The sequence below is a fragment of the Stygiolobus caldivivus genome, from assembly GCF_019704315.1.
In the GTDB taxonomy this organism is placed as follows: domain Archaea; phylum Thermoproteota; class Thermoprotei_A; order Sulfolobales; family Sulfolobaceae; genus Stygiolobus; species Stygiolobus caldivivus.
This window is the reverse complement of sequence record NZ_AP024597.1, coordinates 459705-921077: the sequence shown is the minus strand read 5'-3', so window position 1 is coordinate 921077 and position 461373 is coordinate 459705. Positions and strand designations below refer to the sequence as shown.

Annotated in this window: 482 protein-coding genes, 9 tRNA genes, 1 other RNA gene and 4 pseudogenes (2 of these 496 running past the window's edge); 240 read left to right on the top strand and 256 right to left on the bottom strand. The window is 39.4% G+C overall.

The genetic code is table 11. The features are described 5' to 3' along the window. Nucleotides 1-494, bottom strand: the start of a protein-coding gene (locus KN1_RS04755; protein WP_221289661.1) for a YncE family protein. Its footprint begins 844 nt before the window's first position; 494 of the gene's 1338 nt are visible here — the first part of the coding sequence; it begins with the start codon at nucleotides 492-494; its stop codon lies off the left edge, out of view. Nucleotides 495-766: 272 nt separating this feature from the next. Beyond that, complete coding sequence (locus KN1_RS04750) at nucleotides 767-1438, bottom strand: zinc ribbon domain-containing protein (protein ID WP_221289660.1); 672 nt, start codon at nucleotides 1436-1438, stop codon at nucleotides 767-769. Nucleotides 1439-2296: 858 nt separating this feature from the next. Between KN1_RS04750 and KN1_RS04745 the strand changes: the two genes are divergently transcribed. The 3 genes from KN1_RS04745 to KN1_RS04735 all read left to right on the top strand — a co-directional run bounded on the left by KN1_RS04745 (nucleotide 2297) and on the right by KN1_RS04735 (nucleotide 5098). Continuing rightward, nucleotides 2297-2527: an AbrB/MazE/SpoVT family DNA-binding domain-containing protein gene (locus KN1_RS04745; RefSeq protein WP_221289659.1), complete on the top strand. Its 231-nt coding sequence runs from the start codon at nucleotides 2297-2299 to the stop codon at nucleotides 2525-2527. Continuing rightward, nucleotides 2487-2921: a PIN domain-containing protein gene (locus tag KN1_RS04740; RefSeq protein ID WP_221289658.1), complete on the top strand. Its 435-nt coding sequence runs from the start codon at nucleotides 2487-2489 to the stop codon at nucleotides 2919-2921. The genes KN1_RS04745 and KN1_RS04740 overlap by 41 nt, the downstream gene beginning before the upstream one ends. Before the next feature lie 428 nt (nucleotides 2922-3349). After that, on the top strand, nucleotides 3350-5098 hold the full coding sequence (locus KN1_RS04735; protein WP_221289657.1) for a prolyl oligopeptidase family serine peptidase: 1749 nt from the start codon (nucleotides 3350-3352) through the stop codon (nucleotides 5096-5098). Nucleotides 5099-5316: 218 nt separating this feature from the next. On the opposite strand, the gene KN1_RS04730 is transcribed toward KN1_RS04735, so the two are convergent. Next, a complete protein-coding gene (locus KN1_RS04730) occupies nucleotides 5317-5940 on the bottom strand; it encodes a thiaminase II/PqqC family protein (RefSeq protein ID WP_221289656.1) in 624 nt (207 codons plus the stop codon). A 425-nt stretch (nucleotides 5941-6365) separates the two neighbouring features. Between KN1_RS04730 and KN1_RS04725 the strand changes: the two genes are divergently transcribed. Further along, a complete protein-coding gene (locus KN1_RS04725; protein WP_225905783.1) occupies nucleotides 6366-7064 on the top strand; it encodes a carotenoid biosynthesis protein in 699 nt (232 codons plus the stop codon). Between the two features lie 401 nt (nucleotides 7065-7465). Here the strand turns inward: KN1_RS04725 and KN1_RS04720 are convergent, their stop codons facing one another. After that, nucleotides 7466-7933, bottom strand: a complete 468-nt coding sequence (locus tag KN1_RS04720; RefSeq protein ID WP_221289655.1) for a hypothetical protein — start codon at nucleotides 7931-7933, stop codon at nucleotides 7466-7468. Between the two features lie 27 nt (nucleotides 7934-7960). Next, complete coding sequence (locus KN1_RS04715; protein WP_221289654.1) at nucleotides 7961-8245, bottom strand: hypothetical protein; 285 nt, start codon at nucleotides 8243-8245, stop codon at nucleotides 7961-7963. Nucleotides 8246-8871: 626 nt separating this feature from the next. On the opposite strand from KN1_RS04715, the pseudogene KN1_RS14665 reads away from it, so the two are divergent. Continuing rightward, nucleotides 8872-9274, top strand: a pseudogene (locus tag KN1_RS14665) (zinc ribbon domain-containing protein); the annotation flags it as partial. Nucleotides 9275-9483: 209 nt separating this feature from the next. Then, a complete protein-coding gene (locus KN1_RS04710) occupies nucleotides 9484-9783 on the top strand; it encodes a hypothetical protein (RefSeq protein ID WP_221289653.1) in 300 nt (99 codons plus the stop codon). On the opposite strand, the gene KN1_RS04705 is transcribed toward KN1_RS04710, so the two are convergent. Continuing rightward, nucleotides 9778-10533 carry a DODA-type extradiol aromatic ring-opening family dioxygenase gene (locus KN1_RS04705; protein WP_221289652.1) on the bottom strand — a complete coding sequence of 252 codons (756 nt, stop codon included), beginning with the start codon at nucleotides 10531-10533 and terminating at the stop codon, nucleotides 9778-9780. The two genes, KN1_RS04710 and KN1_RS04705, sit on opposite strands and share 6 nt — an antisense overlap. 227 nt (nucleotides 10534-10760) lie before the next feature. On the opposite strand from KN1_RS04705, the gene KN1_RS04700 reads away from it, so the two are divergent. Then, nucleotides 10761-12224, top strand: a complete 1464-nt coding sequence (locus tag KN1_RS04700) for an amino acid permease (protein ID WP_221289651.1) — start codon at nucleotides 10761-10763, stop codon at nucleotides 12222-12224. Here the strand turns inward: KN1_RS04700 and KN1_RS04695 are convergent, their stop codons facing one another. Then, a complete protein-coding gene (locus KN1_RS04695; RefSeq protein ID WP_221290553.1) occupies nucleotides 12225-13031 on the bottom strand; it encodes an amidohydrolase family protein in 807 nt (268 codons plus the stop codon). Next, nucleotides 13028-14890 (bottom strand): AMP-binding protein, encoded by a 1863-nt coding sequence (locus KN1_RS04690; protein ID WP_221289650.1) that lies wholly within the window; start codon nucleotides 14888-14890, stop codon nucleotides 13028-13030. Before KN1_RS04690 ends, KN1_RS04695 begins: the two co-directional genes overlap by 4 nt. A gap of 78 nt (nucleotides 14891-14968) precedes the next feature. Between KN1_RS04690 and KN1_RS04685 the strand changes: the two genes are divergently transcribed. Next, entirely contained in the window at nucleotides 14969-16078 is a 1110-nt protein-coding gene (locus tag KN1_RS04685; RefSeq protein ID WP_221289649.1) for an acyl-CoA dehydrogenase family protein, read from the top strand. A 525-nt stretch (nucleotides 16079-16603) separates the two neighbouring features. Here KN1_RS04685 and KN1_RS04680 read toward each other — a convergent pair. Further along, entirely contained in the window at nucleotides 16604-16822 is a 219-nt protein-coding gene (locus tag KN1_RS04680; RefSeq protein ID WP_221289648.1) for a VapB-type antitoxin, read from the bottom strand. A gap of 235 nt (nucleotides 16823-17057) precedes the next feature. On the opposite strand from KN1_RS04680, the gene KN1_RS15085 reads away from it, so the two are divergent. Next, nucleotides 17058-17204, top strand: coding sequence for a HEPN domain-containing protein (locus KN1_RS15085; protein WP_225905782.1), 147 nt, complete (start codon nucleotides 17058-17060; stop codon nucleotides 17202-17204). A 198-nt stretch (nucleotides 17205-17402) separates the two neighbouring features. On the opposite strand, the gene KN1_RS04670 is transcribed toward KN1_RS15085, so the two are convergent. The 5 genes from KN1_RS04670 to KN1_RS04650 form a co-directional block, all read right to left on the bottom strand. Then, entirely contained in the window at nucleotides 17403-17744 is a 342-nt protein-coding gene (locus KN1_RS04670; protein ID WP_221289647.1) for a DUF2173 family protein, read from the bottom strand. 1484 nt (nucleotides 17745-19228) lie between these two features. Continuing rightward, nucleotides 19229-19690: a peroxiredoxin gene (locus KN1_RS04665; RefSeq protein WP_221289646.1), complete on the bottom strand. Its 462-nt coding sequence runs from the start codon at nucleotides 19688-19690 to the stop codon at nucleotides 19229-19231. A gap of 165 nt (nucleotides 19691-19855) precedes the next feature. Beyond that, nucleotides 19856-20443, bottom strand: coding sequence for a hypothetical protein (locus KN1_RS04660; protein ID WP_221289645.1), 588 nt, complete (start codon nucleotides 20441-20443; stop codon nucleotides 19856-19858). A gap of 642 nt (nucleotides 20444-21085) precedes the next feature. Further along, entirely contained in the window at nucleotides 21086-22513 is a 1428-nt protein-coding gene (locus KN1_RS04655) for a phytoene desaturase family protein (protein ID WP_221289644.1), read from the bottom strand. A gap of 40 nt (nucleotides 22514-22553) precedes the next feature. After that, the gene (locus KN1_RS04650; protein ID WP_221289643.1) at nucleotides 22554-23018 is read right to left on the bottom strand and encodes a sterol desaturase family protein; all 465 of its coding nucleotides are present in this window, start codon (nucleotides 23016-23018) and stop codon (nucleotides 22554-22556) included. 99 nt (nucleotides 23019-23117) lie between these two features. Here KN1_RS04650 and KN1_RS04645 point away from each other — a divergent pair, with 99 nt between their 5' ends. The 3 genes from KN1_RS04645 to KN1_RS04635 are packed head-to-tail and all read left to right on the top strand — an operon-like array spanning nucleotide 23118 to nucleotide 25580. Beyond that, nucleotides 23118-24008 carry a phytoene/squalene synthase family protein gene (locus KN1_RS04645; RefSeq protein WP_221289642.1) on the top strand — a complete coding sequence of 297 codons (891 nt, stop codon included), beginning with the start codon at nucleotides 23118-23120 and terminating at the stop codon, nucleotides 24006-24008. Next, nucleotides 23969-24667 (top strand): lycopene cyclase domain-containing protein, encoded by a 699-nt coding sequence (locus KN1_RS04640; RefSeq protein ID WP_221289641.1) that lies wholly within the window; start codon nucleotides 23969-23971, stop codon nucleotides 24665-24667. The genes KN1_RS04645 and KN1_RS04640 overlap by 40 nt, the downstream gene beginning before the upstream one ends. Beyond that, entirely contained in the window at nucleotides 24657-25580 is a 924-nt protein-coding gene (locus tag KN1_RS04635; protein WP_221289640.1) for a nucleoside/nucleotide kinase family protein, read from the top strand. The genes KN1_RS04640 and KN1_RS04635 overlap by 11 nt, the downstream gene beginning before the upstream one ends. A 489-nt stretch (nucleotides 25581-26069) precedes the next feature. On the opposite strand, the gene KN1_RS04630 is transcribed toward KN1_RS04635, so the two are convergent. Together KN1_RS04630 and KN1_RS04625 are read right to left on the bottom strand one after the other, a co-directional pair. Next, on the bottom strand, nucleotides 26070-27452 hold the full coding sequence (locus tag KN1_RS04630) for a hypothetical protein (RefSeq protein ID WP_225905781.1): 1383 nt from the start codon (nucleotides 27450-27452) through the stop codon (nucleotides 26070-26072). A 1-nt stretch (nucleotide 27453) separates the two neighbouring features. Continuing rightward, nucleotides 27454-28671: a LamG domain-containing protein gene (locus KN1_RS04625; protein ID WP_221289639.1), complete on the bottom strand. Its 1218-nt coding sequence runs from the start codon at nucleotides 28669-28671 to the stop codon at nucleotides 27454-27456. Nucleotides 28672-28900: 229 nt separating this feature from the next. Here KN1_RS04625 and rnhA point away from each other — a divergent pair, with 229 nt between their 5' ends. From rnhA to KN1_RS04605, 4 genes are all read left to right on the top strand, one after another. Further along, nucleotides 28901-29356: a ribonuclease HI gene (gene rnhA, locus KN1_RS04620; protein ID WP_221289638.1), complete on the top strand. Its 456-nt coding sequence runs from the start codon at nucleotides 28901-28903 to the stop codon at nucleotides 29354-29356. A 239-nt stretch (nucleotides 29357-29595) separates the two neighbouring features. Beyond that, nucleotides 29596-30066, top strand: coding sequence for a hypothetical protein (locus tag KN1_RS04615; protein WP_221289637.1), 471 nt, complete (start codon nucleotides 29596-29598; stop codon nucleotides 30064-30066). Then, a complete protein-coding gene (locus KN1_RS04610; protein ID WP_221289636.1) occupies nucleotides 30063-30386 on the top strand; it encodes a hypothetical protein in 324 nt (107 codons plus the stop codon). The genes KN1_RS04615 and KN1_RS04610 overlap by 4 nt, the downstream gene beginning before the upstream one ends. Nucleotides 30387-30457: 71 nt before the next feature. Beyond that, complete coding sequence (locus KN1_RS04605) at nucleotides 30458-30685, top strand: hypothetical protein (protein ID WP_221289635.1); 228 nt, start codon at nucleotides 30458-30460, stop codon at nucleotides 30683-30685. A 112-nt stretch (nucleotides 30686-30797) separates the two neighbouring features. Here the strand turns inward: KN1_RS04605 and KN1_RS04600 are convergent, their stop codons facing one another. Further along, entirely contained in the window at nucleotides 30798-32240 is a 1443-nt protein-coding gene (locus KN1_RS04600) for a hypothetical protein (protein ID WP_221289634.1), read from the bottom strand. A gap of 431 nt (nucleotides 32241-32671) precedes the next feature. Here KN1_RS04600 and KN1_RS04595 point away from each other — a divergent pair, with 431 nt between their 5' ends. The 5 genes from KN1_RS04595 (at nucleotide 32672) to KN1_RS04575 (ending at nucleotide 35828) form a co-directional block, all read left to right on the top strand. Continuing rightward, on the top strand, nucleotides 32672-32995 hold the full coding sequence (locus tag KN1_RS04595) for a hypothetical protein (RefSeq protein ID WP_221289633.1): 324 nt from the start codon (nucleotides 32672-32674) through the stop codon (nucleotides 32993-32995). A 337-nt stretch (nucleotides 32996-33332) separates the two neighbouring features. Beyond that, nucleotides 33333-34124, top strand: a complete 792-nt coding sequence (locus tag KN1_RS04590) for a hypothetical protein (RefSeq protein ID WP_221289632.1) — start codon at nucleotides 33333-33335, stop codon at nucleotides 34122-34124. Continuing rightward, entirely contained in the window at nucleotides 34121-34891 is a 771-nt protein-coding gene (locus tag KN1_RS04585) for an ATP-binding cassette domain-containing protein (protein ID WP_221289631.1), read from the top strand. Before KN1_RS04590 ends, KN1_RS04585 begins: the two co-directional genes overlap by 4 nt. A gap of 3 nt (nucleotides 34892-34894) precedes the next feature. Further along, nucleotides 34895-35521 (top strand): hypothetical protein, encoded by a 627-nt coding sequence (locus KN1_RS04580; protein WP_221289630.1) that lies wholly within the window; start codon nucleotides 34895-34897, stop codon nucleotides 35519-35521. Then, the gene (locus KN1_RS04575) at nucleotides 35514-35828 is read left to right on the top strand and encodes a winged helix-turn-helix domain-containing protein (protein WP_221289629.1); all 315 of its coding nucleotides are present in this window, start codon (nucleotides 35514-35516) and stop codon (nucleotides 35826-35828) included. Before KN1_RS04580 ends, KN1_RS04575 begins: the two co-directional genes overlap by 8 nt. A gap of 278 nt (nucleotides 35829-36106) precedes the next feature. Here the strand turns inward: KN1_RS04575 and KN1_RS04570 are convergent, their stop codons facing one another. From KN1_RS04570 to KN1_RS04560, 3 genes are read right to left on the bottom strand one after another with little or no spacing between them, the layout of a single operon-like run. After that, complete coding sequence (locus KN1_RS04570; RefSeq protein WP_221289628.1) at nucleotides 36107-37390, bottom strand: phenylacetate--CoA ligase family protein; 1284 nt, start codon at nucleotides 37388-37390, stop codon at nucleotides 36107-36109. Next, complete coding sequence (locus KN1_RS04565) at nucleotides 37387-37782, bottom strand: Zn-ribbon domain-containing OB-fold protein (RefSeq protein ID WP_221290551.1); 396 nt, start codon at nucleotides 37780-37782, stop codon at nucleotides 37387-37389. The genes KN1_RS04570 and KN1_RS04565 overlap by 4 nt, the downstream gene beginning before the upstream one ends. Further along, nucleotides 37782-38945, bottom strand: coding sequence for a thiolase domain-containing protein (locus tag KN1_RS04560; protein WP_221289627.1), 1164 nt, complete (start codon nucleotides 38943-38945; stop codon nucleotides 37782-37784). Before KN1_RS04560 ends, KN1_RS04565 begins: the two co-directional genes overlap by 1 nt. A gap of 163 nt (nucleotides 38946-39108) precedes the next feature. Here KN1_RS04560 and KN1_RS04555 point away from each other — a divergent pair, with 163 nt between their 5' ends. From KN1_RS04555 to KN1_RS04530, 6 genes are all read left to right on the top strand, one after another. Continuing rightward, nucleotides 39109-39864 carry an enoyl-CoA hydratase-related protein gene (locus tag KN1_RS04555; RefSeq protein WP_221289626.1) on the top strand — a complete coding sequence of 252 codons (756 nt, stop codon included), beginning with the start codon at nucleotides 39109-39111 and terminating at the stop codon, nucleotides 39862-39864. 4 nt (nucleotides 39865-39868) lie between these two features. Beyond that, nucleotides 39869-40633, top strand: a complete 765-nt coding sequence (locus tag KN1_RS04550; RefSeq protein ID WP_221289625.1) for an enoyl-CoA hydratase/isomerase family protein — start codon at nucleotides 39869-39871, stop codon at nucleotides 40631-40633. Nucleotides 40634-40705: 72 nt separating this feature from the next. Continuing rightward, the gene (locus tag KN1_RS04545) at nucleotides 40706-41602 is read left to right on the top strand and encodes an AbrB/MazE/SpoVT family DNA-binding domain-containing protein (RefSeq protein WP_221289624.1); all 897 of its coding nucleotides are present in this window, start codon (nucleotides 40706-40708) and stop codon (nucleotides 41600-41602) included. 90 nt (nucleotides 41603-41692) lie between these two features. Further along, the gene (locus KN1_RS04540; RefSeq protein ID WP_221289623.1) at nucleotides 41693-42718 is read left to right on the top strand and encodes an aminobenzoate oxygenase; all 1026 of its coding nucleotides are present in this window, start codon (nucleotides 41693-41695) and stop codon (nucleotides 42716-42718) included. 102 nt (nucleotides 42719-42820) lie between these two features. Then, nucleotides 42821-43852, top strand: coding sequence for a 3-hydroxyacyl-CoA dehydrogenase (locus KN1_RS04535; protein ID WP_221289622.1), 1032 nt, complete (start codon nucleotides 42821-42823; stop codon nucleotides 43850-43852). A gap of 164 nt (nucleotides 43853-44016) precedes the next feature. After that, on the top strand, nucleotides 44017-45648 hold the full coding sequence (locus KN1_RS04530; protein WP_221289621.1) for an NCS1 family nucleobase:cation symporter-1: 1632 nt from the start codon (nucleotides 44017-44019) through the stop codon (nucleotides 45646-45648). On the opposite strand, the gene KN1_RS04525 is transcribed toward KN1_RS04530, so the two are convergent. Both KN1_RS04525 and KN1_RS04520 read right to left on the bottom strand, forming a co-directional pair. After that, complete coding sequence (locus KN1_RS04525; protein ID WP_225905780.1) at nucleotides 45599-46003, bottom strand: hypothetical protein; 405 nt, start codon at nucleotides 46001-46003, stop codon at nucleotides 45599-45601. The genes KN1_RS04530 and KN1_RS04525 overlap by 50 nt on opposite strands. After that, nucleotides 45978-46532: a hypothetical protein gene (locus KN1_RS04520; RefSeq protein WP_221289620.1), complete on the bottom strand. Its 555-nt coding sequence runs from the start codon at nucleotides 46530-46532 to the stop codon at nucleotides 45978-45980. The genes KN1_RS04525 and KN1_RS04520 overlap by 26 nt, the downstream gene beginning before the upstream one ends. 598 nt (nucleotides 46533-47130) lie before the next feature. On the opposite strand from KN1_RS04520, the gene KN1_RS04515 reads away from it, so the two are divergent. Next, entirely contained in the window at nucleotides 47131-47913 is a 783-nt protein-coding gene (locus KN1_RS04515) for a hypothetical protein (RefSeq protein WP_221289619.1), read from the top strand. 57 nt (nucleotides 47914-47970) lie between these two features. Here the strand turns inward: KN1_RS04515 and KN1_RS04510 are convergent, their stop codons facing one another. Further along, a complete protein-coding gene (locus tag KN1_RS04510) occupies nucleotides 47971-48177 on the bottom strand; it encodes a hypothetical protein (RefSeq protein ID WP_221289618.1) in 207 nt (68 codons plus the stop codon). Nucleotides 48178-49273: 1096 nt separating this feature from the next. Further along, nucleotides 49274-50374: pseudogene (locus KN1_RS04505) on the bottom strand (transposase). A gap of 303 nt (nucleotides 50375-50677) precedes the next feature. Here KN1_RS04505 and KN1_RS04500 point away from each other — a divergent pair. Continuing rightward, entirely contained in the window at nucleotides 50678-51058 is a 381-nt protein-coding gene (locus tag KN1_RS04500; RefSeq protein WP_221289617.1) for a hypothetical protein, read from the top strand. 32 nt (nucleotides 51059-51090) lie between these two features. On the opposite strand, the gene KN1_RS04495 is transcribed toward KN1_RS04500, so the two are convergent. The 3 genes from KN1_RS04495 to KN1_RS04485 form a co-directional block, all read right to left on the bottom strand. Further along, a complete protein-coding gene (locus KN1_RS04495; RefSeq protein WP_221289616.1) occupies nucleotides 51091-51735 on the bottom strand; it encodes a uracil-DNA glycosylase in 645 nt (214 codons plus the stop codon). A gap of 296 nt (nucleotides 51736-52031) precedes the next feature. Next, the gene (locus KN1_RS04490; protein ID WP_221289615.1) at nucleotides 52032-52358 is read right to left on the bottom strand and encodes a nucleotidyltransferase domain-containing protein; all 327 of its coding nucleotides are present in this window, start codon (nucleotides 52356-52358) and stop codon (nucleotides 52032-52034) included. After that, nucleotides 52342-52710 carry a HEPN domain-containing protein gene (locus KN1_RS04485; protein WP_221289614.1) on the bottom strand — a complete coding sequence of 123 codons (369 nt, stop codon included), beginning with the start codon at nucleotides 52708-52710 and terminating at the stop codon, nucleotides 52342-52344. Before KN1_RS04485 ends, KN1_RS04490 begins: the two co-directional genes overlap by 17 nt. 375 nt (nucleotides 52711-53085) lie before the next feature. On the opposite strand from KN1_RS04485, the gene KN1_RS04480 reads away from it, so the two are divergent. Both KN1_RS04480 and KN1_RS04475 read left to right on the top strand, forming a co-directional pair. Continuing rightward, entirely contained in the window at nucleotides 53086-54675 is a 1590-nt protein-coding gene (locus tag KN1_RS04480) for a thiamine pyrophosphate-requiring protein (protein ID WP_221289613.1), read from the top strand. A gap of 578 nt (nucleotides 54676-55253) precedes the next feature. Beyond that, nucleotides 55254-55574, top strand: a complete 321-nt coding sequence (locus KN1_RS04475) for a GYD domain-containing protein (RefSeq protein WP_221289612.1) — start codon at nucleotides 55254-55256, stop codon at nucleotides 55572-55574. A 124-nt stretch (nucleotides 55575-55698) separates the two neighbouring features. Here KN1_RS04475 and KN1_RS04470 read toward each other — a convergent pair whose 3' ends face one another. The 4 genes from KN1_RS04470 to KN1_RS04455 all read right to left on the bottom strand — a co-directional run bounded on the left by KN1_RS04470 (nucleotide 55699) and on the right by KN1_RS04455 (nucleotide 58176). Further along, nucleotides 55699-56448 (bottom strand): hypothetical protein, encoded by a 750-nt coding sequence (locus KN1_RS04470; RefSeq protein WP_221289611.1) that lies wholly within the window; start codon nucleotides 56446-56448, stop codon nucleotides 55699-55701. 132 nt (nucleotides 56449-56580) lie between these two features. Further along, the gene (locus KN1_RS04465) at nucleotides 56581-57030 is read right to left on the bottom strand and encodes a hypothetical protein (protein WP_221289610.1); all 450 of its coding nucleotides are present in this window, start codon (nucleotides 57028-57030) and stop codon (nucleotides 56581-56583) included. After that, complete coding sequence (locus tag KN1_RS04460; protein ID WP_221289609.1) at nucleotides 57030-57473, bottom strand: cupredoxin domain-containing protein; 444 nt, start codon at nucleotides 57471-57473, stop codon at nucleotides 57030-57032. Before KN1_RS04460 ends, KN1_RS04465 begins: the two co-directional genes overlap by 1 nt. 115 nt (nucleotides 57474-57588) lie before the next feature. Further along, nucleotides 57589-58176: a sulfocyanin gene (locus tag KN1_RS04455; protein WP_221290549.1), complete on the bottom strand. Its 588-nt coding sequence runs from the start codon at nucleotides 58174-58176 to the stop codon at nucleotides 57589-57591. 257 nt (nucleotides 58177-58433) lie between these two features. On the opposite strand from KN1_RS04455, the gene KN1_RS04450 reads away from it, so the two are divergent. From KN1_RS04450 to KN1_RS04440, 3 genes are all read left to right on the top strand, one after another. Next, nucleotides 58434-60842 (top strand): cbb3-type cytochrome c oxidase subunit I, encoded by a 2409-nt coding sequence (locus KN1_RS04450; RefSeq protein WP_221290548.1) that lies wholly within the window; start codon nucleotides 58434-58436, stop codon nucleotides 60840-60842. A gap of 3 nt (nucleotides 60843-60845) precedes the next feature. Beyond that, nucleotides 60846-61475: a DUF1404 family protein gene (locus KN1_RS04445; protein ID WP_221289608.1), complete on the top strand. Its 630-nt coding sequence runs from the start codon at nucleotides 60846-60848 to the stop codon at nucleotides 61473-61475. Nucleotides 61476-61750: 275 nt separating this feature from the next. Next, nucleotides 61751-62041, top strand: a complete 291-nt coding sequence (locus KN1_RS04440) for a DUF5658 family protein (protein WP_221289607.1) — start codon at nucleotides 61751-61753, stop codon at nucleotides 62039-62041. Nucleotides 62042-62109: 68 nt separating this feature from the next. Here KN1_RS04440 and KN1_RS04435 read toward each other — a convergent pair whose 3' ends face one another. From KN1_RS04435 to KN1_RS04420, 4 genes are all read right to left on the bottom strand, one after another. Beyond that, on the bottom strand, nucleotides 62110-62574 hold the full coding sequence (locus KN1_RS04435) for a hypothetical protein (protein WP_221289606.1): 465 nt from the start codon (nucleotides 62572-62574) through the stop codon (nucleotides 62110-62112). 250 nt (nucleotides 62575-62824) lie between these two features. After that, nucleotides 62825-64363: a cytochrome b gene (locus KN1_RS04430; protein ID WP_221289605.1), complete on the bottom strand. Its 1539-nt coding sequence runs from the start codon at nucleotides 64361-64363 to the stop codon at nucleotides 62825-62827. 2 nt (nucleotides 64364-64365) lie between these two features. Then, a complete protein-coding gene (locus tag KN1_RS04425; protein ID WP_221290547.1) occupies nucleotides 64366-65094 on the bottom strand; it encodes a Rieske 2Fe-2S domain-containing protein in 729 nt (242 codons plus the stop codon). A 207-nt stretch (nucleotides 65095-65301) separates the two neighbouring features. Then, nucleotides 65302-65481 (bottom strand): hypothetical protein, encoded by a 180-nt coding sequence (locus KN1_RS04420; RefSeq protein ID WP_221289604.1) that lies wholly within the window; start codon nucleotides 65479-65481, stop codon nucleotides 65302-65304. Between the two features lie 582 nt (nucleotides 65482-66063). On the opposite strand from KN1_RS04420, the gene KN1_RS04415 reads away from it, so the two are divergent. The 3 genes from KN1_RS04415 (at nucleotide 66064) to KN1_RS04405 (ending at nucleotide 67136) form a co-directional block, all read left to right on the top strand. Beyond that, nucleotides 66064-66321, top strand: coding sequence for a hypothetical protein (locus tag KN1_RS04415; RefSeq protein ID WP_221289603.1), 258 nt, complete (start codon nucleotides 66064-66066; stop codon nucleotides 66319-66321). Further along, the gene (locus KN1_RS04410) at nucleotides 66312-66725 is read left to right on the top strand and encodes a type II toxin-antitoxin system VapC family toxin (RefSeq protein WP_221289602.1); all 414 of its coding nucleotides are present in this window, start codon (nucleotides 66312-66314) and stop codon (nucleotides 66723-66725) included. Before KN1_RS04415 ends, KN1_RS04410 begins: the two co-directional genes overlap by 10 nt. 162 nt (nucleotides 66726-66887) lie before the next feature. Beyond that, nucleotides 66888-67136 (top strand): sulfurtransferase TusA family protein, encoded by a 249-nt coding sequence (locus tag KN1_RS04405; RefSeq protein ID WP_221289601.1) that lies wholly within the window; start codon nucleotides 66888-66890, stop codon nucleotides 67134-67136. A 4-nt stretch (nucleotides 67137-67140) separates the two neighbouring features. Here the strand turns inward: KN1_RS04405 and KN1_RS04400 are convergent, their stop codons facing one another. The 5 genes from KN1_RS04400 to KN1_RS04380 form a co-directional block, all read right to left on the bottom strand. Continuing rightward, on the bottom strand, nucleotides 67141-67851 hold the full coding sequence (locus tag KN1_RS04400; RefSeq protein WP_221289600.1) for a DUF72 domain-containing protein: 711 nt from the start codon (nucleotides 67849-67851) through the stop codon (nucleotides 67141-67143). Nucleotides 67852-67864: 13 nt separating this feature from the next. Further along, nucleotides 67865-68050, bottom strand: coding sequence for a hypothetical protein (locus KN1_RS04395; protein ID WP_221289599.1), 186 nt, complete (start codon nucleotides 68048-68050; stop codon nucleotides 67865-67867). A gap of 493 nt (nucleotides 68051-68543) precedes the next feature. After that, nucleotides 68544-68789, bottom strand: coding sequence for a hypothetical protein (locus KN1_RS04390; protein ID WP_221289598.1), 246 nt, complete (start codon nucleotides 68787-68789; stop codon nucleotides 68544-68546). A gap of 123 nt (nucleotides 68790-68912) precedes the next feature. Then, nucleotides 68913-69299: a hypothetical protein gene (locus tag KN1_RS04385; RefSeq protein ID WP_221289597.1), complete on the bottom strand. Its 387-nt coding sequence runs from the start codon at nucleotides 69297-69299 to the stop codon at nucleotides 68913-68915. Nucleotides 69300-69378: 79 nt separating this feature from the next. Further along, on the bottom strand, nucleotides 69379-70275 hold the full coding sequence (locus tag KN1_RS04380; protein ID WP_221289596.1) for a hypothetical protein: 897 nt from the start codon (nucleotides 70273-70275) through the stop codon (nucleotides 69379-69381). Nucleotides 70276-70427: 152 nt separating this feature from the next. Between KN1_RS04380 and KN1_RS04375 the strand changes: the two genes are divergently transcribed. Both KN1_RS04375 and KN1_RS04370 read left to right on the top strand, forming a co-directional pair. Then, entirely contained in the window at nucleotides 70428-71378 is a 951-nt protein-coding gene (locus KN1_RS04375; protein WP_225905779.1) for an Ldh family oxidoreductase, read from the top strand. Nucleotides 71379-71434: 56 nt separating this feature from the next. Next, on the top strand, nucleotides 71435-73159 hold the full coding sequence (locus tag KN1_RS04370) for a hypothetical protein (protein WP_221289595.1): 1725 nt from the start codon (nucleotides 71435-71437) through the stop codon (nucleotides 73157-73159). Between the two features lie 48 nt (nucleotides 73160-73207). On the opposite strand, the gene KN1_RS04365 is transcribed toward KN1_RS04370, so the two are convergent. From KN1_RS04365 to KN1_RS04350, 4 genes are read right to left on the bottom strand one after another with little or no spacing between them, the layout of a single operon-like run. Beyond that, the gene (locus KN1_RS04365) at nucleotides 73208-73690 is read right to left on the bottom strand and encodes a hypothetical protein (RefSeq protein ID WP_221289594.1); all 483 of its coding nucleotides are present in this window, start codon (nucleotides 73688-73690) and stop codon (nucleotides 73208-73210) included. Further along, nucleotides 73687-74448 (bottom strand): hypothetical protein, encoded by a 762-nt coding sequence (locus KN1_RS04360; protein WP_221289593.1) that lies wholly within the window; start codon nucleotides 74446-74448, stop codon nucleotides 73687-73689. The genes KN1_RS04365 and KN1_RS04360 overlap by 4 nt, the downstream gene beginning before the upstream one ends. After that, entirely contained in the window at nucleotides 74417-75280 is an 864-nt protein-coding gene (locus KN1_RS04355; RefSeq protein WP_420857157.1) for an ABC transporter ATP-binding protein, read from the bottom strand. The genes KN1_RS04360 and KN1_RS04355 overlap by 32 nt, the downstream gene beginning before the upstream one ends. Before the next feature lie 36 nt (nucleotides 75281-75316). Continuing rightward, complete coding sequence (locus tag KN1_RS04350) at nucleotides 75317-75898, bottom strand: hypothetical protein (protein WP_221289592.1); 582 nt, start codon at nucleotides 75896-75898, stop codon at nucleotides 75317-75319. A 44-nt stretch (nucleotides 75899-75942) separates the two neighbouring features. Between KN1_RS04350 and KN1_RS04345 the strand changes: the two genes are divergently transcribed. Then, nucleotides 75943-76347 carry a nucleotidyltransferase family protein gene (locus tag KN1_RS04345; protein ID WP_221289591.1) on the top strand — a complete coding sequence of 135 codons (405 nt, stop codon included), beginning with the start codon at nucleotides 75943-75945 and terminating at the stop codon, nucleotides 76345-76347. Beyond that, a complete protein-coding gene (gene hepT / locus KN1_RS04340; protein WP_221289590.1) occupies nucleotides 76335-76751 on the top strand; it encodes a type VII toxin-antitoxin system HepT family RNase toxin in 417 nt (138 codons plus the stop codon). Before KN1_RS04345 ends, hepT begins: the two co-directional genes overlap by 13 nt. Before the next feature lies 1 nt (nucleotide 76752). On the opposite strand, the gene KN1_RS14915 is transcribed toward hepT, so the two are convergent. Together KN1_RS14915 and KN1_RS04335 are read right to left on the bottom strand one after the other, a co-directional pair. Beyond that, nucleotides 76753-76884, bottom strand: coding sequence for a hypothetical protein (locus KN1_RS14915; RefSeq protein ID WP_258712561.1), 132 nt, complete (start codon nucleotides 76882-76884; stop codon nucleotides 76753-76755). 417 nt (nucleotides 76885-77301) lie between these two features. Continuing rightward, nucleotides 77302-77814: a PaREP1 family protein gene (locus KN1_RS04335; protein ID WP_221289589.1), complete on the bottom strand. Its 513-nt coding sequence runs from the start codon at nucleotides 77812-77814 to the stop codon at nucleotides 77302-77304. Between the two features lie 891 nt (nucleotides 77815-78705). On the opposite strand from KN1_RS04335, the gene KN1_RS04330 reads away from it, so the two are divergent. The 6 genes from KN1_RS04330 (at nucleotide 78706) to KN1_RS04305 (ending at nucleotide 85936) form a co-directional block, all read left to right on the top strand. Beyond that, nucleotides 78706-79695, top strand: coding sequence for a zinc ribbon domain-containing protein (locus tag KN1_RS04330; RefSeq protein ID WP_221289588.1), 990 nt, complete (start codon nucleotides 78706-78708; stop codon nucleotides 79693-79695). Further along, entirely contained in the window at nucleotides 79696-80463 is a 768-nt protein-coding gene (locus tag KN1_RS04325) for a hypothetical protein (protein ID WP_221289587.1), read from the top strand. 502 nt (nucleotides 80464-80965) lie between these two features. Next, the gene (locus KN1_RS04320) at nucleotides 80966-81859 is read left to right on the top strand and encodes an AAA family ATPase (RefSeq protein WP_225905778.1); all 894 of its coding nucleotides are present in this window, start codon (nucleotides 80966-80968) and stop codon (nucleotides 81857-81859) included. A 6-nt stretch (nucleotides 81860-81865) separates the two neighbouring features. Then, nucleotides 81866-82300, top strand: a complete 435-nt coding sequence (locus tag KN1_RS04315) for a hypothetical protein (RefSeq protein ID WP_221289586.1) — start codon at nucleotides 81866-81868, stop codon at nucleotides 82298-82300. A gap of 1202 nt (nucleotides 82301-83502) precedes the next feature. Then, nucleotides 83503-83937 (top strand): class I SAM-dependent methyltransferase, encoded by a 435-nt coding sequence (locus tag KN1_RS04310; RefSeq protein ID WP_258712560.1) that lies wholly within the window; start codon nucleotides 83503-83505, stop codon nucleotides 83935-83937. Nucleotides 83938-84034: 97 nt separating this feature from the next. Further along, nucleotides 84035-85936 carry a 4Fe-4S binding protein gene (locus KN1_RS04305; protein WP_221289584.1) on the top strand — a complete coding sequence of 634 codons (1902 nt, stop codon included), beginning with the start codon at nucleotides 84035-84037 and terminating at the stop codon, nucleotides 85934-85936. A 102-nt stretch (nucleotides 85937-86038) separates the two neighbouring features. On the opposite strand, the gene KN1_RS04300 is transcribed toward KN1_RS04305, so the two are convergent. From KN1_RS04300 to sepP, 7 genes are all read right to left on the bottom strand, one after another. Then, nucleotides 86039-87667: a phospholipase C gene (locus KN1_RS04300; RefSeq protein WP_221289583.1), complete on the bottom strand. Its 1629-nt coding sequence runs from the start codon at nucleotides 87665-87667 to the stop codon at nucleotides 86039-86041. A gap of 60 nt (nucleotides 87668-87727) precedes the next feature. Next, nucleotides 87728-88003: a transcription factor S4 gene (gene tfs4 / locus KN1_RS04295; RefSeq protein WP_221289582.1), complete on the bottom strand. Its 276-nt coding sequence runs from the start codon at nucleotides 88001-88003 to the stop codon at nucleotides 87728-87730. 53 nt (nucleotides 88004-88056) lie between these two features. After that, entirely contained in the window at nucleotides 88057-88428 is a 372-nt protein-coding gene (locus KN1_RS04290; protein WP_221289581.1) for a DUF302 domain-containing protein, read from the bottom strand. 144 nt (nucleotides 88429-88572) lie between these two features. Next, a complete protein-coding gene (locus KN1_RS04285) occupies nucleotides 88573-89385 on the bottom strand; it encodes an amidohydrolase family protein (RefSeq protein WP_225905777.1) in 813 nt (270 codons plus the stop codon). Further along, on the bottom strand, nucleotides 89369-89617 hold the full coding sequence (locus KN1_RS04280; RefSeq protein ID WP_221289580.1) for a hypothetical protein: 249 nt from the start codon (nucleotides 89615-89617) through the stop codon (nucleotides 89369-89371). The genes KN1_RS04285 and KN1_RS04280 overlap by 17 nt, the downstream gene beginning before the upstream one ends. Next, nucleotides 89610-90812: an acyl-CoA dehydrogenase family protein gene (locus KN1_RS04275; protein ID WP_221290537.1), complete on the bottom strand. Its 1203-nt coding sequence runs from the start codon at nucleotides 90810-90812 to the stop codon at nucleotides 89610-89612. The genes KN1_RS04280 and KN1_RS04275 overlap by 8 nt, the downstream gene beginning before the upstream one ends. A 469-nt stretch (nucleotides 90813-91281) precedes the next feature. Further along, the gene (gene sepP / locus KN1_RS04270) at nucleotides 91282-91896 is read right to left on the bottom strand and encodes an undecaprenyl-diphosphatase SepP (RefSeq protein ID WP_221289579.1); all 615 of its coding nucleotides are present in this window, start codon (nucleotides 91894-91896) and stop codon (nucleotides 91282-91284) included. A 105-nt stretch (nucleotides 91897-92001) separates the two neighbouring features. Between sepP and KN1_RS04265 the strand changes: the two genes are divergently transcribed. From KN1_RS04265 to KN1_RS04255, 3 genes are read left to right on the top strand one after another with little or no spacing between them, the layout of a single operon-like run. After that, nucleotides 92002-92220, top strand: coding sequence for a hypothetical protein (locus KN1_RS04265; protein WP_221289578.1), 219 nt, complete (start codon nucleotides 92002-92004; stop codon nucleotides 92218-92220). Between the two features lie 5 nt (nucleotides 92221-92225). After that, entirely contained in the window at nucleotides 92226-93026 is an 801-nt protein-coding gene (locus KN1_RS04260) for an undecaprenyl-diphosphate phosphatase (RefSeq protein ID WP_221290536.1), read from the top strand. Nucleotides 93027-93071: 45 nt separating this feature from the next. Next, nucleotides 93072-94079 carry an arginine deiminase family protein gene (locus KN1_RS04255; protein WP_221289577.1) on the top strand — a complete coding sequence of 336 codons (1008 nt, stop codon included), beginning with the start codon at nucleotides 93072-93074 and terminating at the stop codon, nucleotides 94077-94079. Between the two features lie 288 nt (nucleotides 94080-94367). Here KN1_RS04255 and KN1_RS04250 read toward each other — a convergent pair whose 3' ends face one another. Next, nucleotides 94368-94709, bottom strand: a complete 342-nt coding sequence (locus KN1_RS04250; RefSeq protein WP_221289576.1) for a hypothetical protein — start codon at nucleotides 94707-94709, stop codon at nucleotides 94368-94370. Nucleotides 94710-94871: 162 nt separating this feature from the next. Between KN1_RS04250 and KN1_RS04245 the strand changes: the two genes are divergently transcribed. Next, the gene (locus tag KN1_RS04245; RefSeq protein WP_221289575.1) at nucleotides 94872-95528 is read left to right on the top strand and encodes a hypothetical protein; all 657 of its coding nucleotides are present in this window, start codon (nucleotides 94872-94874) and stop codon (nucleotides 95526-95528) included. 101 nt (nucleotides 95529-95629) lie between these two features. On the opposite strand, the gene KN1_RS04240 is transcribed toward KN1_RS04245, so the two are convergent. Continuing rightward, nucleotides 95630-95827: a hypothetical protein gene (locus tag KN1_RS04240; protein ID WP_221289574.1), complete on the bottom strand. Its 198-nt coding sequence runs from the start codon at nucleotides 95825-95827 to the stop codon at nucleotides 95630-95632. Between the two features lie 49 nt (nucleotides 95828-95876). Next, entirely contained in the window at nucleotides 95877-96059 is a 183-nt protein-coding gene (locus KN1_RS04235; protein ID WP_221289573.1) for a hypothetical protein, read from the bottom strand. Between the two features lie 37 nt (nucleotides 96060-96096). On the opposite strand from KN1_RS04235, the gene KN1_RS04230 reads away from it, so the two are divergent. The 3 genes from KN1_RS04230 (at nucleotide 96097) to KN1_RS04220 (ending at nucleotide 99090) form a co-directional block, all read left to right on the top strand. Then, nucleotides 96097-97380 (top strand): APC family permease, encoded by a 1284-nt coding sequence (locus tag KN1_RS04230; RefSeq protein WP_221289572.1) that lies wholly within the window; start codon nucleotides 96097-96099, stop codon nucleotides 97378-97380. Continuing rightward, the gene (locus tag KN1_RS04225; RefSeq protein ID WP_221289571.1) at nucleotides 97365-97625 is read left to right on the top strand and encodes a hypothetical protein; all 261 of its coding nucleotides are present in this window, start codon (nucleotides 97365-97367) and stop codon (nucleotides 97623-97625) included. The genes KN1_RS04230 and KN1_RS04225 overlap by 16 nt, the downstream gene beginning before the upstream one ends. Nucleotides 97626-97752: 127 nt before the next feature. Beyond that, on the top strand, nucleotides 97753-99090 hold the full coding sequence (locus tag KN1_RS04220; protein WP_221289570.1) for an MFS transporter: 1338 nt from the start codon (nucleotides 97753-97755) through the stop codon (nucleotides 99088-99090). Here KN1_RS04220 and KN1_RS04215 read toward each other — a convergent pair. The 3 genes from KN1_RS04215 to KN1_RS04205 are packed head-to-tail and all read right to left on the bottom strand — an operon-like array spanning nucleotide 99062 to nucleotide 103617. Further along, nucleotides 99062-100411: a hypothetical protein gene (locus KN1_RS04215; protein WP_221289569.1), complete on the bottom strand. Its 1350-nt coding sequence runs from the start codon at nucleotides 100409-100411 to the stop codon at nucleotides 99062-99064. The two genes, KN1_RS04220 and KN1_RS04215, sit on opposite strands and share 29 nt — an antisense overlap. Next, the gene (locus KN1_RS04210) at nucleotides 100408-101268 is read right to left on the bottom strand and encodes a hypothetical protein (protein ID WP_221289568.1); all 861 of its coding nucleotides are present in this window, start codon (nucleotides 101266-101268) and stop codon (nucleotides 100408-100410) included. The genes KN1_RS04215 and KN1_RS04210 overlap by 4 nt, the downstream gene beginning before the upstream one ends. A gap of 51 nt (nucleotides 101269-101319) precedes the next feature. Then, nucleotides 101320-103617, bottom strand: coding sequence for an FAD-binding protein (locus KN1_RS04205; RefSeq protein WP_221289567.1), 2298 nt, complete (start codon nucleotides 103615-103617; stop codon nucleotides 101320-101322). 449 nt (nucleotides 103618-104066) lie between these two features. Here KN1_RS04205 and KN1_RS04200 point away from each other — a divergent pair, with 449 nt between their 5' ends. After that, nucleotides 104067-104834 carry a GHMP family kinase ATP-binding protein gene (locus tag KN1_RS04200; RefSeq protein WP_225905776.1) on the top strand — a complete coding sequence of 256 codons (768 nt, stop codon included), beginning with the start codon at nucleotides 104067-104069 and terminating at the stop codon, nucleotides 104832-104834. Next, nucleotides 104789-105583 (top strand): 4-phosphopantoate--beta-alanine ligase, encoded by a 795-nt coding sequence (locus KN1_RS04195; protein WP_221289566.1) that lies wholly within the window; start codon nucleotides 104789-104791, stop codon nucleotides 105581-105583. Before KN1_RS04200 ends, KN1_RS04195 begins: the two co-directional genes overlap by 46 nt. On the opposite strand, the gene panB is transcribed toward KN1_RS04195, so the two are convergent. Beyond that, on the bottom strand, nucleotides 105556-106365 hold the full coding sequence (panB, locus tag KN1_RS04190) for a 3-methyl-2-oxobutanoate hydroxymethyltransferase (RefSeq protein ID WP_221289565.1): 810 nt from the start codon (nucleotides 106363-106365) through the stop codon (nucleotides 105556-105558). The genes KN1_RS04195 and panB overlap by 28 nt on opposite strands. Beyond that, nucleotides 106262-106936 (bottom strand): hypothetical protein, encoded by a 675-nt coding sequence (locus tag KN1_RS04185; protein WP_221289564.1) that lies wholly within the window; start codon nucleotides 106934-106936, stop codon nucleotides 106262-106264. The genes panB and KN1_RS04185 overlap by 104 nt, the downstream gene beginning before the upstream one ends. 54 nt (nucleotides 106937-106990) lie before the next feature. Here KN1_RS04185 and KN1_RS04180 point away from each other — a divergent pair, with 54 nt between their 5' ends. Genes KN1_RS04180 through KN1_RS04170 form a run of 3 tightly spaced genes read left to right on the top strand, consistent with a single transcriptional unit; the run spans nucleotide 106991 to nucleotide 109163 of the window. Next, a complete protein-coding gene (locus KN1_RS04180) occupies nucleotides 106991-107740 on the top strand; it encodes an ABC transporter ATP-binding protein (protein WP_221289563.1) in 750 nt (249 codons plus the stop codon). Then, on the top strand, nucleotides 107718-108899 hold the full coding sequence (locus KN1_RS04175; protein WP_221289562.1) for an ABC transporter permease: 1182 nt from the start codon (nucleotides 107718-107720) through the stop codon (nucleotides 108897-108899). The genes KN1_RS04180 and KN1_RS04175 overlap by 23 nt, the downstream gene beginning before the upstream one ends. A 36-nt stretch (nucleotides 108900-108935) precedes the next feature. Then, nucleotides 108936-109163, top strand: a complete 228-nt coding sequence (locus KN1_RS04170; RefSeq protein ID WP_221289561.1) for an Lrp/AsnC ligand binding domain-containing protein — start codon at nucleotides 108936-108938, stop codon at nucleotides 109161-109163. Between the two features lie 181 nt (nucleotides 109164-109344). Here KN1_RS04170 and KN1_RS04165 read toward each other — a convergent pair whose 3' ends face one another. Then, the gene (locus KN1_RS04165; protein ID WP_225905775.1) at nucleotides 109345-109707 is read right to left on the bottom strand and encodes a hypothetical protein; all 363 of its coding nucleotides are present in this window, start codon (nucleotides 109705-109707) and stop codon (nucleotides 109345-109347) included. Nucleotides 109708-109796: 89 nt separating this feature from the next. Between KN1_RS04165 and KN1_RS04160 the strand changes: the two genes are divergently transcribed. Beyond that, complete coding sequence (locus KN1_RS04160; protein ID WP_221289560.1) at nucleotides 109797-109973, top strand: aCcr1 family cell cycle regulator; 177 nt, start codon at nucleotides 109797-109799, stop codon at nucleotides 109971-109973. A gap of 774 nt (nucleotides 109974-110747) precedes the next feature. Here KN1_RS04160 and KN1_RS04155 read toward each other — a convergent pair. The 6 genes from KN1_RS04155 to KN1_RS04130 are packed head-to-tail and all read right to left on the bottom strand — an operon-like array spanning nucleotide 110748 to nucleotide 114227. Further along, complete coding sequence (locus KN1_RS04155) at nucleotides 110748-111383, bottom strand: MBL fold metallo-hydrolase (protein ID WP_221289559.1); 636 nt, start codon at nucleotides 111381-111383, stop codon at nucleotides 110748-110750. After that, nucleotides 111380-112540: an isopropylmalate synthase gene (locus tag KN1_RS04150; RefSeq protein ID WP_221289558.1), complete on the bottom strand. Its 1161-nt coding sequence runs from the start codon at nucleotides 112538-112540 to the stop codon at nucleotides 111380-111382. Before KN1_RS04150 ends, KN1_RS04155 begins: the two co-directional genes overlap by 4 nt. A 20-nt stretch (nucleotides 112541-112560) precedes the next feature. Continuing rightward, nucleotides 112561-113214 (bottom strand): 6-hydroxymethylpterin diphosphokinase MptE-like protein, encoded by a 654-nt coding sequence (locus KN1_RS04145; protein ID WP_221290530.1) that lies wholly within the window; start codon nucleotides 113212-113214, stop codon nucleotides 112561-112563. Beyond that, nucleotides 113199-113399 (bottom strand): hypothetical protein, encoded by a 201-nt coding sequence (locus KN1_RS04140; protein ID WP_221289557.1) that lies wholly within the window; start codon nucleotides 113397-113399, stop codon nucleotides 113199-113201. Before KN1_RS04140 ends, KN1_RS04145 begins: the two co-directional genes overlap by 16 nt. After that, nucleotides 113383-113793, bottom strand: a complete 411-nt coding sequence (locus KN1_RS04135; protein WP_221289556.1) for a HEPN domain-containing protein — start codon at nucleotides 113791-113793, stop codon at nucleotides 113383-113385. Before KN1_RS04135 ends, KN1_RS04140 begins: the two co-directional genes overlap by 17 nt. After that, nucleotides 113790-114227 carry a hypothetical protein gene (locus tag KN1_RS04130; protein ID WP_221289555.1) on the bottom strand — a complete coding sequence of 146 codons (438 nt, stop codon included), beginning with the start codon at nucleotides 114225-114227 and terminating at the stop codon, nucleotides 113790-113792. The genes KN1_RS04135 and KN1_RS04130 overlap by 4 nt, the downstream gene beginning before the upstream one ends. A gap of 31 nt (nucleotides 114228-114258) precedes the next feature. On the opposite strand from KN1_RS04130, the gene KN1_RS04125 reads away from it, so the two are divergent. Beyond that, complete coding sequence (locus KN1_RS04125; RefSeq protein WP_221289554.1) at nucleotides 114259-114765, top strand: hypothetical protein; 507 nt, start codon at nucleotides 114259-114261, stop codon at nucleotides 114763-114765. Further along, a complete protein-coding gene (locus tag KN1_RS04120) occupies nucleotides 114743-115162 on the top strand; it encodes a 6-pyruvoyl trahydropterin synthase family protein (protein ID WP_221289553.1) in 420 nt (139 codons plus the stop codon). Before KN1_RS04125 ends, KN1_RS04120 begins: the two co-directional genes overlap by 23 nt. A gap of 5 nt (nucleotides 115163-115167) precedes the next feature. Here KN1_RS04120 and KN1_RS04115 read toward each other — a convergent pair whose 3' ends face one another. Both KN1_RS04115 and KN1_RS04110 read right to left on the bottom strand, forming a co-directional pair. Continuing rightward, nucleotides 115168-115575 carry a hypothetical protein gene (locus tag KN1_RS04115; protein ID WP_221289552.1) on the bottom strand — a complete coding sequence of 136 codons (408 nt, stop codon included), beginning with the start codon at nucleotides 115573-115575 and terminating at the stop codon, nucleotides 115168-115170. Beyond that, nucleotides 115523-117052 (bottom strand): dihydropteroate synthase-like protein, encoded by a 1530-nt coding sequence (locus KN1_RS04110; RefSeq protein ID WP_221289551.1) that lies wholly within the window; start codon nucleotides 117050-117052, stop codon nucleotides 115523-115525. Before KN1_RS04110 ends, KN1_RS04115 begins: the two co-directional genes overlap by 53 nt. A 76-nt stretch (nucleotides 117053-117128) precedes the next feature. On the opposite strand from KN1_RS04110, the gene trxB reads away from it, so the two are divergent. Continuing rightward, nucleotides 117129-118100 (top strand): thioredoxin-disulfide reductase, encoded by a 972-nt coding sequence (gene trxB / locus KN1_RS04105; RefSeq protein WP_221289550.1) that lies wholly within the window; start codon nucleotides 117129-117131, stop codon nucleotides 118098-118100. Then, a complete protein-coding gene (locus KN1_RS04100; RefSeq protein WP_221289549.1) occupies nucleotides 118101-118895 on the top strand; it encodes an inositol monophosphatase family protein in 795 nt (264 codons plus the stop codon). Here the strand turns inward: KN1_RS04100 and KN1_RS04095 are convergent. From KN1_RS04095 to KN1_RS04085, 3 genes are all read right to left on the bottom strand, one after another. Then, nucleotides 118834-120597 (bottom strand): AAA family ATPase, encoded by a 1764-nt coding sequence (locus KN1_RS04095; protein WP_420857162.1) that lies wholly within the window; start codon nucleotides 120595-120597, stop codon nucleotides 118834-118836. The two genes, KN1_RS04100 and KN1_RS04095, sit on opposite strands and share 62 nt — an antisense overlap. A 98-nt stretch (nucleotides 120598-120695) precedes the next feature. Then, entirely contained in the window at nucleotides 120696-122255 is a 1560-nt protein-coding gene (locus KN1_RS04090) for a phytoene desaturase family protein (protein WP_221289547.1), read from the bottom strand. Then, nucleotides 122248-122391: a hypothetical protein gene (locus tag KN1_RS04085; protein WP_221289546.1), complete on the bottom strand. Its 144-nt coding sequence runs from the start codon at nucleotides 122389-122391 to the stop codon at nucleotides 122248-122250. The genes KN1_RS04090 and KN1_RS04085 overlap by 8 nt, the downstream gene beginning before the upstream one ends. A 40-nt stretch (nucleotides 122392-122431) precedes the next feature. On the opposite strand from KN1_RS04085, the gene KN1_RS04080 reads away from it, so the two are divergent. Both KN1_RS04080 and KN1_RS04075 read left to right on the top strand, forming a co-directional pair. Continuing rightward, entirely contained in the window at nucleotides 122432-123520 is a 1089-nt protein-coding gene (locus KN1_RS04080) for an alkaline phosphatase family protein (RefSeq protein ID WP_221289545.1), read from the top strand. Then, the gene (locus KN1_RS04075; protein WP_221289544.1) at nucleotides 123513-124049 is read left to right on the top strand and encodes a phosphoribosyltransferase; all 537 of its coding nucleotides are present in this window, start codon (nucleotides 123513-123515) and stop codon (nucleotides 124047-124049) included. Before KN1_RS04080 ends, KN1_RS04075 begins: the two co-directional genes overlap by 8 nt. On the opposite strand, the gene KN1_RS04070 is transcribed toward KN1_RS04075, so the two are convergent. Further along, a complete protein-coding gene (locus KN1_RS04070) occupies nucleotides 124046-125719 on the bottom strand; it encodes an acyl-CoA mutase large subunit family protein (protein ID WP_221289543.1) in 1674 nt (557 codons plus the stop codon). The two genes, KN1_RS04075 and KN1_RS04070, sit on opposite strands and share 4 nt — an antisense overlap. An 87-nt stretch (nucleotides 125720-125806) precedes the next feature. On the opposite strand from KN1_RS04070, the gene mce reads away from it, so the two are divergent. After that, nucleotides 125807-126229, top strand: a complete 423-nt coding sequence (mce, locus tag KN1_RS04065) for a methylmalonyl-CoA epimerase (RefSeq protein ID WP_221289542.1) — start codon at nucleotides 125807-125809, stop codon at nucleotides 126227-126229. A 65-nt stretch (nucleotides 126230-126294) separates the two neighbouring features. After that, a complete protein-coding gene (hsp20, locus tag KN1_RS04060; RefSeq protein WP_221289541.1) occupies nucleotides 126295-126816 on the top strand; it encodes an archaeal heat shock protein Hsp20 in 522 nt (173 codons plus the stop codon). On the opposite strand, the gene KN1_RS04055 is transcribed toward hsp20, so the two are convergent. After that, nucleotides 126803-127297 carry a ZPR1 zinc finger domain-containing protein gene (locus tag KN1_RS04055; RefSeq protein WP_221289540.1) on the bottom strand — a complete coding sequence of 165 codons (495 nt, stop codon included), beginning with the start codon at nucleotides 127295-127297 and terminating at the stop codon, nucleotides 126803-126805. The two genes, hsp20 and KN1_RS04055, sit on opposite strands and share 14 nt — an antisense overlap. Before the next feature lie 60 nt (nucleotides 127298-127357). On the opposite strand from KN1_RS04055, the gene KN1_RS04050 reads away from it, so the two are divergent. After that, on the top strand, nucleotides 127358-128932 hold the full coding sequence (locus tag KN1_RS04050) for a GTPBP1 family GTP-binding protein (RefSeq protein ID WP_221289539.1): 1575 nt from the start codon (nucleotides 127358-127360) through the stop codon (nucleotides 128930-128932). Nucleotides 128933-129234: 302 nt separating this feature from the next. On the opposite strand, the gene KN1_RS04045 is transcribed toward KN1_RS04050, so the two are convergent. Together KN1_RS04045 and KN1_RS04040 are read right to left on the bottom strand one after the other, a co-directional pair. Next, the gene (locus KN1_RS04045) at nucleotides 129235-129639 is read right to left on the bottom strand and encodes an SRPBCC domain-containing protein (protein ID WP_221289538.1); all 405 of its coding nucleotides are present in this window, start codon (nucleotides 129637-129639) and stop codon (nucleotides 129235-129237) included. Continuing rightward, entirely contained in the window at nucleotides 129640-130068 is a 429-nt protein-coding gene (locus KN1_RS04040) for a CoxG family protein (RefSeq protein ID WP_221289537.1), read from the bottom strand. Between the two features lie 28 nt (nucleotides 130069-130096). Between KN1_RS04040 and KN1_RS04035 the strand changes: the two genes are divergently transcribed. Further along, a complete protein-coding gene (locus tag KN1_RS04035) occupies nucleotides 130097-130654 on the top strand; it encodes a nucleotidyltransferase family protein (RefSeq protein ID WP_221289536.1) in 558 nt (185 codons plus the stop codon). Here KN1_RS04035 and cutC read toward each other — a convergent pair. Next, nucleotides 130605-131111 carry a glyceraldehyde dehydrogenase subunit gamma gene (cutC, locus tag KN1_RS04030; protein WP_221289535.1) on the bottom strand — a complete coding sequence of 169 codons (507 nt, stop codon included), beginning with the start codon at nucleotides 131109-131111 and terminating at the stop codon, nucleotides 130605-130607. The genes KN1_RS04035 and cutC overlap by 50 nt on opposite strands. Then, complete coding sequence (gene cutB / locus KN1_RS04025) at nucleotides 131108-131953, bottom strand: glyceraldehyde dehydrogenase subunit beta (RefSeq protein WP_221289534.1); 846 nt, start codon at nucleotides 131951-131953, stop codon at nucleotides 131108-131110. Before cutB ends, cutC begins: the two co-directional genes overlap by 4 nt. Nucleotides 131954-132164: 211 nt before the next feature. Between cutB and KN1_RS04020 the strand changes: the two genes are divergently transcribed. Together KN1_RS04020 and KN1_RS04015 are read left to right on the top strand one after the other, a co-directional pair. Beyond that, nucleotides 132165-133031 (top strand): carbohydrate kinase family protein, encoded by an 867-nt coding sequence (locus KN1_RS04020; RefSeq protein WP_221289533.1) that lies wholly within the window; start codon nucleotides 132165-132167, stop codon nucleotides 133029-133031. Beyond that, complete coding sequence (locus KN1_RS04015; protein WP_221289532.1) at nucleotides 133028-134080, top strand: Y-family DNA polymerase; 1053 nt, start codon at nucleotides 133028-133030, stop codon at nucleotides 134078-134080. The genes KN1_RS04020 and KN1_RS04015 overlap by 4 nt, the downstream gene beginning before the upstream one ends. Here KN1_RS04015 and KN1_RS04010 read toward each other — a convergent pair. Continuing rightward, complete coding sequence (locus KN1_RS04010) at nucleotides 134063-134503, bottom strand: hypothetical protein (protein WP_221289531.1); 441 nt, start codon at nucleotides 134501-134503, stop codon at nucleotides 134063-134065. The genes KN1_RS04015 and KN1_RS04010 overlap by 18 nt on opposite strands. Nucleotides 134504-134519: 16 nt before the next feature. On the opposite strand from KN1_RS04010, the gene rtcA reads away from it, so the two are divergent. Next, a complete protein-coding gene (gene rtcA, locus KN1_RS04005) occupies nucleotides 134520-135536 on the top strand; it encodes an RNA 3'-terminal phosphate cyclase (RefSeq protein WP_221289530.1) in 1017 nt (338 codons plus the stop codon). A 149-nt stretch (nucleotides 135537-135685) separates the two neighbouring features. On the opposite strand, the gene KN1_RS04000 is transcribed toward rtcA, so the two are convergent. From KN1_RS04000 to KN1_RS03980, 5 genes are read right to left on the bottom strand one after another with little or no spacing between them, the layout of a single operon-like run. Next, nucleotides 135686-136678, bottom strand: a complete 993-nt coding sequence (locus KN1_RS04000; RefSeq protein ID WP_221289529.1) for an alcohol dehydrogenase catalytic domain-containing protein — start codon at nucleotides 136676-136678, stop codon at nucleotides 135686-135688. Next, nucleotides 136679-137962, bottom strand: a complete 1284-nt coding sequence (locus KN1_RS03995) for a glutamine synthetase family protein (protein WP_221290528.1) — start codon at nucleotides 137960-137962, stop codon at nucleotides 136679-136681. A 41-nt stretch (nucleotides 137963-138003) separates the two neighbouring features. Next, nucleotides 138004-138234, bottom strand: coding sequence for a hypothetical protein (locus KN1_RS03990; RefSeq protein ID WP_221289528.1), 231 nt, complete (start codon nucleotides 138232-138234; stop codon nucleotides 138004-138006). A gap of 2 nt (nucleotides 138235-138236) precedes the next feature. Beyond that, nucleotides 138237-139016 (bottom strand): tRNA 4-demethylwyosine(37)-methyltransferase Taw21, encoded by a 780-nt coding sequence (taw21, locus tag KN1_RS03985; protein ID WP_221289527.1) that lies wholly within the window; start codon nucleotides 139014-139016, stop codon nucleotides 138237-138239. Then, nucleotides 138970-140115 carry an amidohydrolase family protein gene (locus tag KN1_RS03980; protein ID WP_221289526.1) on the bottom strand — a complete coding sequence of 382 codons (1146 nt, stop codon included), beginning with the start codon at nucleotides 140113-140115 and terminating at the stop codon, nucleotides 138970-138972. Before KN1_RS03980 ends, taw21 begins: the two co-directional genes overlap by 47 nt. An 8-nt stretch (nucleotides 140116-140123) precedes the next feature. Between KN1_RS03980 and KN1_RS03975 the strand changes: the two genes are divergently transcribed. The 4 genes from KN1_RS03975 to cobA are packed head-to-tail and all read left to right on the top strand — an operon-like array spanning nucleotide 140124 to nucleotide 142599. After that, on the top strand, nucleotides 140124-140981 hold the full coding sequence (locus tag KN1_RS03975) for an SIS domain-containing protein (RefSeq protein ID WP_225905774.1): 858 nt from the start codon (nucleotides 140124-140126) through the stop codon (nucleotides 140979-140981). Continuing rightward, nucleotides 140982-141224, top strand: coding sequence for a hypothetical protein (locus tag KN1_RS03970; RefSeq protein WP_221289525.1), 243 nt, complete (start codon nucleotides 140982-140984; stop codon nucleotides 141222-141224). 50 nt (nucleotides 141225-141274) lie between these two features. Beyond that, nucleotides 141275-141862, top strand: a complete 588-nt coding sequence (locus KN1_RS03965; RefSeq protein ID WP_221289524.1) for a hypothetical protein — start codon at nucleotides 141275-141277, stop codon at nucleotides 141860-141862. Then, nucleotides 141859-142599 (top strand): uroporphyrinogen-III C-methyltransferase, encoded by a 741-nt coding sequence (gene cobA / locus KN1_RS03960; RefSeq protein ID WP_221289523.1) that lies wholly within the window; start codon nucleotides 141859-141861, stop codon nucleotides 142597-142599. The genes KN1_RS03965 and cobA overlap by 4 nt, the downstream gene beginning before the upstream one ends. A 16-nt stretch (nucleotides 142600-142615) precedes the next feature. Here cobA and KN1_RS03955 read toward each other — a convergent pair whose 3' ends face one another. Further along, nucleotides 142616-143611, bottom strand: coding sequence for a zinc ribbon domain-containing protein (locus KN1_RS03955; RefSeq protein WP_221289522.1), 996 nt, complete (start codon nucleotides 143609-143611; stop codon nucleotides 142616-142618). A 145-nt stretch (nucleotides 143612-143756) separates the two neighbouring features. Here KN1_RS03955 and KN1_RS03950 point away from each other — a divergent pair, with 145 nt between their 5' ends. Continuing rightward, entirely contained in the window at nucleotides 143757-144305 is a 549-nt protein-coding gene (locus KN1_RS03950) for a hypothetical protein (RefSeq protein WP_221289521.1), read from the top strand. 184 nt (nucleotides 144306-144489) lie between these two features. On the opposite strand, the gene KN1_RS03945 is transcribed toward KN1_RS03950, so the two are convergent. After that, complete coding sequence (locus KN1_RS03945; protein ID WP_221289520.1) at nucleotides 144490-144912, bottom strand: NUDIX hydrolase; 423 nt, start codon at nucleotides 144910-144912, stop codon at nucleotides 144490-144492. A 60-nt stretch (nucleotides 144913-144972) separates the two neighbouring features. On the opposite strand from KN1_RS03945, the gene KN1_RS03940 reads away from it, so the two are divergent. After that, nucleotides 144973-146274: a hypothetical protein gene (locus tag KN1_RS03940; protein ID WP_221289519.1), complete on the top strand. Its 1302-nt coding sequence runs from the start codon at nucleotides 144973-144975 to the stop codon at nucleotides 146272-146274. Nucleotides 146275-146398: 124 nt separating this feature from the next. Continuing rightward, the gene (locus KN1_RS03935; RefSeq protein ID WP_221289518.1) at nucleotides 146399-147667 is read left to right on the top strand and encodes a Glu/Leu/Phe/Val family dehydrogenase; all 1269 of its coding nucleotides are present in this window, start codon (nucleotides 146399-146401) and stop codon (nucleotides 147665-147667) included. Between the two features lie 579 nt (nucleotides 147668-148246). On the opposite strand, the gene cysS is transcribed toward KN1_RS03935, so the two are convergent. From cysS to KN1_RS03920, 3 genes are read right to left on the bottom strand one after another with little or no spacing between them, the layout of a single operon-like run. Further along, nucleotides 148247-149650, bottom strand: coding sequence for a cysteine--tRNA ligase (cysS, locus tag KN1_RS03930; RefSeq protein ID WP_221289517.1), 1404 nt, complete (start codon nucleotides 149648-149650; stop codon nucleotides 148247-148249). After that, complete coding sequence (locus KN1_RS03925) at nucleotides 149647-150573, bottom strand: bifunctional phosphoglucose/phosphomannose isomerase (protein WP_221289516.1); 927 nt, start codon at nucleotides 150571-150573, stop codon at nucleotides 149647-149649. Before KN1_RS03925 ends, cysS begins: the two co-directional genes overlap by 4 nt. Further along, nucleotides 150566-151006, bottom strand: coding sequence for a hypothetical protein (locus KN1_RS03920; RefSeq protein WP_221289515.1), 441 nt, complete (start codon nucleotides 151004-151006; stop codon nucleotides 150566-150568). The genes KN1_RS03925 and KN1_RS03920 overlap by 8 nt, the downstream gene beginning before the upstream one ends. Before the next feature lie 53 nt (nucleotides 151007-151059). On the opposite strand from KN1_RS03920, the gene KN1_RS03915 reads away from it, so the two are divergent. The 5 genes from KN1_RS03915 (at nucleotide 151060) to KN1_RS03895 (ending at nucleotide 156656) form a co-directional block, all read left to right on the top strand. Further along, on the top strand, nucleotides 151060-152376 hold the full coding sequence (locus KN1_RS03915) for an FAD-dependent oxidoreductase (protein WP_221289514.1): 1317 nt from the start codon (nucleotides 151060-151062) through the stop codon (nucleotides 152374-152376). 65 nt (nucleotides 152377-152441) lie between these two features. Continuing rightward, complete coding sequence (locus tag KN1_RS03910) at nucleotides 152442-153530, top strand: DNA double-strand break repair nuclease NurA (protein ID WP_221289513.1); 1089 nt, start codon at nucleotides 152442-152444, stop codon at nucleotides 153528-153530. After that, nucleotides 153523-155343: an ATP-binding protein gene (locus KN1_RS03905; protein WP_221290524.1), complete on the top strand. Its 1821-nt coding sequence runs from the start codon at nucleotides 153523-153525 to the stop codon at nucleotides 155341-155343. The genes KN1_RS03910 and KN1_RS03905 overlap by 8 nt, the downstream gene beginning before the upstream one ends. Nucleotide 155344: 1 nt before the next feature. Next, nucleotides 155345-155737 (top strand): hypothetical protein, encoded by a 393-nt coding sequence (locus tag KN1_RS03900; protein ID WP_221289512.1) that lies wholly within the window; start codon nucleotides 155345-155347, stop codon nucleotides 155735-155737. Continuing rightward, nucleotides 155715-156656, top strand: a complete 942-nt coding sequence (locus KN1_RS03895; RefSeq protein WP_221289511.1) for an acyl-CoA thioesterase — start codon at nucleotides 155715-155717, stop codon at nucleotides 156654-156656. The genes KN1_RS03900 and KN1_RS03895 overlap by 23 nt, the downstream gene beginning before the upstream one ends. On the opposite strand, the gene KN1_RS03890 is transcribed toward KN1_RS03895, so the two are convergent. Further along, a complete protein-coding gene (locus tag KN1_RS03890; RefSeq protein ID WP_221289510.1) occupies nucleotides 156628-157737 on the bottom strand; it encodes an MFS transporter in 1110 nt (369 codons plus the stop codon). The two genes, KN1_RS03895 and KN1_RS03890, sit on opposite strands and share 29 nt — an antisense overlap. A 77-nt stretch (nucleotides 157738-157814) precedes the next feature. On the opposite strand from KN1_RS03890, the gene KN1_RS03885 reads away from it, so the two are divergent. Continuing rightward, nucleotides 157815-159065: an ArsB/NhaD family transporter gene (locus tag KN1_RS03885; RefSeq protein ID WP_221289509.1), complete on the top strand. Its 1251-nt coding sequence runs from the start codon at nucleotides 157815-157817 to the stop codon at nucleotides 159063-159065. On the opposite strand, the gene KN1_RS03880 is transcribed toward KN1_RS03885, so the two are convergent. Further along, the gene (locus KN1_RS03880) at nucleotides 159013-160149 is read right to left on the bottom strand and encodes an acyl-CoA dehydrogenase family protein (RefSeq protein WP_221289508.1); all 1137 of its coding nucleotides are present in this window, start codon (nucleotides 160147-160149) and stop codon (nucleotides 159013-159015) included. The genes KN1_RS03885 and KN1_RS03880 overlap by 53 nt on opposite strands. Before the next feature lie 362 nt (nucleotides 160150-160511). On the opposite strand from KN1_RS03880, the gene KN1_RS03875 reads away from it, so the two are divergent. Then, entirely contained in the window at nucleotides 160512-161225 is a 714-nt protein-coding gene (locus KN1_RS03875; RefSeq protein WP_225905773.1) for an A24 family peptidase C-terminal domain-containing protein, read from the top strand. Between the two features lie 14 nt (nucleotides 161226-161239). On the opposite strand, the gene KN1_RS03870 is transcribed toward KN1_RS03875, so the two are convergent. Further along, a complete protein-coding gene (locus KN1_RS03870) occupies nucleotides 161240-161524 on the bottom strand; it encodes a hypothetical protein (RefSeq protein ID WP_221289507.1) in 285 nt (94 codons plus the stop codon). A 421-nt stretch (nucleotides 161525-161945) separates the two neighbouring features. Next, nucleotides 161946-162035: transfer RNA gene (locus tag KN1_RS03865), tRNA-Arg, on the bottom strand. A gap of 537 nt (nucleotides 162036-162572) precedes the next feature. Between KN1_RS03865 and KN1_RS03860 the strand changes: the two genes are divergently transcribed. Beyond that, on the top strand, nucleotides 162573-162851 hold the full coding sequence (locus tag KN1_RS03860; RefSeq protein WP_221289506.1) for a hypothetical protein: 279 nt from the start codon (nucleotides 162573-162575) through the stop codon (nucleotides 162849-162851). Nucleotide 162852: 1 nt separating this feature from the next. Here KN1_RS03860 and KN1_RS03855 read toward each other — a convergent pair whose 3' ends face one another. The 9 genes from KN1_RS03855 to KN1_RS03815 all read right to left on the bottom strand — a co-directional run bounded on the left by KN1_RS03855 (nucleotide 162853) and on the right by KN1_RS03815 (nucleotide 168905). Beyond that, nucleotides 162853-163188 (bottom strand): transcription factor S, encoded by a 336-nt coding sequence (locus tag KN1_RS03855; protein WP_221289505.1) that lies wholly within the window; start codon nucleotides 163186-163188, stop codon nucleotides 162853-162855. Nucleotides 163189-163445: 257 nt separating this feature from the next. Further along, complete coding sequence (locus tag KN1_RS03850; RefSeq protein WP_221289504.1) at nucleotides 163446-163730, bottom strand: DNA-directed RNA polymerase subunit L; 285 nt, start codon at nucleotides 163728-163730, stop codon at nucleotides 163446-163448. Then, nucleotides 163720-164286 (bottom strand): exosome complex RNA-binding protein Csl4, encoded by a 567-nt coding sequence (locus KN1_RS03845; RefSeq protein ID WP_221290520.1) that lies wholly within the window; start codon nucleotides 164284-164286, stop codon nucleotides 163720-163722. The genes KN1_RS03850 and KN1_RS03845 overlap by 11 nt, the downstream gene beginning before the upstream one ends. Nucleotides 164287-164295: 9 nt before the next feature. Then, nucleotides 164296-165297: a diphthamide biosynthesis enzyme Dph2 gene (gene dph2, locus KN1_RS03840; RefSeq protein WP_221289503.1), complete on the bottom strand. Its 1002-nt coding sequence runs from the start codon at nucleotides 165295-165297 to the stop codon at nucleotides 164296-164298. Then, nucleotides 165294-165824: a 50S ribosomal protein L16 gene (locus tag KN1_RS03835; RefSeq protein WP_221289502.1), complete on the bottom strand. Its 531-nt coding sequence runs from the start codon at nucleotides 165822-165824 to the stop codon at nucleotides 165294-165296. The genes dph2 and KN1_RS03835 overlap by 4 nt, the downstream gene beginning before the upstream one ends. 44 nt (nucleotides 165825-165868) lie before the next feature. Next, a complete protein-coding gene (locus KN1_RS03830) occupies nucleotides 165869-166117 on the bottom strand; it encodes a KEOPS complex subunit Pcc1 (protein WP_221289501.1) in 249 nt (82 codons plus the stop codon). After that, entirely contained in the window at nucleotides 166089-167126 is a 1038-nt protein-coding gene (locus tag KN1_RS03825) for an SSO0295 family DNA-binding domain-containing protein (protein WP_221289500.1), read from the bottom strand. Before KN1_RS03825 ends, KN1_RS03830 begins: the two co-directional genes overlap by 29 nt. Further along, entirely contained in the window at nucleotides 167111-168022 is a 912-nt protein-coding gene (locus tag KN1_RS03820) for a lysylphosphatidylglycerol synthase domain-containing protein (protein WP_221289499.1), read from the bottom strand. Before KN1_RS03820 ends, KN1_RS03825 begins: the two co-directional genes overlap by 16 nt. A gap of 7 nt (nucleotides 168023-168029) precedes the next feature. After that, nucleotides 168030-168905 (bottom strand): HesA/MoeB/ThiF family protein, encoded by an 876-nt coding sequence (locus KN1_RS03815; protein WP_221289498.1) that lies wholly within the window; start codon nucleotides 168903-168905, stop codon nucleotides 168030-168032. Nucleotides 168906-168974: 69 nt separating this feature from the next. Here KN1_RS03815 and KN1_RS03810 point away from each other — a divergent pair, with 69 nt between their 5' ends. Genes KN1_RS03810 through KN1_RS03765 form a run of 10 tightly spaced genes read left to right on the top strand, consistent with a single transcriptional unit; the run spans nucleotide 168975 to nucleotide 178371 of the window. Beyond that, nucleotides 168975-169796 (top strand): transketolase, encoded by an 822-nt coding sequence (locus tag KN1_RS03810; RefSeq protein WP_221289497.1) that lies wholly within the window; start codon nucleotides 168975-168977, stop codon nucleotides 169794-169796. After that, nucleotides 169765-170706, top strand: coding sequence for a transketolase family protein (locus KN1_RS03805; protein WP_221289496.1), 942 nt, complete (start codon nucleotides 169765-169767; stop codon nucleotides 170704-170706). Before KN1_RS03810 ends, KN1_RS03805 begins: the two co-directional genes overlap by 32 nt. Then, a complete protein-coding gene (locus KN1_RS03800) occupies nucleotides 170707-171741 on the top strand; it encodes a chorismate mutase (RefSeq protein WP_221289495.1) in 1035 nt (344 codons plus the stop codon). Nucleotide 171742: 1 nt separating this feature from the next. Continuing rightward, nucleotides 171743-172735, top strand: coding sequence for a 3-deoxy-7-phosphoheptulonate synthase (gene aroF / locus KN1_RS03795; RefSeq protein ID WP_221289494.1), 993 nt, complete (start codon nucleotides 171743-171745; stop codon nucleotides 172733-172735). Next, the gene (gene aroB, locus KN1_RS03790; protein WP_221289493.1) at nucleotides 172732-173793 is read left to right on the top strand and encodes a 3-dehydroquinate synthase; all 1062 of its coding nucleotides are present in this window, start codon (nucleotides 172732-172734) and stop codon (nucleotides 173791-173793) included. Before aroF ends, aroB begins: the two co-directional genes overlap by 4 nt. Further along, nucleotides 173781-174572, top strand: coding sequence for a shikimate dehydrogenase family protein (locus tag KN1_RS03785; protein WP_221289492.1), 792 nt, complete (start codon nucleotides 173781-173783; stop codon nucleotides 174570-174572). Before aroB ends, KN1_RS03785 begins: the two co-directional genes overlap by 13 nt. Next, complete coding sequence (aroC, locus tag KN1_RS03780; RefSeq protein WP_221289491.1) at nucleotides 174550-175722, top strand: chorismate synthase; 1173 nt, start codon at nucleotides 174550-174552, stop codon at nucleotides 175720-175722. Before KN1_RS03785 ends, aroC begins: the two co-directional genes overlap by 23 nt. Further along, a complete protein-coding gene (locus tag KN1_RS03775) occupies nucleotides 175695-176504 on the top strand; it encodes a shikimate kinase (protein ID WP_221289490.1) in 810 nt (269 codons plus the stop codon). The genes aroC and KN1_RS03775 overlap by 28 nt, the downstream gene beginning before the upstream one ends. Beyond that, a complete protein-coding gene (gene aroA / locus KN1_RS03770) occupies nucleotides 176477-177712 on the top strand; it encodes a 3-phosphoshikimate 1-carboxyvinyltransferase (protein WP_221289489.1) in 1236 nt (411 codons plus the stop codon). Before KN1_RS03775 ends, aroA begins: the two co-directional genes overlap by 28 nt. Continuing rightward, nucleotides 177709-178371: a type I 3-dehydroquinate dehydratase gene (locus KN1_RS03765; RefSeq protein ID WP_221289488.1), complete on the top strand. Its 663-nt coding sequence runs from the start codon at nucleotides 177709-177711 to the stop codon at nucleotides 178369-178371. Before aroA ends, KN1_RS03765 begins: the two co-directional genes overlap by 4 nt. Here KN1_RS03765 and KN1_RS03760 read toward each other — a convergent pair. After that, entirely contained in the window at nucleotides 178352-178660 is a 309-nt protein-coding gene (locus KN1_RS03760; protein WP_221289487.1) for a Rieske (2Fe-2S) protein, read from the bottom strand. The genes KN1_RS03765 and KN1_RS03760 overlap by 20 nt on opposite strands. A 159-nt stretch (nucleotides 178661-178819) precedes the next feature. On the opposite strand from KN1_RS03760, the gene KN1_RS03755 reads away from it, so the two are divergent. From KN1_RS03755 to KN1_RS03740, 4 genes are read left to right on the top strand one after another with little or no spacing between them, the layout of a single operon-like run. Further along, nucleotides 178820-179113 (top strand): hypothetical protein, encoded by a 294-nt coding sequence (locus KN1_RS03755; protein WP_221289486.1) that lies wholly within the window; start codon nucleotides 178820-178822, stop codon nucleotides 179111-179113. After that, a complete protein-coding gene (locus KN1_RS03750) occupies nucleotides 179097-180767 on the top strand; it encodes a helicase C-terminal domain-containing protein (RefSeq protein WP_225905772.1) in 1671 nt (556 codons plus the stop codon). The genes KN1_RS03755 and KN1_RS03750 overlap by 17 nt, the downstream gene beginning before the upstream one ends. Beyond that, on the top strand, nucleotides 180764-181561 hold the full coding sequence (locus KN1_RS03745; protein WP_221289485.1) for a thioredoxin family protein: 798 nt from the start codon (nucleotides 180764-180766) through the stop codon (nucleotides 181559-181561). Before KN1_RS03750 ends, KN1_RS03745 begins: the two co-directional genes overlap by 4 nt. Before the next feature lie 23 nt (nucleotides 181562-181584). Beyond that, a complete protein-coding gene (locus KN1_RS03740; protein WP_221289484.1) occupies nucleotides 181585-181812 on the top strand; it encodes a sulfurtransferase TusA family protein in 228 nt (75 codons plus the stop codon). A gap of 22 nt (nucleotides 181813-181834) precedes the next feature. Here KN1_RS03740 and KN1_RS03735 read toward each other — a convergent pair whose 3' ends face one another. Beyond that, nucleotides 181835-183691: a tripartite tricarboxylate transporter permease gene (locus KN1_RS03735; protein WP_221289483.1), complete on the bottom strand. Its 1857-nt coding sequence runs from the start codon at nucleotides 183689-183691 to the stop codon at nucleotides 181835-181837. A gap of 535 nt (nucleotides 183692-184226) precedes the next feature. Between KN1_RS03735 and KN1_RS03730 the strand changes: the two genes are divergently transcribed. From KN1_RS03730 to KN1_RS03690, 9 genes are all read left to right on the top strand, one after another. Further along, nucleotides 184227-184862 (top strand): superoxide dismutase, encoded by a 636-nt coding sequence (locus tag KN1_RS03730; protein WP_221289482.1) that lies wholly within the window; start codon nucleotides 184227-184229, stop codon nucleotides 184860-184862. Between the two features lie 30 nt (nucleotides 184863-184892). Further along, on the top strand, nucleotides 184893-185984 hold the full coding sequence (locus KN1_RS03725; protein ID WP_221289481.1) for a nucleotidyltransferase family protein: 1092 nt from the start codon (nucleotides 184893-184895) through the stop codon (nucleotides 185982-185984). A gap of 45 nt (nucleotides 185985-186029) precedes the next feature. Continuing rightward, nucleotides 186030-186680, top strand: a complete 651-nt coding sequence (locus tag KN1_RS03720) for a hypothetical protein (protein WP_221289480.1) — start codon at nucleotides 186030-186032, stop codon at nucleotides 186678-186680. A 35-nt stretch (nucleotides 186681-186715) separates the two neighbouring features. After that, nucleotides 186716-188614: a thioredoxin domain-containing protein gene (locus KN1_RS03715; RefSeq protein ID WP_221289479.1), complete on the top strand. Its 1899-nt coding sequence runs from the start codon at nucleotides 186716-186718 to the stop codon at nucleotides 188612-188614. A gap of 13 nt (nucleotides 188615-188627) precedes the next feature. Then, complete coding sequence (locus KN1_RS03710; protein WP_221289478.1) at nucleotides 188628-189329, top strand: SDR family NAD(P)-dependent oxidoreductase; 702 nt, start codon at nucleotides 188628-188630, stop codon at nucleotides 189327-189329. After that, on the top strand, nucleotides 189326-189982 hold the full coding sequence (locus KN1_RS03705) for a hypothetical protein (protein ID WP_221289477.1): 657 nt from the start codon (nucleotides 189326-189328) through the stop codon (nucleotides 189980-189982). The genes KN1_RS03710 and KN1_RS03705 overlap by 4 nt, the downstream gene beginning before the upstream one ends. 76 nt (nucleotides 189983-190058) lie before the next feature. Beyond that, a complete protein-coding gene (gene nucS, locus KN1_RS03700; protein ID WP_221289476.1) occupies nucleotides 190059-190844 on the top strand; it encodes an endonuclease NucS in 786 nt (261 codons plus the stop codon). Further along, nucleotides 190735-191769: a glycosyltransferase family 2 protein gene (locus KN1_RS03695; RefSeq protein ID WP_221289475.1), complete on the top strand. Its 1035-nt coding sequence runs from the start codon at nucleotides 190735-190737 to the stop codon at nucleotides 191767-191769. The genes nucS and KN1_RS03695 overlap by 110 nt, the downstream gene beginning before the upstream one ends. Then, on the top strand, nucleotides 191766-192167 hold the full coding sequence (locus tag KN1_RS03690) for a hypothetical protein (RefSeq protein ID WP_221289474.1): 402 nt from the start codon (nucleotides 191766-191768) through the stop codon (nucleotides 192165-192167). The genes KN1_RS03695 and KN1_RS03690 overlap by 4 nt, the downstream gene beginning before the upstream one ends. Nucleotides 192168-192213: 46 nt before the next feature. Here KN1_RS03690 and KN1_RS03685 read toward each other — a convergent pair whose 3' ends face one another. From KN1_RS03685 to KN1_RS03670, 4 genes are all read right to left on the bottom strand, one after another. Continuing rightward, complete coding sequence (locus KN1_RS03685; RefSeq protein WP_221289473.1) at nucleotides 192214-192648, bottom strand: hypothetical protein; 435 nt, start codon at nucleotides 192646-192648, stop codon at nucleotides 192214-192216. Beyond that, a complete protein-coding gene (locus KN1_RS03680; RefSeq protein ID WP_221290517.1) occupies nucleotides 192645-193307 on the bottom strand; it encodes a ParA family protein in 663 nt (220 codons plus the stop codon). The genes KN1_RS03685 and KN1_RS03680 overlap by 4 nt, the downstream gene beginning before the upstream one ends. Nucleotides 193308-193402: 95 nt before the next feature. Continuing rightward, nucleotides 193403-194371 (bottom strand): (Fe-S)-binding protein, encoded by a 969-nt coding sequence (locus KN1_RS03675; RefSeq protein ID WP_221289472.1) that lies wholly within the window; start codon nucleotides 194369-194371, stop codon nucleotides 193403-193405. After that, nucleotides 194362-195738, bottom strand: a complete 1377-nt coding sequence (locus tag KN1_RS03670; protein ID WP_221289471.1) for an FAD-binding oxidoreductase — start codon at nucleotides 195736-195738, stop codon at nucleotides 194362-194364. Before KN1_RS03670 ends, KN1_RS03675 begins: the two co-directional genes overlap by 10 nt. Nucleotides 195739-195781: 43 nt before the next feature. Between KN1_RS03670 and KN1_RS03665 the strand changes: the two genes are divergently transcribed. Together KN1_RS03665 and KN1_RS03660 are read left to right on the top strand one after the other, a co-directional pair. Further along, nucleotides 195782-196762, top strand: a complete 981-nt coding sequence (locus KN1_RS03665) for an FAD-binding oxidoreductase (RefSeq protein WP_221289470.1) — start codon at nucleotides 195782-195784, stop codon at nucleotides 196760-196762. Further along, nucleotides 196752-197234: a hypothetical protein gene (locus tag KN1_RS03660; protein ID WP_221289469.1), complete on the top strand. Its 483-nt coding sequence runs from the start codon at nucleotides 196752-196754 to the stop codon at nucleotides 197232-197234. Before KN1_RS03665 ends, KN1_RS03660 begins: the two co-directional genes overlap by 11 nt. On the opposite strand, the gene KN1_RS03655 is transcribed toward KN1_RS03660, so the two are convergent. Both KN1_RS03655 and KN1_RS03650 read right to left on the bottom strand, forming a co-directional pair. Next, a complete protein-coding gene (locus KN1_RS03655; protein WP_221289468.1) occupies nucleotides 197231-198160 on the bottom strand; it encodes a 2-oxoacid:ferredoxin oxidoreductase subunit beta in 930 nt (309 codons plus the stop codon). The two genes, KN1_RS03660 and KN1_RS03655, sit on opposite strands and share 4 nt — an antisense overlap. Further along, the gene (locus tag KN1_RS03650; RefSeq protein ID WP_221289467.1) at nucleotides 198147-200030 is read right to left on the bottom strand and encodes a 2-oxoacid:ferredoxin oxidoreductase subunit alpha; all 1884 of its coding nucleotides are present in this window, start codon (nucleotides 200028-200030) and stop codon (nucleotides 198147-198149) included. The genes KN1_RS03655 and KN1_RS03650 overlap by 14 nt, the downstream gene beginning before the upstream one ends. A gap of 161 nt (nucleotides 200031-200191) precedes the next feature. On the opposite strand from KN1_RS03650, the gene KN1_RS03645 reads away from it, so the two are divergent. After that, on the top strand, nucleotides 200192-202285 hold the full coding sequence (locus tag KN1_RS03645) for a xanthine dehydrogenase family protein molybdopterin-binding subunit (protein ID WP_221289466.1): 2094 nt from the start codon (nucleotides 200192-200194) through the stop codon (nucleotides 202283-202285). Here the strand turns inward: KN1_RS03645 and KN1_RS03640 are convergent. After that, nucleotides 202271-202966 carry a hypothetical protein gene (locus KN1_RS03640; RefSeq protein WP_225905771.1) on the bottom strand — a complete coding sequence of 232 codons (696 nt, stop codon included), beginning with the start codon at nucleotides 202964-202966 and terminating at the stop codon, nucleotides 202271-202273. The two genes, KN1_RS03645 and KN1_RS03640, sit on opposite strands and share 15 nt — an antisense overlap. A gap of 258 nt (nucleotides 202967-203224) precedes the next feature. On the opposite strand from KN1_RS03640, the gene KN1_RS03635 reads away from it, so the two are divergent. Beyond that, nucleotides 203225-203755: a hypothetical protein gene (locus KN1_RS03635; RefSeq protein WP_221289464.1), complete on the top strand. Its 531-nt coding sequence runs from the start codon at nucleotides 203225-203227 to the stop codon at nucleotides 203753-203755. A gap of 65 nt (nucleotides 203756-203820) precedes the next feature. On the opposite strand, the gene KN1_RS03630 is transcribed toward KN1_RS03635, so the two are convergent. Next, nucleotides 203821-204537, bottom strand: coding sequence for a carbon-nitrogen hydrolase family protein (locus KN1_RS03630; protein ID WP_221289463.1), 717 nt, complete (start codon nucleotides 204535-204537; stop codon nucleotides 203821-203823). Next, nucleotides 204534-205664, bottom strand: a complete 1131-nt coding sequence (locus KN1_RS03625) for a CBS domain-containing protein (protein WP_221289462.1) — start codon at nucleotides 205662-205664, stop codon at nucleotides 204534-204536. Before KN1_RS03625 ends, KN1_RS03630 begins: the two co-directional genes overlap by 4 nt. A gap of 51 nt (nucleotides 205665-205715) precedes the next feature. Here KN1_RS03625 and KN1_RS03620 point away from each other — a divergent pair, with 51 nt between their 5' ends. Further along, nucleotides 205716-206759, top strand: a complete 1044-nt coding sequence (locus KN1_RS03620; protein ID WP_221289461.1) for an acetoin utilization protein AcuC — start codon at nucleotides 205716-205718, stop codon at nucleotides 206757-206759. Here the strand turns inward: KN1_RS03620 and purT are convergent. Together purT and KN1_RS03610 are read right to left on the bottom strand one after the other, a co-directional pair. Beyond that, a complete protein-coding gene (gene purT, locus KN1_RS03615) occupies nucleotides 206754-207950 on the bottom strand; it encodes a formate-dependent phosphoribosylglycinamide formyltransferase (protein ID WP_221289460.1) in 1197 nt (398 codons plus the stop codon). The genes KN1_RS03620 and purT overlap by 6 nt on opposite strands. Nucleotides 207951-208007: 57 nt before the next feature. Continuing rightward, a complete protein-coding gene (locus tag KN1_RS03610) occupies nucleotides 208008-208610 on the bottom strand; it encodes a hypothetical protein (protein ID WP_221289459.1) in 603 nt (200 codons plus the stop codon). A gap of 50 nt (nucleotides 208611-208660) precedes the next feature. On the opposite strand from KN1_RS03610, the gene KN1_RS03605 reads away from it, so the two are divergent. Beyond that, on the top strand, nucleotides 208661-209305 hold the full coding sequence (locus KN1_RS03605; RefSeq protein ID WP_221289458.1) for a phosphatidate cytidylyltransferase: 645 nt from the start codon (nucleotides 208661-208663) through the stop codon (nucleotides 209303-209305). Here the strand turns inward: KN1_RS03605 and KN1_RS03600 are convergent. After that, the gene (locus tag KN1_RS03600) at nucleotides 209285-209908 is read right to left on the bottom strand and encodes a hypothetical protein (RefSeq protein ID WP_221289457.1); all 624 of its coding nucleotides are present in this window, start codon (nucleotides 209906-209908) and stop codon (nucleotides 209285-209287) included. The genes KN1_RS03605 and KN1_RS03600 overlap by 21 nt on opposite strands. 106 nt (nucleotides 209909-210014) lie before the next feature. Here KN1_RS03600 and KN1_RS03595 point away from each other — a divergent pair, with 106 nt between their 5' ends. Next, nucleotides 210015-210455, top strand: a complete 441-nt coding sequence (locus tag KN1_RS03595) for a hypothetical protein (RefSeq protein ID WP_221289456.1) — start codon at nucleotides 210015-210017, stop codon at nucleotides 210453-210455. On the opposite strand, the gene KN1_RS03590 is transcribed toward KN1_RS03595, so the two are convergent. Continuing rightward, nucleotides 210452-211438 (bottom strand): FAD-dependent oxidoreductase, encoded by a 987-nt coding sequence (locus KN1_RS03590; protein ID WP_221289455.1) that lies wholly within the window; start codon nucleotides 211436-211438, stop codon nucleotides 210452-210454. The genes KN1_RS03595 and KN1_RS03590 overlap by 4 nt on opposite strands. Before the next feature lie 36 nt (nucleotides 211439-211474). Here KN1_RS03590 and KN1_RS03585 point away from each other — a divergent pair, with 36 nt between their 5' ends. Together KN1_RS03585 and KN1_RS03580 are read left to right on the top strand one after the other, a co-directional pair. Next, on the top strand, nucleotides 211475-212269 hold the full coding sequence (locus tag KN1_RS03585; RefSeq protein ID WP_221289454.1) for a hypothetical protein: 795 nt from the start codon (nucleotides 211475-211477) through the stop codon (nucleotides 212267-212269). Beyond that, on the top strand, nucleotides 212270-212803 hold the full coding sequence (locus KN1_RS03580; RefSeq protein WP_221289453.1) for a MogA/MoaB family molybdenum cofactor biosynthesis protein: 534 nt from the start codon (nucleotides 212270-212272) through the stop codon (nucleotides 212801-212803). Here KN1_RS03580 and KN1_RS03575 read toward each other — a convergent pair. After that, nucleotides 212793-214673: a 4Fe-4S dicluster domain-containing protein gene (locus KN1_RS03575; RefSeq protein ID WP_221289452.1), complete on the bottom strand. Its 1881-nt coding sequence runs from the start codon at nucleotides 214671-214673 to the stop codon at nucleotides 212793-212795. The genes KN1_RS03580 and KN1_RS03575 overlap by 11 nt on opposite strands. Before the next feature lie 547 nt (nucleotides 214674-215220). Here KN1_RS03575 and KN1_RS03570 point away from each other — a divergent pair. Together KN1_RS03570 and KN1_RS03565 are read left to right on the top strand one after the other, a co-directional pair. Further along, nucleotides 215221-215706: an AAA-associated domain-containing protein gene (locus KN1_RS03570; protein ID WP_221289451.1), complete on the top strand. Its 486-nt coding sequence runs from the start codon at nucleotides 215221-215223 to the stop codon at nucleotides 215704-215706. Nucleotides 215707-215769: 63 nt separating this feature from the next. Continuing rightward, the gene (locus KN1_RS03565; protein ID WP_221289450.1) at nucleotides 215770-216501 is read left to right on the top strand and encodes a VIT1/CCC1 transporter family protein; all 732 of its coding nucleotides are present in this window, start codon (nucleotides 215770-215772) and stop codon (nucleotides 216499-216501) included. On the opposite strand, the gene KN1_RS03560 is transcribed toward KN1_RS03565, so the two are convergent. Both KN1_RS03560 and KN1_RS03555 read right to left on the bottom strand, forming a co-directional pair. After that, a complete protein-coding gene (locus KN1_RS03560) occupies nucleotides 216482-217408 on the bottom strand; it encodes an MBL fold metallo-hydrolase (RefSeq protein WP_221289449.1) in 927 nt (308 codons plus the stop codon). The genes KN1_RS03565 and KN1_RS03560 overlap by 20 nt on opposite strands. Before the next feature lie 22 nt (nucleotides 217409-217430). After that, complete coding sequence (locus KN1_RS03555; protein ID WP_221290516.1) at nucleotides 217431-217679, bottom strand: hypothetical protein; 249 nt, start codon at nucleotides 217677-217679, stop codon at nucleotides 217431-217433. Between the two features lie 136 nt (nucleotides 217680-217815). Here KN1_RS03555 and KN1_RS03550 point away from each other — a divergent pair, with 136 nt between their 5' ends. The 7 genes from KN1_RS03550 to KN1_RS03520 all read left to right on the top strand — a co-directional run bounded on the left by KN1_RS03550 (nucleotide 217816) and on the right by KN1_RS03520 (nucleotide 224107). After that, nucleotides 217816-219000 carry a glycosyltransferase family 2 protein gene (locus KN1_RS03550; protein WP_221289448.1) on the top strand — a complete coding sequence of 395 codons (1185 nt, stop codon included), beginning with the start codon at nucleotides 217816-217818 and terminating at the stop codon, nucleotides 218998-219000. 5 nt (nucleotides 219001-219005) lie between these two features. Then, entirely contained in the window at nucleotides 219006-219611 is a 606-nt protein-coding gene (gene cas4, locus KN1_RS03545) for a CRISPR-associated protein Cas4 (protein WP_221289447.1), read from the top strand. Nucleotides 219612-219657: 46 nt separating this feature from the next. Next, a complete protein-coding gene (gene thiD, locus KN1_RS03540) occupies nucleotides 219658-220872 on the top strand; it encodes a bifunctional hydroxymethylpyrimidine kinase/phosphomethylpyrimidine kinase (protein WP_225905770.1) in 1215 nt (404 codons plus the stop codon). Beyond that, nucleotides 220869-221738 carry a ribokinase gene (locus tag KN1_RS03535; protein ID WP_221289446.1) on the top strand — a complete coding sequence of 290 codons (870 nt, stop codon included), beginning with the start codon at nucleotides 220869-220871 and terminating at the stop codon, nucleotides 221736-221738. The genes thiD and KN1_RS03535 overlap by 4 nt, the downstream gene beginning before the upstream one ends. Before the next feature lie 96 nt (nucleotides 221739-221834). Beyond that, a complete protein-coding gene (locus KN1_RS03530) occupies nucleotides 221835-222530 on the top strand; it encodes an MBL fold metallo-hydrolase (protein WP_221289445.1) in 696 nt (231 codons plus the stop codon). Beyond that, nucleotides 222523-223248, top strand: a complete 726-nt coding sequence (locus KN1_RS03525; protein WP_221289444.1) for a class II glutamine amidotransferase — start codon at nucleotides 222523-222525, stop codon at nucleotides 223246-223248. The genes KN1_RS03530 and KN1_RS03525 overlap by 8 nt, the downstream gene beginning before the upstream one ends. 34 nt (nucleotides 223249-223282) lie before the next feature. Beyond that, nucleotides 223283-224107: a zinc ribbon domain-containing protein gene (locus KN1_RS03520; RefSeq protein WP_221289443.1), complete on the top strand. Its 825-nt coding sequence runs from the start codon at nucleotides 223283-223285 to the stop codon at nucleotides 224105-224107. Here the strand turns inward: KN1_RS03520 and KN1_RS03515 are convergent. Continuing rightward, entirely contained in the window at nucleotides 224104-225087 is a 984-nt protein-coding gene (locus KN1_RS03515; protein ID WP_221289442.1) for a histone deacetylase family protein, read from the bottom strand. The two genes, KN1_RS03520 and KN1_RS03515, sit on opposite strands and share 4 nt — an antisense overlap. 35 nt (nucleotides 225088-225122) lie before the next feature. Here KN1_RS03515 and KN1_RS03510 point away from each other — a divergent pair, with 35 nt between their 5' ends. Continuing rightward, the gene (locus tag KN1_RS03510; protein WP_221289441.1) at nucleotides 225123-226184 is read left to right on the top strand and encodes a M24 family metallopeptidase; all 1062 of its coding nucleotides are present in this window, start codon (nucleotides 225123-225125) and stop codon (nucleotides 226182-226184) included. 3 nt (nucleotides 226185-226187) lie between these two features. Here KN1_RS03510 and KN1_RS03505 read toward each other — a convergent pair whose 3' ends face one another. Further along, nucleotides 226188-227327, bottom strand: a complete 1140-nt coding sequence (locus KN1_RS03505; protein WP_221289440.1) for an aminotransferase-like domain-containing protein — start codon at nucleotides 227325-227327, stop codon at nucleotides 226188-226190. After that, nucleotides 227300-228253, bottom strand: coding sequence for an ornithine cyclodeaminase family protein (locus KN1_RS03500; RefSeq protein WP_221289439.1), 954 nt, complete (start codon nucleotides 228251-228253; stop codon nucleotides 227300-227302). Before KN1_RS03500 ends, KN1_RS03505 begins: the two co-directional genes overlap by 28 nt. A gap of 60 nt (nucleotides 228254-228313) precedes the next feature. Between KN1_RS03500 and KN1_RS03495 the strand changes: the two genes are divergently transcribed. After that, nucleotides 228314-228628 (top strand): Sul12a family chromatin-organizing protein, encoded by a 315-nt coding sequence (locus KN1_RS03495; RefSeq protein ID WP_221289438.1) that lies wholly within the window; start codon nucleotides 228314-228316, stop codon nucleotides 228626-228628. On the opposite strand, the gene KN1_RS03490 is transcribed toward KN1_RS03495, so the two are convergent. The 4 genes from KN1_RS03490 to sul7s form a co-directional block, all read right to left on the bottom strand. Further along, entirely contained in the window at nucleotides 228618-229301 is a 684-nt protein-coding gene (locus KN1_RS03490; protein ID WP_221289437.1) for a polyprenol monophosphomannose synthase, read from the bottom strand. The genes KN1_RS03495 and KN1_RS03490 overlap by 11 nt on opposite strands. Further along, nucleotides 229273-229752 (bottom strand): RNA-binding protein, encoded by a 480-nt coding sequence (locus KN1_RS03485; protein WP_221289436.1) that lies wholly within the window; start codon nucleotides 229750-229752, stop codon nucleotides 229273-229275. The genes KN1_RS03490 and KN1_RS03485 overlap by 29 nt, the downstream gene beginning before the upstream one ends. 1 nt (nucleotide 229753) lies before the next feature. Continuing rightward, complete coding sequence (locus KN1_RS03480) at nucleotides 229754-231874, bottom strand: xanthine dehydrogenase family protein molybdopterin-binding subunit (protein WP_221289435.1); 2121 nt, start codon at nucleotides 231872-231874, stop codon at nucleotides 229754-229756. A gap of 87 nt (nucleotides 231875-231961) precedes the next feature. Next, on the bottom strand, nucleotides 231962-232144 hold the full coding sequence (gene sul7s / locus KN1_RS03475) for a winged-helix single-stranded DNA-binding protein Sul7s (protein ID WP_221289434.1): 183 nt from the start codon (nucleotides 232142-232144) through the stop codon (nucleotides 231962-231964). Nucleotides 232145-232211: 67 nt separating this feature from the next. On the opposite strand from sul7s, the gene KN1_RS03470 reads away from it, so the two are divergent. Next, nucleotides 232212-232577, top strand: coding sequence for a hypothetical protein (locus KN1_RS03470; protein ID WP_221289433.1), 366 nt, complete (start codon nucleotides 232212-232214; stop codon nucleotides 232575-232577). A gap of 13 nt (nucleotides 232578-232590) precedes the next feature. On the opposite strand, the gene queC is transcribed toward KN1_RS03470, so the two are convergent. Further along, nucleotides 232591-233985: a 7-cyano-7-deazaguanine synthase QueC gene (gene queC, locus KN1_RS03465; RefSeq protein WP_221289432.1), complete on the bottom strand. Its 1395-nt coding sequence runs from the start codon at nucleotides 233983-233985 to the stop codon at nucleotides 232591-232593. Between the two features lie 43 nt (nucleotides 233986-234028). Here queC and KN1_RS03460 point away from each other — a divergent pair, with 43 nt between their 5' ends. Then, nucleotides 234029-236266 (top strand): DEAD/DEAH box helicase, encoded by a 2238-nt coding sequence (locus tag KN1_RS03460; RefSeq protein WP_221289431.1) that lies wholly within the window; start codon nucleotides 234029-234031, stop codon nucleotides 236264-236266. On the opposite strand, the gene KN1_RS03455 is transcribed toward KN1_RS03460, so the two are convergent. Continuing rightward, nucleotides 236263-236775, bottom strand: a complete 513-nt coding sequence (locus tag KN1_RS03455) for a M48 family metallopeptidase (RefSeq protein ID WP_221289430.1) — start codon at nucleotides 236773-236775, stop codon at nucleotides 236263-236265. The two genes, KN1_RS03460 and KN1_RS03455, sit on opposite strands and share 4 nt — an antisense overlap. A 124-nt stretch (nucleotides 236776-236899) precedes the next feature. On the opposite strand from KN1_RS03455, the gene KN1_RS03450 reads away from it, so the two are divergent. Continuing rightward, complete coding sequence (locus KN1_RS03450) at nucleotides 236900-237919, top strand: zinc-dependent dehydrogenase (protein ID WP_221289429.1); 1020 nt, start codon at nucleotides 236900-236902, stop codon at nucleotides 237917-237919. Here the strand turns inward: KN1_RS03450 and KN1_RS03445 are convergent. Further along, nucleotides 237842-238759: a cobalamin biosynthesis protein gene (locus KN1_RS03445; RefSeq protein WP_221289428.1), complete on the bottom strand. Its 918-nt coding sequence runs from the start codon at nucleotides 238757-238759 to the stop codon at nucleotides 237842-237844. The two genes, KN1_RS03450 and KN1_RS03445, sit on opposite strands and share 78 nt — an antisense overlap. Beyond that, on the bottom strand, nucleotides 238714-239460 hold the full coding sequence (locus tag KN1_RS03440) for an adenosylcobinamide-GDP ribazoletransferase (RefSeq protein ID WP_221289427.1): 747 nt from the start codon (nucleotides 239458-239460) through the stop codon (nucleotides 238714-238716). The genes KN1_RS03445 and KN1_RS03440 overlap by 46 nt, the downstream gene beginning before the upstream one ends. Before the next feature lie 19 nt (nucleotides 239461-239479). Between KN1_RS03440 and KN1_RS03435 the strand changes: the two genes are divergently transcribed. Both KN1_RS03435 and KN1_RS03430 read left to right on the top strand, forming a co-directional pair. Further along, on the top strand, nucleotides 239480-240865 hold the full coding sequence (locus KN1_RS03435) for a cobyric acid synthase (protein WP_221289426.1): 1386 nt from the start codon (nucleotides 239480-239482) through the stop codon (nucleotides 240863-240865). A gap of 45 nt (nucleotides 240866-240910) precedes the next feature. Next, a complete protein-coding gene (locus KN1_RS03430; RefSeq protein WP_221289425.1) occupies nucleotides 240911-242032 on the top strand; it encodes a GMP synthase (glutamine-hydrolyzing) in 1122 nt (373 codons plus the stop codon). Nucleotides 242033-242048: 16 nt separating this feature from the next. Here the strand turns inward: KN1_RS03430 and htpX are convergent, their stop codons facing one another. Further along, on the bottom strand, nucleotides 242049-243023 hold the full coding sequence (htpX, locus tag KN1_RS03425; RefSeq protein ID WP_221289424.1) for a zinc metalloprotease HtpX: 975 nt from the start codon (nucleotides 243021-243023) through the stop codon (nucleotides 242049-242051). A gap of 501 nt (nucleotides 243024-243524) precedes the next feature. Here htpX and KN1_RS03420 point away from each other — a divergent pair. Together KN1_RS03420 and KN1_RS03415 are read left to right on the top strand one after the other, a co-directional pair. Further along, nucleotides 243525-243920, top strand: a complete 396-nt coding sequence (locus KN1_RS03420) for a CBS domain-containing protein (protein ID WP_221289423.1) — start codon at nucleotides 243525-243527, stop codon at nucleotides 243918-243920. A 119-nt stretch (nucleotides 243921-244039) separates the two neighbouring features. After that, nucleotides 244040-244807 (top strand): cytochrome C oxidase assembly protein, encoded by a 768-nt coding sequence (locus KN1_RS03415; RefSeq protein ID WP_221289422.1) that lies wholly within the window; start codon nucleotides 244040-244042, stop codon nucleotides 244805-244807. 59 nt (nucleotides 244808-244866) lie between these two features. Here KN1_RS03415 and KN1_RS03410 read toward each other — a convergent pair whose 3' ends face one another. Genes KN1_RS03410 through KN1_RS03400 form a run of 3 tightly spaced genes read right to left on the bottom strand, consistent with a single transcriptional unit; the run spans nucleotide 244867 to nucleotide 247794 of the window. After that, nucleotides 244867-247191 (bottom strand): tRNA(Met) cytidine acetyltransferase TmcA, encoded by a 2325-nt coding sequence (locus KN1_RS03410; protein WP_221289421.1) that lies wholly within the window; start codon nucleotides 247189-247191, stop codon nucleotides 244867-244869. A 5-nt stretch (nucleotides 247192-247196) separates the two neighbouring features. Next, complete coding sequence (locus KN1_RS03405; protein ID WP_221289420.1) at nucleotides 247197-247442, bottom strand: MazG nucleotide pyrophosphohydrolase domain-containing protein; 246 nt, start codon at nucleotides 247440-247442, stop codon at nucleotides 247197-247199. After that, nucleotides 247432-247794, bottom strand: coding sequence for a hypothetical protein (locus KN1_RS03400; RefSeq protein ID WP_221289419.1), 363 nt, complete (start codon nucleotides 247792-247794; stop codon nucleotides 247432-247434). Before KN1_RS03400 ends, KN1_RS03405 begins: the two co-directional genes overlap by 11 nt. Before the next feature lie 52 nt (nucleotides 247795-247846). Between KN1_RS03400 and KN1_RS03395 the strand changes: the two genes are divergently transcribed. After that, nucleotides 247847-249283: a gamma-glutamyltransferase family protein gene (locus tag KN1_RS03395; RefSeq protein ID WP_221289418.1), complete on the top strand. Its 1437-nt coding sequence runs from the start codon at nucleotides 247847-247849 to the stop codon at nucleotides 249281-249283. On the opposite strand, the gene KN1_RS03390 is transcribed toward KN1_RS03395, so the two are convergent. Further along, on the bottom strand, nucleotides 249272-250171 hold the full coding sequence (locus KN1_RS03390; protein WP_221289417.1) for a BadF/BadG/BcrA/BcrD ATPase family protein: 900 nt from the start codon (nucleotides 250169-250171) through the stop codon (nucleotides 249272-249274). The genes KN1_RS03395 and KN1_RS03390 overlap by 12 nt on opposite strands. A gap of 40 nt (nucleotides 250172-250211) precedes the next feature. On the opposite strand from KN1_RS03390, the gene agl3 reads away from it, so the two are divergent. Continuing rightward, nucleotides 250212-251369: a UDP-sulfoquinovose synthase gene (gene agl3, locus KN1_RS03385; protein WP_221289416.1), complete on the top strand. Its 1158-nt coding sequence runs from the start codon at nucleotides 250212-250214 to the stop codon at nucleotides 251367-251369. On the opposite strand, the gene KN1_RS03380 is transcribed toward agl3, so the two are convergent. Genes KN1_RS03380 through KN1_RS03365 form a run of 4 tightly spaced genes read right to left on the bottom strand, consistent with a single transcriptional unit; the run spans nucleotide 251353 to nucleotide 255630 of the window. Beyond that, on the bottom strand, nucleotides 251353-252117 hold the full coding sequence (locus tag KN1_RS03380) for a nucleotidyltransferase family protein (RefSeq protein WP_221289415.1): 765 nt from the start codon (nucleotides 252115-252117) through the stop codon (nucleotides 251353-251355). The genes agl3 and KN1_RS03380 overlap by 17 nt on opposite strands. Beyond that, complete coding sequence (locus KN1_RS03375) at nucleotides 252107-253288, bottom strand: glycosyltransferase family 39 protein (protein WP_221289414.1); 1182 nt, start codon at nucleotides 253286-253288, stop codon at nucleotides 252107-252109. The genes KN1_RS03380 and KN1_RS03375 overlap by 11 nt, the downstream gene beginning before the upstream one ends. A gap of 11 nt (nucleotides 253289-253299) precedes the next feature. Further along, entirely contained in the window at nucleotides 253300-254118 is an 819-nt protein-coding gene (locus tag KN1_RS03370) for a class I fructose-bisphosphate aldolase (RefSeq protein WP_221289413.1), read from the bottom strand. 9 nt (nucleotides 254119-254127) lie between these two features. Further along, nucleotides 254128-255630 (bottom strand): MATE family efflux transporter, encoded by a 1503-nt coding sequence (locus KN1_RS03365; RefSeq protein WP_221289412.1) that lies wholly within the window; start codon nucleotides 255628-255630, stop codon nucleotides 254128-254130. A 438-nt stretch (nucleotides 255631-256068) separates the two neighbouring features. Between KN1_RS03365 and KN1_RS03360 the strand changes: the two genes are divergently transcribed. The 3 genes from KN1_RS03360 (at nucleotide 256069) to KN1_RS03350 (ending at nucleotide 258973) form a co-directional block, all read left to right on the top strand. Further along, the gene (locus tag KN1_RS03360; protein ID WP_221289411.1) at nucleotides 256069-256398 is read left to right on the top strand and encodes a hypothetical protein; all 330 of its coding nucleotides are present in this window, start codon (nucleotides 256069-256071) and stop codon (nucleotides 256396-256398) included. Nucleotides 256399-256588: 190 nt separating this feature from the next. After that, nucleotides 256589-258004, top strand: coding sequence for an APC family permease (locus tag KN1_RS03355; RefSeq protein WP_221289410.1), 1416 nt, complete (start codon nucleotides 256589-256591; stop codon nucleotides 258002-258004). A gap of 99 nt (nucleotides 258005-258103) precedes the next feature. After that, complete coding sequence (locus KN1_RS03350; RefSeq protein WP_221290514.1) at nucleotides 258104-258973, top strand: metallophosphoesterase; 870 nt, start codon at nucleotides 258104-258106, stop codon at nucleotides 258971-258973. Between the two features lie 128 nt (nucleotides 258974-259101). Here the strand turns inward: KN1_RS03350 and KN1_RS03345 are convergent, their stop codons facing one another. From KN1_RS03345 to KN1_RS03285, 13 genes are all read right to left on the bottom strand, one after another. After that, nucleotides 259102-260295 (bottom strand): mandelate racemase/muconate lactonizing enzyme family protein, encoded by a 1194-nt coding sequence (locus tag KN1_RS03345; RefSeq protein WP_221289409.1) that lies wholly within the window; start codon nucleotides 260293-260295, stop codon nucleotides 259102-259104. A gap of 409 nt (nucleotides 260296-260704) precedes the next feature. Continuing rightward, nucleotides 260705-262486: a peptide-N4-asparagine amidase gene (locus KN1_RS03340; protein ID WP_225905768.1), complete on the bottom strand. Its 1782-nt coding sequence runs from the start codon at nucleotides 262484-262486 to the stop codon at nucleotides 260705-260707. Next, the gene (locus KN1_RS03335; protein WP_221289408.1) at nucleotides 262476-266384 is read right to left on the bottom strand and encodes a protease pro-enzyme activation domain-containing protein; all 3909 of its coding nucleotides are present in this window, start codon (nucleotides 266382-266384) and stop codon (nucleotides 262476-262478) included. Before KN1_RS03335 ends, KN1_RS03340 begins: the two co-directional genes overlap by 11 nt. A 255-nt stretch (nucleotides 266385-266639) precedes the next feature. Next, nucleotides 266640-268109: an MFS transporter gene (locus KN1_RS03330; protein ID WP_221289407.1), complete on the bottom strand. Its 1470-nt coding sequence runs from the start codon at nucleotides 268107-268109 to the stop codon at nucleotides 266640-266642. Between the two features lie 202 nt (nucleotides 268110-268311). Further along, complete coding sequence (locus KN1_RS03325) at nucleotides 268312-268761, bottom strand: alanyl-tRNA editing protein (RefSeq protein WP_221289406.1); 450 nt, start codon at nucleotides 268759-268761, stop codon at nucleotides 268312-268314. 96 nt (nucleotides 268762-268857) lie between these two features. Next, the gene (locus tag KN1_RS03320) at nucleotides 268858-269250 is read right to left on the bottom strand and encodes a universal stress protein (RefSeq protein ID WP_221289405.1); all 393 of its coding nucleotides are present in this window, start codon (nucleotides 269248-269250) and stop codon (nucleotides 268858-268860) included. A gap of 130 nt (nucleotides 269251-269380) precedes the next feature. After that, complete coding sequence (locus KN1_RS03315; protein WP_221289404.1) at nucleotides 269381-269917, bottom strand: DUF3501 family protein; 537 nt, start codon at nucleotides 269915-269917, stop codon at nucleotides 269381-269383. A 19-nt stretch (nucleotides 269918-269936) separates the two neighbouring features. Continuing rightward, nucleotides 269937-271133, bottom strand: a complete 1197-nt coding sequence (locus tag KN1_RS03310) for a heterodisulfide reductase-related iron-sulfur binding cluster (protein ID WP_221289403.1) — start codon at nucleotides 271131-271133, stop codon at nucleotides 269937-269939. Beyond that, the gene (locus KN1_RS03305) at nucleotides 271130-271564 is read right to left on the bottom strand and encodes a rubrerythrin family protein (protein ID WP_221289402.1); all 435 of its coding nucleotides are present in this window, start codon (nucleotides 271562-271564) and stop codon (nucleotides 271130-271132) included. Before KN1_RS03305 ends, KN1_RS03310 begins: the two co-directional genes overlap by 4 nt. 75 nt (nucleotides 271565-271639) lie before the next feature. After that, nucleotides 271640-272035 (bottom strand): CBS domain-containing protein, encoded by a 396-nt coding sequence (locus KN1_RS03300; RefSeq protein ID WP_221289401.1) that lies wholly within the window; start codon nucleotides 272033-272035, stop codon nucleotides 271640-271642. Beyond that, entirely contained in the window at nucleotides 272032-272859 is an 828-nt protein-coding gene (locus KN1_RS03295) for a helix-turn-helix transcriptional regulator (protein ID WP_221289400.1), read from the bottom strand. The genes KN1_RS03300 and KN1_RS03295 overlap by 4 nt, the downstream gene beginning before the upstream one ends. Nucleotides 272860-272917: 58 nt before the next feature. Further along, entirely contained in the window at nucleotides 272918-273259 is a 342-nt protein-coding gene (locus KN1_RS03290) for a DUF1634 domain-containing protein (RefSeq protein WP_221289399.1), read from the bottom strand. Continuing rightward, nucleotides 273252-274109: a sulfite exporter TauE/SafE family protein gene (locus tag KN1_RS03285; RefSeq protein ID WP_221289398.1), complete on the bottom strand. Its 858-nt coding sequence runs from the start codon at nucleotides 274107-274109 to the stop codon at nucleotides 273252-273254. The genes KN1_RS03290 and KN1_RS03285 overlap by 8 nt, the downstream gene beginning before the upstream one ends. Before the next feature lie 520 nt (nucleotides 274110-274629). Between KN1_RS03285 and KN1_RS03280 the strand changes: the two genes are divergently transcribed. Continuing rightward, on the top strand, nucleotides 274630-275490 hold the full coding sequence (locus KN1_RS03280) for a sulfite exporter TauE/SafE family protein (RefSeq protein WP_221289397.1): 861 nt from the start codon (nucleotides 274630-274632) through the stop codon (nucleotides 275488-275490). After that, on the top strand, nucleotides 275480-275863 hold the full coding sequence (locus tag KN1_RS03275; protein WP_221289396.1) for a DUF1634 domain-containing protein: 384 nt from the start codon (nucleotides 275480-275482) through the stop codon (nucleotides 275861-275863). The genes KN1_RS03280 and KN1_RS03275 overlap by 11 nt, the downstream gene beginning before the upstream one ends. A gap of 153 nt (nucleotides 275864-276016) precedes the next feature. On the opposite strand, the gene KN1_RS03270 is transcribed toward KN1_RS03275, so the two are convergent. Further along, nucleotides 276017-276463: a hypothetical protein gene (locus tag KN1_RS03270; RefSeq protein WP_221289395.1), complete on the bottom strand. Its 447-nt coding sequence runs from the start codon at nucleotides 276461-276463 to the stop codon at nucleotides 276017-276019. A gap of 33 nt (nucleotides 276464-276496) precedes the next feature. Between KN1_RS03270 and KN1_RS03265 the strand changes: the two genes are divergently transcribed. From KN1_RS03265 to KN1_RS03250, 4 genes are read left to right on the top strand one after another with little or no spacing between them, the layout of a single operon-like run. Beyond that, nucleotides 276497-277420, top strand: a complete 924-nt coding sequence (locus tag KN1_RS03265) for a glycosyltransferase family A protein (protein ID WP_221289394.1) — start codon at nucleotides 276497-276499, stop codon at nucleotides 277418-277420. Further along, on the top strand, nucleotides 277392-277907 hold the full coding sequence (locus KN1_RS03260) for a hypothetical protein (protein WP_221289393.1): 516 nt from the start codon (nucleotides 277392-277394) through the stop codon (nucleotides 277905-277907). The genes KN1_RS03265 and KN1_RS03260 overlap by 29 nt, the downstream gene beginning before the upstream one ends. Then, nucleotides 277904-278347: a hypothetical protein gene (locus KN1_RS03255; protein WP_221289392.1), complete on the top strand. Its 444-nt coding sequence runs from the start codon at nucleotides 277904-277906 to the stop codon at nucleotides 278345-278347. Before KN1_RS03260 ends, KN1_RS03255 begins: the two co-directional genes overlap by 4 nt. 30 nt (nucleotides 278348-278377) lie before the next feature. Beyond that, nucleotides 278378-279271: a mechanosensitive ion channel domain-containing protein gene (locus tag KN1_RS03250; protein ID WP_221289391.1), complete on the top strand. Its 894-nt coding sequence runs from the start codon at nucleotides 278378-278380 to the stop codon at nucleotides 279269-279271. On the opposite strand, the gene KN1_RS03245 is transcribed toward KN1_RS03250, so the two are convergent. After that, on the bottom strand, nucleotides 279255-279839 hold the full coding sequence (locus KN1_RS03245) for a DedA family protein (RefSeq protein WP_221289390.1): 585 nt from the start codon (nucleotides 279837-279839) through the stop codon (nucleotides 279255-279257). The genes KN1_RS03250 and KN1_RS03245 overlap by 17 nt on opposite strands. Nucleotides 279840-279880: 41 nt before the next feature. On the opposite strand from KN1_RS03245, the gene KN1_RS03240 reads away from it, so the two are divergent. Beyond that, nucleotides 279881-281377, top strand: a complete 1497-nt coding sequence (locus tag KN1_RS03240; RefSeq protein WP_221289389.1) for a cation:proton antiporter domain-containing protein — start codon at nucleotides 279881-279883, stop codon at nucleotides 281375-281377. Between the two features lie 74 nt (nucleotides 281378-281451). Here the strand turns inward: KN1_RS03240 and KN1_RS03235 are convergent, their stop codons facing one another. Next, nucleotides 281452-283044 carry an APC family permease gene (locus KN1_RS03235; protein WP_221290512.1) on the bottom strand — a complete coding sequence of 531 codons (1593 nt, stop codon included), beginning with the start codon at nucleotides 283042-283044 and terminating at the stop codon, nucleotides 281452-281454. Between the two features lie 300 nt (nucleotides 283045-283344). Here KN1_RS03235 and KN1_RS03230 point away from each other — a divergent pair, with 300 nt between their 5' ends. Beyond that, a complete protein-coding gene (locus tag KN1_RS03230) occupies nucleotides 283345-283872 on the top strand; it encodes a hypothetical protein (protein ID WP_221289388.1) in 528 nt (175 codons plus the stop codon). Here the strand turns inward: KN1_RS03230 and KN1_RS03225 are convergent. Next, on the bottom strand, nucleotides 283853-284974 hold the full coding sequence (locus KN1_RS03225; RefSeq protein WP_221289387.1) for an MFS transporter: 1122 nt from the start codon (nucleotides 284972-284974) through the stop codon (nucleotides 283853-283855). The two genes, KN1_RS03230 and KN1_RS03225, sit on opposite strands and share 20 nt — an antisense overlap. A 61-nt stretch (nucleotides 284975-285035) precedes the next feature. On the opposite strand from KN1_RS03225, the gene KN1_RS14910 reads away from it, so the two are divergent. From KN1_RS14910 to KN1_RS03215, 3 genes are all read left to right on the top strand, one after another. Then, a complete protein-coding gene (locus tag KN1_RS14910; protein ID WP_258712553.1) occupies nucleotides 285036-285170 on the top strand; it encodes a hypothetical protein in 135 nt (44 codons plus the stop codon). Nucleotides 285171-285735: 565 nt separating this feature from the next. Next, the gene (locus KN1_RS03220) at nucleotides 285736-286221 is read left to right on the top strand and encodes a PaREP1 family protein (RefSeq protein WP_221289386.1); all 486 of its coding nucleotides are present in this window, start codon (nucleotides 285736-285738) and stop codon (nucleotides 286219-286221) included. Nucleotides 286222-287032: 811 nt separating this feature from the next. Further along, nucleotides 287033-287127, top strand: a tRNA-Asn gene (locus KN1_RS03215). A gap of 35 nt (nucleotides 287128-287162) precedes the next feature. Here the strand turns inward: KN1_RS03215 and KN1_RS03210 are convergent. After that, the gene (locus KN1_RS03210; RefSeq protein WP_221289385.1) at nucleotides 287163-287495 is read right to left on the bottom strand and encodes a hypothetical protein; all 333 of its coding nucleotides are present in this window, start codon (nucleotides 287493-287495) and stop codon (nucleotides 287163-287165) included. A gap of 179 nt (nucleotides 287496-287674) precedes the next feature. On the opposite strand from KN1_RS03210, the gene KN1_RS03205 reads away from it, so the two are divergent. Then, complete coding sequence (locus tag KN1_RS03205; protein WP_221289384.1) at nucleotides 287675-289111, top strand: hypothetical protein; 1437 nt, start codon at nucleotides 287675-287677, stop codon at nucleotides 289109-289111. Nucleotides 289112-289915: 804 nt separating this feature from the next. Here KN1_RS03205 and KN1_RS03200 read toward each other — a convergent pair. Beyond that, nucleotides 289916-290836, bottom strand: coding sequence for a hypothetical protein (locus tag KN1_RS03200; RefSeq protein ID WP_221289383.1), 921 nt, complete (start codon nucleotides 290834-290836; stop codon nucleotides 289916-289918). Nucleotides 290837-291583: 747 nt separating this feature from the next. Between KN1_RS03200 and KN1_RS03195 the strand changes: the two genes are divergently transcribed. Continuing rightward, the gene (locus KN1_RS03195) at nucleotides 291584-293917 is read left to right on the top strand and encodes a hypothetical protein (protein WP_221289382.1); all 2334 of its coding nucleotides are present in this window, start codon (nucleotides 291584-291586) and stop codon (nucleotides 293915-293917) included. A gap of 16 nt (nucleotides 293918-293933) precedes the next feature. On the opposite strand, the gene KN1_RS03190 is transcribed toward KN1_RS03195, so the two are convergent. Continuing rightward, on the bottom strand, nucleotides 293934-294305 hold the full coding sequence (locus KN1_RS03190; RefSeq protein ID WP_225905767.1) for a putative metallopeptidase: 372 nt from the start codon (nucleotides 294303-294305) through the stop codon (nucleotides 293934-293936). 120 nt (nucleotides 294306-294425) lie between these two features. Beyond that, nucleotides 294426-294983, bottom strand: a complete 558-nt coding sequence (locus KN1_RS03185) for a metallophosphoesterase family protein (protein WP_221289381.1) — start codon at nucleotides 294981-294983, stop codon at nucleotides 294426-294428. A gap of 55 nt (nucleotides 294984-295038) precedes the next feature. On the opposite strand from KN1_RS03185, the gene KN1_RS03180 reads away from it, so the two are divergent. Continuing rightward, entirely contained in the window at nucleotides 295039-296148 is a 1110-nt protein-coding gene (locus KN1_RS03180; RefSeq protein WP_221289380.1) for a tRNA sulfurtransferase, read from the top strand. A gap of 100 nt (nucleotides 296149-296248) precedes the next feature. Here KN1_RS03180 and KN1_RS03175 read toward each other — a convergent pair whose 3' ends face one another. The 12 genes from KN1_RS03175 to KN1_RS03120 all read right to left on the bottom strand — a co-directional run bounded on the left by KN1_RS03175 (nucleotide 296249) and on the right by KN1_RS03120 (nucleotide 307924). Beyond that, on the bottom strand, nucleotides 296249-297304 hold the full coding sequence (locus KN1_RS03175) for an inositol-3-phosphate synthase (RefSeq protein WP_221289379.1): 1056 nt from the start codon (nucleotides 297302-297304) through the stop codon (nucleotides 296249-296251). Further along, on the bottom strand, nucleotides 297301-298695 hold the full coding sequence (gene nuoN, locus KN1_RS03170; RefSeq protein WP_221289378.1) for an NADH-quinone oxidoreductase subunit NuoN: 1395 nt from the start codon (nucleotides 298693-298695) through the stop codon (nucleotides 297301-297303). Before nuoN ends, KN1_RS03175 begins: the two co-directional genes overlap by 4 nt. Nucleotides 298696-298700: 5 nt before the next feature. After that, complete coding sequence (locus tag KN1_RS03165; protein WP_221289377.1) at nucleotides 298701-302114, bottom strand: proton-conducting transporter transmembrane domain-containing protein; 3414 nt, start codon at nucleotides 302112-302114, stop codon at nucleotides 298701-298703. Nucleotides 302115-302117: 3 nt separating this feature from the next. Then, a complete protein-coding gene (locus KN1_RS03160; RefSeq protein WP_221290510.1) occupies nucleotides 302118-302405 on the bottom strand; it encodes an NADH-quinone oxidoreductase subunit K in 288 nt (95 codons plus the stop codon). Continuing rightward, complete coding sequence (locus tag KN1_RS03155) at nucleotides 302399-302908, bottom strand: NADH-quinone oxidoreductase subunit J family protein (protein WP_221289376.1); 510 nt, start codon at nucleotides 302906-302908, stop codon at nucleotides 302399-302401. Before KN1_RS03155 ends, KN1_RS03160 begins: the two co-directional genes overlap by 7 nt. After that, complete coding sequence (nuoI, locus tag KN1_RS03150) at nucleotides 302892-303419, bottom strand: NADH-quinone oxidoreductase subunit NuoI (protein ID WP_221289375.1); 528 nt, start codon at nucleotides 303417-303419, stop codon at nucleotides 302892-302894. Before nuoI ends, KN1_RS03155 begins: the two co-directional genes overlap by 17 nt. Beyond that, nucleotides 303407-304477, bottom strand: a complete 1071-nt coding sequence (gene nuoH, locus KN1_RS03145; protein WP_221289374.1) for an NADH-quinone oxidoreductase subunit NuoH — start codon at nucleotides 304475-304477, stop codon at nucleotides 303407-303409. The genes nuoI and nuoH overlap by 13 nt, the downstream gene beginning before the upstream one ends. Then, nucleotides 304477-305682 carry an NADH-quinone oxidoreductase subunit D gene (locus KN1_RS03140; RefSeq protein WP_221289373.1) on the bottom strand — a complete coding sequence of 402 codons (1206 nt, stop codon included), beginning with the start codon at nucleotides 305680-305682 and terminating at the stop codon, nucleotides 304477-304479. Before KN1_RS03140 ends, nuoH begins: the two co-directional genes overlap by 1 nt. Then, nucleotides 305666-306172: an NADH-quinone oxidoreductase subunit C gene (locus KN1_RS03135; RefSeq protein ID WP_221289372.1), complete on the bottom strand. Its 507-nt coding sequence runs from the start codon at nucleotides 306170-306172 to the stop codon at nucleotides 305666-305668. Before KN1_RS03135 ends, KN1_RS03140 begins: the two co-directional genes overlap by 17 nt. A gap of 6 nt (nucleotides 306173-306178) precedes the next feature. Next, the gene (locus tag KN1_RS03130; RefSeq protein ID WP_221289371.1) at nucleotides 306179-306568 is read right to left on the bottom strand and encodes an NADH dehydrogenase subunit 3; all 390 of its coding nucleotides are present in this window, start codon (nucleotides 306566-306568) and stop codon (nucleotides 306179-306181) included. 129 nt (nucleotides 306569-306697) lie between these two features. Beyond that, nucleotides 306698-307453: an FAD-dependent thymidylate synthase gene (gene thyX / locus KN1_RS03125; protein WP_221289370.1), complete on the bottom strand. Its 756-nt coding sequence runs from the start codon at nucleotides 307451-307453 to the stop codon at nucleotides 306698-306700. A gap of 132 nt (nucleotides 307454-307585) precedes the next feature. Next, the gene (locus tag KN1_RS03120; RefSeq protein ID WP_221289369.1) at nucleotides 307586-307924 is read right to left on the bottom strand and encodes a DUF2175 domain-containing protein; all 339 of its coding nucleotides are present in this window, start codon (nucleotides 307922-307924) and stop codon (nucleotides 307586-307588) included. A gap of 45 nt (nucleotides 307925-307969) precedes the next feature. Here KN1_RS03120 and KN1_RS03115 point away from each other — a divergent pair, with 45 nt between their 5' ends. Then, a complete protein-coding gene (locus KN1_RS03115) occupies nucleotides 307970-309130 on the top strand; it encodes a hypothetical protein (protein ID WP_221289368.1) in 1161 nt (386 codons plus the stop codon). A gap of 1 nt (nucleotide 309131) precedes the next feature. Here KN1_RS03115 and KN1_RS03110 read toward each other — a convergent pair whose 3' ends face one another. After that, complete coding sequence (locus tag KN1_RS03110; RefSeq protein ID WP_221289367.1) at nucleotides 309132-309836, bottom strand: Rossmann-like domain-containing protein; 705 nt, start codon at nucleotides 309834-309836, stop codon at nucleotides 309132-309134. Nucleotides 309837-310257: 421 nt separating this feature from the next. Beyond that, nucleotides 310258-311403, bottom strand: a complete 1146-nt coding sequence (locus tag KN1_RS03105) for an NAD(P)/FAD-dependent oxidoreductase (RefSeq protein ID WP_221289366.1) — start codon at nucleotides 311401-311403, stop codon at nucleotides 310258-310260. 106 nt (nucleotides 311404-311509) lie between these two features. Here KN1_RS03105 and KN1_RS03100 point away from each other — a divergent pair, with 106 nt between their 5' ends. Next, nucleotides 311510-311956 (top strand): PadR family transcriptional regulator, encoded by a 447-nt coding sequence (locus KN1_RS03100; protein WP_221289365.1) that lies wholly within the window; start codon nucleotides 311510-311512, stop codon nucleotides 311954-311956. A gap of 5 nt (nucleotides 311957-311961) precedes the next feature. On the opposite strand, the gene KN1_RS03095 is transcribed toward KN1_RS03100, so the two are convergent. The 3 genes from KN1_RS03095 to KN1_RS03085 form a co-directional block, all read right to left on the bottom strand. Further along, entirely contained in the window at nucleotides 311962-312513 is a 552-nt protein-coding gene (locus tag KN1_RS03095; protein ID WP_221289364.1) for a thiamine-phosphate synthase family protein, read from the bottom strand. Nucleotides 312514-312602: 89 nt separating this feature from the next. Next, nucleotides 312603-313385 carry a slipin family protein gene (locus KN1_RS03090; protein ID WP_221289363.1) on the bottom strand — a complete coding sequence of 261 codons (783 nt, stop codon included), beginning with the start codon at nucleotides 313383-313385 and terminating at the stop codon, nucleotides 312603-312605. A 17-nt stretch (nucleotides 313386-313402) separates the two neighbouring features. Then, complete coding sequence (locus KN1_RS03085; protein ID WP_225905766.1) at nucleotides 313403-314710, bottom strand: thermopsin family protease; 1308 nt, start codon at nucleotides 314708-314710, stop codon at nucleotides 313403-313405. A gap of 34 nt (nucleotides 314711-314744) precedes the next feature. Here KN1_RS03085 and KN1_RS03080 point away from each other — a divergent pair, with 34 nt between their 5' ends. The 3 genes from KN1_RS03080 to KN1_RS03070 are packed head-to-tail and all read left to right on the top strand — an operon-like array spanning nucleotide 314745 to nucleotide 316223. After that, entirely contained in the window at nucleotides 314745-315107 is a 363-nt protein-coding gene (locus KN1_RS03080) for an NfeD family protein (RefSeq protein WP_221289362.1), read from the top strand. Further along, nucleotides 315094-315402, top strand: coding sequence for a hypothetical protein (locus tag KN1_RS03075; protein ID WP_221289361.1), 309 nt, complete (start codon nucleotides 315094-315096; stop codon nucleotides 315400-315402). The genes KN1_RS03080 and KN1_RS03075 overlap by 14 nt, the downstream gene beginning before the upstream one ends. Before the next feature lie 2 nt (nucleotides 315403-315404). Then, complete coding sequence (locus KN1_RS03070; RefSeq protein WP_221290506.1) at nucleotides 315405-316223, top strand: gamma-glutamylcyclotransferase family protein; 819 nt, start codon at nucleotides 315405-315407, stop codon at nucleotides 316221-316223. Between the two features lie 114 nt (nucleotides 316224-316337). Here KN1_RS03070 and KN1_RS03065 read toward each other — a convergent pair whose 3' ends face one another. After that, nucleotides 316338-317237 carry a 4-hydroxybenzoate octaprenyltransferase gene (locus KN1_RS03065; protein ID WP_221289360.1) on the bottom strand — a complete coding sequence of 300 codons (900 nt, stop codon included), beginning with the start codon at nucleotides 317235-317237 and terminating at the stop codon, nucleotides 316338-316340. 3 nt (nucleotides 317238-317240) lie between these two features. After that, nucleotides 317241-318815: a citramalate synthase gene (gene cimA / locus KN1_RS03060; protein WP_221289359.1), complete on the bottom strand. Its 1575-nt coding sequence runs from the start codon at nucleotides 318813-318815 to the stop codon at nucleotides 317241-317243. 62 nt (nucleotides 318816-318877) lie between these two features. On the opposite strand from cimA, the gene KN1_RS03055 reads away from it, so the two are divergent. Next, entirely contained in the window at nucleotides 318878-319444 is a 567-nt protein-coding gene (locus tag KN1_RS03055) for a hypothetical protein (RefSeq protein WP_221289358.1), read from the top strand. Nucleotides 319445-319540: 96 nt separating this feature from the next. On the opposite strand, the gene KN1_RS03050 is transcribed toward KN1_RS03055, so the two are convergent. The 7 genes from KN1_RS03050 to KN1_RS03020 form a co-directional block, all read right to left on the bottom strand. After that, on the bottom strand, nucleotides 319541-320356 hold the full coding sequence (locus KN1_RS03050) for an ABC transporter substrate-binding protein (protein WP_221289357.1): 816 nt from the start codon (nucleotides 320354-320356) through the stop codon (nucleotides 319541-319543). Beyond that, nucleotides 320353-321174, bottom strand: a complete 822-nt coding sequence (locus KN1_RS03045; RefSeq protein WP_221289356.1) for a hypothetical protein — start codon at nucleotides 321172-321174, stop codon at nucleotides 320353-320355. Before KN1_RS03045 ends, KN1_RS03050 begins: the two co-directional genes overlap by 4 nt. A gap of 530 nt (nucleotides 321175-321704) precedes the next feature. Next, nucleotides 321705-323681 carry a class II glutamine amidotransferase gene (locus tag KN1_RS03040; protein ID WP_221289355.1) on the bottom strand — a complete coding sequence of 659 codons (1977 nt, stop codon included), beginning with the start codon at nucleotides 323679-323681 and terminating at the stop codon, nucleotides 321705-321707. Continuing rightward, entirely contained in the window at nucleotides 323678-325819 is a 2142-nt protein-coding gene (locus tag KN1_RS03035) for a glutamate synthase-related protein (RefSeq protein WP_221289354.1), read from the bottom strand. Before KN1_RS03035 ends, KN1_RS03040 begins: the two co-directional genes overlap by 4 nt. Nucleotides 325820-326095: 276 nt before the next feature. Continuing rightward, a tRNA-Gly gene (locus KN1_RS03030) sits at nucleotides 326096-326183 on the bottom strand. Between the two features lie 136 nt (nucleotides 326184-326319). After that, nucleotides 326320-327747 (bottom strand): carboxypeptidase-like regulatory domain-containing protein, encoded by a 1428-nt coding sequence (locus tag KN1_RS03025; RefSeq protein WP_221289353.1) that lies wholly within the window; start codon nucleotides 327745-327747, stop codon nucleotides 326320-326322. Between the two features lie 80 nt (nucleotides 327748-327827). Then, on the bottom strand, nucleotides 327828-332561 hold the full coding sequence (locus tag KN1_RS03020) for a hypothetical protein (RefSeq protein WP_221289352.1): 4734 nt from the start codon (nucleotides 332559-332561) through the stop codon (nucleotides 327828-327830). 1177 nt (nucleotides 332562-333738) lie between these two features. Here KN1_RS03020 and KN1_RS03015 point away from each other — a divergent pair. After that, a complete protein-coding gene (locus KN1_RS03015) occupies nucleotides 333739-335673 on the top strand; it encodes a hypothetical protein (RefSeq protein ID WP_221289351.1) in 1935 nt (644 codons plus the stop codon). Nucleotides 335674-335782: 109 nt separating this feature from the next. Here the strand turns inward: KN1_RS03015 and KN1_RS03010 are convergent, their stop codons facing one another. Further along, nucleotides 335783-336475, bottom strand: coding sequence for a helix-turn-helix domain-containing protein (locus tag KN1_RS03010; RefSeq protein WP_221289350.1), 693 nt, complete (start codon nucleotides 336473-336475; stop codon nucleotides 335783-335785). 37 nt (nucleotides 336476-336512) lie between these two features. On the opposite strand from KN1_RS03010, the gene KN1_RS03005 reads away from it, so the two are divergent. The 3 genes from KN1_RS03005 to KN1_RS02995 all read left to right on the top strand — a co-directional run bounded on the left by KN1_RS03005 (nucleotide 336513) and on the right by KN1_RS02995 (nucleotide 337407). Next, nucleotides 336513-336588: transfer RNA gene (locus tag KN1_RS03005), tRNA-Pro, on the top strand. Nucleotides 336589-336637: 49 nt separating this feature from the next. Further along, nucleotides 336638-336725: transfer RNA gene (locus KN1_RS03000), tRNA-Ala, on the top strand. A gap of 594 nt (nucleotides 336726-337319) precedes the next feature. Further along, nucleotides 337320-337407, top strand: a tRNA-Ala gene (locus KN1_RS02995). Between the two features lie 1028 nt (nucleotides 337408-338435). Here KN1_RS02995 and KN1_RS02990 read toward each other — a convergent pair. Then, a complete protein-coding gene (locus tag KN1_RS02990) occupies nucleotides 338436-338744 on the bottom strand; it encodes a nascent polypeptide-associated complex protein (protein ID WP_258712643.1) in 309 nt (102 codons plus the stop codon). 94 nt (nucleotides 338745-338838) lie between these two features. Between KN1_RS02990 and KN1_RS02985 the strand changes: the two genes are divergently transcribed. Together KN1_RS02985 and KN1_RS02980 are read left to right on the top strand one after the other, a co-directional pair. Further along, nucleotides 338839-340107, top strand: coding sequence for an MBL fold metallo-hydrolase (locus KN1_RS02985; protein ID WP_221289348.1), 1269 nt, complete (start codon nucleotides 338839-338841; stop codon nucleotides 340105-340107). Continuing rightward, the gene (locus tag KN1_RS02980) at nucleotides 340104-341276 is read left to right on the top strand and encodes a threonyl-tRNA synthetase editing domain-containing protein (protein WP_221289347.1); all 1173 of its coding nucleotides are present in this window, start codon (nucleotides 340104-340106) and stop codon (nucleotides 341274-341276) included. The genes KN1_RS02985 and KN1_RS02980 overlap by 4 nt, the downstream gene beginning before the upstream one ends. Here the strand turns inward: KN1_RS02980 and glmS are convergent. Together glmS and mvk are read right to left on the bottom strand one after the other, a co-directional pair. Continuing rightward, complete coding sequence (gene glmS / locus KN1_RS02975) at nucleotides 341263-343032, bottom strand: glutamine--fructose-6-phosphate transaminase (isomerizing) (RefSeq protein WP_221289346.1); 1770 nt, start codon at nucleotides 343030-343032, stop codon at nucleotides 341263-341265. The genes KN1_RS02980 and glmS overlap by 14 nt on opposite strands. A gap of 23 nt (nucleotides 343033-343055) precedes the next feature. Further along, nucleotides 343056-344018, bottom strand: coding sequence for a mevalonate kinase (gene mvk, locus KN1_RS02970; protein ID WP_221289345.1), 963 nt, complete (start codon nucleotides 344016-344018; stop codon nucleotides 343056-343058). A 31-nt stretch (nucleotides 344019-344049) separates the two neighbouring features. On the opposite strand from mvk, the gene KN1_RS02965 reads away from it, so the two are divergent. Beyond that, nucleotides 344050-345120 carry a sugar phosphate nucleotidyltransferase gene (locus KN1_RS02965; protein ID WP_221289344.1) on the top strand — a complete coding sequence of 357 codons (1071 nt, stop codon included), beginning with the start codon at nucleotides 344050-344052 and terminating at the stop codon, nucleotides 345118-345120. 523 nt (nucleotides 345121-345643) lie between these two features. On the opposite strand, the gene KN1_RS02960 is transcribed toward KN1_RS02965, so the two are convergent. Then, the gene (locus KN1_RS02960) at nucleotides 345644-346477 is read right to left on the bottom strand and encodes a DMT family transporter (protein WP_225905765.1); all 834 of its coding nucleotides are present in this window, start codon (nucleotides 346475-346477) and stop codon (nucleotides 345644-345646) included. 54 nt (nucleotides 346478-346531) lie between these two features. On the opposite strand from KN1_RS02960, the gene KN1_RS02955 reads away from it, so the two are divergent. Beyond that, on the top strand, nucleotides 346532-347050 hold the full coding sequence (locus KN1_RS02955) for a cob(I)yrinic acid a,c-diamide adenosyltransferase (RefSeq protein WP_221289343.1): 519 nt from the start codon (nucleotides 346532-346534) through the stop codon (nucleotides 347048-347050). On the opposite strand, the gene KN1_RS02950 is transcribed toward KN1_RS02955, so the two are convergent. Further along, a complete protein-coding gene (locus tag KN1_RS02950) occupies nucleotides 347043-347963 on the bottom strand; it encodes an ornithine cyclodeaminase family protein (RefSeq protein ID WP_221289342.1) in 921 nt (306 codons plus the stop codon). The genes KN1_RS02955 and KN1_RS02950 overlap by 8 nt on opposite strands. A 93-nt stretch (nucleotides 347964-348056) precedes the next feature. Here KN1_RS02950 and KN1_RS02945 point away from each other — a divergent pair, with 93 nt between their 5' ends. Together KN1_RS02945 and KN1_RS02940 are read left to right on the top strand one after the other, a co-directional pair. Continuing rightward, complete coding sequence (locus KN1_RS02945) at nucleotides 348057-348860, top strand: hypothetical protein (protein ID WP_221289341.1); 804 nt, start codon at nucleotides 348057-348059, stop codon at nucleotides 348858-348860. Further along, nucleotides 348847-349599, top strand: coding sequence for an oxygen-binding di-iron domain-containing protein (locus tag KN1_RS02940; RefSeq protein WP_221289340.1), 753 nt, complete (start codon nucleotides 348847-348849; stop codon nucleotides 349597-349599). Before KN1_RS02945 ends, KN1_RS02940 begins: the two co-directional genes overlap by 14 nt. 44 nt (nucleotides 349600-349643) lie before the next feature. Here KN1_RS02940 and KN1_RS02935 read toward each other — a convergent pair whose 3' ends face one another. After that, the gene (locus tag KN1_RS02935) at nucleotides 349644-350234 is read right to left on the bottom strand and encodes a hypothetical protein (RefSeq protein WP_221289339.1); all 591 of its coding nucleotides are present in this window, start codon (nucleotides 350232-350234) and stop codon (nucleotides 349644-349646) included. A gap of 34 nt (nucleotides 350235-350268) precedes the next feature. Between KN1_RS02935 and KN1_RS02930 the strand changes: the two genes are divergently transcribed. The 4 genes from KN1_RS02930 to KN1_RS02915 all read left to right on the top strand — a co-directional run bounded on the left by KN1_RS02930 (nucleotide 350269) and on the right by KN1_RS02915 (nucleotide 354879). Further along, nucleotides 350269-351009, top strand: coding sequence for a class I SAM-dependent methyltransferase (locus tag KN1_RS02930; protein WP_221289338.1), 741 nt, complete (start codon nucleotides 350269-350271; stop codon nucleotides 351007-351009). Nucleotides 351010-351137: 128 nt separating this feature from the next. Then, entirely contained in the window at nucleotides 351138-352823 is a 1686-nt protein-coding gene (ilvD, locus tag KN1_RS02925) for a dihydroxy-acid dehydratase (RefSeq protein WP_221290504.1), read from the top strand. Between the two features lie 95 nt (nucleotides 352824-352918). Beyond that, the gene (asd, locus tag KN1_RS02920) at nucleotides 352919-353995 is read left to right on the top strand and encodes an aspartate-semialdehyde dehydrogenase (RefSeq protein ID WP_221289337.1); all 1077 of its coding nucleotides are present in this window, start codon (nucleotides 352919-352921) and stop codon (nucleotides 353993-353995) included. Between the two features lie 101 nt (nucleotides 353996-354096). Further along, nucleotides 354097-354879: a hypothetical protein gene (locus tag KN1_RS02915; RefSeq protein ID WP_221289336.1), complete on the top strand. Its 783-nt coding sequence runs from the start codon at nucleotides 354097-354099 to the stop codon at nucleotides 354877-354879. A 4-nt stretch (nucleotides 354880-354883) separates the two neighbouring features. On the opposite strand, the gene KN1_RS02910 is transcribed toward KN1_RS02915, so the two are convergent. Next, nucleotides 354884-355828: a 2-hydroxyacid dehydrogenase gene (locus KN1_RS02910; RefSeq protein WP_221289335.1), complete on the bottom strand. Its 945-nt coding sequence runs from the start codon at nucleotides 355826-355828 to the stop codon at nucleotides 354884-354886. A gap of 57 nt (nucleotides 355829-355885) precedes the next feature. On the opposite strand from KN1_RS02910, the gene KN1_RS02905 reads away from it, so the two are divergent. Then, nucleotides 355886-357244, top strand: coding sequence for a coiled-coil domain-containing protein (locus tag KN1_RS02905; RefSeq protein ID WP_221289334.1), 1359 nt, complete (start codon nucleotides 355886-355888; stop codon nucleotides 357242-357244). Nucleotides 357245-357268: 24 nt separating this feature from the next. On the opposite strand, the gene KN1_RS02900 is transcribed toward KN1_RS02905, so the two are convergent. Continuing rightward, the gene (locus KN1_RS02900) at nucleotides 357269-357616 is read right to left on the bottom strand and encodes a hypothetical protein (RefSeq protein ID WP_221289333.1); all 348 of its coding nucleotides are present in this window, start codon (nucleotides 357614-357616) and stop codon (nucleotides 357269-357271) included. An 84-nt stretch (nucleotides 357617-357700) separates the two neighbouring features. Then, nucleotides 357701-360931 carry a S53 family peptidase gene (locus KN1_RS02895; protein WP_221289332.1) on the bottom strand — a complete coding sequence of 1077 codons (3231 nt, stop codon included), beginning with the start codon at nucleotides 360929-360931 and terminating at the stop codon, nucleotides 357701-357703. Nucleotides 360932-361009: 78 nt separating this feature from the next. On the opposite strand from KN1_RS02895, the gene KN1_RS02890 reads away from it, so the two are divergent. The 5 genes from KN1_RS02890 (at nucleotide 361010) to KN1_RS02870 (ending at nucleotide 365443) form a co-directional block, all read left to right on the top strand. Then, nucleotides 361010-362239: an NADP-dependent isocitrate dehydrogenase gene (locus KN1_RS02890; RefSeq protein WP_221289331.1), complete on the top strand. Its 1230-nt coding sequence runs from the start codon at nucleotides 361010-361012 to the stop codon at nucleotides 362237-362239. Nucleotides 362240-362677: 438 nt separating this feature from the next. Continuing rightward, nucleotides 362678-363838, top strand: a complete 1161-nt coding sequence (locus KN1_RS02885) for a Cdc6/Cdc18 family protein (protein ID WP_221289330.1) — start codon at nucleotides 362678-362680, stop codon at nucleotides 363836-363838. A 41-nt stretch (nucleotides 363839-363879) separates the two neighbouring features. Next, entirely contained in the window at nucleotides 363880-364215 is a 336-nt protein-coding gene (locus KN1_RS02880; protein ID WP_225905764.1) for a DUF6788 family protein, read from the top strand. 51 nt (nucleotides 364216-364266) lie between these two features. After that, nucleotides 364267-365085, top strand: coding sequence for a mechanosensitive ion channel family protein (locus KN1_RS02875; RefSeq protein WP_221289328.1), 819 nt, complete (start codon nucleotides 364267-364269; stop codon nucleotides 365083-365085). Between the two features lie 76 nt (nucleotides 365086-365161). Continuing rightward, nucleotides 365162-365443, top strand: a complete 282-nt coding sequence (locus KN1_RS02870) for a 4a-hydroxytetrahydrobiopterin dehydratase (RefSeq protein WP_221289327.1) — start codon at nucleotides 365162-365164, stop codon at nucleotides 365441-365443. On the opposite strand, the gene KN1_RS02865 is transcribed toward KN1_RS02870, so the two are convergent. From KN1_RS02865 to KN1_RS02830, 8 genes are all read right to left on the bottom strand, one after another. After that, nucleotides 365433-365945, bottom strand: coding sequence for a hypothetical protein (locus tag KN1_RS02865; RefSeq protein WP_225905763.1), 513 nt, complete (start codon nucleotides 365943-365945; stop codon nucleotides 365433-365435). The genes KN1_RS02870 and KN1_RS02865 overlap by 11 nt on opposite strands. A 4-nt stretch (nucleotides 365946-365949) precedes the next feature. Further along, a complete protein-coding gene (locus KN1_RS02860; protein ID WP_221289326.1) occupies nucleotides 365950-366663 on the bottom strand; it encodes a hypothetical protein in 714 nt (237 codons plus the stop codon). Between the two features lie 80 nt (nucleotides 366664-366743). Next, nucleotides 366744-366992, bottom strand: a complete 249-nt coding sequence (locus KN1_RS02855; RefSeq protein WP_221289325.1) for an ArsR/SmtB family transcription factor — start codon at nucleotides 366990-366992, stop codon at nucleotides 366744-366746. Nucleotides 366993-367072: 80 nt separating this feature from the next. Then, a complete protein-coding gene (locus KN1_RS02850) occupies nucleotides 367073-367354 on the bottom strand; it encodes a hypothetical protein (protein ID WP_221289324.1) in 282 nt (93 codons plus the stop codon). Between the two features lie 32 nt (nucleotides 367355-367386). Further along, nucleotides 367387-368202 carry a nitrilase-related carbon-nitrogen hydrolase gene (locus KN1_RS02845; protein WP_221289323.1) on the bottom strand — a complete coding sequence of 272 codons (816 nt, stop codon included), beginning with the start codon at nucleotides 368200-368202 and terminating at the stop codon, nucleotides 367387-367389. After that, nucleotides 368193-369035, bottom strand: coding sequence for an NAD+ synthase (locus tag KN1_RS02840; protein ID WP_221290501.1), 843 nt, complete (start codon nucleotides 369033-369035; stop codon nucleotides 368193-368195). Before KN1_RS02840 ends, KN1_RS02845 begins: the two co-directional genes overlap by 10 nt. A 3-nt stretch (nucleotides 369036-369038) precedes the next feature. Beyond that, on the bottom strand, nucleotides 369039-370640 hold the full coding sequence (locus KN1_RS02835) for a hypothetical protein (RefSeq protein ID WP_225905762.1): 1602 nt from the start codon (nucleotides 370638-370640) through the stop codon (nucleotides 369039-369041). Nucleotides 370641-370663: 23 nt separating this feature from the next. Beyond that, nucleotides 370664-371203, bottom strand: coding sequence for an NTPase (locus tag KN1_RS02830; protein ID WP_221289322.1), 540 nt, complete (start codon nucleotides 371201-371203; stop codon nucleotides 370664-370666). Between the two features lie 245 nt (nucleotides 371204-371448). Here KN1_RS02830 and KN1_RS02825 point away from each other — a divergent pair, with 245 nt between their 5' ends. After that, complete coding sequence (locus tag KN1_RS02825; RefSeq protein ID WP_221289321.1) at nucleotides 371449-372126, top strand: chlorite dismutase family protein; 678 nt, start codon at nucleotides 371449-371451, stop codon at nucleotides 372124-372126. Here the strand turns inward: KN1_RS02825 and KN1_RS02820 are convergent. Beyond that, nucleotides 372083-372607 (bottom strand): NUDIX hydrolase, encoded by a 525-nt coding sequence (locus KN1_RS02820; protein ID WP_221289320.1) that lies wholly within the window; start codon nucleotides 372605-372607, stop codon nucleotides 372083-372085. The two genes, KN1_RS02825 and KN1_RS02820, sit on opposite strands and share 44 nt — an antisense overlap. Nucleotides 372608-372613: 6 nt before the next feature. Further along, nucleotides 372614-373252, bottom strand: coding sequence for a hypothetical protein (locus tag KN1_RS02815; protein ID WP_225905761.1), 639 nt, complete (start codon nucleotides 373250-373252; stop codon nucleotides 372614-372616). Between the two features lie 145 nt (nucleotides 373253-373397). On the opposite strand from KN1_RS02815, the gene KN1_RS02810 reads away from it, so the two are divergent. The 3 genes from KN1_RS02810 to KN1_RS02800 are packed head-to-tail and all read left to right on the top strand — an operon-like array spanning nucleotide 373398 to nucleotide 377954. Next, nucleotides 373398-376412 carry an FAD-binding and (Fe-S)-binding domain-containing protein gene (locus KN1_RS02810; RefSeq protein WP_221289319.1) on the top strand — a complete coding sequence of 1005 codons (3015 nt, stop codon included), beginning with the start codon at nucleotides 373398-373400 and terminating at the stop codon, nucleotides 376410-376412. A gap of 47 nt (nucleotides 376413-376459) precedes the next feature. Beyond that, a complete protein-coding gene (locus KN1_RS02805) occupies nucleotides 376460-377293 on the top strand; it encodes a TIM barrel protein (RefSeq protein ID WP_221289318.1) in 834 nt (277 codons plus the stop codon). 1 nt (nucleotide 377294) lies between these two features. Next, the gene (locus KN1_RS02800) at nucleotides 377295-377954 is read left to right on the top strand and encodes a phosphoglycolate phosphatase (RefSeq protein WP_221289317.1); all 660 of its coding nucleotides are present in this window, start codon (nucleotides 377295-377297) and stop codon (nucleotides 377952-377954) included. Here the strand turns inward: KN1_RS02800 and KN1_RS02795 are convergent. From KN1_RS02795 to cobT, 4 genes are read right to left on the bottom strand one after another with little or no spacing between them, the layout of a single operon-like run. After that, a complete protein-coding gene (locus tag KN1_RS02795) occupies nucleotides 377919-378521 on the bottom strand; it encodes an METTL5 family protein (RefSeq protein WP_221289316.1) in 603 nt (200 codons plus the stop codon). The genes KN1_RS02800 and KN1_RS02795 overlap by 36 nt on opposite strands. An 8-nt stretch (nucleotides 378522-378529) precedes the next feature. Beyond that, on the bottom strand, nucleotides 378530-379165 hold the full coding sequence (locus KN1_RS02790) for an HAD family hydrolase (protein ID WP_221290498.1): 636 nt from the start codon (nucleotides 379163-379165) through the stop codon (nucleotides 378530-378532). A gap of 30 nt (nucleotides 379166-379195) precedes the next feature. Continuing rightward, nucleotides 379196-379501 (bottom strand): transcriptional regulator, encoded by a 306-nt coding sequence (locus tag KN1_RS02785; RefSeq protein WP_221289315.1) that lies wholly within the window; start codon nucleotides 379499-379501, stop codon nucleotides 379196-379198. Then, nucleotides 379501-380541 (bottom strand): nicotinate mononucleotide-dependent phosphoribosyltransferase CobT, encoded by a 1041-nt coding sequence (gene cobT / locus KN1_RS02780; RefSeq protein WP_221289314.1) that lies wholly within the window; start codon nucleotides 380539-380541, stop codon nucleotides 379501-379503. Before cobT ends, KN1_RS02785 begins: the two co-directional genes overlap by 1 nt. 38 nt (nucleotides 380542-380579) lie before the next feature. Here cobT and KN1_RS02775 point away from each other — a divergent pair, with 38 nt between their 5' ends. Then, complete coding sequence (locus tag KN1_RS02775) at nucleotides 380580-380945, top strand: hypothetical protein (RefSeq protein ID WP_221289313.1); 366 nt, start codon at nucleotides 380580-380582, stop codon at nucleotides 380943-380945. A 47-nt stretch (nucleotides 380946-380992) separates the two neighbouring features. Beyond that, a complete protein-coding gene (gene nadA, locus KN1_RS02770; protein WP_420857161.1) occupies nucleotides 380993-381916 on the top strand; it encodes a quinolinate synthase NadA in 924 nt (307 codons plus the stop codon). Here nadA and KN1_RS02765 read toward each other — a convergent pair. From KN1_RS02765 to KN1_RS02740, 6 genes are all read right to left on the bottom strand, one after another. Then, entirely contained in the window at nucleotides 381888-383015 is a 1128-nt protein-coding gene (locus tag KN1_RS02765; RefSeq protein ID WP_221289311.1) for an aminotransferase class V-fold PLP-dependent enzyme, read from the bottom strand. The genes nadA and KN1_RS02765 overlap by 29 nt on opposite strands. Then, nucleotides 383002-384723 (bottom strand): AMP-binding protein, encoded by a 1722-nt coding sequence (locus KN1_RS02760; RefSeq protein ID WP_221290496.1) that lies wholly within the window; start codon nucleotides 384721-384723, stop codon nucleotides 383002-383004. The genes KN1_RS02765 and KN1_RS02760 overlap by 14 nt, the downstream gene beginning before the upstream one ends. A 1-nt stretch (nucleotide 384724) precedes the next feature. Beyond that, entirely contained in the window at nucleotides 384725-385603 is an 879-nt protein-coding gene (locus tag KN1_RS02755; protein WP_221289310.1) for a hypothetical protein, read from the bottom strand. A 77-nt stretch (nucleotides 385604-385680) separates the two neighbouring features. Continuing rightward, the gene (locus tag KN1_RS02750) at nucleotides 385681-386157 is read right to left on the bottom strand and encodes an NOB1 family endonuclease (RefSeq protein ID WP_221289309.1); all 477 of its coding nucleotides are present in this window, start codon (nucleotides 386155-386157) and stop codon (nucleotides 385681-385683) included. Then, nucleotides 386157-386900: an NAD(+)/NADH kinase gene (locus KN1_RS02745; protein ID WP_221289308.1), complete on the bottom strand. Its 744-nt coding sequence runs from the start codon at nucleotides 386898-386900 to the stop codon at nucleotides 386157-386159. Before KN1_RS02745 ends, KN1_RS02750 begins: the two co-directional genes overlap by 1 nt. A 5-nt stretch (nucleotides 386901-386905) precedes the next feature. Beyond that, nucleotides 386906-387262, bottom strand: a complete 357-nt coding sequence (locus KN1_RS02740) for a hypothetical protein (protein ID WP_221289307.1) — start codon at nucleotides 387260-387262, stop codon at nucleotides 386906-386908. Between the two features lie 87 nt (nucleotides 387263-387349). Here KN1_RS02740 and KN1_RS02735 point away from each other — a divergent pair, with 87 nt between their 5' ends. Together KN1_RS02735 and KN1_RS02730 are read left to right on the top strand one after the other, a co-directional pair. After that, a complete protein-coding gene (locus KN1_RS02735; RefSeq protein ID WP_420857160.1) occupies nucleotides 387350-388333 on the top strand; it encodes an NAD(P)/FAD-dependent oxidoreductase in 984 nt (327 codons plus the stop codon). Between the two features lie 53 nt (nucleotides 388334-388386). Continuing rightward, the gene (locus tag KN1_RS02730; RefSeq protein WP_225905760.1) at nucleotides 388387-389148 is read left to right on the top strand and encodes a methyltransferase domain-containing protein; all 762 of its coding nucleotides are present in this window, start codon (nucleotides 388387-388389) and stop codon (nucleotides 389146-389148) included. Here the strand turns inward: KN1_RS02730 and KN1_RS02725 are convergent. The 3 genes from KN1_RS02725 to KN1_RS02715 are packed head-to-tail and all read right to left on the bottom strand — an operon-like array spanning nucleotide 389056 to nucleotide 390059. Further along, nucleotides 389056-389535: a DUF371 domain-containing protein gene (locus KN1_RS02725; RefSeq protein ID WP_221289305.1), complete on the bottom strand. Its 480-nt coding sequence runs from the start codon at nucleotides 389533-389535 to the stop codon at nucleotides 389056-389058. The two genes, KN1_RS02730 and KN1_RS02725, sit on opposite strands and share 93 nt — an antisense overlap. After that, nucleotides 389528-389797: a YhbY family RNA-binding protein gene (locus KN1_RS02720; protein ID WP_221289304.1), complete on the bottom strand. Its 270-nt coding sequence runs from the start codon at nucleotides 389795-389797 to the stop codon at nucleotides 389528-389530. The genes KN1_RS02725 and KN1_RS02720 overlap by 8 nt, the downstream gene beginning before the upstream one ends. Further along, nucleotides 389748-390059 carry a ribonuclease P protein component 4 gene (locus KN1_RS02715; RefSeq protein ID WP_420857156.1) on the bottom strand — a complete coding sequence of 104 codons (312 nt, stop codon included), beginning with the start codon at nucleotides 390057-390059 and terminating at the stop codon, nucleotides 389748-389750. Before KN1_RS02715 ends, KN1_RS02720 begins: the two co-directional genes overlap by 50 nt. Before the next feature lie 19 nt (nucleotides 390060-390078). Between KN1_RS02715 and KN1_RS02710 the strand changes: the two genes are divergently transcribed. Continuing rightward, nucleotides 390079-390747: a 16S rRNA methyltransferase gene (locus tag KN1_RS02710; RefSeq protein WP_221289303.1), complete on the top strand. Its 669-nt coding sequence runs from the start codon at nucleotides 390079-390081 to the stop codon at nucleotides 390745-390747. Here KN1_RS02710 and KN1_RS02705 read toward each other — a convergent pair. The 3 genes from KN1_RS02705 to KN1_RS02695 all read right to left on the bottom strand — a co-directional run bounded on the left by KN1_RS02705 (nucleotide 390724) and on the right by KN1_RS02695 (nucleotide 392933). After that, the gene (locus tag KN1_RS02705) at nucleotides 390724-391320 is read right to left on the bottom strand and encodes a hypothetical protein (protein ID WP_221289302.1); all 597 of its coding nucleotides are present in this window, start codon (nucleotides 391318-391320) and stop codon (nucleotides 390724-390726) included. The two genes, KN1_RS02710 and KN1_RS02705, sit on opposite strands and share 24 nt — an antisense overlap. A 62-nt stretch (nucleotides 391321-391382) precedes the next feature. After that, nucleotides 391383-391538 (bottom strand): hypothetical protein, encoded by a 156-nt coding sequence (locus KN1_RS02700; RefSeq protein WP_221289301.1) that lies wholly within the window; start codon nucleotides 391536-391538, stop codon nucleotides 391383-391385. A 357-nt stretch (nucleotides 391539-391895) separates the two neighbouring features. Continuing rightward, on the bottom strand, nucleotides 391896-392933 hold the full coding sequence (locus KN1_RS02695) for a hypothetical protein (protein ID WP_221289300.1): 1038 nt from the start codon (nucleotides 392931-392933) through the stop codon (nucleotides 391896-391898). Nucleotides 392934-392993: 60 nt separating this feature from the next. On the opposite strand from KN1_RS02695, the gene KN1_RS02690 reads away from it, so the two are divergent. After that, the gene (locus KN1_RS02690) at nucleotides 392994-393668 is read left to right on the top strand and encodes a hypothetical protein (RefSeq protein WP_221289299.1); all 675 of its coding nucleotides are present in this window, start codon (nucleotides 392994-392996) and stop codon (nucleotides 393666-393668) included. 3 nt (nucleotides 393669-393671) lie between these two features. On the opposite strand, the gene KN1_RS02685 is transcribed toward KN1_RS02690, so the two are convergent. Continuing rightward, entirely contained in the window at nucleotides 393672-394538 is an 867-nt protein-coding gene (locus tag KN1_RS02685; protein WP_221289298.1) for a menaquinone biosynthesis family protein, read from the bottom strand. Nucleotides 394539-394567: 29 nt separating this feature from the next. Between KN1_RS02685 and KN1_RS02680 the strand changes: the two genes are divergently transcribed. Both KN1_RS02680 and KN1_RS02675 read left to right on the top strand, forming a co-directional pair. After that, nucleotides 394568-395080, top strand: coding sequence for a DUF84 family protein (locus KN1_RS02680; protein WP_221289297.1), 513 nt, complete (start codon nucleotides 394568-394570; stop codon nucleotides 395078-395080). Further along, nucleotides 395080-396246 (top strand): NAD(P)/FAD-dependent oxidoreductase, encoded by a 1167-nt coding sequence (locus tag KN1_RS02675; protein WP_221289296.1) that lies wholly within the window; start codon nucleotides 395080-395082, stop codon nucleotides 396244-396246. The genes KN1_RS02680 and KN1_RS02675 overlap by 1 nt, the downstream gene beginning before the upstream one ends. Nucleotides 396247-396465: 219 nt before the next feature. Here the strand turns inward: KN1_RS02675 and KN1_RS02670 are convergent, their stop codons facing one another. Together KN1_RS02670 and trxA are read right to left on the bottom strand one after the other, a co-directional pair. Continuing rightward, nucleotides 396466-397116 carry a hypothetical protein gene (locus tag KN1_RS02670; protein ID WP_221289295.1) on the bottom strand — a complete coding sequence of 217 codons (651 nt, stop codon included), beginning with the start codon at nucleotides 397114-397116 and terminating at the stop codon, nucleotides 396466-396468. 3 nt (nucleotides 397117-397119) lie between these two features. Then, complete coding sequence (trxA, locus tag KN1_RS02665; RefSeq protein ID WP_221289294.1) at nucleotides 397120-397536, bottom strand: thioredoxin; 417 nt, start codon at nucleotides 397534-397536, stop codon at nucleotides 397120-397122. 68 nt (nucleotides 397537-397604) lie between these two features. On the opposite strand from trxA, the gene KN1_RS02660 reads away from it, so the two are divergent. Beyond that, nucleotides 397605-398522, top strand: a complete 918-nt coding sequence (locus KN1_RS02660) for an FAD-dependent oxidoreductase (RefSeq protein ID WP_221289293.1) — start codon at nucleotides 397605-397607, stop codon at nucleotides 398520-398522. Between the two features lie 8 nt (nucleotides 398523-398530). Next, nucleotides 398531-399250, top strand: a complete 720-nt coding sequence (locus KN1_RS02655; protein WP_221289292.1) for a D-aminoacyl-tRNA deacylase — start codon at nucleotides 398531-398533, stop codon at nucleotides 399248-399250. Here the strand turns inward: KN1_RS02655 and KN1_RS02650 are convergent. Then, nucleotides 399236-399853: a 2,3-diphosphoglycerate-dependent phosphoglycerate mutase gene (locus KN1_RS02650; RefSeq protein ID WP_221289291.1), complete on the bottom strand. Its 618-nt coding sequence runs from the start codon at nucleotides 399851-399853 to the stop codon at nucleotides 399236-399238. The genes KN1_RS02655 and KN1_RS02650 overlap by 15 nt on opposite strands. 282 nt (nucleotides 399854-400135) lie before the next feature. Between KN1_RS02650 and KN1_RS02645 the strand changes: the two genes are divergently transcribed. Then, nucleotides 400136-400630 (top strand): CBS domain-containing protein, encoded by a 495-nt coding sequence (locus KN1_RS02645; protein WP_221289290.1) that lies wholly within the window; start codon nucleotides 400136-400138, stop codon nucleotides 400628-400630. Nucleotides 400631-400663: 33 nt separating this feature from the next. After that, nucleotides 400664-401011: a hypothetical protein gene (locus KN1_RS02640; protein ID WP_221289289.1), complete on the top strand. Its 348-nt coding sequence runs from the start codon at nucleotides 400664-400666 to the stop codon at nucleotides 401009-401011. 364 nt (nucleotides 401012-401375) lie between these two features. Here KN1_RS02640 and KN1_RS02635 read toward each other — a convergent pair whose 3' ends face one another. After that, the gene (locus KN1_RS02635) at nucleotides 401376-403124 is read right to left on the bottom strand and encodes an archaea-specific SMC-related protein (protein WP_221289288.1); all 1749 of its coding nucleotides are present in this window, start codon (nucleotides 403122-403124) and stop codon (nucleotides 401376-401378) included. 592 nt (nucleotides 403125-403716) lie between these two features. On the opposite strand from KN1_RS02635, the gene KN1_RS02630 reads away from it, so the two are divergent. Continuing rightward, complete coding sequence (locus tag KN1_RS02630; RefSeq protein WP_221289287.1) at nucleotides 403717-404640, top strand: nucleoside hydrolase; 924 nt, start codon at nucleotides 403717-403719, stop codon at nucleotides 404638-404640. On the opposite strand, the gene KN1_RS02625 is transcribed toward KN1_RS02630, so the two are convergent. Continuing rightward, on the bottom strand, nucleotides 404603-405025 hold the full coding sequence (locus tag KN1_RS02625) for a Fur family transcriptional regulator (RefSeq protein ID WP_221289286.1): 423 nt from the start codon (nucleotides 405023-405025) through the stop codon (nucleotides 404603-404605). The two genes, KN1_RS02630 and KN1_RS02625, sit on opposite strands and share 38 nt — an antisense overlap. A 300-nt stretch (nucleotides 405026-405325) precedes the next feature. Then, nucleotides 405326-405829, bottom strand: a complete 504-nt coding sequence (locus KN1_RS02620; protein WP_221289285.1) for a hypothetical protein — start codon at nucleotides 405827-405829, stop codon at nucleotides 405326-405328. A 49-nt stretch (nucleotides 405830-405878) separates the two neighbouring features. Here KN1_RS02620 and KN1_RS02615 point away from each other — a divergent pair, with 49 nt between their 5' ends. Beyond that, nucleotides 405879-406685 carry a CBS domain-containing protein gene (locus KN1_RS02615; RefSeq protein ID WP_221289284.1) on the top strand — a complete coding sequence of 269 codons (807 nt, stop codon included), beginning with the start codon at nucleotides 405879-405881 and terminating at the stop codon, nucleotides 406683-406685. Here KN1_RS02615 and KN1_RS02610 read toward each other — a convergent pair. The 7 genes from KN1_RS02610 to KN1_RS02580 all read right to left on the bottom strand — a co-directional run bounded on the left by KN1_RS02610 (nucleotide 406675) and on the right by KN1_RS02580 (nucleotide 414370). Further along, the gene (locus tag KN1_RS02610) at nucleotides 406675-406977 is read right to left on the bottom strand and encodes an MTH1187 family thiamine-binding protein (protein WP_221289283.1); all 303 of its coding nucleotides are present in this window, start codon (nucleotides 406975-406977) and stop codon (nucleotides 406675-406677) included. The two genes, KN1_RS02615 and KN1_RS02610, sit on opposite strands and share 11 nt — an antisense overlap. Nucleotides 406978-407060: 83 nt before the next feature. Further along, complete coding sequence (locus tag KN1_RS02605) at nucleotides 407061-408017, bottom strand: DNA double-strand break repair nuclease NurA (RefSeq protein WP_258712642.1); 957 nt, start codon at nucleotides 408015-408017, stop codon at nucleotides 407061-407063. Nucleotides 408018-408042: 25 nt separating this feature from the next. Beyond that, nucleotides 408043-410739, bottom strand: a complete 2697-nt coding sequence (locus tag KN1_RS02600; protein ID WP_221289281.1) for an AAA family ATPase — start codon at nucleotides 410737-410739, stop codon at nucleotides 408043-408045. A 2-nt stretch (nucleotides 410740-410741) separates the two neighbouring features. Next, on the bottom strand, nucleotides 410742-411875 hold the full coding sequence (gene mre11, locus KN1_RS02595; RefSeq protein WP_221289280.1) for a DNA double-strand break repair protein Mre11: 1134 nt from the start codon (nucleotides 411873-411875) through the stop codon (nucleotides 410742-410744). Between the two features lie 2 nt (nucleotides 411876-411877). Beyond that, nucleotides 411878-413362: a DNA double-strand break repair helicase HerA gene (gene herA / locus KN1_RS02590; protein WP_221289279.1), complete on the bottom strand. Its 1485-nt coding sequence runs from the start codon at nucleotides 413360-413362 to the stop codon at nucleotides 411878-411880. Between the two features lie 120 nt (nucleotides 413363-413482). Then, complete coding sequence (locus KN1_RS02585; RefSeq protein WP_221289278.1) at nucleotides 413483-413857, bottom strand: hypothetical protein; 375 nt, start codon at nucleotides 413855-413857, stop codon at nucleotides 413483-413485. An 87-nt stretch (nucleotides 413858-413944) separates the two neighbouring features. After that, nucleotides 413945-414370, bottom strand: a complete 426-nt coding sequence (locus KN1_RS02580; protein WP_221289277.1) for a hypothetical protein — start codon at nucleotides 414368-414370, stop codon at nucleotides 413945-413947. 140 nt (nucleotides 414371-414510) lie between these two features. Here KN1_RS02580 and KN1_RS02575 point away from each other — a divergent pair, with 140 nt between their 5' ends. After that, a complete protein-coding gene (locus KN1_RS02575) occupies nucleotides 414511-416016 on the top strand; it encodes an NAD(P)H-hydrate dehydratase (RefSeq protein WP_221289276.1) in 1506 nt (501 codons plus the stop codon). 437 nt (nucleotides 416017-416453) lie between these two features. Next, nucleotides 416454-416906: an NUDIX hydrolase gene (locus tag KN1_RS02570; protein WP_221289275.1), complete on the top strand. Its 453-nt coding sequence runs from the start codon at nucleotides 416454-416456 to the stop codon at nucleotides 416904-416906. Here KN1_RS02570 and KN1_RS02565 read toward each other — a convergent pair. After that, nucleotides 416903-417361, bottom strand: a complete 459-nt coding sequence (locus KN1_RS02565) for a peroxiredoxin (protein ID WP_221289274.1) — start codon at nucleotides 417359-417361, stop codon at nucleotides 416903-416905. The genes KN1_RS02570 and KN1_RS02565 overlap by 4 nt on opposite strands. A gap of 71 nt (nucleotides 417362-417432) precedes the next feature. Here KN1_RS02565 and ppcA point away from each other — a divergent pair, with 71 nt between their 5' ends. From ppcA to KN1_RS02545, 4 genes are all read left to right on the top strand, one after another. Beyond that, nucleotides 417433-418968 (top strand): phosphoenolpyruvate carboxylase, encoded by a 1536-nt coding sequence (gene ppcA / locus KN1_RS02560; RefSeq protein WP_221289273.1) that lies wholly within the window; start codon nucleotides 417433-417435, stop codon nucleotides 418966-418968. Beyond that, a complete protein-coding gene (locus KN1_RS02555; protein WP_221289272.1) occupies nucleotides 418965-419810 on the top strand; it encodes a hypothetical protein in 846 nt (281 codons plus the stop codon). Before ppcA ends, KN1_RS02555 begins: the two co-directional genes overlap by 4 nt. 62 nt (nucleotides 419811-419872) lie before the next feature. Continuing rightward, nucleotides 419873-420454 (top strand): alpha/beta fold hydrolase, encoded by a 582-nt coding sequence (locus KN1_RS02550; protein ID WP_221289271.1) that lies wholly within the window; start codon nucleotides 419873-419875, stop codon nucleotides 420452-420454. A 3-nt stretch (nucleotides 420455-420457) separates the two neighbouring features. Beyond that, complete coding sequence (locus tag KN1_RS02545) at nucleotides 420458-421093, top strand: DUF2250 domain-containing protein (RefSeq protein WP_420857155.1); 636 nt, start codon at nucleotides 420458-420460, stop codon at nucleotides 421091-421093. Here the strand turns inward: KN1_RS02545 and meaB are convergent, their stop codons facing one another. The 5 genes from meaB to KN1_RS02520 form a co-directional block, all read right to left on the bottom strand. Beyond that, a complete protein-coding gene (gene meaB, locus KN1_RS02540; RefSeq protein WP_225905759.1) occupies nucleotides 421094-422029 on the bottom strand; it encodes a methylmalonyl Co-A mutase-associated GTPase MeaB in 936 nt (311 codons plus the stop codon). It lies immediately after the preceding gene. Then, on the bottom strand, nucleotides 422019-422447 hold the full coding sequence (locus tag KN1_RS02535; protein ID WP_221289270.1) for a cobalamin B12-binding domain-containing protein: 429 nt from the start codon (nucleotides 422445-422447) through the stop codon (nucleotides 422019-422021). The genes meaB and KN1_RS02535 overlap by 11 nt, the downstream gene beginning before the upstream one ends. A gap of 134 nt (nucleotides 422448-422581) precedes the next feature. After that, nucleotides 422582-422719 (bottom strand) — tRNA-Trp (locus KN1_RS02530). A gap of 167 nt (nucleotides 422720-422886) precedes the next feature. Beyond that, on the bottom strand, nucleotides 422887-423132 hold the full coding sequence (locus KN1_RS02525; protein ID WP_258712641.1) for a transcriptional regulator: 246 nt from the start codon (nucleotides 423130-423132) through the stop codon (nucleotides 422887-422889). A gap of 223 nt (nucleotides 423133-423355) precedes the next feature. Further along, the gene (locus KN1_RS02520; RefSeq protein WP_221290487.1) at nucleotides 423356-423802 is read right to left on the bottom strand and encodes a GNAT family N-acetyltransferase; all 447 of its coding nucleotides are present in this window, start codon (nucleotides 423800-423802) and stop codon (nucleotides 423356-423358) included. A 99-nt stretch (nucleotides 423803-423901) separates the two neighbouring features. On the opposite strand from KN1_RS02520, the gene KN1_RS02515 reads away from it, so the two are divergent. The 3 genes from KN1_RS02515 (at nucleotide 423902) to KN1_RS02505 (ending at nucleotide 428180) form a co-directional block, all read left to right on the top strand. Next, nucleotides 423902-425074 (top strand): 3-hydroxyacyl-CoA dehydrogenase, encoded by a 1173-nt coding sequence (locus KN1_RS02515; protein WP_221289269.1) that lies wholly within the window; start codon nucleotides 423902-423904, stop codon nucleotides 425072-425074. Nucleotides 425075-425106: 32 nt separating this feature from the next. Continuing rightward, nucleotides 425107-426531 (top strand): acyl-CoA synthetase family protein, encoded by a 1425-nt coding sequence (locus KN1_RS02510; RefSeq protein WP_221289268.1) that lies wholly within the window; start codon nucleotides 425107-425109, stop codon nucleotides 426529-426531. Nucleotides 426532-426635: 104 nt separating this feature from the next. After that, nucleotides 426636-428180: a 4-hydroxyphenylacetate 3-hydroxylase family protein gene (locus tag KN1_RS02505; RefSeq protein ID WP_221289267.1), complete on the top strand. Its 1545-nt coding sequence runs from the start codon at nucleotides 426636-426638 to the stop codon at nucleotides 428178-428180. Between the two features lie 323 nt (nucleotides 428181-428503). Here the strand turns inward: KN1_RS02505 and sul7d are convergent, their stop codons facing one another. Next, the gene (gene sul7d / locus KN1_RS02500; protein ID WP_221289266.1) at nucleotides 428504-428701 is read right to left on the bottom strand and encodes a Sul7d family chromatin protein; all 198 of its coding nucleotides are present in this window, start codon (nucleotides 428699-428701) and stop codon (nucleotides 428504-428506) included. Nucleotides 428702-429455: 754 nt separating this feature from the next. Here sul7d and KN1_RS15080 point away from each other — a divergent pair. Next, a pseudogene (locus KN1_RS15080) lies at nucleotides 429456-429644 on the top strand (putative integrase); the annotation flags it as partial. A gap of 15 nt (nucleotides 429645-429659) precedes the next feature. On the opposite strand, the gene KN1_RS02490 reads toward KN1_RS15080, so the two are convergent. After that, nucleotides 429660-429735, bottom strand: a tRNA-Pro gene (locus tag KN1_RS02490). Nucleotides 429736-430250: 515 nt separating this feature from the next. Between KN1_RS02490 and lysS the strand changes: the two genes are divergently transcribed. Next, on the top strand, nucleotides 430251-431729 hold the full coding sequence (lysS, locus tag KN1_RS02485; RefSeq protein ID WP_221289265.1) for a lysine--tRNA ligase: 1479 nt from the start codon (nucleotides 430251-430253) through the stop codon (nucleotides 431727-431729). On the opposite strand, the gene KN1_RS02480 is transcribed toward lysS, so the two are convergent. Then, entirely contained in the window at nucleotides 431713-432810 is a 1098-nt protein-coding gene (locus KN1_RS02480; protein ID WP_221289264.1) for a site-2 protease family protein, read from the bottom strand. The two genes, lysS and KN1_RS02480, sit on opposite strands and share 17 nt — an antisense overlap. 34 nt (nucleotides 432811-432844) lie before the next feature. Between KN1_RS02480 and KN1_RS02475 the strand changes: the two genes are divergently transcribed. From KN1_RS02475 to KN1_RS02465, 3 genes are read left to right on the top strand one after another with little or no spacing between them, the layout of a single operon-like run. After that, nucleotides 432845-433510 (top strand): nucleotidyltransferase domain-containing protein, encoded by a 666-nt coding sequence (locus tag KN1_RS02475; RefSeq protein ID WP_221289263.1) that lies wholly within the window; start codon nucleotides 432845-432847, stop codon nucleotides 433508-433510. Beyond that, on the top strand, nucleotides 433497-434030 hold the full coding sequence (locus tag KN1_RS02470; protein ID WP_221289262.1) for a DUF1122 family protein: 534 nt from the start codon (nucleotides 433497-433499) through the stop codon (nucleotides 434028-434030). Before KN1_RS02475 ends, KN1_RS02470 begins: the two co-directional genes overlap by 14 nt. Next, the gene (locus tag KN1_RS02465) at nucleotides 434011-435012 is read left to right on the top strand and encodes a radical SAM protein (protein ID WP_221289261.1); all 1002 of its coding nucleotides are present in this window, start codon (nucleotides 434011-434013) and stop codon (nucleotides 435010-435012) included. The genes KN1_RS02470 and KN1_RS02465 overlap by 20 nt, the downstream gene beginning before the upstream one ends. Here the strand turns inward: KN1_RS02465 and KN1_RS02460 are convergent. Further along, nucleotides 434992-436014 carry an mRNA surveillance protein pelota gene (locus KN1_RS02460; RefSeq protein ID WP_221289260.1) on the bottom strand — a complete coding sequence of 341 codons (1023 nt, stop codon included), beginning with the start codon at nucleotides 436012-436014 and terminating at the stop codon, nucleotides 434992-434994. The two genes, KN1_RS02465 and KN1_RS02460, sit on opposite strands and share 21 nt — an antisense overlap. A 24-nt stretch (nucleotides 436015-436038) precedes the next feature. On the opposite strand from KN1_RS02460, the gene KN1_RS02455 reads away from it, so the two are divergent. Together KN1_RS02455 and KN1_RS02450 are read left to right on the top strand one after the other, a co-directional pair. After that, nucleotides 436039-436500: a GNAT family N-acetyltransferase gene (locus KN1_RS02455; RefSeq protein WP_221289259.1), complete on the top strand. Its 462-nt coding sequence runs from the start codon at nucleotides 436039-436041 to the stop codon at nucleotides 436498-436500. Between the two features lie 40 nt (nucleotides 436501-436540). Beyond that, nucleotides 436541-438886 (top strand): DNA-directed DNA polymerase, encoded by a 2346-nt coding sequence (locus KN1_RS02450; RefSeq protein WP_221289258.1) that lies wholly within the window; start codon nucleotides 436541-436543, stop codon nucleotides 438884-438886. Here KN1_RS02450 and dnaG read toward each other — a convergent pair. From dnaG to KN1_RS02430, 4 genes are read right to left on the bottom strand one after another with little or no spacing between them, the layout of a single operon-like run. After that, nucleotides 438876-440111 carry a DNA primase DnaG gene (gene dnaG, locus KN1_RS02445; RefSeq protein ID WP_221289257.1) on the bottom strand — a complete coding sequence of 412 codons (1236 nt, stop codon included), beginning with the start codon at nucleotides 440109-440111 and terminating at the stop codon, nucleotides 438876-438878. The two genes, KN1_RS02450 and dnaG, sit on opposite strands and share 11 nt — an antisense overlap. A 17-nt stretch (nucleotides 440112-440128) precedes the next feature. Then, nucleotides 440129-441211: a tyrosine--tRNA ligase gene (locus tag KN1_RS02440; protein WP_221289256.1), complete on the bottom strand. Its 1083-nt coding sequence runs from the start codon at nucleotides 441209-441211 to the stop codon at nucleotides 440129-440131. 45 nt (nucleotides 441212-441256) lie between these two features. Next, nucleotides 441257-441586: a hypothetical protein gene (locus KN1_RS02435; protein WP_221289255.1), complete on the bottom strand. Its 330-nt coding sequence runs from the start codon at nucleotides 441584-441586 to the stop codon at nucleotides 441257-441259. Nucleotides 441587-441630: 44 nt separating this feature from the next. Further along, nucleotides 441631-442035 (bottom strand): secondary thiamine-phosphate synthase enzyme YjbQ, encoded by a 405-nt coding sequence (locus KN1_RS02430; protein WP_221289254.1) that lies wholly within the window; start codon nucleotides 442033-442035, stop codon nucleotides 441631-441633. Nucleotides 442036-442071: 36 nt separating this feature from the next. On the opposite strand from KN1_RS02430, the gene KN1_RS02425 reads away from it, so the two are divergent. The 22 genes from KN1_RS02425 (at nucleotide 442072) to KN1_RS02320 (ending at nucleotide 458250) form a co-directional block, all read left to right on the top strand. Continuing rightward, the gene (locus KN1_RS02425; protein WP_221289253.1) at nucleotides 442072-443355 is read left to right on the top strand and encodes an AIR synthase related protein; all 1284 of its coding nucleotides are present in this window, start codon (nucleotides 442072-442074) and stop codon (nucleotides 443353-443355) included. A gap of 25 nt (nucleotides 443356-443380) precedes the next feature. After that, nucleotides 443381-443911, top strand: coding sequence for a 30S ribosomal protein S13 (locus KN1_RS02420; protein WP_221290485.1), 531 nt, complete (start codon nucleotides 443381-443383; stop codon nucleotides 443909-443911). 10 nt (nucleotides 443912-443921) lie between these two features. Further along, nucleotides 443922-444461 (top strand): 30S ribosomal protein S4, encoded by a 540-nt coding sequence (locus tag KN1_RS02415; RefSeq protein ID WP_221289252.1) that lies wholly within the window; start codon nucleotides 443922-443924, stop codon nucleotides 444459-444461. Continuing rightward, nucleotides 444445-444843 carry a 30S ribosomal protein S11 gene (locus KN1_RS02410; protein WP_221289251.1) on the top strand — a complete coding sequence of 133 codons (399 nt, stop codon included), beginning with the start codon at nucleotides 444445-444447 and terminating at the stop codon, nucleotides 444841-444843. The genes KN1_RS02415 and KN1_RS02410 overlap by 17 nt, the downstream gene beginning before the upstream one ends. A gap of 15 nt (nucleotides 444844-444858) precedes the next feature. Then, on the top strand, nucleotides 444859-445653 hold the full coding sequence (locus tag KN1_RS02405) for a DNA-directed RNA polymerase subunit D (RefSeq protein WP_221289250.1): 795 nt from the start codon (nucleotides 444859-444861) through the stop codon (nucleotides 445651-445653). Beyond that, the gene (locus KN1_RS02400; RefSeq protein WP_221290484.1) at nucleotides 445650-446006 is read left to right on the top strand and encodes a 50S ribosomal protein L18e; all 357 of its coding nucleotides are present in this window, start codon (nucleotides 445650-445652) and stop codon (nucleotides 446004-446006) included. The genes KN1_RS02405 and KN1_RS02400 overlap by 4 nt, the downstream gene beginning before the upstream one ends. After that, a complete protein-coding gene (locus KN1_RS02395) occupies nucleotides 446003-446476 on the top strand; it encodes a 50S ribosomal protein L13 (protein ID WP_221289249.1) in 474 nt (157 codons plus the stop codon). Before KN1_RS02400 ends, KN1_RS02395 begins: the two co-directional genes overlap by 4 nt. Beyond that, complete coding sequence (locus KN1_RS02390) at nucleotides 446469-446882, top strand: 30S ribosomal protein S9 (RefSeq protein WP_221289248.1); 414 nt, start codon at nucleotides 446469-446471, stop codon at nucleotides 446880-446882. Before KN1_RS02395 ends, KN1_RS02390 begins: the two co-directional genes overlap by 8 nt. Before the next feature lie 5 nt (nucleotides 446883-446887). Continuing rightward, nucleotides 446888-447088, top strand: a complete 201-nt coding sequence (locus KN1_RS02385; RefSeq protein ID WP_221289247.1) for a DNA-directed RNA polymerase subunit N — start codon at nucleotides 446888-446890, stop codon at nucleotides 447086-447088. A gap of 10 nt (nucleotides 447089-447098) precedes the next feature. After that, nucleotides 447099-447776 carry a 30S ribosomal protein S2 gene (gene rpsB, locus KN1_RS02380; protein WP_221289246.1) on the top strand — a complete coding sequence of 226 codons (678 nt, stop codon included), beginning with the start codon at nucleotides 447099-447101 and terminating at the stop codon, nucleotides 447774-447776. Then, entirely contained in the window at nucleotides 447773-448633 is an 861-nt protein-coding gene (amrB, locus tag KN1_RS02375) for an AmmeMemoRadiSam system protein B (RefSeq protein WP_221289245.1), read from the top strand. The genes rpsB and amrB overlap by 4 nt, the downstream gene beginning before the upstream one ends. Next, on the top strand, nucleotides 448626-449291 hold the full coding sequence (locus KN1_RS02370) for a hypothetical protein (protein WP_221289244.1): 666 nt from the start codon (nucleotides 448626-448628) through the stop codon (nucleotides 449289-449291). The genes amrB and KN1_RS02370 overlap by 8 nt, the downstream gene beginning before the upstream one ends. Before the next feature lie 2 nt (nucleotides 449292-449293). Then, nucleotides 449294-450397 (top strand): type 2 isopentenyl-diphosphate Delta-isomerase, encoded by a 1104-nt coding sequence (fni, locus tag KN1_RS02365; protein ID WP_221290482.1) that lies wholly within the window; start codon nucleotides 449294-449296, stop codon nucleotides 450395-450397. Next, nucleotides 450394-451380, top strand: coding sequence for a geranylgeranyl diphosphate synthase (gene gds / locus KN1_RS02360; protein ID WP_221289243.1), 987 nt, complete (start codon nucleotides 450394-450396; stop codon nucleotides 451378-451380). The genes fni and gds overlap by 4 nt, the downstream gene beginning before the upstream one ends. After that, the gene (locus tag KN1_RS02355; RefSeq protein WP_221289242.1) at nucleotides 451380-452393 is read left to right on the top strand and encodes an MraY family glycosyltransferase; all 1014 of its coding nucleotides are present in this window, start codon (nucleotides 451380-451382) and stop codon (nucleotides 452391-452393) included. Before gds ends, KN1_RS02355 begins: the two co-directional genes overlap by 1 nt. Nucleotides 452394-452588: 195 nt before the next feature. Next, nucleotides 452589-452687 (top strand) — tRNA-Ser (locus KN1_RS02350). Nucleotides 452688-452791: 104 nt separating this feature from the next. Beyond that, nucleotides 452792-453877, top strand: coding sequence for a zinc-binding dehydrogenase (locus KN1_RS02345; RefSeq protein WP_221289241.1), 1086 nt, complete (start codon nucleotides 452792-452794; stop codon nucleotides 453875-453877). Continuing rightward, nucleotides 453874-454497: an HAD family hydrolase gene (locus tag KN1_RS02340; protein WP_221289240.1), complete on the top strand. Its 624-nt coding sequence runs from the start codon at nucleotides 453874-453876 to the stop codon at nucleotides 454495-454497. Before KN1_RS02345 ends, KN1_RS02340 begins: the two co-directional genes overlap by 4 nt. 21 nt (nucleotides 454498-454518) lie before the next feature. Continuing rightward, an RNA gene (gene ffs / locus KN1_RS02335) (signal recognition particle sRNA) lies at nucleotides 454519-454826 on the top strand. A gap of 285 nt (nucleotides 454827-455111) precedes the next feature. After that, nucleotides 455112-456890, top strand: a complete 1779-nt coding sequence (locus KN1_RS02330) for a cbb3-type cytochrome c oxidase subunit I (protein WP_221289239.1) — start codon at nucleotides 455112-455114, stop codon at nucleotides 456888-456890. Nucleotides 456891-456956: 66 nt separating this feature from the next. After that, complete coding sequence (locus KN1_RS02325) at nucleotides 456957-458042, top strand: oxidase (RefSeq protein ID WP_221289238.1); 1086 nt, start codon at nucleotides 456957-456959, stop codon at nucleotides 458040-458042. A 7-nt stretch (nucleotides 458043-458049) separates the two neighbouring features. Further along, nucleotides 458050-458250 (top strand): hypothetical protein, encoded by a 201-nt coding sequence (locus KN1_RS02320; RefSeq protein ID WP_221289237.1) that lies wholly within the window; start codon nucleotides 458050-458052, stop codon nucleotides 458248-458250. On the opposite strand, the gene KN1_RS02315 is transcribed toward KN1_RS02320, so the two are convergent. Together KN1_RS02315 and KN1_RS02310 are read right to left on the bottom strand one after the other, a co-directional pair. Further along, on the bottom strand, nucleotides 458222-458977 hold the full coding sequence (locus KN1_RS02315; RefSeq protein ID WP_221289236.1) for a TatD family hydrolase: 756 nt from the start codon (nucleotides 458975-458977) through the stop codon (nucleotides 458222-458224). The genes KN1_RS02320 and KN1_RS02315 overlap by 29 nt on opposite strands. A gap of 63 nt (nucleotides 458978-459040) precedes the next feature. After that, a complete protein-coding gene (locus KN1_RS02310) occupies nucleotides 459041-459205 on the bottom strand; it encodes an AbrB/MazE/SpoVT family DNA-binding domain-containing protein (protein WP_221289235.1) in 165 nt (54 codons plus the stop codon). Nucleotides 459206-459458: 253 nt separating this feature from the next. On the opposite strand from KN1_RS02310, the pseudogene lrs14 reads away from it, so the two are divergent. Next, a pseudogene (gene lrs14, locus KN1_RS02305) lies at nucleotides 459459-459833 on the top strand (Lrs14 family HTH-type transcriptional regulator); the annotation flags it as partial. Between the two features lie 85 nt (nucleotides 459834-459918). Here the strand turns inward: lrs14 and KN1_RS02300 are convergent. Both KN1_RS02300 and KN1_RS02295 read right to left on the bottom strand, forming a co-directional pair. After that, on the bottom strand, nucleotides 459919-461163 hold the full coding sequence (locus KN1_RS02300) for an amidohydrolase (RefSeq protein WP_221289233.1): 1245 nt from the start codon (nucleotides 461161-461163) through the stop codon (nucleotides 459919-459921). Beyond that, nucleotides 461133-461373, bottom strand: the 3' end of a protein-coding gene (locus tag KN1_RS02295) for a diphthine--ammonia ligase (protein WP_221289232.1). Its footprint extends 431 nt past the window's final position; 241 of the gene's 672 nt are visible here — the last part of the coding sequence; its start codon lies beyond the right edge, outside the window — the gene reads right to left on this strand; the stop codon is at nucleotides 461133-461135. The genes KN1_RS02300 and KN1_RS02295 overlap by 31 nt, the downstream gene beginning before the upstream one ends.

Here is a 461373-nt window from a genome sequence, read left to right as displayed (position 1 = left end):
CCTATCACTTGGTTGGTCGAGGGGTCTATTACAGAAAGTGTCCCAGATCCTGTGTTTGCGACATACAAATGCCCGTTACTGGGGTCGTAGGTAATCCCGATCGGGAGCTTACCAGGTAAGGATATTGACCCTATGTAAACCGAACTACTACTAGTTGAAGGGGGCACGGGCGCTTTAATTATACTAGTAAAAGTTATACCAGTGGAAGGGGGCATTGGTGCCCTGACTGGTGTAAATATACCCTTGTCTGGTGTAAATATACCCTTGTAATACAAGTACCCGCCTATCGCGACGATTACTATAATAGCCAAGACTACTCCTATTATCGGTGCTTTACTCTTTTTCCTACCGTAGGGTTGGTACCCAGCTGGTGGTATATAAGGGGGTAGAGGAGAATATGTCGCTGGTTGCGGGGGGAACCTGTAACCACATCTGACACAATACTGGCTTAGGTCGTCGTTTACAGTACCACAGTTAGGGCAGACCTTTACCATGATAACGGGTAGCTTATATGAGTATTAAAAATTTTCGCTAAGAATTCCTTACACATAAACGGCACAAACTTAGACAAGGAAATGTATTTTGCACACTTAGCTTAACACGGTCAAAAAACATAATATTAATCCTGAAATGTTTCCAGATTGTCTTATTATATAGAAACTTATAAAATTTGAGGACGATATGTCATAAGGCCCTTAAAAACTTCCTTTTATCTAGTTCGGTAACGTGAAAATATAGTCTAACTTACCGTTACCCTTTTCAATGTTTAAGGGGCCCCTCTTATCTCCACTCTGTCCCTTAAGGGTGTATTATAAATCATGTTAGCCGCGTGCTGGGGGTCTACGAGTGGTATCCCAATCGATAACTCGATTGAGCGGGAACCCATAAAATTGACTACTGTTCCCGTAGTAGCTGAGTTTTTCCGTGATTTTGTTGGCCTTATTGTTACTTTTTTTATCTTTTCATATGGGATCTCACGCGGTTTCTCCAGTTGTGGGGCAAGTTGAATGGGCACCCTTAACTCCTTTATGATCTCGTTAGGGGGTATGGTTGACAAGACCTCCCTTACCTTATTTATGTTTCTGCGACGGATTATGTATTCCGCTATCATCCTTCCTATTATACCACCTGCTGCTTGACCAGCGCTCCTAATAGCTACGTTTTTGAGAAGTTGGCTTTTTGAACTCAGAACCCTCCTGTCAGTTAACAGGACACTTACCGGGTCAAAATAACGACCCGCCCCAGCTATCTGGATAAAGTACAAGGCAACTTCCTCGCCCGAGTTCGGTTGTAACTGGTTCGGCGTATACTGCTGGGGATAAGGGGCCGTTACTGGGTTACTTTGCTGTGGAGACGGTACTAGTTGCTTGCCGCAGCGACCGCACACTAAGGCATAGTCTGGGTTAGTATTGCCACAATATGGGCATATTAGAACCATTTTACTTCGCGTTGATGTCTCAGAACTAATATTTAAGCTTTGACAATCTTGTTATTAGTAGACTTTATGGTTTATACTAGATATTGAAAATACCTACATTACTCAGAAGAGATTAGTAGTAGCAAGGACTATTTACCCACTTTTCTCATATATATATAGTATTACTACCTAAACTAGTTTACGTTTTTAAACGCACCCTAACCGATCGCTTAAAAGCACCATATTTGGATCAAGAGATACCTATTATGTCAAGCGCCATTACATCCCTACTTTGCCGTAAACTCTGTCCTTGATAGTATTAATAGTCCTCAGCTTTAACAGTTTTTTACTAAGTCTATGCTATTATGCACGGTCTAGTCTAAAAGCGGGTCTAAACTATAATGTGGAATTATAGTACGGTAAATTATATTTTAAATTTTGACGTAGGTTATGTACGGTAAATGTCTACTGATACGTCGTTCTCTTTGACCTAAATAAGACTTAAGAATAAAGCGACGGCCCCGTAAAGGAAGTCCTCTATGAAAGGCTAAGATAACTACACGGAGCGGTTTTCGAGTTTAAAATTTTACCTCATCGTGACCTTTCGAGCAAAATGTCGTTTAGTAAAAATTTTTAATACTCATGTAAGTACCCGTTATCGTGGTAAAGGCCTGCCTAGGACGATTATAAATCCTGAAGAGACGATTATAAATCCTGAAGAGATAGGATAGAAAAAAGTATACCAGCGTCAGTGTCCATAAAACTACCCGAATTGTTACGCTCTTACAGTAATAATTTTGCCTAACTCAGATTTTGAATGGACGACAGGGGTTACTGGATCAGACAACGCTTATTAATCAGACCTATCAGAATAATCTTATGGAAATAATAGTCAGAGTAGGGAAAAGGAATGCCATTTACATCCCTAAATCTGTGACCGAAAAAGTGAACCTCAAGGAGGGGGATAAGATGGTCTTAGTCTTAAAGGAGGGAGATAAAATCGAGCTTATTCCCCTTAAGAAACCCTCCAAGTACTGGACTGAGGTCGACCCGGACGAGGTAGAAGAGGTTGGAGAAGAGGTTAGCAAAGCTCTCGGAATTAATAGTTGACACTTTGTTCTTGTTACCATTCGTAGGGGTAAAAGTCAGGTGTGTTAAAGAAGACCTCTTAGAGGGTAAAAGCCTATATTACCCTTCACTTATGCTGACTGAACTCATAGCGGTGATAATTAAGGAAGTAAAAAAGTTAAAAATAAAGGAAGTCCCTGAGGACGTGATTAAAGGCTTGTCATACATAACTGCTAATGTGAGACTGATCCCGTTAGACCAGACCGATATAAGCACCGTTTTTCAAATAATAAACACGGGCTGGAACGATATATTCGATGCGATCCTTTACTCCGCTTATAAGAGTACCGGACTACCCTTGCTCACTATGGACAAGTCCTTTTACGACTTCTTAAACGCGAAAGGACTGGAAACCCGCGGAGTTATTTTAACATAGACTATTACGGGGCTTTTTTCCGTAATCTACCTAGTAACTGATCTGACTCCCCCCAGAAGATACGAGGATTCCCTTCCGGAGGGCTCACCGTTCCCACCACCGGTTCGAGACTACATTTGGCGGACAGACAAGTGGGTCAGATGCCCACTCTAGAAAGTGGGGCACTATCACAAGGCACCTCAAGATCCGATGAAAGAGAAATGATGGCAGGTACTCTCCCCTAAAACCCATTAAGCCATCAATTGACCTGGGAAGAGCGTCATTAACGTCGTTAAAAATGTCTCGACAAAGGGACATATAAGTATTGGGCTATCTATTCCCTTAACGAGGCTTTACGCACCCTAATCCTCACTTTAGTAATGAGATTTTCTTATTACTAATTATACTAATAAAAATAATACTAATGAATGTTGTTTATTTATACTTGTATGGAAGACGAGTTTGCTTATTTGGAGGACTTAAATGACAAGAGGACGGAGGAGTTTATAAAGGAAGAGAATGAGAGGACGAAGAAGGAACTTGCAAAAAAAGCTGACGAGGTCTACCCCCACGTACTTGACAACTTCAAGAAACCCACTGTCAGGCAGATATTTGCTTTTGACGATGAAAGAGCAGCAGTCCTCATCTACGGCGAGAAGAGATTAGTTATGATAGGCGATAACGAGATATATTCAGCTCAAGGAGATGAAGTTATAACAGAAATATGGAAGGTTAGGGGTACTAAACAGCTAGGTGTCAGTATTGGAAAGAAAGGTAGCGACGTCACTCGGACTCTTATCCTAACTGAGGAGGGAAAAATTTGGAAAGATCTTGGTGAGCTTTCCTATCAGCCCTTTTATTATAATAATGAATTGTGCTACGTAAAAAGTTATAGGGACGGTGCTCCTCCTGACGGAGGGGAATACCCTACTGAGAGGGTCTTCTGTGGCAACGATATAGTCTACGGTAAGGAACTGAAACCTGGCGAACTAATATCTGTGGACTCTTTCGGGGAAACACTTACTTTAACCAAAATGAAAGGGTGGAGGTATTCGGAACTCTATATAGGTGAAAGCTTCGATAAGCTCAAGAAAGCAGATGAGGGAGAAGTGATAGAAGTAATCGATTACAAGGGTGGGCTGGTGTACCTAAAGAACGATAGTGTGGTCATGGGAAATATAGTTATACGGTTTGACCACCCCGTGAATTCAGTAGCAGGGGGAGATGGCTTTGTCGCGGCATCCGTCATTAAGGACTACAGTACGCCTATCCAGTTTTATGACTTTCAAGGGAGAAAAATAGGTGAGGAACCTCACGACCACATTATAATGATGGACGGAAAAGGAACTACGCTTTTCGTCTTGGAGACCTCATTTACTTACTCTTCTAAGGTGACGAAGAGGAGAGTGGTCAATGGCGTCGGAGCAGAGGAGAAACTGATCGAAATGGAAAAGGAGGAGGTCAGCGTTACGGATATTTACGTGAAGGGCGATGTATTATTACACGGGTATTTGGTATATAAGACCCTGAGCCCAAAGGCAGTAATTGTCCTCGGTTACGGTGGGTTCAGGGTTTCACTCCTCCCTACTTTTCCTAAGGGGCTAAAGGTGCTACTCGACGAGGGTTATGCCCTCCTAGTCACCAACTTGAGAGGAGGGTACGAAAACGGAGAAGAGTGGCATAAGGCGGGAATGTTGTTAAATAAGAAAAATGTGTTCCGTGACTTTGAACAGTTCCTTAGAGTGGTCAAGGCTATGGGAGGGAAGACTGTTGCCTTTGGTGGCAGCAATGGAGGGCTATTGGTGGGTGCTGTACTAAATGAAACGCCTCACCTCATAGACTGCGCAGTGATATCCCACCCCGTATTAGACATGTTGAGGTACCACAAGATGTACGTGGGTAAGTATTGGCTTGAGGAGTACGGTGACCCGGATGACCCTAAGTTTAGGGACTACCTCCTTTCATATAGCCCGTATCATAACCTGAGGAAAGGGCTTCCAAAGACCTTCGTTCATACCGGTATTAACGATGATAGGGTCCACCCTGCACATGCCTTAAAGTATGTAGCCCGGTCTAGAAAGATAGGTAATGATGTACTACTCTTAGTGAACGATAGCGGGCACTCACTATCTGACCCCGAGACCGAAGCAAGGGAATATAGTTATGTAATAGCCTTCATAGAAGAATGTGCAAAATAACACACTTCATTTATACCTCTACGTTACGTCATAACCACCAACTCGTGACTTTACAATTTTTCGATTCATCTTATCGGATTTATACCTTAGCTCTGTGCTGATCCAACACTTTCTCGTCTATAGGCCCTGCTGGCCCATTTATACGGGCTCTTCAAAAAAGAAAGCTTAGCACTTCTACTTGGGGGGACAGCCCGTATATTTTTCTGACACCCTGTCCCTCACTCTTGATATATCGCGTCCCAGAACCTCCTCTCATAGTCCTGAATTATGTAACTGATCGCCCTTAACCTGTCCGGTTCTTCCCGTTCAGCCAGTTCATCAACTTTATTTTCAATCTCGGTATAAGATACCTTAAAGACATCAAAAAACCCCGTCTCTTTTATCCCGTAATTCTCCTTCAGGGAGTCGCCAAACTTGGTAACGACGTAACTCCATACCGGGAGGTTAATTACCATGGCAAAGAGGAATTCCACCGGCCTTGAATAGTTGGCCAACCAGGCTAGGTAATGGGTATAGCTTACAGCCTGCGGTAATACCCTAAAAGTTACGGGATCCTTCACTTCAATTCCCAGTTCCCCCATGAGCTTTATTAACTCCTTGAGTGCACTGTAGTCCCCATCAAGCAGGGCCTTAAATAAGTCCAGCTCTACCATATTAGAGCTCCTTGACAGACCGATAGAGATAGATCTTAAATCGTGGTTCACTATGTACCACTGGTTGACCACAAACGCTTCTATAACAGTCCTCTTCAGTCTCCCTTCCTCTGCACCCCTTAAAATTTGGTGGTTTATTATCTGTTGGTTTAGTGGTTCCAGTTCTTTCCTTATACTATGTAAGATCATTAAGTAATATTAGGACATGTGAGGTTAAAAGTCGCCTCATTTGTGTCTTGAACGGGTGTAGCTATAGCTTGCCCTACAGCATTTCCGGCAATTGAATCCGAGTAGTCTAGCCGTCGATTCCGGTACTTGTATATTGGGCTCTTCACTTTCAGCCCCACGTTAACCAGAGATACTACTTCTGTAACCTACCCGTTACTATCTTTAGCCCCGTCCTTACTCCAAACATTAAGATTTTTCTCTATAAATTGGAGTAACTATCCGGCTTTATTTTATATCCGTAGGGACTAAAGGAGGTCGTGCAACTTCTACACGCCGAGTCCCTTAAGGGGCTCTGTTGCACTTTAAACTAAACCTTACTATACCTTCTCGGTTTAGAATAGGCTAAACCCCTTTAAAAATAAAAATACCCGCGTCGATAACACCTCATGGTCAAATGGGACATCAATAAAGTTCAACTGGCCTCACTTATCATTCTGGTTTTAGGGATAATTTTGGATGGGATACTCATAGTTTTCTTTTTCTTATCGGTCATTTCGCTTATCCTGATCTCTATGAAGAGGAGAGACGCGATAACAGTGTTCTTAGTTTCAATGATAGTAGGGTTCCTCTCCGAGGAGTTAGGGATACACACGGGGATCCCTTTTGGCCGTTATGAATATAACTTTCCACCTTATATCCTAGGTGTCCCAATATTCGTCATTTTAGGCTGGGGGCTATTCAGTTTTATATCTTACTTAGCTATAATGGACTTCCCAAAAAGGTATAAAGTGGCTTTTTTCCCCTTAATGATGGTCATAATAGACTTGTCTGTCGACCCCATAATGGTCACGGCTCATTTCTGGACCTGGGCACCTTCGCCCTTGGAATGGTTCGGCATCCCGGTGACTAATTTCTTAGGGTGGTATTTGGTGTCCCTCATAATCTCACTTACCTTCCCCAACAGGGCCTACCATGACAGACCGAACCCGCTCTTCATAATACCGTATTTCCTGTTTTCCCTGAAGTTCCTCCTCTTTGCGGAACCCCAGTTATTTGTCCCGTTATTAGTAGCTACCTCCTTAGCCGGGTTAACCTCAATAGTCCTCTACATGGCAGAAAATAGGATAAACGCTAAGTCGGTCTAGTATAAGATAAACCCCGGACAGAGGTGTCAGTTTAACATCACCTTTAATGTTTCGCAGGTTACCCCGTATATATTACCAAGAAAGTACAGTTCGCCCCTTTTCGGGAAAATTGGTCTGGAGGCGCGTATTTATTAACTTATAAATATACCAGTTATAGCGAAATTTCAGCATAGGTCAGAGAGTAAGGTTATATATTTGTGTGCTTTGGTTTAACGTAGGGAAAAAGATAAGGTAAATAATTAGCCTATAGCCGGTACTACTTGCACTTGGTGTAAACCCCCTTCCTTACCGCTTCCAGTTCGTAGCTCTCCCGTTAATTCGGTTATCATCTTGTCTTACCCAAGAATTTAATTACCGCTAGCAGCACAAATGAAGACTTTAGCATATTTAGTCCGCGACGACTATCTAGACTCGCCAATAAACTTTTGAGCCTCTTTTAATGTTACTGCACTCGCTGAAATTAATATCCCGGTATTAAATGCGAGTACGAGGTCTATTATCGCTATAGTTATACTATTTAGTGCAAAAAATTCTAAGGATATCCTAAAAATATAAAGTGCTGTCCACGTTAACGTTATGCTATAAGGCCATTTATAGAAGAGAGTCCCGTCCTTGAAGAAGAATTTTATTTCATTGTTTTGCAGTAACCTATACCCTGTAATATATCCTACGGCACCTAGAGGGGGTAAAAGGAGTAAAACGAGGGGGTCTAGCTGGTAAGAGAAGAATAATATCAAAAGCACATATATTACCGGCCATAAGTACATCCTTGTTTTCCTAAACTTCCTAGGCCTAAGCCTCCTGGCACCTATGTAAATGATGATAATAAGGTAAATAATAAGGGACTGTCCCTCATAATAATTTATCATGGCCCTACACCTCCGCTCACGTTATATTTATTTTAACTTTCTGCTCTTTACCCTCTCCATAGGTTGAAAGGATTTTCCCAAAACGTAGTCGTATATAGTGTTGGATGCCGACGTACACTCCTTGGGAGTCACCGACGAGAATTCCTTTCCTCCTATTTTTATTTTAAATACAAGGTTTTCTTTATCCACGCTTATTAGCTTACCTGAAAGGGGTTTATTGACCGTAGTAGACCCGTAAAGTTTCCCTCCAACCATCAGGTACATATCCCACTTTTTGAGGAGAGGTTTTAATGCATATTCTAAGTATCCCATAGGATATATGCCAATTAGACACTATTAATTAGGTCATGAAAGGTACAATTCCTGAACTAGCATATCAACTTATTTTAAAAAAGGGACAGCCCCTTTTATATGATAGGGGTAAATAACCTTTCTGAGGAAATTAGAGAGGGAAAATAACTCTAAAAAAAATATTAGTTCTAAGCTTTAAGTAATAAAACTGCAATTTTAGGTCCTAAAGGGGTAAGGAAAAACGACTTCACTTAAAACACCGGGAATACGTTATAGACATGAACCGAGTATAAAAATAACAAGTGAAAACAAATTATAGAGTTAACAATTATATGTCCTCCTCTACTAGTACACCTGACACTTATCACATAGCGATGAAAGGTAAAGAGTTCACCTTTATCTCCATCCGGTACCGCACCGTACCATTTCAATATTGGTTTAAGCGAGACGTCCATTATCTCACGGGTCATAACACTTATTACGTTAAGTCTGTTGCCTATAGAGAAAATATACTTAAGCCCTGAGAAAATTAAGGAAGAGCGATTAAAAGGAGTTTGAAATGAGGGACTTTGACCCCTTAGAGAAATCCGATGAAGGCTAAGAATTTGCGAGGAAAGTTTACTTAAGAAAAACGAGGAAAACTATGGATCTATCCCACGACTTTGTTTGCTGTTGAGGAGTAAAATAAACGGTCAATGTTTGAGGACACATACGATCCCCTTAGGAAGATATCGAGGACTGCACGGAGGACTACTCACCGTGCACTAAAACATAAGGCTCCTCTTTACGGTTCTCTCGTTGAGGAAGTGAAGTCCCATCTCACTTCCAAGTCTTGCCCCAGATACGGATGAGGTTCCCGAAAGGTAAGTAGGACTTTTAGGTGTTAGAGGTGTGGTATACTTTGGGCGGTTAAACGCGCACTTGGACATCTACCTCAAGGTGTGCGAGTCCCCCATACGTGACATTCTGCGGGTGCAAGTCTTTGGTTATCCCGCTAAAGGGCGGAGGGGAATGAGTGGAGCTATGCCCCGTGACTCTGGCGAAGTCTAAGGATTGATATGAAATCCAATGAAGCCCAAACCTCTATTTTTTATAAGCGGTTTCGCTGTATGACGTGCGTAATACCCATCTTTCTCTAAATCGATAGTACCGGATTGTCGACCTTAACATAGGCTGTCTAATAAAAATGGTATTCCAAGACAACTATATAATTAATGTTACCCGTCCAGACATTCGATTTCGGAGGATTAGTCAGGTGTATGAGACTGTCAATAGGTGATAGATACGTGGCTGATTCCCTAAGCTTCCTTTTTGCCATTAAGAACCACTATGACGTATCACAATTCGCCCTAACTTCTAAAGGCGTGATCTATGAAGGGGACGCGAGTGGGGTACTGGTAGGCTCGTGCGAGCACCTCATGGGGATAGTTAGGCACTTCGGTGAAGGGGTCGTACTGAGCTCTGCCGTAAAGGTCTGGGAATACGTCCACGGTGACCGCCAAGTTAAGTTTGACCAGAGCGAAAGGGAGTTCTTAGACGCGTTCCTCAACAAGTCATGAATTAAAACTAGCCAACATCATACTCACTCCGGGCCAAGGAGTATCATAAGCGATAACCTTTCCCTTGCTGGGCTGTACTACGCCTAAAAGCATATCAAGGGTTTTTAGCTCACCTTCTGGCATCGCTTCCTTAAACTCCTTAGCATAGACCTTGTAAGCATTTACTATTTCGTCAAACCTCCCCCCGTCGATAAGGTCTTGGAGGATTAAGTCGAACATGGTAGGTCTCGGTCTTACACTAAGGTAGTATAGGTCAAGCCTGTGGGTCGGAGAACTAGTCGCCAGCACCAGAGGCCTCCTACCGGAGTCCCTAAGAACCTCACCTATCCTTTTCCCCAGCTGGTAATGTTCCTCATGGCTTTTGTTACTTATAGATACTGTTACTACCCTTATCCCTTCCGGGAACATGTAGTAAAGGGGTATCCACGCCCCGTGGTCTAGGCCCCACCTACTGTCGGGGGTCAAGAAAGAACTGAGGGTTTCCGCTAACTCCACGTCGTTCTCAGCTTCATAGCAGAACTTGTATAGCTCCTCAGGGAACCCGTAAAAGTCCTGGATACACCTAAGTTTATTTCCTATCTCCACAAAATTTTCATTACTCCATGAAATAAAATGGGGAGAAAAGACCAGCACCACACCGGGGTTATAAGTCTCGCGTATCTCCTTACCTATCCTTTGTAATTCTTTTTTCCACTCCACCTCTTCAGTCAAGATAGTAGGAGACCCGTGACTTGCCAAAAGCCCTAACATAAAAATTACTTCTCAGACTAAGTTTTTAACCACTAAGTTACGCATAGGACACTTATCAAAACCGTGTAATTACAGACTTAACAAAAGGGGAGACGTGGACGACCCAAAAAAGTTAGGGTGTTTCGGTTTTATTTCTATTATCTCCTTATGCTTTTTCACAAATAACTTAGCTTCTAGTGCTCGCACCAAGGAAAAACTTTTAAGATACTGGGCAAATCCTTGCTCTTATGAAATTCCTCAGGGAGTCGTCTGGGTTTGTGAGGGAATTTAACGCGTTTGACGCGTTTGCACTTAATTTCTCATTTTTAGGGCCCGCGGCTGGAGTAGCCTACCCCCTGTTCGTGTCAGCCTTCCTCCCCGAGGCCAGCTGGACAGTATCAGTACTCCTAGGTGCACTCCTCATGACCCCCTTAGTCCTAAACTATTACCTCCTTACCGTCCTGATACCGCGGTCTGGAGGAGACTACGTGTTTGTCTCAAGGGCTTTAGGCCCTTACGCAGGGACTATCTTAGGGATGTCCTTGGTGATGGCTTTTTCCATGGGGTTCCCCGTCCTGGCAATGCTTGAGGTCCTTATGGTGATAGTACCCGGGCTACAGTCCTTAGGGTACGTGTTAAGGGACAAGGCCCTTTTTGCCGTAGCTAGCTCTATCCTCTCCACTCCGCTTTACCTCTTCTCCGTTACGACAGTAGTAATACTCTCTATTTTTGCGTTATCTATATCTGAAAAGGTCTTTGTAAAGACGTTTAGGTACCTCACGGTATTACAGATTATCGGGACCTTAATAATGCTGGGCGGTCTATTCGGTGCAGGAGGCCACGCAGTCGCTTCTGACCTAAACCTCAATGCACAGACCCTTTCCTTGTCCTCTATGTTTGTATTATCAATGTTTGCTTTCGCGAACGCCCCTGCCTTCTTTGCAGGAGAGATAAAAAAGAGCAGGAAAAGTTTCCTAGCAGGGTACCTGATATCTTATGCCGTAGCTACCTTACTGGCCCTCCTCTTAGTAATAGGGATAGAACGCTTGTTCGGGAAAGCCCAATACATAAACTACGTCCTTAACGGCTGGGATTTACCCCTGTCCACGTCATCCCTCTTATCTTTCGGTGTTTACCCGTTCTTAAACCTCCCCCTAATTGTACTCTTTTTGGTGGTGTCGTCCTTAAGCTGGTACGTCCTCTATGCAATGATAAATGTAGGAGCCTCTTCGAGGGTGCTTTTCTCCCTTTCCTTCGATAGAGTACTCCCCTCATTTTTTGCTGAAATAAGGAGAGGGATCCCGGTGTACTCGGTAACATTTACGTTAGTCCTTTCAATGCTGTTCAACTATATCGAAGTGTACTTGGGGTACTCTGTCAGTTTTGCAGTCGATGGGTTATGGTTTGTGATATGGAACTACTTGGTCGTCGCAATAGCGTCAATAAAATACGGGAGAGAGGACAGGAGGATCATGGTCACGGCTATTGCGTCCTTGATGTCCTTGGTACTAGTGGTCATAATGTCAGTAGTCTACGGCCTCGTAGACAGACCGTTCGGGAGTGTTATATTTGAGGGAAATACTGTATTCGACTTCGTCACGATAATGATACCGCCGATTGTAGGGTCTACAGTTTATTTTGTCGCACAGAAGGTCAGGAAAAGACAGGGGATAGAACTAAAGGAAGTGTATAAGGAAATCCCTCCCGAATAACTACCGTAATAGCTTTTCTGCGTTACCCTTCATTATCTTCCTCTTTATGTCCCCGTCTAAGGGTATAGCCTCAAATTCTTTAAGCCACCTCTGAGGGCTTACTAAAGGAAAGTCTGAACCGAAGAGTAATTTCTCGGAGAGCCTCTTAGCGTTATCCCAGACAGCTCTAGGTATGTACTTCGGTGCCCAACCTGACAGATCCACGTAGACATTAGGTTTATGTAAAGCTATCGCTAACGCTTCTTCAGTCCACGGCCACCCGAAATGGGCCAAGACTATCTTTAACTCGGGGAACCTTACGGCTATTTCGTCAAAATAAATAGGCCTCCCGTAGTCCAACCTTATACCCGACCTCACTCCGGCCCCTATCCCCGAAGTCCCGGTATGGAAAACAGCTATTAGACCGTGCCTCTCTACCACCTCGTACAGCTTCATAGCCCTTTCGTCTAAGGGGTGGAAACCCTGCAGCTGGGGGTGAAATTTCACTCCTTGGGGCTCTATTTCCTTTATAGCTTTTTCCAGTTCTTCTTGGGCACTCTGCTTAAGTGGGTCTACCGAGACGAACTTGACCACCCTCGGGTCCCTGATCTCACCTATAAGCCGGTTAGGGATCCCCCTCCCGAGAAATGTCGTAGAGTCTATAGGCAGTATGACTACCCTTTTAATACCTATAGTCTCCATTTCGTCTAAGGTCTGCCTGAGGTCTTTAACCTCTACCTTAGCGTTAAAGTACCTCAGGGCGGGCTCCGCATACTCACCCAAGTAGTTAAGGAATTCTTTAACCGGGGCGTGAAAGTGAAAGTCTATTGCGCTAATACCTTCCTCAACTCCTCAAGTACTGAAGGGTCATCGAGAGTTGATACGTCCCCTATTTCCTCTCCTCTCGCCAACGCCCTTAATAGCCTCCTCATTATCTTACCGCTCTTAGTCTTAGGTAACCTCCTCACGAACACGACTCTGTCAATTATGTACCCGCTGTTCCTTAGGTACTCTTTTATCTCGTTTTCAAGTTGGTGGCTTTCCGATACTCCTTTTTTGGGTACGACGACTACTAAAATCCCCTCTCCGCCCTCCTTTTTATACCCTACGGCAGCAGCTTCAGCGACTGCAGGGTGAGTTACGACTACACTCTCCACTTCCATTGTACCGATCCTTTCACCGGAACTTATGACGTCGTCAGCTCTACCTAAGACGTACAAGTAGCCGTCCTCATCTACATAGCCGTAATCTCCGGTGTAAAAGTAGCCCTGAAACCTGGACCAATACGTCTTGACCATCTTCTCCCCGTTCAGGTCTTTATGCATCTTAGCTAACGCCGGGTTGTTAGGCCTCAGTACAATGTAACCCTTACTCTTTGGGGGTAAAGGTCTCCCTTCATCGTCGACTACTATAAACTCTGACCCGGGGAACTTTGAGCCTGCAGACCCAGGCTTGTACGGTATTTCCGCTATCCCGAACGGGGTGGCGGCGACCGGGTAGAGGTGTTCCGTCATCCAATACGCGTCGGCGATATAGACGGCAGGTAAGTGCTCCCTTAACCACTTCCACGCCCCCACGTTCAGGGGCTCTCCCGTGTTCAATATCATCCTAAGTGATGAGAGGTCCCCTGACTTTACGGACTCCTCACCGAGGCTTTTGAGCGTGTACAAGGTCGTGGTCGAAGACCAGACCAAGGAGACCCCGAACCTCTCAATTATCCTCGAGAAGAGGTCGGATTTATACCCTACAAACCCCTCAAATAGCACCCCCGTTAAACCGAGTACAGGAATTACGTATACGTTAGCCATGGGCCAGACAGGCCACCCCAGTTCCGATATAGTCCACCAGACGTCATCTCCTTTAGGGCTGAAGATAGACTTAAATGCCGTGTTTAACGCTACCAAGTACCCGCCATTTGAGTGGGTCAGGCCCTTAGGCCTCCCGGTAGTCCCCGAGGTATAGTATATCGTAGCTGTCTCGTTGGACTCTACAGCTACCGGGTCTACTTCCACTCTGCCCCTCGGTTTTACCTCCTCATATATTACGTCCCTGCTGTTGACGTTAAAGTCATCATACCCCCTCTTAACTACCAGCAGTTTTTCAACTGGAGTTTTATACTCATTAAGGAGTTTGTCTACAAAGTCCTTTATCCTGATCTCGTTACCGTTTCTGAAGCCCTTACTTGCGACGACCATGACCTTTGAATCACAGTCGTTCAGCCTATAACTTAATGTCTCAGCACTCAGGCCTACATAATGGATCACGAGAGTCGCCCCGAGCCTATGGGCAGCCAGGGAGAAGTACAATGCCTCGGGGATACTGGGCATGAGTAATGATACCGAATCTCCTCTTTTGACTCCGAGTTCCCTGAGGACATAGGCAGCTCTGTTTACCTCACAGTATAGGTCCCTATAAGATATCGCCTTACTTTCCAGCCTCTCGTTAACCCAGTAAAAAGCTACTTTTTCTGCTTTATCGGGTAAGTGACGGTCTACAGCGTTATAAGAAATATTAAGAAAACCATTTACGAACCATTTCTCGAACGGGGGCTGTCCTTCAATTATTTTATCCGGTCTCCTGAACCAAGTGAGGACTTTGGACTTATCAGCCCAGAACTTCTCCGGGTCTCTTTTCGCTTCCTCCCATTCCCTTATCACTTTTTCTAGCCCGTAAAACTTGGCTTCCATAAAATTATATTACGTTAATTACAATATATAGTTTACTTTGAACATTTATTTATTAATAATTAATTCTAATTTTAATTTATGAGTGAACTTTTGTTGTCCTCCGTAAGGGAATTCGTAAAAAGGTATGTTGAACCGGTAGCTGTTAAGGTCGACAGAGAGGACTGGTACCCCCGAGAACTGGTGAGGAAAATGGGAGAAATGGGGTTCCTGGCCCCGATGGCGGAGGGCCTCAACTTACTTGAGACTAGCTTAATTTTAAAAGAGGTCTCCAAATCCAGCGGTTCTGTCGCCTTAATCCAAGACGCTCAGGGAGAATTGGTTACCGAACCTCTCAGGGTGTACGGGGACGAAAAGGAAATTGTCGAAAAGCTCTCTAAGGGGGAACTGATCGGAGGTTTTGCCCTCAGTGAACCTCAGGGAGGGAGTGACGTCGCTTCAATAAGGACGAGGGCTGAGAGACAGAACGGGAGGTGGGTAATAAAGGGGAAGAAGATGTGGACTACGCAAGGACTATATGCTGACGTGTTTATTGTCGCCGCTAAAACAGGTGATAAAGGACTGAAGTCGATAACTACGTTTTTAGTGGAGAGAGGGCCTTGTACTAAGGTGGATAAAATAGAGGTCATGGGTAATAGGGGGACGGGTACTGCAGAAGTAGAATTTAACGGGTGCGAAGCCAAGAGCGTTATTGGAGGTGTAGACGGGGGGTGGGAGGTGGTAAAGTACGCGCTCTTAGTCGGGAGGGTCGCGATTTCTGCCATTGCGATAGGTCTAGCCGAAGGGGCTGTGGAAGAGGCGATAAGCTGGGCCCAAGAGAGGGAGCTCTTCGGTAGTAAACTGGCGGACAAGCAGGGGATACAGTGGTATATCGCAGATGCGGTAGCGAAGCTCTCGTCGTTAAATACGATGTTAAAGTCCTTCGTTAAGGCCGAGGACGTGTTTAAAGACGAGGGCAGGATCGCAGTTTTAAAGTATGTGTCGACCAAGGTAGCGACTGAGGTAGTGGATAGAGCTGTGCAGATAATGGGAGGGTTAGGCTATGCAAAAGGGAGCAAGTCCGAGAGGGCTTATAGGGACGTAAGGCTGACCAGGATAGGAGAAGGTACTGATGAAGTGCAACTCGGGATAATTTATAAAGTACTCAGGAGAGAAGGGTTACAGTATTTCACAGATAACATGTCAATTTAATATAATTTGTTTTTTTATTTTATTTAATATATAAATGTACAAATATAATTAATTATAGGGCTAGTTGGACTATAAAGCTACTCTTAATGCACAAAATGGTATCAAAGATAGCTAAATGTTGTACTAGCTAATTCTAGGGCTCGAAAGGTGCACTGGGTTCAAGGTTTAAGGCCATGAGAAAATCAGATGAGCCTTAGCCCATATTCTTCCAATCTTCTAAAATGTTTCTTGTTGTTAGTCCTTAAAGCTAGGTTATTTGCTATGCATATGGAAGCTATGAGTAGGTCTGGGTCTTCTACTAATTTTTTTGTCTTAGGTCTGTATAAACCCTTGAGGCTATTTTTAAAGGACTATTGTGTATACACAGTACGGTAAGGTTGGCCTCAATCCAGACCTTAAACCCATCTACGTTTTTCCCTATAAACCCCATCCCCCTTAAGTACTCACAAAGGTTGACACATGTAGTATAATAACCTATGGCCCCTCTAGGGTCTCCTTTAAAAGAGCCGATAAGTATGTCAGAGTCTAAGCAAACTCTCTTACTTTCCAATTCTCCCTGTCCTCTAGTACCAGCCTTTTCAGCGTCTCCACCTCCTCAGTTAACGTAGGTACGTTCTCTCCCTTAAGTACTTCTTGGAAAAATTCATCCCAGGTTAAAGGTTTACCTAACTTGACCTCCATTTCTTTTTTCTTCCTTTCAAGCAGTTCTTTGACCTCTTCGCTCACACTTATTGTTGATTTCACGTGAAATTATGTGATTACATAATTATATATGCTTGCTGAAGACAGAACCGATAATCTCCGGACAGATGGTGATATGACTGACTTGAGAAGGATTAGACTAGCAAAGAGTATAATAAAACCTCATTTAATAAAGGGCTAAAGTTGTTATAAGATAGCTAATTCAAATTATTATAAAAAAGAAATATAATGTAAATTTTTAGTACGAACTCTTCCAAAACCCGTTAACACCTAAAACATGTTAATTATACTATGTCTAGCGAAGAGAGTAGAGGATTGGTTAAAGCAAGCTGAGAGGGACCTGGAAGAAGCCCGTTTTGCAAACTCTGGAGGATATTACGAACTCATGCTTTCTTCCTCAGCAACGTGTAGAAAAAGCAGTTAAAGGTTTATTGCAGTTCCAAGGCATCGAAAAAAAAGAGGCTATTCGATACCTCACTTATTATACCCGGCAGTTAATAAAGGGCAACAATGCCGTTAGTGTAGGGGTAAAAATTCACTAAACAAGAGAATACGCCTTACCCTTTAGTCCTTAACAAAGTATAAAATCAAATATAAAAAAAACTAATTGCTTTCCCGGTTTTCACTCTCTAGCTACTTCTCCTAACTCTTTGAATATTAGGTTGAAGTCGGCTTCATCTAGTTTCACGAATATCCCGTAGTGCCCCATCACGCATACTGCGTAGTCACCTGCAGCTACAGCCCACCCGTGGAACGGTGTCCATTTCATCTTGGTCAACATGGTAAACCCTTCGGCTTCCATACTGCCCATCATTGTATTCGCCGCACACATCTTAGCTACCAGTTCCGCTATTTCTTTGGGTATGTCACCTTTGTACCCCAGTAGTTTTCCGTCTGCTGAAAAATGACCAGCTGCTATCGTTCCCTTTATTTTCATCAACCTATCGAGTTTTGCCTCGCTCATTTTTGTTCACTTTATCTTATATCTACCATTTATATAAGATTTTTGCAAAACTCTTTTTAATTTCAATATAATCATAACTTACATACTTTTAATTTATCATGATTATCATGATAAATTGTTTAGCCTAATTTTAAAGAGGGTGTAATATTTCTATAGTAAAATTTTTATATAGAATTATTCTTTATTTTTAATAAGAATAATTTAAAAGAAGTAAAAACAATATTATAACCAAGGGACGGACACAAAAAACTAACCTTCAGAGGATAAAGGGCCCGTTATCCTGAAAACTGCTTATACCAGCCACAGCCTAAAGGGCAAGATACCTTTAAAACTGTCTTGTATGTTAACGAGAAAAACCTTTGCTATTTGACACGTTACAAAGTGTAATATAGCTTCAAACTTACTACTTTCATACTCTGACCTCTTCAGCACCCTAAGCTGTAGACCTCGACCCCTTTTCCGCTTTCATTTCAATTATTATTGAATATAGGGACTTAGCATTCGAGCACCTATTGGTAGGTGGGTCACGGGACTCCTTTGAGCCAACTGCGCGTGGCTCGCGCTTCCGTAAATTCCACACCTTCGGGCATAACTCACGCCGGCATGAGGGGTCATTTTCTCCATAGGAATGCAAAATAAACGAAGATAAAAAAGCAACATGGAAAAAGGACTTCAGCCTATAAAGTTAGTAGTAGGCATGATGGCCTCTCCTTCTGATACTTCAAGGGCTCTACGGTATCGTTTCTTACACGTATGTTTATAACAATAATGATGAAAGTTTTTCCCAATGACTAGATTATTGTGATAGTTTAGAAATGATGTTTCATTAAAATCACGAGAATATGCATAGATAAAAAGATAAAGGGTGTGAGAAGACGACTTGGTTATCAGTATCCAAATCAAAAAATAAGTGGCTTTAAAGCTTAACGTAACATCTCTAGTATAAAGAGCGATTTTAGAGATTTTGCTCTACTTTAGACTATGATCGGTGTTACATAAAATAAGGAAGTATAAGTAAGAACATAAGTATTCTTGGTAATACTTAGTAGATACGATTTTTCAATAAATATAATGACACAAGTGCTTAAGAGCATTAAGCCCTGACTGGAAATCCGTAATATCAATTATCAATGCTTATTCACACTCTAAAGGTAAATATTGGCACAAGGCTGCTTTATACGGTTACTGGATAAGTTTTTTGACGTGGTATATCTATCTCTACTTTCGAGATCTGACTAAGTATAATTTAGTAAGAACATTAAGATGTAGATTTCAGATAAGATAATACAAAGAATTGAGATACGATTCATATTAAGAGTAGTATAAGATTATTGTTTTTTAGTACGCACTTCTTATCCTGATAAATCGTTAATAACTACATGTTTATAATTTTCTTGTCTATATTTTATTTCAGGCCAAACTCTCTATTCCTATCAAGAATAATTTAGGAGACTAAGAAATTTAATTCCGTATCCTTTAACAGTTTAGTTACTCGTTTTCTCAGACTCACCCTTTATTACTTTGAGGGCTTCTGTAACGTGTGATGACGGGCTGAGCTGAGAAGAATAGATATGGATTATCCTCCCTTCCTTATCTATTACAAATGTTACCCTAGGTGGGACGAGCAAGCCTTTGGCACCGTAAAGTTCCCTTATTCTACCGTCTTCATCTGACACGAGGATAAAAGGTAACGAATATTTCTGTTTAAACTTTTTATGTGACTCTACAGAGTCTCCGCTTACTCCTATAACCACAGCGTTAAGTTTCTCTAGGTCTTTAAAATTGTCCCTGAATGACATAGCTTCTACTCTACACCCCGGAGTGTCGTCCTTAGGGTAAAAGTATAGTACCACAAATTTACCCCTAAAGTCTGATAACTTAATTTTGGTACCCTCGTCTGTGACCACTTCAAAATCCGGTGCTTGGTCTCCGATTTTTACTTTCATAAGATAATTCTCACAACTTTCGTATTAATTTTCATGTTTTAATAAACCGTTTACATTAAATAAGGGGAGTTAAACCTGGCTTCTTCCTATAATTAAAAACAAAGTCTATAACACGTATTACCGTGAAGTGCCTCTCGCTAAAGGGCAAACTTGTCGCTCATTTTGTCATAAAATACTACTCGATTTTTTAAAATATTCATTAGCTATTTTTTCGGCTAGGTCCTTCGTGATCACGTCAACTTCATAATACATAGGTCTAAACTCAAATATCCTAGTGACTACAGCACGCCTATCGTCTACCAAGCTGAAATGAGCTATGACTAGAGAAGGTATAGCGTAGTTTAAGACCCCTTTCAGTACTACGAGGGCCGAGTACATAAGCACTTGTAGACTCCCTTTCATTAAGACCTCCATTACGGGAGAGGAATAAGATTCGACATTTAGCCTAGTGGTCTTGACCTCAATTACTTTTTTAGTATCAAAATCTATAGCGTCTGGCTCCCCAGAGAGTTCTCCTAGATTTATTATATTCTTAACTCTCTTAATACCTAAGAACCTGAGTACTGACCTTTCTACACTATAAGTATAATCAAACTTTAACCGCTTATTCTTACTTACGAGTGAAGATATAGAAGAAGACTGTATTTGGTCAAATTTATTCTTTATAACTTTTGCGGTGGTCGGTAGATTAATTTTCTGAGTAAATTCGAGCCTGCATGAAAGGTTTTTAGTAAACCTTATAATATCCTTCATTAATTTATTTATGAGAAAATATCTATATTAGCTTTACTCTACTTTTTATCATTAAAGTTATAGTTAATTTAGGTAGATTAGTGATTTTAGTTTCGTAAATAATGGTCTTAATTTAATTTTTAGACTCCCTTATACCTCCCTTCGAACAGGACATCATCATTTATTAACCTATACCTATAGTCGGTCAGCTATTATACTTAGTAAAACCTTGAGAGTCAAGGACTAATCTCTCGTAGGACAGTACATAACGTCCTTAACTTTGTGGAGGGGTCATAGTCAGAAGGTGCGGTCATTTATAAACTAATCACCTTAGCCTTTAAGGCCTGACCAAGCTCATATAACAAATTTATAACATTTGTTAAGAATGAGTTTAAAGATATAGAATTTTAAAAAACAATGATTAGTAGTAATAATGTGACCAGAGAGCCTCTTTTTCACTTGCTCTATAATAACTTGATCTCACATGTACGTTTAATTCCACTTACTACAAAAATGTTTTTGACCCACCCTGTAAACTTACCCTTAATTATAAGTTCCGTCATCACCTGGGTGCCTACTTCTAATGGAAATGATATTTCGAAAGTTTTTATAACATAAATAAAAGACAAGCGCAGTTGTTGGGAAAAAAGATCACTTAATCCTTCACTCTTTGAGTTGGCTAACTACAATTTGAGTGGCGACCTGAGCAGATATAATTACCATAGGTACACCGATACCGGGGTGGGTATACTGGCCCGTATATAATAGGTTAGACAGCCTCCTGTTCCTCATTGAAGGCCTGAACAGTGCCGTCTGCGACAAGGTATGGGCTAACCCAAACGCTGTCCCTAAGGTCGCGTTATAGTCGAGCCTGAACTCACGCGGGGTGAAAAACCTGATATAGTCTACTTCTCTTATCCCGTGTTTCTCTAAGTATTCAAAAACGACCTTTTTAGCTATAGACTCTGAGTCCCCATTAAACCCGGGGGGAAGGGGTATGAGGAAGAATAGGGAATCACCGCCCTCAGGGGCTAAGCCTTGTTCGCTCTTACTCCTTATACTCACGTAATATGAAAGTCCTTCAGGTAACGGGGAGTTGTTGAAAATAGCGGAGAAGTGTTTTTTCCAGTCACCCCTGATGACTATGTGGTGGTGGGGCTCGTCTATACTATCCCTTATACCTACAAATGCCAAAACTGCAGAAGGAGCATAGACCCTCGTGTCCCAGTACCCCTCGTCGTAGTTAGAATAACCTACGGGTAAGACGTTTTGGTCTAACCATCTATAATCGCCTGAAAACACGAAGAGGTCACCGTCTACTTCTCCCTTGTTCGTCTTGAGGGCGTAGACTTTGCGGTCTTTTACCTTAGCCTTTACCACTTCCTCTCCTAACCTGACGTCATAGTCACCTACCAACCCCTCTACAATTTTCCCGAACCCCCCTTTGGGGTAAAACACACCTTGACCGAATATCGGGTAGTTAACTAAGGCATAAAGCCCGGGTATGACGTCCGGGGAGCCTCCTAAGAACACCGAAGCGAAACCCGTGAGCTTTAACATATCTTCCGACTTAAAGAACCTTTTATTAAAACTCTCTAAACTGCTGAAAAGGCCTAATTTCACCGCCTCTCCCATTACTTCCCTGGTAAAGAGGTCTCCCGGTGCACTGTATTCGCGGTATAAGAACTTCTTCATTGCGGTCTCGTACATAAATCGCGTGTACTCTAAGTACCTTTCCATCTTCTCGAAACCGTTCTCCTCAAGCTTGTTTAATTCCTCCTTATTATCACTCATGTCTGGGTATATGACTATGTCCTTCTTCCAGTCTATCGTGAGTTTAAAAGAAGGGGAGAGCTTGACCAACTCGTAAGGCCGTCTCTTTCCGATTGAAGAAAATAGGCAGTCGAATACTTCAGGCATTAAGTACCAAGAAGGTCCCATATCGAACTTATACCCTTTTTCCTCTAAGACCCTAGCCCTCCCTCCGAGAGTGTTATTCTTTTCCACTAAAGTCACTTCAATTCCTTGCCTAGATAAAAGAGAGGCAGTAGCCAGACCTGAAAAACCTCCCCCTATCACGACCGCTTTCATTTAGCTTTCACACCTCTCACTGTTGCAAGGCAAGGAGACGTTAGTGTGTAGTGCTTTCCTTCCTAGGGATTTTGTCAATACCCGGGATGACCAATAAGAACCCCCAGTTGCCTTTTCCCTCCCTGTGGTGGACGTCATGGACTTCTATTAAAGTCCTCAGAACCGGGTTACTCATGGCCTTTTTCCTCAGCCTTAAATGGCGGTTGTGTATGACCATGTCGTGGATAGTAAAGTAAGCTATACCGTAACCGGTCATCCCTAATGCTACGGACAAGGGTATCAGGTTCCCGCTAGTTATCCAGAGCAACATCAGGTAGACGGATATCCCAGCGAACAGTAAACCGAATAGGTCGTTCTTCTGAAAACTTGAAGAAGTTGGGTAATGGTGGTCTTTGTGTATACTCCAAAGTAAGCCGTGCATCAAGTATTTATGCATAAGCCTCGCTACGAATTCCATTCCTACGAACGTGATAAGTGCTATTGCTAGGTAAATTAGGAAATCCATATTTGATACTTTCCAGAGATAGGAAATAAGAATGTGTTCTAATACTTGTTACAAATAATCTTAACTTCTTTAACAGAGTTTAAGCTGGTGCTTAATATTTTGAAAAATGAAAACGATCACCTTTATGTTGACTCAAAACTGTTGGAGATATTCAAAAAGGGGAGTACTACGTATTTTAACAGTAGTATCTTCTTCCCGCCTAAAGTGAGGAGGGACGTAACTAGACTATACGCTTTTGTAAGGGTCGCTGATAACTATGTGGACTCCGTACCCCAAGAAGTAGAGGAGTTCTATGAATTCGTTGAAGAGTTCTACAAGGCGAGGAAAAAGGGAGGATCCCAAGACGTCGTAATTGATAACTTCGTTAAATTGGAGAAAGAAAAACGGTTTGATGAGTCTTGGGCTGACAGTTTTCTGAGGTCTATGGAAATGGACATTTATAAAAAGAAGTACACGACACTAAATGAGCTGGAAGAGTACATGTATGGGTCCGCTGAAGTTATAGGCCTAATGATGAGCAGGATACTGGGCTTGGACAGTGAGGCAGAACCATATGCGAAAATGCTAGGGAGGAGCATGCAGTTTGTGAATTTCATCAGGGACGTGAAAGAAGACCTGAGCTTAAATAGACAGTACATCCCGTCCGAGGTCCTCGAAAAGTTCGGTCTGTCCTCACTGAAGGAGGAGGAAGTTATTGGACACACTGAGGAGTTCGAAAGGATGATGAGGTACGTGATAGAGTTATATTTCGACTGGGTCAAAGAAGGTGAGAAAGGGTATAAGTTCATTCCTTACCGTTACCTAATCCCCATAAAGACTGCCAATGACATGTACAAGTGGACGGCTAAGGTCATATATAAATCACCCTTAGTAGTTTACTCCACCAAGGTTAAGCCTAGGAAAAACAAAATAATCGCGAGGGCTATAGAAAACGCACTCGGTGTACCGGTATGGAGATATTTCTCAAACATCTTGCTTATCAGGAAATAGACCTGATGATACTCCTCCCCGGTATAGTCTTTACGATTATACCGTGGACGAGGAGGCTCAGGAATTACAGGGCTATATTACCTGCGATAGGTCTTACGGCACTACTCTTCCTTATATGGGACTTTATCGCAGTCAAGGTAGGTACGTGGAACTTCAACCCTGAATATGTTTTGCCCTTTAGGGTAATCGACTTACCCGTAGAGGAGGTGGAGTTCTTTTTTGTAGTGCCCTTCAGCTCCCTCGTGTTCTACGAGGTCTATGACGTAAAAGTAAAGGCTAAGTTACACATCAAGAAGGAAGTATTTACCGCGTTAGGCAGTATAATACTCGCGTCCAGCTTATTGTTCATTAGCCACAGTTATACTTTTGTGGTGTTGATATACCTCGGCGCGTCTTTTATCATCTCGTCCTTTATTGACCCTGAGATGCTTAATTCCTTATCTTTTTGGTTATTCGTCCTGACAACTTACGCACCTTTCCTGGTCTTTGACTATTTCCTGACCTCACTACCTATCGTAATTTACGGTAAAGGTGCAACGGTAGGAGTAAGTGTTACTACTATTCCCGTGGAAGACTTCCTTTACTCACTTTCGATGTTCATATATTACGCGCTGTTCTATAGGTTATTTACGAGGAGCGTGGTAAGGAGTGGTAGATGAATCTAAGTTCTACAGTAACGACCCGAGAGAAGTGCTGGACTTTTACGAACAGTTTGAGAACAGAGAAGGACTGATAAGCTGGATGAGAGAAAGGCCTACAGCTGAGATTAAGATTAAGGAGAGTGAGACGGGGGACGGGGAAGTAGTAGTGGTTATCCCGAGCATAAATGAGGAGTACCAGAAGAGGGTTCTAACAGTTTTTGAAGGCCTGAAGGTAGTATTTGTAATATCAGGGGGAAAGTTCTTCAATTATGCGAGGAGCGTAAACGCCGGGGTAAGGTATGCTTTAGAGAACTTCTCCCCTTCATGGATAGTGGTGTCTAATGACGACGTCTATAAGGTAGACCAAAGTAAGGTATTGGTGGACGAACTGTCGACTTTAGGGGGCAGTGACGTAGAGTTAGTCTATGCTGATAGGGGGAAGTACCACTCTTATAAGATGTACTTATTTAAGATAGCTGAGTATTTCCCGGAGATGATAGTGAAGTTCGGGAAGATAACGAGGAACCCCATAATAACTGTGCAGGGGGAGGCTTATGCCAGGTTTTGGAAGAGGTTTAACACACCGTATTTAGCGATGATGGAGTCACAGATGGGGCCACTAAGAGGCCCCCTAAAGAAGATCATAGGAGAGGAGGTCGCCTCGTTCTACAATGTAGGTAGTTTCTTTATTATCCCTAGGTGGGTCGCGGAGAGGGGGAACGTGTTAGACCCCATATTTATAAATTCACACGAAGACGTTTGGCTCTCTCTATCGACAAGGAAGAAGGAGTTCATACGGTATAGGATTAGGGAAGACTTTGGGGGGACTTTAGGGTGGACTCCAGCAAGGTTTGCAAGGGTGTTCTGTAATGAAGTCTATCTAAGTTATTTATTAGACACACACGTTGAGATCATTAAAGGCTCCAACTAACACAATTAAGACTAGATTGGAGAAAGGCTCTAACCAGTTTATCCAGATGTTGGGTTCCCTACTCCGGTTCGTCGTAGTCTCCGCTATTTCTGAAATCCGACCTACTTCGTACTTTCGCTATTAAAATGCAAATTATAGGTCGAAGGATCCTCTCTCTATAGAGTATCAGCTTAGAATAAGGACTTAACATGCTTCAAGGGTAAAAGAGACTTCACAGCTCAGTTACGACACTGACTAACTTTATCAAAAACCCATCATTGCGTCTTACGTAATACGTATTGCAGGGGTTTTCCAAAGATCTGTGCACATTCCTATAAGGTAGACAGTATATAGTCTAAATTTACTTAAAACTTTATAACAAAGAGGAAAACGTTGATAACCATAGATAAAGGTAATTTCCCCAGTAATAACTAGTGATAGATGGGAAAAATAATTTTTCAAATAGGATCTTGACTTTTTTTACGCTGGGCTAATGCCTCTTAGTCTACATCAAAAATTCATTTGATTTACTACGCTTTGTCCAGAAGGTACCGTGATCTCGCCTAGGTTCACGTTATAGTAGAAGTACAGTCCTTCAATTAGCCCTACGTTCTGGTTAACCTTCTGCAAAGAGAAGGACGACTTCGTACTCCCTAAGAAGTTGTTCATCACTACGTATACGTAATTGACTGTTATACCTACGTTTATTGGGGAGATACCATTGATAACATAACCGTTACCTAAATCCCAGTTAGATTGATCATTCATAATGAACGTGTTAAATGATACGTAAATGACGTCGACCTTCCCTGTCAGTTCCACTTTGCCTGAAGTGCTACTTCCCGAAATGAAAATCGGGCTGTTATTAAACATATTACCTATTATGTTTATTACGTTGATGTTCTGGCCGTCTTCTACCAGCATTACTAAGTCTGATGAGTTGAAAGTATTAAACGCTACAGTGATACTATTACCTAGTTTCAAGTATTGCATAGTCACATTATAGTTGTTAAAGCTACACCCTACTATTAGGTAGCTAGTAGCGAGGGTGAGGATTATGCTCCCCTGGCTCGGTACTGTGAGGTTTTCGAAAGTCGAGCCTACAATCCTTAACCTCGTAGCACCTTGGGTCACGATCGTAGTACCGTCGAATATGCACCCGATGACGCTACCGTCATTTCCGTCTGTTCCGGGGTTTAAGACCGTCACATTAGTCCCGACAAAAACGCACCCTACTACAGTCCAACCCCTTGGCGACATGGCCAACACAGCGTTTCTGTCAAACCTGCAACCTATTGCCATTAGTTCTCTGGACTGAGTATCAAATAAGATCTCTGCATTATTAACATAACAGTTGTAGAGTACCACCATAGCGGTCTGGTTTAACCAGACCCCAGTGAAAAATTCCACAGTATCGAAATAGAACATTGTCGAATGCATGTGGTAGGGGAAACCGGTAATCATAAACCACCTCTGCGGGGTTAGGTTAACGATCCTTAAGTTCTTCATAGCGAAGACCCATCCCCACGTCGAATAGTCCACTATCTGAGGGAAGACAGACGCTTGGTTTTGACTTGCGTAGTGCATTTCAACGGTAGTGTCTGAACCTGCTGCGATTACCGGCTTTACCTCGTTTGCAGGTACATTATTTGGGTTTACGTAGACTATCTCCGCTAACCCGTCACCCTCAATGACGTGGTGAAGGGACTGTGATAGGTATAGGGGGACTACTCCTTGCTGGGCAAAGATATAGACCCTCCCTCTGACTACTATATGCACTACACCGTAAACTTTCGATAATTCATATGCTTCCTGAAAAGCTTCAGTAGCGTCAGTCCCAGGGGGTACATAAAAGTCTACATCAGGGTCCATATGATCTGAAATTACGATCATTTTAGAAGACACCGCTTAACAGTAGGGCACCCATCCTCTGGAACCCCTTACCTGAAATTAGGTCACCTATAAACATCAAGTAGCGGTAAAGTGCCCAGAAACTTACCGAAGTTGACACCGGGTCTTGGGTAGGAGACGAAGCTAGTGCAGTTATTTGAGAATGGGATAGCACCTCGTTGTAAAACTGCACGTTCTCTATGTACCCATACCATGAAGGAGGGTTGGGTCCTCCTTGTTGAGAATATATGGGGAAGTTCCACAGCCATAAGTAGGCTAATGACGGGTAGTTTATCGTCACAGTACCGGAGGCTACTTCATTACCGTTTATATATAGTGTAGCGTTACCGTTGTCATATGTCACTGCTATATGGTACTCTTTATTTTGGACTGCCGAACCGCTTATACTCCCTGAACTCCCTAAAAAGTAGACATTATTTTGGTAGCTCTTTATGACCCAAGCTGCCCCTTTTTGTGTACTACCGTAAGATAAGAGAGTACCGGCATAACCGCCTGAATTAGCGTAAGCCCAGAAAGAGATAGTAAACTGTGAGGGAGAGCCTAAGGATAAGTCACCGTTCTCGAAAAAGAGGGCTTGACTTGTGCTAGTAAAGAGGACGTAAGGCTGAAGGGAGAACGACGGCCTATAGTTTAGGATAGTATTTACTACTCCTAAGTTAGAATACCATAACACTTTGACGTTTTCCATTTGTGGTAAGAGCTGTATAAATGCCGGGGCAGACGCAGGGTTAATGAATATTTGGGCGTTATCTCCCATTATTGTAATACCTTGTGTATTTACCGTGGGGCTGTTCACAGGGTAGAACTGGCCTAGTAGCCTGACCGCACCGAAACCACCGGAGTTTTGTTTTAAGTAATTAATCGCCTCAAATATCCCGCAAGTCCCGCTACCGTCACTACAGCTCCCGTTGAATATTACACCTGAAGACGTTATGACCTTGTACCCTGAATTAGGGGTACCGTAGACTATGGCTTCGTAAGGGGGTATAGGGAGAGACTCGTTCGAGGAGGATGAAGAAGTTGATGAAGGACTGGCTGACGATGAGCTAGGGGAAAAAATAGAGTTTTGAGTTTTCACTATATTATTCGTAGGTGTATTATTAGGCGTCTCTATCTCTTTAATAATAAAAGGTGTCGAGATCAGAGCACCGGCAGCTATCGATGATGTTATAATGAACTTTCTTCTATTTATTCTTACCATTGTTTGAGTTATCTTAAACTAGTATAAAATAATTTTCCATGAACTCAATGAATATTTTTGACTTATAAGGTGGATTTAAAATAGAACTTTTTAAAAGGATAGAACAATTATTTTGCATATATTGATTACTTTAACACTGCATATGCATTAGAAAAAGGAAATATATTTCTAGTAGTAAGGCCTTTCTTGCTATAATAATATTTATGATTGGAGGAGCCCTGATCAGCTAATGGTACTGGGGTATTTTGACGGTCTCTGCGAACCTAAAAACCCTGGCGGAATAGCTACCTTCGGGTATTTAATAATCTTGGATAACGGCGAAAAGATAGAAGGCTATGGCTTAGCTGCTAAACCCTACTCTAAAGACTCTACCAATAATGTAGCAGAGTATATGGGGTTGATCTGTCTGATGGAAGAAATGCAGGACAGGAGACTGCTCAACCCTACAATTAGGGGTGACTCACAGCTCGTCGTAAAACAACTGAACGGGGAATATAAAGTGAAGGCCCCAAGAATAGTCCCGTTGTACAGAAAAGCCTTGGAGCTCAAAAACGAGCTGGGGGCTAAAATAGAGTGGGTTCCCAGAGAGCTAAACAAGGAAGCGGACATGTTAAGTAGGTTAGCTTATGACCTCGTTATAAAGGGAAGGTTAAATGAAATCGGGTGCAGAGTGAAAAATTTTTAACAATTAACGTAAATGGTTGCTACAGTGTATATTGAAAATTTTGTTTTTTTCAGAAATACTATTTATAAACAATAATTCGTGTCTTTTTTATAAATTAAAAATAATATACGAGTTCAAATGAAATTATTTTACTATGAACCCTGAAGAAATAAAATTTTATCAAAATTATCATTTTTAGCACAATATACAAAGCTATACTTAAATAGATGTTTTGACAAACTTAATCATGATGATTTCAAATGAGTGAGATTGAATCTAAAATTGCCGTGATGAGAAATGTCTCTTTAATCTTGTATGCTCTAGATTCTTTTTTCATAGTATTTCTATCTATCCTCATATTCGGAGGGATTTCGTTCACGTTATCGGAGTCGTATTCTCAACTACACCACATAGTAATCCCATACGACGGCCTGAACTTTATTACGGCTTCATTCTTGATATTTGCTGCGATATTTGACGTTGCGATGATTATATCAACGGAGATAATGATAACCCGGCTCTTTAATTTCTCCCTAGGGGTCATGGGGCTTACGATCCTTTCGGCGGTCTTATACGTGGTATTAAATAACCTCAGGGCCGGTAATTCACCTTATGCCCTTACAATAAAACCGTTTATAGACGTAGTCTCCGTGCTGGTAATAGGGCTCAGTGTAGGTGCATTTTACAGTGTCTACACGCTTAAAAAGTTAGAGAAGAGGTTAGCTGAATGATTATAGGAGCTGAAATGGAATGGCATAAGATGAAAGAACTGAAATTTCCTTATATATACTGGAGAGACGTAATCGTAATATTGAGGACTATCGATAGGGTCATATATGTTACTCCGTGGAAGCAGGACTTAGCTAGGTTCAAACCCCCTCTACAAGCTAAACAGTTCGATTACTATTATCAGATAGGTAAGCCTAAGAGGGAGGAAGAGGCTAAATACTTGGAGTGTATTGCACTAGAATTACAGAAAAAATTAAGGCCTTACTTGGCCAATAAGATAGAATGTAAAGAAGAGGTGACTATACAATTACTGTCGATCTAAGTACCTTAATATCTTGTCTCGGAAAGGTAATAAAATCCGAGATAAGGGGAAATGAGGCAGATTTCGCGGTCATGAATAGGATAATGCTTAAGGGTAAAGTAAAAGTCCTCCCCGGCATTTTAGACACCATAGAGATTGAATTCCGTGAACCATATGGAAAAGGTAAGATACATTACATGAAAGACAGGGTTGTGGTCACTTACGACGGTGTCATGGGGAATGAGATGAAAAAGATCTTAGAAAGGTGTGCTGCACTTTCTATATCTGATGAGAAAAAAGAGAAGAAAAGAGTTTTGTAGGTTAAAAAAAGACAAAATGTTTTTCCCAAGTTATAATACTCCATAAATTATTCGTTACTATCTAAAAATAAACATAGGATTTGATTTGAGAAGCATATCAAATAGAAGCATATCAAATCCCTACGTTGAATTGCGCGTTATAGGTCTGTCCTTCTGGTAGGTAAGCGTTATTACCTTCATTAACGTTAAACGTTAAGATCAGATTCTTTATTAGCTGTACATTATTGTTTAATTGTTGAAGACTAATATACCCTATCACTTTGTCGGACGAATTACTCTTTAACCCTCCGTTATTTGCGAAATAATTGAACGAAATGAACGCGCTCACTACACTTATCGCTACATTTATGTATGCTATACCGTGTATCCTCATCCCCTGAGTTACTTCATACCCGTAAACTATGTAAGGTGGCCCTGCAGAATTAGTGAAGCTGTTAAACGCAATGTATAAGACATTTATTACGCCGGTGAGCTGTGGTGTACCTTGAGAGCTCCATCCAGACACAAAAATAAAGGAGTTATGAGTAGGTAGGGTAGAGAACTCATTACCTATTATACTGACGTTTTCTACAGTACTCCCGTCTTGGGCTAGGACTACTAAATTTGCACTATTTTTAAAAGTGTTAAAGCCTACGACAGCCCAACTCCCCTGACCTAGAGACAGGATTACTGAGTAGCCATAAAACGCGTTAGCCACAACCGAATACCCGGTCCCTAAGGTAAAGGTCACGTTTCCGCTAATACCGGAGAAAGAGACGTTCTGAAACTGAGATGCTACTACTTTTACGTTTTCGGAATTCTGTCCGTTTAATGTAGCACCATCAAACACACAGCCTATTATACTACCGTTATTACCCGATATGCTTACTTGGGCTAAGCCTACAAATACGCACCCTACGAAGCTCCATCCGTGGGGGGACACAGTAGTTAATGACGAGTTCTCAAAGCGTGAAGCCATGACCACAATATCCCTAGACATGGTGCCAAACGATAGTTGAGAACCGTTAGAGTAGCAGTTCATCACAATAACAGTCCCAGTGTAGAGGAGTTCTACATTGGAGAAGAACTGTACACCGTCAAAGTAGAAAGACGTAATTGTTATATTACTGTTTTGTTGCCCCGAGACCATAAACCATTGCTGGGAAGTAATATTGACCAGCCTCATGTTCTTAAATGCGACGACCCAACCGAAAGTCGAGATCTGCATTATAGGCACTTGGACTACAGCATTATTAGGTGTAGCACTCTGTATCTCGGCCAAGGAGGTTAAGTACCCAGTGGTGAATGCCGGCGGAGGGTTGCTCAAATTATTGGGATTAACATAGACTATCTCACCTAAACCATCTCCTTCTATTATGAAGTGCAGTGACGGGTCTAAAGTTATAGGCAAGGAACTAGACGCATAGATGTATAACCTACCCCTTACTATTATGTGCGCTACTCCGTAAATCTTTGAAACCAAGAACGCCTCTTCAAAAGCCTGAGCCGAGTCGTTGCCTGGAGGGACATAAAAGTCTACATCAGGGTCCATATGATCTGAAATTACTATAGGCATATTCTTCTATTATCCTCTCCTATTCATAAGCTTTTTCATAATTTTGACGTTATAAAACACGTATATGATTATGGAAATTGAAATTACGTGTAACTATATTTGGGGAGTAATACCTTGTCGAGCCCTAAAGGGCAAGACCTCGTCCTTCAGCCCAGCATATGTACCTGCTTTATACGGAGGGTTTATACGGGGGGTCCTCGCCCTTTATTAAATGACCAGTATAACAAGGTTGTAAGGTAAGAAAAACTTGAGAACGTCAACTAGGTATACTATTCAAGGCCTTGTTACCCATGACGTAGCTTATCCTTACTTCTAGTTACTTTTAACCCCACCATGGGCTCCAGAGAAGTCAATCTGTTGTCTTGAGGGATATTATGGAAATGTTAAATTAAATAATGTTAAATTAAATATCACTTTATCAATCTTATTTTATGGACGAAAAAGAGGTAGTCCTCACAGCACTTGAACAAGTGGACAAATGGTACGTCCACCTAGCAGGGATTAAAGGAGATACTATACTAATAGTCTCAAAAAAACCCGTCCCTGAAAAACTTACAATTAACGGAAAAGACTACACCATCAAGTACTACACACCTGAGCAATATATAGAGACTATAAGGACAAACGAGGAGGAGTTTAGGAGTTTTCGTATATACTATTTTGTGAAAATATACATGAGGAAAGTCCTTGATATACTCACGCAATTAGAAGTTGAAAGGATGAGCATAAACGGAGACGATATTAAAGGGCTCTAACATAGAGACAGATCTTAGGACAGAATCCCTTAAACCTTCCTTTGTTATAGCGGCCTTCTAATAATTGGATAAGGGGTTAAAGGGAGTGCATAAACTAATCCGCACCAGTAAGGAGTAAATTGAGCCGATAACCGTATCCCGCACGTATAAACAGTACGTCCCCCCCCCACCCCATTTATTAATAAAACGACTACCTGCACACACTCACCCTAGGGCGAAAGGGCTACGTCCTTGATAGCCTAACCGGTTTCGACTACGCCTCGGTAATCGCGCTTGTACAGGTTCGTGACGGCGAACTTTCTGGGTAGTATAAAAAGTCAGGATATGATCTACAGATATGAAATTGGCTTTGATCTTCGTGAAAAGGCTGTTAATCAACCCATATGCAATTGGTTTTGGGATAGCCTTTACGTACTTTTTTATAGCGATGGGGGCATTCATATTATCTTCTAACTACGAGTACAGCCCGGTATATTATACGGCGTCTTGGTACGGCACAGTAGTACTTATGTCCACTTCGATGTTTGCCAGTTCAATAGGTATGATGATATCCTACCACTCTGGAGGGCTCTCCTTCCTGACCAGGTTTTCGAGGCTGACCCCGAAATACTACCTCCTCTCCCTTTACCTCACGGTAACATTGACACTGCTGATAGTAAGTGTGTTAATGTCCGTGGGCGTAATCTCACTCTTTTCCTACCGCTTCGGGGAGCTGATATTGCCTAAGGACTGGGGGCTGTCCTTCTTTGACGTCGTCCTCTCCGGTATGTTCTACGTACCGCTGGTACTACTCTTAGAGGAGGCCACTGTGGTGACATCAAGGAAATTAAGCCGGGCTGTAGCGTTTATCCCCTACTTCTTAGCCATCATGTTCGGCTTTTTCTACTCCAATTCGGACTCGACTAACATGGCATACTATAACCCCTTTGTAGTGATAGAGCTCCTCGCGGAGCAGAGTTTTTCCACAAAACCAATACCCCTCAACTATAACGACCTCCACGGACCTACCCTTAACATAGGCTATTCAATAGCCTCGGTCTTGATCTGGTCTTTACTGCTCTCACTCGCCTCAATAGCGATGTTGAGGAGGCTTTACTATAAGCCCCTAGAGGAGGGGAGGTTCGTGTGATAGACCTGAAAGACGTCTATATATACTACGGTAGAAAGGAGGTAATAAGGGGGATAAGTGCAAGGGTCGACGGGGAAAAAGTGCTCTTGATGGGACCGAACGGTTCCGGTAAGACCACATTGCTCAGTGCTATTGCAGGGATAGTCCCTTATAAGGGTAGCATAAGGGTCGACGGGATGGAAGTGAGAGGTGTCAAGAACTATAACGCGGTCGCTACCAACTTACCGCAGGCGTTTTCATTAGGGTTGACCGTAGAGGACGTAATAGAGGTTTATGAAGAGGTCAAGGGGTGTAAAGCCGATGTCAGGCGGGAGCTGGAGAAGCTAGGGATAAAGCTAAACAAGGCGGTCTATCAGCTCTCGGCAGGGCAAGGCGTCCTGGTCAGGACTCTAATAGCATTAGCAACAGACCCTAAAGTGGTCTTGATCGACGAGCCCTTTGAGAACGTAGACGTCTCAAAAAGGAAGGTAGTGGTGAGCTGGCTCAAAGAGTACGGAAAGGAAGGGGTTATAGTAACACACGAGGTCGACATCGCGAGGCTGTTCAGTGATTACAATTGCTTCCTAATCTTTGAAGGTAGTCTATTCGGGCCCATAAAGGCGGGGGACTTACTGTCTTCGTCAATAGTCTTCGGAGAAGACCCCTCAGCACTGCTTACACTGACGGTCAACGGCAAGAAAATATCGCTGATAAGGGGGGATAAGGGGTATAGGGTAGACTCCATGAGCAATTTAGAGAGGTTATATGACTTGGTCGCGGAGGCCTGAGGGATGGAGAAGGACTTAGTAGAAGAGTCTAGGAGGGTAGCGGAGAAGATAGTAAAGGGTGAGCTCAGGCTGGCTATGGCTAAAAACTACTTGCTCTCGTCTACTTTTCCCTTGGTGCTTTATGCGTTATCATATTTTGACCCTTGGCACCCAGTCCTTAATTTCCTAGCCGTTCTAATTGGGTACTTCTATTATGATATTAAGGCCTTTGCCCACTTCTCGAGGGCGATATCGAGGATAATGGGGAAAGAAAAGGCTAAAAATATGGTGATAAATCGTCGTAATATTATCTCCTTACTCTGGTGGGAAATCTCGATGATAGTGTTAGGTGTAGGGGTTTATTACCGCGACCTCTCCCTGGTGCTTATAGCTTTGTCGTCATTTGCGGTCTATTTTGCTTTGGTGGTATACTATTTATTCAAGGATAACTTAGCGTCTGAGGACAAATTTTTTGACCTCCGTTATTATGACCTTTTAGCGTGGTCAGTACTTGTCGGGACGCTGGTATATATAGGGTTTTCTTATTCCCTCCATATGACACGACCCCCTGAAATAGCGTGGATACCTTATACTTTGGCTTGGGTCTATGCGGGGTATGCGTCTTTCATGGAGGTAATAGAAGGTGAGTGACGAGCTGAAGAAGTTAATGGAGATCCTCAATGACCCGACGTTGAATAACTCAGTGAGGCTGGGGATACTCTTAGCGTTGTACGGACTCAAGTCCATAAACTTCTCCCAACTATTAAAGGTACTCGACATCCCAAAGAGTTCCCTATATACCCACCTCCAAGTATTGGAAGAAGGGGGTTACATAAGGATGGTAAAGAAGATTACCCCATTAGGCCCGAGGACATTTGTAGAACTGACGGACAAGGGGAAAGAAGTAATGGAGCAGTATTCTACGTTAATAAGCAAGATATTTGATAAAAGGAAGTAACTGGGTTGGGGCTCCTTAAACTACCGACTGCCCCATCCCCTTTCCGTCCAATCTATATCCGACTGCGGTTACGCTTAGGACGCTTCTGTAGTCTACCGCTAACGGTAAGTGTTGGTACTCCTTTGATTGTGTCACTTACATACGTTCACGTCCACCTTGATCTTACCCACAAAATCATGGGAGCTCGTCAATACAGCTTAACGTATACGAAAATGAAATCACTCTAGCTTTCTACTTCCCTTAGCTTAATGACCTACTAACGAACGTACAGAAAAAAGTCATTTCACGACAACTCTCTTAGATTTGCCCTCCCATCTAGGTAACCCGTTGACGAATTGGATATCCGCATGGACAAACGCGACAGCCTGCACTTCAGTAGCTATTTTTCTCCTTAACTCTTCTGAAGGACTGTCGGTCTCAATTAGTATCTCAAACTTTGCAGGCTCCTTAGTAAACACCAGCTGGTACTCCTTAACTTCAGGGTACTTCATTAGCACTTCGTTTATTGCCGTCGGGTAGACTTTGACTCCTTTATAGAACACCACATCATCGACCCTCCCCTTGATAGTCCTGATAGTGGGGAACGGGATGTCGTCCCCGCTTTCCTCAAGCCTGGTAATATCCCTAGTCCTATACCTGATTAAGGGCATCCCTTCTCTCGTTAAATGGGTAAGTACCAGCTCTCCTTCTTCGCCTTCCCCTACTCTCTCCCCCGTTTCAGGGTCTATTATCTCTACATAGAAGTGGTCTGTCCAGATGTGCAATTTATCGTGACCGTCAAACGGGCACTCTTGTGCAACTCCCGGGCCGATAGCCTCAGTCAAGCCGTATATTTCCCTAGCACCTCCTCCGTGAGAAGTCAGGGCTAACTCCTTATCGATCTTCGTCAACATCTCTTTCGTCATTGCTTCAGCCCCGGGTATGGCGATACGTAAGTTGAGGTCTTTTTCCACGTCTATCCCGGCCTCTCTGATTTTCTCGGCTACATACAGCTCATAAGAAGGAGTCCCAGTTATTACCGTAACCTTAAAGTCCTTTAACGCCTTAGCTAACGCCTCCGTCCTACCTGTACTCCAAGGGATGACCTTTGCCCCGACCCTCTGTATGCCCATATGCAGACCTATGCCACCCGTAAATAGGCCGTAACCGTATATGTTAGCTACTACGTCACCTTTTGTTACACCTGCTGTCCTCAAACTCCTGCCTACTAAGTCTGCCCATAGTTCAATGTCATTGTGAGTATATGCACCTACCGTAGGTACCCCTGTGGTGCCGCTGGTCATGTGCCAGCCCACCAGTTCCTCCAGCGGGACTGTTAGGAAATCTCCGCCATAAGGGTAAGCATACCTCCTTAGGTCATCTTTAGTCGTGAACGGCATCTTGATTAGGTCTTCAGGAGTCTTCAGGTCGTCGGGAGTTAACCCCTTTTCCTTCATTACCTTGTGGTAATAAGGGCTCCTCTCATATACTCTCTTTATCATCCTCCTGAACCTAAAGTTTTGGACTTCTTTTATCTCTTCCTTGTTTAGGGACTTAGGATCCGTCTCGTCGTAAGAGATCATGCTTTCACCTCACATAAGACCCGATGCCCATCAGAAGAGAGGCTCACCTTAGCCCCGACTTTAGGGGTACCTACTACCCAACACATTAAATTAACCCCCTTCTCAGTCCTTACGATACCTATAGTGTACTTGTCATAATTTTCAAACCCTTGGGGCTTCTGTTCCACAATACTGTAAGTCATGAGTTCCCCCGATTTACCAACACCTACCCACTCCATATCTGAACCCATACACTTAGGGCAGTCCCTCTGCGGGGGGAAGTAGAGGGTGTTACACCTCTTACACCTAGTCCCTAGCACCTCTCCCCTCTTTAGCCCCTCCCAGAAAGGCCTATAGAGGTCCTCGGCCGGAAACGTATATTTCATGACTAGAGGAATACCGTCCATTACCATCACCTGCTATATACCCCCACAAACGCGTAATGTCCGGTACCCCCAACGTTATGGGACAGTGCAACGTATTTCTTAAAGGAGTGCTGGACAGGGCCCGCTTCCTCCCTCAGTTGCTTAGTTATTTCATATACCATAGCAACTCCAGTAGCCCCTAGGGGGTGCCCCTTAGCTTTCAGCCCCCCGAATAAGTTCACGGCTACTTTTCCGTCTTTTTCAGTCTGTCCTTCTCTAAGGAGAGCAGTCCCTTTACCTTTTTCAACGAAGCCTAAATCTTCATACGCCATTATCTCGGCAATCGTAAAACAGTCGTGGACAGTAGCGTATTCTATATCATGGGGAGTGTAACCGCTCACCTTATAAGCCATATAGGCTGCTTCTCTAGCCGCATTTAGCCCAGTCCACTCCCCTCTAGCTGCTATGTAAGAAGTGTCGCTACCATAGCCCATAGCCCTTACCCATACTGGGGTGTCTATCTTTAGTTCCCTTATTTTCTCCTCTGACGCGAGTATTGCAGCAGCTGCACCGTCACTTATAGGTGAAGAATCAAGGAGCTTAATAGGCCAAGATATCACCCTTGACTTCAGAACGTCCTCTACCGTAACCTTGTTCCTGAAGTGTGCCTTCTCGTTATATGACGCATATTTATGGGCCTTAACCGCGGCGAGCGCCATGTCTTCCTCTGTAGTACCAAACAGGGACATGTGCCTGGTAGCGTATAACGCGTAATAAGTGGGGAATGTGGTCCCGTACATGTGGAACTCCCAGTAATAGTTCCCACCTCTACCGCCAATAGCGAGTGAAGTAGCAGTGTCCACTTCTGTCATCTTGTCTACCCCTATAACGAGGGCGATGTCTACCATCCCAGACGCTATCGCATTAACTGCCGTGAAGACTGCGGAGCTCCCGGTAGCACAAGCTGCTTCAACTCTCAGGGGTGATTTCCCCACCAGTCCGCAGTACTCTGAGACCGGGGGAGCTGGGTAAATTTCAGTCCCCCTATAAGCGGTACTCCCTATCACAGTGAGCTGTATATCTTTTTGTGTTAACCCTGAGTCTTCAAAGGCTTCTTTGACGGCTTCCCACGATAATTCCCTAACCGTAACGTCATTCCTCCTCCCGAACTTGCTCATCCCGACGCCTACTATGCCTACTTTTCTGTCCATAAATTAAATATTGTTTAAATCATTTATATATCTTATCACTACAATATTTTAACTTCAGAAAATATAAATGGAAAAAATATGATATTTAATCTATCTATTTCTTCATTCTTAAACGGTATAATTTAAGTTAGAAATATAATTTGGCGGAGAGAAAGAGTTGTTCATGGGCTCTGAAGTATTAGTAGAGGACCGAGGTAAAACACTGTTAATAACGTTAAACAGACCTGAAAAACTTAACGCCATGAATAAGGAGCTAAGGGATTCACTTATAAAGACAATAAGGGACTTTAACAGAAACCCTGAAAAAAGGGTGGCAGTTATAACTGGTGCAGGTAGGGCGTTTAGTGTAGGCGCTGATCTTTCATCAATGAGTCAAGACTTAGCTGAAGACTTAAGGGGCTCCTTTCATGTGATCATAAAGGAGATAAGGTTCTCCCCCAAGATATTCATAACCGCGGTTAAAGGCGTGGCAGCGGGAGCAGGGATCAGCCTTTCTTTAGCTTCAGATATAAGGTACACTACCAAGGACACTAAGTTCGTTACTGCTTTCCACAATATAGCGTTAGCCCCTGATAGCGGTTTAACACTTATGATGTTAAGGATGGCCGGAGTAAAAGCTGAAAAGTACGCATTATTGGGTGGAGAATTTACTGGAGAAGAGGCAGAAAAGATGGGACTATTTCAGGTCGTGGATGACCCCCTTAAAGAGGCGTTGGACACGGCTGACAAAATTGCTAACGGCCAGTTTAAGTCCTACTCAGCGAGTAAGAGGTTAATAAACAGAGTGATGTACTATGACTTAGAAGAGTTCCTAGATTATGAAGCGTCTATGCAGGGCGCTCTAGGGAAGACTGAGGACTTCTCTGAGGGGGTTAAGGCGTTTTTGGAGAAGAGACGACCCCAGTTTAGAGGTGAATGACAAGATGGTAAATACCGTATTATACGAGAAGAGCCGAGACATAGGGGTTATCAGGTTAAACAGGCCTGAAAAGCTAAACGCAATAAACATGGAGATGGTTGAAGACTTCGTTAAAGCGTTTGATCAAGCTGAGAAAGATAAAGTTAAGGCCGTCATACTAACGGGAAACGGTAGGGCTTTCTGTGCGGGTGCTGACGTCATCGAGATGGCAAACATGCCGATAGAAGATGTAGCAAGGAAAGGTCATGCACCTATGTGGGAAAGGCTTAGGGCCTTTAGGAAGCCCGTAATTGCGGCCCTTAATGGCGTTACAGCAGGGGGTGGACTTGAGCTAGCAATGGCATGCGATATAATAATCGCATCAGAGAGTGCTATGCTGGGACAGCCTGAGATAAACTTGGGGATAATACCTGGTGCAGGGGGAACCCAGAGGCTCACAAGGACGGTAGGCAAGTACAAAGGTATGGAGATGGTACTCACAGGGAAGATGATCTCGGCTTGGGAGGCTTATAGGAGGGGACTAGTAGTGAAAGTAGTCCCTGATGAGGCTCTATTGGACGAAGCAATAAGGTTAGCAAAGGAAATAGCGTCAAGGTCAGGTTTTGCGGAAGAGCTGGCAAAGGAAGCCGTGAACAAGGCTTTGGAAACCACCTTATCACAAGGCTTGGACTTCGAGAGGAGGCAGTTTTACGTGACTTTAGCTAGTTCTGACGGGAAAGAAGGCATGAAGGCGTTTGCTGAGAAGAGAAAACCTAATTGGACTACATGACGTCTTCTTTTTTCTCCCCCACTTATATATACATATGAATAAATATATATTATCACCTAACAGTATATTTTAATGAGCGTAAGAAGGCTCCAAAAGATAAAGGGCGGAAGTTATATAATTTCTTTGCCTACTGAGTGGGTCAGGAAAAACGGGCTCGAGGTCAAAAGCGAGTTAAAAGTATACGAGACACCTGACGGGTTAAAAGTTAAGCCCATTAAATCGCCTAATGCAGAGAGGGAAGTAGTTATCGACGACCTTGACACAGCGCTATACCTTATCTCTGTTTACTACATGCAGGGTATTTCTAAGATAGTAGTGAAGTCAAAAAACACGATGACCCCGGAAGTAAAGAAGGCGTTAAAAGAGCTCCAGCTTACTCACCCCGGGTTAGAAGTAGTTGACGAGAGTTTCAACAGCCTGACTTTCTCAGTAAACTACACGGTTAACAGAGACCTGAAGGCGTTAACAAAAGGGTATGTGGAAAAAATAAAGAAAATCCTTGACGACCTCCTCTCCGTAATAGACGGACTAACGCCTGAACTTAAGGAGGACCTAGTCTTCAGATGTGACAGCCTCATCAAGGACTATAGGGGTATAATAAGAAATATAGCTATAGGTGTCCAACTCGATGATGAATATAACTTCGAGATACCCTACAAGGATATAATACTTTACGCGATATTTATGAGGGACCTAGGCAGGTTTGTCTCACATTTAAAACAGTTCATAAGTCTGTTAGATAAAGACATACAGAAGGAACCAATAAAGAAGGTGGCTGAGATGTTTGTTAGGTCTACTGAAATGTTTTTTGATGAGAACCTAGACGGTATCAAATGGTTAAGGGAATCTATGGACGACCTCGAATCAAGGTGTAACTCCTCCGAACCTTGTAAGGAGTTGATAAGGATGGCTTCATACTGTATAGCGGTTATGGACGACGCAGTGCATAAGAGCGTCAGATTAATATGAATAAGAATTCATATAATTGAACCTGATAACATATAATTTTAATAAAAAGTTTATATATGAGGCGAGCCAAGAGAATATTAGTGATTCAGTTTGACAGATAAATACTCGACTCTTAACTTTGAAGAGCCACCTGACTTTCCTCCAAATAACGTGTACCCCCCTTCATGGACTTTCGATAATGACAAAGCGTGGCAACTGTATAGGAGAGCAAAAAAGGAACAGTGGGATGAGGACAACATAAACTGGCAGGAAGTAAAGGAGTGGGCTAGCGGCCTCGACAGGAAACAAAGGCTAGCTATTGCCTATTGGTGGTCTTTACTCTCTACGTTCGATAACGCGACCCCCGTCTTTGCCTATGCTGTGGTCAAGTCCTTCGAACAACACTTACCGACACCCGTCAAGGGTATACTTACGACGATTACCTATGACGAAAACAGGCACAACGTCGTCTGTGGGTTTGGAATAAACAGCGTACTCCCCGGTTTTCCCAACGAGTTTAAACCACAAGATGATTTAGAGAGAAAAGCACTGCTTAACGTATTGTGGACTTGGTGGAACGGTTCCAGATATTGGAAAGCCTATTTAGATGCGTACCAGAAATACTCATTCGACGTGCTCTTTACTTCGTTCATGATGGGTGAGGCAGCTGCTACTACAGTCTTCTCTACTATGTCGAAAGGAGCTAAGGTAAAAGCTTTCCAAGAAGTCTTTAAGAACACCACAGTAGACGAGACCAGACACTACGCTTTCACCCACTTGATCATGTCACAAAACGCAGAAAGGATGGACGACGAGAGGAAGAAGTTGGTAACGAAACAAGTCAGGGCTGGGTTCGTATTCCTGTCACTGATAACCTATTTACCTCCTAAAGACTTCTGGAAATTACCTCCTTGGTTTAATGAAGTCCACCTAAAAATGGAAGACTTAGCGAGAGATGCAGGTTTCTATATACCGACCTTAAAGGAGAAGGAAGAAGCGTGGAAGACCGCTGTAGTCAGAGTCGGTGCTTCTCTAAAACACTACGGTATAAAGATGCCCTCAATACCTGAGCTCGGGATAGAAGGAGAGGAAGACTTACCAGATATTGATGAAGGAGATATAATTCCTGTATTCTAAAGAAGTTTACCCAATTTTTTACTATTTATATTAGTTAACTTAGATATATTGTTATAGTAAAACATTTAAATTGTATAAGCAACATATAAATTGTGAAGGCCAGTGAAAGTAGCCGTTATAGGCTCTGGAATAATGGGGAGCGGGATCGCTGAAGTCTTCGCTATAAACGGGAACAGCGTTATACTCTACGACAAATACGAAGAAGCGTTAAAAAAGGGCTTGGATAACATCAAGTGGTCCCTTGAAAAGCTACACGAGAAGGGGAAATTGAACGAGGAGCCCTCTACTATAATGGGCAAAATAACTCCTACCAGACAACTGGGCGAATTTTACGATATAGACTTAGTAATTGAGGCCGTCCCTGAGGACTTTAACCTCAAGGCCCAAGTTTTCCGAGAACTGGAAAAGAAAGTAGGGACAAATACAATTATAGCCACAAACACGAGCAGTTTACCTATAACAGAGCTATCGACAGCCCTTGAAAAGAAGGACAGGTTTCTGGGGCTCCACTTTTTCAACCCCCCTGTCCTTATGGGGTTAGTCGAGGTCATAAAGGGGAATTACACATCAGACCAAGTCTTCGAGAGGGGGATAGAAATAGTTAAGGGGATAAAGAAAGAACCGATACCCGTAAGGAAAGACGTCATAGGGTTCGTAGTGAACAGGATCCTCTTTAGGGTATTTACGTCTGCTTGTAGGCTAGTAAGTGGAGGTAAGTATACGATAAGAGAAGTCGATAGTACAGCAAAGTACACTTTAGGTTTCCCTATGGGAATTTTTGAACTACTGGACTACACCGGGATAGACACTAACTTGTTTATAAGCAGGGAAGTAAAGAAAAGGGGGTTTGATTTTGATTGCCCTTTATTAGAGGAGTTATACTCTAGGGGCCAGCTAGGGACAAAGGCTAAAAGGGGGTTCTACGACTGGTCTAACGGGAGGCCTAGAATAGAAAAGACTGAAAGGGGCCCCTCAGCGAAAGAGGTCTTAGAAGACGCTGTAAAAGAAGCTATTTGGTTGGTCAACAATAACGTGTCTACAGAAGAGGAGGTCAACAAGGCTACCAAACTGGGTTTAGGTTGGCCAAAAGGGGTACTAGAATACGGAAAAGAGATGGCAATACTGAAACCCTGAGTAAAGGGTTTTTATCAGAAAGGCAGAGCGGGACTTTGAGTATAAAAGCCACGTGGACACGTACCGGGTAAGTCGAGTAGAATACCGGATAAACCCTACTTGTGCAATTGTATATCCTTAATTTTCGAAAGTATTTTAAGTACCTCAAATAGTAATAGGAGAGGATGGCAGAAGACCGAGTTATAAACCCGCTTGAAGTCACTAGGTATTACCCGGAAAAAGGGCAAGTAGAATTAACTACGCCCCTACCTCAAGAAAAGTATTTATGGAACGCCGATATCCACCCTATACCGGTGAAGGACAGGAACTGGGGCCCTCTGACTTACTTTTTAATCTGGGTGTCCATGGCTTTCATCATCCCTAGCTGGACTTTAGCAAGTGTAGGTATAGTCATGGGGCTTAACGCTTTACAGTCCATACTCTTAGTATTCCTAGGTAACTTGGCAGTCCTGATACCAATGATCATCCAGTCACACGGCGGGGCACGGTACGGAATAGCGGAACCCCAGCTTACACGCTCTAGGTGGGGGATATATGGTGCTATCTTCCCGAGTTGGATAAGGGCAGTAATAGGTGCTGGATGGTGGGGTATCGAATCATACATAATAACCGAAGCTGCTACAGCTATTTATGCGATTGTCAGTGATAAAGTCGACATAATCTCATATACCGTATCACACTATGCAGACTACCCGTTCGTCTTAAGCAAGGACTTCCCGGAAATATTCTGGGGGACTTTCGCGTTGGTAATACTCGCACAAGTCCTCGTGTTTTACTTCTCACCTGTTACCAAGTCCCAGCCAGTCCTCCGCTGGTTAGCAAGGCTGAGCGGGCCTATCATCTTGATAGGTTTCTTAATAACGTGGTTATACTTCATGCAAAAAGTGGAGTGGGACGTGAATATACTTACACTCTCACCTTCATCATCTCCCTTTAACTTGTTAACGATCCTCGCCTTCCTTAATGCTAACATCGCTTTCTGGGCTACCATGGCAGTGACTATGCCGGATTACACCAGGTTTGCTAAGAGCCAGACAGCCCAAACGTTGGGGCAAGTCCCCATGCCTTTCTTAATGCTCTTGATCGCCTTTATGTCAACCATGACTACTGCATCGTCACTAAAGCTCTTCGGTCAAGCTATTTGGGACCCCATAGTGCTTGTAACCTTGCACATGGCTCCCCCGCTTAACGTTTTTGTCCTCTTCTCCTTTATCTTAGCCACTTTTACCGTAAACGTTTTCGCTAACGCAGTAGGGCCGGCATACGACATAGCGAACACCTTCCCCAAAAAGTTAACATGGTTCAAGGGGTCTTTACTCCTCATAGTGATAGGGCTCGGGCTTGGTGCGTGGAGTTATTACGGTAACGCCTACGGGTATATACAGAACTGGCTTTTAACTTACGGTGGGCTTTTAGGGAGTGTAGAAGGTATAATAATATTTGACTACGCGGTAATAAGGAGGTTTAAATTCGAATTACTGGACGTATTCCTTTCTAAGGGCAGGTTTAGGTATTGGAAAGGGGTCAACCCAGCAGCCGTCATAACCTTCATTGTGGTCTCAGCCCTACTCTATATACCTTATCCGGGGGAAAGTATAGTGCTGGATAATGCATGGCTCTTCTCGTTCCTAGCGTCTGGCCTAATTTATACCCCGCTGATGACGCTATGGGTAATCCCTAAGTACCAGAGTGACCTACACGGGTCCTTAGGAAAAGGTTACTATTCTGAGGTCACTAGGAGGGTATTTAACATCGACCTGAAAGGTAGTGATAAAAGCAATAAAGGTAGCCTATAAGCACTGATGAGACACCAAATGAGACCTCAAAAGAATAGAGCATTATAGTCGCGAACGCGTCATCTGAAGTTAACAATACTGATAACCCGCTCAATGAGGCGATAGCAATAAAAATTAAATTTATACCTGCTAAGACACGGGGGAATAAGAGGCCAGTATTGTATGCTAGTTTAAATAAGGCTAAGGAAAGCACTCCGGTGATTAGTGCAAATACAACGTGGAGGTAAAGGAAGCCTTCTGAAAAACTTACCTTCCCGGTATCAGCTAAAGCCCTACCAAGACCTAACGAAAAAGTAACCAATAACAAAAAGCTTGTCATCAGAGAAAGTTTATAGACGTTCTTTAACCCATTCAATATCTTTCACCTTTAAATTGTCTAAGTCTGCTTTAGCTCTTAGGAAACGTAGGTTAGACATGACATGAGACTTAACACTTTGAATCAACGAGAACCAAGCGGTATCTAGTTCTTCATTCCTTATTTTGGCCCCCGTCTCTCTGGCGAGTGACTTTACTGCCGAGAGGCATTCGTAACTTACCGGGCATATACCGCACTTATATGCTTCCTTTTCAGCATCATAGTAAATGAGCTTCTTGTCTTTAGTTATGAAGGATATCCCTTCTGTAACTGAGATACTGTTATAAGAGGGTTTATAAGGTAGTAGCACTTTAAAAGATAGCGCGTTATCTATAAGTAACCCGAGAGACCTTAACTTGTTGACGATAAAATAGAAATAACTTTTACTTATCTCGTCCCATTTCTTATCAGAAGTCAGTACCCTTATATAAGTCTCGTCTCCGAGCTTTACAAAGTCCTCGTAATTAATAAAAACTACGTCATATGTAAGTACGGGTCTATTTACATCAACAACTCGTAATAAACACATAGATCAATATTTTAAAAATGATTAAAAATTATTGCGTTCCTAACACCTAGCACTGCTCACATTAACAGAGTTAATAGACTCGAACCGTGTAGTTAATGTGTCTTACCATCTCGGCGGGCATGTGGATGTAAAATCTAAACGGATCAAGTTCTGTGAGTTAATATATTATTTCTGAATCTTGAAAAATATTAAATTTTTGTTTTACGTAGGTTAAAACTTAATAAACGGATATTCGTAATAGTTAACTATTATCTTTAATATATAGATCTAGTTAGTATTATACTATAGCTTTTCTCAAAAGATGACTAAATCTCATGATAACAGATAGCTATACTACCAGATTTAGTACTCTTTACTACCAATATTTGACCCGAATAATCCTATTTTTCAGTTGTGAACTAACCACACTGATATTACGTCTTTAGGATATTAAATAGTAAAATTTTCTCAGGGTTACCTTATTAAGTCTCATAATACTGCCCAATTATTGGGAATTTTGAATACTAATATATTGAACAAAATATTGGAATACCTAACTAATTGAACATACATAAACTTAGTAAAAATATAAATATACGTTATAATAATAATAACGGTAATGAGTGATGATATAGCGTTTTACCAAACGTTATCTGACATAATTAATGTAATGAACGAAATATCAATCAAAGAAGATCGAATGTGCGTCCCCCTTTCGAAAATAAGGCAAGAAACTAATTTATCTCCTAGAGAATTAAGAAGAATAATAAATGAAGCTAAGAAAATGGGGAAAATATTTGGGTGTCAAGATTTAGGAATAAAGGAAAGAGGATACACTGTTATAAAGCAGGAAAGAAATGTGATTACGGAAAGGAAGGATATGATTACACCGGTAGAAGTTACAAGAGATTATGTTGTTGTTGAATATAAGACAATTACGAAAACAATTAACCTATCGTTAGATTATGTAAATTACATTAATGTTAACTTTTATGGTGATATTGTATGGGGAAGAGACTTCTACTATTCCGATTCGACTGGGAATGAAATAAGGATGGTACTCAATAGGGACGTCTGCCCTCATAATTCATGCTCTTTTACTTTTCCCACACTTAAACCTGTTCTACCAAGGCATTCATATTCATTTACCTATATTACGTACTATTATCTATACCCTGAGACAGATTATTTCGTATTCGATTTCTATGCTCCGACAATTAAGTTTTCTGCTAAAATTTACACAGATCCTATTCACGTAATAGATGTACAATATAAAGGAATAAAAGATCCGAAATCCTCTATAGTATACAAGAGTTCGAAAGATAGATTTGAAATAAAAGGGAAAGTGATTTCCCCACCGCTTAGAATAATAACTAAATTAAACATAAAAACATTAAAATAAAATAAATATTTTACATTACGATATAAAATATATTTCTTTTTAATTACACAGCCCTTATTAGCTACCTATACCCCCTGCACTACCTCCTCCAGCATAGGCAGACACTACTTCTATGTCACTCCTGCTCATTATAATGTGAATTAATGAGGCTAGTTCTCCCGTGAGTAGTGCGTATACTATAGGTGCTGCTAATGCTGCTACTAATAATATGTTTTTAACTTGGAATAGTTTTGCATTTGACTTTATTTTTGGGCTGAATTTCATTCTGTTTTCTCCTATTAATAATATCTGTAAGTAGATAAATATAAATTTTTTGGTCTAGTTACGTTAAAAACTTTACAAAATAAATTTTAAATTTTTTCATTATCAGTATTATATTTATTTCATGATACCATCTGTTTTCAAGTTTTTTGATTATGTATTATCAAAATAGTGATAACGTATTATATACTTATTTTAAATGTTTTTAACGTAATATCTATCCGTATATTTAAGCATTTTTTATACCCGGTCAGTTAATAAAGGGCAAGAGTACCGTTAGTGTAGGGCTAAAAATTTGCTAGGCAGAGTGTGGGGGCTTGCCCTTTAGTCCCTGACAAAGTATAATATATAAATAATACACAATATATATTGTAATTCATCTTATCAAAATAATGAGATTTAACACGCTCTAGATTAATTAGGGGTACTCGTAACCTATTCACCAGCTAAAATAGCTTAATCTTTAAGACTCTCAAAATTATCTATTAAATCATCACAACATCGTATACTTGGTTAGAAAATAAAGTGCAAGTTCCTGCTATCCCGTCCCGCATACGTATCAGCCTTAAGTTGACGATAATGCTGCACTTTATAAACTGACCGAGTATAATACTTGGACGTATATTGTACCTTGTTAGACCCTTAAGGATAAAGCCCTTTATGCATAACACAGTAAATGCTCCTAATGTAATTTTAGAGGTAACAGATATCTTTCATACACTCATGGAGTATAATAAATGGTAACAATGACTGTAAAATTACGCTAAACCTCAGTATTTTATGAAGAAGGGTTTAACCCTTTAAGGTCTTAGGAAATATGGGTGAACTTGATAAAAAGGTGAAACATTTTATACTTGGTTAGAATCAAAATACCTTTTCCCATCCGTTAGAAGCTTTAACGTAATTTTAGAAAGGGATCTCTTGTCCTTTATACTCTGATTGAATATACGATTAGACCTACTGACATAAAAACCCAGTCTCAGTAGAGTTAATAGGAACAGACTAAACAAATCAGAACCTAGTCCTTAAGTTCAAAAATTAAGAATGTTTTCTCTGATGAGACCCATAGAATATTACTCGGAACAGCAGTTATTCTACTTTAACGTAACTTAAAGATTTTCATCAGTGCCGGTGCACCTCCTAAACGGTTTTCAATAAACCACAAAAACTCTTCCACACTCCTCAAGTTAAGGGAGCACACCAAACCCCTTACCGTGTTCACAACCATCACGAAGAGGGACAAGTAACCCTGCAGCCTCGACCTCTTGAGGAAGGAGGAGTCCTGCACACCCAAGGCCTTGATGTCCTTGTGCAACTCCTCTATCTCCCACCTTATCTTCCAAGTCCTCATTACCTCCTCGTCGCTTAAGTCCAAGTCAGTAGTGTACAAGTTTAACCTATCACCTTTATATACTACTATTAACAACTTTACTGTGATAACTCTGTCCCCTAGGGTCAGGTCGGCTAAGTAAGGCCCCGGAGGGAGGTCCCTGACGTGTGGGTGACCCTCCACCCACGACGTCTCCCCTCCTTCCAAGGGCTTGACCCTGAAGACCCTCCTGTTAGACTTCAACTCCGAAACTACTCCACCCTTCACTAATTTCTCAGACCAGTACCAAGAGTCGAAGACTACCCTTACCACGGTGAAGTGTTTCTTGAGGACTTCGAGTATTTCTGCAGCCATGTCTATCTCGGCCTTGGACTAGTTTACCATCCCACTCTCCCAGGTTTTTCTCGTCGTGTAGGGGAACGCGCCGACCAAGTAGGTCTTGCCTGTGGTTAGGTCGTGTATTGCTATTGTTAGGACTTGGACCCCGGGTTCGTATTTTGCGTGTGTTGAGCACCAGATGTAGTAGTTTCCGTGTTTGCTCGCTGTGCCTTTAACTCTTGAGTATGGTTTGTGGTCGAAGGTGTCGTCGGTTATTACTATTACCGGTCCTGTTATTTGTTTGCGTAGTGTTTGGAGGTAGTCTTCCCACGCGTTTTCGAGGCGTTCTAGTGCTTCGAGTAGGTTGGGGTAGTTTAGTTGGAATGTCTTGGAGGTGTTTCTGATGCTTGCTCTCCCTCCTGTTATGGGTGTGAGTGCTAGGGATAGTGCTGTCCTCTTGTTTAGCCCGGCCATGACCAGTATCCCGACTAAGAAGTTGAACGCTTTGATGAACTCGTTTTTTGCCTTGTGTAGCTCGTTTTCGTTGTTGATGAATTTCTCGTGTTTCACATTTTTCAATAAGTTAGGCACTACTCTAAAAACTTTATTGGTAATACTAGGAGTTTGGTATTACCAAGGAAAAGTAGAATAACTGCTGCTCGGAAAAATTCTTCTTTATCATTCCTACTCTAAGATAGTGTAAAATTAGATATAACCAGAATATTAACACGTTATATATTGGCTCAAAGCTTTGCTAGATAAGTCTTTAAATCTAATTGTTTCCAAAATATTGCAAGATAGGTATTTAGCATTTCTGAACTGATAAAATTTATTTACACCAATTTTCATATTAATATGATGCGGGGAATTTCCAATTCAATTGTAGCCTTAATTCTAGTAATTGCGTCAGTTATTATAACTTTAGTAACCGTAGGATTTACATTTGCGATTCTAGGGAGTAATAGCAGTAGCATTCAAGTTACTCAGGTAGGCTCACCTATAATAAGCGGAAATGAGGTAGTATTCACTCTTAAGTCTACTTCTAGTGTGAAAATTGTTAAGGTATATGTTAACTACCCTAATGACACAGCTGTTAAAATCTTAGTTAACAATCAAAGCACTGATCTTTTATCCCCGGGGTTGAATAAAGTTGTTGCAGAATTCAATTTTCAAATACCGCAAAACGCCGAAATATACGTCGTCACTTCAAATAGTGAAGTTATACCCTTAGGGTAGGAAACTGATGAAACTAATAAAAATTACTAACTTTAACATCCTGCCAGATCTTTAGCCCTACGTAATACCCTTATCCACTCCTCCCATGTGAGTCTACCAGTCCTCGTATTTTGGGCACTCACATGATAACTTGCAAGCACAATGTACTTACCAGCTTTCACCTCCTTTCCGTGCTGGAACTTCTCGTTAAAGTTGAGCAACATGGAAATGCTGAAAAACGCTATCCTCCCTAGGGTTAAGATAACCTTGAGGTCGCTTAGAGAAGTTATCTCCTTCAAGAGCCATGTAGTAGCACAGTTCCTGACCTCGTCATTTAACGGCCTGTTTTCGGGAGGAGCGCACTTTACGGCATTCGTAATATAAACACACTTTAGCTCTAAGCCGTCATCCCTTGACACGCTCTCGGGCCTGTTCGCTAACCCTATTTCATAGAGCCCACGGACGACCCATTGGCCCGATTGGTCACCGGTAAAACTCCTCCCAGTCCTGTTCCCTCCATGCGCAGCCGGTGCAAGACCGACTAGCATGATCTTGGCTTTAGGGTCTCCAAACCCCGGGACCGGTTTAGACCAATAAACCCAACCCCTAAAACGTGGGGGAGGAGTTATAGACAGGGTGTAGTCTTTTAGCCTAGGGCATAAACTACAGCTGTAAAGCTCCTCTCCTAATAATCCCATGTGAAATATATAGGTTACAGCCAAAATAAACTGAGAGAAACTTAACTTTGAAAGCCTTCACGTCTCAGTCGTTGACCACCCACGTTCCTAAATGTGGCCAAAACGGTGGGGGGATTACACCATTATCACCAATCGTGATAAGGGCCTTACACGGACACGTCCTAATGGTCCTGATAACGGTAGACCTCTTTGACACTCCCCTGACTTGACGGCTTTCTTCGGTCTACTGTGAGCCCCCGAACCGGATATGAGGTACCTCTACGGGCTGGAGTTACAAAGACGGTTTTCCGGCCTATCTAGAACTCTTCATACACGTCAATGAACTTTTTATACCACTCTTCATAAACGCGTGGAGTGACTATGTGGAGTTCTAAGGGGTCACTAAAACCTAACTCTTTGTGAATTTTTAAAGCGATCTCAGCCCTCCTCCACACATCATCTGCCAGCTCTGTAATTGACAGCACGTCTATGTCACTGTCTACTCTGTAATTCCCTCTAGCTACCGAGCCGAAGAGGATAACTCTACAGTTATGGTCTATCTCTTCTACACATATCCTCTTTATTTCCTTGACGTATTCCCTGGCGTGGGCTAGGATCTCCTTCCTCTTATTCCACCAGCTCATCTAATATCGCCTTGGCCACGTTATACGCTTTCTCAACTACCAGCTTGCCCACTGAGTAGGGAAAGTACCTAGAAGTTATGTATGAGTCCCTTATTACCTCCAGAGTAATCGCTTCTTCGTTCCTGATCCTCCCGAGCTTCTCGTTATTTGTCAGGTTTATGACCTCGTCGAGCAACCTAATTATGTCATGGGTCTTTTCGAAACTACCCTTAAGTTGAAACAACGTGTATTTAAAAGCCAGTCGTAATGCTTGTTCAAGGTGGAACATGGCTAAGTTGTACTTCCCCCTATTAATGTCTAACTCAGACTCAGCGAAAAAGTCCAAGGCATTCCTCTTTAAGTGTTCTGCCACACTACAAAATTAGATAAGCTTGTAAAAAGCCTTTAGAGCCTAACGGTCAGGCACAGACCGCTTAACCCTACTTTTTGTCGTTTGTCCCTACGCTTTCATTTCAATCGTTTTATCCTTGTTCGTGCTGTAGGGATAGCCCATACCGCGCGGCTGTAGGTGATTCGTGGGAATCCGCTGAGCCAACGGTACGGGACTCACGTCTCTATACTCCTCACCCTTTTAGACATAGCCCACATCGGAATGAGGGATCATTCTTACTATAGATAACGTAAAATAAACGAACATAAAAAGATTTCTATTAACACGAAAAAGGATTCAGCCCCACGAGCTCTTTTTTAACGATCACTATAAAACTGTAGAACGCGAAATAAGAGCATGGAGACTGGTGCAAAAATCTTACTCTCCAAACTTAGGGAATTAGGTGTAGACAGAATTTTTATGGTATCAGGTACTGATTACGCTGCGTTTATAGAGGAAAAAGTAAAAGACCCTTCCCTACCGGAGTTCGTCATAGTCCCCCACGAAATAACCGCAGCATCAGCAGCTCTAGGTTATTCTATAGCAGGGAAAGTAGGGGTGGTAGCACTCCACACTATTCCGGGTACTGCAAACGCCTTAGGGATAATTATTAACGCTTTCACGTCGAGGGTCCCCCTTATAGTATTAGCAGGGCGGAGCCCCTATACAGAAGAGGGGAGTACGGCCAGCAGGAACTTGCGTATTCATTGGACACAAGAAGCCAGAGACCAAGGAGAAGTGGTAAGGCAATGGGTAAAGTGGGACTTCGAAATAAGGAGAGTTGAACAAATAGAGAGTAGCGTAAATAGAGCTTTCCAGATCGCGTTTAGCGAACCCACCGGACCGGTTTACTTAATGGTCCCGAGGGAAGTGAGCGTGGAGAAGACTGGAAGGAGGAATGAAAGGCCCTTAGGTACTTATTCCCCGGGGGTCAAAAGGGAAGACTTAGAAAAAGCAAGAAAGATGATCCAAGAGAGTGATAATCCCGTAATAGTCACATGGAGGGCGGGAAGGAAGAGGGAGTGGTTTGATAGCTTAAAGGGTTTTGTCGATGAAGTGGGTATACCCGTCCTGAACTACGTCGGGGAAGTAGTAAACTATGAAGGTGAGATGGGGTTAGACCATTACGACATATCTAACGCTGACTTAGTCATAGTAGTCGAGAGCGAGGTACCGTGGATCCCGAAGAGGGTCAGGGTTAAGGGAAAGGTAATTAAGGTAGATGTAGACCCCTCATACTCCTATATACCGTATTACGGGTTCCCGTGTGACTTATGTGTCCAGTCTACAGTATCTGAGTTTTTCTCCCAGCTAAAAGTGGCGGAAAAAGCCGAACTAAAAGAGAAAGTCAGAGAGGCCCATAGGGAACAAGAGAGGAAAAAGGCCGAAGAAGTCGAAAAGTACAAAAAAATGAAGACTATACACCCTAGACTCCTCTCTTATTATGTGGGTAAGCTGGGCCTAACGGTCTTTAACGAGTACCAATTTAACCCGCGGTATGCCAAACTCGGCTTCGGTCAGTATTTTGCCGACCCGGGTTTCGGGCATTTAGGCTGGGCTATTGGAGGAGGTTTCGGCTATTCGTTGGCAACAGGTAAAAAAGTAGTAGTGACTGTCGGGGACGGCAGTTTTATTTTTGGAGTCCCGGAAGCCTTTTATTACGCCGTAGCCACTTACGGCGGTGATGTCCTCGTGGTGATCTATGATAATGGGGGCTGGTTAGCGAGTGCTGAGGCTGTCGACGAGGTATTCCCTGAAGGGTTGGCTAAGGCGAAGGGGGAATACCCTGGGGCAGATTTCAGGAGGTATAATATTGGGGAGACAGTAAAGGGCTTCGGCGGTTATTATAAGTTGATAGAGAGCCCAGAAGAAATAGAAGAGAGCTTAAAGGAAGGACTAAAACACAAATTATCGGTAGTCCAGGCTATAGTAGACAAAACTAGGTAATAGAGCTCGACCTCATCGTAACTAATAGCCACTTTTCGTGACTAATAATTACTGAGCCTATCACTCTCTTTACCTCCCCGTGCCTAGAATGGTTCACACGTTCGTGATTTACCGCCTTCACTCTCATCATTACTGATGGTACTGAGGGCACACTGTCCCACTCGTCCGACGGTAGATCACGGCTAGGCCTCCAGCCCTTACCCCCAAACAGAGTTTCCCCTCCACCAGCTCTCAGGAACCGTATGTATGCAGGCCCATGCGGGGACACATGCAGGGGCTTGGTAATTACCCGACTGCCCCCCACAGCCTACGTTCAAACCATTACCGAGATTAAAGAAGCTTTAGCCAGCCTTAAAAAAGGGGGCTTATCGTTGGTTTTGTCATGATTTCCGGATAGCTGCCATGAGGTGCCATGCCTACACGCTTCCCTAAACAAGACCTTACTGTAAGGAAGATTATTCTTGTTAAACCATTTAACCTCTTTCATAAAAGCAAGTTATTAATAAATATTATTTATAAAATAATATTTTACGAAATACTAGAAAAGTATATGAACTTAATTTGTAAATAGTTATATAATGGCAATATTTGTAGTACTCTCTAGCTTAACCGATAAGGGAGCAGAGACTATAGTAGATAAGCCTGAGAGGATAAAGGAGGTAAATGAAGAACTAAGTAAAATAGGGGCTAAAGTTAAGGAGCAATACCTCCTTTTCGGTGACCATGATTTCGTGAATATAGTAGAAGTGGATAATGTCGAGGCATTTTTGAAGGCACTTGTAGAGCTAAATAGTAGAGGTACAGTTAGGACTAAGACATATTTAGCTATGCCTGTAGAAGACGCTATTAATGCGATAAAGACTACCCCCTCAGTTGGACATAAGCACGAGAAAAAATGACGTATGTTTTTTCTCATTACCTTTTTTTTTTTTTAGTCCCTGAAATTTTTGGCCTTTAGGGTTTTTTTAAAAAAAAGGAAACAGTAAGCCAAGTAGTCCTTATTCCATTTCCGAAGCTCCAAAGTCACTTGTTAACGACCTTATCTAACTCTATCACTCTGCGGAACTGGTCAGACAACACGACAATTGTAATTAAGGGTAATAGAAAATAGAGGGCCAATATGGTCTCGCCAGTCTTAGTATTATATGCTAGGTTTGACAGAAACGGGGTATACAGTGCTATTAGCGACGGGAGCGATAGGCAACACGTGCTCCCTGCTATTAGCCCTAATGAGAGTACTACCCCTATCTGCCTTATTACTTTCAGTTTGCTTTTGACGAGTTCGATTATTTTTCCTATATTAGCCGATACAATAAAAGAGATTATTACGGCTGTAATTATAGAAAAAGGTGTGAGTGAAAGGTAGTACACAGGTGGTATAAATAGGTCTAATGAGGGGTCGAAGAGTACTGTCAATATGAAACCTGTTAACGTAGGGGGGAAGGGTGTATAAGTGAACAAGACCTGGGCAGACGAGAAAATCCCTTGGTACCCAAATATAAATGATAAGAGTTTTTCTATGGCTAAACTATAAATAATAAGGTGTACGGGGAGGTATAGCAGCAGGGACAGAGATATACTTTTCCTCTTAAAGTTTGACTTAACGTAACTAAACGCCTTCTTCTCTAGGTACGCAATAACTAACGATATAAACGCCCAAACGCTTAGAGGGAATATTATGTAGGCTAAACTGGGGCCTTCTACAGTAACATACATGTTAGTTATTGAAATTATTAATAGCACAATAATTATTAATATAAAGGTAAACCTCATAATTATCAATAATTGCAATAACTATATAAAATTTTTAATATAATGCTTTTAATAAATTTTATATGGGCTGTAGACAGCATTGCCCCTATTCATGGGAGCTAACATTAGAGGTTTAATACCAACAGTAAGCGGCTAGTCCTTAAAGTATTCCTTATACACTACAAAAGTAATGGCTAGTAGGAGAACCATGCTCATCGATATTATTATACCTATGTTAAACTGGAGCTGTAACGGTAAATACGGGGAAAAATAAGGGTAAGCCGCAAAGACAAGTATGATCCCAGATATCAACAAAAGTGGTATAGAGACCTTTACATAGTCAGGCTGGGTCTTCTGGGTTCTTTGTTCAACTTCTCTGAACCTTAGAGACAAAAATATTAAGCTCCCCATAAAAATTGCAAACACTCCACCTGCCGCGATATAAGTTATCTTAAAGAGCTGCTTCTCATATAAGGATACTTGTGAAGCTGAAGACAATACCGATAAGTTTCCAAAATTTCCTAAGGCTTCAAATACTAAGAACATTACTATGATAGATATGGCCCAGAAGGCGTAGTCTCTACTCCCTAGCTTTGTACTCATCACTTACCACCTCCGTTTACTACTATCAGTTTTCCTATCATAGTGTAATGTCCGGGGCCACAGAACTCCGCACAATATATGTTATATATCCCTGGCTTACTGACCATTATATACAACGGGTAATAATATCCCGGTATTGCCTCCAATTTATAGCCGAGCTGTACTATGTACATCGCGTGGATTACGTCGGCTGAAGTTAAGTTGAATATATAAGGCTTCCCTGCTTGTATTACGACTTTATCATAGCTCACTGTACCATTAGGATAAATAAATTCCCATACGTACTGTCTAGCTATTACCCTTATCACTATGGGTTTAACGTTATGGGGGAAATATGCCCCAGTGTCTATTATTACTAAATAATGTAAAGCTAAACCTCCTAGTACTATAAGGATCACTGCTGCTCCTATCATGGTTAATAGTTCAATCGATGGCCTAAACATAATGCACCATCTAATTATTGATAATAAAAAATGGTTTTTATACTTTAATTATGAAGATAAAGATACATCATAAAATTACTCAAAAAAATAAAAATAACTTTTATTTTGGCGAAAATTAACTTGTCACCACATATGGTGTTGAGACATTAGGTGAGGCTATTAAGACAACCCACATACCAGACTCAGCGTGACCAGTTATCCCACAAGCTAGCCAGTAAGTCCCGGCAGGGATATCACTAAACGTACCCGTAGCTGACTGGCCGTTAACTATTCCGTTAACTGTATAGTCGGAAGAACTAGCCCCTATAGTAAGTAATATTTTACCGTCATCGCCTAAATTACTTGTGGGAGACGCTGTAGTGTTTTGTACCAAGTTCAGGTTATGGGGTAACGACTCTTGGTTAATGAAAGTTATCTGTAGATTTGAACCGGCGGGTACGTAAATTACCATGGAACCGAAGCTGGTGCCGTTAAAATTGAACGGGGACCCCGAAGATAATGAGACAAGTGTTATATACACTGTTTTTGTATTTGGGTTATAAGGAAGCGTTGCTTTTGGTGCAGATGAAGAAGACGTAATTGATACTCTCGACATTGACACGTACATATTATATTGTTCAAACGTATATACACTTGCCCCTACGATTATAGCAATAGTTATTACTGTTACTATCAAGGTAAAGACAGATGAGACTCCTTTCATTCTCATCAATATTTTTCTTCTTTATATTCATTTATAAATTTTTTTAATTTTATACAGCAATTATTCATTTATCTAATTATATATTAAAATAAGTAATTTAATTAATTTAAATGTTATAACTATTCTAATGTATTTTATTGTTTTTATTGATATTTATTCGTTATTATCAATATTTACTGAACTTAAATAAATTATAATGAAAAAAGTTAATATACTACTTAAATATTTTTTATTTATAAGTGACGATTATGAAAAGAATGGGGATAAAGGACATACTAAATATCGCCCTTACAACTACTAACGCCTCCGATATAGGTATTATGTATATATCTCTAGGTCTATTCAGCCTGCTAATGGGAGGACTAGAGGCTGTACTCATGAGAACCCAACTAACGTTTAATAATATAAGTGCTACTACATATTACGATGCCCTAACCCTACATGGTATCTATATGATCTTTTTTGTAGTCATGCCACTATCAACCGGTCTAGCTAACTACCTAGTGCCTAGGATGATAGGTGCAAAGGATTTATACTGGCCTAAAATAAACGCCCTCTCTTTCTGGATCTTAGTACCTGCAGTAGCCCTCGTAACGATCTCTCCACTTCTAGGGACTGTAAATATGGGGTGGTATATGTACGCTCCGTTATCTGTGGACTTGCAGGTAAATAATGGGATCGGAGCAGACTTAATTGAAATAGGCCTTATGGTAGCCGGGATTTCCAGTACTTTAACCGGCATAAATTTCATCTTAACCATCACTAGGCTGAAGAAAGTGCCTTACTTCAAAATGCCGCTGTTTGTTTGGTCCTTTTTCGCCACATCGATCCTCTTAATGATAGCCCTGCCCCCGCTCACCGGAGGACTAGTAATGGCCTTTTTAGAGAGGAACTGGAATTTGCCTTTCTTTAATTACATCTATGGTGGGAATCCACTATTGTGGCAAAACGTGTTCTGGTTCTTCGGCCATCCTGAAGTTTACATCCTAATTTTACCTGCGATGGGATTGATCGGAGAAATATTACCCAGGTCTGTAGGAAGACCTATATACGGATATAGAGCACTAGCCCTCTCTTCATTTGCCATAGCTTTTCTGAGTGCTTTAGGCGTGTGGATGCACCACATGTTTACTTCAATATTCAATTTCTGGGCTGACAGCGTTTCAGCTGGGATAACCATGGCTATTGCAATACCCTCAGGTGTAAAAGTGGTTAATTGGACAGCTACGTTTTACGGTGGTAGGTTAAGGGTCTCCGGCTACTCAGTCCTCGTGATAGGGTTTATAACGCTCTTCTTGGTGGGCGGGATTACCGGAGTATTTTTCCCCTTAATACCGCTAGATTATGACTTTAACGGGACCTATGCGGTAGTAGGACATTTTCATTATATGGTCTTCGCGATATTAGCAGCATTATTAGCAGGGTTCTTATATTACTTCCCATATTTTAGCGGGAGGATGTATGACCCAGAACTCGCCAAAAGCGGTGCAGTCATGACGTTTGCTGGGTCTTTTGTCATAGCGACTGGTATGTTCATTGAAGGCGTTTTAGGGATGCCCAGGAGGTACGCATGGGTTCCTTCTATGATATACTACCCGTTCCAAATCCTTATTGACGTTGGAGGGCTAATAATGGGTATAGGAATATTATTGCTGGTCGGTAACCTTGTTTATGCATGGGTTAAAGGCCCTAAGGTGAACAGTTTAGACCCTTGGGGAGCTGAAGCCATGGGGCTACCGGACTTCTACATTAGACCTGTAGCCCTACCCTTAGGGTTCGGTCGTGAAATGGACGGCTCAGTACCGGAGAACAGACACGGTACGTTTTTACCTTCTCTATTAGGGCTGACGATTTTCCTTCCGCCCATGGGTTTCCTATTCATCTTAAGGTTCAGCTTGTATATAATAGGTATACCCATGATATTGGCTTTCATAGGCATAGGGATGTATTGGATGTATCACGACTACTTCAGGGAGATGTATAAAGCTCTACCGCCTTTCACCCCTACCTTCTCCAAAATGGCTGGGGCAACTTATAGCGGGACTAATACAGCAAATGTGACGCCTGAAGGTATAAGCAGTGCAATAAGTGCTAGGACTCCGGTCATATACTTCATAATAGCTGAGATTTTCTTGTTTGGGTCTTTTATAGGCGGTTACCTCTATACTATAAACTGGACCCCGTCTGCGCAATCATATATTGACGCATTTCACGTAGACTGGTACGGGTTACCGTTGGTTATGACTATAATTCTACTTTCAAGTTCCATCCCGGCCCACTTCTCTTACGACAGCCTGTTGAAAGGCAAGATTAAGAGGTTTAAGTACTTAGGTCTATTAGCGTTTTTAATGGGCTTTACATTTCTTATGGGCCAGATCTATGAGTTTACTCATATCATAAATTTCCTACCCCAAGACAATGTTATAACATCTTTCTTCTATACTATAGTATGGTTACACGGATTTCACGTAATCATGGGGTTGACATTATGGGCATTCACATTACTGAGGGCTAGGAAGGTTATACCGTATCAAGCGTCTACAGCAGCTTCTTACTATTGGCACTTCGTAGACGGAATATGGATAGTAGTCTTTACCATGCTTTATCTACAACTCCCGATCTACCATCCGTTTACTCCAGGGCAAATCTCGTTCTTCGGTGTCTAAACCTTGAACCTTACCAATAAAGTTAAGTTATTATTTTTTAATAATAATCATTTTTATAACTATTCGGAGAGAGTTAATTTATTTAAAAAATATATTATATATGAAGCTGCTATAATTATCATAGCCGGTTACTTACCAATTTCATTTAATATCTTGTCTATATCTCCGTCTATACCCATGCTTGTTCACTACGCGGTCGTAGCATTATTTATTTACTTCGGGTATAAAGAATCAAGGGACATTTTTAAAAATCCATTACTGTTACTTTTAGCACTAACGATAATAGTAACTTGGCATTTACCGTGGTTTTTTGACCTTGCTACTAAAAACATGCCGGTCTGGATTTTAGATATTTTCTCTATCTCTTTTTCATCTTTTGTCGTGGGTTCTAACTTGAAGGCCATAAGTTCAAGTATTGCTATTTTCTTATTTGCCCTTTGGATGCTAGGTGAGTCCTTTTTGTGCTACTATTGGATTGTTGATCCGACCCTATACTCTAGACCTTATTCTATATACTACGCAGAACAATTCCCGCTAGCCGGAACTATAATGTTTCTCGTGATGAACTTAGTAGGAGTTTGTGTAGTCATCAAGATCCTTATTACTAAGGTCTTTAATGATGATCAATATTAGGGGTTTTGGTGATAAGGAAGAGGTTGTTACTCGTCATGATGTTAACTCCTTGCTAGGTCATATTCTCTATAAATTGGATATACCTAAAGATATAAATAGGCATAGTTTTTGTGTCTTTAAACATACTTTGCTACCTTTGTAGATTTATTGAAAAATCAAGCCATGCTCTAGATATGCATAAATATACATATATATACATAAATGATAACAAATATATATAGATACATACAAATTTAGTAGCATAATTTAAATTTAAAAAAACATTAATTATTATTATGAATAGGAATTACATTTTTTCAATCACTTTTATGTCATTAACAAGTAGCGCATTACTGGACGTAATAACTACTTTTATAGGGCTGGAACACGGCCTAACTGAAGCTAACCCCTTCTTAAGTTCTCTCCCCCCTTATCTTTTTTTCCCTGTTATGATCATATTAAAAATAACAATTATAGGGCTTTCATTGATACTTTTAAGAAGAGGTAGGATTATAGAAGTATTAATATTATCGTCTATGATGATATTCGTAGTTTTGAACAATCTGTTTCTAATTTTATTACATTAAGGCTTTGGTGAAGAAGATTTTTTAAAAAAAAGAAAAAATGGAAATAAAAAAAATAACTGAAAATCTCCTTAACTCAAGACTGAATTAGCCAGACCTATTAAGGCTCCAGTGGGAACTTGTGTAGATGTTCCTACATATATAACTTCTACTATAGAATTACCTTGCATTAAAGCGACTTCTTGTACCAAGCCTTCGTTATGTATATAGAGCGAATAAACACTGGAAGGAGACGTAGATTCAACCTGCGACATGTATTGGACGGCATAAGACGGATTCGCAAAAACCACCTTAATAACTATTAGAGCATCTTGTTGGGGGTCTATATATCTGACGTAATACTCTATTTTAGCACCAGGTATAGGTGGCTTAGTAGAATATTGTTTATATACTGTCCATGTATTTCCCAGATACTTTGAAGGATATACTACGAAGCTACTACTCGAACTGGGAGCGTTTAATGTCAATATACCCAGTGATAGTACTCCTAATATGAGTATTATACCCGAAAGGACAACTACATTTATTTTGTCCATACTATATCATTTTAATCTCAATTTTTAACTTAATAAACTTTTATTTGCATAAATATATATGTATGCATTTATACACAAAAGTTGTCTTAGAATATTAAACGAAAAAAAGGTTTAATAATTAATGGATGTTTTTAGCAATCATTAACATATATTAACGATGAGTTTGACCCATTAATTACCACAGGGAAATAGAGGATTCAAGCACATACTACTCAAGGGAAAAAGATACTTAAAAAAGAAAAAGGGTCTTTTACCTTTTACCGCCGAATACTAAAAACCACATAACAGACGCTATGACAATTAGTTCAAAACCTAATAGAGTCCCAAATTGGAACTGAAAAACTGTGCTCAACGCTATATACTGTAAAGCCATGAAAATTTCTATGGCATTTATGATAGATATTGAGACTAAACTCAGGAAAACCGCCGATGTAGCTCTCGTTATTATTTTCTGTTCTAGATTTAACGTCCTGTTAACTACTATTTGGGTTTTACTGGACTTGAATATGTTAAGGCTGGTAGTGCCCTTATGACTATTTCTCGGACCTTGTAGTTTCCTCAAAATCACAAACAGTATAATATAGGACACTACAAATATAACACCATCGACTTCGACCCCTATAGGCCCTATGTCCACACCCGGGGTCTCGTAAGCCCAAATACTGTTAACGATAAAAGTGACTATGAACCCGACCCCTAGTCCTAAAGCTGAGGGCCTCATGACGGGGTGACTCGCCTTGTGCCTAAAAACGTATTGGTCAATAAAGGGGAATAACAGTGTAACTAATATCCATACTAGAAATATTGTAGAGGCGTATATAGGCGGGACAGACTTGTAGAAGAAATATATAAATAGGAAATACCAGTCGGGTATAGGTGGGGTCTGAGCGGCTAATGCAGGGTTATAAGGTAACATTGTGTACTTTACACCAGAAGGAGTAACGGCAATATTGTAAGGGAATAGTGAAGCTATCAGGATAACAGACCCGAAGACTAAGAAGAAAGTCATCAGGATCATCCCAAAAGACCTCGTATAGGGTTGTAACCTCCACTCCGGGTCATTAAGTAATTTCTCTTTATGGAACTCTAACAGTTCCAGTCCGGGTTCTTTACTCGGTGGAGGAGTTACACCTCCGTGTTTTTCAAAAATAGACAAGTGGAAAGCTATAAATACCATAATTAACCCGCCTACTATCCAGTGGAAGATAAAGAAACGGTCTACTAAAGGATCTACTCCCGACGAAACCCCAGGCAGGTTAGTGGGCACCGTGGTCATGAGCTTTATGAGTTTGTCCAGCCCAAACGGCATGTACGAGAAAAGGTTAAGCCCAGTAGTGGTCGCTGTCCAAGATATAACATTATAAGGGAGAGAATACCCTAAATACGCTTCGGTAAGAGCTAACCCCCCGAGTATAACACCCACCATCCACATTACTTCTCTAGGTTTTCGGTAAGCCCCCACTATGAAATTCCTAGTCATATGGACGAGAATAAAGAAAATCATGGCGTATGCTGCCCAAGTATGAATGCTGAAGAGTAGTGCTCCCAGAGGCACGTTGCTAATGAGGTATACTGTCGAAGCGTAAGGATCTGTAGGCACATAGTATAACGCTACGAGCGCACCCGTAACCACTGCTAAGACGAATGAAGCGAGGACAAATGACCCTAACCAGTAGTCTAGCCTAAAGGCAAATTTGGGGGCTTTGGCAATAGTATGACCGTAAATACCTACCCTTTCATCTAGCCAATCGAATACCCTATCTAAGGCGGACTTACTCTGTTCCTCCATTATCACCCACCCGTAGTGCAAGCGGGGTTTTTCGGGATTTGATAGGAGTAATCCGGGTCGTAAATTAAGTTACTAGTCGGTCTGGTTTTAGAGAAGTACGGTGCGTTAGTACCAATAGCGTATATATCGCCAGTGCTCTCGTCGTACTCTAAAAATATAAGGGGCAGGGGCCTAGGCGCAGGGCCTCCTACCACTACTCCTCCTTGGTCTAACATATACATTGAACCATGGCACGGACAATGTAAAATAGTGGAAGAGGGGTTTAGCCCGGGGTAGGAGGGCGAAGAAACTAGTACTTGAGCAGGTAACTGGCAACCTAAGTGTACGCATATGGCTGAAAACGCGCATATAGAGTTCTTAGGACCTACACCTACCACCTTAGGATAATTCGAGTTTATCCTGAATTGGCCGTAGTAAGGGTTCTTAAATTCTACATCTGTCATACCTTTTAGTTTATTAAAGTCAATGAGGAAACACGGCTCATTAGTCAGGGGGTATGCAAAGAAGTACACTGGACAAGAAGAATTCTGTAGGTCTTTTATGTTAGCTACCTTGTATTTAGGAAACCCTTGTAACCCTAAATTGTTATTTACTACTAAATAGTTCTTGGATATTAGCCTTAACTCGTTATAATAGTAGCCCATGTAGTTGAAAAGGGGAGTAAATAACGGTGATACGGCTACAGCCCCTCCGGCGATCATTGACAGTCTTATGAAGTCCCTTCTTTTCATTTTCATCACTAAAGTGATTTTATTGTAAAAACTATTTAAGTTTTGCTAATATGTTTTAATAATTATAACTCAAATTTTTAGCATTATATAATAATAAATAAAATATCAAATATAATTTATTCCCAATTATATTAAAAGAAGACCAAACTAGCTCTACAGCTGTATATTCTGCTATTTTACTTATCACCAGAAAGATTCCGTTTGTCCCTACACTTTCATTTCAATCATTTTACCTCCAATCATGATCGAGTATAGGGACTTAGCCCTCAACCACCCACTCGGCTTAACACTAGGTGGGTCATGTGCCCCCCTCGAGCCCAACGACACGGGGCTCACATATCCGCGATCACCCTTTTGGGCATAGCCCACACCAGTATGAGGGGTCATTTTCGCTATAGAAACCTAGCATAAAGAGATATACAAAGATTCCTATTAGTGTGAAAAAGGATTCAGCCCGCTTACATACTAGTCGCCTTTTATGCATCGCACCTATTTGTTAAACCTGGATAGCCAGAAAGCCCTAACAACTTATCCTTGCCCGTTTAAGTACTTCACGTAAGACACTAAGTTCTGATGTTTAAAAAATTACATCAACATTATAATAATTTTTACATAGAAATAATATCGTTAATTATTGCAGAAAGAAAAATTGTATATATTAGAAAAAGTGCGTCTAGTGTTATCATAAGTGCTTACTTCAATACTTATACCTTATTTTATGTTAAATGCCTAAGGAGTGACGGTTTAATCAGCAAAGAGGCAACAACGTGCACCTATTCGGTAAAAAATACGCCAGTCATGAGGACTTCACGTAAAAACTATGAAGAATAAACATTTACAGTAAATACCCCGAGCACCCTGCCTATTATTAGCTCCCTTTATTTATAAAGCCCTACGACGTAAATATTCACGTAAATACATGTATTAAGGGGACGTAAATCTTATAGCATACGCCACAAACCTTAGTATATGCCAATAATATCTATTAGGGTAGATGAAAAGTTAAAGCAAAGGATGGACGAGCTTAGCTATATAAACTGGAGCGAAGTCATAAGGAGGAAAATCGAAGAAGTAATTGAAGAAGAGGAAAAGAAGAGGAAAAAGGGAGCAAAGGACTATAAGAAGATCGCAGAGGCTTCGCTGAGGTCTTACGAGTTCTTTTTAGCTTACGGGGGTAAGAAGTCTGAAGAGACTATACGGGAGTGGCGTGAGAGAAATTGGCAGTAGTAGACGCGTCAGTGGTGATAAAGTGGTTCGCCAACGAAGAATATAGTAAAGAGTCCCTACTCCTTAAGGAAAAGTACGTAATGGGACTAGAAGACCTATCAGCACCTTGCATACTCCCCTTTGAGGTACTAAACGGGTTAAAGTATACGTATAACCTCGGAGAAAAGGAGTTAGGAGAAGTAGGTGAAGCCCTCAAGGACTTCCAAATAACAATGTACGGGTTTGAAGGTATGGTGGAGGAGATAGTCTCTTTGTCGGTAAAGTACGGGATAACGGTATATGACGCTTCATATATAGCATTAGGTAAAGTCCTCAATGAGAGGGTCTACACTGCTGATGAAAAGCTGATGAGAAAGGTAAAGGAGATACCTTTCGTAGTCCACATAAAGGACTTTTCACCTTAACTTCCCTACGGTTATGGACTAAAACGCGTTTAGGACTTATAGCGCGCGGTGTCCCCTAAAGTAGACGAGAATTTTGTACATTTTGATAACTTTAAGCTAATTTAAATTCATAATTTATAAATTGATTATACATATATAATTTTCTAATGCAAATATTATTCAATGAGCGATAAACTTAAGAAAGGTAAACCGGACGTAACCCTCGATTTAAGAGGGGAACCTTGTCCTGAGCCACAGATCGAAATAGTCAAGAGGTTGAACCAGATGAAAGAAGGTCAGGTAATAGAGATTATAAGCGATGACGAACCTGCGGAGCTGTCAATACCTATGATCTGCGAGTCAAGGGGATATCCTTGTGAAGTAGAGAGAGAAGGTAATACGTTCAGGATCAGGATATTAAAAACTAAGTGATTTTTTACTCGGGTCTATTAATCAGCTCTTTAAACCTCAAAGCGTCGTAAAATGAATAAATGTTGTTGAAAAGCACATAAGTACCGTCCCTCACCATTAACCTCAACTTCCTCAAGTCGTCGTCACTATATTTGTAAGAGTAGTTAACTTCCCCTTTACCAATACCGTGAAGCCTATAATACCTTTCATCAGTCAACGGTTGGTGTCTGAACGGGTCTACTACATGTATTATCCCAGACTTATTTATTACCTCTTTAAGTAACCCAACATTAGAGTACCAATCACCTCTGGGCTCCCAACCGTATTTAAACCCCTTGTCAAGTGTAGAGAAATAGTCAACTACAGCCCTCACGTTATACTCTACCGGCTTAAATGAGGGAGGGGACTGGAAGACTATTATCGTGGCGTTGAGGGCTTTAGCCTCCCTTAATGTTATCTCTGTAGCTTCACTGACTTCTTTAGTGCCCTTAAAGGAACCGTAGTTTTTTACGTCGCCGAACTTCTCCTTCATCCTCTTATACGTCATGTTATTGTATTCATGCGTGATAACCTGCAGGGCTTTCATAGTAAGCTCTACCTTATTTTCTTCCGCCATTTTCCTCCACTTTTTCAATTGACCTTCACTGACCACGTCATAAAATGTCTGCTGGACTTCAAGCACGTCGAAGTACCTAAAATACTTGGAGGTAAACCCGCAAGTCCCTACCTTTATCATAGTGACCTCCAGTTCAACACTCTACGCCTAACTCCGATTTGACCTCATTTACTTCCTTTGCATTTAGTCCACATAACCGCTTAAAGTACGGAGTTAACTCTCCCTTACTACTTACCCTTATTTCAACTAATGGGATTAATCTGACTCCCTCCCACACCCTGAAAGAGTTACACCTTGGAGGGCTCACCATCCCCACCATGAATAGTTACACCTCTCATTTGGTAGGCTGTCAAGCAAGTCATAAGTCCCCCAATCCGAAAAGCGGGGGCCCGTTATAGGACGCCTCCAGGCTCGTGAAAGAGAAGATGATAGGAGCTCTCCTCTCTCAGTCCCGTTAAGCCCCTAATGGAGTTATGGTGGAGCGTCATTAAAATCACTAAAAGGTATCTAGATAAAGTGGTATAAAAGTATGGGGGCTACCCCTTGGTGAGGCTTTACCCCCCCCCCACATTTTGTAATATACCGTGCCAAAGTCCTAACGTTAACGCCTTATCCATGAGTAGCTCAAAGAAATACATTAAGTTCTCCCTTACCTCTCCGTAAGAAGTTATCTAGCTCCTCGATCTTTACCCTTTCTAATGACTTCAGGGTTGCGGGAACGTTTTCCTTGCTCTCTATACGTCTTTTACTCCTCTAAAAATTTTACCTCACGTTAACAGCCAAGGTGCCTTTCGTTAAACCGCTTAGCCTATTTATAATGACACTTTACCTAGTGCTTTATTACTATAATAACCGGTAATAGCACCTACTACCAGTCCCAAAAAGTTCCACGCTAGGTTAAAGATGTTTCCTAGTTGCCAAATAGTCAAAGCATATATTGCCGTAGCTATGGTGTAGAATACAATATACTTAGGTAATTGCTTTATTTCCCTACTTGCAAATATGACCAAAAACGCGAAGAGAAACGATGTAATAACGCCAACTACCAAGTTATACATAATATATTATCGTATCCACTAGTATAAAAAATATTAATAGATGATTATACGAAAGGTAATTAGTAGAGAAAATAAGTTAGTGCTAACTTATCTGCAGGTTTTTAGGTTTAGCCCTATTGTCTGCTAATACTTGAGTTTGAGAACCCAATATACTAAATAAGACACTGTACCGTAAGCTATGTGGGCGAATACATAACCTAACGTTAATGTAAAATGGAATATGAGTAAGTGAATGGGTATGCTAAAAAGTGCGAGAACAGATGAACCAAACATTATGCCTAAGACGAGTGAAGATAGGACACCGTTAGGCGATATCCCGGTCTTTTCTACTAAAAGAGACCCAACTAAGAACACCAGAGCCGAAGCTACCATGTGGAGGGCTAAACCGGTTACTATTAAGTCAATGTGTAAAATACGCTGAGATATGTATGAAAATACTTCTAGGTCATTAACAAAGAATATGACCTCTACTGTACCTCCTATAAGACCTGAGACCACTTTAACCAACATTTCATTGATTTAAAAGTAGGACATCGATATAAAAGGTATCGGGAGAGACTATATTGACTAATTAAACTTCTGTTTCGGGCTAAACCGCCTTCTTTACTACCCCTTTCTTTCCGTCATTGTCCTCCTTAAAAGTTTCCCTGAAACTTTCTACTATGCTTAACAGTCCGATTACACCTACCGTTAACACTACTAACAAGAACCCTACATCAATCGCATCAAGATTAGGGATCGAGATTCCCGTAGAGACCGCAAAGTTGTCTATTGACGGGATTAATATTATTAGTATACCTACTAGTATAAACACTATCCCTCCGTAATACAATACTCTTCCCGCAGACTTCCTCGCGATATATGTTATTTGTTCTTCAGTAGCCTTCTTTGCCTTCAGTATGTTACCGAAAATGGCCCCGAAGATTACCTGCATAACCATTGTACCTACACCGAACATTAAACCTGGTAAAGGTGCATAAACTATGCTCGGTAACTGGGGTGCCAAGACAAACGTTATTATTGAGGCGTAGGCTCCAAACCCGAAACCCGCGATTAGCCCGTGTACTATAGTCATCTTTAAAGGGACATCTTTAGGGACTTCATGACTCCCGTGTTTCATCAATGCATCTACTGGCAAATGGAGGTATTTCCCCTTAAGTATGTATGAGCCCGCTATGGCCATTACAAACCCCACTATCGTGTAAACCGGCCCGTCCAAGTTGTACTCTTTATAAATTGCTGCCAACCCTATATAACCTAGAGTGGTAAGGAATGCCCTCTGCATAGTAAACCCAGCAGAAAACAGAAAACCTGCTTTCATACCCCCCTTCGTACTGTACTTACCTATTGCGTAGCTGAAGGTTATAGGCCACGTATGTTCATCTGGTGTAGCCCCGTGAAGCATGCCTAAAACTAATGATATTAATAATATTTCCGGTATTGATAGACCGCTTGGAGGGTTTAGTATGCTAGCTAGACTTATCATTTGGGTTACCCTAATTTATACTTTATTCAATAATTAATAAATTTAGCTCCTAAGCTACACCTACCTTCGTATTTACTATGAGTAAGGACTATATTCAAGTAAGGAAAAGATTTAAGTAAAAGGCTAAAGTGCTATCCAACGATGTAACCATAATGAAAGTAAAAATAGCTGACATAGAGTCCATAGTAATTTCTTCCTTAGAGAAGAGAGGGGTAGAAAACCCTTCGATAATAGCCAAGCACTTCATTGAGGCAGAACTTAGGGGCCATTCCTCTCACGGGCTCCAAAGGCTAATCCCTCTAATTAAAGGTATAGATTTAGGGACTATAAGGAAAGACGTAAGTCTTACAGAAGTTAAAAGGGAAAATAACGCAGTACTATACGACGCAAACCACAGTATAGGGATCCTTGTATGGCACTATTTGACCGAGTCACCTAAAGAGGACTTAATAGCAGTAAGGAATTCCTCCCATATAGGCTTCTTAGGTTATTACACGAGGAGGGTCGCTTCCCGTCTCAGGAGGCCCGCTATAATGATAGGAAACGCTGAGCCCGCAGTGGTTAAGCCAGGCACTCCGCGTAAAGTCGTATCAACTACCCCTATAAGTATAGCAGTACCGTGTGAGAGGACTGTGGTACTCGACATGGCGTTATCTTCAATAGCTAGGGGCAAGATAATAGAAGCCAAGAGGCGTGGAGGTAAAATACCATACGGAGTAGCCGTAAACGACAAGGGGGAGATAACTACAGACCCGGAAGAAGCCCTAAAAGGGGGGATATTGCCCATCGGTGGGGAAAGAGGTTTTTACCTAATGATCACCTTAGAGCTCTTGACTTCTTACCTGACCGGTAGTGCAATTGCCGTTGAAGTCCAAGGAGTGTTAAATACGGAAAAGAGCCCTAACAAAGGCGAATTCCTCTTAATCCTACCCAACCTTGCCTCGGACTGCCACGGTGCCTCGGTATTGAAGTCGTTTACGGAGTTTTTACCCGGTGAGCACAGTGACATACTCGCCGAGAGGGACGTGATAGAGATCGACGATGAATTGTATAAAACCATTGAGAGATTAGAAAGAGAAGTACCTTTTAAATGGGATAAATAAGGAAAAACCTACTGTGTTGATTAGGTTTATATTGGAGAATATACTGGTTTAACGTGATGAAAAAGAGTATAACGGTTGCGATAACTCTCCTCCTATTGTTATCCCCAACCTTAGTATACCACTCAACTTTCTCTTCACAGACACTAAACCAGCAGCTGACAATACGTATTTCTGAGGGAGTACCGCTTACTAACGCCCTTGTCTTCTATAAGGGTGGTTATGCGATGATAATAGATAACATCACGGGGACTGTAGAGGTTAATGCAAGTGAAATATCCGACAGAAACTTGACAGCCCATATGGTGATAAATTCGTCGCTGGTGTACAATAACTCTGGTTTTACATTACCTTTCGGGGTGATTTTCGGAAGCGGTTCACCGGTAAGCGGAGGAGTAGTGTTTTACGTACTGGGATATAAAGGGAACTTGACTCTACCTCTCAACGATATCTCCAGTGTAACGTCTTCCCTGAGGTCAAACCTGACACTTTATTACCTCTTTTTCAACGGGGAGGACGTAAATTTCACTCCGATTATACGGGACGCCAATTTTACGTCGGTGTTAACTAACGGTAAAACGGCTTTAGCGCTGGAGAAAAACGGGGGTAAGTACGTATTAGTGAAAATTGAAGGCACCAAAGTCGTATCGTCTTATCCAATAAACCTGAACGTATCAGGACTCGAACTGACCTCCTTCAGTTCAAATTACGTAGACTTGTCAACTTTTTCAAACTCAACAAATTCCTCTACAGTTTACGTCTACAATATCAATACACTAGACGTAGTAAAGACCTTAAATAGCGGTTTCTTACCTTCACCAGTGTTTAATTCTAACGCTTCGCTCTTCCTCACCTACAATGACGGTGAGGTAAACATAGTGGACTCATCTGGTTCGGTCTTATATAACGTGAGTGTTGTTGGTAATGCACTCGAAGCAGTTATGTATTATAATTCGGTGCTTGCCGTTTTCACGTCATTATCTCAGACCGGCTCGAGTTTAACTACTTATGTGTTTAGAGGGGGGCAGTGGGTAGAATACGATACTTTAAGTTTCTCGTCTTCATTCCTCCAGCAGTTCACGACACCTATAGGTATAGAGAGCTTCCCCGACCAGTTCAGGGTAATACTACTGACCGAAGAGATAAGCACGTTCCCACCTGAAGTCACTAGTACCTACTCATTTTACACAGTCCCTTACTCAAAGCCTGAAACCCCTAAGGTGTCTTTAACGTTATTGCCTCAACCCGGGGTTACAGAAGCACTACTATCTATTGACGTCCCCAACGCCACTATCCTAGGTGTAAAGAACATCTCTGTGTACTTGAACTCCACCCTGATAGGGGTATACCCGCCCACACAAAACGAGGCGTTATTTAACATAACCCAAAACGGGACTTATGCCATTAAGGTCGTCGCTTCTAACATATTCGGTAACACGAGTGTAACAGTCATAAGGGAGATCAGCGTAGAACCTATGCCTAAGATAACAGTGACTTCTCCCCCTCCCCCTACTTTAACTTATACTAACACCTCTACTACATACACTCAGACCTCAACATCTTCTACATCAACTACGTCTACTACCCAGAGCAGTACTCCTACACAGAGTTCGACACGGAGTCCCTCAGTTCAGCCCACTAATACTTCACACATCGTCTCTTCCCCCACTAAACCGTCAGTTAAGGCAACCAGTCATGGCTTAAACTCAGACTTCATAATAGCAGGGGTGGTAGTAATACTCTCCTTCTTAGTGTGGTTAGTGCTGAGAAAGAGGAGTAAATGAAGACGATTAGTTTTTTATGTCCTCATGTGTTTCTACGTTTTATTACAGTTAACTACCTCGAGGCACCTTTTTGTCCAGTAACTGTAAGAGGTCCTTCACACTCAATACGGCACCTATTACGGATAGCCCCGTGCCTTGAAGTAAGATCGACTTGGGGTCGTTTACCAGATAGGACTTAACTACCCTTAAAAACAGAGTGACGTTATAGTAATCGGTAGTATTTACCACTTTCCCGTCGGTAGTGTTTATCTCTTTTACGACAAAGAACTCGTATTTACCGCTCGATGTATATGTCGAGTAAGGTGTTGATACCTCGTAGCTGTCAGTCCCGTTATACACCATTACGACCGCTTTTAAGTCGCTTTTGTTCTCGACAATACTTATGTGTATACAACGGACGAATTCAGGGACATCTATCGAATAGGAGTGGAGGAAGTTAGCCGTCAGGTGGCTGTTACTCCCTATCGTCGTGAACGATAAGAACACTAACGTAAGCCCAATTGAAAGTAAGAGCAAGCCCCACCTTATCAAAACTCCATCACCCTAAACCTCAGATACGAGATAATTAAGAGTATTAAACCTAGTAAGGAGTCCACTTCGATCCCCGTAACTACGTACTGTATAGAGTAAAAAAAGGTGGACGGGTTAATAGAATAAGCCAAGATCAGGGGGTAAGTGTTCATAAAAGAAGTCAGCGATAGGGAAGAGAACCCAGCCCCGCTAATTAACAGCTCGTAATTACCTATCCCCCCGATAATAAATATAGAGCCCAGTGTAAACATAGAGGCGAGTGTTGCAGCACCATTACTCCTGAGCAGGACTGTATATAACAATATCACAGATGTCGAAAAGAAATACCCTGAAGCGTATACCAAGGCCATAAGGATAGTGAGGTCATTAATTAGTGAAATTTCCCATAAGTACCAGAAATAGGTGACAGCCCACATCAAGAAGGGTAAGACTATATCGTTAAAGTAACTCATGAAAAAGAACGTCCTCCTCTTGACCGGCATCATCAGGAACGACACTATACTGCCTGAGTTCATGTGGTCACCTAAGACGAAGATGACGTTCCTCAACGCGAGGGCTATAGCAATAGTCTCCGGTATACTTATGATAGGGATATTGGCTAACACTAACGCGTAACTGAGGAAGTTACCCTTAATAAGGAACGACGGTATAAAGATATACCCCACGATCATAGTAGGTAATATCAGCTGAAGGGTCGGGTCTTTATACCTCTCCTTGAAGAGTATCTTAAATACCTGAAAGCTTTCTAAAGACGTCATCCAGGCTCACCTTCCTCACACTCAACACTTCTATATGGTTATCGTCCAACAAGTCTATTATTTTCCTGACTTCTCCTTTCACCTTTATGTACGGGCCGTCAGGGACGGGGTTAAAGTCCTTCAAGACCGTCATAGCCCTCTCTTTGTCCTTTACCAAGACGACTACTTCGTCGGCGTTCACTAGGGACTCCACATATGACAGTTCACCTAAAGCCTTCACCGTACCGTCTTCTATAAAAACTACGTGGTCTATTACCCTTTCGAGTTCCGATAAGATATGGGAAGAAATAAAGAACGTTACACCGTAGTCCCTAGCCAGTGCCTTTACCATGTCGTAGAACTCTAACCTTGCTTGGGGGTCTAGGTTTGCCGTGGGTTCGTCAGCGATGACCAGTTCAGGGTCCTTAAGGAGAGAAGCTATGAGCTGGATCTTCTGTGCCTGCCCGGAAGACAGCTGTGATACCCTCTTTTTGAGGTGGTCTTGGAGGTTAAATTCCCTGATCAACCGCTGTAGGTCTCCACGGAATACACTATTGAGGTCTTCTAAATACTCTTTTACGCTGTCGTTTGACGGGTAAGGCAGTTTGGTAAAGATCACAGACACCCTTTTCCTAATACGTGGGTTGTCCCAGGGGTCTTCCCCCAAGACGAGGATTTCCCCTTTGTCTTTCCTCAGTAGCCCCGAGAGTATTTTTATCGTAGTTGTCTTTCCCGCACCGTTAGGCCCCACAAAGCCGGTTATCGACCCTTTGACTACTGAAAACGTCAGGCCCTTTAAGACTAATTTCCCGCCAAAGCTCTTGATCAGACCACGTGATAAGATAACGTCCACATGTAGTCTTAAAACTGTAGATTATTATAATTTTTCCTAATTTTTGAAAGAGCAGATTATTTTCTCTCGGTAGTCTAGTATCTTAGAGCTTATCGTGATATAGTCCTCCGTCAGGGCTTGGTCAAGCCTTTTGTAGTCCAAGACCTCGTTTACGCTTTCCCTGAGCAGGGAGTCCCGGGTCGCCTTGTCTATAGAACGGACTATCTCGACACCTTCTCTATAGTGGGCGTCATCAGACCACAGTTTGAAACGAGTGACCGGCTTGCCTATGACCTCGTAAACGTAATATAGGGGCTTCCATGAGAAGAGGGAGTGGCCGTGGTCTATGATAAACGCGTTACCTCCCTCATCGGCCATCACGTGTTCCTGCTTTAAATCGATGTTCAAGACCCATTCTTCGAAGGGGAGGGAACGCTTAAGCTGGGCAGGGTTCCTTACCGAGTTCACGTCTTCGACCTTCTTGGCTAGGTATTTCATCCTAAGCCCGTCATGTGATAGCCTTACTTCCAGTACCGGGAGCCCTAACGACTTCCCTAGCCTGGACACAAACACTTCACTGAAAAGCTCATAAATACCGTGGACTTCGTCCTCTTCCTTGAACCTCTTTATGAACTCCATCGGGTAAGAGTTAAGTTTATGCTTAAAAAATCGACTATTAGAGTATGAGACTTACCGACGTGTTAGACAAGTTAAGGGCTTTCAGTTGGGCGAGCTACGACTTGTACTTTGCAGTCCTGTTCGGTTCGCTGGCTAAAAAAGGTGAGGGAAATGACATAGACATCGCTGTAGAGTTTAAGGGGAAGGTGACTTTAGAAGGCTACACCGAGTTATGGGTAGACCTGACGGATTATTTAGGTACTGAAAAAGTCGACTTGACAGTTATAAACGAGGAGAGTGACTGTTACTTGGTCCACGAGGTGTTCGGTGACAGCATAATACTCTATATGGAAGACTGGTGGAAGGTCCACAAGAGGGCGGTTATCTGTGAGGACTTCTTAATCGACGCTAAAAAATTGGACGTAGTCGAAAACGCTGCGAGGGCTTTGATGAGGAAATGGCGGTCTTAGATAGGTTGTTGAAAAATCTTGAAGACGTTACCGCTAAGCTCGACGACATAGTCGAGGAGGGGTACAATTTAAACGACTGGAGAGACCAGATGGCCGTCCTGCACGGCTTGCAGGTTCAGGCACAGATCGTCCTCGACATCCTACAGAGGCTCCTATCGAACATGGGGATAAGTGCAGAGGAGTATAAGGACTCTGTCAAGAGGTTAAGAGAGAAGGGGTTAATCAGCGGCGATGAGGAGAAATTCCTAAATGCCGTTGTCGGGTTTAGGAACATTGTAGTCCATGAATACAGTGAAGTAAACCTTGAGGTGATAGACGCCTTATTGAGGAACAGGGAATATAGGAGGCTGTTCAACTTAGTAATAGAGATCAAACAGAGGGCTAAGGATCACTGGGACCCGTAAATCACGTGAAGGCTATAAGCGACCTGAGGTATACCATATCCTCCACTCCCTTAACCTCCCACGGTTGCGAACCCAAGTCTGTTAGAGGCGAAGGATGTGGAGCCTCCTTTACCGGTCCCGTACCCTTCCGCACTGTCGCACTTCCATGTTATGGTCTAAAGCGACTGATTCAGGTAACGTATTTACTACACTGAGGACCTTTCCTACCTTCTTTGACCGTGGTTTTGTATGAGTTGGCGGCTTCCTCAACCGGGACGTACGACCGAGAGGTTTGCCTTAAAGGACCATCGTAAGGGGATACTCAGTACTTATTTGACAAGTAACCATGCCTTTTCATGATATATGCGAAGTTTCAGGTTTATACACGGGAATGTAATGTCACGTACGCGAGGCACTGTTACCCAGCCAAACTAGCCTTGTCCTGATGCAAATTATAGTAGGTCGCTTTCCCTATCCTTACAAACGTCAGAAAGAACAATGTATGCGTGTTACTTCACCTAAACTAAGGACGTTTCACAAACCGTAATGACGGGCTTAACCTCGAAGGACATTAACCGTTTTTAATTCCCTCGACCTCTTTCAGTACTTCCTTTCCCTTTTCATTGACCTCAGCTATAAGCCCTGCCAGAGCCATGATAAAGTCGGTGATCCACTTCCTAGCGTCTCCCTCCGAAGTAACCGGTGAATATTCTCCGGCCTTATCATAGCCTAGGTAGGAGAAGACATGTAACGCCATCGCTTGTTTTGCCAAGTCCGATATGCCGGGGTAGTCCTTTTCTAATAGGGAGGAATAGTATACTACCCTATTCGTCGGGGCGGTGAAACCTACCTTATAGAAGAACTTTCTCTCCTTTTCTTGTAGGGCAGATGAGAAGCTTGAGTGGTTTACACTTATTATTCCGCTGAGGAATGCCTTGAAAGCTAAAAACGCTTTTCCCGCTGAATTCCTCAGCCTGCCTTGTCTCAAGAGCTCAAGGGAGATTAAGGCCTCGTCAACACTCTCATCTATCCGCAAAATCCCGTATTTCCTTACGTCCTTCTCCCGTATTACCTTTTCACTCATCGCATAACTTTAAGTTTCAGAGGATAATAACCTTAAAGCTGAAATTGCTAAAACAGGCCTAAGTTTTACAGTCTTTAGGTATGTATTTAAAGACGAGACACAAACTATTTGTCGTTTACTCAACTATTTGCCCACCACCTAAACAGTATCATTCGGATTAGCTTTGTATTCCTCGTATTTCCAGTTCCTCCTTAACTTTCTTAATCGGTTCAAAGTCCCTATCATCTGTGGCTATCACCATATCACGGTTTATTGCCATTACCGCCATACTATGCTCATTAGATTAACCGGGTTTCCTATCTTCCTTAACCTAACCGTGATCTTAAGCGCTACCCGTAATGTCCTTTAATAGGACAAATAGCTGAAAGCTTGCCCTTAGGGTTAAGTATAGGAGGCGTCCAACCGCGTTTAAAATAGATGTAATAACGTAATCTAGCCCTTCCCTTAAAGCCCTATTTTCTTAGGTTTCAATCAACGACGTTTGTACCTTATATTTTACCATATGTAATATTTGTATATACACGTATATATCATCTATTAACTAATGATCAACTAGTAAGTAACTTCTGCCTTAGAGGGCCTAAAAGGGGAAAACAGGTTGAGGGAACGATTGTCTAATAAATTCTAAGAAAACATATCGTTGACCTGCATCAGAGATTTAGGAGAGACTTTAAAATTTTTATACAAAAATTATCTTCCTTAGACTTAAAACGGCTAAACTAATTTAGATCGAGACTCTTAAAAGAGGGCTAAAGAATAAACTTTCTCTGTCAACCGTTAAATTTCTACAGTATCTAGTTTATTTATATACACTGAGTTATATTAATTTAAACTGATTTTATAGTAATCGACACCAAAATCTTTATAACTTCAGTAAAAAATCGGGGAATAATGGTTAAATACTGTCCTAACTGTGGGTCAGCAAATGATGATAATGCCACGTCTTGTGCCTATTGTGGTAGTAGTCTCCCATTTGAGCGTAAAGATAATCGGACTTCCCAGCCCCAAGGAGACCAGACTTCCTTAATACCTAACCTATTTACGATCCCACAGTTGTATAGGGACTGGTATAAGAAAAACCACGTAGGACTATTGACCGAGTTTTTATTAATCCTACTCTTCATTATACTGTTTTTAGGCCCATTGGGCGTTTTATCACAGTTTATCGCGTTTCAGATAGTCTTCTTCATACTGTTCCTCATCGTTACTTATTACCTTGGTATAGTAGCCAGCGGTAAGACAATAGTAATATTGTTCATACTCACATTCTTAGTCCTAGGCCCGTTAACTATACTGGGAATAACAATTAACTATGAAAACATGGAAATTATATTACCCAAGCATGTTAACATAATATCTATCCTAATCTATTTCATACAGCTCATAATGGCTTCTATAGTTGTAGCAACTGGTATATATGACAAACCGTTAATGAAAATATCGTTACGTTCTGAGAAAAACTTACAACGGCTAATACTAGATTGGAACAATTATAGTAAGGAAAAGTTAAACCAATATTTTTACCCTATTAAGTGCAAACTGCTTAGTGAGGGCACCTATAAGGATTGGCTAGAAAAAGAGAAAGTTGACTATGGGAGTTACGATAAACCGCTATTAAAAGTAAGAAAAGACCCCTACGAAGCAATAGCAGGCTTTGACCTAAAATATAAAGGTATAGAAGCGTATCTTGTATTAGAACTCCATAGTAAGAATGTAGGAGTACAGAATTTTGGGTATTATATAGTCGAAGTAACATATGACATTTACCTACCCGTGAACCGTAAGCTCACGAACACTAGATTTATACAGAACTATATTTCAAATATTTTTAGAGGAGTAGATAATTTTATCTATGCTAATATGCGAGATACGGTGACCTAAATGGACTTCAAAGCCTTGAAAATAATAATAGTGATTTCGTTTTCGTTAATAATACTTTCCCAACTCGTAATGCCTTCAGAATTAATGTACCCCTTAGCAATACTGCCAAGTAGTATTGTAGACTTCCCTAGTATTCACTTCACAATTGTTATTGCTAATGAAGTTCTCCCCAATTACTGTACTGTGATACCGTATTGGAACATATCGCTTGAGGGTTCGGGTGAGTTTACTTATGACGCGTTGGGTTACTGTATAGTATACTTCTATAACGGCTCTACGGGCATATTCCCATATAACGCGTTTCACATACCTTTTCTATCACATATGAGGCCCAACCAAATAGAAAAGGCATACTATTGGACATACTGCTACCTTGGATATGGTAATAGTAGCTTTCTTATTATAAATAACACAATGTATAGGGTTACCATAGAAGTCCCTCATCAAACACTGGTAATCCGCTATTACATGACCGCCCTCTCAGAACAGGAGTTAAAGGACGTGATGGTAGAGGCTTTCAAAAACATAAATGTGACCGCTTTTAACTCAGAAAAAATTTACTATATGTATACAAATAACGGTACTTGCGCAAAGTTTGTAGGCATCATAGGGTCTAATATCATAGTAATAACAAACTATTCTAGCAATAATTCGGAGTATGACCTCCTATATTATTATAAGGATTCAACACAAATCCTATTAGGGCTTACCTACAAAGTAAACAACTATATGGAAAAAGTGGCTAACTATAAACTCCTCAGTATTTAAAAGACGTATTATCTCTCGCCCCTCAGTTAGTCGTTAACTCCATTTTTTCCCTAGCCCATATGGGCTACTAGGAACACACCTTAAAATACGTGAAATTACACCTAGAAAGGAGTCTTTCTATTATATCATAGGACTTATAGACGCCCAAACTTAGGAGTTGTTCAGGGAGATGTAAGGGACTAGTTAGATCACGCACTGTATTTGGGGATAACAACTACAAATATTTCACCAATTTGAAGAGATGCTCACATTTCTCTGTACACGTCTATGAACCTTTTATACCACTCCTCATAAGTCTCCTTCGTAACTACGTGGGGTCCGAAGCGCGGATAACGTTTTATCGTGCCCCTTAGTAGCTAACCAGCCCCGCCTACTTATGAGGGTTTGCTCAAGGAACTGTTTAGGATTAGTCCTAAGAAAGCCGATCCAGGTCTCCCTTTCCCCTTATAACGGTAAATCCGCTCAGGTGAAAGTTCTAATATACGCATAGAGAGTTACTATTATGATAGGTAAAGTAAGAATTCAAGGCTTCAGAGGGCTTAACGTAAACACTGAGTTAAAAAGGGTTAATATAGTAGCTGGGGAGAACGGTACCGGGAAAACTTCCTTCCTCGAGGCGTTATTTTTATCGACGCTTTTCCAATCAGACATGACCGACATCGATATCAATAATTCATTTATTTACGCAATGGCCAGTAGAGGAGATATAATTTCAGCCTTCTCCACTTTGTCTGACAGCGACGTGACCCTAGATAATAATACGGTAACTTTTAAGAAAAAAGGTCCTTATAACCTTGAAGTATACGTGAATAATGAAAAGACCGTGGAGGTAGTCGCAACACGAGTGTCAATCAGTATGGAAGGGCTGTCAGGGCCGATATCACTGCCTACAGTGAGAGCCATTAACCGGGTGAATAACGGGTATTCTCCATTATATATTTCGACATTCTTCGATAACAGCGGTAATCCTGAGAGGATTTTCAGCGTCGCGAGAAGAAAAAATAGGGGGATTAAATCTAGGTTTGAAATACTACAAGACGAATACGGTGTTTTTAAATTATATTACGATTCTTTACCGGCTTACGTTATCGGAAGGGGAATTCTTAAAAGAGAGATGATCAGGTTCGGCCTGGACGCTTCAAACTTGCTACTCATAGACGAGGTCGAGGACTCTTTACACCCGGACTTAGTAATGCAAGTCCTCAATGATATTAAACAAAGTAATACACAAACCATGCTCACGACACATGTAAATGAGGTAATAAAGATGGCCTCTAAGATATTTAATGACACTGAGGCTACGGTAATTTACTTAGCTAAAAGAGGGTATAAGACGTATAGACTTTCAGAAATTACAGAATTTGAGGAGCCTTTGAGCTGGTTGGGATACGTGTGAACGCAGATGTTACGTTGTGATAGAATTCTCGTAGAAGGACATACAGATAAAGTACTTTTAGAGAAAATAATATCTTACCGGGTAGAAATAGAGGTACTCGGTGGAAAAGGTAAGGTTATAAACGTGTTTAAGAATATTAAATCAGTTTCTGTCCCTTTGAAAAAAGGTAGCATTTTCTTCATAATTGATGGAGATGAAGGAGGATATGACGACATTTTTAATAGTCTTAAGGACGAAATAAGTGACTTAGTAAAAGAACCGCCGTATATAAAGAAATGTATCGGCGAACTTTGCTATGTATTAATTGTAATAGGTGATGAAAAAGATAACTATAAGGGATGTGTAGAGAGTTTGTTACTTAAAGAACTCTTAAATTATAGTAATATGAATACTGAAAAAATTATAGAGAATATAATAGAGTATAAGGCAATTAAAAAATAAATTTAACACTATGTGATATAGATAAAATACGCTTTTACTTATTAGTCTTCTTACTTTCAGCCGACACTACTACTCTGTATTTAACTAAAAACTTTATAGATGAGTTACTTAAGATTATAGATTTAGATAAAATAAAGAAAATTTACGGAAAGTTCATCGAGATATAGCGAGTTTCTAATACACTCAAAATTTGAATATGTCTATTTAAATAAACTTCCGTTAGGCGAGATTACACTTTGCTCATTTTAACCTCAGCACTATGTGAGGCAATACTCAGTTTTTTAATACAGCCCCCGTTTTACAGGGCTGCTCTTCGTTGCAAATTGAAATACTCTCTCCAAAATTAGTATAATTCTACGTATATAATTAATCCAAATAAGTACTCGTCAGTAATAATAATAAGAATAGCAGTAATATTATTAAGTTGTAAAAAATTAGTGAATAGGTGTTCCAAACAGCAATAGCCCGTGCAGTTCGCAAAACCCCCGCGGAGAATAAGCTTTACCGAAACGCCTCCCCACCACGAGGTTAATACCCTTGAGCCACTCCCACAACCCCTCTAGTTCTCATATGTAGCCGGACACACCGCACTCGTCCACGACAACTACACCCCTCCCAGCTAAAGACACCAACTTATCCGACTCTTCCCTCTCCACCCTAGTTACACTTTAAGCGTACTACACAGTACCATCTCCTCACCACATTCCCAGAACAGTGATAACGCTGTCCAAGGCTCTGACACCGCCAACAATAACCATTTCTACATTCCCACAAGCTTACTAAGGGCTCCCAGTAGCCCTCCTCGTCCTCTCCCTTAGCAAAGGTGATACCGAGGACTGACCTCTTTCCGTCTGGTGCTATTCCTATGGAGTAGGAACAACGATACCTCACAGTCATTCACGATAATTTCAAGGTGTCCCATAGTATAGTTCCTTGCTCGTTCCCCGATTACTATTATTATGTACATAATTAATTTTTGGTTTCAGGTTATTGAAATAAATAAAATTTCTAGTGGATCCGTGAGCAGCCCATAAAGACAAATACTGGGAAAAGTATTTGACCGTTCACGAGAAAAAAATAATTAGACCATGACTCAAACCGAAATTAAAGACCGACATATACCCACGTTTCTCCTATCATCTCCCCTACGGAGGGTATTTGAAAACCCTTATACCCTGCTTAGACAATTCGTTAAAGGAGGTATGACAGTTGCCGACCACGGGTCAGGTCCGGGGTACTATACGGTACCTATGGCTAAACTTGTAGGAGAGAACGGTACGGTCTACGCGGTCGACTCCGACCAGAAGGCCGTTATGGCCCTAGAAAAGAAGTTAGAGAAGCTTGGCATAAAGAACGTAAAGGCGTATGTGAGCAGGGACTTATCCCCTATACCCGATGAGTCCGTAGACTTCTTACTCTCAAAGGACGTACTATGCTGCACCGTCCTGCATAAAGAGTTAGCACAAGACATCTGGAGGGTATTAAAGAGGGGAGGTAAGGCTTACATAACGGTAAGGCTAGGTAAGGTCGGTAAAGACCCGAGGGCGATAGGGGCGGAAGAGTTTTTCTCGTTATTTAGTAACGCTAAGGAAAAGGGGAAGACAAGGCTCAAAGCGTGGGTTATTATAGAAAAATAAAGGAACCCAGTTTGTTTTTTCTTAGATATTAAAAAAAGTTTAACAATTATAACATAATTTTTAAATATTTAGCACCTAAAAAGATTAATGATCATAAATGAGTGACGCGTTAACCCTCTCCTTAATCATAGCTCTGTCTATGTTAGCAGTAGTCTTCTACACTGTCTATGAGGTAGAGAGGTGGAAGAGTAGGAACAGGGTACTCATCTCGCTTTACCTACAAGGCATGATGCTGACCATGAACTTAGGGGGGTACTTGTACTTAGTGTACCACTCAGCGTTCCTGTTCCTGATTATTAATGGTGCCTACATGTTCTTCGCCCTGTACCCTATACTCACGTTTAAAGGAGAGTTACAGAGGAAAGAAGCAGTCTATATCCCGTTCTCTATACTCATGGTAGTCTCCGAAGCCGTAATGGGTGCACTAATCTATACGCTACAGACTGGTCTACCTTCTACACTTAACGATGCTATAAATAACGTGTGGTTCGTAGGGGTCATGGTCTCAGAGATGGTCTTCACCCTCGCCATAAAGAGGAATGTAGACCCCACGCTAAGGAAATACCTTATTGCGATGTTGCTCCTAATGCCGTGGTTCCCCTCGGTAGCAGGGATATACTCGTTTTACGCTTCAGCCTTCATAATGATCGCGGCTACTATAGTCGTCTATGAGACCCTTTACAACCAGAGGTTGAGGGCTACTCAGGACACGTTTACAGTTATAGAGCTTATGACAATTTTTGCCTTTATGATGATAGGAGAGTTTGTATACTTCTTAATCGACACCCTTACATTATTTGACGTATCTATGGCTGTAGCCATGTTCTGGTTCATACTGAGGACACTCTCAGGTCCTAACCCTAAAAGGGGCAATTACCTGAGAGACGCTACCCTAGCTTTCGCTATAATATTCACAACGTTCGTGATGGAATTTTTCATGGGGGCTGTCCTCGACTTCCTAGAGGGGGTATTTACGCCAGGTGTAGCAGGTTTTATATCGTCACTTTCATTACCGTGGCTGTCTCCTAATACCCCTTGGGACTTACTATGGGACGGTATAGATATTGTAGGGTCCGTGCTGGGTAGTACTTGGTTCTTAATCATGATGGGCATAGAAATGGGCTTCTTAGCTTTTAAGAAAATGTTGGAAATAAAGGTGAGGGAGGTCAGGGTCAGGATGGTTTTAATGATAATAGCTTATGCTATATACTCTGTGTATTTACCGAACTTTTCACCCATAGCTTCGCAGTTAGCCTACATACCGTATATGTGGAGCATGGGCGTGGGCACTATGGGGGGTGTCACCAACGCTTTTCTAATGGCTATAATAGGCACATATGTAATATACGGAGTACTCAGTTTCCTGTTCGGCTCAAGGAACTTGTGCGGAGTTACGTGTACAGCACCCCTTATGTACCAAGGGAACTTCTATGATTCGCTCAAGGTCTACAACAGGACTTCTAAGTTAGGGAAGAAGACCATGACCAGTAAGTCGTCAAAATGGTATAGGGGTATTGCACTAGGTATTTCGTTATTAGTACTGGTGGCTTCTATTATCTCGTACCTGAGTAATAACGGTGTACTACCCTTCACCGTTGAAGGAGTAGATATAACGGTACTCATATATTTCATAGCGTTTGATATTGTCTGGTATATAGTGTTTATTTCGATCCCGTTCATGGGGACTTTTGCTTGCGTAACTCAAGGCTGGTGCTATTGGGGTGTATTTAACCAAGCTATCAGCAGAGTAGGGTTATTCAGGCTTAAGGTAAGGGACCCCCAGGTGTGTGTTACTTGTAAAACAGTGGACTGTGCTAACGCTTGCCCCACGGGGATTACAGATATGAGGGGAGAGTTTATAAAGAAGGGCGAAATGAGGTCTATAAAATGTGTAGGTATTGGGGAATGTGTAGACGCTTGTCCCCATAAAAATATATTCTTCTATGACGTAAGGCACGTCATATCGAACCTCTTTAAGGGGAGGAATAAAGGAAAATGAGTTAAGGAAGGTTTAAAGGTGTCCTTTATTTTTTCCTTTGTGTCCTTATTACCTATCGGTTATGTTTTTCCTTCCTCTTTCTCCTTTTTCTTTTTCCTCTAATTACCTACTCTTTATAATTCTTAAAACGATAACACTTATTACCAACACTATTATAGTAAATGTGACTATTTCTAGGGGAGTATTACCTTGCGGTTGAGTTACCGAGCTAGTACTGAGGTGTGTGGGCTGGGCAGTGGTAGTCGACATAGGACTTGATGTAGTACTGATGATCACTGAAGATGATTGTTGAGGAGTGCCGGAAGACTGTGTTACTTGGTTAGTCGGCGATTTTTCTGTCTCGACATACCCGAATTGTGATAAGTAGTATAAGGTTGACGAATTTATATAACCTTTCTGGTTCAATAACTCGTAAGCTGTATAATTGTTGTAGACCTTTGCCACATATCCGTAATGGACGGGGTATTGTAACGGGACCGGGTAAGTCCAGTTTTCCGGTGTTAATATGACCGGGGGCCTTGGGGGTTGAGAAAAGTTAAATGCTTGTAATATACCTTGGACATCACTCTCCCCTACTATAGGGTTGAGATAGGGGAGGTGCCAGTTATAGTCTATGAAAGCCAACAGACTGTATCCAGACAAAGTGTAGTTGTCTATCCACCCCTCTTTGGCGTAAGGGGAAATTATGAGTAACGGGATCCTTTGTCCCAGTAACGTGTACCCCTGAATTCCGTGGTCTTTTAAAAACAAGTCGCACCCTATCCCGTAAGTGGGGATAATAGGAGGGGGTACTTGGTCGTAAAACCCGCCACCTTCGTCAAAAGTTATAAAGATGGCTGTCGAGTTCCAATAGGGGCTTTCCATTACTTTATCGATATAGTAAGCTAAGTTTTCCTGACCTATTGTCAGGTTAAATGGAGGGTGCATGTCTAAGGGGCTGTGAGTGTCGTACCCGTTACCGCCGGTGAACATAAGCCAAGACACTGAGGGGAGGTTACCGTCCTCCAGGTCTTCAAGGAAAACTGAGGTATTATAATAGTGGGACGAGTATTGCTCTGCACCTTTGAATACGGTTAACGGGAAAGGAGGTAAGGGTTGGGACTGTTTATACCCGTAGTCAAAATATGCCCACGAGATACCGTACTCAGATAGCTGGTACATAATTGTCTCGTTGAACGGGATTACACCGCTCACAAACCCGTCTCCTATAATATTAGTGGGGAAACCTGTCAGGTAGGACACCCTGTTGGGTTGAGTTGGGGCTAAAACAGGTGAAAAATAGTCGTCAGCCAGTACGTACTCTTCTGCGTAGTCCCACAATAGCGGGACTTGTTCATAAGATAAGTATGCTAGTGACTGGTGTCCTGAACCTATAACGAAGCCGTCCATCCTACCGTAATCCCAGTCTATATGATAAGCCTTATATCCCTCTGTAGGGTCTGGAAGGATAACGGAATTCGCGTAATAAGGTGAAGAATAACCCCCCTCTCCGTTAGGCAGTTTAGCAGATGTATTTACCCCGACTGGTACCATTACTGACATAGTTATATTATTGTAAATCGGGGGGTTCCCGAATGGGTATTTCCCGTAAATGTTATCAAATGAATGGTTTTCTAAAATTATCACTATAACGTGTTTTATCGGTGTCAGAGTAGTCGTCTGTTGGGAGTAAAATGGGACTATTGTCAGGAGGAGCCCTAAGAGGAGTATTATGCTTAAGTTACGTTTCATTAATTCATGGACTATTAACAGCTATATATGTATTTTCCTCAAAGTTGGTGGGCACTCCTTTTATTTAACGTTAAATATATGACCGCATGCACGACATTTATATAAGTTCCTCCCAATCTTAAAGCTCACTGCATTACCGCACTTAGGGCAAAGCATAAGTGACACGTTACCCGTTATCCTTTGCCCCTCAGCTATTACAGTCCTCTCATGAGAGTGGTCTATATGGTCTTTAAATGTGATCTTCTCTACTCCCCTCTCTTTATACCCGCACTTCTTACAGACTGAGTATTTCCCTTTAGGAAACATCGCAGAACCGCACTTCGGACAGAACTTCATTATAAAAAAGACAGTAGCCAAGGGTTAAATTAAGTTCCGTGACTAAGAAGGTATTACCCAATCACACTCTCAATTAATTTGTTAAATACGGCGTCCATCTTCTTTAGTACCTCATCACTGATATTATATTCTTTAGCTATTTCACTAGGCATCTTATATGTTAAAAAGACCTTTCCTTCGTCCTCCCAGGCTAAGACCCTTAAGGGCAAGTCATAACCTATTTCACGGTCTTTTTGCATCAATACCGTACCTGCACTCGGGTTCCCAAATGTTATGAGTTTAGTCCTACCCAAATTCAAATTGACGTCTTGGGCGTTCTTTTGGTGGTCTATGACACAAAATATTGTCATCCCCAGCCCCGATATATTATTTATAAGTTTTTTCTCACAATTTTCAAATGAATCTTTACATTCAACTCTATGCATAAAATGTGAATACTACTCTCGATTAAAACGTTTTTCCCAGATTATAGGCTCCAGCGTAGCTTATAGGCAAACAGTATTCACTGAAAGACCGTGACAGCTGGGTATTACCCCAAACACTTCCGTGGGTATCTAAACAGCCAAACTTTAGCCTTTAAACAATAGCCTAAAAGCGTTGTCCCTCATTATTCTTTCGCTTTTCGTCACGTTATATGTTTCTTCGGCATACCCTGCTAGGTCTTGTTCAGCATAAGAGGGGAAATCGCTACCGTATATTACCTTGTCTTCTATTTCCGTTAATCTCGGTAGTACGTTTAGCAAGTGTTTAGGTGGAATTGATGATATCTCCAGATAGGCGTTAGTAAACATCCTGGCTAAATAAAAAGCGGTCTGATACCAAATGGGTCTTCCTGCGTGCGCTATTATAATGGCGACCCTCGGAAAGTCTTTCAGTACGTCGTCTAATAGTATCGGGTCACCGTATTTGTTCCTAGCTCCTTCTCCTATGCTCGTACCCGTATGGACTAAGACGGGTAGTCCGTGATCCTCAGCGAATTCATAGATCCTGAGTAACTTTTTGTTTCCTCCTTCTTCTTCCCTATACGCGTTCGGCTTAAACCACTTATGCACTGGGTGGAGCTTTATACCTACGATCCCTAGCTCGTACTGCTTCTCCAACTCTTTTACTGGGTCTGAGCAATAGTTAGGGTCTACCTCTCCCCATGTCGCAAACAAGTCGGGGTTCTCTTTGATGACCTTCACGTTATCGTGAAAGGCATCCCCGCATTTATCTGAGTGACAAGGGAAAGAGGGTACAAGTATTACCTTTTCTACCTCTACGACCTCGTTCCTTACGTTAAACCTTGCGCCCTTAGCAGTCTCGGCCAGTCTTTTACAGTGGTCAGGCGTACCGAACTTCATTATGGCGTAGTGGACGTGGACGTCAATGACCCTGATCACTGCAGATCTCCTTTATCCTCTTGATCACTGTGCCCCTTTCATATCCGCTGGTATTTCCAGCTACTATGAACTCTAGAGTCTCGTCCACGAGTTTTTCCAGTTCACCGTCAGAGACTGAACAAATGTTTTCCTTCATTTCATCAGTTATCTGGATCTGTTGTGGGTTCTCTTCTACCAGATACCTTATGAAGTTCCTTACTAGAGCATCTCTGTAAAAGGGCTGGTCAACCAACCTTCACACCTTTAAACCTGTAAAACAACTGCCTAGACGCACTTATCCTCTGTATGTCGTTAGTACCTTCGTAAGTCTTCAGGATCTGTAAGTCACGGAGGAGCCTTTCAAGGCCCGTGGACACTGTTACACCGTATCCCCCGAAAGCGGTCATCGTCCTCAGCACTACCTTTTCTGCGGCTTCTGTAGAGTGGAATTTAGCTAAAGACGCTGCAATTATATATTCGTCCATCATCCCCTTTTGGTAAAGCGTCCCAGCCCAATAGGTTAACAGCCTTGAGGTCATTAGGTCGGAAAAAGATTCGCTGACCTTTTGCTGGACCATTTGGAAGTCGGCTATAGGCCTTTCGAAAGACTTTCTCTGCAAAGAGTAGTCTATTAACTTCTCAAAAGCTGATTGGGCTATACCTACAGCTTGAGAAGACACTATAGTCCTCGCATAGTCGAAAGACTCGACAGCGTACTTAAATCCGAGACCTTCTTCCCCGAGTAAGTTCTCTTCCGGTACCTTTACGTCTTCGAGCAGGATTTCCGCGGTATGGGACGCCTTAAGGCCGGTAGTCTCTATCCTACTGACAGCTTTTATACCCCAGTCCCTCTCTACTAGGAACATACTTATCCCTTTCCACCTAGCTTTGGGGTCTGGAGGCGAAGTCCTAGCGGTAATAATTAAATAGTCCGCTATGTCGCCGTTAGTTATGAAGATTTTCCTCGCATTTATGACGTAATGGCTGTTCACCTTTTTTGCAGTAGACTTTATCCCCGCTACATCAGACCCCGCTTCTGGTTCGGTATTTGCAAAACCCCCTATTTTCCTACCGCTGGCTACCTCTGGTAAGTACTTTTTCTTTACCTCTTCATTACCGTATTTCAACACGGCCCTACCTAACATCCAGTGGACTAATAGTAATGCACTGAAAGAAGTCCAGACCCTTGAGATTTCCTCTGAGGTCACCAAGAGTGATAAATAGTCCGCACCTTGGCCCCCGTATTCTGTAGGTATATCGAGCCCGAAAAGGCCCAGTTCTCTAGCTTGGTCAACGGCTTCTTTAGGGAAATCCCTTTCTTTTTCTCCTTTATCTACATTAGGGAGGAGGAATTTCTCAGAGAACTCCCTTATACTTTGCCTAAGCAGCTCATGGTCTTCAGTTAGTCCTATTTGTAGTTGGTCTAAAGATTTTAAAGGAAACATAATTTAATTTTTTATCACGGTAAAATTAATTTCTTTTGATTTGGGATAAGGTGGGATTTTGGACTTCATTGGTTTTGATAGAAAAAGTGGACGTAAAGGGCTATATCACGGTAAAGCCTTTGTTGCGTGGGGGGGGGGATGTATAATATTTTACGTAAAACCCTTACGTCGACATGTTTTTACTAATTGGATATGTGGAATTACATATTCGTAATCAGGGTTTAGGGCTGTTGAGTGTGAAATATGACGTTAAGTGTTCGTTAAAAAGAGAACAATTACCTCGGAACTAGTTAGAGTATAACGACCGAAGCCCTTAAGTGGGTTACCTAATCGAAGAATTTACGTCGCTTTAAAGCTTCGATAAGTATAGACTTACGAGTCCATACGTATTTTAGGTGTCTTCGTTTTTTAGCCCGTTTCACATACTATCAATGTAAACCGGTTCATCGCCTTGACCTATCTAATCCCTTTCTCACTCAGCTTTCAATGCACGTTCAAATGGCCTTAACAGGCCCCGTCCTTCCATATCGATAGTAAATAAGGCTATCCATCCCCCTAATAACCAACCTCCCAAGATATCTAGGGGCCAATGTACACCGACATAGACTCTAGAGTAGGAGACTAGTAGTGCCTCTACGAATAGGGGTACCCAGACCCATTTAGGCGATGTAAAAGCCAAGACCATAGCCCCGTCACCAACTATAAGGGCATGCCCGGACGGATAGCTAAAGTCGTGAGGTCTTGGGACAAGCAGATAGTCCGGAGTAATGTAATAAAAGGGCCTCATCTGTGCCACTAAGTATTTACTGGCTTCACCTAAAATTATGGCTAATATAAAAGACGCTGCGAGTGTTATTGCAGTCCTCCTAGTCTTCTTAAACACCAAGAGGATAGCAGTTACTGGTATCCACACGTACTCTCTCCCGTATTTGGATAGAAAGACCATGACCGGGTTAAGGGGAGTATATTGGTTGTAGTTAATTAGCTTAAAGACCTCTACATTTAAGGGGATATTCTGCTCACCTATTAACTTTACATATACCGTTAATGCTAAGAACAATATCAGGAGTACCCAATACTTCTTCATAGGGCTATAGATAATATATAATCCTATAAAATTATCCATATCTCATCTTTTTATATATAAACTATGTAGATGAGCTTTATTAGAAACGTAAGAGTTCTCGATTGTATGAGACAACCCTTTGTGTTAGTCACTTCGGTATTACTATCTGCCCTAAACCTTAACCACATCTATTTCCCGATATTCTTGATACCTGCCGCCCTGTCGTTAGTTAGGTGGAAGATCCCTAAGCTGATAGGGCCCCTCTCTCTTTTTACATCTCTGCTTTTCCATGACATTGACATAACGGCGTTATCACTAGAACTGGTTATCCTTTCAGGTGAATAAGGTTGATAGATGCGATTAAGTCAATAATTATCGGTATTGTCCAAGGCATATCAGAGTGGTTACCTATAAGTAGCAAGACACAAGAAATATTTGCCTCCCACTTCCTCTTGGGGCTGTCCATAACAGTCGCATACACTTTTGGTCTGTTCATGGAAATGGGCTCCATAGGGTCTGCCCTTATATACTTTAGAAAAGACGTGGTCAGGGTGTTTAAGGACAGGTTTCTCCTCAAATTCCTCGTTATAGTGACCTTAATTACTGGTATAGTAGGGGTACCACTTTATATCATTTCAGATAAGCTATTACAGAACGCTTATAACCCGTCAATACCGATGATGATACTGGGAGCGGTATTAATTGTAGACGGGGTTTACATCAAGTTTACTAGGGAAAACCTAAAGCCCCGAGAGTTTAACGGTCTGTCCCTGAAGCACATGGTCATAATAGGAGTTGCACAAGGACTTGCAGCCCTACCGGGCGTCAGTAGGTCTGGGATGACGGTATCAACTATGTTACTTTTAGGTATTAAACCGGAAGACGCTTTTAGGTACTCTTACCTAGCCTATATCCCCGCAGCACTCGGTGCTGTAGGGACTACACTGTTATTTACAAGGCATAACGTGTCATATGCAGTAGACCAGATAGGTACTCAGGGGCTCATTATCGCTTTAATTTCCGCATTTATAACGGGGATCTTGATAATTGGTATACTGATGAGGGTCGCAAAAACTAAGACCGTATATATTATAAACTTCCTATTAGGGACTATAGCTATACTTGTCAGCGTGTTAACGCTTTTAGGCTAATTTTCATCCCTAAAGGATTTAGTTTTTTGAGACGAACCTTATAGTATGAAAGCCATAGCAAGAGCAGAGTGGGAACCCCTAAGGAGAGTCGCACTACATAAGCCCGGACTAGAAGTCTTTTTCGGGCTCCTTAGCCCCCAACACTCCCTCTATAAAAAGAGGTTTGACTTTATGAGAGCGAGGAGGGAATATGAGGAGCTGATAGATACGCTTCAGGGTGAAGGGGTTAAGATATACCGTGTATTGAAAAGCATAATTAGGAAGGCGACTCAAGATGAAATGTTTTATGAAAAACTTAAGAAAATTGTAGGAGTAAAAGCAGACCCTTGGTTTTTAGCTAAATTTCTAGTCTTAAGACCGGAATTCGTTGCTAAAGACGGTAATATTGAGGTGAGGCTAGTAAACCCGTTATCTAACCTTTACTTTATGAGGGACCAACAAATAACGACAAAAAGAGGGGTCATTATAGGTAAAATGGCAAAGCCCCAGAGGAGGGGTGAAATAGAGCTAGTAAAGTTGTTCTGGGAATCAGTTTCAGTAGGCTACGAAGAGGTAACAGAAGGGACATTAGAAGGTGGGGACTTTTACCCCATGGGGGACTTTTACTTAATCGGCGTAGGGAACAGGAGCGATATCAAAGGTGCAATGAAGCTGATATCTACCGGAGAAGAAGTGGGAGTGGTTAGAGAACCTGCTTCTGAAGAGTTCTTCCACTTGGACACTTACTTTAACGTTATTTCACGCGAACTCGTTATAGGCGTAGAGAGGTTAATGAGGATGAGTATTGTAAGTGTATACAAGGGAGGTAAATTAGTGAAGGACGGGATAGACTTAATTAGTTACCTAAAGGAAAAGGAGTTTAACTTTCACTTTGTAAGTGAAGAAGAAGCTAGAAATTTTGCGACAAATTTTCTCACTGTTAAATCTAATAAGGTAATCTCACCTTTTGACCTGAAGATTAAGGGTGTCGATACGGTTTTAGTAGACATAAAGAACCTCTCTGGAGGGTTCGGAGGGATACATTGCATGACAGCAGTAATAGAAAGGGGATAGTCAGAAAGTGATATATGATAGATATAAAGGCCACAACTGTGCTCGAACTGTTATACGTGTATAGCCTCAAGGTCCCTGCTTAGAAAGTAACGACCCTTAGCTAGTTAGGTGGTTTTATAAACTGCAGTGGGGCACTTTGGTCTATTATTTACCTATGAAAGATTAGAGTACACACTGAGGAACTCTTTGAGGGTTCTACTCTAGAGCTATGTCGGAAGTTTTTAGCCTAAGTTTCAAAACGACAGCCACTTAAGCTATTATTAAGGCTTTCCGTACTGGGGTACGATGTTACGATATAAAATGGTGCTTTTCGTCCTCTACTATCTTTTCTATGTCTCCTTTCACTTCAAAATTCTTTATGTAAAAGTCTAGTGCACCGGACTCGGCTTTATTAACAACATATTTAATAGCCCTATATCCTAATAACGCTGTTATGACCCCGACTAAATAAAGCAAATAATATACAGGTTTTTCTAATATATTTCTCCTATATTTTCTAAAATAATTCCAGTGCTGAATTTCATTTTCATAAGCCCGCTTGAACCTCTCTTCCTTCCTCACACTGTATATGCCTTTAGCCAGACCAGATGCCCCAGCTTCGCCTAAAAGCGCTAGAAGGTACTTGTCCATACTGTTCACTCAAGATTTTTTCTGTTTCATTCTTTTTAAGTAGTTGTAATAGAAATGAGATTTAAACTTAATAAAGGGAGTCTAACGACGTTACATTTTATTCCCTGAGAGAATTAGGAAAAGTACTTATTATATTACTGTGAGAAAATGAAAAAGTAAGTTATGGCGACTAAAGTCAGGATAGGTAAGATCTCAAAGAACGAGGAAGAGTACTACTTTGCCTTCGATATGGGTAAGTGGAGGCAAGTTAGGATAAAGGATAAAGTGTGGCATTCATTAAGGTCGGTAAAATATATAGAAGGGGTTTTAGACGAAGAGGACGGGACGCTGATCAAGAGGGTCTATAAGAGGAGTGGAAAAGTGTTTTCAGTAGACTATTTTGTGAAGAAAGGGGACTCACTCGTAGACTTAGAGTGTAGAAGCGCGTCTGAGTTCAATCATCAGCAAATTGAAGTCTGTAGATACGATGATATTACAATCTACAAGTACGGAGAGAATTACTTTGAAGATAAAGAGTCCCTGCTCAGGTACCTGACACTCCAAATAAGGAGAGATATTGAAGGGAAGTTAGGATCCGAGAGGATTACGTTGGAGGCTAAGCTAAAGGGAGAGACCGAGAAAGCTTACTTAGCCGTAATAAATAAAAAAGAGGTATGGATACCGAAAAGCATATCAGAGTACGCTGACGGGAAAATCACTTTACCCCTATGGTATGTTAAGAATAACAAACTGGCTGATACTAAAGAATTTGAAATTAAAGTGGATAGTGAAGTAAAGAAATATGAGGATGAATTATCTAAAATTATCTTCGAGTTATAGGAGGCTAAGTATTTTCTCTAAATCGGTATTTGAAAACTATACTAGAGCTTAGACTTCTTTTACTCAAGCCGTAGCTTTAACTTCAACTAGTTGTAAAAAGGTCATAACACTAGAAAGGTCATCACGTATAAGGCTAAGCTAACAGATATTAATGTTATAGAAAGATTAACGGCCCATTTCCCTTCAAAACCTGGTAGGTTCAACTTGTGAAACGCTAGGTGAACTCCACCGAAGAATATTAGTACTGTGCCCATTGTGGCGAACATTATTCTCAACAGAGTTATGGGATCTATTATCATATGTTATTATCTGATTTTGGGCTTTAAAATTTAATTGGAACGTTAAATTTCAGCTTAATTCCCTTAAATCATCTCTTATATCCTCGAGTCTTTCTATTATATTTTTTATATCATGTTTGTCTAATTCTTCTTTATTATATACTTTTTCAAGTAAATCTTCTATGTCGTTTATTATATCTTGTAATTCATCCTTAGCTTTTTCCAAAATTTCAGCTTTCTCCTTGCTGTCCATAATTAAAAATTAAATACGGCTTATTTAAAGCAATCGTATGGACAGCTTATCCAAGAGGCTCGAGCCGAAAGAAGAGACGATAAGACCTGAGCTAGTTTATGCCCAATCACTGAGCTCAATAGCCCCGCTGGGGTCTGTATCGGCCTACCTCACCTACGCCCTTTCGAGTTCCCTAGCATCTACTTTCTTGGCCGGTCTCCTAGGGGCCCTCATTTATTTTTTGTGGGTCTTGATAGGGTATAGGTACTCTAAAGTAGTTGCTACTACGGGAGGTACTTATGACTTTGCGAGAAGTGGAGGGGGCGAACTACTCGGTAAAATTTCAGGCTGGTTGTATTGGATGAGCTATACACTATACCTTTCTTCAGCTTCCACCTATTTAGCGGGAGTCGTAATAACTTCGGAATTTAATGTCGACCCCAGCTTTTTTGAACTACTAATACCCATAGTATTGACCATACTATTACTTACCGGAATTAGGCCACCCTTATACTACGCTTTTATTACATCTACTCTGGAAATAATTTTCATACTCTTACTGGGAATAAAAGTCCTCACTGTAACCGGGTTATCAATTAAACCTCTATTGCCGAGCGTGTCTCCCTCTGCACTGTTTTCAGGGTCCCTAGCAGTAGGCTTCACTTTAGCTGGGGGTGGGGCATCGTTCTTCTTAGGATACGAGGCTAAGGGCAGAGGTAAAACTGTGGGGAAAGCATATATAATAGCCTATTGTGTTGCTGCTATTGCTGTAATTTTTGCGTCTTACTTCGAAATAGCGTCTGTAGGGTATTCAAATTCCGGTATACATAACCTCCTTAACGTTACACAGTACCCAGGCTTTTATATAGCGGAAAAGTTCATGGGCAACACATATGCACTAATATTTCTACTCCTGACTGTAAACAGCCTAATAGGCTCAGTCACAGCTGCTTATGTTGCACTATCTAGGCTTACGTACAGTTTGATAAGAAAAGATATGTTACTCTCGATCTTAATACTGGCCACGGTATTTATCTCAATAAACGTTCTAGCCGCGGTCACAAACTCATACCTAACCGTTTATACGGTCACTACCGAGATGAGCTTGGTTACTCTATATGCTTCACATACTATCGTGTCTTCAGTATACCCGTTCTTCACGAAGAAAATTCAAGGCAGAAGTACAATCTCAGACCTTATCTTATCCGTGTCTGCCACGATCCTTATGGGTTACGGTATTTTCAGCAACTTGGTGCCGGTCTCACAAGTCTCTGTCTACGGAATAATTTCATTAATTGCCGGAGTCATAATTGGTAGTATACATTGGTGGTTAAAACGATAGACGTGATAGAGAACTTACTAAAGATGGGCAAGCCCTTGACTGCTTTACGCTTTCTTAAACAGTTCATAAAAGATAACTCGGGCTTAATGAGAAACGATGAAGAGTGTGAGACTGTAAAAAGGGTAATTATGTCTTTTCCCTCCTTAAATGATGAGAGTTGGAGGTATTTTGTCCCTTCACCGCCGAAGGAAGAAATAGAGTATTTAATCCAGAAAGTTAAGGAATGCATACCCCTCTCGGTCTAGGACTGGGCGCCTTCTGCCTACCCTTGTACAAAGTACAAAACTTCGATTTTTTTAAATAGTACCATAAAAAATTGCTCAAAATTGATAATAAGCAACTTTATAGTTTACTTAATTCTAAAATATCACCATGGCTAACATAACTGAAAAAGTAGACGAGGCTAAGTGGGGAGTAAACCACTGGAAGTTATTCCTCTCATTAAGCCTTGGTTACTTTATGTGGGGTTTAATAACATCTATAGCACCTCTCACATTCAGTCTGGCAAAAGGGAACCCTATTTACCTAGCTCTACCAGCAGTTTACCCCCTGATCGGGACTCTCCTACTGCCTTATCTGTCAGATAGGAAATTAGGTAGAAAGAAAACGTTCTACGTAACTCTCTCCCTATACACTATTGGTGCGATAGTAGTATCGTTTACCGCTTACTATATTTCTTCCTCAAGTTCTGTTTTTATCCCCTTAGTCCTAGCAGGTCTGTTGCTAGCAAATATAGGTGTGGAAGGAGAAGTACCTACGGGTCTCTCTTATACTGCAGAAAATTTTCCCCTTAAATGGAGAGAAAAACTATTAGTTTTAGTGCCTAACTTCGATAACGTAGGTGGTACTGTAGCTGCTTTTCTAGCAATAATTGCGTATAGTATTATTGGGAGTTCTACCTTTGTAATGGAGGTTCTGGGTATATCCGCTATCACTGTGGGTCTCGTATTAGCTCTGGTGAGGTTGTCTTTGCCCGAGTCCGTGAGGTGGTTAATGTCCAAGGGAGAAATTGAAGAAGCGAATAAGAACGCTGAATTACTTACTACTAAAGGAGAAGACAAAGTCCAGATCAGGAACGTGAATGTAAATAAAATACCGCTAATCCATAGGTACCTTTTCCTAGTCGCAATTGGAGTATCACAGTACTTGACTTTCGGTCTGATGGCTTACGCGATAGCAGACTATTATTTCCCAAACAGTTTCTATGACTCGGTGATCATCTTCGTTGCTTCACTAGCCACGTCTTTAGCAGGTCTAATAGCTACTTATATCGTAAGTAAGGTTAAGTCGAGGAGTTATGTCCTAACTTCATTCTTAGGCGGTACCCTGACTATGTTCCCGATTTTAGCACTGGTCACCATTGCGAAAAGTATTACTGGAGTTTACTTGTTAGTATTTTACGCTCTGCTTTCCCTTAATATGTTATTTAGCGAATTCGCATGGGGGGCAAGGACAATATTAGAGCCTTTACTATTTCCTACAGAGAACAGGGCTTTCTTTATAGGGCTAGTAAGGGCAGTCCCTATAGTCGCATATTCTGTCTCACTTTATCTTACCGAGAACATTAGTATTATAGACTATGTAGTATACAACATAGTCCTCTGGGCCATCGGTGCATTAGCCTCATTCTGGTGGTACTACAAGGGATATGATACTAACTTAGTTCCTCTAGAAGAGACAGCTATTGAAAACCTTTCTCAACAAGGTTAAACCCTATTTTTTCCCACATTTTTTTACTAGAAAATATAAACAGTAGAAAGAGTGTTGATATAAGCAAATACACTATACTCGCAATAAGGAACAGCCCTAACAATACTGTCATAGCTATTACGAAATAGTCAGCCATTATCACAAACACCATACCGCTCCCAGCTCTGTAATTATAAACCTCTCCCCTGAACTGTATTGGGTTTAGCTTACTCATAAGTAATGTAGTCAGGAGGTAACCTAGTAAGACACCACCTATTAAGGATATACCCATAGCGGCCTTACCTATCGTAACGTCCACCAAAGCGAATGGAATAGAGAGGAGTGTAGTCTGGACACTTTTAATGGTTATTTTCTTGGCCAATAAAGAGCCGGGGTCCATAGACAGAAACGTCAACCAAGGCCTCTCCTGAGATAGTGCGTAGAGACCTGTAGTTGAAAGGAATGAGACTATGAGTACATTAGGTGCTATCACCCCGGTATAAAAAGGGGGCCTTAGTACGACCTCCAGAGCGAAGTACAGAAGAGAAAGGAGGCCAGACAAAGCTATGGCCTTATAATATGGTATTACGTAGAAGAAAAGCCTCCGTCCCGAGAAAGTCGAACCGTACCCCCAAACAAACTCATAAGTGGAGAAGATATACCTTACAACAGAGTGTTTACCGTCTATAAGGTTTCGTTGATTGTTCCTACCCTTAGAGCCGGACATCTGGAGGTCGGCGCGCGTTATTGAATAATAAAATAAGAATAGGGAAAGTAAAACGGAAGTCACCGAACCGTACACGATTTTACCAAATATCAGCGAAGTGGGAGTATAGTAAACATGAAAGTACGGTAACCAACTGATAAGGGCTAAAAAGAGGATAAGGAGGACCTTGTTTTTAGCTAGAGTCAGAGAGCTAATACCGAGCCCGAACAACGAGAACGAGAGGAAGGCGAGATAAGAAAACGGAGGTTCATATATGAAGAACATTATAGCGCTTAGGACTAAAAAGTACCCGCCACCTGTGAAGATACTACCGAATAGGTAGAGCAAGACCAGATATGAAGTCTTCATGGGTGCTGTTATCAAAAAGTCAAAGTCAGCTTTCTGCACAATGGAGGAGAAGATATTAAAGATGAGAAAGAAAGTGACAAACTCTAGTACGCTCACTCTCAGTTGGTCTAACAAGTCCGAAATAAAAAGTAACTTACCTATACTCAGGTAAAATAGTAGCATTATAGCGGAAAAAGCTATTGTGAGGAATACGAAACCCTTAGTAAACCTTGAGAATATAAAAAACCTTAGGATCTCTAAAAAACGTGTTATGTCCTCAACTCTCACATGTAGTTATATATCTCCGAGTAATTTATCTGTTGAGGAGATATTATCATATCACCATAAGTAATTCCGTTATTCCCTTTCATTATACCGACTACCGCATATAAAGACTGCCCTTTGTAGGTAATTTGCAACTCGTAGACCACTTGAGTGGAGTTCCTAAGTATAACATGTCCGCTGACTTCGTATTTATGAGTCTCAAACAAGAAGAAGTGGAAGACTTTTTCTAGCCTTGTGAAGTTAGCTGAAGTAGAGTTAGCCTTAAGTATTATTTGTTCTCCCTTAGCAAACTCCTCAAAGGAAGTGTTCTTTATATAGCCTTTCAGGATCAACCCGCTCACCGGAGTAGGCAAGACTTTGGGAGAGTTGTAAAGGGAGATTAACATGTTAATAGCATAAGACGTGGAGACGTTATCGTGGGCAAAGTATATATAGTGACCGTCAAACCCGACAGCTGTCTTATTAGCATAGTAATATATCAGGTTTTTATATGACCCTTCTTTAAAGCCGTGTTGAACTAGAGTTGAATTTAGCTCGTAAAATATGAAAGATGCTTCAGGACCTTTCACTTGAATATAACCTAGAGTACCTTTTGTGAAATTGGAGTCAATTATGTGGACTACACCTTCTCCAAATACGTCTGTAATGTTACTCACGTTATAACCATATGAAGATATGAAAGTGTCTAGTGCTGAGACGTTATATATGTAAACTGATCCCACATACTTGGGGTCTGTAGTAGACACCATTTTATTATTCGAGGTATTAGATGTAGCTCCATGTACTTCAAACATTATAAAACCCGTTACTAGTGCTACAGCTATTAATACTACTACTATTGATTTGAATAAGACTTTCATGAGAAGTAGTTAAACCTACGTAAATTAAAAACTTTTACCAAATAGTTTATTTCATGAGTATAATACGTCCTTAAATACCCTTTCAATAGTTCTGGCTGATATAGCCTTTTTGGTAATTTCCCTTAAGGCCTTTTTCAATTCCTCAGATTTAGCTAGTTCTGTTAAAGAGAACTCTAGTCTTGGCGAGCTCTGAACCTTTACTTGGACTTCATTAATTACATCGTCATAGTTCTGGCTCTTTAGGTAGTCTGTCACCAGTGTCAGCTTACTCTCTAGCATAATTGGGTCATTAATTATTGAATCAAGATATTTCACTATCTGGTTCTTATTATTGGAATTCTTTAAATTAGACCTAAATAGCTCAGAAAAATTCTTGGATACTGTTGGGAATGCAATAGTGATAAAATACTGTTCGCCACCTAAGCTCCATAGACCCAATTTCTCAGCTATCTCATCTACAGACCGTAATAAAGCGTCCTTGATAGATAGTAAGGCTGTGTCTAATATCTCCTTTTCTATATCGGCAGCATTTTCAGCTACTTCTGTTTGCCTGGAAACGTTTTCCATATATAATTGGCCATAAACTGATATGGTCCCGAACTTCCACGTAGAGAACGGGCACAATGTAGTTACTTGTTTCTTATAGTAGGGGAAAGGTGAACCTTGATAGGTAGTAAAAGAGAGACCTGCACATTCATCGTCATCTCCTTTTACACCGAGTTTTTTAGCCCAACAACCAGCGTGTATTTTTCCTTGAACTTTGTCTTTTATGACTTCATAAGCCAAGATACCTTTCTGGTCGGAGAACTTGTTATAAACGTATAGTCCTTCAGGACATAAGAAATAGACGTTAATAGCCCCACTATTGTTCTTGTCCTGAACTAGTGACATAATTTTTTGCCTTGCACCCTCCTCGTTTCCTGATAGATAGTCGTCAAAACCGCAGCACCTACCGTCTACTAGCCTTACTCTGGGCGAGAACTGGGCTGGTAACTTGTCACCGTTGTCTAAAAGGAACTGCAAAAACCCCCTCAGCCCTATTGGATCATATTTAGCTGCACACCCTACAAACAGCAAGAAAAGTGGTCTATTCCTATACCTCTCGTTTAATTTCTTTTCAAGTGATGCAATATCAGATGTAACATTAGAGACTTCAATTGGTGGTCTAGACGTTGCCGAGATTCTATTTAAGCCCTCTGTCATAAGTTCACTAATAGGTATATTGACCGGGCACACTTCTTCGTCCTTGGCACACCCGAAACACGTCTCAAAGGAGGTCTCCTCAAATATCATCCTCCCTATCCTACCAGGGGGAGAGAACAGTAGGTTATTTGTTAACTTGAATGACAAACACGAGTCAAGGCATAACCCGCAGTTTATACATTTAATGGAGTCAGTATAAAGCTTTGATATTTTTGAGTACTGCTTAGGGACTTTTGTCTTCCTACCAACCTCGCGTAATATCGCAAGCTCTAAGTTTGTATATTCACGGTTTGAAGGGAAAGGTTTGATTTCCTTATTTTTCAACAGGAAATCCGATATCTTCTCCAGATCATCAAACTTAGCGTTACCTATACTCACAAAGAATTTCTCAGGAGAATTATAATTTATCACATATGTAAGAGTCTCCTCGTAGTTGGGTACCGAAGATATTTTACCTCTAGACGTTGGGGGATAAAGGAAGATTAAAGGGAAATAGTCTCTCTTAAAACTCCTTACTATTTGTGTATTAAATTCACTTATAACATTGTAAGAGTCTACAGTACTCCCACCTTCTATACCTAAAAATTTAGTATAAAATGATGGTATATAATACCTTTCTTTACCGTCTACTAATACGGCACTCCATGCATATTCATTTTCCTTATCTACTTCTATGACTTCAGGGTATTTTGCAGTCATCAAAACAGCTAAACTTGTATTAACCAGCTTGTGGACTTCTTTTTTCCCCCTTACAAACCCGAACTTATAACTGCCGAAACCAGACCCGTTAGTGGATATAAAACCCCCCACAGTACCTTTCAGGTAGAAAGGTAACAAGACCGGTATAAACCCAGAGGGCTTAAGCTCAGCTAATAATTCCTCAAAAGATAGACCTGGAGCGACATTAAAATACTTGTAAACTGTTGAACCGTTTTGGTCTTTATTTTCCTCTACCTTATTTCCATTACCTAAGACTCTTGGGGAGGACGTATATTTAGCATTAGCGTACCTTATCAGTTCACCAGTTACAGACGTACCCCTCCCTACAACCACTTGCTGTTGAGCCTTATCCATATATTTCTCTATTTTCTTAATTTCCACTGTAGTAAGAGCCCTGCTAAACAAGGAAGCATCTGTAACTACCATTATTTATTAATCTCTGTAAATTAAATATATAACTTTGAGTATTTAATGAGAGGCTTAATAGGTGTATTATACTTAGTTAGACCTTGAGGGTAAAGGGCAAATTTCTCTCAGTGCATAACGCCCTTAACTCTGTAGAAGGGATAATAGCCAAAAGGTGCTATTACATTTAAACTAGTCACCTCGTCCTTTAGGGTCTGATCGGATATAATCTATAATGCAGTAAGCTATGAGCTCCTGTAATCTTTATTAGCCTCCTCTAAGTAAACATGACGTTTACATAGAAAATCATTTAATTTACAATTCCCTCAGAAGTTCCCTTTAATATTTATTGCTTTATTTCAGGTAATAATAACATTTTTTATTACCTTATAATAAAAACTTTATAGCTATAGGGACTCCCGTAAAAAATTATAAGAACACTAACCCGAGTAGTAAGTATCGAAGAAGAATTGGAAGTTCATGTCCCCCTAAACGTATCCGGGGTCTGGTACCCCATCTATGATAAAGATATAGCACGGTCTGGCTCTATAGGCCTTTCCATAACACTTGAACCTAAAATAATCGTCTCGGGCAAGATCAGTCAAGAGCCCAGAGTGTATGTAGTGGAGAAGGGTGAGAGAGAGAATAGACTGGAACTTAAAGCCTTCGAAAACCTCTCTGTGCTCAAGAGGCTAGGCTCACTAGAAATAGAAGTGCATACTGAAGTACCCTTAGGATACGGTTACGGGATGAGCGGGGCTATAAGTTTAGGCTATTCAGTCTTAGCTTACGAAATGGGGTTAACCAGCTTAAAAGAAGCACTACTTACAGCCCACGAAAGTGACGTGGTGTCGAAAAACGGTTTAGGAGATGTCATATCTGAGTATTATGGTGGAGGAATAATATATAGGAAGAAACCTGGTGCCCCCACTATAGGTGAAATAGAGGTATTTGACGTGAGTGATCACACACCACTGTGTAGCCTACCTCAGGATCATCTCCCCACGTCAGTCCTGCTAAAGGATAACACTAACGCCCTAAGGTATATCTCACAGTTCCTTTCAGACCCCACATTACGTTCCTTTTTTACTGTGGCTAAGATGTTCACAGAAGAGCTCGGGTTCTTTTCGCCATTTGAACACTCCTTTAAAAAGAAGGGGTTAATACTTAAATATGGAGAGTGTGAAGCCCAGTGGATAGCTCACAAAATAGCAAAAAGTGGAGTATCAGTGCACTGATCCCGGAAAACCACCCTAGAAAGGAGTCACTAGTCATTAGGGAAAAAATAGTAGAGGGGGTGGAAGAGGGATATGTCGCTCCACAAGGTCTGATCGCACACGGTAGGGGTGAGTGTTTTGATTACTTGTTCGGAGAGAAGACGCAACACTTTGCGATAGAAGCTATAAGGGCTTCTGTAGCTTTATTACTCCTAGCGAAGTACCCGGTAATTTCTGTGAACGGAAACATGGCTGCTTTGGTACCCAGAGAGATCGTGGAATTAGCAAGAGAAGTGAACGCTAAGATAGAAGTCAACTTATTTTACAGGACACCAGAGAGAGAAAGGGCTATCGAGAAAATCCTGAAGGAGTCGGGCGCACAAGAGGTCCTAGGCGTAGGAGAAGACGCATCAGCAACGATCCCGGAGCTGTTCAGCGAGAGGAGGAGAGTAAGCCCTAGAGGGATCCTGATTGCTGACGTAGTATTATTGGCACTAGAAGACGGAGATAGGACTGAAGCTTTAGTTAAGATGGGCAAAAAGGTAATAGCTATCGATTTAAACCCGCTCTCACGTACCGCGAGGTCTGCGTCAATAACGATCGTTGACAATATAATAAGGTCTTTCCCGCTCTTGATAAAATACGCTAAGGAGATGAAAAAGCTCAGGAAAGAGGAATTAGAGGAAACACTTAAGAAGTACGACAATAAGGCCGTCCTATCTTCGTCCCTCAAGTTCCTGTCTCAACGGTTATCCGAAATTTCCTTATAGTTTTCCTTAGAAGGGAATTTCCCATTTTTTACATCGCTTACGTATTCTTCCACCGCTTTACCTATTATCTCGTTTAAGTTAACATACGCCTTAGCGAAATAAGGAGAAAATTCGGTAAAACCCAATAGGTCATGGATAACTAGGATCTGCCCGTCACAATATGGGCCCGCACCTATGCATATTGTTGGCACATTTACGGCCTCTGTGATTTTCCTAGCTATCTCAGTGTATGTGTTCTCTATCACTATTGAAAAAACTCCAGCCTCTTCGAGGGCTTTAGCGTCCCTAAGTAGCTGTTGTGCCTCACTTTCCCTTTTACCCACTGTCCTAAACCCACCGAGTTTTAAAAACCTTTGAGGAGTAAGCCCTATATGTCCCATTACCGGAATACCTGCACTAACGATATGCCTAATTACATCCGTTATTTCTTCGCCGCCCTCAAGCTTTACTGAATCAGCACCGTATTTAGCCAATTTGCCTGCATTTTTTACAGCGTCGTTAGTTGACACCTCATAAGATAGGAAAGGCATATCTGCTACTATTAATTGCTTAGGCTTAGCCCTTGCTACGGCTGCAACATGTCTCGCCATATCACCCATCGTGACTTTTAGAGTGTTCTCCAGCCCAAGTACTACCATCCCTAAGGAGTCTCCGACTAAGATACCGTCAAGTTCCGTCTTAGATATCACTCTCGCTGTCGGGTAATCGTAAGCTGTTAACATGGTTATCTTTTCTTTCCGTTCTTTCTTCTTCAGGAAGTCCCTGATCGAAACCTTTTCCATAAATCCTCTTACCTACTTTATAAGCTAGAGTTAATAACTTGTTAATTTGCTTGGCAACCCCTTGTGTCTCCTCGTACTGTAGTGCGTCTTCATAAAGTTGAGTTAATTGTTCAATTTCCTCAAAGACCATCCTCCTGAAGTTTTTCTTATCTAGTTCAGTTAGGGAAGACTTTCGAGAATAAAACTCAAGTTTTCTCTGTAGTTCCTTAGGGTCTAAGGAGTAGAATTTTAAGTATATAAGTTTTACCCTAGGGTCTTGGTCTCCGGATTCTGACAGGGCGTTAGCTACTTGTTCTTTATCTAAAAATTTCCACCAATGTTGGTTGGAACTCTTATAGGTCGTCTCGGTGATCCCATAGTCCTTTTCAAGGCTACGGAGTAACATCTTAGGGTCGAAGTTATACCCCATCTCGACAAGTTTTTCCGAAACTCCTTTATAGCTAAAGTCTCCCAGTTCTCTATTTTCGTTCTCTTCGCTAAACTCAAGCGCCGCTTTCAACACGGCTTCTCCTCTGTCGGCGAACTTCAGCAAGAACTCAGCGGTCCTGTCCCTGATGCTACCAGTGATCACAAGAACTTTTTTCCGAACGATTTTAAATTTTGAGAGAATAATTATTATGGTATAATGAGTTCCGAAATAGCGGTAAGTGTTACTGATGTAGTAAAGAAGTTTAATAGTACTGTGATCCTTAAGGGTATCTCCTTCGAGGTGTTCAAAGAGGACGTCTTTGGTCTCATAGGACCTAACGGTGCAGGAAAGACTACAACACTGAGGATAATAGCGGGGATAATAAGGAGGTACGAAGGGAAGGTATCGGTTTTCTCCTACGAGCCTGAAAAAGCAAAAGAGTTGGGGTTGATTTCTTATATGCCTGAAGACGCTTTCCCTTACGAGAGACTAACGGGACTGGAAAATCTGAGCTTGTTCGCCGAGATCTATGCTAAGGGAAATAAGAAATTAGCTGAAGAATACATCGAAATAGGGATAAGGATAGCCGATCTGGGGAGAAAGATCTATGAAAAGACAGCGACATACAGTAGGGGGATGAAAAGGAGGCTCATAATTGCCAGAACCCTTATGACTAAACCCAAGCTCGCAATACTGGACGAGCCTACATCTGCACTAGACGTCGAGTCTTCAGTCAGGATCAGGAACGTTATAACGGATATGTCCAAGAAACTCGGGAGCACCATTATTCTGTCCTCTCATAATATGCTTGAAGTTGAATATATGTGCAATAGGGTTGCGATGATTAATGATGGGAAAATTATACAAATCGGGACTCCAAAAGAGATCACAGATAAACTAGGTGTTAGGAATTTGGAGGAAGCGTTCTTAAAGGTGGTAAGTCGTGATCAGAGTATTCCTAGCTAAAGAATTTACAGAGATAAAGAGGGATAAGAAGCTTCTGTTATCGACAATCATATTGCCTTTTATCTTGTTGCCAGTGGTAGGGATAGTACTTTATGCTTCAGTATCGGCACAGCCTCCCGTGATCTCGGTAATTAACCAAAACCCCCTAAACAGCCCTTATGTTAAGATAGTCACAAACTACATTCAGAGTAGAGGAGGTATAGTGGAGGAGAACGTTACGTCGACCCCTTACCCAGACGTCATCATTGAGTTCCCAAATGATTTTTACCAGAACGCGAGTAATATAAGTAGACAAGCATATGTAATCTATCAAGTTGTAATATCCTCTAACCAACAAGCGTCAGATCTGGCCCAAGGAGCACTCTATCAATTACTTCTGAATATTTCGAACACGAGGATCGATTATTTAGAGCACCAAGCTAAAATAAACGTCTCGATATCAGACATTAGAGATCCTATATATCTCGTACTAGGTTATAGGACTGTAACAGGTCACCCCACGAGTAGTAGTGCAGGCCAGTTGGCGGAACTTACTAGGATTATAGCACTGATTATATTCCCCAGTGCTACCCCAATCGTGTTTTACCTCTTGGAAGGTATAACAGGTGAGAGAGAAAGGAGGACGTTAGAGTCCTTACTGGCTACTCCTTTATCGGTCAGGTCTTTCATCTTCTCTAAATTAATAATAGCTTCTGTCTTAGGGCTCTTCTCCTCCCTAGGTGATATAATAGGGACGCTCTTATTCGTACTCTTGTCTAGTGTAGCCCTAAACCTGACTATTAGCCTAACCTTGCCTTTTCTAGCTATGATAGTAGTAGTCTACCTACTATCAGTGTTATTAACCGGTGCATTGAGCCTTGTCTTCCTCGTCATCTTAGGTGGGTCTGTAAGGAATATCCAAGTTATAAACTTCATAGTACTGAGTTTCGGGATGATCGCTTCATTTACAGCACTCTTTATAAACCCTGCTCAACTAAGTTTTCCCTTATCTGCAATTTATGTTATTCCTTACGTGCAGATAAGCTTGGGGCTACTCCTCTATGTATTCGGGTCAATACAAGAATCTATATTCTCTCTGTTGGGAACGTTAGCGGTCTCTGTATTTTTAATATATCTGGCATCTAGGGCATTTGATTCAGAAAGGCTTCTCTTGAAATGAAAAATATTTTATTTTTCTATGCTAAGATTTTAGATCATGGGAGTAAAAGCCTACGTTTTAATTGTCACGACTGTTGGAAAAGAGGCGGATGTTGCCAATGAAATGAAAAAGATAAACGGGGTAAAAGAAGCAAACCCCGTTTATGGGGAATATGACGTAGTAGTAGAAATAATTGCGGAGACCTTAGATGAATTAAATAAAGTAATCGCACAAATAAGGAAGAATACTGCTATCCTAAGGACTGTAACATTAATAGTCATGTAAATCAGTTCGAGGAATCAAATCATCATTTTTTCCTTTTTATAATCAGGACGTCCCTGTAACATCATTTTTCAAGTAAAATGCGATTTATAATTTTTGAATAATTTTTAATCCTAAATTAGGGGACCCACCTACGTTCATAAGCCCTTGGGACACAAGGGCATTTCACGTAGGCCCAAAATTATTATTTACTGTCCTTATTTATAATTTCTACTTCTTCGTCTTCTGCCTCATTATCACTTACTTTCCTCATAAGCTCGCTAACTAACGTCTCGAGCTGAGCTATCCTAGCCTCTAGGTAGATCATGTTCTCTTCCATTTTAGAGTACTTATCGTCATCCCTATCATCTTTGTCTTCATCAAAGGAACCCTTTACGCCCATTCGTATGTAAAACTTTACAAGGTCAGTGATCTGTACGCCCATGTCATCAGCTCTCTTTTTTAGCTCCTCGTAAAGTGATTCAGGCAATGATAAGTGTATGGTAGGCACTGTGTATTCTCCTCTGAATAAAAATATATGAAACACGAATATATTAATCTTCATCATTTTGTACTCCTCTTGTAAGTGTAATATGGAAATACCGCTCCAGATAATATTTAAGGCTTAGCAAGAGGAGTATTAATTTGGGTAGCAAGATGAGAGTTGTAACATTCAAAGTAGAAGAGGATTTATTAGAACTATTAGATAGATATGCAATAAGGTATAACTTAAATAGATCAGAGGCCATAAGAAAAGCTATTGAAAGTTTAGTAAAGACAGAAATGGATAAAGAGACTGTACCGGTCGCGAAAGTAGAAAAAGTTAAACTCTAACCGGAGAAAGTGAAATACAATAAATAGTTAATTATTTTTTAAATGGAGATTTAAGAAGGGCGTAAGCCCTATAAGGTAAAATAGTAGGGCTTATAAAGCCCATATAAATTTTTCTTCCCGTCTTATAAGCTGTATTTAAGCTTTGTGTTGTGCAATACTGAAATAGAATGACGATAAAATTATACTCGGTCATGCTAGGTCGCCTACGTCTCCATTAGAGATTGAAATATTTTCCCTCGAGTTAATATAATTCGTGGACAAATAATAAAGTACATGGAAGATCATTCTAGATAAACTAAATCATAGACTAACCCTCTTACGCCTCTACACGTACGATGTATTAATATTACTTAGCGTATATTTAGGTTATAATCTCACCATATATAGGCAAATAGAAATTGCAAAGGAAACGTGGACCGCCCGTTATCCTTTGAAAGGCAAGGCCCTTTCCCTGATATACAACTTGGTATATGTAGCTATAGAGGTACATCTGACCTTTACATATTGACTGGGTATAATTCTTCAAAAAGTTGGTAGCGCTGTAACTGAGCTATAAATCACTTTATACTACTTCAGACATGTTAAGTCCTTGTCTCGTATCGTAGCTCCAAGGCAAGGTTCCTTTCACGCTAATTTATAGCTTAATAACGACACGGAAAAGTTAAACTAAAACTCTCAAAGTCCCAAAAGTTTCAAAGTGTCCTATTCGATGAAGCAGTGAAGGTGGGGACGAAACAACGGATACAAAGAGAAGCTATAAAGAAACAAACGACATCATGCTAAATTACTATAATAAATTACGGTACCTTTTTCAACACTTTCTTCGTTTACCTCATTTTTAGGCAAAGGTACGGTCTTTATGCCCTCCTTGTTAGCTAGTTCCAAGAAAGGCCCTATAGGTTCTAATGGCATATAATGCCCCTTAACCCAGTAGTGCATCGGAAACACTATTTTGGGGTTTAGGTCTTTAATCACCTGTAACGCCTCTGAAGGACTTATAGTTATTACTCCGCCAACTGGGACCATTAGATAGTCAGGGTTTTTTAGTTCTTCTACCGTTTTCTCGTCCAACATGTGTCCCAAGTCTCCCAAATGCACATATACTCTACCGTCTGGAGACGTGATCTTATAGATGGCCGTCTCTCCTCTCCTCTTACCTTTCTCTTTGTCATGGTATGATTTTAATCCTTGAATGGTGTAATTTTTGTAATTAAATTCCCCATAGAACCTAACTTTCACGGTCTCATGGGGTATTATTTCGTATGCGTTATGGTCGTAGTGGTTATGAGTTATCAATACTAACGGGGCTTTAACTTCAGGGCGTGGTAATCCTATACTTCCTCCGTCGTGTGGGTCTATTAAAATTAGATTATCAAGAAAAAATGCAGAGTGTAATAAAAACCTGATCATACATTTATCTTTTTAGTTGAAACTTTAATAGCTATCGCTTTGGCATCGTCTACGGTTACCTTATGCCCGCTCTCTGCTAACGACTTTATCTCCTTTAGTACTTCCCTGAGTTCATCGTCTGACAACTCTATGCCTTGCTCTGATAACAGCTTCTTCAGGCCGTGAATACCGCTATGCTTACCTAAAGCTATCCTCCTAAAGTTACCTACTTCCTCCGGAGATATAGGTTCGTATGTGAAGGGGTTCTCTATGACCCCATGTACATGGATCCCAGATTCATGTCCGAAGGCGTTTTCTCCTACTATTGCCTTAAAGTAGGGGACCGGTACTCCCGTCAACTCGGACACTAACCTAGAAGTCTCGTATAACATAAAAGTCTTTACACCTACCTCATACCCAAGTAATTTCTTCAAAGACATTACCACTTCTTCTAACGAAGCGTTACCCGCCCTTTCTCCTATACCGTTAACTGTCACGTGGACTTGCCTCGCCCCAGCCATAACTCCTGCAATCGAGTTAGCTGTAGCTAGACCGAAGTCGTTGTGGCAGTGGACACTTATAATACGACCGTCAGCTGCCTTTACCACCTTGCTGATAAGGTCATAAAACTTAAACGGGTGCATGACCCCTACGGTATCTGGTATATTTATCCTATCAGCACCTGCTTCTACTGCAGTCTTAACTGCCTTTAAGAGGAATTCTTCCTCAGTCCTAGTAGCATCTTCAGGTGAGTATTCCACTATTAGCCCGTGGTCTTTAGCGTATCTCACCGACTCATAAATCCTATCTAATACTTGTTCTCTAGTCATTTTTAGCTTATACTTTAGGTGGATATCTGATGTAGCTATAAACACGTGTATACTTGCTATTCCCGTATCTATAGTCCTATCAATATCTTGTTTTACAGCTCTTGAAAGACCTATCACTTCCACCTTATCTCCAACTTCGTCTAAGATCCTTTTCGTAGATTCAAACTCACCTTCAGACGCCGCAGGAAAACCTGCTTCTATTACATCTACCCCTAACTCCGCTAATTGCTTAGCTATTCTTACTTTTTGTTCTATAGTTAAGTCTATCCCTGGTGCTTGCTCTCCATCTCTTAATGTTGTGTCGAATATTCTAACTTTTTTTGAATCAACAAAGAAAAGACATCCCAAATTTTTCTTTGCTTATACAATTATAAAGTTTTGCTAAAAACTCCTTCAATTATATACTTTGCAATTTTTAACTTATTTCTCTTAGTCCACGATGCTGGTAAATTGTTTTTATAGTACGGCTTTGAATATTTGCCAACTACTCCGGAGTCAAAGTCCATACCGTAAGTCACTATTGATTTGGCACCAAAAACCGATGCTAGGACTACGCCCCTATCTCCGTCGGTAAAACCGCCAAATAATTTTAACCTACCGAAAGGAAAAACTTGAGACGTACCTATTACCTTTTTATCCCTTAAATGATGAACCTTCTCCTTTAACATGTCGATATTGTTTCCGTGGGCTAGAATAACGTATAAAGGCCTATAGGGGTATACGGTTAAGCCGTCAAGGTCTGTTACGATTACGTCGGGCTCTATACCCCTTGATACCAGGTAGTTAGTAGCACCGTCAGCTGATATTATAACATCTGCATCAATGTCCCTGACGTCCTCTAAGTTAGGCCCTGCACCGACCACAGCCACCTTTTTACCCTTTATGGTTATGGCGAGGTCCTCTGTGTAATCATCAACCCCGCTTAACAACGTGTCCAGTAGTAAGGCTGATCGGTAGTCATCTTCTTCTTTAAATCCTAACCATCTTCTAACTTGACTATAAAAATTTAACCAGAAAAAGATATTACCTGAAAATAAATCACATCACCTTCTTCCCTAACAACTTCGATTTTGTATTTTTTGAGAACCTCTTCGAGGTAAGGGTTATCCTTACTTATTTTATAAACCACTCCTAAAGAGAAATTCCCCAATGCTTCAATAACATCATTACCGCAAGTATCTTTATCCAGGTCAACTATGAAACTCATCAAATACTTTATTGGCTAACTCAAATAAATCCTCAACTTCTTTTACCAAGTTTTTTGTCTCAACGTTTCTAGCCACAACTGAGCCTTCCTTTAGTGAAGACTCATCTACTAATAACGTAGGGTAGAGCCTCTGCTCTAGGAGTTGGAGTTTCCTTATTAGCGCTATTTCTTTTTCGTTTACCTTACTGACTATTACGTTTAACATCTGGGCCTTGTGTTCACAGGGGGTGTAGAAACCATAAAGGCCTAATAGAGCTGCACTCAAAAGCTCCACAACGCTATAGAGATAGGAAATCGCGTCCGTTAAATCGCCTTCTTCATAAGAGGTTTTAGCGTTGTTTAAACTCCTGAAAGCCCTAGTCATGAACTCTGAAGCCAAAGCACTATTATTCATAGGTCCACCACGTCTCCTTTATTGACCTCTCCCATCTTTAACACTGTCCCTAGGTAATCGAACTTTTTCTCTTGGATATCACCGATTATGACCCTGCCCTTTGAGATGACGTAGGAAATTATCGGTATGTGGTACTCCAGTTCTAGGGGGTCAACTAGGATGGAGTAAATCAAGGGCCTATGCCCCGTACTGATCACATAATTGGAGTAAACTTTCTCGGACTCAAGTTTTTTAATAAAGTATTCTATTATTTCTTGCCTTGCTAGGAAGGATATCCTTTTAACACCTTCTATCACCACAACGACAAACAGCGGCCTATTGATATCTTCTGACTCTAATGCGGATCCCCCTATTACTATGGCTTTTATCTTAGTAGCGTAATGCTGGATCATTTTAGTAAGGTATTCCTCAAGGACATCAAAAAGCTCTTTCATACTTTATTACTCAGCTTTCCAACTGTTATTTATGAATAATATAATTGACGATTATTTAAACTCGCCACCAATAGAGAAGTTAAAGGTATTAGAAATAGAAATACCTTGTAGTTCAGAGTGTATAAAATCCTCTAAGTTTAAGGAACTATTACGTATTGAAGGATTCAGTCAACAGCTAGAAGTGATAGACTCACTGAAGTCACTAATAGAGGACAGAGTAGAAGTATTAATGAGAGAACTCGAGATGCGCATGCCTATAAAAGTTAACATAGATGAGCTCACTTTTTCATTCTACAGAATAGTAGAATACGGAGGAGACTTTGTAATCGGGTCAGATACATTATCGTTCAACGATAGGACAGTAATTAAAGGTAACTTTGACGAGGTAATGAAAGTATACAAGAGTGTGGAAGAAGCAAAAAAAGACGACCAGTTAGTTAACCTCTGTCACGAAATAAGGTATTTAAGTGAGTCACTTTGGGAACACCTTAACAAAAATATAAGGAGGGCTTTAAATGAAAGTAAGAGTAGGAGTTGAAGGAATAGCGTTTGATTCAGCCCACTACACTCTTTCCTCCGAGGGTAATGACCAACTTCACGGGCATACTTATAAGCTGTCTGTTACCGTGGAAGGTAATGGAATAGACCCTGATACAGGTTTCGTCGTAGACTTCGGGATACTAAAGAAAATTGTGTTAGAAGTTATAAAAGAATGGGATCATAAGCTAATCATACCAAAAAGGGATGTAGAAAAGGTATCGATAAAAGGGCCGTTTAAGCTCGAGACTAAAACAATAGAGGGTAACTATCCTACCGTCGAATATATAGGCTTTGAAATCGCTAAAGAGATCTATGATAGGCTAGGAGGAAAATATAGTATAGAGATAAAAATATATGAAGGAGAAGCGAGCTACGTTATCATTAATTATCCATAAATACGCTAGCCTATTATGAGCCTCAGGCCAATGTTATCTATCATCTTTCCCTTCTTTTCTCTAGTAAAACACAAAATACTCTTGTCGTCAAACATATAACAAGTATAAGGGTCTTTCTCAAAGGAGTAAGGGGAGAAAAGCTCCCCTTTATCTCCTTCGTGTACATAACCTTCTATAGAAAAATGGATAAAATTTTTGCCGTTACTTATAGCGACCCCTCCGAAACATTTAACGTAACACAAAGCTTTATCATATCCGCCGCATGCTTCTTCCAGTTTGAAATCGTTAACCTTTAGTTTAGTTAAAAATTCGTCCTCGACCACAACAGGTGGGATTACGGCTATATAAACATGGAATTCCTTATCTCTCGCTGTCTTTTTTATTACGTAGGGTATTGATGCTATTATAACCATACGGTTTGAAGAGTGGCTTATCTTGAATATATTCTTTACCTAAATTGAGGGCAATTTCGGCTTTTGCTAATTCATAACCTATGTAAAGGGCGTGTTCGGGGTTAACTGCGGTCTTTTCTAACAACCTCCTCCCTAAACTTAACCCATCGTTACCTATTAACGTAAACTTCTCTTTACCGTACCAGTTTAAGTATATGTAACGGTCATCTTTTACTATCTTTACATAACCTTTATCCATATTCCTCGGTTCTATATGCCCTTCTACAACTTCAGGTGTGTATAAATCAAGTGAACTGGTTTCTATGCCCCTCTTTCCCTTGTCTTTGAGTATCAATAAGTCTATCCCTAGGTCTTTGGGAAGCCTATGCTCTTTCATAGCTACACCCACCATCTGGGAAGCCCTCTTAACTTCTATTGCAGACCCCCTCGTTTTACCTTTGTCCATAATAAGTAAGTTTGCTACACCTAGCTCTCCAGCTATTGTGGTCATGAGTGCGTTTACTCCGACACTGTCCGCGTCTATTAGCTCAGTGACGTTGAGAACCCCCATTAACATAGGCTCGTCCTTGACCTTATGCCTGACTTTCCTGAACTCTACAATACTATCTACGACGCCATAAAGAGGTGGTGAGATTATAGGGTCTAGGATTAACCTATCATAGCCCCTTTGCTTTGCTTGTTCATAGATCTTTATAGTTACTTCGGCTCTGTTCTCGGACGAGAAAGGGGCTACTACAAAAGAGGCGTCTTTCTTGACAAGCTCAAGTTTATCGATATTTTCTTCGTTAAGGTTAAACACAAAACACGCTCCTGCCTTAACTCCTTCCACTAACTCATTAGGAGACGCTGAATCTATTGCAACGGGTACGAGCTCTGCGATTGCGGATACCTTACTCCTGACCTCATCTAAGTCATTATGTCCGTTAGGGAACCCTAAAACCACCACATCTATAAAATCTCTTTTTTCTTCTATTTCTTCTTCCAAATTCTTTATTGGTTTTGTAGCATTTACTTCTAGGAATATTCTGAAAGGGGGTGGAGTAATAGGGATCTTTACGTTATTAACCTCGAACTTATAATTCCCTTGCTCCTCTAAGAGTTTCAAAGTTTCCTCGATGTTTTTTCTCTTTTCTAGCTGGATGAGCTTATCAGCGGGGTAGACCGTAGATAGTTCATACCCTTTTTTTATAAGGTCAACTGCAGAAGGTAGGTCATGGATATCTTCAGTCCCTTTATAGGTCTTAACACCAACCTCCTCCTCAATTACTTTTGCGTCACCGCTAGCTAAACCGGGGATTATTATGTAATCATAATCTTTTATCCTCTCTCTGAACCTTTTCAAATTCTCCGCTATATAGTCCACCGTCATCAAAGCTGCCACAGGGTAATCTAAGACTATTATTTCGGCACCTATTTTTTTAGCTACGTCATGAACAGCTTTGGAAGCTAACTTACCGGTGACTAAGAGTATTCTCATAGAGTTTAAATCCTCAAAGTACTTTATAAATGAGAGTTCAGAAAGCCTTAAATTAGAAGAGGAGAAGAGAGTAAATATGAGTCTTTTACCAAGATCGGCTGAAATTAAGCCCGGAGAGAATTTTGACTTAATAGTCATAGGACTAGGACCAGCCGCGTATAGTGCTGCACTATATGCAGCAAGGTACACACTTAAAACACTCGTAATCGGCGAGACGCCCGGCGGACAGTTAACGGAAGCCGGAGAAGTAGATGACTACCTTGGCCTCATAGGGATTCAAGCTCAAGACATGATAAAGACCTTCAATAAACACATAGAAAAATATAACGTCCCAGTAATACTAGATTACGTAGAGTGGTTCAGGAAAGAAGGAGACTGGTTTGTTGTAAAGACAAAAAGAAAGGGTGAATTTAAGGCAAGGAGCTTGATCGTAGCTATCGGTGTTAAAAGGAGAAAATTAAATGTCCCAGGTGAGACAGAGTTCACAGGGAGAGGAGTATCTTACTGTGCTATATGTGATGCCCCGCTCTTTAAGAACAGAGTAGTAGCTATAATCGGGGGTGGAGATTCAGCATTAGAAGGGGCAGAAATATTATCAAGGCACGCGTCTAAAGTGTACCTAATTCACAGGAGAGATGAATTCAGAGGGCAGCCCATTTACCTTGAAAACCTGAAGACGAAGTCCAATGTCGAAATAATACTAAATACCGTAGTTACGGAGATAAAGGGCGAAAAAATAGTCAAGTCTATTACTGTAAAGAACGTTAAGACTGGAGAGACTAAAGAACTAAATGTTAACGGTGTTTTCGTTGAAATAGGATTTGAACCGCCTACAGACTTTGCAAGGACTAATGGACTTGAAGTCGATAGTAACGGATATATAAAGGTAGATGAATGGATGAGGACTAACATTCAGGGAGTATTTGCTGCAGGAGATTGCACTGGGATGTGGCTCGGGTTTAGGCAAATAATAACATCTGCAGCCCAAGGGGCAGTTGCCGCGCACTCAGCTTTCAGGTATCTGAATGAAATGAAGAGGAAAAAATAAATGAAAAGAGAAGAAGTAGTGAGGATAGGAACTGAAGTAGCTAAATTCTTAAGGGAGAGAAAAGACTCTGCAGATATAGGAAAAATTATAGCTACTCACGACAACGATATAACAAGAAAAATAGATAAGGAGAGTGAAGATTACATCTTTGAACTTATGAGGAACACCGGCTATAAGTTCAAATTTATATCAGAAGAGTCCGGGACGGTCACAAGTGACGGTTATGAGTATAAAGCCATAATTGACCCTATAGATGGTAGCACTAATTTTGTCTCTGGCATACCGTGGTCTTCAGTGTCCATAGCCGTATATAAGAGTAATGAGGTTAACCTATTAAATTCCATAAGTGGGGTTATAACCAATATTTTTACACTAGAGACCTTCTCATACGACGATAAAAGCTCTTATATTAATAACAGACCAATAGTCCAAGTTAATAAACCTGAAAAGATGTTAATATTAGCATATTTTTCTAGGAATAAATTTGAGGTAGTGAAAGATTTCTTGAGCCAAATAAAGGACTATAAGTTGAGGAGTTTAGGGAGTGCGTCATTAGACATGGTCTTAGTCTGCCTTGGTAAAGCTACGATGTTCTTTGATATCAGGGGTAAGCTGAGGAATGTAGATATAGCTGCCTCAAGTAACTTTTGTAGTAGGCTAGGAATAATACCCCAAGACAAAAAACTACAAGCCATCGAATCAAGTTTAGAAAAAGTAAGTGTATTAGAAGAAGTCATTCTGTCTCTTGAGCCGAGTCTGAGTTCTTATCTTTCCTCTGCTTTACAGAAGGTTTAATCATCTGAACCGCTTCTATAAGGTCTTCATAAGTTAACTTCCTTTCTACATTTCCTTTGATAATTTCTCTAAGTACCTTTAACTTTGCCTCTCTAGCTACAGCTGCTAAATCAGCACCGCTAAAACCTTCAGTTACTTCGGCAATTTTACCACAATTTACTTGTTGGCACTCATCTTTCCCTACATACTTTTTCAGTATATCCTCTCTTTCGTCTTTGTTTGGTAAAGGCATATATATAATCCTGTCAAACCTACCGGGCCTCTTTAAAGCAGGGTCGATGTCCTCAATTCTATTTGTCGTCCCGATCACTACAACTTCCTTGAGACTCCTTATGCCGTCCATCTCAGTGAGCAGCTGGTTCACTATTTTAGCTAATTCAGCTTTCTGGCCTTCCCTCTTGGGGGCTATGGCAACTAATTCGTCTAACAGTACTATTGAAGGCTTATTCTCCCTTGCTCTATTGAAGACTTCTTTTACAGTACTAACAGCACCTTCATAACCCTTATAGAGTATTTCTGCACCGCTTAACATGATTAGCTTGACCTTTAAAGTCCTCGCTAATGCCTTTGCCATCATTGTCTTTCCTACGCCTGGCGGTCCGTAAAGTAAAATACCCCTAATAGGAGGGATCTTCATCTGCTCCATCAGATTAGAGTACTTTAACTGTACCTCTAACAAGTCGTATAACTCTTTCTTTACTGTAAAGTACCCACCTATATCATCTAATGTAATCTTCTCAGCACTTTCGTCCTCTTGTATCTCCGGGCCCTTAAATTTCCTTTCATAGTCCATCCTAAACTTCTCGTAATCGTCTAGCATCTGGAGAGTTACACTAGGCTTATACCTCTTTATGACCTCCGCGAAATCTTCCATCGTTATTTGCCTTTCTTTACCAGACTCAAGGCTTTCTATTGCTGCCTTCCTAGCTACTTCTTGGCATACGTTAGCTAAGTCAGCACCGGTAAACCTCTCCGTCATCTCAGCTACTTTGTCTAAGTCTACATTCTCAGCCAGCGGCTTACCAGCACAGTGTATCTTCAGGATCTCCTTTCTCGACTTTTTATCGGGAACGCCTACGTAAATTAGTTTATCAAACCTCCCTGCTCTAAGTAGTGCCTTATCTAATAACTGAGGGACATTTGTGGAACCTACTATTATTACACCGTCTTCACTGTGGATCCCATCTATTTCGGACAACATGAGGGACAACAGCCTAGGTGTAACCGAATCACCAGTGTGGCTTTCTCTTTTCACACCTATGGTGTCTATCTCGTCAAAGAATAGTATACACGGTGCGTTTTTCCTCGCATTCGCAAAAAGTTCTCTAAGCCTAGCTTCACTCTCTCCGTACCATTTACTCATAATATCACTTATGTTAACATAAATGAAGTTTATCTTAGCCTCATTAGCCATCGCCCTCATCATTAACGACTTCCCGCAACCCGGAGGGCCAAACAGCAGGATCCCCTTAGGGGGCCTAAGGCCGTACTTCTTAGCTAATTCTTTGTGCCTTAACGGCAATTCGATGTACTCTTTTATCTCCTTTTTTACGTCTTCATATCCCCCTATCATATCCCATGTTATCTTCTCTCCTAAATCCTCCTTCTTCTTGGCACTTTTCTGTTGCAGTTGCATCGCCTTGTCTGAGAGCATAAACTTTTGGGTGCTCTTTTTGAATAACATATATAATAATGCCATCATAACCGTAAGTACCCCCACTAATGATATAATAGTTTCTAAACCTTGCGAATTAACCATAATCAAACATCATTATGGAATTACAAATATTTAAGTCATAGTTAGCTTTTCAAATCTCTAATAATTTCCATAGCTGCGTTGTATCCGGGTGCCCCAGTTACACCTCCTCCGGGGTGTGTACCAGAACCGCATAAATACAAGTTCTTAACGGGAGTCCTATAATCTGAATAGCCTATGAGGGGCCTAAAGAAGTAAAGCTGGTCGGGGGTCATATCCAGATGAAAAATGTTACCACCCCAAATCCCAAACCTCCTTTCAATATCAAGTGGGGTGAGAAACTCCATTTTGACTGGCTTAAAGTTTGGTGCATACTCCTTCACCGTATCTAGGACAATTTCAGCCATTTTATCCTTTATCTCGTCAAGTTTAGACGAATAAGGTAAGTATTGCCCGAAAATGTTAAAGACAAATTTCCCTTGAGGGGCAAGAGTAGGGTCTACTGTAGAGGGTATATTTATTGATAACCAAGGCTTCCTGGAGTACCCCAAAACCCTAGAATCGACATAAGCCCTCTCTATATATTCTGTTGAAGGCATTATTAGTATCGACGCCTTATGTTCATCAGTTAAACCTTTTCCCTTACCAAAGTCCGGTAACTCTTCAATGTATCCATTGATCTTGAAAGATACACCCGTAGTCTTTAATGCCCTTACTCTTTTTAGGAATTCATCTTCCAGTTCAGAATTTCTAGTTAAACGTAAAAAAGTCGTTTTAGGGTCTGCATTTGACACTACAAGCCTACTTTCGACTACCTTACCGTTTTTTAACCTAACTCCGATAGCTTTTTCTTTGCCATCTACGTCTTTTTTAGTTACTATCTCGTCCACTTCTGTCCCGGTAAAGACGTGGGCACCTAACTCTCTAGCTGCATTTGCTATGGCTTTACTTACAGCACCCATACCTCCTTCGACGTAACCCCAAGCCCCCTTAATACCGTTAACTTCCCCTATATTATGGTGGAGGAATACATAAGCCGTACCCGGTGTAGATGGTGAAGCATAGGTTCCCACTACCGCATCTTCTATGAGTGCCGATTTTACTTCCTCGGTTTCAAAGAACTCATCAAGAAATGACTTCCCGTCTTGAAAGAACATCCTAGCTAACGTTAGTGCCTTCTCTTCCTCCACCTTCATCCCCTTAAAAAATGAAAACAGTTCTTCGACTTCAGAGAACTTAGGAGGTCTGTTAAGCATAAATAAGTCTGCTAATGAAGAGAACGTATCTAAAAGTTTCACAAACTTCTCGTAGTTTAGAGCGTCTTTTTTAGAGAACCTTTCTAATTCTTTAACGGTCTTTTTAGTGTCTGTCCAAATAGAAATACCCTTGCCTTTTCCAAAAGGTACATATAACCCGGGGTCTTTCACGTAGACCTTTAGCCCGTGCTTCTCGAGCTCAAGGTCATCAATAATTTTTTTCCTCAATAAACTTAATACGTAAGACCCAGTAGATACTCTTATACCGGGCCATAGTTCTTCGGTAGCAGCTGCACCACCTATAATATCTCTCCTCTCAAATAAGGCTACACTTAGCCCTTCTTTAGCCAGATAAGACGCCGTAACAAGCCCGTTATGACCTCCACCTATTATCACAACATCATACATTTTTAGTAGTACCCCTTCTTACCCTTAATATTCCCGCGATTACTGCACCTGCTACGGCAAGACCTATGGCGAGGTAGGAGAGCACCATAACCATATTCTGTGCTGCTAGCTCGTCTGGAGGTATTGTGGTGGCCATGATCATATAACTTCATTAACCCAGATAAAACTTTACTGGTATGGAGCTCGTATACCCAGAATATACATCAAAAAGTCTTTATAACTTAGCGTGCGGTATTGCCGAATTCTTAGGCGTCGAAAGGGTATGCAAAGGGAATAAAATCGGTATACCGGGTAAAAGGCTTGTCCTCGCCCTCGTTGACGGTATGGGATATAAGATGATGGAGAATGCAGGCATAAGTGTAGATTCGTATATCACTACTGTTTTCCCTTCAACAACGGCGACAGTAATAACCACACTCTTCACTGCTCAACTCCCGGGCGAGCACGGTGTGTTAGGGTATACCACATATTCTAAAAAGCTTGGGGGTGTGATAAACACTTTAAAATATACCTATCCCCTTATAGACTCGAGGGATTCGATATCCTCACAAGTTAAGTATTCCGTAGCTTTTCCCAAACTCCAGAGTTATCCACAAGAAGTTAAAGATAAAAAGACGGCTGAGGTAATCCCTAAAGGCCTTGAAGGGACTGAGTTTACTGACGTAACTCACGGTAAAGTTAGTAATACCAAGACTTACAGTAATTATTTTGACGCGTTTTATATGCTAGGGAAGACCCTTGAAGAGAACTATGACTTCGTGTACTTTTATATACCTGACGTTGATACCCTAGCACATAAACACGGCCCAAATACCGATGTGGTAAAAGAGGCTATAAGGAGTATATATGACAGACTAGTTAAATTAGCGGAGAAAAATAAAGAATACACCTTTGTAATAATAGCAGACCACGGTCATGTTCAGACTAATGAACACGTTATATTCAACAACGACAGTGACTTGCTCAATAAAATTGATGTCCCACCTTACGGTGACTCTAGGGCTATATTTCTTCACAGTAGGTATGATTTGAAAACTTACCTCTACTCTAAGTACCCTACTTTAGAGGTCTTCCCTAGGACAGAGTTCGAAAAATTACTCGGAAGGGAAGGGTCCTATGCTGATTATATAGCCGTGCCGAAAGACGATAGGGCCTATGTCTATTTATTTAAGCAACAGCAAGATGACTACACAAAATTAATAGGCCACCACGGGGGCCTCAGCGAAGATGAGATGAAAATCCCGTTGGTGATTATAAATGGTTGAATATTACATTCCTAAGTGGGAGGAAATAGAAGAAGGAATACTAAATATGACAGAAAGAATGTTAAGTGAGGACTTTATCCCTGATGTCATTGTAGCTATACTCACCGGGGGTGTAATCCCAGCAAAACTGATGTCTGATGTATTAGGGATAAAGAACATGAGGTACATAGATGTCAAGTTTTATAAGGGAGTAGGAAATAGGGAAAGTAAACCTATAGTTAGGGCCGTATATGTAGATAACATAGAAAATAAAAAAGTCTTAGTGATAGACGATGTATCAGATACCGGAGAGACTTTAGATTTTGTAGGAAATGTAATAGCGATGTTTAACCCCTCCTTGGTAAGGACAGCTACAATATTTGTAAAACCGTGGTCTAGAAAATATCCTGATTATTATTATAAAGTAGTCGATAAATGGATTATCTTTCCGTGGGACAAATGGGAAGTGGTAAGAGAAAATACTGAAGCACCAGTAGATAAAAAGGAAAGGTTCTTAGAGATCTTGAAGAGATTAAGAAAGACCGGTTAGAATATAGCCGGTTCCTTGTATTCTCCCCACACTTCTCTAAGGGTAGAGCTTATCTCCCCTACTGTAGCTCCGCTCTTTATTGCAGTAAGTATATACGGGAATAAGTTTTCCCTCTCTTTCTCTGCTGCTTTCCTCAGTTCGTTAAGGGAGTCCCTCCATTTAATCTCGTCCCTTTCGGTCCTATACTTCTTAAGCCTCTCCATAATTCTGTCCCTAATTTGAGGGTTGACCCTAAATACTTCTGTTGTACCTATCCAATCGGGCTCATAGAACATGTTAACACCAACTTTTACCATGTCTCCCGTCTCTATCATTTTCTGGATTCTATAAGCACTGTTGGCTATTTCGGCCTGAGGATAGCCCCTTTCAATTGCCTTCATCATCCCGCCCATTTTTTCTATTTGATCAATTATTTTCCATGCCCTCTCTTCTATTTCATCTGTGAGCCATTCGATGTAATAAGACCCCGCTAATGGGTCAATAGACTCAGCGGCTCCGCTCTCATATGCTATTATCTGTTGGACTCTAATTGCGATCTTAGCTGCTTTCTCACTAGGTAAGGCTAATGCCTCGTCATAAGAGTTGACGTGTAAACTCTGCGTCCCGCCCAACACTGCTGCAAGGGCTTGTAACGTAGTCCTTATAATGTTGATCTCTGGCTGTTGAGCTGTAAGTTCCGCACCGCCAGTCTGCGTGTGAAACCTTAACATCATGGAGTCCGGTTTTTTAGCGTTAAACCAGTCTTTCATTATCTTAGCCCACATCCTCCTTGCAGCCCTAAACTTGGCTACCTCTTCGAAAATATTAGTATAACCGGCGAAGAAGAAGGAAAGCTTTGACGCGAAATCGTCTACTGGGATCCCCCTTTCAGCCGTTTTTCTGACATATTCTATACCGTCAGCTAGTGTAAAGGCTACTTCGAGTACAGCATCAGCACCTGCCTCTCTTATGTGGTACCCACTTATACTTATTGGGTACCACTTAGGAATATTTTTAGCTGAATATTCTATTAGGTCAATGGCATATCTCATTGAAGGTTCTGGCGGATAAATAAAGTTCTTTCTTGCAATATATTCTTTCAAAATGTCGTTCTGTACAGTACCGTCTAGGACATTCCTATTTACACCTCTCGATTCAGCTGTCGCGACATACATAGATAACAGTTCTATCGCAGTAGCGTTAATGGTCATCGACGTAGTCACTTTATCCATTGGTATCCCTGACATAACGAGGTCCATTTCTTTCCAATGGAACATCGATACCCCTACTACTCCTACTTCAGTAAATGCTAGTACGTGGTCTGGGTCTAGACCTAATTGTGTCGGTAAGTCAAACGCCATACTTAACCCGGTCTGACCTGCCTGTAAGAGCTTCCTAAACCTCGCATTAGTATCTTCAGCAGACCCGAAGCCCGCGTATTGCCTTATTGTCCATAGTCTGCCCCTATACATTGTAGGGTAAATTCCCCTGGTGAAGGGGTACTCCCCGGGGAAACCTATTTTTTCACTATAGCTTCCCTTAAGGTCTAAAGGTGTATAAAGCCTATTTACCTCAATACCCGAGGGAGTCATAAAGCTCTTCTTCCTCTCAGGTCTCTTCGACAGCCAAGGGTTTAGCACTTTTTCTTCCCATTTCTGTAAGCTTTCTTTTATTTTTTCATCTGTGTCCATATAGTATCATGATTATACTGGTTTAAACACTATATAATCTTTGCTTTTTAAACAAACTTATAAGTTAAAAATGAATTATTACTAGCCATGGAGACACAAAATATTGATCATATAGGTGTTGTGGTAGAAAATATAGATAAAGCTATAGAATTTTATACGACTAAACTTGGCATGAAATTAGTCCACAGGGAAGACCTGCAAGACAGAGGTATTAAGGTAGCTTTCCTGACCGGGACTCACGGAGAGACTGCAGTTGAGCTCTTAGAGCCAATAAACCATGAGGACATGAATAACACCGTAGCTAAATTTCTAAAGAGCAGGGGACCGGGATTGCACCACCTAGCGGTAAAAGTTGAAAATATTGAAAAAAGTCTTAAAGACCTAGAATCAAATGGCCTTCAGCTCGTCGACAAAGCTCCGAGACCGGGGGCAAGAGGGCATTTAGTCGCTTTCGTGCACCCCAAAAGCGTAATGGGGGTGCTTTTAGAACTAGTACAGCCGAGAGAATAGCTAAGATAATATAATGAGTTGATTTTTTTAGGTTGGATTCAATAACAGTCTTTTGGGATAGAAGGATGTCAAAGAGGTATAAAGACCCGTTTGATTTGTTCGACGAGATGATAAAGGAGATAGAAGAAGAGTTTGAAAGGTTCGAGAGAGAGTTCATGAGGTTAGGTAGCGGAGGAGAGACGAAGACATTCGGGCCTTATGTCTACGGCTTTAGAGTGACGATAGGTCCAGATGGTAAACCGATAGTAGAAGAGTTCGGAAATGTAAAGAACTATAAAGGAAAACCATTAATTACTGAAGAAAGAGAACCTTTAGCAGATGTAATAGAGAAAGGCGACGAGATAAGGGTTATAGCTGAGGTACCGGGTGTAGATAAGAACAGTATTAAAGTGAAGATAACTAACGGAGGGAAGACCCTAATTATCAGGGCTGAAGGTAATGATAGGAAGTACTATAAAGAAATAGATTTACCAGCTCAGGTAGACGAAAATAGTGCCAAGGCTACGTATAATAACGGAGTATTGCAGGTAGTGTTGAAAAAAGTTAAGGGAAAGGAAGAAGAAGGAAAAGAAATCAAAGTCGAGTAATTCTAACTTTTTCTGACTGAATAAAACTTAGACCACTCTCATCATTAATTATCAAAGTAAAGGGAATTCTTCCATTTTTTGCTTCCTCGAGTTTTTTACATTTTTCGCCTTCACAATTTTCCCCTAGTTGGTCTATAATGATCTCCAAGACACCTTCAACCGTAGTTAGTACACCTTGATATGCCTCTCCTGCAGTGACTTCTATTTCGAGCTCTGGGATAACTATGTTAGCGAATGCAGACCTGTATACAACCGTTCCTAAATCTTCTTCTTTTTCAACCCTTAGTTCTAGCTTGATGGGGGTCAGAAACTCTAAAGGCTTTACATCTCTTAACCTATACCCACAGTTCTGGCACTCCCACACAGACAGCTCAAGTTTACCTACGTTTGGTGCATCGTATAAATACTCCCTAATTATCATTTCGTCTGCGTGACATATGGGACATTTATGTTTCCCTTCATAGAGTAACTGGGGTTCCATTCTAATCTTATTAAAGTTTATCTATTCGGATACAAATTATTATTTGTAAAAAGTGGTGGGATGAAGTATCCTAAAGAAAACGACATAGGAAAAATAGAGTACAAATTGTTAATAAACAGCAAGGATGAAGATAGGTTACAGACTCTTGCTACACAGATGAAATACAGGCTTGAGGAGGGCGGTGGAGAAGCGTTTTACGTCATAGGTGTAAGCGACGACGGAGAAGTCTTAGGGTTACCTAAAGAGGAACTCGAAAAAAGTATAGAAACTTTGGATAAGATCGCTAATGCAGTCAACGCTAAGGTTGTACACAAGAGAGTAGTTGAGGTGAAGAAAGGGCGATTTATAGGTGAAATACTGGTCAGGCTCTTCAAAGATAAAATACCCGTACAAGTCAATGTAGCTGTAATGGGTCACGTGAACGCAGGTAAAAGTACACTTACGGGAGCACTAATATTGGGTAAACTGGACGACGGAAACGGGACTCTGAGGGCCATGGTAGCCAGGCACGTACATGAAGTTCTAACTGGGAGGACATCGTCAATCACATTAAGGCTTTTAGGCTTTAACGACAACGGGAAAATAGTAAACTGGGACTTAAGAGACCCTTTAGATGAGGCAGAAGTAACACTAAAGAGTACAAAGATAGTGAGGCTTATAGACTTAGGAGGCCATGAAAGGTATTTAAGGACTACACTAAAGGGCTTACTAGGCTATGAAGTAGACTACGTAATGCTGGTAGTGGGCACAGACGATGGACTTTCAGCCATGGGGAAGGAACACTTAGCAATAGCGTCAATCCTGAAGTTCCCCGTGTTCATAGTCGTTACTAAAATAGACAAATATGACGAAAAACGGGTACAAGATATAGTAAATGATATAAAGAACGTGTTGAAGATCCCCGGTATAAATAGGTTGGTAATGGAGGTTGAGTCGGAGGAAGACCTATTAAACGCCGTCTTAGCAATGAGGACTAAGAGGGTAGTACCTATCTTTAAAGTATCGAATGTGACAGGGAAGGGCTTGGACTTGCTCACAAAGTTCCTTAACATTTTACCGCCTAAGCCGAAGGTGACTAAGGAAGACAGCCAGCCTCCCTTAGTCTACATTGACGAGATATATAATGTAAGCGGTGTTGGTACTGTAGTCCTTGGGTCAGTAATACGAGGGAACGTAAAGATAAATGACAGCTGTTATATAGGACCTACTAAACTGGGAGAGTTTAAGATAGTTAAAATAAAGTCTATTCAGTTAAATAGAGTGTTCGTGGACTCAGTAAACTCTGGTTGTATAGCGACTTTTGCTGTCCAAGGGGTAGAAAAGGAAAACCTCAGAAAAGGCATGGTCATTACTGCTGAGAAACCAAAAAGTTACAAGAGATTTAAAGCCAGGATAGTAGTCCTTCACCACCCAACCACCATCAGGGAAGGGTATGTAGCGACTTTACACCTATACACTATAAGGCAAGCAGTAAGGTTCCTCAAGATATCATCTCAGTACCTTAGAACAGGGGACTCAGCAGAAGTAATTATGGAATTCTTATATAGACCAGAATACATAGAGAAGGGGCAAATATTTGTCTTTAGGGAAGGGAGGACTAGGGGGTTAGGTATTATAACAGAGTTGCTTGAATAACAGGATTTGGTTTTACTGGGAAAAACCAAGTATCCAATGATTTCACTATTTATTTATATTTTATCATTAATTATTTTTATACCCTTTATCATAGCGAACGAGTGTAGGGACTTAACCCTCGTCCATCTGTCCAGCTTAAGGATAGGTGGGTCACTAAACCTCTTCGAGCTAAATTACACTAGTCTCATAACTGTGCACTCCGCATCTTTTTAAGCATCGTCACATTGGCGTGAGGAACTATCGTAGAAATTTAACGTGAGCATTAGGAAAAACGGATTTTCTTATTATAACGTGAAAAGGACTCAACCCTCATTAATTCTCTGTTTAGTACACGTAATTATCTCCTCTGATATTTTATTTGCTTGCTTTTCCACTATCTTCTCCAGGCCCTTTATATTTACTTGAGCTTCGTAGTCCACTTCATATAATAATTTATTACCTACTATCTTAACCTTACTGGTTATAGTCGAGTTAACTCCTACTCCTTTTACCTCAATAATTGATGTCGACATATTACCCTTGAAATCATAAAACTTAACCTCACCCTTAGCTTCAAGGCTCAAAAAGCCTATCTTAACTTTAGCCGAGAATTCCCTACCTTTGACCTCCGTTACGCCGGGTAGACAATTTATTAAGTTCTCATAAGAGCTTAGAAACTTTTCCGCTCTATCTACATTCTTAATGTCTACCTCTCCGCTTATCTTCAATTATTTCACCTTCGTCTTCACGCATTCAAATAAGTCATTAACTATTTTCCCTACAGCTGAATCCATTAACCTCGCTCCTATGGAAGCGATTACACCGCCTACCTTTACGTCCGCTGAATACTTAAGCCTGACCGGGTTATCTAGGACTTGTATCAGGGCCGAGATATCAACGTTACTATTTAGTCCATTCCCCTTAGCCACAAGGTTTAGCGTCTTCTTCTGCGTGTCTATATCCAAAAATTTTACTACAGCCTTATATTCTCCCTTTATAAATCCTATGCCTGCTGTCCCCACTACCTTATATTCATCGCCCTCCTTAGTAAATGTCTTTATCCCCGGGAAACAAGACGCCATTCTCTCAGGGTTAACTATAAAGTTCCATAGTTGTTCAGAATCAATCTGAACCGGGATCTCCCCTTCATATTTCATAAATAGTTATTTAGAATAAGTAGTATTTATGAGAATCGGGGCAATTATACTCGCAGCAGGCGAAGCAAAAAGGTTTGGTGGAAATAAACTTACAGCGGAAATAGACGGTAAGCCAATAATTCGAAAAGTGATTGAAGCTTCTGAGGGTCTAGATAGAGTAATCATAGTAGGGAAGTACTACCAAGAGCTCATCAGAGTCCTTGAGGACGAGATAGTAATCTATAATCCTCTATGGAGAGAAGGTATTTCTACGTCCTTAAAGCTGGGAATAAGGTTTTTCCAAGACTATGACGGCGTCATAGTCCTGCTAGGTGACATGCCACTGGTGTCCAAAGAGACAGTTAATAAGCTAACTTCATCTTTCTCTGTAGAATGTGACATGGTAGTGCCTACTTATAACGGAGCCCGGGGAAACCCCGTTATATTGAACAAGAGGACATATGGCTTGATCATGGAGCTCAAAGGTGATGTGGGGGCTAGACAGCTCCTTGGGAAAGTTAAAAAAGTGTGCTACATAGAATGCGGTAAAGAAGTAGTTATTGATGTGGATACGCCTTCTGACTTAGCCTCAGTGAAGCGTCCTTAATAGCTTTTATTATATTTTGATATCCAGTACACCTACATAGGTTACCCGATATCCCTTCTCTAATCTCTTCTTCTGTAGGGTCAGGGTTCTCTTTGAGGAGCCAATAAGCTTCCATTATCATACCAGGTGTACAATACCCGCACTGTAAGCCGTGGTTATCCCAGAAAGCTTCTTGAATAGGGTGTAATTTCCCGTCTTTGCTTAAACCCTCAACAGTTAATATCTCTGAACCGTCTGCCTCAACTGCGAGCAATGTACAAGACTTTACCGACCTACCGTTTAATATTACAGTGCATGCACCGCAGTTTGAAGTGTCACATCCTATATGGACTCCGGTATATCCTAGTTCACGTAGTACATGAACTAGAAGCCTTCTGGGCTCTACTTCTACTTGATGTACTTCTCCGTTAACCTTTAACGTTATTTTAGCTTTTTGGTCTTTTTCAATTATTTTCATTTAGAATCACCTTTTAAAGCCTGATTAATACCTCTCTTAATTAATACTTTTACCATCTTCCTCTTATACTCAGCTGAACCCCTTATATCGGAAGTGGGGTTTGCACTTTCCATTGCTCTGGCAGAGGCTTTCTCGATTACTTCGTCATTTAACCTCTTACCTATTAGCTCTTCTTCTGCCCCTCTAGCCCTTACAGCAACGTTATTTACAGCCGTTAACCCTATCCTTGCGTCTTCGACCGTTTCTCCATTAAGCTTTAGGAGAACCGCAACTCCAACTATGGCATAATCTCCTGCTCTCCTTTCCAATTTCTGGTATGAAAACCTATACCCGTCATAAGCAGGCACTTGGACTTCTACCACTAGTTCACCCGGATTTAGGTCAGGAGTGAACATGTCTTTTGCAAAATCCTTAAAGTCGACTACTCTCTGTCCTTTTCTGCTCTTTACTATGACTTTGGCGTCCATAGCTATTAATGAGGCTGGATAGTCCGCAGCCGGGTCAAGGTGGGATATTACACCACCTATTGTACCCATATTCCTTACTTGTGGGTCAGCAATAGTCTTTGCCGCCTCACTCAAGAGCGGGACATTAGACTTTATCATATCATAATGCGTAGTTAGTGCACCTATTCTGTACAGATTACCGTCCTTTCTGACGTAGTTTAACTCTTGAAACCTCCTGATTTCAACAAGGTATGAGGGTCTTATTATCCTTAATTTTAATGCGGGGATTAAGCTGTGACCTCCTGCTAAGGGTCGGGCGTCTTCATGCTGCTCTAAGAACTCCATTGCTTCGCTTAAATTATCTGGAATTACATATCCTATCTTAGGGGGATACACAAGTAATTTGTTAACCTATCTATTTAAAATCTTGCCATGATTAATATGGCGAACTATCCTAATTACTCTTAGGGTAAACTCTTCGTTAACGAGGTGGTGGCTTCCACCATGAAAGAAGCACTTTTTATTTACAAACGTCTTTTCTACAACTAATGATGAAGACTTTTGGGGCTGAACAGTGAAGATGTGGCGGCTAACTGAGGTGAGTGATATGAAACCCATCCACCTATCGGTAGGAAAAATAAATATCGACATATTAGTTAAATTAGATCATTTTCCTGAACCGGACGAACCGTTGACCACCGAAACAATGGACATTCAGCCTGGAGGTGCTGCGGTAAACTATGCTATAGCCGTGAATAAGTTAGGGCACAGTGTAAAAATACTCGCTAAAGTCGGAAAAGACTCTCCGGTAGTGAGACCTATTTTAGAGAAAATAGCGGAGACCGGAGTAGGGTTAGATTACGTGGAAGAGGTCAATGCACCGCAGAGCATGGCATTGGTACTCCTAAGGGATAACGGAAAAGTCTCCATTGTAAGAAAATTAGGGTCCTCCCTCCTGCTCTCCAGCGAAGACGTAAAAAAATATTTTGGCCTATTTGATGTGATCCACTTTGCCTCTGTTCCCCCAGAAATAGTGGTAAGAGACCCCAATTCAGAGCTCGTTACTTATGATCCCGGCCCAAATAGCTCCAAGTTGGACTCCTCAGTTAACGTAGATATACTTTACTTGAACGAAAAAGAGAGCAAGGCGGTAAACATAAACAAGCTAAGGGGGGTCAACATAATAGTAATAAAGATGGGTGATAGGGGCGCTAGAGTGATTTCTCACGATAGTGAATGTGAAGCTGAAGCATATAGGGTGAAGGACGTAGTAGACACGACCGGTGCTGGAGACGTGTTCGATGCGGCTTTTAACTACGGGTATATGGAAGGACACAGCATAGAGGAATCGTTAAAATTAGCAATCATCTCGTCAGCACTTAAGGTTACAAGACTAGGAGGTACCTCATCTCCTACCCTTTCGGAAGTGTTAAACGCCTTAAAATCTTATAATTCAAGTGTATATTGCAAATGATTATACTCTTTATTGATTTTGACTACTTCTTCGCACAAGTAGAGGAAGTACTCAACCCGCAATACAAAGGAAAACCTTTAGTAGTATGTGTATACTCAGGTAGGACAAAGACGAGCGGTGCCGTGGCCACAGCGAATTACGAAGCAAGGAAACTGGGTGTTAAAGCCGGTATGCCTATTATAAAGGCTATGGAACTCGCACCTTCGGCTGTGTTTGTACCGATGAGGAAAGAGATATATCAAGAGGTATCTAACAGGGTTATGGAAGGAATACTCAGAAAATATTCAACTAAGCTCGAAATAGCTAGTATTGACGAAGCGTATCTGGATATTACAGATAAAGTAAAGGACTATGAGGAGGCTTATACCTTAGGCAGAACGATAAAGGGGGAAATATTTGAAAAAGAAAAAATAACGGTAACCATAGGTATAGCACCCAATAAAGTCCTTGCTAAGATAATAGCTGATAAGAACAAGCCAAATGGACTCTCTGTCCTGAGGCCTGAAGACGTACCCAGCTTCCTCAATGACCTGAAGATAGATGAAGTACCGGGTGTAGGGAAAGTACTGGCAGAAAAACTAGCGTCTATTGGGGTGTACAAATTGACGGATGTCCTTAAGGTCGATTTTAAGGCCTTAGAAAAGGAAGTAGGCAAGGCGAAAGCGACATATCTTCTAAAATTGGCTCAAAATAAGTATGATGAACCGGTTGAGGACAAAAGTAGAAAACCGCATAGTAGGATTTTAACTTTACCTTATAATACTAGAAAACAAGAGGTTATTTTACCATATCTTAAAAGGGCTTTGGACGAGGCCTATAGTAAAGTAGGTGGTATACCTATGAGGATCGCGTTAATCGCTGTAATGGAAGACTTAGATATCGTAACTAAGGGAAAAAAGTTCAAACACGGAGTGAGTAAAGGTACCGCATATGAAAAGGTGAAAGAGTTATTGGAGGAAATCCTTAATGAAGATAATAGAAAAATAAGGAGGATAGGAGTAAGATTAGATGACATAGTTAAGACTAAAGGGTTAGACCAGTACTTCTAGTTCCACCGATCTTTTCAACTTACTGAAGTCCAGCCTGCCATAACGTGAAATATAGTTTATGAAACCTTTAACCCCCTTGCTCGAAGTGTCTAAGTCGCCCAAGAGCTGGATATCAACATAGAGTGGGACTGCTTTACTCCTAACTACACGGTCTATTGGTATTAGAGCCTTTATTTTGTCTAAGTCTTCTATAACACCTTCGGCCTCTATGTAGGTTTTTCCGCCCCTAATGCCTAACGGGGTGGGCTCTTCTTTAATTTCGTCATACCTATCATGGATAATTACCAGCCTCGCCGCCCTTCCGCCTGGGATGTCTTCATAAAAGTTTAGAGCCTCAATAAAGTCACCTTTACGAGCTAAAGGAATTATTATGAGTTCCTCTTCAGACACTACTTTAACGACAGATTTTATTCTCACTTTCATAATTTATCACCTTAGCATGATTGAGATAGACGGCTCATTTGGTGAAGGTGGGGGTCAGATATTAAGGACTTCATTAACTCTCTCAGCGATAACAAAAAAACCTTTCAGGATTTATAACATTAGGGCGAGGAGGCAAAAACCAGGTTTACAAAGGCAGCACTTGACAGCAGTAGAGGCTGTAAAGGCCCTCACTAATGCTAAAGTCAAAGGGGACTTCGTAGGTTCTACAGAATTATTATTCGAGCCCTATGAAATAGCAGAACGCGGCAACTTCACTTTTGATATAGGAACAGCGGGTAGCGTTACCCTTGTGCTACAGACTATTTTGCCCCTAATCTTAAACAGACAAATAGAAGTAAAACTGATAGGGGGGACTGATGTCCCTAAATCTCCCTCTGTAGATTATATCCGATTAATATTCCTACCTATTCTGCAAAAGATAGGGATCAATGGAGATATATTAGTAAATAAGAGGGGACATTACCCTGAAGGAGGAGGGGAAGTAATATTAAGAAACTTTAGAGGCCAACCCAACTCATTTTCTATTACTAACTTTGGAAAGTTAGTAAAAATTATAGGCATTTCTCACGTATCGTCGTTACCGTCCCATATTGCGGAGAGACAAAGATCCTCCGCGACCTCCAAATTATCTCAATTAGGAGTAGAGATATCCATAGACCTTGACATCAGAGAAAAGGAGATAAGTAAAGGGAGCGGGATTACGCTAGGCGCGATAGGAGAGTTAAGTATTATTGGAGCTGACGCGCTCGGTGAGAAAGGTAAGAGGGCAGAGAGGGTAGGAGAAGAAGCTGCCGAGAACCTACTTAGAGAACTGAAATCTGGAGCCGCTACAGATAGCCATATGGGAGATATGTTAATGCTCTACGCGTCATTATATAACGGTGAGTATTCGTCTTCATATCTTACACAACATGCTAAGACCAATGCTGAGGTCATAAAAAAGTTCTTGAACGTGGATATTGAACTAATGGGCGAATCTCCGTTTAAATTCAGGGCTAAGAGGAGCAAATAGTATGTGTACTACACACTGTTAGGATCAAAAGGTCTTTTCCCTACCCGTTAGAAGATTTAACATAATTTTAGAAGGGGCTCTTGTGCTTTATGCACTGATCAAGTATAAATACAGCATTACCGACAAAACATACAGTGATTAGTATAGGGCTATGGTAAGATTACTGCCCTACCTACAATTCTCTCTTCCAATAGATCATCTATAGCTTCATTTATTTCTTCTAGTCTATACGGGACAGGTAATGTCTTTATTTTTCCTTCTTCAAAAAGCTTTATCAACTCCACCATATCGTTCATATTACCGTATAATATACCCTTTATCCTCAGTCCTCTCAGGACTATTAATTGTTCTGGTATTTCTAGATGACCCCCGTATTCACCTATTATCCTCAGCTCGCCCTCTCTCTTAAGTAACCATGGAGTGTCTACTAACGTCTGGTCAGCCCCAACAAAGTCTAAAATGTAATCAAACTTCTTTCCTGCCACTGGAGAAAAGGGTGGTTCTCTCTTTTTCATAGCGAGAACCTCATCGGCTCCCAAGTTTTCAGCCTTACTTAGCCTGGTCAGGTTTCTCCCTATTACGGTCACTTCCGCGTTCTTCAGCTTAAGTAACTGTATCGCAATCAGTGCTACAGACCCCACTCCCACTACTAATACCTTATCTCCCTGAGATACCCCTTTTGTAGCGTTATAAGCTGTGATACCAGCATCAGCCAACGGTGCAGCTGAAATATAGTCACCGTTAACCCTAAATAAATACTCTTCAGAAGGTACTTTAACATATTCCGCAAAGCCACCATCTGTATGAACACCGATTACCTTTACACTTTCACAAAACTGTCTATCGCCTATCTTGCAATACTTGCAACTACCACAGCCTATAGAGCTGTAGACCAGGACTTGTTCACCTCTTTTGAACTTATTTCCACCTTCAATTACTTCGCCTACTATCTCATGTCCCAGTATAATAGGAGTCTTAACTTCTATGTCGTTTTCCCATTCTCCGAAAATTAAATGTACATCACCGTGACACAAGCCGGAAGCTTTTACTTTGAGGAGCACTTCACCGGCTTTTATTCTAGGTGTTGGGACGTCTTGAAGCTGTAAAGGTTTACCTTTTTCTAAAAAAACAGCTGCTCTCATCTACCATCCCGATTTCAAGTACGCGGATATTTCCCAGTCAGTAATTTCGTTCTCATAGTCGTCTATTTCCTTCCTTTTAATTTCAATAAATGTATCTACTAAGTCTTGTCCTAGTGAGTATTTTAACTTGGTATCACGGTCTAGGCTATTTATTGCACCTCTTAGACTCGTAGGTAAAGACGCTACACTATAGTTAACATCAATATCAAGTCCCCTTTCTATCCCATCAAGTCCAGCGTGGATTAAAGCAGATAAGAGTAAGTACGGGTTAGCGAGTGGGTCGGCAAGTCTAAACTCTATTACTCCTGAGTCTTTATAAGTAGAAGGGATCCTTATAATGTAGTGCCTTTCATTACCTATTCCTGCTATCGTAGGTGTAACAATCTCCTTAAACCTCTTGTACGAATTAACAGTAGGTGCCGCAATTGCCAATATAGAGCCAATGTGCTCTAATACTCCAGCTAAGAAGTTGTAAAATAGTTTACTTAAGCCCATCCCTTTAGGGTCATTAACATCTATACCTATCGGTTTGCCAGTCAAGTCAAGGAGTTTAATGTAAACGTCCATGCTGCTGCTAGGATAATTCTTGAAAGGTTTAGGCATAAAGGTTGAATACAACTTGTAGTTTCTAGCGGTATCGCGTATTATCTCCCTTGATGTAACCAGAGAGTCAGAAGCCGAAAGAGCGTCGGACATGCTAAAAGTTATCTCATATTGGCCCGGACCATAATGTTTATTAATATATTGGACTTGAGTATTAACGGTCTCCAGGTTTTTAATCAGGTCACGTAAGAAGTTCTGCTGTTCCATAAGGCCTTCCAATGAAAAAGCTCTAGCTTCGTCCGCGGGTAAGGGTTTACCATCTTTAAGGTTTATTAAATAAAACGTGGGTTCAAACGCTACTTCCATTTTTATCCCGCTATCAATTAACTTCTCCATGGATCTGTTAAGCAAAGACCTTGTACATAACGCATGAGGCGAACCATCACTCTCGGTAATGTAACTCATCACTCTAGCTGTCCTCTCTAAATAGGGTATCATGACAAACGTAGAGATGTCAGGTTGAGCGAACATGTCCCCATATTTATGTTTTATTGGCGTGTCTTTATAGTCTAAGAATAGTAACGATTCAGAATACTCTACACCTTTACCGTCTAATATTTTCTCAAATTCAGCCCTCCTAAGGGACCTACCTCTAACATTACCTAATATATCTATGAAGACGACCCTCACGTAGTCGACCTTTCCGGACTTTAGTATTTCCAGTACCTCGTCCCTGATCAATTTGCTCAAAGTATCCTAACTATTACTTCATATAAAAGTATTCACCGAAAACGGACAAAGATCTGGCCAGCATAGATCACAGCATTCTTGTAATCCCCGAAAATACCAGACTCCACTACCTTACCGTCCTTAATAAGGGTTACTATGTATAAATATTGATCAGGCCTTTTCCCTTTTCTTCTATAGAATTTCAGCGTATAAACGCCTAAGTTCACGCTTTTCCTCTGGGAGACCTGATGACCTAGAAGCATAATAGTAAAAATATCGGTCAAACCTATTCCTGATCTTTTTTAATGTCAACAACTACATGATAAACTTTTGGTTTTACGCTCCTGACAACTCTGGCAAAAACAACATTAGGATAGACCGACTTAGCTATTTTAATAGGGTCTTCGCCTTCAATTTCAGTGTACAAGTGTAATACACCGCCTCGTCTCAGATGGGGAATTGCTATCTCATAGGCCTCCCTAGCCCTTTCCGGTAAGGGGGCTAAAATCCTATCCACGTTGTAAGGAAGGTGATCCATCTTTTTAAACGCGTCTCCGTAAACTGGTATTACTCCGTAAGCTTTGTTTAAGTCAATGTTGGCCATCATGTAGTAATAAGCATAGGGGTTAATGTCTATTGAGTAAACTATGGACGCACCACCTAAAACGTAAGACATTATAGAAAAAGGTCCGTACCCTGAAAACATGTTTATTATGATTTCTCCTCTTCTGACCAGCCTTGCTACCCTTGTATGTTCGTAAGACAACTTTGAGGAATAGAACACTTTAGTTATATCAAGAAAGAATTTACAGCCATATTCTTTATATATAGTTTCACTTCTCTTTTCTCCTGCTAGATGCACTGACGTAGAGAGCCTAAAATCACCCTTTATATCCCTATATTTCCCCCAGACCGACCTTACATAAGGAATCTCTTTCAGGATGAGTTGGGCATACTCCTTTACGTCCTCTACGTCTTTGCCAAAAGGTATACCGACTATCGCTATATCTCCTACTATTTCAACCTTTTTCCACAGACCTAGTTCTTTCGCTACTTTTTCTATCAATCTCCTCTAACCTCCTTAACCCCTCCTCCACGTCTTTTAGCCCTACATTAAGGGGGACTCCGCCATCTAGGACCGGCTCTCCATTAACAATTACCGTCTCCAATGAATAGCTTGAGTAAAGAAAAGTTTCGTAAGGGGAGGAGAAGTCTAAGGGGAAAGAGGGAGGTTCAGAATATTGAAATACGACTAGGTCAGCTATATACCCAGTATTCAGGACTCCGGAGTTGATCTTCAGTTGCGAATATCCCCAAGAGGTCATTGAGTTAAAAGCTTCTTCGACAGTCAATAAGAGCCTTGTAGCGGAATACGAGACCTCCTGTCTAAGGTCAAATGAAGGGACAAGGTCTAAGGAAACGGACGGCTTGAATTCACTTAAAGGGAATTTTGATACCTCGTAGGACGGCGTAAATGATAACTTTAGGCCCTTTTTCTTAATTATGTCCAAGTCGAGCCTTGAACCTCCTCCTAACCCGATTATTTGGTTAAAGTCTAAATCGTCCGTGATAGTCACAGTATTATCTATAAGGACTGCGACCTCGTTTTCCCTAGCTAATTCTAAGACGTCCCTGAGTTGGGCCTGGTCACATACTTTAAGGATAACGTTATTGGCCCCTTTATGTGACCACCTGCTGAACAACGTTCTAAACTCTCTCTCCCAATCAGGGGGAGAATTACCACACCCTACGGGGACTACTATTATAGGTCTTAGCCCTACCTCGGAGACTGCCCTAGCCATTATATCTAGGTGGGGCCCACTGAACCCGACAGTTGTTACGCCTTGTTTTAAGAGATGATATGCACCGAGTAGAGAAAAGTAGTATGAATCGTTTGTGCTAAAAGTAGATATAAGGTCGTTAGCATTTTCTTTAGCTGTGAATATTCTAAACCTGAAAGGGTAAAGGGACAGATATGTGTGCAGTGTTATGAACCCGGGGCTAATGATCCTGTCCCATCCCCCGATATCTAATTCAGCGTCTTCGTAACTCGTAAGTTCTTCATGGGATATAACGTCTATTTTCGAGTCTTGTAGCCCCACATAAACTCTCTTCAAAGGTTTGCCAGCACCTAAGGCTATCCCTGCCCTAACTATTGTTTTCATGATATTATATGAAGTTTCGGGTAAATATAAGGCTGATGAACTACCCTGAGTTGATAGAAGGAGAATTAAAGAAATTTAGTCCCTTAGAGACTGACAAGAGTATAGATTCGGGAGTAGTAGTAGGTGCCGGCGATTCTTACGCAGCGGCACTAGTAGTCGAGAGCAAGACCCGAAGGAAAGCAATAGCACTAGACCCTTATGAGGCGATTAACCTAAACGTAGATAAACCTTATGTCATTGTCTCCATATCTGGGAAGACGAAGACCAACATAGAGCTGGCTAAGGTAAAAAAGAGAGAAGGAAGAAAAGTAATAGCTATTACAGCAAACGCCTCGTCACCCTTAGCTCAAAATTCAGATGAAATAATTATCGTACCTTATAAGGCTGACACGACACTACCAGGGACTCTGTCCTTTTTATTAGCCTTGTCTGCTCTTTACTCCCTATTTAATCTGGAGTTAACAGAAGACTATAAAAGAGCAAAACCCATAATGTTGAAAGAACAGCCTTTCTTTATAGGTCAAGGAGAGAATTATGGGATAGCCTATTATGCTACTCTAAAAATGAACGAGATCTTTTGTGAACCCGCTAATTACGAAAAGCTCGAATTATTCCCACACTCTCCTATATTCTCAACCCGTAAGAGACAGATAGTGATCTTGAGCAGTAAAGACGAAAGAGAGAAAAAGCTGAAGGAGCTCATTAATTTTACCGATGTAAGCCTTACAGAATGTCATGACGCTTTTTGCAACGCTTTTAGTATAATACATTCTATAGTAGAGAGGATGAGGAAGGAGAACTGGAATAGAATTTGCTTCGTGGATGATAAACAGATCCTAAATATTAGTTCGGAGATGATATATTAAATGACAAAAACTCTTGATTTAAGGGAAAGCGATACTAAGTGCGGAAGTAGTTCCCCTGCCCTATCGATAATGAGGTTCTGGCTTTCGGAAGGGAGTAACCAGGAAGTTGAGATAATAGCGGTTAAAGGTATCCAGGCTGATCAAGTGGAGATGTGGGCTGAGGCTATGAAAGACAGGGGCGTTAAGATACTGTCAAAACAAGACGAAGGCGATAGGGTAATATATAAAGTCTATTTGCCGTAATGCTAAATGAATTTTTTAAGGTTAAAAAGTAAAATAAATATTGACTTAAGATGGATTACTTGAGATTCTCAAAGTATTTATCATTCCTTATACTATTGGTATCGATAATTATTTACGCCATAGGAGACCCTATTGATAAATTATTAGCATACCAAGGTCCCGTAATCGGTGGGGCTATACTAGGTTGGTATGTTTTAAATTCAGTGAGTAAGGACAAAATTGTAGAGTCTGAGAACGGCGACAGAGCACCAGTAACAGCAATCTTAATAAGAAAATACGCATTAGTGGGACTCATAATAGGGATTGTCCTGATTATCCCTTGGCTAACGCCCTTTTTATTTGTTATAGAAGAAAGCCAGCCCTTCCTATACATTATATCATTCACGTCGATGGCAGTGGGCGGTTTTATAATAGGGTATATCATGTCTTCTTTTAAGTTTATAGAAAAAGTTATCCTCTACTCTTTAGGTTTCGTGGGAGACATACTATATTTCTTCGTCATATATATTGCTTCACAGATGTTCGGTATTCCCCAGCTAGAGATCGTCAATTACATTCTACTTATGGTTTATGGGATAAAGTTCCCTGAAGGAGCTTTATTTGGCTTTTATGTAATTAAAAGAGTAAACGCGATATGAGTGGGATAGTCTATATTGTTGGTGCAGGTCCTGGAGACCCTGAACTAATTACAGTGAAAGCCCTTAGAATACTTAAAAGTGCAGACGTAGTCGTCTACGACAGACTAATCTCCAAAGAAATATTAGAGGGGCTTTCTGCTGAATTAATATATGTAGGTAAAGAAATAGGTGACGCACCTCTCCAGGAAAAAATAAATCAATTATTAGTAGAAAAAGCAAAAGGAGGCAAAAAAGTAGTTAGACTAAAGGGTGGAGACCCATTCGTGTTCGGAAGGGGAGAAGAAGAGTGCATATACGTGACGAGTAAGGGTATAAAGTGTGAAGTTATACCCGGGGTCACAAGCGCCATAGCCGTACCTGAATACGCTGGGATCCCCGTAACTAGTAGGGTAGTACCTAATTCCTCCGGGTTTACAGTAATAACCGGGACTACGAGAGACGGTGGGTTAATAAGCGACGACTACATTCCTAAAAGAGGGACAGTCGTAATATTAATGGGGATCCACGTAATAGATGAATTAACTAAGGTTTTGTTAAAAGTGAGGAATGCAGAAGAAAAGGTAGCAATAATCGAAAAGGGTACTACTAGAGACCAACGGGTCATCTTAGGGGAATTAGAGCAACTTCCCGACCTAGTTAAAAAGTATAATATAAAATCACCGGCAGTCATTGTAGTAGGTGAAGTAGTTACTCTAATGGAACTTGTAGGTTTTAAAAATGAAAACTTACGTAAGTAGTTAGATATTTAAGCCCTTAAGACTGTAATTGAGCACCGCACTTACTACAGTATTTTGATCCCGGTGAGTTTACATTACCGCATTTTGGACAAGTTATTGGGGATAACGAAGCCCCACAGTTAGGACAGAATTTTGAACTAGATTCTACTTGTGTCCCACACTTCCAACATTTAGTCATTGCCTTCTGCAGTTGGACTTGCGGAGTTTGAGTTGAGGGCTGAACGGAAGTAGGTTGAGTAGAATAGGTTGACTGCGGAGGCTGAGTAGCAGGTTGCTGGGGTGTGGTAGGTTGCTGAGAGGGATAGGGGGACGGAGAAGGAGGATATGGTTGACTACTTTGAGGGTAAGGTGAGGGCTGAGTAGCACCTTGTGGATAGGGGGACGGAGAAGGCGTAGGAGAAGACATTGATTGTGCGGTCATAATAGCCATCATTATGGTGTTCATAATCTGGTCTTCTTGCATGAAGTCCTTGATTAAGTTATATGCGTCTACTGCGCTTAGCCCTCCACCTGCAAGCGTTAATAATGAATTATGTAGGTCTGTGTCCGCTACGGTCGCGACTCCCGCTCCTGCCGCCAAAGGTATTAGGTCTTTCAGTAAATTGGTCATACCGGTCTCTACCATTATCATGTTAGGCCCTTCACATATCCTTATAGTGTAAGCTTTGTTCGAGTCTGTAATCGCACCTAGAAAACTAGAGTGTTGAGCTTGAATTACAGCCATGTATTGCCCTACCATAGGGAACACTTGAAAACCTTGACCCATTAAGTACATCATAACTTGTTGTATTACAGGCTGTAGATCTATAGGTCTTTGGATAGGGATCATTTGCTGTTTACCGCCGAGCCCTATGGGCTGCATACACATCATCATATTGAACATCGAGTTGTTTTGAGGTGAACCACCATAAGGATAACCTGGCGTTGATGGATAACCCATAGGGGGATAACTGCCACTTGGTGGATAACCGCCTGAACCATATGGTGGATAACCTGGAGGTGGATAACTCATATAGTAGATATTCTCTTCTCAAAAGATTAAAAATGTTGTTGAAGTCCAGCCTTTTAATATCCGGTTATCGAGAATTCTTACCAGTTAAGGTGTTTTATCTCACCCAGCTTTAAATAATAATAATTAGATAAAAATTCGAAATAAGATGCAATTAAGCTTAATAGTGTTGGGACTTGTGATCCTCCTCGGGGCTACACACGCCTTAGAGCCAGACCACGTAGTAGCAATGAGGATGATGAAAGGAGCTAAGGACTACATGGTATTCGGGGTCACCCACGGCGTCGGCTTTGCTCTGATCGCAGTCCCACTAATCCTGCTCTTTAGCTACTTTCAGTTTTACGGCATACTTGCTGGAGACATAATAGCAATCGGTTTTGCGTTACTGCTCTTATATGGAGAAATAAAGGGAAAAGAGTTAGAGGTGTCCCCTAAGGGGTCAGGTGTTCTGCAAGGCGCATTTGCAATTACTCCCTCTAAAGTCATGGTCGCGATCTTAGCAGCTGAAGCGTCGCTGATTGTGGGAATGATATATGTGGCATTATTTATAATAGTTTCGTCTGTATCGATGCTCGTTGTAGGACTGATGTTAAGTTTCGTACCTGAAAAAATAGAAAAGGCTATGAATATAATTATCGCGTTAGTCACTATTTCGTATGTAGTATACAACATGATCCAACTCGATGTCACACGATAGGCTGTAAGCATTTTACATAACTTTTAAATGTTTTTAACCGCTTCTCGATATTATCGTATCAAGGTTTATTTTTATATAGGTGTTTCCCTCGACTAGCCTAAATGAGTTGGAGATACAGTGGTGGAAATAGGAATAAAAGTAGGGATAAGCCACACCATGGGTCAACAACTTGAACCCGACACTTTTATCTTTCTACGATCCTGAGTGGTAATTTTTCACCTTTAAAATACCTCTCAAGCATATTCACGGTAGTGGGACTAATGGGTAAATGCTTTAGCTCGTCAAAATTGAAAAATTTTGCTTCTTCAGCGTCTGAGCCTGCCATAATTTTCCCGCTCCCAATTTCGCATAGAAAATCTAGGATTACATAATGGAAACCTTCCTTGATTATTTCTACTACCCCCACCAGGTCTTTAGGGATAACATTTATGGATAGTTCTTCCCTCATTTCCCTCTTTAGCGCCTCATCTATTAGTTCCCCATAACTTACTTTTCCTCCCGGGATTGCCCAAGAGCCTTGGTTAGGTGGGTGTTTCCTTTTGACTAATAAAACTCTCTTAGACGAGTCTAATATCACACACCCTACTGCAACTTTGGGAAAACTCATAGGGATTAAAAGTTCTACCTTGGATAAAAGTTAATATATCCTATTAACTCGAATTGTGTGATGAAAAGATATTTACTAGGTTTATTAGTAGTATTACTGTTATTCCCTGTAATTACTTCTGCCATTTCTAGTAATGTGACCCCTACTAATTACTACCCCAGTAATAATTATGCTACAGTTCAGAGTAATACAGTGACGATTTATAAAAACCTCTCATATCACGTCGTGACTCAAACTACCTTAAATAAGACTAAATTGACTAACTATTACTACTTAAATTATGAGGTTATCGGGAACGAGAACTCTACGCTTACAGTTGATTTGCAAGGTAATTTCACCACTAATAGCAGTAAATTAATTGGGGGTTTAGGTAACCATACAGCTAACATCTTTAGTAACCTATTGTCCCTCTATTACCCCTTCTTCCCTCCATTCCTTGAATATAATACTACCTACGGTATAGAGACAAACAGTGGAAAATATGCTATCTCGTATATAGGCCCAAGTAAATTCTTGTTAATGGGGAGTAACGTCACTTCTCAGGATTACGTGGTATACTTTAACAGTACGTACTCTCAATTCTTTAAAGTATTGTCTAACGGGTTGGTAGCCAATACGACTTATACTTTACCTAACGGTACGAGCTTAACGATAACCCTTTCGTCTTATTCTGAGCCGATGAATATAACTTTTAACACGCCAAGCCTCAGTGGGATAGATAGACCTTATCTCTATTTAGAGTTCGCATATAACCCTAATATAAATAGCCTAACTCCTCAATATTACGTGGAAATCTACTACCCGTTCCAGATAGGGGACTATTTAGCTCAAGTGAACTATTTACTCTACCCACAATCAGGGAACATAGTCGTACCAGCTAATATAGGTAATATACCAGTATCGGTAAACTTCGTACTAGTGTTCAAGCCGTATTACGATGAACAGTTAACATTTACTGATAATGTAGGTAATTCTTCAATAATTTGGGACGGCGATAATTTCACTTTTGTAAATACGACATATGTTACTACCGTGAACGGGACTCAGGTAGAGACGTACTTGTATAAACACTTTGTAAACGGAACCCTACCTCAAGCGTCATATACAATATACACTTATTTCTCGCATAACGGAGAGTTAGAGCTAGAAAAAGTATATTCTGTTGGGCTTGGGAACGTAACTTTGGAGTACAGCTTTGTATCCAACGAGTACGTAAGTACTAATGCTACTTATCCGCCCTTGACAAAGCCCCTTTATACTACATTACCCTTTAAACCGATAGATTTAGATACAGCTATCCTAGTAACTATTATATTTTCTGTAATTCTATCCGCCATAATTATATTACTTAGGCAGAGATGAACGTCATATCTTTTTTTAGAGACAATGAACAACTAGTATTTTTTCATGATAATTATGGATAACTTATACAAGTCTAGTGAAAAAGTTAAATTTTTACTAAGAGAGAAGATAACGTGAGGTTCTTATGACAGAAACTGTTCAAGCTACACTTTCTTCAAACCTTTATGACCAACAAGTAAAAAAGCTATATAGAGTAGGAGAAATTTTAGGACTACACGAAGACGTTTTAGAGACTCTGTCCCAGCCTGAAAGGGTAATACAAGTTAAAATAGAGGTCAAGGGAAAAGACGGTAAGGTAAGGACTTTCTTAGGCTGGAGGTCACAACACAACAGTGCGTTAGGTCCGTATAAAGGGGGTATAAGGTACCACCCCAATGTGACACAAGACGAGGTAATAGCATTGTCGATGATGATGACATGGAAGAACTCCTTATTACTGTTACCTTACGGAGGAGGAAAAGGCGGGATAAGAGTAGACCCCTCTAAATTAACTAAAGAGGAACTGGAAATGTTGTCAAGAAGGTATGTCGGTGCACTCTACAAGTATATAGGTAGTGATATTGATATACCGGCACCTGATGTTAACACAAGTCCTCAAACTATGGCCTGGTTTATAGATGAATACATAAAGATTACCGGAAAGGTGGATTACGCCACGTTTACGGGTAAACCGGTTGAACTCGGGGGGTTGATAACCAGGAATTATAGTACGGGGCTAGGTGTTGCAACAGTTGCCAAAGAGGCAGCTAGTAAGTTCATAGGCGGAGTAGAAGGGGCTAGAGTAATAATTCAAGGTTTCGGTAATGTAGGTACTTTTGCTGCAAAATTCCTCCAAGAGATGGGGGCAAAAATTATAGGTGTCAGTGATTCTAAGGGTGGAGTTATAGACCCTAATGGGATTGATGTCAATAAGGCGTTAGAAGTAAAGGAGAGGACCGGTTCTGTAACAAATTACCCTAGCGGTAAAAAAGTCAGTAATGACGAACTGTTGGTTTCCGAATGCGATATTTTAATTCCCGCCGCATTAGAGAACGTTATACATAAGTTCAATGCGGATAAGGTTAAGGCTAAAATGATAGTAGAGGGGGCGAACGGTCCTCTAACAGCTGATGCGGATTTAGTAATGAAGAATAGAGGAATTCCAGTCGTACCGGACATACTAGCTAATGCAGGAGGTGTAGTAGGTAGTTATGTAGAATGGGCTAACAATAAAATGGGTGAAATAATGGAGGAAGAAGAAGCTAAGAAACTCATAATATCCAGGATGGAGAAAGCATTTAACAGTGTTTATGACGAGTTTAACAAGTTAGGAGACCAAGACCTTAGGATGGCGGCTATGGCGTTAGCAGTGGAAAGAGTGGTAAACGCTATGAAAGTTAGAGGACTGATTTAGAAAGTTCTAACTTTACCAAATGCCTTTAACCTTTTATTTTTATAACCACAACACCGTTCTACTCAAAAGGGATCGGTACCCCTTGCACCATTTTCTAGCCTTTTGTGTCCAATTGATCAGGATATGGGCAGAGAAGTATTTCAGTCGTCGGCGTGATTCATAACCTTACTAAAAACCCTAAAAAGTTTCTTAGCTCTGAAATCTCTTGCTAGTACCCCTGTAAATTCTCTATCTTGAAGTGATCAGGACTTGTCGTACGTATTTTAATAACCGGTTAGTATCAAGGTAAGAGTCCAGAAAAATTGTAGAATAAATAGTTTTTAGATGTGTATTTACAAAAGGTTAAAAACCGCGCCTTTTTATGGTGGAGATGAGCATTTTAATATGTTTTTTCATAACGATAATTCAATGGCTGAGAGTGAAAATATCAAATGCTCACACATTAATGATAGCGGGCATTTACCATGGCTTCTATGAAGCTCCTTTAAAAAATTTGGATAAGTAAGGGTAAGTTCTTAGGTTTATTAGTCCCCCCCCCCCCATCGGGTTACTATTAGGAAACCATAAGGCCTAGCTGGTTCATTCAAACCTCCATGTCGTTTTGTCCTTAGAGTCTAGTAACCTAACACCCGCTCTAGTAAGTACGTCCCTAATCTGGTCACTTAGGTCATACATCTTCTTAGACCTTAAGATATTTCTGACCTCGACTACAGCGTCAATGACCTTATTCAAATTTTCATAGGCAGCGTTAAACTCCTCATCCATAACCCCGTAAACATAATTGAACTGCCTAAAGGCATCAAGCGCTAACATAGCACCCATGAAATCTTCGGAAGACTGTAGGTCATTAAAAACTATAGTTGCTATTTCGTGGACTTGTGATAAAGCTGTTGCGGTATCAAAATCATCACTCAAAGATTCATGAAATTTTTGAATCAACCAGATTATCTTCCTCTGAGTTTTTACTTGCTCATCATTAGAATAATACTTAGGGCCGCTCTTAATGACCCCCCTTATTATACTCATTGCATCTTTTAGCCTCTGAAGCGCTGACGAGGCTTGAGCCAAAGAATCTTCACTGAAATCGATAGTATTCCTATATTTAGCGGTTAGGTACCAATACCTAAGAGTGTTCACTCCCCATTTTTTAATCGCCTCGTTCAAGGGTATGATATTCTTTAAAGATTTGCTCATCTTCTCTTTATTAATGGTCAGATACGATACGTGAACCCAATACCTTACCCAAGTTTTACCCAACAGTGCCTCGGATTGGGCCCGTTCATTTTCGTGGTGCGGGAATACTAAGTCTACGCCTCCTCCGTGTATGTCAAACTGATCCCCGAGGTACCTCGTAGACATAGTGGAACATTCTATATGCCAACCCGGCCTACCCTTACCCCAAGGGGACTCCCAATAAGGCTCCCCAGGTTTCCATGCTTTCCATAGGGCAAAATCGTAAGGGTGTCTTTTCTCCTTTACGAACTCTTCGCCTTGGTTCCATTCCTCCTTTCTGGTCCCCGATAATAACCCGTAACTGGGGAAACTCTCTACATCAAAGTATACACTGCCGCTCTGGGCCACATATGCGTTTCCCTTCTCGATAAGTCCGTTAATAAATTCTATTATTTCCTTTATATGGGTCGATACTCTAGGGTGCTGGTCTATTTCTACTTTTAGCTGTGAGAGTGAGTCTAAATAGTCCTTCATATAAAAATCTACGATTTCCGTCCAGTCCCTACCGGTCTCGTTAGCCCTTTTTATTATTTTGTCATCAATATCTGTAATATTCTGAACCCTGATGACATTATAGCCCTTTAGCTTTAGGTACCTCAACATAGCATCGAATGCGACAAAGGTCCTCCCGTGACCAATATGCACATAATCGTACACTGTAGGGCCACAGACGTACATTTTTACAGTGTCAGGCTCTACAGTGTTAAGCTCCTCCACTTTTCTACCCATAGTGTTATATATCCTTATCATTTGAGCTCACTCTCGAGTACTTTATAAGTCATTTCCCTTATTTTCGGGATTAACCTTAGTTGCTCTGGCTTTACACCGAGCAAGTCCGCCAGTCTTACCGAAGTGAAACCGGCTAACAAAAACATACTTGAGATTAGTTTTAAGGGTGACGAGTAAAAAGGCCTTACGATAACTGCACCTATCAGTTCCGCGGTCTTCTCGTCTACCGCATCTGACGGGATAACTATGGGCTGGAATTTAAAGGGGTAAGCCTCAGAGTAAAGTTCGATTTCGTTGTGGTTTGCCTCCGGTAATTGGGAGAAAAATGCAGGGTATTTTGCATTTTCATTAACCTCTTGTTTAAACCTCTCGGCTATAGGCAATAGTTCCGAGGCGTAAAAGACTGGAATTTTACCCTTGATTTCTGAGGCTAGTTGGGACGAAAGACCGTCTACCTTGCTGAGACTTTCCTTAACTCCTTCCAGTAATTCGACCTCATTGTAAATTTTTCCCAAAGTTACGTTAAGTAGCTTAACTAAAAAGGTAAAAATAAACGGAAATACATATCTAGTCTGAAGGCCATTAGGTAATAGTAAGACGGGGTAACCTTTGGACTTCGCGAGTTCTAGTATCTTCCCCCCTCCGGTAATTATTGCTATTTTCCTTACTCCTAGTCTTTCAGCTTCCTTTAATGCTACAAGGGTCTCCGTAGTGTTACCGGAGTAACTGACTGCAAAAACTGTCGTCTTTTCGTCTACCCTTACCTTATACCCCCTAAATACCTCATAATGAACTGGTAAGTTTAGTAGCTTCAGCGCCTCACCTGGTATTCCACTTCCTCCTATCCCGAAATAAGCTATTTTTTCTGATTTCCCTATTTCTGGGACTTCAGCCTTTATAGCTTCTGAGAAAAAATTGACCCACTTTTCATAAGGGTTATTCACTCTTAACCACCATACTCACGCTAAGGGATGGTGGGTTTGCGGATATTGAAGCGTTTATGCTTTCAACTCCTATCTTTTTAAGATTTGGTCTTAATTCTAGGATACTTGAGGATATTACGAGTGAAGCAAGTGAGAGATACTCTTCTATATATGGGGAGACCTTACTGTCTGAAGTTAATAAGGAAATATTGGCTGGTTGAAATATATAAATAAATATTATGTTAACCCTCTGCGTCAAGAGTATAAAGCTGGCTAATGCCTCGTCCCACTTCTGAGCAGATATAGAATCTTCAAATTGCTTTAGTAAGTCCCTTTGTTTTTTAGTCTCAGTTTTTAGAAACTTCACAACCTCATTCTCATTAAAAGACAGTGATGTAGAACTTAACTCGTCTAACTTTTTAATTAAATTATCGAAGAGTAGAGCCTTCTCCATAATTGATATTACAATCACAGTATAAAAAGGTCTTTCTTTACAAAATAGATAGTATGGAGAAACTCATTGTAATAGGTGGCGGAGCAGCTGGGATGAGCGCGTCAAGCAAAGCTAGGAGGCTAAAACCGCAGATGGAAATAGAAGTATTCGAAGCCACAAAGATGGTAAGCCATGCACCTTGCGGAATACCTTATTTTGTAGAAGGTCTGTTCGATAATGAAGAACTATTTATGACCTACACTCCGGAGTTTTTTATTGAAAACAGAAAAATAAACGTCAGAACAAATACGAAGGTTACGGAAATAGACTTAAATTCACGCATAGTGTACGCGGAAGGAAAGTACGGTAAAACAAAGAGTGAATACGATTACCTTGTTATAAGTACCGGTTCAAAGCCCAAAAGGTTACCAACTGAAGGTGAAGACAGAGTATTTTATATGCACCACCCAGCCGAGGCCGTGACCCTCAGACAGAAGTTATGGTCTCTGAACACGATAGCAATTATTGGAGGGGGGATTTTAGGAGTAGAGGCGGCCGAGGCTTTATCGGAAAGGGGTAAAAAAGTGATCCTAATCCACCATGGTAAATACTTACTCAATAAGACCTTAGATGCGGAACTAGGAAAAATAATAACCGACAGAGTTTCTAGAGACGTAGAGGTTAAAATAGGAGAAGCAGTAAAGGAGATAAAACAAGGGGGAAGGACAATAGTTACAGATAAAGGAAAATACGAAGTGGAAGGTACAATAGTTGCTGTAGGAGTAGAACCAAACACAGAACTCGTTAAAGGAAAATTACTACTAGGCGAAACTGGTGCAATAAAAGTTGATGAATATATGCGTACTAATTATAGAGAAGTCTACTCAGCTGGAGATAATACTGAGAGTGTAAATATAGTGACGGGTAAACCGTATTGGGTCCCGTTTGCTCCGGTGGCAAATAAGATGGGTTATGTAGCGGGGAGTAATATAGGAGGAGAGCCAATGAAGTTCCCCGGAGTCGTCAACACCCAGATAACCAAATACAAGGAATACTTTGTCGGGAGAGTAGGGCTACAAGAGGAGGAAGCCAGAAAATACGGCTTCCACCCAGTATCTGCAACTATTTCAGGTAAGACTAGGGCCAGATACTATCCGGGTGCGAAGGATATCCACGTTAAAGTTATTGCTGATGAAGATACCAAGAGGGTTCTGGGAGCCCAAATTGTAGGGGAGGAAGAAGTCTTAGGGAGGATAGACATGATGGCTGCAGCTATAATGAAGGGTTTTACTATCGAGGATACGTTCTTCATAGAGATGGGCTATCTCCCGGCAATATCGAGAGTATGGGACCCGGTTATCGTAGCGATAAGGAAGTTAATGAGAGATTAAGAAGGGGTAATACCCGTGAGTAATACGCCATATTTAAATATTTCGTTAATCAAGTTTATCAAAGCATGAGTAATACTAATGAGCTCATTGTAATACTCGACGAAGTAATACAAAAATACATCAGGGAATACTTTAGTATCTATAATATAGACCCATCTTTAAGTGAGAGCCCTGCAACTCTAGTATCTAACGACCTTATAAATGAGGTAACACCTAGCAAAGTAAGTAGAGAAGTATTAGCGGTAGACGGGAGTAGTAGGAGTATTACATCGGCAGGGGGAATAATAAGTATAGTTACTTTAGGCGTCTCTTCATTATCAAAACCCTTATACGGTGCTTATCCGGGGCTTTTTGGGATAAGAAACTTAGATTTAGATAAACCGTTTGTTGCACTTGCTTCTTCGTCTTTTTCCAAGGGTATTAACGCGTATTTATATTCTTCGAAATATGTTACAACAGTTTCCTTAGATGGTACTCCTTTTCAATCTATTTCGGAACCTGAAAGGGTGGAGACAGAGCTGAGGGCTATACTAGAGACCGAGGCGTTGAAAAAGCTAAAAGGACAAGGAGTAATTATCGTAGATGGCCCCTTATTCCCTTCATATACATTCTTACCAGAAAAAGTAAAGAAGGCACTTACAAATGAAAGGCTCAAAGTCTTAGATTCCAATTACATAGGAATTGTAAAAAGGCTAGATAAATCAGACCTCCTAGTTAAGTCGCTAGCTTCCAGAGCTAAGGAAATTTCCGTGAAGTACAAAGTAGACCCCAGGGGGTTTATATCGGATGAAGCATTTCTGTTTCAGCTTGTAAGGTTTAATTTTAATCCACCCTATCCAGTACTGACTGTAGGCCCCCTGATAAAAGAAATAGCCCAAGGGGTTAAAATTTACGTTAATTATCTCGTTTACCCTGTTCATAGATACGTTCCTAAGTTCTCCTTCTTAAGAATAGAGTCCTTTAACCGGGACGGAGTTAACTTAGTTGCTTCACAAAAGTTCACGATTGATGGTATACCTACGGTACTCGCGCTCGCCGATAAAACGGCTAAAGAGCTATCTTCTGGGATTTTACGTTATATCGCCTTCTCATTAGAACGTATCGGCCTACAAGAAAGCTTTAGAGGTAAATTTGAGGTGCTAAATGTTGTCTGAGGACATATCTAATACTATTAAGGACAAGATCGAAAAGGCTAAGGCTTTAGCAATAACGTTAGGGGTAATAGTAGGGAGGGTTGCAAGGAGTATACCTAGCAGAGTTGATGAAGAAAATTATATCACAAATGTCATAGTCGATGCATCGACCTATTACAAATACCCTTTTTTAGGGAAAATTGGGGTATTACTCGGGGCTATTGATATAAAGTCCTTGTATTTCGTACTACTTAGGGTAGTAGGGTATGAGAGGAGTGATGTCTCTTCCCTCCTCTTTTCGGATTCCCCCATAATATCATCAAATGATACCGGAGAGGAAGAACCTGGTTCACTCGTATCTAACGTGGTAGTAAAATGCGAGATGCTTACGAAAGTAAACGTGCTCGAATCCACTGAACCGGAAGCTGCTGATATAGTGATCGAGCCACAGTCTCCAGTCATAATACCACAACCCGAAATAATCGAAAGGTCTCTAGACACTAACAGGGGTCTATTAAAATTAGGTTATCTTGATAACCCCACAAGTAACGTAAAAGTAGGGGTAAGTCTAGACGACCTAAACTACCACATGCTATTACTGGGCACTACCGGAGCCGGGAAAACCTCTTTCGTCAAAGACCTCATAGCAGGCATTTATAAGGCCACTGATGATACTAAAGCCTTCGTATTCGACGCTACCGGTGACTATTACCACATTTTCTTACCTCCTGATAAAAGTAATAAGACTGTAAAGCAAAGCGTAGCGATGTTTGAGTCTTTATATTCCAAGATGACCGGGGTAGACCTAGGCATAATATATCCAGTAACTAGGCGGTGGCTTAAGAAATACACTAACGGGAAAAAAGACCTCCTCTCTATTACTACAGCGTATTACAAAATTTATGTTGAACCAATAGTCAAATATTTAGAGAAAAAGGGTTATACGTTTTATATCTCGGTAGATAAGGGGAGGATAGTTATATCAAACAGTGAGTGGAGGTCAGAAACCGAGATCTACCCTTTTTATTTCAGGTTCAAAGAGGTAAGGAGGGTATTACCTAAACTGAACCCTTACTTCTCAGAACAAGCCACACAGTTCCTCAAGATCTTAATGAAAAGGGAAGGTAAGAAGTATGAGTCACTTTCGGATTTAATTGAGGGGTTTGAAAAGGAAGACCTAGAGCACATAAGCATACATAAGAGCACCAAGGAGAATATCCTGAGGGGGTTGTACTTGCTTAAGGAGACGGGCATGTTCGATGTAGGAGCGGAGAGGGTCCCGATCACAGACCTACTTCTAAACAATAATAAAAAACTACTCATATTAGACTTATATAACAGTGAAATAGATGATTTCTCACAAAAGATCTTGACTTACTATATGCTCGACAAAATCTTTGAAGTCAGGGAGAAACAAATGAAGAGCGGTATATTGAAGGACAGGTTAGTCTTGATTATAGATGAAGCGCATAAGTTCTTCCCTTCCGTAAAAGGGGGAGAAGAAGACGCTAATTATGTCAGGAGAGTAGCAGGCAAGATAGCTATGATGATGAGGTTAGGCAGGAGGAGAAAGATCGGTTTCATATTCTCGACCCATAACCCAGCAGACTTATCGGACATTATAGTCCAGCTCGCAAATACTAAGGTTATCTTCAGGATTAAACCTGAAGTAGCGGAAATGATGGGGTTGTCTAGGAGTGAGGCTAAGACGTTAAGTTGGGAGAAGAACGGCATAGCCTATCTCATATCTCCTTGGCTAAGAGAGGGAAAGGTAAAGATAAAAGTCCCGGTTCCACCACCTCTTGGGCATTACGATTTATCAAAGGCGACGTAAAATGGAGGAACTGATATCAGCTATCAAAAAAATGAAGATTAAAGGCGATAAAGTGTCTGTAATAGATTTTTTAAAAGTAGTTATGAAATTAATCCCCCCATCTGATGATATAGGGATATCTTTAGCTAAAAAAGGGACTCATGAATATGTACTCGACAGACGGGGGCTAGCAATTATAAGCCTTTCTGAAGACGAGTATTTGCCTTTCTTCTCTGCATCAGAAAAGAGAGTTGAATTGGATAGTTTACCAGACGATGTCGCAAAAATAGTAAGAAATAACTGGAAGGAGATCCTCGACCAACTGAGAGATTACGTATTGGACTATAGTAAAATTGATAAGAGGTACTCAAAAGTAGTAGATGAGATTACCGATGCAGTCTTTAAAAATCTCTGATACTAAAGTCACGGCGATCAAAGTAATACATTATGAACACACTAACTATATGGGAAGACTACATGGGGGCGATATGCTCAACTTCCTTGTCGATATAGGGATGCTTTCGGCTATGAAAGTATCTAAAGGACTGGCTGTCCTAGCTTCGCTCGACGACGTAGTCTTTAAAAAACCTATCCTTTTAGGTGATATAATTACAGTCGAAGCTGAAACACAATACGTCGGCAATACCTCTATGGAGGTAAGCATGAGGGCAGTAAGAGGCCAAGAGACTTTAGTTGAAGCTACTGGGGTATATGTTAAGGTAGACGACCTACTAAGACCTACTGTCGTGAATAGTAAAATATATCCCGTAAGCGATGAGGAAAGAAAGAAATATGAGACGGCTGTAAGCAGGAGAAAAAGTAGGAAGATAGATAATTCATTGCGTTATAATGTTAATGACCCCACGGAAGGTCTCTCAAACAGACTAGTTTCTACAATATACGTAACGCCAGATATGACTTATAACGGTAAGATCATCTCAGCAGGAAAGATGTTAAAAGTCATGGACGATATGGGGGGAGCACTTAGTTTAAACTATATAGGTTATGAAGGATACGGTAAAGGAGATACGGTTGTTACAGTATCAGCTAACAGCATGAGCTTTTACACACCAGTAAGGTTGGGTGATATCTTAGAAATTAGGGCTGGTATAAGTTACGTTGGTAATACGTCCTTAGAAACAATGATAAACGTGATCCGTATAGACCCAGAAAATATGAACAAAGAACACGTCACTACAGCATATTTCAATTACGTGAGGATAGATAACTCAGGCAAGCCGGTAAGGTTAAAGCCTCATCTTCCTCAGAATGAAAACGAAAAGAAAGTATTTGAGGAGGCTTTAGCTAGGAGGAAGAAACTACTTTCACACTAGTTATATAGTCGTAAAATAAGAAGAACGATATAACAAACCCGAAGAAACTTATGAAATACGCTTGTGATATAGAGTGGGGGTTCACAAAAGCTGATAAAATACTACCCCCTGCGCTTGCCAAGTTTTCTCCGGCATTAAAGAGACCGATTATAGCCCCCCTATTTTTACTTAAGTTTTTAAACATTAACGAGAAAAACGCAGTACTATATAAGGGATACGATGAACCAAAAGCTAAAAATATTGGCATTATACCGAACGATAAATTGATAGAAGCGAAAACCAGTAGCCCTAAAGTTAAAACTATAGATGAACGGAGGAAAATTATTATAAATGTATAATATAGTTCGTTATCCCTGACCATTTGCGGGGACTTATAGTAGACATACTCATCAGTTATGTAGAGAACCGTGTAAGAAAAGAAGTAAGTCCATGAAGGCAACCTATATATAGTAAGGAGAGGTATAAACATTACGTAGAATACCTCAGCCGATAAGTTGAACATAGAAAATGAAATTAGAGGTTTGAGCATTACCTTAAATTCTTTTATCCTTTCTACCCTATCTTCCCTTATATCCCCTTTATATTTGGGGATAGCTATAGAGTTCACTAGTGCTCCCAGCCCAAATAATACGAAAGGTACTTCAAAATGAGGGAACAACGCACCTAATAGACTACCTGTTATGTTCCCTGCCAATGAAAGTTGAGATAACCTTGAGTTGCCCACAACGAGCATTTCAGGAGCTATTTGTTCTAGAAGAATGACCGAGTAAAGCGGAGAGTCCAGCGCGGAAAAGAACCCTACTAATGAATACCCCACAAGTCCAAATGGAGTCCTGAAAATTATAAAGGAGGTTAAGAGACCGCTTAGCGGAAGTAATAACGCATATAAATACCTCTCTCTACTTTTATCCAGTAATACGCCCCACACGTAAGAACCTATAGCTACTGCTAGGTTATTTAGCGTTATACTCAACCCTAATAGAGCTGTTGAATGGGTTTCGTCAAAAAGTGAGATGGGATAAAGGAGGGAAAGCATAGTTAGTCCAGCTACTATAAAGGTCTGACCTAGGAATATCTTCACGATATCTCAGCTTAAGGAAGTTAAGCCTAAAAGATGTCGGGCTTAATTTCATTATCCTTGTGCCCTTTATATTCACTGTGGAGTTAGTAGCTCTATTAATAGCTATTTTCACTTATCTGATGATAGCATTTAGAAGTATTACAAAAGTACCTCCTTGGGCGTCTATGTTCTTCGGAGGGGTGCTAATGATCGTTACCGGGGTAATTAGTGTTAACCAAGCATATTCTAGCATAAACCTCGATGTAATAATATTCCTGATAACAATATTTACTTTTTCCTCTGCTCTAGAATTATCAGGCTTTCTTAGGTATTTGGCATATAAGTTAATCATTACGTATAGACACCCTAAAAAGGTACTTTTCTTTATATTACTTTATTCTGGATTGTTATCAAACCTTGTAACAAATGACGGGATAGCTTCCAGCTGGACACCAGTCATACTAGAAGCTTCTAAGGCAATGAAAATAGACGAATTACCGTTTCTTTACACTCTTGCATTCGGAGTTACTATAGGTAGTGTAATGATGCCCACTGGAAACCCGCAAAACTTGTTAATCTTACTTGAAGCACACGTATCCTACTTAGCCTTTATAGGAGTCCTCGCAATACCTACATTCGTTAACCTAGTATTATCTTATTTTATTTTACTTTTACTCTTCAAGGATAAGGTCAAAGATGCAGTTATTGACGAGATTAGACCCGTAGAAATTAAAGACAGAAAATTAGCTTATTTATCGTTATCTTTATTAATAATGACAGTCGTATTATTCTTAATATTAAGTACTATTAGAATAGACATAGTCTTAGGGTCTCTGATTACTTCTTCTCTTTTATTACTGGTCGCCAGAGAAAGGAGGAACATTATACAGAGAATTGATTGGAGTACTATACTTTTTTTCATAGGGCTCTTCATTTTCACTGAAGGCTTGTTCAGAGGAGGTGTAATAGACTTACTTTACCATTTTATACCCCCGCCCACTAACGTCTTAACCATTATGGTCTCAAGCGTTGCCCTTAGTCAGGTGCTTAGTAACGTCCCCTTGGTGGCGATCTACATACCCGAGATAATGCAGTTAGGAGTAGGGACCACAATTAATTGGCTAGCTTTAGCCGCTGGGAGTACTATAGCTGGCAACTTTACTATCTTAGGAGCCGCAAGTAACGTAATTATCTCGGAGGCATCAGAAATAAGAGGAGGAAAAAGTTTTAATTTCTTTGAATTTATTAAATATTCGCTCCCTATACTTCTAGTTAATTTCGTCGTATTATACGTGTTTATTTCTTTGGTTGGAACAACCTTGATACAGCTACTAACTGCATTTCATTAGTTCCCTCAGCTATCTCCATAATCTTAGCATCTCTATATAACCTTTCCACCTTAGAGCCTCTATTCAGTCCGTGTCCACCAAATATGTGGAGGGCTAATCTGGTCACCTCCGTTGAAGTCGTGGCTGCATAGTATTTTGCCATTGACGCTTCTGTCAGAGCCTCAAGACCTTTATCAAACATTGATGCGGCTCTCCAGGTTAGGAGTCTTGCGGCTTCTACTTTTATATATGCATCAGCTAAGTTAAAACCGATCCACTCTTGTTCAATTATAGGCTTACCAAACTGTTTCCTGGACTGAGCCCTTAATATTGCCTCGTCTAGGGCCCCTCTCGCTATCCCGACAGCTATACCTGCATACCCATTCCTACCTATCATTAACGCCTTTAATGCTCCTCTGTAAGCGTCGCCCTCTTTCCCTATTATACTGTCCTTAGGTATCCTAACATTATTAAACTTAACATATGAGACACCTGCCCCCCTGATTCCCATTAAATCGAGTTTATGGATTTCCACTCCAGGCAACTTAGAGTCTACCATAAGGAGGGATATACCTTGCCTGTCCCCGGGGTTTCCGCTAGTCCTCGCTAGCACTACCATCTTTGTAGAGAATGATGCCGCACTAGTAAATATCTTCTCGCCGTTCAAGACTAATTCATTTCCATCAGGTTTAGCGGTAGTCTGTAGTGCACCTAAGTCAGAACCTGCTTGTGGCTCAGTGAGTGCTACCGCATATATCTCCTTGGCTTTGACTCCTTTCTCTATCCACTCTTGGGCTGCATCTCCAGCTATAGAAATTAAGAGCTGTAAGGCGTTGTGTTGAGTGTGCAAAGAGTGGGAAGCTCCTCCGCTTTCCGCTCCGAGCTCCTCAGTGGCAATAGCGAATGCTACTTCTCCGAGCCCTAATCCGCCGTATTTAGTAGGCTCCTTCATTCCCAGTAGGTTCATCTCAGCTAAATCTTTAAGTATCTTATCTCCTCCATCATTTGTTTCGTCCATTTGTTTTGCATATTCTCTAACTGTCTTCTGAGCATATTCTCTAATTTTACTCCTATATTCTTCTAATTCCTTACTGAGTTCAAACATGGCTATTTAGGTATAAAGAGTTTAAGCGATATAAAATTTTAGAGTAACTAAAATTTACGATAGTCCGACCAAGTGACTGGGAGGTTCGCAGGTTTTTGTAACTCCCATCTGTCTAAGTAGAGTATAAGGTTATAATTATAAATGTATAACCTACCGAACAAGTGCCCATTCCCCTTTTTAAAGCTCTTCTATATAGCCTCCCCGCTTTTTCCGTCAAGGTTAACACAATGCTAAAAACCCTTCGTCCCTGAAGGAGGACAAACTAGAATTAGAGTTAAATATAGGTTTTCAAATGATTACAGTGTGGGGTATCTAGCCCTCTGACTGCCTCGCAGAGGGCTGTGTGAGGAGGGCTTCCTGCCGTGAACATTATATATGTACTTCAGGTCGCGTTAACACTAGTTATGTTAGTCCATACTTCGATCCTTGACATTAAAACAAGAGAAGTAGATCTAAAGATATGGTTAATCTACTCTCCTCTGATAATTTTCCTTTATTTTGACTACAGGCACGTAATCCCGTTACTATATATCTACTCCGTGGTGACAACTAATGTACTAATCTACGTTTTTTACAGGCTAGCGTTGATGGGTGGTGCGGATCTATTTCTATCTATAATATTGTCTTTGAGTAACGCAGCTGTCTACCCTATCTTTTTCCCCAGGTTTTCCGAATTGGGGATAGAACCTTTAGTTATAGTCCTTTACGCGTCTCTGCTGATAGGTATTTCTGCAATAATGAACTTATTGAGGAATATAGGGAAAGTGGAAAGAAATTTACCTTTTTCCACTAAGTTAAGCCTCTTAATTTCAGGAAAGAAGATAACAGTCAGGCAATTCCTGGACTCTAAGTTTTTATTCCCTCTGACTCAGGTAAACGAGGACGGTACAGTCTCAATAAGGACTTCTTTTTCAGTAGACGAGGATGATGCAGAATGGAGGAAAAAATTTCAGGAATACATAGAAAAAGGGATTATAAAAGAGGACGATGAAATTTGGGTCGTCTGGGGAGTGCCCGTAATCCCTTTTATACTTGCAGGATATGTGTTGAGCCTTATAATAGGGCTTCCATTATAGGAGTTAAAGAAGTTTTACAATTTTACTATTAAATATATAATTAAGAGACCTAGCAAGCTTAAAACTGCTATTCCGAGTGAGGGGTATACATACATTGGGTCGGAATCTGATGACCACATCATAAACGAGCCTAATAACAGCAGTTCTTGTAAAATCAGGATAACTCCTAAACCTAAAAGCATGGATGTAAGCTTACTCTTTACAGCACTTCTCGTACTTATGAGCTCGTAAGACAACAGAATTGCTATAAACAATGAAATAATTACAATACCAATATTTATTATCCAAACGTGGAACATTACGATTAGTTATCTACCTAAGTTTCTTTTTAAACTTTTGCCAAAATCTATCTAAAGACCGTTAAATTAATTGAAGCAAAAACAATATAAAACGTAAATATAAAATATAATAAATAACTGTATGAAATTAATTATTTTTAAATAATTAGCTCCAGATTAATTACTACTAATGTTTATTAGCCTGGTGGTTTAGCCGTTACAAAATAGTTTCAACGAATTTAGGTTAGTCTTATCTGGTGTATCTATACTAATAATGATCAGCCTCTACGACATTAGTAATAACTTTCACCAACCAGTAGTCTTTCCTCTTTACGCCAGTCGAATATAACTGGGTATACGTCATTTTATCTAAACATATATTGACTTAACTAATCTAGGTCTAAAAGTGAGTTTTAGTTTAAATTTTAAGTGGGGGGTATAGCGGACCCGCCGGGATTCGAACCCGGGACCACCGGCTAGCTTCCCGGCCTGTTAGAAGGCCGGCGCTCTATCCTGGCTGAGCTACGGGTCCATAGCTCATAATTGAAGAGTCTCACATTACTTAAAGCTTTTTCGGTGTATTAAATATAGGATTAGTCCGATTAAGAGTACTGTTCGCTTTATCCTTAACATCTATTTTTGATACAAAAGAAGAACTACCATGAAACCCTAGAACTCTCACGTTAGTAAAAAACTGAGGACAGTTAGTAATCAGTTATGGAATACTGAGCTCCCAATCACAGTGAAATACTTCCGCCCTCACGGACGGGCGTATCTCTACCTCGTGACCGAGATTTCCTGCCTCCCAGACCAACCGCACACATGGCGGAGGCCCCACCGATCAGAACCGTTCTCTAATGTCCGTGTGGTAGAGTGGTTACGGAGGGTTTCCCTCTCTGCAAGTTTAAGGCACCCGGTTCCCAGGTTACGACCCAGGTCTTACAGCCGAGGTTAAAAAACCTAGAAGTATAAAATGTCCTTATGAGGGAGCTATCCGTCAAGGTAGGGACTCCTACCCCTAAACCCATTATGTTAAAAGCTATTAATGCAAATTCTGAGGATATTGATTATGCCTTGGATTTCGGCAAAGTCTGCGGATAAGTTAGTTTTAGGTCAGTTAGGTAAACTTGAAGTAGGTAAGGCCCTAAGGGTAGAGAGCTTTAAAGGGGATAGGTGGGTCGAGATAGTTAAGGAGGATACTGACTCATTTAAGGTAGTCGAAAGTGGGTTTAAGAAAGCCACTTACGAAAGAGTAACTTTTAAAGACCTAAAAATGCTGTTAAAAAGAATTTTTGATGATGAATTCCCTAGGAGCCACCAGCTTAGAGTTTCGGTCCATGAAGGTTGAGTTACTCGTATTCACGCCATACTTTTCCGCATTTAGCACACTTATAAAACCTTGTAGGGGGTTCATCTGCTCTTCTCGTCTGCAACATCCAGAAATAAGCCTCATCATTACCGCATGCTGGACACGATACTCCTTTTGTTAACTGTGCACCTGTCGGCGGGACGTCGCTTTCTAATATCAAAGTCTTCTCCTTAATTGAATGCTTTACTGTCGTAGTGATCTTTACCGACTGTTGTCCCGCAGACTCCTCATATCCGCATTTAGAGCATTTATATACCGTTTTACCTCCGTCCTTTTTAGGAACCATTATAGAACCACACTTGGGACAGAACTTCATAAAAGAGTCACCAATAGAAATAGCTAGTTACTCCATAGTTTATTTAATTTTCTTCCAATTTGCTCGACTAAGGAGTTGCAAATTTGGACCTCTTCCCCAGAATTTACAAAAGCTTTCACTTCCTCCTTTACACTCGATGAATTGAAGACTCCCATTACTTCTTCCTTAGTACTACCGAAGAAAATTTTCTCTAGAAAAAATTTCTAAAAATACAAATAGCGTATAACTTGTCATTATATGATGAAAGTACAGCTTTTCTAGTTTCCTTTTTCAACACTCTTAACCTCATCAATAAATTTATTTGCATAGTTTTCAGCTAGTTCTATTGCTTTCTTTAGAGCGTCTCTGGGTTTTATACTCCCATCAGTCATTGTCTTTATTATTATACTGTCTATCAAGGGGTGAGGCTGTGTATAGGAAGCAAACTTCACTCCGGGTACCATTAGGAGCATTCCTTTCAGCAGGTTCCCTAACGTGTGGTCTTCTCCGTCTAACTGTATTTCTAAGTATTCGTCCGTTTCTTTCAATATTTTAACTTCCACCTTTCTTCACCTGTAAAAGTGCTATTTTTCTCGGTTCAATGTTACCACAGTTCGGACATCTTAAATGTTCTTCGTCTTGTTTCACCATTTTAGTACCGCATATAGAACACCTAGAATATACTACACCTAAATCCCTTTGTTTTACCGTTAACGCAATCGGAATTGTTGAGTTTAGGGGTTTCGCCCTAATTATATCACCCACTTTTACAGCTTCACCGATGTTATTTAGATACTTATTGGAAATCTGAGAAATATGCAAATAAGCCGTTATTGGCTCAGTCTGCTTGTCTTCAATACTGTAAATATTTACTAATGCCGAGTCTTCCCTCAACCCAGTAACGACACCCAAAACGTATTTAGCCTTTTTTATCGTGGTTACCCCAGGTCGCTTAAACGCTATCGAGTTGACTTTCCTGTTTATCATGTCGTAAAACGCCTTCCCTACTACGCTGGAATATACTACACCGTTAAAGTCGTATGTACCCTCACCGGGAATAAATTCCTCGATTACGTTTAGCTCATCGCCCGGAAGCAAAATTTCTCCTTGTCTTCTCAGCATCAATTTTCACCAAGGGAATATGTATTTATCCAGGTTGCCACTAATAATCATTTTCGCTTCACCGGGTGTGAGTACGGGCTTCTCATAGTCGTATAAGTCATCTATCGGTAACCTAGGGCATGACGTCACCATAAATACGTCGACCTCACTATTATCAATATTCCTCAACGTGTCCTTACTTAAAGAACGGTTTGAAATAACGTACACTTTATATCCCCTCTCAGTGAGCTTCTTCTCAAAGTATTTCACCATTAAGGGCCTGTTTTGCCCCGTCTTTACACCTTGGATTATGACCCACGTCCTAGCATCTAACGCCTTCATTATCTTTCCATACCTTACTTTCAGTATTTTATATACTTCATCTGTTAAGTCCTCATTTTTACCGGTATAAGGGTCAACTTTTATTATAGGTTTTCCAGTAGCTAGGCCTACTCCTAATGCGTGAAAAAGGCCGCCCGATATGTTCAAATATACGTCAGCTTCAACGTTTTGAGCCGATTTATAGTCACACCCTAAGACCTGACCGTCGTACATAAAAGGTGAAGACGGTTTTCCGACGAGGACTTGAAATTCGTTGAGTTTAGACTTTAAGACCTTAATTAATTGTACGTGTTGTATAGTAGCTGTTAGAGACAGCTTTCTGGCACCGTATTTATCTCTAAGGATTGAAACTAAATCTCTAACTTGCTCATCGGAGATAGTGAGGTTACTCCTAACCTCAATAAACACGGTAGGAAATTTCGGGTAATACCAAGTATATGGGGTATGACCATAATGTATTATTAAATCGACTTTAAGGGTAGTGGCTTCGTCTTCAGCAACATCACATGCTCCCCAACTTGGCTCCGTAGACACTATAAACTCTACATCCGGTAATTTTTCCCTCAGTTCGCTTACGACTTTGATAGAAAAAGGTTTTAATCCCTCAGGGAATTGCAAAAGGACTCTCTTTGCATGTCTATTTTTTATCTCTTCCAAAGTCTTGCCGATTTCAAAATCATAATTCACTGTGCTGGTGCCTCTTTTTTCAGTGGCACAATTTCAATCTTTGTCCTTATAGAAATTTTAGACTGTGCCATTTTAAGTGCTTGTTTAGCGGCCTCTACGTGTTCTTTTTTGACCTTAACGAACATTATTACGTCACCTAGCCTTTCAACCCTTGCTGCGGTACCTATTGGTTTCCCAAACGATAACCTCATACCGTCCTGAAGCCTATCTGCTCCTGCAAAGGCCATCATCTTGTTCTCCCTTATTACGTGGTGGGGGTATTTCGTAACTACGAGGAAGAAGTTCTGTTCAGTAGTCAGTTTCTTTGTTAGGTATTTTAATGCTAAGACACGCGCAGCTTCTAACGCGTTATGCCTTATTTGTCCTACCTCACTACTTACTAACCTTAACTCATAGTCATAATCATTATTTGGATTTCCCATTGTGAACTTTGTTATCTTCGGCATTGGTACACCGGGTATGTACTCCTTTCTGGTATAAGCTGGACCTGAGAAATGCCTGTAACACCTACCTGGTCTTAGTGGCATAAATACACAGTTATAGCGGTTAATTTAAAGCTTTTCTATGTTGCTCAGCTTACCTTGCCTAAAGTCTTCTCTATTACGTTGATTTGTTGGAGTATATCATCAGCAGTATTTTTAAGTGTTAAAATATCAGACGGGTGTTTAATATCCATGACCACCTCTACAATAACCTCACTTTCCCTACTCTCCACTTTAATGTCCATTCCATCAGGGACTCTAATATTGTCTACGGCGACTATTTTCGCTACATTCGGTGCATAGGGGGTCTTAACCTTTAGCGTAATACTTATCCTCAACTTTGTTCAACCCTTCTTTAGCCCAAGAGGTTAAAAAGTAACGACTGGTATAAAGGCCGTCCTGAAGCTTAACGAATATTGGCTTATCCCTTCTTACGCGACCTTGTTGTAAATATATCAACTGTAATAATATAGGCGATTTTAATGAAGAGTCCACTACATAAAACTGAGAGTTCTCCGTTATACCATTAATTTTAAACCCCTTAACCATTTCGTCTCTAAACTTCATTACCAAGGTCTCAGCGTAATTAGGTGTAAAGACCAGCTGAAATAAGTCCCCTATCCCTTTCAAGTCTAAGAAATATAGTACGGTGTATGCTAATTCTAAAGTATCATATTCCATAAAATATACTCTATCAGCAACTAGATCAGTCCTATCAAATTTAGGGTTAATTTTCATTACACTCGACGCTATCCTCATCATTAAGGTATTAATTTTAGCCTCGTCTAGGTCTTCCAGTCTATCAGTAGCCTCTATTCCTATCTCTTTCAGGGCTTTCATAGCCTCTTCTCTATTCCCGGTGATCTCGGGTATAAACGGATCAATCGACATTGTCAGCGACGAGAAGAGAGGTAGGTTCTTATAATTAGGGATCTTTATGTTTTTCTCTATCGTGACCCCCAAGTTTTCCATTTGAGAGATTACGTTCCTTTCATATTCTGTCATTAACCGCCTCTCCAGCACGATAGAAGAAAACATCCCTGTCAATATGGGGATGATGTCATCGACCGAAATCGGAAAAAGAGAGGAAAAAGAGTTCTGCCCTATATTATACTGCCTCTCAAAGATTTTTACAGTCCTCCCACTTGGAGTAATGTCAAGCTTTACTGGACACTCACCCTTAAAAGTCAAATAAAACCCGTCGGTATTACTAGTATACTTGGAGATAAGGAAAGAAAATATAATAGAATCAGGATTATAAGGGATCCTAATGCATTTCGTACCAGAAGAAATTATTTCACTAGAAATCTGCTTATCAGGGACGGGTTCTTTTAGATAGTTTTCCACACTTCCTTCACCTCCTTTCTAATCTCATCGATACTTATTTCTTTCACGTAGACGAACCCTAATGAGTATGAAATTAGTTCAAGTACTCTTATTTGGAGTACAACAAGTGGCGGTACAAGGGCTGTTAACGATAGTTCAGCTACCCCTGCAGCTGACGGTATAGGGACTAATAGCGCTACTTGGTATGTCGTATTTATTATGATAGCTTGGAGAAAAGACCTTGAAATCAAATAAAAGGGCAATGATTGAACCAGATACCCTACTAGAGTTAGTATACTTGATGAAAACGTTAACAGAGGATTCTTTAATTTTTCCTTCATCTCTACCTTCCCATTCAAGTAAGCCTCTTCTAGTGGTTTAAGATACTTTATCGAAAATACCTTTTGCTCTACTCGGTTCAAGTTATAATTGGATGTACCATACACGTAACCTATCCCAAGAAACCACATGAATATGTTACCTAATGCAGTTAAAATCAGAATTATCTCTAGAGGAGAAAATCTGAACCAAATTAAGACTAAAAACATGAATGCTATTACGTTGACGTCGTAAAAAGACTCTAGCAATGAAAGAGAGAAAGCTCTGTCTATGGTAAGACCTTTCCTTAAGTAGATTACTGCTCTAGCTAGATCTGGGCCCATTGCGCCGGGTATAATTAAGCTTATACTATTAGCGAAAAACCTAGCTTTAAAAGCTGTTAAGAAATCTACTCCTGCAATCTTAGAATCTCTAATAGACACAATACCCAGCTGAGCTAGATACGTTATGAAAAAAGCTATTACAAAATACGGGTTAAGATTCAAAAACACGTTAAGAAGATCAATCCTAAATATAATAGAATAGATCACGATAATGATTATCGGAAGAAATATCACTAGTATAAGTTTTTTATCCACGTCTACATTAGCGAGACACTTTTTTAAAACATTTTCCGTCGGGATAACAGATAATTAGCCCATCTCTAACTTTCTCTATTTTTACACCATAATTAGCACTATTTTTCACTTCCTCTTTAACCCTCACTATTCCACAAGTCGTCTGATGCGGTAATTTTAGGTAAATAAACTCGCCCTTCGAACAAGCTTGACACTGACTATTCCTTTCAATTCTTATCTTATCCAACCTGAGACTTTTTAAATCTAAGTAGTACAAGTTCCTATCCTCTTCGCCCATTAAATGGTTTATCATTAGCTGTACTTGCAAACTGGCAGTAATATCGACTACTGTGTTCAAAGTACCTATAGTCTCACAAGCATTACGATCATCATCTCCTCCATAATTCATAAAGCAAGACAAACACGAGGTCTTCTTAGGTATAATTAACTTAACTGAAGCATATTCACCCATGATACCGCCGTAAATTAACGGAATGTTAGATTTAACACATGCGTCATTTAGTACCATCCTATAAAATATGCTGTCAAGAGCATCAAAGACATAATCACTACCCTTTATTAACTCTTCCACGTTGCTCTGATCAACTATATCAATAATAGCCTCTACATTTACACCCGAGTTAATTTTGCCTATTCTTTCTTTACAGACTAGGGCCTTAGGTCTTCCGACGTCCTCTTCGGTGAAGAACCTCGTCCTATGTAAGTTACTGAGTTCTACAATATCGGCATCAATGAGCCTAATATTACCTACCCCTAACCTGGCCAGTAATTCAGCTATTGCAGAACCTAAGGCACCGCACCCTACGACTGTTACTTTCAATTCGGTAAGCTTTTGTTGTACACCTAAACCTAATACTAGTATTTGCCTTGAGTACCTTTCCACAATAATCTTGTATAACAAAGCTTATAATTAAGTGTTTAGAAGATGTGATGGGGGCTTGATTTTGCACCAATGGAAAAAGGTGGAAGTGATGGAACTCCAATATCATTAGAGGAGCTAAATAAGCTAAAGTCAATAGCAGAAAGAGCAAGGAAAAACGTAATAAGGATGCTGTTCTATGACCAGACTATCCACGTGGGCTCTTCACTAAGCAGTATAGAAATATTAACAACTCTATTCTTTAAGTACTTAAGAGAAGGGAAAGACCCTATAAATAGGGACTGGTTAATACTGAGCAAAGGGCACGCAGCACCTGCACTATACGCCGTACTTGCAGAAAAAGGATATATAAGCGAAGACGAGTTATGGAAGATACAAGATATCTCAGGGCTACTTCAAGGCCATCCGGAAATATTCATACCCGGTGTAGATATGGCGACCGGTAGTTTAGGGCAAGGGCTGAGTTTCGGTATAGGCGTGGCTCAGGGAATCAAAATGAAAGGAGGGACGGGTAGAGTATTTGTAATAATGGGAGACGGGGAACAAGACGAAGGAGAGATCTGGGAAGCTATGACCCATGCAGTAACGAGAAAACTAGATAACCTAGTTGCTTTCATAGAGTTAAATGGTTACCAGCTGGATGACTCTACTTCTAACGTCAAGCCTAAAGAGTTCTTGCCAGACGTATGGAAATCTGTCGGTTGGAAAACATTAAACTGCGATGGTCATGACTTCGTAAGCCTGATAAATACAATAGACGAAGCTCTTAAAGTAAAAGCACCGGTAGTAATATTTGCAAAGACCCTTAGAGGTAAAGGTTTCCCAGTAATCGAAAATTCTAAGAGGCAGAGGTCGAGTCCTGATGATGCAAGGAAGTTCTTACTCAATTCGTGATACTTTCGGAAAACTCCTAGTTGAACTAGGAGAAAAGAACAAAGATATTGTAGTGATAACAGCGGATGTTGGTGACTCTACTAGGGCTATGTACTTCAGAGAAAAATTCCCAGATAGGTACTTCAACGTCGGGATATCGGAACAAGATATGATTAACTTCGCTGCTGGACTGTCGGCCGTAGGTTTCAAACCTTTAATAGTAAATTTTGCCATGTTTGTAATGAGGGCTTGGGAGCAGGTTAGGAATTCAGTAGCTAGAATGAACTTGGATGTAAAGATCCTAGTGACCCACTCAGGTTATAGCGATAGTGGGGACGGGTCAAGCCATCAAAGCCTAGAAGATATAGCATTAATGAGGGTATTACCTAACATGAAAGTTATAGTCCCAGCAGACCCTGAAGATATAAAAAGGAGTTTACCGGTAGTTGTCCAAGAATTAAGGGGGCCATTATACTACCGTATGGGAAGAGAGTATTCTCCGTCTATTACTACGGGTATGGATTACGACTTTAAGTTAGGTAAGGCATATGTACTAAAGGACGGCGATGATATTGCTATAATGGGGGCAGGAGTAGTTCTATGGGACGCTTTAAAAGCTGCTGAAGAACTCGAAAAAATGGGGATTAGCACTGCAGTTATTAATTTGTTCTCGATTAAACCAATAGATGAGGACACTATAGAATATTATGCCAGAAAGACGGGGAGGGTAGTGACTATAGAAGAGCATAGTATATACGGAGGTATAGGGTCTGCTGTGGCTGAAGTATTAGCTAAGAGGTACCCAACGAAAATGAGGTTTGTGGGAGCAACTACTTTTGGTAGGAGTGCTAGGAGCCAGAGAGATTTGTTAGATTATTATGGAATAAATTACAAGTCCGTGGTTAGCGCAGCGCTGGAGTTAGTGAAATGAATGAGCTCCGATCTGGAGAAACTCAGGAAAGAAATAGAAGATGTAGACAGTCAAATCTTAGAGTTATTACAAAGGAGGCTTAAGTTATCCTCTAAAATAGGAGAAATAAAGAGAAAATCTGGCAAGGACGTTACTGATACTAAAAGAGAAGAATACGTGAAGGCTTATTGGCTTGAAAAAGCTAGGTATTTAGGCATACCCGAATCAATGGTAAACCTTATTTTACCTATTTTATTCTCCTATTCTAAACTATACCAGATTTCCCCCGGGAAAAAGAAAAAAATAGTTATTTTTGGATATGGGGGGATGTCACGTTCATTATTATCACTCCTTATTTTAGCCGGGCATAACGTTGTTGTAACCGGGAGAAACCCGCATAAAGCCCAGATACTATCTAATGAATTTAATGCAGTCTATATGGAACCTGGACAAGCGATAAACTGGGGAGAATACATAATTTTAGCACTTTCACCTTCCGCCCGTGACTATATCCTTAACATCCTCTCTAAGGTGCCTAATAATAAGGTAGTCATGGACATTTTTTCTTCTAAAGTGACATTTTTTAAGGAAATAGAGGAAATCTCTAAGAAAAATAGTTTTAGATACGTCTCAACACACCCCCTATTTGGGCCTATCTTATACCCGGTAGGCGAAAGGATAGCAATCATACCGTCAGTTACTTCAGGAGATATATCCGAGGTGGTCGAATTTTGGAGGGACAGCGGTCTTCAACCAGTGTTAACTACGGTAGAAGAGCATGAAAAGGCTATGGCAATTGTACAAGTCCTTTCCCACTTTTTCATATTAGGGTTAAATAAGGCAATACCGAGCTTACAAAAAGAACTTGAAATCAATGATAAAGTGTTGAAGGACCTCCAGACCACAAACTTTAGAGAGGTATCTAAAATAATATCTAGAGTGAACGAGTTGTACCCAGTAATTATAGAAATACAAAAGACTAACCCTTACGCTTATAAGGCTAGAGAAATAGGGATTAAAGAACTAAAACAAGTTAAAGACGAGCTAGGTGAGTAAGTTGTTATTTATCCTAAAACAAGGGGTAGATTACTCTACACTAAATGAGAGACTGAAAGAGTCCTCAGCTTCATACAAAATCCTAGACTTATACGGTAAAAAAATCGTAATAGCGTGGCCGGACAGCTATGTAGAGAATATTACGGACCCTTCGATAGAAATTACAGTTAAACCGAAAAGGCCTTTCCAGTTAGCCAGCAATGAATGGAAAAGGGAACCCACAGAAGTCGACGTAAAGGGAGTTAAGATAGGGGGGAGTAAAGTAATAGTAGCCGCTGGCCCTTGTGCAGTTGAAGACGAGGAGCAAGTCCTAACAGTAGCAAAGGCGGTAAAAAGGGCAGGGGCTTCTCTCCTTAGAGGTGGGGCGTTTAAGCCTAGGACAAGCCCTTACTCTTTTCAAGGCCTTGGTGAAAAGGGGCTACAGATACTCCGAAAAGTGGGAGACGAGGTAGGACTCCCCGTGGTCTCAGAAATAATGGACACCAGGCAAATCGATATGTTCAAGAAATATGTAGATATGTTACAGATAGGGGCTAGGAATGCTCAAAACTTTGACCTCCTTAAGGAAGCTGGTAAATCAGGATTACCCGTACTCCTCAAAAGGGGAATGGGGAATACAGTAGAAGAATGGATACTTACATCCGAGTATATTTTATCAGAAGGTAATGGAAACGTAGTGTTATGTGAGAGAGGGATAAGGACCTTCGAGAAGGCTACGAGGTTCACTATCGATATAGGCGGAATGGTAGCAGCTAAACTACAGACGCATCTACCTATATGTGCAGACCCAAGCCACCCAGCAGGTAAAAGAGAATTAGTGCACTCCTTAGCACTAGCTTCTGTAGCTGCAGGTGCTGATATGCTCCTAATTGAAGTCCATCCACACCCAGAGAAAGCGCTTAGCGACTCCGAACAGCAACTGACCCCAGAGTCCTTTGAAGTCCTTATGAATAGGATTAAAGCGTTAGCTAACGCTTTGGGTAGGACTGCATGATAAAAATAAGTGAGGACTTTTGTAATACGTCCACCCAAGTAATTATTGGTCAAAACGCTATTTCTCACCTTTCCGAAATAGGTGAAAACAAAAAAGTAGCTGTTTTTCATCCTAAGAAAATTTCAATAGATGAAGTAAAAAAGTACTTAAAGAACTATTATGATTTCCCTATAGATGATGGAGAAGAAGCTAAAGATATTTCATACTCACTCAAACTAATTAAGGACCTATTTGAGAAGGGTTTTGATAGAGGGGACTATGTAGTCGCAATAGGGGGAGGGACTGTAACAGACGTAGTGGGGTTTATAGCATCGATTTACATGAGAGGGTTAAACCTAGTCAATGTCCCGACTACGATTTTAGGAATGGTAGACGCTGCAATAGGAGGGAAGACTGGGGTAAACTTTGAAAATGTCAAAAATGTATTAGGCACTTTTTACCAACCGTCGGTTATTATAGCCGACCTCAATTTCGTTAAGACCCTCCCTGTTGAAGAAATAAAAAAAGGGATAGCAGAAGTTATTAAATACGGTTTAGTGCTAGATAAAGAGTTATATGACTTCCTCGCTTTACATAAAGAGGATATATATAATAAAGACCTTAGTGTATTAGAGACAGTAGTCTATAAATCAGCCCTAAATAAACTAATGGTTGTTAAAGAGGACGAAAGGGAGACTAAAGGAATAAGGATTGTGCTAAATTTCGGGCACACAATAGGTCACGCAGTTGAAGCAGGCTCCGGCTTTAAAATCCCACACGGCTACGCGATTTCAGTAGGGATGGTATGCGAAGCTAAAATAGCTGAGGAAATGGGGTATGCTGAAGAAGGTGTAGTCGAAGATACTACATGGATCCTTTCTCACTACGAGTTACCTATAAGTGTCGACTCGCTGAGTGAGAAAATCGACGTAGAGAAGGCGATAGGGGCGATAACTAAGGATAAAAAAGTGAGGGGAGGTAAACTCCTAATGCCGTTCCCTACTAGGATAGGGGATTGGAAAAGAGTAGATGTACCCCTAGAAACACTTAAGGGGTTTGCGGAACAATGCTTGAGATAGACTATCATACGAGACTGCTCGGAGTTTTAGGTGAAAATATAGCATATACTCTATCCCCGGCGATCCATAATTATGTATTCCAGAAATTAAGTATCAACGCTGTATATTTAGCCTTTGATATAAAAAGGGATAAATTCACGATCACTTTTCCAGGCTTACTCAATATTACCTACGGTCTGAACGTCACAATCCCTTATAAAGAGGAAGTAATAAAATACGTGAAACCTGAAGGGGAAGCTAAACTCGTGGGCGCAGTAAACACGATTTTCGAAGGACGTGGGTATAACACAGACTATTTAGCACTACACATGCTCGTTAAAGAAAAAATCAGTGAAAAAGAAGCTCGGACATGTACAGTTTTCGGTGCGGGAGGAGCTTCTAGAGCTGCAATTTATTCACTCTTAAATATGGGGTGTGAAGTATATGTCATTAACAGGAGCAGAGAGAGGGCTGAAAAGCTAAAAGAAGAGGTTATACAGAAGGGGTTCAGCTTGCATGTAGTAGATTCATGCCCTAAAAGCGATATAGTGGTTAACACGACGCCTGACCCCAATTTCGTACCGGATAGTTGTATTCATGGTAAATTAGTAGTAGATTTTGTATATAAACCGGTAAAAACACCTCTGATCATTAAAGCTGAGAAAAAGGGGATAAGCACAATTAACGGGATCGAAATTTTAGTAGAACAAGCGTTAGAAGCTGATAAAATCTGGTTTGGTAAGAGGTTAGAGAGAGGAGAAGTGGTGAAGTACTTATATGCCAGGGAGTTCATTAGGTGAATTGTTTAGGGTAACTACATTTGGCGAAAGTCACGGCCCAGCTGTAGGAGTAGTAGTAGAAGGTGTACCAGCTGGTCTTTATTTAAGTAAAGAAGACATCCAGTTTGAACTCTCCTTCAGGAGACCCGGTAGACAGTATGTCACAGGAAGAAGGGAGAAAGACGAACCGGAGATATTAAGCGGGGTTTATAACGGGAGGACTACCGGCACACCAATCGCGATTATAGTGAAGAACACGGACGTAATCTCCTCATTGTATGAGGAAGTCAGGCACAAACCTAGACCTGGCCACGCTGATTTACCGTATATAATGAAATACGGATATGAAAACTGGGACTATAGAGGCGGAGGGAGGGCGAGTGCTAGAGAAACGGTAAGTAGAGTTGCTGCAAGTGCAATTGCCAAGAAGCTACTTATGCTCAGCGACACCATCATAGCAGGACACCTGAAGAGCTTGGGACCAGTAGAATTAAGCGAAGGGGTCACTTTCGAAGATATCTTATGTTCGAAATATAGCCCGGTTAGGGCTAGTAAAAAGTCTTTAGAAGAGAAGTTTGAGGAGCTGATTAAGCAAGCTACTGTAGAAGGGGATAGTTGGGGAGGAATAGCTGAAATAGTCGTTAAAAACACTCCTATAGGACTTGGCGAACCCGTATTTGACAAGCTTAAGGCGGACTTAGCTAAAGCTATCCTTTCTATACCCGCTGTCATGGGATTTGAATACGGTCTAGGGTTTAGAGCCGGTAAAATGAAAGGGAGTGAAGCTAACGACGAGATTATTGTCAAGGACGGTAAACTTAGGTGGAAGAATAATTATTCAGGAGGTATTTTAGGTGGGTTATCTAATGGCGAGGATATAGTCCTTCGCTGTGCGTTTAAGCCTACAAGTTCTATAAGAAAACCCCAAAAAACAGTAGACTTAAGGACATACGAAGAGACTACGATTTCGGTTATAGGTAGGCATGACCCGGCTGTGGCGATTAGAGGGGTTGCCGTAGCGGAAGCAATGGTAGCTATAGTTTTAGCTGACCACGCCATGAGAGCTAATTACATCCCCACAGTAAAACTAAGTGAAGACCAATCAAGATTAATTGAAGAAAGATGGAAGAGGTATGTTGAGTCTTGCAGGCCTATGCAGGGGTCTCAATAGTAAACGCACTGCCCAGTTGGTATGGCTCGTCAATGGCAATTAATCTGACTTTGGATGTAAACATAAAGCAAAGTAGTGTGTGTCAGGGGTACTCACCCCTTATCGACCAGATAATTTCATACTTTAGGGACAACTATTCAATCCCTTGCATAGATGTGGACATAAGCTCGAACATACCCCAAAAGAGTGGTCTCAAGAGTAGTAGTGCTGTATCTACTGCATTAATAGCTGAAATTATTAAGAATTTCAAGTTACCCATCAGGCTAAGTGAGGTACCAAAGTTATCCGCTATTCTATCCCTGAAGGCAGGGGTATCCTATACTGGAGCATTGGACGATGCTACATCGTCTTTCTTTGGCGGGGTCTCTTTCACGTATAATAAAGAATTTAAGATAATAGAGATAAGGGAACCTCCCTTCGACATTTCAGTCCTACTAATAGCTAAAGGGGATAGGGGTGTAAAAATTAATATGAACTATATGAGAAAATTTGAATTACTTTTTAAGGAGATATTTGCGCTAGCTAGAAGGGATATGATCACAGCTATGAAGCTTAACGGGATAACAATAGGTACAATATTGGGGTACGACCTAACGTTAATTAACGAAATGTTAAAAAGAGGAGCTCTGGCTTCCGGTATTTCGGGAAATGGCCCTTCAATTTTTTCAGTCACGAAAAAAGGAGATGAAGGACCAATACTAGACTTTTTAGAAAAAAATGGTGAAAAACCTTTACTGTTAGAGCCGGTGAAATTATGCGAGCAGAGGTTAAAAGATCAATAATAAGGGGAAAAGTAAGAGCACCCACCTCAAAAAGTTTCGGAATAAGGTTAATACTTTATTCGCTACTTGCTAACGTGAGGTTACTTAATGTTTCTGACCCCTCGGATGACATCCAGGTGGCGAGGAATTTCGTCAAGGAGTTGGGGGTAATTGAGGAAAAACCTTTTGCTTTCAATAAGGTAGAGAGACTGAGGTCGCCATCCTCACTTTATTTTGGAGGTTCCGCGACAACACTTAGAATGGGTATACCCATTCTTGCTGTTTTAGGAGGTAGGGTAATGCTAGATGGTGATAGCAGTTTAAGGAGGAGACCACTAAACGCGATAATAGACGCATTAAAGCCTCAAGTGTCTTTTTCCTCGACTACCTTACCTACAATAATGGAAGGAAGGCTTAAGACAGACCACATCACAATTAGTGGGAGCGAGAGTAGTCAGTATATTTCGGGGTTTATCTATGCTCTTTCCTTAGTGGGCGGAGGAGAAATAGAAATAACGCCACCCATTTCTTCAAAAAGCTACATTTACATGACTGTCCAACTCATTAACTCACTGGGCGGGAAAGTAAAGATAAAAGGAAATAAAATAGAAGTAGAAGGGAGTAGCTTTAGAGACTACATAGGAGAGATACCGGGTGATTACGCACTTTCGTCATTTTATGCTATTGCTTCAGTTATAACTGGTGGAGAGGTTAGCATAGAGAATTTATACCCTATCCCGGAGTATGAAGGGGACCACAGTATCGTTGAAATACTGTCTAAAATGGGGGTAAAGACGGAAATAACGGAAAACAGATGGAAGGTATTTGGATCTGAAAACCTTAAAGGGGTTACCGTTAACGTTGACAGTTTCCCTGATTTGGCACCATCGATAGCTTCTATAGCCCCTTTTGCCGACAGTGAAACGGTAATTGAGGGGACGAAGAGGTTGAGGACTAAAGAGAGTGACAGGGTTTACACTATTACTTCTACCCTAAAGAGTTTCTCAGTAAAAGTAGACGCTAACGAAGAGCAGATTATTATCTACCCTTCGGCGATAAAAGAAGGGCATATCGAATGCCCCAGTGACCACAGGATCGCTATGCTGGCAGGTGTCTTATCACTTGTAAGTAATGGAATAATAGACAGAGCGGAGTGTGTTAACAAGAGCAACCCTTACTTTTGGAAAGACTTAATTTCCTTAGGAGGTAACATAAATCTAATAAAATGACCTGCGTGGTAGTCGCATTACCGGTTAGGACTATTTCAGGGGTACAAATGAGGATTAAGAGTTTAGTTGATGCGGACTATGTAGAACTAAGGCTAGATTACATGAATAGCCTACCGCAGGTAGAAGAACTTGCGGAGAGTATTAAGGAGTTTAAACGAAAGACAATAGTTACTATCAGAGATATAAACGAGGGGGGTGTAAACTATATTAAAGAAGAAGAAAAGGCTAATTTTTACAAGATCCTCTACGATTATGGTTTAATATATGACGTCGAAGTGAGGTTTTTAAAAAAGTTCAGAGTCCCATATGAGGACATGATAGTCTCACTCCACTACTTTAATTCATTACCTACTTATGATGAGGTAAGAGAGGCTTTCACACCTTTTAGTAGTAAGTCTTTAGTCAAGTTGGCCGTAGTAGGTACTGGAAAATATAAACAACTGTTGACCAGAGTCCTTGAGGACTTTCCTAATTCGGCTGTTATGCCTATGAAGGTAAACCCTATTGAGAGGATAGCCTTCAGCATATTAGGGTCTAAATTACTCTATGCCCATTCAGGGGAAGAAACGGCTCAAGGACAAATGTACTATAAAGACGCTAAAAATATATTATCGTATTTTGATATTAATTGCGAAAAGGTCATTGGCTCTCGTCAATGACCACTTCTTCTCCTTCTACTTTTACGCTATAGACTTTTAGAGGTTTTTTAGTAGCTCCCTTTATGGCCTTTCCGTCCTTGAGAGAAAAGTGAGTGAAATGACATTGACATACTAACTCTTCCCTAATTACGACTGCCACCTTACTTAAATCACACCCTAAATGTGGACACTTATTCTCAAAAGCATAAAATCGGTCTGCACCTAAATAAACTACTAAAATTTCCTTATCGTCAACTTTTATTTTCCTCCTTTCTCCGGGCTTAAAATCGCTTTTTGTAAGGCGTGGCATATTGCACAATTGAATTTATAAGATTTAATGCTAATCATACGTAAGCTCTTATTATCCCCTCCATAATAGATGATATTTTTATAGGGTTTGTCATGTTTTATATGCGATTAGTTTATAATGTTAAAACGCTATATAACTATTAGTGAAGAGGTGTAAATAATGAATACAACAATAGAGGAGAAGCTTGCCAATAAGATCGACTACAGGTTAATAGAAATAAACAATATTTCCTCATCTGCAGAAGTCCAAGCAATAATAATTACCTCTAAGCAGCCTTCTTCAGATGTAGTTGAAGATGTGAAAAAAGTAGGTCACGTTGTAGCAGTATTTCCGTTCTTATCTACTATAAAAGTAAAAGGGAAAGTAAAGGACATATTATCACTAGCTGAAAAAGATTACGTTAAATATATAATGTTAGAGGAAATATTAGCTAAAATTGAAGAGTTTTTCTGACCTGAAACTTAGGGAGTGGCAAAAAAAGTTAAAGAAAAAAGTAGAGGAACTTATAAGTAGTAATGAATTAGTATTTTTAAATGCACCAACCGGTAGTGGAAAGACAATATTTTCTCTTTTAGTTGGGTTAGAAACTAAAGGTAAAGTAATATTTTTAGTCAGGACCCACAATGAATATGCACCGGTCTTTAGGGATTTTATCAAGATAAGTGAAGGCGACCTTAAGTTTTCGTTCTTGGTAGGAAAACCTAACGCGTGTTTATTTTCGAATGAAGATGCAAACACTGACGATATAAATTCTAATCAATGCGAGTTTAGGAACTCTATAATAGACTTAAATGTAGACGATTATCCAAGTAACTACTTGAAAAAACTTAAAGAAAAAGGAATTGCAGAAGGTTTTTGCCCTTATTTCTCCCTATTCAACGACCTAAATAAAGCTGACGTAATAGCCCTGACTTATCCCTATTTTTTCATAGAACGTTTTAGGGAGGCTTTAGGGATTAATTATGAGGATTATCTTATAGTTGTCGATGAGGCTCACAACATAGAAAACGTAGGAGAGTTAGAAGAGAAAGTGTTATCTGTTTTTACTATCGACATGGCGTTAAAACAAGTCGGAGACGATTTTGTAAAATTTATACTCCAGAGAGTAAAAGAAGAGCTAACTAGGATCACAAGTGACGTAGAAGGCTATGTGAAAGCTAAAGAAGTACCGCTAGTCTCTAATGACGAACTAAAAGTACTTGAGGAAGAATACGATGAACTTAGAGACAAAATGATAAGAGAAAAAGCGATAAAGAGGATATATTTAGGCCCGATAATAAGGTTCTATGAAAGTCTGAACAGGGATAGGGACTTAGTACCTTTTATACATAAAAACAAGGTAATATTAAAGAGCCCTGATATTTCAAAGTACCTAGACATATTAAATAATAAAGACCTGTCTTTTATCCTCATGTCAGGTACGTTACCACCAGAAGATTACATAAGACACGTATGGAATATAACAAGAAAATTTGAATACATCGAAGTGGAAAAAGAGGTAAAAGGTAAGGTCTCCGGGACTTACGAATGTATTTTAGCCATAGACGTTACCACTAAATTTGATAATAGAGGGGACACGATGTGGAAAAGGTATGCGGATTACCTGCTAAAAGTCTATTATCAAGCTAAATCTCACGTATTTTCGGTTTTCCCCTCATACGAAATAATGAGGAAAGTCATGGGTTACGTAGAGGTCCCTAAGTATTTAGAAGATGAGGATACTTCCATAGAAGAACTTTACTCTCTAATAGATAAGTTTGACAAGGTAATTATAGGTGCAGTAGGGAAGGGAAAATTGAGTGAAGGTGTAGAACTCGTTAGAGACGGAAAGAGCTTAATTAGCGACGTAGTAATCGTCGGAATACCTTATCCACCGCCAGATGATTACACTAAGTTAAGGGCCCAGAAGGCCTCGGAAAGGCTTGGTAAGAAAGTAGAAGAGTACCTCTATAAAATACCCGCTTTAATGACCATCAGGCAATCCGTCGGGAGGGGAATAAGGGGACCTGATGACCGCGTACAAGTCTGGCTTTTAGATAAGCGGTTTGATAACTTATGGTGGAAGAAAAACCTAAATTGCTTTAATCCGAAAAAGACTAAGCTATGAGAGTAGAGATCTTTACCCACAAGACTTGTACAGAATGTAACCTCCTTATTGAATTCTTAGAAAAGGAAGGGCTACTAAGTAAGGTAATAATTATTGATACCCAACTATATCCGTTTATAGCACTAGAAAGAGGTGTAATATCTACTCCTTCCGTGTTTATCGACGGGAAACTAATATATGCTGGTGTCGTTGACTTCGAAGAACTGGCTAACATTATAAGAGAGGGTAAAATGGTCTCAGAAAATGTCGATAAAGAGAAACTAGTAGATAAACTGATGAACGGAATTGTAAATTCCTTTGCAGCTACTGCATGGCTCTTTGTAAATAGAGATTTCGACGCCTTTATGGCGCAGAAAGACTTCGTTTATGCTGTTACAGGTTTATCACTAACTGATGATAAAACAGCCTCAGACATGTATAATTACTTGAGAAATATTATGATAAAGGAAGGAGAAGATTACCTAGAGAAATGGAAAGAGCAATTCTTCAGGGTTATTTCCGCAAATTTTATTCGTGAATTATTCTACCTATACAGAAAGAAATTAACAAATGAAGAAATTACTACTAAATATCCTGTTGAGGTATTCGCACATTGGTTAATGGTCAGAGGAGGGACAGTAGGAAGGGTAGGTCTAAGGATACACCCCTTAAGCGAAGAGGATACTATGAAAAGGATTGGTGAAGTATACACTTATATGTTAATAAATGCTGAGAAGTTTTGGACTAAAATAGTAAACGAGGAAGAACAATTAGCTAAATCTAGCAGAGAAGAAGTTAGATTCATAAATTTTTAAACTATGGTTATTAAATGTTATTTATGTCACAAGAAATAAAATTGGATTTAAGAGGAAAATCATGCGAAGAATTTATACTTGAGATATCTAAAATTCTAGTAGCAATGAAACCTGGAGATATATTAAATATTGTAGCTGATCAGGACAGAGTGTTGTGCACTCACCAGCTTTTAAGAAACGCTAGAAATTACCTTTATAAAGGAGACGTAGTAGGAGACCACGCTGAAATAACCATTAGAAGGTTAAGATAAAAAGTGTAAACTAGTGTAAAGATTAGTAATATATATCTTTATTATTCTTGTTATTATTTCTAAGTATTACTCTATTACCTTCTAATTTAGCTGTAATGCCTCTATTATTTAATGCTCTAAGTAAAAACTCAGCATATTTCTCGTTTATACCCAAATCTCCCAATTCTATTGTTTCTCTTTCTTTCAGCTGAGGTAAAATTGCGTCGACTATCTCGTCTAATTGAAGTATTACGTCCTTCTCTCTTACATAGTTCATCATCTGCTCTATATTGGTTATAGAATCGTATAACCTACTGACTTTTTCGCAATGAGGCGTATCGGCGGATTGCATGGCTATAATCAATGTGTTGATAATTTCTTCTAGATTTTTCATCTCAATAGTTGAGAATTTCATAGATATATCTCTAAAAGTACTATATGACATAGATAATTCAGATAAGGTTATGTTAGTGAATTTCTCTAGAATCTTTGAGGCTTGATTTAACTTGTTTATAGTAAATGGTTGCAAGGGGAGAGTAGCTAATTCTTTCTTTAACTCAAACGTATCAGGAGTTGTCAGTAATAATTGGCCAATTTCTGTAGCTTTTCCTAAACAGATATTTAACTTTGTGTCAATATCTTTTACATCTATTGATTTAGCTTTTTCAAGTATATTATCTTCATTTATAACCTTAACTTTCTGTAAATATAAACCTAACGTCTTACCTAAATTCTCTATTAGACTATTTATTATATTTGCAGCCGTTAATATGTTTTTTTCGATAACACTTCTCAAATTATTATAGAAATCTAAAAACTCTTCTATCTTTATCTCTTCTTTTGGGTATTCCAGTTCCGGTAAGTTGATACCTAAGAACTTTAACTTCTCAGAGAAATCATTATATAATTTAATCTTATCAAAAATAAGGTTATTAAGTTCTATTGTAATCATTCTTCTGGTATTACCTAGTTCATTTTTGACTTCTTCTTCGCATTCTATACTCCTACATTGAGATACCTTATCTTGCAATTTAGTGACTTCATTTATATACCCATTAATAGTGTTACTAAATTCGGATTTCTCTTGTTTAACTTCTTCTTTTAGAGTATATAGTATAGAGTTTATACTCTTCAGTTCTTCTGTTAGATCATTCTTTAATGTTTCGTATGCTTTCTTGTTTTCATGTAATGAACTTAAGGTTGATACTGAAAGACTTACTCCATATATTGCAATACTTACAATCACCGATAGAATTGAGATAGAGTAACCTGCTTTTACGAGAAATGCATATCCTAAAGCTACAAATACACTACCTATTAGCCCATAATATGACTTTAGAGAATAGGAAAAAGCAGCAATCACGAGTAGTGCAATTATTACTATTGATAGCAAACTATGATTTAGATAGATAAACAGTATGGCTAACGGAGCAGAAGAAAGAACATTTACAGCGTAGTTATCTGACTGCGAAATACCGCTAAAAAGTAACAGAGACCATATAGGATTTATTTGAGTCAAAATTAGTGCACCACTGGTAATAAATGACCTAGAACTTCTAGTCACACCTAACGCTATCAAAGGCACTATAAATAAAAAGACTATCGAAATAATAAATTGAATAAAATCTGGACTATTGAATAAAATCTTACCTGAGGATAATAAAGAGAAAATATAACTCTGAAATAGGTCTATTATACCCCCTATAGCCGTGAACACGATAAGTATATCACCTACTAAAAAAGATAAAGCAAATACTAGTGCTGCTATTATTTCTGCTGAACCAACGTTTTTGATTAAGGAGTAAGAAAGTTGATATGATAGTATTCCATTAATCACCATCAATAGAGCTTTTCTGATCAATATATTAACGTCTCCAAGGCTTCGAATACTATCCAACATTAAATATTATTATATTTAAAAACTTATAAAAACATATTGTATTTTATATGTTTTATATTCTTTAATTTTTAGACATACTATATTAGAATCCATTTAAAGTTAATGTAATTTCATAAAAGAAACAGAAAACGTACTTATAAAGTCCTTAAAATAGATCATACCCTAACAATCATGGAAAAAATTTATGAGATGAACCTACGGGTCTTTCGCGTGTCCTTTGCGAATTGTAATATTCTCTGTTAAATTAATACTGGAGTAATCCCACTCTATTTAGATAAATAGAAATCACAAAAGAGCCGTGAAATACGGGGACGTTTCGTATACTGGTTAGTTACGTACATAATTATACTAAATTCGAGTAAAGAATATTACAATCTAAAAAGGAAACCAGTGTCGCCCCCTCTATATTATGTGAGCCCTGATTATTTTTTTATTGCCTAATAAATCAGACACTATTAAGCGTTTTCTTAAAATGTCTTTTATTGCATACTCATTTTAAACAAAATATTTAACCTATGCGTTACACTCTCTTTATATGACTCAAACAGTTCAATTCAAAAAATACGAGTTACCACCACTACCATACAAAGTAGATGCATTAGAACCATACATAAGTAAAGATATAATAGATGTACACTATAACGGACACCATAAAGGATATGTAAACGGAGCGAATACTTTTCTAGAAAGGATGGAAAAAATACTGAATGGACAAATAACTGCTGGTCAATATGATATACAAGGCTTAATGAGAGGGCTGGTCTTCAACATAAACGGACATAAGTTACATGCACTATATTGGCAGAACATGGCGCCTTCTGGAAAAGGTGGAGGAAAACCCGGTGGAGCTTTAGCTGATTTAATAGACAGGCAGTACGGGAGCTTTGAAAAATTCAAGCAAATATTCACTGAGGCCGCAAACAGCTTGCCCGGAACAGGTTGGACGGTGCTATATTATGATACCGAGTCAGGAAACCTAGAAATAATGACTTTCGAAAACCACTTCCAAAACCACATTGCAGAACTGCCGATAATACTTATTCTTGATGAGTTTGAACATGCATACTATCTACAGTACAAGAACAAGAGGGCCGACTATGTAAATGCATGGTGGAATGTAGTAAACTGGGACGAAGCCGATAAAAAATTACAGAAGTATTTAAATAAGTAAAATTTTTTACCTCGTTTTCTAATTTTACGTATGGTTTCAGCCATAGTATTAGCTGGAGGATATGCCACACGTTTAAGACCCCTTAGCCTTACAAAACCTAAAGCACTTTTACCCATATTAGATAAACCACTTATAGATTACATACTCGACGCTCTAGAGTATTCACAAGTAGATAACATCTACCTCTCACTTAGAGTAATGGCGGACAAGATCCTAGAACATATTAAAAATACAAACAGAAATGTTATTCCGGTAGTAGAGTCAGAGAGGTTAGGAGACGCGGGACCTCTCAGGATAATAAATAACCAATACAACCTTTCCGACGATGTAATAGTAGTATATGGAGATATCTATAATGAAGTAGACTATAAGAGATTAATAGAATTCCATCAAAGCGAAGGGTGTGACGCTACCGTCGTTGGGACCCAAGTTGAAGACCCAAAAAGATATGGTGTCCTTGTGGTAGATGACCATAAGCTGATCCAAATAATAGAAAAGCCTAAAGTACCCGTAGGCAACCTCATCAACGCAGGAGTTTATATCTTCAAGAGGAAGTTATTCGAAAAAATAGACGGGTTAGCTAACGGAAACGCAGTCTCAATAAGCAGGGACTTCTTACCTAAGCTAATTTCATCGGGCACGTGCATCTCGGTATACCCGTATAAGGGGTTATGGATGGATATCGGAATACCATCTGATTACATGAGGATTAACTTAGAGCTCTTAACTCTCAAATACCCTAAGGGGTTCATAGGTGAAAACGCTAATGTAAGCGAAAAGGCGGAGCTAAGACCACCTTTTTACATAAGTAACGGGGTTACTGTAGGCGGTGACTCATTTATTAGAAGCTCTATTGTGGGGAGGAGGAGTAAAATAGGTAAAGGAAGCTATATTGAGGAGAGCATTTTCATGGAAAACGTACAAATCGGAGACTTTAGTAGCATAGTCGATAGTATAATTGGCGAAAACTCAACTGTAGGTAAGTGGAACAGAGTAGAAAGTTCTATTCTGGGAGACGAGGTTACCACATATAACAATATAATGATAAATAAAGACACTATAATACTCCCTTACAAAGAGGTCACAGAGTCCATCCATGAAAGAGGTAAAATAATATTATAACTTTCAGGTAAGCCCCTATCCCTATTTTACGCTTAATTTAGTGTAATGAGAAAACTCATATCGCTACTAGTACTTTTCATCGTATTTTCGTCCACGCTTGGGTCAGCAAGTAATTCGACACCCCCATATCAAGTGAAATTTAGAATTTATGGACCAGTAGTAGTCACGTTAATTTACGACAATACGACTACACTTATTAACACTAATACGTCCATGCCGTTATACGGTAAAATAACTATTGACGCACAAGCTACTTCACTCGGTTATTCTATATTTATAAACGGGGAAAAAACTAGTAATTTGACTTTAAACGTTTATTCGCCCATGACCGTTAACGTGACTGCCGTACCTACATTCGTTAATCTGAAGATCAATATTATAGGACGAGGAAGTGTTAATTTGCAATTAAGTAATGGTACGTCTATAACAATATCCAGAAATACTACCATCAGAGTACAAAACTTCTCTTTTATTTATGTAAGTGCACCCTTTAATCAGAACATAATTTTTAATAATAATATACAGAGCAACTTTTATGTAATTCTTGTTAATCAATCGACCTCTTTAAACGTAACATTTACAGACCTCAGCAAGAGTAATAAAAGCGATAGTCCAACGTTTAACTTTGTCGGTATAGCATTGGGCCTGATAGCCATATCGATTTACTTATTCACAAGGAAGAAGAGTACCCCCTAATTAATAGTTATTAGCCCATCTACTGACTATTATTCATGAATAAATTAAAAGACTCTAAGAGCGCGTTCTTAAGGTTATCAGCTGACAGTGAGATAAATTGGTATGAATGGGGAGAGGAAGCATTTAGAAAGGCTAAGGAAGAGGATAAGCCGATCCTTGTAGATGTGGGGGCAGCGTGGTGCCATTGGTGTCACGTTATGGACGAGACAACGTATAAAGATAAAGAAGTAATTAGGATAATAAACGAGAATTTTATCGCTATTAAAGTAGATAGGGATGAAATGCCCGATTTAGATAAAAAACTTCAACTGGCCGTTAGCTCTCTAACCGGTGAATCGGGTTGGCCTTTGACGGTTTTTATGACACCTGAAGGTCAAGTTTTTTACGGCGGTACTTATTTTCCGCCTGATGACGCTTACGGGAGAATCGGCTTCAAAAAACTTCTCTTAGAATTATCCAGGGTTTGGAAAGAAGAAAGAGATAAAATTACCCAAGTAGCTGAAACTCTTCACTCTTCTCTCGAGAGTATAACCTACTCTAAGGAAAAAGCCGAGTGGGACAAAGTAGAAGAAGTCGTATCAGCTATAGTTTCCAACTATGACTTTGACCACGGCGGACTACAAGGTACAATGAAGTTCCCGCATCCTACTATTGATGAGTTGCTCTTAGCTTATTCATACTATACTAACAGCGATACGGAAGCTAGGTTATCTATGTATACGCTAAAGAAGATGTATTACGGTGGTATATTTGACCAAGTCGGGGGAGGATTCCATAGGTATACGGTAGATGATGAGTGGTATGTCCCTCATTTCGAGAAACTTTTGATAGATAACGCAGAGTTACTTTTAGACTACGTTCACGCTTATCACTACAGCACAGACACAGAAATCTTAGACGCATTAACGTTAACTTCAGATTTTATACTGAGAGAGATGTTTCTAGGAGAAGGTTTTGCTAACAGTTTAGACGCGGACTCGGAGGGCAAAGAAGGCTATTATTACACGTGGACTGAAGACGAGTTTAGAGACGCACTGCAGAATGAAGACTATAGACTATGGGTAAGGGTATTCAACGTAGATAGAGGAGAAGAAGTTGAAGGGAGAAAAGTCCTAAAGAGGACTGCGGACCTCAAGGACCTTTCGAAACACTTTAATGACCCGTTAGGTAAATTAAAGGAGGTAAGGGCTAAACTTCTGGAATATAGAGAAACACACAGAAAGCCTCCTTTTAAGGACGACAATACATACACGTATCCCAATGCTAGAGTAGCCCAAGCCTTGCTAGAATCCAGTATAATAACGGGCAAGGGGATGAGAGAGGCATTAAAAGTAATAGAAAAGATCTCGCCGAATGTATCAAGGAGGCTAGACGGTGGAAAAGAAGGGTTACCTGAAGATTACGCTTCTGCCCTCCTCGCAATAATTACAGCCTATGAAGTGACAGGGGACAAAAAGTACAGAGAACTATCCATAGAGCTATCGGAAAGAGTAAAGAGTCTAGACTATAACTACCCTGTTGATTCACCTAATGAATCGGTCGCGTCATTAGCCCTCAAAGGAATTTTAAAGACAAAGATAATTAAAGGAGAGACAATAGATCTAGAAGTCCCTTTCGCTCCTAGTCCCCTCTTCACTGCTGGAGTTACCCAAATTGTATCATCTCTAGTTAAAGGTACGGCTCATGTGGTTATAGTTAACGAGAAAGACGGTAAGGCTGATAGCCTTCATAAAGCGTCTTTGCTGTCTTATCACCCAATGAAGGTGGTAGAGGTCGTAACGCCAGATGACGTCGACTTCCTACCGTCTTTTATCAGGTCGATGGTTAAGTTTAATCAAGGCAGTAGTAGGGCTTATGTATGTAAGGGCAATACGTGCAGTATGCCCGTTACGTCAACAGAAAATATTAAACTATTACTTAAATCAAACCGTTGATCTATTTTTTATAATGGGGAGATTAGAAGGTAAGAAAATTTTTATCGTAGGGACAAGTAAAGGACTAGGTTATGCTATTGCGTATTTTTCGTCCATAGAAGGTGCTGAAGTAATTGTAAACTCTAGAAATGAGAAGAAACTCAGAGAAATTTGCGAGAACGTGAAGAATTGTAAATATGTAGTAGGAGACGTCTCGTCCCCTGAGAAAGCTGAAGAAGTAGTAAATAAAGCCGGAGATTTTACTGACCTAGTAGTAACAGTAGGGGGTTATGTTGAAGACACGATAAATGACATAAAAGGGCTTGACGAAATGATTACCAACCATTTAAAGACTCCTCTCTATGTAGTGAAGAGTTCTCTGTCTAGACTTAATAGGGGGTCGACTGTTGTCTTAGTCTCAGCTATAAGAGGCATATATACAGCTTTACCTTTTCAGTTATCCTATAGCATCGCTAAAGCCGGAATAGCTAAAGCGGTAGAAGTCCTTGCCTCAGAACTCCTTGAAAAAGAGATTAGAGTGGTAGGTATAGCTCCGAGCGTAATTGACGGCGAGTTTATGCCCAACAGGGACTGGAAGAAGATGAGGAGACTAGGGGACTATAAAGCTCCCCCTGAAGACTTTGCCAGAGTGGTAGTGTGGTTATTAAGTGAAGAGTCCTCTTGGGTGAACGGAGTAGTTATACCCGTGGATGGAGGAGCGAGGCTGAAAACATGACAGAGGTCAGTTTTACGTTCCATTGCTCTGAAGATTCTCTTCAGTTTCTGTATAATTATAACCTAGTAAACCTAGAGTCAGCCTTCATAAATGGGAGTAAGATAATAAAACTCCATACTAATAACTCTAGAGTCAGCTTTGAAAACGGTAGATTCTTCGACCCGCATAACTTAATTGTCAAAAAAGGTGCGGAGGCAGAAGAGTCTATAAAGGACCAACTGAAAAATGTGAAGGATATTATAATAGATGGGCTGAACAAAGCATCAATAGAATTTGATTTACCGGTGTCCTTAATTAAACGTTATGTAGACGACCTCAGTGAAAGGCCTTTAAACCTTAAACCTACTAGTTATTTAGATTTCGAGATCTCAGAGATACTATTAGAAATCAACAAAGTATTTTTCGATAGGAACTTAAACATGGCTGGGGACGTCATACCCCAGAGAATACTTAAGTTATTTATAAAGAGCAAAAAAGGGTGTACTAGACTGCAGATAAAAGAGGGTTCAAAGACTACTCTAGAATACTCTGAAGACTGTGAACTATGGAGCGAAGACTCTTTGAAGGTACTGTCTATAGTCTCCTCTCTGCACCCCACGATTATTGAAGTAAAGGAACTCCTCGATTACCTGAAAAGGGTATGCAGAGTCTAGACGCAATAGTCAAGAGAGTAAAACAGTAGACTGAAACTTTTGATCATTTAAATATTGCTTATCTTTAGGTAATACTGTGTATGAAGTATTACTAGACCCCACAGTAGGTGACGCTAAATCATTTTTAGAAAAGTACGTAGGTAAAACACTTTTAACAATCCTTGCAGAGTGCGAGATATTATACAGAGGGAGGGCATTTTCTCACGCCTCTTTATCAGTTAGGCTTACTTTAATCAAACCTGACGGGAGTGTTATCATCCATGAAGGGACTAAGAGAGAGCCTATAAACTGGCAACCACCTGGAAGTAAAATAGAGTTAAGTGTAGAGGATAGAGTCTTGAGAGTGAAAGCTGAAAGGAAGAGACCAAAGGAAATACTGGAGATTTTGATGTCTAGAGTATTCTATATAACATCAGCTTACGTGAATGAGGGAAACTTTGTACTGATGGGGAGTGAAAAAGATGAGGTAGATATGGTGATCTCCAAGCCTGAATTAATAGAGGACGGATTTATCCCTATACAGCGTGAATATACTACACCTTACGGAAAGGTTGACCTACTGGGGAAAGATTCACAAGGAAACTTCTTAGTGTTGGAGTTTAAGAGGTCTAAAGCTACCCTTCAAGCCGTTTCTCAGCTCTACAGATACGTAATGTATTTCAAAGAAAGGGGTGAGAAAGTAAGGGGTATCCTGGTAGCACCGGGTATAAGTGAAAACGCTTTAAACTTGCTAAAACGTTTGGGATTAGAGTATGTTAATCTCGGAAATATTATTACTTTTACCAGTTCTAGCAGATTTATTAATAGTTTATCAGGTAGTTCAGGAAGTCAAACTCAGGTCTTCGGTGAAAGGAAACTATAAAGGATTTACCTCTGTTATAATACCCGTAAGAGGGATAGACGTAAACGCTGAATGTAATATAAGATCACTTCTTAACCAAGATTATAAGGACTATGAAGTAATCTATGTAGTAGACGATATAAAAGACCCTATAGTGGACGTTTTGAAAAAGTATAACATAAAAGTAGTGGTAGCTGAGAGTGTTTGTGAAGAATGTAGCGGAAAAATCAAGGCACAGCTAACCGGTTTGAAGTACGCTAAAGGTGATATAATAGTATTTGGAGACTCTGACACTTACTATCCGAGGCATTGGCTTAAAGAGCTGGTATCTCCCTTATCCGATTATGTCGCCACGACCGTATTTTCGTGGCCTAAACCCTATAAGTTCTCGTTAAAGAATTTAATTAGGGCTGGGTTTTGGACATTTGGTTTTGAGTCACAAGCTGTAGGGGGGACTTTTTTATGGGGTGGGTCAATGGCGTTTAGGAGAGATTTCTTTTCCGTTGACGTAATTGAAGATTTGAAGAAGCAGTGGTGTGATGATTGTACCTTGTCGAGAATAGCTAAGCAGAGAGGTAAAATAGGTTTTGTATTCAAGGCTATGCCCCTTAACGTTTTCGACGAAAACGATTTAATTAGGTGGTCTAAGAGGCAAATTTTAACGGTTAGGATTTATTCGAATAAGGGTTACAAAGGGTTTTTGATCGTGTCAGTGTTTTTCGCACTATTTTTAGCCCTATTATTAATCTTACACAACTTAGTTTTCATATCTCCGTTTTTTATGTGGATTTCTAAGAATATAATTCGGGGACTTAATTCGGGCATTAAATACTCCATAATCCCTTCTATAATGTCTGTACCAGCAATCTTTTTCACACTTTTTGTAGCCATAATTTCATATAAGGAAAAGTATATATTTTGGCGAGGTAAAGTTTACAAAGTGTGATAAACTGGAAAATATTATTATTACTATCAATTCTACTATTGGTTACTGGGGTGGCATTTGGGGATTATTTGATTTATCATTATGAGCAGAAAGTCACTGTGTCCCCTAATTCTTCTGTAGTCGTATCTAGTGCTGAAGTCATAGTTCAAGGACCCCCTGCACTTGCTCCAGCTGGTGCACAAGAAATAGGAAAAGTACAAACAAATAACCAGGTGGAAAATGTTTATACTGTTTCCCAGGCTACTATAACCAATACACGTACTACCTCATTTACCATCTTACTCATTCACTATTCTGATCTTTTTAAGTTTGATTTTCTATTATTAGGGAGCGGTCTACTATTACTCATTATTTCTCTCTTAGGTTTTACATACACAAAAATAGTGAAGAGAGATTAATCGGGTGAAAAATTCACTTGCTAAAGGGGCTAGGAAAGAAATACCATCAAATTTTCTTTTCTTCTTTAGCTAATTCCGTTGCTATCTTGAAGAGGTCTGGATACATTTCACTTAATCCTTTTTCTAATGCTTCTTTAGCAACTCTACTCATTTTGAAACTTGGGACAGTATGATATAGATATTGGAGCACAAGAAAAGCCGGATAACTCCACACTCCAATTTTAGGGTCTTTTTCAATAAATTCTCTCATTTTCTGCTTTACTTGTAACTCTTGCCCACTCTCATGTTTTACTTCCTCTCCACTTATTTTTACTTCAGGAGTAGGTTTTGTCTCTGAAACTTGTAATGACAATTCTATTTTATTTTCTTGGGTTATATCCTGTTTCGTTTCTTTTTCCTGTTCAGATGAGCTCTCCTTTTTCTCATCTATATGCTCAGAATCGTTTCTTTTCCGTTTAAGGATTAGGTCGAGCTCACTCATGACTCCGTCACTACCTTAGCTAGTTTTTCGTAAAGGCTTCCAAACTTCGGCTTCTTCACTCTAAACTCTTCATATCTTATTGCAGGAACCCCTAGTCTAGTGGCTTCAGAGAAGAGTTTAGATTGAGGGATCGCTATATCGATACTCTTCACCGCAGAGTATTCTACACTAACCGCTTTCTTGCTCATGTTGGTAAAAGCCAGTGCCGTTTTATTGAGGCTAGAGAGCCTAGAATCTAGGTTTCTAGCAGCTTCTAAGACTAGCGGTTGAGGCGTAATCGGAGTGACTATCTTATCAGCAGCCATCATAGCTGATACTGATAAGGTACCTAAATTAGGGGGTGTATCGATCACTAAATAGTCAAACGATTCAGATATCTTATGCAACATAGATACTGTTGATTCTATATCGCCGTTCAGCTCGACTTTAAGTAGTCCAATATGTGCGGGGAACATTTCGACGTTAAATATGTTAACGCTTTTTCCACCTAAAGGATAATCTTTCTTTTCTCTTCTCATCCCGAAAGACACAGTTGCACCTCCTTCTGGGTCGAGGTCAATTAGAGCTGTATTTTTTACCTTAGCTAAAGTATAGGCTAGGTTAACCGAAGTAGTTGTTTTACCGACCCCACCTTTTTGGTTAATTACCGTAATTATCATGTCTAGAGTCTTGTCTTTGTAGTCTTTAATTCCGATTCTTCTCATAATACTCGCTACTCTACTATGACAATAGGAGACGGTGTAGAACAGACTCTTTACTTAAAAATCAAATCAGCAACATGAACTGGGGTCAAGCCCATCTTCAGGAAGGCAATTGAACATGATGGATTAGTAGACACGACAGTACTGACTCCACTCTTTAGAGTCTTCTCTCTCTTTACGCTCATAACTTGTTCAGAAAGCTCTCTGTGAAAAAGGAAATAATCTCCACCCGCACCGCATTCGAAAGATGGCTCCTCGGATTCTTTAATGTTAACTCCCATCCTGAGCAAAACTTCTCTAGTATACTTATCTAATCCAAGTAAGTGGGCATGGCAAGGTTCATGAACAGTAACCTCAATATCCTTTTTAGGTAAGTCTTTATTTAACTTGACTATAAACTCTGAAAAATCGTACACGTCTAACCCGTTCTCCTTCATAAAAGCCGAACAGTTAGACGAAAGGGAGATAATAGGCTTATTTTGAACCTCTTTTAATTTGCCTACCAGTTGTTTAGCCCTTTCCATCTCTCCTACGTGAGCGTGAGCTAACCCGCAACAGCCGTTGAATATCTTCACTCTATACCCTTGACTCTTGAGGTACCTTAAAGCGTTCTCTACTGTCTTCCTGAATACAACAGAGGTTATACAACCTGGGAATAATACTATATCGTAGTCCTCGTCCTCGTATTCTAGGGGCGAAAAGCCCTCTAACCTAAGGACGGGTTTTACAAATGATACTAGACTCTTAGGATTTTCTAACATTTTCAGTATTATTTTTTCTAATAGATTAGGTTTTCTGATTGCAGTTATTATATCGGAATACTTAACCCCGCTGGGGCAAGCAAGTTCGCATCTTCTACAAAACATACACGTAGCTAAACCCTCACTATTTATCCCTAGTTTTACAGCCGCAATCCTGCCCCTCGGAGAGTGAGTCTCTGACCTAGTGATGACATATGTAGGGCAAGCCTCTAGACAGAAACCGCAATGGACACACTTAGATAGTTCTTCATTTAATCCCATTCCCAAAGCACCTTTAGTTCCTTAGAATTTATGTTGCACCCACCAAATATCTTGCAAGGGTTAAAAAGGCCTTCCGGGTCGAAGTTATGTTTTAACCTTCTCATTACTTCAATACTGTCAGCGTCATAATATTTTTCAATATACTTTACCTTCTCTATCCCAATACCGTGCTCACCAGACGGTACACCACCGTTTTCAATAACCATCTTCTCGATTTCATCACTTGCTCTAACTGCCCTATAGAAACTATAGAAGTCGTCTGGGTGGTATGAAATCAAAGGATGTAAATTCCCGTCTCCCGCATGAAATACATTAGCGATATAGACATTGTATTTCCTAGCGATCTCTCTAATTTTTTCTAACGTATCTGCTAGGTTACTCCTCAGGACATTACAGTCTAAGGTTATATAAGCCGGAGAAATTGACCCCATAGCCGGAAATGCACCCTTTCTCGCGTTCCAATACTTTGAATCATCCTTAACATTAATTATTTCTCCTCCGTTGCTCGCAATAAGGCTCTTAACTTTACTCTCCTCCTCAAAAACTTGAGACCCGTCGAGTTCAATTAAAAGTAATGCTTCTACCTCAGGTATACCGGCCTTATACCGGCTTTTTTCAATAGCGATAATAGAGTACCTGTCCATCATTTCTAATGCCGAAGGGACTATCCCGTGTCTGAATATATCAACTATTGCATTTGCAGCGTCTCTTAGTGAATTAAACGTAGCTATTACGCTCTTTTTCTCTTTAGGCCTTATAAAGAGTCTGAGCCTCGCCCTGAGAACCGCTCCTAGAGTACCTTCGGCACCGATAAATATACTCGTAGGGTTAAAGAGAGGAGAGGGCCTGAAATCTTCTACTGCACCATTAGGTAAAATAACTTTAATTTTTATAATACTATTAAACGTAGGTCCATACTTTACCACATGGATACCGCCTGAATCATGGGAAATGTTTCCTCCAATAGATGAGACTTGATAACTGGCAGGGTCAGGCGCATAAAATAAATTAGGAGGGGCGTTTTTAGTCACCATCGCATTTATAATCCCTGGACCTACCTCAATTTCCAGCCCCTCCAACCTATAGACTTTATTTATTCTACTTAGACCTACTACTACCTCGTCCCCATTAAGGGGAACCGTAGCCCCACTAAGACTAGTACCTGAACCTCTGATTATAACTTTTCTCTTCCTAGACACTAACAGTCTTATTACCTTAATAACTTCTTCTTCACTACCCGGTAAGACTACCAGTTCGGGTTCTCCCTTTACCGCAGTGAGACCGTCAAAACCATAAAGTTTTTTCTCGTCCGAAGAGATCACCCATTCATTTCCAACAATTTTGCTTAACTCCTCCCGTAATAGCACAAGCTTAAATTGGTATTATAGTTTAAAATGCTTATACATTGCCATGAAATGTAACGAGCTCGTAAAGCCGACCTCCTATGACGATTTAATTGAGATAATAAAAGAAAGCAATAAAGAGAACAAAAAAATACACGTATTAGGACTTGGAAAGCATCACGTCAGAGAATCTGAGTTTGATATTTGCGTGTCTACTGAACTACTTAACTCGATTTTGGAAAGTTCTATCTCAGACCTTTATGTAACAGTCCAAAGTGGGGTCACAACAAAAGAACTTCAGGCTTATCTGTCTGAAAAAAACTTGTTTTTCCCTTCCAGTTATGATGGTACAATAGGAGGGCTGCTCTCTACTAATTTTCCTTCTCCGTTTTCAATCTGGTTTCCATATCCTAAAGACCTCATTCTAGGTGCTAAGATAATTACGGGAGACGGGAAACTGATAAAGAGCGGGAGTAAGACTACAAAATTTTCAAGCGGCTATAAGATATGGAAAACTCTGGCAGGTACCTTGGGCACGCTAGGCGTTTATGTAGAGTTAAACCTCAAGGTACTACCTAAGCCAGAAAAGATAGTATCTTTAAAAGTTGACAGACCAGAAGAAGTATTATATGAAAACCCTTGGGGAATAGTCTCTACTCTAGGTTCTTCAGGCGTTACCCATTATGCGATATTTGCTGGGTTCTCAACTTATATCGAAAGAATATCTAAAAATAGAGAGAGTGTCGAGGGGGTTATTCATACCGAACTAGAATGTGAGAGAGTTTTTGGGATAGTAGTATCGAGGGGAGCTGAAGTACAAGTCTTAGAAAAACTTTCCTCAGGAGTTGCGTTTTACGGTAGTGGGTATATTAGGACTTGCGATGAAAGGGCTCTTTCATTACGAGATAAAGGTTATACCGTTATAATCGAGAGGGGGTGTAGAGAAAATGAGGACTGTCTGGGCTATTCGTATACGTCGCTTCAAATACTGAAAAATTCATTAGATCCCAATCACGTTTTATGTTCGGGTATAGCTTTTGACTGTTGAAGAATACTTCCTCAATTATAACGGAGAGAGGATCTTCGTAGTACTTCTAGGCTCTGCTGGAAATAAATACTATTTTTATTATCCTAAAGGAGACACGTTAGTGATAATAGATAACGAAGGAAAAATTGAGATGAAAGAGATATTAGAAGTAGTAGGCTCTGCTCCAGCCGGGTTTAAAGTAGGTGAACTCACAGAACCGTGGGAAAAGGTGAAATCTAGACCAGTATTTTGGAAAGTGTTGGATAAAGAGATACAGAGCGACAACATCTACGCGGTTTTCTCGACACTCCAAGACTATAGGTTACTGGAAACTTCAACACCTGATAGGTTAAAGTCCTTTTTCCTTAGAGACCAGGATCCTTGGGAATATAAAGACTGGTGTTGTGTAATGATAGCTTCACAAAAAGACATTAATAACTTACCTTCTACTTTTAGAAAAATATACCTAAAAAACGGAAAACTTGAAATCTAATACTCTACTCTTTTTTCCTTAAGGATATCCTCTACTAGAGTATTCGGTTTTCTATCTATTTCTATTTGTTGAGCAGCGGGGTAGTACTGAGAGTAAGAGGGGGAATTTTGCTTTATTCTCTCTTCAAAAGAGGGGATTAACTCGTTTTCGTAAAATACTCCTATAGGTATCCTGTCCCCCCACTCAAAACTCTTATCTATTGCTTTCTTTAGTTTATCTTTGGTCTCAGATTCAGCCTTAACTACTGGATCCCAACCAGTGTCATTATCCAGCTTGTAAATTCTCTTATCGTACCACTCTTTAGTATTTATATCATTATAGGTAGGGCATGGTTGTAACACGTCAACTAACGCTAACCCTTTGTGCTTTATAGCCCTTTTTATTAATTCTTTTAAGTGTTTAACGTCATAAGCATATCCCCTAGCTACGAATGTATACCCCGCTGATAACGCCAAGAATAACGGGTTAATTGCATCATTAATATTCGGCTTAGGCAATGACTTTGTCTTTATCCCCCTTAAAAGGGTCGGTGATGCTTGTCCTTTAGTAAGTCCGTAGACCCCATTATCGTGTACTATAACTGTGATATCGGTATTTCTTCTCCCAATTGATACAAAGTGTCCCACTCCTATCCCCAATAAGTCACCGTCTCCTCCGTTTACAATAACCTCCAAAGACGGGTTAGATAACTTGATACCGGTGGCAAAAGCTAATGCTCTACCGTGAAGAGTATGGACTCCAGACACTGGGATTCTCATGAAGTGAGGTAACTTACCAGAGCACCCTATACCTGAAACTATAACTACCCTTTCTGAGTTTAAGCCTAACTCCATAATAGCTTGTTGTTCGGCGTTTATTATACCAAAATTACCGCAACCTGGACACCAATCACTCCATTCGGGCTTGAACTGTTTAAGCGCCTCCATATAACACCACCTTTTTAACGTTCTCATTAATTACTTGCCTTAGACCGTTCTCTAGTTCGTCCTTCAAGAAGGGCCTGCCGTTCCATTTTAACACATAATTAGTAGGGGTGATCCCGGTAAACATTGTGACTAGACTCGACGCTTGTGCCAGATAGTTTCCCTCTACTGCAATAACCTTATCCCTACCGCTTAGTAATTTTGTAACCAACCTAGACGGGAATGGTGAAAACATCCTTATCTGGATTGCTGTAGCGTCTAACCCGGATTCGTTTATTATGTCTTCAAGCACAGAACCCGCAAACCCCCATGTAATAATCGCGTTTTTAGAGTCCTTATTACCAATTACCTTCAATCTAGACTCTTCAGGTATCTCTTGGTCTGCTATTTCAAGCTTCTTCATCCTCTTTTCATACATTATGACCCTATTCTCAGGGTCTTCTGAGATGTGGCCCATTTCGTTATGTTCATCACCAGTGTAATACATTAGCGTAGTACCTAAGGGAGCTCTTTCAGATATGCCATCTTGTGTTACTTTAAACCTACGGTAACTAAGGTCGGCTTTACTTATTAATTTCCCTCTATCAATGTCCAGTTTGTCTAGTCCTAACTCGTGCTTAGGGACAGTAGAATATGAGTTTGCTAAAGTTTTCTCGACTAGATGAATAACCGGTGTCTGATATTTTTCAGCCAAATTTAGTGCCCATAAGGCGTCTTTAAACGCTTCAGCGTGGTCACCTGACGCTATTACTATCTTCGGAAATTCACCGTGTCCAGCAAATAGAGGAAATAGTAAATCCGACTGCCCCGTCCTTGTGGGCAGACCAGTTGAAGGACCGCCCCTAATATAATACGTTATGACTACTGGGACCTCATTCATACCTGCCCATCCTAACCCTTCGACCATTAGCGAAAAGCCAGGTCCCGAAGTCGCCGTAGCTGCTCTAACTCCGCTTAATGCAGCACCAATAGCCATATTTATCGCGGCTATTTCATCCTCCGACTGGACAACCACTACTGTCCCCTTTATTTTATCCCCGGTCTTAGGGTCAACCATTAGTACTTCTTGATGTGCCTCGATGTAAGTGCTTTCATCTGATGCAGGCGTAATAGGATAATACGATTGGAACCTCAGTCCGCCATAAATCTTACCTATCGCTACTGCCGTATTCCCATCAAGCCAATACCTTTCATCACTTACCTTAAGGGGCTTTAAATCGTATACCGACGTAACAGCAGAATACCCTTCTTCTACCGCCTTAGCGTTTAACTTCTTATAAAGGTCTTGCTTAAATATCCTGTCGCTTGCCTTAATTAGGAAATCTATGTCTAGACCTAAAAGTTTGTAAGAGACTGCTATACCTATTGTGTTTTTTACCCTATCAACTACAGAAAGGGGTACCTTAAACTCATCTGCTATCTTCTTTGTAATTTCATCATAATTCACAGGAATTAACTTTACTCCATTGCCTTCTACGTATTTCAACGCTGAACTTACTGTGGCGTCAAGACCTCTTTGACCTAATACCTTTTTTACCCTTTCTTTTGTCTCTTCCTCCATAGTTTGTACCGTATCAAGCTTAACGTTTTCTACGGACTTGTTGTAAATAAGGAAAGATTTTACGTCTGCGAAGTGGTGAAAAACTGTTTCAGCATCAAAAGAAACCAGTATGTCAACGTTTTGTGTATTACTCTTAACTCGTCTATCTGAAATAGTCAACGTGAAATAACTATGTCTCCCTTTAATGTTAGAATAATACTCCCTATTTCCGAATATATAGTAGCCTGCAGAGGCTATAGCGTTTCCAAAAACCGTAGCTGAAGTATCTATTCCGGTGCCTTGTGCCCCGCCAATCATCCACGTTAATCTCATATCAATTATTAATCTTGTTATTCGAGAATATAAATAATCTTGTAAATTAAACTAAACATTCACTGAAATGTAAGAGTTTTTTAAACAACTAATATCGTTCGAGTGTAAAATCTAAACTAACTAAGAACGCTTTAAATACGGCACCGATCAAGTAACTTAACATGAGGAGAAACGATTTATATGAATTACTCATAGGTAAGGGAAGCTACGTAGACGACTTACCATTTAAAGGGTATTATGGAGTTTTTGTAAGGAGCCCTTATCCACATGCTAGGATCCTAAAAATCGGGACTAAAGAAGTTGAAGAGAAAGGTGGACTTGTATTTACCGCAAACGACCTAATTTTCCAAAGAGGGGAGAAGCAGGAGAATGAAGGCTCTTCACTCTTGACTCTTCCTTTAGCTTACAAGAAGGTCAGGTATGAGGGCGAACCAATAGCGTTAGTTATAGCCGATGATCTTTATAAGGCACAAGACTTAGCCGAGTTAATCGACATTGAGTATGAGCCCTTAGAACCTGTAACAAATGTAGACGAAGCCATGAGAAATGAAGTATTAGTATTTGAAGAAGTGAAGAGTAATGTAGTCTATGAGAAGACTCTAGAGTTCGGCTCCATACCTACCAATGATAAAAGGTTAGATTTAGAGCTATATTGGTCAAGGTCTTCAGGTAACCCCATAGAAACTTTCGGAGCTATAGTATATCCTGACGGTACCGTCCTTTCTAACGCTCAAGCTCCTAAATATCTAGCTGAGGAAGTGAGTAAAATTAGCGGTAAAAAGGTAAAGTTGGTGCCGGTAAGAGCCGGGGGGAGTTTCGGCTCTAAATTTTCATTAGCACCTTACCTATCAGTCTTAGCCCAAGCTTCAGATAAATTTAAAGTCCCTATAAAGTGGATAGAAACAAGAACTGAACACCTAAAAGGTTCTAATAGCTCCGGCCCCGAAAGGAAATTTAAAATAAACGTTTACTATAAGGAAAACGGAATAATAACGGGCTTAGATTTCAAAATATTTGAAGATATAGGTGCTAGCTTGTATAACGGACAAGCGTTCAAGCCGTCCGGTATATTAGCAGGGCCTTACAAAATTAAAAACATAAGATATGAGGTTAAACTTGTAGCTACTAATAAAAACCCGCCTGGAGCTTTTAGAGGCGCAGGAACGCCTCCTCACACTTGGGCCTTAGAAAGAATAATGGACAAGCTGAGCGATGAACTGGGAGTTGATAAAGCTGAAATAAGGAAAAGAAATTTGATCGATATATTCCCTTATGAAGCCCCTTATACGTTTTACGACTCTGGTGATCCTCATACTCTCCTCAGGATGGCTATGGAAAGAAATGACATATGGAGTTTGAGAGAGAAAGGGTATGGAGTAGGTCTTGCGTGTTCCACAGATCCGAGCACCCCTTCTGGCACTGAAGGAGTGAAAATCCAATTAAAGGGAGGAAAGGTAGTTGTTAAAATAGGTTATAGCCCAGAAGGACAAGGTAATGAACACACTGCAATAGTCTTAGTTTCACAGATACTCGGGGTTCCCGAAAGTAACATAGAAGTTGAAATGTTAGATAGTGACTCTGCACTACCGTCTTTTGGTCCAGGTGGAAGTAGAATGGCTGTTTTCATGGCAGGTGCTATAAAAGGAGCTGGAGAAGAGCTGATCAAGACAATTTCTCAAAGGATAAAAAGAGAAATGGGAGAAGAGACCACGTTCTCAAAAGGGTACTTCATAACAAGCTCAGGTAAAAGGATCCACATAAGCCAAGTAGATAACGTAGAGGTTTCCTACACTTACAGTCATCAGGGGAAATCTAGGTTTAATGCATATCCTTTTGCTTGTGACCTCGCAGTAGTAAAAGTAGATAAAGAAACGGGGTTAATTAAACCGGTAAAACTCATAATCTTTATAGACCCCGGGACGCCCCTTGATGAAGAGTTAGTGAAGGAACAAGTTATAGGTGGCTCAGCAATAGGTGTGTCTTTAGCCTTATACGAAGCTTATAGATACGGAACCCAAGGAGAGCTTTTAACCACTTCCCTTATGGATTACGGTATTCCAACTGCATTAGATCTTCCAGAATTTGAAGTCCAGATAGTGCCATCACCATCTCCTTTCACCCCTTTAGGTGCAAAGGGTATAGGGGAGATACCAGTAGGGGTAGCGGCTGCAGCTATCACAAGTGCTGTAGAGGACTTAACCGGTAAGAAGATAAATTCCGTACCTATCGACAAGGAGATATTATACTCCGGGTAATTTGTAGACTATAGCGTTAATAACTTCGTTTTTATCAAGTTTTTTACCCGTCTTGTAGTCGTAGTACATTTCCGCTTTACTCTGCGGGTCTATGGTAATACCGTTTACGACCTCATCTTTTTCAGCTTTTCCGGTTAGTATTTCATACTCTAACGTCTCATCTTTACGTGAAATCCTCACCCTATTAATCCAAGGGTATACATTGTTTGCAATTACAGAAGATAGGAGAAAAGTGTTGAGGGTCGGGGCTAAGTTAACTATAACCGGGTTACCTGACTGAAGTACCTCTGAGGTATTCCTGAAATCAGTGAATATGTTTCTTTTCCTGTTAAAATTCTTTACTAGTCCATCTTCAAATTCTACTATTATATCGTCCTCATTCTGTACCTTTATCGAATTCTCGAGCTCACTAAAGCTCTCATGAGGCATAAAGGTAAACCTGACTTTTCCTTTCAATATTATCGCTTTAGGTGGGACCCAGTTGTTTCTGACAAAGGAGACCTCTACAGTATCTATTGGGATAGCGTAATAAATATAATGAATATATTTTTTACTTGTAATTTTTTCCCTAACTTCTTTTAATTTAGGCGTATTGTCAATTATAATATTTATAGCCTCAGAAATAAATTTATCTCTATTATATTTATTCTGTTGAAATATTTTTCCTAATTGGCTCTCCATTTTCTTTAATAAATTTTGCAATAATTTATCTTCAAGATAAAATGTAATTATAGGTTGCAAATCCAATTTATTTGATAATTCAATTGTTTTTTCAACTAAATTTTTAATCTCATTTTTTGAACTTAAAATATTTAATGATTGCACACCAAACTAATTATGCGGAAAAATATATTATTTCTGTATCTGAAACAGCATGAAACATCTTATAATCCCTGTTATCCTAATAAGTGCGGAACGAGAGTCCCTTTGTGAGAAGAAATGAAAAACCTAGTCCTACTACTACTAATCGGGCTAAGTATTGGAGCAACAGGAGTTATGGTAGCAGGGATGCACGGCTACGGACCGCTAGCATATATTTCATATAATGTTATAAATACTAGTAATGATAATAGTACTGAAATAATACCTGCATATCTAAATTTAGGTAACATAACTCCTGGACAGACCGGGACTGTGTCGTCAAATGCGACCGTGATAATTAGTAGTAACGGTACTTATGAAATCAAATTGCTACATGTGGAAAAACTATCGAAAGTATTCTCATCATTTAATGTAACTATAACTATAGGAAACACGACTGTAACTTTTAATCTATATCACCACGACCAAGATTTAAACTTGACCTCTGGTAAATATTTAGTTTTGATAGTAATTCACTATACAGTTAGTACACATCCACACGGAGACCTAAGCGTCAACAATGAACCTTTACTAATTTTACATCCTCACGGAGATCATAAAGGCCACACCCATAGCCATTCTGACGATAGTTCAGCTGAAAGCACCTAAATCTGAATCCAATCTTTTTCTTTTCTTCTCTTCCTCTTCTTTTTATTTTTTATTAAGAGTAAAAATTATGATATTTCATTTATTTCGAAATTTGAATATTCTTTCAACCTGCTTACTCTTAAGTCCATATAATGGAGCGGGTTTATGTCAATTATTAAATAGTTTTCGCTTGAACTCATCTCTGCTACTTTTTCAGCGTAAACGTACCTACCTTTCTTCATAGGTATGTAGACTACACTCATGCCCGGGTACTCGGGTAGTTGTAACGTGTTAGCATTTACTATGGCTATCCTATTTTCTAGTACCCTTACCCTCAGATATTCTCTCCATAGTTCAATACCATCTTGGGGTATCTTTGAAGGGACTAGGACGACCTCTACCCCTTTTGCAAACATTTGCCTTATTACTTCTGGGAAATCTACGTCATAACAAATAGCTATCCCTATCTTTATCCCTCTGTACGTAAATATTACAGTCGAGGACCCTGGAAAAAGCCTATTTTTCTCTTCCTCAAATAGGTGAATCTTCTTCGCTATCCCCTTTACTTCTCCGTTAGGGTCTATTACCGGTGATATAACTGATACACCGTCTTCTACAGCTCCCGGAATCACATACGAAGTATACTTTTTTGCAAGCCTCTGAAAATCTGTAAGTGGTACTTCATCTAAGTGTCTTACCCACTTTTCAGGCAGTAAGATTACCTCTGCACCTGCTTTTAATGCCTCGTCGGTAAGCTGAATCGCTGTGAAAGTATTAGTTGGTTGAACTATCGCAAATTTCAACTCTCCTCTGCCTTTGGTTTCCTTCTGCTGGTCTCCATTTTTCTTAATTCCTTCTGTACTCTTTCCTCTAATTTCTCCACAGCCTTCCTTACTGCCGTTACGGGGTCCCAATCACTATCTTTAGTCACAAAGTCACCCATTTTAGTAACAGCACGTGCGGTGACCTGATAGAGCTTCTTTCCTTCGCTCTTAGATTCTTCTTTAAAAGTAACTTTGAAGTTTATTATGTCAGTTAACTTTTCTAACCTAGAAAGATATCTTTCCAAAATACCGTCGATCAGAGCCTTCATATCTCCTTGCTTGAGCTCGCCGATAAGTTTGGCTTCGATCGGTATTTCCATTTGATACTTCTTAGCAATTATAGATATTGCGTCTATCCCGCTAAACATCCCTACTAAATATTCACCTTCTAATACGGGCATACCTGAAATCTTTTTTGAAAGCATAATGTCTACAGCTTTTTCGACACTCTCATCCCCCTTGGTAGTTACTACCGGATAATTCATTATCTCTTTTACGGGCAAAGCCATTAGTCTCTCTTCCTCAGTAAGTATAGACGATTTTTTCTTTCCACCACTACTGTAGAGTCTGTCTACTATATCTCTTGCTGATACTATACCAGACACTTTCTTCTCTTCCATTACAGGTAACTTCGTTATGTTATTATTACTCATTAACCACCTAGCACGGGCTACGGAGTCTTCGGCATTCACTGTTATTACGGGTGAGTTCATATATTCACGTACTTTAGTTTTTGCAAAATCACCGCTATTTAAGAAATAAGCTAGGAGCTTCTCCCTCGTGATCATTCCTACCAATCTCCTCTTATTGTTAATCACCGGTATTGCTCTAGCCTTTGTGGTGTAAAACTTAGCTACTACTCTTTGTATGTCATCATCTTCATTTACAGACAGTAAAGGGCTCATTAAGTTTATTACCTTAGACTCTGGGCTTATCCTTTTCCTGAGTAAGTCGTTATAGCTCAAAATTCCTATTACTTCTTTATCCTTTACTACTGGCACTACCCACTGGTTATTATCTCTCATCTTAGTTACTATTTCCCTGATCCTATCACTATAAGTGACTACTACTTTCGGTTCCTCAATCAATTCTTTTATACTCATCATGGAAAAAATCCAGTTCTACACTTATATAGTTTTTCGACGTAGATAATTATAATGCACAAGACGGCGTTTGTTTGGGATGATCAGTATTTGGAGTATTCATTCCCCGGCGATCACCCCTTTAAATCCCTCCGTGAGTCTATGGCCAAGAAATTCTTAGAAGAAAGAGGAGCTTTTCACCAAATAGATCTCGTAAAACCAGTCATGATCAATGAAGATTTACTATACAAAGTCCACGCCAGAGAGTATGTAGAATTTGTAAAGAAAAAGAGCGCAGATGGAAGTGGGTACCTAGATGAAGGTGATACTCCAGCTTTTAAGGGGATATACGAATCCGCTTTGATAAGGACTAGCGGCACAGTAACCGCAATAAAGATCCTTGACAAATACGATCACTCAGTAAATATAGGCGGAGGGTTCCACCACGCTAAATATTCGTCTGCGTCGGGTTTCTGCGTATTTAATGACGTAGCCTTAGGGATTAAAATAGCTGAGGAAAAATTTAAGAAAATAGCCTTGGTAGACATAGACGGACATCACGGAGACGGGACACAATTACTTCTCGCAAACGATACAAACGTACTTAAAATTTCATTACATATGTTCCATAAAGGGTTCTTCCCCGGATCAGGGGATGCTGAAGAGATAGGTGAGGGAGAGGCGAAGGGGCTTACTGTCAACATTCCGTTACCACCTGGAACAGGTGACGATATGTACTTGTACGCTTTCAACGAAATAGCGGTTCCCAAACTCGAATCCTTTAAACCAGACCTAGTGTTTATACTCAATGGAGGTGACTCTCACTTTACAGACCCGTTAGTAGAGTTAAAATTGTCAAATAAGGGGTATCTAGATATTATAAAGAAAATCCACGACATTTCCCATAAGTATAACGCAAAAATAGTGATGACCGGTGGGGGAGGTTATAATTATGAGTCTACCGCGAAGATATGGACTCTGTCAATAGCGGAACTGGCTAAATTAGATTTTTCTGAGTTCTTAGATCTAGAAGATTGCTGTTACATCGCCTCCTCAGAATTCGTAAAGAAAAAAGTAATAGAAATAGTGGAAAAACTAAAGAAAATTCACGGATTATGAAACTAATATTAATGAGGACGCTTTTCTAGCTTTCTCTTTAGCTTCGTCTATGTCCTTACCGGTAGCCAACACAACACCCATCCTTCTCTTATAATAGGTTGAAGGTTTTCCGAATAACCTCACTTGTACACCCGGTATCTCTAACGCTTTCTCTACGTTAATGAACTTAGGGGCCCACTTCTCGTTATTAGAAAGAATCACGTGAGCAGCAGCGGGTGATGCTATCTTCACCTCGGGAGTAGGAAGACCAATAGCACTCCTTATATGGATCTGGAATTCGTTTATATCAAGGCTAGCCAAAGTTACTAACCCTGTGTCGTGTGGCCTAGGCGAAACTTCACTAAATAGAACTCTATTACCGCTAATCAGTATTTCGACCCCAAAAATTCCAAATCCGCCTAATTCATCTACTACTCTAGTAGCGTATTCCCTCGCCCTAGATGCTACGTCTTCGTCAACAGTATAAGGGTGCCAGGATTCTACGTAGTAATAGACGTCCTTAGGCCTCTGGTGCTCAATTGGTGGGATCGTCTTTGTCTGTGCCCCGCCGTTTGCGAGCGGGTACCTATACGTTAGCACCGTGAGTTCCTTATCTACATTGACAAACTCTTCTACTATTACCTTTGAACTCTTACCTCTAGCATGGGATAATGCCTCTTTGAATTTTTCGTCTATCTCGATCTCATTATTAACTATCTCATGGCCGTGGCCACTAGAGCTCATCTCGGGCTTTATAAGGCAAGGATATCCGATATCTTTACATGCCTTTTTGACCTCTTCTGGGGTTTCTGCAAATGCATAAGCTGTCGTAGGTACCTTAACCTTCTCAGCAGCTAGCCTCCTCAGCTCTAGTCTGTTCATACATATTTTCACAGCCCTAGCATTGGGCATTACCCTATAGCCTTCCTGTTCTAACTCCAGTAATGCATCGGTGTTTATAGCCTCTATTTCCGTGATTATAGCGTCTGGGTGCTCTTTCCTTATTATACTTTTAATGGCTTCCCCATCCAACATGTTTACTACATACTTCCTGTGTGACACGTGCATTGCAGGCGCCATATCGTATCTGTCAACCACAACCGTTTCAAGACCCATCCTTTGAGCTTCAATAACCATCTCTTTACCTAACTCTCCACCACCTAGCCAGAGTATTTTTTTAGCGCCTTCAAGAAGAGGTGTTCCTATTTCCATAGCCACTATTTACTTACTGAATTTAAAAATTCTACTATTAGTTACGGAATTATTTACTTATCTAAGTAAATCAGTTATATACCTTACTACCCTTTGGTGATCCTTAATAAAATAGTAAAAACACACCCATTTCTCGACCTTACATTCCCCGGACCAAGGGAAAACAACGATCCCAGTGGGGTAATATTTTTCGTAGTCGGTTATCTGGTCCTTCTTATACGTCCCTACTTTAGCTTCAACCGCTACCTTATCTTCAACTACCATATCTGGACTATTATGAAGTGGAATACCCATCTTTGGTAACGATACTGCTTTCTGTTCGTACCTCTTTACTTTGAAATAACTAGAAAGCGTTCTATAAACATACTCTTCAAAGACATACCCTATTAATTGGTTAAGTTTTAGTATCCTCGTCTTTACATCGGGGTACGCTAAGGCGTAATTCTCGTCAACTTCAATGTTAGATGCTCTTTTCAACTCATTTAGTTTGTTGAGGAGTGGGAGCTCTTTACCGAACAACTTAAATCTTAAGTTACTTACTTCACTACCGTCGTGTTTTCTATATGCTTTTACGATAAAGTTGCCTACTGTAACAAATACGTCTCCCTCTTTCGACGGGACTAAGTAGTCACCTTGTCTTTTATACAAAAAGATTTCCATACGTTAAAAATAGTCGAACTTTTAATTTAATTCTTCAGCTTTGATCAGTGATGTTAATAACAATCGGAGATATCGTATGGGGGGTCGTACTTACCATTTGGGTAGCAATAGTGACACTTTACATTTCTAAGGTCATAAGTAAAATGACCACACCTTATGTTGCCAGAAAAGTAATTCACATGTTAGGAGGAGGAGTAGTAGCTATTTTAGCCCCATATGTCTTTACATCGCCTCTAGTCCCCATAGTAGCCTCGTATGTCTTAATGATGTACCTCATTTTGCATAGAGCCAAGAAAAATTACTTAAATTGGTTTCAGGACGAAAATAACCGTGGGGAAGTCTATTACGCGTTCTCGTTCGGGACGCTCCTCCTCATAATGGATATACTAGACGGTAACTACTGGGAGACGAGGAATATCTTTATACCGCTATTGCCCATATATTACATGTCTTTCGGGGACGGAGTGACCGGAATAATACGTAACTATGTGTATAAGAGGAGGGTCAAAGGTTTTTGGGGGAGCGTAGGGATGGCGGCGATCAGCATCCCCTTAGGTTTTTACTTTTTCGGTATACCGGGGGCAATATCGGGAGTTGTAGCGACTTTAAGTGAAGTATTACCCTTTATAGATGATAATATTGCAGTACCGTTCTTCTCGTTTACGTTTTTATACCTAGCTATAAAAGTGTTTTAACATAGAAAAGTTCTTAACATCAATTATCTTGACATCAAGCGACTTCGTATTAATAGTTATTATGCCGTTAATTTTACTCGTCTTTACGTCATCTAATGTTACGTCTGGTGATTTACTGTATCTTCTAATTAGAAACATTACTTTTCTAATGTCCTCCTCCTTCCTCTCTTCGGGTGGAATAAGTAATGGTTCTGGTATAGGGGGGATATAAAACGAAGGTACCGCTATGTAAAATTCGTGCCCAACGTTACTGTACCTAGCTGTTTTAAGGGCAAGTCTCCCCATTAAAAATTCCTCCGCTGAGGTAGCACTAGTAGGAGGTACATACCCGGTCTCCACTTCTACCGACATATCTATGCCCTTTATTGCGTAAATATCTACAATTCCTCCAGCTACTTCTACTTCGGCATATACCTTAAATCCTTGGCTCAACAAGTAAGCTGAGAGAATTAGCTCTAGGACTGAGTGGTTTATATTTACTACTCCAGTCTTATGTAGCCCAACGATCCTGTGCACTATATCTTCTAGTCCACACAAATTCCCGAACTTTTCTACAATTTTCTTTTGAACCGAATTAATATCTCTGATATAGTCTATTTTCATATCTAAACCCTCTCAGACAGGGAAGCGTTCTTCATCAGTTCTGAAAACCGTCACATCATCATTATTTAGAATCAAATTTATCATACTGGGTATATAAATAGTTATTATGTTGAGCTGGATATTAGGCTCTCCTGCACCTCCTTGGCATTACCTAAAGGATATGTTTGAAGATTATAGAAACGTAGCAGTTTACCTAGATAGCAAAGGTAACATAGAATTGATAAAGGTAAGTGACCTAGATGATTTCCACATCCCGACTTCGGTCCTAGTTAATGGGTACTACCTACTTACATTAAAGCCTTATTATATAAAGATGAAGAAATTTGTAGCGTTCCCCACGACCAGATTAAGCGTAGTAAAAGGGCTGATAAAGAACTACGGGTGGAGGGCACTAGAGTTCTATTATGGAGACCAGTTCCTGAATGCATGGGTGGTCTATGATTGCGAGAGTTGTGAAGAAAAACAGAGGTTGCACCTAGAAGTGAATGAGGAAGAACTACCTGATGACGAGCTGATCAGGAAACACTTAGAGATCTCAAAGAGCTAGAACTCATGGGGCTCTTTACCTATCCTAAAATCACTTACCCCGTGAAATCTGGAAGCCGAATACTCCTTATCTTCCTCTCCCTTAACTATAAAGTTAAAAAGGAGTTTAGCTAACCCTGGTCCTACTTCAGCACCATAACCATTTAACCCGCCTATGTAGTATATTTTTTCACTTATTTGACCGTATACGGGCTTCATATCGGGAGTACCTTCACAGTAACCATCTCCCTTATAAATAGGTATTAACGGACCTAGCCTTTTCGACGCTTCTTTCACTGCCCGCTTATCCCCTAACTGGGGAGAAAAAGGCGAGCACTCAATAGTATCTCCGTCCCCCACTATGCTGAAAAACGACCCTATCCCGAAGAGTGGCCTTGAGTAGAAACCTAATTCATAGTCATAAATGAAAACTTTGTCAAGGACTCGTTTAGGTGTTAGGACAGCCCACGCCCAACAATAATAACTCCTTAAAGGCAACGTACTTTTTACCGTGAATGAATTCCATGCTCCGCTAGCTACAATTATGAGGTCGTATTTGTTACTTATTTCCTCTCCGTCGAGGAGTACCCTATATTGGCTATCTATGCTTATTTGCCCTTTTATGTACGGGACTGAGTCTATTAATTTCTTAACTCCTACGAGCCTGTCCGTGTTATGTCCTATTATCGCATCTTGACCTAGCCAAGGGACGTATTTTTCTTCTATGTTAAACCCCATACTTATCCATTTGTCTATTACCTCAGGAGGAATTTTACCTATAGTATAGGACGGATATAAAAATAATGGGATTTTATGGGAAGCGTAGAAACTCAGGGATTCCAGTGCTAGGTCTATGTCCCTCCCCTTAAGTAAGAGTGAATGTATCAAGGTAGGATAGAATCTCCTAAAACCTGATTCAACTACATGGACTTTAGACCCGTTCTCTTTAAATAAGTAATAAAGAGAACTGCCTGCTATTCCTCTACCAACTATAAGTACTTTCACAAGGATTTAAAAACTACACGAAATCCTTTAAAACTGATGATTACAGAGGGGTACTTTGTAAAGTATAAGGGTATAGTGTGGGCTGTCAAAGGGTGTTACCACCCTGAAGGATACGTAGTAGCTATCCCGAGATTGTATGAAGGTAGAAAAATAAAGAAGCTTAACGAAGCAATCAGGCTGGTGAAAGAAAAATTCCCCAACTTAATGAAGTATTTAGACCAAATTGGTTTCGAAGTACCTTTAGTCCCATTAGAAGAGAGTGAAGTCCTTGACCCCTTCGAAGTGAAGCGAGGTTTACCTACACCGGTAAAGGTGTTCTTAAGTTATTTTAGAGATAGTGTTGGGATTACGGGGAGCCTCCTTTACTCCGATAGCTTTAATGATATGGACTTCCTCTCCTTTGACCCATACCATTACAAGACGTTGTTAGAACTGAGAGAAAAGGGGGTCACCCTCCCCCTAACGTCTTGGAATGAAAATGAAGTTGAAGTCCTAGATAAGGAGGACTTTATAAGGTTTAAAAAAGACAGGGTTTTAGAGGGAGTTTTCCAAGGTTTTCCTTATACTTTTAAGGTGGTGGAGTGTATAGATTTTGGAACGGTGATCGGGAAGAAAAATTTCAGAGGCACGCTTAAAATAGTGAACGCAGTTAAGCCTTTCTCGCTTCCGGTAATTTATGAGACCGAGCAAGGTATAACTCTTACCTCATTTAGAATAAGGTTCACAGAACTAAAAGAAGGGGCTACACTCTACGTAGACGGAATATTACTCGAAAGGAATAAATTCCTCGACTTAGACTTAGACATAGCTAATGAAGTAAAGGTGATGTAAGTGCACTCACATGAGAAGCACAGAGAACACGCACCGAGGCAGATTAACTTTTACGTGATAACGGTCAGCACTTCGAGGTATGAAAAGTACTCGAGAAGGGAACCCGTAATAGATGAATCTGGAGATACCATTAAGCAATTAATTATTGAGGGCGGATATTCTGTGGTAGGTTACTCGCTAGTACCAGATAATAAAATAAAGATACTCAGGGCTTTTGCTGAGGCACTAGACGACCCCAAGGTAGATGTAATAGTGTCCACAGGTGGGACTGGATATACCCCCTCAGACCAGACTGTAGAAACTATAAGGCCCCTATTTGACAGAGAAATTGAAGGTTTTTCTGACGTGTTTAGAAATGTAAGCTATGATGACCAGAAAGTACGTGCAGCGGCTTATCTTACAAAAGCCAGTGCAGGTATAATAGAAAAGAAAATAATATACTTATTACCTGGATCACCAGACGCAGTTAAACTAGCAATGAAAGAACTTATATTACCAGAAGTAGGACATTTAATATACTTAGTTAGGAGCTAAAAAGTTTAGTTATTTCCTTTGTAATTATTTCTTTATCTTTATCACTTAGGCTCTCAAATTTATCCATATAAAAGTATAGTAATAACATTTCTTCTTTAGTAAAGCGGTTTAGTTGAGCAGAGAGAGTCCTCTCATTAACCTTTATAAAAAGCTCTTCCGCTATCCCTTCATACCATTTTGCATCATCAACTACTAGCTCAGTGTCTTCCTCTCCTTGATGTAACTTTGATATAGTATTTTCAAGTGCTTGAAGGTTTAGTGTAGGAAAGATTGTATCTAAAGGCGTTTTAATATTTAACTTCTTCGCGGTAATAGGACATAATGTATATTTTGCAGATACCTTACTCTCTACACTTTTATTGGAGATAGACTGTAAGAAAGCTAGGCTACACTTATTTAACTCGTCATTTTCAGTTCTAATACCAATCATACAAGGTATGTGAAGCTCTTTGCCTTCTATTTCTGTATCTGGAAGCACTAATTCCTCTACAAAATTTATATCAAGTATTTTGAGCCTTTTCAACGCTTGCAGGTAGTGGTATTCCTCAGGGGTAATTGTAATAATTTCGTTTACGTTTTCTAACTTCTTGGCAACTGCCGTCCAATCAGCTCTGTCCAACAGTAAATCAATCACATTAATGTCCAGCCTAATTATACCCACTTTCTTACCTTTTGAGTGGAGATAAAGGAGTGCCCTTATTGCCCTGTCTTCAAGACCTTTACTTATAGGAGTTAAAACGATTACTGAACTAGCTGGTAACTCTCTTATTTCAGGGAGTGCAAAGTCTATCTTATCATATCTAGCATACTTACGTAAGTCAGTAAGTATATCAAGTTTAGAGGGACATACCTCAACGCATTTACCACACATATGGCAATTCACAAGTCCCTCTGCAAATCCTAAGGGCTGTAGGACATATAGTCCTAAGGGAGTATATACGGGTGAACCCATCATTTCACCATAAGGACATACGTCAACACACCGACCGCAAAGAACGCAGCCGTTTAAGTCATTCTGTCCGTCTGAATCTGAATACGCAGTTAAGGGCGTATTTTCGGCAAATTTTAAAGGTGTATTAGAATAGATCGTGAAGTATACTCTAGTCCCCCTGAAACGTAATATTGTCCTCTCACTTCTCTTTATGTTCTCTTTTATCTGAAATAGCCCGTTCAAGTCTGTAGTCCCAAAGTACTGATACTTGTGCCTAGGTGTCAAGTCCTCATATATCGGGTCTACCTTCTGGAGGTCAGACACATACATTAATAACAGCTGTTCCCTAATCGATGGATAAGAAACTATCAGCTTAGCTAATCCCCCTTGAATATTAATTGTAATATCTCTAAACGCTGGAAAACCCAAAGTAAACCAGTTCTTTAGTTTATATAATACGGCATCTATGTCGTCTGATGTATAACCCTTATATGCCAATTGTTTTGACTCCTTTTTGATATATACAGCGTATATTATCCCTCCATTATATTTTCCGGTGTATTTAATTCCGTTAAGGTATCCCTCAACCTCTACTCTGTCTTTAATCAGCCCGAACTCATTGAACCCAAACCCTGCATCACCGAAAAATACACTACCCCCCACTGAAAAGTCTAAATTACCGTAAGTCTCAGGATTGTATTTAATTACATCTCTCCACGGTGTCCCCGACAAGACTTTTATTTTATCGCCTAAGTCTTCAACTCCTCTTAGGCTTGTTAAATCCAATATCTCGTTTCCGTCAATCCCCCTAGAAAATTCATACCTTGCCATACCTCTTAATTTAGATAAATCAGTGGTTGAATTTACTTTAATTAGCTTAGGTAAAGAAGAACTTCTTCTTGTAAGAGATAATTGTGATAGTAATAACTCTTCGTTCATTGAGGTATATAAGATATGGTCATATTAAATTTTTTCTTCTAAATTGTATAAGTTAAAATAGATCTATATCCCACAATCTGAGTACAAGATAAAAAATTAGCTCATCATACTGGTAAAGCTATTTTTGTCTAAATTAGTCGGTAATAATATATTAGGCGTACCTCTTTAGAGCACTGAACTGAATCCTTTTTATATTTGTTTATGTTAGATTTCTATAGCGAAAATAACCCCTCGTACCGATGTGGGCTATGCTCAAAAAGGTGATTGCGGATATGTGAGCCCCCGTGTCGTTGGGCTCGAAGGGGTCCCATGACCCACCTAGTGTTAAGCCGAGTGGGTGGTTGAGGGCTAAGCCCCCTACACTCAATCATGATTGGAGGTAAAATGATTGAAATGAAAGTGTAGGGACAAACGGTAAAGGTGGCATAAACCTTATTTAAGGCTGAAAAAATCTTAATGAATTATTGATGTAATATAAAAATAAGCATTTTAATCTATAAAATTCCTTAGAGAATAAATTTTTATTAAGTATTGGGTATGATCACGTATGGTTACAAGTACATATAAGGTTATTCACCCAGACGCTAGAGTGGCCGATCTATTGGGTTTGTTGACCACTTTACACAATACCTTCGACGGTAAGGTGGATATTTACATCCTAGAGAAGGAATTGGAAGTCGATATGGATGAATTAATGCCTATACTCTATGCTGCAAATACTATGGGGTTTATTAATCTAGCAGAAGGTGATATTATTATTACAGATAAAGGCCTTGATTTTATAAAGGCAAATATAAAGAAAAGGAAGGAACTATTAAGAGAGTCTATTGATAGACTAGAACCATTTGCTACAGCTAAAGAACTTAAGGCATTTACTGTAGAGGAACTCCTTGAAAAACTAGAGGAAAAAGGTATTACTACATACAGTAGTCCTACAGGCTATAATGACTTAGAAATAATATTAGCTGAGTGGGGTATATATTCCGGTTTCCTCTCTAAAGAAGGAGAGCGTTACATCGTCAAAACAACATAAATTTCGTTACGACTTTTCGTAATCCAAGAATCATTTAAATTTTTTTCATACCATAAACCACTCATGGAAGAACCTGTAATACATTATACGAACGAGGCTGATACGTTTAGGACCAGAGTTTTCGGAATTCAGGACGGACTCATAGGAGTGGGTTCTATAGCGTTAGGTGCTGCGGGTTATTCCCAAGACCCCTTACTCGTACTAGTGACCGGTCTGATAGCTTCTATAGGACAAGCTTTTTCTATGGGAATCGGAGAGTATATATCTACTAGAGTCAGAATGCAAATTATACAGAATGAAATAAAAAAAGAAAACTATGAAATAGAACACTATCCAGAAAAAGAGAGGGAAGAACTGAAACAATTTTACCTTGAGAAAGGACTACCTGAGGAAGAAGCTGAGGAAATATCAAACAGACTAATGAAAAATAAAAACATAGTGCTACACGAAATGTTAATCCATGAGTTAAAGCTCTTTCCTGATGAGTTTGAAGATCCGGTAAAACTAGGCCTACTAATGTCTATTTACCTTATTATAGGCTCTGTAATACCCCTCTTTCCGTTCATGTTGTCACTATTTATAAAAATACCGTTTAGCTATTCGGTTATAACTTCTGTAATACTAATAACTGTCACATTAGGATTTTTCGGTTCCTTAGCGTCTAAATATACTGGGTTAAGCAGATCTAGGGGTGCTTTGGAACAAATAGCAACTGGGCTGTTAGCTATGGCTGGGAGTTATACAGGCGGTTTAATACTGGCCCATTTCTTCCCCCTTACGAGTCTCCCGCTGTAAGGAGTTTAGCTAAATTTCGAGGTATTTTTGCAGGTCTATTATCTTTTTGGAACAGTTCCCTTCTTCTGGCTTCCAAGATCATCGGTTCTATGGACAAGTACTCTGAAGCTGTAATTACCTTACATCCTACGGAACTGGCTACCTCTTTCACCGGTTTAAGTACGTTTGCGTAATTTAAGTCCCGTAACACGTGGTGGTCAATAATTGCATACTGTAGGCCGTTTTTGACTATACTTTCTAGGTTCTTTATTTCTACCTCAAGTTCTTCTTTTGATAACGCCCTACCTAGTAAATAACTTAAAGGACCATCTATAATTAGGTAATTAGGTTTAACCTTATTTATAAAATTAACATGGGCTTCCTTCGGCGCACCTTCAATATCTGAGGTAAAAAGCACAGTCCCATCTTTATCGTTAATTGCAACTTGTACTACATAACCGAGCCTCTCATCAGCACCGTGAGGAACAGCAGTAGAGAAAATAATCGACGTAGAGCCAAACTTTACTTCTTTCCCATCTGCGTTTTGAATAGACTTGGGCTTGTCTTTTAACGATTTCAAAAACCGGGGTGCTCGCCTGAACTTCTGGCTAGGGTTTATGTTATTTTGCGGGTCCTTTATAAACACTACTTTTTTCTCGTAAATATCTATGGGAATTACATAACCTGGGTCATGGTGATCGTAGTGGTAATGTGTGACTACTATAACGTCAACGTCTTTAGCTGTGTTATAAATCTTAGTAGCCAGTTCAGTTAAGCGGTCTACTTCCAGTTGGTGTGGGGGTAACCCGTATCTTCTCGGGGCTAAAGAGACCGCTGGGTCAATAAGAATTCTAATGTCTTTAGTCTCAACAAGAGTAGCCTGGGACCGTACTCCCAGGCTTTCAAATGCTAGTGGTATAATCTCCATAATTTAACCTAATCTTTTGAACCTAAAATCTCATTGTGGTAATATCTAGGAGGGCTTCCCTTAGTGATCTCTTTATCTCCTGAATGTCCCTATGAGCCATCCTAAGTCCATAATTAGTCCTCCTCTCCATCAGTTTCCCTATCCCGTATATTGTAAATCCTGATACAGTCGTTATGTGAAAAGGGTCATCTAATCCGAACGCGATAAACTTACCAATAGCTTGTACCGATCCGCCCTTAACTTCATAATCTCCTAATATATCTTTTACCATCTGTTTCATATCAGTTATATTATTAATACTTAACACTTAAGACAAAAGAGTACTCATTACGGTATTTTAATATGCTATTCACCTTGTGTATTACCTTACAAAAGAATTTTAAAAGAGATATGACAGTGTTTAATTAATGCTAGATGACATTATTGCCATATTCAGTATCTTAGTTTCAGGTTGGAGCGTCTATAACTCATTTTTAGCAATATATGGTTTCACTTGGACCCCGGTGAAACAGAAAGATTATTCAGGTAAGTCCTTCTCTCTACTTGTCCCAGCTAAAAATGAGGAAAAAGTACTCCCCAGGCTATTGGACAGGCTAGTTAACCAAGAATATGACAAATCAAAATATGAAATTCTAGTAATAGAAGACGGTTCCACAGATAAGACATATGAAGTTTGCAAACAATACGAAGAAATATATACACAGTCCTTTATAAAGTGTATCAGACTAGACCGTGCCAATGTCCCTAATGGAAAAAGTAGGGCACTAAATTCCGCCTTAAGACTTGCTAAGAACGAGATAATAGGTATTTTTGATGCCGATACAGTCCCCCGGTTGGACGTACTTAACCAAGCGTCTATTTGGTTTGATAAAGAGGAAGTAGTTGCAGTTCAAGGAAAACTGATCCCGATAAACATAAAGGAAAATATAATTACGCGGTTCGCCAGTATAGAGGAACTTTTTCATGAGTATTCTATAGCAGGTAGGGCTAGATTAGGCTTGTTCGTCCCGCTAGAAGGTACTTGCACATTTATAAGGAAAGAAACTCTAGAAAAGATAGGAGGGTGGAACGAATTTACACTAACGGAGGACCTTGACTTAAGTATCTCCTTAATATCTCAAGGTTACCAGATCAAATACGACCCGACCATAATTGCATGGCGTGAAGTCCCATCGAGTTTAAGGTGGTTGATAAAACAGAGGCTTAGGTGGTACCGAGGGCACTTTGAAGTCAGTATAAAAATACCCCACGGAAAAAGGATAGACCCGAGGTTAATTGATGGGTTCCTGCTTATCGGTACTCCTTTATTTATGGTCTTGAACCTCGTCAACTACTCTCTAGTGCTCATATATTCGTCATCTTTATTTGTCTTAGCTGCAGCCTTTGTTTCAACTGCTTCTTTTATATCCTTTATATCAACTATATCTATATCTAGGAAACACCTGATTGAATCCTACTATTCTATACTATCACTTATATACATGAACTTCGTCGTAATTCTGAATCTAACCGCTATCATACTAGAAGTTATGAGGACTCCAAGAGTATGGATAAAAACCGAGAGGAGTGGGAAAATTACCTCGGAGGTGTAATAGAAATGATAGTGGAAGAGCTTTTTAGCTCCAAACTGACTGAGGCATCTACACACGTTAGAGAAGAAAATACGTTTTACGTTACTGACTTAGTAAGGTGTCCACTAAAGTTGAAATTCGAAGAAAAATATAAAGATTTACAAGTGGCTGAGCAAGTAAAACCGGCAACCGTCCTAGGTGACTTAGTTCACGCTGGGTTAGAGAAATTTCTCAGTGATAAGTTTAGCGCTAAAATAGAAGTAGAGGGGCAGAAGGAGGTCACAGTGGGGCAAATAGCATATAAGGTAAAAGGGAGGGCAGACGCTATAATAGAGAAAGATAAAAGGATTGTGATAGAGATAAAGACGGCTAGAGCGGATAAAGGGATCCCGTTAGAACACCATAAGCAACAACTCAGGATCTATTTGTGGTTGTTTGACGCGTTAGAGGGAATACTAGTCTATGTAACCCCTGATAGAGTTACTGAGTACCTAGTTGCAGATAGGGTAGACGATATAGAAGTTATCAGGCTAGTTGAGGAAACTATAAAGGCTGTTAAGACCCCCCGGTATAGCTGGGAATGTAGCTACTGCATTTTTAATGTAATGTGCCCTTCTAAAAGGGGCAAATAAGTTAAACTTCTCATATTTTTATAAATTAAGCTTAACTTTAGATCATATGGAACGTAGAGAAAGAACGGTCGTAATGACGATTGCTGGAAGCGATTCGGGAGGAGGAGCAGGCCTTCAGGCAGATCTAAAGACATTTACTTCATTAGGTGTTTTTGGCACTACAATTGTAACCGGCTTGACGGCCCAAAACACCCAAGGAGTATCTAAGGTATTAGAAGTGCCTCTAGATTTCATTGAAGCTCAGTTTGATACTGTAATGAGAGATCTACACCCTAAATATGCCAAAACCGGGATGCTTTCAAACTCCTCAATAGTAAAGTTAGTAGAGAGGAAAGTTAAGGAATACTCTATAAAGTTAGTCCTTGACCCGGTAATGGTAGCTAAGAGCGGTGACCAACTAGTAACCGAGGACACAGTAAACGCATTAAAGGATTTAATGAAGCACTCTATATTAACCACTCCTAACAAGTATGAAGCTGAGAAACTTACTCAGTTGAAAATAAATAACGTAGAAGATTTAGCCAAAGTAGCGAAGAAAATTTATGAGGAATACGGGATAGACGTTGTAGTTAAAGGGGGATCTAGTCTAGGTGGACTAGACATTGCGATAATTAACGGAAAAGAGGTCGAGCTAAAGGGTGAAGAAATAAAGACGGAAAATACGCACGGTAGTGGGGATGTCTTTTCTGCTGCGATAACGGCTTACCTAGCGAAGGGAGAGAACCTTGAAACAGCCGTAAGACTCGCAAAGAACTATGTTAATGAAAGTATTAAATTCTCGCTCTCAATAGGAAAAGGCCACGGACCCGTTGACCCTTTTGCCCCCATAGAACGGACAGTAGAGAAAGAGAACGCCAGACTTACTGCTGAGAAGTGTCTATGGGAGTTGGAAAACCAGCCAGAATTGTTAACTACTTTTTTAGATGAGGAGGACAAGTCAAACATTGCCGTACTGACCGATTATGGTGATGTCGCAAGCCTTGCAGGAGGTATAATAAGGTATTTGGACAAAATTAAGCTAGATGGGCCCATACTCGTGAATATCGATAATAAGGTGTCACAAATAGCCAAAAAGCACGGTAAGAAAATCGTCCTGTCTTTAACGGTGTCCGATCGCTTGTTGAAAAAAGGAGAAGAGGGTAAAATAATGTTAACCACTAGCGGTAGGACTGGAGACCTCATACTTGAAAACGGTAGGGCTTATTTGACCGGAAATAGCTGTGAAGAATTAATAAACAAACTAAGGGAGATGTTAAAGTGATCACAGTAGTTGGTAGCTATAACGTTGATTTTATACTAAAAGTTGATAAATTCCCGGAGGAAGGCGAGACAGTAATAGCCAAAGAGGTATATATAAATCATGGTGGAAAAGGGTCAAACCAAGCAGTATCTGCATCTAGACTAGAGGCTAAAGTACGTCTAATCGCGTCAGTAGGTAATGATGAATATGGTAGAAGAGCTATAGATTTTTGGGAGGATGAAAGAATAGATGTAGGATACGTGAAAATAAAGAATGCACCGACGGGTTCTGCATATATCTTAGTTAACGGACACGGGCAAAACATGATCGTAGTAAACAGAGGAGCTAACATACTCTTAATGCCTGAAGATTTAGACGATAGTCTAAAAGGAGATATATTGTTAACCCAACTTGAAATTCGAGAAGATACTGTAAAAAGGGCGCTAAGCGAATTTAATGGGCTCAGGATATTGAACCCTGCTCCTGCATCATTAGCAGATTATAGTATTCTAGAGCATGTGGATATACTTACACCTAATGAAATTGAATTTAAGGAGATAAGTGGAGCCGATGATATAAATTACGGAATAGACATATTATTAAAAAAAGTAAAAAAGGCTGTAATAATAACATTAGGAGAAAACGGGGCTTTAATAGGTATGAAGAATAAGAGAGTAAGGGTAGACACAATAAAGGTTAACCCTATTGATACTACAGGGGCCGGAGATGTATTTAATGCCGCACTAGCAGTGTACCTAGAGAAGGGATACGACTTAGAAAGGGCTGTCAGGATAGCTAATATTATAGCTTCTTATTCAACAACACAATTAGGGGCTCTAGGCCCTAGATTAAAAGAGGTGGAAGGTCTAATTGAAGAAGAAGTTTAGGATAAAGAAAAAAGAGGTAATTGAAGAAGAAGAGCACAGATGTCTAGGCTTATGCTGTGATGACTTAGTAAGTATAGAAGAGAGGGACGATGTGAGATGAAACTAGTGTTCTTAGGGACAGGCGCAGGGGCTACATTCGGAAGCAAAAGAATGAAAGCTTCTATATATGTAAAAGGAACAAACACGTCTTTAGTCCTAGATATGGGTACTGGTAGTAATTTTAAATTAGAGGACTTAGGCTTGCTTGCCTTTTCAACGCTATTTATTACACACCTCCACATAGACCACTTTAATGGGTTATTTGACCACTTAGTCCAGAGAAAGTTAAGGGGGTTGCCACAGCTTAAGGTTTACTCTCCACATGGCCTTTCGGAGATTTTTGACCGTTATGTCAAGTACGGAAATAACATACTAGCGGAAATAACTGAGTCCGACTTACCGACCGCAGAGATAGGCGAATTCCAAGTATACTCGGTTAAAGGATGCCACAGTATATATGATGTGGCTTACGTAGTCTCAGATGGTAAAAAGAAGGTCTTATATACCGGTGATACTGCCGAGCCTTGTGAAAGTATCCTTTCCGAAGCAGAAAAGGTAGACATAGTTGTCCATGAAAGTAGCTGTTTAGACGACTGTTCTAAATGGGGACATACTTCTTTAAAACAGCTTTTAGAGCTGTTTCCGAAAGAAAAGTTAATACTTACTCATATACCAGCCCAGATAGAAGATGAAGTGAAAAGATTGGCTAAAGGATATAATATTGCTTATGATGGTTTAATAGTGGATGTGTAGGTTACTAGCATTTAATACAAAAGAGAGAGTTGATACAGATGTAATCAGGGCGTTTGTTGATGCAGCGAGAAATGACGTTTACTTTAGATATGTTTCGCACTCTCACGGTTGGGGGATAGCTGCGATAGTAGAAAAGGAAGGAAAGCAGAGGATAATTTACTATAAATCAGTAGAACCAATATATGAAGACGATATGTTTTATAATATAGTAGAGAGCCTTAAGGGAAATAGAATTATAGGCATAGTCCATGCAAGAAAAGCTGGTAAGGAGTTCTTGATCGGGCTAAGGCATAATCACCCGTATCACCTAAAGATACGTTCTCACGACCTTTACTTCGCCCATAACGGTTCTATAAATAGAAAAGCTTTCGAGCACCCTGATTATCCTTCAACTGACAGCTATCTCTTCTTTCTAGAGTTAGTAAAAAACGTAGAGAATTCCCCTATTAGTATCGAAAAAGCGTATAGTAAATTAATCCTTGAACTAGGCAGATACTCGTCTAGTTTAAACTCTGCTCTACTTACATTTAATGAGGTAGAAGGACCTGAGGTTTATTTTGCACATTACTACAATAAAGAAAGAATTAAGGAAATCGAGGAATATTACAGAGTGTACCGGTATGGTGATTATGTTTTTTCATCTACAATAGCCTACTATTTAGGGAAGAAAGTAGAAAGTGTTGAACTAGGAAGCGTTATTCGCCTTTCGAATGATTAAAGAATTTAAATAAACATAGTGAGAAATTTATTTTATGCCAAAAGAAGAGATGGTTGAAGCAAAAATTTTAGATTATGGAAAGCTAAAAAGTATCTACAGTTCTATTCTTTTCGCAAGAGAATATGCCAAGGTAGTTAAAGATGGGCCCCCACCGAGAGACATACCTAAGGAGCTTTATTACCAAGCAGTACACTCGACAGAAGTGAAATATGGTCCGTTAAAAGTGGTCAGTGTAGGTAACCTGCTGAAGGTCTCTGAAGTAAACGCTGTTGTAAAGTCTGAAAGAGAAGGGATACCACTTTATGCTATAGTCGACTTTACAAATGGCATAAGGGTTTATCTTGCATATGAGAGGCCAAAAACTATAGTCGGAGTCGATATAGGTGTACGGCACCTCTTTACTATAGTAGCAATTAGAGGGACTAAGCCGTGGAAAGTAAGATATTGGGGGAACGAGCTAATTATGGACGAAATGATAAAGATACTGGGGGATCCCCAAGGTCTAACAGAGCTCAGAAACATGAAAATTAAAATAAAAGGAATAGTGGACAATGTGGTAAAGTTTATAGATGAATTAGAACCCAAGATTGTTGCAATAGAAGATTTAAAGATGTTTGAGGGAAAAGCGGGACAAGCACTCAGGGTTGTAGAAGAGATGCTAGAGGACAAATTATATATAGCCGGGATTAAATTTAGAAGGTTATCTCCATTTAACACAAGTAAAATATGTTCTAATTGCGGTTATAGGAAAGGAGAGATCATGGGGCCATTGTTTGTATGCCCAGCTTGTGGATTTAAGTCAGAAAGGGATTATAATGCTGCGTATAACATAGCTTTACAGTGTTATTACCAGTGCTAGACCTTCCAATAGTCTCTTAGTATCCTCCTCTCAGCTGAAAGAAAATCTTGAAATCTACTCCTAGTCTTCTCGCTACTTTTAGTCCCTATATATTCTTTCTTTTCTCCCTCTAGACCTCCTACGAAGGCTTTTAAACCTCTCTCTAATCCAATACTGTAGCCTCCCTCAAGGATAGCGTAGAATCTTCTTTTAAGACCTAACAATCCGAAGTTATAATATGTCCTTTCTGTAGCCCTCAGGCTAGCTAAGCCGTCACCCTCAAACCCATCAAACCCAGCTGAAAAGGCTATAACTGAAGGTTTGTAATCATCTAAAATCGACTGGATGAGAGGAAATAACTCTTCATATAAATCGTCTCCTGAAAGAGGAGGTAACAGTAAATTTATTTTAGTCCCCTTTGCTTCTCCTTCCCCTATCATATCTGGGAACCCAGTACCTGGGTAAAGAGTATGAGGATCCTGATGGACATCTATATGGACTACTTCAGGGTTGTCCCAGAAAATGTCCTGCGTACCGTTACCGTAATGAACGTCAAAATCAATTATTGCAACCCTCTTAAGATTAAATTTCAGTATGGGGTACGAAATATTATTAAAGATACAAAACCCAAGCGTAGGTGCACCAAAAGCTCTTCCAGCCTTTCCCGCGTGGTGACCTGGTGGTCTAACCAGTGCAAAACCCTGATTTTTATATGCGGTTAGAGAACCGCCTAAGGCTAACAAAGCAGACTTCCAAGTATATTCGTTAGTATAAGTGTCCGCATCCAGCCACTCCGCCCTCTTTGAAGATAATTTGACTAGGTTAACATAATCCTGCTCGTGAATAATCTTCGGTTCTTCTTCTCCTACATTTTCAGGGGACAATATAGGGTTATTTTTTAAGTTAGAGAGTGCGACCCTTAACCTTTCTGGGTTTTCAGCATGGTGCAAAGGAGGTGCATGAAGCAGGTATTCGTCTGAGTAAATTATGGGTATCTTCATACACTTTATTATCTACTAAACAAAATTAAATGTGTATGAAGAGAGTGGAAAAAGTAAAAGAATTGATGAAAAAGAAAAACGTTGATTACCTAATTTTGGGGCCTACCAGTAATATGTTTTATCTAAGCGGGTTTGTTGAAGAACAGATGGAGAGACCCCTGCTGATGATCATTAGCTATTGGGATACCTATTTCTTAGCTCCCAAACTCTACGAGGAACAGCTTACAAAGTTAAACTTTAATGTGATTACATATGAAGATGGGGAGAACCCTTATAAGAAAATAAACATAGAAAAAGGAAGGAGTATAGCTATAGACGATACTCTGTGGTCGGCCTTTACGATAGACCTCCTTGAGGTTTTCGCACCCTCACGATTAGTTAAGGCCAGTGAAATAATGAAAGAAATAAGGATGATAAAAGAAGAAGACGAAATTGACATAATGAGCCAAGGGCTAAGGATAGCCGAGAAATCGTTTACGGAAACGCTCGAAGTTATAAAAGAAGGGATAACTGAAAAGGAGATCTCGACTTATCTAAGCCACAGATTCATAGAGAACGGTGCAGAGGGAGTTTCATTTGAACCTATTGTAACTTCAGGGAGCAATACTTCTATGCCACACCTCCGTTCAACGTCTAAAAAGATAAAACGTGGTGATATTATAATTTTTGATTTCGGAGTGAAATACAGAGGTTACTCTACTGATACAACTAGGGTTGTAAGTCTTGGGCCTCCTTCAGAAGACGTCAAAAAAATTTTCGAAATCGTAAAAGAGGCTCAGTTAAAAGCGGAGGAATCGGCAATAGAGGGTATTAGGGCATGTGAGGTGGATAAGGTGGCTAGAGGTATAATAGCATATTACGGTTACGGAGATAAGTTTATCCATAGGACTGGTCACGGGATAGGTATTGACGTACATGAAGAACCTTACATTGCTCCAGATTATAAAAGGACCATACAGAACCAGATGGTTTTTACAATAGAGCCAGGCATATATTTGCCTGAGAAGTTTGGTATCAGGATAGAGGACATGGTATATGTGAAAAGTGGTAAGCCTGTTATGATGAATAGTTTAGAAAAAGATATATTCGTGGTCTAAGTCCTACACTCTTTGCCACGCATCCCTGAGCCTCTTTACCCCTTCCTTTATTTGTCCTTCATTTGCTACGGAAATACTTAACCTTGCCATAGTCTCACCTCCTCTCAAAAAGAAGGGTTTAGCCGGGACGAAACTTAGACCTAATTTTACAGCCTCTCGGAACACGTCCCACGAGTCTTTTTTTAGGTCTAGGAGTAAGAAGAAACCACACTTTGGAGTATTAAAGTCCTTGAATCCGTAGTCTATTAGTGAATCCATTAAAATTTTCATTTTTTTCCCATAGTGGTGAGATAAGGACTCCATCCTGCTGGATATTAGCCCCTTTCTTATTAGCTTAGCTACTACGTACTGATTTATGGTAGAAGTTGAGAAATCCATCTGCTCTAATAACGCTAATTTTTCTGCTATATCTTCTCTAGCTAGTACAAAACCTATCCTTAACCCTGGGGCAATAATCTTACTAAAGGAACTTATGTAAATTACTCTACCTTCTCTATCAAAAGACTTAATAGGTCTTGGAGTAGTACCTGCAATCGGTTTATAGGGATCGTCTTCGAGAATGTAAAAGTCGTACTTATTAGCCAACTCAACTAGCTTTTTCCTCCTCTCTTCACATAAGTTAACCCCAGCAGGGTTATGACAATTTGGAATGACATACAAAAGTTCTATTTTAACCACTTTGAGAAGCGTTTCTAATTCGTCAACGTTAATACCGTTAGAGTCCAAGGATATAGGAATTACTGCATTACTCCTTAACCTTAAGGGAGTAAAGGTCTCAATGAAGGTAGGGTTTTCTACTGCGATGGTATTGTTTTCGAGAAAATATTTCGCTAATAGCTCCATAGCGTGTTGAGCACCGCTAGTAACTACTACCTTGTTGTCTTGGGCGTTGAGGCCTAGGAGAGGTAGGACTTTATTTTCAATTTCCCTTATTAACTCCTCTTGGCCACCCGCTCCAGGATAAAATAGGACTTTCGAACCGTACTCATTAATTACTTCTTCATATGCTTCTTTTATTTCTTTCAAAGGCATTACCTGAGGATCAGGGGTACCGCTCGCTAAGTTTATTTCAACCCTTTTAGCCGTCTGAGAACCTAACTCAACTGGAGATAGCTCTATTTCTCTTCCGATTCTTGAGACCATTTCCCTTTCACCTCTATTTCTGTCCCGAGACCAAGTTTCTTTGCTTTCTCATATAACACTTTCATTACGGCGACGTCTTCTAGGCCAATGCCCAAAGATTTGAAGATTGTGATCTCTTCCTCATTCTTTCTCCCCCTAATTCCTCCTATCACCGCTGATAACGGGACCACTTTTTCCCAATCCAGCATCTTCATCTTGTCTGCCAAAATTAGATCTCCAGCTTCTTCCTTTGCTTGGTTTATATCTTCGACAGCTATGACCGAAGAAGCTTTAAGCACCTCTGGGAATAGTTCTACTCTTTCTGGTAAGTTAGAACCCATTGCATTGATATGTACCCCTTTCTCCAAAAACTCCAGCTTTAAGAAGGGGTCTTTGGAGTTTGTCATTGTAACTATAACGTCAGCGTCTTTACATGCATCTTTATAGTCCTTAGCTTTTATTACATTTATGCCGTCCTTAAGAAGCTGTCTTATTTCTAATTCCATCTTTTCCTTGCTAAATACCTTTATTGATAGACCTTTTTTAAGCTCATAAAAAGCCCTTACTTGAAATTGCCCTTGCTTGCCTAGCCCTATTATTGTCACTCTTGAGTAACCCTTTTTTGCTAGGTAATCAGCAGCTATAACTGATATTACTCCGGTTCTGATCCTCGTTAAAAGATCAGCCTCTGAAAATAGGAGTAGCTCGCCGTTCTCGTCAAATAACATTGACATGAATGAGCCCTTTATAAACACCTTGAATCCAAGATAATGGTCAAGACCTCCTGCTTGATAGGTCAGCACGCTACCGTGATAGGAAGTCCTGACCCTTTTGGTATTTGATGCCAAATTATTGTGAAGTTGATTAAATGCATTAACGATGGCTTCATAGACACCTCCGTACTCTAACGTCCTTTTAACGTCATCTTCCCGTAATAATATAGCCATTTAATCCCCATTATCTTATGCCTTTTTGCTTAAAAGCAAAACGAATATAATTTTTCAATTATGGAACTAACTCCCAGATTGCAAGATATAATTTCTATCCTAAAAGAAAGAGGAACTGTAAACTTAAGGGATTTAGCTTTAGAGCTAAAAATTTCACCTAAAACAGCAAAGGGGTATGCAAGAGAATTGTACCGGCTTGGGTTTGTAGAGATAGATGAGAACGAGAACTTGAAGCTAAAGAACGAAAACCCTGAAAGCGTAGAAAACTTAAAGAAGACTGTAGAGTTACATGATAATGAAATAGCGCTACTAAAGAAAGAAATAGAAGAGCTAAAAGAGGAAATTTCAAGGCTTAAAAGAACTTCTAAGAAGTAATTCCTAACGATAACTTTATAACATACCAAAGCCATTTAGCCATTTTTCCACTACTTAACTTACTACTTCCCTTCTCTCTGTCCCTAAATATTATAGGGACTTCGACTACCTTCAAATGGTTACGCAGTACCTTGTACACTGCACAAATTTGGAATTCATAACCTCCAGCGTTTCGGCATGATGATATTACTTCGACAGCCCTTGCACTATATACACGATATCCTGAAGTATTATCTTGTATCGAAGAATGCAAAAGGAGTTTCGTTAAAAAATTTGCCCCCTTACTTATAACTCTCCTTTTAAGAGGCCAATTCTCGATCCTCCCACCCTCTATATACCTAGAACCAACTACAAGGTCAGCATTTAGACTTGCGTTAAACATTGAAGGGAGATATGAAGGGTCATGACTCAAATCGGCATCCATTGTAGCGATCCTCGTTATTCCTAATTCCACGGCTTTGTTTAGACCGAACCTCAACGCACTACCAAGGCCTTTTTCATTTGTCCTCACAAAAACCTTTGCGCCCATTTCCTTAGCAATTTCAGCTGTCCCGTCCTCACTGTTGTCATCTATAACGATTATTGTAACATCCTTTACGTTTTCCCTGATCTCCTTTATTAGTACCTTTATATTGTCAGCCTCATTATACGTCGGAACTACTACCCCGAACATTGCACATATCCCATATTCTGTCACTTATATAATGTAAATTTATTCCAAACTTACCTTTCCTTTCAGTCATGGCTTTTTCTTTTGGCATTACCACTTTAATTATAGAAATGGGAAGACCAGTTTTAGTCTTGACCAAAACTATGTCACCCTCTTTGCATTCACAGTCATAACTCACAATACCCGGGGCGAAAAGATCCGCACCTTTAACAATATGTTTTACAGCGCCCTCATCTACAGTAACTGAAGCCATATTTAGTTTAAACTTCTGTATGAGGCATATTGTAGGTATAAGCTCCTCACTGAAAAATGCTAAAAGACCGTCTATGAAATAATAAACCTCCTTTTTTTCTTTTCCTAATTCTACCTTACCATCTATATCCCATCCATACTTGACCTTAATTTTATTTAATAATTCTTTCTTATCTTTTTCTGAAAGGAGATGGCGTTGCAATCTATTTCACCAAGTCTTCTGGCTTGACAGGCATCTTATAGATAGTCTTTTTTATACACTGTTCTATGGCATTTATAGCAGCTGGCGTAGACGCTACTGCACCCGCTTCGCCAATACCCTTGCTACCCGTCGGGTGTGGTGACTTCCCAAAAGTAAAATAGTGCCATTCAACCGTAGGAGCTTCCACTGCAGTTGGTAATGCATAGTCCGTAAGATTGGAGTTTACTAAAGTTCCGCTTTCATTAAAGACCGTACCTTCAAGAATTGCTTGCGATACCCCTTGGACTATCCCACCAACGGCCTGACCTTCTGCAAGCAACGGGTTTACAACCACACCCACATCATCAATTGCGACATACTGAGTTACCCGAACCTTCCCCGTTTCGTCAATATTCACCTTAGCTAAGTGAACTCCATAAGGAGTGGTAGGAGGCGTATTAACCCTATATACTGCGGTAAAATCAAGGCTTTCGCCCATTAAGTAAGCGTTCTTCACTATTTCATCAAATTTTACTTCTCTACCGTCCTTCTTATGCCTAACTTTACCCTCATTATATTCTACTTCTTCTATGTCTGCATTTAGTAGTTTTGCCCCTAATTCAGTAAGTTTTTTCTTTAACCTCTCAGAAGCGAGTAATACGGCTGAACCGCCAATAGTTACAGTTCTGCTACCCCAAGTCCCAATCCCGTCTTCTATTATCTCAGTATCCCCCCATCTAATCTCTATCTTTTCCATAGGTAGCTGTAATACATCTGCAGCAATTTGAACAAATGCAGTAGGATCTCCCTGACCATGAGGGCCGGTTCCAGTAACTAGTGTTACTTTACCGTCACTCTTTATGTAGACTCTGGCCACTTCCCAAGGACCAAATGCAGTAATCTCGACATAAGTTGAAACGCCTACGCATGCACCTTTATCGCTTTTCAACTGTTCATAATACTTCTTTCCTATCTCAAGAAGTTTCTTTATATCCCCACTATCATAGGTCACTCCGAATATATTCTTATATGGTAAAGAATCTATAACATTCTTCATCCTGATCTCATATTGGTCTATACCTAGTTCATTGGCGACTATATTTACTATCCTCTCAATAAAATATGTACCCTCTGGTCTCCCTGCACCGCGATAGGACTGCGTAGGTGGTATGTTAGTATAGACGGCATAAGCTTCTATTTCAGCTCCTACCAACTTGTATACTCCCGGGAGCATCCTAACAGAGCTTTTGACATTGCCTAATTCATCACCATTAGCGTCGTAATACGGTGCACCGAGATTTCCTACTAACCTCCCCTTAATCCCTAGGATTGTCCCATCATTTTTTACGGCAACTTGGAAATCAAGGAACTTATCTCTCCCATGCCCAGCAGATAACATCTCTTCAGTCCTAGTCGGGATCCACTTCAGAGGCTTTCTGGTCATTACAGCTAATTTAGCTAAAGCATACTCCTCTGGGTGAGCTATAATTTTACTTCCGAACGCGCCCCCTACATCTGGCTGGATAACACGTATATTATCAAAACCTAAGAAATTGACCAGATTACGCCTTAAATAGTGAGCTGATTGTGTAGACGAGTAAAAGGTTAATTTTATACCGTCATAATAAGCTATTGCCCCTCTTGTCTCTAGAGGAGTTGCTATAACTCTTTGGTTAAATAAACGTCCTGAAATAACTCTGTCAGCTTCTCTAAAAGCCTTTTCTACATCTCCGCCCCTCCACGTGTCCCTATAAGCTATATTAGAATTTAGCTTCGAATAGACCTTTACTCCGTTATCTAACGCCTTTTCAGGGTCTATTACATACTCAAGGGGTTCGTATTCCACTTCTATGCTTTCTAACAAGTCATACGCTTCATATCTATCTTTAGCAATAACTACTGCTATAGGCTGCCCGGCATAGGTAACTTCTTCACTGGGTATGGGAAAGTCCTTTCCGGGGTTAATATCATTACCAGTGTACACCCCTTCCGTTTTTTTCACTTTAATTTTTGCGTGTGACACCGTACTCCGCAAAAAAGCTACATAATACATACCAGGTAATTCAATGTCGTCAACATACACACCTTTACCAGTAATTAGTCTTAAGTCCTCTACTCTTTTTATTGGTTTACCAACGTACACAACTACTTTTATGCAAAATTGAGTTAAAAACTCAAGCATTGGACGGGATCCAACGGGAAATAAGCGGACGAGAAATCAAGTGGTTTTTTATTCGCTCTGAATGTATTTAAAGTATCGACCTCGCCTGATTATTTTATTTTCTTTCATTAATTGGATAAGAGCATCATTAACTTCGGGAGCCGGTCTATCTATCACTTTTAACAGTTCATTAAACGTTATCCATTTCCTTTCCTTTACCAGCCTTTCTACTTCGTCTTTTACCGAATTCATGTTAAAGGTAAAAAGTAATGCTAATTAAAAAATACACATAAAAAGTAGGAATACGTCTCAATCTGATGTGAAACTTTATTACCCATTAATTTTTAGTGCTATTACAATAGGTTTAGGCACAATACTCCTTCTAAACCGCGTACCAATTATAATAACACTTGGTAGTGTCCTTGATATAACATTGCTTCTTATATCAAGTTATTTTATATATAAAAATATAAAATACTCTAGTTTATTCGGACTAATTATCAGTGTACTACAGATCTTAGGGAATTCTACGGATCCTACTCACCTCAGGGCATTGTCTGAGTTTGGGACTACTTTATACTTGTCTACCTTAGATGTCCTAATGATACTATCGTTCTATGCATTTCCCTTATTATACATTCTTCTTTTTTCGCTACAGAAATTAAATAAAAAGGAGAAAATATAGTATAAAAAATAAGTTATAGGTTTTCATAATCAACCGGATCCTTTAACCCGTTTACCTCGAAAGCTTTTTTCCTCATGTAACAAGGTCCGCATCTTCCACAGTGCTTTGACCCTCCTTCATAGCAACTCCAAGTTAAGTGCAAGGGTGCTCCGATCTCCACCCCTAACTTAACTATCTCATGTTTAACTAAGTTACCTACTGGCATAAGTACTTCTACCTTCTTATTTGGTCCAGTAGCATAAGGAGATAGTTTAGCGAATAGCCTAACGAACTCCATTTCGTTATCAGGATATGCACCTGCCTCTTCAAGGTTGATCCCGGAGGCTATTGCGTCATAACCGTGAGCCTCTGCTATAGCTAATGCCACTGAGAAGAATATTAAGTTCCTAGCGGGAACCCACTCATGAGCGAACTCAGCGCCTTCTTCTCCTTTCCTATCTTTTACTATTTCACCTCCTCCTTTTAGCAGAGTTGAGTGACCTACGAGCTTAAAGAGGTCTGTATCGATCATCATATATGGGACTTGAAGAAATTCCGCAATCTCCTTTATGGCCTCTTTTTCCTTCTCTTCTGCCTTGTGGTGGTAGTTAAAGTGAAGTAACGTAACCTCATAACCTTCCTTTAAAAGATAGGTAGCTGCTACAGTAGAATCAAGACCACCGCTCGCTATAACTAGGGCCCTTTTCTTAGGCCTCTGGTCCAACAGTTCTATCTCATTAACCTTTAGATCAGTTGACACTGAAAATATAGAATAAGGGTCAAGTTTTCTTACAAAGACATTGTCTAAGGGTTTAACATTAAAATAATCGTCAAGTGAAGTAAAGAAAATTGCACCTAAATTTTGGTCATACATCATGTACACTGGTTTGAAATTCTGTGCAACAAAAATTGTATTAGGATTTAATTTATCACCAATTATGAAGGCAAAGCTCCCTTTCACATTTTGAAGAATATTCTTCAAGTCATTCATATCACCGTTCCAAGACTTGTCCAAAATAGGAGGGATTACACTACTGTCTATTTTACTTTGTTTCTTAACGTTAAACTTCTTTTCTAGTTCTAGATCATTTGCTATTATCCCATTGTGTGTAACTATATATCTTTCTCCTTCAAAAGGCTGTATTTCGTTGTAGTTTTTATCCTTAACGTATTCCGTTGTAGGCTCAGCCCTATTATTAGCTATGACTACCCTACTCTCGTTATCCAAAATCCCAGTCAATTTACCCTCATTTAAAGAAGGCCTTCCGGTAGATTTTACCGCTTTAGTGCTACCGTCTTTTTGAATTACAACTACACCGAAACTATCTCTCCCCCTATTTTCTGCTCTTTTTAAAATTTCAACTAACTTACGCTCTATCTCACGGTAATTTTCAGGTTTAAGGATTAATACACCAGATACGCTACACATTAAAGGCACTTTACCGCAACTTAATTATAAAGTTAGTGAGAAAATGCCTGAAAATGACCTTTTGAGCCTGGTTCAGGAACGTCTCAATTACTTTAACGTAAAAGTAGCACACGTACATACCGAGACTGCCTTAGAACCCGATTACGGTAACCAGATCGAACAGTTATCATTCCTTCACCCTAAAATAATAGAAGCCTTAAGAAACAAGGGTATAAACAAGCTCTACAAATTCCAAGAGGAATCTGTGCGCAAAATATTAGGTGGGAAAAACCTCCTTATAATTTCAGGTACCGGGACGGGAAAAACTGAAGCGTTTTTAATACCGGCACTCCAGTTTGCATTAGAGGGAAGAAGGAGCGTATTGGTCTACCCTACTAAAGCTTTAGCTAGAGACCAGCTGAAGAGGATCGGAGAGTTTTCAAAGGAAATAGACGTAAAAGTTGGAGTGTTTGACGGCGATACCAGCGAAAAAGAAAGAGAGAAGATGTACTCAGACCCACCAGACATACTAATTACGAACCCAGATATGATCCATGTAGGGCTTTCCTTGAGCTACAGGTTTAGAAGTTTAGTAAGGGGAGCCGAACTTTTTGTATTCGATGAAGTCCACACCTATGAGGGTGTGTTAGGGGCACATGTGAGGATGATAGTTGATAGGTTAAGGGACTTTGGTGATATACAAGTAGTCGGGTCTAGCGGTACAATGGATGCCTCCCCATATTTATTTCCGGAACTATTCGGAGTTGAAGGAGAAATTGTAAAAGGGACTTTACGGAGAAGAGGAATTGCTATACATGCACTTCTAGATATAGGCTCTGCAAGTAGGTGGACTATCTCAGCCTACCTAGCATCCATACTTATAAAAGAGGGGCTAAAAGTACTAGTGTTTACAGATTCACAGCAAATGGCTGAGCTAATTGCGAAAATCTCTTCCAGATTTGGGGCCGAAGTATTTGTGCATAGGGCCGGGATCAGAAAAGAAGAAAGAAAAACAGTTGAAGAAGGAATTAGAGAAGGAAAAATAAAAGGAATTGCGGCAACTTCTACGTTAGAACTGGGAATTGACATCGGAGACCTTGACGCAGTAATATTGGCGCAAAACCCTCCCAATTTCGCAAAATATCTACAAAGGGCTGGAAGAGCTGGCAGGAGAAATAAGCCTGGATACATATTTACTCTACTAGGAAGTGACCCTATAGACTCTTACTATCTGAGGAGACCGAAAGAGTTTTTTGAACGGAAACTAACTCCGTTAGCCTTCGACACGAGTAACTTAGAAGTTGTAAAGATCCACGCTGCGGCATATCTGCTAGAAAAAGGTAGGATTAGAACACAATCCCTCCCTTCTTTATGGTTAAGGGCTTTCAGAGAACTAGAAAGAGAAAAAATAGTAATAATTAATGGAGAAACAATCTTACCTACGCAAAAGTTAATCTGGTTTGTAAAAAGGTCCCACATCAGGTCTACTGGCCCTATAATAACCATCTATGACCAAGATGGAAAAGTGGTAGGTGAAAGGGAACTACCAGTCGGGCTATATGATATTTATCCGCAAGCAGTATATTTGATCTCAAGGCATAATTACGTGGTACAATCAATGGATATAGATAAACTTAAGGCTATTGTAAAGAGGGTGAATGACGATATAGATTTCTATACTAAACCCATATATTCTTCACACCTAATGTCATTAGAGGAGATCGAAGAGAGAAAAGTATACGGCCTTCCCGTAAAATACGGCGCGGTAACAATAATGGAAGTAATAGAAGGGTATGCAATATATGAACTAGTAGGTAGAAAAGACAGACCTAAGAAGGAGGTCTATTATGATGAACCGATCACATTTACATACGAGACTAAGGGCCTCCTAATTAAACACCCGATCCTACCTGAATTTAACGAGATCGATGCAATGGAAGCATTCCACGCTACAGAACACGTGCTAATATCCGCAGCACGAGTTACAGCAGGAGCAGGGTTAACAGACCTCTCAGGAATAAGCTATCCTAGCGGTCACGTCGTAATATACGATTCAGTAGTGGGGGGAAGTGGTGTAACTAAACTTCTATTTGAAAGATTGGAAGACGCATACATGATAGCTAAGGATATTACTGAAAATTGCGACTGTGAGGATGGGTGTCCTAAGTGCATCTATAGTCCTTTTTGCGGTAATAATAATAAGGTCTTATCGAGGAGAAAGTCCTTCAGGCTTATAAAGACTGTAACGGAAAACAGGATAGACGAGAAATGCGATAATTTATCCGGTAGACCTATAGCTTAGAATAAGTTAGAAAGTCTAGTTAAAATGGAAGGGTGACTTGAAAACATATTCGATGAAGTATCACCGTATTTTAGCAGTACTGCCTTCATTTGGTCTACCCCCACAACCTTACTGGCCATCCTATCCGCATCTAACTCAAGCCTCCTTTGGACAAAACGCTGTAATATGAAAATAATTAAGTACGTGAATACGAGTATAGGTAACTCGTTCAATAACCCCAATGTAATGCCGGCTATAACTGTTATAATGAGGAATAATCTATAGAATATATAGTGTTTTAATTCAAGATGGGCTAACTCATGTGCCAATATAGCCCTTATATCGTTAGGCTCAAGAGACAGCGCAGCTGAAGTTATAACTAACTTGTCCTTACCTATAACAAAAGCGTTAACTTGTGGAGAATCTTTCTCATATACCTTTATACCGTCTACCTTGAATAATGGCTTTGCTCCTACTAAGGGTAGCCTTTCAGACAGTAATAACAGTGAGAGTAAAGCGAAAATAATCATTTTTAAACTTTGATCCCCAGTATTACTATTAATATTTTAACATATACGAAAATTTCAAAGAGCCAAAGAAAGTTGATCAAATCTAAACGATGGGTTTAATACCTCTCTAGTAATTGCTAGTTCAATGAAAGCTATTGTCCTTGAAAACGGAAGGGCTTTAGTAAGGGATCTGCCAAAGCCTCAAATTAAGGAAAAAGGAGATGTAATAGTAAAGATGAAGTCTTGCGGGCTATGTGGTACAGATGTGGAAAAGATCTGCGGGCAATACACTGCCTCACAACCCATCCTTGGTCATGAACCGGCGGGAATAATTGAAGAGTCTTCAGTAGACTTCTTACATAAAGGGCAGAGAGTCTTCGCCCACCACCACGTACCGTGTTACGAATGCTACTACTGTAAGCACGGAAGCCCTACTATGTGTCCACATTATAGGAGGACTAACCTTGACCCAGGCGGGTTCGCGGAATACTTCAGGGTCCCCGCATGGAACGTAACTAGAGGAGGAATACTAGTACTCCCAGATAGTGTAAGTTTTGACGAAGGTGCATTTATTGAACCTCTAGCTACAGTGATTCGCGCACAGAATAGGGTCAAAATAGGAAAGGGGGACAGCGTGTTAGTAGTAGGAGCCGGACCTATGGGACTACTACATATAATGATGGCAAAGGCTAACGGGGCAGGGACAGTAATATCGTCAGATATTAGTGAATATAGAGTAGAATACGCATCAAAAATAGGTTCTGACTACTCACTAAACTCGAAGAAAGTAGACATACCTTCAGAAGCTAAAAAACTTACAGACGGAAGAGGAGTTGATATCGCGATCATAGCTTCGGGTGCACCCCAAGCGATACTTTCGGGACTATATTCTGTTAGAAAGGGTGGATATGTGCTACTCTTCGGAGTACCCTATAAAGGTACTATACTGAACTACGATATAAGCGAGTTACTTAATAACGAGATATCAATTATATCGAGTAATGCAGCAGTAGAAGAAGATACTAGAAAAGCCTTAGAAATTATAGCACAGAAAAAAGTAGACGTAACTAAGTTAATAACCCACAGACTACCGCTTGATCAGTTCAATGAGGCCGTAAGGATAGCTAAAGAGGGACAAGCCATAAAGATAATAATATACGACTGAAATAAAAAATAAATAAAGGAGTAAAGTCACCTTAAACAAACTAAGGGCCCTTATTAAGTCCCTCTCCTTAGGAAGTTCTCCATCCCCTACGCTGTAGTACCCAGGTTTTTCTAACCTAACCCCCAAAAGTGCTGCGGCCGTAGTTATAGGATATCTAGCGTTCGGGCTTTCTATTCTACTCTCTTTTATAGCACGTAAGACTCCATTAACCCTAATCCCCAATAGAAATGCTGAGAGTATCATAAAAAGAGCTGTCAACCTTGCCGGGATAAAATTAAGCACGGTATCTACGGTAGCCGAAAACCACCCCTCGTCCTTTAGTTCTTGAGTCTTATACCCTACCATCGAGTCCATAGTGTTTGCTAACCTCTGTAACAGTGCTCCAGGGAAACCGAAAATTAAAAACCAAAATAAGGGAGCTGTTATACCATCTACGAGGCTTTCGAATAGGGACTCTATAGCTGCCGAAATTACGTGACCTTCGTCGAGTTCATAAACATTTCGCCTAACCAATTGTTGAGTATATTTCCTAGACTCTTCAGTTACTGGAGCAGACCTCTTCACTAATTCATAAAGCATTTTTATAGAGAAAGTTGTCTTAAGGAAAACCACGGCTAAGATTAACTCCACTGCAACACATGGGATAAAGAAAATTAAAGACAACAGGAATAAGATGGGGAGAACAGAGAAAGACCAGAGAAAAACTCCGTACGCTCTACCTTTATAGGGGATAATTAACCTCTCGGATATTTTACCGCTCCAGACTACTGGGTGAATCCATATTGGTGGCTCGCCTAATGTAAGGTCAAGAGCAATTGCAAGATAGAGTACTGGTAACAATACTTATCAGCTACTAGTAAATAAAGTGGGAAAGATAAAGTTATAATGAAGCCTATGTAGTCCCCTGATGACCCCTTGAGAGTTCTTTCTCCTAGTATAAAGAAGAAGGCGGTGAGGAGGACATACGTTATAATCAAAGGTACCGTAGAAAAGATTAGAACTTCCATTTGGATAAAGGTAATTTTCCACCACTTCTTTGACCTACTGTAAAATACCTTAGCTAAAAAGCTCCCTTCTATTGGCTTCATGACCGAGAGTAACGTTAGTGCGGACGCCCTACTGAGCACTTCAGCTGAAAGGAGGGTCAAAAGAGAGACCCGTAGGTTTAATACGGCGACGACGAAGACAAAAATATATACCAATAATAGACCTATAGCTCCAGAGCCAGTATTGACATCGTGGAGGACTCTTATCCTTTTGTCATAGTCCTTAACCATTATAGCGTCACCATAGTCTAAAAGGCCGTCTAGGTGATGGAACCCCCTAATCACCTCTACGAAAGGTATAAGAAGGATTACGGTAAATTTACCTAGAATTTTTGTCATAACGAGTAAGAAGAAGAAATCTAGAATTCCGGTCATTCCACCCACGATCAGGGGAGAAGTAAACGACAGATCAGCAACATCTTCTAAAGGCATTTGGACTGCAGGAATTATTGTGAAGAACGATAGCTGTGCTAAAATCGCCTTAAATACTCTCATTCTCACTTATCTGATGAACATGGCAATTATAATAGCTTCCACAATGAGTGATTCGGGTAAATCAACTGTTGTCTCAGGGCTTGTTAAATTATTTTCCGGAATTCCTTTTAAAGCACAGAACATGTCGCTAAACAGCTACCCGACACTTGATCACGGAGAGATAGCATTTATCCAAGCCTATCAGGCTATCTCCTCGGGTCTAAACCCTGAAAGGTATATGAACCCGGTCTTATTAAAACCAGACGGAAGGGGAATTGAAATAGTATTTATGGGAGAACCTTTGGGGAGCTTTCCTGCAGGTTATTATTATGATGAGTTTCTCCCTAGAGTGTGGGTTAAGATAAAGAACCTTATACGTGACGAGATGGTTGTGGAAGCCGCTGGCGGTATAGAGCCGAACTTTGTCGAAAAGGATATCACAGCCGTACGTCTTTCAAGAGAACTTAACATCCCTATAATACTTACTCTAGATATTGATAGAGGAGGAGCTTTTACTTCTGCATTAGGTGCCTACTTTACACTACCCCCTGAAGTCAGGAAAAATTTGAGGGGATTTCTTATAAACAAGTTCAGGGGCGAAGAGAAGTACCTCGAGCCCGCTATAAAATGGCTGGAAGAAAAGACCGGGATGAAGTACATGGGTTATTTACCCTTATTTGATGAGCCCCTGATAATGCCCGAAGATTCTATGAACGTTAAAGATTTCGGAGAAGGGGATATAGAGGTAAGCGTGATCTCTTACCCTTATATGAGCAACTTTAATGAGTTCTCCGCATTTCGTAACTCTAACGCGAGTGTTAGGTTCGTAAAGAAGCCATCTGAAATATCTAAAAGTGACTTAATAATTTTACCCGGGAGTAAAAACACACTTGAGAGCTTAAAATTTTTAGTCGAGAAAAAATTCCTAGATGTAATAAGGAAAAAACAAGTCCTTGGTATATGCGGTGGGTTCCAGATAATGGGGAAAAAAATTGTAGACCCGTATAATGTAGAAATAAAGGAAAGAAGCGTGGAAGGTCTGGGTTTTTTAAACGTAGAAACTGTGTATGAGAAAGATAAGATTATTTCAATAACTGAGACCGATGCACAAGTTAATGGCTATGAAATAAGGAGGGGGAGAATTAGATACGTTAACTCACAGAAACCCTTATTTTACATAACGAAAAGAGGTTCGAAAGAAGTTTCAGAACCAGACGGAAGTGAAAGCAATAATTATCTAGGGTATAGTGTACACGGTTCCTTATTTTCTAAGGGAGGTCAGAAGATCTTAAGAGAAAAATTTGGAATAAAAATATATACAGATAGTTTTGAGGAAGAAGCGAAGAAAGACATAGAAAGAGTATCATATTTTATTAGTAAATTCCTACACGTTGATGAGATAAGGGATATTTACTTAGGTAAGTAAATAAATAGTAGGTTTTAATAGGGAGTACTTTACTCATTTATATAAATGCTATTCGACCCTGTTAAGTTCATTGAAGAAGTAAAACCCCAGTTAGAACAAATAGTTGATGGAAAAGCTGTAGCTGCTGTGAGTGGAGGCGTGGACAGTACTACAGCTGCAGCTTTAGCATATCGGCTCTTAGGAAATAAAGTTATACCTATAATGATCGACACAGGTTTCCTCAGGGAAAATGAAGCTGAAAAAGTTAAGGCAATGGTAAGTGACCTCATGCCACTTCAAGTGGTTAATGTTAGTGAGAAATTCCTTTCAGAACTAGAAGGGAAAGACGACGCTGAAGAAAAGAGAAAAAAATTCAGAGAGTTATTTTATAATACTTTATCTGAATTAGTTAAAAAATATCAAGCTAAATATCTAATTCAAGGTACAATAGCTGCAGATTGGGTGGAGACCCAAGGAGGTATTAAGACACAACATAACGTCTTAGTACAATTAGGTATTGACACTGAAAAAACTTGGGGATTTAAAGTAGTTGAACCATTAGCAGATTTATACAAGAATGAAGTAAGAGACCTTGCAAGATATCTGGGACTACCTAGAGAGATATACAATAGACAACCTTTTCCTGGACCAGGTTTACTGGTTAGAGTAGTTGGAGGAGTATCTAGAGAGAAATTAGAAATAGTTAGGAAAGCAACATCAATAGTAGAGAAATATTTGGAACAGGAAGACTATTCCCAGTATTTTGCGGTGATTTTTGATTCACATTCTAATTATGATCCAGAAATCTCTAAAGAAGTTGGTTGCGATGTATATACTTATACCGCTAAAGCCACTGGAGTAAAAGGTGATGTTAGGGCTTATGGAAGAATTGCTAAAGTTGATTGCGATTATAAAGATTATGAGAGGCTTAGAAGAGTAATGGAGAAAGTAACGTCAAGCGATATTACTCATGTGGTAACTAAAGTCGCAGATGGTTACAACGAAGGGAAATACTCAATAGGCATAAGGGCTGTCTTGACCCAAGATTTTATGACAGCAGACTTTGCTAAAATAGATTGGGGTTTACTGGGCAAGATATCTAATGAAATACTTTCTATATCTAAAAATATAAAAGAGGTTGTATACGATATTACTACCAAACCCCCAGCTACAATAGAGTTTGAGTAGAGTAAAAAAAAGACTTTCAGTGGAAATAGAACTTGTCTAACATCTTTATTCTTTTAGCCGGATGAGGGTGATCACTTAAGAAATCGCTTAATATACCTACTTTTTGTGTCCTCCAATATTGTATAAGTTCTTCGGCATCCCAAGAACTTATATTTTGACCCTCTAAGGAAGAGAAGAACAACATCTTTCCTATACTTCCCCCAGCTGTCCTTTTCATTTTTTCTAACACTTTAGGGTTACTCGATATCACTATTTTCGCCAATGCTGTCTGTAAGTTCTTAGCACCTTGCGGAACAGTAAGGGCCGCGTTAATATCAGCATAGGACTCCCTCATCCTGTTCAAAAATAATACTAGTAAACTGAACAAGTAGCTTATCCCGATAAGCAAAATCCCTACTAAAAATAAAGATCCACCACTATTATTATTTCTTCCTCCACCCCCACCTAAGAATCCACTCCACCATAGCGAGTACCCTATCCAGTAAAGGAGGGTAGGTATTAAACCTACAGCAAGGAGTAACTCGGTATCTCTATGTTTTAGATGGCCTAGCTCATGACCTAGAACTGCCTTTATCTCTTCTGGAGTTAAAATCCTTAATAACGGTAGAGTTATGGCAACATTCTTTCCATATAACGGGCTGCTAAATGCAAAAGCATTGGGAAAAGGTACGTCAGCTAGGTACACTTTTGGAGGAGAAATTCTATTATAAACCGCGACTTCCTGCACGATATTATATACCCACCCGTAAGTAGGGTCTTGTGGAGAAATTTGGTGCAGCTTATAGATCGACTTGATTAACGCAGGACCGAAAAGCCACTGTAGTATAGATATTGCGGTAAGTATTATTAAAGCACCAGTTATTATATAAGGAACTTCCGAAAATCCTAGAAAATAACCTAAAATCCCGAAAATAAGTAGAAACCCTAAAGCTACTGTACCGATTAGCGCACTTATCATTCCTAATCTAAATTTCACTAGCTGTTTTATCATAAGTTTAGTTTTCTCTCTCGCCTCTAAAAAAGTTTATTTGAAAAATCAAAACTTTTTAGTAATAAATAAGTTGAGTAAATTTCCATTATTATTATATATCTTTATTTTTATGTAATTTGGGATTAGTGTGAATAAGCTAGCTCTATAGGGTCTTTCATCCGCCCTTTATGAATTATAATTTTACCCATAAAATTAATAAATTCAATGCACAAATAATATAGTTTACGAAAGATCATTTTGGGTAAACTAATTTATTACTAACTAAACTAAGTTATTAACTCATCGCCTTACGCTTTTACACTTACTATGTGTTAATATTGCTTAGTGTGTATTTAATGTAATGATCTCATTCTATTTAGACAAATATAAATCCCAAAATAGCTATGAAAGATCCCATTTACCTTGGTAACCATAAAATTTGCTTTGACGAAATTTTAGCGGTTTAAACTATCGGTATCGTACTCAGAAGTTTTATTAATCTTTATAGAGATATTATTTAACATGTCAGAGGAAGTCGTAAAAGAATATATGAAAAGCTCGGTCATAACAGTAAACAAGGACACTATTTTGTATGAAGTCGCCAAGACTATGACGGAAAAAAACATAGGTTCAGTGATTGTGGTAGAAAACGGAAAACCGGTAGGGATAATAACAGAACGAGATGTAGTTAGAGCTATAGGGAAAGGTAAGAAACTTGATACAAAAGCGGAAGAATTTATGACAGCGTCCCTTATAACTATCAAGGAGGATTCCCCTATTACTGGAGCATTAGCGTTAATGAGACAATTTAATATTAGGCACTTACCAGTAGTTAATGATAAGGGAGAACTTACTGGCATAATTTCAATTAGAGATATAGCTAGGGCTGTAGACGATATGTTTGAAAACCTAGAATAATTTTAAAACTTTTCCTCACTTTTTAGGTACTCACTTAAAAATTTTCATATAGAGAAATAATTCAAGACGATTTAATTAAACGTGCAAGGTTTTTTAAACTAACTATGAAATTTATATCTATGATACCAAGTTTCCCCTATGCAGTGTTAGCATATCTGGACTCTGGGTTAGCTGCTACGACTATAGTCCTAGGAGGAATAGTAGAAGGATATGGTTATGGTTTATCTCTTGGTACAAACTGGCCCTATACCAGAAATATGATGGATGTGGCGTTTAAAGGCGATCCTGAAGCTATTCATAGGATATCTGCAACCTTAGTAGGCTTAATATCATTAACGCTTTTGATTACAGATTTTAATATGATTACATTAGTAGGCTTCATAAGTATAATCTTTACGGCCTTATTAGGCATGGCTACTCTATACGTATTAGCTGGAAAACTCCCGTCTATATTCCAAGGGTTTCACGACATAGCTGCCTATACTACGTTTGTAAGTTACCTTCTCTTGGCTACAGGTTTTCCAGCATCTAGCTTCATAAGTTTCTTGGAGAACGCTATAATACCACCCCATTTCCTCTACTTTGTCATATTTATGGGTGGTGTAGTCACTGGGACAAGAAGAATGAGATTAAGTATTGGTGATGTTAGGAGGCCTAAAAATAAATTACAGTGGGCATGGGCGATACACGGGATAGCGGCTATAATATTCTTTATAGCACTTATATACCTTAACATGTGGATTAGCTTAGGATTCGGGTTAGCTGAGGCAGCTATTGGTATACTGACATATAGAGCGATCAACAAAAACCCTGAGAAACCTGGCATATTGATAGGGCTTCATCAGCTTTTGTCATTAGCTGTAGTAGTATCATTACTATTTGCGTAAAATCTTTTTTATCATCTTATTTTTTAATTCTCACAATTTTTCAGTTGAGGTGCATTTCTTCACTGTTCCGTGTTGTGAATATCATCACTTATAATATCCTTTAACTCTACCCCAGTTTTAACGTCAGCGGTTATACCATAATATTTAATGAGTAACTGCGCAACTATCTCGTACAACATTTCATTTACTTGGGTCCGGTTAGACCTTAAAGATGCAGATGTAAACCTCCACGGTCTTCCTTGTAAGACCTTTGCTATTAATAATGTCTCCTCTTCAGGGGTTAAGCTCCAGTCCCTCTTAGAGTCCCAAAAATACTTTAGGGTTAACATATGTATTCCGTCCGCTGAAGATTCATACGGGCTAACCCCTTGTACAAAAGCTACTGCTTTATCTAAATAAATCTTGTTAATTTTTATTTCTTTATGTGCCCTCGTCCCATATATTATTATTCTAGCTACTTCTGGGTCCATGCTAAAATACACATCATGAATTGTATTAAGGACCTTATCTTTCAAAATGTAAGATGCAACCTCTACAGCTTCTTTCGCTATTTCGCTAAGGGGATAGATTACTACGACAGGGAAATCTCCTAGTTTTTCGTTTCTCTTAGGAGATACATGGACTATCCTAAACCCGTTTTTAACCCAGAAGTTAATGACCCTCACGTCACCCATAAAAGCTGAGCCTATCCAATCTAGCCCTTGAGATTTTCCGCTTTCGATAACCATTTTTAATATCTCGCTACCAAATCCCTTATCTTGGAGTTCCTGCATAATTGCGATCCTGACTACCCTCCATCCCTTCATCCTCCCAAACTCTTTGAGCCTTGAGTGCTTAATCAAGCGGTCTGGAATAAGATCTCCGTCAAATGTCACTCCTTTTAAAGCGGAATCTATCATATCTTCAGGTAACCCGCCCTCTTCAGCCACTTGGACTACGCCTATAGGGGCTCCGTCTACAGTGGAGAGAGAAAATAACTTATGGTGAACTCCGTCTGCCATTATCATTAGGTCATTGGGATTATTACGGTAATGTGCGGTAACCAAAATGCTATATACTTGCCTCAGTTTAGTATCTTCTTGAAATAGTTCGTCTTGGTTCAATGTCTCGAACTCCAGTACAGATAACTTCTCTTTGTCAGGCTCTTCAGGTTCTGCGTCAAGTAAAAGAGTATCATAAAGCCACCTCTCTATTGGGTCACCCTCACTATACCTTAATGGCCTACGCATTTCTTGCCAATACACTGAAGCTTTCCTGAGTTTCAATACCCTATTTAAATACCTTAGAAAAGCTTTACCAGACCCTTCATAACCGTGAACAGTAGTCACCAAAACTACTTTTCTCCAGATCTTTAACGCTGAGTCTATTATCCCTATGCCGACGGCTGCAGCCTCGTCGATAACAAGCATATCACCTTCAGTTTCTAAAACTGCTTCTGGAGCTTCAAAAAATACCTTAAAAAAGTCCCCTTCTATCGAATTTATGAAGCCTAAGTTAGACCTCTTCTCCTTATGTCTAATTCCGAGTACTTCCAGACCTCTTTTTAAGAACTCCATTGTCTGAGAAGTACTAGAAATTGAAGGGGCAGTAATTACTATTTTAAGCTTTTTTCCTCTCTCTCTTGTGGATAGCTTATATAAGTACCCGGCAAGTCCTAAACCAGTTATTGCACTCTTACCCCTTCCCCTAGAAGCCGTAATCACTAAAACGCGACGATTTGCTCCCCTCAAATTAATGAATGAGTCAAGGACACGGTTCTGGTCAGGGCTCATACAAAGATTATGAAGGGGTTCAGGCATGATTGGATTATTAGGTACTACAGGCCTTGGCCTTTCGCCCAGTTTACCTTTAAATGGTTTAGCATTATAGACTGAGTTAATAATAGTGAATATCCCTTCGTGTTCGTTTAACTTCCTTATAAACCTCCTTTCATATATATCCCTTATTTTTCCAGCCTTTATTAATGAACTCCTGAAGACCTTTCCTTCTGCCAACGAGTTAGTATAAAGTATTATAAGACCTCCTCCTCTAGCTAAGTCAACAAGTCTGCCTACGTAGTTGGGCTCGAAGTTATCTACTAGGTCAAGGATTACGACATCAAATGTAGCTCCTAAATACCTTTCTGAAGAGGAGTAATCAATGTCTATAAAGTTCTTACATATCGTTCTTAATTCCTTCATCCTGTCTTTGGAACCCTTTACCCATGGGTGAAACGCATATGCGACTTGTGCTTCAGGATTGAGTGTAAGATAAAGTGTTAGTACTTCTTTTGCCAGACTAACATAATTATTCGCGTCTTCAATATAGACTAAATTTCTATAATATCTCTCCCTACCGTCCTCTATTCCTTCCCTAAGAAGCTGAAAGAACTGTTCTCTTTCCACGGCGGTTAAATGTTATATTTCTTCCTTAAAGCTTCTTCTACGTCTATTCCCACAAGGTTTGCTATAGAAAAACTCCAAGCTATAACGTCAGCTAACTCTTCCTCCGCTGCAGTTTTGTCCCCGCTTAATAAGGCCTCAGCAAGTTCTCCTACCTCTTCCACCAACCAAGTAAAAGTACCAAAAAGCCCTCTCTGTTTATCTTTTTCTAAATATAGTTCTCTCATCTTACTTTGGACATATTTAACTTCCAAGGCCTATCTCCCTCCTTATCAACTTAAGATCTTCTTTGTCGATTTTTATCCTCATACTAATTTCTTCTTTGAAATTCTCATCTAAAAAGTATACTACCACTTCACCACCTTTTTCGGACACTGTCTCTACAAACTTTTTATTTATCGAGTATTCAACAGTTAGCGGGTTTTCAGGGTCATCCCTTATTATATGCCTTAATACTACCTCACCGCCTTCTCTATCTATTTCTAAGTCTATCGGCACGTTTAGACTCCTAGGAATATCTCTGCTCATACAAGCTACTACATTTTCGCAGCAAATCAGGCAGACCCCTTCACTCAGACGTTTTTTTACATCCTCTGGTAAATCCATTTCAATATTAACCTATTGTCTTATTTTCCCCTTATTAAAAATTAAATATAACATGAAAACAGCTCTCGGAAAAAAAGTAGTTTCAACCCAGAATTACATAGCGTCTTACGTTGGTGCAAAAATTTTAGAACAAGGGGGTAATGCCTTTGATGCAGCTGTTGGTATAAGTGCAGTGCTATCTGTGGTTATGCCCCATACCAGCGGGCTAGGTGGAGACGGTTTTCTTTTAGCAAAGACCCCAGAAGGAATTATATCATATAACGCATCTGGCTGGTCCCCTAAAAAATTAAACGTAGAAAAGATACAGTCTATGAGAGAACCTTCAACCGTTTTAGTCCCGGGTCTAGTTGACCTATGGGACTACTTGTATAGAAGATATATGTCTTTGGACTTGAGAGATGTGCTTAGGCCCGCTATTAATTTAGCTACTAATGGATTTTATGTCAGTAAAGAGTTATCTAAAGCTATTTTAAGGTCAAACAACATGCCTAAAAGCTGGTCTGAGATTTACGGCAATAAAAAAGCCGGTGACATCTTAAAGCTAAATGAACTTGGAGAGGTCTTAAAAATTATTTCAAAAGATCCGAGGGATTTTTACGAAAGCAAAATTACCTATGAGTTAGTAGACGGACTTAACACACAAGGTGTTAATGTTGATGTATCAGACTTCTCAGAATTTAAGGGAAAGGTCGTTAAGCCTTTAAAATCTACCTATAGAGAATTAACATTATATGAACTACCCCCTAACAGTCAGGGAATTACTACCTTAGAATCATTAAAACTAGCTGAACTACAGCAAACATGGAACTACAAATTTGACGATCCTAGACGTGTAAATGAGCTAATAAAGATCTTTACAATAGCATACGAAGATAGGAATAACTTCGTGACAGATCCAAGGTTTTATTACCCTGAAGAAGACCTCCTATCTGAAGACCGCCTAAGGAAAAGACTTGCTAGTTACCCCAACCAAGACCTGCAAATGAATACTAGAGACACGACTTTTTTCGTGGTAGCGGACGGTGAAAATGAGGTAGGGTTTATTCAGAGTTTATTCTTTCCTTTCGGTTCAGGGATCACTGTAAAAAATATCGTATTTAACAACAGAGGATTTGGGTTTACTGAGGGACATAATAAACCAGAGCCGAGAAAAAGGCCTCTCCATACTCTTTCAATACTAAGGGCTGAAAGAGGAGATAATGAGAGTTTAGTTATAGGATGTGCTGGGGGTGATTTGCGTCCTCAAATACATACGCAAGTACTGCAGTATTATGTAGACTATGGGTTAGAAATAGATGATGCTGTCTATTACCCCAGGTTTGTGTTCTTAGGGGACAGAGTCGCTCATGAAAAGCGGATGAAACTACCATACCAAGAACTAGATTATTTTACTAATGAAGTAGGAGTAGTACAAGCACTTAAGAAAAAAGGAGACATGTACATAGGTGTCGCAGACCCTAGAAGTGAAGGTATATCATTACCTGTGTAATATCTTACTTGGGTTAAGCCCGGTTTCTTTAAAGGCTAATATTACGGCACCTATTTCTGGAGACCTATTTCCTATATCTCCAGATATCCCATAAAGTGAAAGATAACCTTTAAAAGCGGATAAATAAATTGGGGATTTAAACATTCCTCCTTTCAAATACACTTTATCAACTCCTAATTTCTTAGCTAAAGTCACAGCCTGAGAAGCTAGGACTTCTGCACCTTCTTTTAAGATAGATATGGCTACACGGTCACCTTCTCTGGCTGCTCTGTCCACAGCTTCAGCCACTGAGGCTACTATATCAATTTGACAGCTACTAGTGTATGCCCAAAGAACCAGGTCATCAAGGTCTCTAATACCGATCTTGGAGGTGACTAAGTTAAATAAGGATGTCTTCTCCTCTAGTCCGTCCATCATCCGTAAAACTCTCCTTAACGCTTTCCTAGATACCCAATAAGCAGAACCATCATCTGAAAGTAACCAACCTCTTCCTCCGAGTCTATAAAAATCTTTCCCATCATATCCCTCTACCACACTACCGGTTCCAGCTATTACTACGACACCGGGCTGTCCTAATGTCTCCGAAAATAGTGCTATAACACCATCATGCTTTATAATCACCTTTCTAGCCAAGTTTAAAGCTAAAGGAGAGAAATTTTCCCAGTCATATCTCGAGTCTAACCCTGCTACACCCATAGCCACTACGTCTGGCTCTTTACCTTGGGTTGCACTAAATATGGCCTCTTTTATGTGTGCTATAGCTTTCGAGAGCCCTACATTATGGTAGTTCCCGGAACCGGAATTGCCTTCTCCAATGAGGTTTCCTTCCTCATTATAAGCTACTGCCTTTGTTTTAGTCCCGCCTGCATCTACTCCTACTATGATCATAGTATTAATTTTTTATACGTTATTGATAAAGGTTATGTAAATGAAAGTTCTAGTATTAGGTATAGATGGATATTTAGGATGGCCGTTAGCTCTTAGGCTCGCTAAAAGAGGACATGAAGTCATAGGAATAGACAACTTGTCTACCAGAAGGTTTTCTCAAGAAGTAGGTGCAGATTCCGCTTTTCCGTTACCAGAACCTGAGGAGAGAGTTAAAGAAGCAAAGAAACATTTAGGAGTTGATATTACATTCTATAAGGGTGATGTTACAGACTATCCCTTCCTAAAAGAGGTAGTGAAAAGACACAAGCCGGATGCAATAGTACATTTTGCAGAGCAGAGATCAGCACCCTATTCGATGATAGATATGGAACACTCAGTATATACTGCTATAAATAATGAGGTAGGTACTTTAAGGGTCGTCCAATCAATACTTGAAGTAGACCCTACAATCCACCTACTAAAGATGGGCACTATGGGCGAATATGGTACACCTTCCTTTGATATACCGGAAAGTATTTACGTAGATGCTATAGTTAACGGAAAGAAGGATAGGATCGTTGTCCCGAGAAAAGGTGGATCCATTTACCATATAACCAAAATCCACGACACGAATTACCTCCTTTATTTCAACGAGATCCAAGGGCTAACAGTAACGGACATAATGCAAGGCCCAGTCTATGGGACTAGAACGGAAGAGATAACGGAAGAAACACTGAGGACTAGGTTTGACTTTGATGAGGTATGGGGAACTGTTGTTAACAGGTTTTGCGTAGAAGCCGTAATAGGACAGCCCCTTACAGTTTATGGAAAAGGAGGGCAGACCAGAGGGTTTTTGTCACTTGAAGACAGTATGCAGGCACTAACATTGCTTTTAGAACACCCACCTAATCAAGGGGAATATAGACTTGCCAACCAATTCGCAGAAGTCTATTCAGTTAGGCAAATCGCAGAAATAGTCAAGAGAGCTGGGGACGAACTAGGTCTAAGCGTTCAAATAGGAAATTACCTCAACCCGAGAGTAGAAGCCGAAGAACACTACTATAACCCGGAAATCAAAGTATTACCGTCTCTTGGGTTCTATCCCAAGAAAAAACTCCCGGAAGAAGTTAAGACTATTATAAAAGACTTGCTACCTTATAAAGAAAGACTTGAAAGATTTAGGCATGCGATACCGCCTAAAACTAAGTGGAAGAAGTAAATGTCCTCATAAGAGCCTCATGATAACTGGCTGGATCGCCTACGTTAAGCCATTTTTCGTCCTTTAACAAAATACCGTAGACTTCTCCTCCATCATTTATAATTCCCTGAATTCCATAAGTCAATTCTAGCTCTTTTTCCCCTTCAACCGTCACAGCCTTCAAGGATCTAAATAACTTTGGTGTGAAGATGTATACCGCAGATATGGCTATATTAGACTTCGGGTTTTCAGGCTTTTCTTCAGCCTCAACTACTTTGAAGAGCTTGTGGCCCATATAGTCACCCTTATCCTGAACAGCTACAACTCCGTACCTTTTCGGGTTCTTTACCTCCCTAAGTAATAGTACTGCATCTGGTTTTATCTCATTGAAGAGAGACGTAGACTCTCTATAGCCACCCGTTAAAACACCATCGTCAGCATGTACAAAAAAGGGGTCAGAGCCTACAAAATCTTCAGCTTTTAATACAGCGTCGCCAAAACCTTTAGGTTCCTTTTGAAACACAAAAGTTACTTCCCTTTCGAATAAATAGTCCATCAAGAGTTTACCGTGCTTACCTACTACAATGCAAAACTTTTCCACGCCTACGGTATTTAGGGACTCCATAATTAAGTCGATTATCGGTCTCATCACTATTTTTCCATCTTCACCTTTAAAAAGGGGAAGTAAAGCTTTAGGCAGAACTGAGGTAATGTACTTCATCCTACTGCCCTTTCCGGCCGCTGTAATTACAGCTTTTTTAACCGACATTTTGTGAACTCCCTAAATCCTCTTTACTCACTATATTATTAACTTTCTCCGTCCTCCTTGTAGAGATCCATTTATAAAATTTAAATATTGATACTGTAACATAAACATCTATAATTCCTGCAAAATCGGTGACATAAAAACTAAACAAAGTGTGATTGCCGAGAATATAAACTACACAAAACGCCAACCACATAGTCCACGCTGACATGGTTAAAATAATACTCTTTAAGTCCCTAACTATAAACGCTAGAGGCGTGGTTACAACCCACGCCCACATTATGAAGGGGTTAGTACTAGCATAGAAATTGTATCCAACATAAAATGGATGGATATCTAAAAACCAATCCCATGGCGTAGATATTTGATCAATTGCTGTTAACGCTATGTGACCGTTAGTAGCGTCCCAACCTAACATAAACAGAAAGGAATTATGGATCCAACCGGATATTCCCCCGAAATAGACCATGATGGGGACTGAAAGAATAGCGTAAACACTTGCCGGAATACCTATACCGTACACCGCTCTCTGAATAGGGCTCTTTTTAAATTCACCCACGTAATAAAGGAAAGGTAATATTAAAGGAAAAGCACTCTCTTTAGACGCCATGGCTAAACCTAAAGTGATAGAAGCTAAGAGTAGGTTGTCACTCAATAGAAAATAAAGCGATAATAATATAAAAGAGCCTACATAAATATCTAGCATTGCTATTCCGTGGAGTAACCATAAATTAGGTGAAAGCATTATTAATAAGGCACTCACTAACCCCGCTACGTTTCCCAGTTCTCCCCCTACCAGTTTTCTGGCTAATAAAAAGCCCACTATAACCATCAGGTCTCCCATTATCCAGCTCCCTATCCTCCATGCTATAGGTTTGTAGCCCATTAGCAATATAAACAGGTCCATAATGTACTTAGCTAAAGGCGGGTGCTCGGGATTGATGTAAGTCTGGATATTGGCCTCTTGAGAATATGGGAAGTACATCGGTGGGGTAACATGGAAAACCAGTTTTAGGATATTATAAGCAGCAGTAGGATACCATACTTCATCTCCTATATACCCGTTTACTGGGGCAAAAGTAATTACCGTGAAATATGTATATAAAAACACCATAATAGCTAATGTTATTTCAGTCAACAGGTTAGCTCTTTTTATTATGAACTCCTTTAGCATTAAGAAAATGTCTATTCTAATACTTTTAAGATTTCTCCAAGATCCTTGTTATCATGGACTAGATAGGAAATAGCAGTAGCCAATCTTTCAGGGTACTCCGATTGCCATAAATTTCTCCCTACAGTAATGCCCTTAGCCCCAGCATCTAACGCGTCTTTTAACATCTTGAGGAATTCTTCATTAGTGTTAGTTTTCGGACCACCCCTGATGAGGATAGGTGCAAACGCATAATTTACCACATCTCTGAAAGACTCCTTAGTCCCCGTGTAATCTACCTTCAATATATCAGCACCTATCTCTGAAGCCAACCTGGTGACGTATTTTACTAGCTCGGGGTCTTTTACAGAATCAGGGTTATCCGGGGAAACAAATAAGGGTTCAATTATGAATGGAATACCATAGTCATTCGCCTCTCTCCTCAAAGCTGACAAATAATCTATATTTACACCCTCCACTTGATCCTCTCCATATCCTACTACAAGGTAAGTTACTACTGCATCTGCACCCGCTTCTATCGCGTCTCTGATAGAATAAACCGCTGAATAGTATCCACTTTCATATTTTCTATATTTTTGTCTCCACACATTTGCAGTGTCAAGCCTCGCTATTAACATAGGTGAAGAACGGGAAAAGAAATTCTCCTTAAGTAACCTAACCATAGCCGGAGTCATCTGAAGCGCGTCAGGCCCTCTGTTAGCTATTTTTTTAGCAACCTCAGCAATTTTTTCTAGACCTTTAAGCGGGCCCATAACAAGACCGTGATCCAAAGCTACTACAAAAGCCCTATTCCTCTCAAAGAGTTTTTTCATTCTAATCTCTAACCCGGTCATAGCATGAAATTACATTCTCGACATAAGAATTTTTCTCACTTCCCTTAGGGAGGCTTTTACCAAGCTTCTACCAAATGGGTTCAATAGATACGTTAGTAGTAAGAATAGACCAGAACTTATAATACCGTTTATTACCATCCACTCATAACTTACATTATTTGATAGCCTCCACATTATTAGAATAACAACTAGTACCGTTACTGTTGAGCTGATTATTTCTCTACTGGGGATTTTAAAATTGTACAGTTTCTTACTAAGCTTAAAAGAAGAAAAAAGCATCCATGAGGAATTAACAAGTAGGCCAATTGTCATTATAGCAGAGATTATATAAGCCTGTGCGTCCCTAAATAAATATACAAGGACTATAGAGATAAATACACCTAAACCCGAGAAAATAAGATTAGATTTATTTAAACTTGCCGTATAACCCTTAAATGAAAGATCATCTTCTACTCCCATGGTCTTATCGATCATAAAAATAGAATAATAGAAAATAGTGTATAAGTTTCTTACAAAATTAGATAAAGATAATATTATAATAGTGTAAAAAGATAGTACATATTCCGGTCTTATATGATATAACAGTGCATGGGCCTCTACTATAGTTAAGAGTAAAAATAAAGCCGATGCAATGAAGTAGAGTTTAACGGCAGTCTCAACTACGTGCTTAGACTTAGTTTCACCCAACTTAGCTATAAGACCATCGTAAACAGCTCCCGACCAACCTACAATATTAGCTATGATCAACGCTGACTCGAAATAGGAAACGATTATGGAATTATGAGTTATAAGAAGGGTTAGCCAAACAAGCGAAGCCTCAACTATAAGTTGTAAATAATAAATTATTGTAACAATTGACTTCTTAATTATCGATTTAGTTATAGATAAATCTATTTTTAAGTTGCTGTTTATGTAAGATAAATTGTATATCGTTTGAGCTATATATCCTATTACATATGCTAGTGCTACTCCTACTATAGTCAAATGTAAAAAATAAAATGCCAATAAAACAAATGATAACCTAGAAATTTGAAACAAACTAGACGCTATACCGATTGCAATAGGTTTTCTCCCCCTAGTTATTGCAGTGACTACCTTATTGATATAGAATGTTACTATAAGTAATGAGGAAACTAAGAAAGCAAGTGGATCATAATATCCTAATGTCTGCATAAAGTACGGGACGAGAATAATATAAACTATAGTAGAAGCTATACCTGATACTAAATTTACGATTAAGGCACCCCCAACTGGTTTATTTTCTGCCGAATACCTTGAGGTCAAAAGGGAGAAAATATCTGACGGTATCGTAAAATATCCCATTATCAAGACAAATATCGATTGCCAAGTTGCAAACAGTACTATACCGTTCTTGAGATTACTTAAGTAGTGAGCTACAAGATACATAAAGATAAATGATAAAGGAGAAGTAAGTAATTTCAGACTAAGGTTCACCAATCCGGTGTAGATCATTCTTACTCCTTTAGTCTCTGAAGTACCTTGTTTTTCCATCCGTTATTATTCATAAGAGAGATCAAATTAAAAAATTCTGGATATACAGTATTTACGCATTTATTTCTATTTTAAATAAGGTAAAAGTAGTGTACTCGCATGTTAAATAAGTGATGAGATTAAACTGTTTCCTGATATAACGTTTAAAGACCCCACTAGTTACTAATATACTCAGCCAGCCGTAAAGGGCGGCTATGCCTCCCACGGTTATAAACCCAAGTTTGTTAGACGCGTTAACGTGTAGTGCCTCTCATAGTTACATATACCAAAAATTATGTATTGTAGAAAAAAGGTCTTACTTGTTAAAGCGTGAACGAGTACAATATTACCATCAACAACTACCCGCTCCGCCCCAAGAAGCTAAGCTGATAACTCTTAATTTTGTAAGCACGCAATAATCAGTTAATTCTTTATAACTATCACTGTTGATCAAACTTAATGGAAGTAAGAGATATTTTATGGCGTCTCATTGATAATGATATCCCTCTAGCAAATGATGACTTCACGACTTACCTAATTAAAGATGGTGCGATTACTGAAGAAGACCTTAAAGCATGGATCGAAGCTACGAAAAAAGTAAAAGAGGCATATAAACAGCTTCCAAACGAGGCTTTATCATTAAACCTCCTAAATGAAGCACTTAACATTCTGAACTCTATAAGTCCTAAGAAACCGTTTCCACCAGATACAAAAGTAAGGTTTGAGGAAGTAAAGCAAAATATTAAGAAAGCAATAGAAGAACTGGGTAAAAAAGATAACAAAATGTAAATTATTTTTAGTTTTAATGAAAATTTTATTTTTAGCTGTACACATCGAATATTAAACACTTTTTTCTAACCCTATAAGCCTACTTAACATTGTACTACGCATCTTCTTATAAGCTTTGCTGATCTGAAAGGCACAAAAATCAGATAATTTTAAAAACAGTTTAGGACAGTAAAGCTTATAGGGAAGTTATATGGGGCTCTCAAAAGCTTCATTATCACTAAGAGAAGCTTATGGTCAAGCTATGGCAGTTACAGCACCATTAGGTAGTGTAGTCTCTACGACTACAGCTGCAATAGCATATGCCGGACGGTCAGTTGTCTTCGCTACCATTTTAGCTCTAATAGGAAGCGCTTTATGGGTCTATACGTTAACCAGATATTCCTCAAAACTTGCCTCAGCTGGAGGATTTTATACCTACGGTGCTGCAGCATGGAGGCGTAAGACTGTAGCCTACTATGAAGCAATATTTGAAATTATCGCATATTCTAGTTTAAACGCAGTAAACGCTTTTACTATTTACTTAATCTTACAAACCATATTACAACAGCTAAATATTTCGCTACCTTCTTATGCCCTGATACTTACAATTTTATTAGGTTTAGCTTACCCTACCTTGGCGTCATACCTTATACACATCAGAAGGCTACTTAGCTATATAGTCAGTGTAAGCGCTACACTGGAAGTACTTTTCCTATTTGCCTTGTTTATTTATGCAGTAGCGACTAAAGGGTTTAATCCAACTTACTTTATACCATCTTCACACACCTCTATTGGCGCTATAGGTACCGCAATGATACTTTCTATCGTGAGCATATCCGGGGCTGGAGCGGCCACTTACTTGGGAGAAGAGACTAAAACCCCTACAAAGAATATAACAGCGGGAATATGGTTATCTCTAATCTTAGGTGGTGGTGCAATACTTGCTGGTACATACGGTTTAGTAGCACTTTGGAACGGGTCATTATCATCCCTATCTAATTGTGCCCAACCTTTACTCTATGAACTTTTCAGATTTGGACTACCTATAGTCATGCTAGGACTGTTAATGTCTGTTAATAGCTTGCTAGCTTCTAACATAGGGACTACAGTAGGGGCAGCAAGGGTGTTGTTTAATTTAGCTAGGGAGAAAGTAATGCCGAATATTTTTGAGAAGATTAACAAGGAAAATGAGCCTATTGTCGCCACAATGGCAGTAGGAATTATATCGGCGTTATTCACAATAATACCATTAGTTATTACTGGGTCCGTAGAGAACGCTTTTACCGAGATAAGCGTTATAACAAGTATATTTTGGCTAACAGGGAGGATAATAGACGGTTTCGGAGTCCCGGTCTTATACTGGGTTATAGGCAGGCTTAGTATATCTTCAGCTGTTATACCAATAGCCTCTGGGCTTATCAACCTCGTGGGGATTGGACTATCTATACAATTACCGGATATGTTTCAGACTATCACCGTAATTGTGATACTACTACTCGCCACAATGTGGTATATCGTGAAGGGTAGGTTCGGTAAGCCGGGGACACTAGTCGTTGATGAAAATAATGAAGTTATAACTATCGATGAATATCTAAAAAGGTATAAACAGACTGCAAGGGCATCTTGATACATTTTCTCTGCTTTAACTCCATCTATAATAAGAGTCCTTAAACCTTTAAAATATACTTTATACAAATCATATAGTATGTCAAATGAACAAGAAAAAATGGGAGAAGAGAAGATTTTCGAATTATTAGAAAAATCTAAAGATATATTTAAACAACACGGTACCTTCCTAGGAGAATATAACGCACAGAAAGTCGTGTTCATAGGGGACACTCATGGAGCACTTGAAATTACGAAATATGCTTTCGATAAATTCTACGACAAAGTGGATCTGATGGTATTTTTAGGGGACTATGTAGACAGGTACCCGCCTTTAGGCGTAGAGAACTTACAGTTTATACTAGAAAAAATGGTTGAGACAGATGCTAAAAAAGTTCTAGTATTGAGAGGGAACCACGAGAGCCCGTTAACAAACTATTACTACGGATTCGTAGAAGAGGTTAAACAGAAATTTGGGGATGAATCAGTATATGAAAAATTTAAGGACCTATTCTCCTATATGCCTTATGCAGCCGTAGTCAACGGTTACCTTTGCGTCCATGGAGGTTTACCTTCTAGAGTAGATAATGACGGAAACTTAGTCCTCGGAATAAATAGTATAGACGACATAAAGAAACTAACATATCCAGATGTAGAACCCTCAGATAGTATTGCAATGCAGATCCTATGGAATGACCCAAGAGAAGGACTCGAAGAACTCACATTCGTCCCTAATATAAGGGGAGAAGGTACATATTATTTCGGCAAGAAAGTGGTAGACCAGTTCCTGTCACAAACCGGATTAAAAGGGATAATTAGAGGACATGAGGCTGTAGATGGCTTTAGAGTGGATATTGATAAAAAAGTGATTACTGTATTTTCAAGTATATACCATGGGCAATCGGCAGGTATCTTGTATATTAACGGTGACGAAATAAAGAGAATACTAATCGCCCAAGACAAAACGGTTTACGAAGTAGGTGGTTTATAAAATTGGCTTCAAGATACGCGGTAAAAACTGTATTTTACCTAGACGTTTTATAAATTAACCATTAGATAAAAATTTTTATCAATGTTTTAGTTTACCTTAACTTTTCGGGTTTTCTGTCTCTAGGTATATCAAGGCTGAAAGTGCTTCCACGTACCTTTTACTACCCATACCGGTTCCTCTAGCACATCTAATTCCTTAGGCTCTATTTTCATATTCTCAATAGCTTTCTCGTTAATGGAGACGCCTATACCGGGTTTTTCAGGGACTTTAACGTGACCTTGTTCAACCTTCGTTTCATCATATACTATATCCCTCTTCCACTGCGGGAACCAGTCATAAAAGTTCTCCAGAAGGTAAAGGTTATTTACTGTAGCACTGAGCTGTAAAGAGTAAGCGTTTTGGACTGAACCGAAGGCATTATGGAAAGCCACTTCGACATCGTTAGCTTCGGCCAGTGACACCACTTTCTTACCAATCGTGATCCCACCAATATTGCATAGGTCGGGTTGGATAATATCAACTAGGCCCTCACGGATGTAAAACATCGCTTCTTTAAGGCTGATAAGCCTCTCGCCAAGCGCGACCTTTAGGGTAGTTATAGCCTTTTTGTACTTTCTTAAACCTTCTATGTCCTCATGGTGTACCGGCTCTTCCATAAAGATCGGGTTGTATTTTTCTAACCTCTTAGCGATCGCAATGGCACTGTTAGCATTAAACCTGCCATGATGCTCAATTAATATATCCACTTCTCCCCCCACCGCCTCCCTGACGGCTTTAACCCTATCCTCAGCTTCCTTCAAGCCTTTCTCATCGATCCAGTCATAATAAGGTCCGAAAGGGTCAAACTTCAGTGCTTTATATCCCATACTAATTACCCGCTTTGCTTTCTCTGCAAAGTCTTCAGGAAATACGGCATCTTGATACCAGCCATTAGCGTAGACAGGGATCCTATCCCTCACTTTCCCACCAAGGAGTTTGTAGATCGGTGCACCTAGCTCTTTTCCTATTATGTCCCATAAAGCTTGGTCTATTGCACTCGTAGCCGTAGCTGATTCAAATGACCTAGCTAAGTAAAAGTCTTGCTTATACCATTCGTGGTAGTCCTTTTCAGGTTCTTCAGCCTCTTTACCCAGATACCCTTTGGCTACTTGTTTTATAGTGTTATAAACGTTAATTACCCTTAAAGTCGGGACTGCTTCACCGTATCCAGTCATTCCATCCGAAGTCGTAACTTTAACCAGGATCATCACAGATGCCCAAGTAGCACTTCCCTTTTCTGTTTGAGCTAAAACTATAGGTTCTATTTGAGAAATCTTAGACATAGTGTGTTATAGCTTCCGAATATTTTAAAATTTGTCAAAAGAGGGAAGAAGTGAAGAAAATAGGTTTTAGCAATTTATGTATAGAATTTTTACGTAAAATCCTAACGTATGATTTTCTACTAATTAGCAGTGTGCTACTACATATCGCAATTATGGTTTAGGGCTCTTGAGTATTTAATGTAAAATGAAGTATAAGTGCTCACGTAAGTGTTCAGGGTAATACTCAGCTACTACGATTTTTCAATAAATGCTAGTAGGTCACCTTTGATCAGAAGACTAATCGTAAAATTTGTAGCAGTTTTGGTTGTTACACCAAGTGAGGAAAAAAAGAAGGTCTAAAACGAGTAAAGGATAATTTTATTTGCATTCAAACAAATAAAAAATTTAAATCACTTCCAGCTAGTTAACTCTACGATATCGGTATATAACTGACTGATATTTTAATATAGTAACCTACTGGTTTAACCGTAGTATTTTGAATGGCTTCTGCATTAAACACCTCTTCATAACCTTTGTCATTTACCAAAGTTACAGCTGTTAATGTTTTCTGTGTTAATGCATTATTTGAGGTCAGACTAACTAGAAGAGCTCCACCGTACTTGTTTATTATCTCCAAAATCCCGCTAAATCCTCCTTGACTTGTCTCGTTTTCATTAATCCACGTAGTATAGTTATAGTTAGAATAGGTATTACTATAATAGTAGTAAAGGCCTAAGGATAAAGTACCGTTCTGTAGATAGGTCATATTATAAGGAATTACACTTGGGTTAGTTATAGGAGTTGCAAAGGCTGAAAGCTGTAATAGGACGGGGTAATTCCCATGAATTACCATAGAAGAATTTACAATTCCTCTTTCTAATGAATATTCATTAAATTCTTCATCTAAGTAGGCTTTTTGATATATACTATTAAATGTCTGGTAAGCTATAAACCTACCTTCCTGAGTAACCTGGGAATACTCAGTCCCGCTCTTAAAGTCCAGTGTAGCAGAGTAGTTTATTAGGTAGTTGCCTGATTCTTGGTAATAAGTAGCGGAATACCCGCTTGTGAATATAGGAGTTGAATCTATAAACCTCGAGTAGCTTGCCAGCAGTTTCCCTGAGATTAGAGGATTGGAGCTGTTCACCCATAACATTAAGACGCCTGAAATATCCCAATCAAATGCCGTAGAACCTGTTAATTGGTAGGCCTCTTCCAGGTTTGTGACATGAACCGATATTTCAGCCTTATTCCCTAAAGCTAACATGGGGGTTAAATCAATTATATAAGGAGTATGAAAAGCTAGCGTATTAATAGAAGGCATAGGCTTCCACCAGAATAGATCTATTCCACCAGTATAGATAGTCTCATAAGGATTAACTATCCCTACGAGGCTATTATTATAATATACTTGGATGCTTCTAGTAGCAGGTTCATTTGCATACCAGAACTCGTCTAGCCCTCCTCCTTCTTCATATAGCAACATCTTCATCATATACGTCCCGTTAGGTATCTCTACACACTGACTAACTGACGGGTTTAACGGGTTTAGGACGACATAAGAGTAATTATACTTGGACACGAAAAGGGGTATAAACATATTCGGTAACCCTTCTGGTTTATCACCGGGATAGAGTAAGAGCGTTACGTTCAGGTGGTAGAGTCCAGTAATATTTAGTTTGGCGTCGTAGAAGTTCTCGATTACTGCTTGAAAAGTCACATTCTTACCTACTATCATATTTTCGAACATCGTTAAATCTACAGATGCTGTAGAATTGTTTATTTCTTGTGTAGAACCCCAAAATAGAGGTATCCCATTAGCAAATATATAGGCCTGCCTATCATATTGAGTCCCGTTAGTCTCAGCGATACTAACATTCATAAGTATCATACTATAGTTACCGTTTGGGACGTAGACCGTAAAGTTTTCCGGAGTAAGCCCGGTATCGTTAAATATAGCATTAGTAGCAACGTGGATAATTGTGGGTGTTACATTAGGCGGTTTAATACCGTAAGCTTGGAATGAATAATACTTCGGGTCGGTGAACCCATTAAGCAGAGGGGAAGTGATGTTGTAAAGTAAGGAGGGTGTTATATTTCTGTAACTCATACTATACATAGCCAAGATAGGGACTGAATAGTAGATAGGTGAAAAAACAAAGAGCAGAGAAATAAAGATTAGGACTAAGACACCTTTTTCTCTATTTAACATTCTTACCACCTCCCTTTCTGAAGGAAATAATTATTGCTAAAACTGACAGAATTATAGCTACTAACCCTAATGCCAAGGAAAGAGTCCTGGTGGAATTTACGGCAGAAGAGACTGAAGACGTCAAACTCGACAAAGGATACTCGTTATCAACACTAAATGATAAATTATAATGCATACCGTTATAAGCCTCAATGGATACCATATTCTCGCCGGAAGGTATCTCTGAAGAGTTGAACGGGATCCTAACCTCTATCCCGTTATTCCCTTGAGTAACGGTGTAATTAACTTGCCTACCGTCAACAGTAACTTTCATTATCTTTAACGTAGAGGTATTATAGTTTGTAATGTTTACAGTTATATATGAAGTTAAAGAGGTAATCTGGAAAGGATAGAGTAACTTTGGCACTGGGTACTCGCTCATTTTAGTAACATGGACGAAACTCACGTCATAGTTCTCGATATTACTGTGCACATAATCTATTGCTAAATCTACATTGTTAAATGTAACAGTGCTTAAAGTCACATTAGAATTCACGGAATAAATACCGATATTACTATCTTCAATCTTACTGTTAATTAATACGAGTTGGGAGTTTATTACTTTAATCGAAGAGATCGTAGAACCCTCTATGGTGACCGTAGCATTACTTATATATAGAGTCCCTAGAATAGACCCTTGGATAGTAAAGTTACCGTTAGATAAGCTTAAAGATGGGGCGTAAACTCCTTGGATAGTATAACTATTATTAACTGATAATACAAGTGGAAGGTTCACAAGAGTTGACGGCGTTAAATTCAGGGGCGGAAGATAGACATAAGGCATGACCTCGACATAACCTCCTATAGATAACGAATTATACCCTGAATAGCTAGTACCGGCTACAGCTACTTTCCAAGGCCCGGTAAGTGAATATATTGGATTACCTTGATATACTGTCGCATTAATTCCTCCCGGAGCTCTTAATAGCCCTACCCATTCTCTGAGAGTAGAATTATACTGCAAGGGTACTCCGTTATCGAATTCCAAGAGTATTTGCTGGTTCTCATTTTGATAAGGAATTAAAGTGACGGTAAATATTCCCGTAGTTATTTCAGTACCATTCGGATATGTTATATTAGCGTATACTTTCACGTATTCTCCTTCAAAGACCTCATTTAACGATCTAACTTGGACTGACGCGGTTGAAGGAGCAACGTAAAAGAAAGTAGTATAGTTCATCTCCTCTAGCCCTATTGAACTATTATATGATGCCTCGACCACTACAGTATAGAACCCGCTCGACGCGTTACTTGGGATAGTAAAATTGCCTTCATGGTATCCGAATAGGTTATACACCCCGAACTGGGTTATTTCAGTGGCTGGAGTCAAATTGACTGCCCCTATTAACTTACCGTCGGGAGAATATACATACGCGGTAACATTGGAAGTAAAGATCCCTAAGCCGGACTGATCATAAGTAAATGAGATTATAGTCACGTTCTCACCGGGTGTAATTGATGGGAAACCATCATCTATAGGAGTGAACACCAAGACTTCTTCATTAATCCCGCCTATCGTCTCATAGGAAAAGGCTGAACCATAGGAGTCGTTCACAAACATAATGAATACCCCTTCCTTGCTAGGAGTTAAGACTGCGAAAGTCCCTTTGTATAGGCCTGCTGCGGAGGTAGGCAGAAGGGTGACATTATACACTATTTTCCCGTCTTGGACAAAATATGCATGTAAAGGTACAATTGCCGGTGTTAGATTTGGGTAATATACGCATGCGAGTATAGAGAAAGGAGTATTAGGCGGTATTGAAAGGGCGTATGGGAACGGCGTGGGAGATATTATATCTATTGACAAGCCTACATCGATCTCGTATGCCCCCGATCCGCTAATTCCTCCTGAAGTACCGTTAACTACGACATACCAAATATTCGGCGGGCTACCGGGTTTGATGGTATATACAGCTTCCCAATAAGTCCCGTTAAATATCATTGGCATAGAGGTTAACAGACCTTGGGTGGTGTAGATATACGCCGTAAAACTCCCGCTAGTGACCTGAGTACTATTCGGGTAAGATATCTTAGCGATAATAGTAAATGTAGAATTGTACATAAACCACGGGTATTGTACACCAGGTTCGGACACGGTAACAGAGACCGATAATTTCGGTATTTTCTCGTAAGCCTCTACGGCCTTTAATAGCCAGTAGTAGTCGGGAGTCCCTAGACCGGTAACTGGGTTATACCCCTTGTGGGCAGTATATAGACCGTTAAACCCAAAATCGACCTGATGGAACACTTTTTGATATAATGAGGAATTTGAGTATATCCAGTAAAGGATATTGTTTAGTAGCCCTACTGGTTTATGTGTCTGCGATATCACGTCAGCTACGACTCCAGCCCATAGCGGTGAAGCTAGACTTGTTCCCCCTATTACCTCCTCTTGGCCTAACACATAGATTATTTCGCCAGTATAGGGGTTTGCATCAGCCGCTACGTCTGGGCTAGCCCTTAATGTGCCGTTAATACCATATTGGTACCAAGGCTTAGGATAGAGCTCACTATAACCTCCATCAGATGCCACATAAGGGAAGTAGAACATATTGTCTACAGACCATGCCGTTTCGTAACCATAAGTTGCTGTAGAGTTCTCTTGCGAGAGATAACCTGATGTGACATTAACGAATAATGTAGTCCCACCAACACCAGTCACAAAGGGACTCGTAGCTGGATATGATACTCCGCTATAAGTAGACAGACCCTCTGCGGTTGCACCGCTATCACCCGATGATGCTAAGAAAGTTATACCCTCTACAGTACCTAACGCAAAGTAATAGTCCCAATAGGGGGTGTTAGGATAAGCTGTACCTTGGTAAACGTAAAATAAACCAGTATCACCTAATACATTTTCTGGGATCCCAAAGCTCATTGAGACTACTTGGGCTATATCATTAGAGACAATATAGTCTATAGCCTCAGGAATAAATAGCGTACTGGAAGGGACGACTAGGTCTATGTGAGCATAAGGCGCTATTGCATGTGCAGTTTCGACATCTAGTGCAGTTTCCGCGCACCAACCCTCAAAAATCCCAAAAATAGGGTGGTAAGGGCCTATTGGTATTATAGATATATTGGCAGGCGGTAAATGGAATTTCTGGTCAAATAATTTCACATCTTGTAAAATTGTGGGGTCTCCGTAGGCATCTATTATAGCTATACTGACGTTCTTACCTCCTTGAGTTATATTATAAGCACCTACTAAATCCTGAGGAGAATACATATTAGCAGCGAAGGACAAGTACTTAAAGCCGGTCAGGTTTTCTATGAGGGGATTTACGTCAGGTATTATAGAGTTCCCTTCCACTTTTCCCAACTTTATGAGGTTTAACTGGAGAGAAGCAGAAGTAAAGTTGGTCAGCCCTTGTAACATTACACCTGAAAAAACGGGTGGGACTTCTGGTTTAGAAGTGGGCATGTAGAATATTATATTACCGTCTTTATAAAGCCCTAAAGTAACGTGGAATGCATTATTAACCTGATAAACGTATCCTTGTGCTATTATAGCAAAAGGACTCTTGTATACGATCTGGAGACCGTTATCCTCAAGAAAACTAATAATTTGACCCTCCTTATAGGTCTGTGCAAACATGGAAATAAGTCGGTTCATCGGAATAGGCTTAATTTGATGGTAGGCGACCTCTTGAGCTAGTAGGTACAGTTGGTTCATATTCTTAGGCGGAATTAAAACTCCTATGCAGATCATTTGTTGCGGATTTAATTGACCTATAAACTGCGAATTATCTATTTTAGGACCAACATAAGTCGCATAAGCTGAAGTGCTTATCCCTAGGAACACTAACGCGTTTATCATAAAAAGTATTAAAAGTATGACAGAATGCGTTTTTATCATATCATACACAATTTAAACTTAGTGATATAAAAACGTTAAACCTGATAACCTAGTGTAAAATTAAATATTTACTCTTTTTAGAGGGGAGACTTAGATGCATAGATGATATAAGATATACTATTTTTAATCTTCTAACAACTAATTAAATAAAATCAACAAATAAATAAAAATATTAATCATTTAGAAATTTATATGAAGTTAATTTTTATAAAGAGATAATTTTCATAGGCTATAACTGAGTAAAATATAAAAAACTTATTGTGATACCTCTAGTTTTTCTCTCGAAGCTTCTTCTAACGACTTTAGCTTAGGTTCTGGGACAAACGCAAAAGTAAGGGCGGCACCTATAACGCTAAGTATTGCTAACATTATCATTATCTCCTTTATTCCGATCCCCGCAATTAAAACAGGGAAGAGGTAGGTCGTAATCGCGGCTCCGACTTTCCCGGAAGCTGCTGATATTCCGTGTCCTGTTGTCCTATATTTTGTAGGATAAACTTCAGCGGGGATCACAAAAGTAGTTGTATTGGGACCGAAATCTATGAAGAAATACGATAATGAGTAGATAATAAATGCTAGAGTAGGGGCAATAGTAAATCCTATGACTTTAGTACCCTTAACTATCATCACCGATGAAACAATAGCGTATATTATTGCCATTGCGATGAACCCCTGCGCTTGTATCCACTTTCTCCCTAATCTATCGAGCAACGCTACCGCTGTGAAATAACCTGGGAACCCTACTAAGAAAGGAACTCCTCCTAAGAACAAGGCTTTTGCGAGATCCGACTGGAACTCACCAAGCGTTAACATAGCACTTTTAGACGGAAACGGGCTTCCAAATACAGGCGCAAGGGCAGACGAAGAGTAAACACCAGTACCGTAGAACGCTATATCTAAGATAAACCATGTACCTGCTGTACCTATTAATATTGGTAAGTACGAAGACAAAAACTCCCCTATACCCCTCATTCCGCTCTTTACATTCGATGAAGCCTCTATATCTGTCCCTAAAAACTTTGCAGCTTTCTTAGCTTCTTCATGATCCCCCTTTACTAGTAAAGAATATCTTGGAGTCTCTGGTACTTTTCTCCTCAGATAAATTACAGTGGCAGCCGGGATTGCACCTACACCTGCCATTACCCTCCAAGCTATATCTGGTGTGAATACACTTGCAGATATAACACCTATAGCTAACGCAGCTACAGAACCTAAAGCCTGGTTAGAAAATACTAAAGCTATTAATTTTCCTCTGTCTTTAACGTTTGCATATTCGCTCATTATAGTAGCTGATATAGGGTAGTCTCCTCCAATCCCTAAGCCCATTATAGACCTAAAGAATATTAGTGAAGGTAGGTTCCACGAAAAAGCACTAAGGAGAGCACCAATTGTTAATAGAGATGCCTCTATTCCATATACTGATTTTCTTCCCAGTTTGTCCCCTAAGAAGCCGAATATTAGTTGGCCTAGAATTGCTGTTATAATAGCAGATGAAGCCAACAAACCAGTCCAGAAGTCTGCACTGGGTCCTGTCAGGTAATCAGTAAAGCCAGGCATTGATAGCCCGTAGTATTTATACGAGTCGGTAAATGTTGCAATAATATACGATATGATTAAGAGGTCGTATGCGTCCGTGAAAAAACCCATTCCAGCTGTGTACCATATCTTAATGTGGTTAAACGTTAATTTTAACGAATCGATGCCCTTAAAGGGATTATTGGACATTTCGAGTGTATGTAGACTATTTGTCTTATAATATTAACGTAAGTAGTTTATAGTTAACAATATAGGCTATTTTCAACTATATAGTTTATCTAATTTTAAAAATTAGATGATCGTAGCCCTATGGAAATAGCATGGAATTGCGGTTGATTGATACAATATTGGATATACACTTGTTATAGACTGTTTCTACGTTATATTTCTGCTATTCTATGTTGAACGCAACTTCTAGTAATTTCTTTGAATTCCTATAACGCCAATAATCATAAACTATCTTACCTATCTCACTTGTAGTTTTAGTATGCGACTTATTACACGCATTGATATTCCACTCAGGTATAATTATAATTTTCAGAACTTTCACTTCTTGGGGGACGGGGAATAAGTCGTAAATTTCATCTCCGTATTTCTTTTCTGCTTCTTCTCTAGGGAGTTCCTCTATAACTATAGGCAAGTTTTCAACTACTTTAGAATTAGATAGTTCAAACACTTTGTTCATATCATCTTCACTAGGTTTTGAATTAGCGACCACCGTAATCCGTCCGTGATTACCGCTAACGTACGTACTAGCTGTCCATTTAGCTCCTAAGACCTTTCTTAAAGCACCTTTCACTACATGAAGTGCAGTATGGGTCCGAATTTCTATTTCGGTCATATCAAGATTTATCTTACTAACCCAAAAAATAACTTTAAAACTAGTAGATCATAGGAATTTTTAAAAGACTCTACCTTTAACTTTTCCTAGGTACTCTCACCTTATTATTAGGACTGGGACGTGAGACTTGTTTAAAATTGCCTCAGATACGCTCCCCATAACGATCTTTTTTAGACCCGTAAGGCCTCTACTGCCAGTCACTATAACATCACAGTTAACCTTTTCACAGTATTCTATAACAGCCTCGGGCACATCGAGGCTTTCAAGAATATTTAACTTGACAGAAAAATCAGAAAGATCTTTTTGTATTTCCTTTTGCATTTCTTCAGCTTTACTCCTTTCTTCTATTATTTTCTGTTCAGGGGATTTAGGAGGTTCTTTCACCACTGTGACTAGATGGACTTCATCTTCTTTCTTTAATATTTTTAAAAGAAACATAACCGCTTTTCTTGAGTGTTCTGACCCGTCATATGCCACTACATATCTCATAGCCTATTATCTTCCAAAATAGTATATAAATATTGAGGGGATTTTAGTAAAAATTATTTAAATACTCCACTGAAAAAGTAGCCAATTTTTACTCATAACGCCACGATAAGCCCTAAAAAATAGATAAAATTTAACATTCTTCATATGCTTCCCTGATAAGCTCTTGTGCAAACTCAGCATCTAACTTTTTCGAAACCCTATAGTTCTCATGAATTACGTGAACTTCTATATTATTACTCGTCACGCCCTCTAAGTCGAAGGTCAGGTACTGGACTGTACTAAACGTATCTCCTTGTTCTCTCCCTGCTTCGGGTACGCCTTGTATTAACTTATCACCCACTTTTAAGAAGACTGAGTTGTAAATACCCTTGAGCTCCTTAAATACCCTCATTAAGTCGGCTTGGTCATAAGCGTTTATATACAAAGTAGCTTTTAATTTACCATTACAAGGTAAAAGGTCACTATAGATTTTTATTTCTCTTTCTATATCCTCTTTCCTCTCTAGCCTGTCTAGGTAAACCATTTCTTGGATCTGCTGGAGGACTGTGTCTCTATTCTCAAAAAGTAAGGTTAACCTATCTCCTAGTTCTATCCTCCTCTTGCTCTTAATCTTTACAATCTCTCTAACCTTATTTATCCTAACTTTCTCATAGTCTTTCCAAGGCATAATATCCGAAACTGTAATCTTACTCGTTTTTCATCCCCTCTTTAATTACTTCCAAGGGGTGTAAAGGCCTTTTACCGCTTGCCTTAGTTATCTGAAGACCAGCTAAAGGACACTCAGTCATAAATACGTCAGCGCTACTCTCTCTAAACGCGGCCATCATCTTATAGCCAACCTTCTTGGCCTTCTCATAGTTCCTTAAACCCCAACCTCCATCTATCCCTGAGCACCCTTTATCGGAGATGTCCACTTTAGCTCCCATTCTCCTTACAATATTAACACCACTATATCCGACTTTAAGGTATTTTAAGTGACAAGGGGGGTGGTAAAATATAGACCTTGGGAACTTTCCCTTGATCTTTATTTTACCCTCACGTTCGAGCTTCAACAAGTACTCCAATGAGTCATACACTTTTATCTCTTCTTTACCTAATATTAAGGGATATTCTTTGTATAACATTAAAGTACACGTCGGTATGGGGGATACTATATCATAACCTTCATTAACTAATTTTTGCATCAATGCGTAATTGTGCTCAGCGTTCTCTTTTAGCCTCTTTACATCACCTACATCTAGCATAGGTGCACCGCAACACTTAAACTCTTTAACTACTTTTACTTCTATACCTAATTTCCCGTATACCTCTAGTAGTGCTTCCCCAATTTCAGGATTAAAATTCTCTACCAAACATGTATGAAACAGAGCGACCTTCTTTAACGGCTTCTCAACTTTTACAGGCTTAGCTATTGACGTAAACGCTTCTCTCTTCAACTCTGGCATGGGTGCGTCATCGCTTATACCCATTAGCCTCCTAGTGTGGGGGTATGCCTTGACTATTAAATCCCTCCCGATTTTAGTGTAATCCAGCATTTCATTTAAGAACTCTTTCAGGGTCAAGGGCCTTTTACCCTTATAGCTTAACCAGACCCACTCCATCAGGTCTGCGAAGTCCATTTCAAACTCGTGGGGTGGAGTATAAGGACAATTTGTGTAACACATCTTACAGTGGAAGCACTCTGACGCTACATCTACTGCGTCCTCATAGGTTAGGTTCTTGGGACCTTTACTGTCGGTAAGGTTGAAGAGCTTTGGGAAAGCGTTACAATAATTAAAGCAAAGCCTGCAACCGTGACAGATCGAAGCCTGCCTAACGAACTCGGAAGTAATTAGAGAAGTATCAAAAAAAGATTTATCTTCTGGATTTAGAACTATCCTCATTGTCCTCCCTTAAGAGTCTTCAAAACGTTCTGGAACTTTTCAGCATGGCTTTTCTCTGCTCTAGCTAGTGTCTCAAACCATTCAGCTACTTCATTAAACCCTTCTTCCCTTGCTACCTTTGCAAAGCCTGGATACATCTGAGTAAACTCATATGTTTCTCCTGCGACTGCTGACTCTAACATCTCTTCTAATGTCCCTATAGGCTTATCGGTAGCCGGATCTGTCAGTCCGCCTTGTCTTATGAAGTCTAAATGACCAAAAGCATGGGCTGTCTCTCCTTCTGCTATACTCCTAAGTAGTTGTGCTATTTCAGGATAGCCTTCTTCATCAGCCCTCTTTGCGAAGTATAGGTACCTCCTGTTTGCCATTGACTCCCCTATAAAGCCGTTCTTTAGGTTTTCAGCTGTTTTAGTTCCTTTCAGGTTTGCCATGGTTAGTAGAATATTGAAACTAGAATATAAAAACTTTTCTAGTTAAAGTTTATTTCTAATTAAAAATAGTTCTAATTACCAAAAGGCAAGGTCTAGTGCTATACTACCTACTGCCTTTACCACATCTTTAATCGATATGACACCGACTACTTTCCCATCTTTATTAACTACTACTAAGTGCCTTATGCCGCGTGAACTCATTAATGCCACTGCCTCGCTGATGTCGGCTTCACTATCAATAGTGACGGGGTTCTGGCTCATAATCTGGTCAATAGGTGAGTCCAAAGGGACATTATCCGCTATAGCATAGATTATATCCCTTTCAGTTACGATACCCAAAGGGTTATACTCCTTGTCGGAAATTACAATAGAACCTATACCCTCCTTTTTCATTAACTCAGCTGCCCGCTTTATAGTTATGTCTGAACTTGCGGTAACTGGCTTTCGGTTAACAAGTTGAATTACTTTCATATGTTACTATCATTCTCCCCTACATTTTTATTTGCTATGTATCTTATTTTATTCCTTTCACGTATTTCCTCGACGTAACCCAAGCTGACCAGTTTTTTGACCCTTCTATATGCTGTTGTCCTTGGTAGGCCGGTCATCCTGCTAATTTTAGCCAAGGTGTCTGCACCTTGCCTTATCGCTTCCAAGACTACTTTATCCCTATCGTCCAACTTATTGGTATCGATAACTACTTCTGTCTCTTCTATCCTCTCTTCAGGTACCTTTTTCCTAAGGTTGCTGATGAAGAGATAAACGAGAGTCCCAGTTGAAATTGTGCTAATAACTAAAAGAATAATCAGGATAATTAACAGATTATTACTGTTATTAGCCGTAGAAGTAGGGTGAGCGGTGTAGGGAGGAGGGGAAAACACTACTGTCAAATTCGACCCATAAAAAGTGAGGTTCAAGAGCCCGTTTTGGGTTATAGTCGAGGCTTGTGGAGCAGGATATAGGTATAGAAGTCGAGACTCATAAGGTAAGATTATACATATAGTGGAATTATACGGTTGGAGAACTTTTATGACACCATCAATTTTACTCTCGTATATAATAACTGAAGAAGGGTTTTTCAATACTACATAACCATTCCGAAAAAGCAAGGTAGATGAACTCTGTAATTTACTTATATTCTGTAACGGGAGATAGACCTCTGATTGGTTATAAGTTCTAATCACGACAGTACCGTTATAATAAATAGTCTCTACAACAGATGAACTAGAATTTAGTGTAAGTGAAGAAGCAAATACTAGAAATAATAAGAGCGATAGCAATAGTAGTAATCTCACATGCTATAATAGCCTAAACGGAAATTAAATTTAACACGGCATGAAGATACAAAAATGTCTAGTGTAATATCCTCGGCATGACTAAGATCGCAAATAACATGATAGAAAGCACGATAAGGCTAAGTATAAGATAGACCTTATCCCTTTCATAAGCGTAAATAGCTACTTGCTCCGCTACTATAAGGACGGGGATTAGAATAAGGACAATTAAACCATATAGGGATATGGTCAACGGGTCCTTGTAGTATAAAAGGCTTACACTAACACTCGTATTGTAAGAATATATGTCCTTAGAACTAGAATGGAGGCCAACAAAGATCAACATACCACCAACTATTAAAATAGTGGAAATTATTACACCGACCCTGAGCGTGGTGCTTATAACTTTCTTCTCATCCAAATATACCAAGCCCCCTTAAAATCAATTGGATTCCGAGAGCTATTAGGACTAAAGTGAATATTTGCCTTAATCTCCTGCTTAAAAACTTATTTAAGTACTTTGCACCTAACGACGAGCCTAGGAAAACTCCAGGGACTGTAGCAGCTACAATTATCGGGTCTATGAGACCCAAAGCCCAATATACTCCGGAACTGGTTGCTGCAGTTACACCTATCATAAAGCTGCTGGTAGCTGTACTTACCTTAAAGGGCAAGTTCATCCCTAGATCCATGGCTAGTACTTTTAATGCTCCCGAACCAATACCTAAAAGCCCTGATACTAGACCAGCCGTAAACATTATAAGGAGACCTATAGGGTATCTTACACCGTGATATTTAACCTTCTGCTTTAAGGCTTCATCGTAGTACTCCCCTTGTAACCTCATAAATTTAGAAAGTCCATCCGGATCCTTGAACACCGGAACTTCACTTGCCATTCTAATAAAATTAGGAATAGTAGAGAATATCAGAACAATACCGAATATTATATCTAATACTGTAAATAATTTATATTTTTCTATTAAAAATTCAAGAAAAGAACCTGTTACAGCGCCTGAAGTAGTAGCAATCTCTAGGGATATCGCAATCCTCATATTAGCTATACCTGCACTAAGATATCTAGACCCAGATGAAGCTGACGTGGATATAGTTGAAATCAAACTAGTTCCCACTGCATAAGGGACGGGTACTCCTAGAAATAGGACTAATATCGGTGTTAATACTACTCCTCCTCCTAAGCCTGTTAGACTACCTAGTAACCCTGCAAGTACCGATGCTACGAATAGTAGAGCAAGGAAGACTTCTAATATCATTGCCAGAACATTCCTTTTTATTCATAAATTAAAGTTTTTTATTACCAGGTAAAAACATTAAAGACGGCCCGGAACTAAAAAAGATACCTAAAAGTTATATAAGATTTCCGAAATAAATTATTTTTATAGATCGGATAAGGCATAGAACTTATCATGCTATTAGATCTTAGCTAAATACGTAGTTTAACTGAGAAACACTCATTAGAATGTTTTATAATAACACCGTCTTTACTAAAACTTTAATAGGATAAATATCTCTCATATGATAAACCAAGCGGTCTTAGAGGATTTATTTTGGTCCAGACTATGTCCAAGTATAAAAAAGTTTAACGCAACTAACAATAACTGTAAGTTTTATAAAACGAAATCATACTATTGATACTTTAATTTTAAAATTCTTTTTCTAATATATATCAAATTATTTAGTAATATAAATTCTCCATTTTAATAAATATTTTACCGCTAGTTACGTCGATAAGAGAGTGACAATTTTAAAACTAATGGAACTTAATATAACCTTATGTTACAACCACTAGAGTTTTTTATTGCAATAATACTTGTTAGTGCACTTTCTGGCATCTTAGGTTCCCTTACGGGTCTAGGCGGTGCTACATTTCTAGTTCCAATATATACCTTATACATGGGTATTCCAATTGTATATGCCTCAGGTGCCAGTTTAATATCCACCATAGCGACTTCGAGCGGAGCTGCGAGTGCCTATATCAAGGACAGGATAACAAATATTAGAATAGGCATGGGGTTAGAAATAGCAACTACTTCTGGTTCAATAGCCGGTTCCCTTACAGTCGCATACATATATTCGCACCACTTACAATTTATAATATACATTATTTTTGGGATTGTACTACTTTCCCAGGTCTATGTACAATTAATTAAGTCTAAATTTGAATTGCCAAAACCCGTTAAACCAGACTGGACTACTAAAGTGTTTGGTCTATATGGAAAGTATTACGACGCTGCCTTGCACAAGCAAGTTGAATATATAGGTATAAGGTGGTGGCTAGGTGAAATAATCATGTTCTTCGCTGGGTTTATATCGGGACTATTAGGCATCGGCTCGGGAGCGTTAAAAGTATTGGGTATGGACTGGGCTATGAACTTACCTATGAAGGTCAGTACCACGACTAGTAATTTCATGATAGGAGTTACCGCAGCTACAGGTAGTTCTATCTATTGGCTATTTGGGTATATACAACCGTTTTTAGCAGCTGGAACTGCGGTAGGTGTACTCATAGGAGCTTATATAGGGACTAAAATACTGGTGAGAATTACCAATAAGACTATAAGATATATCTTCACAGCAATTCTGATATTCTTAGGGATCCAAATGGTATTGAGGGGATTAGGGTTTGGATTTTAATGATATTATAGGTTATGCTTTAAGGATAGGAGTCATAATAAGTGCAGTACTTATAATTATTGGAGTAATATTGCTATTTACCTTTCAGGGTTCCAATGGTTTCAGTATTGAACAAATAGCTTCACCAAACTCTATAGTAAATAGTTCTATTTTTATACCCTCAGAAATAGTATCAGGGTTGCCCGATCTTAGACCCCTAGACTATGTATACCTAGGCCTGATGATCCTAATAGCGACACCAGTAGTTAGAGTATTCCTCGGAATTATTCAGTTCGCTTCAGAGAGAAATAAATTATACACAATTATTACGATTATAGTATTCTTTAATTTAATGTTCGCTATATTCCTATTACCTTTAATATTAGGAAAATAAATATATGTGTTACAATGAAAAGTTTTTAGGTTAAACAGCCGTATAATAAGAAAATAAGAGATTAACTATATTAGGATTAGTACCTAGGGTTAATACCTATAATGATATAGAAAACATACGCTCAGCTGGGTCATAATATTACAATACTTGTCATCAATCATTAGGATTTACTTGTATGTTTACATAAATTTGGCTTTCATTTAGATAACCAGAATATACTATACTGAACTCTTCACTTACTTTATAAACTCCCTTATCAAATTCTTTTATGACTGACGTATTATGGTTTGTCAAAATTAGTAGTTCCTCTTTATGATGGCCCTCATGTATTAGTGTTATTATGACTAAAACATACGTCACGTTACTGTCAGTAACTAAATTAAAACTCACTCTTGAATCATGCTTTAGGACTAAAATAAAAGACCTTGTGAAAGATAGCGTCTCGGATTTAACCGAAGTAGGACTAGTTTGGGATACAGTTGAAGAATTCTTAGCGAAACCTAAATATTGAGTCTGTATAACATGAGAGAGAAGGTAAGCTAAGTAAACATTAGCTAAGACGGAAATTATTAAAAGAACAGCGAGCAGTTTAGTATTCACATATAAATACTATTAAGACCTACTTTAAAAGATATGGGCAAAGCCACAGTAGGGATCCCAAGCCTATTAAGAAAGTCCCTACATAAGACTTTAAGGGCACTAATAGAGCAGTCAGAGGACGACTTCGACGTCTTGATAACTTATAGGGGCAACTTGACACGCGAATTCGAAAAATATGAAAAGCAACTTTCGATACGGTTCATAGAACAAGATACGGGACTTTTTGAAGAAGCACTTAACCTAATTCTGAGCAACGCCCGAGGTAAAATCCTTTTAACTACTGATGATGACGCCATGCCAGCTAAAAACTGGGTGCTAGAGCACACTGAGTTCCATGAAAATAATAAAGACGTAGGGATAGTCACGGGAGAAGTTGAAGGAAGAATGTGGACAAATTACCCTAACTTTTTGTATGAAAAGCTAAAGGGGACTAAATTTATGGAGGAATACTCACATTCTTTCAAGGAGTATAAGGCATACTTAACCAAGACCGGGTTTAGCGTAGATAGAGAGACGGGCTACGGTAAAAGTATTGCTATAGCTGGAGTAAACATGAGCATGAAGAAAGAAGTATATAGCAATTCAAGGGTTTTAACTTACAGCTTAAGGGGGAGCTATAATGAATCGTTCTTAGCCGTTAACTCAATAAAGCTGGGTTACTCCTCAATGAAAGCAAAAATAGCAAAGGTAGTCCACCTAGATAATGACTCTTTATCAAGACCGATAAAAGACGATATGGCACTACGTATAGAAAAATTTACATCCCCTTACATGTTTAATTACATTTTCCCTATAGACTTAGACCTCCTGAAAGAATTGCATAGTATAGTGACCGAGGAGGAGGAAAAAATAGGGATTGGTTTAGCTATAGAAGGGATTGAAGATAAATTACCTCCTGAAAAATTTAGAGAGAGGTTGAAAGAAGAAGTTGAAGGTAGAAATATGCACCACAACTAGTAGAGAAGTAGGAGTCAAGAACAAGAAAAACGAAATAATTTACTTAAAAAATAATACCATAAGGAAAACATACTCTAGTCTGTGGTGTTTTGAAACAAAGTTTTCAATTGAAGGTAATACCCTCAAATTTAAAGGACTAAGTTTAGAGTTGCCCTTTAATAACGAAGACCTAAATTTACTCAAAGCCTTATACTTCGTCCTAGGAAGGAGTAGTAACGAAGTCCTTGAATATAATAATAAAAAAGCTATAATACATATAGATACTCAAGTTAAGCTATTAAAACTCAAAGACAAGCCACAAATTAATTTTACGAGGTTTTGCGGTAACTATGGCTTGCTTTTACCACAATACTGTATATCTAGCGGAGAGTTTGCGATTTACGGCCCTCGAGAAGAACAAGTTAGAGAAGCTTATTCTTCGTTAAAAGACTTGGTCGACGAGGTAGGAAAAGTTTTATTAAAACTCAAAGAAGAGGGTATTGAATGAGTTTTAGCAAACTCATAAATTACTATTCCTACGTTATAGCACTTACAATATTGTTCATAATAGTCGCGTTAGCTTTAGGGCCGCTAGCACCTATTGACGAACCTACGCACTTCCCAAACTACGACTTAGAAATACCGGTAGGTCTTTCTTTTTCGGGGTTTATATTACTTATTGTCTTTATTATCGTGACAGTGCTGTTCTGGGGGTCTGAGAGCATGCTGGTAAATTCAATAATAGATTCTTCCGCTCTCTCTTTCGCTATTTTAAATTACCTTAATTTTTACTTAATCTATACAATATGGAAGCCAGAAATTTATGTCCTACCCCTATTTTTCTATGTAAAGTACGGCTCAGCACCACCAGAATTAATACTCGATTTCGGTCAGATAGCACTTATAGTATTTTTTTATAGATTATATAGAAGGATAAAGTCACGTTAATCTTTTTACTAATAGCACGTTATCACAAATATGCAATGGAGGAATCAGCTAATTAAGATCTTAATAATACTAGTCGTGGTAGCTATAATATACTTCCTCTTAAAGGTGATCCTAAAAGTCCTGATAACAATACTCCCAACTCCCATTAGCACGGATATCTCTACCTTCGAATCGGAAATAATAACCGGGATAGATATAGTCTTAATAGCAGTTGGAGGATACCTCATTATAAACATAATACAAAAGATACTCTCGATGACGGTCCTAACCAAACTAGAACGGGGAGTAGCTAACATAATAAAGTTCTCCTTAGATGTTGTACTGTATACTGTCTTAGTCCTAGCTATACTGACAGCCTTGCACATAAACCTTACCGGAGTGGTAGTAGGGGGTGCTGTTGGTGGTATCATAATAGGCCTCGCGGTCCAAACAGTTGCACAGAATATCTTGTCCGGAGTACTTGTGACATCAAGCAGGACTCTAAGCCCAGGTGACGCAGTGTCATTAATTTCATGGATCTGGGGTAACCCTATTATAGGGGAAGTTAGAAAAGTATCGATACTTTTTACTGAAGTACTGACAATTTACGGGAACTTAGTAAAAATACCCAACTCCGCCTTTCTCGGCAATACTGTTTTTCAGAAACTAGAAAGAAGTGAAGGAGGACTAGTATACCCATTACAAGTCTCCCTAAACGCTGACGTAGAAGGTGTAAAGGTTATGGAAAGGGCTAAAGATATACTAAAGGACTATATCAAAGATAATACCCAGATGCCGCAAATAATTTTCTCGAACAAGAACGGAGGGACTAACGTATTTACCGTAATTATACGCCTTACAAACGTGAACGAACTAAACGACTTGATTAACTTAGTAAATAGGGCGTTTGACCAAGCTTACTGGCAAATTAAGAGCGGGAAGTAAATTTGTATTTGTATATGACGTAAATAGCGATTAATACCAGTGTTACAATTAATAATACTTCTGAGAACTTCTCCGCTAGCATGATAATATAATTTATGTTATTGTAGAGTGAAAAGCCAGCGTAAGCTAATGAAATATCCCATATAAAATGTCCAAGAAAAGTAAAGACAATGAAGATTACAAAATTCATTCTCGCTAACCCTGCAGGAAAAGATATTAACGCCCTAAATTTTGGGACAAACCTGAACCCAAAAACAGCCAGTATACCGTGTCTGTTAAACCAGTTCACGAGCTTTGCCTCTTTTTCAGTATCTAACATCACGTACTTACCGAATTTTCTCACAAAAGTAGGGCCTAACTTTAAGGCAAGATAGTAGTCAACTATTGACCCCGTAAGGCTACCTAAAGTACCTACTAAAACACCTCCTAGCAGGTCTAAGTATCCAAGTTTAGAAAAGTAACCTACTAGGGGCATTATCACCTCACTGGGGACTGGAAAACCTATCCCTTCTAATATCATTAATGCAAGGATAGTTAAGTAGCCCGAAATACCTTTAAATACGTACATCGACACACTTTTAAATCGTAGAGCATAAAAAGTTCTTTGCTATGAATGCCGCCCTTATTAGTCTACTGTTCTTAGGAATAATGCTGCTAGGAGCGAAACTAATGGAAGAATTATTCGGAAGGTTAAGTCTCGTTAAATTTGTCGGACCGATACTCATAGGAATTATACTAGGCCCGGGTGTCTTAGGCGTTATAAAACTGAACGACATAATTTCCTTTATTGCCTCACTGGGGATAGTATTTCTACTCTTCTTAGCTGGCGTTGAGGAAATAGGAGAAAAATTCAGTGTCGATAAGAAAGACTTACTAGCATCTATCTTAGAGTTAATAATACCGATAGTGGCTGTAGGGTTAACCTTGTATTACGTAGGTGAATTTAACCTAGTCATAATAATCCCGCTCGCAATGACCAGTGTAGGGCCTTTGACGAGACTGCTCTCAGATATAGGGATCGCAAAGGAAAGGCTAGGTATAAAAATTTTCAACCAGTCCGTACTTAACGAAATTATCTCAATTTTTACTTTTTCGATAATAACTCACTTTTCCGTTATTCAGTTTATAGGGACTTTACTATTGGTGATTTTGATCACAGTATCAGGGAAATACATAGCTAAAATACTGGAGGCAATTGAAGGATACTTTAAGGTCAGAGAAATAGAATTCGCAACCACAATCTCCATAATTTTAATTGTAGGCTTCTTGGCTGAAATTTATGGCTTTAACTCGGCGATAGCGGCCCTATTTCTCGGCTTTTTACTCAGAGACTATTTCTCAGACAGACCGCATTTAAAGGAAAGGCTTCATGCATTCACGTATGGGTTCTTCGAACCTTTATTTTTTGTCAGTATAGGGTTATATTTTGTAAAGATAAGTATTGACCTACTACTTTTGTCAGCTATACTTTTTTCAGCCACTGTACTAAGCAAATTCGCATCTGGGTTCCTAGTTGCTAAAACTCAGGACATAGATGAAATACTTAATGGCTTAGGGACTTCAGTCAAAGGAGGGGTGGACGTTTCGCTCCTCATTACAGCTTTAGCGTCTTCAATAATTACTCCTTTCCAATACTCTTTCTCCACGTTGGCTATTACTTATACGGCACTCTTCTTTCCTTTAATGTTTAGGCTGAGGTATGGTAAGCCAAGGGGAGAAAAGAAAAAGGTAAACTTGACTATGCCTATAAAGAACGTAATAGAAGAAAAAGTGTTTGTAACATGTGAGGACAATTTAAGGAGAGTGGTAGACCTTATGAACGAGAAGAAGGTTAGGGCTTTCGTAGTAATTAATGACCAAAGTAGACCGACCTCAATGATTACCATGACTACCTTACTGGAAATTGACCCTAATGACTACGAGGAACTTAAAGTATGCGACGTAGGTCTTGAGGACGTTGAGATAGTAGACGAAAATACAAGGGTCATTGACGTATTAAGAAAGTTCAGGGAAACGGAGACTTCAGTGATCGCAGTGGTCGATAAGGAGGGTAAATTATCGGGAGTAGTCTATGAAAGAGAATTATTAAGAAAAATAACAGAATAATAAGTTAAATGGATTTTTAAAATAATAAGTTATTAAATGAATAAATTGGAAAAAAGGAAATATTACTTATAAAATCACTCTGGAGGTATTTCTTCAAATAGGATACTTAAGTCTATCCCTCTACTCTTATTATATATATACGATGCGAAATATATCATAGCCCCAGAGGCATATATTATAGCTAGAGATAATAAGGTCGGGAAGTTTACCGGTAACAATATTGGATTACCCCATGTTATACTTAGAATATAAACTAAGAAGGCAAATATGGAGAAACCTATTACACTAACTATAGGCATTTTGCCTATACTTTGCCTGTACATAACGGCGTTTTTGAACAAGTTCTTTCTTACAAAAGGCATTAACGCTATAGACAGTGCAAACACCGCGTAACCTATCTCAAAGACTACTGTAGTGTCAACAATAGCTATAGGGGTATTAAACGCATAAAGTAATACGCCCAATTCGCCTAGTATACCCACTAATATCGTAGCCTTCACCGGTGCTTTTACTCTATCGTTAACATCAGCTAACCAAGACGGCATAAGACGGTCAAATGACCAAGCAAACAAGTACCTCACTAAGGCTACTACTAAAGGTGGATTGCTGTAAAAATTGGGTAACCATAGTGCAATAAACATTATAATGAAGAGGGGTAAACTGTGAGTAACAATAAACGCGAAATAAGGTGTGAAAGTACCTATGCTCTGCAGGTCATTGTAGACAGTATCATTAACCCCATTATTAGATATGTAGCTCCACGCAGTAAGGAATTTATAACCAAAAGCGTTTAAGTTTAAATACGTAAATACAATGTAGTAAATTGCTATAAGTAATATAGAAACTATAGTGGCATATAGTATGTTAAGCTTTGGTTTTTTCATCTCACCGCTCCAAGATGCAGGTAAATTATACCAAGTATAGTAGTACCAGACCACCGGGCCAGCTAAGACGGTAGCATACGCAGCAGGATAGAAAGATAACCCGTTTGACGTTGCGTCATTTATCACTTCGTTATATGCATTTGGGACTCCGGTATTCTGGGCTAGGGCTGTAGCAAAGTTAGCAGGGTGTATAGTCGCTAAAGCACCGAACATTACAACTGAAGTTATTAAGGATATCAGACCCCCGTAAAGCACGAATTTCCACTGAAAACGGGTAAAGACCCCCAATAGGGTGGACATTATAACGACTACTGTACCCAACAGGACTTCTGCTTCTGTCGTACCTAAAAAGTTCCCTATAGACAAGAAGTAAGAGTTATTATATGCGAGGCCTATCCCTGAAAATAAATAGGCAAACCACTGGGCAGCTAGATAACTATAGTAACCAAGGGATAGGGCAAACCCTATGAATAGACCCCAGTAGTTCACGAAACCTACAGCAGGGTGAACTGCCCTACTGTTAAACACATAGTCGCCTCCCGCCCTGGGCATGGACACCCCTGCAACATAAAATAGGAAAGCCATACCTAGGGTTGCAGGTAACATGAGTAAAAAAGAAAGTATCCAATTAGCTCCGGGAGCTGTAAATAACCACGAAAGGATTAGAATAGGTACACCTCCCGTCACAAGTCCAAACGTGGCTGACATAGAAGCCCATGGGCTCACCTCTCTTACTAGCCCGGAGCTCTCCCTTAGGAATAAGGATTTATTCTCTTGGGTCATTTCTCCATTCTTCACGCGTTATCGCTGTGCTATTAAACTTAACTTTTCAAATACACGTAGGGAAAGCCTTAATTAAATTCTGTAAAGATAAACTCTTTAAAAAGTAATGGTAATTAGTTACTAAAAATGTGTATTATATAAAACAAGTAATTAAACACTGATCAGCATACTACGATAAATATTATTAAGACATATAAGATAATGAACTTGAAATTCTATGTTGAAAATAAGGATATTGAGAAAACACAGAGCACAAGTTAAAACACAAGATTTTACACTGATGAAAACACAACTACACACATGGCAAGGATCGAAATTTATACAAACTTACTTGAGTTCAGAAATTCTATATCAAGATATATCCTTGGAGATATTAATGAGGACGGCTGGTATAACATTACCGGAATAGAAGGTCAGTACTTATATAAACAAATAGGTAATTACGTTATCCTTGTGAGCAAAGACTTTCCATCAAATAAACTAAAAGAGCTAGAAGAAGTAAAACTGGAAAGGTTGGCAGAAGTGCTAGAAAAACCAGGTAATGTAAAATACGTACTTACATTAGAACTAAAGGACGATACCTTATCTACTACAGAAGAACTGTGCCTAACCCCCTTCCCGGGGCTAGACTTAGTCAACGACATAATTAAGGACTTCCAATTTGAGGAAAACGAAAACGGGTGCCTCTCACTAAAGAGCGACGCAAAGAGTTTGAAGTCGGGAATAGAAAACGTAATCCGAGGCTTGTCCTTATATTTCAAAATAATAAGTGAACAAGAAGATATTGCACTAAAAGTAGCTTCAACCTTCAATGAACCCCAACACTAGACTTACCCCTTTTACTTAACAACAATACAGAAACGATCAAGATGAACCCCCCTACAGCGTTTGCCAACACGAATACTTTAGCATAAAGGGGATTATACAAGAAGAGAAGGCTAAAGACAGTACTACCTAGAACACCCGCTAATGCTTTACCAGTATATAGGATTGCGTTATTAGCAGTTGAGTACTTTTCACCGAATATATCTCCAGATAACGCAAAAAACAAGGTAATCATAGAACCACCGAAAAACCCTATTATTACAACTGAAGGGACTATAAGACCCAATAGGAAAAAAGTACTACCTATAATCATCGCGAAAAGAACCGCCGAAGTAGTGCCTACCCTCCCGAAGCTGTCAGACAAATAACCTATAATCGGTCTACTGGCCCCGCTGAGTAACGGGAAGACAGTTACGAGGAGGACTAAGAGGTCTTTAGGAGATAAGACAGAAAGAGACGAAGACAGGACTGTTAATGGGACGGCAGAGGTAGAAAAGGATACGTAAATCAACCACCAAGTAACGGTCCTTATAACTGTAGTAGGCCTATCCCCTTTCACTTTTTTAGGGTAATCTATGGCATAAAGGAGAAGCGGTAGGATAACTATTTCGACCAGCCCTATAACTAAAGTAGGGGCCCTAAAGGACGAAGAAGACGCTATAAACGGGTTTGCTATAGCAGAACCCAGACCGAAGCCCAGGGAAACAAACCCGGTGGCGAAGCCCCTCTTACTAGGGAACCACTTCACAGCCAAGTTAGCAGCTATACCGTAAAGTATACCTTCTCCTATACTGCCCAAAGACCAGAAGGTATAAAACTCATAGATCGAGCTACTGAAGGAAGTCCCTAAAAAACCTATTCCAGAGAGCAATGACGAGATGACCCCGATTAGCCTTGGGCCCCTGTAGTCCGCAATACTCCCTCCGACTATCTGAAAAGTGGTCGAAAAGACAGTAAAGAGAGAAAACGCCAGCTCGACCTCGACGAGAGACACGCCAAAGCCCGACTTAAAGAGAGGGAGTAGGGCATTCCATGCATACTGGTATAGAGAGTTAAAGCACATTATAACGAACCCTATTACGAGGATCGTTTTACCCCTAACCATTTGACCCCTTACTTCTATTTTATAACAAAGTTTTATATTCGGTTGTTGGTAGGTTTTCAAGATGGGGTATAAATCGCGACTTTACCATATCGGTAAATGGAGGTATTATATGAGGTCGAGATACTATATGATGATGAGCAGAAAACTAGCGTTAAAAACTGCTAAGAAGAGATGGTTTGAAAGAATACTAGGTTAGAGATTTCATTAATTAATATCATTAGTTAGGTAAACATGTTTTATAACTTTTCACTTTATTTAGTTATTCACACTAATTACACATCGCGCGCTCTTACATACTTTAAATCTTTTTATAAAGTGCCCAGGCACTTATGGAAGGTTAGCTTCTAACCGTGAAAATTTAAATACAAAGGGAATTAATTCAGCCAATAGACGCTATTAGTCCAATCATCACTTCATGTTGAACACGTAATTATTCTCTATTTATAAAAAAGACGGTGTGTTCTCGTTCAGTCACCTTATTCGATAAGTAGTAGCGGGAATTTTAGTATGACTAGAAACGCTTTCTTTTCGCAATAATTAGTTTCGTTAATTTAATAAGGAGGCAGGGACTTAGAGAACGCTAAATAATACCGTTTTAAATATCATCAGCGCTATGCTTTACATTAAGTAAAGAACACCATTCAAAGAGGCTTATTTGGTGATATTACGATAATATCAGATTTAGGTATAGTATTGTCATATTATCGACTGCATGAGAATACTCCCAAAAAGACTATAAGTTCCGAGGCAAAATACCAACTATGCAGGAGCTACCAAAGCCTTGGTTTGATAAGGAAAGATATAAGAAGACCAGACTTTTAGAGGCTAAGTATGAGGCTGAGTTAGCGAAACGTTTCCTTGACGACGGATTAATTAGGAACGCTGTGGGAAAGGCTTATCAAGCATGGAAGGCATTAGTTGCCGCATACGCTGTAGATTATAAGGATAAATTAAAGTCCACGTTTACCGGGACAGTGAAGATAAAAGGGGGAAAGAAGGTAGATAAAGTTGATTGGGTAATTGCCGTAATGCCGAGCACGTCAATTAAGCTCGTATCGCAGGTAATAGGCGGTGAAATAAACCTTTATACGAACGTTGCGCTATTAATCCACCAATACCAGTATAACGGACCAGATAAGGAAGGAATACTAAGTCCATACTCAAGCGACGAGTCCGCAAAAAATGATATTTTCTTAATCTTAGAAGAGGTAGAGAAACTCTTGAGGAAATTTCCTGATTTATCGTAAATTTGCTCACATTTAATTTTAAGCACAGTGTATTCCTATTTCTACAGTACTTATTCTAATTCGGATCCAAACTTAGTATGTATTTCCTAAGCTTGTCGTTAACTCTATTAAAAATTTCAGATATGTGGATAAAAGCTTAGGCTTTTCTCTCAAGGAATACTGAATGGTAAAAAGGTAGTTTTTCATCTACTGCCGGTTCAATAGCGTTAACCACAAGATACTTTAGACATATTACGTCATGAGAATTTTCAATAAGACTGCTTGAATTACTTAACTGTTTTGATACAACTTCCTTATTCTCTGCTGACTGTCCTTTTCCATGCTATTCGTACAAATGCCAGATCCCGTGTTCCCAACCTCTTGCTAGCGTTGTTTTTTATTATTTGTGCATTTTATTCGTAAAATTATCAAAAAAGGATAAAGCTTTTGCAGATGGGTCTAATATCGACCTTTTCTGCCCTCTCTGGTTAACTCAGAGTTTTTTATTCACCTCCTTTAAGTCCTTAACGCTTTCCTCAACATACTTATTTATCGGATCCCCCTCTTACTCTCTCTTCAATAGGCTTACCCATCTCCTATTGCTTACCACGTTTACGGAACCCATCAATCCCTATTTTAGGTGTCCGTGTGCTATAAACTGTAGATTCAGGATAATTACTCTCTAATAGTTAAAATTTAGGGATCATCAGTGACGTCTTTAAAATTCTAAATATGTCATTTTCACCGCGTGTAAGTGTGATGACGGTCTGGTTTAGGGCAAAGCTTATCGAAAAAAATTAAAGTGAAAACTTGTGAATTAAATAACGCAGATGCCGCGGTAGCTCAGTTGGCAGAGCGCCGGGCTGTTAAGCCCGGTTTGCTACAGAAACCCGGTGGTCGGAGGTTCGAGTCCTCCCCGCGGCGCCATTTTAGAACTTTTCTCTCACCTCTTCTATACTCTTCTAAAAAGTTATTACTATATATCCTTGGTTTACATAATGTGCCACTCTGTCCCCCATAGGCTCAAGCCTTAAGCCCATATCAGTCAGGGCTTCGATCAGCTGCTCATTTTTGGCAACTCCTATACAAGCGGAGTCGATTACGTGCTCATCAAGTAGTTTTTGGAGCATTTCCTTCATTTCTCCTTCGAGTTTTGGGAGCCTCTTCTGACTAGGCCCGAAAAACGCTACCTTCACGTCTTCGTACCTCTTCTTCATATAACTATTATACGCCATCCTTAGTCCCATCTCGAACTTTGAGTCGTCGGACATTATTAGGAATAAAACTTTTGCCATACCAAAACCTTTTATCCCGCCTTTAAAAAGGTAGTTAATTGTATAAGCTGGTCTAATTCTTAACTGAAAACGTTATTCATAACTTAAGATCTGCTTTCTAAATAGTTACTTTTAATTTATCAGTTCTATGTTAAACTACCATGAATAACTATAAATATTGACGGTTTGAATAGGCTATTATGCCAACTGGAACTAAACCATTACCTTCACTTTTAACTATTGGTGGAATAATTGGCAGTATAATAGGAGGGGAAATATTACTAGATGAGCAACAGGCGGGCTGTGTAGTCGAGAATTTAAAGAGATACTACAGATTAATGGTAGATAACAAAGCACAGCAATACGAAATCTATCCAGCAATTGCATCAAGTGATAGGGTATCAAGTGCAGCTGCGAACTCGCCGGAGAAGATCTTTAGGCAAGGGGTATTGGTAAAGACTACCGATACGGGGGAATGGTATTATATAGGGGGGATATCGCCTTATTGGTCTAGAGGGAATCTCATAGTTTATAAAGGAGGGTCAGAAGCTACCTCGAAAGGCAAAGTAACCAAAGGGATATATGACGACTTTATAGATAAGTCGGGAGGTCTCGGAGTGATCCCGTTATTTAAGAAAAGGGAACCTCAAGTGTGGTATAATCCGGCGTTGTTTAGAGACTGCCAAGGTGGTTTTGGTCTATTCTGGGACTTATTATCAGAATTTCAAGGGGGAATTTTAGCTGTAACTTCTCATACACCTTCCCTGTTATTTAGAATAAAGCTGGAAACAGAAAGCCTAAGAAAACTAGAACTGACATATGAGGCAGATGGCCATTACTATCTGTCGGCTATTGCAAAGAACGATATAATGAGGAAAGCATCAGATGATTACCCTTATATTTACTTTGCTTTCGGTACCAATCCGGTAGTCGCAAAAACGCATGGGCTGGAGGTTTATCCAGGTTTCACATTTGATACGGTTACCAAAGAAGTTCAATCAGTATGTCACCAAATAATGACTGATTACGAGTGTTCTTCTCCGGATTTCTTAAACTATATAGAGTTTAACGATATTGACATTGGTGCACCTGTTTACACTGCATTACCGTGCGGGTCTTCATGTTCTCAGTTCGGTTTAGCTGGGTTAATTCTCGGTGTCTCTAGAATAACAATTAAGGGACTCCAACTGGTCTATTTGAGGATTGCACAGCCACCTTCGCAGTTCACCACTAACCATATTATCGAGTGGGCTAAGGAAATGAACGTCTACGATACGTTAAACGTGTTATTTGAAGCGGGTAAGAAGTTTAAAAAGGCTGTTTCTGACCTTTCTGTTGCGTTTCCGCAATTTATCGCTACGGCCGCTTCCCTATATGTGGCTTGGGTCGAGGTCTCTTATGAGGAGGGTTTGAAGGAGGCTGAGGAGAGGGCAAAGGAGTTAAAGGAGATATATGAGAAAGTCGTAAACGAGTTAGCCGGTAAGCCGCCTTCAATAACTGATAGGTATTTGTACGACGAGTGGTATGAGTTTAAGACTAGGGTTGAAAACTGTGTGAGGGAAATAATCCTTGAAAACCCCAACATAACATACGAAGAATTATTAAACCAGACAGAACGATGTGCAGAGTATGTATAATCTTTTCCATAAATAAGGGCAACGGGAACTCATAGTATCTTCAATAGGGTATAAATTTATTCATTAACAAAAGTCTCTGCAATGAGAAGATGCTTGGGAAAAGTCTTATAAGTCCTTGTATGAGAGTAGGAAATATAAATACCATAGTAATGACGTATGCTCTACTTCATGTTAGACTAGTAAAAACCTGGAAAAGTATTACAAGATAATGTAAGATTTTAGAGTAATAACCGGGACTGTTCTCATGCAGTCACGAAATTTGAAAATTATTTGTAATATTATATCAAATTAACGCAGTGTGTTTAATCGTCTTCAAATGAACTCATTTAAGGGTGTCCCCTCTCAAGGAGACACAAGGGTAAATAACTTGTGCTTTTTAGACTCACCTACGAGGACACCATAACCTTCATACATATAATGTTTCATAAAACAATATTTTCCCTTTACAATTCTAGGACTTTTCCATAGTTCAAGATAGTAAAAATAATTTTTATAAATACTCTAATATTTTTACAAATACTTATCGAATTTGATGACTGTTTGAGAACACTCCCTAATAACCTCGTAGCGTTTAGTAAAATACATCTAAACGTTTAAACCCTACACTCCTTCTTCTTAGTTTTAACGTTAATATAATAAAATAATTCTTTACAATTGTAGACGCAGAGACATGAGATTTACGACTTCGCTTATCTCTTAGGTATATGAGAAATAATAATAACTTTGAATATATTTAGTAACGTAAATTAGAAATAATAATTACAGTTTGATCTAGCTAGAGAAAATAGAGATCGTGAAGGGATATTAAACACCCCGCGAACTCTGTCTCTTTTTCACGAGTTTTGAAAACCTTGAATATTCGTATCCAATAAACGGGTGTGTAGATGATAACATGAAAAGTAAGGATAATACGTATGTTAGGAAGCTTGTTTTGATCTCTTCATTTCCTGAAAATAATCGATAACTTATAAGGATCCTTTCCTCTAGGTTCATGGCGGCGTGGTTATCGGCGTCGATTTCATAAGCCAGGCTAGGCAGAGTATACCCTATATAAAACAGAAGGACAGTTAAAGATACGAGCCCTATGTAGGTAGTCCCCAAAAAGATTAAAATAAAAAGGAAAAAACTGTATATAAATTCTAAATGATTTATTAATAAAAAGAGAATTACTTCAACCACGGCAAAAATTAAAATAGTAATTATAGACCCAGAAAATAAAGACACTAGAAATGAGGGCCCTATAAAGAGAGAAATAAAAAGGATTAGCTGAACCGTCGAAAGGAACCTAATTAATAGCTTATATTTTCTGTGAGTTTCCAGGATACCTTTCAAGGAGAAAGCTAGCGCAAAGGGGGATAAGGATCTAGAAACGTGATACGTTATGTCGAAAGGCTGTTTTGAGTGCCCTTCCTCATGATATTTTATATAGAGAAAAACGTCGGGCATATCATAAGCTATCGACGATATATACATTCTCTTACTATATGGTACATAAAGACCCATGTATTTTTTAGAAGGGATTAGTATCACGTCCTTAACTTTATCGACTTTATGTTTAATTTTAATACCCTTTATTTCATGCCTAGTAAAGTAAGGGATAGAGTTGAGGGAAACCGAGGCTAGGTAGAACAGCATATTAATAAGAGGTATACCAAGCATGTATACTAGCACTAGAGCTATAGCATAGATGGCTATCGAAACTACGTTATAAAACCTTAACATCATATTACGTCATTTTCGGCGGTGGTCTTAAAGGTAATGATATACAGAAATCGTGTTAAACCTATACTGAATTACAGTAAGGTTTTTATCCGTTAAAGCTCCCGAAGGTATAAAGTCGAGCTCAAATGATTTTTAAGGACTAGAAGAAGTCTGCCTTGCGAGATAAGGAATATAGTTTAAGAACACTCTCGAATTAAGACCGGCAAGATATACTCCTTAAGACCTTAAACTGTAAAGTCTCCACATCTATAAACGAGACGTTTTTAAGAATTAGCCCCTTTCAAACTATAACCAACTATGTGTAAATTGCAAGCTCTTTTTTTCCTATGAATTTAATGATATCTTATCTATAAAGCCAGGAAAAAATAATGGCGCTAAGACTTTTAATGACTTTTTAACCTTCTTTCTTACCTAATAAAATCTATCTATTAACCTTGTCGTAATATTCTAACGCTAAATAAGATTCGCTAAATTCACAGAGTTGTCACTGAGCTGTAAAGCACCCTCATAGAAATGTATATAAAGTCCTTGTCCTATACCGCCACTTAAGGATAAGGTCCCCCCACGCACAATTTATAGATTAACGACTACACTGTGAGTATATTCAAGAAATTAACGGCTAGCCCCATTATAATAGTTTTAAAATGAGGGATAGACAGGCCTTGTTATCCCCTTACAGTTGGTTTAAACAAAACCATAATTTGGTAAAAAGTTTATAAACCTTTTCTCGTTAGCTGATTTTGAATTAAAATGGCGAAAGGTTCAGCTATAGCTTTCGGTATAGTAGTTGTAATTTTATTAATAGTAGCTGCGCTAGGTTTTTATGAATACTCCGTAGCAAATAGCAATTATTCCTCAGCAGAGTCCTCTCTGTCAGCACTGAGCTCCAGTTCGGCAGCTCTGGAAAGCAGCTACAGCCAATTATCCCACAACTACACAGTCCTAGAGCAGATGTACTCTTCATTAATGCAAAAGACTGTTACATCTACAGTAACTACAACACAAACGACCACATCGACTCAGACAGTGACCGCGACGCAAACTATTACCGCAACACAGACAGCTACTTCTACATCAGTACCAATAACAATCTCTCCTTCCGAGGGCGGAGCTCTAGCAGCTGTAATGGAGTTCTACGACGGAATAGCTATTGAGTGTCACTCCGATGTATTACCGTTCTTAGCTCCCAACTTTACAGCGACAATAACTGGGACACCGTTCCCCGGCACATATAATTACATGACGTTTAATTCCACTTGGTTAAGTCAATTCTTCGGGAATTATGAGACAGTATACTTCTATACCACTGCACTACCTACAATAACCATGATTTCTAACGGTACTTATCAGGTAACCGATGTAGTACAGTACTTTGTAGCTCCTACAAACGACCCGGTCTATTTACAAGTGTTCAACGCGTCAAACACAATAACTGTCCAAGACATAAACGGAAAACTATTGATCACACAACTCATGTGGAAAGGTAATGAAGTCCCGCCTTCTACGGTAATTGTGGGATATCCGTCACAGCACCAGCTACAAGCTAACCAGATCTTAGAGGAATACTTATGGGAGGTCAACTCACTGGGTGCAGAGTTCCCCGGAAATGTAACTGCTAAGTACTTCTCTCCTAACGCCGTATTACAAATTAACGGCGTTTTACCCCCTGCACTAAAGAACGGGACATATAGTGGAATAGCTAACATAGAGAACTTCTTTAATCAGTGGGACAATAACTTTATCTTTGTGCTAGATTACTTACAAGACTTAACACCTAGCGGAGCCGCAATACCCCCTACAGTGCAAGTTAACTTATCACCTAACGGTGCTAACGCGACACTAGTAGTTAATGATACTGTATTATTCGGGTTCTTAAACCAAGGTGTACCGGGCTTCCCTGCAATTTACGATATGCACGTAAGCGTAACTACTTACTTAGTGTACAATTCCACCGTAATGCAATGGGAGATAGAGAACCAGACTTGGAATGTGCAAGAAGTACCGATCCCATCTGACACAGTTTATTACCCGTTAGGGCCTGCTACATTCCACGTAGTTACAGAAGATACCGTGACCGTGAACGCAAGCCAGGGTGCTGTGTTACAAGCGGGCAACATTATAACTGTAATAAAGCCCGGGACTTACGCATATAATATGAAATTAAACAAGACTTTTAGCGTGTATAATTTCTCCTTAATTATATTCAGTATGACCGGAGTATATGCTCCTGAGAATACAAACTTAACCCCACTATATGCTTTTGCATTCGCAATAAACGGACAGATCACCCCAATATGGAGTCTAGTAACGAACGCAATGAAACCTAATCCTGCATACACGATAGTGCTAGGAGGTAATCCGTATTGGACGTCTTGGACATGGTTCGGCGGGACTTTCAATGGTACGACATATGTAGGAGGTAGCTATAAATTTGCAGATACGTGGGTGTATGGACAGGATGTAATGGCTAATGTACAGTTCTTTAAACCTGTATTGTGGATCTTTGAGTCCTCTCCTACGCCGGTAGGAGTAGCACCTACACCAGTTTCCATGCAAGTATCTCCGGTGTTTGGGCTAAACCCAATAGCCAGTTACACATACGAGGTAAATGCGAAGTATGGCGGAGTAATACAAGCAGGTAACATTATAACCGTTATAAAGCCCGGATCTTATGTAGTCGCTAATTCTACCGGGACTCCTATGAACTTGACCACATATAATTTCTCCGTAATATTCTATCAGCTAAATAATATACAGAATTACCAGAACGGTACACCGGTAATTGCGTTTGCTTATGCTATAAACGGTTATGTAGGTCCGAAGGACTATTCTACTCAACAATGGATAACAGTCATAATGACAACGTCACAGGGAGCTAAGATGTATACTTGGTTAGCTAATGGCTATGCTTTTATGGATCCAATACTTGTCGGAAACGGGATAGTAGTGAACTTAACGTTCTTCAGACCGGTTCCATGGATCTTAACATTACCGGTGTCCACAACGTCTACGATGTCTTCAATGTCATCATCGACTCTCTCCTCTACTACGTATTCCTCCACAGTAGGTTATTGGGGTTCATAAAATAAGTCAAAAGTTTTTAACAAATTTTTTTACTTATTTCTAAGCTCTTTCTCTTTGCGTGTCTAAATTCCTTGGCATTATGGCCTCTTAGACCTCCCGTCATTCCCATAGGTATGTGAGTGAGTTCATGAAATATGACCTCAACTCTTTTTTCACAGCTTAAGATATCGTATTTTTCCGAAATTACTTCTACGACATATAGTATCTGGGGATGTAGTATGAACCTCCACTGTGAGGGCATCATAATCACTCTGGCTATCGCGTTGCTCCTTGAATTATAGCTCCTAATAAATTGGATCCTGGTCATATCGAGCCCGAGCTCACCTATTTGGTTAACTCTGTTGGCCAGTTCCTTTACATCATTTGCAAACTCGTATTTTATTGCCACGATATAAATAGCCCTCCAAAGGAATAAAAGTTACTAAACAGCTAAAACTTATATATAGTTGGATAAGTTAGTTATCTGCGGGATAGTAGCTGAGCTGGTCTTATCAAGTTTTTATAGGTGTCAACTTATACGTATTATCTCTATTTTCCCGTCAACTATTCTTATATAACCTCTGTCATTATATAGGTTTTCAACTGAGCTCATAGTACCCGCGTTTGCGCACCGGATTCCATGAAAGTACACAAGGGCATGGGAATGCCCCAAGATGATATACCGCGAGAAGTCAGCCTTTACCACTCTCGCTAAAACACAAAACCCTAAGGGGGGTAAATAGTAATTTAGCTTCTTCAGAGTTTTTGCTAATGAGTATTGTGTTCGTTCTTTTAAGACCTGGTGTCCGTGAAAGAATAGGAACTTCTTTTTGTTGTTTTCTACTTCGAGGACTTCAGTATCTCCTTCAAGCACATCCCCGTCTCCTTTGACGTACACTACTTCGTTTGCTGATAAACTATCTAAAAATGTCCTATATCCTGAGTTAAGCTCGGTGACTATATCCCCTAGGAGTACAAGTAAGTCAGGGTTCTCGGCTCGTGTTATATGGGTTATTAGTTTCTCATTACAGTGCGGGTAATGTATATCAGAGAGGACTAGTATCTTTCCCTCGACTTTTTTAAACATCAGTATGTAAGTTGACTTTTTGGGATAAAAGTAAAAGATCGGATAGTAGATAGTAATGGGAATTATTATTGTTAGACCTTCAGGAGAACTGGCAATTAAGTCGAGCTATGTGAGGAGGATCTTTATCAGGAAATTAGTTAAAAATATTTCAACTCAGATAACAGTAAGTAAATGGAGAGTAGACCAAGGTTACATTATTTTAGAGACTGAAGGTGACGTGTCTAGGCTTTCCTACGTGTTTGGTATCTCTTATTTTTACGTAGCTGAAGAGATAAACTTCTCGACGATCCAAGAGCTCGCTCATGCAGCTGTGGAAAAGTTCGCTGAATTGGTTAGAGGTAAGAAGTTTGCTGTTAGAGTGAGGAGGACTGGGGAGCATGAGTTTACGAGTATGGACATAGCTAGGGAGGTTGGAAAACTGCTTCTACCCTTTAGTGCAGGTGTAGATCTAGAAAACCCAGAAGCGATAGTTCACATTGACGTAATACAGAACCGTGCATACCTCTATTCGGAGGAACATCAGGGGCCTAACGGTTTCCCCGTGGGGACTACGGGAAAAACTGTAGTATTATTCAGCGGTGGACTTGACTCTCCAGTAGCTACGTGGATGATGATGAAGAGGGGTGCAAAGCCTATACTCCTAAACGTAAAGTTAGGTGGAGAATTGCAAAAGAACTTGGTAATTGATGAAATAAAAGTCCTCAGTAAATGGAGTGGAGGAGAAAAGCTAAAGGTCTACTTTGTAGACGGACTTAAGATCTCTACCTATCTATCTAACGTAAATAAGTTCCTCAGAGTTATCACTTTAAAAAGGATAATGTATAAGCTAGCAGACTTTTTGGGAAGAAAAACCGGTGCGTACTCAATAACTACCGGGGAATCACTTTCCCAAGTATCATCTCAGACTATGAAGAACCTTTTCGTCAGCGAGTACGGGATAAACAGGCCTGTTTTTAGACCTTTAATAGGTATGGACAAAGAAGAGATAGTCTCCATATCTAGAAAAATAGGGACTTACGAGTTATCTTCTAAGATGCCTGAATATTGTATAATTTCCTCTAAAAGTACTGTAAGGGCAAGATTAAGTGAAGTCCTAGACAATGAAAAAGACATAAACATTGACTATAAAGACTTACTAGACCATGCAGAGGTATTAGAGGTGTAAGGAAAGCATAGATGAGGTTAAAGGGGAAAACCAGAATTTGGAGTTTATTCCCAACCTTGTTGTGATCCTATCATGATACCTCAGCTCTCATACGGTTATATCATCTATCAAGCCGGGGTTCTGTCATCACTTTATTAACGTAATCCATTAGAACCTTCTTCGATTCCTCTATGCTATCATATATAACTGGAGGTTTTTTAAAGTAATATCCGCAGATCTCAGGGACAGAACCTCCTATGCCCTTATCTTTTAATGACTTAGCTAGCCTGATCAGGTCGATTAAAGGGACTACAGCATTGAATGAATCATACGATTTAAAGGATATATCAACCCTAACTGGTATCCCTATAGAATATTCCCCCTCAATAACCATGTAACTGACCCTCCTATCTCCCAAGAACTCTACATAGTCTGAGGTACCTGCTACAACATTAGTCCCGTTGGAATGTTTGGAAATGTATTGGCTTTTTATATCCTTCTTTAGTTCCTTCCTCCAGTCTTCAAGAGTCACTAAAGTCTCTGTCGTACCTGAGATGTCTATTTGGTAAGTCCTAGTTACCCTAACCCCTCTGCTCTTCAGGAACTCAATAATACCGGTATGTAAGGCAGTCCCGCCTATCTGACTTAAAAGGTCATCGCCCATAAGGGGAATGTGAGATTCCTTGAATTTAGTGTCAAATTTCTCGACAACTGAAGAGGGGGTAGTGTTAATAAAACTTGAAAATGCATTTAACGACTTCTCAGCATAAAATTCTGTAGCCTTCTGTGCTCCCGTAGGTAGTAAGTTAACCACTACATCTACCTTATTCTTCTTTAACTCACTGATTATGTCAACCGGTGTTTCATCGGATTCCTCTACAATCCTCTCCAAGACGCCCTCCCTACCGTCTAGTGTTTCTCCTCTTAATACAATTACGTCATTTTTGACGTCTACTTGCTTGGGCACCACATTGGGTTTTTCAAATATAGCCTGAGATAATTTCTTTCCGACCTTCCTTTTATCTATATCAAAAGCACTTACGACTTCAATTTCCTCTGGCCTGTAAGGAAGAGAAGTCAGAATACCGTATATAGGTTTTCCCTGCTTTACCCACTCTAAAGACTGCAATAGGGCACTTGCTACATTCCCTACACCTACAATAGCTACTCTTATCAAATTAACACCCCGAAAATTAATGGAGCTAATATTCCCAATATTATACTTAAGATTGACGCTATTATTGTCGAACTCCTCTCTGGAGAATTTACAGCTTCAAAACTGCCTTCTCTGAACATTTCCCTTATCGGAGGGATATAATAACCCGCAGCTATGGCACTGTTTAAGAACCCTATAATAGTCAACCAAGGTTGTGAGAAAGAGGACTCAAGTACGAAGAGCTTAGCCCAGAAACCTAAAATAGGCGGTAACCCAAGGAGGCTAAGTAATAATATAGATATAGCAAAAGCTAACGCCTTGTCCCCGTTGCCTATCCCCCTAAACCCCTCGAAACTACTAGTCCCAGATATCTTCTCTACATGTGATAGAGCAAGGAATAGACCTGCTTGTGCTACCGAATAAGCTATAAGGTAGACCATTAATCCGGCCAGAGCGACAGTCTCGTCATAAGGGAACATTGCAATAGCTATTAACATAAAGCCTACTTGAGTTATACTACTGTAGGACAACATAGCAGCAAAGTCTTTTCTTGAAAATGCCGAAATGTTACCGAATACCAGACTTGCAATAGATATTATTACGAAGAGGACAAAGACGGTCAGTGAAAGTGTAGAGCTCATGGGTTGGATATAGTAGAGGATTACTACTAAAGGGGCTATCCCTACTATTTTACCTACACTGGAGACGAAGGCTACGGACACCCTGTCAGCCATGGAGTACACGTCAGGAAGCCAGCCTTGGAACGGGAAGGCACCGATCTTAAACAAGAACGCTACGGAAAAGAACAGAATACCCACAACGACTAGAGACGTATAGGAAACGGTAGCGTCTAAGGATAGGCTGTTGATCCCTAGGACGTAAAACGCCAAACCTACTATCATTAGAGAGCTCGATAAAAGCCCCATGACTAAGTACTTGACTCCGGCTTCGGTAGAGTTATAGTCTTTCTTTAGCATAGCTATAACGTAAGTAGCTGCTGATGCAATACCCCAAGAAGCAAATATCGTCAACACATTATAGGCAAACGCTAGGTATAGGACTCCCAAATTGGTCAGTATGACTAGGGACAAGAAGGAACTCCTATTGTCCCAGTCCCTTAACTCGTTTATGCCCCCTATGATTATTATTATAGACGCTAAAAGGGAAGCTATCGCTATAAAGTAGCCGAAAGGCGTTAGGTGAATGGAATAAGAGAACAACCCGTATCCATAGTACTTTAGGGTGAAAAATACCACAAACAGGATAAGGGATACTATTAGCGAAGCAAGGGCAAAGTAAAGAGCCCTTAAAAAGCCCTCAGTCTTTCCGTTATCTACGTAGAGTACTGCTATAGACGTTACTACCATAATTACCGATGGTATTACTATAGGTAAATATATGGAGAGTTCCATACTCCTTACACCCCCATTATTATTATTAAAATAAAGATCAGTAACGCGAAACCGCCCAAGTAGAGTAAAATATAATCTCTTAATATCCCGGTGTCTGTGCCCTTAACCAAGCTATTCCCTACCTGGATAATACCTTGAGGTAATTTAACGTTCAGCCCCATGTCTATGAGCCCGTGCTCGAACTTGTTGTAGACACCTTGTGCAAACCTAAACCCGGAGATCCCTATTATGTCCATTATAGGGTTAACATACCAGCCATAGTATAAGAAATCTGTTAAAGGCCTTAGCGGTGTCTTACCCAGATCGGCCCCGTTAAAGTATAGGCCGAAAGATATTATGACACCTACTAATGCACCGGCTAATGATATGAAATCAATCGAGGTTAGAGAAGGTGAAAGACCTAAGTGGATAAAATAGGGCTGTAGATAAAACGCAAAAACACCTCCTAAAATAATAGAAGCTAGTACCGTAAATGTAGGGGCCACTACCATAAGTAAGTGTACATGGCCTTCTTCATGGAGATCTTCACCTCTTCTCCAAGTGAACGTCTTTACAATATACCTTATAATGTATATCCCACCGAGGAACTCCACTAACGCGTACAGCGTAATAAGACTGGTATTGGCTACTAAGTTTCCTATTAGGTTATGGGCCCAGAAACCTATAAGCGGAGGAATACTGGCTAAGTTTAACGCAGCTATTAACTGTAGTACAAAGACTACGGGCAACCTCTTATACAGTGATTTAAATACACCTACGTATCTGTTCTCAGTGTAATGGATAACGCTCCCCGCGTTCATGAAAAGCGACGCCTTATAAGAACCGTGGGCTATCATCTGAATTAGACCAACAATAATTCCTGAACTCAAAAAGCTTAGGTTACCTGTAGTGGAAGCTAGGAGAGCACCTACCGACGATGACAGTATCATTAGAGATATCTGGTCGGCTGTAGAGTAAGCTAAGATTATCTTCTGCTCGTTAGCTGCTAGGGCCCCAGTACTAGTATAGATAGCTGTAAACACGGTTACCCCCACCATTATACCCATCAGGACTGTGGTCTGTGGGTTAGGGTAGAGGAAATAGGGATATATTAAGAAGGTTAGAATAGCGCCTAGGTTTACCATAGTAGCAGCGTGTATGAGAGCACTCACCGGAGTTGGACCTGTCATAGCAGTTAAAAGCCACTGTGTCAGGGGGAATTGCGCACTCTTCCCTAACCCTCCTAAAAGGATGAGGAAGAGTATGACCCAACCGTAAGGTAAGAAGTAAACTGTGTGGATAGCGGTAAATAACCCTTGATAAAGGAGGGTTACCCCGGCGTAGTGGGTACCAGTAGTCAGTAATAACAAGTAACCGAGTCCCACTATAAGACCTACGTCAGCCAATCTCGTAAATATCATAGCCCTTATTCCGCTCGTCGTAGGTCTGGACAAGTACTCGATACCTAGGACTTTTCTCCCGAAGTCCCCTACTACATTTCTCTCGTTATCGTCTAACCAATAGCTTATTAGACCATAAGATGCAAGGCTTGTCCCTTCCCAGCCTGCCAAAAATAGTAGTACGTTGTCAGCAAAGACTACAGTTAACATAGAAGACACGAAGAATCCAAAGAACCCCCAATACCTTCTTAATACACTGTCCTCCTTCATATAGCCTATACTATAGAGGGAAATGAAGAAAGCTAGCCCTGACACGAAAAGACCGATAATGCTCTGGAGGAGAGAAGAACTGTAGTCAAAATAACCGAATAAAGTGTAAGACTGTGTTTGGGTAAATAGGGGGCTACCAACTGATGATATAAGAGATGAGACTGATAAGACCATTGAAATACCTATCAGAAGCGTCACTATTGCACCTCTCAAGTCCTGGTTAACCGACCTAGGTAAGACTAGTACTATTAGGGAGCCTAATGCGGGTAGTGTAGTTATAAGGAATAAGGAAACGGCGGAACCTTGCGTACTCTGTATAAAATTGTTGAGGGAGTGTACTAGGAATTGTGGGAAGAAGAAGAAAAAGACGCTTGTTACAGCGATTATAACCATAGGTATTGAATACTCGACCGCCTTGTCAAGGTCTACTTTTACCTCTTTCAGCCCGCTGTAAACTTTCTTAAATAGGTAGGTACCGTAAGCTGACGAAATACCTATAGCTATCATCAACAACGCCACAAGGACTATGAGCCAGCCTAAACCTACTATACCAGCCATTTGCCCTACAGCCAATAAGAGGAGTACTTCGCTAACGAGGCCGATCGAAGGAGGAAGCCCTAGGATGTTAAGTAGTCCAATAAATGCTAAGGTCGAGTGTAGGGGGGACACTAAGTATAAGCCTCCTAACTTTTCTATATCACGCTCTTCAAGTTCAGTTATTGACGCACCCGCACTCATGAAGAGTAGGGCTTTACCCAGCCCATGAGAGACGTAGATAAGGACTGACGCTATTACACCCAAAGGTAATTCTAAAACTGTAGACTTCAGGCCTAAGTATAGGGAAATGGATGCCCCGAGCAACATATAACCCATCTGGGAGACGCTAGAATAGGCCAAGAACCTCTTAAAATCTCTCTGTGCTAAAGCGTTAAGCCCCCCGTATATCATGGTGATTATAGCCCAGCCTATGAAGATAGGAGCAAGGTATGAAAATGCAGGGAAGAGGTAGTAATACACCATTACGACGTATATCCCTAGCCCCACCATGTTAGGGCTGAGGAGGATAGATATAGGTGTAGGGGCCTCTCCGTGGGCATATGGTAACCATATGTTGAAACCGGCTATAGCACCTTTTACCAACATACCTATGATGCCTACTAGAAATATTAGCTCAGCGAGAGAGAGCGATGAATAATCGTAAGGTATGCCGTATGACGAGTATATGTCCATCTTTCCTGTAGTTAGCCCGAGGATGACAATAGATGTTAAAGTAAGTATAGTACCTATATGTGTCCATATAAAATACATTAAGCTTATTCTCCTCCTATCACCGTAACCGTAGAGGAGTATTAGGAGGAATGACGTCACTAATGCAATCTCTAAAAATACGTAAAGTTCTAGGAGGTTAGTGGAAACTACCACATATAGCATCGAGATAGCGAATAGACTGTAGAGACCGTAATAAAGGCTCCAGCTTTCTTTTCCTATTTCGTGGAATTTCTTCTCCATATATCTGGTAGAATAGAACACGGTGACTAACGTCACTAATATTATCGTGACTATAAAGGCGTAGTTAAAGTCGTTTACCGTGAACCCAAAACTGCCTATGTCACTAGCGACATAAAACGTATAGTATAACCCGTACCTAAAAACAAAGTAAATATTGACTAGGATTGAAAGTGCTGAGGCTATACCGCTCCCTTTCCCTTTAATAAAAAACGCCATAGAAGCAAGAGCGAAAGATATTATGAAAATAAATAAGGATATCATCCCTTACTCTACCTCCAGACTACCCTTTGTCCTATAATAGAGGAAAATAGCCGCGAATGCGACTACTACTTCTATTAGAGCCATACCTATGGCAAAAATAGAAAAAAATATTGGTAAATATACATGGTTGAGGATAGATGAGGCTGAAAATACCATTAAAATCGAGGCGTTTACTATTATCTCGGAAGAGAGTAAGACCCTGATTATGTTTTTACTATTGAGAAGGCCATAAGCACCTATAGCTAGAAGAATAATAGCTATTACCAGACCAAGATCTCCTAAGATCACGATCTTTCACCTCTAGCTAGAGATAGGGCTTCTATCATAGTCGTGAGGAGGGCTATGACTAAAATTACAGTAGGGAACCAGTATTGTTGTAAAAAAGTGTTCGCAAATTGGACTAGATTAAACGTTACAGGGGTGTATTTTATACCAGTTAATGAGGTAAAAGTCACGAATAGTCCTAAAAACGTTAGAGCACCAACTACTAGTGCTACAAGTCCCGCCCAAGGGATTTGCACTTCTCTTACCTCTAGACCCCTGAAGACAACTAGGGAAATAGACAAGAATACTACTGCTGAACCTACGTATAGGAATAAGTGAAAGGCGGAGTAAAAGGCATATGCTGAAGGGTTTAGTAGAGCTATAAGGACAGCAGTTGCTATACCTAAAAAAGCTAGCCCTACTGAGGCGTAGAAGACATTCCTTTGCCTAGTGATAAATAAAGCGGAGGCTATGCTAAAGACAGAGAAAATTATAAACAAGCTAAGTTGGAAATCATTCGTCTGGTACATACTTTATCCCCTTTTTCTCATCTATTACTGTCTTCATTTTTTTAACTACGCCTTCCACCGGAGCTGGAGAATCAAAATCCTGGTCAAACCTATCCGGCCTAAACACTAGATCCCTCCTGTTGGTAAAAGTCGCATCATGGACTCTGGTCTCCTTAAGTGCGTCAACCGGGCATACGTCGACACAAAAGCCGCAGAATACACACCTGCCGTAGTTTATACTAGGTAACTTCTTTCCTTCCTCTGTTACCATTTTCATGGCATCAGCAGGGCATATTAGAGCACATAGAGTACATCCTATGCATATGTCCTTATACAGCCTTATCATTCCCCTATAGCCCGTAGGTAGAGATAGTGCTTCTTCAGGATACTTTACCGTGATCCGCTGTGGGGACACCATATACTTTAGTCCTGCTCCAACAGCTTGGACATGATCCGCAAAAAGCCTAAACGGGTTCTCTTTCTTATATTCTTTAATTTTCGGATTATTATCTTGCTCTTTTACCTGATCCATAACCAACCCACCACCAAACCTAGTAAAATAGAAGCAAAAGCTACGGGGAGTAAATATTTCCAAGACCCCCTTAGGGCTTGGTCTAACCTATACCTACCGTAAACTCCCCTCAGAAAAACGGAGAACCATAAAACAATAATTGCCTTTATAGAGGTAAGTAACGCACCGGGTAAACCCGAAAGAGGGGCCCAACCACCTAAAAATAGGTCAGCGAATATGAAAGAGTAAGCAAAAGTAGCTATATAGCCCCCACCCATTGCTAGTACAAATAGAAAACCGCTATACTCTGTTGCGGGTCCTAGGACCAGTTCTGTGTCCGCTTCAACTATGTCGAATGGAAACCTCCCTGTCCCCATTATCATCCCTACGAAGAACACTAGTGCAGCCAGTGGATTTGCTATTATACCAGGTATTCCCGAGCTAACAACCTTTGCCATATCCAAAGTGTGGTATTCTAGTGCTACAGCTACTACAGCCATAACAATTAACACATCATATGAGACAGATAATAAGGACTCTCTTACAGCACCTAGGATGGCGAATCTGTTATTAGTAGCCCACGCTTGGAGCAATATAAAGATAGGGATAACAGCCAATACGGCTAGTGCAAGGATCATATTGTATTGGACAAAATAGCCGACCATTACACCTTGCCCTATTTCAGGATCATAAAAGTCGTGATAATATATAGAGAGTATTGAGCCTGACTGGGGAATTGAAGAGAAAGGTATGAGCACCATAGGTATAAAACTAAACGCTATTGGCAGTACCGGTGCTAGTACATACAATGTAGGGTTAACTCCGTTTGGAATAATTATTTCTGAAAATACGATTCTTAGAGCATCGGCTACTAATTGTAATATACCTCCAGTCCTCTTGGATACATACAGAGGGCCTATTCTCATTTGTATCCTAGCCGCAGCTTTTCTTTCGAACCAAATGGTTAGCAGTAGAATTAAGGTTGTGAAAATTAACCCTGGAAATATAATTACAGCAAAAAATGATGGGTAAAATAAATAGAACTTTATTATACTAGGGATAGAGGTGAGTGGGAACATTACCTATCCGCCTCCGGAGGGAAATAATCTAGACTCCCATATATTGCGACCAAATCAGCATACCTAGCGCCTTTAGCTAGTTGTTTAAAAACATAAATTAAACGGTAAGAAGGTGTTATCATCCTTAATCTATATGGTTTTGGAGAACCGTCACTGACTAAGTAATATAAAAGTTCTCCCCTAGCAGCTTCTACTCTGCTTACGGCTTCACCTTTAGGAGGCCTGAAAGAAGCATAATAACCGGGGAAGACTACTTTCTTCTGACCTTCCCACCATTTCTTTAACCTAGTTGGTGGGATCTGTTTAAAGAACCTATCGCTCAGTATGTTCCCTTCCGGTATCTCTTTTATTATCTGTTCTATAATCCTCATGCTCTGTTCTACCTCTTCAAACCTGACTAGGAGCCTAGCATATGCATCTCCTTCTTTATAGACTGGAATTTCAAAATCTAACTTACTATAAGCAGCATAAGGCTCGATCTTTCTCACGTCATAATATACACCGGATGCCCTTAGGTTAGGACCTACAGCTCCCCATTTTATCGCGTTTTCTTTAGTCATAACTCCTACATTCTCTAACCTACTCCTTATGTTAGGGTTCTTAACAAATATCTTGTACCAGTCTCTAACTTTCTTCCTCTGATATGCCAAGGCTTTCTGTATCATTTCCTTTATTGCAGGTGTTAGATCCCTTCTAACTCCACCCGGTATTATGTAAGAGTTAGTAACTCTAGCTCCAGTTAGGGCCTGAAGTATCTCTACCCATACTTCCCTATCACCAAAACCCCACATAAATGCGGTCGAATGCCCTAAAAATATACCCAAAATCCCAGTACCGTATAAGTGGCTTGCGATCCTGTTCACTTCAGCAGCTAATGACCTCAGGTATTGGGCCCTCTCTGGTACATCCACTCCGATTATCTTTTCTACGGCTAGAATATAGCCTAAGTTCATGTGTATGGAGTCCAATATAGCTGGTCTTTCAACGAGTGGAATAAGGTGCATGTAATTCCTTATTTCACTAAGTTTTTCTACAGCTCTGTGAACGTAGCCTACATCTAGATCAATATCCTCTATTATGTCCCCATTTAACTTTACATAGATTCTCATGTGCCCAGATCCAGGGTGTTGAGGGCCTACGTTTAATTCTCCTTGGACAGGGACTATATCTACTTGTAACCCTGCTGGTTCAGGCTGACTTGTCAACAAACATCCCCTCCTGTTTTAACTTAAAACTCTTCCTTAACGGGTATACACCCTCGAAGTCTTCATCTAAAAATAACCTTCGTAATTCGGGGTGACCGTCAAATATTATCCCTAGCATTTCATATGTCTCCCTCTCTCCAGTCCACACGCTCTCCCAGATCGAGTATAAGGAAGGAAAGACGGGATCTTTATAACTTGTTTTCGTCTTTAGGGCTAGGATTACCTTTGCCAGGTCTGGGTTAGAATAGGAAGAAATGTGGTAGACGACTTCAAACTGGTTCTGTTCAGGATAATCAATCCCAGTGACGCTCTTTACGTGATCAAAACCAACTTCCTTTAAATACGAAGCAACCTCTACAATTTTAGTCTTATCCACTTCTATAAATCCTCTCGTTTCGGACTCCGCTTTACCGGTTACCTTAAATTTACTTATTACGTCTTGTATAAGCTTAGATAGAAGTGATTGTGAAGCTTGCTGAGGAGCTGACATTACTCATCACCTTCTAATTAACCAATACTGTATTATATTAACTTGCTTTATCGCGTAATATAGTACTGGATAGAGCACGGCTATGGTCGTAAGGACTATTATTAAAAGATTCCTGAACAGAACTAACGATGTAAAATATGATGCCTCTGATATAGAGAAAAGAAGGACAATTATAGGCTCTATTGAAGTATACACTAAAAGATAGCCGTAATATTGTAATGGGAACCAGAGACGCCCTTCTCCAAACGGAATATTCCCAGCTTCAAACCTGCTAACCTTGATGGGATTGAACCTACCTTCTACTGCTAACGATAATATCTTATATCCACCATACCCAGCTGCTAGAAATAAGATGAGAGGGAGCCCAAAGGCTAAAATAGCCTGCGTAAAAGCCATCGAGAGTAATCTAACTTTATCACCTAAAATACTTTTCTATCAATTCTTAGGAAAAGATAACATAAACTAAAAAAGAGATTTAAATTAACGAAAGCGTAATCTAAAGATTATTTCACTCTATAAAGGAGATTATCGTGATAATTTTGAGTTTTCAATACACTTTATAATACCCTCTCTTGGGACTCCTTCTATACACCTTTGGGATATAAACTCTGTCTTTTCGTTCAACGACTCTAAGGTCAATGGTGTATCACGTATGAAGTTCTCGTGGATTATGCAGTTAGGCCCTGCATAGCGGAACAGACGCGGGTGGACTTTCTTAACTTCCTCTAGCATCTTCCACGCGACCTGCCTGATTTCCCATTGTGCCCGGGAACACAGCCTCAGGGCAAAGAAGTTGTAAAGTTCCCGGGCGTTCATTGTAACGACGACGTTAGTGTTCACCCCGTTAGGCAGGACGTACCTGGCGTCTTCTTCCGGTACGCCTTCTTGTAGGAGTTCATAATAGTACCTATATGCGTCTTGGTACGCTTTTTCCACGACCTCCGCACCCCTCTTTTCTGCAGAAGGTGGAGTAACTGGTTGGTAATACTCGTCTACGGGTTTTGCGAAACGGTGGCTCATCTGCGTATAAGAGGCGATACGGTGCCTGACCAGCTGGTGGGAAGCTACCCTACTTATCCCTTCTATACTGAACGTATAAACGCTGTGTTCGAGCACTGACCAGTAGCCATGAATAATTGCGTCCCTAACCCACTCCTCCACCTCTTCATCCGTCATCGTCTTCGCGTGGTAGTCCCAGCCTTTCCTACTCCTGCTCATCTTAGATGCGATAGCGACTACCCTTTCCCCATCTCGTGTATAAGAAACTAGTGTGACTTTCATTGACTGCAAACTTATACTCGTAATCGTTTAATACGCTTTTGGTATTATATTACTCTATGATGCTAGGCACTTCTATTGTACAAGTATTAACTTAATTAATTATTAATAATAAAAAGAAATAATAAATAAAAATTAACTTACTACCGAACTTAGTTTCTCAACTAGTCTAGTCAGGATGGCGGCATTTTTTTCTGCGTCTTTTTCTGTTTGATCTAGAGCTTTCTTAATTTCTTCATTGTCTGTGACTTTCGACATTCTTTGCTTATACACTACTATTTTATTTAATTCGTCTTCCAACGAGTCGAGGACTACACCCATCGTATCTTGGTTAACTTTTGCAGTCTTTAAGGCTCTCTCTTTCAAACAAGTGAAGTGCACTACTGCCTTGTTTGACAGGAAAGTAAACAATTCGTCCCAGTAGATAGGGTTTCCGCATAGTCCACAGTTCCATTTAGTTTGTGGTCTACTCATTAGGGAGAGTAAGTTATTAAACTGTAAATAAGCATTACGGTAACTATGATATCTGAAAAAATCATCGCTGACGCTAAGTTTTATAATAAGTTATTAGCAATTTTCTTTACATCTGAAAAATGCGATATATGTGATGAGCTTTTTGAGAAAGTAAATAAGTTACAGATAGCACAGAAGTTTTACCTATTGAAACTGAATGCGGTAGAATATCTTCAGTATTCTGTCAGGTTCAGTAGGGGGATTATCCCCTCGATCGGTATTGTAAGCCCCGATGGAAGGCTCTTAGGTATAATAGAGTCAGAAAACTTAGATTATATAGAAGATAGGTTAAGAGATATATACTCCGATAAAGATAAAATAGTAGGGATATCACCACCAACACCACAGGAGACAATAGAAGTAAACCCTGCTGATTTTTATGATATAGTGACCTACGCACTTGACGGTAACCCTTTAGACTTTAGAGGGGTTGAATTTCTGAAGTTTTATTCAAAGATCCATAAAGAATATGGAAAAGTCCTAGCCCTGACCAAGCCCGCTGAACCTTTAGCCGAGTTTCTACTAACCGGTAAAAAACCTAACCTAGATGAGACTTATACTTCTAACTTGGCTTTAAATATAATCCTCGAGATAGAGAGAGATGAATCAGTAAAAAAATTACTAGATAGGATCAAAGAGGACGGAAGTGTAGTTAGGAGCAGCAGGAACGAGGTTAAGGGACTGTTAATCGACCAAGCAATGGTAGGAAATGCGTTAGTCAAACTCTACCAAGATTCTTTCGACGAAAAATACCTTGATCTAGCCTTAAAGGTATATAACTGGACATCCTCAAACCTCTCTGACAAGTTAGGTTTTAGAGACTGTAAACCAGAAAACGAGCTAACTCGTGCACCCGTGTACGAGCCTTTAGCGAATTCAGAAGCGTCAATATTTTTCGCTAAACTATGGGCTATTACTAACGACCAAAAATATCTTGAAGACGCTAAGAAAGCAATGAACGTAAGCTATACTCTTGGGAGTGATATCAGGGTATTATCCAGAGTAGCCATAGCTTACCTAAAAATTAATGAATTAGTAAGGAGTACTGTTAAAGTAAAGGATGACATTAGGGTGGAAGTAGTGAAGGATAATGGATGTAGCAATTCTGAATATAAATACTCTAATAGTTGTTACAAGAGCCTTGAAGAAATAAAGACTTCTATATAACTTAAAGTTTTGTGTATATTTTATAAGTATACTTTGCTAATTGCCTACCTGAACCACCTTCACACACGGTTCTGAATGCCCTGAACTTATCTAAAGGCTCTATTTTACTTACATATTCAAACCCGTAACTCCTTAAAGTAGAAGGTGCATAGACCGACGAAACCCCGCTTAAAATTAAGTGGTCAGCAGATATCTTTTTTAATATATTCTCAGTGTATCCTGCTACGAGAGCGGAAGCAAATATAACTGCCGTATTACACGATTCTGAGGCTAGTGAAGAATAAGGCTTGATGATGACTTTACCCAGATTTTGTGGATCTGGGTTTTTAAAATCGTATATCAAAATAGAGGAAAACTTATTTGTCTCAACTACTGGCGAATACCCAAATAGACACAGCTTATTACCTTCTAGGTGGTCTAGAGGGTCTCCTCTTTCATATGAAGGCAGATAACTTACCGCATTTAAGATCGATAAAGTGACCGATCTCTCTAAGGGGTTAGAAGTCAGTTTGCCCACCACGTCCTCAGCTTCACTCCCCATTATCTCACCGCTCAGACTATTTTCACCGTCCAATATCGTGTGTGAAATCCCCAGACTACCATCACTCAAAAGGCTTACGGAAAACGCTACGCCCACACAAGAGTTGGTTATCTTTTTGCCCTTTAGGGCAAACCGTAACTCATTTATTATCTCTTCCAATATCATTAAATAATAGTGGCGAAAAAGAGTAATAAAAAATGAATGAAATTGCCAACAAGATGAAGATGTTCCACCCCTTGCGATGGATGAGCTAAACCCGCAATTTCTGATGATGAAGTGGGAAGAACCTGAAATGTGAAGAACGCTCCTTATCTGAATGCGAATAATGGTAGCGCAGTCATTTGTATATAAATTTATCAAATGACCTTTTTCTTTATAAAGAGTATAAACACCGAATTAACATATCACTATGTACTAAAAAACTTATAGAAACATAAATAGCTTAATGACGACACTATGTTAGCCTCTAACAATTTTTTAATGTATTTAGAGAATAAAACTAATTATGAAAACCGGCGATAGGACGGAAAAATAATAAATAAAAAACTTGTATGTTGATCTTTTAGCTAAATGATGATACCGGGCACTAACGAGATTTGATGAGTTGAGGACCACCGCTGAAATATTTGGAAGCTGCATGGAGGATTGGATTTATACCACCTTTTAACGATAGCCAGTATAGACTGGTAAAAGACTTCTTTGCAGAGTAAAACAGAGTTGATGGACCGAGAGCACTGCTCTTTTCATAATTCATGTACACAAAATAGCCGTTCCTATATCCACCGTAAATAGCACACATAGCACTGCCATCGAATTCAGGTTTTTCATACCCCATTATATCGCTAAAAATACTTTCGGCAACATAAATTGCCTCATAGTGGGCTATAGCACCAGTCTTTGGGGGCAAAAATATGTTAGTAACGTCTCCTATGGCATATACATCGTCAAACCCCTTTACTTTCAAATTCTTCTTGTCTACTGGAATAAAACCGGAGGAGTCAACTAAATTAGCGAACTCCTCTCCAACCTGAATAGGTGAGTCTATCAAAGCCAAATCATACTCGACTTTTTTACCCTCATCGGTTACTATGGTCTTATTAGAAGGGTCAACAGACGAGATCTTCACGCCTCTTAGTACTTCTATCCCTAATTCCTTACTTCTCTCTCCTAGTTTATTAGCCATTGGTCTCTGGAGTTCAGGTGGCTGGGCTACCGGGTTTATCAGAGTAACTTTAGTGTCGGGGAATTTTTGTTTAAGCAGAAACGCAAACTCGAAAGGTGCTGCAGGGCACTTTATAACACCGCTATACCCTACTACTATCTTCTTCCCCGTAAAATTGGTGACCATCTCCCTTAATTTCAGTGCCTCATCCAGAGTATGCCAGCTAGGTAAGGCCCCAGCCTTATTTTTAACCCCAGGCGATAGAACAAGGTAATCATAGGTTATTTCTTTTCCATTTGACGTGACGACAGTCCTCTTCTCTGGGATCACTTTAACGGCTCTGTCTTTTACAATATTAGCCCTCCTATCAATAAGTGATTCGACTTTCCTCATTATACTTTCAGGGCTTTCATACCCTAATACAACATCCACTATACCTGGCTGATATACGTGGTACTCAGAGGGCTCAATTACGGTTATCTCAACTTGATTACCTAACCTATTTATTAGTTCATTACTAACTACAGTACCTGCATTCCCAGCTCCGACTATTACTACCTTTTTTTGCATATTTTATAAATCACTATAATTTGATATAAAGTTTTTTTACAATAAACGATGAATAAGGGTATACCTAAAATTATTTTTAACCTACCGAGATTATAAAGTAACACGTATGAAAAAGGTTACTATTGAACGAATGAAAAGAGGAGCATTGAGGTTCTTAGTTATGTCGGCCCTTACAGAGAAGCCCATGTATGTTTATGAAATTATTAAGCATATTGAGAGTAAGACTAACGGGATATACAAGCCGAGTCCAGGTTCGGTATACCCGGTCTTGAGGACTCTTATCAAGCAAGGCCTTATAACGGTTGAGGAGAAAGAAGGCAAGAAAATATATTCAATAACCGAGGAAGGTTTAAAGAAGTTTAACGAGATAAAGGAGGAGAAGAGTATCTTAGCAGAAGATAGTCCTATGAAGAGAAAAATCATTGATTCGCTATTTGAAATAGGCTTTATACTCTACAAGAACAGGAAGAAACTTGACGACAAAAAAATGCAGGAAGTATTGGGAATTCTAGATAAATGTAAACATGATATTGATGAACTTTTTCATGAATGATAGGATCAAGAGATGAAATCTAATAGTTTAAGACTTTTTTCTACTACTACTACCGGATCTACGTCTATGACGTAAATCGTAGGTTCTTTACCTATATCACCCAGGTCAACTACGTACTGCGGGACCTTATTAAGCGCTTTATATGCTGAGTCTATCATAAAATTCATAGTATGGTGCTCCGTTTTCCTACTTTCCTCTGGCTCTAGCTTCCTATCAAAGACGAAAGTCTCATTACTCGGTAAATTCTTTACTATCTCTTCATAATACTTCAGGTTTATCGCACTCCTCTTACTCTTATCATACCTTAAAGCCGTTATTATAACCCTAGCTATGTGATCCGATGCACCGAAGGCCGGGGGCAGGCAATATATAACTTTGTTAAACGCAACTGTAAGCCTCCCGGGTATTGCGGCAACCTCATCAGCCTTTTCAGCCCCGTTTAACGCATATCCCAGGTTAGTCCTGATTTCAGGGATCAGAAGATATGACTTGTCATTACTAACAAATAAATCGACGGCTTCTTTCAGTTTTAATAACACTTCTGTTCTTTCATCCATACTTAAATTTCATAAGAAAGGATTATAAAAATTACAGAGATGATGAGAAGACCACCGTTGAGTCCAATGATAGTTCCAAGTCCACCTGATCAACTACTAGTAGGCTTAGCCTTTAAGACTGAGAGAGTTGAATAGAGTTCTTGTCCCGCAGGGACTACGATCACCATATTTCCCCTTTGTGATATATCTGATAACATTTCCAAAAACCTTAATTGCAAAGCCACTGGGTTATTCTGGTATGACATAGAAGCATCTGATAATATAGAAGCAGCTTGCCTCTCTCCTTCACTTAAAATTATTTTAGCCCTCCTCAGCCTTTCTGCTTTGGCCTGTTCAGCCATCGCAGATAATAGTTCTTGAGATAACCTAATATCCCTTACAGTGACATTGGTCACCTTAATCCCCCAACCTTCGGTGACCTCATCAAGAATAGTCTGTAACCTCTTGTTGATCTCCTCCCTCTTACTCAATATTTCGTCTAATTCCATCTGCCCTATTATGTCCCTCAATGACGTCTGTGCGATATTGAGGACGGCGGCTTGGTAATTAGTTACGGAAGTGACAACTTTTAGGGGGTCGATCACTTTATAATAAACTACTGCGTCTATAGTTACAGTCACGTTATCTTTAGTTACTATAGTCTGCGGAGGGACGTCTACAGTCACAATCCTCAAGTCCACTAATAACGGCTTATCTACAAAAGGGATAAGGAATATTAAGCCCGGCCCTTTTACTCCAAGGACCCTACCTAGCCTCAAAACTACAGCCTTCTGCCACTCAGCGACCACACGCAAGGATAATACGAGCAAGATTATTACGATTATCAATAGAAAGACTATCCCTAAAATATCACCTATCAGTGAAAAGCTCATAGTTATATTATACTCACTCAATGCTTAAATTTTAATAGTATGGCTGATATTACAACGCCTATACTAAAAGCTAGAATATAGAGTAAAATAGTGTAGTTTATAGATACTTGGGAGGTATACGCTATCGAACTGGATTTATGTCCGAAGAATGACGAGATAGTTTTCTTAAAATTGTAATGGGATATAAATGATGTTAGGTTATCATATGCGGATTTAAGGAACGAAGTAACTGATGACAGATAAGGAAGAGATACGTAATAAGTAGAAGATAGGCTGAAGTTTCCAGGGTAATAGATTACATAGGAACTGGAGTTATACTTAAACATCACCGAGCCGTTTGAACCGGTAACTCCTACCTCCTCAGTCTTGAGCAGTGAAGGGAACGAAAACTTCTCAAGTTCTACTTTCTGCCATTGTAAAGGCTTCCCGTCATAGGTTAAAGTGACTAGGACACTAGAACCGTTATTTTTTACATCTAATTGGGGCTTAACAGGCCATAGTACCTTTACGTCGTCTCTCCCATAGCTTAACTGTGTAAAAGGCATACATATGTTGCTTAAATTGGCGGAAGAGGTTATACCTATTACGCTTTCTGCAGTATCGAGACCAACAGAGAACGCTTGAGGGACTATCTGGAGCTTACCGTTATTCTCGAAATAAAGTTCCTCACTTCCGTTAACGTACATCTCCACAACACTACCTCCTCCTGGTCCCCCGAAGACAAACTCAAGGTCGTTAGGTACACCCCTTACAGAAAGCCCACCTATCTGAAATTGTCCCCCAATGGGTACACTGTAATATATATCGACTTTATTACCTAATTGGTAGCCGAAGTCCAGATAGGAGGAATTAATTAACATAAATAAGACCAAAGAAAGCGGTGTAGAGACCTTATATGTAGGCCCTAAATAGCATATTACGCCAAGCCCTTGGTAAGTTGAAACTACTCCGCTGGTTATATTACTATTAGTAAAAGGACCGCCTAAATCCCATACGTTAACTACGAAAGTGATATCAAAACTACTACTATTTATCTCGTGAAATAGTGCTACGTCCTGAGCCCAATATAGCCCGTCTACCATAACGTTTAACTGTAATGACGCATTACCATATGTAAAATATTGTCCATTAGGGAAATAACTACTACCAATATACATGGAACTAATATTTACAGCCCCTACTACCTCGTTAGTATAGTATATTTGAGTTAGGGGAAAGAAAGACATCCCGATGGGATAAGAAGATGAGGACTGGGCATGGAGTAACAAGACCCCGGCAGTAGGTGCTATTAGTATAAATATCAAAAATATCGGTAAAAGTTTCACAAAGTTATTATTTTCGCTTCTCAATTTAAGTATTATGGTAAGTCATATTGCAATACCTATAATTTTGATCGTAGTAGTGGTACTCCTACTTGTTATTACTGGACAGTATTCTGACCCCATAGTAGCAGTTCCTTCTCTGGCAATTGTGGGGTTCATATCTTACCGCGTCTTTTACGTAGTCTGGAAGACTAAAGGTAGGAATTTGTATACCTATAACGGAAAAATTGGCAAAGCACTTGATGACATCTTGCCCGGAAAAGAGGGATATATCCTAGTAGAAGGAGAGAGGTGGTTAGCGATATCAGATGAACCTATTGCTGAAGGAGAAGAGGTTATTGTAATTGGGATGGAGAACTTAAAACTCAGGGTTAAAAGATATAACCGTGTTAGAGTTTGACTTAGATAAAGTCCTAAGGCTGAAGCTTCTCCCTAGTTACAGAGTGGAGGAAATAGAAGAAGTAGAAAATAAAAAAGTCATTTTAATTACTTATTTCCCTCCAAGCATCTCAGATGCCAGCGGGCTAGAAGAGGCAGATAGTGAGCCCAAGTACTTTGAAATCAGGGGTGAAGTAGACGAGGTTACTAGAAAAGTAAAAATAGTAAGAGCTGAAATAATTGAGGGGAGTAAGAGGAGAGAGCTTGATGAGAGTGAACTACAGCTTTGGGCTGAATACTTAATAGGAGGTGATTGAATATACCTTACCTATTCGTTTACGGATCACTGAGATTCGGGTTCGAACTAAACCATTTTTTAAGGAACTCCAGGTTCGTAGGGTTAGGGTTTACGGAAGGTTTTAGGATGTATGACTTAGGGAACTATCCCGGTGTAGTTAAAGGAGACGGAATTATACACGGAGAAGTGTACGAAGTTTCGGAAGAGACATTAAGGCTCCTAGATCAAGTAGAGGACTTTAACGGAAGGCCAGACGACCTCTATGTTAGAGAAAAAGTCAGAGTATACTTTGATTACAAGAGGAGGTACAGCCTAAACGACGTAAATATATACGTCTACAACCAGACTATTGAAGGGAGAGACACAGTAGAAGACGGGGACTATTCAAAATACGCTGGAATGCCCGTAATCTTAAATTATTTTGCATATGCTGAGAACACTAATGAAGAGATACTAAAACAAAGGGGTGTTACCAGAATATTTAAGAAGATACCGGCTCTCCTGACGGGATCTAGAATAGTCTTCAACACCCCTTGCAGGTGGGGGTATTGTGCAAACTTAAGAAGTGACGAGGGAGGGAAAGTCTGTGGGTATATATACGTTATGTTGGAGAGTGAATTAAACGCACTCGATAAAGCTGAAAAGCACCTTATAAGGTACATAAGAGATGTCGTAAAGGTAGAAGACGAGAACAAAAACGTTTATTTTGCATATACCTATTTATCCCCGTCTGAAGAAGGAGAATTTGAACCATCTAAAGAATACGTGAACTATATATTACAAGGGTTAAGAAGCAGTTGGAAGAACTGCATAAGTAGTGGGTTAGAAAAGTTCATATGATGACGCCCGCCCTTCAGTGACCTGGTGATATGAGAACCCGAGGCTGAACTGTATTTTTGTATGATGAACAATCCCCTCTCTGGATTATGATGAACCTTGACCGATGCTGAGGTTCTAGATCAGTATTATGTCAAATATTACGCCTAGGCCCAACACTACCGACGAATATATATTGTAATAGAACGCTTTTCCGAAATTCCCTCTGGTGGCCAAATAATACGCATAAGCCATTATTAGCCCGTGCAATACAGTGGCAATATAAGCTATCGGGCCGAGGCCGTAGAACACGTCGCCCATAAAAGCCAGTACTACAGACAATACTTGGTTAAGTCCGGCAAAAGGTAATGCTTTATTACCTAATAATACAGCAAAACTGTGTAACCCCATACTCTTGTCAAATTCAGCATCAGGGATGTGGTTATATAGGTCAAAACCAACAGCCCAGAATATAGCTGACAGCACGAAAAACCAAGGTATCCCCTCAAATAAAGACGTAAAAGAATGGACGTAAAGTCCTAATGAGGCTACTGCACCGCTAAATATCGCTAAACCTTGTATTGTAGCGAGGTGGTAATTAGCAAAGGCAGTATATCTCTTCATATAAGGATACGTCATTACAACTAGTGCCACTAAGGGGGACAGAACAAAGGCGTAAAAGTTTACAAAATATGCCGATGCAAAGAACCCGGCTAATGAGACCGCTATTAATACCTTTGCCTCCGTAACACTGATCTTACCCGTAACTAGCGGTCTGGTCCTTGTCCTAGGGTTCCTAGCGTCTATCTCACGGTCTGCCAAATTGTCATTAGTCATCCCTGCTGTCCTCAAAAAGAACAATGAAAGGAAAATTAAAAAGAGAATATAAAGAGGGGGAACCTTCTTAATGGCTACAAAAGCACCTAGATATGCCATGGGTAGACTAAAGAACGTCTGCTCTATCCTTAGAAAACGTAAGTATATATATAATTTACTTTTACTTTCTGTAGCCCCACCAGGGTCCCAACTGTGAACCATTTGCTAATTATTAACTTCAGTAGCTTTTAATTTCTTGTTATTAAGTTGCAAATAATAATCCAGTCCCTCGATCAGTGCCATAACACTAGCTTCTATAACGCTGGTAGAGACACCCTCGGTCCTCCACGTCCTCTCGTTGTCTGTAAACTCAATAGTGACCCTGACCACGCTCTCTGTGTTCTTTATTTCCCCGGGTAAAATTACCCTGTAGTCAGTCAGCTTCACTTTACCTATCTCGGGGTACACCTTCTGCAAGGCTTTCCTTAACGCGATATCTATAGCGTGAACCGGTCCAACTCCTTCTGCCACTTCGAGTTGCCCGTTAACTTTCACTACAGCTATAGCTAACTCCCTCTCATTGATTACCTTCCAATAGTCAACTTTTATTAAGGGGCTGTACAAGCCTAATTCCCTCATAGCCACCAGGACTGCAGAAGCCGGAGCTAGGTCAAAACTATAACCCCTATTCTCCAACTCCTTTATCTTGGCCAGAGCTGCTTTAAGCCTCGGGTCTTTTTTGTCTACTTTTATTCCTACATTCTCTAGATAAGTCACCAAGTTAGATGAACCTGAGACCTCTGAGATAACAAACCTCCTAGTATTACCCACTAGAGAAGGGTCAATATGTTCATAAGCACGACTTACCTTCATTACAGCATCGGCATGAACACCTGCCTTGTGGGTAAAAGCAAAATCGCCCACATAAGGCTGATAGGGGTTCGGGTGTAACCCAGCTATCTCATAGACTATCCTTGATACTTCTTTTAACTTCTTCAGGCTGTCTTTACCTTTTAATACGTTATAACCCATTTTCAAGGACAAGTTAGGGATTATCTGGATTAAGTCTGCATTACCAGTCCTTTCGCCTATCCCGTTTATTGTACCTTGCACATGCCTGGCACCGGCTAAAACTCCCATGAGAGTATTTGCAACAGCACACCCCGAGTCGTTATGCATGTGTAAACCTATTTTTACCCCTACATGTTTTACTACATCTGCTGTTATATCATACACCTCGTAAGGGAGACTTCCGCCGTTAGTATCTGCTAAGGCTATAACATCTACACCCGCTTCCTCAGCCGTCTTCAGCACACTAAGGGCGTAGTCCTTATCCTCCTTATAGCCTTGATAGAAATGTTCAGCATCGAATATGACCTTCAGCCCGTGAGACTTAAGGTAACTTATACTGTCATAGACCAAGTCTAAGTTATCTTTCAGGCTTATTTTTAACACGTCCGTCACATGTAGGGTCCATGACTTACCAAACAGCACCGCGACTTCTACATCAGACCTTATTATGGCGTTCAAGCTTGGGTCTTCTTTAACGGAAAACTCCTTCCTCCTAGTACTCCCGAATGCTGCTATCTTAGCTTTGGTTAGACCGTACTTCTTGATCTCTTTAAAGAACTCCTCATCCTTCGGGTTAGACCCAGGCCAACCTCCCTCTATATAGTCTATTCCCAATTCATCAAGAAGTAGGGCTATACGTATCTTATCGTTCAACGTGAAGGATATATTTGCGGTCTGTGCCCCATCTCTTAGTGTTGTATCGAGTACCTCAACAGATTTCGTAAACACCGGACATAGGTTTACATTAATTAAATAAGAATTTAAATTTTAAGGATAAGAGAAGATAAGGTATGAACAAAAACTTATCATTAATAGCAGTGGGGATATTGATCTTTTTGCTAGGACTAGCAGGTAACCTTTTGATGCCTTTTTATTTACCATATTATCACCAAATTGATTCGGAATTAGTCAACCATACAGTAAACGTTAAAGTAAACCCCTCATTGACGGAGAAAGTGGTGAACGTAACAGCTACGGATAAAAATAATACTATCTACGTAGTAACAAATAATAGTAATGTTAACGTTTTCATATACTATAATAACCTTACCCTAGCGTTTAATAACAGTAACGGCTTCATAGCTGCCAGAGTAACACCCGGTAACTATATCCTAGCTATAAATAACCCTACAAGTTCTCCCCAACCAGTGTCCGTCCATTATGCCGTTATCCCCGCTTACGAACTCTCCAATTTCGACAGTTACTCCTCTATTGCAGGGACAGTGACCGAGTTCATAATGGCTATAGGTATTGTAATAGCCGGAATAGGGTTGATAAAGGCAATATTCAGCGGGAAAATTGGGACAAAACTAGATAGAATACTCCAGACACCTGATAAGAGTAAAGGGAGAAAATGAACCACCCACTACTTTAAATTAGCCCTAAGCTTTCAGATACTTAGAAGAATGAAATTAAGAAGGATGAAAACTTAACCCGACTTCTCGTTGTAAACTTCATGTCTTGTTTATAACTTCATGTAAGAATTTTAACCCATCAGTAATAAAGCTTGGGCCTTGATGGGCTAAAAAATCACCAATTGTAAATACCACTTTCTTATTCTTAATTAACTCCTCTAAGCCCCTCTCCCTCATCTTCCTCATAAACCTCTCTTTTTCATACTCATTAAGCCTCTTAGGCTCATAAATTATTACATCCGGTTCTCTAGACATTATATCCTGATCGAAGGGAGTGAAATAAGCCTCGTCCTTGTCATCAAATATATTCCTCCCTCCCACGAGATAAATAGCGTCACTTACATGAGTAGGATAGCCAGATGTTATAACACCGCCTAAATCGAATTCGACATAGACCTTAGCCCTTATAGTACGTTCCACGGTATAACGGGACAGTTGACCTAACAAAAATGAAGCCAATCTCCTACCTTCTTCTTTGACATTACACACAAGCGAAACGACCTCCACGTTATTTATTATCCTATAGACCGAATTAGAAACACCGAGAGGGTAGACAGTATACCCCTCTTCAACTAACCTCTTGGTCAAAGCCTTTTGTGCCCCGGTAGTAGTGAAAATCACGTCGGGCTTGTTTTGCCTGAGAAAGTCCTCATTAACATGAGTATAACTACCTATTTTAGGCTTCTTCCTAGCCTCTTCCGGTCTGTAACTGAACGCGTCAGTGGCTATAACCTTGTCCCCTAAACCCATCATAAATAGGGACTCAGTGGTAGCTGGGTCTAGACTCACTATTTTCTTGATTTTATCCGGTAAAGATATAAAGTCGTCAAAGATCTCGTTATAAACCCTCCTCATAACCTTAACACACCCAAACAAGTCTCAAGACCATAGGCCCTTTTCACTCCCCTTAACACCGTCTTCCCACCGTAATTTAGCAGGAGGGACTCACACGTATCCCCCTCAATAACACTCACCTCTGAGCCCATAATCTTCCCTAAAGACCCAATAGTACTATTCCTCACGCCGGTCACAATTACATCAACCCTCCTTTCATTTAGGTAAAGGGACTTAAGGGTTAACTTTATACTATAAAGGATAACCTCAACGGGAATAGGTTGGATAAACTTTAACCCTACAATAACCTTATAGGGCATAAGTGTAAGGCCCTTGCAACTGTTCTCTCCTATAACTATATCAGCGTCACAAGGGAAATCGGCTCTCTCATACCCCTCAGGTAATATAAAGTTATCAAACCCTGAGGAATAGACCAGTAAACTACCCCGTTCTACTAGCTTCCTGTTGACCTCCTTTATACCGTCTCTTCTCAGCCAATACAAGCCATTTATCCAAGAAAACTCTTGGACACTGTACAACCCCTTTTCAGAGGTCTTCGAAGTGAGGATTAAACTACCACCTATAATATCTGAAATGACAGACGCTACAAACGAAACACCGCTCTCTATTCCCGTTAAGGGAATTATATATTCCCCGTCCTCTGATACTGAAATGACGGGCTTAGAATTAACGTATTTTACAGCTTTAGATATAGGGCCAACTACTACCCTTAAGTTTTCACCTCTCTCCGTTATATAATAACCTAAAGACTCTAGTCCTTCTCTGATCTTTTCAGCTGTACCTGAAACACCTATGACCCTGACTTTAGTAAAATACAACTCGTAATACTTATACGTAAAGATGTTATATAAATGTTTAATTTATGGTTTTAACATTAATCTTTGTTTTTTAAATAAAGTAATCTTGTTTTTTAAATAAAGAAGGTAGCTATACTTTGTCAACACTATAGGGCAAGGTCAACACTATAGGGCAAGACCTCGTCCTACTGCCCATAAAATGTGTACGTTTCATACCAAAGTACTTTTGCCCTTTATTAACCGACTGGGTATAACTGCTAGAGTAACAGCATTAGGACTCTGTCAATGAGTAGATCATTAAGGTATTCATTGCAAATTAAAATATTTTCTCCCGAATTAGTATAATTTATATGCAAATAATAAAGTGTACGTGAAACTACCTGAATAAACTAAATTGTAAACTTGTCACCTTAAGCTTTTGCACGTACTATGTATTAACTATTGCTTAGCATGTTTTTATGGTTAGTCTCACTATACTTAGGTAAATACAATCTGTAAAATAAATCATGAATCTACCTAATCAAGTCCGGCCCTACTTACACGACAAAAAATTATTTCTTAGACCTAGCTGTCACTACCGTAAACCTCTCCTTCAGCATTTCAGAGTAGTCCGTCCCCATGTCTTTAGAGTACTCCTCCACTACAAGCAAAAGCTCCTTAAACTCAGCCTCACTTAATTCCCTATATTCGTACTCGGGAATACCGACTTTCTCTTCGAACAGCCTCTTAGCGTATTCCTTAGCCTTCCCGCTTAGCAGGTCCATAACTTCAATGTACTCCTTTTCACGTAACGAATCAAACTCTTCTACACTAATCAGGTTATCGAGGAGTAACGCCTTTAAGAGCCTTATTACCTCACCCTTTGGCGGCTGTAGACCTATTTTAGAAGGGGAAACCCTACCCCTGATATATATTCTACCCCCTACCATGCCAGTCCCCACGAAATTACCTACAGGCTCGTGCTTTACGTTACTGCCTAAGACCAAAATAACACCCCCTGCCATATATTCCCCGAGGTAGTCATCTACCATGCCCCCTATGACCAGATAAGGCCTCCTGTCCTTATATTCACGCATCTGGATACCCACCCTGTTCCCCGCATTCCCCTTAACGAACACCCTACCGTTTTGAAAAGTCTGAGCTAACACGTCCCTCGCGTCCCCGTAAATTACTACCTTACCGCCGTGCATCGTATCACAACAATCATCGGCAACATTACCGTACACGTAAAACTCGTTGTCCTCATTTAAGTTAGCCAAGGAATTACCCACTACGCCGTAGAGGTTCACCCTCACCTTGCTTATACCGAGGCGCTTGAAACTTATACCTATAAACCTGTGCCCCATAAGGTTAGCCACAGTGACTTCTTTCTTACCTTCGTTCTTGACCACAGATGCAATTAGTTTGTTCAGCTCATTATACTCCACATTCCTAGCGTCTATGTCATACTTTTCAGGGACGAAAACCGGCGGTGAAGAGAACGACCTCCTCTCCTCCTCATCCCTACCATAAGCTATTACACCTTTGTAAAGAGAAGCGATAAAGTAAGAACCGGGCTTTAAAGTCCAGACTTTAGCTTTAGGGCTTATCTCCCTTATCTCGTTCTCCTCACTCGCGACATAGTAATAATAGTCGTCCTCACCTATTATTGCAGGCCTGAACTTCGAACGGTCAGCGAGTGCCACAAGGTAGAGGTCGTCGCCCGAATCGTAACCTATAACAGCGGTGAAAGGACCGTCAAGCCTGGCATTCCTATAAAAGTAATCCAGTTCCTTATTTATTACAGAGAACCTCCTTGAAGGGTTAACAAGGATTTTTGTAGCCTCTTCTACTGTAAACCCTTCGCTCAATAACTCCTCGAATAGAAACGCGATGACCTCACTGTCAGTACCTACCATCCCTTCCCATCCCCTCTCCATTAAAAACTCTAGGTTCGCACCGAAAGAGCTCACGTCACCGTTATGAACTATAGCTATATTGAAGGACGAGAAGGGATGGGACCAGTAAGGGTAATGTCCCGGAGAATTAGTAGGTTGCCTAGTATGGGCTAGCCATAAGTCTCCCTCCAACTCTTCGACCTTATAAGTCATCGCTACATCTTTCGGGTACCCAACACCTTTATAGACCTTCAGTGATGAACCTATACTGTATATCCTACCCAACCTACCATGTTTCCACATTATCTCGTTTATATTCCTGAAAGCTTTTCTCAATTGGGTTAAGTCCGATATAGTGATCTCGTACTTGCAATCGCATACATCCCCGTCCATATACTCAATTTCCCGTGACTTTACCTTGATCCCGTGGGACTCAAATATAGATTCGAGCTGAGAGGGGTCCTTCTCAAAGAACACCTTTATTACGTACTTGTTATTGGAACTCTTATCAAACACCGCAAACCCTGCTCCCCTATCACTCCCCCTGTACCTTACTCTCTCTATACCCCTTACAACAGCCTCTCCTTTAATTTTAGGAGCGTCTTTCTTCCTAATTACCCCTAATACACCACAACCGGAAGGATGGATCATAATGAACCAGCCACCTTAACCCTTAATTTCCTCAAAACATACGAGTTCAGGTTAACTGCCCTCAATAGCTCCCTATTCCCGGTTAACGATGACTGTACACTGTAAATCCCAGCTGCACCTGCTAATAGCGCAATTTCCTTCTTAAACCCCGCGATGAGGTTAAATGCCTTGTCCTTCAACCCCGTTCTGGAACCTTCTCCTATAGCCACGTCCAAGACCTTATGGCTCATTACCACACTGTCAGCACCTAAGGCCACGAGCTTGAAGACATCACCGGAGTCCCTAATCCTGCTGGACTTCGCGATTACGTCAAACTTCTTCCTAATACCCATTTCTTTGAGCTTAGTATCTACCTCAGAGATGACCACTTCTAGGTCTTCATTCCCACTGTCCTCATCTATGATAAAGCCTAATACTCCTTTTAACTCCACGACTTCTTCAACGGCTTCTGAACTAGAGGGGAGGTAAAGGTAAGTAAAAGGCTTGTAAGTCTTACTCCACGTTATTGCACCCTTCTCGTCATTAGATAAAGTCACTTCACTAAACCTAACGTCCGCCTCCACTGTGAAAATACCCGCGCTGAGGGCTAGTGACGCCCAACTCAGGGCGTCCCTAACTTCAGGCTGTGCGTCTGACACGTCGAAGATAATAGGTAATGAGAGGTAAAACTTACCTTGGGCTAAGTAAAAACTAGTGTCAATATCTTCCCTATAGGGGTCTATAGAAGGCCTAGTGACCTGAGCGCCATCAGACCTTAACCAATCAACGACCCTGGCCGGTTTTTCTATATCCGGTGGCGCTGTACTACCCATACTGGTTATTACGGGTTCACCCTTATTGATCAACTCGTGTAGATATACCTTCCTCCTCTTACTCCATAGTTCCCCTATCTTAGGCGGTAACTCTTCCTCCTCACCGTGGATCCCTAACACCTCAAGGGTCTCCCTAGATAGGCCCTTACCTACCAAAAGCTCTCTCCTACCCCTTAATTCACTTACACTTTTCAGACCGAGGTTATCGAGGATATTCCTCAGTTCCAGAGTAAACCCCCTGATGTAGTTTGTAAGCGTTTTAAACCCGAACTCCATATCCAACTCCCTTGTCCCGTCTATCTTGTTAGTCAGGGCCGAAGGGCAGGAACCTATGTGGCACTTATGGACCATCACACAACCCATAGCTATTAAAGCCCCAGTACCTATACTCACCACGTCCGCACCTAACGCTATTAACTTAGCCGCATCGGTAGCGTCTGCGACCCTACCAGCAGCGATAATCGTAAAGCCATCCCTCATCCCCTGCTCCTTAAGCACACGGTCACTTACGGCTACCGCTAATTCTATAGGGATGCCTACATTGTCCCTTATCACGACGGGGGTGGCTCCAGTGCCAGCACCGTGCCCGTCTATTATAACCCCATCAGCACCCATCCTAGCTATACCCGAGACAATATAAGGTATGTAATTCGTCGCTGCTACTTTTACGAATACCGGCTTTCCGGTCGCCTCTTTTAAAGCTTCTATCCTCTGCCCCAGATCCTCAATAGAGTAGATGTCGTGGTGTGGGGCTGGTGAAATCGCATCAATACCCACAGGGATACGCCTTGTCATTGAAATAGGCCCCGTGACTTTACTACCCGGTAAGTGACCACCAATACCGGGTTTAGCCCCTTGTCCTATCTTTATTACCACAGCTGCACCGTGGGAGAGGACATCATAATCTACTCCGAACCTGGCAGAAGCCCACTGTACAAAGATCCTCTTGTATTTAGCCACTTCAGGGTGTAACCCGCCTTCACCAGTCCCTGCTAGAGTCTGAGTATAATCCGCAGCTTTCGCTATTACGATGTTCGGGTTCCCGCTCAGGGCACCGTAGGACATGTCTCCAAGGTATAATGGGGCAGACATGTATATCCCTGCTACCTCAGTAGAGCTATCAGAACTAGGGTTATCCACTACCTTACTCTTCTCGTTTTTAAACCTTACACGGTCTAAAATCCTTAATGATCCTTCCCAGTCAGGGAAGACCTTATAGGGCTTACCCGTAACCGCTAGCCTCCTTATGTGGTCTATCCTTTCAACGTTCCAAAACTCACCGTCCAACTGCTTAGGCAGAGGGAGGTAATCTTTTATGATCAACAATGGCGGTCGCTGGTATTAATTAACTCAATATCACTATATATTTGTTTATAAGAATTAAAACAAACTTTAGGGTTCCAATTTACGTCACCAAAAGTAATAATTAAGTACTATTTTGGTCTCATTCCACGATATAAGCTCTCATATTTTACAAATTATAGATAAAAGCTAAAAAAATATAAAAAGTGTTTAATTATATAAGCCTAGTTTTGCTCCAAAAACGAGGACAATACGGAATAAACTAAAAATTATAAAAAGTCATAAACCGTTTAAAATAAGTGCGGCCGCCGGGATTTGAACCCGGGATTACTGGCTCTCCCCTTTACATGGGAGGCCAGCGTCCTAATCCAGACTAGACGACGGCCGCAATTTCTATTTAATCAGTCATCGTAATAAATTTTACTCATTTTCCCTGTCAGGATATAAAGGGAAAAGAAACAGCATTGAAAAAATAACTACTAAGAACAAGTAGGAAGAAAGGAAAGAAAAGAAAAAAAAGGATTTTAACTTATTTTTCTATAGACTAATATAATAGCTATTATTGCTACTATTAGGCCAATTATTCCAGCTATTATACCGCCATATACTAAGGGCAGTATACCGTCAACCTTAGAGTTCAATGAAGACACTTGACTACTTAAACTCCCCACAGTCCCATTTAACGAATTTATTTCGCTCTGCAATTTTGTTACAGTCCCTGATAGCCCGGTAGCGGTCTGGTTAACGGACTTTAACTCTGTGTTTAAGGTATTAATGTCGTTATTAATCGTAGTTATGCTCTGGCTCAGTGAAGTTAAAGTAGTGTTTAATGAAGTTATGCTCTTGTTCAGCGCAGCTACATCTTGCGACACGATGTTAATTTCGTTCTGTAATTGAGTTAAAGTCGTGTGTATATATGTGAGGGCATTGTAGTAAGCCTGAACCTCCACATAGCTGCTCTGAGTATAAGTAATATACGTAGCGTTTATATCTAAGTCAACCTCGTATGGGACACTCGTGTAGTTTTCAACAGCAGCTACAAAAGTTATATTGTAATCACCAGCATATTTTCCAGAAGTTATTGGAGAGTAAGACACTATCTTTATCTGACTTGGTAATGCGGAACTCACCGAGAGGGTAGCATTTGTCACGGGCTTACCAGCAAACATAACTGCAACTATCATAGAAGCAGGGAGTCCCTGAGTGACTACGACTGATTGCAAAGGTGACTGCATAGTACCGGCATCAACTATAGAATTATTCTGTATAACGTATAAGGGTACAATTGTTAATATTGCAGGGTATAGATGAATAACCACATTAACAGTCTGGTTACCAATTACTGAGACATTAGCACTTGATGATACATAACCGGACGCACTAGCCTCGACCTCAAAAGTCTGAGTAAAGTTATAAGATATAACATGAAAGGTCGCAACTCCACTAGGGTTAGTAGTATTTTGTGATATTAGAGTATGGACACCGTTAGTCACATTATAAAGGTACACTGTAGCTCCACTAACCGGTAAATTCTGATTGTTCAGCACTTCTACGTTGATAGTAGCCTCCGCCGGTATGTACACCACATTTATAGTACCAGTTTCAGGGGGTGTACCTGACGTCGATACTATAATAGTATAAGTCCCGGGAGAGGTCAATGAGCCTGTACCAAAAGTACCCAGATCGGCATATATATATCCTTGAGCATTAGTATGAGCTGCTGGATTAACATACACATACTTACCGTTATATTCTACGTAAATAGTTACTGGGACATTAGGCTCTCCAGTACTTGCATTCAATATTAACTGCTGGCCCGAATGATAAACCTCGTTATTAGCAACTGGTGAATAAAATGTTATGCCTCCACTAGTATAGCTAGCACTAAAAACTGGAATTGACACTACCATTGCAATCATTAACAAAATTGATATCAAGTAAGATCTATTCATTTAAACACCACCTGATTGTATACGAAACTTATAAAAAGATATTAAAAAACAAGATTTAACTTTTATCCACGATCCCCGCTTTAAGTTGTGACGTTGACGTTAGTGAATATTAGTGATACTGGGTATTCTGATAGGGCAGGACCGCCAGCGTATGGCACTGCAAATAGCACTATTACATACTTCCCTGGTGGTAGTGACGCAATACCGTTAAGCTGTACGTAGACCAGCAAGTTAGGTACTGGAGTGCCTATCCCTAATGCTGGTTTAGCTACTACAGCCTGGTACGAGTAGTAGACTAACGGTGCGCTGGGTTCAGGAGCTCCTATAGACACATTGAACTCTTGAGCTGGATACACTAGTGCTTCTATCTGGAACTCTAACGGGTACGGAATCACGCTAGTCACATATATCTTTACGACTTGATCTGTTGGAGTTATCACTAGGGACTGGTTGTACTCATATACATACTTAGGTGCATGAGGTATAGGAACTACCGGAGGTACACTGAATGGTGCTAACCTAATCGGAGTGAAGTTAATTGGCTCTAAGGAGGTATTGAAGGTTACACTCTGTATCGGGTCAGACACTGTCACGTAAACTTTCGCATTAAATCCTACTGATATGTTCTTATATGGTACTGATGGTAACAGGAAGTATCCAGCTGGGCCTAGTACGTATGTCTTACCAGCAATTATTATGCCTAAGCTTCCGTTCGTATATACGGTAGTATTGCTCACCTCTTTCACTGGCACTATAGTATTGTTAGCTATTATGACGAAGGGTATAGTACCGTTGAATACACCGCTAGCAGGAGCAGTTTCAACCAGTGTTGGAACTACATCACCAGATACCATAGTCTTTACACCATATACATTCATAATTACCGTTTGCCCGCTTGTAGCGTTGTAGTATACCATAGCCATGTACTTTGGTCCTACAGTATTGCCAGTCACTACGGTTATGTTGCTTAGTGTTAAGGACAATACTGATGACACTGCAGATTGTGCATACTGTTTATCAGATATTGACAAGTGAGGCTGGAATGATACGTTCTCAGCAATAAACCATGGAGGTGCAAACGTGGGTATCGGATAGAACGGATAGGCTGTTAAGAAGAACTCTACCTCACCGGGCTGGATAGCTATCGGAGCTATTCCTTGTAGAGCTTCTAACTTCGCAGTAGCGGTTAAAGTCTCACCGGTTATGTAGTCGTGGTAGGATATTGTGAAGTTGCTACCGTTCAGTGCCTGGACAGTTGTGTGCAGTACTTTAACTAGACCCGCTATACTGAGCTCAAAGTCATATGTGCCATTACAGTATAGCTGCTGCTGTCCATCTAGAGATATGAATAGTGTGGTCAGGTTACTGAACGATGGTATTATGGATACTGTAGTTCCATTTGGATACGTGACTTTAATAGAGAACATGTACCCTAGTAACTGAGATACTGCCGGGACATTGACTAATTCATATGTGCTAGACACCCACTGTAAGTCAAGTAAGTTATTTACACTACCTATTGCTAGATATGTTGGCAGTGTTGAGCCATAGTACGGTTCTAACAGTACTAGGTTTGCATATGTAGCATATAACGGAATTACGTTACCGGGTATGTAGAACTCGTCAGTTACGTTGGGGACTGTCATCCTTGCTATGTCCTTGTACGCACCTGTCGACTGGAAGTCATGGTATACAGCATAGTCAGTAGTCTCATATAATATACTAAAGCCGCTGTTGACGAATGAGCCATTGGGGACTGTTAAGTATATACCCGGACCTTGCCCTACATAGGTACCGTTCACAGTTACAGTACCAACAGACGCTAAGTCAGTCTGGTACCTTACATATAACTGTACAGTAATGTTAGGTGTTGCAGCTCCTGGGAATGGAACAGGTGGCAACGCAGCTTGAGGTGTGAGATCTATGTAACCTACTTGTCCACTGCTACCAGGTAAGACATTCATGTTCGCTGGTGTGATTACACCTGAAATTATCGATGACACGTTTAGTCCTGCTATACCGTAGAACGGTACTGAGTAATTGTATACCATCCCGCTAATCTTCACGGTCTTTACTTGTGATTGCTCAAAGTAGTAGTTAACGGTTGGGTTATTACTACCAAAGTACTGTAACCCATAAGATGCTATAGCCAAAGTTGGATTAGTAATTCCAGTAGCATAGATTTGTGTAGTCTGGCCAGTAGCATATACGTAAGCCTCTAAGTATGTTGGCTCATACGGTTCATTAGGATTGTTATGGGGGGAGTAGCACACCTCTGGAGATAATGAAAGATATTCTTTCGTTCCATTAACATACCCTACTGGGAACACACCGGAAGATTTATACACTGTACTGGAGCTTATTGCAGTCCCACTTGGATATATAGTCCCACTGTACAATATCACTGGCCCACTGACCGGCTTATTATTGTAGTTCAAAGCATAAGGTAAGGTATAAGTAAACGTACCTGCCGGATACCCTGGATCTAGTATAGCGTCGGGGTCATATATACTTAGAGTAGCATAGTTCTGGCATATAAAGTCTGACGGAGTTACAGGTGATATATAGACTTTAGGCGGTATTACTACAGCATAGAAGTAACCTTTATTGGCTGATAGCGTGTTACTCTCAGCGTTGTATGCAGTAACTACTACGCTGGTCTCATTAGTCCATAAGCCGAAGTCAACTAATTCTATATATGCGTACTGAGGTACAGTTGATAACTCTACGAATAGAGGTGCGGTACCGGTGGTCGTAGCTGGGACGGTAGGTGCACTTAATGTTAACTGGAAGTAAGGTAATAGAGTAAAGCCGTACATCTCAGGGAGATTATTATACATCTCTGCTATGAAGGGCTCTTCAGTACCGGTTATTGCTACTTCGTACTCATTGAAGCCGGATAACACAGATGGGGTCTCATATACTGCTGATAGAATATATCCCATTGCAGAGGTACCGTTTATGTACGCGTACGCAGGTGTCAGTAATAAGCCATTGAAGCTGAAGTTACCTTCAGTCACGTTACTAAACGTTAGAGTAGCATTTGTGAATAATGTAGCTTTCACATTCGCCATTGAACTATACAAGTGACCTTCTGCGTCTATACTAGATTCTCCGGTCACAGAGATATTAGATGGTGGAGTAGATAATAATCCGCCATAATAGTATGGGAAAGAAGCGTGTGAAACCTCGTACACACCTTCATACGCCACAGCCCTTAACTGGATCAGAGCTGAATAGAAGTTTATCGTAGCTGTCTTTGGCTCGGTTATAGTGACCGAGTACTGCTTACCGTTAAAGTATGAGGTAAATGTAGTCGATGCAGGATATGGTACACAGAACTCAAATACTGGTAACTTCCCAATTGTAGTATTAGGTTTATACCCTTTGTAAAGAGCATATACTTGAGTTTTTTCAACTTGCTCAACACCATAAGGCTTTATCTCTGGAACTTGAATATACAGATTAGTGACGTACTCTGATACAGTACCATTCTTGACTCCGGGTATGAAGGTCAATAGGTAAACATAGTAGGTTGTAGTTACTATAGTATTCCCTTCATAATGTGAGACATTAAAGTACCCAGAAGCGTTTATTGTCTTACCGCCTAACGTTGTATCATTACTTGTCGTAATTATTCCGAAGAACTCGTGGTAGCCGTTAGAGAAGTTATACGCGTTAAACATGAAAGTGCTGGGATAGTTATCTAGCGAAGCTATATACCCTAAGCTGGCGAAACTTAAAGATACTGGACCTGGTGTGGAGTAATTAAGCTGGAACGTAAAGTTACCTGGTGCGTTATTGAGTAAGCCGTCAACCAATGTGAAGTTTATTAGAGCTCTACCCCATATCTTTGGTTGAGTAGTCGATAACGAAGCTAATGCAGGGCCTAGGTTACCGTTAGCTTGTATCGGGTTGAAGAACCCTGACTGCGATGGGGATGTAGCAAATACTAACGGAGAGAATATTATTATCTGGTTACTCGTGTATGGGCCTAGAGTAGCACCCCCTATAGTGAAGCTCGACAATGTAGCATACCCTATATACTCTACGTGGTTTGGGCCGCTAGCATTTTCTTCTAGTATAGTTTCACTTGATAGATATGAACATATTTCCTGAGCAGGAGTCCCCGTTGACGCGCTTACTACTTTACCAGTTTGAGTATCGTATAATGTACTAAGAGGGTTAGTTAATAGGTAGTTTATATGTACGCTAGCTACAGTGTTTACTGTACCTGTGGTTACGTTATATACATAAGTTTGGGACGCTGATAAGTCTGGTATGTAGTTCTGTAAAAATGTAATAGGGACTTGGACTGTAGTGTTAGTTGAGGGGGGGGTTAAGGGGTGTCGGTGTTCATAACCTACACCTATCATGAAGAACACTAGTTTCGACACGTTGTTATAGTATACGTAATACTGATAGGTAGTCCCTGGTGGTGTCTGTAAATCGTGGTAGAAGGTAACTTCTGCTGGGCCTAGAATAGCTTGTCCGTTTACTGCGTTTTGAGCTACGAAGTACATCTGGACGTTATTTGCAACGCTCTGCAGTAATTGTGCAATCGCATTATTCAAGTTTGTACTTATCTTTGTCAAGTTTACGTTGGATACGTTAACTACGTACATTATAGACTGTACATAACATGTTATACCTTTAGCATTAACATAAGAAGACAAATATATAGCCCCTATTTGTCCGGCTGCAGGCAATGGGGTAGCTGCTTGTGGTACTATAGATGTTAGGAGTGGGCTTGCTTCAATTATTATCGAAGCTATAAATAACGTAGATAGGATTAAACCTAGGGTCCGATTCATATCACTTCTAAGGGAAAGGAGTAGTCTCTATTTATAAATTCTTTTATACACTTGTATACATCTCAATCCTTTAGGTTTAGCGCTCATCTAAGTAGATATATAGCGTGTAAAAATACAAAATTTATGCCCGTATTACAGCTAATAAATTACGTAACTAGTAATAGAAATTATAGCTATATTCGACTCCAAAAGGATTTGCGTCCAAAATATCCAGTATCTATCTTTATAACCTATGTAGAGTATGCCGTTAACTCGAATTCCTTAATTCCGTAAACATATACTTGGTCATAGGGTATATACTGCGAGTTGTAACAAAGTAGAGGTTAAAACTAGTGTTAAGGCCGTGGCTAACTTAGGTCACTTTGTAACCTAAGCTCTTTAATAGTTATGGACTTTAAGCTTTAAATACACAGTTACTGTATAAAGGTGGATAACAAGTGAAATATCCTTAAATTGATATTAAGCAAAATTATACTCTAACATCTACCTTAAGTCGGTATAAAATATTCTCCCTATCATTACTTTTAACCTTGTAATTTTATCCCTATTAAAGGGTGTTATCTAACCCTAGTTTTATGTAAATTCATGATATAGTTTTTGTTAAAAAATTGTGGCGGCTGATGGTCGTTTACGTACCTTTGTAATTTCTATTCGTCTTACCAAGGTAATATTTTAGCTGTTAATTTTACGTTAATAAGGACAATATTAATACAAGAAGGCTAGTAGGACTGACAACAGGAATACTGTAATTTTAATTGCATGGAACATTTGACGCATACGTGTTATTTGCCGACTTGAGAAAAAATGCTTCAATTCACGATTAATATTTTAACGACCCAATCGAGTATTACCCTAAACACTATTTATATGTCTTTACCTTGTTTTATGCAAAACGCTTAGGGGCTTAGCGCTCAAACTGGGAGTACGGCATGTAGTATATTGTATATATAATTTTATTTAAGTAAAAATCTCGGAAACTTGAGGGTTTTGGGTAAGACGTGACGTGAATCCTTTCCCTAAAACTACTTTTCCCTTATTAAGCCCGATTTTAAGCTGAGTGCTAGTTTTTTACTTAATGAACCACAATGCATATATATAAATACTTACATTTGAAAACTCGTCAATAATACCATATGCCAAAGAACTTATTTACCTTTTTATTTTAACCTGATCTAACATGTTGAGAAGACTAATAGGCTTAATGATAGTAATACCAATGATATTACTTATTTTTAGTACTTTGCCAATTTACTTAGCGCAGTCCCCTTCAATATATTCTACCACGGGCATAACGGTGCTTCCAGATTCGTCAATCAACCCGCTAGGTGCTTCGACACCCCAAATAGTGCTACCGACGTCGAGTGGCTCCGCGACTTTTAACCTTATCATAATAAACAGTAGAGATACACCAGCCCAAGTCCCAGTGTATGTAGACTCCTCCCTCTACTCTACGGTTACGTTACAACCTTACTCGTACCAGATCGAGTCCATTTCCCTTTCAGTAGGGGTACACCAAGTAGAAGCTAACGGGCAGACTTTTGACGTGAACGTCACTGAACTGAAAAACGCGGTAACTGGGACCATGAGCATTAACGGGAGCGAAAACGTATATGTGTTTAATGCAGTCCCAGGCCATTACTACACTGTAGATTATAACTATAGCTCGTCGGTGGGTTCGCTAATACCAGAAGGACATTTCGTCTCTGACCTAGCTAATAATTATTATGAAGGAGTTTACTGTTCACCTAGCCCGTACGGCACTTTCGGAAAAATAGAATTTGTAGTGCCCAACGATATACCGCAGGGGCTTTATTACATATACATTTACCATGAATTCACAAATAGTTCTGGTGCTCCCTTATCCTACGTATACGGTCTGGTGCTGATCAACGTCTCTTACGGTATAATGTCATCACTACCTTCTCCGAAAGTATATTCTCAGAACGGCATTACAGTAGAAGCACAAAACATAAGTGGGAACACATATCTAGAAATTAACTACCCGTTCTCCTTCGCTAACACCTACACTATAACACTAACTACTCTAAGCGGTACCCAGACAATTACCCTAACGAATACTAGTGGAGGGACTTACTCTATATTCCCTCCGCCTCTCCCAGCGTTTAACGCAAACGTGTACGGGGCTAATATACCGTGGGCGTACTCTAACGACTCCGTGATACTGAAGTTACCCCAGTTCTACCAAGCTCAAGTCCAGATTAAATCACCAACGGGGACAGTGAGCTTAAGTATACCGAGCAAACCGGTAGCCCTTAGCACACTAACTATTGAGGCTGTGACCCCCGCGGGGTTACCGATACCGGGCGCTAAAGTAACGGTGTATAACGTAAGCACTATGCAGGCTATCAACACTTATACTACAAACTCTCAAGGGTTAACTCAGCTAACTCTCCCCACAGGCAGCAAAGTAAACGTCTCAGTCAGTGCTTTAAAATACATAGCTAACTCTACAGTGATAACACTAAGCAGTAATATGACGGTAAAGGTGTATTTGACCCCGATATACTTAGGCTTGTCACTAAACCAAGTATCTGAAAAATTACCTAACGGTAGTACGATGACAATTAGTCCATCTCCTACAATTACAGTGTATGAAGGAACCGCGGTGACTTTCGGTATCAAAGTAGCTACTAACAGCCCGTATGGTGTAACGTTAACGGCTACGATTAACGGGGTCCCGGTCAATATAACGATGAATAACGGGGTGTACACCTTGAGTTACGTATTCAGTAACGTAGCCACTTACCATGTAGAAGTAGAAGCGAGCAGTAACGGTGCCACGAACAGCACTACTATAACAGTAAATGTAGTAAGCCCACCGTCTACTCATACTAGTACGATACCACCAACAACAAGCACAACACCACCAACCTCTACACAGCCTAGTACCAGTACTCATACCTCTACAACACCACCAACAACAAGCACAACACCACCAACAACAAGCACTAGTTCCTCGGTGTCGATAACTCCACCGCCTACCCCACCTTCTACCTCGCAAACGACAACATTGAGCCTCCTACCAATACTTATTATCGTAGTAATAGTAGTTATTGCTGCTGTAGTAGCTGTAATATTCCTAAGGAAGTAAAATGTAAACGATAAGGTTTTTTATTAAGCGAGTTAGTTTTTATTTTTTTATCTTAACCCCCCAGAGTTCAGGGTAAAGTCGTACAAGTACCCACTTTTTATTGGACTAGCTAAATTTTCCTTATCCTTTCCTTAATTTCCTTAGGGTCTTTTAAGGTAGAAACTATCAGTGTAATGCCGTCTTTCTCTGCGAGTAATAGGGCTAGAGGGTCTAACTTTACCGGTCTGTGGAGTACTATTATCGAGGGCTTAATAGGGGCTATCTTTAAGGCGATCAGGGGTGACCTACCTGAACTGACGTTAGTAAATACTACTACCCTACCCAACATGAAGTTTAACAATTGGTAGAACTCAAGCCCCTTAAGGCTCGTTATGGCCTTTATACTATCAGTTATTACCCAACCGTAGACTCTGGACTCCGGGACAAAAGAGTTGGGTATTACCCCGTCTATTGCCATCACGATTTCGTCCACCCCTACTGGGGACTGGAAGTCCCCCAAGTCGTCTATAAAAGGGAGCATTAGGGTATAGCCCTTGATCAGTTCATTGATGACTTTGAACCCCCTTTCTCCGTCTATCTCTATTAGGGCTGACACGAACTTCCTGAGGAAGTCGATACCGGGCTTTCTCCTCCCCCTCTCATAGTCTGCGATAACAGACTGGGAAATGCCCATATGCCTCGCTATTTCCCCTTGCGAGATGTTGAAGGCTTCCCTCCATTTCCTCATAGAAGCCCCGGGGGACTCGCTCCAGCTTATGTCCCCCGCGATCCTTTTAGCGAGTGTCTCGATAAGGTAGTCCATAGAAAAAGCTATAAGTAATGGGGGAATTAATCTTATTGGGCCCGTGGTCTAGCTTGGACTAGGATGCGGCGTTCGGGTCGCCGTGGTCCCGGGTTCAAGTCCCGGCGGGCCCAACCCTTTTATGACCTAAAGCTTTTTTAGCGATTATGGTAATATTACTTTGGGCCGGTAGCTCAGCCTGGAAGAGTGCTCGGCTCGCAACCTAGGGCAAGAAACCGAGAGGTCCCGGGTTCAAATCCCGGCCGGTCCACTTCGAAATTAAGTCCCTTAGAAACACCTAAGGATGTTTTATAAATAAAATTCCTAGGTGGAAGGAGATAAAGAGGGGAGTCGGAGTTAAGTTGGGTAAAGTGGATAATGGAGCATAGTAATGCCCTTTAAAACTTAGTAAGCGGTTTTTAGAGTGAAAGGATAAAGAGTACTTGATTACAGATCTGATTTCTAGAGAGGTTGGGTTTTAAAACCGTGATGTATAAGCTAATTTAAGTAAATAGTTATAAATATTTTGATAATAAGATAGTGATTTATTCTTTGGTTTGAACTTTAAAAACTAGATTTTAAGAAAAACTGGAGAAACCGATGGAATATCATAAAAAAATCAATAGCTTAACGTACTCATTATCACGAGTAATATATCCTACTGGTGTCTGAACACGTAAAATAGGGCACTCCCAATCCTCGTCCTAATATCAATGTCATGCTGGTTTTGATGTGTCTTGAACTTACCTTTTCTAAGGGTAACGTTGTAATGAAAATTGGTTTAAGATTTACGTAGTATTTTAGCAACACCGTAGAGTGGCTTAGGAAAAACTTAAATCTAGTTAATTATTATACTGATTTGAGTGGGCCGGTAGCTCAGCCTGGAAGAGTGCTCGGCTTGCAACCTAGGGCAAGAAACCGAGAGGTCCCGGGTTCAAATCCCGGCCGGTCCACTCTTCTTAGTTTATAACAATTTACGTCAGCTATCTCACGCCTTTGAGGGTATTATGGAAAAAGACCTCTCCATTTTTGACCTTAGTCTTGATGAGAGTAGGACACGAGGGTTAATCGTGTATAAAGTATTCTGCCTTGATACTCCTTATTTTTCCTTTGTAACCCTTAACCCGCTACCCTCTCATCTGTACATTAGGGCTATTATCAAGGACGTGATAAAACCTGAGATGTGTTAAAGCTGCGCCTTTAACTCAGGATGAATTTACGGGGAATTACTCGTGGGACTTGGGCTTTTACTAAATCTTAATAAATTTAAGCCTAAACCCTCAGCACTTAGTCCTTGTTGAAGTCAAAGGAGATTACTCGTTTAGCGTTTATTAAAAATCGTTGTGCTCGAGTATTACCTCTAACACTTTCCTCAGTACTTATACCTTAATTTTTTACGTTTAATGCTTAGGGTCAGATGATCTAAACCAGAAAATATATGCTATCTTTCTATTAATAATAGATAATATATCCCTATTTAATGAAAACACATGAGATGTAAGGATTTTACAGATAATACCACTCGTTCATCTTTTTCCGCCCCTTTAGCGGGATGACCAAGCATACGCCCGCGACACGTCATGAACGTGGGGGAGGGGGTATATATAACGTCTGCACTGCTCTTATAGTCCTTTCCATAATAAATGTAACGTGACTTAACGTCTGTTTAGGTGTGGTGTAGTGGCATGGCTTAATTTATTCCCCTCTACCGTAGAAAGCCGTCACTTTCATATCTTTATATCCAAATACGTAAATAAGGGCATTTAACCCTCACTACCTTTAGGTAAACAGTCCATATCTGGTACCACGGTTTCTAAGAAATACCGCACGTATAAATAAGAAAATTTCACAGTTTATCTGAGCCGTTAATACGCATCTCGGGCTGACCCCTCTAACTTTTTTCCCTAGCTTTTTTCTTGCCATTCCTCGATGTGTTCACTAAAGTCAAGGGAGTAGGTTCATAAAGATAAAAACGGGGTATTTACCCCTTATTCTCTCCCCCGGTAAGTAAGAGTATGGCTTGTGCAATGTCCCCGTTTGTCTTCTGTAATGCTTCCCTGACCTCGTTCTCGCTCTTCCCCGTCTGCTCCATCACGAACTTCACGTCTTCATCACTAATTTCTACTTTCTGCTCTTTAACTTGTTCCTTAGCACTGCCTATTACTGTGTATATCTCTTGTCCCTGTTGTGTCATCTTTAGTACTGAAGGGTTTTCGATCACTAACGTCTTGTCTTGGAGCTCTATTATGACCTTAATAGCGTCTATCTGTTCTGTCTTTATCCCCAGCATCCTCTCCAAGTTTTTAAACTGGTTAGGTTTTACTTTCACATATTAACTTCAGTAAAACAAACTTAATAGCTTGGCGGTCAGAGATTAATGCATAATGAGTAATTACACAATAAAAATTCTAGGCGGAGGAAAAGAAGTAGGCAGAGCGGCTATTGAGGTAGAGAAGGGAGGTTCGGCAGTAGTACTCGATTACGGAGTAAACTTTGACCCAAACGACAACCCCAATTTACCTTTGCAAGACGCACCGGGCAAGATTAAAGGCTTTGTAGTTTCCCACTCACACTTGGACCATGTAGGTGCTTTGCCCCTATACCAGATTTCAGGGAACTACCCGGTTTACGGGACTAGGATAACGAGGCTAATTACTGAAATAATGTTAAAAGACTTCTTGAAGTTATCTGGTGCAAAGCTCCCCTTTGAGTGGGTAGAAGTGAAGAAGACTATGGACAACTTTAGGACCGTTGATTACTATAAAGAGTTCGAGGTAGACTCGTTTAAACTGGAACTGGGCAACGCGGGCCACATACCGGGGAGTGCTATAATTAAGGTAAAGACAGATAAACATGTCATCGCGTACACGGGGGACATAAACTTGACTAACACACATTTAGTAAGCCCGGCTGACTTGGACTTCTTGAGGGACGTTAACGTCCTAGTAATGGAGAGCACTTACGGTAGGTTTAACCACCCCGATAGGAAGACAGTTGAAGAGGAGTTCTATGAGTCAACTAAGGAAGTACTAGAAGAAGGTGGGACAGTCCTAGTGCCGGCGTTTAGCCTTTCGAGGAGCCAGGAGATCCTCTCTGTTTTAGCTGATAGGAAGCTTGAGTACCCCGTATTTTATGACGGCATGGTAAAGGAGATAACTGAGCTTATGATCCATAACCCCGAGTTCATAAATAATTATCCGGCTTTAAAGAGGGCTTACGACAACTTTAAGTACGTTGAAGGGTGGGGGAACAGGAATAAGGCTACGAGGGGCGAAGGTGTAATTGTAAGCAGTGCGGGTATGCTCAAAGGAGGGCCTGCCGTGTACTACTTCAAAAAGGTAGCCGACAACCCGAAGAACGCCGTATTTCTGGTAAGTTATCAAGCTGAAAATACTCCAGGGAGGAGGTTGCTCGAGACAGGGAAATTTGATGAGTATTCCCCTATGTTAAAAGCTAGGTTTCAGCTCTTCGACTTTTCCAGCCATGCAGGGAAAGAGCAACTCAAACAGATCATCAAGGCAGCTAGGAACTTGGAGAAAGTGGTGCTGGTGCACGGCGACCCTGCGAGCTCCTCTAAACTTGCCGAAGAGGTTAGGAGAGAGTTAGGAATATATGTCGAAGTTGCTGAAAATGGTAAGGAGATAAGTGTATGATCCTTTTACTTATCCACGCATCTAAATTCTCTTTCTCGGTCAAGGAGAAGGCTATTAAGGAGCCTGAAGAGCCGAAAATACCGTCTTTAGAAAAGGAAAACGTACTAGTAGTATTTACTACTATCGAAAAGGGTGATAGTGAGGAATTAGTGGATAAGGCTGTGAGCGAAGTGGTAAGCGTCTTCAACGACGTTAAGGCGAGTTCTGTCGTGATTTACCCTTATGCCCACCTTTCAGACAATTTAGAAAGGCCGGCCCAAGCTATTTCATTGCTCAAGTTATTTGAGGACAAGATGTCTAAGGCTCTGGGCAAAGAAGTCTATAGGACACCTTTCGGGTGGTATAAACAGTTTATGATAGACTGTTACGGGCACCCTTTAAGTGAGCTATCAAAGCGTATAAGGGAAGGAGAGGTAAACTACCAGAAGAGCGAGGAACTTAAGGTTTGTGAGAAGTTTGGTTTTTCCAGCTCTCCCCATTCTACCTTTATGAGGAGGGCTACACTCGAGTATTTAAGGTACTTAGCTAAGCCAGATGTGATAATAGAAGGAGAAGGGGAGCCGGAAAACGGGGAAATGGTAATATCCTATTCAACTCCTTCTGGGAGGAGGCTCCCTTGTATAAATGAGGAACCGACCATTAAAGTAAAGACCAAGAGCGAAGTCAACGGTATACCAGATAGTTTTACTGACTCTAAGAATACTTATATCGTGAGGGCTAAGGGCAATAAGGGCTATTCCACGATCAACGTTAACCTACTCACCTATTATTACCTTTTAAATGCGTCAAGGGAAAACCCCCCTACATTACCCTTGTGGCTTTCGCCAGTTCAAGTCAGAATAATCCCGGTAAAAAGGGAGTTTATAAATGAGGCGGTAACACTGGCCTCACAGATAGGGTCGAGGGTAGATATTGATGATACAGAAGACGGTTTAGGCTCCAAAATTGCTAGGGCAGGTAAGGAATGGATCCCCTATCTAGTGCTACTAGGGGAGAGAGAAGTTAAAACCGGTTCGTTGACGGTGAAGATACGAAAAGGAAACGAGCAGAGGAGTTACACCGCGGATGAGTTACGAAAAGAGATAAAAGCACAAGACCCCTTATCTCTACAGCCTTTCTTACCCTTACTTGTCTCTAAGAGACCTAAAAAGTATGTTACTCTACAGTAACGGTCTTAGCCAGGTTCCTCGGTTTATCTGGGTCTAACCCCTTACTTACGGCCGCGTAATAAGCGATCAACTGTATAACTGGAGATATTGAGAGTACTGGGAACTTGGAACTGAGGAAGACTTCTGTGTCAGCCTCTCCTATCTTCTTGTTTACACTAATTGTGAATATTTTACCCCCTCTAGCCTTCATTTCCATTACGTTATTTTTCAGTAATTCGGGCATTTCACCATCATTAATAAATACTACGGGGAACCCGCTCTCTACCAGAGAAATAGGGCCGTGTTTACTCTCACCAGCAGGGTATGCCTCTGCATGTACATAGGACACCTCTTTGATCTTCAGTGCACCTTCCATGGCCAGAGGTAGTGAAAGCCCCCTTCCTAGATAATAGACACTAGCCTTTTTAGATAGTTCTTCTCCTATTCTCTTAGTAAAACCTTCCGTTAAGTTTATAGCCTGTTCAACTTCCTTGTCAGCTTCCTTTAAGGATTTCCACTCTTTACCGAATGTGTAAGAGTATAAGAACAGGAGAGTTGCGACCTGGGTAGTAAAAGTCTTTGTAGCGGCTACACCTATTTCTGGGCCTGCCCTCATGTAGACCTTATAGTCGCTTTCTCTCGCTATTGCACTTTCTATAACGTTAGTAATTGAGACTATTTTAGCACCTTCACTCTTAAGTTTACGTATAGACAGTAATACATCGATTGTCTCTCCGCTCTGGCTAATTGCTACCACTAAGTCCCCCTTCCTTCCTTTCAAGTTGTAGTATTCTGAAGCGACTAGGGGGATCGCGGTTAAACCCTCCCTCGATAACAAGAGAGAGAAATAAAGCCCTGCGTGATAACTGGTTCCCGCACCCGTAATGATAACCCTTTCAGCTTGTCTTATCTCCTCACTTATTTTCTCCACTACATCTAGGTCTGAAACTAAGCTGGAGATAGTATCCCTCACAGCCTTTGGTGACTCATGGATTTCCTTTATCATAAAGTGGGGGTAACCTTCTTTTGAAGCTGTTTCGACATCCCAGTCTATAATCCTTATCCTCTTATGGATATCAACGGCATTCCCGTTTAAGTCCTCTATGTACACGCTTGAATTAGTTAGGAAACCGACTTCACCGTCGGATATGACTAAAATCCTCTTTGTATAAGGTAAAAATGCAGGTATATCACTAGCTATATAGTTTTCCCCTTCTCCGAGACCTATTACGAGGGGGTTGTCTCTCTTTGCGAAGAATATCCTCTTCTCCCCTTGGATTATACCTAATACTGCGTAGCTACCGTCTAGGGACTTTATGGCAGACTTAAATGCAGTAAACGGATCCATCCCCCTCTTCATGAATTCCTCTATTAAATGTGGTATTACTTCTGTATCCGTCTCACTAGTGAACTTGTGGCCCAACGATTCAAGTTCTGCCTTGAGCTCCTTAAAGTTCTTTATGGTACCGTTATGGATTACCGCTATTTTGCCCGAACAGTCCGTGTGCGGGTGGGCATTGTAGTCAGTTGGGGCACCGTGGGTAGCCCATCTAGTATGGCCTAGAAATATATATCCCGACATATCGGGGATTTTCTTCCTGACAGTGACTTGCTCTACTGTACCTTTGGCTTTTCTCACCTCTATCCCTTTACTACCTAGAGAAGCTACCCCGACACTGTCGTATCCCCTATATTCAAGCCTTTTGAGTGCTGAAATCGTAATTTCTGAGAGCTTCTTGCTCTCGTTTGATGATATCACGCCTATTATACCACACATAGTTTATTTTTACACTAATTGCACTAAATTAATTTTACCGTAACGCCTTGAAAAGTCGGGTTAGCGTTTACGATCCTGCCTCCTAGAGCGTTCATTAATAGTTCTGCCCTCTGGTCTTTAGTACATATTACAGCTCCCCCACCTCCTCCTCCGCTCACTTTACAACCTTTAACTCCAGAAGCCCTTGACATGGAAACAAACTGATCCAGTATAGGGACCGTAACGCCCAGTGAAAAGAGTAGCCCGTGGTTCACATACATTAATTCGCCTAAACGGTCTATATCGCCTGAAATTAACGCTTCTTTTGCCTCTAGCGTAACCCTTTCAATACTGTCGATAAGGGAATTGAATAGGGAAGGATCCCTATCTTTGAGGTTTTTAACGTTACGTAGCATCTCTGCAGTGGTCATTATCCTCCTGAAATACCCTGCCGAGAATGTCAGGGGTACCGGTATATTCAAGTTTTCAACTTTATTTTCCCTTATGAGTAGAAAACCGCCATATGTTTCAGTATGCGTGTCCATAATGCTCGCAATACCCTGGACTCTAAGTTCTATTTCGTGGGAGATCTTTGCTATATCTTGTTTTTGTAGGTCTAAACCCAAAAACTTGGAATACGCTATAACTGTCCCTACTACTACTGCGGCACTCGTACCTAAACCGACAGAAGGGTCTACGTTAGACTCTATCTCAATTAGTGCTTTCCTTTCGTTATTAAACCCGTATTTTTCTGAAAAGTAATTAATGACCTCTGTAACGTATGAGATTACCTTTTTTACGTTCTCGTTTTCTATCTTGAACTCGTGTAGGTCTACCCTTATCCCCTTTAGCTGTAAATTGTCAGAAGCTACATAGAACTTCTCGCTCTCCCTCACTCTTACTTTAAGGTTTTCCGATATAGTATACGCAATAGCTGGTTTACCATACACTACTGCATGTTCTCCGAATAGCGTGAGTTTAAGGGGTACATTAGCTTCGACGATCATTGTTATTAATTCCCCGAATATATGTGAAAGTATGGAGGCTATTATCCTTGCGGGAGGTAAGGGAGAGGGGTTAAGTCCCTACTCGGACAAGGAACAAAAGGAGACGATAAGTCTCTTGGGTAGGATGCTTATTTCATATTCAATACAAGGTCTAAGGAAAGCCGGGATAAAGGACTTCATAGTCGTGACTACTGAAAAAGGTAGGAAACGGTTAGAAGAAGACCTAGAGTTAAAAGATATAAGTATAGATATAGTCGTCCAAAAGAGGGAAGGGATTAACGGAGCAGTAAAGGACGGGATCGAAAAAGCAAGTGAGGACACATTAGTGGTGGCTTTTGGAGATATCTTAGCACCGGAGGAGTTCTACATCAGCCTAGTTAACGCTTACCTCACTTCAGGAGCAGAAGTCGTAGTACCCCTGATCCCTATAAGCGAGGGGCTACAAACTTACGGACTCGTTAAACTTACAGATAGGGGGATTATAATAACTAACGAAGGGTCGACTCTAGCTTTAGGCGGTGCGTATGTGATCAGAAACGAGGAAATTGACGACTTCTTAACATATCTACAGTCTAAAGGAGATAAGCTAAAATACTTTATTTGGAGCGAAGAATGGCTAGATATAGGATACCCAGAAGATATTATAAACGGAATAGAGATGATGCTTAAGAGGGAAAAAACCGTGATTTCAGATACTAGCGAAATAGCTAAGACAGCGATAATCGGGAAGAAAGTTATAGTAGATGATAACGCTATAATAGACGACTATGCTGTAATTAAGGGACCTGCGTATATAGGTAAGAACGCTTACATAGGGACATATTCCTTAATTAGGGACTACTCCTCCATAGAGAATAACGCTATAATAGGGGCTTATTGTGAAATAGCCAGGAGTTCTGTTCAACCTTATGCAGAGGTAGGGTCCAAAAGTTATCTTACTTCTACCATTGTAGGGAGGAAAGCAAAGTTAGGAGCTAGTGTTATTACATCGAGCTATCCCGCTAGTGTGATAAGGGGTAGAATCAGTAAACTAGGAGCTCTAATATCTCCTGAAGTACAAGTACCCCACGGGGAAGTCCTTAAACCGGGGAGTAAACTCTAGATACGAAGGAGAATAAGCAAAACACGTTTTCATGCCAATAAACCTTCGAAATCGCGATCAAAGCCAATGTGAGCTATAAAAAAGATAACTAGTGTATTTGATTTTGTCTAAGAAGCGCATAGGACAAATGTCACAGAACGCCTTCTATTGGAAAACCTCTACGGTTAAGTATTAACTGAATAATTACAATGCTTATACTCTAATTTACGTTAAATATTTGAGGTTCTAAAGCTTAAATGGGAAGTATGTAATAATAGTCGTTTAGCTATTATACTATGTCAGACACTATAGGGCAAGACCTCGTCCTTCTGCCCAGAAAATGTGTACGGTTCATACTAAAGTACTCTTGGCCCCCTATTAACAGACCGAGTATAAAATATATCACACATGAAGATTTTTAGGTAAAATATTGTACGTAAAATTCTAACAGGATAAATAAGTAAGTAAGGCTATATACCGTGCGTAATTAGGTAAAAAGATTGAAAGCTAAGAAAACACGGACAGTTAAGATTAGGCCCAGCGGTCAACCAGTTGGTTTCCTTACTTTTCCTGCCATGATTGTCAAAAATATACCGGCTAAGACTATCGCTGAGCCTAGTAACTGCTGTATAGTTGGCACAATACCTAAGATCACGTAAGAAAACACGTAAGAGAGCGCGGGTACAAGTAGAGAAAGTGAACTAGATAAAAAAGGTCCTAACGTCTTAATAGAACTAAACCACGCTATAAAACCTACTGCTTGTGCCGTAACTCCTATCAGTACGGCTACAGAGATCCCGATTAAACTTAATTTGAAGTAGTAATTAAAGGGGGTAAAGGGCAATAGGAAAATTGATGATATTAGGGCCATAAAAGAGTTTAACTTGACAATGTCTCTACTGTATAAAAACACTTGGTAGTATAAAGTACCTATTGCCCAGACTAGCCCTCCAATTATCGATATTATACTACCTAGCCCGAACCCGGTTATCCCAGCTGAATAAATAGCACCGCTTATAGCTATAATTGTTCCGAGGATCTGGAGTACTGACGCTCTCCTTCTCAAAAATATAGCACTTAACAGTATGAGAAATATAGGCTGTGTGTAGATTAAAGTGGCAGATAAGGCCGGATTTTCAGAATACATGACACCAAAATTTAGAAATAACATGAAAGCACCTACATTAATTAGCCCCCCTATCAGTTCCTTTTTACCATAAATTATCCCTTTGCCGTAAATTGCAAGGATAATTCCTCCTACTAGTAGCCTTATTATAGCTAGGACTATCGGGGAAACATATTCTAAGGCTATTTTTATCAAAGGATAAGCAGAGCTCCATACCAAAATTACTGTCAAAATTGGTACTACTCTTTTCACTTGAAATAGATGTGAGCAAAGCTAATTAAAGCTAAGTGGAGATGTTAAGTTATAATGTGGTATACTGGTACAGGCGATAGCGGTAAGACAAGAGTACCGTCTGTGGGAGAAGTGTGGAAAGACGAGGACGTGGTGAACGCATTAGGAGATTTAGATGAGTTAAATTCTTCCTTAGGTGTAGTATCTTCTCTTTTTCCTGAAATAAGACAAGACATTGAGAAAATACAAAACGATATCTTTTCAATTTCATCAGAAATAGCAGGCTTCGATCTACATTTTGATGGGAACAAGGTAAGAGAAATTGAAGACCTCATAAGAAAATATTCTGAACCCCTTGAGCCCCTGAAAAATTTTGTATTACCCGGAGGGCATATAGCCTCGTCATTTCTTCACTTATCTAGAGCTATATGCAGGAGGGCGGAAAGAAGCGTGGTAAGGATATCGAAGACCCATCCAAAAGTTAAACACGAGCACGTCATTTATCTTAATAGGCTTTCCTCTCTCCTCTTCGTCATGGCACTCTATATAAACAAGAGGACGTCTAACCCTAACGTGATCTGGAAGCCTAAGTGATCTTTACCCCAATACCTTTCTTTACTGCCTCTTCATAAGCGACTAGGGCTGTTATGTTGTCCTGAGCGGCAATACCTACGGTCTTGAACACAGACGGCCTCTGTACCTTAACCCCTTTGTTAATAATTTCCCCTATTTCTAGGGCTTGCTTTAAGATACCGGCCTTGGTTGGTTGGATATAGTCCCCAGCCTCTTTACCTACAGCTTCTAATGAGTCTACAAAAAAGGTCTTAGTTTTCTTTATAGTTTCATCATCTATTTCTCTGGATTCAGGTGTATGAGCCCCAATACTCGAAACATGAAAGTCGTCCTTTAGAAATTTCCCGAGTACTACTGGGCTGGAAGAAGATGTTGTGGCAAAAATGACATCAGAACTTTTAAGCAACGTCTCTAAATCTACAGCCTCCGCTCCAAATTCTTTCGCTAGTTGAGTATGAGAGCTCCTCGCGGTCACCATTACCTTCGAATATTTCAAATAGCTTGTAGCAAGCTTTATATGATACCTCGCCTCCGTCCCCGCCCCTATGACTCCTAGGTTTCCTATATTCCTGCTGTCAAAGGCTAACTCTGCTGAAAGGACGCTCGCTGCTGAAGTCCTTATCGCAGTAAGGGTTGTCCCGTCTAAGAGGGCTAAGGGTTCTCCCGTCTCAGGTGAGAATAGCAGGACAGAGCCCTGGACAGCTGCTATACCCCTTCTCTTATTATCGGGAATTACATTCACTATCTTGATTACCACAGACCTTTCCCAAAAGGAGGGCATAATTCCCCACCAATTTCCCTTTATTGTCAACACTTGCCGTTGGGGCTGTGTTATTTTACCTGATGAGTATAGAGAAAAAGCTTGTCTAACTGCATTAATGGCGATATCTGGCGTCAGGACTTGTTCAAGTTGTTCAGAAGTAAGAACAATCATTAAATAAAATCAAATCATTTAACACTGTTAAAGGTTTTGATTAGAGTTTTATGGTATAATTATCTTTTTAAGCCTTTCCCCCAAATATAATATATGTTAACTCATCTAGCAGAAGAAACTGTGAACGCTAATTCAACTAGCGTAATTTCAGTGGTAAAAGATACTGATACATTACTCTCTTATTTTCCATATCAAGTAGAAAGAGGAAGAAACACTATTACCTTACAGTTTTCTAGATTTTTGCTATTAAGTTTTAAGGACACTTTCGAAGTCTCTTTTTCTCAACAGTCATCATTAATGTTCGGCTATACTCTTAAGTCATTAACAGGAAGAAATAATAGATTTCAAATTTTTATCAATGTGAGAGATAATAAAAACTCTACTAGTTTAGTCCATGTTGCTATAGAATATAGCGGAGAAAAAGAGTGGATTGTGAAGAAATATTTATCTGATATAGCAGAGAGTTTACTAGAAGGAATAAGTAGAGAAGTTAAGAGAGTTTCCGAAATAGAAGCTAAATCTAATGAAAAGGAATTCGATTATTCTAAACAATTAAACAAGTTGAGTTTCGTCTCAAAACTTCTACTGAAGTCCCGTCTGGTGAAGTCCGAAGGAATATCAATACCTAAGGGACAAATGCTTGATACGGTTCTAGGTTCTATAGGAGAAGTCCTTTCAAAGTATAAAACTATCTACGTATCCGCATCGGCTACTTCAGCCTCTTTCAGGTTACTCTTCATTAACGGCGAGCTAAAAGGGGTCTATGTAAACGATAATGGGAAAGAGTACTTCAGTGACGAAAACGCATTAAGTTCGCTCTCAGGTGAGTTCAAACTTAACGTATACGTATTACTTGTCCCAGAGATCCCGGGTGTTGTTGAAGATGAAAGTTCATGAGCCTTACATACTATATGAGTCAAATGATCACAAATTTATTTGGCTGGGGCTGGACGAAAGCGAAGCTGAAAAAGGTATATTGACTAACCAGTACCTCGTCATGCACGGCGATGAGGGAGTACTGATCGATCCTGGCGGTTATTTCGTCTTCGAAAGGGTCTTCGAAAACGCTACTAGGTTCGTTAAACCAGAAAACGTTAAGGCGATATTGTATAGCCACCAAGACCCAGACGTTATAGGCGGACTAACATTATGGCTCGATATGGTGCCCAATGCTAAAATATATGTGTCATATTTATGGGAAAGGTTCATCCCCCATTTGGGAGTTGACCTACGGGATAGGATTATAGACCTACCTGATGAAGGTATGGACATTAACTTCGGTAAGTTTATGATCAAAGCTATACCAGCTCACTTTATGCACTCTCCGGGTAACTTCCACTATTACGACCCGATAGCAAAAATTTACTTCTCTGGCGACATGGGTGCGGCTGTCTTTAAAGATAAGTGGTATTTAATAGTAGATAATTTTGAAGAGCATGTTAAAATTATGGAGTGGTTTCATAGGAGGTATATAGCTTCAAGGAAAGCTATAGAACTTTGGTCTAAGAAAATAGAAGGTTTGGAAATTAATATTGTTGCTCCCCAACACGGCTCAATATTTATAGGAGATAACGCTAAAAAATTCCTTAATTGGCTTAAAAACCTCGATAAAGTAGGGCTTGATATACTGTCCTAGACCGATTTGTATACATTTGAAATAAATTCTTTTTTATCTCTTCTTTAGATTTTACCTATTTTAACTAGTAAAACTACCCCAACTACTATGAAAATAATAACTATAGCTAGAACGATGTAATTAGTGAGAGTAGTACTAACTTGTGTTTGTTCATTTTGATTATAGTGGGCCACTAATGTTAACTGGACATAATACCCGTTGTAACTGCCGTTTAAATAGTCCAGAGTACCATTTACATAGTACGCTTTAATCGGTATTTTAACCCCGTTAAACAAGAAATACCCGGTATATACAGAAGAATTTTGTCCCTTAAATAATTCGTAACCGTAAAATGTCAGGTTTTCCGTGTTAAACAATGAACCATTATAAGGAAGGTATTTTAAGTCGGTTGTAGGGAATACGTAGGTCTCCGAAGCGGACGTATCGTTGTTTAAGTTTATTACGATCATTGTAAAATTGATCGTCCCTCTATTTACTGAATTTATTATAAATGTGTAATTGTATGTAAATAACTCGTCCTGATGAGAGACTGAAAGTTCATAAATAAAAACGTCTCCAGGGGAAAGAGTTATGACAGCATTTGCAGTATATGCTACTACAGTTAGTAATAATAAAAAGATGATTAATAGCTTCATCAGTTTTATTATTCAGGCGTTATAATTTAAGTTAATGGACGAATATTGGCTGAAGATCTTTGAATCAGACCTTTATATAAATGAGATGTTGAAGTTATGGGAAGAGGGTAATAAATGGGCAAAATGGATAGACGAAATGTCTAGAAAATTTAACATTAAAGGGAAAAAGGTTCTTGATGTACCTTGTGGAATAGGTAGAGTAAGCTACTTCTTGTCAGAACTCGGTTATGAGGTCACTGGAGTAGACATCTCAGAAAAAATGGTAAAGAAATCCAAAGAAAATGTGCCCAAAGGGAATTTCCTTAAAGGGGATATGAGAAAATTAACCCAACTACTTAATGGAGGATCTTATGATATTATTATAAACATATTTAACAGCTTGGGGTATTACGAAGAAGAAGATGATTTAAAAATTTTGAGGGAGTTCAGGGGAGTGATAAAGAATGACGGGATTCTAATAGTAAACCTCGATAACAGAGATTTTCTAATTTACGACAGACCAGAGATAATACATTCCTACGTACCCCCTTTTCTGGTCATAGATAAGAACAGTTTCGACCCTTTTACTTCAAGGCTTCAGGTGACACGTTCATACATAAAGGACGGAAAGGAAGTAGAAAAAATAACGTTTTCTCAGAGGTATTATAGTCTCCATGAAATTGTACAATTAATGAGAAAAGCAGGGTTTGAGGTACTAGATGTGTATAGCGGCTATTCATTGAAAAAATTCGAAATAAGCGACCCGCAGATGACTATTATCGCAAAACCTACGTGAAATTAAAAAAGTACCTAATATACACTGTAAAACCTCTGTCGAAAAGTAAAATTTATAGAACGAAAACTGTTGGATAAAGACGATGTTAATATAAATAATTTAAAAATTTCGAACTTGTTAATATCATGATGTCAGACTACACGCCTAAAAAAAGGTCGAACACAATATACGGAGGTTACGAAAAAGCGCCTAATAGGGCATTCCTTAAGGCAATGGGATTAACCGACAATGATATATCAAAACCTATAGTAGGAGTTGCAGTCGCATGGAATGAAGCAGGGCCTTGTAATATTCATCTTTTAGGACTTTCAAATATAGTCAAAGAAGGAGTAAGAAGTGCAGGGGGCACACCTAGAGTCTTTACGGCACCAGTTGTAATTGACGGAATTGCTATGGGAAGTGAAGGTATGAAATATTCACTTGTAAGCCGAGAAATAGTAGCAAATACAGTAGAACTAGTCGTAAACGCTCACGGTTATGACGCTTTTGTAGCCTTAGCTGGATGCGATAAAACGCCCCCTGGCATGATGATGGCGATGGCAAGGCTAAATATACCTTCAATTATTATGTATGGAGGATCCACACTACCAGGTGATTATAAAGGGAAACCCATAACCATCCAAGACGTATATGAAGCTGTAGGAGCGTATTCTAAAGGAAAGATAACAGCCGAAGACTTGAGGTTAATGGAAGATAACGCTATACCGGGCCCGGGCACTTGTGGGGGGCTGTATACAGCTAATACTATGGGGCTAATAACTGAAGCATTGGGCCTAGCATTACCAGGGAGTTCATCTCCTCCTGCAGTAGACGCAATGAGGACGAGGTACGCGTTTGAGACGGGTAAAGCGTTAATGCACCTAGTAGAAATAGGACTTAGGCCCAGAGATATCTTGACCTTTGAGGCGTTTGAAAACGCTATAACTGTACTGATGGCATCTGGTGGGTCTACAAATGCAGTACTCCACCTACTAGCAATAGCACATGAAGCCGGAGTGAAACTAACTCTAGAAGATTTTGACAGAATAAGTATGAGGACCCCTGAGATCGTAAATATGAAACCTGGAGGGGAGTATGTCATGGCTGACCTCCATAGAGTAGGCGGGGCACCCCTACTAATGAAGAAACTACTAGAAGCTGGCCTACTTCACGGTGATGTTATGACCGTTACTGGTAAGACGGTAAAACAGAACTTGGCAGAATATAAAATTCCCCCTATACCCCATGAACATATAGTAAGAGATGTTAAGAACCCATTTGCTCCTACAGGTGGGATAAGGATATTAAAAGGGAACCTTGCTGAAGAAGGCGCTGTTATGAAAGTCTCTGCAAGCAAAATAAAGTACCATAAGGGCCCTGCAAAAGTATTCAACTCTGAGGAGGAAGCGTTTAAGGCTGTACTAGAAGGTAAAATTCAAGAAAATGATGTAGTAGTCATAAGGTATGAAGGACCTAAAGGAGGCCCCGGCATGAGGGAGATGTTAGCGGTAACTAGCGCTATAGTAGGACAAGGGCTTGGTGAAAAAGTCGCCCTGATCACGGACGGGAGGTTTTCAGGTGCAACAAGGGGAATTATGGTGGGGCATGTAGCACCAGAAGCTGCTGTAGGTGGGACTATTGCATTACTTAAAGATGGAGACATAATTGTTATAGATGCCGACAAGGGAAAACTTGAAGTAGAACTTACAGCAGAAGAATTAAAGAAAAGAAAAGATGAATGGAGCCCTCCACCACCTAGGTATAAGTCTGGGTTGCTAGCCCAATATTCAAAACTGGTCTCCTCGTCATCGAGAGGGGCTGTCCTTTTGACATAATCTTCTTTTAACATAAACTGTTTTTTATCAAATTGTAAAGCTTATATTTTTAAAGCAAATTTATATTTCCCAATTGAGTAATATAGGTGATACTTATGAGAAGAACTCTTAAAGCCGCAATTCTCGGTGCAACGGGACTAGTAGGAATAGAATACGTTAGAATGTTAGCTAACCACCCTTACATAAAACCAGCATATTTAGCCGGTAAAGGTTCCGTAGGAAAACCTTATGAAGAAGTGACGAGGTGGCAGACAGTAGGTCAAGTACCGAAAGAAGTAGCTGATATGGAAGTAAAACCTACAGACCCGAAACTAATGGAACAAGAAGGTGTAGATATAATCTTCTCCCCATTACCAGCAGGTGCAGCAGGGCCGGTTGAGGAACAGTTTGCAAAGTTAGGTTATCCGGTCATAAGTAACTCTCCCGACCACAGGTTTGATCCAGACGTCCCACTATTAGTGCCCGAACTGAATCCACATACTATATCGCTAATAGACGAGCAGAAGAAAAGAAGAGACTGGAAGGGTTTCATAGTTACCACACCTCTATGCACTGCCCAAGGAGCGTTATTCCCGTTAGCCCCTATCTTTATGAACTTCAAGATGGACGGGGCATTCATAACCACAATGCAGTCTGTCTCAGGTGAAGGGTATCCAGGTGTAGCATCACTCGACGTAATTGACAATATAAAGGTTCTGGGAGACGCATACGATGCCAAGACTATAAAAGAAGTGTTCAGAGTACTGAGCGAAGTAAAGAGGAATGTAAACGAGCCTAAACTAGAAGAAGTTACGCTATCAGCTACTACCCATAGAATAGCTACTATAGTGGGCCACTATGAAGTACTATACGTAACGTTCAAGGAGGAGACTCCTGCAGAGAAGGTTAAGGAGACATTAGCGAACTTTACAGGATTACCTCAGGAACTGAAACTACCTACAGCACCTTCAAAACCGATACTGGTAGCTGAGAAGGACAACAGGCCTACAGTGTACTTTGATAGATGGGCCGGTGATGTGCCGGGTATGAGCGTAGTAGTAGGTAGAATATCACAAGTAAATAAGAGGACAGTGAGACTTGCATCCTTAGTACATAACACCGTAAGAGGAGCTGCTGGTGGTGGAATACTAGCAGCTGAACTATTGGTAGAGAAAGGATATATTGAGAAGTAATAATTTTTTATTTTTGCCTCTTCTTCTTTTATATAGTTGATGACTACACTCTTTGCTGAATCAGTGAGGAGAGTGGCCAGGTCTGAAGAGGTAAGGTTACTATGAATTATATAGCACTAGCAGAAAAAACCGGTTTAAATAAAGATCTAGTAGTGCCAGTGTATAAGAAGATAAACGGTGGATATTTTGTATCTTTAAGTTACGCCAAACCGCCAATCTTGTATACGTTAGATAATTGGCCTAAAAAATATGTAAGGAAAAATTTTTTGCTATGGGGGTTAACTAAACACTTTGAAAACATTGACAGAATTTTATCACTGTTTATAACTTTAGACGTTTATTTTTTGCACTCTATGGCCGCAATACTGTCTCGACGCAATTTTAGCCTATCGTTAGCAGAAAAAGATATAGAGAAGATATTTAAACTAATAGAAGAAGAGGCCTTATCGCAAGGCTTTACTTCATATCCGAGAAGAGAAGACATCACAATAGACCCAGTTGATATTCAGGCATTAGCGGTTGAAGTGGTGGAGAAAAGAAAAAGAGAAGAGATCAACGCTGATTTGTATTATGTAGTTGATGAAATCGCTTATCAAAGTGATTATGTGAATGAATTAAAAGGAAAGAAGAGCTGGGTTAAGTCAGTCAAAAGGGGAGATATGCTTAAGGCCATAGGTATTCAAGGAAAAATGGACGAATTTTTTGAAGCCGAGAAAAGCAAGTTAGTTTATCTGGTGGCGTCTACTACGCTCTATTTTGATAATAAAGTTACCGAAGTAGGGATAACGGATACTATTAAGCAAATAAAGTCTGAAGACCCTATACTTATAGAAGAACTAAATAAATTAAGGGAAGAGATAAAGAAAAAGGCTGAGTATTTTTAACCCTTTACAATTCATAGACTAATTTTTCTCCTCTTAGACCCCTTTTTAAGTTCTCTACTGCGATTTCGGCCATCTTATGCCTAGTCTCGAAGGTAGCACTACCTATATGAGGAGTTACAACTACGTTATTAAACTTTAAAAGAGGGTGGTCCTTATTGATTGGCTCTTCTTCAAAGACATCTAATGCAGCTCCTGCTATCCATTTTTCTTCTAATGCTTTCACTAAAGCTTTCTCGTCAACTGTTCTCCCTCTGGAAGCGTTTATCAAGAATGCGTTTCTTTTCATCATTTTCAACGCCTTTTCATTAATCATATGATAAGTCGACTCGTTTAAGTCGACCGTAACCACTACGAAGTCTGACCTTTGTAACAGCTCGTCAAGAGATACGTATTCAGCCTCTATATCATACTTCTTGCTTCTGGAATAATATATAACATGCATGTTAAACCCCTTAGCCCTCCTATAAACTGCTTTACCTATCCTTCCCATCCCTATAATCCCTAAGGTTTTTCCATAAACGTCATAACCTAACAAAAAGTCTGGTTGCCACGGGATCATCCATTTACCTTCCCTTATGAGCTTATCTCCCTCTACTATTCTCCTCGCTACAGCTAAAATTAGCCCAAATATTAAGTCTGCAGTAGTCTCTGTTAGTACTTCAGGAGTATATCCAATCTTTATTCCTTTGCTCTTAGCCTCTTTAACGTCTATATGGTCAAAACCTACGCTATAGGTGCTTATCACTTTTAGCTTTTTAGCAATAGAAATTATATCCTTATCTATTCTAGTATTTAATGTGCATAAGATCCCGTCAACGTCGGTCACATTGTCCATGATCCATTTTTTAGGAGGTGCTTTCTCTTCTTTCCACTGTATAATTTCTATCCCGTTTTCCCTTATTCTGTTTACCCATTCATCAAAAAAGCGGAAAGTTATTAGGACTTTCATGTGCCTCTCGATCTTTAAGTTGAAACAACTTATATAATACTATGACAAAGTATATTTGTGGAATCAATATATCTACCGTTGGCTATTGATGCTAATAAACAGCCTTTGAATATAGAAAAACAGATGGCTATTGCATTGGTTAGGGCAACCGGTAGGGAAGTAAAGATAAAATCCGGACAACTAATTGGTTGGCCTTTAACATTGGTTAAGAACGAAAAAAACGGAGGGTATATAATTTTTGACCAGACCATGAATATAACTACAAAATTACAGTTTACAATTCTTCAGAATTACGACCGTACATTAAGTACTCTTCAAAACAGTAAGAATGAAGCTGAAATACTCGCTTTACTCAAGTCTTTTAAATGGCATGCTACCAAAGGTTACGAAGAAATGACTTTTAGGGGGCTTGTAAATAATGACATTACTCCAATACTTTCCACTGGAAGTCCTCAACTCCCTGTAAGTATTTTACAAAAGGAGGCTTCACAGTTTGATTTAGATACACTACTACAAGACCTTAATTTACGAGAAAAAGCCATCACGGATAATATCTTAATAATAGAAAGTGTTATCAGCAAAGTAACTACTATAATAACTATTCTCAAAGGGAAAAGGGCAGAGGAGAGGAAACAAATTGAAGACAAATATGATCAATTAATATCGGCTAAGAAAGAAGAATTAAAGCATAAGATGCTCGAAACAAAGAAAAAATTAGAAAGTGAATTATCCTCTGAGTCAAAAAGACTATACGATAAATTAGCTGATATCGAGGTTTTAATAGCTAAGACTGAAATTGATAAAGAGGCAGGTTTAGTATCTGAGAAAGACTTAGAAGCATTAGCTCTTACAAAGGTAAAGTACATAAATGAGATAAATTCTTCTATCACTAACATTAAAAATAAATACAAAAATGAAGTAAGAAACCTTGCTTCAGAAATAAATCTGTTAAACCAGCAAAAACAGAAAGAATTAGAAGACATTAACAATAAAATCATAGAACTAGATAACTTACTTCAAAATGTGGTAAACCAGCTGAGCTCAATAAAACGTGCTTGTGAAGAAGAACTTAACAAACTAAAAGGGATGTATAAAAGAGCACCTTATCTGGATGAAAAAGTAGACGTTATTGTACCCTTTTTACTAGTTAAAGACTTCGCAGATAGGGCTATTGCCATTGGCACGCAGGTGTATAAGTATAAAAAGAGCTTCTTTGGTTTCTTTAAGAAAGAACCTCATGATATTGCAGAAAACTTTATGGATCTTAATGAGTTTGTTCAAATTCTCGAATCTAAATATTCGCAAAACATGGCAGATAACCTAAAACAATTAAAGCGTGACTTAGACAAAGGTCTTGAAGAATTATACGATGAAGGCTGGAATGTAAGGAGAAGAATAGAGGAATATTATATATAACTACAAGGTAGAATTTCCTTAAAATTATTTAACTTCAGTTATGACACCCATCCATTTGCCTTCATCATAAATCATGTATTGTACTTCAAGGTTTATCTTCTTAGAACCGTGTCTAGTCTTCACTTTAACCGGGTAGATAAAGTAATATATGTCCCCCTCAATGTCTTTTTTAGCTCTCTCAGGGAATTCAATTTCATAACCGTATGACTCAGCTATCTCCTCTAATTTGGAGGTAAGCCTAGTTACGATGTCTTTCATATTATCACCATAAATAGGTTCAAGCACCATAGCCTTAAGCTCTTTTTTAAACGCTAATATACTCTCTTTACTTTTCTTCCTCTTTTTTTGTTGTCTACTCCTATTGTTCTCCACAGTATTCTTATGACTTCATTGAGGTTAAAAATAGTTTCCCCATTGACTTTATTTGAGTAAAACCCGATAAAAGATAATAAAAAACTACTTCTTCCTTAAACTGAAATATATTAAAGGTGCAAAGGATATTAAGATAGCGATTACCACCTCGGCTGTGAAGAAATTACCGTGTAAGGCACTGGTAGAGTGATTACTACTATAGTTAGGAGTACTGGATGAGGAAGAAGTTACAACATTAATGTTACTTTCTGTTGCCGTAGAGATATTCTTTAAAATCTCCGAATTTATTAAATCTAGGTGATGCACTTGCGTATTTATTAGTAGAATAGATGAGTTAACAGCCGTTAAGTTTTCCACGATAGAGTTAACCAGTGTTACATTCTCGTTTTTAAATACGGCATTCTCGATATAGAGCCCGTAAGCTAGACTACCGCTAAAGTTCTCCACGTAAGTATAAGGTAGTACCACAAAAGTCAAACCGTCATATAAAGGACTAATTGTTAAACTCTCGTAATTAAGAGTGGAGTTAAAGGGAATTGCATAACCATTATAAGAGGACCCTACAATATATACGTCCCATACACCAGAAGCGTCACTACTTGATATACCGCTGTTAGGACTATTTCCTGAAGGCAGTGTGAAATTACCTAGCCAAACACCGTGATTATATGTTAGAGGTACCGTATTAGATATTTCCAGGTCGTCCAGTTGTGAGACTAGGTATCTCGGGACTATTATAGCACTAAATGTCCCGAATTTAACTGGCGTGCCATTGGGATAATAAATACCTACCTTGACCGTAACTGTTTGGTTCTCAAACGCTATAGAACTTATGTGCGCTCTGTAACTTAATGAGCTGGAAGCTACATAGACTTGTGTATACCCTTCACCAAAAGTAACATAAGTACCGTTACTGTATATACCGTAAGCTTTAACATCATAATATCCGGGTGTTAAATTCATAGGGACTGTAACTTGCCTTATATAATAAGCAAGACCGTTATACGTTATAGAATTAACAGTGAAGTTCCAAAATACTTTACCCCCCTTAATAAAGGAGACGCTCACGTTAGGCATACCTAAGCTTTCGACTGCTACCTCTGCCGTAATATTTTCACCAGGATATATCACAGTAGGCTCTGCAAAAGAATTGGGTATAATTATAGGTACTACATAAGAACCTAGGACTATCTCATCGAGACCTAAAGTATTAGCTACTTTTAACACTAATACCCCTCCCAAATCTTTTACACTTGTATAATTGATGTAACCCTCCAGTATGCCAGTCTTATACTTAATAGATATCCCTAAAGCCGTTATGTTAATGATAGGGACACTGGTCAAAGTCGTGGAACCTATCACTGTTAATTTACCGTTTAGTTGGTTTTCCGAGTAAACCTCTAATTGAGTATTATTGAACGAAGGTACTAAAGTGCCGTTTGGATAATCTACCATCACCAAAATTGGAATTGCTGTAGGAATAGGATATATCGCTAAAACTGGAAATATGAAAATAGCTTGATAACCGTCAATAAAGTACGTAAAACCTTCTAAGTTATTATACCTCGTTACAACCTCATAAACTCCAGACTGAGGAGCTGTAAATGAACCTACATAATATGAGCCGTTATACACTAATTGGGTCTGACCTAAGATATCAGTCCCATTGTAAATAACCGCAGTTAAGGACATCGGTTTATTGTTTACACCGTTTAACTTAGCTATGACCTGAACTTGTTGACCAGGCAAATAAGTCGTGTTCTGGACGGCTAAAGACAGCGTAGCCTTAGGGACTTTAAGGAGCTCTACTAAATAGCCTGCATTTATGTAACCTAGACCGGTGACAGGGTTATAAGTAGAATTGGCTACATAAGGTGAATTATAGCCGAAAGTTATAGGGACGAGTGCAGGAGTGCAGTTCAACGAGTAAATTAAATTATTCACAAACCCTAACTTTCCGTGGACTTCAGTAGCTAAGTCTATTATACCAGCAACGGTAGGGGTAGCTAAAGAAGTCCCGCCTACAAGGATACTTTCTCCGTGGTAATATACTATGTTAACTCCAGTGTAAGGGTTACCTACTGCCACTACGTCTGGTACTTGCCTGAACCCCTTCATCCCCTGATAAGGAGGTGCGGGAAATATGCTACTAAACCCACCTGTGGTACTCCCTATTACACTTTCTCCACTCCACGCTGTCTGTACACTCTCATTCCCTGATACATAGAGGCTACTCCCTCCTACAGCCAAAATGTAAGGTATAGCAGCCGGGACAATTTGAGAGCCTAAAGGACTCAGATAGAAATTATACCCGTTACCACCTGCATCACCGCTTGCACCTAGGAACGTTATACCTTCTACCTCACCTATCCAATACTCATAGATCATTGATTGGAGATATGATAAGGGTAAAAGCCCCAATAGAAAATCAATTTCCGGGATCCCAAAGCTCTGCGAAACGACGTTCACTTCATCCTGTTGGTCAATATACGCAATAGCCTGGGGTAAAGATACCGAGGGGTTAGCTACGTATAAGACAATACCTGCCCCTGGAGCAGCAGCATGGGCATATTCCACGTCGAGAGAAATCTCTAGTGCCCAACCGCTCTCTATACCGTCATTAGGGTTATAGGCTCCTATTGGGACTACCTTAAACATCGGGGGCGCTGAAATGTTGTATTCTTGGTCAAACTTTTCCAGTTGCTGATAAATGTAAGGATCACCTTCAAAGTCCAGAATCCCTATATTAGTCCCGCTACCGTTAATCCCGTGCTTAAATAAATAAGTTATGTTATAGGCTTGTTGGATTTCACTTGGAGTTACACATGAATAAGCTACAGCCTGCGTTATGTTATATAAAGTACTGGGCTTACTGAACAAGGCTTCTGTCAAGTTAGTAGCTATTATAACACCGGGTATTGACGTATCGCGGGACAAGAACTCGTAGACTTTTTTACCTTCAAAGGTGAAGGTAACAAATTCCCCATGAAAGAGTTTTTCTACAACCGGAGCGGGTGCTGAAAAAGATATTACGTTTAGGTTAACGGTAGCGTTTATCCCATGAGACCTCAATTGCTGGACTAGATCGGAAATCTTTTGAGTAGGGATAAACGTCTTTACGACTTGAGACTGGTTTAAGACCACGTGTTGTTGAACGTACATTTGTAATAGTTCTACGTTCTTTGGAGGTATAACTATAGTTACGTTAACCATACCCTGAGGAGAGCTAGTGGTTACACTTTGGGGAGATAAGGGAAGTACAGCTACTCCTACCCCAGTCAATAAAAGTAAGAGTATTGCTAGAGCTGACCACATGGTATTATGCAATTATCCCATGTCCTTAAAACCTTTTTCGTAAAGCCTAATAACTTAGTGGTAAATCTACAAAGTGATATGTTATACAAAGAACCTGGAGATGGAGAGAGGATCACATTTGAAAAAGGTAAATGGGTTGTACCAGATAAGCCTGTTATCTTATATATAGAAGGAGATGGGATAGGACCCGAAATAACTCAAGCCGCGATTAAGGTAATTAACGCCGCAGTGGAAAAGGCATACGGGAGTAAGAAGGAGATAAAATGGATGGAAGTATATGCGGGAGAAAAGGCCGAAAAAATAGCTGGAAATAGGTTCCCTCAAGATACTCAAGATATGCTCCTTAAGTATAGAGTTGTATTAAAAGGACCCCTAGAAACACCTATAGGCAAAGGATGGAAATCTGTAAATGTAGCTATACGGCTTATGTTAGACCTCTATGCAAATATAAGACCGGTAAAGTATATCCCAGGCTTAGAAAGCCCTCTGAAAAACCCTGAGAAAGTAGATATGATAATTTTCAGGGAAAACACCGATGATTTGTACAGAGGGATAGAGTATCCTTATGATAGCCAAGAAGCTAAAAAAATAAGAGAATTTCTAAGAGAACAGCTAAAAGTGGAAATTGAAGACGACACCGGGATAGGCGTTAAAGTAATAAGCAAGTATAAGACGCAGAGGATCACTAGATTAGCAATCCAATACGCTCTAAATAACAGTAGGAGAAAAGTTACTATAATGCATAAGGGAAACGTAATGAAATACACTGAAGGGGCATTTAGGGAGTGGGCTTATGAAGTAGCCCTTAAAGAGTTTAGGGAACATGTAGTTACTGAAGAAGAAATTAACCGGGGAGTAAAACCAGAAGGAAAAGTCATAATTAATGATAGGATAGCCGATAATATGTTCCAACAGATTATAACGAGGCCAGATGAATACGATATAATCTTAGCCCCTAATGTAAACGGTGACTATATTTCTGATGCAGCAGGTGCTCTAATAGGTAATATCGGAATGCTAGGTGGGGCAAATATAGGTGATGATGGCGGAATGTTTGAAGCGATACACGGTACCGCACCGAAATACGCCGGTAAAAACATAGCAAACCCCACGGGGATAATAAAAGGCGGAGAGCTGATGCTCAGGTTTATGGGTTGGGATAAAGCTGCTGACCTAATAGAAAAGAGTATAAATAAGGCTATAGAGAGGAAACAGGTTACTCAGGACCTAGCTAGATTTATGGGAGTTAAACCGCTAGGCACCAAAGAGTTCTCTGACGCACTAATAGCTATAATTAATGAAAATTAACCTATTACAGTATTTTTCCTTTGTTTCCATCCCTTACATACCCTAACCTGTAAACACAGAGCCAGGTTTTCCTTCGTAAGCCTAATTTAATAACTCATTAGTACAGCGACGAAAAATATCCCTTATTTTTTAATTATACAAACTCTCTTTCAGACTATCACAGCCAAATATTACGTGAAACGGAAGAAGTTTACTCTCTCTGTCAAGCCCTGCGGAAATACACTCCGCACAGTATTATGTTTATAAATAATAATTTCGATATAGTAAAATTATTTTAATGTATCTGATTTAGGGTATAATGGGTATCGTGAAACGATTGAAATTTACTGTATAACTGGGGAGTAAAACAAATGGTATTCTTATCATTCTATATGATTTGGTAAGACCATTAGAAATAACTGATAACCAAAATAACATAAGAAACATCTGAAATGACACGTGGCGATCAGAGAGACACTAAAAGGAGGGAAAGGCGAGGTCATAAAAAACCCTAAAGTGTTTATCGACCCGTTAACTGTATTTAAGGATATACCATTTAGAGAAGACATCCTGAAGGAACTTGCAATAGCAGTGAGGTATTTTGTCAAGAACTCCGTTAAGTTCTCTACATTATTCTTAGGTCTGACCGGTACTGGTAAGACTTTCGTTGCTATGTATATGTTTAATGAAATCGAAGAGGTAAAGAAAGAGGATAAAGATTATGATGGTATAATACAGGCTTATGTAAATTGCAGAGAAGTAGGAGGTACACCACAGGCAGTATTGTCAGCCCTCACAGAAAAGCTGACTGGGATCGATGTCCCGAAGCACGGTATTAACTTGGGGGAATATATAGAAAGGATCAAAGAGGAACTGATGCACCATAAGGCATTAGTCTACCTGGACGAGGTAGACACCTTGGTCAAGAGACGGGGAGGGGATATAGTACTTTACCAGCTACTACGTGTGGACACAGATATCTCTGTGATCATGATTAGTAATGACATAAACATTAGGGATTATATGGAGCCCAGGGTCCTCTCATCGTTAGGTCCGACAGTGTTCTTCAAGCCTTATGACGCGGAACAATTGAAGTATATCCTTTCAATATATGCCGAATATGGTTTATTTAAAGGGTCGTATAACGACGAAATCTTATCCTATATTGCTGCGATATCAGCGAGGGAACATGGTGATGCCAGAAAGGCAGTAAATTTGTTGTTTAGAGCAGCTCAGTTAGCGTCTGGCGAAGGTATAATTAGAAAGGATCACGTAGATAGGGCAATTACTGAGTATGAACAGGAGAGGCTTATAGAGGCTATAAAAGCATTACCTTTCCATTATAAGTTGGCGTTAATGGCTTCTATAAGGGCAGAAGACGTGGTGACAGCTCATAAACTTTACACAGACCTAGCGACTGAGTATAAACAAAAACCGCTTTCATATAGGAGGTTTTCCGATATCATATCTGAACTGGATATGTTTGGTATTATAAAGGTGAAGATTGTAAACAGGGGGAGAGCAGGGGGGATAAGGAAGGTGATCGAGGTGGCTGATAAAGAGAAAATCATGAAAGCGTTAGAGGAAACAATGCAGTTAGAGTACGAGGAGGGCTTGTAACGCTGTTAACATACTGTAATTAAGTGGCTGTAATTAAGGTGGTGAAATTGATTTGGGAGAGAGTTAAAGAAATTGAAGAAAGGAAGAAAGAGCTAGATGCGGAAATTAAAGTATTAACTGAGCAACTAAAGTCCCTGCCTAATGGCCACTTAGAGGAGAAGTTAGTCAAAGGCAAAAAGTATTACTACCTAAGGTATTGGGAGGACGGTAAGTTGAAGAGTAAGTACGTAGGAAAGGACATCGGTGATTTGGTAGAGAAGTTTAGGCTAGCTAGTGAAATTAAAATAAAAATAGATAAATTGAAAAGAGAAAATGAAAGGTTAGGAAGAATCCTAGAAAAAATAAGAAAAATAATAGATGAAGATAAAACAAATTAAATGCTAATGTGTCATTAGTTTTTTATAAGGATAGAAAGAATAGTATAACTGATGTTATTCCTATATCAAGCAACTAGTATATCTCAAGCATTAACTAATTTAGCGACGGAAATAATAAACGCAATACCATCGATAATATTGTTTATAATTATAGTGTTAATAGGTTACATAGTCGCTGTAATAGTGAGTGATATAGTAGGGAGAGTTTTAAGGACAGTATTTACCCATTCTTCAGTTAATATAAGTGCTTCGTTAGTAGCGGGTACGGTAAAAGCGTTAATTATCTTATTGAGCCTAGCTATAGCCCTTTCTATACTTCAACTTGGTGCTGCGTCTACATACATTGCTATAATAGCGAGGTATTTACCCTATTTGGCTGGTGCCATATTATTACTGACACTAGGTATGAGCCTGATCAACGTCTTATTAGACTATATGGCTAGACAGATGCCTATACAAGACCAGTTTATATCAGTGATATTGAGCGTATTAAGGTTCGGCCTTTATGCTGTGATAATAACAATTGCGGCCGAACTGGCAATATTTGAATGGGTTCCCCTAGTAAGTTCCTACTTGTTTTATGACATCCTAATTGGTTCTATAGTCTTGCTGTTCAGCTTCTCAATAACTGACAAAGCTCTAGATACTATAGCGAAGAATGACCCTAACGCAGGTTACATAACTACTTACGGGAGGTTTTTGCTCTACACGATATTCATACTAATCGCTGTTGCGATAATAGTACAGCCTTTCGGTAATGTAACTTCAATATTGCAGACATTAGCATGGGGATTAGCTATAGCCTTCGGTATAATGCTAATACCATTAATTTATATGTTCGTAAAGAAGATGGTAGCTGAAGTAAAGTGATGACAACTCCCCAGTCGGAGTTGTGAAGACTCCTTTAAGTACTGAGTTTTTATATTATGAGTCCAAAAGAAATAGTATGAGAAAACTCGATAGAAAAGAAATCGATGTTTTTTTATCACAATCTTCTGGTTGGAGCCTAAAAGAAAATAAGCTAGAGAAAGTATTTCTTTTTAAGGACTTCAAGCAGTCTGTAGAGTTTATAACAAAGATTCAGCCTATTGCGGATTCCATGAACCACCACCCCGACGTATGCATATACTACAACAAAGTAGTTGTCCAACTTACTACGCATGATGTAGGAGGAATAACAGACCTAGATGTAGAGCTTGCTAAGAAGATAGACAGCGTTAAGTTATAAGAAATCTAATACCTTCTTTTCCTCCCACTCTGGTCCCTTTATTAACTTTTAACCTGAGAATGTTTTCTCGCACTTCGGCTTCGCCGGCCATGTCAACCTTAATTATTCTACCCGGCAAGATCCATAGAGCTTCATATGGATATTCAGCTATTTCTTCTTCATACGTATTGTAATATTCATTTATGCCTTTCTTTAAGCTCCCAGTAAACGTTATGATGAACTCGATCATAGGGTGGTGTGGGTCTAATAACTTAATCTTGACCCATTTGACGTAAGCTCTTACCCTTTTTCCATTTATCCTGATTTCCTCTTCATCTATGATAGCTTGCAAGTTATTCTTAATAGTCTTTAATTCTTCCTTAAGTCGCCTTTTACCTAATGATAAGTAATAGCCTCTTCTGTCTAGGTAGTAAAATGTGGTAAATTGTGTTACTTGCCCATCGCTACTGAAATTAAAAAAACCTGAAGCATAAACTGGTATAACGAAGTCTTTGCTCTGCATAGTTCTATCTTTTACGTTTTCTTTTTCCGCTGGAATCTTGGTGTAGCAGAGGGTCTAAGCTCTCCTTAAGGCTAGGACATTGGTCCAGTTTAGCCAGGACTAAATTAATGAAACAACATAAGCTCTTTAGCCTTTCAAATGAGGTAAACTTGATAGAATTCTGTGGCCTTTCAGTGGAAATAGTAAGGAACTTCACCTGTCCTGCTAGTGCTTTTAGGACTAGTCTTTCAGTAGATAGGAGCTCTGTAGAAGACCACTTTCCTTCACTCTGTTCTGGTAACTTTAGTTCTTTCTGTGTGATACCCTGGCATTCCTCTTTTACATCAACTTCTTCTCTTTTATCCATTAAGTCTACTACCTCGGATTCGTTAGAGGTCTGAGAGCTGAGGAACTTATCAAATAGTTCTTTCAATTGTTGATTATTATAAGCGCAACAACTGAGTTTTCCTAATTCTTCTAATAGCGTAAAGTCACGGAGGGTTATATTATTAGTCCCCCTACTTGTAGATATTGATAGTAGAGTGGGCCCGTTAGATATCATTAAGACTTCAAACCTGAAATAGTTACTTTCAGCCAGCCTTATAATGTATGTTTTTCCGCTTTCATTTGAGAGTTTTCTGAATTCCTCAAATTTTGAGGTAAAGAATTCTTTGTTACAATCAGAAATTAGGAAATTAAAGCCCCTAATGTCTTTCACAGACTCTGTCGAGCACTTCATATTCCTATTTGATCTCCATTTGTAGAATATAAAAATAATTGGTGTTATTTTCCTGTTTTATACGAGTATTGGAAGAAAAGTTAATAATCTCTTAAGAGCAGCTTTGCGTTTTTGGTAAGCTCATAGTAATATTTCCTGCCTTTTCTAATATTTACTAGACCAAATTTTTGCAATAATTCGAGGTGATATCTTGCTGTAGAATAGTTTATGTTTAGCTCTTTAGAAAGTTCATAGGCGGTTTTTGGTCCTTCTTGCAAGCTATCTATTATTTTCTTCCTTGTTTCCCAGCCGGGTAGTGTTAAGAGTTCATCTACTTTTGTGATGCTCATGTGATTATACTTGTTTTCTATTATGCTTAAATCTAAGCCGTTTTAGATAGTAATAAACTCATTTTCATTTTAAAAATTTGTTATCTGATAGGGAAGTATCTCTCTCGGTTTACAAACATAAATAGTAATAGGAATAGTAGTAGTGCTAATACTACAAACGTATAATAGGGCTCCCGTAGTCCTAAGAGCAGTAGAAGAAATATCGAAAAAGGTATAGGCAGAAAACTTTTGTTATTTAGACTGTGGAACAGAGAAAACGCAATAGCCGGTACTAAAAATAATGGGTTATATATAGACAATATTAACAATATTAGTAATAGTAACAGTAATATTCTACCAATACTAATTCTCTGTGTCAGCATAATTATTTGATATTAGTCGGTAAAGTATAAATTTATAGCTTATGTAAAACCTCGTGGAAGCCTTGTAAATGTTCTCTGAAACTGCTGAAAAATCTATTTTTTCTCACTTCGTCTAAATTTATTTCGGTAATAACTCTATCCTCTTCGAATAATTTTGCTGAAGTAATAATTTCACCTAATGGAGAAATAACCATAGAACCGCCCCAAAAGAACTCCTCTTCCTGGCTTCCTACAGTATTTACAAAGATACTCCAGATACCGTTTATAATAGAGTGCGCTTTTAATAGAGCTTCCCACTGGTCTTTAATTACTAAACTCCTAGAAAGTCTTCTCATAGGCGAAGCTGCAGGTACAAATATCAGATCCGCACCCATTAGAGCAAGGGCTTCTATTGGTTCGTAGTGCCATGCGTCTTCACAGATAACTACCCCAAACTTATATCCCTTATATTCATTAACAATAAGGTCTGTCCTTGGGTCACCTGCTTGGAAATATCTCCTTTCTTCGAAAAGCCCATAAGTAGGCAGATAGAACTTGTAAATGTAATTTGTTTTTTCATCAGTTAAAATTACTACGCTATTTCTTAGAATGCCAGGTCTAACTTCTTTTACTAATCCTGCAATTACACACTTTTTTCCCTTATTATCAAGTAGTTTATGTACTGCTTTTTCACTTTCTTTATACACGTCAAATACTAAATCTCTCAACACGTAGCCAGTAAGTGACAATTCCGGGAATATAATACAGTCAGCGGATGAGGTTTGTATTATTTCTATGTGTTTATCTAAGTTATAAGGGACATCACCTAACTTCGGTTTTATCTGTGCAAGTTCTATTTTTAACCCCATTGTCTAGGATATCTCCAGTCAGAATTTATAGCCCTACCGCTTATTCGAAAGATTTCTGGCGGTAGTCTCTTGTGTTGGGAAACTTTGACCATTTTAATTATTTTTTTCACGGTAGGTAGTTCCGTACCCGTCATTTTACTTATATCTCCTTCATCGAACATTTCCTCGAACTTCAGGTAAAGTATCGAATCTATCGTTTCATAGTCTACTCCTATTTCACCTTCTGCTGTTTGCCCTTCCCACAATCCAGGTGAGGGAGGTTTATCTACTATTTCTTTTGGTACACCTAGATAAGATCCCAGGGCCCTAACTTGTGATTTGTATAAGTCACCTATCGGGAGTATATCTACCCCACCGTCTCCGTATTTCGTAAAATACCCTAGCATTAGTTCACTTTTGTCCCCAGTACCGATAACAAGGTAATTACGTTTCTGTGCATAAGCGTAAAGCAGTACCATTCTTATTCTCGCTTTTATATTTCCTATGATTAATTTGTCGTCGGTGTTTATTAGTCTACTAAATTCTTCAGTGAGGTTATCAATATTAACTAGAGAGTACTGGTCATCTCTAGCTTTTATTAATTTCAAGATCTGGTAAGCATGTTCGATGTCTTTTAGGGGAGTAGATTTTGAAGGCATTAACAAGAAATAGGTTTTTGGCGTTGCCTTTGATAATAATATTGCTGTTACTGAGGAGTCAATTCCTCCACTTAGTCCTACTATTCCTCCTTCTTTTCCACTTTCTTCAATATATTCTCTAATTCTTTTCGTTATATACTCTATTATTTGGTCATAATTTATGGAGATAAGTTTTTTCCTAACATATTCTGGCATCATTTATGATACATTCGGCGAAGAGGTATTTACAGTATATGTTGCGAAATAATAATTGTAATATACTTGGACTGTGAAGACAGTACTGTTGATACTTTCATTTAGTTCTGGGGCGTATGCAAATACTAACCCCGTAGAATTAGGTGGAATGCTTCCTGCTGAGAAGTTCCATACCATGTTCAGGTTGTTAGGGAGTGATACTCTAACTAAGGTTATATTTATCGTATATGGTTTCGTATTATATACTTTTATTAGAAGCGCATTATAGGGTAATTTACCCAATGGATATACTCCTTCTATATTCAACGGGTCTGATTGGACGTAATTTATATGAGCATAGACTGCTAGTGAACTCAGTAAAGTTATTACGAGGAATAGTGGGAGTAATATCTGTCGCTTAATATCTATTCTAATATTCGGGATTTTATTATAATCTACATTATATAAAGATAAGAATAATAAAGGAATCCATATAAAGAAATATTCTGTTAATGTCCTCCATAAAAACCAGCTGATTATCAGAGGAAATATCCATAGACTTTCTTTAATCAACTCAAAATGTTTTGCATAAATATAAATCAGGAATAACGATATTATTCCTAAGCTTAACGTGAAAAACCAAGGCTCTAGGGGGAAAACACCTGAATAGGATATAACTGTAAGACCTAGTTGCCCTACGGGTATTGTATAGGAATCTGTAGTTATAACGTTGTAGATAAATGCGTGCGGGTCCCAAAGTAGAAAAGGTAATGATAACGCTGAGATCGTGATTAGAAAGGGTACAAAATATCCTTTAATGGTTTGTGTAGGTTTTTCCCTGTTATCCTTTATTCTGTATATTAAGACAAAAGGTACTGCAAGCCAAGAGAGCTGTGTTAACATTGTAGCTAGACCTAATGATACTCCGCCTATTTTATCTCGTCTAGTGTAGGCTATTGCCAAAAATGTCGTGGGTATTACAGCGAATACTCCGTAGAACGGAGGGACTGAGGCAGCTGTCATTATATAGATGAAAATTACCGGTAATAACGCAAAAGGGTCTTCCTTTTTCCTACCCTCGAGGTAAATTATAATTGATAAAATTACGTCAAAAATTACATTTTCTAAGTTCAAATAATAGGGTGGTAGACTCAAAAACTTTAGAAGTAGATAAAATGGTATATAGATTATAAAAGAGAAAGGAGGATATATAAAGTGAGCAGCATACCCTCCGTTTAAGGTATAAGTTGGGCATACACCCTTAGGATAATAGTTTAATGAGTAAGGATCCTTACCGCTGAATAGGTTATTTAGTGCTTCGTAGATGTATTCCATATCATCGGTACCAAAGGAGTTAATCAGGGTAACGCTAACTAGTAGAAAAGTTATACTAGATATGAAGGCCACATAATCATCTAGGATGGTTATTTTTCTATAAGGGTTTAGGAGATGTGGGTTTACTACTATTATTATCATGGCTATAACTAGGAAAAAGGAGATCGATATTACTGAGGCAGATATAGGATTAGAAAGGACGCTCGTTCTAAAATTTAGTACGATAAGTACATACAATATTACTGAAGTTAGTATAATGTAGGTTATTCTATGTCTAAGATTGTTATCCACACCATTTGAGTTACTCTGGGCCTTTAATTGTTTTTTCTTAAATTCAGACTGCTATTGTTTTTTCTCAGAACAGCTAAAACTTGGTCTAGTAGTTGGGAGAAAACAGCATCTCTGTTATTTTCTGTTATTTCTATTAATTTTCCTTCTAATTTAATAGACCTGTGTAGGACTGCTACTACAAAGAAGTCTGACTCTAAGACTTTATCTATTAGGGTCTTGAGGCTAGGGACCGAGAGTTCCATTGGGCCTATTTCATCGATAGCTATTACGTCAGGTTTTGCGAAAATTTCATTTTCAAGGTTTTTTACGTAATTTTCATTTAGAACAACAAAATACTTGCCAACCTTAACGTTACTTTTTTTCTCCGTTGTGGCTAGCAGTTCTTCCTTGCCTGAAGGTATACTTATTATCTTAAAACCAGTCCTAATCCCACCTTTTCTAATCTCGGGACAATAGAAACCTGTAACATTTACGTTTAACCTTAAGAGTTCATTAACCAGTCTCATTAAAACCTTTGTTTTGCCAACACCTGGTTTACCAGTTATAAATAGCCTATTACCCATTAATAGGTAATCTCAGTTATAATAATTATATTCTCGGTGAGTCTACAAAGGGTAACAAGACCGTTAATGTGGGCGGAAAAACTTGATATACGGGAGGACGTGGTCTTGCCCTTTAGTCTCTAAGTAAGTGTAAAATAAGGTTATTAAGATAAGGGTTTTGTAAAGATTATGGGAGGGAAATATTATTCATTATTAATGGAGTTCGTGTAATAAGGCGTTAATATGAGTTAGTATTATATTAACTTATGTCAATTACTTCACAAGGCGTTTTCATGTATGTTATATCGTTAAAGTTTTCTGATAAATGGTGGGAATTAAGCAAAGCTCAAAGAGGCCAATTTATCTCGACAATCGGTGAAGTGGAAAAGTCACATTATAATAAATTAGGTTCTATAAAGAGATACAATTCACTGAGAGATAACGGAGATATTATATATTGGGTGGCTGATACCGATACGTCGAATTTGAACGAGTTCAGATATTCTGTTTTATCCTCTCTTTCTGGGCTTGTCAGTGAACGTTTATTATTCTTTTCTTATTTCAAACCTTCTCCTTATACCGGTAAGACGTCTGTGGAGATCCTAAAGTACATTAAGCAAGAGCCATTAAGGTATTTTGTCGCTTATCCGATGAAAAAGACCGTAGACTGGTATTTACTTCCTTTTGAAGAAAGGAAAGAGGTTATGGATGAACATATAAACGTTGCAAGGTCACACCCCGATAATAAAGGGATAAGGTCTTATACTACTTATTCCTTCGGTATAGGTGATTATGAATTTGTCGTAATCTATGAGATACCCGAGTTAGATAAGTGGATAAATGTAGTTGAAAGGCTTAGGGAAGTAAAGGCTAGAAAATGGGTCGCTTTTGAAGAGCCCATTATTGTAGGAGAAATAGGAGATCTCTATATTTTCTTGAAATAAATAGTAAAGAGAGGATCGTCTTCCCATCTTCTATTTTCCCATCTTCGACTAGCCTTATTGCGTCATTAAGCTTAATTTCGAATGGTTCGATCACTTCATACTCCTCCAATTTTTGGGCAGTTTTCTCTAATTTAGTAGCTAGGTATAAGTGCATTACTTCAGTCATTACACCTGGAGAGACATAAAATGACAAGATTTTCTGAAGTTTACCTGCTTTGTATCCTACTTCTTCTTCTAATTCCCTTGAGGCAGTAGTTTCTAATTGTTCGCCTTCTTCTATAGTGCCTGCGGGAAATTCTATCAACCATTTTCCTATTATAGGCCTATATTGCCTTATCATAATTATTGTCTCATTATCTAGAAATGGTGCTATTACTACCGAGCCACGATGTCTTACGTAAGGTTTTTCTACTGTCTTACCATTAGGTAGAGTAAAATTGTTTATTTCTACGTCGAATTTTCTTGAAGAGTAGATCTTCATTTGAGACTATAAACTGAATTTAGGGTATTTTTGTTTAATTATTACGTATATCCTTTCCCAATCTATTTTAACCAGTATTATTCCTAGAATTACAAAGGCTACGGAAGAGATTATTGTTAACTCCAGTGGGCTTAATCCACTTATGGAACTTATCTGAATTATTCCCAGTATTTCTAAAGGTATCTCTATGCTGCTTTTTATTATTTTAGCTGGTATAGTTATTTTGATCATTCTAAGCAAGGAAGTCTTTACCAGACCTCCGCCGATGTATAAATAATCATCTAGTGGAAGACCGGGCAGTATTGCTAAGATAAATAATGATAATAAGAAATATTTAGAGTTTATAAACCGTTTCAAAATCGGTAAATTCTTATTTTTATTGAGAGGTTTTTCTAGTCCTACGCCCAAAAGGTACGTTAAAATTTTAGCTAAAGCTGCCCCAATGCCAGAAACTAATATATATATTCCAGCTAGGAGTAAAGGAGCATGATAATGGATTATGAAATACGATGTAATTATAGTGTAAGGAGCCCCTGCAAACGGTATTATATTTGATATAAAGCTTAAACCAAATACTATTAATAATGTGAGTAAGATTGCATTCACTGCTTCATATACTTGCTTGTTAAATTTTAATTTTTCCAAAGTTTTTGTATGCGATTAGTTAGTGAATTTAATAGAATTTATTAGGAACGAGAGTTTTGCAATGATAAAAAATATTATTTATTGTTACAAAAGATTATAAAGGGGTATAGGTAAAGGTTATTTACAATAATGAGGTGTCATTAAGTTGGGAATAAGGGAAGAATTAGAATCACGTTTTGGGAATAACTTTTCCGATAGTATTACTGAGAGGTTCTCACATTCAGCTGACATGGGGTTTGTACCTCAACTAGTATGGTCTGGTGGATTAAAATTAAATCTTATTCCAGATTACGTGGTCTATCCTACGTCTATTGAAGACGTCGTTGATCTCGTAAAAATTGCTTTGAAATACAAAGTCCCTATAATACCTTACGGTAGGGCTACAAACAGATACGGTAATGCTATTCCAGTTGACGGCGGGATTATAGTAGACTTTGCTAAGATGGACAAGGTAGAAATAGACGAAGTTAATTCACAAGCTATATCTGAGCCGGGCGCTACGTGGAAACTAGTTGACTTGGCTGCACAGTCTAAAGGTTTACAGTTAAGGACCTTTCCCTCGTCATATGATTCGACCGTGGGTGGGGGAGTAGCGGGCGATGCATTAGGTATAGGCTCTTACGAGTACGGCTTTATATCAGATAACGTTTCCTTCGTAGACATGATTAACCCTAAGGGAGAGATAGTCAGGTTAGAAGGTTCTAATTTAGCTTTAGTTTCTGGTGCAGAAGGTATAACTGGGATTATAGTAAGAGCCGGGATTAAGTTAAGGAAATATGCCCCGACAGAAGCGATCGTATTAGCTTTTAACTCATTTGAAGACGCCATAAAAGCTGTAGGAGAATTTTATAGAGAAGTAATACCCGCTTGGCACGTCCAGGTTAGAGGTCCATCTATATCGACGAATATAGTAGATAGGTTTAACGCGAAACTAAGCAGAGGAAAATGGAACATGATCATTATGTACCCATCTACTAGGTCTACTCTAGTAGAGCCTAAGATCTATAGGATAGCGCAAATGTTTAATTCTGAAATTTATGAAGGGGAGTGGACGGGCTGGTGGTCTTTTAATCACGGTGTAGTTGCAGCTTTAAGGTCTAAGGGTCTCTTAATACACCAGCATGGCCTTATTCATTATACTAAATTAGGGGAACTTGTTAACGAGCTAAAAGGATTTTTAGGTGAATTAGGGAAGTTGGAACCTAATGCCGGGTTTGACCTTGATATAGACCTTGAGAAGAGAGAAGTATTGCTGGTGAACGCCTTTACGGAAGTCTCGCTTAAGAATGAAGATAAAAAGATCATTTACGATTTAGCTAAAAATACGTTAATGATGGACTCGTTTATAAAAGTTGGAGGTGCCCTACTCTCTGTAGGTATATTTGCACATAAGTACGCTAAGAATAGGCTCAGTGCGATGGGTAAGACGTTCCAACAATTAGGAATTGATAGATATGAAGTAATCAAGAAGTACAAAGAGGAAATGGATCCAGAAGAAATATTCAATCCGGGTAAAGTCCTAGACCCTAAGAAGAGGGGTAAGGTAGTCCTTGAAATAGTAGGTAAGCAACAAGAGGCTTTAAGGTTTAGGTTTGGTATAGGTTTTGCTAAGGCTATAACACCTGGTGGAGAGGTCAACGGGTTTACATACGTTAAGAGGTATTTGGATATATTTACGGACTATGCTATGCAGTGTATAGACTGTGCAATGTGCGTAACGGTGTGTCCACAATTCAAGCTAATTCCACAAACGCCTTATGCCCCTAAAGGGATGTTTGATTTTGTTAAAGGTGCTATAACGTATTACCACCTTAAAGGAGGAGTAGATATAACAGATGATGCCATAGTTGAGTTATCAGGTTGTCATAAATGTGGGTTATGTGATGGTGTATGTCCAGCTAAAATACCTATTTCTTCACTATTAGTCAGGCTAAACGGTATAGTAGCTAAGAAGATGCCAGAGGAGCCCCCAGTTGACGTTCCTTTACTTCAAGACCCTGAGTTAAAGTCGGTAAACGATAGCTCAAGCGATATAGTATTATGGGTTGGAAGGAACTTAGTTGAAAACCCTAATGTAGCGATAACTGTTCTAAGGCTTTTGAAACTTTTAGGTGCTAAAGTAAGAGTAGTTGGGACTACCTATGATAGCGGATTTATGGACTATATCAGCGGAGGTGAAAAATTAAACGAGAAAATGGAGAAAAACAAATCAATTTTATCTACAGCAGTAGAAGTTATAACTATATCGCCTGAAGACTATAGGGTGTTTTCTGAAGCCTACAAGGACTATTCCAATATGAACAGTATGAGAGTAGGGTTTGAGGTGTCACCGATAGAGCTGAGATTACTCAAGTCATTACAAATAGATGGAAATGGAGAAGAGATATATCTACATGCGGCGTGTTTTGCTACCCCTTACGTCGGAGAGATTGTAAAGAGGCTTACGGATTTAGGTTTTAGAGTTAAAAAGGTAGAAGGATGTTCAGGTGCAATACTAGAGAAAAACTTAGGTAAAAGAGCTGATAAAATGGCCAGGGCCTTAGGTGCTAAATATCCCATGTTAATAACCTTGTGCCCTCTAGCTGCTCTCAAGTTTAAGGAAAATGGAGTTCCCTCTAAAACACTAGTAGAGTTCGTAGCAGAGAAAGTGGGACTGACGCCAGTAGTTTCAACTTCAATGAAAGTTAAATTAGAATTATCAGATACAGAAAAGCAAGACCTTAAGAACTCTATCACGACTTCAATTATAAAAAGTCTGTCTAGTAAGTCAAGTATCATTGCTGATACGGTGACCTTTACAAGCAGTGGGATAGATGAGTATAAGAAAATTATAGAGAATGTTGTTATTGAAGCGTTAAATGAGGCAGGGAATGGGATAAGGACCTATATAAAGAAACTTATAGATAATAAGAAATCGCAAGGTGCTTCATATGATGACATAGTAAATTACTTGTCTACGTTAATTAGGGAAATAAGTAGTATAATTTCGACTATGCCTCTAGATCCTATAGTTGACGTTGTAGTAAACCAAGTAAAAGGATTAACTACAGAACAGTTTGATGAAGGAGTATTAAAGCAGACTCTAGTGTTATTAGTGAGAGAGAATGAGAGAGTGATTAAAGAGAAGGCGACTACCTTGACTGCGGATGCAACTAGCTAGTCGAAGTAGTCTTACTCTTTTAAATCCTTTTTACGTATAGCACAATTATGGTTAAGATATATTTAGGGCCTGCAGGGGTTCCTCTATCTTCAAAAAAGAGGAATACAATAGACGGGATAAGGACTGTTAAGGAATTAGGACTAAACGCTATGGAGGTGGAGTTTGTTCAAGGAGTTAAAATGAAACCTGAATCGGCGGAAGAAGCAGGGAAAATTGCAGAGGAGTTGGGAGTTAGACTTTCTGTTCATGCACCGTATTTTGTGAATTTATGTTCTAATGAACGGGAAAAGGTAGAAGCGTCTAAGGCTAGGATCTTTGATACTGCTGATAGGGCTGAGAGGATGAAAGCTGACGCGATTGCTATCCATATTGCCTTTTACGGTAAGTTAAGCCCTGAGGAATGTTACCAACAAGTTAAATCAGAATTGGGAGAAGTTGTCGATAAGGCAAGGTCTCAGGGAATTAAAAATGTAAAATTTGGCGTAGAAACAATGGCTAAAGATACGGCTTTCGGTACTCTCGATGAAGTGGTTTCTATCTCGAAAGAAATCAAAGGAGTCATTCCTTATATCGATTGGGCTCACACTTTTGCTAGACAGGGTGGGAGAATTGACTACGGAGAAATCATAGATAGGCTTAAAAGAGAATTAGGTCTTACTCATATAAACTCTCATTTTGAGTCTCTTGTCTTTAGGAATGGTAAGTATGTTGATGAGCACCTACCAATTGAGAATGATGCACCTCCCTTTAAACCTCTAGCTGAAGAATTAGTAAAAAGAGAGGACTTGTCAATCACGTTGATATGTGAAAGCCCGGAACTTGAAAAGGACGCCCTTAAGATGAAAAAAGTATTAGAGGAATTAGGTTACAAATTTACCTAAAATGAGTTATCTATTTGCCTCTGATTACGATAGGACATTAGCAGATGAAAAAGACAATTTCGTCATAAAAAAGGAAGTAGCTGAATTCATAAATAATTTTTCAAGTAGATACCCTTTTTTTGTAGTTACGGGGAGGGAAAGAAAGTTTATCTCCAAGTTGGCTCCCGCCCTTAAGCCTACCGGTTGGGTTCTTGAAAACGGTGCAATAATAATTTATCAAGGTAAGGTATTTACTAACGCACCGAATAATTGGCCTGAGGTAAGAAAAGAAGTATTAGAAGAGCTAGATCGGACAGGTATACAGTACAGTGTAGGTGAGGTGATTGTTTATGTTAACAACGTTATTAATCCTTTAAATATAAATGTAAAAGGTGTTAAAGTGGAATGGAATAGAAATGACGCTATGATATTACCTGATAATGTTGATAAAGGGAGTGGTGTCATGTTTGTCAAAAGCCTCCTTAACTTTTCTGGTAAGGTAGTAGCTCTAGGCGATAGTCAGAACGATTTGTCTCTATTTAAGGTAGCTGATATTAAGGTCGCTGTTGGTAACGCATTACCTGAGATTAAGGCTATTGCGGATATAATCCTTGATAAACCAAATGGAGACGGGATATTAGAATTCTTAAAAGGGATAACTTCTGGGCGGATGTCTCTTTAAAATGTAGAGGTCTACCATAAATATATGGTGCCTCTCCTTATGCCAAGGATAATAAGGTCTCAGCTCGTAGTTTAGAGTGACAACTTCTGTAGACCTATTGAACTCACCGGCTAATCTTTCAATTAGTTTTCTAGTCATAATATTGGACTTATGGATAGTGTATACTGTATCAGCTATTTCTAATGCTTTTTTAAGAAATGTAATATCAATACCTTTTCTTACTACTCCAAATGGTGGGTTCTGGATTACAGTATCGATTTCCCTTGAAATATTAAGCTTCTCTACATCAGCAAGCAAGAAATCTGCATTTAAGCCGTTTTCTTCAAAGAATTCTCTAGCAAGATAAATACTCTCCTTGTCTATTTCTATACATAGGCAATCTGAACCAAGAATAACTGCACCAGCGCAAAGCCTGCCCGTGCCACAGCCTAAGTCCGCAACGTATTTTTCTCTACCTATTTCGTTTCTTAAATAAGCTGTCCACAGTAGCGTTGATGCTAAATTTGAAGGAGTGATATATTGCTCTAATTCGTATTTAGGGTTTGGATGTGGTGGGACTTTTTCCAAAAATATTTCTAGATATTTTTTATTAATTCTAGGACTTCTAATAGGTTTTTCACCTTATTAGCGTTGATATCGTCATAGTAGTTATATCTATCAAGGAGTATAGGAGTTATCCCAGCTCTTAAAGCTCCTATATAGTCAATTTCGTAAATATCACCGATGTGGAAAACTGGTTTACCGTATTTCTCTATACCGATTCTGAATATACGAGGGTGGGGTTTCATTATACCAAGGTCGCAAGATGCTATAATATCATCGAGATAGCTAGTGAGGTCTAAATCGTCGACGATTTTATATACGCTTCGCGTAGCGTTTGTAATCATCACAACCTTGTATCCGTATTTCTTTAACTCACTAAGAAAAAGTTTTGCATCGTCGAATAGCTCCCAATGGCCCGAGAGTAATACTAGAGACTTTAACTGCTCTATAAGACATCTCTTAGGGCATATTTTTAGATCATAAAGCACCTCTTTAAAATCTAGTTCGCTTAGCCCTCCAAGGACTGGGTCAGGAAAATGGTCTTTCCCAAGGCTCTTATATACTGCACGAAATACTTGTTTTTCATTAACCTTATACCCTTTCTTGACTAGAAACTCATATAAGGGTTGGTGAAATTTTGGCGAAAAACTCACTAAGGTCTCTCCCATGTCTACAAAAATTACTTTACCCAAACTTGATCACCTGATAAGGAATCTAGGTGGTTCAATATCCTCACTTTTACACTTTGGACATTTACTAGGTTTTTTAGGTTTTTCGAGGTTAAATACATATCCACATTTCCTACACTTAGGTAAATATACTATTAACTGCATATTCTTTCTTTTCAACGATTTAGCTATATGTAATAGGTGTTCATATACAATTTTCTCATTTTCTATGCATAATCTCTCTTTGATTTCTTTAGCTGTTAAAGGATAATCAGAATATTTGAGGAGTATAATAATTTTTTCTCTCGTAGTAAGGAAGTCAAAATCTGCTAGCATTACTTGTTATTACTCATTAATTGGGAATATATTTCTTCAACTTTATTTAAAATGTCTTCAGGAGTATATCCATGTGCTAGGGCTAACCCTGAAGCTCCTCCGGCTCCTACTCCTTCTTTAACATATCCCTTTTCATAAGCTCTTAGACCCTCAAATTTTGACCTAGAGAAATCTAGAGTAGATGCGGCTAAAGATACCCCTACTTGCTTAGCTAAACTAACGATATCAGAGGAGGTGTCTTCAACTATCCACTTAGTCGTAATTATAGTGGCTTTAGTTAGTGCTGATTTATCAAGTTCTCTAATTAACGCGGATGCAGCTGTCATTTGTGTCCCTCCGGCTAAAACGACATCCCCTTTAAACCCGATTGTTAACCCTGCAGCTGCCAATAACATAGGGTCTGCCAGCTTACTGACCTTACCCAAGGTGTCTTCTGGCAAGTCCTTAATAGCCTCTAAGACAACCTTTCTCTTAAGGTCTTTTGGGTTCTGGGGTGATGCAGAACTCACTTTATCTAGTGCGTCATAGCCCAGACCCGTTAGTAACGCCATTGCCGTAGTAGTCCCTGCTGGTATTGATTCTCCAATAATTAAAAGGTCAAAGGATTTAGATAGTTCCTCTCCTAATATTATACTGTTCTCCAGTATTTTTTGGGCTGCTTCCTTTCTTAACGAGAATTTTCTAATATCTCCTCCAGGCTCTCCTCCAATATCTATAATAGGTAGTCGTGGGATAACCCTACTACCAGCATTTATTATTAGCTTTGGTATTTTAACTAGTTCTAGTGAGGCTCTGGTAATAATTGCTGGTGTAGGAATGCCGTCAGGTGTTATCGGTATTGTGTTTATCGATCTACATTTCCCTAGGATCAAGAACTCAGCATCCGCAGCAGGGGTAAAATGGGTCAATTCGGGTGTAGCTCCTGCTACTGTAATCCCTGGAATAAGGCTCACATCAGTTGTCGCTATGACCAGTGTGAATAATGTTCTTCTGTCTTTTAGATCCTTTACACTCCCTAGTATTTCCTTTATGTATTGCATAAGTGACTTTTTGTTAAAATGCACACATTTTAATTTTGATGGATATATTCTGGGAATACTACAGAGGTATTGAAAAGGGGACAAAGGTTACTTTTGAGGAATTTTCTTCTAACAAGCAATTGAAAAAAGAAGTAACGGACGCTATAAAAGGACTTTACACTCTTATACTTCAAGAAGTGCAAAAGAAGTTAAACTTGGCAAAGATCGAATCTAGTGATTTTATATGGGATTTGGCTAGACTTAAGGCCATTAAACCAGAATTGATACAAGAGTATTTAGATATAATAGACGTGGTGAGTAAGATAGATAAAGTAGACGATCTAACACTATACACTATGTTGGTCAGAATTATGGAAGATTTGGAGGAACTATATTTTTCAATAATAAAGTTTAAAACTGATTAAATCATAGAACACATGTTCGAGGTATGATCTCTGCTCAATCCAACATAATGGCCGAAATAAAGAAATTGAAAAAAGAGAAGAATGCTATTATCCTTGGACATAACTATATGGAGTATGGTGTCCAATTAGTCTCAGATTTTACCGGAGATTCTTATGACTTAGCGGTTAAGGCTATGAAAACCGACGCTAAAATGATTGTATTTGCCGGAGTTTATTTCATGGCCGAACAAGCTGCAGCACTAAATCCGGATAAGAAAGTACTTTCACCTGATCCAAATGCTGGGTGTTCTCTGTCGGACTCTTTAGACGTAGAGACGTTAAAGAGATATAAGAGTATCTATCCCGATGCACCAGTAGTCCTATACATTAATACTAGTATATACACTAAGGCGTTAGCTGATTATATAGTCACGTCGTCTACAGCTGTAAAGGTAGTAAGTAAACTTGATGCTAAGAACATAATTTTTGGCCCCGATGTGAACCTAGCAAATTTTGTAGAGCAAAAGACTGGTAAAAAGCTAATTAAGGTCCCCCCAAACGGTAGGTGTATTGTTCATGCAAGTTATACAAAACAGTTAGTAACGTTAGCCAGAAGAAAATACCCAAATGCTCTATTAATGGCACACCCCGAAAGTCCTATAGAAATTTTAGACGCAGCGGACTTCGTTGGTTCAACTAATCAGATGATAAAATTTGCCAAAGAGAACCCAAATAAAGAATTTATCGTTGCCACTGAGTTAGGCATGATAAACGCGTTAAAAATCCAAGTCCCTGAAAAGGTCTTTTACCCCTTAGTGACCACTGAGGCGTGTGGGTGTGCAAGGTGTCCTTATATGGCTATGGTAACTTTAGAAAAGATTAAGAGGTCATTAGAAGAAGAAGTTTATGAAGTTAAAGTACCAACCGACGTAGCTGAGAAAGCCAAAGAGGCATTTGAGAGGACTATGAAAATTCTTGAGAATACTTCCTAATTTCTTCCATTAGTTTGTCTACTTCTTCATACGTGTTGTAAAAATGTGTTGATATCCGTATACCCTTTCCTCTGGGTGATACTATCATTTTCTTCTTCGATAAATATTCTGTAATCCTTTTCGGTTCGCTCATTTTTATTACCACAATTCCAGCTTTCTTTTTCTCCGGTGTTATTACTTCTAAATTGTTTTCTTTGGCTAATTTGATCACATAAGAAGAAAGGGAACTGACCTTGTTGAATATCTCTTCCTTATTTTGGTTAATGATTTCACATGATTTGGCCAAGCCTAAATTGGATGCTACATCAATTGTACCTATCTCAAACCGCCTGGGTCCTCTTTCTAAATAAAACCTTTCAGGATCAAATTCTAAGAAGATTGACGAAGTCTTCCAGCCATAAAATGGGGGGTCTTCTAGTAACCCTTTCTTTACATAGAAGAACCCAGAGCCCTGCGGGCTCATTAACCATTTATATCCACCTGCAACAGCAAAGTCTATATCCAAGTTTTTTACATCAACTTCTGTAGCTCCAGCACTCTGTATTATATCTAGGAGGACATATGCTCCTACTCGCCTTGCTTCTTTAACAATTTTATTTACATCTACCTTTACCCCCGTACTAAAGCTTACGTGGCTGAGACTTACTATTCTAGTGTTCCCATCTATCTTTGAAATGATATCGTCTTCTATCGTTTCTGGAGACGCCCTCGCTATTCTCAGTTCTACGCCCTTAATTCTAGATATTTTAATAAAAGGGTATACGGTTGCGGGGAACTCAATGTTATCGGTAACTACGTTTTCCCCTTTTTTTAAGTCTATCCCGTGTGCCACTATATTGATCCCGTAAGAAGTATTAGGAATTAAAGAAATAGTATTAGGTTCCGCATTTATTAGTTTGCCTATTTTTTCTCTAATGTGATAAAAATCATCTGACTCTTCCTCATTAACGGCTATTGTCCCCTTAAGCATAACATTCATTAAATACTTATTTACCTCTAGATACACTGGCAAGGGTGTAGGTGATATAGCCGCATGATTAAGGTAAACTAGGTGGTGTGTTAAAGGTACGTTATCTCTGAATTTCTCACTGAAGCTCATTTTTTACAGCCTCTTTTATATCGTTAATTACGTCAGGGTCTTCAAGGATTGTAGGGTCTACTTCTTTACCCAACATTAGATCTCTTAGCATCCTCCTAACTACCTTACCGCTTTTAGATTTAGGCAGCCTATTTATTCTAATCACCTTGTCTACTAGGTAAATAGGCCCTAACGAGTCCCTTATTTTTTCTTTTATCTTTTCTTCATGTACGTTACTATCTCCAACTACGAAGATTACCATCTTCTCTCCTTTTATTTCGTCTGGTATACCTACTACAGCAACTTCCTTTATTCCTTCTATTTCCATCAGTAAGTTCTCTACTTCTCCGGAAGTGATCCTGTGTCCGGCTATCTTGATCATATCATCGCTTCTCCCTACTATTTTTATATAAGGAGTATCTATTATTCCAATATCACCAGTATCATGGTACCCGAATTTGGAAAAATAAGACTTGAATTTTTCCTTGTTGTTTAACACGCCAATGAACTGTGTGGGAAAAGGTGTTTTACAAACTAAATACCCGGGCCTATTATAAACCGGTTTTCCCTCATCGTCTACCGTCTCCAACAGCGCACCTGGAAACGGTACACCGGCATAACCCGGTTTAGGCTCTATTCCATCTAGTGAATATGGTATACCTACTACGTAACCTAATTCCGTTTGGCCGTATACGTCTGTTACTCTATCAGCAAAAGTTTTAGCGTATTCCCATGTCTGTTCATCAAAAATCTCTCCAGCAGTAGCCAAGTAGTCCACTCTCGGTAACTTCAAGCCGTACTTTCTTAATGTCCTCAGTAGGGTAGGTGAGGTGAACAATACCTTTGGTCTCATTTCGTCGAGGATCTTTACCAATCTCTCCTTGGGATAGTCTGGAGCTCCCTCCATGAACACAAAAGTAGAGCCGTGTAGTAGTGTACCATACATTATCCTTGAGAACGTAATCCACCCCATGTCTGAGGTAGTTAGTACAACGTCTCCAGGTTTTAGGTTAAACATTAAATCAAAAACTGTAAAATCACCCACCATCCAGGCACCGTGAGGTAGTATTATCCCTTTAGGCTTCCCGGTGGTTCCAGAAGTATACATTACCTTTAGAGGTTCATTAGCTTCTATTTGTTCAGCCTTTACTTTTTCCTCGTTAAAGCCGAGCAAATCCTCAAGTTCTTCACTATCTTTCTTTTCTCTAAAGTTCAAATTTCCCTTAAATAAGAGGGGAATTCTATTGCCTCTACGTACAGTATAGGTAGCAGTTATTTTAAAGTCGGGTTGGAAGTCCTCTAATCTTTTTTTAATTGCCTCCTCACCTAATCCTGCAAAAATGATGGTATAAATTGCCCCTATCCAGGCTGAAGCTAATACAGAGATAATTCCTTGAAGGGTATTAGGAGTATAAATTGCTATCTTAGAGCCTTTTTTTAAGCCCTTATTTGCCAAAATAAAGGCCAAATGTTTTACGGCTCTTTCGAGATCCCTAAATGCGAGTTCGACCTTTTTATTATCTTCACTATACCAGACAAGTGCTTCACCGCTATGGGAGACCGAGTTAAAAGATATGTTAGTTTTTCCATTTACGAACCACTTCCCAGTATAGCCTTGTTTGATGAGTGTTGAGTCCCATCTGTCGAACCATTTAAGTTTTTCAGCATATTGGTTCCAATACCATTCAGGTTTTTCTAAGGCTTTTTGGTAAACGGCAAAATAATCCATTTTACTCAATTTTTATCTTAGGTATTTTCCACTTATTATCTTTGAATATTTCAAAAGGGATGCTAAAACCATGAGCGTAATTTAGGTCTTTTACTGCTAAAATTATTTCTCCAGTATTTTTATCTAAAATATTTTTTAAGTTTTCTTTATCTGTATGGTATTCAGCAAGGTATTCTCCGTTGTCTAGTTGTGCAGACCATACTAGGTACGGATTATCAACTATTTTCCTTGACTTTATGTCTATAATATAATTAGTTTTACCTAATGTATACATAAAGCCGTGCAGAGTGGCTTTAATGTGCTTGTAATGTAAGTTTCTCCAGTAAGGTATAGACGGGTTCACTTGAATACTTGTAAGTAAGTCTACGTCTTTTTTATCTAGATTAATAAACTTCCTTGAAGGGACTGAAATATATACATCTTTTCTGTTACATATCCATTTTCTAACATCGAAATTATAACAGTTTTCATCATTTATAAATCTGAAACTTTGTAAAACTAAATTGACAGAACAATCCATGTTTAATTTTTTAAATATCTCTTCATAATTGGTCTTAGCTTCTTCAAAAACAGTGGGATTCGTATAAAATATTAATAAAAACGAGTTGTCTTCAATATCGCCTCTAAATATATTAGCTAACGGTCCTGCTAATTTTTTTGCCTTACTATATGTTATTACAGATTTTTCGCACCAGATTACGGCTTTCCAGAGACCAAGTTTTTCAGTATTTAAAATAGGGAAAACTGATATTTGGTATTCATGGAATAATGAGAGAAGTAAGGAGTAGACGTTATTTAAAGGTTCTTTCAACAGCTTAGAAATTAAATGGGGGTTTAAGCCTACTAATTTTATGAATTTAATAAGCTCACTATAATTCAACTCTAAAAAATTTAGCACGGTAAAAATAAAAATTTTTCTTCAAAATGCTGGCGGATATTAGAAGAATTTTATTCGTTTTATTTTTCTCTTATCATGACTATTTTATGTCCACAGTAAGGACATTCTATATAGCAGGTATTAAAGATTCTGCCACATGCTGTACACTTGTACTTTGCTGTTTTCTTATTCCGTAATTTAAAGGACAATTTTACCGAATTAAATTCTATTCCTAAGTGCAGTAAGACATTTTGTACTCCTAAGTCATCTGTAAATACTATTGACGGTCTTAAATCGTAAGCAAGTGCTATTACACTAATATCAGTTTGAGAAAGCCCTTTCTCTTTAACTCGACTAATGGTACTTGTAACTTGGGCTAATGTACTTGATGAGGGCATAACTACGACTATTTTACCTGATTCCATTGACAACCTGAGTAAGTTAGATGACCTTAGATCCTTAACTTCATCGAGGACTAAAGGTGTAGTATAAACTTGTGGGAAAAGGTTTTGTAAACCTGCAAGAAATCCAGCTGTATCAAATATGATCTTTTTCATTATAAATAACCAAGGTTAATTTGTCTATAGAATCTTAATATTTTAGCTTTTCTGTCATGTTGTGTTATCATTGCTTCTTCATCCTCTCCGCTTCTTAGGTAACCAACCACTTCTCCGTCGACTACTACTTTAGCTATCTGGGGGCGTCCTTTATTCTCGAGCTTTACTCTTATTTTTTCCTTTATAGGAATAATAATGTTCCGCACGTCTGGAATTATACAGTTCATAAACGTGATCTCCAGTCCATTAATATCTCTGTGGAGTAATGTCCGCGTTGCTGAATAACTCCATGCCCAACTCCCTTGAGGGGTAGAAACAAGTACCCCGTCTCCCTCGAAAGTTACTTTTTTATCATGTATTATAACGCTTCCTAAAATAGTCTCTGGGTTATCGAAGAGGATTGCTACCTCATTAAAAGCTATAGCTCTAATCTGATCTGTTTTTATATCGAGCATAACGTATTCTTCGACAGTGTATTCTCCTTTAATTAATCGAGTAAAGACGTCTTTCACGTTTTCTGGGTTAACATCTAATAGAGCGGATCTCCTGCCAAACTTAATACCTATTATAGGAGAGTTAAATTTTACAGCTTTAAGAAACGTACCATCTCCACCTATTACTAAGACATAGTCTTGATCATTTTCTTCTGTAATTTTAAATCCCATTTCTTCAGCTATTTTCTTAACTTTCTCACTAAACTCTATTGCATCGGGCGAGTTTTTAGTAAGTATTTTGAGTAGCATCTACGTTAGTTATGATACTCCTTTAAAATAATAACATTTACCGTGAAAACTTTACTTTCATTAATTAGTTCTACTTCTCCGTGGTGATTTATGAGCCTCACCTTATAGATTTTTTGTTTTATCCCATTATACTTCAATGTTATCCAACTATTTACTCCCGACACTATTATAGTAGTCTTCCCGTTTAGTTTTAGTATCACGTGCTCGCTAGGTTTTAAAGTTAATACGGTCTTCTCGGGATTTTCACCTACATATTCTACTGCAGCCAGCATTATCTTTCTATAATAATATAACCACCCTCTCATAAGCAAGATGAGACCTAATGACATTGCAAAAAATAAAAGTGCGAACACAGCATACATAGTAATCTCTCATTATAAATTAATGTGAAGGTTTAAATAGTATAAGCAAAATGAAAAAATGGGGATTTGATTTTGGCAGAATTCGATATGGTAGTCATTGGTGGAGGTCCAGTAGGGCTGTATGCTACTTTTTATGCGGGTTTAAGGGATATGAAAGTAGCTCTTATAGATGCCCAAGACGAATTAGGAGGCCAGTTAGTTACTCTATACCCAGAGAAAATGGTTTATGATGTAGGAGGATTTCCGGGCATATTAGCCTATGACCTTGCGCAAAACTTAGTTGAACAAGCTAAAATGTTTTCACCGGAAATAAGAGTTAAAGAATGGGCTGATACCCTAGAGAGAACAAACGATAATATGTGGGTCGTAAAAACTGATAAGGGTACTGCTCTAAAAGCTAAGACTGTTCTCATCGCTGCGGGAATAGGGAAGATAACTCCATCAAGGTTAGGGGCTAAGGGTGAAGTAGAGTATGAGAATAAAGGAGTTTTCTATACTGTTAGGAGGAAAAAGGACTTCGAAGGGAAAAGGATATTAATAGTAGGTGGGGGTGACTCAGCAGTAGATTGGGCATTAACACTAGCCCCTATAGCTAAGTCCGTCACTCTTATACATAGAAGAGATCAGTTCAGGGCACATGAAAGAAGCGTGAAACAGTTATATCAAGTAGCTACGGTATATACGTGGCATGAGCTAAAAGAAGTCGAAGGTGATGGTAATAGAGTTACACGTGCTGTGATCTTCGACAACAGGACTAAGGAAGAAAAAACGTTAGACGTTGATGCAGTGATAATAAGTATAGGTCATAAAGGAGACTTAGGCAATATGTTAAAGTGGGGTCTCAACATGAAAGGTAGAGATATATTAGTAAACGCTAAGATGGAAACTAATTTGCCTGGAGTTTATGCATCAGGCGATATTGCGAACCAAGAAGGAGCTCCCAAATTAGCTTTAATAGCGGTGGGATTTGGGCAAGCTGCTATAGCTGTTAGTGTAGCAAAGAAATATGTTGATCCAAACGCTTCGTTATTTGCAGGACACAGCTCAGAAATGGATAAATTTAAGAAATAAGATATATGACAAATTCTTTTTATCTTCTTTCTTGCTTTAATTATTAAGTCAAAGTGGCACCTAAGAAGATTACTCCCAGACTTAGTGATATAATACGTGGAGTAAGAAGTTATTATATAATAGGAGATATAGCTCTTGTTTCACCCAAAGATGATATAAATAAAGAGGAACTGGCTAAAGTCCTTTTACAAATAAATCCGCGTATAAAATCCGTTTTTATCCGTAAGAAGGTTGGCGGTGAGTTAAGGATAAACGAATTAGACTTCGCTGGAGGAGAATACAAAACTACCACTATATATAAGGAAAGCGGTTTACGTTTTAAGGTAGATATTTCTAAGGTATACGTTAATGTTTCACTCTCGTCGGAGAGAGATAGGCTAGAAAGTGAGGTTGAGTGCAAAAGGGTTATAGGTGATTTATTTGCTGGTTACGGTGCTATAGCAATTCATTTAGCTAGAAAGTGTGGTTATATCGTAGCAGGTGACTTAAACATCGATGGTTTAGTACTCCTTAAAGAATCTATACTTTTAAATAAGTTGAAAGGTTCTATAGATATAGTTCAGTATGACGCTCACTATTTACCTTTTAGAGATAAAAGTATTGACATAGGTATTGCCGACAACCCTACTATGATTAGCTCCTTTAAGGACGAAATATGTAGAGTTGCACGGGAGGTTATTTTTTACATTCTGTGTCATTCTGAAGAGGAGGCTTCGAGATATTTAGGAAAAACTGATTGGATAAAAGTTAACGATTATTCTAAAGATCTCTTCGTCTTTAAGGGCAGAGTCAGATGTAACGAGGAAAAGCAATAATTCTGAGCCTTTCTGGAGTTTCTGAACTATTTTTCTATCAACATCTTTAGCTGCCTTGTTTGCGTTTATCATTACGGTAGCATCGGAAATAAAAGTTGACCTCCTCAGGATTATTTTATTAGGATCAGATAAAGTGAATTTACTTGATCCTTTTCCTGCTATTAAATCGTATAAACCATCCACTACAATTATGGCGTAAACGTAAGTGTCGTCCTTCCTCAACTCCTCTTTCAGTCTATCAGAAAGTTCCGCAGCACCTTTAGTTGCGTTAATTCCTATTATACAGTCTCCATTAGGAGTTAAATAGTCATCTTTCGTTACCTCTAGAGTGGTCTTGTGAATACCTCTTACATTATAATGACCTTCAGCTTTTATTAACTCAATCATCTTTCTTAGCTAGTATAAATGTATACCCTCTTACCTCTATCAATCTTGCGCCAACTTTTTCCGCAATTTCTTTAGCAAATTCACGTCTATCTTCTATTTCGATCCCTATTTTTACCTTCACCACCTTATGTTCCTTAAGCCTTCTCTTTATCTCGTTTATTACTTCTTCAGTAACTCCTTTTTTACCTATCCTTATCTCAGCATGACTGGCCTTAGCTTCCTTTATCAGTTTTTTTAACGGGATATCTTCTGATCCAACCACAACATACACATGATACTACGATGACTTTATTTTTTATTCTCCTTCTCTCCGTTAATCCTGGAATTAATGGTGTAAAACATTTTCTGCAGAATTTTCGTTTATATTTTAAGGGTAACTTAAATTTATACTTGTTAGCGTAATTTACAGCTAAGCTTACGTATCGTCTAGCTAAATCCAGCTCGTTCTTTTCAGCCTCTTTTATCGCAAGGTCTATTAATTCAATAGCTCTTCTCTTATGTTCTTTCATTACTTTTATTTTCATTAGTCTTAACTCAAGCTTTATGGGAAAAATTAATCTTATCTTGTTGGATTCCTCCTTAGAACTAGTCCCTAAGGAACTTTTATCTCATCCTTCTGTGATTTCAAATGCTAAGAAAAAAGGAAAAGACCCCAAGTTTGTACTTTTGGATAAGTCATTACATTATAAAGCTATGTCGAGGTTAAAAGATAAGGAAAAAAGAGGCAGACCCGACATAGTTCACTTAGCCATGTTGAATTTTCTATTTTTAGAGGACGAAATTAAAGGTGATTTTTTCCTTCACACAATAGACGGTAAAATAATACGTGTTAGCAATAAGACAAGAATTCCGAAAAACTATAATAGGTTTACGAGTTTAATGGAGCAACTGTTAAGGTATAAGAGAGTACCAGTTAATTCTAATGAACCATTGATGGAAATTACAGATTTAACATTAAAATCTTTAAAGAAAAAGTATAAACTTGCGGTTCTGTCGGAGGGCGGTGAAAAAGTCCCAATCCGTGATATTTGCGAATTAGGCGATAGCTGGCTTATAGGTGTCGGGGCTTTTCCTCATGGTGATTTTTCCGACGAGGTAAAAGCTAACGCGGATAGATTTCTTTCAATCGGGGATAATGTTTTAGAAACATACCAAGTGATATGCAGGTTGTCTACGGTATGTCTTTCATTACTTGGTCTTATTAGAGTTTGAAGAGTTAGGGATCTTTGCTTTAACTAGTATTATCCCACCAGGGGTAGGGTTTAGTGAAAGGACTTCGAAGCCATATTCTTCAAGAATTCTCTTTAGAATGATAGATGCACATGTAGTAGATTCTAAGCCAAACCCTGTACCCGTAATCCTAATATCTATTGTTTCACCGTTTTGTTTTATCGATATATCTTTGACTGGAATTAGTTCTTTTATCTTCTCATATAATTCTATTAGATCTGATAGGTCGCTAGCTTTAGTCCTTAAATAAGACGCTAACTGTACACCGGTTATTTCACAGATTTCAGATGCCTTATTTTTATCGTGTTCATAAGCTAGCTTAACGATGTTCTCTAAATACCACACAGTAACTGGTACTATTTCTAAATCTTTTATAGTTTTGTAATATTCTACTAGCGAATTCAACGTTTCTGAATCTCCACCTTCTTTTAAGATCTCTAGGACAGCTTTTAACGCTAAATTGGTAATTGCATACATAGTATATCCTTTTTTCTTTACTTCTTGCTCTAATTCCTCTATTAATTCAGCATCTGCAGCTAGGTTAGCTCTCGGCACTAACTATCACAGTAATTTATTTTTAAAAAGTGTGTTAAATAGCTTATCTTTATATAATTTTATTAAGAATGAGGTGTGAATAGAACTACATCTAACAGAACGAACAGTATAAGTAATATTACAAATCCTCCTAGATACCAATTATCATACCTAAATAGTGCTTTTATTAGATCCGTAAAGGAGTTAATCTCCACTTCATCCTTTTTATTTTCTGCCATCTTTATCCCCATTGTTGTTTTTACCTTTAAACTAATAAATTTTAATTAAATAGACAAGTCTTTCTCTAATTAACACTGTTTTTTAAGAATTTTATTTATATTATTATTTTATTTCAGAATTAATATTAAATAATTAAAAATTTTAAAATAATTGATCTGTAACAACTACTTTTTTATAGAGTCACATTAAAAATACTTTTTGTAGATTCGAGTATAACAGAAAATTATTTAGACATAAAAAGCATAATCATACATAGAAATTAATGTGGAAGAATACTTAAATAAAATAGCTAATGATATAGATAATTAAAATGCAAGAAAATTTGTATAATACTATTCTATAAGTTATTTATATAGCTAATACTGTATTACTAAATTATAAGGACCACGATAGTTAGTGCCTAATTCTGACATCGGGAGTTTTATTATATCTAATCCTAACTGCGAGAATATACTGCTGACGGATTTATCTGTTTCTTCCTTTATGACTACTTTATTATTAGTTATTAGAAAAGACATATCTTGACTATCTACAATTATAATTTTCTCATTTATCATGTTCAAAAAATCTTTTAGATTATACGTATATTTGTAGTGATAATTATCGGTGGTATACTCATATATATCAACCCTAGTTATGTTCAATATATCTCTGTTTACTAGTATATAATCTTCATTCAAAATTCTTAGAAAGGTCGAAAGAGGTAATTTATTGAAGTTATCACTAATGTAAAGCTCTGCTAGTATCGGGTACTTTAATCTAAATAACCTGGCTAATCCTTCTACGTTAGTAGAGCCTCCTATTTGTGCCAGTATCGAATTCCTATTTTTATCTATAATTATATCGTCGAAGTTTAATAAAGCAGGAGGATAGTCAGCAATTACAGGCTCTTGACCAGTCTCTTTACATAGAGAATAATAAATTAATTTTATCTCAGTTTTACTACTGTTAATTGAAGGATATCCTATTATAACTGCGTTATCGATAATTGCATATTTGTGAAGCCATAATAGTTCTCCTCTTATTTTTTCTGAAAATAAACGTAGCTTAGGGACACTTCTATTTGAGCTTTCTGAAAGTATTAAAGTAGGATTTAAAACAAAAAGATTACAAAGTGCATCTTTATCTAGAGAAGATATCGAGGACTTAAACTTTTCCTCCTCTAGTTTGCCTTCTCCGATGATAGTCATTGACTCCAATACTACTTCAATTAATTTTTCTTTGTCTATTATATTACAAATGTCTTTTACTTCTCCTAATTCGCCTAGAATTTTAATCAGATTCTCGAACTCGACTTGAGCCTTACTCGGTTCTACAAATTTTTCCAAGCCAAAATCAAAAGGATCTATGGATAATAAGTCCCATCTTCTAGGGTTAAAGACCAAAAATGCCATTACTGGTGATAAAACTACAAGAAAAATGTATAAAAAACTAATCCTATTACATAAAGTGTAATGCTAACGCATGTTCAACTTATACGTCAAATGAGGGTTCTGGGCGATAATTACGATTTAATCGCGTATTTAGTTAAAACAAATGTAGAAGATATAAGAAGGCTTGCAAACAGTATAAAAGACCTAAGCCTCACTCCGATAACTAAGTTTGATGGATTCTCTTTATGTAGAGGTTTAGTTAAGGATGACATTTTTAGGCTGAGCATTAAAAATAAGAAAATGCTTCTAATAGATCAAGAGCTTAAGACGATTGAGATCAGAAATTATTCAGGAAAACCAGAAGAATATGATCCATATTTAGATATATGGAGTCCTAATTACGACAGAAAGGCCGACTACATTTCTATAAGTTCCACCGAGTTCGGGGAAATAACAGCTAGTGCCAAAGGGAATACGGTAGATCAACTAAACCTGCTAAATATTAGGGGTTTCATAGTAGATTACGGTAAAAGAGATTTTTTCGTAGACGTTTTAACCTATGAAGAAGAAATCTTAGATGAATTAGAATATTTTCCGTTTATTAGAGTGGCATATAAGGTGATTAACCCTGAAAATATTATCCTTTATTTGATAGAATTATATGTACCAGAATGTTACATTAACTTGGTGATAAAAACAGTTGATTACATGTGTAGAGCTAAGTTATGTGAAAAAATAATAAGTTCCTCAGTCTGAGCCTCAAATAATATCTATTTCGAGTACCTTCGGTAGTATTCCTCTCTCAGCAGTTAATCTGTAAAAGGTTTCTAGCCCTCTTTTTACGTCACTCAAGGGCACGTTATACTCCTGTATATCTGCCCATATTGTCTTTCGTATAATTTCCTCCTCAATGTTTTCTTTATGTGCATCTCTCATAATTTCAGCATCCTTCTTAATTATTTCATCTAAATGTTTCTCAGCATAGGCTTTACTCCTGAGGTAAGCCTCTTTAAACTTTATAGCTATCTCCTTTCCTAAATCTTTATTTACTACTACCGTTCCCATAGGCATAGGTGAATCTCCTGCAATTTGTTTCCATAATTCCCACATGCTAGCTATTCTATGTACTTTTACGCCTAATTTTTCAAGTGCATACATCATTTTAAGCTCATGTACGGCTACTAACGCGTCCCCTTCTTTACCTAGCCCTTTTATTTCGTCTAAGACCTTTCTTATTATTACTAATTTTCTATATTTACCTACGAGAAGCCTATATAAAGTGTATGCAGTGGTGTTATGTCCGTGGACAATTATTCTTGAATTCTTTAAATCCTCTATTGTTAGCGGAGAAGTAGATAAAATAGGCATACCTGTTATTCCGTCAATTGCAGAAGCTACAGCTTCTCCGATTATATAATAATCTTGTTGAATATAAGGGTACATAGCCGCTGACGGTACAGCTACATCAACCTCTTTTTTTAATACTTTTTCATTAGTATCCTGTACTGTGCTGATGATTTCAAATTCAAGGTTTATTCCCTCTGGTTTTACTTTTCCTTCTATAAGAGGTATAAACGGATACAGATCTCCTGAATCTGCTAGTGGCCCAACTTTTATTGTTACCATAACCAAACTTTTTGGTAGTGTAAATAAAAATGTTTGTTGCCATAGGTTCTACAAATAAGGCTAAAGTCGAGGCAGTTAAAGAGGCGATTAAGATAATAGGTCTTCCTGCTAAAGTCGAGGCAGTTAAAATAGACCCTGAAGTCCCGCCACAGCCTATATGTAATCAGACATTCGTAGGTGCCAAAAGGCGAGCATATAAGGCCCTAAGAATAAGTGGAGCTGATATAGGGGTAGGAATAGAAGGTGGGATTTTTTATTATGAAAATAAGGTGCTAGGCTATGCCGTAGTATATGCAGTTAGTAAAGAAGGGATGGAGAATTTCGCTTTTTCAGCGTCATTTCCGTTACCTCCTTCAATTGCTTCGTTAGTAGTTCAAGGGAAAGAACTAGGTGAGGCTACTGATATAGTATTTTCTACAAAAGATAGTAAACAGTATGAGGGGGCCATAGGCTATCTCACTAAAAACTATATAACTCGTAAAGACCTTTACGTCCAACCAGTTGTGATAGCCTTATATCCTTTCTATAATAGAATACAGTGATGCCGTTAAAGAAAAGAGTATTAATACTTGGTTCAGGATTTTCTGGTCTTACTGCAGCACATAGATTAGCGGAACATGTACCAGATAAAGTTGATGTTATAGTAATTTCAGAGTCGGATCTGGTTTATGACAATACAATATTTCCAGCACTGTTAACCGACGAGGTAAATATTCAAAATACGTACTTCGACGCATCTAAAAGATTACCGCCTAAAGGTATTAAATTTTTGAAATCTAAGGTTTTAGATATCCTACCACAGTCTAACGAAGTAAAGACAGATAGAGGTGTATTTGACTATGATTATCTGATAATAGCTTTAGGTGGAGCTTATGATGAAAATTTTGAGAAAATAAAGGGCCACGAAAACGCCTTTATGCACCATCCTCTAGAAGGATTCCTAGGTATTAAAAATATGGTTGAGAAAGAGGACGAACTAGTAGCACTCGTGGGTAATGCTAAGAATAGCCCTATTGAGGGCCCTTCCTACCAAGTAGCGTTAATCCTTGAATACTTGGGAAGGAAACTAGGTAAAAAGTTTACTGTGTATCTAGCTACACAGAGCCCTAAAGGTATGTTTGGTATATTGCCCGTGGACTGGATACCAAACCAAGTCAATTCCTATGCCGAGAAAAGAGGTATAAAGTTAATAAAAGGCGCTTATGTCCAAGAAATATCTGGACACAAAGTATTACTGAGCAACGGCCTAGAAGTAGAAGCGGATTTAATCTCTGTCCTTCCAACTCTATCAGCACCGACAGTGGTTAAGAATGCAGGACTTACCGACGACTCTGGCTTTATTTCGGTTGAGCACCCTACTTTTAGGTCAACACTATATAAAAACGTGTTTGGAGTAGGAGATGCTGCAAAGGGTATGATTCCTGCTAAAACGGGGAGGGCAGCTATGATATCGGCTGAAAACGCAGCTGCTACAATTATTAAAGAGGTAAGCGGCAAGTCCTTACCGTATTATGTACAAGGTGTTATCTGTATGATGCATTCAGGAGATTATGCAGGAATGCTGGTGTTTGATTCTAATAAATACGTCAAGAAAATAGACTTTAAGTGGGGGAATGTATATAAATACCTGAAAAAACTATATTCAGCTATGTTAATATCATCTTCTTTTAGTACACCTTATCATATGGCACTAGAATATTATAAGTGACTGAGTTTTATTATTAGTTTTTCCTAAGCAATAGTTATATAAGGAGTTTAAAGGGCTGGATCGAGCTAATCTTTGTCGAGAGCGAATAAGTCATTCTAGGTAGTTGTACCTCGCATAGTTCGATGCCAAATTATCTCCACATTTATTCATGAAAAAATGGCTGTATTTGTCTCTATTTATTTAATTTTCATTTAAGATAATTAAATTTAATAGTAAAAATTAATAAAATACCTCCCCTTTAGCTAGCTTAGAGAATAGTATTCCTAATTCTGGTAATTTCACTGTGTCATGTTCATTAGGTCTTGGCACAGTAGATAAGAATATCCCGTAGTCTTCATGCTTATTACCTTTAGGCTCTCCGTAAATTGAAAATACGATAAAATCTTGGATCTTATTTACAATCTCTTTAACAAATGAGTCAATCTCGTTATATATCAAGCATTTATTTGCATTTCCGTCAGTTATTAACATTCTATCCAGTGCAGTTATATCGGCAATGACAGGGCTATCATCTATATTTTCAAGGATAGCTTCCTTAACCTTATTCAGTTCATCAGTAACAGATACACTCTTATCATATGGTATCTTTACTTCACCATAGGTAGGGTTAGTTATAGGTATATTAATGGCAACAGCTTTAGTAATTTTGATCAGTTTTAAGTCAGGTAACGAAGTCAAAAAGCCTGTACTAGGTATATCATCTGTCATTTCCAGGATGCTTAACCAAGCGGGCGTAGGGTGTGTGTTCTTACTTTTGTTAGCTACTACACCCCTAAAAGTGCTGCTGAAGAGCATCATTAGAGTTCTCGGATTACATTTCATAAAGCTAGAGTAACTAAGGCCATCGATCCCTAATAACAATGGTTTCATTTTTTATTCACCTAGAAGCGCTTTGATTCTAGTTTCAATTTCTTCTCTGGGCACAGCACCTAGAACTTCATCTACCGGCTCTCCATTTTTGAAGAATATGACTGTGGGTAAACTCATGACGCCATATCTTGATGAAATGTCCGGGTTTTCATCACTGTTCACCTTTCCGAAACCTACTTGCGGGTAATCGTGGGCTAGTTCCTCGATTATCGGTGCCAAAATTAGGCAAGGTGCGCACCATTCAGCCCAGAAATCAACGACCGCTATTTTGTGGGAGGCAATGAATGAGTCAAAATTGTTAGAATCTAAGTGGGCTACTACCTCTTTGTTTTCCTCTTTTTCTTTTGGTGTTGACATAGCAAGTTTCTTGGCTTTCTCCTCTAAAAGTTTTTGTAACTCAGGATCATTTTCCTCATTCATAACAATCTATATACAATCTTTCCCACACTTTAAAAAATTTATTTTATCTAATTTTTAAAAATGATAGAATGGCTGAAACAATTATTGTAGGTAGTGGGATAGTAGGTGCAATTGCAAAGGAGAAGATGCTAGAAAAAGGACATGAAGTTAAAGTCATTGATAAAGAGGGGTCTTTTAATAAGTTAAACTCTAACCAGAGTGTATGGACTGTGATCCCGCCTCTATGCGGTGACCTTCTTGAAAAGTGTTTACATTCAATTAAATACTACATCAAACTATGCGAAAAATACAATGTTAAGTTCAAAAGGACTGGTATAATATCTGACAAAGAGATAGGAAAGAGGATTTCCTATGATGATGCGAAAAAAATTGAAAGTGAAGTTAGTTTTCCAAGCAATACCATGCTATATTATTATGAGGAAGGTCTTTTCATAGATGGGCGAGACCTCTTAAGGAAAATAAATTCTAAAATAATTCAAGGCGAAGTAATTGCCTTCAAGAAGGAGAGCGGTAAAATAACAGAGTTAGAATTATCTTCAGGTGAGAGGGTAAGTGTTGAAGGCAATGTCATATTTGCTCCAGGCTATATGACACATAAACTATTCAACATCCCAGACCTAGAAATATATAAGGGTCATCTGGTTATATCTAGGTCTTCCTTCAATTTAAACACCATTATATTTTATAAGGGGAAAATATTTCTACGGGATAATTCTGGAAATGTTTTAATCAGTTCAGATACTGAGAAATCATCAGATGGTAGAATAAATTATGAAAAGGTTATTGATGCTCTTAATGTAGTAAGCTCTATATACCCTCTGAGTAACACGTTATCGATATCGGTAGGATTTAGGACAGCATCTAGCAGGAGAAAGTACGTATTAGAGAAGGTTGCTGATAACGCAGTCCTGGTAACAGGTTATAGGTTTGGGTTAGCTATGACTCCTTTTATAATAGATGAAGCTATTAGCTATTTACCTAGATGATAGGAAGTATGAAGGTCAACTTTCTCATTTCACTCAAAGACCCGGTAGGCTTGACGATAAAAAAATTAGGCTATAAATTTGAGGAAATTGAAGAAGACGTGATCGACTTTAAATATGATAAGGGTGATGCTATTGTTATATTTTCTAGGCACGAAAGTTCTACAAATACTCCTTCGTTTACGGTACATTACCCCGGAAACCCGGGTCCTAATGTATTGGGTGGGGAGCCCTACAGACTAGGTGTAGCCTTCCCTAGACTATTAACTTCTATATATAGAGAAATCTCGTTATTACAAACTAATATTAAAAAAGCTATAGAAGCGACGCATCACGGCCCCACTTATCAGGTGCATCCGGTCGTTTTTGTCGAGATAGGGAGCGATAAAAGATATTGGGAGAATGAGGGTCTTGTAAGGGCTATGGTGGAAGCTACGTTAAGGGCGGTTGATAATCTGGGAAATACTGAATGTGAAGAAGTAGTAGCGGGGCTAGGAGGTACTCATTATACTCCTTATTTTTCTAAGGTTAGTATAACTAAATGTATCTCTCATGTGATTTCTAAGTATTACCTTGACTCAATTACACCCGATGTGGTCTTTCAATTAATCTCAAACACAATACAACCTATTGATAAAGTTATTTTTGATAACGTGAACTCAACTACAAGGAATAGGATAATAGAAACTATTCAAAGGATTAATAGTAAAATAAAGCTAGAATTTAGATAATATTTCACTTGTCAGAATCGGTGTTCCTATAGCTAATATTTTGCATTTTTTTGTGTCTATGCTCTCGCACTTTATAATACTTATACTAGCATTTGGTAATGAAATCCCCCACGATCCTATGTCATCTAAATCTAATATATGCGATAAAAAAGCCCTGATAGGGTCATAATGGCTGACCGCTATTATTATCCCTTTTTCGTTTTCTACAATATCTTCTACAAAGTTTGCTATTCTTTTCATTAATATCTCCCAAGGTTCGAGTCCCTTAGATGGGAGTTCTCTTCTATATACTTTAATCCTCCAATTGTGTATTTCATCTATCTTTAAGTTGTTTAACTCACCCAATTCTCTCTCTCTGAGTCTATCATCTATTATAGGTACTAAGCCTATTTCTTCGCCTATGATAGTTGCAGTTTGATATGCCCTTAAGATAGGACTACTAAAGAGTTTATTAATACTATTGAGTTTTCTCAATTCTTTGGCTACTTCCTTAGCCTGTTGCCTTCCTTCATCAGTTAAAGGGTATTTATTAATATCGTCAGAGAGAATTCTATTTAAATTAGAGACGGATTGAGCGTGTCTAATAAATACTAATACTACCATGTCCATACTGTTATCTTTAAATATTTAAAAATTGCCGTGTTTTATAAGGTCAGCTTATAAAGGTAACGGTTTCCTTTACGTAAAGCCGAAACAAATGAGATAGCAAAGCCTACCTTTAGTATCTGACTAAATGCAATCCCTAAGGATTAAATTTTACGTTTTATAATATCAACATTATAAAACAGCTGGGCGTACCAGTGAAGGTAGTGATAACATGTTACTAGAATTTACCTAGAAAAATGAGGATAAGATTTATGAGTATCATCTTATAAATAATATCTTATGGAAGCAAAAGTAGGAATTATTGGAAACAAAGTAGTTCATGTTGTTAAAGATACGGATCCCATTTCAGTAGCAGCAAAAGAGCTCAGTGAACATAATATAGGCGCTCTTATAGTAATTGATAGTAGCGAGAAAGTTGTAGGTATAATAACTGAAAGAGATCTAGTAAGAGTTGTTGCAGATAAAAAGATAGACGCTAAAGTTTCCGATTATATGACACGAAACGTTTTGGGTGTAACGGAGGACACAGATATTATAGATGCGTTGGAAGTTATGCTGGATCACGGATTCAGACACCTACCGATATTAGGAAAGGACGGTAAGATCGTGGGAATTGTAAGCATAAGGGATTTAGTTAGGTCTATGTTAGACCCTCATGTATTTCAATTTAGAAAGGAGGCATCGGAAGTGAAGGGAACTGGGTACACTTGCCCGGTGTGTGGAATGGAGATAGACGAATATGGATATTGTGGGTGTGGCACTGGCTCTGGGTAAATTTTATTAGTTTAGTATTCATTACTTTATTTTATGATAATATTCTATGCGATCGGTGAAAGAGACAGAGCTAAGGAGCTGGTTAAGATTATTACCAAGACGAGATGGAAGACAGTTTCTAAACATGCTATAAAAATAGCAAGTTCCTCTATAGGTGCGTCAATTGTGTTATTTAAACCAACAAAAGCTGGTTTAGCAGTAGCTCTATGGTTAAAACAAAAAGCTGAGGAGTTAGGTATGATGGCCATGGTAGGTTGGTTTACGCAGATCGATAATATACCGCCAGAGGTGGAGGAAGCTATAAGGACTGATCTAAATAAGCTACTCATGAAAGAGCTAGATGTTCCTTGGTCGCCAGAGCTAAATGCTAATAATGTTTAATTGCTAAAAGGTTTATTCTAATTATAATTATATATTTTAATTCTTAAAAAGAATTATAATGCTTTATAATTTGGTAATTTTTCTCAATTTTATTCATCTTTAATACGTGAGCGTGTTTAATGTGTAATTAATGCGAATAACTATATAAAGTAAAAAGTTATAAAACACGTTTGTTAGGTATTATTTGCATTCTAAATTATACTAATTCAAACATGAATGTTACAGTTCACAATAAAAATCACAATGAAAAACCGATGCCCGCTATAAATATGAAATTAAATCTAGTTACCTCATACTTTAAAGAAGGATCTTAACTTGAATTAAATATTATATAATATGTTTCATTAAACTTAAAATGTTAAAATTATGTAATAACTTGACTGGTTTCTAATACTCTTTCATTTCTGAATTGCACTGTCTCATTACTTCTCGTTATTATAGTATAGTCCACGATACCGCTTAAGTACTTCTTAATTTTTTCAAATCTCTTTTGGTCAAATGTCATAAATGATTCATCTATAATGAAGAATGGGCTCTTGAAGTACTCTTTTAACCCTATTAAGACAAGGACTAAAGCTATTGCTGTTTTTTCTGATGTAGACAGCTTTTTCAAGTCCATCTTAGTACCTTCCTTTTTGATAGTGATCCGATATTTCTCATCTATTTCAGCTGTATAACTAAACTCTAAGTCTTTCATTATAGTATTAGCTAGACTGCTGAACGTGTCTTTTACTACTGTAAGTCTCCTGATATATTCTCTATCTAAATTCGATATTTGTTCCTCTAGTTCTTTTATGTTCTTTCTATAACTCTGTAGTTCTTCCATTATCTTCCTAGGTATCCCTATCCTTTGTAATTCTAGTTCTATGTTACTTCTTTGCTCTCTCAGTTCTCTAATACGTCTGTCTATATCACTCTCACCGTTAGAGGACGGTTCCTTAGTGTCTAATTCTTCTATTTTCTCTTTAAGTTCTCTTATCTGTCTTAGTAGTGTTTCTATAGATTTTTGTATCTCACTTATTTCTAATTTTTGTTGCTCAAGGTCTTTCTGTTTATTTGTAATTAATTGCTCGTATTTTTCTATTTCTCTGAGCTTAGTGTTGAGTTCATTTATTTTAGCTTGAATGCTGTTTATTTCTTTTGTAATTTCATCTCTTTGCCTAGTTACTTCTGTTAATTCTTTCTTTATAGTATCCAGCCTTCCTTTCCATATGGAGGGATCCACTTCATGTCCGCACACGTAACATACTGAGAGATGTCTTTCATTTGCCTCTTTTATTTCATCTAATACCCTGCCTAACATTCTATAGTCCACATCAAGGTTATACTTTCTTGAATTTAGGTTTTGTAAACTCGCGTTAAGCTGTTCAACTTCTTTTAGTATGTTTTCTTTAGGTATTGTACTTACCGTTTTCTTCAAGTCCTCTATTTCTTTCTCTATTTTTTTAACCTTAGCTTCCTTTTCTTTCAGTTCTTTTTGCCTTACTTCTAATCTTTTTTCTAGATCCTCTAACCTATTTCTCCTCGTTATTTTTATACTATTTTCTGTGTTTATTTTTATACTTTCCTTATCCTTTTCTAATTTCTCTAATTGTTGGTTAATAACCTCTAGTTGTTTCATATAATTTTCTGCTTCATTATATTTTTTCTGATATTCCTCATATTCTGCCTTTATTTCTCCAAGCTTAAACTGTAAGTTTTCTCTCTTCTTTTTGATCTCGTCTATCTTAGCCGCGGCTGAAATAAACCACTCTATATTTTCGTCTCCCATCAATATCCTAGCTACTAACTGATTTTCTGGCGAAAAATACGATAAGAGGAGCGCATTCTTATCGTCCATATATAATTTTTTATCCTCTTCAATCCTATTTTTTATCCTCTTAAATCTTCTGTAATAAATTTTACCCTCTATCTCGGCTTCTATATAACCTTCGTCACTAAATACATTTAGCAGGTCCTCAGCTGTTATCTCAGAAGTCAATAGGGAAATCAGAGATCTCGCTAAAGATGTCTTACCGTAAGCATTTGGTGCTTCGTATACAGTTATACCCTTCTTTATAGAGAGATTTAACTCTCTGTTAATTCCACCTACATTATAAAGCCTAACTTGCATTAATCATAATACATTATCTAACCTTAAAAATATTTTCATCAATAATTAGAAATGAATATTATTAATACGTATAGAATAAATAGGGTAAAAAGGTAAGGTAAACCTATTTTAATCTTAATAGAGTGGTAAAAAACTGGACTTAGAGTACAAGATATGAAACTTACTGCAAGGCGATCAAGGATTCTTTGTGAATTGTAATTTTCTCTGTTAAATTAGTATAATTCAATGCATAAGTAATATAGTATACATAAGATCACTGGATAAACTAAGTTAATAACCCGTCATCTTGTGCTCTTTACATGTACTATGTATTAATTATTGCTTTTAATATATATTTAATAGTTTTAATCTAATTATATTTAGACAAATAGAAATCGCAAAGGAGCCGTGAAAGACCCAAGGTCTGTGAAAGTTCCTTATTATAACCACTATGCAATTAGTATTAACTTAAAGATATTAACAGAATAATGTAAATATTAGATATTAAATTATATTAATAGTTAAGACAATTTTTACAAGAAATTAAGGGTTAACCTCTCAACTATCAAGACAAAATAAGTTTAAATCAAACACTAAAAGTATAAAATGAAATATGAAGAGAAAAGTTATTTTTGATACAGATACTGCGAGTGATGATACAATTGCCCTGATGATGTCTTTAGACTTTTTTGATGTTATAGGAGTTACTATTGTCTCAGGTAATGTAAAATTTGAACATGAAGTTAAAAATGCTCTTTTTACCTTAGAATATCTTGGGCGTGAAGATGTCCCAGTATTTCTTGGGGCACAAAGGCCTATAATGGGTGTATGGAGGACCGTAGAAGAAGTACACGGCGAAAAGGGGATGGGAAGATGGGATATACCTACGCCTTCTAAAAAACCTGAGAACAAGTTTGCTAGTGATGCTATAATAGAATTGTCCAAGAAGTATTGTTGTGAATTAGAAGTCTTGGCTGTATCACCATTAACTAACCTCGCTCTAGCTTACCTTAAGGATCCTTCAATAGTGAATAGAATCAAAAAAGTATGGATTATGGGAGGTGCATTTACCAAGGGAAATACCACTGAAATAGCCGAATTTAATTTCTGGGTAGACCCTGAGGCTGCAAAAATAGTAATTAATGGCGGTTTCAATATAACCCTTGTGCCTTGGGAAGTTACGGAGGAATCTGCAACCATCACTGATGATGAATGGGAGAAAATAAGTGCCTTAAATACTAAACGTTCAAACTTTTTTGTAAAAGTGAATGAGATCTTAAGAGAGTATTCTAAAAAAGTTGGATCACCAGGTAGTGTGCACCCCGACTCATTAACAGTTACAATAGCCTATGACAATACACTAGTTCTCGGATCTGTTAAGAAAAGTGTAGATGTAGAAACATGTGGTAAGTCAAGAGGAGCTATGTTAATAGATTGGTACAATTTAACGAACAGTGAAACAAAAGTCGAAATAATAACTAAGGCTGATTCTATTAAATTTAAGAAGTATTTAATTGATGTTCTCTCAAAAGCTTAGAACATTCAGCTGTAACCACTACGTTAAGGGATTTTACATTAATCCCTTTCTCATTAAGTTTTTTATACAACTCCTCCAAATCTACGTCTACATCAACTATCTGATCCGAATCTTCACAAAATACGTTTACATGTAAGTCTCTTTTTATCTCATACCAAGTAATACCATTAACCTCAAATGAGTTTAACAAACCAGCTTTTTCTAGTGTATTTAGCGCATTATATACAGTGGATAGACTTATGCTAGGCTCTGATTTCTTAAGCTCGTTATATATTTGCTCACCGTTAAAATGCCCACCAGTATATAAGAGTTTTAGTATAGAGAGTCTTTGAGGAGTTACTTTCAGGCCTTTTTGCCTTAATAGGTTTGCTAAATCTAATTCCACAAGTAGTTACTATTAACACAAAGCAATTTAAAAATTATTTACATAATGTAGTGTATTCTGTATTTACTATCATGTATTACGTCTTCTAAATTATTTATTTAATAGAAAAATTACTTATCATTCTTTGTATAAGTTTACCATTCATCTAATAAAAGTAACGACACGATATCATGTAAATTAAATAAAGCCCATTTTACACAAAATATAGGTAGGCAGGATCACCTCTGGGAGCTTAGGTATAAGCCTTGCGATGACCAGAGGTCCGAATTGATAGGTAACACCACACATTTACCATTCACTTCATACCGTTGACCCTTCATCTTTAGTGCTAATATCCTTTACGTCATTACTTTCCATCTTAATTACTCTTTTAATTATATTTATTTTTTGGTTTATATCTTCTAGGAAAATAATGAGATCTTCTCTACGTCTTTTGACAGGGAGTTGAAAGGGGTTTTCATCATATCTTCTATCGAGAAATAGTAGTTCCCTCTCAACGGCTTCTTTCTCGTTCTCATAGTATAAATACAAATCGAAGATGTCTAAAACATCCCTTTTATCCTCTTCTCTGATGGAGTAATAGGGGCAAATATAACATAGAAGAGGATGAGGAGTAGCTCTATGGTTTTTATCTATCCATTCAACTAAAATTGAATCTTTTTTTATTATATATCTTGAACAAGTATTATCTATTAAATATACACAACTATCTCTCTTTTTTCGTCCTTCTTCCAATATCTCTTCATAGTTATTTATCTCTTTTGAAAGTGCTAGGTCAACAATTAGTTCTCTGAACTTCTCCATCAAATAATATACTAAGCATTTATGAGTTTAAATTTCATTATTTTAATTCATGGGTATAGTCAGAGAGCCTATAGTAGTAAGACCGCATGACTCCCTCTTACACACGGTTAAGATAATGACAATGGAATACGTGCCTAAGTTAATAGTAGGAGATGAGAACGGTAACCCTCTGGGTATAGTGAGCCAAAAAGACGCTTTAAAGTTCATCAACAGGATGGGTAATAGGGAGTTAGATAATGTCTATGTATCGGAAGTTATGAGAAAAGATATTGTAACAGTTACGGGCGAAATAGAGCCTATAGAAGCCGCTCAGATAATGATAGAAAAGAAACAACCAATGTTAATAGTGACATCAGATAGCGGAAAAATCCTTGGGATGATAATTAAGAGTGATCTATCACAATATTATGGTAGTCTTATCAGGGGAGTCCAAAAAATATCTGAGTATATGTCGAAGAACCCTATTACTGTAGACGAAAATTCGCCAGTACATGCAGCGTTAGATCTTATTCTAACTAATGATATTAGCAGGTTAATCGTAACGAGTAATGGAAAAATAGTCGGCACTATAACTACTACCGACTTACTCTACCTTGCACCCGTACTAAAGATAAAAGATATTAGCGTAAAAGTAAAAGAAGTTATGACTCCGACTATAGTTATAATGGATGAGTTTGAAGACCTTAATTACGCTGCAAAACTAATGGCTAACAGAAAAGTAAAAGGATTACCTATTGTAGGAGTATCTGGCGAGTTGAAAGGTATATTAACTACTACAGATATTGTCAGGGCCTTGACAGATGAAAAAGTCAGAAAATATCTGTTAGAACTGAAACTATATACTACTACTTTTTAATTACTTCCAATTTATGCTGAAGGCTATTCTCCTTATCTCTTCTATCGTCCACTTTCATAATGGTTACTATCCTTTTAACACCCATTTTTTCTAATTCGTCTCCAATCTCCTTTAGAATTATTCCTAGCTGGGTTATATCCTCAAGTTCTATAGTCGTCATTGAAGGAGCAGGATAGTACTTTAGACCAAGTCTATCAAGGACCTCAAAAACTTTTCTTACGTAAGGAGAAAGGCTGGTAGATGAAGTACCTATAGGTTCTACACTTATATCGATCAATATTTTTCTTGCCATAAAGACATATACTGGGTTTAATGTTAAAAGACTGACGGAGGATGGCCTAAACAAAATTTTCTTGAAAAATTGTATTGATATTTTTATAGAAATTGACTTGGCCACCATTCTTCTTGTTTCGGTTTTATTCCCAACAGTCTCATAATTCTTTTTATGTCTTCCCTGCTTATCCTCACATCTTTGTGTACTTCCAGTAAAGGATACGGATAACCTCTAACACAAATAGGTATCAGGCTATTAATGAAATCTATAAGATTAGACCTTTTGAGGAAATCTAGCCTTAGGATTTTACCTTCATTATCGAGCCTTATAAATGACGTATAATACTTTAGATTAGAGAGGATTTTACTAGCCCCAAGACTTAAGATGTATTTATCTTCAATGACTTTTTCTATCGGTTCGCTATAACCTATACCCTGGGTAAAAAGTTCGAGGATTATTACATCTGAATACCCTTGGTTAAAGATATCAGAAGTCTTGCTGTTTTTAGAAACAAAAAGGACCTTATCACCGTATTTCTCAATGAGTATTGAGAGAGCTATTTGGTTCTCGGCGACAAGGTATTTATGCATTTTTTCCTCGCTTTCCCTCTCCTTAAGGGACGCAATATCATCTAGGCTAAATAAGTCATCGACGTCTGAAATCTTTAGATCTGTCTTGTGCCTACCGACTTTTTTAGAGATACTTCCGTCTAAAAGGATAAGGTCAGCTTTATTCCCATTTTTTATTGCCAGCTGCAATTCAAGTAACTGCATTATGAGCGAGGCTCTCTCTTTAGCCTTATTACCCGGTCTAAAGACGTCAATTAACGCCTTATCATCAAGTCTGATGATGTTTCCATCACTCATTAGTACGGCTTCGGCATCTGCAATAAAAATAACGCCTGATCTGGTCTCTTTAGACCATAGTCCACCGTCTACAGCTAAAACCTTCTTCGGGGTTATACCAGTTTGCGGTGAATAAGGTATCCAAACTTTTTCTAACTTGTCCTTTATCATTGCGTACAGGTAGCTTTTTAGTTCAGCTGTAGTCGTGACTATTTTTTTTCTGTTCTGTAATATCTCGTTATAGAGCTTGCTGATTATTTGAGACCACCTCTACTTTACTAATTCCACCTCTTTTTTCTAACTTAAGTACGTAATCTCCGGCTTCCATCAGCTCCTCGTCGTGTGTGACCAGAATTATTTGGTTGACAATTTCTAATGATGATCGTATAATATCTATGAGCTCCCTCTTCCTATACTCATCAAGGTTTACTGTAGGTTCATCAAGTATCAAGATCCCAGCGCCCTTCATAAGAGATCTTGCTATGGCTAATCTTAGGGCCAATGCAATTGAGGTCCTTTCCCCTCCGCTTAGTGCATTAACAGAAACTTCTTCCCCTTTATCATTAAAGACTATAATAGAACTAACCTTGTTCTTACCCTTCGAACCTGCCTTATCAAAGTTTAGCTCCAGTGCTCTATAAGATAGGTCAAATTTAGATAAGATAGATACGAGGTTATTCTCTATGGAAGATTTAGCATTATTCTTGAGGAAGGCTTGTAAATTCTTTTCATTTAATACATCTCTTAATTTTTCTAACTTCTTCTTTGCGTTTATTAATTTTTCCTCTTTTTCTAACTCCTTTTTAATTTCATTTAATTCTTGGTTATTTTTTTCTATATTAGTCTTAAGAATAGTAATCTCCCCGCTTAACCTACCTATTTCAGTTGTAAGATTAGTATACTCACGTTGCAACTCATCTAGCTCTTGCTTCGCTAGAGCGTAGTCTTCCTCTCTGAAATTAAGTTCTTTTATCTGTCTTTCAATTTCTTTCAATTCATTTTCCAGATTTAGGAGTCTTGACTCTTCACTTTCTAGTATAGCCAACTTGGATTGTATGTTACTTAATTCGTCCTTTTTCTTCTTAATTTCTTTCAATTTATTTTCTATTTCTTCACCGAGAGCAATCAACTCTTTTTTGTCTGTAGGTAGCCCTTTATCTTTCAAAATTTTCTTCAAGTTTTCTTGTCTCCTATCCCTTTCTACAACCTCTTTTTGTAGTTCGTCTTCTAGTCTAGCAACTTCTTCTTCACTAACACTGCTAACTTTTAAATATCGGTTATGATAATCTACTAATATTTTTAGTTCATCTGATACTTTTTTAAACTCTTCATGAAGAGGTGTAAGTTCACTTACTTCTTTTTCAAGATCGCTTATCTCGTCTTGTAGGTGTTGTATGTCACTCTTTAGAGCGTCAAGTTGTGCTTTATGTCTTAGTGCTTCCTTTAATTCTTTCTCTGTTCTATCTAATAGTTGTTCTAATTGGCGTATTAGAACATTTATGTTTTGGTATTCCTTGTTCAGTTCTAGTTTTTTAGCCGATAGCTCCTTTACTTTTTGTTCTATTTCTATGTCTATCCTTGTTCTGTCATGTTCACTAAGGTCTCTCCCGCATACTGGACATTTATTAGATTTGTTAAAAGTCTGAAGATTTTGCTTAATATTTAACAATTGCTTTATCTCTCCTTCTATCTCTCCTTTTCTAGAATTTATTCCTTCAATTTGCCTCCTCTTTTCCTCTAATTCCTCCTTTATTTTCTTTATTTTATCTTCTAATTCCGAGGTATCTATATCTTTGAATTCCTTAAGTTTTCTCTCCTTTTCCTCTAACGCTATCTTATCACGTCTCAGTTCAGCTGTTTTTGATATATATTGCTTTTCTTTTTCCTCCAGCTCGTTTTTCCTCATATCAAGTTCTCGGTATCGTCTTTCTTTTTCCTCCAGCTTCTTTTTCTCTTCGAGATCACTTTTCTTTTTGCTTAACTCTTCTCTTAACTTTTGGATTAACTTATCGCTCTGGTTAATTTGGTCAAGTAGTGTTAATGTCTCAGAAATTGCTTTTAATTTTTCATTTAGTGGCTCTTCGTCCTTGATATAGTTCTGAAGGTCATCCCTCTTCTTCTCTAGAAGAGGTCTTTCTTTTAATTTCTCTCTTATGTTAGAGGTCTCATTTTCATATCTTGATTTCTGATTCGTTAAAGAGATTAACTTATTTCTTTTATCTTCTATGCTATTTATCTCTTCTTTCTTCTCTTTTATCCGAATTTCTATCTCTTCTTTCTCTTTAGTCTTTTCATGTAAGGCTTTCTCTTCTTCTTCTACTTTCTTTTTGCTCTCCTCTATTCCATGTTCAAGTTCTTTCTGTCGTTTCTTCTTCTCCTCTATAACCTTAAGTTCTCCTTCGATTTCCTTTATTAATGAGTGGATCGGTCCGTTAGTTTCCCTCAACTTGTTCATTCTCTCTAATTTAAGGATTTTCTCCATAATTTCAGATAAATTATCGAAGACCTCCTCTATTTTACCCTGGCCTATAAACAATGTAGACGAAAACACATCTTCATTAGCACCTAACAGCTTGTATACGTGTTCATTTACTTCTTTGGCTCCTCTAGCTATAGTTTTACTGTACTTATTGGGGACTAATTCACTTAGCGTATCTACTATACCGCCCTTGATATTACGTGAGATCAAATAGCTTCTGTTATCTACTTCGACTAATAGCTCAACTGAAGCGTCTTTAGCACCTTTTCTAATCAGCTCTTCTAGGCTAATTTTCCTTACAGGTTCTCTAAATAGAGAGAAATATATCGCGTCTATTATTGAACTCTTTCCAGCACCGTTATGTCCGATAATTACGTTTATCCCGGGACTGAATGTGACCTCGGATCTTTCATGGCTTAGGAAGTTTTCCAATTTCACTTTTCTTATCTCGATCATCTTTACTCATACCCCGAAAGTTTCTTTAATATCTTTGTAATTTCTTCATCGTCCTCTTCATGGATTAAGCTAAGGATTAGTTTTGCTTCTGTTTCATTGTAATTCGCCACTTTAGTCAAATACGTCATAATCATTTCATCCAGCGATGAAGAAGATGGGGGCCTAACTTCGGTCTGGTCTGGGAGGTAAGAAGTATTATCGTGGGCTATCCTATAATATTCAGATACTTTAGAGAGTTCTCTGAGTCTGTTAACTATTAGGCTCTTTTTTACTGGTGAACCTTCCAACGTAATATGTAATATCGGTTTTTTACCACTTATTGAACTAAATTTAGTCACAATAGACTTAATATCGTTATCTAGCTTATCAGTATTAATTACCACTTCAAACTGGGGTCTTATATCCATGTTTATGTAAGTAAAAGTTGGATCTGCAGTAGAATAGTCTATGAGTGTGATACCTTTCTTATTCTTTTCATAACCTTCAATTTCAGACGTACTTATTATTTCAGGTGAGCCGGCTATCTCTATAACAGTCCCCCCGTCTAACTCGGTCTTAAACCTATCGTGGAAATGCCCTAAGGCTATAATCCCAAAGCCTTTAGGTAGGTCCGATAAGTCTATCTGGTAACTGTACTGGTAGGGTAGTAATGTCCTCACACCTTGGTGTAGTAGTAATATACTCTTCTTCGAAGCTGGTTTCATCTTAGCAAGTCTCTCTTTCAGCACGCTTGCACCCGTAAGAGGGATATGGGATAGCCCTTGAATATTCAAGTCACCTATACTGTACTCAGTCTTTTGGTGATCTAACAGTACCAATAAACCTTCTTCTTCTAGGATCCTTTGCGGGAATATACTACTCCCCCTTTTCGGTGAGTCATGGTCACCGGCTATTGCTATAAAGGGTATACCCTTTTCTTTAAGTCTCTTTAACTCCTTTAGTGCGACTAGGACTGCTTTGTTAGGCGGTTCATTCTTGTCGAAGAAATCACCTGTATGTATTACGGCGTCAACTTTCTCTTCAATAGCTTTATCAATGACTTGTTTAAATGTATCATAGACATCGTCTTCTCTGAAATCTCTATCGTACTGCCTTTTACCTAAGTGTGTATCCGAAACATGGAGGATTCTCGTCATAGTTATCCCCAGAATGCCGTATCTGCGTTCCTGTTCTCTATCTCTTCTATTTCTTTCCACTCTTTAAGTAGATCAGGGTCACTACCTGCTAGCTTTCCTTCAAATTTGTCAATTTTAACTAGAGTGGGTAAACGTACGATATTCCCGACCATTATCGCCTCACCGGTATCTAATGATGAAAGTTCATCGACTAGATCTTCACTTAAGTTATCACTAGTCTCTAAGACGTATTTTTTATCTGTCGGTTCTACCATCTTCAAGATTATTTTATTAGTCATTTGGCTCAGGATATTTTCGTCTAGACCTTTAGGTCTCTGACTCACTATGACCAGACCTACACCGAATTTCCTACCTTCTCTAGCTATCCTCCCTGCCCAGTGTTTGGTCAGGGTGTTCTCCTCTTTTGATAATAAGACATGCGCCTCTTCTATGACCGACAATATAGGGAACTTAAGTCCACCGTTTTTCTTTAACTTGTTTTCCTTTCGTGCATTTAAAATTCTTCTTAAGTAATGTGCTACTACAGCGTCAATGCCATCTTCGTCTAATGAGCTCAGGTTTACCACGTTCACGCTCCTTACTTTAAGTCTATCAATAACATCGCCGAAAGTGAAGTCTATAAGTTCAGCGTACCTGTCGGCGAAGTCTTCAATTTTATTTAATACTTCGTCCCTACTTTCTTTTCTCTTTTCGTCCTTTGACACTTGCTCTACCTTATCCGAAAGTAACTGAACGAAGTTGTTGTTGAGTTCAACGAAACTAATAGTATTTTCTGCTATCCCTTTATTGACTTCCTCCACAAACTGTTTGAATGCTCTTCTTAATATTCTGTATTGGATGTTAGCGTTTTCTCTCAGTTCAAGTAACGTAGCGAACTCACCAACAGTAAGTTTTAGGGGGTTGATCTTGGGCTCTATTTGGTTTAGTCTAGGTATTTCGCTATCGAAATATTCCCCGTGATAGTCAAAGATGAGGACTGAACCTCCGTTCTCCGCTATACGTGATGACAGCACTGCGACTGTGTTAGATTTTCCAGATCCGGTAGCTGCCAATATCGCCAAGTGCCTTGCGAGAGAATTGAGCCTTATCTTTACTTCAACATCAGTCCCTATGACCTTACCTACTTTTATTTCTCCATTTGAAAATACTGATCTAAGCTCTTCGTCTGTTGCCAATCTAATAGGGGAACCCGCTACAGGCGGGATGTCTGGTCTAGATAGGCTGTTATTAAGTTTACAAAGCAACTTAATTCTAGCTTTTATGAAATAAGGAATAGAGTTATTAAACTTCTTAATCTTCTGGATAAATTCTATATCACTAAGGTTATTATCAAGAAGAGGACTACCGGTGAAAGTTTGAGTGACTAAACCCAAGACTTTTTCATCATCATATTCAACTACTACATAGTACCCGTTTCTTATTTTCTTTTCAAGAAGTGCGGTAGCTTGTTCTGTGGTCGCTGAACCTACTATATACCCTATTGTCATGCTAAAATACTAGTCATGGTAAACATTTAATAATTTTGCGAAAGTAACAAGTATTACCGATCCTAAGCTAATATAGAAGTTAAATCCACAGATAAGAAAAAAGACTAAAAATTGATTTCTTTATGCTGCTACGTTCTTTGCTGTTTGTGCTATTTTTGCTTCTTCCTCAGCGTATGCACATAGCATTGCTTCTACGTCTGCATAGCCCTCGGCTTTTGCTGTTAGGGCTACTTTGTTGTAAGTATCTACGTGTTCTTTTCCTTCTTTTTCTGCAAACTCACTGAGTAGTGCTTTTACTTTTAGGAGTTCACTTACGTTCTTTGCTGTTTGTGCTATTTTTGCTTCTTCCTCAGCGTATGCACATAGCATTGCTTCTACGTCTGCATAGCCCTCGGCTTTTGCTGTTAGGGCTACTTTGTTGTAAGTATCTACGTGTTCTTTTCCTTCTTTTTCTGCAAACTCATTTAATATTTTTTCGAGGCTGAGGTAGGACATTTAGGTACCCGAATTATCATTATCTTAATGGGATATATAAAGATTTGTTAAACATTTTTCGTATATATCTAAAAAAATTAGCAGAGATTAGGCTGAACTTATACTTGATTCAAGAACCTGCTCGTATTTTTCCTTAGCTTTTTGGTAGTAAACTTCTGCTTGGCCCTTCAGTTCTTCCTTTTCTTTAGTATCACTTACCTTTTCGGAAAGCAATTTACTTAGGAGATAAACTGTAGACGTAAGCATAAAATCTTCCTTGATATTCTCTGCTTTTTTATTTTTGATTTCTTCTAGCCAATCCTTCATACTCTCAAGCCCCATATATTTTATTAATTTTTCTAGAATTCCTTTAGCATGCCCCAATTCTACCAGTGATTTTTCTTTTACCATCTGGGCTTCATCTTTTTTGTTTAATTCATATAGTTTTTCAGATGTAAAGGAGAGGAGTAGGTGGTCTTCACAATTAGCCATAAAAAGCTCTTTTAATCCCATTTCTGTCTGGGTCCCTTTCATTTTACCCTCAACTATTAAAAAGTCCTTGTGTTATAAAAATATTTGAAAGATAATGATGAATAACTCCAATGCTGAGTAGTGACGACGTAACCCGAGACTGAGAAAGAATTATCAGTGTTTTATGCACATTTAAACTTAACATGATATCTACAAAAAAGATGAAGGCATTAGAGATTAATAGTGAAGCTTTAGGTGTACCTACACTGTTGTTAATGGAGAATGCGGGAAGGAGTGTAAGGGACGAGATTATCAAAAGGTTTAACCCAGAAGGTCTAAAGGTTAAAGTCTTTGTAGGACATGGAGGTAAAGGTGGAGACGGGCTAGTAGCAGCACGGCATTTGGCAGGGGACGGAGCTGATGTAGAAGTTTTCTTATTAGGAGAGAATAAGCATAGGGACGCTATCCTAAACCTTAACGCTATTGAAGAAATGGATTATTCTATAAAAGTTACTGAAATAAAAGACGTTTTCCAGCTTTCACCTGTAGAAGGGGACGTCCTAATTGACGCTATGTTAGGTACCGGTTTTTCAGGTAAACCAAGAGAACCTTTTGCAACAGCGATAAAAGTCTTCAACAACAGCAAAGGGTTTAAGGTTTCAATTGATGTACCCTCAGGTATAGATTCTGACTCGGGCGAAGCTCCGTCCGAATACGTAAATCCCGACTTGATCGTGACCTTTCACGATATGAAATTAGGTCTTAGGAATTTTGTAGAAAAGACAGCAATTAAGAAGATAGGTATTCCAAAAGAAGCTGAGATCTATGTAGGTCCTGGAGATGTAGTCGTAAATATAAGAAAACGAGACTTTAAGGCTAAGAAAGGAGATAATGGTAGGGTTCTCGTAATAGGAGGGAGTTATACATTCAGCGGTGCGCCGACACTTTCAGCTTTAGCTTCATTAAGAACCGGTGCGGATCTTGTTTATGTCGCTTCCCCAGAAGAGACCGCAAGGATTATCGCAGGTTTTTCTCCGAATTTAATAACTATAAAGCTTAAGGGAAGGAATATTTCCCCAGAGAGCCTAGAAGAGTTAAAACCTTGGATTAGTAGGGCTGATGTAGTGGTTGTAGGGCCAGGAATGGGGATGGAACCAGAGACTGTTGAGGCCTCTAAACTTATCGTTAATTATTTAAAATCTACTAATAAACCCGCAGTAATTGATGCTGATGCGTTAAAGGCAAACGCGGGAATAGGACTTTATCCTAATGCTGTAATCACTCCGCATATCGGTGAGTTTAAGATCTTCTTTGGCGAGCAGGTTAAGGAATCTATCAAAGAGAGGGTAAAGCAAGTAGTTGAGGCTTCAAGAAAGTGTAATTGTGTAGTCTTGATGAAGGGTTATATTGACATTATAAGCAATGGTACGGAGTTTAGGCTTAACAAGACCGGAAATCCAGGTTTGGCAGTTGGCGGTACTGGAGATACTTTAACGGGAATCGTTGCCACGTTTATGGCACAAAAAATAGACCCGTTTACTGCAGCATATATAGGGGTGTTTGTTAATAGTTTAGCTGGATCATTAGCTTATAGAAAATTAGGAGAGCATATTGTTGCAACTGACATCGTTAAACACATACCAGAAGTACTTAACAATCCCGTAGAAGCTTTTAGGAATAAGGTGTATAAAAGAATAATTAATGGTTAATTTTCCTAAGTTTCTATAAATATGTTTATTAATTCAAATGTTTTTATTTAAATAATATCAAGATTTATTTCTAATATTTTATCTAGTTATAATAGTTTAACATAAATCTAAATATATTCCTCTTATTGCTATTTTTCTATATAATAAGTTTAATGGTTATTCTACTTTAACGTAACTTAAAGGTTTTTATCAGAACTGGCGGATCTCCTAAACGGTTTTCAACGAACTGGAGAAGCTACTCAATGCCCTCCAGGCTGAGGACCTCCCTGACTACTGAGCTCGCCCTTTGCAGTGCTTAGAACCTTTTCGTACTTCACATTTTTTCAATAAACCAGACGTAAATCTAAAAAACTTATCAATAATACGAGTATTTTGCATTACCAAGGGAAAGTAGAATAACTGCTAAACTTTAATTTCCTCCCATGGAAAGACAGAGTATGAAAACTAGGTATCCTCAAATTCTTTCCGTTCACCTCTTTCTATTGGGAGATAATAAAATACTTCTGCAGCTAAGGAAGAATACGGGTTATAGGGATGGTTGCTGGAGTGTTATAGCTGGCCATGTTGAGGCTAAGGAATCGGCAACTGAAGCCATGATAAGGGAGGCTAGGGAAGAGGCTGGGATAGAGTTATCTCGTGAAGACCTCTCGTTAGTTCACGTAATGCATAGGTTTGAGAATCAAGAGAGAGTCGATTTCTTCTTTAAAGCTAATAAATGGAGGGGTAAACTGACAATTAGGGAACCGGATAAGGCCGAGAGACTAGAGTGGTTTGGTCTCTCTGAATTACCAAAAAATATAGTGCCATATGTGAAGCAGGCTATTGAGTTAGGGCTGAAGAAAGGGGTGATATATAGTGAATACGGTTGGGAGGATGTTAAAGATAGTTAGCTCTTTCTCAAATTGCGTACAATTTCTAATGCTTTGTCTGCATGTTCTTCTGCTTTCTTTAACTTTTCCAGCACTTCTACTATTTTTCCCTCTTCATCTATTATGAACGTAACTCTTTGAGCACTCGTGCCTTTCTCATTTAGGACTTGATAAGCCTCGCTTATCTTTTTTTCCTTATCTGATACTACTGGGAACTTAGCGTTATACTTTTCAGCAAACCGCTTTTGCGTAGTCACTGAGTCGACACTTACTCCGATTACCTCTGCGTTTAACTCTTTGAATTTCTCATAAAGTTCTGCAAACCTTTGTATTTCTCTCGTGCAACCTGGTGTGAAGGACTTTGGATAGAAATAGAGTACCACTATTGACTTTCCTCTATAATCTGAGAGTTTAACTTTACCGTTACTCGATTCCGCTTCAAAATCTGGAGCGTCTGAACCTTTACTTAGGGGCATACGTTATCACCTCTTTCCACAAATTTTAATAATTTAAGCTTTTATATCGCGTATTCTCACGCCTTACTAATATGAGAAAAATTCCTAAGACTATGTCAACGCAACACCCCGATAACGCCCGGGTACCTGAGTGGAATAGGGGAGAAGTGATAAGTGGGGAAGGAGAAGTAGTAGAAGCTTACCTAGCCTATTCACATTATGGTGTAGATGAAGTAATGTGGGACGCTGAAGGAAAGGACGTGGATACTCATGTAGTGAGAAAGCTTCTTTCACAGTACCCAGAATTTTTTAAGGAGAAAGTATTAGGAAGAGATATTTTTCTTACGTATAGAATTCCCAACCCTAAAATAGAGGGAGCTGAAAAGAAAGTATTCGCAGAAACTTTACAGAGTATTCCTATAACTTATGACCTAGCTGAGAAATTTTTCGAGACTAAGCCGACTCCACCGGTATTTGAGGTTATACTCCCTTTCACTACTGATTATAAGGAACTAGTATCTATAGTAAAATACTATGAAAACGTGATAGTTAATACAGAAGATATAAAATTAGTTGACGATATCTATGTTAAAGACCTCATAGGCGAAATAAATCCTAAAAAGATAGAGATTATCCCTCTGATAGAAGACAGAGACTCTATGTTAAGAGTGGATGAGATTGTAGGCGGGTACATCAAAACTATTAAGCCCCCCTATATGAGGGTCTTTCTAGCCAGATCAGACCCAGCGATGAACTACGGGATGATTTCGGCAATATTGTCAGTAAAGTATGCGTTAAGTAGGTTAGGGAAAATGGAGAAAGAATATAACGTCTCGATCTTCCCGATGCTAGGTGTTGGGGCTCTGCCCTTTAGGGGCCATTTTAGCCCGGAAAACGTAGATAAAACAATGGATGAGTACAAAGGGGTCTATACTTACACTGTCCAGTCAGCGTTTAAATATGATTATGATGAAGACCAAGTCGTCAGTGCAATAAGAAAAGTAAATGAGAGAGAAGTACAAGAAAAGCCTATTTTAAGAGAAGAAGAAGAGGAGATTCTTAAGAAGATAGCTAGAAAATACACTGAAAGCTATCAACCCGTAATTGAAAGTTTAGCAGATGCTATAAACAAAATAGCGTTACTATTACCAAGGAGAAGGGCTAGGAAGCTACACATAGGGCTATTCGGGTATTCAAGGAGTACGGGTAAAGTCACGTTACCTAGAGCTATATCCTTTACCGGGGCATTGTATAGCTTAGGAATACCTCCAGAGATAATAGGTATTTCTTCCTTGGGAGATATTAGTGAGGAAGAGTATAACGTTTTCTCTGCAAATTATAAGTATTTTAAATATGATATTGAATGTGCTTCAAAGTTCGTAAGCATAGAATCATTGAGCTTAGTCAAGGAGATCTGGCACGTAGATGATAACGCTTTAAATAAAATAAAGAAAGATATGGAATTTGTCGAAAATCAACTAGGCATACGTCTAGGGGGTAATGATTACGTAAGCAAGAAACATAACTTAATGACCAGCTTAGCATTATTGGCACTTAAAGAAGGGCATATCGACGAGGCTAAGAATTACATTTTAGAAATGGCTAAAATAAGAAGATCATTGGGATGAGGCTATTAATATCTGGGCTGTTACAATTTGATTCAGGTAAGACATCTTTTTCTCTGTCTTTAATCTCGGCCCTCAAAGATAATGGTATTAATATATTCCCTCATAAGCCTGTAGCAGGTCATAACGCATGGTACAGTTTTTATACCATGCTAAGGAGTGAAGAGCTTAATGAACTTGTGGGTAATGATGCATTAAAATATTATGATGAAATATCTGAAAGCCAATACGTTAATGACAAGAAGGAGATAATACGTGAAATAAACCCTTTCGCTGTACTTTTAGCAGTTCCAGATATAGAGAAACTAAACTTTAATGTACGGCTCTATAGAGAGTTAATGTCGGAAGGGATAATAGTAACTATTAGAGTATCTGACTGCAATAGTTCAATTCATTTTTCTTTGAGTGATATACAGAAAGTCATTCCTAGTCCCTTAGCTGAGAAAATACTGCATTTAAATAAAGTCTTAGGTGCTGTACAAGTGGAAGGTGAAAAGTTGAAAGAGTTACTTAATTCCTCTCCAAACCTAACAGAAAAGTGCACACAAAACATATTTCACAAGTACGAGAATGTCATTATAGAATCGTACAATGATGCGTTAGCACCTAATTTCTCTTCCCTTAATGCCGATATGCTATTTATCGTCTCCCCCGGAAAAGTCTTACTTGTGGACGATTTCAAGGATATAGCGAAATTATTTTCTTATCCACCGTGGTTAATCCCCGTATCCTCGTTTATGAAGTATGTGAGGGCTGTAAGAGCATGGGACGTTGAACCAGGTAATTATAAAGTAAATGAAAGCCTTTTAGATTTCATTCTAAAATTTATTGATATAAACGAGTAAATAAGAAAACAAAGTATAAAATGAGGAAATAAGTTTTTAGATGATCTGGAGTACTTTAAATTATGCAAGATAAATATGTTGATGTAAAAGGTGCTAAGATACACTTTATAGAAGAAGGCTCAGGAAAGCCCTTTCTCCTTTTTCACGGTGCGAGGTTTAACGCACATACGTGGGTGGAGACAAAGACGGTAGAAAGTATAGCTAGTGCTGGGTTTAAAGCAATATCTGTAGATTTTCCAGGCTTCGGAAAATCGGCTAACGGTAATTTCGATTCTTTATCATCATTTATAAAGGACTTTATGGACACGCTTGGTATAAGCAAAGCGTATCTGTTAGGGGCTTCAATGGGCGGTGAAGCAGTATTAGGTTTTGCGGTAGATAACCCAGATATGGTAGACGGTCTAGTCCTAGTAGGTGCAGTGGGCGTTTCAAGCTATAAGGAAAAACTGAAAAATTTGGCGGGAAAAAGGGTTCTTTTAATCTGGGGAGAAAAAGACTCAGTATCCCCTAGAAGTAACGCTGAACTTATAATGAAGACAATAAATACTGCTAAACTGGTGATCGTCGGTAAACAACACGCGTGCTATCTAGATGATAACGTCAGTTTTAACAATGCAATAGTAAGCTTCCTGAAGGGAGAGTGAATCATGGATGAAGAGTTAAGGAAGAAGCTCTTTGAGATTCTGAAGGATAAAAGACTGTTGGAAGTTATGAAACATCTGAGAAAAGCCAATGTAGACTATGGAAAGTCTATAATGTTAAATACTAAGATCCCAATCCAAGAAGTCGTTGACCTCCTTGACCAGCTAGAAAAATTAGGGTTAATCGAGAGAGTCCATGGTGCTACATTAAAGAATACTGAAGCTAAGTTTAAACTAAGTAAGGAAGTACATAAACACCATACGTATTACACACTAACGAGAGAAGGTGACCATCTCCTTAGACAGTTAGATGAAAAGGAGCTTATCAAAGCGTACATAGACCTTGTGAAAAGTGACCAGTTCGCTTTAGATATATTGAAAGTAGCTGATGAAGTAAATGCGGACCATGCATTAACATATTCTAAACTACTCCACAAACCTCTAGAAGAAGTCACTCCAAAATTAGAGGAATTAGAGCGAATGGGATTGTTAGAGGAAGCACAAGCTAAGATAATAAAATTTAGAGAGAGAAGGTCTAAGCCTAAAAAAGAAACTAGAACGCACCATAAATACTACGGTCTATCAAGGGTAGGCGAGTTAGTAGTTAGAGAGATGAAACGACAAGGTTTAATTCCAAAGTAGTCACAGAGTTTCTTTAACCAGTTTGTACATCTCGTTTAATATACCTATTATATCACGTTCTTCATTTAGCTTTTTAGATATTATTCCATTGTTTTCCTTAACCACTTTAGTCACCACATCATTAACTTTTTTCCTTAGTAATAGTTCCATCATCTTTACTCTCCTTTCTCTGATCCGCCTCTCAAAGAGACCTTTCTCCACTACGTATTTCAAATGCTCTTCAAAAAGGTCTACTGTCTCTTTGATCCCTATTCCTTTAATAGCTACAGTTTTTACTAGTCTGGGTTTCCATCCATCCCTATAGTCTACTTCAGCAGTATCTATTGCAAAGCGTAAAACGTTAAACAGCATCTCCGCTTCTACTTTATCCGCTTTGTTGACTATATAAATATCACCTATTTCCATAATCCCGGCTTTAAGAGCTTGGATTTCATCTCCGGTGCCGGGTACATTAACTACTGCTATAGTGTGTACGCCGTTTACTACATCAGTATCAGTCTGTCCAGCACCTACAGTTTCCACAATAATCCTATCAAACCCTAAGCCGTCTAATGCTTCAATTAACATTAACGCTTCTGAAGAGATCCCGCCTAAATGCCCTCTAGAAGCTATACTCCTTACAAACACGTCTTTTTCTTCTACTCCGGTCAGTCTTATCCTATTTCCCATAAAGGAGCCCATACTAAATGGGCTTGAGGGATCGATTAGTATTACCCCTACTTTATGGTTCCTCTTTGCATATTCTTTAATTAATTCTCCTATTAACGTGCTTTTTCCGGCACCGGGCGAACCGGTAATCCCTATTACGTGTGCCTTCCCAGACCTTTTCATTAACTCTTGTAGGCTTTCTAACCCTTCATTTGTCATCCTTTCTATTTTTGTTAATAATCGTGAAATAGATAATTCGTCTCCTTCTAGTGCTCTCTCAAGAAGCAATCTTTAAGCCCCTCTTAGTGCTTACCGCTTTGGTTATCCTCTCTGTTATCTCCTTCAGGCTCGACCCGGGTAAAAATACTTCGTCTACACCCATTTCCTTAAGTTTCGGTATATCTTGGGGTGGGATTACTCCTCCGACTACTAGGACTACATCATTCAGACCCTTTTCCTTCATTTGCTGTACTACTAACGGGACAAGCTCTAGGTGTGCTCCGCTCAGTATACTCACTCCTATTACATCTACGTCCTCTTGTAGCGCAGCTTTCACTATTTGTTCTGGAGTCTGCCTTAACCCAGTGTAAACTACTTCCATACCGGCGTCTTTGAGTGCCCTAGCTATTACTTTTGCCCCTCTATCATGACCGTCTAACCCTAACTTTGCCACGAGAACCTTAATTCTTCTCTCCTGACTCATCAATTATAATACCTTTTATACTGTTTAAAATCTTTATATGTCACCTACGAGTCCAAAATTAGTATAATGTAATATACTCACTAGAGAATAGTCTGGAGCGAACTCTATCACCTTAAGGGTAAGAGGTTTAAAAATAATGGGCCCGCGGGGACTTGAACCCCGGACCACCGGGTCTCTCACTTTTCCAGATACCGCTCATCCCCCTTCAGGGGTCGTTAGACCCAATGTTCTCCATATCTGGAGCCCGGCACTCTACCTTGCTGAGCTACGGGCCCATTACCGCTCATGTCAATATTCGATTAGATAGCAAGAAAATAAACTTAACTGAAGGCTAATAGTTAAGAGATTTGTAAAAGAGTAAAGGGCAACTCACTATATAACTAAAAAGAGTTACAATCAGTGCTTGCAATCTTTCTTCACTTTTCCAGAGCCTGGAAGCTCATCATATGTCATAAGGACATGCAGATTCCTGCTTTAAAACTTTTCTCCTCGCATAACTGCAAAGAGGACATAAAGATATTACGTTTTCTTCACTGCCTTTTTCATTTACAAGCTTATTGACAAAAGAGTTTATTAAGTCAGCAAAGTCCTCATCATTCTCCAGTTCCTTCTTTATTTCTAAGTCTCCTCTTTTTCCTTTAATTAGGTAGTTTACTTCGGCAACGGATATTCCGAGTAATTCTGCTATATCTTTCTGTGAATATCCCCTTTTCAGTAATTGTTCAGCTAGTAAGCTCCTAATAGCAGGTATAACGTCCTTTATTGCTGTTTCGCAAGGTGCTTGAATCTTTTTATTGATCTGTCTTTTTTCCCTCGTAATTATTGTTCACTACGATAAACATTTGTATTATAATTTAATAAAAGTTACTTTAAACTTTGTTAATTTATTCTCCCAATTTGTTTAGCTTTTTTCAATTACAATTAAGCTTTAGGTAACCAAATACTTCATCAGAATCTTCGGTAATTGTAAATCCTAGTTTTTTTCCTATTCTAATCATAGGGTAATTATCGGGTAGCGTGTAAAACTTTACCCCGCAAAATTTCTTTTCCTTAGCAACTTCAATTAGTCTTTTTACAATCTCCGTCCCTATCCCTAGCCTCCTGTAATCAGGGTGGACTACTAGGGCAAACTCACCATCAGTGTATATAGTGCCTTCTCCTATTATTTTATCTCCTAATTCAACTATTATCGTATAGTGATCCCCTCCACTCACAATTTTTTTGGCTTCTTCTTCGCTAAGTTTGTGGTAAGAAAAGAAACGTAAATATAAATCTTCTGCGGATAAACAGTTATATAACTCAAGTACTTTTTTCCAGTCCTTCTCCTCAGCTTTACGGTAATTCACTTGTAACTCCAAGCTCATATTTATACTTTAGTAAAGAGGTATAAAAATACTTACGATAATAAAAAAGATGTAAAAACATGCTCATTTATAATCTACTTTTTTCTCTGTTACTTGATGATCAGGAAAATAGCTGTAGTAGGAGCGGGCACAATGGGACACGGGATAGCAGAAGTAGCTGCTCTATCTGGATTCGAAGTAGCTCTAATAGACGTATCATGGGATTTTTTAAATAGAGCAAAAGAACGTATAACGGACTCTTTAAACAAATTAGCTGAAAAGAAACAAATAAACGACCCTAACGCAGTGTTACAGAAAATTGAATTTAATACGTCTTATGATATAGCAAAGGATGCGGACTTCGCTATAGAAGCAGTGCCAGAAAAATTAGAACTGAAGAAAACTGTGTTCAAAACGTTAGACAGTGTAATGGGCTCCCACGCTATTTTAGCTACTAATACGTCGTCAATTCCGATTTCCGACATAGCAGAGGCTACTGGTAGAAAACAAAAAGTCATAGGCATGCACTTCTTCAACCCACCCGTGATTATGAAACTGGTAGAAGTTATTCCAAGTAAGTATACGGATCAGGACACTGTCGACAAAACAGTAGAATTAGCAAAAAAGATGAATAAAATACCAGTGAGCCTAAAGTACGAGATCCCCGGTTTCGTGTCAAATAGGATATTCATAAGGCTCTTACAAGAAGCTTGCAGAGAAGTTGAAGATAAAGAGGCGACAATAGAAGAAGTTGACAGTACAGCGAGGAATAAGCTTAAATTGCCTATGGGGTTATTTGAGCTCGCAGATTACGTAGGTCTTGACGTAGTAGTAGACATCTGGAATGTGTTAACTACAAGAGGGACTCCTGACGTAAAATGTTCTATGTTTAAGGCTAAAGTAGAAGAAAAGAACTTGGGTGTAAAATCGGGAAAAGGTTTCTACGCCTACCCTGCACCGGGAAAATACGCTAAAGTCCAATTACCCGATTCAAGTAAAGTTGACCCTTCAAGACTCATTTCATTAGCTGTAAATGAGGCCAGCTGGATGGTGGAGAACGGGATCGTTTCAGCTAAAGACGTGGATACAGTAATGATTTATGGTTTTAATTTTCCTAAGGGCTTAATGGAGATGGCTGATGAAGTAGGTCTGGATAATATACTTAGAAATTTGGAGGATATATATTCAAAAGGCTATCAGGCGTATAAACCGACAAACCTGATTAAGAGTCTAGTCTCGGAAGGTAAGACGGGGAAGAATAAAGGTGAAGGGTTTCACAAATATTAATACTTTTTAAATAGTTTATACAATCTAAGTATATGTCCAGTGTATTGTCTGAATACGAGGCTATTCACCAAGAACTCAGGAAAGAGAATTTTATTAGAAATACGTATCCTCCAGACCCCTCAGAAAAACTATGGAATAAAAAAATAATGACGATGCCAAGAGAAGAGCTGGATAAGTTAAAGACCTTTAGGCTAAAAAGGATTGTAAAGTGGGCATGGGACAATATACCGTTTTATAGAAATTACTGGAAAAGTAAGGGCTTCGAGCCTGAAATGATCAAAGACTGGAAAGATATTGTAAAAATACCTATACTAAGAAAAGATGAACTGAGGAAAGACCTTCAGTCAAACCCACCGTTCGGTACAATAATGCACCCCGAGTTAGCTAAAAGGATAAGGTTTGTAGGTGCTACGTCTGGTTCTACCGGACTCCCCACTTTCCAAGGATGGGGTGCGTTAGAACTGGATTACTTCCAAGAAGGACAAGCAAGATATCTATGGACTTTTGCGGGAGTGAAACCTACAATAGTCTATGCAAACTACCTTAACATGAGCGGGTTCTACAGTTGGGGACCACCAGTCGTAGAGACCGCTATGTGGAGATGTGGAGCTACCGCGATCGCAGGTGGAGGAGAGACCTTCTTCTCGTGGAAAAACAGGCACATGCTGATCTTTAAGTTGTGGAAAGTAGACGTATTCGCTACCACACCATGGTTACATAGGTTAATAGGTGAAGAAGCGAGACTTGAAGGTTGGGAAACCCCCTTCAAAGTATTACTTTTACATGGTGGTGCTGCTGCTGAGAATACTAAGAAGAAACTCTTCCAAGTACATCCAAATGCTAAGCTAGCCATAAACGTATGGGGTACTACAGACGGACATATGGCTATTGAAATACCGGGCTCTGAAGGTCAGCTGGTAGTGTGGGAAGACATGGAAATCTTTGATATAGTTGACCCAAAGACGGATGAACCTGTTTCTGAAGGAGAAAGGGGAGAGTTGATAGCGACACTCCTAAACCATTTCACCATGCCTCTAATTAGGTATAGCTTAGGTGACTATGTCAAAAACGAGTTTATAAAGGATCCTGATCCAGTATTCGGTATTACCCACATGAGGTTTGCTGAACCTATACCAGGTAGGGTAGAATGGATGTTTAGGGTCAAGGGGAAATTACTCTTCCCCATTTATGTTGAAGACGCTGTTAACGAGATCCCCGATACTACGGGTATGTTTAACTTGGTTATTTATGATAATGAAATGGATAAGCTCAAGATCAAAATAGAGACTAGGAAGGAGTTTGTTGACCCCGCTTACGATAAGCAGGCAAAAGAAATACTCGGGAGTAGACTAGGGATTGATCCGGATAGTGTTGAAATCGAATGGCTCAAGCCTGGCCAGAGCGTTTGGACTGGTTATAAACTTCAGGTTTTCTTAGACCAAAGAAAGAAGAAGTAAGTCAGAAAGGTTTTTTACTTCCTTTTATTTGCTTTATCCTATTTATGTAAATGAAAATTTAGATTATACGAAAGTTTAAAAACTTTAAACACCCATTTACTCACATGGGACTAAGAACTGGAGAACAGTATCTAGAGGCAATAAAAGTTAGGAATAAAGCGGAAATTTATGTTTTAGGAAAAGAAGTAAAGGACGTAACTACTCACCCATTCCTTAAGCCCTCAGTAATGGCTTTTAAAGCTACGTTTGATGCTCCTTGGGAAGAAGACACAAAGGAGTTAGCCAGGGCATGGAGCCCTTTTATTAATGAAGAGGTAAACAGGTTTAACCACATTCACAGATCCCCAGAAGACCTGGCAGCCAAAGTTAAACTGCTCCGAAAGATAAGTCATAAAACTGGGGCTTGTTTCCAGAGGTGTGTAGGATTTGACGCATTGAATACTCTCTATATTATAACGGAACTAATGGCTCAGAAAGGAAAGACAGAGCCCAAGGAGAAGTTCGTTGAGTACCTTAAAACGGTACAGAAAAAAGACCTAGCACTTGCTGGGGCTATGACTGATGCTAAAGGCGTAAGGACACAGAAACCCAGTCAGCAAAAGAATAAGGACGCTTACGTCAGAGTAACGGAGGTCACGAAAGATGGTATTTACGTTTCTGGTGCAAAAGCTAACATAACCGGAGTTGCAGCTAGCGAAGAGATAGTAGTATTACCCACTAGGGCTATGGGTCCGGAAGACCAAGACTACGCTGTAGCTTTCTCGATACCTACAGATACTGAAGGGATAAAAATAGTTGTAGGTAGGCAACTAAACGACGCCAGAAGGATGGAGGAAGGGGATATCGATGCTTTACCCTATTTCTATAATCACGAGGGTTTAGTAATATTTGATAACGTATTTGTACCGATGGAGCGTGTATTCCTCCTTAAGGACTGGCAGTACACATCACAGCTAGTTGAGATCTTCTCAGCATATCATAGGCAAGGATACGGCGGGTGTAAAGCCGGGTTAGGAGACGTAATTATAGGAGCTACATACAACTTAGCTAAACAGATAGGAGTAGAGAAAGCATCACATATTCAAGAGAAAATCACAGAGGAGATCTTCCTTACAGAAACTATGTACTCAGCTGGTATAGCTGCTAGCCTAAACGCAGTCCAACCGTGTCCCAATTGCTGGTGGGTAAACCCTATGCATGCTAACGTTACAAAGCACCTAGTAGCGAGGTTCCCTGCGCAGATATCTCAACTAGCAATAGATATAGCTGGTGGAATAATAGGCACAGCACCGAGTGAGTGGGACTTAAAGAACCCAAAACTTAGGGAGTATATAGCAAAATACCTTCAGGGCGTTGAAGGTTATACGGCTGAAGACAGATTAAGGATGGTCAGATTACTAGAGAATGTAAGTATGGGAGTAGCATTTATGATAGAATCAGTCCACGGTGCAGGAAGTCCGGCAGCACAGAGGATAATGTTTAGTAGACTATACGACTTAAACTACTCAGAGGAAGTAGCAAAGAAGTTAGCAGGGATGAAATCTAACGTAAGGTTTACGGAAAAAGCCGAACCTTGGAGAGAGACAGAGACGGAAAAACTTGCCAAGAGTAAAACAGCTCCCTCAACAGAAGATAAATTAAGTAAATGAATATACTTTCTTTAATATACTTTTCCTCATTTGGATTTGTCTAGATATTTAATGAGGACATGTTATTTTATTTATTTTTACCTGAAAGTTTGATTAAAAGCTTTGAGCTTTATCTTTGATGTATAATTTTAGGTAGCTTATCTGATGCGGTTCATGCTTATTTAGTGAACTCTATTTTTCTAAGTTTAGTTAATTTTTTGGAAGGCAAAAATTTTAACTCAATGACGTAATTGAAGTGCTATCTGAAGGTAATTAGAAAGAAAAAGGTATTAAATAGGAGTGATTTATAAAAAAATAAGTTATCTAGCTCGTTTTTTATAGATTTACTTTCCTTTTTCGGCTTTGGCTAACATGTCTAGTAACTCTTTAGGGGCGTCTTTCTCGCTTACTGCTCCCCTACCGGTCTTTCCGTTGTCGTCATAGGTAAACGATATCATCTTTCCTACTCTCCACACTTTCTTTATCTTAGAAGTATCTACGGACTTTTCCTCTCCCTTATACTTGAACTTTACTGTTGCCATATCTTATCAAGGTATCTTGCGATACTATCATAAATAAACCTTACGGTATTAAGTTGAGTCATACTTATGATATTCTCTTAATTATTTTCACGTAAATATGGATATGAATTTTAATGAAAAGAGATTAATAATAATTGGTTTGTCTAATTTGATTCTCTAAGGGAGAATGTAGAAAGTTTGAAAAAAGAAACATATAAACGAAAGAAATTACCTTACTTGTTTATGTGCGTTCTATATAAAATAGTAAAAATCTGCGTTAAATATCAACTAATAAATAAGATAATATTATTTTATTTCTAATGATTAAAAGAGAAAATAGACTAAAATTAATCAGGAATATTTTATAGTAAGTCTAGCATAACCATTTAGGTATAAGGTAAATTAAGTATAGTAGGTAAGTTAGAGTCTTAGCTAAGATAGCTTCCTAAGAAGAACTTTTTGACAACCAAGGTACTCTAACCTTTAGTAAAAGCGGGAAAAATGTTAACAAAATACGTTATAAGTATTGGTAATCAATATAAGTAAAATTAAATAAATAAAATATAGTAAAGAAGTTAGAACCAAATTTTTCTATATCTTAAATTTCCATTAAGATAGATATTACCTAAATCCTAATTTTGCGATCATAGAAGTGGAATGCATAATGAGCCTTCATGCTACTGTGTAACGCAAACTATTACCACCGCGGAATTTTTACCGTCTTCTTTAAATTTGACGGCTGAACATGGCAATAGCCCAGTGCTTTTAAGCTTATATGAGGGAAAAGGGGTGTAGTTTAAATATGAGTTATAAGGTTTTCTCAGCTGGGCAATATAAGATACGTCAGAGAGGAAAGAAGTATTACGTGTATAAGATAGAGAAGGGTCAAGACGGTAACGCGAGGGAAACTTACATTGGTCCCTTAGACAAGATAATTGAATTCTACATTAGCAGTGGGGGTTTGGGGGTACTCCCCAAATGGGGGCGGCGGGATTTGAACCCGCGACCACCAGGGCCCAAGCCTGGCATCCTAGTCCAAGCTAGACTACGCCCCCATGCATCTTAATTTTACTCATATAAGGTATTTAAAATTTTACTAATAGCCTTAGGTGTGTTCAATAATTTCTATTCACTATACTATAAGAGCTTTACAAAATAGAACATTAGATATATTTATCATTAGGCATTACAAGTAAGATATCTAGTTATTCACAATATTTTCAGATTTACACTTCATGAAATAAATTATAAGCTAAACTGAATTTTTCTTTAAATATATCGGTGTTCTTTGTTCTTCATATTTCTTTCAAAAAAGTAAGGTTAAATACGATATGTTTATCATAATTTATATTATTATGTATTATGTTAAGATCGTCCTAATTACAAACCTTAACACTTATCTTGTCTGATGGCTCTAGTAAATAGTTTGATTCTCTATGTATATTCATCTAAACCTCGAAGTTCTATAGTCTTAGTTGTGGGTAGAGGAGTAACATAAATGTTCCTTAACTATATATATAAGTTAAACACTAGGCTTATTTCCATCGCAACTAGATTATAGTGATCACACTTGAAATGGGATGAGCGAAGGATATCTGTTATTGAAGAGTTAAGGAAAAAGGGTATAAATCCATACCCTCAGAAATACGAACTGACCCATACTATCCCAGAGGTTAGAAAGCTAGAAAGGTCAGATAAGCCTACGGAACCTTTTATATTCGATATTTCTACCGCAGGTAGAGTGGCTAATATAAGAAGGCACGGTAAGATCTCTTTCGTAGATATTTTCGATGAGGGTGAAAGGCTACAGCTCCAATTAAGAGTGAACGAGCTTGGGGAGAGGTACGAAGAGTTCTTTAAGTTTGTAGACCGCGGTGACATTATAGGTGTAAAGGGCGATCTTATGTATACTATTAAGGGAGAATTAACTCTCAGAGTAAAGGACTATACTATGCTTGCAAAGTCGTTAATAGAGCCCCCTGATTGGACTAAGATGTCTGCAGAATTTCGTTACGCACATCGATATGTAGACTTTCTGTATAACGACTCTGCGAGAAAAGCAATGGAAATCCGATACTCCACTATCAGGGCTATCAGGGAGTTCTTGTATTCACAAGGTTTTATCGAAGTTGAAACTCCTATCCTTCAACCCGTGTACGGAGGTGCCTTAGCTAAACCGTTTAAGAGTCACGTTAACTACCTTAATGAGGACTGGTACTTGAGGATATCTCTTGAGCTCTACCTGAAAAGGTATATAGTTGGGGGTTTTGGTAAGGTCTTTGAAATTGGTAAGGTCTTTAGGAATGAAGACATAGATGTTACTCATAACCCTGAATTCACTCTGCTGGAGCTCTATTGGGCATACGCTGATTACAATGACATTATGAAGTTAACAGAGCAAATTATTCAGGAAGCTGTAAAGAAAGTTAAGAACGATTTGAAGATTACATACACGATAGGCGAGAGAAACTATACGATAGAGTTCTCCCAGTTTAGGAAGGTGCCTATGTTAGACGCGGTATCCGAAGCATTAGGTAAAAATGTAGAGGAGATGACTGAAGAACAGCTAAAGGAGCTTATGAAGAAGTATGAGTTAAGACCTAGAGGGGACACATATGTTAAGGGCCTAATGATAGAAAAGCTGTTTGATAAACTAGTAGTCCCTAACTTAATTCAGCCTACTTTTGTGATAGACTATCCTATTGAGACCACTCCACTGTGCAAGCCCCACAGGTCTAAACCGGGATTGGTTGAAAGGTTCGAGCTATTTATCGCAGGGATGGAGTTAGCTAATGCGTATACTGAACTTAATGACCCCATACTTCAAGACCAGTTATTCAGGCAAGAGCAGGAGATGTTTAAGAAGGGAGATGAAGAGGCCCACCCATACGATAAGGACTTTATAAGGGCGCTAAGTTACGGTATGCCTCCTACTGGAGGGTTAGGGATCGGCATAGATAGGCTAGTGATGCTATTTACGAACAACATGAGTATTAAAGAGGTCGTACCGTTCCCCATGTTGAGCGCGAAAGTTATTGAGGAGGACTAATAGACAGTATTATAGCCCCTATTAGGATTAACAATAGGACGCCTTGAATTGTATATGATACGTTTTCACCTAGCCCTATTCTTTTAATTAATTCTGTGAATATTTTTCCTCCATCGGTAATTATGAGCGGTGCTCCATTGAGTAATGCTAAGCTAAAGTTTATTGTAAACATCCAGTATGCAAAATCTAGAATAGAGTAGAGAAGGGGTGGGTAATAGTACGTTATATAGACGCCTATTTTGTGGTCCGGCGTAGTATTAATTGCCTTTGTTATTATACTACCGTTAGGCAATAGTAGAGTTATCTCCTGCCTAATTGACTGGTCTAAGTAATAACCTAATTGTTGGGGTGTGGTTACAGTGTGGTTATCTACTTTTATAATCACGGAGTTAATAGGGATTGAAGCATTATAAGCAGGGTAATGTGGTACTTCGGCTACTATTTGAAGTCCTTGAGAAACAATTGGTGGGACATAAAATACTAAAGGGAAAAACAATGCTGCTAAAATTAGGTTTATAGCTATCCCTGCTGAGATGACTTTCAGTTTAGCCGTTAAGCTAGACGCTATAAATTCGTCTTCATCAGGCTCTACAAATGCACCGGGGAAGAATAAAAGAAGAAGGAACCCTCCTCCTTTCACCTTTATTTTATTTGATGTTGCTGAAACAGCGTGAGCTAATTCGTGTAGTGTTACCGAAATACCTATCGCTAATAAAAGCCACGGGACTTGGTTAAGCCCGATAGTTATTCCGGGTATAATAGGTGTTAGCTTAGGCGCCTGGGCTTGGGCGACCTGACTAGGAGATATGAAGTAGGCATTCAATAGGTTGATGAACACATAAACTACTAGTGAGATACCTCCTAGCATAGAGATAATACCGAGGGCTAGCGCTGCTTTTTCAAACGTCTTATATGACTTTTTTCTGGCTAGGTTAGGAAACCACTCGCTTCTTGTACCTTTTTTCCAGAGTAAAAGGAATGGATATATCTGAAAACCGCGTCCTTCAAGCCTCTTCCTAAGTAGGTATAATGACGCCCAAAAGACTATTAGACCGATGAAAAATAACTCTACCGCGTTCACATTTTATAACTAATTTCAGTTACTATTAAATCAGATGGAAATAGAATACTCTGAACTACACTGGAAGTTATTGGCTGAGAAACGAGATAGAGCTATGGTAATCCTTTCTAGGTTACGCAACCTTTCGCTTGAGGGTAACGTTTACGGCTCAGTAGCCCGAGGAGATGTAAATAAAGATAGTGATATAGATATAATAATTTTTTATCCTGATTTATTAAAGTTAGACCTTATAGAGGCTGACCATAAGTTCATAGTCCAGGCTACTCCTTTTTCAACTCCTAAGGCCTATATATCACTGGACTTGGAAGAGAAAGAAGTGATATCCTTTCCCTTATCTAAACTTTCAAGAAAAGAAGTAGAGTTTTATTATTTTGGTGGTATGATAAATGCACAAGAGATTCAAAAGGGTTTGAGGGTAGTCGGTGTCAATAAAAAATTAATGATAATAATACCGTCGGAAAAGGGGCACTTAGAGATTCCTTTAAAAGGCAATGAAGATTATGCAGCAAAACTTCTTAAGAACGTGTCTTATGACACGATCTTTGAAAGGGAGCGGTTATTAACGAAGAGGGAAGAGAGAGGTCATACGGGAGTTTTCCTTAAATATGTCCTAGATAAGGAAGAGAGTTTTGAGAACGCTATCAGGAATTTATATAAGAATAACAAATACTTCAGAAGGGCTATCGATGCTGAGAGGTAGAGTAGGGAGTGTTTTGGAAATAGAAAGTAAAGATATTAAGTCAACGCATATTAAAGAATTAAAGACTTTTACCGTCTTAGTTAACGGTAAAGTATTAGGTAAGGCATATTATTTTTCGGGTAGGGGAGATTATTATCCATGGTTAGAAATAGATTATGACATTTGGCTGAGAAAAGATGGGCTAGAAGTAGACTTCTTCTCGTTTATCTACCACTTTCTTCCTCCGGGGGGTAAACTGTTTGTAACGTATTTGAAAGATCCCGATACTAGGAAAATGCTTTTACAAGGGTATAACCCTGCTGATACTCCCTTAGGGTTTTCGCTATTGAAAGCCGGTTTTACTTGGTTTAAGGATTGGTATTTCCCAGAAGGTGGGAATGAAGGAGTACCTAAATTACAAACTAATAAAGCTTTTAACGAACTTGATGAGCTGAGAGAGCTTAAAGATCTACTAAATGAAGTTAAAAGGGAAGAAGTAAGGAGATATATAGAGGAAAGAATTGCTAAGGGGAAATCCTGATATCGGAGTTTATAATGCACTTCCAAGAGGCTGTGAGCTGTGCAGATTGGGGGGTAAACTAGTAGTATATATAACGGGTGAGTGCGGGGATAATTGTTACTATTGCCCAGTTAGTACAGAACGTTTTGGTAAGGACGTAATGTATGCTAATGAAGCTGAGGTAAAATCCCTTTACGATTTTATCTACGAAGCTTATAGGATGAATGCAGCTGGTGCGGGGATAACGGGCGGAGACCCCATACTCGCTATCGGGAGGTTGACAAAGCTCATAAGGTTATTTAAAGACGAGTTTTCGTCTGATTTTCACGTCCACCTTTACACCAGTGGAAGATATGTTACTAATGATGTATTAAGGGAACTAGAGAGGGTAGGATTGGACGAAATTAGGTTTCACCCGGTAAAAGAGGATTACTTAAAGGCCGTGGAGAAGGCATTAAAGTTCAGGTTTGATGTAGGTATAGAAGTCCCCTCTATTCCTCATGAAAAAGAGTTCCTGGAGAGAATTGTTGAATGGGGTGTTAAGAAAGGTGTTAAGTTCATAAATATAAATGAGTTAGAATTAACCGAAAGAAATTACCAGTCCTTGAACGTACAAGGGTATAGGGTAAGCCACGGGCTAACAGGCGTAAAAGGGAGTGCTGAATTAGCTCTGTCACTACTGAGGAAATATGAATCTAAAAATGTAGCTTTGCACTATTGTAGTTCAGTTTATAAGGACGTAGTAGAGACTAGAACGAGGTTTTTAAGGATCATTAAATATTCTGCAAAACCCTATGAAAACGGAACCCCAGAAGGCACAATAGTTAGGGCAATTGTAAAGAGTAACAGTGATTTATCAGATATTGGAGAGAAAATTGGAGAAGGGATGTGGTCAATTTCACCGGATTTCTCCAGTCACTTTTCGGAAGTTGTCTTAGTTGAGGAACATCCAGACCAGAGAAGGCTAAGAATAACTGAAAAGCTAATTAATTCTAAAACGTAATAGAGCTACAATACCCGTTAAGCTCTTAACTTGATAGTATATTGTAGAATCTCTTGGTACTATCATAACCCTTCCTTTTTTCCTCTCTACCTCCTCCAATAGGGGGTCAAACTCTTCCCTCTTATCTGAAGCCAGAAAATCCTCTAACAATAATAAGGTGTCTACAGCCCCGTAGTCGACGGCCTTCTGGACGTCATCCTTACCGTAAGCTACTAATCCGGTATCTTTCGATATGTTCTCCATAATTTTTTCCATGACTTTAACCTCTTCAGCTAACTCGTAGTCTCTGTAAACTTGATCTATGATATCTCTCCTCAGAATTTCGTTCAATCCGTTTCTTGTTGCAGAGGATACGCTATCTAAGTACAATTTTATACCCTGTTGGAGGTGTCTCGCTACTATTTCTTTAAACGGTCCTGGTCCAGCGAGGATTAGGACATTAGTCGAGAGCGATAATAAAAAGCTCTTTATTTCTTCCGCCACAGTTTTTGCATTTTCTTCAATGATCCCTTCATTCTCTTTATTAGGAGTGGGTAAGCTCCTCTCCGCTAGTACTCTGACGCCTTGTGCCATCGGTGTTGCTATTATATATTCATCAAAATCAACTAACGCTATGAGTAATTTACCTTTTTTCTCTGCTTGTCTCTTTATCTTTTCTAGTGCAAATTCAGACCATTTATCCTTGATTATTACTATTTCATCTCCGATATCCAAGTTTACTGTATGGTGTGCTCCTTTTATTCCAAACCTTTCTGGTGCATCCAGGATAATACCATGGATCCTTAACCTAGAGGTGTATTGTTGAAACTCAGTATAATCAACTTGTAGCTCGACCGTCATTGGTATCCTTCTGCTGTCTTTACCTAGACTTACGTCTCTAGTAGTCCTCGCAATGACTTTGTCCCCTTTTTCGAGGATCAGGTGTAGAACCCATAAGTCGTCTTCATCTTCGACGTATAATCTTATAAGGTTTTCCTTTTCGTCAATTTCTAAAATCCTCATTGCTAAATAAATTAGTGTTGAAATTTGATAATTATAACTAATGCTAGCGAGGAGGATCTCAGGCAAATTTATGAGGTTGAGATAGAGAGCTTTGATAATCCTTATCCGTATTCATTACTTAAAGCGTATTATTTTTTATCGGGCGATCTCTTTATCGTTGCAAAAGATGAGCAGGGGAGGATTAAGGGCTATTCGCTCGGCATAATCCAATACGGGTATAGAGGTCATGTGGTGTCCATAGCTGTAAGGAAAAGTGAAAGGAAGAGGGGGGTAGGCTCTTTACTCTTAAGGGAGTTAGAGACGAGGTTTAAGGGGAAGGGGTGCTCACACTCATATCTTGAGGTAAATTATAAGAATGAGGATGGTATTATTTTCTACAAAAAACTTGGATATATTGTTGTAAAGTTACAAGTTAACTATTATGGAAGAGGGCAACACGCTTTTATAATGGTTAAAGACTTACTAGATAGGACTGGCTTTGAATGACTGATTGCCTTTATAATACATGAAGAACGTTATATAGTTTATGATTAAAGACTTTTTCATACTTGATTTTTCATATGACGTTATTGACAATATTCCAGTTATCTTCATTTGGGCTATTGATTCTGAGGGTAACAGAGTAGTCCTTTTAGAAAAGAATTTTAGACCATACTTCTATGCAGTAGTCGAAGAAGATAAAATAAATCAAGTAATAGAAGAAATAAAGAAGATAAGTAAAACAAACTCTCCAATTACTGATATAAGGTTAGTTAACGGGAAGAAGCTGTTTGGTCAACCTATATCGGTTTTGAAATTAGAAACCGTTATCCCTGCATATGTCCGTATTTATAGAGATGACGTAGCTAAAGTAAAAGGAGTCAGACAAGTACTAGAGGCAGACATAAGGTTCTATATGAGATATTCCATAGACCTTGATATCAGACCATTTTACTGGATAAGTGCAGATGTACAAGAAACACAAAATGGAAATTTTAGAGCTAACAAGGTATACGAGATCAAAGAGATAAAAGAAAAGTATAACGGACCAATACCTAGATTAAGGAAATTATCGTTTAGTATCGAGGTCTATTCTAAGCACGGTTCCCCTAATCCAAGAAAAGACCCTGTGATAGTAATTAGTGTAAGAACAGATAATACTACTAAGACGTTCGTATCGACGGATTTAGACGACAAACAAATTATAAAAGATTTTGTGTCGTTTATTCAAGATTATGATCCTGACATAATTTACGGGTTTAATAGTAATAGCTTTGATTGGCAGTATCTACTAGAGAGGTCGCATTCTAAAGGAATTAAACTGGATATAGGACGAAGGATTAATGGTGAGCCTTCACAAGGGGTCTACGGCCATTTTTCTGTAACCGGTAGACTTAACGTAGACTTAGCCGGGTTTGTTAACACTATTTCAGAGGTAAAATTAAAAACGCTTGTAAATGTATGCGATTATTTAGGGATCGTAAGGAAAGAAGATAGAGTTAACTTGGACTGGTATGATATACCAAAATTTTGGGAGGACAAAAGTAAGAAGGACTTAGTAATACGGTATGTAGAAGACAACGCTAAGTCTGTGTATCTCCTTGGGGAGTCATTTTTACCTTTCACCATAGAGTTGACAAAGATAACTGGTTTACCTCTTGATCAGCTCTCTATGGCAAGCGTTGGATATAGAGTTGAGTGGCTATTAATGAGGGAATCGAATAGGTACAATGAGTTGATACCAAACAAGGAAGAAAGGACCGTAGAAAGTTATGAAGGTGGGTTGGTGATTCCTCCGGTTCAGGGGCTTCATGAGAACGTAATAGTCTTGGATTTTTCCTCGATGTACCCGTCAATCATGATAAAATATAACGTAGGACCTGATACCTTAGTTAAGGGTGAATGCGATAATTGTTGGGTTTCTCCCATAGGGCATAGGTTTAGGAAGGAGCCACCTGGTCTTTATAAATTCGTCCTGGAAAACTTAGTCAAAGAGAGAAAAGAAATAAAATCTAGAATTCAAGAAATAAAAGATGAATATGAGATACGTCTGTTGAATGAAAGGCAAAAAGCACTAAAAGTTATGGCTAACGCTTTTTATGGGTATATGGGTTGGGCAAATGCTAGGTGGTATAGTAGAGAAGGCGCTGAAGCAGTAACGTCTTGGGGAAGGAATATCATAACCGAGGCTTCTAAAATTGCTATAGAGAATGGGTTTAAGGTAGTATACGGTGACACTGATTCAATCTTTATTAAGGGTAATGGTGATCTAAATAAACTTCAAGATATAATTTCCCAGAAATTTGGTATAGAGATTAAGATAGATAAGGTCTACCGCCGTATATTCTTTACAGAGAGTAAAAAAAGGTATGCTGGGATCACGGAAGATGGTAAAATAGACATAGTCGGGTTTGAGGCCATTAGGGGCGATTGGTGTGAATTAGCAAGGGAAGTACAGAAGAATGTTATCGAGATAATTCTTAGAACCGGTAAAGTCGATGAAGCTGTAAGATATGTAAGGAAGGTCGTCTTATCTTTAAGAAGAGGGGAATTTAAAGTTGAAGACTTGATAATATGGAAAGGACTAGATAAGGATGTAAACGAGTATACTATTACTGCTCCTCATGTTATCGCTGCAAAAAAAGCATTAAAGGCGGGATACTTAGTAACCAGAGGGAGTAAGATCGGATATGTGATTGTAAAAGGTAGCAATAAACTTTCAGAAAGGGCTGAACCATACTTTCTAGTAAGAGACAACTCAAGGATTGATATATCATATTATGTTGAGAATCAGATTATTCCTTCTGCTATGCATGTATTGAAAGTGTTTGGGGTAAAAGAAGATTCCCTTAGAAGTGGTGGGACAGACATTTTAAGTTTCTTTAAGAAATGATATCTGAAATACTTAAAAGTTCCAGGTTTTTTGGCCTTTTTGAAATTCCCCCTATTCTTGCTCCTACTAACATCTTAATATTTTTAGAAGATGCTAAGTCAACTAACCTCTGCGTTATTACACCATCAAATACTATATATCTTATTTTATCATCGTTTGTACTTTCTAGTTTTTGTACTATATCTCTTACTTGAATTCTTTCTATAACATTCCAGTTTTCATCATATAAAATTCCTTCCAGTGTGCCTGGGAGTTTCTTAATATCTTCAACTACATTAGGAGGTATATTTAGAGTGATTTGTTGTTGGACAGGCTTTTGGACTTGCTCTTCTTGAAGAGTTACGTTAGTGACTGAAATAGGTTTGGTTTCAGGTGCTATTGCGTCTCTTATAGCTTGCTGGGCTTCTTGCTGTTTCTTCAAATATTGTGTTACCGTCATCATATTAGAAAGTGCTTTCGCTATTTCCTTACCCGTTAGTTCCTCTACTTCTTTTCCTGCAGGTGCCCTTGCTACGTAGTCTAATTTTATATTACTTAGCATTAGTTGCTTAAGTATTAGGTCTCCGCCATGATCACCGTCTAGGAACGCAATGACTGTTTTCTTCTGCTTAGCTAAGTCTATAACACTTTGTGGAATTTTCCCAGTAGCTCCTTCAATAGCTATTGTGTTTCTATAACCGTATCTGAGGAGGTTTATTACATCTGCTCTTCCTTCTACTATTATAAGTTCTGGATCTTTTTCTACGTCTGGTCCAGCAGGTAACTTTTCTGGTCCATATTCGATGATTTCGCCAGTTTTTACAGCTGATGAGATCTCGTATATTACCTCTCTAATGTCCAACGTCTTTACTTTAGACCAATTAGTAAGTATTTCCTTTGCCCTATCTATTATTCTCTTTATCTTCTCTTCTCTGATATCCTGTATTTCGACAAGTTGGAACTTAGCATTATAAGGGCCTACTTTGTCTACATTTTCAACCATTGCTGCAATCAGAGCTGTTTCAATTCGGTCGAGGTTTGATGGTATTATTATTGTTCCTTCGCTTCTCCCTTTGTTTGTAATTATCTCTACAGATATCCTTCCTAACCTTCCCTTATCTTGGAGTTCTCTAAGGTCAAAATCTTCTCCAAATAGATTTTCTGTCTGGCCGAAAACCGCTCCTATAACATCAGGTTTATCTACTATACCCTCCACTTCAAATTTTAGTACTACATTATATTTCATTTCTAAACACCTTTTATTTATCTAGTCACACTTTTTTCTATATCAGAGATCAGAGTTTCAAACTTAGACTTAGAGTACAGACTTTTTCTTATCGGTTCTAAGATCTCATTAAGTTTTCTTGCTGTCGCAAGCTTTAAGTCTAATGGATGCAATTTTCCTTCTGCAAAAGTCCTCTCCAGTTCTTCATATGTCTTAAATTCTATGTCTCCACCGTATTTCGCGTCTCTCTCCACCTTTAGTGTGCCCTTATTTGCGAATATGATATACTTGTTAATTTGTAATACGGGGTTATCTTCAATTACACCTTTCGGGCAATAAGCACTTCTCAGCTTTGCCTCTACTAACTCCGGTGGGTCGTGCACAAAGATAGCTGTTTCAGGTTTCGATTTGCTCATCTTTATTGACGCTAGGTAGTCATCCTCATCCATTCCTTGTGCGTTCATCCTTTGTCCTCCTTGAAGGCTAACGAGCAGTGGCGTATGGACAGCAATTACTTTTTTCTTACCTACTTTATCCGCTACATCTCTAGCTAACATATGTGCTTTCCTTTGGTCTGTCCCCCCTAAGGCAATGTCCAGGTCTTGGTAGAAAATATCCGATACCTGCATCGCAGGATAGATCAGTTTAGACGTGTCGAGTTCGGCTTCTTCAGCTTTTCTGCCCATAATTGTAAGTGCTCGTTTCATCCTCGCTAGGCTAGTATTCTTAGCTACCCTTATTACAAGGGCCCAATAATTAGGGTCTTTCACAAAATCTTCAGCATAGACAACTCTAACTTTACTCATATCAACCCCGTACGAGTTTAATACATCTACGGCATATTCGCCAGCAAGGTGTATCCTTTCTAGATCACCACCTAACTTATCATTGATCCATGCATGCCATGTTGCTACTAATAGCGACATCTCTACACCGGCTTCAACTAAATCCTTGACTTTTTGCCCCCAAATAAGCCAACCTATGTGAAACAGTCCACTTGGCTCAAATCCAATATATCCCTTAAGTTTCGTTCCTTCTTCTAGTTTTTTCTTAAGTTCTTCTAAGGTTACTATCTCTTCAGTGTTTCGCTTTATGAGGTTTATCTTTTCCTCGACGCTCAAAGTAAGCATCCCCAAAATAAAGAGGCTAAAATAAAATAAAAAATCCTATTCTTCAGCTAGTTGTTTGAGGAATAAAACTACGGGATGAGTTTTACCTAACCTTTCTACAAGGTCGTTTATTATAAACTCAAGGTCGATATCGTTCTCGATCACTTTTTCAATAAGGGTCTCAGTAAATTTATAATAATTGAAAAATTCTCTCTCATTTAAAGAGTCCTCTTCTCCGTCAAAAAGCTTGAAGTTATCGCTTGTTTTCTCACTTTCCTTTATTTTTCTGATTAACAGGGTAAGGTACTCATCAACTACTTTTTCTATACATGAAGAAGTAGTACACAATTCTACTTTATCAATTATTGTTAGGTGCGATGGTGGCATAATCAGAGCCCGAATAATATTGTAAAAATCAACTAAAAAAGCTATTATTCTCCCATACTTTTAACGAGTATAGTACGAGTCCTTGGTCCATCGAACTCTAATAAAATTACCCTTTGCCATGTACCTAGGTCTAGTCTCCCATTAGTAATTGGTATTACTCTGGAATTCCCTATAATAGACGAGATCACGTGTGCATGTCCGTTATTATCAATCATGTTGTGGTTGAACTCTCCATCGGGTGGGACAAGCTTTTTAGCCCATTCCACATAGTCCTTCATTAACCCTTTTTCCGCTTCATTTATAGTTACTGCACAAGTAGTGTGTTTTACTATAACATAGGCTACCCCTTCATTAACGCCATTTATATTTTCTTGGACTAAATCTGTAATGTCTATACTTTCAAATCTAGTTTTAGTTTTTACTTGGAATTCCCTTGAAAATACCTTCATATGCTTAATTATTGAAAGTACGTTATTTATTTTAATATGGACTTAGAAGGAATAGCTAGAAAGCTTTATCCAAATATAGATGTAGCTAAGAAAAAAATAATAGAAGAGTTAGAATTTTACAAAGGTAAAGACTTTGAGTTAAAGGAGGAAATAGCAGATGCTATAATAGAAGAAGTCAATAAGTCAATTAAGTCTTCCGAATATAACCGTCATCTTCTTTCCTTTCCAGTCACCGGACTTAAAGCAGGAGAAGCGGGTCTTGGGTCTAGAGGGAAGGGAGATCACATTATCCATGAGAAAATATTAGAACTGAGCAATTTAAATTACTTCGAGGACGCTAGAATTGCAAAGAATGTAGTCGTGTCTGTAGATGGGATCCACTCCAGGCTAGCTTACTTCCCTTATTTAGCCGGTTTTCACGCTACTAGGGCGGCTATAAGAGATATTATGGTGAAAGGTGCAAACCCTTTAGGTGTTATCGTAGACATTCATCTTTCAGACGACAGTGATCTAGGGATGTTACTCGATTTCGAGGGAGGAGTCCTTACAGTCACCGATTATTTAGGAATTCCGATACTTGCCGGCAGCACATTAAGGATAGGGGGAGACCTCGTAATCGGGGAAAGGATTAGTGGAGGGATAGGTGCTGTAGGATTAATAGATGAAAAAAGCTCTTACTTATCAAAGGAAAATGTAGAAGAAAATGACTTTATTGTCATGACTGAGGGAAATGGGGGCGGGACAATAGCTACTACTGCGATATACAATGGGTTTTATGACGTTATAACTGAAACTTTATCGTTATCCGATCTAGGTACATGTAAAATAATTAGAGAAGATGACATAGTAAAAAGGATTCATAGTGCTACAGATGTGACGAACGGCGGTATTAGGGCTACCGCTTATGAGCTCCCAGAAGGATTAGGCATACAACTTAACGCGGAAGTCTACTTATCTTTAATAAATAAAAAAGTGTATGAGATGCTATTAGCCTTAAATATAGACCCACTTGGTCTGTCAATAGACTCTATAGCTATATTCACAAAGGAGCCGGACTATGTCATTTCAAGACTGAAAGAACGCGGTATTAGGGCAGAAATAGTAGGTAGAGTAGTTAAGTCACGTAGCCATAAGCTAGTGGATGAAACGGGGAAAGTCCTAGAGATGAAGTTTAGGGAATCCCCTTATACACCAGTAAAGAAAGTCATAGGTAATAGGACTAGCTATAGCGAAGAGCTCATCAGGGAAAGGTTGAATGAGGCCCTTAAGTTCGTTAAGGAGAAAAAGGAAAACGTATTGAAAACTTTAAAAGTAAGTTAGTTATTAGGAGTATAAGCTGATGCTAATGTCGGAACAGCAACAGTTTAAATATATAGTCAGGCTTTTTGGGCAAGACGTAGACGGTACTATGAAGGTGCCCTACGCCCTTGCGATGGTGAAGGGTATCGGTTATAATACTGCGAGGGCTGTGATAACTAAGTTAGGGTTAGATAAAGATAGGAGGCTGGGAGAGTTATCAGATGAAGACATAAAGAAAATTGAAGATTATTTAGCTAATAAAAAGATCCCTGACCTTCCTCCATGGTTGTATAATAGAAGGAAAGATTATGAAAACGGTGTAGATTTACATTTAGTTACTTCAGATCTAATTTTCTACGTCAGAAATGATATAGAAAGAGAGAAAAAGATTAGGAGTTGGAGGGGAGTAAGGCATTCACTAGGGTTAAAGGTTAGAGGACAGAGAACAAGGACTACTGGAAGAACTGGGACTACTATAGGTGTAAGGAGGGCAAAAGGTGCCCAGCCACAAGCACAAGCTCAACCTAAAGCACAAGCTTCTGGTGGTTCTTCTGGTGGTTCTCAGGCTAAAAAGTGAGGTGAAGTAGATGGGAGATCCGAGGAAGAGTAGGAGAAAGTGGTCCGGACCGGGTCACCCCTGGATAAGAGTAAATCTAGATAGGGAGCAAGTCCTGATAGGGAAGTATGGGCTGAGGAATAAAAGAGAATTGTGGTTAGCACAAACAATAATAAGGAACTTCAGGCACCAGGCTAGGTCTCTGTTAGGTTTGCCACCAGCTGAAAGAGCAGTAAGAGAAAAACAGCTAATTGCTAAGCTTAATAGGATGGGTATACTAGATAAGGAAAGTGCTACTGTAGACGATGTCCTCAGCTTGACAGAGGAAAACTATTTAGAAAGAAGGCTACAGACTATTGTATACAGAAAAGGACTAGCAAGAACGATATACCAAGCGAGGCAATTAATAACTCATGGTCATATAGCTCTTGGGGGTAAGAGAGTTACATCACCCGGATACATAGTTCAAAGGGGAGAGGAGGACATGATCGATTATTACCCTACATCCCCGTTTAAACAGCATCCACCTACACAAGCTTCTGGAGGTGAAGTGAATGTCCAGCAGGCGTGAAATTAGATGGGGCCAAGCTAGGATATATGCATCTCAGAATAACACAATAATAACGATAACAGACTTGACGGGTGCGGAAATAATTTCTAAGGCGTCTGGCGGTACCGTAGTTAAAGCTGATAGAGAGAAGCCGTCTCCGTACGCCGCAATGTTAGCGGCTAATAAAGCTGCCAGTGACGCCTTTGATAAGGGCATTTCTGCAATTCATATAAAAGTTAGAGCTCAAGGAGGCTACGGTTCAAAAACGCCAGGTCCAGGTGCCCAGCCTGCTATAAGAGCTTTAGCAAGGGCAGGCTTTATAATAGGGAGGATTGAAGACGTAACACCATTACCTCATGATACTATTAGGAGACCAGGCGGAAGAAGAGGAAGAAGAGTATAACCTATAGTGTTTGCCATGACGATTTCTATTTTAAGTAAAGGAAATCTTTCTTTATCGATGGTAATATCAGATTATCCACTAGAATTTCTGAACTCTATTAGAAGGGCTTCGATTCTATTCGTGCCTACTATGGCAGTGGACGAGGTTTATTTTATAGAAAATAATAGTCCTCTCTACGACGAAATTTTGGCTCACAGGCTCGCACTAATCCCATTCACATCAGATGAGGCACTAGAGCACTATAGATCGCCAGAGGAGTGTGCTGATTGCAAAGAGAATTGTGAAGGGTGTTACTCTAGAGTTTATCTGCAGGTTGAGGTTAAAGACCAAGCCTCATTAATGGTATATTCAAGAGATCTCAAGTCAGAAGATCCTGCAATAGTACCAACAAGTGATACATTACCAATAGTTCTTTTAGGTCCAAGGCAAAAGATCTCTCTTGAGGCTAAACTGAGGTTAGGGTACGGAAAAGAGCATGTGAAATTTAGTCCGGTTTCTGTTGCAGTTTTAAGATATTACCCCAAAGTAGAGATTATAGATAACTGCGAAAAAGCCGTAGAGGTATGTCCCGAGAAGGTATTTTCAATAAAAGACGGTAAAGTAGTTGTGTCTAATGAAATTGCTTGTACGTTATGTGAGGAGTGTCTAAGGCATTGTAAAGGTAAAGTATCTATCTCACAAGTGGAAGGTAAATATATACTCGAGATAGAATCTACTGGTAGTTTAAAGCCAGAGAGAATTTTAATAGAGGCGAGTAAAAGCATATTACGCAAATTAAATGAATTAAAGGGTAAGTTAGGGGTCGCATAAGTATGGCAAGCACAAATATAATGCTAAGAAAACTCGTACATACATTAGAAAAGCAAAAGAAAAGTCTTTGGAGGACTGTAGCTGAGGAATTGAGTTCGTCTTCTAGAAAAAGACCCTATATTAATTTATACAAGATTAACAAATATAGTAAGCCAAATGACATTATAATAGTACCGGGTAAAGTTTTAGGAATAGGGTCACTTGATCACCCAGTTACAGTTGTTGCGTTATCCTTTTCTAAGACTGCTAAAGAAAAAATTGAAAAAAGTGGGGGTAAGGTTATGAGTTTATATAAGGCAATCCAAGAGCTAAAAGATTTTAAAGGAAAGACTGTGAGGTTGATGAAGCAATGAGCAATCAGGGGCAGAGTTCACAGACTAAGGCTACTGAAGTCGTAGTTGTGAACGCTGAGAACCAAATTTTAGGTAGAATGTCGACCCATCTGGTAAAGTTACTTAAAGAAGGAAAGAAAGTAGTGGTAGTTAACGCAGAAAAAGCGATAATTAGCGGGCCAAGGGCAAGGGTTATTCAAGGCTACACTCTTTTATTCACTGTTAGAAGTATGCAGAACCCTGCTAAGAACGGCATTAGGAGGCCCAGAAACCCAATAAATATTGTAAAAAGGACAGTAAGAGGCATGTTACCTAAAAATAGGCTAGGGAAGCAATACTATAAGAATCTTATAGTTTATATAGGTATTCCTAAGGAGTATGAAGGGAAAGAAATGGTCAGATTTGATGATGCTGACGTAAGTAGATTGAAAGGTAAATATATAACCGTAGCAGAATTATCTAAAGCCATAGGAGGTTATGTAAATGGCTGAACAGCAGACTGTTGTAATTACCTCAGCCAGAAGGAAAATGGCTAGGGCGAGGTGCTATCTCACAGCTGGTAAGGGTAGAGTTTATGTAAATGATATTCCCGTGGAGCTTGTTCCGATTGAAGTTATGCGGATGAAAATAATGGAGCCTCTAATACTTGCAGGGCAAAGTATACACTCTGCAGTGGATGCGAGAATATATACGAGCGGCGGAGGTGTAATGGGACAAGCTGATGCGGCACGAATGGCTCTAGCTAGGGCTCTAGTTAAGTTTACGGGCAGTAAAGAACTAGAACAAATATACAAATCATATGATAGAACTATGTTAGCCGGAGATCCGAGGCAGACTGAGTCAGAGAAGTGGATGAGATATAGTGCAAGGAGATGGAGGCAGAAAGCCTATAGGTGAGTATAATGATTGTCCCTATTAGATGTTTTACTTGTGGTGCGGTAATTGCGGACAAGTGGGAGCCTTTTATAACTAGGGTTACAGCTGGAGAAGACCCAGGCAAAGTGCTTGATAGTTTAGGTATAAAGAGGTATTGTTGTAGGAGAATGCTTTTATCTCATGTAGATATTATTAGGGAGGTTATACATTATACAAGACCTATTTGAGGTGAACTAGATGAGTGAACAAGAAAAAGGAGGACAACTATCTGAGGAAGAGAAGGCAGAACTGCAGAAGACGGAAAAAGGTCAGCTAATAGAGTTGTTAGTACCGCTTGATACGTACTTATCTTCGGGTGTTCATATAGGGACACACACTTGTACAGCGTATATGGAAAGGTTTATTTATAGAGTGAGGCCTGAAGGATTATACGTACTTGATGTAAGAAAAATTGATGAAAGGTTGAGAGTTGCTGCTAAGTTCCTTGCTAAGTTTACACCAGAAGGGATACTGGCAGTCGCATCAAGGCCTTATGCTTATACTCCTACGCAAAAGTTCGCTCAGATAATAAGAGGTAGGGCTATAATAGGAAGATTCCCACCCGGTACGCTGACGAATCCTTACTTATCTGACTATATAGAACCTGAAGTACTTGTAGTTACTGATCCTAGGACGGATCTACAAGCTATAAAAGAAGCATCAAAAGTAGGGATACCAATAGTAGCATTTTCTGATACTGACGCAAAAGTGGACTTCATAGATGTAGTAATACCAGCTAACAATAAAGGGAGGAAGTCCTTAGCACTGTTATACTGGACTCTTGCAAGGCAAATATTGAGAGAAAGGAAGGAAATCCCCGTAGACGGAGATATACCTGCACGGGTTGAAGACTTTGAAACGAGGCTGGCAGAATGATAAGAATACCAGCAGTAGCTGGTGCGTTTTATGAATCAGATCCTGAAAAACTGAAAGAGCAAATTAAAGAATGTTTTTTGCACCCACTTGGCCCAGGTAAAGTACCTTCTATCCCTTCACAGAAACCCTCACAAAGAGATAATATGTTTTTTATAGTCCCCCATGCGGGCTATATGTATAGTGGCCCTGTTGCGGCTCACGCTTATTATTATTTAGCCCAAGAAGGTAAGCCTGATACAGTTATTATTTTAGGCCCTAATCACACTGGCTTAGGCTCCTTTGTATCTATTTGGCTTAAAGGAAAATGGAGGACCCCTTTAGGCGAAGTAGATGTTGATGAAGATGTCGCGATGGAACTAGTTAGGTTAAGTGGAATAATTGATATTGACGAGAGGGCACATTTATATGAACACTCGGTAGAGGTTCAGGTACCCTTTCTCCAGTATTTATTCGGTTCCGAATTTAAGATAGTCCCTATAGTCATTATGATGCAGACAACGGATGTGGCTGAAATGCTAGCAGATAGTATATATAAGGTTATAGAAATGAACGAGAAGAAAAAGGACATTGTAGTAATAGCTAGTAGCGACTTAAATCATTATGAGCCACACGATAGAACTATTGAGAAGGATAACCTTGCTATAGCTGAGATCGAGAAATTGGATTATAAGGGTCTTTTTAAGGTGGTTGAAGAAAAAGATGTTACAGCCTGCGGATATGCACCTATTATGACCGTATTGTTGTTAGCCAAAAAATTTGGAAAGAAGCCTTACGTATTAAAACATGCTACTTCTGGGGATACTTCTGGGGACAAGTCTTCAGTTGTGGGTTACTTGTCAGTGAGGTTCGGTGATTAGTCTTCCTATACCTCTTCTGGGTATTCCTCTTAAAGGGGTAAATAATCCGATTTTAGTTGCTTTTGGAGAGTTTGATTCAAGAGTTGTAAAAGAAGGTAAAACAAAGTTACCGTCAAAATTTTTCGAATTATTCGAAGAGGCTACAGGTTTTAAGTGCGACATTTCGATAGGCTTCGATAAATATCTACCTTTCTCGTCATCTTATATTTATTTATCTGATTTATTTTTTAGAAAAAGTATAGAGGAATGTGATATACCGATATCTGAAAATGAGATCCAGGAGACTCTCTCGATGATAGATGATGCTCTATTCGACTCTGAATTAATCAGGGCGTTGCGGGCAGCCTTCAAGTTGGGCGTCCCGGTTCTCTATAGAGATGAAGAAGAACCTATAAGGTTATCATTATCTAATTTTCCTTCACTGTATTTGTTCAGCTATCCACTAGATTTGTCCTCGTTGAGATATGTGGATAACTCCCTAATACATCTAGTCGGGATGATCCCTTTAGATTACGTAGAGACAAAAGATACTAATTTGCTTGGCGTAGAAAATGGCTTATGGACTTCTTTGTACGGTATTCCTTTCGTATTGAGGAAGGACTGGAAATTAATTTGGGATTTAAATTATGTTACAGCAATAGAGGTTAGGGGTGTATAGGTATTTCCATAACTAATAGAAAAGTTGAACACGTTGAGATTTGCTTATATGATAACGTTGAGGCGTACACTTCTACTCTTCTAGAAAACATAAGGTTAGTCCATCAATCCCTTCCCGGGTTTTCTTTAGCCGACGTAGATACTTCGGTTGATTTTCTTGGGAAAAAGATGTCCGCACCAATAATAGTTACCGGGATGACGGGAGGTACACCGGAGCTAGGCAGGCTTAATCAGGTAATCGCTGAAGCCGTAGAGGAATTTGGATTAGGGATGGGAGTGGGGAGTCAGAGAATCGCTATAGAAAAACAAGAGACAAGAGAGACATTTTCAATTGCTAGAAAATCAGCACCTAATGCACCGATAATTGCCAACATAGGTGCACCACAACTTATGAAGGGTTATGGCGTTAAAGAGGTAATGGACGCGATAAATATGATAGAAGCTGATGCTATTGCAATACACCTTAACCCTGCACAAGAGGTGTTTCAACCTGAAGGTGAACCCGATTATTCAATGGATATTTTATATAAGTTAAAAGACATTTCAAGATCTCTGGATGTCCCAGTAATAATAAAAGAAACTGGCTCAGGGCTTTCCATGGAAGTAGTATCTCTCTTTTACTCTAATGGTTTTAAATATTTTGACGTTTCAGGGCAAGGAGGCACAAGTTGGATATCTGTAGAAATGTTCCGTGGAGAAAGGAAGAACAATTGGAAAACGGAAAGCGCTAAACTATTTTTAGATTGGGGTAATCCAACCGCTGCCTCGATAATCGAAGCGAGAATTAGCGCCACCGACGCGTTTATTATTGGAAGCGGTGGAATTAGAAACGGGCTCGATATAGCTAAGGCTATAGCATTAGGAGCTGATATAGGCGGTTTTGCGTTACCAGCGCTTAAGGCTGCCATAAGCGGGAAAGAGGCTTTGAGGGAATTTTTTAGGAAGACAATTTTTGAAATAAAGGCAGCTATGTTCCTAAGTGGGTCTAAATCGCTCAATGACCTAGCTAAAGCCCCCTTAGTTATAACTGGGACTTTAAGGGAATGGCTTGAATCAAGAGGGATAAGCTTATCTACTTTAGAGAGTGTAAGAAAGAGAAGAACATGATTGATGAATATTTTAATGGGATTATTAGAGACGTTAATAATGTAATAGCAGATTACATAAAAGGTGATATTAAACAATTATATGAGGCCTCTTATTATCTGTTTCAAGCTGGTGGAAAAAGATTAAGGCCTCTAATGTTAGTCTGCTCATCTGACTTGGTTGGCGGAGAGCGCAAGAGGGCCGTACTGGCTGGTGCATCCGTTGAAGTCCTTCACACTTTTACACTTATCCATGATGATATAATGGATGAGGATAACCTCAGGCGAGGTATGCCTACTGTCCACGTCAAGTACGGTATACCTATGGCTATTTTAGCTGGGGATTTATTACATGCTAAGGCTTTTCAAATACTCAACGATGCGTTAGAAGGATTAGAGTCCACACTAATTACTAAAGCAATCCGTATGTTTACTGACGCGATTCTTGTAATATCCGAGGGGCAAGCCCTAGATATGCAGTTTGAAGATAGGAAATCTGTCACTGAAAATGAATATTTGGATATGATCACGAGAAAGACTGCTAAGCTCTTTTCTACTTCGACAGGTTTAGGGGCGTTAATTGGCAAGGCTACGGACGAAGGTGTAAAGAAACTCGAAGAGTTCGGCCTCCTTTTAGGTATATCGTTCCAAATCGTCGATGATATTTTGGGCTTGACAGCGAACGAAGAAGAACTAGGTAAACCATTATACAGTGACATTAGAGAAGGTAAGAAGACAATATTAGTAGTCAAAGCTTTAGAGATAGCTACGGAAGATGAGAAGAAAATTATTCTCCAAAATTTAGGCAATAGGGGAGCCACTAAAGAAGAATTAAGGCAAACGGCGGATTTGATTAAAAAATATTCACTAGACTATGCTTACGAATTAGCAGATAAATATTACAAACTCGCCATAGACCGGTTAGAGTCTATTGAATGGAAGAATGAATTAGCGGGAAAGGCTTTAAAATATATAGCTGAATTTACCGTAAAAAGGAGAAAGTAATGAAATATGCCGATCCTCTTCTTTTTTCTATTATCCTATCAATAGTAGTGTCCTTTATAGTGACTTACCTCGCAACTAAATGGACTATAGTCGAAGCTAAGAAAAAAGGGTTTGTAGGCACTGATGTTAATAAGCTCGAGAAAAACCAAGTGCCGGTTCTTGGCGGAATAGGAATAGTAGCAGGATTTATTGCTGGTTCTTTTACCTACCTAGTGAGCGAAATAGATTTTGGGCGCACAATGTTTAATTCATTATTTATTGAGAGAACAGTAGTTTCTGTCTTATTATCTTCACTAATAATAGGGTTTTTAGGGTTACTGGATGATATATTTAACTTGAGGCAGTCAATTAGGGCTTTCTTACCTATTTTTGCTTCCGTCCCGTTAGCTATCTACAGCATAGGTCACTCTACTATCTCCATTCCATTTTTTGGTCTGGTAAACTTCGGGGTGTTTTTTTACATTATAATTCTTCCTGCAACGTTAACAATTACGTCGAATGCCTTTAATATGCTAGAAGGGTTGAACGGGCTAGGAGCTGGAATGGGTCTAATAATGGCTTCGGCCCTGGCCTTTATAGGGTTAAGATCGACTGGCCCGACTTTTCATGCGGGCGTGCTAGCTTTAATTTTAGTATTCGTTCTACTTGCCTTTTTACTTTTTAATATATACCCCGCCAAGGTATTTCCGGGTAATATAGGAACTTACTTCATAGGCTCGGTAATAGGTTCTATAGGAATAGCCGGTTTTATGTACACAGCCCTATTCTTTCTTTATATTCCGTACGTGATTGAATTTATTCTAAAAGCTAAAACAAAATTCAAAGGAGTCTCATTTGGAAAGGTATCTCCAGAAGGATATTTGTATTGGGACGGAAAGCCTAATTCACTCACCCACGTTATAATGAGAATAGGCAAGTTTAAGGAATATCAAATTGTAATAATTCTCTGGTCGCTAGAGTTGGTATTTGCTATAATGGCTGTGATCTTTCAAACGGTGATAATAAGAATTTAGTTTAATAATTTATTTAATTATTTAAAAATATAATATTAATAATATTATAATTATAATAACTTTTAAAATCTAAAAATCTATAAGTTTATAATAATTATGAGTTACGGACTAGAGAACCTATTTTTACTTAAGAACCTATTTTTACTTAAGATGCGAGCTAAACTCTTTTATACTTTAAGATAAATTATAAATATTGCCGGGGTCGCCTAGCATGGTAGGGCGGCGGCCTGCTAATTGATAAGCCGAGAGCCGCTGGGGTTATCCCCCGCGCGGGTTCAAGTCCCGCCCCCGGCGCTAATAGCCTGAGACGAGTTTTGTAATATGCAGTACTCCTTCTTAATAAATTAAGTTGGTAGACGGTTATCAAAGCTTTTTATTTACTTAAAGGAGATCATTTTATGCGTGCGGCTGTTCTCTTCAATTACAAAGAGCCGTTGACTATTCAAGATATTGATATAGATGAGCCTAAAGAAAATGAAGTCCTTGTCCAAGTTACAGCAACTGGTATGTGTCATTCAGACGTTAATGTATTTGTCGGTGCTACCCCAGTCCCTCCGCCAGTTGTTGCAGGGCATGAAATAACAGGAATAGTTAAAAAAGTAGGAAATGGAGTGACAAGGGTTAAAGAAGGAGATAAAGTGGTTTCGGCATTTATTCACCCCTGCGGGAAGTGTAGAAACTGTATATCAGGTCATGAGAATTTATGCGAGACTTTAGCCTCAGTTAGGTTAAAAGGCGTGATGTTTGATGGTACCACTAGGTTGAAGCTAAAGGACGGTAAAGATGTACACATATTCCTTGGCGGAGGATTTGCTGAGTATGCTATTGTTCATGAAAACGCTTTGACAGTAGTTCCTAAGGATGTCCCTCTCGAAAAAGTGGCACCTTTAGGCTGTGCGGGGATAACTGCCTATGGGGCAGTTAATAACGCTAAAATAGAGCCCGGAGAGACAGTAGCAGTAGTTGGTGTCGGAGGCGTTGGGTTATCGGTAATACAGCTCTTAAAAGCTAGCGGTGCAGGAAGAATTATCGCCTTAGGTACAAGAAAATGGAAGTTAGAAAAAGCAATGGAATTAGGTGCAACTGATGTGGTTAATACTAAAGAGTCTGATCCCGTGAAAGCTCTAAAAGAAATTACTGGAGGAGGACCTGATGTAGTAATTGAGGCGGCAGGTACCCAAGATACTATTCAGATGGCTGTTGACAGTGTAAGGATCGGCGGTAGAGTAGTCTTGGTAGGTTTACCGCCAGTTTCAGCACAGATACCTTTGAGGATAGCCTCGGTAGTGAGGGGAGGAATTACTATTATAGGAAATTACGGTGGGAGACCTAGAATTGATATGCCTAAATTATTAGAATTAGTTAAGTTAGGTAAGTACGACCCAAGTAAACTGGTAACTGGAAAGTTTAAGCTTGAAGAAATAAACGAAGCAGTAAAACTTTTAGAAGAAGGCGAGGCTATAAGGAGTTTAATCATACCATGATATCGGCTTTTATTTTCGATCTAGACGGTACTTTAGCTAATACTGCGTTAATCCATAAAGAAGCTTGGGAGATAGGTTTAAAAAGACTAGAAATTAAAAACGACGTTAAAATAGATTATCTTCTAGGTAGAAAGACTTCAGATATAGCTAAGTTACTCGGAGGTGAGAAATGGAAAGAACTGATGGAAATAAAGAACGAAGAATATTTGCGTCTTGTAGAGATTAAGGCGGAGCCCAATGAGTGTGCGAAAGAACTTGTATCTACCCTTATGAGTAAGGGGGTAAGAGTTGCTATAGTTACTTCTTCTAATGGGGTTTCGGCGAGAAAGGTTCTAGATAAAATAGGCGTAAAATATCATGTTTTAATCACCTCTGACGACGTAGTAAAGGGGAAACCTGACCCAGAAAGTATAGTAATTGCTTTAAACAAACTTAATGTAAAACCGATGGAATCAATAGGCATTGGTGATACTGAGATAGACGTTGAAGCGTATTATAGTGCCGGACTAAGGGGGATTTATTTACTTAGGTCTGGCGTCCCTTTTAACGAAGAAAAAGTTAGGGAGAGGAATGCTGTTATTATAAGCTCTTTATGTGAGCTGTTTGAGTTAATTTCTTAATCTATACGAAGTAATTAATTATGGTCGGGTAGGGTGGGGGGTCTAGCCAGCCCCTGTGACCCGCGTGGCTTAATGCGGGCACCAGTAACTCCCATACTATAATACCTATCACTCCCAGATCCTAGCCTAACGATGAGTACCGCCCGATGGGGCGAGATAGTTGCGGATCTTCCCTCTGGAGGGAGGGAAGATACCGCATTGGCCGGGGGAATCGGCCAGGCCCGGAAGGGAGCAACCGTGCCCGGCTATCCGCGTTCACCGGTCACCGGTATGAGAAGGGCTAGGGAAAATCTGGGGTGATAAGGGTTATGGTATGGGAGGGCCGACCGTCTTCATACTGAACAGGTTTTTATACTCTCCTTTTATTTTATAAAAGGCGTGTTAAATCCCTACTCTACAACGTTATTCTAAGTCAAGCTTTCTCTTGAAGCTAGTTTATAGTTCTATAACAGTGTTGTAATCGTCGTCGAAAGTTATAAAATTATTAATTATTAACTATAAAATATAAAATACTTTATTTTTTTAGATTAAACTCAGTTAATTAAAACTAACAGTGTTTTTACATAATCAATTTAAAAAAATTGGCCATTATAATATTAAATGAAGTGACGTATATGGGTCTAAGGGATCTTGTAGTTGCACTTTTCCAATTAGATAAAGACTGGACTACCAGAATCGTAATGGGAATGCTAGTGATGGGTGTGATATGGGGACTATTAGGTGTAATAGACTCCCTAATGGTTAGGATACAAGAAACTATGTGGACTACTTACGGGTTATTACCGCTAACACCACAAGAATATTATGCGAGCATAACCTTACACGCTGAAAGGGACTTATTTGGGTTTGCTCAACAGGTGATTTATGCGATTATAATATACTTTACTATTAAGTTACTTAACCTTCAGCCGAGGGCAAAATGGCTCTTGAATACCGCTTTCATAATGTTGAATATCTCTATGATGTTTATGGAGGGCCCTATCCTACTAGTAAATCAACAAGGTTTCGATAACTATTTCTCAGCTGGCTCGTGGTACTATTTATCTCCTATAGGTATACCGGGGTATTCATTATACGTAATGAGTCCCTTCTTCTTTATTGGATGGATCTTAAATGACGCATTTGTCTACACGGCAGGGATGTGGATAGTATACCATTACTATATAGCCTCAAGGCAGACTAAAGAGAAGTTACCAGTACCATTAGTGTTCTTTTTAATGATTATATTATTGTTCATGATAGGTTATTCTGGAGTTACTGTAGCTGATGTATGGGATATATTAGCGTTTGCAGGAATTACGGGGTTAAATGTCATTGCTAACCAGATAGCGTTCTGGATATTTGGACATGCCGTAGTGTATATGGCATGGTTGCCTGCAGTAGCTGCGATGTATTTATTGATACCTACATTAGCTAATAAGCCGTTATATAGCGATAGGATGGCTAGAATAGCGGCTGTGCTCTACCTGATATTCTCTAACAACATCCCTATTCATCACTTATATATGGTCAATTTACCTATCGACTTGAAAGTCTTACAAGAAATCCTAACTTACGCGGTAACTGTACCTACATTCATGACCTTCCTCAACTTATTTGCAACTGTAAAAGGCGCAGATGTAAAATGGAATATAATAACAGCCTTTACTGCTACAGGTTGGGCTGGTTCAATATTTGCAGGAGTTACTGGGATATCCAATGCTACGATTTCGGTTGATGCAATAATTCATAACACCGATTGGGTAGTAGGTCATTTCCATGCTATGATATTACTGGGAATAGTACCAGAAGCCATGGCCGTCCTATACTTTATGTTACCGATGATGACGGGCAGGTCTTGGTACTCCGTAAAGGCAGCATGGGTACATTTCTGGGGCTATTTAATAGGTTCTATCATGTTCATAATAGGGATAGAGATGGAGGGCTTGGACGGTATTGTAAGGAGGGCTGAAATAGTACCTAGAGTTCCGTATATTGTAGACGCTGTAAACTTAGCTACTGTCGGTGCTCTAATTGCCCAATTTGCTACTTTAGTGTGGTTCTTGAACTTAGTAATGACTTTAGTAAAAGGTAGGGTACTTAATGCAGAAGGCCTAGGGTTAGGCCAATTGATTAATACGGTTGCAATGCAACTAGATTGGTCTAACGCAGGGATAAGTTTAAAGAGCCTTGAAAATACAATAAATATGAGATTTATGAGAAAAGCATTATCGACCTGGTGGGGCTTAGCCTTATTCGGTGGTATATTGATCGTTGTAAGTGCTATTCCCCTTGTGCTCGTGGGCGATGCTTCCAAACCTACTAATCCATTAGAGTGGGCTTGGATTTCACTATTAACACTAGGTGTCATCTTGGCCGGCGTTAGCTCCTTAAAAGCGGCTAATACGGTTTAAAGTTAATAGTTACTTTTTTATTATATGAAGTTTATTTTAAAAGTTGTAAAAAATTGGGGTGATTAAATGGTTAGTAAAGAGCAGTACGAGTGGATTTGGACTGGATTTGCAATTGTACTTCTCGCAGTGGTCGTAGTAACCACCTTACCTCAAGTTTTCACTGTAGGTGGGGACGCTTCCGTTATAACTCATGATATTCCCACCAATGCTCCTCCATCGAATGTAATTCCCACTACCGTTAATGCGATGCAATATGTGTTTACTGTTAGCGAGCATGGAGGGGGAATAAACTCTGAATTAGTCCTCCCTAATGGTTCTACTCTTCCATTTTATTATAATCTGATGGTTGTTCATCCTGGACAATACCTCAATATGACTATGTATGCGGTAATAGGTAAAACAGCTACCGAAAACATGTATATACCGGTGTATAACGCTAAGTACGTAGTGGATACTCAAATTGTACCCGGCTTAACACAATACGCAGTATGGTATGCAGGTAATGTAAGCGGGTATCCGATAGCATGCGGTGCTTATGCGTTTTTAAGCGGGGAATATGATGGACCATGGTTCTCCTATCAAGTAGGTGAAATTTTAGTAATACCGCAGTCAGGATATATATCTCCATCTGCTATTCAAAGATATATTACTGCATCTAACACAGCCCATACTAGCGCATTAGTTGGTGACCCGTATAACCCGCCGATAATTGTTGAAAATTCACCTTCGCCAGTTCTAACAGTAGTGTCTGATAAGTATGCTGCGTTTAATGATAGTATACCTGGCCCAACTTTTGTGGTAAACGCTAACTCCACCGTGACTATGAATCTAATCATCCCGACTCCTTCGGGAGACCATAACTGGCTATACAATTATTCTACTACTGGTGTAGCTTCTCCAGATAAGGATCTATACGTCGATGTTTATGCAGTATGGTGGAACGGTACCATTACTCCTGCTGCTCAGCCTCAGGAGATCCAGTATAATACACCGATGACTTTTACGTTTAAGGCCAACGCACCCGCTTATCTATATGGTATAGTATATCCTGCGTTCTATAACTATGACTTAGACGGTATGTCTAATCTAGTGACCGGAGAGCAAATGGGATATGTAATGTCATTATGGGGAAGTGTTTTAGTAGAGGGGTGAAAGAAGAATGGTCAGTTTCTTTAAACTCTTAACTTTAGGATATGTATTAGCAATAGCAGGATTAGTATGGGAGATAACTGAGATAACTTTACACGCTGCTGCAGTAAACTATGTCCTTCCTTTCACGGTATCAGCGTTTATAGGGTTTATAGCTTTCTATCTCTTCGTATATTTTGCTCCTACTGAGGAAAAGGAATCCGGTCATTAGAAGCTAGAATTTTTTCTTTAAAGTTTTTAGTTATTTTTTCTATGACTTCATTTTCTTCGACATTCTTTAGTTCGCTTATCTTTTTTACGGTCAGGGCCACATTGCAAGGCTTGTTTCTGGTGTTTTTTTCTGGACCTAGAAACGGTGAGTCTGTCTCTGTCATTAAATAGTCCAACTCTACTTGTTTTACTACCTCTTGCCTGTACTTATCCCTAACTAGGACTGGGGGGAACGAAATTAGTCCTCCCAGATCTATTATTTTCTTAGCGTCTTTTACGCTACCTTCAAAAGCGTGTATAACAAACCGGACTTTGTAGGAAGGTAATGTTGATAATAGGTCTTTCATTCCCCCTCTTACATGTATTATTGCTGTCTTATTTTCTCTCTCCGCCTTTTGTAGAAATAGTTCTAGTACATTCAGCTGTTTTTTTCTAAGCTCTTCTTCTTTTATCCAATAATAATCTAACCCTATCTCACTAATTATCCTTGCCCGTTCAGTAAGTTCAAGGGATTTTAATATTTCTTGTTCTTTATCTTTAATAAACTCTGGGTGGAACCCTATAGCAGCTATTACATTTCTATATTTCCTTTCGAGTTCTAAGCTTCTCAAATTACTGTTTAAATCTACTCCAGCGTTTACTATAAGTATCTTGCATTCATTTACTACCACGTCTCTATCTTGATCAAATTCCTTCACATCTATATGTGCATGGGCATCAATATACATAGTGATAGGATATGAGAAACAGTTATAAAAATAAAAAATATAAAATAAAATTAGAAAATCTTTTTACTTCCAAGGTTCTTTTAACACTTGGATTTTTACTACATTTTCGTTTTCGTCAAATATTACTCTCACTAAGTCTCCTTCCTTTATTTGGAATTTTTGCCTTATCTTTGCAGGTATTGTAACTTGGTAGTTACGTGAAACTTTAACTATTTCTTCTACACTCATTTAATTTACCTCCGAATTATCATATTAGTGCACTCAATTTAAAACTTTACTATGATGAGGAAAAGTCAGATTTAAATAATATCATTAATATTACCACAAAAGAGAGTAGAATTAGTTTTGTATAATAACTCTATTTTGGTAAAGGCTGATATAATTTATGAATAGAAAGTATATCTGTCTTGTAATATGAGAAAAATTTTATTATGAATAAATATAAATACTTGTATGATAAGAATCATTATTTGTGATACAAATGTCTCAAACACATTTTTCTGGAGCTAGAGTAAGACTACCTTCAGGCAAAGATGCCGGTTTAGTGGATATCCTTTCCTTTTGTTACGGCCTTTCAGAAACAGATGTCCAAGTCCTAGTGGCCCTTGCTAAGGCCGACGCGAGAGGCACTGAAGATCTGGAAGTAGATCTAAAATTATCCAAAGCCTCAATAAACAGAAGCTTAAATAAACTTCTAGAAATGGGCTTAGTAATGCGGATAAAAGAGCCAGGGAATAAGGCGGGGAGGCCTAGATATTTATATAAGACCAGAGGATACAAAGAACTTAAGGAGAAGATATTAGAAGATATAAGAAATTGCGCAGAAAGTATGGCAAAGTTAGTAGATCAAGAATTTAGTTTTCCACAGCCTTCAGAACCTCTCCCAGCGGAGTCTTCCTCAGGAGAAACTTCATCAGCTGAGTCTTCCGAGTTAGTAGAATCTAAGTAATTAACCTCTCGAGGTCTTTTACCCTTTCTATTAACTGCTCCTCAATATCCCTTTTATTATGGATCACGCCGTCAACAATTACTTTCTCTACGTATCTCCCGTCAACAAAATAAACTAAGTGCGAATACATTCTATAATCAGCTAATGGGTATATTAAATTAGCATCAAGTAATACGATATCGGCCTTATACCCTTCTCTTATAACGCCTCCCTTTACTCCGATCAGTTTATATCCGTTTATAGTTGCACTCTGTAGCAAGTCTATTGCTTTAACGTCTACATTCCAGTACATCTGTCTCTGTAGTAGTACTCCGACTTTCATTTCTTTAAACAAATCTAATGTATTATTGCTAGCAGGACCGTCTGTACCTAGTGTAATATTTATCCCTTTTCTCGACATTTCTTTAAGAGGAAAACTCCCTCCAGTAGCCAGTTTCATATTTGAGCTGGGGCAGTAAGTTACCGTTGAACCGCTTTTCTGGATCATTTCTATCTCCCAACTCGCAACCCAACCCAGATGTACTAATTGTAGCCTCTTGTTTAACATCCCGAGGTGTGCTAAATACTGAACCGGAAACAGACCAGTCTTCTTTTTTATCGTAAAAAGTTCTTCCCTAGTCTCTGACATATGGACATGTATCCACGTATCTATCTCATCTGCCAGTTGTTTTGCCAGAACCAGTGTCCTCTCTGAAGTAGCGTATACGCTATGCATATTAACTATAGGAGTGAAATAGTTACTCTTCTTTAGTCCTCTTTGCTTTTTATCTATCTCATAAGGGTCAAATAGTTGGTCTAAAAAAGTATAGCCTCCGTAAGCCCTTATCTTGTATTTTTCGCTTAATTCTGCTACTTGTTCAGGGTTAAAATACATATCTACAAATGCTGTAGTTCCGTTAAGGAGCATTTCAAGAATTGCTATTTCACTTCCGATCCTCATTTGTTCTTTTGTTAGACTATTCTTCTCATAGTCCCAAATCTTATTCAACCATTCCTTTAGTTCGGCATCATCATAATATCCCCTAAGGACTACCATAGGCGAATGTGTGTGAGCATTTACTAGCCCTGGTATGGCAACAAACTTAGAACAGTCAATTTCCTCCCCTTCAACCTCTTTCCCTATATGCTTTATTTCTCCATTCTGTATTACGATGTTTAAATTCTTCCTTATCTCTCCGTCAGGGTTGACTATGTATTTGCAGTTTTTTAATGTATATGTGTTATGATAAACCTCCACTCATACTCACTTATCTTGTTTCTTATCCCTTCTACTTTTAATTCTCTTCTAAATAAAGGTGCATAGGTTACGAAAGTCTCAGCTTCTCCGCCTTCAAACGCGGGGTTAAAGCCGTATTTCTCTGACGCCCTAATTATTTTCTCTATGTCTTCTATTTCGACTGTTTTACCTACTAATTCGAAGGGAAAACCATAAGCTGAAGCGGAGGTT

What these genes read in the sequence shown, in the direction of transcription:
- KN1_RS04750 (WP_221289660.1), bottom strand. Translation starts at nt 1,438, where the DNA reads ATGGTTCTAATATGCCCATATTGTGGCAATACTAACCCAGACTATGCC.
- KN1_RS04745 (WP_221289659.1), top strand. Translation starts at nt 2,297, where the DNA reads ATGGAAATAATAGTCAGAGTAGGGAAAAGGAATGCCATTTACATCCCT.
- KN1_RS04735 (WP_221289657.1), top strand. Translation starts at nt 3,350, where the DNA reads ATGGAAGACGAGTTTGCTTATTTGGAGGACTTAAATGACAAGAGGACG.
- KN1_RS04730 (WP_221289656.1), bottom strand. Translation starts at nt 5,940, where the DNA reads ATGATCTTACATAGTATAAGGAAAGAACTGGAACCACTAAACCAACAG.
- KN1_RS04725 (WP_225905783.1), top strand. Translation starts at nt 6,366, where the DNA reads ATGGTCAAATGGGACATCAATAAAGTTCAACTGGCCTCACTTATCATT.
- KN1_RS04720 (WP_221289655.1), bottom strand. Translation starts at nt 7,933, where the DNA reads ATGATAAATTATTATGAGGGACAGTCCCTTATTATTTACCTTATTATC.
- KN1_RS04715 (WP_221289654.1), bottom strand. Translation starts at nt 8,245, where the DNA reads ATGGGATACTTAGAATATGCATTAAAACCTCTCCTCAAAAAGTGGGAT.
- KN1_RS04710 (WP_221289653.1), top strand. Translation starts at nt 9,484, where the DNA reads ATGAGACTGTCAATAGGTGATAGATACGTGGCTGATTCCCTAAGCTTC.
- KN1_RS04705 (WP_221289652.1), bottom strand. Translation starts at nt 10,533, where the DNA reads ATGTTAGGGCTTTTGGCAAGTCACGGGTCTCCTACTATCTTGACTGAA.
- KN1_RS04700 (WP_221289651.1), top strand. Translation starts at nt 10,761, where the DNA reads ATGAAATTCCTCAGGGAGTCGTCTGGGTTTGTGAGGGAATTTAACGCG.
- KN1_RS04690 (WP_221289650.1), bottom strand. Translation starts at nt 14,890, where the DNA reads ATGGAAGCCAAGTTTTACGGGCTAGAAAAAGTGATAAGGGAATGGGAG.
- KN1_RS04685 (WP_221289649.1), top strand. Translation starts at nt 14,969, where the DNA reads ATGAGTGAACTTTTGTTGTCCTCCGTAAGGGAATTCGTAAAAAGGTAT.
- KN1_RS15085 (WP_225905782.1), top strand. Translation starts at nt 17,058, where the DNA reads ATGTTAATTATACTATGTCTAGCGAAGAGAGTAGAGGATTGGTTAAAG.
- KN1_RS04670 (WP_221289647.1), bottom strand. Translation starts at nt 17,744, where the DNA reads ATGAGCGAGGCAAAACTCGATAGGTTGATGAAAATAAAGGGAACGATA.
- KN1_RS04665 (WP_221289646.1), bottom strand. Translation starts at nt 19,690, where the DNA reads ATGAAAGTAAAAATCGGAGACCAAGCACCGGATTTTGAAGTGGTCACA.
- KN1_RS04660 (WP_221289645.1), bottom strand. Translation starts at nt 20,443, where the DNA reads ATGAAGGATATTATAAGGTTTACTAAAAACCTTTCATGCAGGCTCGAA.
- KN1_RS04655 (WP_221289644.1), bottom strand. Translation starts at nt 22,513, where the DNA reads ATGAAAGCGGTCGTGATAGGGGGAGGTTTTTCAGGTCTGGCTACTGCC.
- KN1_RS04650 (WP_221289643.1), bottom strand. Translation starts at nt 23,018, where the DNA reads ATGGATTTCCTAATTTACCTAGCAATAGCACTTATCACGTTCGTAGGA.
- KN1_RS04640 (WP_221289641.1), top strand. Translation starts at nt 23,969, where the DNA reads ATGGAGATATTTCTCAAACATCTTGCTTATCAGGAAATAGACCTGATG.
- KN1_RS04630 (WP_225905781.1), bottom strand. Translation starts at nt 27,452, where the DNA reads ATGATCGTAATTTCAGATCATATGGACCCTGATGTAGACTTTTATGTA.
- KN1_RS04625 (WP_221289639.1), bottom strand. Translation starts at nt 28,671, where the DNA reads ATGGTAAGAATAAATAGAAGAAAGTTCATTATAACATCATCGATAGCT.
- rnhA (WP_221289638.1), top strand. Translation starts at nt 28,901, where the DNA reads ATGGTACTGGGGTATTTTGACGGTCTCTGCGAACCTAAAAACCCTGGC.
- KN1_RS04615 (WP_221289637.1), top strand. Translation starts at nt 29,596, where the DNA reads ATGAGTGAGATTGAATCTAAAATTGCCGTGATGAGAAATGTCTCTTTA.
- KN1_RS04610 (WP_221289636.1), top strand. Translation starts at nt 30,063, where the DNA reads ATGATTATAGGAGCTGAAATGGAATGGCATAAGATGAAAGAACTGAAA.
- KN1_RS04605 (WP_221289635.1), top strand. Translation starts at nt 30,458, where the DNA reads ATGAATAGGATAATGCTTAAGGGTAAAGTAAAAGTCCTCCCCGGCATT.
- KN1_RS04600 (WP_221289634.1), bottom strand. Translation starts at nt 32,240, where the DNA reads ATGCCTATAGTAATTTCAGATCATATGGACCCTGATGTAGACTTTTAT.
- KN1_RS04595 (WP_221289633.1), top strand. Translation starts at nt 32,672, where the DNA reads ATGGACGAAAAAGAGGTAGTCCTCACAGCACTTGAACAAGTGGACAAA.
- KN1_RS04590 (WP_221289632.1), top strand. Translation starts at nt 33,333, where the DNA reads ATGAAATTGGCTTTGATCTTCGTGAAAAGGCTGTTAATCAACCCATAT.
- KN1_RS04580 (WP_221289630.1), top strand. Translation starts at nt 34,895, where the DNA reads ATGGAGAAGGACTTAGTAGAAGAGTCTAGGAGGGTAGCGGAGAAGATA.
- KN1_RS04570 (WP_221289628.1), bottom strand. Translation starts at nt 37,390, where the DNA reads ATGATCTCTTACGACGAGACGGATCCTAAGTCCCTAAACAAGGAAGAG.
- KN1_RS04565 (WP_221290551.1), bottom strand. Translation starts at nt 37,782, where the DNA reads ATGGTAATGGACGGTATTCCTCTAGTCATGAAATATACGTTTCCGGCC.
- KN1_RS04560 (WP_221289627.1), bottom strand. Translation starts at nt 38,945, where the DNA reads ATGGACAGAAAAGTAGGCATAGTAGGCGTCGGGATGAGCAAGTTCGGG.
- KN1_RS04555 (WP_221289626.1), top strand. Translation starts at nt 39,109, where the DNA reads ATGGGCTCTGAAGTATTAGTAGAGGACCGAGGTAAAACACTGTTAATA.
- KN1_RS04550 (WP_221289625.1), top strand. Translation starts at nt 39,869, where the DNA reads ATGGTAAATACCGTATTATACGAGAAGAGCCGAGACATAGGGGTTATC.
- KN1_RS04545 (WP_221289624.1), top strand. Translation starts at nt 40,706, where the DNA reads ATGAGCGTAAGAAGGCTCCAAAAGATAAAGGGCGGAAGTTATATAATT.
- KN1_RS04530 (WP_221289621.1), top strand. Translation starts at nt 44,017, where the DNA reads ATGGCAGAAGACCGAGTTATAAACCCGCTTGAAGTCACTAGGTATTAC.
- KN1_RS04520 (WP_221289620.1), bottom strand. Translation starts at nt 46,532, where the DNA reads ATGTGTTTATTACGAGTTGTTGATGTAAATAGACCCGTACTTACATAT.
- KN1_RS04515 (WP_221289619.1), top strand. Translation starts at nt 47,131, where the DNA reads ATGAGTGATGATATAGCGTTTTACCAAACGTTATCTGACATAATTAAT.
- KN1_RS04510 (WP_221289618.1), bottom strand. Translation starts at nt 48,177, where the DNA reads ATGAAATTCAGCCCAAAAATAAAGTCAAATGCAAAACTATTCCAAGTT.
- KN1_RS04500 (WP_221289617.1), top strand. Translation starts at nt 50,678, where the DNA reads ATGATGCGGGGAATTTCCAATTCAATTGTAGCCTTAATTCTAGTAATT.
- KN1_RS04495 (WP_221289616.1), bottom strand. Translation starts at nt 51,735, where the DNA reads ATGGGATTATTAGGAGAGGAGCTTTACAGCTGTAGTTTATGCCCTAGG.
- KN1_RS04490 (WP_221289615.1), bottom strand. Translation starts at nt 52,358, where the DNA reads ATGAGCTGGTGGAATAAGAGGAAGGAGATCCTAGCCCACGCCAGGGAA.
- KN1_RS04480 (WP_221289613.1), top strand. Translation starts at nt 53,086, where the DNA reads ATGGAGACTGGTGCAAAAATCTTACTCTCCAAACTTAGGGAATTAGGT.
- KN1_RS04475 (WP_221289612.1), top strand. Translation starts at nt 55,254, where the DNA reads ATGGCAATATTTGTAGTACTCTCTAGCTTAACCGATAAGGGAGCAGAG.
- KN1_RS04470 (WP_221289611.1), bottom strand. Translation starts at nt 56,448, where the DNA reads ATGAGGTTTACCTTTATATTAATAATTATTGTGCTATTAATAATTTCA.
- KN1_RS04465 (WP_221289610.1), bottom strand. Translation starts at nt 57,030, where the DNA reads ATGAGTACAAAGCTAGGGAGTAGAGACTACGCCTTCTGGGCCATATCT.
- KN1_RS04460 (WP_221289609.1), bottom strand. Translation starts at nt 57,473, where the DNA reads ATGTTTAGGCCATCGATTGAACTATTAACCATGATAGGAGCAGCAGTG.
- KN1_RS04455 (WP_221290549.1), bottom strand. Translation starts at nt 58,176, where the DNA reads ATGAAAGGAGTCTCATCTGTCTTTACCTTGATAGTAACAGTAATAACT.
- KN1_RS04450 (WP_221290548.1), top strand. Translation starts at nt 58,434, where the DNA reads ATGGGGATAAAGGACATACTAAATATCGCCCTTACAACTACTAACGCC.
- KN1_RS04440 (WP_221289607.1), top strand. Translation starts at nt 61,751, where the DNA reads ATGAATAGGAATTACATTTTTTCAATCACTTTTATGTCATTAACAAGT.
- KN1_RS04435 (WP_221289606.1), bottom strand. Translation starts at nt 62,574, where the DNA reads ATGGACAAAATAAATGTAGTTGTCCTTTCGGGTATAATACTCATATTA.
- KN1_RS04430 (WP_221289605.1), bottom strand. Translation starts at nt 64,363, where the DNA reads ATGGAGGAACAGAGTAAGTCCGCCTTAGATAGGGTATTCGATTGGCTA.
- KN1_RS04425 (WP_221290547.1), bottom strand. Translation starts at nt 65,094, where the DNA reads ATGAAAAGAAGGGACTTCATAAGACTGTCAATGATCGCCGGAGGGGCT.
- KN1_RS04420 (WP_221289604.1), bottom strand. Translation starts at nt 65,481, where the DNA reads ATGACCCCTCATACTGGTGTGGGCTATGCCCAAAAGGGTGATCGCGGA.
- KN1_RS04415 (WP_221289603.1), top strand. Translation starts at nt 66,064, where the DNA reads ATGCCAATAATATCTATTAGGGTAGATGAAAAGTTAAAGCAAAGGATG.
- KN1_RS04405 (WP_221289601.1), top strand. Translation starts at nt 66,888, where the DNA reads ATGAGCGATAAACTTAAGAAAGGTAAACCGGACGTAACCCTCGATTTA.
- KN1_RS04400 (WP_221289600.1), bottom strand. Translation starts at nt 67,851, where the DNA reads ATGATAAAGGTAGGGACTTGCGGGTTTACCTCCAAGTATTTTAGGTAC.
- KN1_RS04395 (WP_221289599.1), bottom strand. Translation starts at nt 68,050, where the DNA reads ATGGTGGGGATGGTGAGCCCTCCAAGGTGTAACTCTTTCAGGGTGTGG.
- KN1_RS04390 (WP_221289598.1), bottom strand. Translation starts at nt 68,789, where the DNA reads ATGTATAACTTGGTAGTTGGCGTTATTACATCGTTTCTCTTCGCGTTT.
- KN1_RS04385 (WP_221289597.1), bottom strand. Translation starts at nt 69,299, where the DNA reads ATGTTGGTTAAAGTGGTCTCAGGTCTTATAGGAGGTACAGTAGAGGTC.
- KN1_RS04380 (WP_221289596.1), bottom strand. Translation starts at nt 70,275, where the DNA reads ATGATAAGTCTAGCTAGCATACTAAACCCTCCAAGCGGTCTATCAATA.
- KN1_RS04375 (WP_225905779.1), top strand. Translation starts at nt 70,428, where the DNA reads ATGAAAGTAAAAATAGCTGACATAGAGTCCATAGTAATTTCTTCCTTA.
- KN1_RS04370 (WP_221289595.1), top strand. Translation starts at nt 71,435, where the DNA reads ATGAAAAAGAGTATAACGGTTGCGATAACTCTCCTCCTATTGTTATCC.
- KN1_RS04360 (WP_221289593.1), bottom strand. Translation starts at nt 74,448, where the DNA reads ATGACGTCTTTAGAAAGCTTTCAGGTATTTAAGATACTCTTCAAGGAG.
- KN1_RS04350 (WP_221289592.1), bottom strand. Translation starts at nt 75,898, where the DNA reads ATGGAGTTCATAAAGAGGTTCAAGGAAGAGGACGAAGTCCACGGTATT.
- KN1_RS04345 (WP_221289591.1), top strand. Translation starts at nt 75,943, where the DNA reads ATGAGACTTACCGACGTGTTAGACAAGTTAAGGGCTTTCAGTTGGGCG.
- hepT (WP_221289590.1), top strand. Translation starts at nt 76,335, where the DNA reads ATGGCGGTCTTAGATAGGTTGTTGAAAAATCTTGAAGACGTTACCGCT.
- KN1_RS04335 (WP_221289589.1), bottom strand. Translation starts at nt 77,814, where the DNA reads ATGAGTGAAAAGGTAATACGGGAGAAGGACGTAAGGAAATACGGGATT.
- KN1_RS04330 (WP_221289588.1), top strand. Translation starts at nt 78,706, where the DNA reads ATGGTTAAATACTGTCCTAACTGTGGGTCAGCAAATGATGATAATGCC.
- KN1_RS04325 (WP_221289587.1), top strand. Translation starts at nt 79,696, where the DNA reads ATGGACTTCAAAGCCTTGAAAATAATAATAGTGATTTCGTTTTCGTTA.
- KN1_RS04320 (WP_225905778.1), top strand. Translation starts at nt 80,966, where the DNA reads ATGATAGGTAAAGTAAGAATTCAAGGCTTCAGAGGGCTTAACGTAAAC.
- KN1_RS04315 (WP_221289586.1), top strand. Translation starts at nt 81,866, where the DNA reads ATGTTACGTTGTGATAGAATTCTCGTAGAAGGACATACAGATAAAGTA.
- KN1_RS04310 (WP_258712560.1), top strand. Translation starts at nt 83,503, where the DNA reads ATGACAGTTGCCGACCACGGGTCAGGTCCGGGGTACTATACGGTACCT.
- KN1_RS04305 (WP_221289584.1), top strand. Translation starts at nt 84,035, where the DNA reads ATGAGTGACGCGTTAACCCTCTCCTTAATCATAGCTCTGTCTATGTTA.
- KN1_RS04300 (WP_221289583.1), bottom strand. Translation starts at nt 87,667, where the DNA reads ATGAAACGTAACTTAAGCATAATACTCCTCTTAGGGCTCCTCCTGACA.
- tfs4 (WP_221289582.1), bottom strand. Translation starts at nt 88,003, where the DNA reads ATGAAGTTCTGTCCGAAGTGCGGTTCTGCGATGTTTCCTAAAGGGAAA.
- KN1_RS04290 (WP_221289581.1), bottom strand. Translation starts at nt 88,428, where the DNA reads ATGCATAGAGTTGAATGTAAAGATTCATTTGAAAATTGTGAGAAAAAA.
- sepP (WP_221289579.1), bottom strand. Translation starts at nt 91,896, where the DNA reads ATGAAGAAGTATTGGGTACTCCTGATATTGTTCTTAGCATTAACGGTA.
- KN1_RS04265 (WP_221289578.1), top strand. Translation starts at nt 92,002, where the DNA reads ATGAGACAACCCTTTGTGTTAGTCACTTCGGTATTACTATCTGCCCTA.
- KN1_RS04255 (WP_221289577.1), top strand. Translation starts at nt 93,072, where the DNA reads ATGAAAGCCATAGCAAGAGCAGAGTGGGAACCCCTAAGGAGAGTCGCA.
- KN1_RS04250 (WP_221289576.1), bottom strand. Translation starts at nt 94,709, where the DNA reads ATGGACAAGTACCTTCTAGCGCTTTTAGGCGAAGCTGGGGCATCTGGT.
- KN1_RS04245 (WP_221289575.1), top strand. Translation starts at nt 94,872, where the DNA reads ATGGCGACTAAAGTCAGGATAGGTAAGATCTCAAAGAACGAGGAAGAG.
- KN1_RS04240 (WP_221289574.1), bottom strand. Translation starts at nt 95,827, where the DNA reads ATGATAATAGATCCCATAACTCTGTTGAGAATAATGTTCGCCACAATG.
- KN1_RS04235 (WP_221289573.1), bottom strand. Translation starts at nt 96,059, where the DNA reads ATGGACAGCAAGGAGAAAGCTGAAATTTTGGAAAAAGCTAAGGATGAA.
- KN1_RS04230 (WP_221289572.1), top strand. Translation starts at nt 96,097, where the DNA reads ATGGACAGCTTATCCAAGAGGCTCGAGCCGAAAGAAGAGACGATAAGA.
- KN1_RS04220 (WP_221289570.1), top strand. Translation starts at nt 97,753, where the DNA reads ATGGCTAACATAACTGAAAAAGTAGACGAGGCTAAGTGGGGAGTAAAC.
- KN1_RS04210 (WP_221289568.1), bottom strand. Translation starts at nt 101,268, where the DNA reads ATGAAAGTCTTATTCAAATCAATAGTAGTAGTATTAATAGCTGTAGCA.
- KN1_RS04205 (WP_221289567.1), bottom strand. Translation starts at nt 103,617, where the DNA reads ATGGTAGTTACAGATGCTTCCTTGTTTAGCAGGGCTCTTACTACAGTG.
- panB (WP_221289565.1), bottom strand. Translation starts at nt 106,365, where the DNA reads ATGGAAAAGGTTTCGATCAGGGACTTCCTGAAGAAGAAAGAACGGAAA.
- KN1_RS04180 (WP_221289563.1), top strand. Translation starts at nt 106,991, where the DNA reads ATGAGTTCCGAAATAGCGGTAAGTGTTACTGATGTAGTAAAGAAGTTT.
- KN1_RS04170 (WP_221289561.1), top strand. Translation starts at nt 108,936, where the DNA reads ATGGGAGTAAAAGCCTACGTTTTAATTGTCACGACTGTTGGAAAAGAG.
- KN1_RS04165 (WP_225905775.1), bottom strand. Translation starts at nt 109,707, where the DNA reads ATGATGAAGATTAATATATTCGTGTTTCATATATTTTTATTCAGAGGA.
- KN1_RS04160 (WP_221289560.1), top strand. Translation starts at nt 109,797, where the DNA reads ATGAGAGTTGTAACATTCAAAGTAGAAGAGGATTTATTAGAACTATTA.
- KN1_RS04155 (WP_221289559.1), bottom strand. Translation starts at nt 111,383, where the DNA reads ATGATCAGGTTTTTATTACACTCTGCATTTTTTCTTGATAATCTAATT.
- KN1_RS04140 (WP_221289557.1), bottom strand. Translation starts at nt 113,399, where the DNA reads ATGAGTTTCATAGTTGACCTGGATAAAGATACTTGCGGTAATGATGTT.
- KN1_RS04135 (WP_221289556.1), bottom strand. Translation starts at nt 113,793, where the DNA reads ATGAATAATAGTGCTTTGGCTTCAGAGTTCATGACTAGGGCTTTCAGG.
- KN1_RS04130 (WP_221289555.1), bottom strand. Translation starts at nt 114,227, where the DNA reads ATGAAAGAGCTTTTTGATGTCCTTGAGGAATACCTTACTAAAATGATC.
- KN1_RS04125 (WP_221289554.1), top strand. Translation starts at nt 114,259, where the DNA reads ATGAATAATATAATTGACGATTATTTAAACTCGCCACCAATAGAGAAG.
- KN1_RS04120 (WP_221289553.1), top strand. Translation starts at nt 114,743, where the DNA reads ATGAAAGTAAGAGTAGGAGTTGAAGGAATAGCGTTTGATTCAGCCCAC.
- KN1_RS04115 (WP_221289552.1), bottom strand. Translation starts at nt 115,575, where the DNA reads ATGGTTATAATAGCATCAATACCCTACGTAATAAAAAAGACAGCGAGA.
- KN1_RS04110 (WP_221289551.1), bottom strand. Translation starts at nt 117,052, where the DNA reads ATGAGAATACTCTTAGTCACCGGTAAGTTAGCTTCCAAAGCTGTTCAT.
- trxB (WP_221289550.1), top strand. Translation starts at nt 117,129, where the DNA reads ATGAGTCTTTTACCAAGATCGGCTGAAATTAAGCCCGGAGAGAATTTT.
- KN1_RS04100 (WP_221289549.1), top strand. Translation starts at nt 118,101, where the DNA reads ATGAAAAGAGAAGAAGTAGTGAGGATAGGAACTGAAGTAGCTAAATTC.
- KN1_RS04095 (WP_420857162.1), bottom strand. Translation starts at nt 120,597, where the DNA reads ATGATGGCATTATTATATATGTTATTCAAAAAGAGCACCCAAAAGTTT.
- KN1_RS04090 (WP_221289547.1), bottom strand. Translation starts at nt 122,255, where the DNA reads ATGTATGATGTTGTGATAATAGGTGGAGGTCATAACGGGCTTGTTACG.
- KN1_RS04085 (WP_221289546.1), bottom strand. Translation starts at nt 122,391, where the DNA reads ATGGCCACCACAATACCTCCAGACGAGCTAGCAGCACAGAATATGGTT.
- KN1_RS04080 (WP_221289545.1), top strand. Translation starts at nt 122,432, where the DNA reads ATGGAGCTCGTATACCCAGAATATACATCAAAAAGTCTTTATAACTTA.
- KN1_RS04075 (WP_221289544.1), top strand. Translation starts at nt 123,513, where the DNA reads ATGGTTGAATATTACATTCCTAAGTGGGAGGAAATAGAAGAAGGAATA.
- KN1_RS04070 (WP_221289543.1), bottom strand. Translation starts at nt 125,719, where the DNA reads ATGGACACAGATGAAAAAATAAAAGAAAGCTTACAGAAATGGGAAGAA.
- mce (WP_221289542.1), top strand. Translation starts at nt 125,807, where the DNA reads ATGGAGACACAAAATATTGATCATATAGGTGTTGTGGTAGAAAATATA.
- hsp20 (WP_221289541.1), top strand. Translation starts at nt 126,295, where the DNA reads ATGTCAAAGAGGTATAAAGACCCGTTTGATTTGTTCGACGAGATGATA.
- KN1_RS04055 (WP_221289540.1), bottom strand. Translation starts at nt 127,297, where the DNA reads ATGGAACCCCAGTTACTCTATGAAGGGAAACATAAATGTCCCATATGT.
- KN1_RS04050 (WP_221289539.1), top strand. Translation starts at nt 127,358, where the DNA reads ATGAAGTATCCTAAAGAAAACGACATAGGAAAAATAGAGTACAAATTG.
- KN1_RS04040 (WP_221289537.1), bottom strand. Translation starts at nt 130,068, where the DNA reads ATGAAATATGAAGGGGAGATCCCGGTTCAGATTGATTCTGAACAACTA.
- KN1_RS04035 (WP_221289536.1), top strand. Translation starts at nt 130,097, where the DNA reads ATGAGAATCGGGGCAATTATACTCGCAGCAGGCGAAGCAAAAAGGTTT.
- cutC (WP_221289535.1), bottom strand. Translation starts at nt 131,111, where the DNA reads ATGAAAATAATTGAAAAAGACCAAAAAGCTAAAATAACGTTAAAGGTT.
- KN1_RS04020 (WP_221289533.1), top strand. Translation starts at nt 132,165, where the DNA reads ATGAAACCCATCCACCTATCGGTAGGAAAAATAAATATCGACATATTA.
- KN1_RS04015 (WP_221289532.1), top strand. Translation starts at nt 133,028, where the DNA reads ATGATTATACTCTTTATTGATTTTGACTACTTCTTCGCACAAGTAGAG.
- KN1_RS04010 (WP_221289531.1), bottom strand. Translation starts at nt 134,503, where the DNA reads ATGAAAGTGAGAATAAAATCTGTCGTTAAAGTAGTGTCTGAAGAGGAA.
- rtcA (WP_221289530.1), top strand. Translation starts at nt 134,520, where the DNA reads ATGATTGAGATAGACGGCTCATTTGGTGAAGGTGGGGGTCAGATATTA.
- KN1_RS04000 (WP_221289529.1), bottom strand. Translation starts at nt 136,678, where the DNA reads ATGAGAGCAGCTGTTTTTTTAGAAAAAGGTAAACCTTTACAGCTTCAA.
- KN1_RS03980 (WP_221289526.1), bottom strand. Translation starts at nt 140,115, where the DNA reads ATGAAAACAATAGTTAGGGCAGGGATAGCCTTAGGTGCTGGCAAACCT.
- KN1_RS03975 (WP_225905774.1), top strand. Translation starts at nt 140,124, where the DNA reads ATGAAGTTTCGGGTAAATATAAGGCTGATGAACTACCCTGAGTTGATA.
- KN1_RS03970 (WP_221289525.1), top strand. Translation starts at nt 140,982, where the DNA reads ATGACAAAAACTCTTGATTTAAGGGAAAGCGATACTAAGTGCGGAAGT.
- KN1_RS03965 (WP_221289524.1), top strand. Translation starts at nt 141,275, where the DNA reads ATGGATTACTTGAGATTCTCAAAGTATTTATCATTCCTTATACTATTG.
- cobA (WP_221289523.1), top strand. Translation starts at nt 141,859, where the DNA reads ATGAGTGGGATAGTCTATATTGTTGGTGCAGGTCCTGGAGACCCTGAA.
- KN1_RS03955 (WP_221289522.1), bottom strand. Translation starts at nt 143,611, where the DNA reads ATGAGTTATCCACCTCCAGGTTATCCACCATATGGTTCAGGCGGTTAT.
- KN1_RS03950 (WP_221289521.1), top strand. Translation starts at nt 143,757, where the DNA reads ATGCAATTAAGCTTAATAGTGTTGGGACTTGTGATCCTCCTCGGGGCT.
- KN1_RS03945 (WP_221289520.1), bottom strand. Translation starts at nt 144,912, where the DNA reads ATGAGTTTTCCCAAAGTTGCAGTAGGGTGTGTGATATTAGACTCGTCT.
- KN1_RS03940 (WP_221289519.1), top strand. Translation starts at nt 144,973, where the DNA reads ATGAAAAGATATTTACTAGGTTTATTAGTAGTATTACTGTTATTCCCT.
- KN1_RS03935 (WP_221289518.1), top strand. Translation starts at nt 146,399, where the DNA reads ATGACAGAAACTGTTCAAGCTACACTTTCTTCAAACCTTTATGACCAA.
- cysS (WP_221289517.1), bottom strand. Translation starts at nt 149,650, where the DNA reads ATGATAAGGATATATAACACTATGGGTAGAAAAGTGGAGGAGCTTAAC.
- KN1_RS03920 (WP_221289515.1), bottom strand. Translation starts at nt 151,006, where the DNA reads ATGGAGAAGGCTCTACTCTTCGATAATTTAATTAAAAAGTTAGACGAG.
- KN1_RS03915 (WP_221289514.1), top strand. Translation starts at nt 151,060, where the DNA reads ATGGAGAAACTCATTGTAATAGGTGGCGGAGCAGCTGGGATGAGCGCG.
- KN1_RS03910 (WP_221289513.1), top strand. Translation starts at nt 152,442, where the DNA reads ATGAGTAATACTAATGAGCTCATTGTAATACTCGACGAAGTAATACAA.
- KN1_RS03900 (WP_221289512.1), top strand. Translation starts at nt 155,345, where the DNA reads ATGGAGGAACTGATATCAGCTATCAAAAAAATGAAGATTAAAGGCGAT.
- KN1_RS03895 (WP_221289511.1), top strand. Translation starts at nt 155,715, where the DNA reads ATGCAGTCTTTAAAAATCTCTGATACTAAAGTCACGGCGATCAAAGTA.
- KN1_RS03880 (WP_221289508.1), bottom strand. Translation starts at nt 160,149, where the DNA reads ATGTTTGAACTCAGTAAGGAATTAGAAGAATATAGGAGTAAAATTAGA.
- KN1_RS03870 (WP_221289507.1), bottom strand. Translation starts at nt 161,524, where the DNA reads ATGTTCCACGTTTGGATAATAAATATTGGTATTGTAATTATTTCATTG.
- KN1_RS03860 (WP_221289506.1), top strand. Translation starts at nt 162,573, where the DNA reads ATGCCTTGGATTTCGGCAAAGTCTGCGGATAAGTTAGTTTTAGGTCAG.
- KN1_RS03855 (WP_221289505.1), bottom strand. Translation starts at nt 163,188, where the DNA reads ATGAAGTTCTGTCCCAAGTGTGGTTCTATAATGGTTCCTAAAAAGGAC.
- KN1_RS03835 (WP_221289502.1), bottom strand. Translation starts at nt 165,824, where the DNA reads ATGCCACTAAGACCAGGTAGGTGTTACAGGCATTTCTCAGGTCCAGCT.
- KN1_RS03810 (WP_221289497.1), top strand. Translation starts at nt 168,975, where the DNA reads ATGGAAAAAGGTGGAAGTGATGGAACTCCAATATCATTAGAGGAGCTA.
- KN1_RS03805 (WP_221289496.1), top strand. Translation starts at nt 169,765, where the DNA reads ATGATGCAAGGAAGTTCTTACTCAATTCGTGATACTTTCGGAAAACTC.
- KN1_RS03800 (WP_221289495.1), top strand. Translation starts at nt 170,707, where the DNA reads ATGAGCTCCGATCTGGAGAAACTCAGGAAAGAAATAGAAGATGTAGAC.
- aroB (WP_221289493.1), top strand. Translation starts at nt 172,732, where the DNA reads ATGATAAAAATAAGTGAGGACTTTTGTAATACGTCCACCCAAGTAATT.
- KN1_RS03785 (WP_221289492.1), top strand. Translation starts at nt 173,781, where the DNA reads ATGCTTGAGATAGACTATCATACGAGACTGCTCGGAGTTTTAGGTGAA.
- aroC (WP_221289491.1), top strand. Translation starts at nt 174,550, where the DNA reads ATGCCAGGGAGTTCATTAGGTGAATTGTTTAGGGTAACTACATTTGGC.
- aroA (WP_221289489.1), top strand. Translation starts at nt 176,477, where the DNA reads ATGCGAGCAGAGGTTAAAAGATCAATAATAAGGGGAAAAGTAAGAGCA.
- KN1_RS03765 (WP_221289488.1), top strand. Translation starts at nt 177,709, where the DNA reads ATGACCTGCGTGGTAGTCGCATTACCGGTTAGGACTATTTCAGGGGTA.
- KN1_RS03760 (WP_221289487.1), bottom strand. Translation starts at nt 178,660, where the DNA reads ATGCCACGCCTTACAAAAAGCGATTTTAAGCCCGGAGAAAGGAGGAAA.
- KN1_RS03755 (WP_221289486.1), top strand. Translation starts at nt 178,820, where the DNA reads ATGAATACAACAATAGAGGAGAAGCTTGCCAATAAGATCGACTACAGG.
- KN1_RS03745 (WP_221289485.1), top strand. Translation starts at nt 180,764, where the DNA reads ATGAGAGTAGAGATCTTTACCCACAAGACTTGTACAGAATGTAACCTC.
- KN1_RS03740 (WP_221289484.1), top strand. Translation starts at nt 181,585, where the DNA reads ATGTCACAAGAAATAAAATTGGATTTAAGAGGAAAATCATGCGAAGAA.
- KN1_RS03735 (WP_221289483.1), bottom strand. Translation starts at nt 183,691, where the DNA reads ATGTTGGATAGTATTCGAAGCCTTGGAGACGTTAATATATTGATCAGA.
- KN1_RS03730 (WP_221289482.1), top strand. Translation starts at nt 184,227, where the DNA reads ATGACTCAAACAGTTCAATTCAAAAAATACGAGTTACCACCACTACCA.
- KN1_RS03725 (WP_221289481.1), top strand. Translation starts at nt 184,893, where the DNA reads ATGGTTTCAGCCATAGTATTAGCTGGAGGATATGCCACACGTTTAAGA.
- KN1_RS03720 (WP_221289480.1), top strand. Translation starts at nt 186,030, where the DNA reads ATGAGAAAACTCATATCGCTACTAGTACTTTTCATCGTATTTTCGTCC.
- KN1_RS03715 (WP_221289479.1), top strand. Translation starts at nt 186,716, where the DNA reads ATGAATAAATTAAAAGACTCTAAGAGCGCGTTCTTAAGGTTATCAGCT.
- KN1_RS03710 (WP_221289478.1), top strand. Translation starts at nt 188,628, where the DNA reads ATGGGGAGATTAGAAGGTAAGAAAATTTTTATCGTAGGGACAAGTAAA.
- KN1_RS03705 (WP_221289477.1), top strand. Translation starts at nt 189,326, where the DNA reads ATGACAGAGGTCAGTTTTACGTTCCATTGCTCTGAAGATTCTCTTCAG.
- KN1_RS03695 (WP_221289475.1), top strand. Translation starts at nt 190,735, where the DNA reads ATGTTAATCTCGGAAATATTATTACTTTTACCAGTTCTAGCAGATTTA.
- KN1_RS03685 (WP_221289473.1), bottom strand. Translation starts at nt 192,648, where the DNA reads ATGAGTGAGCTCGACCTAATCCTTAAACGGAAAAGAAACGATTCTGAG.
- KN1_RS03680 (WP_221290517.1), bottom strand. Translation starts at nt 193,307, where the DNA reads ATGATAATTACGGTAATTAACCAAAAAGGTGGGGTCGGTAAAACAACT.
- KN1_RS03675 (WP_221289472.1), bottom strand. Translation starts at nt 194,371, where the DNA reads ATGGGATTAAATGAAGAACTATCTAAGTGTGTCCATTGCGGTTTCTGT.
- KN1_RS03665 (WP_221289470.1), top strand. Translation starts at nt 195,782, where the DNA reads ATGAAATGTAACGAGCTCGTAAAGCCGACCTCCTATGACGATTTAATT.
- KN1_RS03655 (WP_221289468.1), bottom strand. Translation starts at nt 198,160, where the DNA reads ATGGAGGCGCTTAAACAGTTCAAGCCCGAATGGAGTGATTGGTGTCCA.
- KN1_RS03650 (WP_221289467.1), bottom strand. Translation starts at nt 200,030, where the DNA reads ATGAGATTAACGTGGATGATTGGCGGGGCACAAGGCACCGGAATAGAT.
- KN1_RS03645 (WP_221289466.1), top strand. Translation starts at nt 200,192, where the DNA reads ATGAGGAGAAACGATTTATATGAATTACTCATAGGTAAGGGAAGCTAC.
- KN1_RS03640 (WP_225905771.1), bottom strand. Translation starts at nt 202,966, where the DNA reads ATGGAGAGCCAATTAGGAAAAATATTTCAACAGAATAAATATAATAGA.
- KN1_RS03635 (WP_221289464.1), top strand. Translation starts at nt 203,225, where the DNA reads ATGAAAAACCTAGTCCTACTACTACTAATCGGGCTAAGTATTGGAGCA.
- KN1_RS03625 (WP_221289462.1), bottom strand. Translation starts at nt 205,664, where the DNA reads ATGATGAGTATAAAAGAATTGATTGAGGAACCGAAAGTAGTAGTCACT.
- KN1_RS03620 (WP_221289461.1), top strand. Translation starts at nt 205,716, where the DNA reads ATGCACAAGACGGCGTTTGTTTGGGATGATCAGTATTTGGAGTATTCA.
- purT (WP_221289460.1), bottom strand. Translation starts at nt 207,950, where the DNA reads ATGGAAATAGGAACACCTCTTCTTGAAGGCGCTAAAAAAATACTCTGG.
- KN1_RS03610 (WP_221289459.1), bottom strand. Translation starts at nt 208,610, where the DNA reads ATGGAAATCTTTTTGTATAAAAGACAAGGTGACTACTTAGTCCCGTCG.
- KN1_RS03605 (WP_221289458.1), top strand. Translation starts at nt 208,661, where the DNA reads ATGTTAATAACAATCGGAGATATCGTATGGGGGGTCGTACTTACCATT.
- KN1_RS03600 (WP_221289457.1), bottom strand. Translation starts at nt 209,908, where the DNA reads ATGAAAATAGACTATATCAGAGATATTAATTCGGTTCAAAAGAAAATT.
- KN1_RS03595 (WP_221289456.1), top strand. Translation starts at nt 210,015, where the DNA reads ATGTTGAGCTGGATATTAGGCTCTCCTGCACCTCCTTGGCATTACCTA.
- KN1_RS03585 (WP_221289454.1), top strand. Translation starts at nt 211,475, where the DNA reads ATGATTACAGAGGGGTACTTTGTAAAGTATAAGGGTATAGTGTGGGCT.
- KN1_RS03575 (WP_221289452.1), bottom strand. Translation starts at nt 214,673, where the DNA reads ATGAACGAAGAGTTATTACTATCACAATTATCTCTTACAAGAAGAAGT.
- KN1_RS03570 (WP_221289451.1), top strand. Translation starts at nt 215,221, where the DNA reads ATGGTTACAAGTACATATAAGGTTATTCACCCAGACGCTAGAGTGGCC.
- KN1_RS03565 (WP_221289450.1), top strand. Translation starts at nt 215,770, where the DNA reads ATGGAAGAACCTGTAATACATTATACGAACGAGGCTGATACGTTTAGG.
- KN1_RS03560 (WP_221289449.1), bottom strand. Translation starts at nt 217,408, where the DNA reads ATGGAGATTATACCACTAGCATTTGAAAGCCTGGGAGTACGGTCCCAG.
- KN1_RS03555 (WP_221290516.1), bottom strand. Translation starts at nt 217,679, where the DNA reads ATGGTAAAAGATATATTAGGAGATTATGAAGTTAAGGGCGGATCGGTA.
- KN1_RS03550 (WP_221289448.1), top strand. Translation starts at nt 217,816, where the DNA reads ATGCTAGATGACATTATTGCCATATTCAGTATCTTAGTTTCAGGTTGG.
- cas4 (WP_221289447.1), top strand. Translation starts at nt 219,006, where the DNA reads ATGATAGTGGAAGAGCTTTTTAGCTCCAAACTGACTGAGGCATCTACA.
- thiD (WP_225905770.1), top strand. Translation starts at nt 219,658, where the DNA reads ATGGAACGTAGAGAAAGAACGGTCGTAATGACGATTGCTGGAAGCGAT.
- KN1_RS03530 (WP_221289445.1), top strand. Translation starts at nt 221,835, where the DNA reads ATGAAACTAGTGTTCTTAGGGACAGGCGCAGGGGCTACATTCGGAAGC.
- KN1_RS03525 (WP_221289444.1), top strand. Translation starts at nt 222,523, where the DNA reads ATGTGTAGGTTACTAGCATTTAATACAAAAGAGAGAGTTGATACAGAT.
- KN1_RS03520 (WP_221289443.1), top strand. Translation starts at nt 223,283, where the DNA reads ATGCCAAAAGAAGAGATGGTTGAAGCAAAAATTTTAGATTATGGAAAG.
- KN1_RS03515 (WP_221289442.1), bottom strand. Translation starts at nt 225,087, where the DNA reads ATGAAGATACCCATAATTTACTCAGACGAATACCTGCTTCATGCACCT.
- KN1_RS03510 (WP_221289441.1), top strand. Translation starts at nt 225,123, where the DNA reads ATGAAGAGAGTGGAAAAAGTAAAAGAATTGATGAAAAAGAAAAACGTT.
- KN1_RS03505 (WP_221289440.1), bottom strand. Translation starts at nt 227,327, where the DNA reads ATGGTCTCAAGAATCGGAAGAGAAATAGAGCTATCTCCAGTTGAGTTA.
- KN1_RS03500 (WP_221289439.1), bottom strand. Translation starts at nt 228,253, where the DNA reads ATGGCTATATTATTACGGGAAGATGACGTTAAAAGGACGTTAGAGTAC.
- KN1_RS03495 (WP_221289438.1), top strand. Translation starts at nt 228,314, where the DNA reads ATGGAACTAACTCCCAGATTGCAAGATATAATTTCTATCCTAAAAGAA.
- KN1_RS03490 (WP_221289437.1), bottom strand. Translation starts at nt 229,301, where the DNA reads ATGTTCGGGGTAGTAGTTCCGACGTATAATGAGGCTGACAATATAAAG.
- sul7s (WP_221289434.1), bottom strand. Translation starts at nt 232,144, where the DNA reads ATGAATTCGGTAAAAGACGAAGTAGAAAGGCTGGTAAAGGAAAGGAAA.
- queC (WP_221289432.1), bottom strand. Translation starts at nt 233,985, where the DNA reads ATGTGTAGCGTATCTGGTGTATTAATCCTTAAACCTGAAAATTACCGT.
- KN1_RS03460 (WP_221289431.1), top strand. Translation starts at nt 234,029, where the DNA reads ATGCCTGAAAATGACCTTTTGAGCCTGGTTCAGGAACGTCTCAATTAC.
- KN1_RS03455 (WP_221289430.1), bottom strand. Translation starts at nt 236,775, where the DNA reads ATGATTATTTTCGCTTTACTCTCACTGTTATTACTGTCTGAAAGGCTA.
- KN1_RS03450 (WP_221289429.1), top strand. Translation starts at nt 236,900, where the DNA reads ATGAAAGCTATTGTCCTTGAAAACGGAAGGGCTTTAGTAAGGGATCTG.
- KN1_RS03440 (WP_221289427.1), bottom strand. Translation starts at nt 239,460, where the DNA reads ATGAGAGTATTTAAGGCGATTTTAGCACAGCTATCGTTCTTCACAATA.
- KN1_RS03435 (WP_221289426.1), top strand. Translation starts at nt 239,480, where the DNA reads ATGGCAATTATAATAGCTTCCACAATGAGTGATTCGGGTAAATCAACT.
- KN1_RS03430 (WP_221289425.1), top strand. Translation starts at nt 240,911, where the DNA reads ATGCTATTCGACCCTGTTAAGTTCATTGAAGAAGTAAAACCCCAGTTA.
- htpX (WP_221289424.1), bottom strand. Translation starts at nt 243,023, where the DNA reads ATGATAAAACAGCTAGTGAAATTTAGATTAGGAATGATAAGTGCGCTA.
- KN1_RS03420 (WP_221289423.1), top strand. Translation starts at nt 243,525, where the DNA reads ATGTCAGAGGAAGTCGTAAAAGAATATATGAAAAGCTCGGTCATAACA.
- KN1_RS03415 (WP_221289422.1), top strand. Translation starts at nt 244,040, where the DNA reads ATGATACCAAGTTTCCCCTATGCAGTGTTAGCATATCTGGACTCTGGG.
- KN1_RS03400 (WP_221289419.1), bottom strand. Translation starts at nt 247,794, where the DNA reads ATGGATTTACCAGAGGATGTAAAAAAACGTCTGAGTGAAGGGGTCTGC.
- KN1_RS03395 (WP_221289418.1), top strand. Translation starts at nt 247,847, where the DNA reads ATGAAAACAGCTCTCGGAAAAAAAGTAGTTTCAACCCAGAATTACATA.
- KN1_RS03390 (WP_221289417.1), bottom strand. Translation starts at nt 250,171, where the DNA reads ATGATCATAGTAGGAGTAGATGCAGGCGGGACTAAAACAAAGGCAGTA.
- agl3 (WP_221289416.1), top strand. Translation starts at nt 250,212, where the DNA reads ATGAAAGTTCTAGTATTAGGTATAGATGGATATTTAGGATGGCCGTTA.
- KN1_RS03380 (WP_221289415.1), bottom strand. Translation starts at nt 252,117, where the DNA reads ATGTCGGTTAAAAAAGCTGTAATTACAGCGGCCGGAAAGGGCAGTAGG.
- KN1_RS03375 (WP_221289414.1), bottom strand. Translation starts at nt 253,288, where the DNA reads ATGCTAAAGGAGTTCATAATAAAAAGAGCTAACCTGTTGACTGAAATA.
- KN1_RS03370 (WP_221289413.1), bottom strand. Translation starts at nt 254,118, where the DNA reads ATGACCGGGTTAGAGATTAGAATGAAAAAACTCTTTGAGAGGAATAGG.
- KN1_RS03365 (WP_221289412.1), bottom strand. Translation starts at nt 255,630, where the DNA reads ATGGAAAAACAAGGTACTTCAGAGACTAAAGGAGTAAGAATGATCTAC.
- KN1_RS03360 (WP_221289411.1), top strand. Translation starts at nt 256,069, where the DNA reads ATGGAAGTAAGAGATATTTTATGGCGTCTCATTGATAATGATATCCCT.
- KN1_RS03355 (WP_221289410.1), top strand. Translation starts at nt 256,589, where the DNA reads ATGGGGCTCTCAAAAGCTTCATTATCACTAAGAGAAGCTTATGGTCAA.
- KN1_RS03350 (WP_221290514.1), top strand. Translation starts at nt 258,104, where the DNA reads ATGGGAGAAGAGAAGATTTTCGAATTATTAGAAAAATCTAAAGATATA.
- KN1_RS03345 (WP_221289409.1), bottom strand. Translation starts at nt 260,295, where the DNA reads ATGTCTAAGATTTCTCAAATAGAACCTATAGTTTTAGCTCAAACAGAA.
- KN1_RS03340 (WP_225905768.1), bottom strand. Translation starts at nt 262,486, where the DNA reads ATGTTAAATAGAGAAAAAGGTGTCTTAGTCCTAATCTTTATTTCTCTG.
- KN1_RS03335 (WP_221289408.1), bottom strand. Translation starts at nt 266,384, where the DNA reads ATGATAAAAACGCATTCTGTCATACTTTTAATACTTTTTATGATAAAC.
- KN1_RS03330 (WP_221289407.1), bottom strand. Translation starts at nt 268,109, where the DNA reads ATGTCCAATAATCCCTTTAAGGGCATCGATTCGTTAAAATTAACGTTT.
- KN1_RS03325 (WP_221289406.1), bottom strand. Translation starts at nt 268,761, where the DNA reads ATGACCGAAATAGAAATTCGGACCCATACTGCACTTCATGTAGTGAAA.
- KN1_RS03320 (WP_221289405.1), bottom strand. Translation starts at nt 269,250, where the DNA reads ATGAGATATGTAGTGGCATATGACGGGTCAGAACACTCAAGAAAAGCG.
- KN1_RS03315 (WP_221289404.1), bottom strand. Translation starts at nt 269,917, where the DNA reads ATGCCTTGGAAAGACTATGAGAAAGTTAGGATAAATAAGGTTAGAGAG.
- KN1_RS03310 (WP_221289403.1), bottom strand. Translation starts at nt 271,133, where the DNA reads ATGAGGATAGTTCTAAATCCAGAAGATAAATCTTTTTTTGATACTTCT.
- KN1_RS03305 (WP_221289402.1), bottom strand. Translation starts at nt 271,564, where the DNA reads ATGGCAAACCTGAAAGGAACTAAAACAGCTGAAAACCTAAAGAACGGC.
- KN1_RS03300 (WP_221289401.1), bottom strand. Translation starts at nt 272,035, where the DNA reads ATGAAAGTAATTCAACTTGTTAACCGAAAGCCAGTTACCGCAAGTTCA.
- KN1_RS03285 (WP_221289398.1), bottom strand. Translation starts at nt 274,109, where the DNA reads ATGATATTAGAAGTCTTCCTTGCTCTACTATTCGTAGCATCGGTACTT.
- KN1_RS03280 (WP_221289397.1), top strand. Translation starts at nt 274,630, where the DNA reads ATGTTACAACCACTAGAGTTTTTTATTGCAATAATACTTGTTAGTGCA.
- KN1_RS03265 (WP_221289394.1), top strand. Translation starts at nt 276,497, where the DNA reads ATGGGCAAAGCCACAGTAGGGATCCCAAGCCTATTAAGAAAGTCCCTA.
- KN1_RS03255 (WP_221289392.1), top strand. Translation starts at nt 277,904, where the DNA reads ATGAGTTTTAGCAAACTCATAAATTACTATTCCTACGTTATAGCACTT.
- KN1_RS03250 (WP_221289391.1), top strand. Translation starts at nt 278,378, where the DNA reads ATGCAATGGAGGAATCAGCTAATTAAGATCTTAATAATACTAGTCGTG.
- KN1_RS03245 (WP_221289390.1), bottom strand. Translation starts at nt 279,839, where the DNA reads ATGTACGTATTTAAAGGTATTTCGGGCTACTTAACTATCCTTGCATTA.
- KN1_RS03240 (WP_221289389.1), top strand. Translation starts at nt 279,881, where the DNA reads ATGAATGCCGCCCTTATTAGTCTACTGTTCTTAGGAATAATGCTGCTA.
- KN1_RS03235 (WP_221290512.1), bottom strand. Translation starts at nt 283,044, where the DNA reads ATGACCCAAGAGAATAAATCCTTATTCCTAAGGGAGAGCTCCGGGCTA.
- KN1_RS03230 (WP_221289388.1), top strand. Translation starts at nt 283,345, where the DNA reads ATGGCAAGGATCGAAATTTATACAAACTTACTTGAGTTCAGAAATTCT.
- KN1_RS03225 (WP_221289387.1), bottom strand. Translation starts at nt 284,974, where the DNA reads ATGGTTAGGGGTAAAACGATCCTCGTAATAGGGTTCGTTATAATGTGC.
- KN1_RS14910 (WP_258712553.1), top strand. Translation starts at nt 285,036, where the DNA reads ATGGGGTATAAATCGCGACTTTACCATATCGGTAAATGGAGGTATTAT.
- KN1_RS03220 (WP_221289386.1), top strand. Translation starts at nt 285,736, where the DNA reads ATGCAGGAGCTACCAAAGCCTTGGTTTGATAAGGAAAGATATAAGAAG.
- KN1_RS03210 (WP_221289385.1), bottom strand. Translation starts at nt 287,495, where the DNA reads ATGGCAAAAGTTTTATTCCTAATAATGTCCGACGACTCAAAGTTCGAG.
- KN1_RS03205 (WP_221289384.1), top strand. Translation starts at nt 287,675, where the DNA reads ATGCCAACTGGAACTAAACCATTACCTTCACTTTTAACTATTGGTGGA.
- KN1_RS03200 (WP_221289383.1), bottom strand. Translation starts at nt 290,836, where the DNA reads ATGATGTTAAGGTTTTATAACGTAGTTTCGATAGCCATCTATGCTATA.
- KN1_RS03195 (WP_221289382.1), top strand. Translation starts at nt 291,584, where the DNA reads ATGGCGAAAGGTTCAGCTATAGCTTTCGGTATAGTAGTTGTAATTTTA.
- KN1_RS03185 (WP_221289381.1), bottom strand. Translation starts at nt 294,983, where the DNA reads ATGTTTAAAAAAGTCGAGGGAAAGATACTAGTCCTCTCTGATATACAT.
- KN1_RS03180 (WP_221289380.1), top strand. Translation starts at nt 295,039, where the DNA reads ATGGGAATTATTATTGTTAGACCTTCAGGAGAACTGGCAATTAAGTCG.
- nuoN (WP_221289378.1), bottom strand. Translation starts at nt 298,695, where the DNA reads ATGGAACTCTCCATATATTTACCTATAGTAATACCATCGGTAATTATG.
- KN1_RS03165 (WP_221289377.1), bottom strand. Translation starts at nt 302,114, where the DNA reads ATGATATCCTTATTTATTTTCATAATATCTTTCGCTCTTGCTTCTATG.
- KN1_RS03155 (WP_221289376.1), bottom strand. Translation starts at nt 302,908, where the DNA reads ATGTACCAGACGAATGATTTCCAACTTAGCTTGTTTATAATTTTCTCT.
- nuoI (WP_221289375.1), bottom strand. Translation starts at nt 303,419, where the DNA reads ATGGATCAGGTAAAAGAGCAAGATAATAATCCGAAAATTAAAGAATAT.
- nuoH (WP_221289374.1), bottom strand. Translation starts at nt 304,477, where the DNA reads ATGTTCCCACTCACCTCTATCCCTAGTATAATAAAGTTCTATTTATTT.
- KN1_RS03135 (WP_221289372.1), bottom strand. Translation starts at nt 306,172, where the DNA reads ATGTCAGCTCCTCAGCAAGCTTCACAATCACTTCTATCTAAGCTTATA.
- KN1_RS03130 (WP_221289371.1), bottom strand. Translation starts at nt 306,568, where the DNA reads ATGGCTTTTACGCAGGCTATTTTAGCCTTTGGGCTCCCTCTCATCTTA.
- thyX (WP_221289370.1), bottom strand. Translation starts at nt 307,453, where the DNA reads ATGAAAGTCACACTAGTTTCTTATACACGAGATGGGGAAAGGGTAGTC.
- KN1_RS03120 (WP_221289369.1), bottom strand. Translation starts at nt 307,924, where the DNA reads ATGAGTAGACCACAAACTAAATGGAACTGTGGACTATGCGGAAACCCT.
- KN1_RS03115 (WP_221289368.1), top strand. Translation starts at nt 307,970, where the DNA reads ATGATATCTGAAAAAATCATCGCTGACGCTAAGTTTTATAATAAGTTA.
- KN1_RS03110 (WP_221289367.1), bottom strand. Translation starts at nt 309,836, where the DNA reads ATGATATTGGAAGAGATAATAAATGAGTTACGGTTTGCCCTAAAGGGC.
- KN1_RS03105 (WP_221289366.1), bottom strand. Translation starts at nt 311,403, where the DNA reads ATGCAAAAAAAGGTAGTAATAGTCGGAGCTGGGAATGCAGGTACTGTA.
- KN1_RS03100 (WP_221289365.1), top strand. Translation starts at nt 311,510, where the DNA reads ATGAAAAAGGTTACTATTGAACGAATGAAAAGAGGAGCATTGAGGTTC.
- KN1_RS03095 (WP_221289364.1), bottom strand. Translation starts at nt 312,513, where the DNA reads ATGGATGAAAGAACAGAAGTGTTATTAAAACTGAAAGAAGCCGTCGAT.
- KN1_RS03090 (WP_221289363.1), bottom strand. Translation starts at nt 313,385, where the DNA reads ATGAGCTTTTCACTGATAGGTGATATTTTAGGGATAGTCTTTCTATTG.
- KN1_RS03080 (WP_221289362.1), top strand. Translation starts at nt 314,745, where the DNA reads ATGGTAAGTCATATTGCAATACCTATAATTTTGATCGTAGTAGTGGTA.
- KN1_RS03065 (WP_221289360.1), bottom strand. Translation starts at nt 317,237, where the DNA reads ATGGTTCACAGTTGGGACCCTGGTGGGGCTACAGAAAGTAAAAGTAAA.
- KN1_RS03055 (WP_221289358.1), top strand. Translation starts at nt 318,878, where the DNA reads ATGAACAAAAACTTATCATTAATAGCAGTGGGGATATTGATCTTTTTG.
- KN1_RS03050 (WP_221289357.1), bottom strand. Translation starts at nt 320,356, where the DNA reads ATGAGGAGGGTTTATAACGAGATCTTTGACGACTTTATATCTTTACCG.
- KN1_RS03040 (WP_221289355.1), bottom strand. Translation starts at nt 323,681, where the DNA reads ATGATCCATCCTTCCGGTTGTGGTGTATTAGGGGTAATTAGGAAGAAA.
- KN1_RS03025 (WP_221289353.1), bottom strand. Translation starts at nt 327,747, where the DNA reads ATGAATAGATCTTACTTGATATCAATTTTGTTAATGATTGCAATGGTA.
- KN1_RS03020 (WP_221289352.1), bottom strand. Translation starts at nt 332,561, where the DNA reads ATGAATCGGACCCTAGGTTTAATCCTATCTACGTTATTTATAGCTTCG.
- KN1_RS03015 (WP_221289351.1), top strand. Translation starts at nt 333,739, where the DNA reads ATGTTGAGAAGACTAATAGGCTTAATGATAGTAATACCAATGATATTA.
- KN1_RS03010 (WP_221289350.1), bottom strand. Translation starts at nt 336,475, where the DNA reads ATGGACTACCTTATCGAGACACTCGCTAAAAGGATCGCGGGGGACATA.
- KN1_RS02990 (WP_258712643.1), bottom strand. Translation starts at nt 338,744, where the DNA reads ATGCTGGGGATAAAGACAGAACAGATAGACGCTATTAAGGTCATAATA.
- KN1_RS02985 (WP_221289348.1), top strand. Translation starts at nt 338,839, where the DNA reads ATGAGTAATTACACAATAAAAATTCTAGGCGGAGGAAAAGAAGTAGGC.
- KN1_RS02980 (WP_221289347.1), top strand. Translation starts at nt 340,104, where the DNA reads ATGATCCTTTTACTTATCCACGCATCTAAATTCTCTTTCTCGGTCAAG.
- glmS (WP_221289346.1), bottom strand. Translation starts at nt 343,032, where the DNA reads ATGTGTGGTATAATAGGCGTGATATCATCAAACGAGAGCAAGAAGCTC.
- mvk (WP_221289345.1), bottom strand. Translation starts at nt 344,018, where the DNA reads ATGATCGTCGAAGCTAATGTACCCCTTAAACTCACGCTATTCGGAGAA.
- KN1_RS02965 (WP_221289344.1), top strand. Translation starts at nt 344,050, where the DNA reads ATGGAGGCTATTATCCTTGCGGGAGGTAAGGGAGAGGGGTTAAGTCCC.
- KN1_RS02955 (WP_221289343.1), top strand. Translation starts at nt 346,532, where the DNA reads ATGTGGTATACTGGTACAGGCGATAGCGGTAAGACAAGAGTACCGTCT.
- KN1_RS02950 (WP_221289342.1), bottom strand. Translation starts at nt 347,963, where the DNA reads ATGATTGTTCTTACTTCTGAACAACTTGAACAAGTCCTGACGCCAGAT.
- KN1_RS02945 (WP_221289341.1), top strand. Translation starts at nt 348,057, where the DNA reads ATGTTAACTCATCTAGCAGAAGAAACTGTGAACGCTAATTCAACTAGC.
- KN1_RS02940 (WP_221289340.1), top strand. Translation starts at nt 348,847, where the DNA reads ATGAAAGTTCATGAGCCTTACATACTATATGAGTCAAATGATCACAAA.
- KN1_RS02935 (WP_221289339.1), bottom strand. Translation starts at nt 350,234, where the DNA reads ATGAAGCTATTAATCATCTTTTTATTATTACTAACTGTAGTAGCATAT.
- KN1_RS02930 (WP_221289338.1), top strand. Translation starts at nt 350,269, where the DNA reads ATGGACGAATATTGGCTGAAGATCTTTGAATCAGACCTTTATATAAAT.
- ilvD (WP_221290504.1), top strand. Translation starts at nt 351,138, where the DNA reads ATGTCAGACTACACGCCTAAAAAAAGGTCGAACACAATATACGGAGGT.
- asd (WP_221289337.1), top strand. Translation starts at nt 352,919, where the DNA reads ATGAGAAGAACTCTTAAAGCCGCAATTCTCGGTGCAACGGGACTAGTA.
- KN1_RS02915 (WP_221289336.1), top strand. Translation starts at nt 354,097, where the DNA reads ATGAATTATATAGCACTAGCAGAAAAAACCGGTTTAAATAAAGATCTA.
- KN1_RS02910 (WP_221289335.1), bottom strand. Translation starts at nt 355,828, where the DNA reads ATGAAAGTCCTAATAACTTTCCGCTTTTTTGATGAATGGGTAAACAGA.
- KN1_RS02895 (WP_221289332.1), bottom strand. Translation starts at nt 360,931, where the DNA reads ATGTGGTCAGCTCTAGCAATACTCTTACTTTTATTGACTGGGGTAGGA.
- KN1_RS02890 (WP_221289331.1), top strand. Translation starts at nt 361,010, where the DNA reads ATGTTATACAAAGAACCTGGAGATGGAGAGAGGATCACATTTGAAAAA.
- KN1_RS02875 (WP_221289328.1), top strand. Translation starts at nt 364,267, where the DNA reads ATGTTATTCCTATATCAAGCAACTAGTATATCTCAAGCATTAACTAAT.
- KN1_RS02870 (WP_221289327.1), top strand. Translation starts at nt 365,162, where the DNA reads ATGAGAAAACTCGATAGAAAAGAAATCGATGTTTTTTTATCACAATCT.
- KN1_RS02865 (WP_225905763.1), bottom strand. Translation starts at nt 365,945, where the DNA reads ATGCAGAGCAAAGACTTCGTTATACCAGTTTATGCTTCAGGTTTTTTT.
- KN1_RS02860 (WP_221289326.1), bottom strand. Translation starts at nt 366,663, where the DNA reads ATGAAGTGCTCGACAGAGTCTGTGAAAGACATTAGGGGCTTTAATTTC.
- KN1_RS02855 (WP_221289325.1), bottom strand. Translation starts at nt 366,992, where the DNA reads ATGAGCATCACAAAAGTAGATGAACTCTTAACACTACCCGGCTGGGAA.
- KN1_RS02850 (WP_221289324.1), bottom strand. Translation starts at nt 367,354, where the DNA reads ATGCTGACACAGAGAATTAGTATTGGTAGAATATTACTGTTACTATTA.
- KN1_RS02845 (WP_221289323.1), bottom strand. Translation starts at nt 368,202, where the DNA reads ATGGGGTTAAAAATAGAACTTGCACAGATAAAACCGAAGTTAGGTGAT.
- KN1_RS02840 (WP_221290501.1), bottom strand. Translation starts at nt 369,035, where the DNA reads ATGCCAGAATATGTTAGGAAAAAACTTATCTCCATAAATTATGACCAA.
- KN1_RS02830 (WP_221289322.1), bottom strand. Translation starts at nt 371,203, where the DNA reads ATGGGTAATAGGCTATTTATAACTGGTAAACCAGGTGTTGGCAAAACA.
- KN1_RS02825 (WP_221289321.1), top strand. Translation starts at nt 371,449, where the DNA reads ATGTCAATTACTTCACAAGGCGTTTTCATGTATGTTATATCGTTAAAG.
- KN1_RS02820 (WP_221289320.1), bottom strand. Translation starts at nt 372,607, where the DNA reads ATGAAGATCTACTCTTCAAGAAAATTCGACGTAGAAATAAACAATTTT.
- KN1_RS02805 (WP_221289318.1), top strand. Translation starts at nt 376,460, where the DNA reads ATGGTTAAGATATATTTAGGGCCTGCAGGGGTTCCTCTATCTTCAAAA.
- KN1_RS02800 (WP_221289317.1), top strand. Translation starts at nt 377,295, where the DNA reads ATGAGTTATCTATTTGCCTCTGATTACGATAGGACATTAGCAGATGAA.
- KN1_RS02790 (WP_221290498.1), bottom strand. Translation starts at nt 379,165, where the DNA reads ATGGGAGAGACCTTAGTGAGTTTTTCGCCAAAATTTCACCAACCCTTA.
- KN1_RS02785 (WP_221289315.1), bottom strand. Translation starts at nt 379,501, where the DNA reads ATGCTAGCAGATTTTGACTTCCTTACTACGAGAGAAAAAATTATTATA.
- cobT (WP_221289314.1), bottom strand. Translation starts at nt 380,541, where the DNA reads ATGCAATACATAAAGGAAATACTAGGGAGTGTAAAGGATCTAAAAGAC.
- KN1_RS02775 (WP_221289313.1), top strand. Translation starts at nt 380,580, where the DNA reads ATGGATATATTCTGGGAATACTACAGAGGTATTGAAAAGGGGACAAAG.
- nadA (WP_420857161.1), top strand. Translation starts at nt 380,993, where the DNA reads ATGGCCGAAATAAAGAAATTGAAAAAAGAGAAGAATGCTATTATCCTT.
- KN1_RS02765 (WP_221289311.1), bottom strand. Translation starts at nt 383,015, where the DNA reads ATGAGCTTCAGTGAGAAATTCAGAGATAACGTACCTTTAACACACCAC.
- KN1_RS02760 (WP_221290496.1), bottom strand. Translation starts at nt 384,723, where the DNA reads ATGGATTATTTTGCCGTTTACCAAAAAGCCTTAGAAAAACCTGAATGG.
- KN1_RS02750 (WP_221289309.1), bottom strand. Translation starts at nt 386,157, where the DNA reads ATGAAAAAGATCATATTTGATACAGCTGGATTTCTTGCAGGTTTACAA.
- KN1_RS02745 (WP_221289308.1), bottom strand. Translation starts at nt 386,900, where the DNA reads ATGCTACTCAAAATACTTACTAAAAACTCGCCCGATGCAATAGAGTTT.
- KN1_RS02740 (WP_221289307.1), bottom strand. Translation starts at nt 387,262, where the DNA reads ATGTATGCTGTGTTCGCACTTTTATTTTTTGCAATGTCATTAGGTCTC.
- KN1_RS02735 (WP_420857160.1), top strand. Translation starts at nt 387,350, where the DNA reads ATGGTAGTCATTGGTGGAGGTCCAGTAGGGCTGTATGCTACTTTTTAT.
- KN1_RS02725 (WP_221289305.1), bottom strand. Translation starts at nt 389,535, where the DNA reads ATGATTGAGTTAATAAAAGCTGAAGGTCATTATAATGTAAGAGGTATT.
- KN1_RS02715 (WP_420857156.1), bottom strand. Translation starts at nt 390,059, where the DNA reads ATGAAAATAAAAGTAATGAAAGAACATAAGAGAAGAGCTATTGAATTA.
- KN1_RS02710 (WP_221289303.1), top strand. Translation starts at nt 390,079, where the DNA reads ATGGGAAAAATTAATCTTATCTTGTTGGATTCCTCCTTAGAACTAGTC.
- KN1_RS02700 (WP_221289301.1), bottom strand. Translation starts at nt 391,538, where the DNA reads ATGGCAGAAAATAAAAAGGATGAAGTGGAGATTAACTCCTTTACGGAT.
- KN1_RS02695 (WP_221289300.1), bottom strand. Translation starts at nt 392,933, where the DNA reads ATGGCATTTTTGGTCTTTAACCCTAGAAGATGGGACTTATTATCCATA.
- KN1_RS02690 (WP_221289299.1), top strand. Translation starts at nt 392,994, where the DNA reads ATGCTAACGCATGTTCAACTTATACGTCAAATGAGGGTTCTGGGCGAT.
- KN1_RS02685 (WP_221289298.1), bottom strand. Translation starts at nt 394,538, where the DNA reads ATGGTAACAATAAAAGTTGGGCCACTAGCAGATTCAGGAGATCTGTAT.
- KN1_RS02680 (WP_221289297.1), top strand. Translation starts at nt 394,568, where the DNA reads ATGTTTGTTGCCATAGGTTCTACAAATAAGGCTAAAGTCGAGGCAGTT.
- KN1_RS02675 (WP_221289296.1), top strand. Translation starts at nt 395,080, where the DNA reads ATGCCGTTAAAGAAAAGAGTATTAATACTTGGTTCAGGATTTTCTGGT.
- KN1_RS02670 (WP_221289295.1), bottom strand. Translation starts at nt 397,116, where the DNA reads ATGAAACCATTGTTATTAGGGATCGATGGCCTTAGTTACTCTAGCTTT.
- trxA (WP_221289294.1), bottom strand. Translation starts at nt 397,536, where the DNA reads ATGAATGAGGAAAATGATCCTGAGTTACAAAAACTTTTAGAGGAGAAA.
- KN1_RS02660 (WP_221289293.1), top strand. Translation starts at nt 397,605, where the DNA reads ATGGCTGAAACAATTATTGTAGGTAGTGGGATAGTAGGTGCAATTGCA.
- KN1_RS02655 (WP_221289292.1), top strand. Translation starts at nt 398,531, where the DNA reads ATGAAGGTCAACTTTCTCATTTCACTCAAAGACCCGGTAGGCTTGACG.
- KN1_RS02650 (WP_221289291.1), bottom strand. Translation starts at nt 399,853, where the DNA reads ATGGTAGTATTAGTATTTATTAGACACGCTCAATCCGTCTCTAATTTA.
- KN1_RS02645 (WP_221289290.1), top strand. Translation starts at nt 400,136, where the DNA reads ATGGAAGCAAAAGTAGGAATTATTGGAAACAAAGTAGTTCATGTTGTT.
- KN1_RS02640 (WP_221289289.1), top strand. Translation starts at nt 400,664, where the DNA reads ATGATAATATTCTATGCGATCGGTGAAAGAGACAGAGCTAAGGAGCTG.
- KN1_RS02635 (WP_221289288.1), bottom strand. Translation starts at nt 403,124, where the DNA reads ATGCAAGTTAGGCTTTATAATGTAGGTGGAATTAACAGAGAGTTAAAT.
- KN1_RS02630 (WP_221289287.1), top strand. Translation starts at nt 403,717, where the DNA reads ATGAAGAGAAAAGTTATTTTTGATACAGATACTGCGAGTGATGATACA.
- KN1_RS02620 (WP_221289285.1), bottom strand. Translation starts at nt 405,829, where the DNA reads ATGGAGAAGTTCAGAGAACTAATTGTTGACCTAGCACTTTCAAAAGAG.
- KN1_RS02615 (WP_221289284.1), top strand. Translation starts at nt 405,879, where the DNA reads ATGGGTATAGTCAGAGAGCCTATAGTAGTAAGACCGCATGACTCCCTC.
- KN1_RS02610 (WP_221289283.1), bottom strand. Translation starts at nt 406,977, where the DNA reads ATGGCAAGAAAAATATTGATCGATATAAGTGTAGAACCTATAGGTACT.
- KN1_RS02600 (WP_221289281.1), bottom strand. Translation starts at nt 410,739, where the DNA reads ATGATCGAGATAAGAAAAGTGAAATTGGAAAACTTCCTAAGCCATGAA.
- mre11 (WP_221289280.1), bottom strand. Translation starts at nt 411,875, where the DNA reads ATGACGAGAATCCTCCATGTTTCGGATACACACTTAGGTAAAAGGCAG.
- herA (WP_221289279.1), bottom strand. Translation starts at nt 413,362, where the DNA reads ATGACAATAGGGTATATAGTAGGTTCAGCGACCACAGAACAAGCTACC.
- KN1_RS02585 (WP_221289278.1), bottom strand. Translation starts at nt 413,857, where the DNA reads ATGTCCTACCTCAGCCTCGAAAAAATATTAAATGAGTTTGCAGAAAAA.
- KN1_RS02580 (WP_221289277.1), bottom strand. Translation starts at nt 414,370, where the DNA reads ATGAAAGGGACCCAGACAGAAATGGGATTAAAAGAGCTTTTTATGGCT.
- KN1_RS02575 (WP_221289276.1), top strand. Translation starts at nt 414,511, where the DNA reads ATGATATCTACAAAAAAGATGAAGGCATTAGAGATTAATAGTGAAGCT.
- KN1_RS02570 (WP_221289275.1), top strand. Translation starts at nt 416,454, where the DNA reads ATGAAAACTAGGTATCCTCAAATTCTTTCCGTTCACCTCTTTCTATTG.
- KN1_RS02565 (WP_221289274.1), bottom strand. Translation starts at nt 417,361, where the DNA reads ATGCCCCTAAGTAAAGGTTCAGACGCTCCAGATTTTGAAGCGGAATCG.
- ppcA (WP_221289273.1), top strand. Translation starts at nt 417,433, where the DNA reads ATGAGAAAAATTCCTAAGACTATGTCAACGCAACACCCCGATAACGCC.
- KN1_RS02555 (WP_221289272.1), top strand. Translation starts at nt 418,965, where the DNA reads ATGAGGCTATTAATATCTGGGCTGTTACAATTTGATTCAGGTAAGACA.
- KN1_RS02550 (WP_221289271.1), top strand. Translation starts at nt 419,873, where the DNA reads ATGCAAGATAAATATGTTGATGTAAAAGGTGCTAAGATACACTTTATA.
- KN1_RS02545 (WP_420857155.1), top strand. Translation starts at nt 420,458, where the DNA reads ATGGATGAAGAGTTAAGGAAGAAGCTCTTTGAGATTCTGAAGGATAAA.
- KN1_RS02510 (WP_221289268.1), top strand. Translation starts at nt 425,107, where the DNA reads ATGTCCAGTGTATTGTCTGAATACGAGGCTATTCACCAAGAACTCAGG.
- KN1_RS02505 (WP_221289267.1), top strand. Translation starts at nt 426,636, where the DNA reads ATGGGACTAAGAACTGGAGAACAGTATCTAGAGGCAATAAAAGTTAGG.
- sul7d (WP_221289266.1), bottom strand. Translation starts at nt 428,701, where the DNA reads ATGGCAACAGTAAAGTTCAAGTATAAGGGAGAGGAAAAGTCCGTAGAT.
- KN1_RS02475 (WP_221289263.1), top strand. Translation starts at nt 432,845, where the DNA reads ATGGAAATAGAATACTCTGAACTACACTGGAAGTTATTGGCTGAGAAA.
- KN1_RS02470 (WP_221289262.1), top strand. Translation starts at nt 433,497, where the DNA reads ATGCTGAGAGGTAGAGTAGGGAGTGTTTTGGAAATAGAAAGTAAAGAT.
- KN1_RS02460 (WP_221289260.1), bottom strand. Translation starts at nt 436,014, where the DNA reads ATGAGGATTTTAGAAATTGACGAAAAGGAAAACCTTATAAGATTATAC.
- KN1_RS02450 (WP_221289258.1), top strand. Translation starts at nt 436,541, where the DNA reads ATGATTAAAGACTTTTTCATACTTGATTTTTCATATGACGTTATTGAC.
- dnaG (WP_221289257.1), bottom strand. Translation starts at nt 440,111, where the DNA reads ATGAAATATAATGTAGTACTAAAATTTGAAGTGGAGGGTATAGTAGAT.
- KN1_RS02435 (WP_221289255.1), bottom strand. Translation starts at nt 441,586, where the DNA reads ATGCCACCATCGCACCTAACAATAATTGATAAAGTAGAATTGTGTACT.
- KN1_RS02430 (WP_221289254.1), bottom strand. Translation starts at nt 442,035, where the DNA reads ATGAAGGTATTTTCAAGGGAATTCCAAGTAAAAACTAAAACTAGATTT.
- KN1_RS02425 (WP_221289253.1), top strand. Translation starts at nt 442,072, where the DNA reads ATGGACTTAGAAGGAATAGCTAGAAAGCTTTATCCAAATATAGATGTA.
- KN1_RS02420 (WP_221290485.1), top strand. Translation starts at nt 443,381, where the DNA reads ATGTCGGAACAGCAACAGTTTAAATATATAGTCAGGCTTTTTGGGCAA.
- KN1_RS02415 (WP_221289252.1), top strand. Translation starts at nt 443,922, where the DNA reads ATGGGAGATCCGAGGAAGAGTAGGAGAAAGTGGTCCGGACCGGGTCAC.
- KN1_RS02410 (WP_221289251.1), top strand. Translation starts at nt 444,445, where the DNA reads ATGTCCAGCAGGCGTGAAATTAGATGGGGCCAAGCTAGGATATATGCA.
- KN1_RS02405 (WP_221289250.1), top strand. Translation starts at nt 444,859, where the DNA reads ATGACGATTTCTATTTTAAGTAAAGGAAATCTTTCTTTATCGATGGTA.
- KN1_RS02395 (WP_221289249.1), top strand. Translation starts at nt 446,003, where the DNA reads ATGAGCAATCAGGGGCAGAGTTCACAGACTAAGGCTACTGAAGTCGTA.
- KN1_RS02390 (WP_221289248.1), top strand. Translation starts at nt 446,469, where the DNA reads ATGGCTGAACAGCAGACTGTTGTAATTACCTCAGCCAGAAGGAAAATG.
- KN1_RS02385 (WP_221289247.1), top strand. Translation starts at nt 446,888, where the DNA reads ATGATTGTCCCTATTAGATGTTTTACTTGTGGTGCGGTAATTGCGGAC.
- rpsB (WP_221289246.1), top strand. Translation starts at nt 447,099, where the DNA reads ATGAGTGAACAAGAAAAAGGAGGACAACTATCTGAGGAAGAGAAGGCA.
- amrB (WP_221289245.1), top strand. Translation starts at nt 447,773, where the DNA reads ATGATAAGAATACCAGCAGTAGCTGGTGCGTTTTATGAATCAGATCCT.
- gds (WP_221289243.1), top strand. Translation starts at nt 450,394, where the DNA reads ATGATTGATGAATATTTTAATGGGATTATTAGAGACGTTAATAATGTA.
- KN1_RS02355 (WP_221289242.1), top strand. Translation starts at nt 451,380, where the DNA reads ATGAAATATGCCGATCCTCTTCTTTTTTCTATTATCCTATCAATAGTA.
- KN1_RS02345 (WP_221289241.1), top strand. Translation starts at nt 452,792, where the DNA reads ATGCGTGCGGCTGTTCTCTTCAATTACAAAGAGCCGTTGACTATTCAA.
- KN1_RS02340 (WP_221289240.1), top strand. Translation starts at nt 453,874, where the DNA reads ATGATATCGGCTTTTATTTTCGATCTAGACGGTACTTTAGCTAATACT.
- KN1_RS02330 (WP_221289239.1), top strand. Translation starts at nt 455,112, where the DNA reads ATGGGTCTAAGGGATCTTGTAGTTGCACTTTTCCAATTAGATAAAGAC.
- KN1_RS02325 (WP_221289238.1), top strand. Translation starts at nt 456,957, where the DNA reads ATGGTTAGTAAAGAGCAGTACGAGTGGATTTGGACTGGATTTGCAATT.
- KN1_RS02320 (WP_221289237.1), top strand. Translation starts at nt 458,050, where the DNA reads ATGGTCAGTTTCTTTAAACTCTTAACTTTAGGATATGTATTAGCAATA.
- KN1_RS02315 (WP_221289236.1), bottom strand. Translation starts at nt 458,977, where the DNA reads ATGTATATTGATGCCCATGCACATATAGATGTGAAGGAATTTGATCAA.
- KN1_RS02310 (WP_221289235.1), bottom strand. Translation starts at nt 459,205, where the DNA reads ATGAGTGTAGAAGAAATAGTTAAAGTTTCACGTAACTACCAAGTTACA.